This is a genomic window from Lachnoclostridium phytofermentans ISDg, from assembly GCF_000018685.1.
Taxonomy (GTDB): Bacteria; Bacillota; Clostridia; order Lachnospirales; family Lachnospiraceae; genus Lachnoclostridium; species Lachnoclostridium phytofermentans.
On sequence record NC_010001.1, the window covers coordinates 623,014 to 1,084,386 of the forward strand.

Annotated in this window: 371 protein-coding genes, 2 tRNA genes, 4 pseudogenes, 3 riboswitches and 2 other annotated features (2 of these 382 cut by a window edge); of the genes and pseudogenes, 291 read left to right on the plus strand and 86 right to left on the minus strand. The window is 35.6% G+C overall.

All coding sequences use genetic code 11. The features are described from left to right. The 6 genes from CPHY_RS02695 to CPHY_RS02725 form a co-directional block, all read left to right on the plus strand. On the plus strand, window positions 1–17 hold the 3' end of the coding sequence (locus CPHY_RS02695) for an RpiB/LacA/LacB family sugar-phosphate isomerase (RefSeq protein ID WP_012198522.1). It extends 619 nt beyond the left edge of the window; only the last 17 of its 636 coding nucleotides appear in the window; its start codon lies off the left edge, out of view; the stop codon is at window positions 15–17. A 15-nt stretch (window positions 18–32) separates the two neighbouring features. After that, window positions 33–4,703 carry a polysaccharide lyase family 7 protein gene (locus CPHY_RS20520; RefSeq protein WP_012198523.1) on the plus strand — a complete coding sequence of 1,557 codons (4,671 nt, stop codon included), beginning with the start codon at window positions 33–35 and terminating at the stop codon, window positions 4,701–4,703. A gap of 216 nt (window positions 4,704–4,919) precedes the next feature. Then, window positions 4,920–7,112, plus strand: a complete 2,193-nt coding sequence (locus CPHY_RS02710) for a methyl-accepting chemotaxis protein (RefSeq protein ID WP_041703123.1) — start codon at window positions 4,920–4,922, stop codon at window positions 7,110–7,112. 231 nt (window positions 7,113–7,343) lie between these two features. Continuing rightward, on the plus strand, window positions 7,344–8,741 hold the full coding sequence (locus tag CPHY_RS02715; RefSeq protein WP_012198525.1) for an ABC transporter substrate-binding protein: 1,398 nt from the start codon (window positions 7,344–7,346) through the stop codon (window positions 8,739–8,741). 146 nt (window positions 8,742–8,887) lie between these two features. Continuing rightward, window positions 8,888–10,702: a sensor histidine kinase gene (locus CPHY_RS20525; RefSeq protein WP_012198526.1), complete on the plus strand. Its 1,815-nt coding sequence runs from the start codon at window positions 8,888–8,890 to the stop codon at window positions 10,700–10,702. A 94-nt stretch (window positions 10,703–10,796) separates the two neighbouring features. After that, window positions 10,797–12,428, plus strand: a complete 1,632-nt coding sequence (locus CPHY_RS02725) for a response regulator (protein ID WP_012198527.1) — start codon at window positions 10,797–10,799, stop codon at window positions 12,426–12,428. A 126-nt stretch (window positions 12,429–12,554) separates the two neighbouring features. Here CPHY_RS02725 and CPHY_RS02730 read toward each other — a convergent pair whose 3' ends face one another. From CPHY_RS02730 to CPHY_RS02740, 3 genes are all read right to left on the minus strand, one after another. Beyond that, entirely contained in the window at window positions 12,555–15,278 is a 2,724-nt protein-coding gene (locus tag CPHY_RS02730; protein WP_012198528.1) for a transglycosylase domain-containing protein, read from the minus strand. A 320-nt stretch (window positions 15,279–15,598) separates the two neighbouring features. After that, window positions 15,599–18,331, minus strand: coding sequence for a transglycosylase domain-containing protein (locus tag CPHY_RS02735; RefSeq protein WP_012198529.1), 2,733 nt, complete (start codon window positions 18,329–18,331; stop codon window positions 15,599–15,601). A 211-nt stretch (window positions 18,332–18,542) separates the two neighbouring features. Further along, window positions 18,543–19,199: a YigZ family protein gene (locus CPHY_RS02740; RefSeq protein ID WP_012198530.1), complete on the minus strand. Its 657-nt coding sequence runs from the start codon at window positions 19,197–19,199 to the stop codon at window positions 18,543–18,545. A gap of 270 nt (window positions 19,200–19,469) precedes the next feature. On the opposite strand from CPHY_RS02740, the gene CPHY_RS02745 reads away from it, so the two are divergent. Beyond that, window positions 19,470–19,997 (plus strand): VanZ family protein, encoded by a 528-nt coding sequence (locus tag CPHY_RS02745; RefSeq protein WP_012198531.1) that lies wholly within the window; start codon window positions 19,470–19,472, stop codon window positions 19,995–19,997. Between the two features lie 48 nt (window positions 19,998–20,045). Here the strand turns inward: CPHY_RS02745 and CPHY_RS02750 are convergent, their stop codons facing one another. Further along, window positions 20,046–20,219: a DUF4250 domain-containing protein gene (locus tag CPHY_RS02750; RefSeq protein ID WP_012198532.1), complete on the minus strand. Its 174-nt coding sequence runs from the start codon at window positions 20,217–20,219 to the stop codon at window positions 20,046–20,048. Between the two features lie 195 nt (window positions 20,220–20,414). On the opposite strand from CPHY_RS02750, the gene CPHY_RS02755 reads away from it, so the two are divergent. Beyond that, window positions 20,415–21,749 carry a replication-associated recombination protein A gene (locus CPHY_RS02755; protein ID WP_012198533.1) on the plus strand — a complete coding sequence of 445 codons (1,335 nt, stop codon included), beginning with the start codon at window positions 20,415–20,417 and terminating at the stop codon, window positions 21,747–21,749. Window positions 21,750–21,839: 90 nt separating this feature from the next. Next, window positions 21,840–22,181, plus strand: a complete 342-nt coding sequence (locus CPHY_RS02760) for a hypothetical protein (protein WP_012198534.1) — start codon at window positions 21,840–21,842, stop codon at window positions 22,179–22,181. 199 nt (window positions 22,182–22,380) lie between these two features. On the opposite strand, the gene CPHY_RS21900 is transcribed toward CPHY_RS02760, so the two are convergent. Then, the gene (locus tag CPHY_RS21900) at window positions 22,381–22,539 is read right to left on the minus strand and encodes a hypothetical protein (protein ID WP_041703126.1); all 159 of its coding nucleotides are present in this window, start codon (window positions 22,537–22,539) and stop codon (window positions 22,381–22,383) included. 352 nt (window positions 22,540–22,891) lie between these two features. On the opposite strand from CPHY_RS21900, the gene CPHY_RS02770 reads away from it, so the two are divergent. From CPHY_RS02770 to CPHY_RS02790, 5 genes are all read left to right on the plus strand, one after another. Next, window positions 22,892–23,392, plus strand: a complete 501-nt coding sequence (locus tag CPHY_RS02770; protein WP_012198535.1) for an SEC-C metal-binding domain-containing protein — start codon at window positions 22,892–22,894, stop codon at window positions 23,390–23,392. A gap of 133 nt (window positions 23,393–23,525) precedes the next feature. Then, window positions 23,526–24,026, plus strand: a complete 501-nt coding sequence (locus CPHY_RS02775; protein WP_012198536.1) for a hypothetical protein — start codon at window positions 23,526–23,528, stop codon at window positions 24,024–24,026. Then, entirely contained in the window at window positions 24,013–24,543 is a 531-nt protein-coding gene (locus tag CPHY_RS02780) for a hypothetical protein (protein ID WP_041703128.1), read from the plus strand. The genes CPHY_RS02775 and CPHY_RS02780 overlap by 14 nt, the downstream gene beginning before the upstream one ends. Window positions 24,544–25,267: 724 nt before the next feature. Next, window positions 25,268–25,636: a hypothetical protein gene (locus tag CPHY_RS02785; protein WP_012198538.1), complete on the plus strand. Its 369-nt coding sequence runs from the start codon at window positions 25,268–25,270 to the stop codon at window positions 25,634–25,636. 552 nt (window positions 25,637–26,188) lie between these two features. Further along, window positions 26,189–26,923 carry a hypothetical protein gene (locus tag CPHY_RS02790; RefSeq protein ID WP_012198539.1) on the plus strand — a complete coding sequence of 245 codons (735 nt, stop codon included), beginning with the start codon at window positions 26,189–26,191 and terminating at the stop codon, window positions 26,921–26,923. 110 nt (window positions 26,924–27,033) lie between these two features. Here CPHY_RS02790 and CPHY_RS02795 read toward each other — a convergent pair whose 3' ends face one another. Then, on the minus strand, window positions 27,034–27,402 hold the full coding sequence (locus tag CPHY_RS02795) for a hypothetical protein (protein ID WP_012198540.1): 369 nt from the start codon (window positions 27,400–27,402) through the stop codon (window positions 27,034–27,036). 262 nt (window positions 27,403–27,664) lie between these two features. Beyond that, complete coding sequence (locus CPHY_RS02800; RefSeq protein ID WP_012198541.1) at window positions 27,665–28,009, minus strand: helix-turn-helix domain-containing protein; 345 nt, start codon at window positions 28,007–28,009, stop codon at window positions 27,665–27,667. Between the two features lie 196 nt (window positions 28,010–28,205). On the opposite strand from CPHY_RS02800, the gene CPHY_RS02805 reads away from it, so the two are divergent. From CPHY_RS02805 to rbr, 13 genes and pseudogenes are all read left to right on the plus strand, one after another. Then, window positions 28,206–29,678, plus strand: coding sequence for an ATP-binding protein (locus tag CPHY_RS02805; RefSeq protein ID WP_012198542.1), 1,473 nt, complete (start codon window positions 28,206–28,208; stop codon window positions 29,676–29,678). A gap of 35 nt (window positions 29,679–29,713) precedes the next feature. Next, window positions 29,714–30,799, plus strand: coding sequence for an HD domain-containing phosphohydrolase (locus CPHY_RS02810; protein WP_408611167.1), 1,086 nt, complete (start codon window positions 29,714–29,716; stop codon window positions 30,797–30,799). 261 nt (window positions 30,800–31,060) lie between these two features. Then, on the plus strand, window positions 31,061–32,533 hold the full coding sequence (locus CPHY_RS02815) for a putative glycoside hydrolase (RefSeq protein ID WP_012198544.1): 1,473 nt from the start codon (window positions 31,061–31,063) through the stop codon (window positions 32,531–32,533). 119 nt (window positions 32,534–32,652) lie between these two features. Beyond that, window positions 32,653–33,207 (plus strand): RNA polymerase sigma factor, encoded by a 555-nt coding sequence (locus tag CPHY_RS02820; protein WP_012198545.1) that lies wholly within the window; start codon window positions 32,653–32,655, stop codon window positions 33,205–33,207. Window positions 33,208–33,222: 15 nt separating this feature from the next. Beyond that, on the plus strand, window positions 33,223–33,639 hold the full coding sequence (locus tag CPHY_RS02825; protein WP_012198546.1) for a hypothetical protein: 417 nt from the start codon (window positions 33,223–33,225) through the stop codon (window positions 33,637–33,639). A gap of 281 nt (window positions 33,640–33,920) precedes the next feature. Continuing rightward, on the plus strand, window positions 33,921–34,838 hold the full coding sequence (gene fabD, locus CPHY_RS02830; RefSeq protein ID WP_012198547.1) for an ACP S-malonyltransferase: 918 nt from the start codon (window positions 33,921–33,923) through the stop codon (window positions 34,836–34,838). 100 nt (window positions 34,839–34,938) lie between these two features. Continuing rightward, window positions 34,939–35,679: a 3-oxoacyl-[acyl-carrier-protein] reductase gene (gene fabG, locus CPHY_RS02835; RefSeq protein ID WP_012198548.1), complete on the plus strand. Its 741-nt coding sequence runs from the start codon at window positions 34,939–34,941 to the stop codon at window positions 35,677–35,679. A gap of 51 nt (window positions 35,680–35,730) precedes the next feature. Further along, a complete protein-coding gene (fabF, locus tag CPHY_RS02840) occupies window positions 35,731–36,966 on the plus strand; it encodes a beta-ketoacyl-ACP synthase II (protein ID WP_012198549.1) in 1,236 nt (411 codons plus the stop codon). 20 nt (window positions 36,967–36,986) lie between these two features. Continuing rightward, a complete protein-coding gene (locus CPHY_RS02845; protein ID WP_012198550.1) occupies window positions 36,987–37,418 on the plus strand; it encodes an acetyl-CoA carboxylase biotin carboxyl carrier protein in 432 nt (143 codons plus the stop codon). A gap of 142 nt (window positions 37,419–37,560) precedes the next feature. Beyond that, window positions 37,561–37,986 carry a 3-hydroxyacyl-ACP dehydratase FabZ gene (fabZ, locus tag CPHY_RS02850; protein WP_012198551.1) on the plus strand — a complete coding sequence of 142 codons (426 nt, stop codon included), beginning with the start codon at window positions 37,561–37,563 and terminating at the stop codon, window positions 37,984–37,986. 81 nt (window positions 37,987–38,067) lie between these two features. Next, a complete protein-coding gene (locus CPHY_RS02855; protein WP_012198552.1) occupies window positions 38,068–39,414 on the plus strand; it encodes an acetyl-CoA carboxylase biotin carboxylase subunit in 1,347 nt (448 codons plus the stop codon). A 101-nt stretch (window positions 39,415–39,515) separates the two neighbouring features. Next, a pseudogene (locus tag CPHY_RS22530) lies at window positions 39,516–41,369 on the plus strand (acetyl-CoA carboxylase carboxyltransferase subunit alpha). Between the two features lie 423 nt (window positions 41,370–41,792). After that, window positions 41,793–42,332, plus strand: a complete 540-nt coding sequence (gene rbr, locus CPHY_RS02870; protein ID WP_012198555.1) for a rubrerythrin — start codon at window positions 41,793–41,795, stop codon at window positions 42,330–42,332. Window positions 42,333–42,538: 206 nt separating this feature from the next. Here the strand turns inward: rbr and CPHY_RS02875 are convergent, their stop codons facing one another. Further along, entirely contained in the window at window positions 42,539–44,107 is a 1,569-nt protein-coding gene (locus CPHY_RS02875; protein ID WP_012198556.1) for a response regulator transcription factor, read from the minus strand. Then, window positions 44,104–45,888: a cache domain-containing sensor histidine kinase gene (locus tag CPHY_RS02880; RefSeq protein WP_012198557.1), complete on the minus strand. Its 1,785-nt coding sequence runs from the start codon at window positions 45,886–45,888 to the stop codon at window positions 44,104–44,106. Before CPHY_RS02880 ends, CPHY_RS02875 begins: the two co-directional genes overlap by 4 nt. Window positions 45,889–46,172: 284 nt before the next feature. On the opposite strand from CPHY_RS02880, the gene CPHY_RS02885 reads away from it, so the two are divergent. From CPHY_RS02885 to CPHY_RS21145, 12 genes are all read left to right on the plus strand, one after another. Then, the gene (locus CPHY_RS02885) at window positions 46,173–47,063 is read left to right on the plus strand and encodes a carbohydrate ABC transporter permease (protein ID WP_012198558.1); all 891 of its coding nucleotides are present in this window, start codon (window positions 46,173–46,175) and stop codon (window positions 47,061–47,063) included. A gap of 11 nt (window positions 47,064–47,074) precedes the next feature. Next, a complete protein-coding gene (locus CPHY_RS02890) occupies window positions 47,075–47,920 on the plus strand; it encodes a carbohydrate ABC transporter permease (protein ID WP_012198559.1) in 846 nt (281 codons plus the stop codon). A 132-nt stretch (window positions 47,921–48,052) separates the two neighbouring features. After that, window positions 48,053–49,447 (plus strand): ABC transporter substrate-binding protein, encoded by a 1,395-nt coding sequence (locus tag CPHY_RS02895; protein WP_012198560.1) that lies wholly within the window; start codon window positions 48,053–48,055, stop codon window positions 49,445–49,447. Window positions 49,448–49,734: 287 nt separating this feature from the next. Further along, window positions 49,735–51,510, plus strand: a complete 1,776-nt coding sequence (locus CPHY_RS02900) for a glycoside hydrolase family 2 protein (RefSeq protein ID WP_012198561.1) — start codon at window positions 49,735–49,737, stop codon at window positions 51,508–51,510. Window positions 51,511–51,692: 182 nt separating this feature from the next. Further along, window positions 51,693–53,108, plus strand: a complete 1,416-nt coding sequence (locus tag CPHY_RS02905; protein ID WP_012198562.1) for a family 43 glycosylhydrolase — start codon at window positions 51,693–51,695, stop codon at window positions 53,106–53,108. 109 nt (window positions 53,109–53,217) lie between these two features. Continuing rightward, window positions 53,218–54,966: a S8 family peptidase gene (locus CPHY_RS02910; RefSeq protein ID WP_012198563.1), complete on the plus strand. Its 1,749-nt coding sequence runs from the start codon at window positions 53,218–53,220 to the stop codon at window positions 54,964–54,966. Between the two features lie 287 nt (window positions 54,967–55,253). Beyond that, a complete protein-coding gene (locus CPHY_RS02915) occupies window positions 55,254–56,501 on the plus strand; it encodes a tetratricopeptide repeat protein (protein WP_198301332.1) in 1,248 nt (415 codons plus the stop codon). 18 nt (window positions 56,502–56,519) lie between these two features. Continuing rightward, complete coding sequence (gene hflX / locus CPHY_RS02920) at window positions 56,520–57,782, plus strand: GTPase HflX (RefSeq protein ID WP_012198565.1); 1,263 nt, start codon at window positions 56,520–56,522, stop codon at window positions 57,780–57,782. A 268-nt stretch (window positions 57,783–58,050) separates the two neighbouring features. Next, the gene (locus CPHY_RS02925) at window positions 58,051–60,453 is read left to right on the plus strand and encodes a ribonucleoside triphosphate reductase (protein WP_012198566.1); all 2,403 of its coding nucleotides are present in this window, start codon (window positions 58,051–58,053) and stop codon (window positions 60,451–60,453) included. 341 nt (window positions 60,454–60,794) lie between these two features. Then, the gene (locus CPHY_RS02930) at window positions 60,795–62,609 is read left to right on the plus strand and encodes a GGDEF domain-containing protein (protein WP_012198567.1); all 1,815 of its coding nucleotides are present in this window, start codon (window positions 60,795–60,797) and stop codon (window positions 62,607–62,609) included. A gap of 315 nt (window positions 62,610–62,924) precedes the next feature. Continuing rightward, window positions 62,925–63,995: a branched-chain amino acid aminotransferase gene (locus CPHY_RS02935; RefSeq protein WP_012198568.1), complete on the plus strand. Its 1,071-nt coding sequence runs from the start codon at window positions 62,925–62,927 to the stop codon at window positions 63,993–63,995. Between the two features lie 140 nt (window positions 63,996–64,135). Continuing rightward, on the plus strand, window positions 64,136–65,107 hold the full coding sequence (locus CPHY_RS21145) for a polysaccharide deacetylase family protein (RefSeq protein ID WP_012198569.1): 972 nt from the start codon (window positions 64,136–64,138) through the stop codon (window positions 65,105–65,107). A gap of 140 nt (window positions 65,108–65,247) precedes the next feature. Here CPHY_RS21145 and CPHY_RS02945 read toward each other — a convergent pair whose 3' ends face one another. Next, window positions 65,248–66,531, minus strand: a complete 1,284-nt coding sequence (locus CPHY_RS02945) for a peptidoglycan-binding protein (RefSeq protein ID WP_041703878.1) — start codon at window positions 66,529–66,531, stop codon at window positions 65,248–65,250. A 544-nt stretch (window positions 66,532–67,075) separates the two neighbouring features. On the opposite strand from CPHY_RS02945, the gene CPHY_RS02950 reads away from it, so the two are divergent. Then, window positions 67,076–68,338 carry a carbamoyl phosphate synthase small subunit gene (locus tag CPHY_RS02950; protein WP_012198571.1) on the plus strand — a complete coding sequence of 421 codons (1,263 nt, stop codon included), beginning with the start codon at window positions 67,076–67,078 and terminating at the stop codon, window positions 68,336–68,338. Beyond that, complete coding sequence (gene carB / locus CPHY_RS02955) at window positions 68,338–71,538, plus strand: carbamoyl-phosphate synthase large subunit (protein WP_012198572.1); 3,201 nt, start codon at window positions 68,338–68,340, stop codon at window positions 71,536–71,538. Before CPHY_RS02950 ends, carB begins: the two co-directional genes overlap by 1 nt. Before the next feature lie 168 nt (window positions 71,539–71,706). Here the strand turns inward: carB and CPHY_RS02960 are convergent, their stop codons facing one another. From CPHY_RS02960 to CPHY_RS02970, 3 genes are all read right to left on the minus strand, one after another. Further along, complete coding sequence (locus CPHY_RS02960; protein ID WP_012198573.1) at window positions 71,707–72,117, minus strand: hypothetical protein; 411 nt, start codon at window positions 72,115–72,117, stop codon at window positions 71,707–71,709. A 420-nt stretch (window positions 72,118–72,537) separates the two neighbouring features. Beyond that, window positions 72,538–75,300, minus strand: a complete 2,763-nt coding sequence (mgtA, locus tag CPHY_RS02965; RefSeq protein ID WP_012198574.1) for a magnesium-translocating P-type ATPase — start codon at window positions 75,298–75,300, stop codon at window positions 72,538–72,540. A gap of 403 nt (window positions 75,301–75,703) precedes the next feature. Beyond that, the gene (locus CPHY_RS02970; RefSeq protein WP_012198575.1) at window positions 75,704–76,207 is read right to left on the minus strand and encodes a winged helix-turn-helix domain-containing protein; all 504 of its coding nucleotides are present in this window, start codon (window positions 76,205–76,207) and stop codon (window positions 75,704–75,706) included. A 629-nt stretch (window positions 76,208–76,836) separates the two neighbouring features. On the opposite strand from CPHY_RS02970, the gene CPHY_RS20530 reads away from it, so the two are divergent. The 12 genes from CPHY_RS20530 to CPHY_RS03030 all read left to right on the plus strand — a co-directional run bounded on the left by CPHY_RS20530 (window position 76,837) and on the right by CPHY_RS03030 (window position 93,260). Beyond that, entirely contained in the window at window positions 76,837–78,930 is a 2,094-nt protein-coding gene (locus CPHY_RS20530; protein ID WP_012198576.1) for a Coenzyme F420 hydrogenase/dehydrogenase, beta subunit C-terminal domain, read from the plus strand. A 360-nt stretch (window positions 78,931–79,290) separates the two neighbouring features. Next, window positions 79,291–81,540, plus strand: a complete 2,250-nt coding sequence (locus CPHY_RS02980; RefSeq protein ID WP_012198577.1) for a Coenzyme F420 hydrogenase/dehydrogenase, beta subunit C-terminal domain — start codon at window positions 79,291–79,293, stop codon at window positions 81,538–81,540. Between the two features lie 178 nt (window positions 81,541–81,718). Beyond that, complete coding sequence (locus CPHY_RS02985; RefSeq protein WP_012198578.1) at window positions 81,719–82,243, plus strand: adenine phosphoribosyltransferase; 525 nt, start codon at window positions 81,719–81,721, stop codon at window positions 82,241–82,243. 400 nt (window positions 82,244–82,643) lie between these two features. Then, a complete protein-coding gene (locus CPHY_RS02990; RefSeq protein WP_041703880.1) occupies window positions 82,644–84,929 on the plus strand; it encodes a RelA/SpoT family protein in 2,286 nt (761 codons plus the stop codon). A 110-nt stretch (window positions 84,930–85,039) separates the two neighbouring features. Continuing rightward, the gene (locus CPHY_RS02995; protein WP_012198580.1) at window positions 85,040–85,690 is read left to right on the plus strand and encodes an MBL fold metallo-hydrolase; all 651 of its coding nucleotides are present in this window, start codon (window positions 85,040–85,042) and stop codon (window positions 85,688–85,690) included. After that, window positions 85,691–87,166 carry a coproporphyrinogen dehydrogenase HemZ gene (gene hemZ / locus CPHY_RS03000; RefSeq protein WP_012198581.1) on the plus strand — a complete coding sequence of 492 codons (1,476 nt, stop codon included), beginning with the start codon at window positions 85,691–85,693 and terminating at the stop codon, window positions 87,164–87,166. It abuts the gene before it with no gap. 2 nt (window positions 87,167–87,168) lie between these two features. Beyond that, window positions 87,169–87,891, plus strand: a complete 723-nt coding sequence (locus CPHY_RS03005) for an HD-GYP domain-containing protein (protein ID WP_012198582.1) — start codon at window positions 87,169–87,171, stop codon at window positions 87,889–87,891. Between the two features lie 103 nt (window positions 87,892–87,994). After that, complete coding sequence (gene hisS, locus CPHY_RS03010; protein WP_012198583.1) at window positions 87,995–89,248, plus strand: histidine--tRNA ligase; 1,254 nt, start codon at window positions 87,995–87,997, stop codon at window positions 89,246–89,248. Between the two features lie 150 nt (window positions 89,249–89,398). After that, complete coding sequence (aspS, locus tag CPHY_RS03015; protein WP_012198584.1) at window positions 89,399–91,195, plus strand: aspartate--tRNA ligase; 1,797 nt, start codon at window positions 89,399–89,401, stop codon at window positions 91,193–91,195. 88 nt (window positions 91,196–91,283) lie between these two features. After that, window positions 91,284–91,514 (plus strand): DUF1294 domain-containing protein, encoded by a 231-nt coding sequence (locus tag CPHY_RS03020; RefSeq protein ID WP_330370909.1) that lies wholly within the window; start codon window positions 91,284–91,286, stop codon window positions 91,512–91,514. 159 nt (window positions 91,515–91,673) lie between these two features. After that, entirely contained in the window at window positions 91,674–91,874 is a 201-nt protein-coding gene (locus tag CPHY_RS03025; RefSeq protein WP_012198586.1) for a cold-shock protein, read from the plus strand. Between the two features lie 324 nt (window positions 91,875–92,198). Continuing rightward, complete coding sequence (locus CPHY_RS03030; protein WP_012198587.1) at window positions 92,199–93,260, plus strand: aldose epimerase family protein; 1,062 nt, start codon at window positions 92,199–92,201, stop codon at window positions 93,258–93,260. 156 nt (window positions 93,261–93,416) lie between these two features. Here CPHY_RS03030 and upp read toward each other — a convergent pair whose 3' ends face one another. Then, entirely contained in the window at window positions 93,417–94,046 is a 630-nt protein-coding gene (gene upp / locus CPHY_RS03035) for a uracil phosphoribosyltransferase (protein ID WP_012198588.1), read from the minus strand. 330 nt (window positions 94,047–94,376) lie between these two features. Here upp and CPHY_RS03040 point away from each other — a divergent pair, with 330 nt between their 5' ends. From CPHY_RS03040 to CPHY_RS03070, 7 genes are all read left to right on the plus strand, one after another. Continuing rightward, window positions 94,377–95,477: a response regulator gene (locus CPHY_RS03040; protein ID WP_012198589.1), complete on the plus strand. Its 1,101-nt coding sequence runs from the start codon at window positions 94,377–94,379 to the stop codon at window positions 95,475–95,477. Window positions 95,478–95,841: 364 nt separating this feature from the next. Beyond that, window positions 95,842–96,294, plus strand: coding sequence for a hypothetical protein (locus CPHY_RS03045; RefSeq protein ID WP_012198590.1), 453 nt, complete (start codon window positions 95,842–95,844; stop codon window positions 96,292–96,294). 231 nt (window positions 96,295–96,525) lie between these two features. Further along, window positions 96,526–96,756, plus strand: a riboswitch (cobalamin riboswitch). Window positions 96,757–96,927: 171 nt separating this feature from the next. Beyond that, on the plus strand, window positions 96,928–97,947 hold the full coding sequence (locus CPHY_RS03050) for an ABC transporter substrate-binding protein (RefSeq protein ID WP_012198591.1): 1,020 nt from the start codon (window positions 96,928–96,930) through the stop codon (window positions 97,945–97,947). Between the two features lie 72 nt (window positions 97,948–98,019). Continuing rightward, the gene (locus CPHY_RS03055) at window positions 98,020–99,060 is read left to right on the plus strand and encodes a FecCD family ABC transporter permease (protein WP_012198592.1); all 1,041 of its coding nucleotides are present in this window, start codon (window positions 98,020–98,022) and stop codon (window positions 99,058–99,060) included. A 1-nt stretch (window position 99,061) separates the two neighbouring features. Then, the gene (locus tag CPHY_RS03060) at window positions 99,062–99,856 is read left to right on the plus strand and encodes an ABC transporter ATP-binding protein (protein WP_012198593.1); all 795 of its coding nucleotides are present in this window, start codon (window positions 99,062–99,064) and stop codon (window positions 99,854–99,856) included. 510 nt (window positions 99,857–100,366) lie between these two features. Further along, window positions 100,367–102,610, plus strand: a complete 2,244-nt coding sequence (locus CPHY_RS03065) for an S-layer homology domain-containing protein (RefSeq protein ID WP_012198594.1) — start codon at window positions 100,367–100,369, stop codon at window positions 102,608–102,610. Window positions 102,611–103,133: 523 nt separating this feature from the next. Continuing rightward, on the plus strand, window positions 103,134–103,931 hold the full coding sequence (locus CPHY_RS03070; RefSeq protein ID WP_012198595.1) for an adaptor protein MecA: 798 nt from the start codon (window positions 103,134–103,136) through the stop codon (window positions 103,929–103,931). A 197-nt stretch (window positions 103,932–104,128) separates the two neighbouring features. On the opposite strand, the gene CPHY_RS03075 is transcribed toward CPHY_RS03070, so the two are convergent. Then, window positions 104,129–105,304 (minus strand): ISL3 family transposase, encoded by a 1,176-nt coding sequence (locus CPHY_RS03075; protein WP_012198596.1) that lies wholly within the window; start codon window positions 105,302–105,304, stop codon window positions 104,129–104,131. 479 nt (window positions 105,305–105,783) lie between these two features. Here CPHY_RS03075 and CPHY_RS03080 point away from each other — a divergent pair, with 479 nt between their 5' ends. Next, window positions 105,784–107,142 carry a methyl-accepting chemotaxis protein gene (locus tag CPHY_RS03080; protein WP_012198597.1) on the plus strand — a complete coding sequence of 453 codons (1,359 nt, stop codon included), beginning with the start codon at window positions 105,784–105,786 and terminating at the stop codon, window positions 107,140–107,142. A gap of 130 nt (window positions 107,143–107,272) precedes the next feature. Here CPHY_RS03080 and srtB read toward each other — a convergent pair whose 3' ends face one another. Both srtB and CPHY_RS03090 read right to left on the minus strand, forming a co-directional pair. Next, on the minus strand, window positions 107,273–108,370 hold the full coding sequence (srtB, locus tag CPHY_RS20535) for a class B sortase (RefSeq protein ID WP_012198598.1): 1,098 nt from the start codon (window positions 108,368–108,370) through the stop codon (window positions 107,273–107,275). Window positions 108,371–108,590: 220 nt separating this feature from the next. Further along, window positions 108,591–109,610, minus strand: a complete 1,020-nt coding sequence (locus CPHY_RS03090) for a LacI family DNA-binding transcriptional regulator (protein WP_012198599.1) — start codon at window positions 109,608–109,610, stop codon at window positions 108,591–108,593. Window positions 109,611–110,268: 658 nt separating this feature from the next. Here CPHY_RS03090 and CPHY_RS03095 point away from each other — a divergent pair. Genes CPHY_RS03095 through galE form a run of 3 tightly spaced genes read left to right on the plus strand, consistent with a single transcriptional unit; the run spans window position 110,269 to window position 113,349 of the window. Beyond that, a complete protein-coding gene (locus tag CPHY_RS03095; RefSeq protein ID WP_012198600.1) occupies window positions 110,269–111,180 on the plus strand; it encodes a nucleotidyltransferase family protein in 912 nt (303 codons plus the stop codon). A 30-nt stretch (window positions 111,181–111,210) separates the two neighbouring features. Continuing rightward, on the plus strand, window positions 111,211–112,323 hold the full coding sequence (locus CPHY_RS03100; protein WP_012198601.1) for a phosphotransferase enzyme family protein: 1,113 nt from the start codon (window positions 111,211–111,213) through the stop codon (window positions 112,321–112,323). A 12-nt stretch (window positions 112,324–112,335) separates the two neighbouring features. Further along, window positions 112,336–113,349 (plus strand): UDP-glucose 4-epimerase GalE, encoded by a 1,014-nt coding sequence (galE, locus tag CPHY_RS03105; RefSeq protein WP_012198602.1) that lies wholly within the window; start codon window positions 112,336–112,338, stop codon window positions 113,347–113,349. Between the two features lie 138 nt (window positions 113,350–113,487). Here galE and CPHY_RS03110 read toward each other — a convergent pair whose 3' ends face one another. Then, window positions 113,488–114,390, minus strand: coding sequence for an AraC family transcriptional regulator (locus CPHY_RS03110; protein WP_012198603.1), 903 nt, complete (start codon window positions 114,388–114,390; stop codon window positions 113,488–113,490). A gap of 170 nt (window positions 114,391–114,560) precedes the next feature. Here CPHY_RS03110 and CPHY_RS03115 point away from each other — a divergent pair, with 170 nt between their 5' ends. From CPHY_RS03115 to gnpA, 5 genes are all read left to right on the plus strand, one after another. Beyond that, the gene (locus CPHY_RS03115) at window positions 114,561–115,943 is read left to right on the plus strand and encodes a carbohydrate ABC transporter substrate-binding protein (RefSeq protein ID WP_012198604.1); all 1,383 of its coding nucleotides are present in this window, start codon (window positions 114,561–114,563) and stop codon (window positions 115,941–115,943) included. A gap of 242 nt (window positions 115,944–116,185) precedes the next feature. Beyond that, the gene (locus tag CPHY_RS03120) at window positions 116,186–117,076 is read left to right on the plus strand and encodes a carbohydrate ABC transporter permease (RefSeq protein ID WP_012198605.1); all 891 of its coding nucleotides are present in this window, start codon (window positions 116,186–116,188) and stop codon (window positions 117,074–117,076) included. 10 nt (window positions 117,077–117,086) lie between these two features. Beyond that, on the plus strand, window positions 117,087–117,965 hold the full coding sequence (locus CPHY_RS03125; RefSeq protein WP_012198606.1) for a carbohydrate ABC transporter permease: 879 nt from the start codon (window positions 117,087–117,089) through the stop codon (window positions 117,963–117,965). A gap of 7 nt (window positions 117,966–117,972) precedes the next feature. Further along, a complete protein-coding gene (locus tag CPHY_RS21905) occupies window positions 117,973–118,149 on the plus strand; it encodes a DUF6903 family protein (RefSeq protein WP_012198607.1) in 177 nt (58 codons plus the stop codon). Window positions 118,150–118,467: 318 nt separating this feature from the next. Continuing rightward, on the plus strand, window positions 118,468–120,639 hold the full coding sequence (gene gnpA / locus CPHY_RS03130) for a 1,3-beta-galactosyl-N-acetylhexosamine phosphorylase (protein ID WP_012198608.1): 2,172 nt from the start codon (window positions 118,468–118,470) through the stop codon (window positions 120,637–120,639). 131 nt (window positions 120,640–120,770) lie between these two features. Here gnpA and CPHY_RS03135 read toward each other — a convergent pair whose 3' ends face one another. Together CPHY_RS03135 and CPHY_RS03140 are read right to left on the minus strand one after the other, a co-directional pair. After that, window positions 120,771–122,585 carry a cache domain-containing sensor histidine kinase gene (locus tag CPHY_RS03135; RefSeq protein WP_012198609.1) on the minus strand — a complete coding sequence of 605 codons (1,815 nt, stop codon included), beginning with the start codon at window positions 122,583–122,585 and terminating at the stop codon, window positions 120,771–120,773. A gap of 25 nt (window positions 122,586–122,610) precedes the next feature. Then, complete coding sequence (locus tag CPHY_RS03140) at window positions 122,611–124,206, minus strand: response regulator transcription factor (protein WP_012198610.1); 1,596 nt, start codon at window positions 124,204–124,206, stop codon at window positions 122,611–122,613. Between the two features lie 281 nt (window positions 124,207–124,487). Here CPHY_RS03140 and CPHY_RS03145 point away from each other — a divergent pair, with 281 nt between their 5' ends. From CPHY_RS03145 to CPHY_RS03280, 29 genes are all read left to right on the plus strand, one after another. Continuing rightward, window positions 124,488–126,014 (plus strand): sugar ABC transporter ATP-binding protein, encoded by a 1,527-nt coding sequence (locus CPHY_RS03145; RefSeq protein WP_012198611.1) that lies wholly within the window; start codon window positions 124,488–124,490, stop codon window positions 126,012–126,014. Beyond that, complete coding sequence (locus CPHY_RS03150) at window positions 126,011–127,012, plus strand: ABC transporter permease (RefSeq protein ID WP_012198612.1); 1,002 nt, start codon at window positions 126,011–126,013, stop codon at window positions 127,010–127,012. Before CPHY_RS03145 ends, CPHY_RS03150 begins: the two co-directional genes overlap by 4 nt. 2 nt (window positions 127,013–127,014) lie before the next feature. Further along, window positions 127,015–128,031 (plus strand): ABC transporter permease, encoded by a 1,017-nt coding sequence (locus tag CPHY_RS03155; protein WP_012198613.1) that lies wholly within the window; start codon window positions 127,015–127,017, stop codon window positions 128,029–128,031. Between the two features lie 69 nt (window positions 128,032–128,100). After that, on the plus strand, window positions 128,101–129,204 hold the full coding sequence (locus tag CPHY_RS03160; protein WP_012198614.1) for a rhamnose ABC transporter substrate-binding protein: 1,104 nt from the start codon (window positions 128,101–128,103) through the stop codon (window positions 129,202–129,204). Between the two features lie 293 nt (window positions 129,205–129,497). Then, on the plus strand, window positions 129,498–131,006 hold the full coding sequence (locus CPHY_RS03165) for an L-fucose/L-arabinose isomerase family protein (RefSeq protein WP_041703138.1): 1,509 nt from the start codon (window positions 129,498–129,500) through the stop codon (window positions 131,004–131,006). A 549-nt stretch (window positions 131,007–131,555) separates the two neighbouring features. Further along, a complete protein-coding gene (locus CPHY_RS03170; RefSeq protein ID WP_157668645.1) occupies window positions 131,556–133,205 on the plus strand; it encodes a hypothetical protein in 1,650 nt (549 codons plus the stop codon). Further along, the gene (locus CPHY_RS03175) at window positions 133,174–135,120 is read left to right on the plus strand and encodes a hypothetical protein (RefSeq protein WP_012198617.1); all 1,947 of its coding nucleotides are present in this window, start codon (window positions 133,174–133,176) and stop codon (window positions 135,118–135,120) included. Before CPHY_RS03170 ends, CPHY_RS03175 begins: the two co-directional genes overlap by 32 nt. Before the next feature lie 4 nt (window positions 135,121–135,124). Continuing rightward, window positions 135,125–136,180, plus strand: a complete 1,056-nt coding sequence (locus CPHY_RS03180; protein ID WP_012198618.1) for a hypothetical protein — start codon at window positions 135,125–135,127, stop codon at window positions 136,178–136,180. After that, window positions 136,177–141,456, plus strand: a complete 5,280-nt coding sequence (locus tag CPHY_RS03185; protein WP_012198619.1) for a DEAD/DEAH box helicase — start codon at window positions 136,177–136,179, stop codon at window positions 141,454–141,456. The genes CPHY_RS03180 and CPHY_RS03185 overlap by 4 nt, the downstream gene beginning before the upstream one ends. A gap of 564 nt (window positions 141,457–142,020) precedes the next feature. Further along, window positions 142,021–142,644 (plus strand): LPXTG cell wall anchor domain-containing protein, encoded by a 624-nt coding sequence (locus tag CPHY_RS03190; protein WP_012198620.1) that lies wholly within the window; start codon window positions 142,021–142,023, stop codon window positions 142,642–142,644. Window positions 142,645–142,811: 167 nt separating this feature from the next. Further along, entirely contained in the window at window positions 142,812–143,852 is a 1,041-nt protein-coding gene (locus tag CPHY_RS03195) for a LacI family DNA-binding transcriptional regulator (protein ID WP_012198621.1), read from the plus strand. Window positions 143,853–144,493: 641 nt separating this feature from the next. Further along, window positions 144,494–146,434 (plus strand): glycoside hydrolase family 127 protein, encoded by a 1,941-nt coding sequence (locus CPHY_RS03200; protein ID WP_012198622.1) that lies wholly within the window; start codon window positions 144,494–144,496, stop codon window positions 146,432–146,434. Window positions 146,435–146,504: 70 nt separating this feature from the next. Further along, window positions 146,505–147,875: an ABC transporter substrate-binding protein gene (locus tag CPHY_RS03205; protein WP_012198623.1), complete on the plus strand. Its 1,371-nt coding sequence runs from the start codon at window positions 146,505–146,507 to the stop codon at window positions 147,873–147,875. Window positions 147,876–148,039: 164 nt separating this feature from the next. Then, a complete protein-coding gene (locus CPHY_RS03210) occupies window positions 148,040–148,966 on the plus strand; it encodes a carbohydrate ABC transporter permease (RefSeq protein ID WP_012198624.1) in 927 nt (308 codons plus the stop codon). Then, entirely contained in the window at window positions 148,963–149,844 is an 882-nt protein-coding gene (locus CPHY_RS03215; protein ID WP_012198625.1) for a carbohydrate ABC transporter permease, read from the plus strand. Before CPHY_RS03210 ends, CPHY_RS03215 begins: the two co-directional genes overlap by 4 nt. 338 nt (window positions 149,845–150,182) lie before the next feature. Then, window positions 150,183–151,232, plus strand: coding sequence for a LacI family DNA-binding transcriptional regulator (locus tag CPHY_RS03220; RefSeq protein WP_012198626.1), 1,050 nt, complete (start codon window positions 150,183–150,185; stop codon window positions 151,230–151,232). Further along, a complete protein-coding gene (locus tag CPHY_RS03225) occupies window positions 151,229–152,269 on the plus strand; it encodes a tripartite tricarboxylate transporter substrate binding protein (protein ID WP_012198627.1) in 1,041 nt (346 codons plus the stop codon). The genes CPHY_RS03220 and CPHY_RS03225 overlap by 4 nt, the downstream gene beginning before the upstream one ends. Window positions 152,270–152,373: 104 nt before the next feature. Then, complete coding sequence (locus CPHY_RS03230) at window positions 152,374–152,853, plus strand: tripartite tricarboxylate transporter TctB family protein (RefSeq protein WP_012198628.1); 480 nt, start codon at window positions 152,374–152,376, stop codon at window positions 152,851–152,853. Window positions 152,854–152,868: 15 nt separating this feature from the next. Beyond that, on the plus strand, window positions 152,869–154,377 hold the full coding sequence (locus CPHY_RS03235; protein WP_012198629.1) for a tripartite tricarboxylate transporter permease: 1,509 nt from the start codon (window positions 152,869–152,871) through the stop codon (window positions 154,375–154,377). Beyond that, the gene (locus tag CPHY_RS03240; protein WP_012198630.1) at window positions 154,371–155,522 is read left to right on the plus strand and encodes a Gfo/Idh/MocA family protein; all 1,152 of its coding nucleotides are present in this window, start codon (window positions 154,371–154,373) and stop codon (window positions 155,520–155,522) included. The genes CPHY_RS03235 and CPHY_RS03240 overlap by 7 nt, the downstream gene beginning before the upstream one ends. Before the next feature lie 27 nt (window positions 155,523–155,549). Further along, window positions 155,550–156,629, plus strand: a complete 1,080-nt coding sequence (locus CPHY_RS03245; RefSeq protein ID WP_157668768.1) for a Gfo/Idh/MocA family protein — start codon at window positions 155,550–155,552, stop codon at window positions 156,627–156,629. 261 nt (window positions 156,630–156,890) lie between these two features. Next, the gene (locus CPHY_RS03250; protein ID WP_012198632.1) at window positions 156,891–157,670 is read left to right on the plus strand and encodes a polysaccharide deacetylase family protein; all 780 of its coding nucleotides are present in this window, start codon (window positions 156,891–156,893) and stop codon (window positions 157,668–157,670) included. Between the two features lie 99 nt (window positions 157,671–157,769). Further along, window positions 157,770–157,943, plus strand: a complete 174-nt coding sequence (locus tag CPHY_RS21580; RefSeq protein ID WP_157668646.1) for a hypothetical protein — start codon at window positions 157,770–157,772, stop codon at window positions 157,941–157,943. A gap of 91 nt (window positions 157,944–158,034) precedes the next feature. Next, window positions 158,035–158,229 (plus strand): CDIF630_02480 family spore surface protein, encoded by a 195-nt coding sequence (locus CPHY_RS03255; protein WP_049762283.1) that lies wholly within the window; start codon window positions 158,035–158,037, stop codon window positions 158,227–158,229. 16 nt (window positions 158,230–158,245) lie between these two features. Then, window positions 158,246–161,782, plus strand: coding sequence for a pyruvate:ferredoxin (flavodoxin) oxidoreductase (gene nifJ / locus CPHY_RS03260; RefSeq protein ID WP_012198634.1), 3,537 nt, complete (start codon window positions 158,246–158,248; stop codon window positions 161,780–161,782). Window positions 161,783–162,077: 295 nt separating this feature from the next. Further along, entirely contained in the window at window positions 162,078–163,679 is a 1,602-nt protein-coding gene (locus tag CPHY_RS03265; RefSeq protein WP_012198635.1) for a methyl-accepting chemotaxis protein, read from the plus strand. Window positions 163,680–164,041: 362 nt separating this feature from the next. Beyond that, on the plus strand, window positions 164,042–164,752 hold the full coding sequence (locus CPHY_RS03270) for a methyl-accepting chemotaxis protein (protein ID WP_012198636.1): 711 nt from the start codon (window positions 164,042–164,044) through the stop codon (window positions 164,750–164,752). 58 nt (window positions 164,753–164,810) lie between these two features. Continuing rightward, the gene (locus CPHY_RS03275) at window positions 164,811–165,635 is read left to right on the plus strand and encodes a purine-nucleoside phosphorylase (protein ID WP_012198637.1); all 825 of its coding nucleotides are present in this window, start codon (window positions 164,811–164,813) and stop codon (window positions 165,633–165,635) included. 249 nt (window positions 165,636–165,884) lie between these two features. Continuing rightward, window positions 165,885–167,705: a glycoside hydrolase family 20 zincin-like fold domain-containing protein gene (locus CPHY_RS03280; RefSeq protein ID WP_012198638.1), complete on the plus strand. Its 1,821-nt coding sequence runs from the start codon at window positions 165,885–165,887 to the stop codon at window positions 167,703–167,705. Between the two features lie 363 nt (window positions 167,706–168,068). Here CPHY_RS03280 and CPHY_RS03285 read toward each other — a convergent pair whose 3' ends face one another. Further along, window positions 168,069–169,244: an ISL3 family transposase gene (locus CPHY_RS03285; protein WP_012198596.1), complete on the minus strand. Its 1,176-nt coding sequence runs from the start codon at window positions 169,242–169,244 to the stop codon at window positions 168,069–168,071. A 135-nt stretch (window positions 169,245–169,379) separates the two neighbouring features. Further along, window positions 169,380–171,698, minus strand: coding sequence for a YhgE/Pip domain-containing protein (locus tag CPHY_RS03290; RefSeq protein ID WP_012198639.1), 2,319 nt, complete (start codon window positions 171,696–171,698; stop codon window positions 169,380–169,382). Between the two features lie 255 nt (window positions 171,699–171,953). Between CPHY_RS03290 and CPHY_RS03295 the strand changes: the two genes are divergently transcribed. Further along, window positions 171,954–172,181: a hypothetical protein gene (locus tag CPHY_RS03295; RefSeq protein ID WP_041703142.1), complete on the plus strand. Its 228-nt coding sequence runs from the start codon at window positions 171,954–171,956 to the stop codon at window positions 172,179–172,181. Here the strand turns inward: CPHY_RS03295 and CPHY_RS03300 are convergent. Continuing rightward, entirely contained in the window at window positions 172,176–172,745 is a 570-nt protein-coding gene (locus CPHY_RS03300) for a TetR/AcrR family transcriptional regulator C-terminal domain-containing protein (RefSeq protein WP_012198640.1), read from the minus strand. The two genes, CPHY_RS03295 and CPHY_RS03300, sit on opposite strands and share 6 nt — an antisense overlap. A 303-nt stretch (window positions 172,746–173,048) precedes the next feature. Between CPHY_RS03300 and CPHY_RS22595 the strand changes: the two genes are divergently transcribed. Next, entirely contained in the window at window positions 173,049–173,246 is a 198-nt protein-coding gene (locus CPHY_RS22595; protein WP_081428487.1) for a DUF1307 domain-containing protein, read from the plus strand. 318 nt (window positions 173,247–173,564) lie between these two features. On the opposite strand, the gene CPHY_RS03310 is transcribed toward CPHY_RS22595, so the two are convergent. After that, window positions 173,565–174,650 carry a VanZ family protein gene (locus CPHY_RS03310; RefSeq protein ID WP_012198642.1) on the minus strand — a complete coding sequence of 362 codons (1,086 nt, stop codon included), beginning with the start codon at window positions 174,648–174,650 and terminating at the stop codon, window positions 173,565–173,567. 337 nt (window positions 174,651–174,987) lie between these two features. Between CPHY_RS03310 and CPHY_RS03315 the strand changes: the two genes are divergently transcribed. From CPHY_RS03315 to CPHY_RS03330, 4 genes are all read left to right on the plus strand, one after another. Then, a complete protein-coding gene (locus CPHY_RS03315; RefSeq protein ID WP_278183990.1) occupies window positions 174,988–175,578 on the plus strand; it encodes a methyl-accepting chemotaxis protein in 591 nt (196 codons plus the stop codon). A 350-nt stretch (window positions 175,579–175,928) separates the two neighbouring features. Beyond that, window positions 175,929–177,218: a methyl-accepting chemotaxis protein gene (locus tag CPHY_RS03320; protein ID WP_012198644.1), complete on the plus strand. Its 1,290-nt coding sequence runs from the start codon at window positions 175,929–175,931 to the stop codon at window positions 177,216–177,218. A 338-nt stretch (window positions 177,219–177,556) separates the two neighbouring features. Then, complete coding sequence (locus CPHY_RS03325; protein WP_012198645.1) at window positions 177,557–177,991, plus strand: hypothetical protein; 435 nt, start codon at window positions 177,557–177,559, stop codon at window positions 177,989–177,991. A 2-nt stretch (window positions 177,992–177,993) separates the two neighbouring features. After that, window positions 177,994–178,971: a hypothetical protein gene (locus tag CPHY_RS03330; protein WP_012198647.1), complete on the plus strand. Its 978-nt coding sequence runs from the start codon at window positions 177,994–177,996 to the stop codon at window positions 178,969–178,971. A 366-nt stretch (window positions 178,972–179,337) separates the two neighbouring features. Here CPHY_RS03330 and CPHY_RS03335 read toward each other — a convergent pair whose 3' ends face one another. Together CPHY_RS03335 and CPHY_RS03340 are read right to left on the minus strand one after the other, a co-directional pair. Continuing rightward, the gene (locus tag CPHY_RS03335; RefSeq protein WP_012198648.1) at window positions 179,338–181,143 is read right to left on the minus strand and encodes a sensor histidine kinase; all 1,806 of its coding nucleotides are present in this window, start codon (window positions 181,141–181,143) and stop codon (window positions 179,338–179,340) included. After that, window positions 181,133–181,909, minus strand: a complete 777-nt coding sequence (locus tag CPHY_RS03340) for a response regulator transcription factor (protein ID WP_012198649.1) — start codon at window positions 181,907–181,909, stop codon at window positions 181,133–181,135. The genes CPHY_RS03335 and CPHY_RS03340 overlap by 11 nt, the downstream gene beginning before the upstream one ends. Window positions 181,910–182,133: 224 nt before the next feature. Here CPHY_RS03340 and CPHY_RS03345 point away from each other — a divergent pair, with 224 nt between their 5' ends. The 6 genes from CPHY_RS03345 to CPHY_RS03370 all read left to right on the plus strand — a co-directional run bounded on the left by CPHY_RS03345 (window position 182,134) and on the right by CPHY_RS03370 (window position 189,780). Beyond that, window positions 182,134–183,525 carry an ABC transporter substrate-binding protein gene (locus CPHY_RS03345; protein WP_012198650.1) on the plus strand — a complete coding sequence of 464 codons (1,392 nt, stop codon included), beginning with the start codon at window positions 182,134–182,136 and terminating at the stop codon, window positions 183,523–183,525. A gap of 202 nt (window positions 183,526–183,727) precedes the next feature. Next, on the plus strand, window positions 183,728–184,633 hold the full coding sequence (locus CPHY_RS03350; protein WP_049762284.1) for a carbohydrate ABC transporter permease: 906 nt from the start codon (window positions 183,728–183,730) through the stop codon (window positions 184,631–184,633). A gap of 19 nt (window positions 184,634–184,652) precedes the next feature. Beyond that, entirely contained in the window at window positions 184,653–185,492 is an 840-nt protein-coding gene (locus CPHY_RS03355) for a carbohydrate ABC transporter permease (protein ID WP_041703898.1), read from the plus strand. A gap of 345 nt (window positions 185,493–185,837) precedes the next feature. After that, window positions 185,838–186,176 carry a MutS-related protein gene (locus CPHY_RS03360; protein ID WP_012198653.1) on the plus strand — a complete coding sequence of 113 codons (339 nt, stop codon included), beginning with the start codon at window positions 185,838–185,840 and terminating at the stop codon, window positions 186,174–186,176. A 285-nt stretch (window positions 186,177–186,461) separates the two neighbouring features. Continuing rightward, window positions 186,462–187,172: a DUF4886 domain-containing protein gene (locus CPHY_RS03365; protein WP_012198654.1), complete on the plus strand. Its 711-nt coding sequence runs from the start codon at window positions 186,462–186,464 to the stop codon at window positions 187,170–187,172. A 337-nt stretch (window positions 187,173–187,509) separates the two neighbouring features. Further along, window positions 187,510–189,780, plus strand: coding sequence for an endo-1,4-beta-xylanase (locus CPHY_RS03370; RefSeq protein WP_012198655.1), 2,271 nt, complete (start codon window positions 187,510–187,512; stop codon window positions 189,778–189,780). 217 nt (window positions 189,781–189,997) lie between these two features. On the opposite strand, the gene CPHY_RS03375 is transcribed toward CPHY_RS03370, so the two are convergent. Both CPHY_RS03375 and CPHY_RS03380 read right to left on the minus strand, forming a co-directional pair. Next, on the minus strand, window positions 189,998–190,765 hold the full coding sequence (locus CPHY_RS03375) for an alpha/beta hydrolase (protein ID WP_012198656.1): 768 nt from the start codon (window positions 190,763–190,765) through the stop codon (window positions 189,998–190,000). Further along, entirely contained in the window at window positions 190,756–191,499 is a 744-nt protein-coding gene (locus CPHY_RS03380; RefSeq protein WP_012198657.1) for an alpha/beta hydrolase-fold protein, read from the minus strand. The genes CPHY_RS03375 and CPHY_RS03380 overlap by 10 nt, the downstream gene beginning before the upstream one ends. 305 nt (window positions 191,500–191,804) lie before the next feature. On the opposite strand from CPHY_RS03380, the gene CPHY_RS03385 reads away from it, so the two are divergent. The 5 genes from CPHY_RS03385 to CPHY_RS03405 all read left to right on the plus strand — a co-directional run bounded on the left by CPHY_RS03385 (window position 191,805) and on the right by CPHY_RS03405 (window position 197,104). Continuing rightward, on the plus strand, window positions 191,805–192,533 hold the full coding sequence (locus CPHY_RS03385) for a phosphatase (protein WP_012198658.1): 729 nt from the start codon (window positions 191,805–191,807) through the stop codon (window positions 192,531–192,533). A 235-nt stretch (window positions 192,534–192,768) separates the two neighbouring features. Then, window positions 192,769–194,100 carry a type I glutamate--ammonia ligase gene (gene glnA, locus CPHY_RS03390; RefSeq protein WP_012198659.1) on the plus strand — a complete coding sequence of 444 codons (1,332 nt, stop codon included), beginning with the start codon at window positions 192,769–192,771 and terminating at the stop codon, window positions 194,098–194,100. A gap of 29 nt (window positions 194,101–194,129) precedes the next feature. Continuing rightward, window positions 194,130–194,672 (plus strand): ANTAR domain-containing response regulator, encoded by a 543-nt coding sequence (locus CPHY_RS03395; protein WP_012198660.1) that lies wholly within the window; start codon window positions 194,130–194,132, stop codon window positions 194,670–194,672. A 267-nt stretch (window positions 194,673–194,939) separates the two neighbouring features. After that, window positions 194,940–195,773, plus strand: coding sequence for a diaminopimelate epimerase (dapF, locus tag CPHY_RS03400; RefSeq protein ID WP_041703901.1), 834 nt, complete (start codon window positions 194,940–194,942; stop codon window positions 195,771–195,773). A 116-nt stretch (window positions 195,774–195,889) separates the two neighbouring features. Then, on the plus strand, window positions 195,890–197,104 hold the full coding sequence (locus CPHY_RS03405) for an LL-diaminopimelate aminotransferase (RefSeq protein ID WP_012198662.1): 1,215 nt from the start codon (window positions 195,890–195,892) through the stop codon (window positions 197,102–197,104). Window positions 197,105–197,346: 242 nt separating this feature from the next. Here CPHY_RS03405 and CPHY_RS03410 read toward each other — a convergent pair whose 3' ends face one another. Beyond that, window positions 197,347–199,980 carry a cation-translocating P-type ATPase gene (locus tag CPHY_RS03410; protein ID WP_012198663.1) on the minus strand — a complete coding sequence of 878 codons (2,634 nt, stop codon included), beginning with the start codon at window positions 199,978–199,980 and terminating at the stop codon, window positions 197,347–197,349. 698 nt (window positions 199,981–200,678) lie between these two features. Between CPHY_RS03410 and CPHY_RS03415 the strand changes: the two genes are divergently transcribed. From CPHY_RS03415 to CPHY_RS03455, 8 genes are all read left to right on the plus strand, one after another. Then, window positions 200,679–201,695, plus strand: a complete 1,017-nt coding sequence (locus CPHY_RS03415) for a S66 family peptidase (RefSeq protein WP_012198664.1) — start codon at window positions 200,679–200,681, stop codon at window positions 201,693–201,695. 243 nt (window positions 201,696–201,938) lie between these two features. Continuing rightward, complete coding sequence (locus CPHY_RS03420) at window positions 201,939–202,172, plus strand: hypothetical protein (protein ID WP_041703144.1); 234 nt, start codon at window positions 201,939–201,941, stop codon at window positions 202,170–202,172. A gap of 509 nt (window positions 202,173–202,681) precedes the next feature. Beyond that, window positions 202,682–205,015, plus strand: coding sequence for an LTA synthase family protein (locus CPHY_RS03430; protein WP_049762285.1), 2,334 nt, complete (start codon window positions 202,682–202,684; stop codon window positions 205,013–205,015). A 499-nt stretch (window positions 205,016–205,514) separates the two neighbouring features. After that, on the plus strand, window positions 205,515–206,852 hold the full coding sequence (gene aspS, locus CPHY_RS03435; RefSeq protein WP_012198667.1) for an aspartate--tRNA(Asn) ligase: 1,338 nt from the start codon (window positions 205,515–205,517) through the stop codon (window positions 206,850–206,852). A 91-nt stretch (window positions 206,853–206,943) separates the two neighbouring features. Continuing rightward, a complete protein-coding gene (gatC, locus tag CPHY_RS03440) occupies window positions 206,944–207,231 on the plus strand; it encodes an Asp-tRNA(Asn)/Glu-tRNA(Gln) amidotransferase subunit GatC (RefSeq protein ID WP_012198668.1) in 288 nt (95 codons plus the stop codon). 46 nt (window positions 207,232–207,277) lie between these two features. Then, entirely contained in the window at window positions 207,278–208,762 is a 1,485-nt protein-coding gene (gatA, locus tag CPHY_RS03445; protein ID WP_012198669.1) for an Asp-tRNA(Asn)/Glu-tRNA(Gln) amidotransferase subunit GatA, read from the plus strand. Between the two features lie 221 nt (window positions 208,763–208,983). Then, a complete protein-coding gene (gatB, locus tag CPHY_RS03450; RefSeq protein WP_012198670.1) occupies window positions 208,984–210,420 on the plus strand; it encodes an Asp-tRNA(Asn)/Glu-tRNA(Gln) amidotransferase subunit GatB in 1,437 nt (478 codons plus the stop codon). A gap of 305 nt (window positions 210,421–210,725) precedes the next feature. Next, a complete protein-coding gene (locus CPHY_RS03455) occupies window positions 210,726–211,118 on the plus strand; it encodes a PilZ domain-containing protein (RefSeq protein WP_012198671.1) in 393 nt (130 codons plus the stop codon). A 124-nt stretch (window positions 211,119–211,242) separates the two neighbouring features. Here the strand turns inward: CPHY_RS03455 and CPHY_RS03460 are convergent, their stop codons facing one another. Then, window positions 211,243–212,250, minus strand: coding sequence for a DHH family phosphoesterase (locus CPHY_RS03460; RefSeq protein ID WP_012198672.1), 1,008 nt, complete (start codon window positions 212,248–212,250; stop codon window positions 211,243–211,245). Window positions 212,251–212,378: 128 nt separating this feature from the next. Further along, complete coding sequence (locus CPHY_RS03465) at window positions 212,379–212,663, minus strand: DUF4491 family protein (protein WP_012198673.1); 285 nt, start codon at window positions 212,661–212,663, stop codon at window positions 212,379–212,381. A gap of 204 nt (window positions 212,664–212,867) precedes the next feature. Further along, window positions 212,868–212,970, plus strand: a riboswitch (ZMP/ZTP riboswitch). A 91-nt stretch (window positions 212,971–213,061) separates the two neighbouring features. Here CPHY_RS03465 and purH point away from each other — a divergent pair. Further along, entirely contained in the window at window positions 213,062–214,618 is a 1,557-nt protein-coding gene (gene purH / locus CPHY_RS03470; protein ID WP_012198674.1) for a bifunctional phosphoribosylaminoimidazolecarboxamide formyltransferase/IMP cyclohydrolase, read from the plus strand. A gap of 117 nt (window positions 214,619–214,735) precedes the next feature. On the opposite strand, the gene CPHY_RS03475 is transcribed toward purH, so the two are convergent. Then, entirely contained in the window at window positions 214,736–214,936 is a 201-nt protein-coding gene (locus CPHY_RS03475) for a cold-shock protein (protein WP_012198675.1), read from the minus strand. Between the two features lie 432 nt (window positions 214,937–215,368). On the opposite strand from CPHY_RS03475, the gene CPHY_RS03480 reads away from it, so the two are divergent. The 5 genes from CPHY_RS03480 (at window position 215,369) to CPHY_RS03495 (ending at window position 222,226) form a co-directional block, all read left to right on the plus strand. After that, on the plus strand, window positions 215,369–218,347 hold the full coding sequence (locus tag CPHY_RS03480; protein ID WP_012198676.1) for an insulinase family protein: 2,979 nt from the start codon (window positions 215,369–215,371) through the stop codon (window positions 218,345–218,347). Between the two features lie 190 nt (window positions 218,348–218,537). After that, a complete protein-coding gene (gene era, locus CPHY_RS03485) occupies window positions 218,538–219,455 on the plus strand; it encodes a GTPase Era (RefSeq protein WP_012198677.1) in 918 nt (305 codons plus the stop codon). 228 nt (window positions 219,456–219,683) lie between these two features. Next, complete coding sequence (locus tag CPHY_RS21585) at window positions 219,684–219,857, plus strand: hypothetical protein (RefSeq protein WP_157668648.1); 174 nt, start codon at window positions 219,684–219,686, stop codon at window positions 219,855–219,857. After that, the gene (gene recO / locus CPHY_RS03490) at window positions 219,802–220,542 is read left to right on the plus strand and encodes a DNA repair protein RecO (protein ID WP_012198678.1); all 741 of its coding nucleotides are present in this window, start codon (window positions 219,802–219,804) and stop codon (window positions 220,540–220,542) included. The genes CPHY_RS21585 and recO overlap by 56 nt, the downstream gene beginning before the upstream one ends. A gap of 295 nt (window positions 220,543–220,837) precedes the next feature. After that, a complete protein-coding gene (locus CPHY_RS03495; RefSeq protein WP_012198679.1) occupies window positions 220,838–222,226 on the plus strand; it encodes a glycine--tRNA ligase in 1,389 nt (462 codons plus the stop codon). Between the two features lie 210 nt (window positions 222,227–222,436). On the opposite strand, the gene CPHY_RS03500 is transcribed toward CPHY_RS03495, so the two are convergent. Both CPHY_RS03500 and CPHY_RS03505 read right to left on the minus strand, forming a co-directional pair. After that, the gene (locus CPHY_RS03500; RefSeq protein WP_012198596.1) at window positions 222,437–223,612 is read right to left on the minus strand and encodes an ISL3 family transposase; all 1,176 of its coding nucleotides are present in this window, start codon (window positions 223,610–223,612) and stop codon (window positions 222,437–222,439) included. A gap of 126 nt (window positions 223,613–223,738) precedes the next feature. Beyond that, window positions 223,739–224,398: an SGNH/GDSL hydrolase family protein gene (locus CPHY_RS03505; protein ID WP_012198680.1), complete on the minus strand. Its 660-nt coding sequence runs from the start codon at window positions 224,396–224,398 to the stop codon at window positions 223,739–223,741. A gap of 837 nt (window positions 224,399–225,235) precedes the next feature. Here CPHY_RS03505 and ppdK point away from each other — a divergent pair. Beyond that, window positions 225,236–227,857, plus strand: a complete 2,622-nt coding sequence (ppdK, locus tag CPHY_RS03510) for a pyruvate, phosphate dikinase (protein ID WP_012198681.1) — start codon at window positions 225,236–225,238, stop codon at window positions 227,855–227,857. 111 nt (window positions 227,858–227,968) lie between these two features. On the opposite strand, the gene CPHY_RS03515 is transcribed toward ppdK, so the two are convergent. Then, window positions 227,969–228,160 carry a DUF6132 family protein gene (locus CPHY_RS03515; RefSeq protein ID WP_041703146.1) on the minus strand — a complete coding sequence of 64 codons (192 nt, stop codon included), beginning with the start codon at window positions 228,158–228,160 and terminating at the stop codon, window positions 227,969–227,971. A gap of 497 nt (window positions 228,161–228,657) precedes the next feature. On the opposite strand from CPHY_RS03515, the gene CPHY_RS03520 reads away from it, so the two are divergent. The 10 genes from CPHY_RS03520 to CPHY_RS03565 all read left to right on the plus strand — a co-directional run bounded on the left by CPHY_RS03520 (window position 228,658) and on the right by CPHY_RS03565 (window position 241,703). After that, window positions 228,658–229,944, plus strand: a complete 1,287-nt coding sequence (locus tag CPHY_RS03520) for a citrate transporter (protein ID WP_012198683.1) — start codon at window positions 228,658–228,660, stop codon at window positions 229,942–229,944. A 95-nt stretch (window positions 229,945–230,039) separates the two neighbouring features. Continuing rightward, on the plus strand, window positions 230,040–232,166 hold the full coding sequence (locus CPHY_RS03525) for a hydantoinase/oxoprolinase family protein (protein WP_012198684.1): 2,127 nt from the start codon (window positions 230,040–230,042) through the stop codon (window positions 232,164–232,166). Window positions 232,167–232,404: 238 nt separating this feature from the next. Further along, window positions 232,405–233,178, plus strand: coding sequence for a GntR family transcriptional regulator (locus tag CPHY_RS03530; protein WP_012198685.1), 774 nt, complete (start codon window positions 232,405–232,407; stop codon window positions 233,176–233,178). Window positions 233,179–233,254: 76 nt separating this feature from the next. Further along, the gene (locus tag CPHY_RS03535; protein WP_012198686.1) at window positions 233,255–234,349 is read left to right on the plus strand and encodes a type I phosphomannose isomerase catalytic subunit; all 1,095 of its coding nucleotides are present in this window, start codon (window positions 233,255–233,257) and stop codon (window positions 234,347–234,349) included. A 541-nt stretch (window positions 234,350–234,890) separates the two neighbouring features. Further along, window positions 234,891–235,508: a TetR/AcrR family transcriptional regulator gene (locus tag CPHY_RS20545; protein WP_012198687.1), complete on the plus strand. Its 618-nt coding sequence runs from the start codon at window positions 234,891–234,893 to the stop codon at window positions 235,506–235,508. 25 nt (window positions 235,509–235,533) lie between these two features. After that, entirely contained in the window at window positions 235,534–236,475 is a 942-nt protein-coding gene (locus tag CPHY_RS03545; protein ID WP_012198688.1) for a poly(ethylene terephthalate) hydrolase family protein, read from the plus strand. A gap of 127 nt (window positions 236,476–236,602) precedes the next feature. Next, window positions 236,603–237,433: a hypothetical protein gene (locus CPHY_RS03550; RefSeq protein ID WP_012198689.1), complete on the plus strand. Its 831-nt coding sequence runs from the start codon at window positions 236,603–236,605 to the stop codon at window positions 237,431–237,433. A gap of 40 nt (window positions 237,434–237,473) precedes the next feature. Further along, window positions 237,474–238,313 carry an MBL fold metallo-hydrolase gene (locus tag CPHY_RS20550; protein ID WP_012198690.1) on the plus strand — a complete coding sequence of 280 codons (840 nt, stop codon included), beginning with the start codon at window positions 237,474–237,476 and terminating at the stop codon, window positions 238,311–238,313. Further along, window positions 238,306–239,421: an alpha/beta hydrolase gene (locus tag CPHY_RS03560; RefSeq protein ID WP_012198691.1), complete on the plus strand. Its 1,116-nt coding sequence runs from the start codon at window positions 238,306–238,308 to the stop codon at window positions 239,419–239,421. The genes CPHY_RS20550 and CPHY_RS03560 overlap by 8 nt, the downstream gene beginning before the upstream one ends. A 38-nt stretch (window positions 239,422–239,459) precedes the next feature. After that, a complete protein-coding gene (locus tag CPHY_RS03565) occupies window positions 239,460–241,703 on the plus strand; it encodes a glycoside hydrolase family 3 C-terminal domain-containing protein (RefSeq protein WP_012198692.1) in 2,244 nt (747 codons plus the stop codon). Window positions 241,704–241,862: 159 nt separating this feature from the next. On the opposite strand, the gene CPHY_RS03570 is transcribed toward CPHY_RS03565, so the two are convergent. After that, window positions 241,863–243,533, minus strand: a complete 1,671-nt coding sequence (locus tag CPHY_RS03570) for an extracellular solute-binding protein (protein ID WP_012198693.1) — start codon at window positions 243,531–243,533, stop codon at window positions 241,863–241,865. A 248-nt stretch (window positions 243,534–243,781) separates the two neighbouring features. Between CPHY_RS03570 and CPHY_RS03575 the strand changes: the two genes are divergently transcribed. The 19 genes and pseudogenes from CPHY_RS03575 to CPHY_RS03665 all read left to right on the plus strand — a co-directional run bounded on the left by CPHY_RS03575 (window position 243,782) and on the right by CPHY_RS03665 (window position 263,964). Next, window positions 243,782–244,756, plus strand: coding sequence for an ABC transporter permease (locus CPHY_RS03575; protein ID WP_012198694.1), 975 nt, complete (start codon window positions 243,782–243,784; stop codon window positions 244,754–244,756). A gap of 17 nt (window positions 244,757–244,773) precedes the next feature. Then, entirely contained in the window at window positions 244,774–245,661 is an 888-nt protein-coding gene (locus CPHY_RS03580) for a carbohydrate ABC transporter permease (protein ID WP_012198695.1), read from the plus strand. A gap of 84 nt (window positions 245,662–245,745) precedes the next feature. Continuing rightward, complete coding sequence (locus tag CPHY_RS03585) at window positions 245,746–248,439, plus strand: glycosyl hydrolase (RefSeq protein ID WP_012198696.1); 2,694 nt, start codon at window positions 245,746–245,748, stop codon at window positions 248,437–248,439. Between the two features lie 128 nt (window positions 248,440–248,567). Next, entirely contained in the window at window positions 248,568–249,170 is a 603-nt protein-coding gene (locus CPHY_RS20555) for a TetR/AcrR family transcriptional regulator (protein ID WP_012198697.1), read from the plus strand. A 1,069-nt stretch (window positions 249,171–250,239) separates the two neighbouring features. Then, window positions 250,240–250,812, plus strand: coding sequence for an L-2-amino-thiazoline-4-carboxylic acid hydrolase (locus tag CPHY_RS03600; RefSeq protein WP_012198698.1), 573 nt, complete (start codon window positions 250,240–250,242; stop codon window positions 250,810–250,812). A gap of 138 nt (window positions 250,813–250,950) precedes the next feature. Continuing rightward, window positions 250,951–251,043: pseudogene (locus CPHY_RS21155) on the plus strand (NAD-dependent epimerase/dehydratase family protein); the annotation flags it as partial. Window positions 251,044–251,243: 200 nt separating this feature from the next. Further along, window positions 251,244–251,813 carry a carbohydrate-binding family 9-like protein gene (locus CPHY_RS03605; RefSeq protein WP_049762291.1) on the plus strand — a complete coding sequence of 190 codons (570 nt, stop codon included), beginning with the start codon at window positions 251,244–251,246 and terminating at the stop codon, window positions 251,811–251,813. A 350-nt stretch (window positions 251,814–252,163) separates the two neighbouring features. Beyond that, on the plus strand, window positions 252,164–253,102 hold the full coding sequence (locus CPHY_RS03610; RefSeq protein ID WP_012198701.1) for a methyltransferase domain-containing protein: 939 nt from the start codon (window positions 252,164–252,166) through the stop codon (window positions 253,100–253,102). A gap of 152 nt (window positions 253,103–253,254) precedes the next feature. Further along, a complete protein-coding gene (locus CPHY_RS03615; RefSeq protein WP_012198702.1) occupies window positions 253,255–253,836 on the plus strand; it encodes a TetR/AcrR family transcriptional regulator in 582 nt (193 codons plus the stop codon). After that, window positions 253,833–254,594 carry a CPBP family intramembrane glutamic endopeptidase gene (locus CPHY_RS03620; RefSeq protein ID WP_012198703.1) on the plus strand — a complete coding sequence of 254 codons (762 nt, stop codon included), beginning with the start codon at window positions 253,833–253,835 and terminating at the stop codon, window positions 254,592–254,594. The genes CPHY_RS03615 and CPHY_RS03620 overlap by 4 nt, the downstream gene beginning before the upstream one ends. Window positions 254,595–254,691: 97 nt before the next feature. Next, window positions 254,692–255,489, plus strand: a complete 798-nt coding sequence (locus CPHY_RS03625) for a helix-turn-helix domain-containing protein (protein WP_012198704.1) — start codon at window positions 254,692–254,694, stop codon at window positions 255,487–255,489. 511 nt (window positions 255,490–256,000) lie between these two features. Beyond that, window positions 256,001–256,795: an immunoglobulin-like domain-containing protein gene (locus tag CPHY_RS03630; protein ID WP_012198705.1), complete on the plus strand. Its 795-nt coding sequence runs from the start codon at window positions 256,001–256,003 to the stop codon at window positions 256,793–256,795. A gap of 363 nt (window positions 256,796–257,158) precedes the next feature. Next, window positions 257,159–257,710: a GNAT family N-acetyltransferase gene (locus tag CPHY_RS03635; RefSeq protein WP_012198706.1), complete on the plus strand. Its 552-nt coding sequence runs from the start codon at window positions 257,159–257,161 to the stop codon at window positions 257,708–257,710. 100 nt (window positions 257,711–257,810) lie between these two features. Further along, entirely contained in the window at window positions 257,811–260,165 is a 2,355-nt protein-coding gene (locus CPHY_RS03640; RefSeq protein ID WP_049762292.1) for a cation-translocating P-type ATPase, read from the plus strand. A 145-nt stretch (window positions 260,166–260,310) separates the two neighbouring features. Next, window positions 260,311–260,937 (plus strand): phosphatase PAP2 family protein, encoded by a 627-nt coding sequence (locus tag CPHY_RS20565; RefSeq protein ID WP_012198708.1) that lies wholly within the window; start codon window positions 260,311–260,313, stop codon window positions 260,935–260,937. Window positions 260,938–261,039: 102 nt separating this feature from the next. Further along, complete coding sequence (locus CPHY_RS03650; protein ID WP_012198709.1) at window positions 261,040–261,576, plus strand: RNA polymerase sigma factor; 537 nt, start codon at window positions 261,040–261,042, stop codon at window positions 261,574–261,576. Further along, complete coding sequence (locus CPHY_RS03655) at window positions 261,576–261,854, plus strand: hypothetical protein (RefSeq protein ID WP_041703151.1); 279 nt, start codon at window positions 261,576–261,578, stop codon at window positions 261,852–261,854. Before CPHY_RS03650 ends, CPHY_RS03655 begins: the two co-directional genes overlap by 1 nt. Further along, window positions 261,841–262,773, plus strand: a complete 933-nt coding sequence (locus CPHY_RS03660; RefSeq protein WP_012198710.1) for a zinc ribbon domain-containing protein — start codon at window positions 261,841–261,843, stop codon at window positions 262,771–262,773. The genes CPHY_RS03655 and CPHY_RS03660 overlap by 14 nt, the downstream gene beginning before the upstream one ends. Before the next feature lie 189 nt (window positions 262,774–262,962). Further along, on the plus strand, window positions 262,963–263,964 hold the full coding sequence (locus CPHY_RS03665; protein WP_012198711.1) for an energy-coupling factor ABC transporter permease: 1,002 nt from the start codon (window positions 262,963–262,965) through the stop codon (window positions 263,962–263,964). Window positions 263,965–264,048: 84 nt separating this feature from the next. Here CPHY_RS03665 and CPHY_RS03670 read toward each other — a convergent pair whose 3' ends face one another. From CPHY_RS03670 to CPHY_RS03705, 8 genes are all read right to left on the minus strand, one after another. Next, on the minus strand, window positions 264,049–264,987 hold the full coding sequence (locus CPHY_RS03670; RefSeq protein WP_012198712.1) for an urea transporter: 939 nt from the start codon (window positions 264,985–264,987) through the stop codon (window positions 264,049–264,051). Window positions 264,988–265,086: 99 nt separating this feature from the next. Continuing rightward, window positions 265,087–265,911 carry an urease accessory protein UreD gene (locus tag CPHY_RS03675; RefSeq protein ID WP_012198713.1) on the minus strand — a complete coding sequence of 275 codons (825 nt, stop codon included), beginning with the start codon at window positions 265,909–265,911 and terminating at the stop codon, window positions 265,087–265,089. A 3-nt stretch (window positions 265,912–265,914) separates the two neighbouring features. After that, window positions 265,915–266,526, minus strand: a complete 612-nt coding sequence (gene ureG / locus CPHY_RS03680) for an urease accessory protein UreG (RefSeq protein ID WP_012198714.1) — start codon at window positions 266,524–266,526, stop codon at window positions 265,915–265,917. A gap of 66 nt (window positions 266,527–266,592) precedes the next feature. Beyond that, window positions 266,593–267,279, minus strand: coding sequence for an urease accessory protein UreF (locus tag CPHY_RS03685; protein ID WP_012198715.1), 687 nt, complete (start codon window positions 267,277–267,279; stop codon window positions 266,593–266,595). Continuing rightward, on the minus strand, window positions 267,272–267,727 hold the full coding sequence (ureE, locus tag CPHY_RS03690; protein ID WP_012198716.1) for an urease accessory protein UreE: 456 nt from the start codon (window positions 267,725–267,727) through the stop codon (window positions 267,272–267,274). Before ureE ends, CPHY_RS03685 begins: the two co-directional genes overlap by 8 nt. Window positions 267,728–267,742: 15 nt before the next feature. After that, on the minus strand, window positions 267,743–269,455 hold the full coding sequence (gene ureC, locus CPHY_RS03695; protein ID WP_012198717.1) for an urease subunit alpha: 1,713 nt from the start codon (window positions 269,453–269,455) through the stop codon (window positions 267,743–267,745). A 1-nt stretch (window position 269,456) separates the two neighbouring features. Continuing rightward, the gene (locus CPHY_RS03700; protein ID WP_012198718.1) at window positions 269,457–269,777 is read right to left on the minus strand and encodes an urease subunit beta; all 321 of its coding nucleotides are present in this window, start codon (window positions 269,775–269,777) and stop codon (window positions 269,457–269,459) included. 18 nt (window positions 269,778–269,795) lie between these two features. Beyond that, window positions 269,796–270,098 (minus strand): urease subunit gamma, encoded by a 303-nt coding sequence (locus CPHY_RS03705; protein WP_012198719.1) that lies wholly within the window; start codon window positions 270,096–270,098, stop codon window positions 269,796–269,798. Window positions 270,099–270,794: 696 nt separating this feature from the next. On the opposite strand from CPHY_RS03705, the gene CPHY_RS03710 reads away from it, so the two are divergent. From CPHY_RS03710 to CPHY_RS03720, 3 genes are all read left to right on the plus strand, one after another. Further along, the gene (locus CPHY_RS03710; RefSeq protein WP_012198720.1) at window positions 270,795–271,145 is read left to right on the plus strand and encodes a metal-sensing transcriptional repressor; all 351 of its coding nucleotides are present in this window, start codon (window positions 270,795–270,797) and stop codon (window positions 271,143–271,145) included. A 41-nt stretch (window positions 271,146–271,186) separates the two neighbouring features. Further along, complete coding sequence (cbiQ, locus tag CPHY_RS03715) at window positions 271,187–271,960, plus strand: cobalt ECF transporter T component CbiQ (RefSeq protein ID WP_012198721.1); 774 nt, start codon at window positions 271,187–271,189, stop codon at window positions 271,958–271,960. Between the two features lie 250 nt (window positions 271,961–272,210). After that, window positions 272,211–272,945, plus strand: coding sequence for an energy-coupling factor ABC transporter ATP-binding protein (locus tag CPHY_RS03720; protein ID WP_012198722.1), 735 nt, complete (start codon window positions 272,211–272,213; stop codon window positions 272,943–272,945). Between the two features lie 129 nt (window positions 272,946–273,074). Here CPHY_RS03720 and CPHY_RS03725 read toward each other — a convergent pair whose 3' ends face one another. Further along, the gene (locus tag CPHY_RS03725; RefSeq protein ID WP_012198723.1) at window positions 273,075–273,851 is read right to left on the minus strand and encodes an endonuclease/exonuclease/phosphatase family protein; all 777 of its coding nucleotides are present in this window, start codon (window positions 273,849–273,851) and stop codon (window positions 273,075–273,077) included. A gap of 39 nt (window positions 273,852–273,890) precedes the next feature. Beyond that, a complete protein-coding gene (locus CPHY_RS03730) occupies window positions 273,891–277,232 on the minus strand; it encodes a GH36-type glycosyl hydrolase domain-containing protein (RefSeq protein ID WP_012198724.1) in 3,342 nt (1,113 codons plus the stop codon). A gap of 332 nt (window positions 277,233–277,564) precedes the next feature. Here CPHY_RS03730 and CPHY_RS03735 point away from each other — a divergent pair, with 332 nt between their 5' ends. The 5 genes from CPHY_RS03735 to bglX all read left to right on the plus strand — a co-directional run bounded on the left by CPHY_RS03735 (window position 277,565) and on the right by bglX (window position 284,516). Beyond that, entirely contained in the window at window positions 277,565–278,497 is a 933-nt protein-coding gene (locus CPHY_RS03735; protein WP_242657963.1) for an ABC transporter permease, read from the plus strand. 15 nt (window positions 278,498–278,512) lie between these two features. Continuing rightward, the gene (locus CPHY_RS03740; protein ID WP_012198726.1) at window positions 278,513–279,424 is read left to right on the plus strand and encodes a carbohydrate ABC transporter permease; all 912 of its coding nucleotides are present in this window, start codon (window positions 278,513–278,515) and stop codon (window positions 279,422–279,424) included. A 68-nt stretch (window positions 279,425–279,492) separates the two neighbouring features. Beyond that, complete coding sequence (locus tag CPHY_RS03745; protein WP_012198727.1) at window positions 279,493–281,037, plus strand: ABC transporter substrate-binding protein; 1,545 nt, start codon at window positions 279,493–279,495, stop codon at window positions 281,035–281,037. A 73-nt stretch (window positions 281,038–281,110) separates the two neighbouring features. Continuing rightward, entirely contained in the window at window positions 281,111–282,148 is a 1,038-nt protein-coding gene (locus tag CPHY_RS03750; RefSeq protein ID WP_012198728.1) for a LacI family DNA-binding transcriptional regulator, read from the plus strand. 163 nt (window positions 282,149–282,311) lie between these two features. Further along, entirely contained in the window at window positions 282,312–284,516 is a 2,205-nt protein-coding gene (gene bglX / locus CPHY_RS03755) for a beta-glucosidase BglX (RefSeq protein WP_041703920.1), read from the plus strand. A gap of 275 nt (window positions 284,517–284,791) precedes the next feature. On the opposite strand, the gene CPHY_RS03760 is transcribed toward bglX, so the two are convergent. Beyond that, window positions 284,792–285,214, minus strand: coding sequence for a PPC domain-containing DNA-binding protein (locus CPHY_RS03760; RefSeq protein WP_012198730.1), 423 nt, complete (start codon window positions 285,212–285,214; stop codon window positions 284,792–284,794). 313 nt (window positions 285,215–285,527) lie between these two features. On the opposite strand from CPHY_RS03760, the gene CPHY_RS03765 reads away from it, so the two are divergent. The 8 genes from CPHY_RS03765 to CPHY_RS03800 all read left to right on the plus strand — a co-directional run bounded on the left by CPHY_RS03765 (window position 285,528) and on the right by CPHY_RS03800 (window position 296,537). After that, a complete protein-coding gene (locus CPHY_RS03765) occupies window positions 285,528–286,202 on the plus strand; it encodes a polyphosphate polymerase domain-containing protein (protein ID WP_012198731.1) in 675 nt (224 codons plus the stop codon). A gap of 27 nt (window positions 286,203–286,229) precedes the next feature. Continuing rightward, window positions 286,230–286,898, plus strand: a complete 669-nt coding sequence (locus CPHY_RS03770; protein ID WP_012198732.1) for a DUF4956 domain-containing protein — start codon at window positions 286,230–286,232, stop codon at window positions 286,896–286,898. Window positions 286,899–286,927: 29 nt separating this feature from the next. Continuing rightward, window positions 286,928–288,919 (plus strand): CotH kinase family protein, encoded by a 1,992-nt coding sequence (locus tag CPHY_RS03775; RefSeq protein WP_012198733.1) that lies wholly within the window; start codon window positions 286,928–286,930, stop codon window positions 288,917–288,919. Between the two features lie 39 nt (window positions 288,920–288,958). Then, complete coding sequence (locus CPHY_RS03780; protein WP_012198734.1) at window positions 288,959–289,645, plus strand: response regulator transcription factor; 687 nt, start codon at window positions 288,959–288,961, stop codon at window positions 289,643–289,645. A 3-nt stretch (window positions 289,646–289,648) separates the two neighbouring features. Beyond that, window positions 289,649–290,947 (plus strand): sensor histidine kinase, encoded by a 1,299-nt coding sequence (locus CPHY_RS03785; RefSeq protein ID WP_012198735.1) that lies wholly within the window; start codon window positions 289,649–289,651, stop codon window positions 290,945–290,947. Window positions 290,948–291,220: 273 nt separating this feature from the next. Beyond that, window positions 291,221–291,616 carry a CidA/LrgA family protein gene (locus CPHY_RS03790; protein ID WP_012198736.1) on the plus strand — a complete coding sequence of 132 codons (396 nt, stop codon included), beginning with the start codon at window positions 291,221–291,223 and terminating at the stop codon, window positions 291,614–291,616. Beyond that, window positions 291,613–292,305 (plus strand): LrgB family protein, encoded by a 693-nt coding sequence (locus CPHY_RS03795; protein ID WP_012198737.1) that lies wholly within the window; start codon window positions 291,613–291,615, stop codon window positions 292,303–292,305. Before CPHY_RS03790 ends, CPHY_RS03795 begins: the two co-directional genes overlap by 4 nt. An 86-nt stretch (window positions 292,306–292,391) precedes the next feature. Then, the gene (locus CPHY_RS03800) at window positions 292,392–296,537 is read left to right on the plus strand and encodes a DEAD/DEAH box helicase (protein ID WP_012198738.1); all 4,146 of its coding nucleotides are present in this window, start codon (window positions 292,392–292,394) and stop codon (window positions 296,535–296,537) included. Between the two features lie 86 nt (window positions 296,538–296,623). On the opposite strand, the gene CPHY_RS03805 is transcribed toward CPHY_RS03800, so the two are convergent. Further along, window positions 296,624–297,502: a helix-turn-helix domain-containing protein gene (locus tag CPHY_RS03805; RefSeq protein ID WP_012198739.1), complete on the minus strand. Its 879-nt coding sequence runs from the start codon at window positions 297,500–297,502 to the stop codon at window positions 296,624–296,626. Between the two features lie 378 nt (window positions 297,503–297,880). Between CPHY_RS03805 and CPHY_RS03810 the strand changes: the two genes are divergently transcribed. Next, on the plus strand, window positions 297,881–298,900 hold the full coding sequence (locus CPHY_RS03810; protein WP_012198740.1) for an SDR family oxidoreductase: 1,020 nt from the start codon (window positions 297,881–297,883) through the stop codon (window positions 298,898–298,900). Window positions 298,901–299,125: 225 nt separating this feature from the next. On the opposite strand, the gene CPHY_RS03815 is transcribed toward CPHY_RS03810, so the two are convergent. Next, a complete protein-coding gene (locus CPHY_RS03815; protein WP_012198741.1) occupies window positions 299,126–301,006 on the minus strand; it encodes a glycoside hydrolase family 2 protein in 1,881 nt (626 codons plus the stop codon). A 349-nt stretch (window positions 301,007–301,355) separates the two neighbouring features. On the opposite strand from CPHY_RS03815, the gene CPHY_RS03820 reads away from it, so the two are divergent. The 6 genes from CPHY_RS03820 (at window position 301,356) to CPHY_RS03845 (ending at window position 307,616) form a co-directional block, all read left to right on the plus strand. Next, window positions 301,356–302,237 (plus strand): coiled-coil domain-containing protein, encoded by an 882-nt coding sequence (locus CPHY_RS03820; RefSeq protein WP_012198742.1) that lies wholly within the window; start codon window positions 301,356–301,358, stop codon window positions 302,235–302,237. 33 nt (window positions 302,238–302,270) lie between these two features. Beyond that, a complete protein-coding gene (locus CPHY_RS03825) occupies window positions 302,271–303,047 on the plus strand; it encodes a ZIP family metal transporter (RefSeq protein WP_012198743.1) in 777 nt (258 codons plus the stop codon). Between the two features lie 130 nt (window positions 303,048–303,177). Beyond that, a complete protein-coding gene (locus CPHY_RS03830) occupies window positions 303,178–303,681 on the plus strand; it encodes a GreA/GreB family elongation factor (protein WP_012198744.1) in 504 nt (167 codons plus the stop codon). 160 nt (window positions 303,682–303,841) lie between these two features. After that, window positions 303,842–304,270, plus strand: coding sequence for a hypothetical protein (locus tag CPHY_RS03835; protein WP_041703155.1), 429 nt, complete (start codon window positions 303,842–303,844; stop codon window positions 304,268–304,270). A gap of 32 nt (window positions 304,271–304,302) precedes the next feature. After that, a complete protein-coding gene (locus tag CPHY_RS03840) occupies window positions 304,303–306,507 on the plus strand; it encodes a protein translocase subunit SecDF (RefSeq protein ID WP_012198746.1) in 2,205 nt (734 codons plus the stop codon). Window positions 306,508–306,767: 260 nt separating this feature from the next. Next, entirely contained in the window at window positions 306,768–307,616 is an 849-nt protein-coding gene (locus tag CPHY_RS03845; protein WP_012198747.1) for a DUF368 domain-containing protein, read from the plus strand. Between the two features lie 281 nt (window positions 307,617–307,897). Here CPHY_RS03845 and CPHY_RS21590 read toward each other — a convergent pair whose 3' ends face one another. Further along, window positions 307,898–308,617, minus strand: a complete 720-nt coding sequence (locus CPHY_RS21590) for a hypothetical protein (RefSeq protein WP_157668649.1) — start codon at window positions 308,615–308,617, stop codon at window positions 307,898–307,900. 598 nt (window positions 308,618–309,215) lie between these two features. On the opposite strand from CPHY_RS21590, the pseudogene CPHY_RS22600 reads away from it, so the two are divergent. Further along, a pseudogene (locus CPHY_RS22600) lies at window positions 309,216–309,629 on the plus strand (hypothetical protein); the annotation flags it as partial. A gap of 490 nt (window positions 309,630–310,119) precedes the next feature. Then, complete coding sequence (locus CPHY_RS22605) at window positions 310,120–310,272, plus strand: hypothetical protein (protein WP_408611168.1); 153 nt, start codon at window positions 310,120–310,122, stop codon at window positions 310,270–310,272. A gap of 208 nt (window positions 310,273–310,480) precedes the next feature. Here CPHY_RS22605 and CPHY_RS03865 read toward each other — a convergent pair whose 3' ends face one another. Together CPHY_RS03865 and CPHY_RS03870 are read right to left on the minus strand one after the other, a co-directional pair. Further along, the gene (locus tag CPHY_RS03865; protein WP_012198749.1) at window positions 310,481–311,173 is read right to left on the minus strand and encodes a DUF421 domain-containing protein; all 693 of its coding nucleotides are present in this window, start codon (window positions 311,171–311,173) and stop codon (window positions 310,481–310,483) included. A gap of 223 nt (window positions 311,174–311,396) precedes the next feature. Further along, window positions 311,397–311,759, minus strand: coding sequence for a pyridoxamine 5'-phosphate oxidase family protein (locus CPHY_RS03870; RefSeq protein ID WP_041703160.1), 363 nt, complete (start codon window positions 311,757–311,759; stop codon window positions 311,397–311,399). 196 nt (window positions 311,760–311,955) lie between these two features. Here CPHY_RS03870 and CPHY_RS03875 point away from each other — a divergent pair, with 196 nt between their 5' ends. Further along, entirely contained in the window at window positions 311,956–313,218 is a 1,263-nt protein-coding gene (locus CPHY_RS03875; protein WP_012198751.1) for a hypothetical protein, read from the plus strand. 239 nt (window positions 313,219–313,457) lie between these two features. After that, window positions 313,458–313,622, plus strand: coding sequence for a DUF1540 domain-containing protein (locus CPHY_RS21160; protein ID WP_012198752.1), 165 nt, complete (start codon window positions 313,458–313,460; stop codon window positions 313,620–313,622). 125 nt (window positions 313,623–313,747) lie between these two features. Here the strand turns inward: CPHY_RS21160 and CPHY_RS03880 are convergent, their stop codons facing one another. From CPHY_RS03880 to CPHY_RS03890, 3 genes are all read right to left on the minus strand, one after another. Beyond that, window positions 313,748–314,467: a hypothetical protein gene (locus tag CPHY_RS03880; protein WP_012198753.1), complete on the minus strand. Its 720-nt coding sequence runs from the start codon at window positions 314,465–314,467 to the stop codon at window positions 313,748–313,750. Window positions 314,468–314,617: 150 nt separating this feature from the next. After that, window positions 314,618–315,877 (minus strand): C40 family peptidase, encoded by a 1,260-nt coding sequence (locus CPHY_RS03885; RefSeq protein WP_012198754.1) that lies wholly within the window; start codon window positions 315,875–315,877, stop codon window positions 314,618–314,620. A gap of 203 nt (window positions 315,878–316,080) precedes the next feature. Continuing rightward, a complete protein-coding gene (locus CPHY_RS03890) occupies window positions 316,081–317,928 on the minus strand; it encodes a hypothetical protein (RefSeq protein WP_012198755.1) in 1,848 nt (615 codons plus the stop codon). Window positions 317,929–318,090: 162 nt separating this feature from the next. On the opposite strand from CPHY_RS03890, the gene CPHY_RS03895 reads away from it, so the two are divergent. Together CPHY_RS03895 and CPHY_RS03900 are read left to right on the plus strand one after the other, a co-directional pair. Further along, on the plus strand, window positions 318,091–318,423 hold the full coding sequence (locus tag CPHY_RS03895; RefSeq protein WP_012198756.1) for an arsenate reductase family protein: 333 nt from the start codon (window positions 318,091–318,093) through the stop codon (window positions 318,421–318,423). Window positions 318,424–318,596: 173 nt separating this feature from the next. Continuing rightward, the gene (locus tag CPHY_RS03900) at window positions 318,597–319,223 is read left to right on the plus strand and encodes a YczE/YyaS/YitT family protein (RefSeq protein ID WP_012198757.1); all 627 of its coding nucleotides are present in this window, start codon (window positions 318,597–318,599) and stop codon (window positions 319,221–319,223) included. Between the two features lie 13 nt (window positions 319,224–319,236). Here CPHY_RS03900 and CPHY_RS03905 read toward each other — a convergent pair whose 3' ends face one another. The 3 genes from CPHY_RS03905 to CPHY_RS03915 form a co-directional block, all read right to left on the minus strand. Beyond that, window positions 319,237–319,635 carry a hypothetical protein gene (locus tag CPHY_RS03905; protein WP_012198758.1) on the minus strand — a complete coding sequence of 133 codons (399 nt, stop codon included), beginning with the start codon at window positions 319,633–319,635 and terminating at the stop codon, window positions 319,237–319,239. Window positions 319,636–320,145: 510 nt separating this feature from the next. Further along, window positions 320,146–320,811 carry an energy-coupled thiamine transporter ThiT gene (gene thiT, locus CPHY_RS03910; protein ID WP_012198759.1) on the minus strand — a complete coding sequence of 222 codons (666 nt, stop codon included), beginning with the start codon at window positions 320,809–320,811 and terminating at the stop codon, window positions 320,146–320,148. Between the two features lie 42 nt (window positions 320,812–320,853). Continuing rightward, window positions 320,854–320,955, minus strand: a riboswitch (TPP riboswitch). Window positions 320,956–321,266: 311 nt separating this feature from the next. After that, on the minus strand, window positions 321,267–322,073 hold the full coding sequence (locus tag CPHY_RS03915; RefSeq protein ID WP_012198760.1) for a helix-turn-helix transcriptional regulator: 807 nt from the start codon (window positions 322,071–322,073) through the stop codon (window positions 321,267–321,269). Window positions 322,074–322,258: 185 nt separating this feature from the next. Between CPHY_RS03915 and CPHY_RS03920 the strand changes: the two genes are divergently transcribed. The 4 genes from CPHY_RS03920 (at window position 322,259) to CPHY_RS03935 (ending at window position 326,375) form a co-directional block, all read left to right on the plus strand. After that, complete coding sequence (locus CPHY_RS03920) at window positions 322,259–323,221, plus strand: ABC transporter permease (RefSeq protein ID WP_012198761.1); 963 nt, start codon at window positions 322,259–322,261, stop codon at window positions 323,219–323,221. Then, a complete protein-coding gene (locus tag CPHY_RS03925) occupies window positions 323,218–324,186 on the plus strand; it encodes an iron chelate uptake ABC transporter family permease subunit (RefSeq protein WP_012198762.1) in 969 nt (322 codons plus the stop codon). The genes CPHY_RS03920 and CPHY_RS03925 overlap by 4 nt, the downstream gene beginning before the upstream one ends. After that, window positions 324,183–324,941 (plus strand): iron ABC transporter ATP-binding protein, encoded by a 759-nt coding sequence (locus CPHY_RS03930; RefSeq protein ID WP_012198763.1) that lies wholly within the window; start codon window positions 324,183–324,185, stop codon window positions 324,939–324,941. Before CPHY_RS03925 ends, CPHY_RS03930 begins: the two co-directional genes overlap by 4 nt. A 387-nt stretch (window positions 324,942–325,328) precedes the next feature. Further along, the gene (locus CPHY_RS03935; RefSeq protein ID WP_012198764.1) at window positions 325,329–326,375 is read left to right on the plus strand and encodes a siderophore ABC transporter substrate-binding protein; all 1,047 of its coding nucleotides are present in this window, start codon (window positions 325,329–325,331) and stop codon (window positions 326,373–326,375) included. A 196-nt stretch (window positions 326,376–326,571) separates the two neighbouring features. Here the strand turns inward: CPHY_RS03935 and CPHY_RS03940 are convergent, their stop codons facing one another. Both CPHY_RS03940 and CPHY_RS03945 read right to left on the minus strand, forming a co-directional pair. Beyond that, window positions 326,572–327,207 carry a TlpA family protein disulfide reductase gene (locus CPHY_RS03940; protein WP_012198765.1) on the minus strand — a complete coding sequence of 212 codons (636 nt, stop codon included), beginning with the start codon at window positions 327,205–327,207 and terminating at the stop codon, window positions 326,572–326,574. A 146-nt stretch (window positions 327,208–327,353) separates the two neighbouring features. Then, a complete protein-coding gene (locus CPHY_RS03945; protein ID WP_012198766.1) occupies window positions 327,354–328,022 on the minus strand; it encodes a cytochrome c biogenesis CcdA family protein in 669 nt (222 codons plus the stop codon). Between the two features lie 329 nt (window positions 328,023–328,351). Here CPHY_RS03945 and CPHY_RS03950 point away from each other — a divergent pair, with 329 nt between their 5' ends. After that, complete coding sequence (locus CPHY_RS03950; RefSeq protein WP_012198767.1) at window positions 328,352–328,786, plus strand: rhodanese-like domain-containing protein; 435 nt, start codon at window positions 328,352–328,354, stop codon at window positions 328,784–328,786. A gap of 110 nt (window positions 328,787–328,896) precedes the next feature. On the opposite strand, the gene CPHY_RS03955 is transcribed toward CPHY_RS03950, so the two are convergent. Then, entirely contained in the window at window positions 328,897–329,277 is a 381-nt protein-coding gene (locus tag CPHY_RS03955; RefSeq protein WP_012198768.1) for a MerR family transcriptional regulator, read from the minus strand. A 401-nt stretch (window positions 329,278–329,678) separates the two neighbouring features. Between CPHY_RS03955 and trxA the strand changes: the two genes are divergently transcribed. Beyond that, a complete protein-coding gene (gene trxA / locus CPHY_RS03960) occupies window positions 329,679–329,993 on the plus strand; it encodes a thioredoxin (protein ID WP_012198769.1) in 315 nt (104 codons plus the stop codon). A 152-nt stretch (window positions 329,994–330,145) separates the two neighbouring features. Here the strand turns inward: trxA and CPHY_RS03965 are convergent, their stop codons facing one another. Further along, window positions 330,146–330,820 carry a Crp/Fnr family transcriptional regulator gene (locus CPHY_RS03965; protein ID WP_012198770.1) on the minus strand — a complete coding sequence of 225 codons (675 nt, stop codon included), beginning with the start codon at window positions 330,818–330,820 and terminating at the stop codon, window positions 330,146–330,148. Between the two features lie 440 nt (window positions 330,821–331,260). Between CPHY_RS03965 and pyk the strand changes: the two genes are divergently transcribed. Further along, window positions 331,261–333,003, plus strand: a complete 1,743-nt coding sequence (gene pyk, locus CPHY_RS03970) for a pyruvate kinase (RefSeq protein WP_012198771.1) — start codon at window positions 331,261–331,263, stop codon at window positions 333,001–333,003. Window positions 333,004–333,193: 190 nt separating this feature from the next. Here pyk and CPHY_RS03975 read toward each other — a convergent pair whose 3' ends face one another. Beyond that, window positions 333,194–333,931: a response regulator gene (locus CPHY_RS03975; RefSeq protein WP_012198772.1), complete on the minus strand. Its 738-nt coding sequence runs from the start codon at window positions 333,929–333,931 to the stop codon at window positions 333,194–333,196. Window positions 333,932–334,012: 81 nt separating this feature from the next. Further along, window positions 334,013–335,041 carry a sensor histidine kinase gene (locus CPHY_RS03980; protein WP_012198773.1) on the minus strand — a complete coding sequence of 343 codons (1,029 nt, stop codon included), beginning with the start codon at window positions 335,039–335,041 and terminating at the stop codon, window positions 334,013–334,015. 367 nt (window positions 335,042–335,408) lie between these two features. Here CPHY_RS03980 and CPHY_RS03985 point away from each other — a divergent pair, with 367 nt between their 5' ends. The 15 genes and pseudogenes from CPHY_RS03985 (at window position 335,409) to CPHY_RS04060 (ending at window position 356,111) form a co-directional block, all read left to right on the plus strand. Next, entirely contained in the window at window positions 335,409–337,337 is a 1,929-nt protein-coding gene (locus tag CPHY_RS03985; protein ID WP_012198774.1) for an ATP-dependent nuclease, read from the plus strand. Between the two features lie 182 nt (window positions 337,338–337,519). After that, complete coding sequence (locus tag CPHY_RS03990; protein WP_012198775.1) at window positions 337,520–338,470, plus strand: S66 peptidase family protein; 951 nt, start codon at window positions 337,520–337,522, stop codon at window positions 338,468–338,470. A 148-nt stretch (window positions 338,471–338,618) separates the two neighbouring features. Continuing rightward, window positions 338,619–339,710, plus strand: a complete 1,092-nt coding sequence (locus CPHY_RS03995; protein WP_049762295.1) for an HD-GYP domain-containing protein — start codon at window positions 338,619–338,621, stop codon at window positions 339,708–339,710. A 193-nt stretch (window positions 339,711–339,903) separates the two neighbouring features. Continuing rightward, on the plus strand, window positions 339,904–340,887 hold the full coding sequence (locus tag CPHY_RS22400) for a C-GCAxxG-C-C family (seleno)protein (protein WP_012198777.1): 984 nt from the start codon (window positions 339,904–339,906) through the stop codon (window positions 340,885–340,887). A 149-nt stretch (window positions 340,888–341,036) separates the two neighbouring features. Beyond that, window positions 341,037–341,247 (plus strand) — a binding site (T-box leader). Window positions 341,248–341,346: 99 nt separating this feature from the next. After that, window positions 341,347–343,305, plus strand: a complete 1,959-nt coding sequence (thrS, locus tag CPHY_RS04010) for a threonine--tRNA ligase (protein ID WP_012198778.1) — start codon at window positions 341,347–341,349, stop codon at window positions 343,303–343,305. A gap of 167 nt (window positions 343,306–343,472) precedes the next feature. Beyond that, window positions 343,473–345,473: a methyl-accepting chemotaxis protein gene (locus CPHY_RS04015; protein WP_012198779.1), complete on the plus strand. Its 2,001-nt coding sequence runs from the start codon at window positions 343,473–343,475 to the stop codon at window positions 345,471–345,473. 93 nt (window positions 345,474–345,566) lie between these two features. Then, window positions 345,567–346,622, plus strand: coding sequence for an FKBP-type peptidyl-prolyl cis-trans isomerase (locus CPHY_RS04020; RefSeq protein ID WP_012198780.1), 1,056 nt, complete (start codon window positions 345,567–345,569; stop codon window positions 346,620–346,622). A 221-nt stretch (window positions 346,623–346,843) separates the two neighbouring features. Beyond that, complete coding sequence (locus CPHY_RS04025) at window positions 346,844–348,265, plus strand: spore germination protein (RefSeq protein ID WP_012198781.1); 1,422 nt, start codon at window positions 346,844–346,846, stop codon at window positions 348,263–348,265. Between the two features lie 212 nt (window positions 348,266–348,477). After that, the gene (gene deoD / locus CPHY_RS04030; protein ID WP_012198782.1) at window positions 348,478–349,194 is read left to right on the plus strand and encodes a purine-nucleoside phosphorylase; all 717 of its coding nucleotides are present in this window, start codon (window positions 348,478–348,480) and stop codon (window positions 349,192–349,194) included. A gap of 134 nt (window positions 349,195–349,328) precedes the next feature. Continuing rightward, window positions 349,329–349,994: a deoxyribose-phosphate aldolase gene (gene deoC, locus CPHY_RS04035; protein ID WP_041703170.1), complete on the plus strand. Its 666-nt coding sequence runs from the start codon at window positions 349,329–349,331 to the stop codon at window positions 349,992–349,994. Window positions 349,995–350,144: 150 nt separating this feature from the next. After that, on the plus strand, window positions 350,145–350,570 hold the full coding sequence (locus tag CPHY_RS04040; protein ID WP_041703948.1) for a cytidine deaminase: 426 nt from the start codon (window positions 350,145–350,147) through the stop codon (window positions 350,568–350,570). Between the two features lie 362 nt (window positions 350,571–350,932). Then, on the plus strand, window positions 350,933–352,096 hold the full coding sequence (locus CPHY_RS04045; RefSeq protein WP_012198785.1) for a BMP family lipoprotein: 1,164 nt from the start codon (window positions 350,933–350,935) through the stop codon (window positions 352,094–352,096). A 119-nt stretch (window positions 352,097–352,215) separates the two neighbouring features. Then, on the plus strand, window positions 352,216–353,727 hold the full coding sequence (locus CPHY_RS04050; RefSeq protein ID WP_041703950.1) for an ABC transporter ATP-binding protein: 1,512 nt from the start codon (window positions 352,216–352,218) through the stop codon (window positions 353,725–353,727). A gap of 3 nt (window positions 353,728–353,730) precedes the next feature. Continuing rightward, window positions 353,731–354,819 (plus strand): annotated as a pseudogene (locus tag CPHY_RS04055) (ABC transporter permease); the annotation flags it as partial. Between the two features lie 338 nt (window positions 354,820–355,157). Then, complete coding sequence (locus CPHY_RS04060) at window positions 355,158–356,111, plus strand: ABC transporter permease (RefSeq protein ID WP_012198788.1); 954 nt, start codon at window positions 355,158–355,160, stop codon at window positions 356,109–356,111. 93 nt (window positions 356,112–356,204) lie between these two features. Here the strand turns inward: CPHY_RS04060 and CPHY_RS04065 are convergent, their stop codons facing one another. Beyond that, a complete protein-coding gene (locus tag CPHY_RS04065) occupies window positions 356,205–357,710 on the minus strand; it encodes a carboxypeptidase M32 (protein ID WP_012198789.1) in 1,506 nt (501 codons plus the stop codon). A gap of 561 nt (window positions 357,711–358,271) precedes the next feature. On the opposite strand from CPHY_RS04065, the gene CPHY_RS04070 reads away from it, so the two are divergent. From CPHY_RS04070 to CPHY_RS04115, 10 genes are all read left to right on the plus strand, one after another. Next, entirely contained in the window at window positions 358,272–359,135 is an 864-nt protein-coding gene (locus tag CPHY_RS04070; protein WP_012198790.1) for a YitT family protein, read from the plus strand. Window positions 359,136–359,203: 68 nt separating this feature from the next. After that, window positions 359,204–359,471, plus strand: a binding site (T-box leader). Window positions 359,472–359,629: 158 nt separating this feature from the next. After that, window positions 359,630–360,838 carry a tyrosine--tRNA ligase gene (gene tyrS, locus CPHY_RS04075; protein ID WP_012198791.1) on the plus strand — a complete coding sequence of 403 codons (1,209 nt, stop codon included), beginning with the start codon at window positions 359,630–359,632 and terminating at the stop codon, window positions 360,836–360,838. 118 nt (window positions 360,839–360,956) lie between these two features. Continuing rightward, window positions 360,957–362,159 (plus strand): hypothetical protein, encoded by a 1,203-nt coding sequence (locus CPHY_RS04080; RefSeq protein ID WP_012198792.1) that lies wholly within the window; start codon window positions 360,957–360,959, stop codon window positions 362,157–362,159. Window positions 362,160–362,277: 118 nt separating this feature from the next. After that, window positions 362,278–362,350 (plus strand) — tRNA-Val (locus CPHY_RS04085). 23 nt (window positions 362,351–362,373) lie between these two features. After that, window positions 362,374–362,447 (plus strand) — tRNA-Met (locus tag CPHY_RS04090). Window positions 362,448–362,753: 306 nt separating this feature from the next. Further along, on the plus strand, window positions 362,754–363,398 hold the full coding sequence (locus tag CPHY_RS04095) for a DUF998 domain-containing protein (RefSeq protein ID WP_012198793.1): 645 nt from the start codon (window positions 362,754–362,756) through the stop codon (window positions 363,396–363,398). A gap of 582 nt (window positions 363,399–363,980) precedes the next feature. Continuing rightward, window positions 363,981–365,153, plus strand: coding sequence for a BMP family ABC transporter substrate-binding protein (locus CPHY_RS04100; RefSeq protein WP_012198794.1), 1,173 nt, complete (start codon window positions 363,981–363,983; stop codon window positions 365,151–365,153). A gap of 438 nt (window positions 365,154–365,591) precedes the next feature. Then, window positions 365,592–367,127 carry an ABC transporter ATP-binding protein gene (locus tag CPHY_RS04105; protein ID WP_012198795.1) on the plus strand — a complete coding sequence of 512 codons (1,536 nt, stop codon included), beginning with the start codon at window positions 365,592–365,594 and terminating at the stop codon, window positions 367,125–367,127. Beyond that, window positions 367,120–368,220, plus strand: coding sequence for an ABC transporter permease (locus tag CPHY_RS04110; protein WP_012198798.1), 1,101 nt, complete (start codon window positions 367,120–367,122; stop codon window positions 368,218–368,220). The genes CPHY_RS04105 and CPHY_RS04110 overlap by 8 nt, the downstream gene beginning before the upstream one ends. Further along, on the plus strand, window positions 368,220–369,179 hold the full coding sequence (locus CPHY_RS04115) for an ABC transporter permease (protein ID WP_012198799.1): 960 nt from the start codon (window positions 368,220–368,222) through the stop codon (window positions 369,177–369,179). The genes CPHY_RS04110 and CPHY_RS04115 overlap by 1 nt, the downstream gene beginning before the upstream one ends. Before the next feature lie 182 nt (window positions 369,180–369,361). On the opposite strand, the gene CPHY_RS04120 is transcribed toward CPHY_RS04115, so the two are convergent. Further along, window positions 369,362–370,147, minus strand: coding sequence for an AraC family transcriptional regulator (locus tag CPHY_RS04120; RefSeq protein ID WP_012198800.1), 786 nt, complete (start codon window positions 370,145–370,147; stop codon window positions 369,362–369,364). Between the two features lie 124 nt (window positions 370,148–370,271). On the opposite strand from CPHY_RS04120, the gene melA reads away from it, so the two are divergent. The 12 genes from melA (at window position 370,272) to CPHY_RS04175 (ending at window position 383,193) form a co-directional block, all read left to right on the plus strand. After that, window positions 370,272–371,594 carry an alpha-glucosidase/alpha-galactosidase gene (gene melA, locus CPHY_RS04125; protein ID WP_012198801.1) on the plus strand — a complete coding sequence of 441 codons (1,323 nt, stop codon included), beginning with the start codon at window positions 370,272–370,274 and terminating at the stop codon, window positions 371,592–371,594. Window positions 371,595–371,846: 252 nt separating this feature from the next. Then, window positions 371,847–372,746: a glycoside hydrolase family protein gene (locus CPHY_RS04130; protein WP_242657965.1), complete on the plus strand. Its 900-nt coding sequence runs from the start codon at window positions 371,847–371,849 to the stop codon at window positions 372,744–372,746. A gap of 51 nt (window positions 372,747–372,797) precedes the next feature. After that, the gene (locus tag CPHY_RS04135) at window positions 372,798–373,865 is read left to right on the plus strand and encodes a response regulator (RefSeq protein WP_012198803.1); all 1,068 of its coding nucleotides are present in this window, start codon (window positions 372,798–372,800) and stop codon (window positions 373,863–373,865) included. A gap of 25 nt (window positions 373,866–373,890) precedes the next feature. Continuing rightward, window positions 373,891–375,813 (plus strand): sensor histidine kinase, encoded by a 1,923-nt coding sequence (locus CPHY_RS04140; protein ID WP_012198804.1) that lies wholly within the window; start codon window positions 373,891–373,893, stop codon window positions 375,811–375,813. A 141-nt stretch (window positions 375,814–375,954) separates the two neighbouring features. After that, window positions 375,955–376,095: a hypothetical protein gene (locus tag CPHY_RS21600; RefSeq protein ID WP_157668650.1), complete on the plus strand. Its 141-nt coding sequence runs from the start codon at window positions 375,955–375,957 to the stop codon at window positions 376,093–376,095. After that, window positions 376,092–377,027 (plus strand): ABC transporter permease, encoded by a 936-nt coding sequence (locus tag CPHY_RS04145; RefSeq protein ID WP_012198805.1) that lies wholly within the window; start codon window positions 376,092–376,094, stop codon window positions 377,025–377,027. The genes CPHY_RS21600 and CPHY_RS04145 overlap by 4 nt, the downstream gene beginning before the upstream one ends. A 105-nt stretch (window positions 377,028–377,132) precedes the next feature. Next, window positions 377,133–377,927: a carbohydrate ABC transporter permease gene (locus CPHY_RS04150; protein WP_157668651.1), complete on the plus strand. Its 795-nt coding sequence runs from the start codon at window positions 377,133–377,135 to the stop codon at window positions 377,925–377,927. A 70-nt stretch (window positions 377,928–377,997) separates the two neighbouring features. After that, a complete protein-coding gene (locus CPHY_RS04155) occupies window positions 377,998–379,563 on the plus strand; it encodes an extracellular solute-binding protein (protein ID WP_157668652.1) in 1,566 nt (521 codons plus the stop codon). 106 nt (window positions 379,564–379,669) lie between these two features. Next, window positions 379,670–380,704 (plus strand): glycoside hydrolase family 88 protein, encoded by a 1,035-nt coding sequence (locus CPHY_RS04160; RefSeq protein ID WP_198301333.1) that lies wholly within the window; start codon window positions 379,670–379,672, stop codon window positions 380,702–380,704. 15 nt (window positions 380,705–380,719) lie between these two features. Further along, window positions 380,720–381,667 (plus strand): hypothetical protein, encoded by a 948-nt coding sequence (locus tag CPHY_RS04165; RefSeq protein ID WP_012198809.1) that lies wholly within the window; start codon window positions 380,720–380,722, stop codon window positions 381,665–381,667. Between the two features lie 110 nt (window positions 381,668–381,777). Beyond that, window positions 381,778–382,071, plus strand: coding sequence for an MBL fold metallo-hydrolase (locus tag CPHY_RS04170; protein WP_012198810.1), 294 nt, complete (start codon window positions 381,778–381,780; stop codon window positions 382,069–382,071). A 294-nt stretch (window positions 382,072–382,365) separates the two neighbouring features. Further along, window positions 382,366–383,193, plus strand: coding sequence for a Cof-type HAD-IIB family hydrolase (locus CPHY_RS04175; RefSeq protein WP_012198811.1), 828 nt, complete (start codon window positions 382,366–382,368; stop codon window positions 383,191–383,193). A gap of 21 nt (window positions 383,194–383,214) precedes the next feature. On the opposite strand, the gene CPHY_RS04180 is transcribed toward CPHY_RS04175, so the two are convergent. The 3 genes from CPHY_RS04180 to CPHY_RS04190 form a co-directional block, all read right to left on the minus strand. Next, a complete protein-coding gene (locus tag CPHY_RS04180) occupies window positions 383,215–383,685 on the minus strand; it encodes a pyridoxamine 5'-phosphate oxidase family protein (RefSeq protein WP_012198812.1) in 471 nt (156 codons plus the stop codon). Window positions 383,686–383,932: 247 nt separating this feature from the next. Further along, window positions 383,933–384,631 (minus strand): ImmA/IrrE family metallo-endopeptidase, encoded by a 699-nt coding sequence (locus CPHY_RS04185; RefSeq protein ID WP_012198813.1) that lies wholly within the window; start codon window positions 384,629–384,631, stop codon window positions 383,933–383,935. 15 nt (window positions 384,632–384,646) lie between these two features. Continuing rightward, on the minus strand, window positions 384,647–384,973 hold the full coding sequence (locus CPHY_RS04190) for a helix-turn-helix domain-containing protein (RefSeq protein WP_012198814.1): 327 nt from the start codon (window positions 384,971–384,973) through the stop codon (window positions 384,647–384,649). Window positions 384,974–385,198: 225 nt separating this feature from the next. On the opposite strand from CPHY_RS04190, the gene CPHY_RS04195 reads away from it, so the two are divergent. The 20 genes from CPHY_RS04195 to CPHY_RS20570 all read left to right on the plus strand — a co-directional run bounded on the left by CPHY_RS04195 (window position 385,199) and on the right by CPHY_RS20570 (window position 400,879). Then, window positions 385,199–385,696 (plus strand): hypothetical protein, encoded by a 498-nt coding sequence (locus CPHY_RS04195; protein WP_012198815.1) that lies wholly within the window; start codon window positions 385,199–385,201, stop codon window positions 385,694–385,696. Window positions 385,697–386,581: 885 nt separating this feature from the next. Further along, window positions 386,582–386,761, plus strand: coding sequence for a hypothetical protein (locus tag CPHY_RS04200; protein WP_041703174.1), 180 nt, complete (start codon window positions 386,582–386,584; stop codon window positions 386,759–386,761). A gap of 20 nt (window positions 386,762–386,781) precedes the next feature. Continuing rightward, on the plus strand, window positions 386,782–387,198 hold the full coding sequence (locus CPHY_RS04205; RefSeq protein ID WP_012198816.1) for a phage tail terminator family protein: 417 nt from the start codon (window positions 386,782–386,784) through the stop codon (window positions 387,196–387,198). Window position 387,199: 1 nt separating this feature from the next. Beyond that, window positions 387,200–387,382, plus strand: coding sequence for a hypothetical protein (locus CPHY_RS04210; RefSeq protein WP_041703176.1), 183 nt, complete (start codon window positions 387,200–387,202; stop codon window positions 387,380–387,382). Between the two features lies 1 nt (window position 387,383). Next, on the plus strand, window positions 387,384–388,664 hold the full coding sequence (locus CPHY_RS04215) for a phage tail sheath family protein (RefSeq protein ID WP_012198817.1): 1,281 nt from the start codon (window positions 387,384–387,386) through the stop codon (window positions 388,662–388,664). A 12-nt stretch (window positions 388,665–388,676) separates the two neighbouring features. After that, window positions 388,677–389,156 (plus strand): phage tail tube protein, encoded by a 480-nt coding sequence (locus CPHY_RS04220; RefSeq protein ID WP_012198818.1) that lies wholly within the window; start codon window positions 388,677–388,679, stop codon window positions 389,154–389,156. Between the two features lie 235 nt (window positions 389,157–389,391). Continuing rightward, complete coding sequence (locus CPHY_RS04225; RefSeq protein ID WP_012198819.1) at window positions 389,392–389,820, plus strand: phage tail assembly chaperone; 429 nt, start codon at window positions 389,392–389,394, stop codon at window positions 389,818–389,820. Window positions 389,821–390,005: 185 nt separating this feature from the next. Continuing rightward, window positions 390,006–392,606, plus strand: a complete 2,601-nt coding sequence (locus CPHY_RS04230; RefSeq protein ID WP_012198820.1) for a tape measure protein — start codon at window positions 390,006–390,008, stop codon at window positions 392,604–392,606. A gap of 10 nt (window positions 392,607–392,616) precedes the next feature. Continuing rightward, a complete protein-coding gene (locus CPHY_RS04235) occupies window positions 392,617–393,474 on the plus strand; it encodes a LysM peptidoglycan-binding domain-containing protein (protein WP_012198821.1) in 858 nt (285 codons plus the stop codon). Window positions 393,475–393,488: 14 nt separating this feature from the next. Then, window positions 393,489–394,445, plus strand: coding sequence for an XkdQ/YqbQ family protein (locus CPHY_RS04240; protein WP_012198822.1), 957 nt, complete (start codon window positions 393,489–393,491; stop codon window positions 394,443–394,445). Then, window positions 394,438–394,755 carry a DUF2577 domain-containing protein gene (locus CPHY_RS04245; protein WP_012198823.1) on the plus strand — a complete coding sequence of 106 codons (318 nt, stop codon included), beginning with the start codon at window positions 394,438–394,440 and terminating at the stop codon, window positions 394,753–394,755. Before CPHY_RS04240 ends, CPHY_RS04245 begins: the two co-directional genes overlap by 8 nt. Beyond that, entirely contained in the window at window positions 394,752–395,144 is a 393-nt protein-coding gene (locus CPHY_RS04250; RefSeq protein WP_012198824.1) for a DUF2634 domain-containing protein, read from the plus strand. The genes CPHY_RS04245 and CPHY_RS04250 overlap by 4 nt, the downstream gene beginning before the upstream one ends. Continuing rightward, window positions 395,144–396,217 carry a baseplate J/gp47 family protein gene (locus CPHY_RS04255; RefSeq protein ID WP_012198825.1) on the plus strand — a complete coding sequence of 358 codons (1,074 nt, stop codon included), beginning with the start codon at window positions 395,144–395,146 and terminating at the stop codon, window positions 396,215–396,217. The genes CPHY_RS04250 and CPHY_RS04255 overlap by 1 nt, the downstream gene beginning before the upstream one ends. After that, window positions 396,207–396,746: a YmfQ family protein gene (locus tag CPHY_RS04260; RefSeq protein ID WP_012198826.1), complete on the plus strand. Its 540-nt coding sequence runs from the start codon at window positions 396,207–396,209 to the stop codon at window positions 396,744–396,746. Before CPHY_RS04255 ends, CPHY_RS04260 begins: the two co-directional genes overlap by 11 nt. Window positions 396,747–396,750: 4 nt before the next feature. After that, on the plus strand, window positions 396,751–397,851 hold the full coding sequence (locus tag CPHY_RS04265; protein WP_012198827.1) for a hypothetical protein: 1,101 nt from the start codon (window positions 396,751–396,753) through the stop codon (window positions 397,849–397,851). An 11-nt stretch (window positions 397,852–397,862) separates the two neighbouring features. Further along, complete coding sequence (locus CPHY_RS04270) at window positions 397,863–399,128, plus strand: hypothetical protein (protein WP_012198828.1); 1,266 nt, start codon at window positions 397,863–397,865, stop codon at window positions 399,126–399,128. Between the two features lie 11 nt (window positions 399,129–399,139). After that, complete coding sequence (locus tag CPHY_RS04275) at window positions 399,140–399,517, plus strand: hypothetical protein (protein ID WP_012198829.1); 378 nt, start codon at window positions 399,140–399,142, stop codon at window positions 399,515–399,517. A gap of 14 nt (window positions 399,518–399,531) precedes the next feature. Further along, window positions 399,532–399,690: a hypothetical protein gene (locus CPHY_RS21605; protein ID WP_157668654.1), complete on the plus strand. Its 159-nt coding sequence runs from the start codon at window positions 399,532–399,534 to the stop codon at window positions 399,688–399,690. 63 nt (window positions 399,691–399,753) lie between these two features. Beyond that, window positions 399,754–400,236, plus strand: a complete 483-nt coding sequence (locus CPHY_RS04280; protein WP_012198830.1) for a phage holin family protein — start codon at window positions 399,754–399,756, stop codon at window positions 400,234–400,236. Continuing rightward, the gene (locus tag CPHY_RS20570; RefSeq protein WP_012198831.1) at window positions 400,229–400,879 is read left to right on the plus strand and encodes an NlpC/P60 family protein; all 651 of its coding nucleotides are present in this window, start codon (window positions 400,229–400,231) and stop codon (window positions 400,877–400,879) included. Before CPHY_RS04280 ends, CPHY_RS20570 begins: the two co-directional genes overlap by 8 nt. 124 nt (window positions 400,880–401,003) lie before the next feature. Here CPHY_RS20570 and CPHY_RS04290 read toward each other — a convergent pair whose 3' ends face one another. After that, on the minus strand, window positions 401,004–401,249 hold the full coding sequence (locus CPHY_RS04290; RefSeq protein WP_012198832.1) for a hypothetical protein: 246 nt from the start codon (window positions 401,247–401,249) through the stop codon (window positions 401,004–401,006). Window positions 401,250–401,742: 493 nt separating this feature from the next. Between CPHY_RS04290 and CPHY_RS04295 the strand changes: the two genes are divergently transcribed. Next, a complete protein-coding gene (locus CPHY_RS04295; RefSeq protein WP_012198833.1) occupies window positions 401,743–402,165 on the plus strand; it encodes a hypothetical protein in 423 nt (140 codons plus the stop codon). A gap of 189 nt (window positions 402,166–402,354) precedes the next feature. Here the strand turns inward: CPHY_RS04295 and CPHY_RS04300 are convergent, their stop codons facing one another. Beyond that, window positions 402,355–403,179, minus strand: a complete 825-nt coding sequence (locus CPHY_RS04300; RefSeq protein ID WP_012198834.1) for an ABC transporter permease — start codon at window positions 403,177–403,179, stop codon at window positions 402,355–402,357. Next, window positions 403,176–403,958 carry an ABC transporter ATP-binding protein gene (locus CPHY_RS04305; RefSeq protein WP_012198835.1) on the minus strand — a complete coding sequence of 261 codons (783 nt, stop codon included), beginning with the start codon at window positions 403,956–403,958 and terminating at the stop codon, window positions 403,176–403,178. Before CPHY_RS04305 ends, CPHY_RS04300 begins: the two co-directional genes overlap by 4 nt. 1,147 nt (window positions 403,959–405,105) lie before the next feature. Here CPHY_RS04305 and CPHY_RS04310 point away from each other — a divergent pair. From CPHY_RS04310 to CPHY_RS04395, 18 genes are all read left to right on the plus strand, one after another. Further along, the gene (locus CPHY_RS04310) at window positions 405,106–406,323 is read left to right on the plus strand and encodes an InlB B-repeat-containing protein (RefSeq protein WP_012198836.1); all 1,218 of its coding nucleotides are present in this window, start codon (window positions 405,106–405,108) and stop codon (window positions 406,321–406,323) included. Window positions 406,324–406,444: 121 nt separating this feature from the next. After that, window positions 406,445–408,922: an ABC transporter substrate-binding protein gene (locus CPHY_RS04315; protein WP_012198837.1), complete on the plus strand. Its 2,478-nt coding sequence runs from the start codon at window positions 406,445–406,447 to the stop codon at window positions 408,920–408,922. Window positions 408,923–409,037: 115 nt separating this feature from the next. After that, window positions 409,038–410,027: an ABC transporter permease gene (locus CPHY_RS04320; protein WP_041703963.1), complete on the plus strand. Its 990-nt coding sequence runs from the start codon at window positions 409,038–409,040 to the stop codon at window positions 410,025–410,027. A 12-nt stretch (window positions 410,028–410,039) separates the two neighbouring features. Further along, window positions 410,040–411,089 (plus strand): ABC transporter permease, encoded by a 1,050-nt coding sequence (locus CPHY_RS04325; RefSeq protein ID WP_012198839.1) that lies wholly within the window; start codon window positions 410,040–410,042, stop codon window positions 411,087–411,089. Window positions 411,090–411,101: 12 nt separating this feature from the next. Further along, window positions 411,102–412,283: an ABC transporter ATP-binding protein gene (locus CPHY_RS04330; RefSeq protein WP_012198840.1), complete on the plus strand. Its 1,182-nt coding sequence runs from the start codon at window positions 411,102–411,104 to the stop codon at window positions 412,281–412,283. Beyond that, window positions 412,276–413,244, plus strand: coding sequence for an ABC transporter ATP-binding protein (locus tag CPHY_RS04335; protein WP_012198841.1), 969 nt, complete (start codon window positions 412,276–412,278; stop codon window positions 413,242–413,244). Before CPHY_RS04330 ends, CPHY_RS04335 begins: the two co-directional genes overlap by 8 nt. 374 nt (window positions 413,245–413,618) lie before the next feature. Continuing rightward, window positions 413,619–413,939, plus strand: a complete 321-nt coding sequence (locus tag CPHY_RS04340) for a hypothetical protein (RefSeq protein WP_012198842.1) — start codon at window positions 413,619–413,621, stop codon at window positions 413,937–413,939. Between the two features lie 375 nt (window positions 413,940–414,314). After that, entirely contained in the window at window positions 414,315–414,872 is a 558-nt protein-coding gene (locus tag CPHY_RS04345; protein ID WP_012198843.1) for a hypothetical protein, read from the plus strand. 205 nt (window positions 414,873–415,077) lie between these two features. Then, a complete protein-coding gene (locus tag CPHY_RS04350; protein WP_041703178.1) occupies window positions 415,078–417,432 on the plus strand; it encodes an ABC transporter substrate-binding protein in 2,355 nt (784 codons plus the stop codon). Between the two features lie 268 nt (window positions 417,433–417,700). Continuing rightward, window positions 417,701–418,687, plus strand: coding sequence for an ABC transporter permease (locus tag CPHY_RS04355; protein ID WP_012198845.1), 987 nt, complete (start codon window positions 417,701–417,703; stop codon window positions 418,685–418,687). Window positions 418,688–418,770: 83 nt separating this feature from the next. After that, window positions 418,771–420,582, plus strand: a complete 1,812-nt coding sequence (locus CPHY_RS20575; RefSeq protein WP_012198846.1) for an ABC transporter permease — start codon at window positions 418,771–418,773, stop codon at window positions 420,580–420,582. A gap of 9 nt (window positions 420,583–420,591) precedes the next feature. After that, window positions 420,592–421,752 carry an ABC transporter ATP-binding protein gene (locus CPHY_RS04365; RefSeq protein WP_012198847.1) on the plus strand — a complete coding sequence of 387 codons (1,161 nt, stop codon included), beginning with the start codon at window positions 420,592–420,594 and terminating at the stop codon, window positions 421,750–421,752. 1 nt (window position 421,753) lies between these two features. After that, on the plus strand, window positions 421,754–422,773 hold the full coding sequence (locus CPHY_RS04370) for an ABC transporter ATP-binding protein (RefSeq protein ID WP_012198848.1): 1,020 nt from the start codon (window positions 421,754–421,756) through the stop codon (window positions 422,771–422,773). Between the two features lie 343 nt (window positions 422,774–423,116). Next, window positions 423,117–423,662, plus strand: a complete 546-nt coding sequence (locus CPHY_RS20580; protein WP_012198849.1) for a hypothetical protein — start codon at window positions 423,117–423,119, stop codon at window positions 423,660–423,662. 450 nt (window positions 423,663–424,112) lie between these two features. After that, complete coding sequence (locus CPHY_RS04380) at window positions 424,113–425,732, plus strand: putative DNA modification/repair radical SAM protein (RefSeq protein WP_012198850.1); 1,620 nt, start codon at window positions 424,113–424,115, stop codon at window positions 425,730–425,732. A 195-nt stretch (window positions 425,733–425,927) separates the two neighbouring features. Continuing rightward, window positions 425,928–426,770, plus strand: a complete 843-nt coding sequence (locus CPHY_RS04385; protein ID WP_012198851.1) for a TIGR03915 family putative DNA repair protein — start codon at window positions 425,928–425,930, stop codon at window positions 426,768–426,770. After that, window positions 426,763–427,575 (plus strand): DNA alkylation repair protein, encoded by an 813-nt coding sequence (locus CPHY_RS04390; RefSeq protein ID WP_012198852.1) that lies wholly within the window; start codon window positions 426,763–426,765, stop codon window positions 427,573–427,575. Before CPHY_RS04385 ends, CPHY_RS04390 begins: the two co-directional genes overlap by 8 nt. Before the next feature lie 60 nt (window positions 427,576–427,635). Further along, entirely contained in the window at window positions 427,636–427,893 is a 258-nt protein-coding gene (locus CPHY_RS04395) for a hypothetical protein (RefSeq protein WP_012198853.1), read from the plus strand. A gap of 59 nt (window positions 427,894–427,952) precedes the next feature. On the opposite strand, the gene CPHY_RS20585 is transcribed toward CPHY_RS04395, so the two are convergent. Next, a complete protein-coding gene (locus tag CPHY_RS20585) occupies window positions 427,953–429,143 on the minus strand; it encodes a GNAT family N-acetyltransferase (protein WP_012198854.1) in 1,191 nt (396 codons plus the stop codon). A 232-nt stretch (window positions 429,144–429,375) separates the two neighbouring features. Between CPHY_RS20585 and CPHY_RS04405 the strand changes: the two genes are divergently transcribed. Next, window positions 429,376–429,720, plus strand: coding sequence for a phenylpyruvate tautomerase MIF-related protein (locus CPHY_RS04405; protein ID WP_012198855.1), 345 nt, complete (start codon window positions 429,376–429,378; stop codon window positions 429,718–429,720). Between the two features lie 5 nt (window positions 429,721–429,725). Here the strand turns inward: CPHY_RS04405 and CPHY_RS04410 are convergent, their stop codons facing one another. Next, on the minus strand, window positions 429,726–430,124 hold the full coding sequence (locus CPHY_RS04410) for a putative ABC transporter permease (protein ID WP_041703181.1): 399 nt from the start codon (window positions 430,122–430,124) through the stop codon (window positions 429,726–429,728). A 359-nt stretch (window positions 430,125–430,483) separates the two neighbouring features. Here CPHY_RS04410 and CPHY_RS04415 point away from each other — a divergent pair, with 359 nt between their 5' ends. Continuing rightward, complete coding sequence (locus CPHY_RS04415) at window positions 430,484–430,981, plus strand: CYTH domain-containing protein (RefSeq protein ID WP_012198857.1); 498 nt, start codon at window positions 430,484–430,486, stop codon at window positions 430,979–430,981. Between the two features lie 321 nt (window positions 430,982–431,302). Further along, on the plus strand, window positions 431,303–432,637 hold the full coding sequence (gene gdhA, locus CPHY_RS04420) for an NADP-specific glutamate dehydrogenase (RefSeq protein WP_012198858.1): 1,335 nt from the start codon (window positions 431,303–431,305) through the stop codon (window positions 432,635–432,637). 245 nt (window positions 432,638–432,882) lie between these two features. Here gdhA and CPHY_RS04425 read toward each other — a convergent pair whose 3' ends face one another. The 7 genes from CPHY_RS04425 to CPHY_RS21445 form a co-directional block, all read right to left on the minus strand. After that, a complete protein-coding gene (locus tag CPHY_RS04425) occupies window positions 432,883–434,118 on the minus strand; it encodes a GerAB/ArcD/ProY family transporter (RefSeq protein ID WP_012198859.1) in 1,236 nt (411 codons plus the stop codon). After that, window positions 434,108–435,313 (minus strand): Ger(x)C family spore germination protein, encoded by a 1,206-nt coding sequence (locus tag CPHY_RS04430; protein WP_012198860.1) that lies wholly within the window; start codon window positions 435,311–435,313, stop codon window positions 434,108–434,110. The genes CPHY_RS04425 and CPHY_RS04430 overlap by 11 nt, the downstream gene beginning before the upstream one ends. A 38-nt stretch (window positions 435,314–435,351) precedes the next feature. Continuing rightward, complete coding sequence (locus tag CPHY_RS04435; RefSeq protein ID WP_012198861.1) at window positions 435,352–436,830, minus strand: spore germination protein; 1,479 nt, start codon at window positions 436,828–436,830, stop codon at window positions 435,352–435,354. A gap of 320 nt (window positions 436,831–437,150) precedes the next feature. Then, window positions 437,151–438,140, minus strand: coding sequence for a redoxin domain-containing protein (locus tag CPHY_RS20590; RefSeq protein ID WP_012198862.1), 990 nt, complete (start codon window positions 438,138–438,140; stop codon window positions 437,151–437,153). A 29-nt stretch (window positions 438,141–438,169) separates the two neighbouring features. Beyond that, window positions 438,170–438,844, minus strand: coding sequence for a cytochrome c biogenesis CcdA family protein (locus tag CPHY_RS04445; protein WP_012198863.1), 675 nt, complete (start codon window positions 438,842–438,844; stop codon window positions 438,170–438,172). A gap of 487 nt (window positions 438,845–439,331) precedes the next feature. Next, window positions 439,332–440,087, minus strand: coding sequence for a YdcF family protein (locus CPHY_RS04450; RefSeq protein ID WP_012198864.1), 756 nt, complete (start codon window positions 440,085–440,087; stop codon window positions 439,332–439,334). Between the two features lie 220 nt (window positions 440,088–440,307). Continuing rightward, a complete protein-coding gene (locus CPHY_RS21445) occupies window positions 440,308–440,460 on the minus strand; it encodes a hypothetical protein (RefSeq protein ID WP_198301334.1) in 153 nt (50 codons plus the stop codon). A 394-nt stretch (window positions 440,461–440,854) separates the two neighbouring features. On the opposite strand from CPHY_RS21445, the gene CPHY_RS04455 reads away from it, so the two are divergent. From CPHY_RS04455 to CPHY_RS04515, 14 genes are all read left to right on the plus strand, one after another. Then, window positions 440,855–441,703, plus strand: a complete 849-nt coding sequence (locus CPHY_RS04455; RefSeq protein WP_012198865.1) for a hypothetical protein — start codon at window positions 440,855–440,857, stop codon at window positions 441,701–441,703. After that, a complete protein-coding gene (locus CPHY_RS04460; RefSeq protein ID WP_041703184.1) occupies window positions 441,672–442,610 on the plus strand; it encodes an SAF domain-containing protein in 939 nt (312 codons plus the stop codon). The genes CPHY_RS04455 and CPHY_RS04460 overlap by 32 nt, the downstream gene beginning before the upstream one ends. Next, a complete protein-coding gene (locus CPHY_RS04465) occupies window positions 442,607–443,284 on the plus strand; it encodes a hypothetical protein (protein WP_012198867.1) in 678 nt (225 codons plus the stop codon). Before CPHY_RS04460 ends, CPHY_RS04465 begins: the two co-directional genes overlap by 4 nt. Window position 443,285: 1 nt before the next feature. Then, a complete protein-coding gene (locus CPHY_RS04470) occupies window positions 443,286–444,140 on the plus strand; it encodes a hypothetical protein (RefSeq protein ID WP_012198868.1) in 855 nt (284 codons plus the stop codon). Further along, the gene (locus CPHY_RS04475; RefSeq protein ID WP_012198869.1) at window positions 444,130–445,872 is read left to right on the plus strand and encodes an ATPase, T2SS/T4P/T4SS family; all 1,743 of its coding nucleotides are present in this window, start codon (window positions 444,130–444,132) and stop codon (window positions 445,870–445,872) included. The genes CPHY_RS04470 and CPHY_RS04475 overlap by 11 nt, the downstream gene beginning before the upstream one ends. After that, window positions 445,869–447,404, plus strand: a complete 1,536-nt coding sequence (locus tag CPHY_RS04480) for a hypothetical protein (protein WP_012198870.1) — start codon at window positions 445,869–445,871, stop codon at window positions 447,402–447,404. The genes CPHY_RS04475 and CPHY_RS04480 overlap by 4 nt, the downstream gene beginning before the upstream one ends. Window positions 447,405–447,410: 6 nt before the next feature. Then, window positions 447,411–447,842, plus strand: a complete 432-nt coding sequence (locus CPHY_RS04485) for a hypothetical protein (protein ID WP_041703186.1) — start codon at window positions 447,411–447,413, stop codon at window positions 447,840–447,842. A 310-nt stretch (window positions 447,843–448,152) separates the two neighbouring features. Next, window positions 448,153–448,593: a hypothetical protein gene (locus tag CPHY_RS04490; RefSeq protein ID WP_012198872.1), complete on the plus strand. Its 441-nt coding sequence runs from the start codon at window positions 448,153–448,155 to the stop codon at window positions 448,591–448,593. Window positions 448,594–448,711: 118 nt separating this feature from the next. Next, window positions 448,712–448,864: a hypothetical protein gene (locus tag CPHY_RS21610; protein WP_157668655.1), complete on the plus strand. Its 153-nt coding sequence runs from the start codon at window positions 448,712–448,714 to the stop codon at window positions 448,862–448,864. A gap of 9 nt (window positions 448,865–448,873) precedes the next feature. Continuing rightward, window positions 448,874–449,335: a hypothetical protein gene (locus tag CPHY_RS04495; RefSeq protein WP_012198873.1), complete on the plus strand. Its 462-nt coding sequence runs from the start codon at window positions 448,874–448,876 to the stop codon at window positions 449,333–449,335. A 1-nt stretch (window position 449,336) separates the two neighbouring features. Then, a complete protein-coding gene (locus CPHY_RS04500) occupies window positions 449,337–449,819 on the plus strand; it encodes a hypothetical protein (RefSeq protein WP_012198874.1) in 483 nt (160 codons plus the stop codon). Between the two features lie 45 nt (window positions 449,820–449,864). After that, window positions 449,865–450,992, plus strand: a complete 1,128-nt coding sequence (locus CPHY_RS04505) for a hypothetical protein (RefSeq protein WP_012198875.1) — start codon at window positions 449,865–449,867, stop codon at window positions 450,990–450,992. Window positions 450,993–451,158: 166 nt separating this feature from the next. Further along, window positions 451,159–452,478 (plus strand): S-layer homology domain-containing protein, encoded by a 1,320-nt coding sequence (locus tag CPHY_RS04510; protein WP_012198876.1) that lies wholly within the window; start codon window positions 451,159–451,161, stop codon window positions 452,476–452,478. A 1-nt stretch (window position 452,479) separates the two neighbouring features. Further along, window positions 452,480–456,418, plus strand: coding sequence for a DUF5704 domain-containing protein (locus CPHY_RS04515; protein ID WP_012198877.1), 3,939 nt, complete (start codon window positions 452,480–452,482; stop codon window positions 456,416–456,418). Between the two features lie 84 nt (window positions 456,419–456,502). On the opposite strand, the gene CPHY_RS21915 is transcribed toward CPHY_RS04515, so the two are convergent. From CPHY_RS21915 to CPHY_RS04535, 4 genes are all read right to left on the minus strand, one after another. Then, the gene (locus CPHY_RS21915) at window positions 456,503–456,661 is read right to left on the minus strand and encodes a hypothetical protein (protein WP_041703188.1); all 159 of its coding nucleotides are present in this window, start codon (window positions 456,659–456,661) and stop codon (window positions 456,503–456,505) included. A gap of 49 nt (window positions 456,662–456,710) precedes the next feature. Beyond that, the gene (locus tag CPHY_RS04525) at window positions 456,711–456,905 is read right to left on the minus strand and encodes a hypothetical protein (RefSeq protein WP_049762298.1); all 195 of its coding nucleotides are present in this window, start codon (window positions 456,903–456,905) and stop codon (window positions 456,711–456,713) included. Window positions 456,906–457,145: 240 nt separating this feature from the next. After that, entirely contained in the window at window positions 457,146–457,343 is a 198-nt protein-coding gene (locus tag CPHY_RS04530; protein WP_041703190.1) for a hypothetical protein, read from the minus strand. A 42-nt stretch (window positions 457,344–457,385) separates the two neighbouring features. Next, entirely contained in the window at window positions 457,386–457,895 is a 510-nt protein-coding gene (locus CPHY_RS04535) for a hypothetical protein (RefSeq protein WP_041703193.1), read from the minus strand. A 588-nt stretch (window positions 457,896–458,483) separates the two neighbouring features. On the opposite strand from CPHY_RS04535, the gene CPHY_RS04540 reads away from it, so the two are divergent. The 3 genes from CPHY_RS04540 (at window position 458,484) to CPHY_RS04550 (ending at window position 460,978) form a co-directional block, all read left to right on the plus strand. Further along, window positions 458,484–459,272 carry a transporter substrate-binding domain-containing protein gene (locus CPHY_RS04540; RefSeq protein WP_012198878.1) on the plus strand — a complete coding sequence of 263 codons (789 nt, stop codon included), beginning with the start codon at window positions 458,484–458,486 and terminating at the stop codon, window positions 459,270–459,272. A 283-nt stretch (window positions 459,273–459,555) separates the two neighbouring features. Further along, window positions 459,556–460,245 (plus strand): amino acid ABC transporter permease, encoded by a 690-nt coding sequence (locus CPHY_RS04545; RefSeq protein ID WP_041703981.1) that lies wholly within the window; start codon window positions 459,556–459,558, stop codon window positions 460,243–460,245. Continuing rightward, window positions 460,235–460,978, plus strand: a complete 744-nt coding sequence (locus CPHY_RS04550) for an amino acid ABC transporter ATP-binding protein (protein ID WP_012198880.1) — start codon at window positions 460,235–460,237, stop codon at window positions 460,976–460,978. Before CPHY_RS04545 ends, CPHY_RS04550 begins: the two co-directional genes overlap by 11 nt. A 130-nt stretch (window positions 460,979–461,108) precedes the next feature. Here CPHY_RS04550 and CPHY_RS04555 read toward each other — a convergent pair whose 3' ends face one another. Continuing rightward, window positions 461,109–461,373, minus strand: partial view of an immunoglobulin-like domain-containing protein gene (locus CPHY_RS04555; protein ID WP_012198881.1) — the final stretch only. 1,022 nt of this gene lie beyond the right edge of the window; 265 of the gene's 1,287 nt are visible here — the last part of the coding sequence; the start codon falls outside the window, past its right edge — the gene reads right to left on this strand; the stop codon is at window positions 461,109–461,111.

Here is a 461,373-nt window from a genome sequence, read left to right on the forward strand (position 1 = left end):
TAAAAAGTATTTTATAAAGCGGAGGTTAGGTTATGGGATGTAGACATAGTAAGTTAAGAAGGATAACAGCACTAATTGTATTGATAGCCATCGTAATTACTGGTATGCCTAATACCGTCCATGCACAAGATAAAACTTATATAATGTACCAGATAAAAGATGGGGATACAATTAAGAAAATAGCTGATCGATACAATACAAGCATTGACAGCATTATGAAATTAAATAATATAAAAAATTCAAATGTATTTTATTCCGGAAAAGAAACCAAGGTACCGATAGCCTCGGTAACTTATGTGGTAAAAAAAGGAGATACACTTTCAAAGATAGCGAGAACTCACGGTACCACAGTTGATACTATTGCGAAATTAAATGGAATCAAAGATGAAAATAAGATACAAACAGGCCAAAAACTTATCGTAGTAAAAGAGGAACATGTAGAGAGTACAACTTCTGTAAACAATGAGGAAACCTTAGTAAGAACACAGAAGGAATTATTAAATGCCCTTGCATCGAAAAGTTCTACGGTGATTCGAATTGCTACTGAAAAAAAGATTACTTTTGAAATTCCAAAAAAGAATTATAACGCAAAAGTTTTGATTGTAGATGCGAAAAATTCGGAAGTTAAGAACGAAGGAACATTTCATCATATATTAATTCAAGCCATTAAGACATCAACCTTTTATGAATATGGCAGTAAGAATACCATTATTATAAAAGCTTCTACAGCACATTTGGTAATGGAAAAGACCGCTGTACCTGGAAAGATTATTGTGGAAGATACGAATAAAGAGCTTACTATCGATAACTATACGAAGAAGCAGATGACACTTCAGACGTCAGATACAGTATTAACAGTAAAGGCTGAAAATTCGGTGGAAGTGAAACAAGGTATCGTAAAGAAGGAAAGCAAGTTGAATCAAATAAAACCAACAGTAGCACCAACTACGAAGCCGACCGCAGTACCTACTACGAAACCAACCGTAGTACCTACAATTACTCCAACTGGTACTCCAAATCCAACTACTGCTATGCCAGAACCAACGAGCATACCAACGGATATACCGACACCGGTGCCGACAACGATACCGCCGACTAATGTACCAACAATAAGTCCGACACCAATACCACAGCTACCTTCTGATATTGTTGATTTTTCAACCTGGAAATTACAACTTCCGATAGCAGGAGAATCTGGTTTATCAGTAAAAGAAGTAGGCCCTGAGGACTTAAACAACGGTTTTGTTCATGATGAATACTTCTATGTTGATACAGATGGTGGTATTGTGTTCCACTGCCCTGTGGATGGATTTAAGACAGCAAACACGAATTATGCGAGAACCGAGCTTCGAGAGATTATCGATGGAAAAAATCCAGCGGTGAACTGGGGATTTCAAGGAACCCATATTTTAAGGACCAGTGAGAGTGTTGAGAAAGTATCATCCAATGGAAGGACTGTAGTTTCTCAGATTCATGGAATCTATCCAAACGGTGATAATGGACCGGTGCTAGTTAAGGTACAGTATGAACATGATTTAAAAGCGGTTGTTGTTATGTTAAAAACAGGAACAGCGCCTAATGCTGCAGAGCAAAGGGGATATTTTTATGGTGTAGAATTAGGCCAGCGCTTTGAAACTGAAATTAAATGTGTGGAGGGTGTTTTATATGTAACCATCCAAAGCGAAGGAAGAAAAGAGACCTATACCATTAACTTCATGGAAATGGACCCTACATGGGGAGGGCAGCTTGGTTATTTCAAAGTAGGAAACTACATACAGGATAGTGATGTAAATTATGAAAACGAGGCTGCTACTGTTAAGGTTTATTCCATCGAGACATTTCATGATGACTCTTATGTGGAGCAGGTTCCAATTGAAGGACTTGCAATGAAACAGACAGAGGTGACCTTAGATGTTGGTGAAACCATCGGATTAGAACCTGTTTTTACACCAGTGGACACCACGAATAAGGCAGTAACTTGGAATGTAGTCAGCGGACAGAATAAGGTAGCGGTGAACAAGCATGGAGTTGTTACTGCAATAGCAGAGGGTGAAGCAATTGTTAGAGCAACTAGCAAAGAGAATAACAGTGTTTTTGCTGAGTGCGTCTTGACCGTAACATTAGATTCGAAACAAGAGGTAATTGCTCTTTATGAGCAGGACTTTGGTAAAGATATGCCTTATGATATCGCTAATGCAAGTGAGTGGCTACTTAGCACGACAGGATATGGTAAGGTGGAAGTAGAACAAGAGGGAGATAATTTTATATTAAAGCTAACCGATACGGATATGGCTGGAACAGCAAAATCCTTGGTTTATTTTCCAGAGCAATATGGAACTACTACGCTTAGCTATCGGATTCGAGTGGATGAAATTTTAGTAAAAGACCCAGAGGGAGCAAAAGCTCAGGCATCTTATCTCTACTTACCAGTAGGAGGCCAGGATGGTTTCATGAATGCAGCGGATGAGATGTTCCGTATTAGAAATGGTGCAACTTATCAAGGAGGAACACTAATTAATCATCGTTGGCAGCTATCCCACTCTTATTCGGATGCAACAATGAATTATGCAGCTACCGAGTTTAAGATTGGAGAATGGAAAGAAATCACGGTCGTTATAACACCTGATAACGGTACAGCAAATGCGAATAAAACTGATGTCTATGTAGATGGCTATCGAGTCGCAAGTCAGATGAACAACAATAAGATCAATAGCTATATTAATCAAGCAGAGTTTTATACTGGTACGAAGGATCAGGTTAGTTTCAGTATTGATGATGTGAGAATTTACTCCGGAGAAAAAGTAAGGGAAGCAGAAGATGCTCTGCCACCAACGAGCATTACCCTTGGAACTGCACCATCTACGATGGCAACTGGTGACTCCTTTAAGCTTACAACATACATTACACCGGCAGATGCCAAAGAAGCGGTAACTTATCTAATTACAAGTGGAGCAGACCTCGTATCTGTAAGTAAGGATGGGTTGGTAACAGCAATCAAGCCAGGAACTGCAACCGTTCGTGTACACAGTACCGGACACGAAGAAATCTTTTCAGAAATTACGCTAACTATCGTGGAGGAGAGCTCTATCGTACGTGTAGAGTCCATTGAGCTACCTGAAAAAATCATCAATTTAGCAGAAGGAGAAGAGAAACAGCTATTTCCAATCCTACTTCCGCTAAATGCGACGGAGCAAAAGGTAAGCTATGAAGTGATTCACGGTTTTGATGTAATTAGTGTTTCTGCAGAAGGTATCTTAAGTACTAAGAATACAGGTGTCGCTACTGTGCGTATTACATGTATGGACAACAGCCGATTGTATGTAGATTGTGATATTTCTGTTACAAGGAAGACAAATGAGGGAACAGTGATATTTAGAGATACGTTTGATGAAACACTGGACTTAACAAAATGGACACTGGCTACCTCTAATTTTAACGATACAATCACGGAAGTAAAGGACGGATCACTTCATCTGGTAGATAACAATACAAGTGGTCAGCCAAGAGCCTATGTCTCTTTTGAACCACAGGCCTCAACCTTTAGCATCGAGTTTAAGGTAAAAATGTCTGCTGATACCATATACAACTCGAACAAAGTATCTGCCCTATGTGTTGCATTTGGTACTGGTACGATAACTAGTACAGCAAGTGAAACATTCCGATTTAAAACCTCTGCTGATGTGGCAAATGGAGAAGTTACGAATCGTAGGTTTGTATATAGCAAGGAAGAAGGCGCTAGCGGATTTTATGACTTGAGTAAGAACTATGAACTGGAGGAGTGGTATACTGTAAAATTAGTGACTACACCAAACGATGGTTCTACGAGAGCGAATACAACAGATATCTATATTAACGATACATTAATGATAGAAGGTGCCGCGAATAAAACAAACGCCGCCATCATTGATAAATTAATATTCCAAACAGGAACAGCCGATTTAACAGAGTTCTGGATTGATGATGTTACGATAACAGCTGGTAATTCTAGTAGTGAAACACCTGGTGAAAATCCAGGATACCAATTAGTATACGAAGAAGATTTTGAAAATGGCTCTTTACCAGAAGCAAGTTCCACTACAAACCCTTCCATTCGTCCATCGTGGAAGCTTACGACAGGGGAAAGCTCTCTCTCTGAGATAGCTCTTGATACAATAGACAATTCTGCACTGAAATTGTTTGATTCTGATACGAGCAGTCAACCAAAGGCACAACTTATATTTAACCCTATCACCGATAAGGCAACGATTGAATTTCGCTTAAAAATGGAAAGTGATAAAGTTTATATCGACGGAACGAATCAAAAAGCTTCTGCATTTTGCGTTGTGTTTGGTTCTACTTCGGATGGAAATATTGCAACAAAAGCGAATGAAATGTTCCGATTTAAAACAACCGCAACAGTAGATACAGCCTCTGGCTCTGCAATTTCTTATCGTAAGTATCAATATGAAAATTCAGATGGAAAATCCTTTGTAACATTGGATGCACCGAGCTATGAATTGAATACTTACTACACAATAAAATTCGTTATTACGTTAGGAGATACTCAAAAGACAGAGATTTATATTGATGGAGTGAAAGTTGCAGAAGGTTACCATAAGAAGAATACGAATACGGTTGATACGATATTATTTCAAAGTGGATCAATGGATTTAACAAATTATTGGATTGACAATGTTAAGATTTATCAGGGTCATAATGTATAATTATCAGAATAATTTCTAATCTTGTAAAATTTACATTATTCGCACTATAGGACTGGTAATCGAAACATGATTTGATTTAGCTGCTATCATGTAACTTAGCAAAAGATAAATAGAAATAAATAATATGAAATGTTGCTTCCCAGATAGTTTATAGTGAAATGACTATTGCATTATATTTGCAGAACAAAATGTAATGCAATAGTCACAGGAGGCACGATGGGAGTGCATATGAAGAAGAAAAGAATGCAAAAGGTTAAGAAAGAAAGTAAAGAGAATACTTGGGGAAAAAGTACGGAAGATAGTAAGTCTGATAACAGAAAAGAAAATACTAAAGTAGAAAATACTAAAAAAGAAAGAACTAAAAAAGAAAAAACTAAGTTTACAATATTTTGGAAAATCTGTTTGGGGTATCTAGTGCCTATCTTTTTTATCCTTCTGCTTGGCATAATTTCTTATCAGAAAGCAAGTGAAGGATTGATTCATAATTATGAAGAAGCTACTAGTCAAACGATACGAATGACATCGAATTACTTGGGATTAATTACAGATACTGTAGAAGCAGTGGCGATAGAATATATCAATGATAAAGATTTAAATAATTATGTTAACGGTGGTAAATATGACGTTACGAAATTTGTTGAATTCATGGATAAGACAACTAGAAAATTATCAAACGTAGTAACAAGTAATGAATATATTATGAATGCCCACATTATACCTAGAGAAAGCTACAACCTCTTTACTTCCTCAAAGAATGGAAATAAAGGATTTTATAGTTCCTTAGAAGGACAAGGTGAGCTGGCAATGTTTCAGGACGATGCTGTAAATGATGCTTGGATCGGATCGCATCCAGAAATCGATCGGGAACTTGGCCTCAATGGAAATAGTTACTTCATGTCCTATGTTCGCTCTATACGTAGCTTTTCTCAGAGAAATGCAGTGGTCGTAATTGATGTTAGTTATGAAGCCTTACATAAGCAACTATCTCAGTTATCCTTTGGGGAGAATAGTATCGTTGGTCTTGTCACCAGAGATGGAAGAGAACTTGCCTTGGATGAACACGGAGATATTATTTCTGATGTTGTGTTTGCTGGTAATGTTGATGTAGATATTCTAAGCGATGGAGATAAGGAAAGGGATACCTATGTGAAGTATGATGGACAAGATTACTTCTTAATGCAACAACGTGTGTCTGATACAAATGCTTTTCTCTGTGCATTGGTACCAAAGGCATTGATTATGAGGCAAGCACTTGAGATAAAAAATATCGTGTTAATCATAGTTAGTCTTGCTTGTATCGCTGCTATCGTAGTTGGAATAATGATATCGAAAGGAATTAGCCAAGGAGTGACTAAGTTAAATCGTAAGCTCCAACAAATTGCGGAGGGTGATTTAACAACGCGTATTGATTTAAAGCGCAGAGATGAAATTTCAGAGGTTGCACATAATACCGAGAAGATGGTTGATAGTGTTAGGCTTTTAATTAAAAAAGTGAATGAAGTATGTGGGCGTGTTTTAATTTCTTCCGATCAAGTGATTAGTACCTCCAATAGCATTTCAAGCTCAACAGATAAAATAGCTGGGGCAATCCATGAAATTGATATTGGAATCTCTGAACAAGCGGTAGATTCTCAAAACTGTCTCGTACAAGTGGATGATTTATCAAACAGTATTCTATTAATAAATCAGCATGTGAATGGAACTGAAATATTAGTATCTAAGACAAGAGAGTCAATTCACCGAAGCCTTGAAAAGATGAATCTCCTAACTGAAAAATCAACGAAAACATCTGGTATCACAGAAAATGTGGTGAATAATATTAATGAACTTAGCAGACAATCTACAACGATTGATAGCATCGTGTCAGTAATCGATGAAATTGCGGAACAAACCAATTTATTATCGTTAAATGCAAGTATAGAAGCTGCTCGTGCGGGAGAAGCTGGTAAGGGATTTGGAGTAGTATCTGAGGAGATAAAGAAACTTGCATTACGTTCAAAAGAGTTAGCAGGGCAAATCAAATCGATTGTATCTAATATCCATAAGCAGACGAGCGAAACAGTAACGATAACAAAGCAAGCTAAGGTGATGGTTTCTGAGGAAGCAAATTTGATGAAACAAACCATCGATTCGTTTGTGGAAATGGAAGATGGAATGAATGTACTACTAGATATCATGATGAAAATAAGTACTGATATTGAGAATATGAATACCATGCGAACTGTTACATTAGAAGCGATAGAAAATATTTCAGCAGTATCTGAGCAAACTTGTGCAGCATCTGGGACCGTGAATGATACTATGCAGATGCAGGTGAAAAAAGTAGTAGATTTACAAGAAGTAGCAAAGGAATTAAAGATGAATGTAAATGATTTAGAAGAATCCATTACGAAATTTAAGATAGATTAATCATAGCTTTTGTACCCTTGCTTTATTTAATTATGAAAAAACACCAAAAAAGAGCCTTTTTATTTGAAAAATTCATTTATTTATGATATGATTTGCCTATATCAAATTTAAATTAGTTAAAATAAATACTTTTTTAAGGATAAATTTCTTTCAGATAAAGGTATTGTAAAATGTTGCAGGTTAAGCTACTGTTGATAAACTGCTCGGAATTAGCAAAAGGGAGTTAACAAAATGAAGTTCATTAAGAACAGTGTTTTGAGTATATTATTTGTTGTTGTGATGCTGATAGGATTAACAGGATGCGATAATTTAAAAAGAAATTCTGCTTCTAGTCTAGAGAGTAAGGTGGAAGAGAAGAAGAAAAAAATTGTTACTGTTTGGACAAAAGATAGGCATGATGCAGAATTTCAGTTGGAAAAAATAGAGGAATATAACGCAAGTAATTCAGATAATATTGAAATTAGATATTCTATATTTTCTGATAATTACCTTCAAGCAGTAGACTTGGCATTTCAAAGTAATAGCGCTCCTGATATTCTTGTTTTTACATCACAGGTATTTAATAATTATGTAGTGTCAGACCAATTTGCAGACTTGACTCCATTTATGGATAAAGAATTCAAGGAGACGTTCTCATCCAGTATGATTGAAGGGTTAAATGTCATAGATGGGAAATGTTATTACATACCTACAGCAGCAACGATATGCCGGTTGTTTTATAATAAAGATATTTTTGAGAGAGTAGGGGTTTTGGAACCACCAAGAACTTTGGATGAGATGGTGGAGATAGCCCAAAAAATAACCAAAGAATTATCCGGAGAAGGTATCTATGGATTTTCTGCCAATATGAAGTATCCCAATTCTGCACTGAATCGCTCTTTGATGCCAATGGCGCAAATGGGCCTGGGAATTCGAAGTGGTTTCGACTTTAAAAAAGGAGTTTATGATTTTTCTGGGTATCAAACTATTCTTGAGGAGTGGAGAACATTATTATCGCCGGAATGCGCTTATCCCAATAGTGACTCTTTAGATATTGATCCTCTGAGAAAATTATTTGCTGCAGGAAAGATTGGTATGTATATGTCCTATGCCCATTCAGAATTAGGAGTATATGAAAACCAATTTCCGATGGAACAGGAGTGGAGGTGCACCGAAATACCTGTAGTTGGCGGTATCATCCTTGGTGCACAGAATTACTCTTTAAATAATGGTTATCTATTCAATGCCAAAAGTAAAAATCTAGATGCGGCATGGAAGGCTTATGTATCTGTATTTGCTGATATTGATAATTTAGCGGAATATCATTCGCAGGGACTAGGAATATCAACAGTTCCAAAAGTTTTAGAAAGAGCTACCTTAAATCAAAGTTACATAGACAACCCAGCGCTATTAGTTGGTGAGAACGATAAAATATGGCCTAAGGTTCCTCATGAAGCAAATGTAAATGCAATCGTCGTGGATGGACTTGATATGTATAATACCTTTGCCGAACTAATCTACGGAACGATGGACATAAAAGAAGGATTATCAGATTTGACTAAAAGGTACAATAAGGCATATCAAGAAGGAATTAATTCAGGGATTGGTGAAGTATATAAAATAGATGATTTTGATCCACTGAATCCATAGATAAGACTTTATAAAGATGGGTTACCTATAGCTTGGTAAGTCATCTTTTTTTCAGAGGTCAAGATAAAGGTAAAAAGCAAGTGAGAATAGTAGTTAAAGGTTTAACTTGATTTGTATAGGTACTAGGCACATAGACGGGAGTTATAATGAAACGATTCATAAAAAATACAAAATTTAAGACTAAAATAATTTTATTATTTTTAACTCTGTTGTTGTTACACAGTACGATTGCAGGGACTTTATATTACAAATATACTTACAAAGACACCTTAAGTAATTACTATCAGAGCTCTGAAGACACTATTTATCAGCTTAATGTACATATGTATAGCAGATTTCGTTCTATCGCAAAGAGTGTTAATGCCTTAAGTAATAATATGTCCTTTGCAAATCCGATGAGTGTTTTTTTACGTAATCCCGATACTTTAAATTATGCAAAGCTTATGGGAGATGTAGCAGATTCAATCACGGAAATGCAAATGAGTGATGATTATATTCATTCCATCTATATCTATACAAAATATGGGGATTTTGATAATTTTGTACGTATTAAAAAACATGGTATAAAGTTTGAAGAGACAGAAGTTTATCAATATTTTGAGGAGCACCCGGATGAGACAGTAGCTTGGTTTCCTGCAATGGAAAACCCAGTATTTATAGGAACTGATATTGTCATACCAATTGTGTATAAATTCGCAATAGGAAGAGAGAACATCTTTATTTTAATCAATTTAGACCAGTCCAAAATAAGTGACTACCTAAATGAAACCTACAATTCTTATGAGAAGATTTTTATAGTAGACAAGAATGGAAAGAACATCATAAATCTTGATGATAAATACAAAGAAATACCTTTAATCAGACATCAGGGGGATGATTTAGATGAAATGGCATTATGTCAACCATTGAAAATCGGAGAGGACGATTACCTGGTAACTTCTACTATGATGAAGGGAAACAGCTGGGAAATCTATGCTCTTAAGTCCACAGAATCTTTATTAGGGAATCTAACGAGTTTAAGAAAATTTATATCCTTGGAACTATCCATTAGCGCGCTACTTGCATTGTTCATCATAATTCTTTGTGTGAGATCATTAACAGCACCACTTGGTCGATTGGTTAATATTATGGATAAGACAATAAAAGAAGGATTTCATATTAAGTTTCATTATCCATATAAAGATGAGGTTGGAAATCTGGCAAAGAGTTTTAATTATATGGTTGAGGAAATAGAAGGTTTAGTTACCGAATTAAATCTTCATATCGAAGCGTTGAAAGAAGAAAAAGAGGCGTTAAAGGTCGTGCAAGAGCAGAAAAGAATCGCTGAGATAAAGGCACTTCAAGCACAGATTAATCCACATTTTCTATATAACACTCTAAATACGATTACATGGCAGGCAGCAGACCAAGGTGCAAAAGAAATTAGCATCTTATCAAAATCCCTCGGTAGTTTTTTTCGTATTGCTCTTAGCAAAGGGAGAGAAATCATTACCATACGCGAGGAATTAGAACATGTGAAAAGCTACTTGGAGATTCAAAAAATACGTTACAAGTCAAAGATAAATTATTCGATTGAGATAGATGATGAAATAAAGGATTGTAGTATCATAAAAATTTTACTTCAACCGCTGGTGGAGAATGCAATCTACCATGGCATAAAAACAAAAGAAGGCCATGGGAATATTAGTATAGCAGCTGTAATGAAGATGGATGAGCTTACAATACCTGCAATTAAGTTATGCGTAGAAGACGATGGACTTGGAATTGAAAAAAATCAGCTGGAAATATTAAATGCTGGTTTGTCGAAAGGAATTGTTGATAGTAAGAATGGATACGGAATATACAATGTAAATCAACGGTTAAAGTTAACTTATGGTGAGATTTACGGATTATCCTTAGAAAGTAAACTTGGAGAATGGACAAGAGCAACAATCATCATACCGGTTCAGAAGTTAGATTGAAAATAAATTTTCTCATCTCGGAAATTTTGTGCCTACGTAATCCACGGCACAAATTTCCGATGCGCACAGAACATGTGTAGTAATGGAGGTAAGGATGTATCAGATAATTATTGCAGATGATGAAGAAGATGTTAGAGAGATACTTGCTAGAAATATTAATCAATCAGGAAAAGAGTTTCAAGTCATTGGGACAGCAGAAAATGGTGTTGATGCGCTTCGTTTAGTAAAGGAATTAAACCCAAGTATCGTTATTACTGATATTTGCATGCCAGTCTTGGGAGGATTGGAGTTAATTAAGTCTATTCAAGATTTTGATCCAAGTATAAAAACGGTTGTTATTAGTGGGCATGATGAATTTTCCTATGCAAAGAAAGCAATGGCACTAGGGGTTACGGAATATCTATTAAAACCATTTTTACCAGAGGAATTGTTCGAAGTTTTATATAAAATCAAAGACAATTTAGATCATCAGATAGCACTAACAAAAAATATTACAAAGATGCAAAATCAAATTGAGAAAAATTTGATATATTCCCAAGAACGTTTTTTAAAGAAAGTAATTGAGGGTTCTTATCAAGAGAGTGAGATTATCTTAGAGGGAGAAAATGTTCAGATTGATTTAACTGCGAAAGTATATTGTACAGGTATATTTAAGGTCTCAGTTAACACAGGGCATCATGCGAAGGAGCTGAATGGTGATAGAGTTATTGCGGATTTTTTTAGTATAATCAAGGAACAGTATTTTGATCCTGAGATAAAAATCTACGCAATTAGTTTTGAAGAAAATCAAATTGTTTTGATTTTCTGTGGAGCTTGTAGAAATCATTTGCTATTTTTTAAGCATATAGAGCAGGGAATCGAGAAGATAAATGAAAGCATGGAACGTTATTATCATACGAAAGTGAATGGAGTTTTAGGAAATGCTTATGAGAGTATAGAAAAGATTTCAATATCCTATCAGGAAGCATTATCAGCCTGGAAGAGAGTGTTGGATTTTAAAGTAAATATCGTTCGATATGACGAAGGTAAAAAAAGAAATGATACCGAAGAAATTGGGATAAGGCAAAAACCAAAAGAGTTAGAACTTAGTCTATTACTTCATATTCAAATGAATCGAAGAGAAAAAGCATTAGAAGCTTTACAAGAAATTTTTGTTTCCTATGCTTCCTATGGCATTGAATATATGGAATTTGTTAATGTATCGCTAGTAGAACTAGTATTTCGCATCTCAGAATCCTTAGCGAAAGCAGGCGGGAATCTTGGTGTTTGGGAGGATGACAAAGTTATTCATTACCTAAAGAGACATTTTACGTATGGAAGTCTAATGGAAGCAAAGAGTGTCCTTGAAGATTATATCATTCGGTGTTGTGAAGAATTTTCTATTATAAACGAGAAACAGAGTGAAAAGATTGTTTACAATGTTAAGATGTTAATAGAGAATAACTTAAGCAATGAGGAATTTAATATTGAAGAAGCTTCGGCACAATTATTTTTTAGTCACAATTACGTCCGCCAAGTATTTAAACAAAAAACAGGAGAGAGCTTTAATGATTATCTCTTTCGTCGTAGAATGGAAGTAGCTTTAGAGTTATTAAAAAATCCTTCTCAAAAAATCCGTGAAATTGCTCTCAGTATCGGATATAGTAATCAAAGATATTTTGCCAGTTGTTTTAAGAAATATTATAATTGTACACCTACGGAATATCGGGAAAAGTTAGGTATATAAAAACGAGTGGAAAACGTTTCGCTAGACGTTTCCACTCGTTTTTTGATTCCATATCAAAATTCTGTTTGTACCGTTTTGTTTTGATTGTTTCGATGATTATGTCTTAAATGTTTTGATGATTACGTTTTAAGGCTGATTATCCGTTGGCGGAATAATAATAACTGGAGGAGGTGTAGTTGTTGGTTCTACCGGATTCTCATTTCCATCGTCTGGATTCTCTGGTTCAATTGGTGTTTCATTATCTTCTTCATCAGTTGGTGGAGCAACCGTCCCTTCACTATGAATAGGACAAGGATTTGTGATATCACCTGTTGGTAAGAGATATGGTTTATCATCGGTTGAACCTTTTTCGTCTTTAATCAAGAAAACTTTTTCCACCAAGGAATCTAATGGACAATAAGGGCTTGCAAAATATCCAGATACCTTACAGATACTTACTTTTTGATGAACTGTACAGGTTTGTGTTGGAACAGTTCCCTTAGCAAAATATTCGGTTCTTGTGCAATCACCGCTTAATGCTTTATCACAAAGTCCAGGAACTGCTAGTTGACCTGATTTTGTACATATCCTAGCAGTAACAATGGAGTCTGGTTTTACAAATGCTTTGTTCTCTAACTTAAGAGTAGAATGGATTTCCTCCATAATATTTCGCCACATTACTTTGTGGTATGATTTTTCCTTTTGTGGGAAATTATAGTCAAATCCTGTCCATATAGCAGAAGTATAATAAGGAGTGTATCCAACAAACCATAAATCGTAGTCTTTCGTTGAGGTTCCGGTCTTACCAGCAATAGGCATGGAGTAATTACGGAATCCAATGCTTGTTGCAGTACCTCTCTTAATAGTATCTTCCATTGCATTCGTTAATAACCATGCAGTAGAAGTATACATTACCTGCTTCGAACTTGGCTCGTTTGAAAGAATAACTTTACCATTCTGGTCTACGACCTTAGTGTAATAAATAGGCTCATTATAAACACCGCCATTGGCAATTGCAGCATATCCAGCGGTTAATTCTACGTTTGTTACACCATCAGTAATTCCACCTAAGGCAAGAGAAACACCGATATCAGTATATGTTTTTCCATTCTTTACTTTTAACTCAACTAAATCAAATCCAAGACTTGTTAAATAATCAAAACCTTTTCTTGGTGTTACTGCCTCCATAAAACGGCAAGCAATAATATTCATAGAGTTATAGATACCTTCACGCATCGTACTTAATCCCTTATACTTCTTGTTCCAGTTTGTTACGGTATCTTTACCATTTGGATAAGTGTATTCTGAGTCGTCCATTACACTTGCTAAAGTATAACGGCCAGAATCAAGAGCTGGAAGGAAGGATGCTAGTACCTTAAAGGTAGAACCAACCTGACGCTTGGAGCTTGATGCACGGTTTGTTGTACGGTTACCGGTCTTAGTACCACGGCCACCATATAAAGCTACAACATTACCATTGTGCTGGTCCATAATAGTCATTGAAGTCTGTGGCTGTAAGGTAATTTCCTTTTTCTCTACATATACCTGATTCTCTTTTACCTTTGAATTGCGGAATTCTTCAATTTTTGCTTCCATATCTTCTTTACTATACCCTAAGGAGTTGATGCCCACCTTTGGGGTATAAGGTTCATGAAAGTAAAGACCCTCTGTATCCTTAAAATCTTTAAAATACTCAAGCATATCATTGAAGTGATAGTGAGTAGCATTATCCTCATCATCATAAACAGACAATTCATATTTCATCTCATAATAAGAACCTTCCCCAATGGCTGGAAAGTTTGATTCATCTTGAAAATATTTATCTACGATACCTTGAATCGTTTTGTCCTGAGTGGAAAAGATTTTTAAACCATTACTAAAAAGCATGTATGAGGCATCATCCTGAGTATATCCCTTTTTCGTCTGAAGATCGGATAAAACTTGATTAATCACTGCATCTGTGAAATAGGAATAATACGTGCTTGGTGCCTTCTCCTCATTGTATTGTTTAATACGGCTGTACACATCGTCAGCTAAAGCCGCATCATAATCTTTTTGAGTAATGTATCCAAGGCGCAACATATTATCTAAGCAACTCTGTCTACGTTCTGCATTCATTGCTGGATAGTTAATTGGATTACGAAATACTGGAGAAAGAGCAATTGGAGCAATAACAGAGGCTTCTGATAAAGTTAATTCAGAAACATCTTTCCCAAAGTAACTCTGAGCTGCAGTCTGCACACCATACGTGCCATTACCAAGGTTAATGTTATTTAGATAAGCTTCTAAAATCTCATCTTTCGTATAGATATCTTCAAGTTTAATTGCAAGGTATTGCTCCTGTATCTTACGAACAATCTTATCAACAGCATTTGGCTCATTACCATAATTAAATACTTTTGCCTTTATTAACTGTTGCGTAATGGTACTTCCACCAAAGCCGAGGTCTTTCGTTTTTAATACAGAGAAACCAGCACGAAAAATACCATAAACATCAATTCCATCATGCTCGTAAAAACGTTCATCTTCTAGAGCGACGAAGGCATGTTGTAGTACATCGGGGATTTTATCAATGGAAACTAAAACACGGTTGGATTCTGCACCAATTAACTTTTGTGCTAAGGTACCATCACTATAGTAAATATAGCTAGCAAAACCTTCTGGATCGATATTAACCTGACCGATGTCAGGGGCTGATCCTATGATCCCTTTCATGGCTCCAGAAATAGCTATTACGCCAACGATGCCTAGACAAACAATACTTATCATACTAACGCGAAATAGCGTTATACGAATCTTCGTATTAAGTCGCTTACTTGTAGATTTAATATTTCGTTGTTTTTTTATAACACCTTTTCTACTAAAATCCATAGGTAACCTCCTAATGTTAGAGAGACTTTAAAAATACTACATAGAAAATATTTCCATTTTACTAATTATCCAATTTTAGCATAACAACATAGAAATTGCAATGAAAGTAATACTGGCTGCTACTCTACGAGGATTATAGGCCCAATTTAGTCTTTAGTTAGATTTTCTCTAACAAGAAAAAGCATGCCTAATTAGATTTTCCTAGGCATAAAAAAAGAATGAAAAGCTTATTTCGTATGCTTTTCATTCTTTTATAAAGGTAAGTTAGTATGATAACTAACCAGTTTTTATATTTTATAAATTGTCTAAATCAATATTCCTTAAGGCTGATTATCTGTTGGCGGAATAATAATAACTGGAGGAGGTGTTGGTGTAGTTGTTGGTCCTACCGGTATCTTATTTCCTTCGTCTGGATTCTCTGGCCCAATCGGTGTCTCATTATCTTCGCCATCCGTTGGTGGAGCAACAGTCCCTTCACTATGAATTGGACAAGGAGTTGTCATATCACCTGTTGGTAAGATATATGGAGTATCATCTGTTTGACTCTTTTCGTCTTTAATCAAGAAAACTTTTTCCACCAAGGAATCTAGTGGACAATAAGGGCTTGCAAAATGTCCAGATACCTTACAGATACTTACTTTTTGATGAACCGTACAGGTTTGTGTTGGAACGGTTCCCTTAGCAAAATATTCGACTCTTGTGGTGTCACCGCCTAATGCTTTATCACAAACTCCTGGAATTGCTAGTTGACCTGATTTTGCACATATCCTAGCAGATACAATGGAGTCTGGTTTTGCAAATGCCTTATTCTCTAACTTAAGAGTAGAATGGATTTCCTCCATAATATTTCGCCACATTACTTTGTGGTATGATTTTTCCTTTTGTGGGAAATTATAGTCAAATCCTGTCCATATAGCAGAAGTATAATAAGGAGTGTATCCAACAAACCATAAATCGTAGTCTTTCGTTGAGGTTCCGGTCTTACCAGCAATAGGCATGGAGTAATTACGGAATCCAATGCTTGTTGCAGTACCTCTCTTAATAGTATCTTCCATTGCATTCGTTAATAACCATGCAGTAGAAGTATACATTACCTGCTTTGAACTTGGCTCGTTCGAAAGAATAACTTTACCATTCTGGTCTACGACCTTCGTATAATAAATAGGCTCATTATAAACACCGCCATTAGCAATCGCAGCATAACCAGCGGTTAATTCTACGTTTGTTACACCTTCAGTAATACCACCTAAGGCAAGAGGAACACCGATATCAGAATATGTTTTTCCATTATCCATAACTTTTAATTCGATTAATTTAAAACCAAGACTTGTTAAATAATCAAAACCTTTTCTTGGTGTTACTGCCTCCATAAAACGGCAAGCAATAATATTCATAGAATTATAGATGGCTTCACGCATCGTACTTAAGCCCTTATACTTCTTATTCCAGTTGGTTACTGTATCTGTACTATTTGGATAAGTGTATTCTGAGTCATCCATTACACTTGCTAATGTATAACGACCAGAATCAAGAGCTGGAAGGAAGGATGCTAGTACCTTAAAGGTAGAACCAACCTGACGCTTGGAGCTAGATGCACGGTTCGTTGTACGATTACCGGTTTTATTACCACGGCCACCATATAAAGCTACAACGTCACCATTGTGCTGGTCCATAATAGTCATTGAGGTCTGTGGCTGTAAGGTAATTTGTTTATTCTCAACATATACCTGATCACCTTTTACCTTTGAATTACGGAATTCTTCAATTTTTGCTTCCATATCTTCTTTACTGTATCCTAAGGAGTTGATACCTACTTTTGAAGAATATGGATCATGATAGTAAAGACTCTGTGTATCCTTAAAGTCCTTAAAATATTCAAGCAAATCATTGAAGTGATAGTGAGTAACTTTATCCTCGTCATCATAAACAGACAAGTCGTATTTCATTTCATAATAAGAACCTTCCCCAACGGCTGGGAAATTTTTTTCATCTTGAAAATATTTATCTACGATACCCTGAATCGTTTTATCCTGTGTGGTATAGATCTTTAAACCGCCACTATAAAGCATATAGGAGGCGTCATCCTGGGTATATCCTTTCTTTGTTTGAAGATCGGATAAAACTTGATCAATCACTGCATCTGTGAAATAAGAATAATATGTGCTTGGTGCCTTCTCTTCATTGTATTGTTTGATACGGCTGTATACATCATCAGCTAATGCATCATCATGTTCTTTTTGAGAAATGTATCCAAGACGTAGCATATTATCAAGGCAACTTTCTCTACGTTTTGCATTTGTTTCTGGATAGTTAATTGGATTACAACGTACTGGAGAAAGAGCAATTGGAGCAATAACAGAGGCTTCTGATAACGTTAATTCAGAAACATCTTTTCCGAAATAACTCTGAGCTGCAGTTTGCACACCATACGCACCATTACCAAGGTTAATGTTATTTAGATAAGCTTCTAAAATCTCATCCTTAGTGTAGATGTCTTCCAGTTTAATTGCAAGGTATTGCTCTTGTATCTTACGGACAATTTTATCAACAGCATTTGCCTCATTACCATAATTAAATACTTTTATCTTTATTAACTGTTGTGTAAGGGTACTTCCACCAAAGCCAAGTCCTTGCGTTTTTAGTACAGAGAAACCAGCACGAAAAATACCATAAACATCAATTCCATCATGTTGGTAAAAACGTTCATCTTCCAGAGCGACAAAGGAATGTTTTAATACATCTGGGATTTCGTCAATGGAAACTAAGATACGGTTGGACTCTGCACCAATTAACTCTTGTGCTAAGGTACCATCGTTATAGTAAATGTAGCTTGCGAAACCTTCCGGATCGATGTTAACCTGACCGATGTCTGGGGCTGATTCAATGACTCCCTTAACTGCTCCGGATACGGCTATAACACCAACGATGCCAAGACAAACAATGCATATCATACTAACACGAAAAAGCGTTATACGAATCTTCGTATTAAGTCGCTTACTCGTAGACTTGATATCGCGTTGTTTTTTTACGACACCCTTTCTACTAAAATCCATATTGAACCTCCTAATTCTAGCTGCTAAAAAAACTTACAAATTATCAAAGTAAAAACTAATAATAGCTTGGGTAATTCTATTACCGTTACGGTACAAATTATAAAATTGACTTCATTTCTATTATTGACCGATTCCTTCATTTTAGCATAATGCCGTGAAATTTGCAATGAAAGTTAGTAATACAGCCACTTACAGCCATTATCGGGCTATTTTATGCGTTCTCAATCAAGATTTCTTGATCTAAAAAAGCATAATAAACATCCGCTAATTCCTCCATAACGGCCCGTCCATTTGTAGCTTCTGTTATTTTTTTCTGAAAGGACCCAAAAGCATCTGGAGGAATTAATAGGGTAGCTTTCACAATATCGGTATAATCGGTTGATAATATTGTTAGATTCATTGTTCCAGCAATGTATTGAAGCTTACCGATGCCATTATAGTCCGTAGTGATTTCATATTGTTTTCCAAAGTGTTTTTCTATAATAATGCTATTTGCTAACCCTTCTTTTGCAGCACTTTGATAAGCACGCACTAATCCGCCAGTACCAAGCAAGGTACCACCAAAATAACGTGTAACAACTACTGCTGTATTATGAATTCCTTCTCCTAATAAAATATCAAGCATTGGCCGTCCTGCCGTTTTACTAGGTTCACCATCGTCACTGCAACGTTGTAATTCTTGATTTAAACCAAGAACATATGCAGAACAGTTATGTGATGCATCCCAGTTTTTTTTCTTCATCTGCTCAATAAAGGATAGGGCTTCCTCTTCTGACTTGATAGGGATTACAGTAGCGATGAAACGTGATTTCTTTTCTATGATTTCACTGGTTCCGCCGGCGTAAACAGTTTTATAGGAAGTTTGCATTTTTAAACCTCTATTCTGGCGCATGGCACCTTTTTATTAATCATTTGGATGCTTTACTTTTGTACTTTTGTGCGATACAATAAGTACAAACAAATGTACGCAATAATCATCATTATATCAATAGCGAATTTGATGCGCAAGTTATTCATACGGGGAAGCATAAAAAGCGCTTTCCAATGGGGGTGTAACTTGCTAATTTTATGAAAAGAAATAGTTATTATCATCTATATTATTTAAATTAAAGAAAGAAGTGGAGTATTAGTCTAATATATGAAGTTATTAATGAATGAGAATACATCTAAAAAGCAACGACTTATGGCAGCTGTCCCAATGTTACTTATGATGGTGCTTATTTTTTTATTTTCAGCAAAAACAGCGACGGAATCAGACGGGACAAGTCTTCCAATCGCTAAAGGGTTATTAAACACATATCAGAGTTTATTTGGGAAAATGGGGAAGGATTCGTATGATGTTTCGCTTAGAGTTGCGAATGTACTGACTAGAAAAGCTGCACACGTTACCGAATATGGAATCTTGTCCATCTTAGTAAGCTATTATATATGGGTAAGAGGACACCGAGGTAAACAGTTCTTCTTCTTAACCATACTTATCTCAGTGGGTTATGCAATAACAGATGAAATCCATCAACTTTTTGTACCTGGAAGAGCTGGAAGGATTACAGATGTTTTAATAGACTCCAGTGGTTGCATCATGGGTGCATTATTCTTCTTATTAATTTACCATCTGATAAAAAATAGGAGTCTAAAAAAACAACTATCGAGACAGTTAATAAAGTAGTAGCTATGGAATGCAGTATTCACCTATTCCCCTATTTGCGTAAGAATACTAGATAAATTGATTACGTTCTTTTGAGTAGTGGTAGTCTATCTTATCTAAAGTATCTATGAGCGTGACTACATTTACATCAAGGCTTTGGCAAAAATCTTCAAGGCTTTGAAACTCATCTCTTAGTTTTGTGTTCACATAACTTAGTAACATTATTGGATCGGTTGGTAACATTTTTATTCATCCTTTCATTCGTTTTGAGATGGTCTTATCATACTGCAAGGTTTTTCATCTCGTCAAGGGAAGTGTGAAAGAAATTCTAAGCCAGCAAAATACGCTGACTAAGAATCTCTAAGTTTCACACAGACTACTAAGCAGGCATGTTTTCAAGTGTGAAAGAAAAGGTAAAAATACAGATTGGAGGTTATTATGGATCTATTTGAATATATGAGAGAAAATACGAAAGAGAAAGAATCACCGCTTGCTTCTCGTCTTAGACCAACGAAGTTGACAGAAGTGGTCGGACAAAGCCATATCATTGGAGAAGATAAGTTATTATATCGAGCAATCATGGCAGATAAACTTGGTTCGGTTATCTTTTATGGTCCGCCTGGAACCGGAAAGACTACGCTTGCGAAGGTGATTGCAAACACCACCAGTTCAAACTTTCAACAAATTAATGCAACCTCCGCTGGGAAAAAAGATATGGAGGCGGTTATTGAGCAAGCGAAACAAACACTTGGTATGTATGGGAAGAAGACTATCCTTTTTGTAGATGAGATTCATCGATTTAATAAAGGGCAGCAGGATTATTTGTTACCGTTTGTAGAAGATGGTACGATAGTGTTAGTCGGAGCTACTACGGAAAACCCTTATTTTGAAGTAAATAGCGCGCTTATCTCAAGGTCTATTGTGTTTGAATTAAAACCTTTGGAACAAAATGATATCAAAGAACTTTTAATTCGAGCAATTACAGATAAAGAAAAGGGGTTAGGTGCTTATCATGCGGTGATGGAGGATGACGCATTAGACTTTTTAGCAAATGCAGCGAATGGAGATGCAAGATCCGCTTTAAATGCCATTGAGTTAGGTGTCTTAACGACAAAGCGCAGTGAAGATGGCTTCATTCATATTACATTAGAGGTGGCATCGGAGTGTATTCAAAAACGTGTACTAAAGTATGATAAGTCGGGGGATAATCACTACGATACGATATCTGCTTTTATTAAAAGTATGCGTGGTAGTGATCCAGATGCTGCAATCTATTATCTAGCTAAGATGCTTTATGCAGGAGAAGATGTTGCATTTATAGCACGAAGAATTATGATTTGTGCCGCTGAGGATGTATCCAATGCTGATCCAAATGCACTTGTGGTTGCAACAGCAGCAGCACAGGCAGTTGAGAGACTTGGAATGCCAGAAGGACGTATTGTTCTCGCACAAGCAGTTACTTATGTGGCATGTGCACCAAAGAGTAACTCAGCAATCGTGGCCATCGATGAGGCATCGGAGTTAGTTGCAAAGGATAAAACACCTCCAATTCCTCCACATTTACAAGATGCTCATTACAAAGGGGCTGCAAAGCTAAACCATGGGGTAGGATATTTATATGCTCACAACTATGAAAATCATTACGTAAAGCAGCAGTACTTACCAGATCCTTATGTTGGCCGGACATTTTACCGTCCAAGTGATAACGGATATGAGAAGGCTATTAAGGAGTATTTTCGTAAAATAAAAGGAAATGAGACGGATTCGTTTTAAAGTCAGCTAAAAGAAATACTTGTATAGATAATAATATAAGAAAATGATAGTAGAAACCAGAGACGAATTAGTGGAAGAAAGGATTTATGTATGAAAACAAGTAAAGAAAATAATACAAGTGGCACCGATAATACAAACAGCACAGGTAATACAAGTAAAGCAAAAAGAGTATTATCAATGATTGGTATAATCATATTATTGGGATTATATCTATTTTCCCTAGTAGCAGCAATTATGGCAAAGCCATATGCGAATGGTTTATTTTTAACTAGTATATATGCAACCGTTATTATTCCAGTGTTTATTTATGTATTCTTACTGATGAATCGTACTTTTGGAAAGAAAAATGACGGGTATACCATGCATGAAATCAATAAGATGAAGAAAAAGGGATTTCAGGAAGCAAATAAGACGGACAAAGAGGATAATTAGATTAGAGTTAAATTAAGTTAATATAATTAGGTTAACCTAAGATGAGATAGCAATGCTAAAGCAATCACTTAACTCACATGAGTAAACAAGGAAAATGAAATAATCCATAGAATATAGAACACTTTTCTTGGACTATTTCATTTTTTATTTAGAACAAGGGAAAGTCCGCGAAACCTGCTTTTTCTTGTGTGGAGGATGCTTACTTAATATTTTCATCCGACTCCTCTACGATTTCTTCCAGTATGCGAATTAAGTCTTGAGTGTTATTAATGGTAACTTCACGTTCTAAGATGCAGTTTTTTAAATCAATGGACAGAGTTTCAAATTTTGCCTGCATTTTTGGTGCAATATAAGACATAAGAATACCTCTTTCTTAATTAAATAGAATTACTACTTGCCAAACGAATAGAAAGTATTTATAATTAGGTTTTGACGAATATTAAGCCTGTGACTCGGTTGCCACAGGCTTAATCAAAAAGGGGAGGATAAGTATTTAACTCTTCTTTTGTATTGTTGCTTTTCATTGGAGGGGGAATCCAACTATTGAAAGAGCATACGCTAATCTAACCGTATTTTTAAGTTTCACGATAGGCTGTTAGATATCGTGATTCCCAGAAATATCATTAGACTAATTATAGTATTAACGTATAATATCTTTTTATACACACAAAAATAAGAAAAACACACACATTTTTGAAAGGATGAATACAATGAGCTTATTAACAGACTGGAGAGACGTTGCATACGCAGAAGATATGGATCAGAAAACTGGACAAATTTTCTGGGGAAATTATTTCACAATTGAGAAGGGGATCTATGAGCAGCTTTTATCAAATCCAGAGGAAGTGGTAACTGGAACTGTAGAAGAACTTGCTAAGAAATATAATACAACATTACAAATTATGGTTGGTTTCTTAGACGGAATCAATGAAAGCTTAAAAGAGCCAAATCCAATTGAGACTATGGAAGCAAATACTGTTGTTAATTTAGGATTTGATTTAGAAAAGCTTTATTACAATATGGTTGAAGCTAGTGCAGACTGGTTATATACTCTTCCACAGTGGGAAAATTTATTAGATGATTCTCGTAGAAAAGAGTTATATCTTACTCAGAAGAAATCTGGCACAGTTGTGAAGGAAAAGAAAGTCGGACGTAATGATCCATGTCCTTGCGGAAGTGGTAAAAAGTATAAATTCTGTTGTGGTAAATAGTAATAAATGAGTTTTACAGGTAGTGAGTTGATGGCTTGCTACCTGTTTTTTTTATTAATTAGTTAAATCGAGATTTAGCAAAGTAACTGGGGGTGATGAAACGAAAGTAAGGTTACTCGCAAGGGATAGTAAAATGCCTAATATTGCGATCATGAAAATATCTACATATCACAAAGCACAGGGGCATGATGTTGATTGGTATAACCCTGTTATAGATATTATGGATACAGACATCTTGTATGAGTGCCAACTATTTAATTTCACAGCTCCATATCAATATTATCCTGTAAGAGCAAAGATAATAAGAGGTGGTACAGGAGTAGATATCAAGTCACATTTACCAAAAGAAATAGAACAGATACTAGAGCTTGATTATAGTCTGTATCCAGATTGTGATTACTCGATGCAGTTTTTCAGTCGTGGATGTATCAGGAATTGTCATTTCTGCGTAGTGAGAGATAAAGAGGGATATATACATGAGGTTGAGCCAATGCTGCTTAATCCAAAAGGAAAGCACATAGAGGTATTAGATAATAATTTCTTCGCTAATCCGAACTGGAATAAGGCTGTTGATTATATAATCAATACTGGTCAAAAAGTGAGTTTACATGGTGTGGACTATGGATATTTATAATAATTTATTAAATTTAACCATAGGTATAATTGGTGGTATTTTTTCGAGTATAATTGTTTCAAGGATATTTCTAATCACAGCAGACTATAAAGAACAGATTCAAAGAGTACAAACACACGTTGAAGTTCTATATTGTTTATCGGGTTATTTGTATTGTAGTAAAGTTATGATGAAAGAGGCTAAAGAAATTAGCTTAGCACAAAAAGAAAAATTGATTTTAATATTAGAAGAAGAGAAAACTCGCTTTAGCCAAATGATTTTTGATGATCTAGAAAAAGAACTACATAAAATAGCAATAGATATGAATGATTTTATTGAAGGATTTAAAATCAATAAAATGAATGAGCAATATATCAAGAATAGCCGCGATGAATTAGATGGAATTATTTATAGATTTACTATATATAAAAATGATTCACGGATAAAGATGAGAAAACTTTTAATCAGAGATAACGTACTTAGAATTCTGTTATTTGTATTTATTGTAATTATTATATTAACTATAGTATCTAGATAAGACTCTACCAACTATCAATATTTAGTTGGTAGTTTTTTTATGCGGAAAAATAATACACGAAATATGTAATGGTTGCCTCGTGAAGCAACCAAAAATAATTAAAGATTACTAATAATAAAGTAAATGATATCGATTGCAATTTTTAGAAAGAAAAGAAAGAATTTGATCTTATTCATATATGTCACCTCCTCATATATAATCTTGGTACAAATTTTAAACTATTTAAGTGCTGTACCAGTGCAGATTTGTTGATGGTTAATGCCTTCTTTGAACACATTTTATACATTTAAATTCAAGTTGCAAATTTTTAGCTGAATTATTTTAAAGAAAATTGTTTTAAGCTCATGTTGATACTAAAGAGGTTAATAAAAGAGGATTATGCAAGAGCTTTTGACAATATGATGCGATAATTACAATCGTATAAAGTAGCAACAGGATATACGGATATAAAATTGTAGGATACAAGACGTGTATGGAAGATGTAAAAGACTATTTTATTAGTTTGATAAATTAAATTTAGCGAGGTATAAAATATGGTTTTATATGAAGAATGCGATTTGATAAATCCAAATATGACAGAGTGCGAATTATGTTACAGATATGAAATATGTAAAAAAGCAAAAGATAATGATAATAAGGAAGTAAACTTAAACTAAAATTATAAGAATACTTAGCTAAAAAGATAAGCATAGACATAAGATAGTATAAAAAAGGAGTTTTGTAAATGTTTGATATGGAGAGATACGAAATTATGTTTGACACGGAGAGATACGAAATTATGTTTAATGCTGAGAAAAGTGTTGATTTTGACCTTGATATTGTTGTAAATAGCTGGGCTGCTGCAGCGAAGGCTGTTCAAGCTAAGACGGGTATATTTGTTAATGCTCAATTTGTAGAAAAAATGATTGCTTACCACGAAAGCAATTTGTCTGAAAGGGTAGTAGCAGCAACAGCAACTAGAAATCCAACCGTAATAACTGATAAAGAGCTTTTCTTTGATGCATTAATAGAGGTTATTAATAATACAAAACTCATTCTAGGTAATCCATACACTAGCTTAACAAGATTACCAGCAGAGGTAATAGTTATGTGATACACAGATGATATTAGTTGCGATATCAATATATTGTTATACTTCAAATATGAGGTCTCTAAATGCGTTTTATATTAGAAACCTCATTATAACAGTAACATGGACAAGTATATTAAATATCAAAGCAGCACATTGACAATTACATATCGATTAGTAGATAATAACCTCGTAGGAGGATGTAAAATTATGGGATTAAATGATTATTTAGAGGAGTTCTGTAAGTGAGATGGGTATGTTTACACGACAGGCATCAATGATTAGGGGGGAATACATAGTTCACATTGAAGATGAATTAGAGTGTAGCCAAGCAATTCTAACTAATGCCGAGTATGAAGAAATCACCGAAACTAAAATAAAGAGCTACTAGAGCTTATGAGGAGAGGAATAGAACACAGAACTAGATTATCTCAAAACAGACATGGTGAGTTGCGTTTGATACGTGGGATTAGAGGTTTTAACCGTATATTGATAGTTGGTAAAAAATATAGTATTCTCTTTAATAAGAGTATTAATATTTTGTTAGATTAATAAAGCAGAAAAGAGGTGCTTACTATGTTTCAATTATTCAAAAAAATATGGCAAAATAGAATAGGTAAGATAATACTATTAGTTTTGAGTAGCATTGTTTTAGTTATGTTCTTAATTTGGTATATTACCCTATTTAATCAAAAAGTGATATATTTTAACGGTGAACGTTTAATACAAACTAAATTAACTAATAGTACCCAATATAAAGGCAATTATTTATCCGAGCCGATACTAATAACCGTACAAAATCAAAATACTGGAGAAATTATTGTTGAATACAATTTACCAAATAAATTGTATTTTAGTTACCTTGTCTATTTTGAAAATGGTAATAATTATGGGAAAAAAATAAGAATTTTAGAAGATAATAATGAACTTTTTAATGGGATTTATAATAATAATTCTCCATTCAATCTTTTAACCAACGACTTGGAGCCTTACTTTGATAATGATTTACGTGTTGTTTCAAACAACAATTTTTATCCAGGAGATTTTAAACCATCACTTAATACTACTGCAGAATTTGCAACAGGTAATGGAGTTGAAAATCGTGGAAAGATTTATCCATTAATAATGTTTTTTGTAGTTTTAATAATATATTTTATTGATATAAAATTTCCTTTATTTTTCTTTACATTGCATAATTTTCTCTCTGTAAAAGATCCTGAGCCGACTGAATTTTATTTGTACATGCAAAAACTAGGTTGGTATGTTATTTATCCTATATTTTTGATTGTGCTACTATTCATGGGGATTTGACTATAGTATAATGCTTTATAATTTATTTGTTTGGTGGACAAAGCCCATTAAAAAAGCCCCTCGGTGAGGGGCTTAAACTCTTATATGTAGTTCAATCGTATCAGTCTGATTTAAGCGTTTGGAACGTTTTCTGTCTTTTGCTTAAGAGCACCAAGGATAAAAACTGCTGCGAAAATTAAGCTTAATATAGCCCAGATTTTCAAATCACCGTATAGAGTACTGCTAGTTGCAAGGCCCATAATACCTCCTAGTGCATAAAAAACACCTGCAGTCATTGGTCCTCCTTTACCCTTATTTCTTGTTGCTACCCCTACAATTCCAGCTATTAGAAAACAGAATGCTATGAGCATTCCAGCTGATCCGCTAGACTCTCCATTATTAACTAATGCATTACCAACGCCAGCTGCACAGGATTGAAATGAGACAAAAGCAAATAAAACCATTGAAATTATACCGATTACTAATCTTGCTGTCTTCATATACCCATTCTCCTTATATTATAATATGAAACAACAATATTTTACCAATTTAAACAAATATTATCAATAGTGAAAGTGCCTAGTTTCCTAAATACTTTTTAATAATTATTACGAAAAATCTTTTCTATATTGCCTTGCTGGACAAATTCTACTTAAAGTTCACCACACAAAAAAGGCTCAATCGAGTTACCCTCGATTGAGCTTTCTATTTTTTATATGGGACATTGGAACACTTGGTCTTTGGACTACCTGCCTATGTAACTTATTCGTTAGAGGATTCTTGCTTGTATAGTAGGTAGTTCGCAAAATTCTTTAATTCTGCTGCGTTATTAGAATCTAATTGCTGATATAGATTAAAGAAATCCACGATATCTTTATCTAATACTTCACCGCCGACTGGAAGATAAGCATCTGAAATACCGAGCAGATAATCACACGATACATCAAAGTATCTGGAAAGTGCAATTAGTTTTTCAAATGATGGTTCATTTCTTCGTGATTCATAATTAGATACGGCTGTTGGCTTCAAGCCAAGAATTTCAGCAAGCTCGCTCTGTGTCAATTTATGCTTTTGACGCAATTGCTTTAAACGTATATTAAAATTCATATTTGACCTCCAAGTCCATATTTAGCGCTTGCATTTAATCTTTCGTGTAGCGCAAACGTATTCTTCAATTATTATAACAAAATATGGCAAAATGTCAACATATTTTCCAAAGATTGATATATGAACTGCTATCACATTGACAAACTTTTTTGAGTGAATTATCATATTGGTAAGAAAATGGTAAAGGGGGTGCATCATGAGCAAAATTCCTTATGATTTAGTTCTGAAACATTGTGCTGAGGGGGTTTTTATTTTTGATCAAACGGGGCAGATTTTTTATGCAAATGATGCTGCCATGCAAGAAACCGGATATATGGACAAGTTAGTTGATACAAACATCTTGGACATATTTCCAAAAGCGTTAAAAGTACATATGGATAATATGATTATTAATCGTTTTGAAGTAGAAGAGGTAAAAGAAACGATGGAATATTCAATAATTGAGACATTTGCATATCGAAAGAATCAGACCTGTTACCCTGTAAGGATGAAATTATTATGGGGAGAGAAGGAAAAGGATAATTTTTCTGTTTGCATTACTCGAAATATGACAGAGCTGAATGCTGTTATGAAAAGAGAAAAGAATGTCAAAGAAGAACTAAAGGAAGCGACTGGAGTAAAAAATGAATTTCTGGCAAACATCACGCATGAGCTAAGAACGCCGGTTAACGGAATGAAAGGATTAGCAGATGTTTTACTAGGTACGGAATTAACACAAAATCAGAGAGAAAATGTAAATATTATCAGACGTTGCTGTGATAACATGACCAATATAATTAATGGAATTTTAGATTTTTCGAAAATTACCGCGGGGAAGATGCAACTTGAAAATAAGGTAATTGATATTTCAAATTTTCTTAAGAATACGCTTTCTTATCATATACCGAAATTAAATGAAAAAGGGTTAAAGCTACAAGTAAATATCGGAGATAACGTTCCTAAAAAAATACTAGGGGATGAACTACGTTTAGAGCAGATTCTTAGTAATCTGATATCAAATGCAATAAAATTTACTTCAGTGGGACAATTAGTGATTGAGGTAATCAATACAGATCAAAAAGAGGATGAAGTAGAACTGTTTTTTATGGTCATTGATAGTGGGATTGGAATATCGAAAGAAGATATGGATAAGCTTTTTCAAAGTTTTTCTCAAGTAGATGGCTCCATTACTAGAAGATATGGCGGGACAGGACTCGGACTTGCTATTAGTAAAAGTTTAGTAGAGTTAATGGGAGGCACGATTCATGTCAGTAGCGAGATAGGTAGAGGAAGTACATTTTCCTTCTCCATTCGATTTAAAGTAGTGAAAGAGGATTACGATATAGAGACAGAACCAAAACTTGATGGAAATAATGGGTTCACCATGGAAAACACTACTTGGAATGTTATATCCGGAGATAGGCAGAATGTGAGAGCTCCGAGATTGTCAGAACCATATGTACTTGATAAGGTGGCCATTGCAGAGCATCTAGAAAAACTTATTATCTGCGTAGAGTTAGAAACTTGGGAAAAGGCAGAAAATTTTGCAAGTATTATTAAAAGAATGATACCCGAGTCTGAGCAGGAAGGTAGGAAGAATGCTTTTCGTCTAGAGCTTGCGGTAAGAAAAGAAGATTATGAAGGAACTCAAAAGCAGATAAAAAAATTGCAGGATTATTTACAATCGTAACTTAGTAACTGCGAATGATAGATAGAATATATGGGGTGGATGGTTTGGAAATAGGAGAACAGATAATACAGGAAGCAAATATTCTTATAGTGGATGATGTGATCGCAAATCTAATTGTGTTGACAGAGATGATACGAAAATCTGGATATGTAGCGCGTCCAGTTACCAGTGTAAAGCAAGCAACACAAGCAATTGAGGCAACACTGCCGCAACTTATTTTGTTAGATATCTCTATGCCTGATATGGATGGATTTGAGTGGTGCGAGAGATTGAAAAAAGATGCAAAAACGAGAGATATTCCGATAATCTTTATTTCAGCACTAAATTCTACTGAAGATAAAATTCGAGGATTTAACCTTGGTGCGGTTGATTTTATTAGTAAACCTTTTGAACACGAAGAAGTATCGCTAAGAATTAGTACTCATCTTAAAATACATCGAATGCAGCAAGAACTTGAGATGTATAATCAAAAGCTTCAAAAACTTGTCAAAGAACAGATGGAAAAGATAGAAACGGAAGAGAAAAATCTGATCTATGCAATGGCTAGAATGTGTGAAGCAAGAGATAAGGGAAGAGAAAATCATATTGAAAATATAGGAAAGAATTGTAGGCTTCTTGCAATGAGTTTGCATTTTTCGGGTTTGTACGAAGAGGAGATCACACAAGATTATATTGATACGATTGAGCTTGCTTCCGCATTACATGATATCGGTAAAATATTCATACCTGATAATATTTTACAAAAAAGAGGGAAACTTACTATAGATGAGGATAGAGTGCTGAAATCACATGCGGAACTTGGAGCTAAGAACTTAAGTGAAGCTTATGCACAAAGTGAATATAATGACTTCTTAAAGATGGCTATTGACATAGCAAAGTATCATCATGAGAAGTATGATGGATCAGGATATCCAATGGGATTAAGAGGGAAAGAGATACCTTTATCTGCCCGTATTGTTGCCGTAGTAAATAAGTATGATAATTTATTAAGAGATTCAGCGGATGAAGGAGAGGAAGCGCATAAAGAGGCACTACAGCGTATGAAGCTTGAGGCGAACCGTAGCTTAGATCCTGACATTATTGAAGTATTTTTAAAGATACAACGCCAGCTAAAAAGATAAGTGAACAACCTTAGATTCCAGGCAAATAGCCCCAAAAAAACTTACCAAGAATGTATACGGACCGAGGGCTTAATTAAGATTAGGAATTTAGGAAGAGTGAAAGATCAATCTATCATAGAGTGAAAGATAAAACTATCATATAGTGAAAGATAAAACTATCACAGAGTGAAGGATCAATCTTTCACTCAGGAAGTTTGAGCCTACGTAATCCTCGGCACAAACTTCGAATGTGCGAAAAGATGTGCAGGAATGAGGAAAAGGATGAGAAAGAAAGATCGTTATCTTGATTTTGATGCAAAACGTAGGAAACTAAAATTTACTCGAAGAAGAATAAAAGGTTTTCAAAATCGAGGGGTGTTAGCACTACTCATTTTGGTAATTGCTTTAGGGCTTGGTACATGTGTTTTCTTTTTTTTAAAAGCTAAGATGGATAGGATTGGGAAAAAAGAACTTTCTGAAAATCAATTAATTAAACAACAGCTTGAGGAATTATCGGGTCGTACGGCATCTGGACCTTATGGAATGTGGATTGCTAAGCCAATAGGGGAAAAGCTATTAGAGCCTGTGGAAGATCAGGAAGTTTGGATGACGAATTTTAAAGATACTCGTAAAGCAGTTAAAGCAAAGGGAATATACATCACTGCATCCAGAGCGAATAATAATATCGATGATTTATTAAAATTAGTAGATGATACAGAACTTAACGCGATGGTAATTGATATCAAAGATGACGAAGGGAGAATCACTTACCAGATGCAATATCAACCAGCCATCGATATTAATGCAACAAGAGGTTATATTAGTGATATTAATGGGCTAATAAGTAAGTTAAAAGAACACGATGTTTATCTTATTGCCCGTGTTGTAGCATTTAAAGATCCTGTACTAGCTGATAAAAGGCCAGAACTTGCACTTAAGTTAAAGGATGGTTCTACCTTTCGTGATAAGGATAAGTTAGCGTGGGTAAATCCTTATAAAAAAGAAGTATGGGATTACTTAGTAGGAGTTGCATCGCAATGTGCTTCGCTTGGTTTTGATGAGGTTAACTTTGATTACATTCGTTTTTCCACAGATAGTGGTATGGCAAATGTTGATTTTGGGGTGGAAGCTACCACCAAAACAAAAATTGAAACTATAACAGAGTTTGTAAAATATGCTTGTGAACAATTACGACCATTAGGTATCTTTGTATCAGCGGATGTTTATGGAGCGATTATCAGTAGCTCTGTAGATGCGAAAATCGTTGGGCAAAGTTATTTAGAGATGTCTAAATATTTAGATTATATATGTCCTATGATTTACCCTTCCCATTATGGTGAAGGTTATTATGGAATTAAATATCCTGATACAGAGCCTTATAATCTTATACTGGCGGCGCTAGACGCTTCCAGAAAGGCATTAAATCAAATACCAGAGGGAGAACACAAGGCGTTGGTTCGGCCTTGGCTTCAGGATTTTACCGCCCCTTGGATTAAACATTATATTCGATATGGTTCCAAGGAAGTCAGAGAACAGATTGAAGCTGTCTATGATTCTGATTACTCAGAGTGGCTTTTATGGAACGGTAATATGAATTATACCAAGGAAGCGTTATATACGGAGGAAGAAGCAGCGATTCAATATGCCAATCGGCCAACGCCAACCCCTCTTCCAATGCCTTCGTCAATTCCACTTCCAACTAGAGTTCCAAACTCTGGTAAGTATTATGATTCACCATGGAAATCAGGAAATTAATAAAATTATTGCAAGGTATTTTTATTTCATGGGTATTTATAGATAAGCATACGATATTATAGTGTGCGACATATGTCGTATTCCACTATTATAACGCATACTCGAAGGAGGCAGTTAACTTGACCGATGAAGAAATTCTTTCTCTGATTAATAAGAAAAATCAACTGGGACTCTCCTTGTTAGCAGAGAAGTATGAAAAACTGCTAGTATATATCGCTGCTGGTATCCTTGGAAACCATGTTAGGGATATAGAGGAATGTGTTAACGATACGTATTTTAAGTTCTGGAAGAATGCAGAGAAATATGATTATACGAAAGCCTCGTTGCCTACCTATCTTAAGGTGATTGTCAGAAACACCGCGATCAATCGTTTGCGTGATGTGAGGAGGCACGAAGACCGGACACATTCCGAAGATGTAGCAGAGCTTGCATCGGTTCTTCCCGATGTAAGTGTGAACATTGAAAATCAAATGTTACGAAAAGAAAATGTAAAGAGGCTAAATAAAATGATTGCAAGTCTCCCAGAGAAAGATCGGGAATTAATGATAAGAAAATATTATTATGTGCAATCCTCCAAGGTAATAGCACATGCTATGAGCATGTCTGTTACAGCAGTGGATAGTAGGTTATCACGTTTACGAACAAAAATGAAAAATGAATATCAGTTAACTTAAAGAAGGGAGCAACCTATGACGGAAAATTACTTAATTGATTTAATGGGTGATTTAGAAACCAGATTCCTAGAAAATGAGTACCCTGAGAGGGACATTCAAAAGCAAACGGCCATCGCAAAAAGAAGACGAACATTAATGCCATTTAAGAAGGGAAATGTATTTGTAATTTCGGATACATTATATCGAACCATAAATGAGCAAAGAGAACTATATGACAATATAGTTGCGCATGAGCCTGTATTAGAGCGTGCTGCTCATGCAAAAGAACATGTAAAACAGAAAGTAGATGCCGTTCAAGCAAAGATAAAGGCATTGGTAGCAGTAGTGTCAGGGATAATAGCCATGGCAGTCGTTATTATAAGTTTAATACGTATGGTTGCTAAGAAAAAGTGGTTAAATAAATTGTTTGGAAAGAGAGTACAAACAGCATAAGAACGAGGGGAGAAACTGAAAAATCCTCCAGTGTGAAAATTAGAATTTCTTGAGCGACGTACTTTAGTCGTCCAAGAAATTCTTCTCACTTTGAAAACATATCTGTAGTAGGCTGGATATTTGGTACCTGCTCAACAGTAGGCAGCGTGAAAAACTTTGTTCTCTCGTACAGAAGTTTGTGCTAAGGATAACGCAGGCACAAATATCCGTTTGAACTCATTTTATTATTGAATGGAAATACTTTAATTAAAAAGAATAGTTACTCGGAGGTTAGGTTGATAATGAAACAAGTGGCATTTCTCTTCCCAGGCCAGGGGGCTCAATATACTGGAATGGGAAAAGACTTTTATGATACCTATAAAGAATCCAAAGAGGTATTTGAATTAGCAAGTGATATTTTATCACTCGATATGACGAAACTTATTTTTGAAGAGGATGAAAGACTTCATATAACAGAATATACGCAAGTAGCAATGGTTACCACAATGACAGCAATGCTAATGGCTGTGAAGGAGAAGAACATAACTCCAGCTGTTTGTGCCGGACTTAGTTTAGGAGAGTATGTAGCTCTATATCAAAGTAAGGTTCTAAGCTTAAAAGATGTGATTTATCTTGTAAGAAAAAGAGGAATCTATATGCAAGAAGCAGTACCAGTGTCTGTAGGTACGATGGCAGCAGTGTTAGGGCTTAACAATGAATTGGTGGAAGAAATTTGTGCCAATACGGAAGGAATCGTAACCGTAGCAAATTATAACTGTCCAGGGCAAATTGTAATCTCAGGTGAAAAGCATTCGGTTGAAGCAGCAAAGATTAGCCTTGAAAAAGCAGGAGCGAAAAGGGTTTTACCGCTTAATGTAAGTGGACCATTCCATTCACCGATGCTTCTTCCAGCTGGTGAAAAGCTTCGAAAAGAGTTAGAAGTGATTACAATAAATGATCCAGTAATTCCTTACGTTGCGAATACTACGGCTGAGTATATCACAAGCAAAGAGCCTATCGTAGATAGTTTGGCAGCTCAAGTTTCTTCTTCCGTACGATGGCAACAGAGTGTGGAAAAAATGATTGCAAATGGTATTACAACTTTTGTTGAGATTGGTCCAGGAAAAACCTTATCTTCATTTGTAAAAAAGATCGATCGTACCATGCAAGTAATTAACATAGAAAAGATAGAAGATTTAGATAAGCTAGACGCTTTATAAATAATGACAGCTTTATATTCGTACCAATAGATTTTTGTTACATTTCTCATAACAGAAATCTGATATTGGTCATTTTTATACGCTTAAATGGAGGAATGATATGTTAGAGAATAAAGTTGCAGTGGTGACAGGCGCGAGCCGTGGAATTGGACGCCAGGTCGCATTGACACTTGCTAGTTATGGAGCAACAGTAGTAGTTAATTATTGTGGTTCAAAGGAACGTGCTGAAGAAGTAGTACAAAAGATTATAAGCGAAGGTGGGAAAGCTATTGCTTATCAGGCAGATGTTTCGGATGCAAAAGCTACAGAAGCTATGTTTGCTGATATCTTAGCAGAATTTAAACAAGTTGATATCTTAGTAAATAACGCTGGTATTACAAGAGATAACCTTATTATGAAGATGTCGGAAGAAGAATTTGATGTGGTTATTGATACGAACTTAAAAGGTTGTTTTCACTGTATTAAGCAAGTGACTCGTCCAATGCTTAAGCAAAGAAGCGGAAGAATTATCAATATCTCATCGGTCGTTGGTGTGATTGGGAATATAGGTCAGATAAATTATTGTGCATCCAAAGCTGGTGTGATAGGAATGACAAAGTCAGCTGCCAGAGAATTAGGTTCTCGTGGGATTACCGTGAATGCGGTAGCACCAGGATTTATACAGACGGAAATGACTGATGTTTTACCAGAGAATGCAAAAGAGATGGTACTTACACAAATACCGCTAAAGAAGTTTGGTGAGGTTACTCATATAGCAGAAACAGTAGCATTTTTGGCATCGGATAAAGCAGCTTATATTACGGGGCAAGTAATACAAGTAGATGGTGGAATGGGAATGTAATTAGTGCCTGCACCTTAAGTTTGCAGGCTATGGAAAGGTGTGGTTATTCATATGAAACGAGTAGTAGTAACAGGTATGGGAGTAATTACTCCAATCGGAAAGAATGTGGAAGATTTTTGGAGTAATATTAAAAGTGGAACAACAGGTTTTGGGCCGATTACCTATTTTGATACAACCGATTATCGTGCAAAGCTTGCAGCAGAGGTAAAAGATTTTAATGCAGCCGACTATATGGATGGGAAGTCAGCAAGACGTATGGAAAAATTCTGTCAATATGCAGTAGCTGCGACAAAGGAAGCGATCGAATCCAGTGGTCTTGATTTAACGAAAGAAGATAGAACAAGAATTGGTGTGTCTGTTGGTTCTGGTATTGGTGACTTAGTGATTATCGAAAAGGAATACGAAAAAGTTTTAAATAACGGTCCTAAGAGAACCAACCCATTATTTGTTCCGCTGATGATAAGCAATATGGCAGCTGGTAATGTATCAATTAATTTCGGACTAAAGGGAAAATGTATTAACGTAGTAACTGCATGTGCGACAGGAACACATTCGATTGGAGAAGCGTACCGTGCAATTCAATGTGGTGATGCAGATGTTATGGTTTGTGGTGGCACGGAAGCAGCGATTTCAAAGCTTGGTATTGCAGGATTTGGAGCACTTACTGCATTAAGTTCATCGGAAGATCCAAAGAGAGCCTCCATTCCTTTTGATAAAGAACGTAACGGCTTTATTATGGGAGAGGGTGCTGGTGTTGTTGTGATTGAGTCCTTAGAACATGCCAAAGCAAGAGGAGCGAATATCTTAGCAGAAGTAGCTGGATATGGAGCAACAGCAGATGCTTTTCATATTACCTCACCTGCTGAAGATGGAGAAGGTGCGATGAGAGCAATGCTCCTTGCAGTGAAAGAAGCAGGCTTAAAACCAGAAGATGTTGATTACATCAATGCACACGGAACAAGTACTCATCACAATGATTTATTTGAGACAAAATCGATTAAAGCTGCATTTGGAGAGCATGCATATCATCTTAATGTGAATTCTACAAAGTCAATGACAGGTCATCTGTTAGGTGCTGCTGGCGCTGTTGAATTTATTGTATGTGTGAAATCTGTACAGGAAGATTTTATTCATGCGACAGTTGGTTATAGCGTACCAGATGAAGAACTTGATTTGGATTATACAAAGGAAGCTAGAACGGACAAAAAGGTAAATGTAGCAATTAGTAATTCTCTAGGATTTGGTGGACACAATGGAACTCTTCTAGTAAAAAAATATGTAGAGTAAGGTGCAGAACGGGGGATTTTATGGAAATTAAAGATATTATTGATTTGATTGAGGCAGTATCTTCTTCGAAGTTAACTTCTTTTACTTATATAGAGGGAGAGACAAAGCTCTCTTTTGAATTAAATCATGAATTACTGATAACGGATGCTTCTAAGGTAGTAGCAGCTACTGCAATTAGCGAACAAGATTGTATTTTAAAAGATACAGTTCCATGTAATATTATTACTTCTCCGATGGTAGGAACATTTTACTGTGCTAAGGGAGAAGGGGAAGAACCTTTCATTCAAGTTGGAGATAAGGTCATAAAAGGGCAAGTTGTTGGTATTGTCGAGGCTATGAAGCTTATGAATGAAATTGAGTCTCCATATGATGGTTTTGTAGAAGAAGTTTTAGTGAAAAATCAAGAAATGGTTGGATTTGATCAAAAACTAGTTCGTATCCGTCCATTATAGAAAAATTAAGTAGATTTTTAGGAAAAGTTCGCTGATGCGTTCTTTTACTCTATATGTTGCAATGGATGTTAAGTAATTTGTACTGGCGTACAAAGTTGCTAACGATAAGAAATGACGCTAAAGCGCCAGAATAGAGGTTAAAATGGTATTAAATTGTAATGAAATTATGGATATAATTCCGCACCGTAGTCCATTTTTATTAGTAGACAGAATCTTAGAATTAGTTCCAGGAATTCGTGCTATCGGAAGAAAGTGTGTAACTTTTAATGAGCCTTTTTTTACTGGACATTATCCAGGTAATCCAGTGATGCCAGGAGTCTTAATTATAGAAGCATTAGCACAGGTAGGTTCCGTGGTTATGCTATCTTTGGAAGAAAATAAAGGTAAAGTTCCCTTCTTTGGGGGAATTGATAAAGCGAAATTTCGTAACATGGTAACACCTGGTGATGTGTTAACATTAGAGGTTTCTTTACTAAAGCAAAAAGGACCAGTCGGTGTAGCTACCGCAAAAGCATACGATGACGAAAAGGTTTTTGCAGAGGCAGAATTAACGTTTGTAATACGTTAAGAATAGCGAATTATAAAGTAATTCACTGAAATATTGTGCAATAGCCCAAATTTGCGGGGTAGCAAAGGAATGGGGGTTCTTATGTTTAAGAAGATTTTAGTAGCCAATCGTGGCGAAATAGCAGTACGAATTATCCGCGCCTGTAGAGAGATGGGTATTCAGACTGTTGCAATATATTCTACGGCAGATGAGCAAGCATTACATGCCCAATTAGCCGATGAAGCTGTATGCATAGGTCCAGCATATGCGAAAGATAGTTATTTAAAGATGGAGAGAATCTTAAGTGCAACACTAGCATCTGGAGCGGAGGCAATTCATCCGGGATTCGGATTTTTATCGGAAAATAGTAAGTTTGCACAACTTTGTGAAAAATGTAATATTGCATTTATCGGACCCAATAAGGATGTAATTGATCGTATGGGAGATAAGGCATGTGCAAGAAACACCATGATGGAAGCAAAGGTTCCAGTAGTACCTGGAACCAAAGAGCCACTTCACGAGCTTAAGAGAGCGAAAGCTCTTGCAAATGAAATCGGATATCCGATTATGATCAAAGCAAGCGCCGGTGGTGGTGGTCGTGGCATGCGTATCGTACACTCAGAAGAGGAATTTGATAATCTATTTGAAACTGCAAGGCAAGAGGCGAAAAATGCTTTCGGTGACGATACTATGTATCTGGAGCGTTACATTTCTGGAGCGAGACATATTGAATTTCAGATACTTGCTGATCAGTTCGGCAATGTAGTACATCTTGGTGAACGTGATTGTTCTGTACAAAGAAGACATCAAAAAATGATAGAAGAAGCACCGTCTGCAGCTCTTAATGAATCTCTTCGAAAAGAGATGGGAGAGGTAGCAGTTATGGCAGCAAAAGCGGCGAATTATACGAATGCAGGAACAATTGAGTTTTTGCTAGATGATAAAGGCCGATATTATTTTATTGAGATGAATACTAGAATTCAGGTTGAGCATGGAATTACAGAGCTTGTTACCGGAATTGATTTGATAAAGGAACAAATTAAAATTGCAGCAGGAGAGCCATTAAGCTTTAAACAGGAGGATGTAAGGATTGCGGGGCATGCAATTGAATGCAGAATAAACGCAGAGTGTCCGGAACGAGGGTTCTTACCATCTCCTGGTACTGTGACAGAATTTCATATGCCAGGAGGGTTTGGTGTTCGCATCGATACGATGTTATATGAAGGATATACCATTCCTAGATACTATGACTCCTTGATAGCAAAAGTGATGGTGCATGATAAAACCAGAGAAGAAGCTATCGCTAAGATGCAGGGTGTCCTGGGCGAATTAATTATTGATGGTATTGAAACCAATACAGATTTTCTTTATCAGTTGATACAGAATAAACAATTTCAAACAGGAAATATAACAACCAATTTTATAGAACAATTTCTAGGTAAAGAGTAAGTGGTATATATAAGTTAAACTAAGTTTAACTAATATTGTTGATGGCGCACAAAGTTGCGACCGTTATGTGAAGGCGATAAAACGCCAGAATAGAGGTTACAATGGGAATGTTTAAGAAAACTGGAAACGCATCGGAGAAGGAAACCAGAAGGAATGAGAAAGTAAAGAATATCATGAATGAACCACAGGTTCCGGATGGATTATTTCAAAAATGCGAAAAATGTGGCGAAATTATCTATGCAGAGGATATTATAGCAAATTACTATATCTGTCCAAACTGCAATAATTACTTTCGAATCGCTCCCAAAACAAGGCTTAGTATGGTTCTGGATAAAGGAAGCTTTATAGAGTACGATGTGAATCTACCAATTAGTAATCCACTTGATTTTCCAGGCTATGAAGCTAAACTTTCTCATATGAAGTCTGTCAATAATCTTGATGAAGCAGTAATTACAGGAGAAGGTAAAATTTGTGGTGCAAGTGTTTCTATCGGAGCGATGGCCTCAACTTTCTTGATGGGAAGTATGGGTGGTGTCGTTGGTGAGAAAATCACTAGACTAATTGAAAAGGCAACAGAGAAACGTCAGCCGCTGATACTTTTTTGCTGTTCAGGCGGAGCTAGAATGCAGGAGGGAATCATATCACTTATGCAAATGGCAAAAACAAGTGCAGCCCTGAAACGTCATTCGGATGCTGGATTAATTTATATTCCGATTCTTACTGATCCATCCACTGGTGGTGTCGTTGCAAGTTTTGCAATGCTTGGCGATGTAATTCTTGCAGAACCTGGAGCATTAATCGGATTTGCTGGTCCACGTGTTATTGAGCAGACGATTGGTCAGAAGTTACCAGAAGGATTTCAACGTGCAGAGTTTTTATTAGAGCATGGATTTGTCGATAAAATTGTAAAACGCAGCCGTTTAAAACAAGTGTTATCTTTTTTAATAAAAACAAGTATGAACCCTAGTTATGAGTCTCTCTATGAAGAAGAACAAGAAGAGACTACGGAACTGAATGAGTTTTTATAGAACTAGTGCGTGGAAATGAGGTGAGTTATGGAGAATAATATATCTGCTTGGGAACGCGTAAAGATTGCAAGAGGAACAGAACGCCCAACAAGTATAGATTATATGAGTCATATATTTGATCGTTTTTTAGAATTGCATGGTGACCGCTATTGCGGAGATGATGGAGCAATTGTAGGTGGAATTGCAACCATTGACGGAATACCGGTTACTGTGATTGGACAGCAAAAAGGACGTAATATCAAGCAAAACATGAAACGCAATTTTGGTATGCCTAATCCAGAAGGATATCGTAAGGCACTGCGTCTAATGAAGCAGGCAGAAAAATTTCATCGTCCTGTTATCTGCTTTGTTGATACCCCTGGAGCATTTTGTGGTATTGAGGCTGAGATGCGAGGGCAAGGAGAGGCTATTGCGAAGAATCTATATGAGATGTCTTCCTTAAAAACTCCAATCCTATCTATAGTGATAGGCGAAGGCGGAAGTGGGGGAGCTTTAGCACTTGCTGTTGCAGATGAGGTTTGGATGCTAGAAAATGCAACGTATTCTATTCTTTCTCCGGAAGGTTTTGCTTCTATCTTGTGGAAGGATAGTAAGAGAGCGGATGAGGCGGCAGCTATTATGAAAATAACGGCTGATGATTTATTAGAATTAAAGATTATCGATCAAGTATTCCCTGAATTATCGCTAGAAGAGACAGAGAAAGAAGCGATGTCACTTTTGGGTGATGAATCTGAACCGGTTTCTGAATTTATTACTGATATCGAGGAAAAGGATGGGGATAACGAAATAAAACGTACCTTAAACACTGGTAATATGGAACATGTTGCTTGGTCTTTAAAACAAGGTATATTAGAATTCGTTAAACGTTACTCAGATAAAGGGGAAACTCTTATAGAAACTCGTTATCAAAGATTCCGTAAATATTAATCTTTGGTAATGATATAAAGAAACAAAATTTTGCTAGAGGTAAATAGGTTCTATCATTATGAATTGTCTAATGATAAAAACCTATTTATTTTTTTGCGTATGAATAGGAAAAATATAATAACTTTCTGCCATATAGGAATTATACAAAGATTTTCTACTATTTAGGAATTATACAATGATTTTCTACCATATAGGAACTATACAATAAGGTCCGATCATATAGTAATTTTAATAAGTTTCGATTATATAGTAATTAACAATAAGTTTTTATCATAAAGAAATTTAGAGCAAGTTTTTAACATATAAGAAATTTTACAATAGATTCTAACATTGACATACTTATTTTTTTAGGTTAGAATAGAAAACAGGAATTTAATAATGATTCTCATTATATATTAATAACATGGAAAGGATGGTACTATTATGGCAAATTTAAAGGGAACAAAAACAGAGGCGAACTTAAAGGCAGCATTCGCTGGAGAATCCGAAGCAAGAAACAAATATACTTATTTTGCAAGTAAGGCAAAAAAAGAAGGATATGAGCAAATTGCTGCACTATTCTTAGAGACAGCAGAGAATGAGAAAGAGCATGCGAAGTTGTGGTATAAGTTATTACATAACGGCATTGGTGATACTACACAGAATCTAAAAGATGCTGCAGCAGGTGAGAACTATGAATGGACTGATATGTATGCAGGCTTTGCAAAGGAAGCAAGAGAAGAAGGCTTTGGTCACATTGCAGATTTATTTGAAGGCGTTGCAAAGATTGAGAAGGAACATGAGGAAAGATACCTTAAGCTTCTTGAGAATGTTGAGAAAGGTCTAGTGTTCTCAAAAGATGGAGATTCCATCTGGCAGTGTAGAAATTGTGGGCATGTTATTATTGGTAAGGAAGCTCCACAGCTTTGTCCAGTTTGTGCACATCCACAGGCTTATTATCAGGTAAAAGCTGAGAATTATTAGGATTTGTTAAGTTAAGATTTAGAATTATAGAGAACTACCCACATGCGAAAGTGTATACCTTTACATGCGGGTAGTTTTTTATATTAGGAAATTACTGCAATTACTTAAATTTAAACCTCTACAAGGAATGTGTAATCACCCTGTGGGTTCACCAAGTAGATGTAGTCACCTAGACGAAATATATTTACCTTTTAAGTAGAAATTGGTTACTTGGGTTCTCTAGCATCTCCTGGGGTAATCCCCGTGACTTTTTTATAAGCTCGATGGAAATAACTAGGGCTTTCGAATCCGACGATTCTTGATATCTCATGAATTGGGCAGTCAGAATTTTTCAATAATTCAGTAGCTATATGAATACGCTTATTAAGAAGATATTCTGAAAAGCTAACCCCCATTTCATTTTTAAATAATCTGCTAAAGTAATTGCTATTCATATTGATATAGCTTGACATGTTATCACAAGTAATCTCTTCTCCGATATGAGTACTGATATAAGCTAGTACTTTTTTTATTTCCGGACGGCTAGATTTATTTTCCGGTTTGGAAAGCTGTTCAAACATACAATCAATCATATCAAAAAATATCTTTTTAAAATGGTCAAAAGTGTCACCATCCAAGGAAAAGGTACAAAGATTGATTTGATATTTTTCAAGAAATAGCCTCATATCAATTTCTAAACGACGTAAAAGTTGTTTCACAGAATTGGAATCATATTTCGTTGATTCCAAACGAGAAAATAAATCTTCTGTATATTTCTTTAAACGTATCTTATTTTGTAAACTCAAAAGATACTTAAAATCAGCACCATAGGTTTGATATAAATCAGCGATAGGATAAGCATCAAGTGGGGGCTCCGTAATAATCTGTAAAGAACCGCTATAAAAATAATAGGAGCGAAGGACTTCGTTTTGCCTGAGTATTTTTCCAATATCCTTCACGGAATGAAAAACATTGCTAAAGCAAGCGGATAAAGGTAGGCGTAAAAAGGAAGTAGCATTGGATATTAATTTCTTAATCAATTGCTGCACAGTATTGGTGGAAATGAGGGTATCATCATAAAGAATTCCAAACGCACCCCTGTTGTAAGGGAAAAGAATAATTCCATCTCTATTATCAATAGTTTCTTCCATTACATTTAGAAAAGCAAATTTTAAAAGGCTGTATTCTTTAATTGGGTGATCGGTGATGACACTTTCTAAGTTATCAATGTACAGTGATATTATTCTCATGTTTTTTTCAGGAAGTTTAACATTCATTTTTTTAGCCTGATGAAGTATCTCCTGATCCCGTGCTAGTATTCCTTCCGATATATCGGAGAAAAACTGTTCTAACAGAATGAATTTATTAGCTTTTAGTTTATGGATAGCGTCTTCAAAAGATGTTTGCTGCTGACGTTCTTCAACAAACTTTCTTCGAAACTGTTCCAAGGTATTAATCAAACTTTCTTTTGTAAGAGTGTGTTTTAGAATATAATCATCTGCCTCCAATTTAATTGCCTCTCTCGCATAATTAAAATCTTCATTACAGCTAATGATAATACTTTTAATACCAGATTTAAATTCCTTTGCTGATTTGATTAAGTCGAGACCATTCATTTTCGGCATTGTAATATCTGTGATTATCAAATCGGGTGATTTTTCTTTTACAATGTTAAGTGCCTCGGCTCCATTCTCTGCCTTACCTACAATAAGGTATCCGTAATCTTCCCAAGCGATGATATGAAGTAAGCCATTTAACATTTCAATATCGTCTTCTACAATAATTGTTCTAATCAAATCGATTCTTCCTTTCGATCATTATAAATATCATGAGATGGGAGCCATAACTCAACGGTTGTTCCTTGATTAATGCTACTGGTTATTTTAATCCCATATTTATCACCAAAATATATCTTTATACGTTCATCAATATTTTTAATTCCAATACCAGAGAATTTAAATTCTTTTTTGTTTTTTCCATCGAATGAATTAAGGTCCATTCCGGCGCCATTGTCAATGATTGATAGAATCATAAACTGGTCTTCTGTTCTGCTACTTATCTCAATAATTCCTTCGCTATCTATATTTTCAAATCCGTGTATAATAGAGTTTTCAACAATAGGCTGTAAAAGTAGTTTTGGAATGTGGTAAGTCAAAAGTTCCTCTGGTAAATTACAGATCAGTTCAAATTGTGTAGAATGTCTCATTTGTATGATGAGGGCATAACTTCTTAAAGTATTAATTTCTTCCGATATGGTAATTAGGTCATTCTCTTTTACTATTGTCATTCTTAGTAAGTTTGATAAAGCAAGGACCATATCTGCTACCTTTTGGTTATTATTATTGATGCCTGCCCATCGTATTGTATTTAGGGTATTGAATAAAAAATGCGGGCTGATTTGAGATTGCAGGAATTTCATATCACTTTCCCGTTTCTTTTTCTCTTTTTCTTGATTATCCTGAATTAGCTTATAGATATTTTCCCGCATAATATAAAAGGTATTTTCCAGAATTCCGATTTCATCCATTCGTTTTTTTGGCGGTTCTTCAATAGGGGATTCAAAGTTAGTATCAAGCATCTTCTTACTTAATCGATGTATCGGATTAACTAGATTTTTAGCAATTAAAGCAGATATAAATAAATACAGCAAAATAAAAAAGAAATTAAATAGCAAAAGGCGATTTGTAGTGACTCGAAGCTGTTTTGTTATGGAATCATAAGATTTTACGTCTATAATTGTCATAGAATCCAAGTGAGAATAAGAAATAATATTCTCTGAGTCGCCTTTTGTAATAAAATAACCCTTAGGCTCTTCGGGGATGTTAGTGCTTATAATATCTGATAAGGGTTTACCAATCCATTCTTTTTGGTTGGAGGAGATTACGATATTATTTTTATCTATTACTGCTCGTTGCGTCTTTGGTTGTTCACTGGAAGAGACGGTTAAATTACTTAGTTCGATTTCTGGTATACTGATAATAAAAGTACCGTATAATTTCTTTCCTGAATTATCGTATATATTTTTTACAAGAGTTAAGATATACGGATAGGCTTTTTTATCACTGTCAATATAATTTTCATCAAGAAAGCTCCAGATAAAACCAGGAGACTTATTCTGCAGGTTAGCTGGTGTGTATTTTTCAAGGAAAGCAGAAGAACTAGGGCCACTGCTGTTCCAATTTGTATAACGATTACCGGATTTAGTGATTACCGTAATGTAACACCTTGTCCCCATCATATTATAAGCAATATTTTCAATAAAGCTGTTAAATTTATTTATCCGATCTAAATTTTTCAAGTTATCCGCAGTTGTTTCATCTTCAATGAGACCTTTGATATTTTTATCTGAATTTACAAACAATGCGATGGAGGTCATTCGCTTTAATAGAGTATTAATATTATCGGAAGCCATCTGTAAAGAACTCATGGTTTCAGAAGATAGCTGTCCAACAATCAGATTTTTGCTGGATTGTTCTGCAATTAAGTAGGAGGTTATTTGAGGTAATATGATGATAATAACGAAGGCAGCTAAGAGTTTTTTATATATGCTGATATTTGATAATTTAAATCGTTCCATGTTACCTCTTTTCTGGTGCTTAAGCACTTTTTCATGACGTTGTGTCTTTATTAAGCTTTATTTAGTATAGCACGTTTCATTCGAATGTGTAGTGGATTTTTATAAGAAGTAATTATTGGGCATAATGAAGTAAGAAAAGGACATTTTATTAATGAAATGACCATGCTATGATGGATGTAGTTAGTTGATACGCAGGCTTTCTGTACGATTGATTTTTCATACCAAATTCTAAGAATGACATCGTAAGGGTAGCTTGGAGAGATCAATGTAGGAAGGAGTTAGTTATGAAGAAAAAAATGAGTAAAGAAGCCCTGGCAGCCATACTTTTTCTAGCACCTAGTTTTTTGGGCTTTTTAGTCTTCTTTTTATTTCCAGTCCTGTTTTCTCTAATTTTAAGTTTTGCAAAATGGGATATGGCATCGGGTATCAGCAGCATAAAGTTTGTCGGATTAAAAAACTTCAAAATTATTTTTAAAGATCTCTGGTTTACGGATTCTATGAAAAATAGTATTGTGTTTACTGTAACGACTGTGGTAATTGGAGTTTCCATAGCCTTAATTCTTGCAGTAATTCTAACGAGAGCAGCTTATTTTAAGAATACGCTAAAGGCTATGATGTTTTTACCGTATATATCAAGTACTGTAGCGATTGCAATTGTATGGATGATTGTTTTGCAACCGAAGTACGGACCAGTAAATCAATTTTTACTCAGTATTGGGGTTAATAAGCCACCAAACTGGTTAGCTGATATGAAATGGGCAATGCCTGCATTGATTGCGATGTATATATGGCAAAACTTAGGTTATAACATGGTGGTCTATATCGCTGGTCTTAGTTCTGTACCTACTGATTTATATGAAGCAGCGGAAATTGATGGGGCAGGTGCGTTTAGTAAATTTAGGTTTATTACTATTCCGATGGTATCGCCGACTACTTTCTTTTTAGTTATTATGGGAATTATTAATTCCTTTAAGGTATTTGATCAGGTCAATGTTCTTACTCAAGGAGGTCCTGGAACCTCTACTACTGTACTTGCTTTATATATCTATAGAGAAGCTTTTAAATTCTATGATATGGGCAGTGCTAGTTCTGCAGCTTGGATTATGTTTGTTATTATCTTTATAGTAACTATAATACAATGGATTGGTCAGAGAAAATGGGTAACCTATGAGTAAGGAGAAAGAAAATGACGAATAAAGCAGTGATTAGAAAAAAAATAATACGTATCGTAGCAACCTTAGTTTTAGGAATCATGGCTCTTACTATGGTGCTCCCGTTACTATGGATGATTTCAGCTTCTATGAAAGTTGAGGCGGATGTATTTAAATATCCAGTAGAATGGATACCGAAAAGATTCAATGTCATAGCAAATTACAAAGAAGTCTGGAGCGGTAGATATAATTTCGGTATTTTCTATTTGAACTCCATTAAGGTTACTTTACTTACGACATTTTTGCAGGTTTTAATATCTGCCATGGGAGCTTATGCATTTTCAAAGATTGAGTTTAAATTTCGAGATGGGTTGTTTCTTCTTTATATTAGTATGATGATGATTCCTGATCAAGTTACGATTATACCGAAATTTATGATATTTCGATCATTAAAGTTATTTGATAAGCATCTTGGGTTGATATTACTTGGATCATTTAGTATCTATGGTATGTTTTTATTAAAACAGTTTATGACGGCCATTCCGACAGCATTATCAGAATCAGCGAAAATTGATGGCGCAGGACATGGCAGAATCTTTTTAAGAATTATTCTTCCAGTTACAAAGCCGGCACTTGCAACTCTTGCAATGTTGAAATTCGTATGGACTTGGAATGATTATCAAAATCCTTTAATTTTTTTGAAAACTGAAAAATTATATACAATTCCGCTTGGAATGACAAAATTTATGACGGAATATACAAGTTTCTACTCTTTGATTATGGTTGCAGCAGTGTGTGCTATAATTCCTCTTCTCATAGTATTTTTGTTTGGACAAAAATACATCATGGATGGAATGATGGTAGGAGCTGTAAAAGGATAAAATGTGAAGAGAATTTCTAAGGCGTCAAAAGACGCCGCCAAAGAACTTCTAAAGCTTCACATGGCCTACTACTAAGCAGGCATGTTTCTTGCGTAAGTAATAAAAATTTATTATATTAAGGGAGGAAATTTTATGAGACGATTTTCAAAGGCATTAGCACTGATGCTAGGTATCACATTAGTTTTCACTGGCTGTGGTGCTAAAAACAGTAACAGTGGTGATGGCAGTAAAGGCAACGAAGGAAATACCAATAACACTTCAACAGTAAAACCAACAGAACCTGCAAAGACAGATTCAGGAAAGCAAAACACCATTGTAGTATACTCATGGGAAGCATCTTTAAAAGAGCAAAATGATAAGGTAATTGCAGCATTCGAAAGTAAATATCCTAACATTAAGGTTGATATGCAATATCCTGTTGAGAATGATAATGTGAAGTATACGGAGAAAGTGGATTTGCTTCTTCTTTCTGGTGAGAAAGTGGATGCAGTATTAGAGTCTTCTGTAGCAAAATGTGTAAGTAAAGTACAAAGAAATTTGTATCAACCATTGGATCAGTTTATACAAGCAGAGGGAATTAACTATGACGACGTTTATAGCGTAAACTCTCAGGTAGATGGAAGCTATTATGCTTGTCCAATTGACGTCACACCTTGGTTTATCATGATGAACAAAGATATGTTAGATAAAGCTGGACTTCCTGTACCAACAAGTTGGACTTGGGATGATTACAGAGAGTATGCGAAAAAGCTTACAAGTGGTAGTGGTCTTGATAAGATTTATGGATCCTATTTCCACACATGGCAGAACTATGGCTTAATGGGTGTTTATTCAACAAAGATGGATAATGCTTATTATAAAGCTGATGGATCTTTAAATTTTGATGATCCTAACTTAAGAGATTGGCTAGAGTTTAGATATGAAATGGAAAATGTAGATGAAACTTCTGTGCCACTTATTGATATCAAAACATCAAATTTAGCTTATAGAAATGAATTTTTTGGTGAAAAAGTTGCTATGCTTCCAACTGGAACATGGATGTTAGCAGAAATTAAAGATGCTGAAAAATGGCCACATAATTTTAAAACTTGCTTTGCTCCACTTCCAACCTGGGATAATGGTGCAGAAGGCCGTACTTTCTCCGATACAAAAATGTTCAGTATTCCAAAATCATCAAAATATCCAGAAGATGCATATAAATTCATCAGATTCTATACTACAGAGGGTGCTTATATTCGTGCAGGTGGTTTAACAGCAGAAAAGAACATGAATCTTGATACAATTTTACCATTCATAGTTGGTGAGAATCCAGATGCATTATATGATATGGATTCCGTGAAAAATGTTTTAAATAATCCTAAACTTGAGATGAATGCTCCAATGACAGCTCCTGGCTACAATGCTGAGATCGATTCCCTATTTGTAGAAGAAATCGAAAAGTATTTAGTAGGTGGAGAAACATTAGATGATTGTATCAGCAATCTTAACGAAAGAGGAAAATATATAGTGGAGAGCTTTGTTGAATAATCAAAACAAAGAATTTAGTAAGTAATTTTTTCATGACAAGGAAAAGATCGCAAAGCGTGATTTTTCTTGGAATTCAGGGGCAGGTTCTCAAGTCAGTTTCGTGATAAAAGAACCTGCTTCCTTTATAATGTTGGAATTCTATGTTTTTTATAATTTTATAATAAGCGCTATGACAGAACCTAGGTTAGTGTATACAGTGAATTATAGCGAAATTACATTCGCTTCAGGATACAGATATTGTCCTGCAGCCCTAAGTTTGCAGGTTATGGAAAGGAATGGAGATTAATATGCAGAAGGAAGAAAACGGAACTTTTCAAGAATCAATCCATAAAGTAAATTACGAAGATTGTTATAGAAGTAAAATGATAAAGAGTGATAGTTTATTTCTTGATTATTATAGAGAGAAAGAATATTTAAACGGAACATGGAATTATGGTATCGATCAATATGATAACTGTCTTAGAGCAAAGTGGTTCGAAGAGGTTTATTTTGATGAAGACGGAAGACAGTATCCAGTGGATTTTAGTTTCGATACCTGGGAGACGATGAAGGTACCATCCTGTTGGAATACACAATCAGAGAAATATTTCCATTATGAAGGCAGCGTAGTATATACCCGAACCTTTCGCTACAAAAATAATGGGGAAAAAAGAGTCTTTCTTAAGTTTGGTGCAGTTAATTACGAAGCAAAAGTATTTGTAAATAAACAATTCGTGGGAATGCATCAAGGAGGATCTACACCATTTGTAATTGAAGTGACAGGTATTTTAGCAGAAGATAACCGAATTATGGTTGTTGCGAATAATACAAGAAAGCGGACCAATGTCCCTTGTGAAAACACGGATTGGTTTAATTATGGCGGAATTTATCGTGATGTTGAGATAATTCGTATGCCAGAATCCTTTATTAAAGATGCATTTTTATATCTTGTTCCAGATGGAAGTTATAATAAGATTGCAGGAAAAATCACTCTGGAGGGAAGCAATGCCAACAGCAGTGTTCAATTAGAAATTAAAGAATTACAGATAAATGAAGTGTTTGAAGTGAAAGATGGTGTGGTTGAATTTAACCTAGAGGCACATCCTGAACTTTGGTCCACTGAAAATCCAAAACTTTATGATGTGGTTATACGTTACGGAGAGGACTACGTCAAAGAAAAAATAGGATTCCGTGAAGTTAAAGTTTATGGAACAGATATCTATTTAAACGGAAAGAAGATATTGTTAAAAGGTATCTGTGCTCATGAAGAAAGTGTTATCAATGGCAAGGCAGTAACAGAAGATGAAATTAGAGAGAATTTCCGCCTGGCAAAAGAGATGAACTGCAATTACATGAGACTAGCACATTATCCACATACAGAAAAGGCAGCACGAATTGCAGATGAAATTGGTATTATGCTATGGGAAGAGATTCCAGTTTATTGGGCAATCGAATTCGAGAATCCAGATACCTATGCAGATGCATCTAATCAGCTTTCTGAATTGATTTTAAGAGACCGAAATAGAGCAAGCGTTATTATCTGGTCAGTAGGAAATGAAAATGCAGATTCTGATTCACGTCTAAGATTTATGAGTAATTTAGTGAATAAAGCAAGAGAGCTAGACTCTACAAGAATGATATCCGCAGCTTGCCTAGTAGACCTTAAGAAACTTTGTATTGCTGATCGTTTGGCTGACGTTATTGATATTATAGGTCTTAACGAATATTTTGGCTGGTATGAACCGGATTTTTCAAAATTAATAAAGATATTTGAAAATAGTAAACCAGATAAGCCTGTAATTATCAGTGAATTTGGAGCAGATGCAAGAGCTGGTGCAAGGGGAAGCATGGATGATCTATACACAGAAGACAGACAGCTTAAGATTTACCGTGATCAAATTGATACACTTAGTAAAATAAGCTATGTAAAAGGAATTAGCCCTTGGATTTTGTTCGATTTTAGGTGTCCGAGAAGACTTCACACGATGCAAAATTATTATAATCTTAAAGGACTACTCTCTGCTGATAAAAGCTATAAAAAGCCTGCGTATTTCTTAATGAAAGAGTTCTATAGAAATTGGTAAAATAAATTAACAAAAAGTCGAAGCCGTTTGTGATGAATGGCTTCGACTTTTTTAATTCGCTCACTATTTTAATAGAATTATGGATAATATTGGAGTATAATTATGTAAAATTAGTTTGATGTCAATGGCGATAGCCGCTTTTACAGTAGAGCAGTGGCAAGATTTTAGAAGGAGTGGTAAAAATGAGAAAACAAGGATTTAATCCGTATCTTCCATCATGGGAATATATTCCGGATGGTGAACCTTATATTTTTAATGATAGAGTCTATGTCTATGGCTCTCATGACCGTTTCAACGGGTATGCTTACTGTTTAAATGATTATGTTTGTTGGTCTACACCGGTGGATGATCTATCTGACTGGCGTTGTGAGGGGGTTATTTACAAAGCTACTGATGTGCAAGATAATGAAGACCGCGACAGCTGTCTTTATGCTCCTGATGTAGCAGTTGGACCAGACGGAAGATATTATCTATATTATGTAGATAGTAAGCGTTCTATAATATCTGTTGCTGTTTGTAATACTCCGGCAGGTAAATACGAATTTTATGGTTATATACATTATGCAGACGGTGTAAATTTAGGAGAGAGAGAGGGAGATGAACCTCAATTCGATCCTGCGGTATTGGTAGAGGGAGATAAGGTTTATCTTTACACCGGCTTTTGTGCGATTGGTGATAAATCCAGAAGTGGAGCGATGGCGACGGTTCTTAGTACTGACATGTTGACCATCATTGAGGATCCGGTTATTATAGCTCCTAGTGAACCGTATAGTAAGGGAAGCGGTTTTGAGGGACATGGATTTTTTGAGGCTCCCTCCATTAGAAAACGGGGTAACACTTATTATTTTATTTACTCCTCAATCCTTATGCATGAGTTATGCTATGCTACCAGTAAGCATCCTACCATGGGATTTAAGTATCGCGGAACTATAGTAAGTAATTGTGATATTGGTATTAGCACCTATAAACCAGCTAACAAACCTATGTATTACGGAGGAAATAACCACGGTAGCATTATGGAGATAAATGGAAAATGGTATATTTTCTATCATAGGCACACCAATGGTACTAATTTTAGCAGGCAGGGTTGCTTAGAAGAAATTTCTTTTTTAGAAGATGAATCAATTCCTCAAGTTGAAATAACATCATGTGGTCCAAATGGCGGGCCCCTAAAGGGATTGGGCGAGTATCATGCTTACATAGCTAGTAATCTGTTCTGCGATGAGGAATCCATTTATACAGATTTTACAGGGGCATGGATGAATAATCAATTTCCAAAGATTACACAGGATGGAAAAGATGGCGATGAAGAGATTGGTTATATTGCAAATATGAAAGCATCTGCTACAGCTGGATTTAAATATTTTAACTGTATAGGAGTTAAGAGATTAAAAATAAAAGTGCGCGGCTATTGTAAAGGTGATTTTGAAATAAAGACTTCTTTAAATGGCCCTGTTCTTGGTAAGATACCGGTTGCATTCTCCAATGTGTGGAAAGAATACTCTGCAGATATAACGATCCCAGATGGAGTACATGCACTGTATATTACCTATACCGGAGAAGGAAGTGCAAGCCTTGCTTCCTTTACTTTGGAATAATATATATTGATAATCCAAGCCATTGAGAATTGCTTCGACTTTTTGTTTTAGTAGTAAAAGTAGTAAAATAAGAATATATTAGAAATAAGAGTTAAAACCAGAGGATAGCATGGATAGCGGAAAATTAGATAATCAGCTGAATTTGGCACTAGATGTATCCAATCGTGATCGAGAACAGACACAGGATTTAGATGTTGGGTATGATACGGAAACTAGACAATGGGAATTGATCGTTCGATTTAATGGTAGCTTGCAAAGGGTAGCAGATGAACTAGGATTTAAATTTGAAGAATTATTAGGTAATTTTGCGATTATTGTTATTGATCAGGGCAAAATTGACCGGTTAGTTGGATATAGTGAGATTGAATTTATCGAGAAACCGAAACAATTAACCTTCGAAGTAACGGCGGGGAAGGCAGCTTCTTGCATCTCAGCAGTACAGGCTCCACCGTTTAATCTATATGGAGAAGGTGTAATTGTTGCGGTGATTGATTCTGGGATAGATTATGCCCATCCAGATTTTAGAAAAGCAGATGGGAAGACAAGAATAATAGCACTTTGGGATCAAACAATTCAGCCTACTGGGGATCGAAAACCTCCAGAAGGTTACGTAGACGGAACCTTGTATACAGAGGATGATATTAATGCTGCTTTGGAAGTTTATAATATATCACAACGAATGAGACTTGTACCGAGTACGGATTTATCGGGGCATGGTACCCATGTTGCTGGAATTGCTGCGGGTTCCGGAGCTACGGATGGTAGATATCGTGGAGTTGCATCTAAAAGTGATATCTTAGTTGTAAAATTAGGAAATCCTGTTAGCCAATCATTTCCAAAGACATCACAGCTTATGACAGGTGTAGATTTTGCAATAAAGACTGCACTTGCAAGAAAACAACCAATAGCGATTAATATTAGTTTTGGTAATAACTACGGTTCTCATGATGGTAATGCGATATTAGAAACATATTTAAATACAGCAGCTAATTACTGGAAAACCAATATCATTGTTGGAACTGGAAACGAGGGAAGCAGTAGGACACATACCGCTGGTATCTTAAGTTCAAATGTAAATGCAGTCGTTGAACTAGCGATTGGAGACGGAGAGACCTCTATTAGTATACAGATTTGGAAGAATTATTTTGATGAGTTTGATATCTCTTTGGTTCATCCAAGCGGTGATGTAGTTGGGCCAATTCCCTCTATTCTTGGTTCACAACAATTTCAATTAAGACAAACAAAGATACTACTTTATTATGGGAAGCCTATTCCCTCTAATAAAGCGCAAGAAATTTATATTGAATTAATTCCAGCAGTAGGGGCATTATTAGTACCTGGAATCTGGAAGATTACATTGACGCCTAGGAGAATTATCGTAGGAAATTATAATTTATGGCTTCCTTCTTCGGGGGTATTAAGCGGTCAAACTGGATTTTTAAGACCTACTCCAGAGACTACATTAACGATACCGTCTACTGCATCAGGCGTTATTAGTGTAGGTGCCTATAATTCGAATACGAACAGTCTTGCATACTTTTCAGGACGTGGGTTTACCAGAGGTGATCTAGCTGTGAAACCGGATTTGGTTGCTCCAGGTGTAGATATTATTTCAGCATCTCCAGGGGGCGGGTTTACGGTTCGTTCTGGTACCTCAATGGCAACTCCATTTGTTACAGGTGCAGCTGCACTTTTAATGGAATGGGGGATTGTGAAAGGTAATGACTTATATCTATATGGTGAGAAGATGAAAGCTTACTTAATTAGTGGGGCAAAGCATCTTCCAGCTTATCGAGATTATCCAAATCCTGTAGTTGGGTGGGGAGCTCTCTGCGTCAGAGATAGTTTACCAGTATAGAGAATCAAGCTACTCTACAGGTTCAGAATTTGTCGTTGATGGTGGATTAACTGCAATGTAATACCTATATAATAAAATTCCTACTAAAATAGGGAAGGTACTGAAAAACTATCGTTTTTCAAAATAGTATTTTTAGTAATAGCAAAAGTGGATTCCAAAATCATTCTATCTATGATTTGGAATCCACTTTCTTTTGTCCCTTTTTTAATTACTACCCTTGTGTATGGTAGGAAAAAATTATATAATGACAATAATCGTTAACCTAAGGTAAATGGAGGATGGATACATTGAAGAAGAAAAAAGCATTTCTAGCGGTATTATGTTTATCGCTTGTTTTTAGCGGCTGTGGGCTAAGTAAGGCAAATCGAAGCTATAGTAAAGCGATGTCCTATTATGAAAATGGAGAATATGAAAATGCTGAGAAAAGTTTTATAGATGCTATTAAAGCAAATCCGGATAAAGCAGAGTTTTATTTAGATTATGGTTTTACATTGATTAAACTCTCACGGTATGAAGATGCCATTAAGGAATTTGAAAGCATAATTATGGATAAAGAAATAGCTATAGTAAAACAAAATAACAAAAAAGCTTATCGAGGTATTGGTATCGCTTATTTATATGCACAGTCTTATGAAGAAGCGATTAAAAATTTTGATTTAGCACTCGCAATCTCAGAAGAGAAAAACTTAGATACGGATATTCTATATTACAAAGGGAATGCACTAGAGAGAAGTGGAAATCTTGAGGAAGCATCGAATATCTATTCTGAAATTTTAGAAACCGAAAAAGATGATACTGCGATTTATAATGCGAGAGCGAATATTAATAGGATTCTTGGTAATTATGAAGAGAGTATCAAAGACTATGATAAGGCAATAGAAATTTCCAAGGGAGACTTTGACCTTTATTTTGGAAAATTTGCTGCTTTAAAAGAACTCTCCCGTACAGCCGAGGCAGAGGAAGTATTAAAGATTGCAGCTTCGCTTCCAGTCCACACAGAGAGAGATAGCTTTGAGTTAGCGAAGGTTTATTTTTATCAGAAAAATTATGACCATGCAAAGCTTCAATTAGCACAGTCATTAAAAAATGGTTTTATAGAAGCAAATTACTTCCTAGGAGAAATAAGCATAGAAGAAGGAGATTTTAAACAAGCGATCCAGTATTTTGAGACCTTTGAGGAATCAGGTGGTATGGTGTCTGCCATGTTTTATAATCAGCTTCTGACCTGTTATTTGAATGAGGAAGAGTACGATAAGGCGAAAAATTGTCTAAAGAAGGCAAAAAAATACTCTGATGTAACGATAGAACAGCAACTTTTAAGAAATGAGATTATACTATTAGAAAAGACCGGAGACTTTAAAGAAGCATATGAAAAGATGAAAAAGTATCTGGTTCGCTATCCAGACGATGTGGATGCGAAGAAAGACGCTACCTTCTTAAAAACTAGAGTGGAAGGTGCAAGTAACGAAACAAATACAAATCAAACAAATCAAACAGAGCAAGTAGGAACATCTGAAACTGTAAAGAAACCATAAGGAGGACAACTTGTAGTTATGTCAGAATTATATGAGATAAAAGAAGAGCAAGAAAAAGTGATTCTAGTTGCAGTCAGCGAAAACGATAATGATGATACTGAGGAATCATTGGATGAGCTTATGGAACTTGTAGATACTGCAGGAGCCGTAACCGTAGGAAGAATCACTCAAAATCGTGAGAAAATTCATCCTGGAACTTACGTTGGTAAGGGAAAGATAGAAGAAATCCGTCTTCTGATTGAACAGTTAGGTGCCACAGGAATTATCTGTGATGATGAATTATCTCCTGCTCAGTTAAGAAACCTTGAAGATGCACTACAGGCAAAAGTAATGGATCGTACTATGATTATACTAGATATCTTTGCCCAGCATGCAAGTACAAGAGAGGGTAAGATTCAAGTAGAATTAGCACAGCTAAAATACCGTGCTACTAGGTTAATTGGAATGAGAAACTCATTATCAAGATTAGGTGGTGGTATCGGTACAAGAGGTCCTGGAGAAAAGAAATTAGAGATTGATCGTCGTTTAATTAAAGATAGAATTGCTCAATTAAACCGGGAATTAGATGATATCAAGAGAAACAGAGAAGTTGCACGTTCTCTTCGTATGAAAAATCCTATTCCGGTGGTAGCAATTGTAGGTTATACCAACGCAGGAAAGTCTACGCTACTAAATCGCCTTACTGAGGCCGATGTGTTAGAGGCAAATATGCTATTTGCAACACTGGATCCCACCACTAGAAATCTTTCGCTAGAAAGTGGGCAGCAGGTATTGCTAACCGATACCGTTGGATTTATTAGAAAATTACCACACCATTTAATTGATGCGTTCCGTTCCACTTTAGAAGAAGCAAAGTATGCCGATATTATCATTCATGTTGTTGATGCTTCGAATCCTCAGGCTTATAAGCAAATGCATATTGTTTATGAAACATTAAAAAAGCTACAAGTAACAGATAAAACTGTTATTACGGTCTTTAATAAACAAGATCTTGTTCAAGAGGAAGAGCCAATGAAGGATTTAAAGGCAGATAAGACCGTAAAAATTTCCGCAAAGCAAGGCGTTGGTGTAGTAGAGCTTTTAGATATAATTGAAGAAGTATTAAGAGAGGCAAAGGTACTAATCGAGCATATCTTTTCTTACCAAGAAGCTGGGAGCATACAACTTATCCGTAAGTATGGACAGCTGTTAGAAGAGGAATATCAAGAAGGTGGCATTTTTGTAAAAGCCTATGTTCCAAAAGATATTGCAAACCAAATTGTATGGAGTAAACAAAGTTAAGCTTAAAACAATTATAGCAATAAATTTTTCATAATATTATAAAAATAGATTATATTGTGTTACGAAAAAAGTCCGTTAAGGAGCGAAACATAACGAAAACCGTGTGTTTAAGCTACTTTACGGACTTTTCTTTTGATACACACTTAAACACAATATGTAGTGGTAGGACTAAAATATCAAAATATATGTTGTAGTTAGCCTTGACGTTGCTATTGCTTTCTGATAGAATTTATTATTGAACAATGTAGGTAGGAAGGGAGAAGTACACATGATTAAAGTTGTGAAACGGGATGGTGAAATAGCCGAATTTGCGCTTTCAAAAATCAGTAGTGCCATTGCAAAAGCATTCAATGCTACGCAAAAACTTTATAACGAGGATATCATTAATTTGTTGTCTTTGCGTGTTACATCAGATTTTCAAACCAAGTTGAAAGACAGTACGGTTACGGTAGAAGATATTCAAGATAGTGTGGAGCATGTTCTTGAGCAATCTGGATATACCGATGTAGCAAAAGCCTATATTCTTTATCGTAAGAATAGGGAAAAAATACGTAATATGAAATCTACTATTTTAGATTACAAAGAAATTGTAGACATGTACGTGAAAGAGGAGGACTGGAGAGTAAAAGAAAACTCTACGGTTACTTACTCCGTTGGAGGATTAATTCTACATAATTCTGGAGCGATAACTGCAAACTATTGGTTGTCAGAGATTTATGATGAGGAAATTGCAAATGCCCATCGTAGCGCGGACATACACATTCATGATTTATCCATGTTAACAGGATATTGTGCGGGTTGGTCTTTAAAGCAACTAATTAAGGAAGGGCTTGGTGGTATTCCAGGTAAAATTACCTCATCTCCAGCAAAGCATCTTTCAACATTATGTAACCAGATGGTTAATTTCTTAGGTATTATGCAGAACGAATGGGCGGGAGCACAGGCTTTTTCTTCCTTTGATACTTACTTAGCTCCATTTGTAAAAGTAGATAATTTAAGTTATGAAGAAGTAAAGCAATGTATTCAATGCTTTATTTATGGAGTGAATACTCCTAGTCGTTGGGGAACACAAGCACCATTCTCCAATATCACGTTAGACTGGACAGTTCCAAATGATTTAGCGGAGCTGCCATGTATCGTCGGCGGAAAAGAGATGGAATTTAAATATAAGGATTGTAAGAAAGAGATGGATTTAGTAAACAAAGCCTTTATCGAAATTATGATTGAGGGTGATGCGAACGGACGTGGTTTTCAATATCCAATCCCTACTTACTCCATTACGAAAGATTTTGATTGGTCAGACACAGAGAATAATCGATTATTATTTGAGATGACCGCAAAGTATGGTACCCCTTATTTCTCTAATTATATCAATTCGGATATGGAACCAAGTGATGTTCGTTCCATGTGCTGCCGTCTAAGACTTGATTTACGTGAGTTACGTAAAAAGACGGGAGGTTTCTTTGGTAGTGGTGAAAGTACGGGTTCGGTAGGTGTAGTTACCATTAATATGCCTCGTATTGCCTATGTATCAGCAAATGAAGCTGAATTTTATCAAAGACTTGACCGTATGATGGATATCTCTGCAAGATCGTTAAAGGTTAAGAGAAAAGTTATCACAAAACTATTAGAAGAAGGCTTATATCCATATACAAAACGTTATCTTGGAACCTTCGACAATCATTTCTCTACCATTGGACTTATTGGTATGAATGAGGTAGGACTAAATGCAAGATGGCTTGGAAAAGATATGACAGATAAGAAAACGCAGCAATTTTCTGTAGAAGTTTTAAATCATATGAGAGATCGTCTTGGTGATTATCAGGTGGAATTCGGAGATTTATATAATCTAGAAGCAACACCAGCGGAATCAACCAGCTATCGTCTTGCAAAACATGATAGAAAACGTTGGTCTGAAATTAGGACAGCTGGAAAAGAAGGAGATACCCCTTATTACACAAATAGTTCCCATCTTCCAGTAGAATACACGGATGATATTTTCTCTGCACTTGATGTCCAAGACCAATTGCAAACGTTATATACTTCTGGTACCGTATTCCATGCCTTCCTAGGTGAGAAATTACCGGATTGGGAAGCAGCGGCTAAATTAGTTCGTACGATTTCAGAAAACTATAAATTACCTTATTATACTATGTCACCAACCTATTCGATCTGTAAAAATCATGGATATATTAAAGGTGAAAGTTTTGTATGTCCAGAATGTGGTGAAAAAGCAGAGGTATATAGTAGAATTACAGGGTACTATAGACCAGTGCAAAACTGGAATGAAGGAAAATCACAGGAATATAAAAATAGAATAGAGTACGATTTAGCTCATGCATTAAATACCGGTGATTTACTTAGTGCGAATAAAGGTATTGAGGAAGCTGCGGTTACATTAAATCTTGATGATAACGAGTCTTATCTATCAAACGACGGATGTTATTTATTTACTACAAAAACATGTCCAAATTGTAAATTAGCAAAAGGATATTTGGATGGTTATAAATATCAAGTAATTGATGCTGAAGAAAATATGGAATTAGCAAAGCAGTATCATATTATGCAAGCACCAACTCTATTGGTTGTAAAAGAGGGTATCATGACCAAATATGTGAATGCTTCGAACATTAAGCAATATGTAGATGCTGAAAGCGCATATGTTATATAATAATGACTTATCAACTAAGTAATAGAACGCATTGTTAGGATATGTTAGTTTAAAAGAAAGATACAATCATTTCATAGTGATTGTATCTTTCTTTTAAAATTTACGAGGAAATTGCGTTGTAATTAGCTATAAATGGAAAACTCTCCGAGGGATGCTTAGAGTAATGAAGTGAATTTGTTAACTAATCGGCTAATAATGTTACTCTTATAGGCCAAAAGTCACAGAAAAAATTGATTTTTATTTTTCGTATGTTATAATAAGGAAGGATAAGAAAGAAAATTCCAGTGCATTTTTTACAAATTTGGCTATTTTGTAATATCATTATCCCTAAGAGGTGAATTATGGAAGATAATAAAATACTGACAAGAGCATATGTAGGATGTGCTACCTTCGATAGTGACTTTCGTATCAGGGTAGGAGATGAAGGCATCTATCGAATTATAGATGAAGGAAAATGCTATCCTTATTCTCTTCTTCTGTTAATACATAATGAGGAACAGGAAGACTTTTGCATCGCTGTTCAGAATTTAAAGGAAAATGAAGTGCATAGTGGTACCTTTCATATTCGTCTTGAGGATGGGAAGTTCTATGTTGTGTATTATGTCGTAGAAAATCAGGGGATTCAATACATGGACGAAGAGTTATATCAAATACGTCTATATAATATAAAGGCATTTCATCAAGTAATAACGAAACAAGAGAATGAGATTATGGATTATCGGACCATATTAAGTTTAACTAATAATCTTTATTTTTCTTATGATATGAATACAACAAATTTTACATATTATTGGATGAGTGGGAATCAAGAGGTAATAGTCGCACAACAGCCTCTTCTTTTATGGAAAAAAGAAGTATTAGATAATGGTTATGTAAAAGAGCAGGAAAAAGCCATTTTCGGTAGTATGTGTGAAGATTTAATGGCGGGAACATCGAACTTTTATTACCAACTTATCAATAGCATCTTAACAAATGGAAAAGAAGTAGTTCGTTGGGTTATTCGAGGTTGCGCAGTTCATGAAAGAATGAAGTTGGATAGAATTGTTGGTGTTATAGAAATTGAGAAGTTAACGAAGGATGTACAAGAGAATTTCTTTTATGACCTAATGAATCGGGATGCTCTTACAGGCTTATTGAATAAGAGAGCTATAACTCAGCTTGCTGAGCAAAAGATCCAATATACTGGTAAGGATAAGTTCCGCTTTTTAATCTTAGATGTTGATAACTTTAAAACGATTAATGATTCCTATGGACATATGGTTGGTGATGAGGCTATCGTAAGAGTAGCCAATATTGTAAAAAAGATGGTTGGCGATCATGGGGTTGTTGGAAGAATAGGTGGAGATGAATTATTTGCTATCTTAGATAATGTGGACGATGAAAAGAGCCTAAGAAATGTATTAAAGGCAATACGAGAAAATGTTGCTTATGCTTACGTTGGTTCTGAAAACAATATCCATATCACATGTTCCATGGGTTGTGCAGAATATCCTACCGATGGGGTATCCTATAAGGAACTTTTTCAGAAGGCAGACTATAGTTTATACCTTGCTAAGGAAAAGGGGAAAAACCGTTATATCATCTATAATCCTTTAAAACATGGTGAAGTAAGTTGCAAGTTCCCGAATGCTATCCTTGGAATGGAGATAGCTTTTGCAGGATGTAGTAATACGAATCTTTTTTCAAACATGATGCAATCTTTATATGAAATGCGTAAAGATGGAATAGAAGAGGTATTCTGTCAGTTAGGAGAATTATATCAGTTTGAAAAGATAAATGTTTATTATGGAAGAGAATTGCCATTGATTATTCAATGGGGGAAAATCAATTCGGAAGATAAGAATGCAAAATATTTGTTAGAACAAGGATATCAGAAGAACTTTTCTGCAAATGGTGTTATTGTATTAGAAAATATGAATATCAGTAAATCGTTGCAGGCTTATCAAATTTTTATGAAGCAAAATTTAACATTTGTTATGCAAATTATGATAAAAAAGGAAAACAATATTTTGGGTTTAATCTCCTTAGAAAGAAAGGTAAAAAAATCTAAGATGTCAGTAGTTGATATTAACAATTTAGAGCTATTATGCCGCCTGATAGGAAATATAGTTCTAGATACAACACCTGATAGAAATGTAATTCTAGATACAATTTAACCCAGCAAGCAAGTCTAACCCCCACTTCTATGCGAAGCGTAAGCAGGGTTAGACTTTGCTTGTTTCAGTAGGAAAATAAGCTCCCACTGAAATAGTAACGTAGTTTCTAATGGGTTACGAGTAAGTAGCGTTTTGATAGCGTAACTGACATGAGAATTACGAGTATTCTTTGACGTTCATACGATAAAAAAAGGTAGAAAATAGAAATGAATTAGTTGGTTTATGAAATAGTACTTGAAAATTAACGGATGAAAGTCTAATATATTATAAAACGCAGCGTTTTAAGGGAAAATACGTAGAAAGAAGGATGTACAGATGCTGAATATCAGATATGAGAAAACAACTGCACCTAAGGAACTTCCTGCAGCTGACAATCCATTAAAATTTGGTACTATATTTACCGATCATATGTTTCTTATGGATTATGAAGAAGGTAAGGGTTGGCACGACGCTCGAATTGTTCCTTATGGACCAATTTCATTAGAACCATCCGCTATGGTATTTCACTATGGTCAGGAGATGTTTGAAGGATTAAAAGCATATAAGACAGAGGATGGAAGAACTTTATTATTCCGTCCAAATAAAAATGCAGAACGTGCAAATAACAGTAATAAGAGACTTTGTATCCCAACGATACCAGAAGAAGATTTTGCCCAGGCGGTAAAGGCTATGGTAAAGATGGATGAAAGATGGATACCTACAAAGCCGGGCACTTCCCTTTATATTCGTCCTTTTGTAATTGCAACAGATCCATTCCTTGGGGTGCGTCCATCCAATCGTTATCTTTTTGCTGTGATTTTATCCCCAGTTGGTGCTTATTATCCAGAAGGATTAAATCCTGTGAAGATTTGGATTGAGGATGAATATGTCAGAGCCATCAAAGGAGGAATCGGAGAAGCAAAAACAGGTGGTAACTATGTAGCGTCTTTGGCTTCTCAGGTAAAAGCTCATGAAGAAGGATATTCTCAGGTGTTATGGTTAGACGGTAAGGAAAGAAAATATATCGAAGAAGTTGGTGCAATGAATATTTTCTTTAAAATTAATGGTAAAGTGCTAACACCAGAGTTAAATGGTAGTATTTTACCAGGTGTAACCAGAGACTCCGTAATTTCGTTATGCAAACATTGGAACGTTCCAGTTGAGGAAAGAAGAATTTCCGTTGAAGAACTCTATGAAGCAGGTAAAGACGGTAGTTTAGAAGAAGTGTTTGGTACTGGAACTGCTGCAGTTATTTCACCGGTGGGACACCTTCGTTTTGAAGATCATGTATTAATGGTTGGAGATGGTGGTATCGGAGAGTTTAGTCAAAAAATATATGATACGATAACCGGTATCCAATTAGGGAAAGTCGAAGATACTCTTGGGTGGACTGTGGAAGTAGTGTAAAAAATCTAGACTTTTCAAAGGAAAGGCATTGGAAAATTAACCAGTATGCGTTGGTTAATTTTTCAACTGCCTTTTTTTATGGAATGTTATACAATACATATGGCATAGATTATATGGTAACAAACGATTTGGAGCATAATATGAAAGACAAGATTATCATGTTAGTATTGTTACTAATCTTCCTATCTCTCATTGGTAGGTTGTTCTATGATAAAGCAAATGAAGAGGCTACAGCAGGTATTATTGGGAAAGTAGAGTATGTATCGCTCGATGAGTTGGCCCTTTTTGTTACTTTAGAAAATGAGGTACAGCTTAATAAACAAGGAATGGTTTGGATGGATGGAAGTAGTATATGGGATCATGACATCACTGCTAGTATTACTGTAGAAAGTGGTTATGTAAGTGATGGGGATTTAAGCAGGGAACCTGACTATGTACATCATTATCCCAACTTATATGCGAAATCAGAAGCGGATTATAAATCACCTACGGATGGCAGGAAAGTCTGTTTTTTAACATTTGATGATGGACCAAGTGCAAATACCTTAAAGGTACTTGATGTACTTGATGAGAAGAAGATTAAAGCTACCTTTTTTGTTATAGGAGAGGAAATTAATAAAGAAAATGCCAATATATTAAAAGAAGTAGTAAAACGAGGTCATCTCATTGGTGTACATACTCATGTTCATGATTATAATAAAATTTATAAGTCGGTTGACTCTTTCTTAAAGGATTATGATAAGGCATTTCAAAAAATTGAAGAAGTCACTGGAGTACGTCCATATATTTATCGATTCCCAGGAGGAAGTTATAATCATTACCTAAAGAGAATAAGAAAAGAGCTAGTCGCTGAAATGACAAGAAGAGGTTTTACCTATTATGATTGGAATGTTAGTGGGGAAGATTCGGTAGGTTCTCCTACTGCATATTCTATCAAAAAAAATATAAGCAGAGATTTGAATCGGTATCGGTGTCCAGTGGTTTTGTTACATGATGGTCAAACGAATCCATTAACAGCAAAGGTATTGGGTGGGGTAATCGACTATATTGAGTCAAAGGGATATGAATTTGATACCTTAGATCATAGAGAACCTTGTCAATTTAGGTGGTAGAGTAACGGTAGAAAAAGGGCTTTTGCGTATAAGATTATGCTTTAAAATAGCAGTTAATCTTACACGTAAAAGCCCTTTTTATAACAAGTGGTATAAAGTTCATACACTTGTTTGGTTGAATAAGAAAGAGGTATACCTAATTATTGATATTCTGCCATTCTTGTAATAGCAACATAAATGCCGGAAATCTTATACCATGTTGGAAGGTCAACGATACCTGACTGAGGAAGATTAAATTGTTTTTGGAAAGCTTTTACCGCCGCTGCAGTTGCAGGACCAAAGATTCCATCGGCTGAGACATTAGGAATTGGATAGTATACATCAGCGATAGCATTTAACTGCTCTTGTAGCTGCATAACGCTAGAGCCAGAGGAACCTATCGTTAAATTATACCCTGGGAAGGACACAGGTACTCCGGAAACCTCATACGTAGTATTGATATATATACTATCTCCATAATAATATCTAAGAATTTGAATCGGTGTATATCCCTGATCTCCAAGAGTTTTAGAACCCCATTGTGTCATTACTTCAGGACAAGATACACGTTTACCATCACAATACTGTGTAAGGATTGGCTGTTTCACATTTGGACGAGATAAATAGTTATTAAAGATTGTATCAACAACTCTGCTTATGGAATCAAAAAAGTTTCGACCAGGCATAAACTTATGATCGTATGCAGTGGAAGAGGTAATAGTAAAACTAAATCCTTTATTACGATACCACTCCGTAAAAACACGGTTTAAGGTAAAAGATTGAATCGCTAATACATTTGCATAAATGGTAGATTCTGGCCAGGTAGCATAGATTTCACTGGAGGCTACATTTTTAATGTAATCACGATATGGAACCCAGTAATCCTTAGCCGTTTTGTCAGTAGGAACCCCATCATGAACGACAATGAATTCAGGAATAACAACATTTGGGAGTACAATTTCACCAGCTTCTTCCAAAGGTTTTATTTCATCTTCCAAAATCTTAGGTGGATAATCTCCATATAGGGTATGGTATGGTATTACAAAAGCCTCCGCAGTATTACGGACTCCTGCTGATGGGGTTGGGTCTAGTAAGATATTTTGTAAGGCATTTACGGTTGGAAGTATTTGTGCTCCAGTTATGATAACCGGTTCAAAACCAGGTGCTTTTATTGTCAAAGTATACTCGGAATACGGCATTGGAGCACTAGGTTCCAAACTGTAATCCACAGGAGGTGCTGGTAATTCGACGAGCTCTGTTCTTCCTGTATCGCTTGTTTGTAATTCTTCTATAGGTTGTGTAGAAGGATCACCGGTAAATTGAATACCAACTGTAGCATTACTAATAGGGCGATTGTCTCTAGCAGAAAGTACATCTACAACAAGGCCGCCAAGAGACTGCGTTTCAACCTGGGCTGGATATACTCTGTAGTCGTTACGAGGCATCATATTAGTACGAGGAATTTGATTATCCATAGTGGGTGAAAATACATCTTTTTCTAACCCCAAACCTTCACGGAAGGTAGGGTAACGAAAAGAGTATGGGTTGTATACCATGTCTTACTACCTCAATATACTGGTTCAAGATAAGGTATGCGAAGTAGCCATGATTGGTGCAAGTACATAGGCCTCTTAGTAATATTAAGAAGGAGCACTTATTAAAACTAATAAGTATGCATTATCTTATTAAGATTAAGTAAATATGCATAATTTAAAATATAGAATAACAAGAATTTTTAGTCATATTCTAGAATAAATATTTCTTGTAATTTTAAAGGTGGTGTGGTATCATTTTAACAATTTGAGTATTTATTTGCAAAAATTAAGCCTCTGGACTTAAGATGTATCACCTTTAATTTTCATGGATTACATGAAATAAGGAAGAGGCGATATATCTTATTTTTTTAAATAGGACTTGGTAAAAATATCCAAATAAGTAAAGAAAGACTGAATTAATACTCAAAAAACATAACATAATAGGAGGATTTGTATGAAAGCTTTTCTGATACTGGAAGACGGGCACATTTTCGAAGGTAAACATATTGGTTCGAAAAGAGAGGTTATTAGTGAAATCGTATTTAATACCTCAATGACAGGTTATCTGGAGATATTAACGGATCCATCCTATGCTGGTCAAGCTGTGGTTATGACATATCCGCTTATCGGTAATTATGGTATTTGTCCATCCGATATGGAATCCTTAAAGGCGTGGCCAGATGGATTTATTGTAAGAGAGACATCACGAGTACCAAGTAATTTTAGATCTAAATTAAGCTTAGAGGAGTTCCTGATTAAGAATGATATCCCTGGAATCTCTGGTGTGGATACAAGATGCTTAACGAAGATTCTTCGTGAGAGCGGTACAATGAACGGCATGATCACTACAAATGAGAATTTCATAATTGAAGATGTAATAAATGCATTAAAAGATTATAAAGTAACGGGTGTGGTTAGCAAAGTAAGTTGTAAAGAGAAGAAAGTTACAACACACGAGAACTTTACCCCAACTGATTTTGAAATGGCAAAGATGACCTATATGGCATCTACTGAGATGAAAGAAGCAATTGAGAAAGCGACTAAAAATGGTGTTTGTCTTGGTGAAATTGCCTTGGCTTGCATGCAGGGAACTGCAGGAATCGCTTATTTAAATAAGTTAGCAGAAGATGAAAACCTAGTAAAAACGCATTATAAGGTTGCATTAATGGATTTTGGTTCTAAGAAAAATATTGAACATTGTCTATTAAAAAGAGGCTGTGAAGTAACTGTTTATCCTGCTGATACAAAGGCAGAAGAAATATTAGAGGCAAACCCAGATGGAATTATGTTAAGTAATGGCCCTGGAGATCCAGCAGAATGTTTTGAAATTATTAAAGAAATTAAAAAATTATCTGAAACAAACATCCCTATCTTTGCAATTTGTTTAGGGCATCAATTAATGGCACTTGCAAATGATTTTGAAACTAAGAAGATGAAGTACGGACATCGTGGAGCGAACCATCCAGTGAAAGATTTAGAAACTGGCCGCGTTTATCTGTCCTCCCAGAATCATGGTTATGTAGTAGTGGAAGATACCATTGATGAGTCTAAGGCAGAGGTTCGCTTTATTAATGCAAATGATAAGACAATAGAGGGAATTAAGTATAAGAATAAAAATATATTTACGGTACAGTTCCATCCGGAGGCATGTGCTGGTCCACAAGATTCCGAGTTCCTATTTGATGAGTTTATGAAGATGATGGAGGTAAATGCGTAATGCCAAAGAATAATAACATTAAGAAAGTTTTAGTGATTGGTTCCGGCCCGATTGTGATTGGCCAGGCAGCAGAGTTTGATTATGCAGGTACCCAAGCTTGTCGTTCTTTAAAGGAAGAAGGAGTTACAGTTGTATTGGTGAACTCAAATCCAGCAACGATCATGACAGACAAAGACATCGCAGATATGGTTTATATAGAGCCATTAACTCCTGATGTAGTAAAGAAGATTATTTTAAAAGAAAAACCAGACAGTGTACTTCCAACCCTTGGTGGTCAGGCAGCGTTAAATATTGCAATGGAGTTAGAGGAATCTGGATTCTTAGCAGAAACAGGGACCAAATTAATTGGAACTACCTCATTAACCATTAAAAAGGCAGAAGACCGTTTAGAGTTTAAGAATACAATGGAGAAAATCGGGGAACCTTGTGCAGCCAGCGTTGTAGTTACTACAGTACCGGCGGCAGTTGACTTTGCAGAGACCATCGGTTATCCAGTTGTAATCCGTCCAGCCTATACTCTTGGTGGTTCTGGTGGTGGTATCGCAGCGGATAAGGAAGAATTAATTGATATCTGTACGAATGGATTACGCCTTAGCCGTGTGGGACAGTGTTTAATCGAGCGTTGTATCGCTGGGTGGAAAGAGATTGAATATGAAGTAATGCGTGATGGTGCAGGAAACTGTATTACGGTATGTAACATGGAAAACTTAGACCCAGTAGGTGTTCATACAGGAGATAGTATCGTAGTTGCTCCATCTCAGACACTATCCGATAAAGAATACCAGATGTTACGTACCTCTGCATTAAATATTATTACAGAAATAAATATTACAGGTGGATGTAATGTACAGTATGCATTAAAGCCGGATAGCTTTGAGTACTGTGTAATTGAAGTTAACCCTCGTGTAAGCCGTTCTTCTGCGCTTGCCTCTAAAGCAACCGGATATCCAATTGCGAAGGTCGCAGCGAAGATTGCACTTGGTTATACCTTAGATGAGATTCCAAATGCAATTACAGGTAAAACCGTAGCAAGCTTCGAACCAGCACTTGATTACTGTGTAGTAAAGATTCCAAAGTGGCCATTTGATAAGTTTATTATGGCAAAGAGAACCTTAACGACTCAGATGAAAGCAACTGGTGAAGTAATGAGTATCTGTACGAACTTCGAAGGTGCTCTTATGAAGGCAGTACGTTCTCTAGAACAGAATATCTATAGTATGAACTATGGTGACTATAGCAAGGACAGCGTGGAAGATATACGTGAGAAACTTCACTTGATTGATGACAGACGTATCTTTGTTATCGCAGAGGCAATCCGCCGAGGAATTACACCAGAAGAAATTAATGATATTACAAAGATCGACTTATGGTTTATTGATAAAATAGCAATACTTACGGAGATGGAAAAACGCTTAAGTGAAGAACCATTAACGAAAGAGTTAATGTTAGAAGCTAAGCGTATGGAATTCCCAGATCGTGTGATTGCCCAGTTTAGTGGAAAGACGTTAGAGGAAGTGAAGAAGCTTCGTAAAGAAGAGTATGAAATTCATGCAGCATTTAAGACCGTTGACACATGTGCAGCAGAGTTTGAAGCTCAGACCCCTTACTACTATTCCTGCTTTGATAGTGAGAATGAAGTGGATGCTACTAAGACAAAGAAGAAAGTATTGGTACTTGGTTCTGGCCCAATCCGTATCGGACAGGGTATTGAGTTCGACTACTGCTCCGTACATGCAACTTGGTCTATGAGTAAGAGCGGCTTCGAGACAATTATCGTAAATAATAATCCGGAAACAGTAAGCACAGACTTTGATATCGCAGATAAGCTTTACTTTGAGCCATTAACTCCAGAAGATGTGGAAAATATCGTAGATCTGGAACAGCCAGATGGTGCAGTAGTACAGTTTGGTGGTCAGACAGCGATTAAGTTAACTGAAGCACTTCTTAAGATGGGAGTTCCAATCTTAGGAACCAGTGCAGAAAATGTTGACGCTGCTGAAGATCGTGAGTTATTCGATGAAATTCTTGAGAAGTGCTGTATTCCTAGACCAGCTGGTAAGACTGTATTTACCACGGAGGAAGCAATTGTAGCTGCAAATCAATTAGGTTATCCAGTACTTGTTCGTCCTTCCTACGTACTTGGCGGTGCAGGAATGCAAATTGCAATCTGTGATGATGACGTTCGTGAGTTTATGGAAATCATTAACCGAAATGTTCAGGAACATCCAATCCTTGTAGATAAGTATTTGATGGGAAAAGAAGTCGAGGTGGATGCAGTATGTGATGGCGAGGATATCTTAATCCCTGGTATCATGGAGCACATCGAGAGAGCAGGTATTCACTCAGGTGATAGTATCTCTGTTTACCCAGCACAGAGTATAAGTAATAAGGTACAGGATGTAATCGTTGATTATACAAGAAAATTAGCGAAGTCCTTAAATGTAATCGGTTTAATCAACATCCAGTTCATTGTATATAATGAAGAAGTTTACGTAATCGAGGTTAACCCAAGATCCTCCCGTACGGTACCATACATTAGTAAGGTAACAAATATTCCAATCGTTTCGCTTGCATCGAAGGCAGTTCTTGGAGAAAAAATTGCAGATTTAGGATATGGCACAGGACTTGCAAAGAAAGCAGATTATATTGCGATTAAAATGCCTGTTTTCTCCTTCGAGAAACTTCGTGGTGCAGACATTGGCTTAGGACCAGAAATGAAGTCTACAGGTGAGTGCCTTGGTATCGCAAAAACTTTCAATGAAGCATTATATAAAGCATTCCTAGGTGCTGGTATCAATCTCCCAAAGCATAAGAAGATGATTCTAACCGTAAAGGATGCAGATAAATTAGAAGCAGTATCAGTAGGTAGAAGATTTAAAGCCCTTGGATACGAAATTTATGCAACAAGAAGTACTGCAAGAGTATTAAAGGAAAATGGAGTGGATGCAATTCCAGTTCAGAAGGTAGACGGAGAATCTCCTACCATTTTAGACTTGCTTCTTGGTCATGAAATTGACTTAGTAGTGGATACTCCAACCCAGGGACGTGATAAATCCAGAGATGGTTTCGTAATCCGTCGTATGTCGATTGAAACAGGTGTAACTTGCTTAACTTCTCTTGATACAGCAAATGCATTACTGACAAGTTTAGAAAATGTGGCCGATGGCGAATTAAGTTTGATTGATATAGCAAGAATTTAAGTAGCAACGTAGTTGCTACTTAAAAAGAGGGGTAACTGTGCATACACGTTACCCCTCTTTTATTCAGTACATCTAGTGATGCTGGACTACAATTATTAATAAAGCTCTCAAAGTGTACTTTTCTAGTTTATGACAAGGAAAAGTTCGATAAGTGTACTTTTTCTTGTTTTAATTTTTTTCTACTAAAGTAAATACATAAGATTCCCCTGCGTCCATCGAACGAGTGTATATCGTTTTAGACTTACCGTATTCAATAACGAACTTCTTTTTTTCAGAAGCAAAGACGTGTCCATCTTCATTATCAGAGTACGATTCAGATGTGGAAATGGTGATCGAATTTGAATCAATTTTAACAACTTTAAACTCCCTTAGGAAGGCGCTTCCTCTCAGGGGAATATCATACGTTTTCTTTGATATAAGATTCTCATAGTAGAACTCATTTTCTGGATAATCTATATTTTGATCTGACCATGAGTCGACTAATAAATGTAAGCTATAATTACTTTCTTTTGGTGAGCATGAAACTAATAGTGCAGCGAATAATACGACAACAAGACTTGATATTATGCATTTTTTCATATGAATATCCTTTCCTCTTTCTCATTGTTATAAAAAAAGTTCTATATATGCAGAGATTTACAGAAAATATCTTTCAGAGAAAGACTATTAGCTGAGATTAAGCATTGCCACTTTATGACAAATTTTATCCTATTATATCACATAGATAAATGGAGATACAAGTTTAATTGGAAAGAATGCTCAAATGTATCTTCGATTCTTGAGCCAAAGGGAAATAAGACTGAAAGGGGTTAATGGAAGAATGCTAAAGCAAATCTATGATTCTGTAGCCAAGCGAAATAAGTCTAATAGGATAGAAGTAAGCTCAAGCGAATCTATAATCTTAAAATAATAAAAAAGTGCTATCGTACAAAAAAATTCACTAGTACGACAGCACTTTTTTATTATTATGATTTGACGAACACTTAAAATTACATTTCTTTATAAAAGTTCACCATGATGTCTTATATAAGCTTTCTTTAGAACAGTTGCCAATACCATATACATTAGAATGCAAGGAAGTAAAAAAGCAAAGTATGCCATTGGAAGGGCTACAAATCCGAGCATTGTTCCTAATGCAGTAAATGGAATGACTGTTAATACCGCAATCCCTGTAAAGGTGAGCATTGTTACGGAAGCGGATGCATGGCTCTGAATAAATGGGAGCTTTGGTGTACGAATCATGTGAATTACTAGAGTTTGACTCCACATGGACTCAACAAACCATCCTGCCTGGAACATAGCTGCATAACTTGCTTGCATTTGTAGTAATGCGGTGCCAGAGTAATGGCTAGCAAGGTTATGGAATAAAACACCATTGGATACAAACATTGGGCAGAGTACAAAATACATAAATGCATAGGTCAACCAGTCAAAGACAGAACTTGCTGGGCCAATCCAAATCATAAAACTTCCAACGGAGGAAGCATCCCACTTTCTTGGAACAGTAAGAAACTCTTTATCTACATTATCCCAAGGAATCGCAGTACAAGATAGATCATAAATGAGATTTAAAATGATTAGGTGTACGCTCATCATTGGAAGGAAAGGAAGTAATGCTGAGGCTACTAATACTGAAAACATGTTGCCAAAGTTAGATGAAGCTGTCATCTTAATATATTTAATCATATTGGCATAGGTTTTTCTTCCCTCAATAATACCTTCTTCTAAAACCATTAAATCTTTTTCTAATAGAATAATATCTGCGGATTCTTTCGCAATGTCTACTGCGGTATCAACGGAGATACCAATGTCAGCAGATTTCATTGCAGCTGCATCATTAATACCATCTCCCATAAAGCCAACGGTATGCCCACTGTTTCGTAGAACTGTTACAACACGGGATTTTTGGTCTGGTGATAGCTTTGCAAATACATCCGTAGTTTCAGCAGCTATTGCAAGTGCTTCATCGGTCATTGAATCAATATCTGCACCAAGTAACAGATTACCAACCTCCAAACCAACTTGCTTACAGATACAGCGTGTTACCTTATCGTTATCCCCTGTGAGGATTTTGGTTGTAACGCCATGAGCTTTCAGTGCTTTAATTGCATCTTTTGTTGATTCTTTTGGTGGATCAAGAAAAGCGAGGTAACCAATAAGCACCATGTCGCATTCATCTTTTACTCCAAAAGCACCGACAGGAGAAGGATTTGTTTTTTGAGCTACGGCAATAACACGCATTCCATCTTCATTAAATCCATTTACAGTTTCAAAAATATTTGATTTTATCTCTTCAGTTAAAGGCTCTACTTTGCCATTGAGTTCCACATAAGAACAAACAGAGAGCATTTCTTCTACTGCACCTTTGGTAACCATTTGAGTTTTACCATTTTTATCGCTTACAACGGTGGAAAGACGACGGCGAGTAAAATCAAACGGAATTTCATCGACTTTGACATAAGCGGCAGATAAATCAAGTAGCTTCGGATCGGAGGCTTCTTCCTCTTCTGTCTTTCTAATGATAGCAAGGTCCATCAAATTCTTATAACCTGTTTGAAAGTAACTGTTCAAATAAGCATGGCGAAGTACACGTCTGTCTTCTTTACCTATAACGTCTAAGTGATATTCCAAAACAACTTGATCCTGGGTTAATGTACCAGTTTTGTCAGTACAAAGAATATCAATAGCTCCAAAATTCTGGATGGAATTTAAATTCTTAACAATCGTCTTTTTCTTAGACATAGACACTGCACCTTTTGCAAGGCAAGTGGTTACAATCATTGGTAACATCTCTGGTGTAAGTCCTACTGCAATTGATATAGCAAACAAAAAGGCATCAAGCCAATCACCTTTTGTAAGACCATTAATAACAAATACGATAGGAACCATGACTAACATAAATCGGATTAAAACCCAAGAGACAGAGTTTACACCTTTTGTAAAGCTGGTTTCTACTGCATCGCCAGCAACGGAAGAAGCCATGGAACCAAAGAGTGTATCATCTCCGACAGCGATAATAACAGCAGTAGCACTACCGCTTATTACGTTACTCCCCATAAATGCAATATTGTTATAATCAGTTATAGCATCACACGCAGTTCCATAAACAATAGGAAGCTTTTCTAATGGATCATTTTCACCAGTCAGTGAGGATTGACTGATAAATAAATCTTTTGCACTCAAAATTCTTACATCCGCTGGCACCATATCACCAGCAGCAAGATGAATAATATCGCCAACAACAGCTTCCTCTAAAGGAATCTCCATCTTTTTTTCTTCAAGACGGTCTACGGTACAAGTTGTCGTAATCATGGCAAGCAGTTTTTCAGCTGCATTACCAGAGCGTGACTCTTGCACGAAACGCAAAGTACCTGAGATGAAAACCATAGTCAGGATAATAATTACCGTAATTGGATTGATATCATCGGGAGCATTTTGTTTTAGTGGAAGGATAATATCTGTTATGGTGGATACGATAGCTAGGCACAATAAGATAATAGTAAAAGGATTAATGAATGCACCTGCTAATTTTTGAATTTGGGATTTCTTCTTTCCCTCGGTAACTTTGTTGCTACCATGCGATAAACGGCTATCAAGCACGTCTTTTTCAGAAAGTCCATCCATTGATGTTTCTAGATTTTGTAAAATAATGTCAGTAGGATTCATAGCTGCAAAGGAAATCGCTTTATTTGCATTATCTCTGCGAGCTTTTATTTCTGCAATTTGTTTTGCAGAAACATTGTGATTTCTTTTCTTGTTCATATGTCGAACCTCCTTGATGTTATACAATTTTTGGAAGCAAGACATAAACCGATTAGGATATATTCATATTCAGAAAAACAGATAGAGTCCGTAGTTCTATCTTCGTGTCCTTCCGGAATATGTTATGTCCGGGTGGGTATATGTCATTGGAACTTCGGCCTTCCGAGTTTCCGGATTCCATCTGCTTTTCCTCCTTTTTTCTAAATTTTATATTTTTTGGGGTAATACATACTGATTTTTTCGCATACCCATCAGTTAGTATAATGGAAAGGGAAGTTAAATCCAATAGCAAAATTCTTGCGATTTTCTTGCTGTATTAAAAAATAATTCTATTCATGACAAGGAAAAGTTCATGATACTTATTTTTTCTTTAAGAAATCAATTTAAAATATACTTACCAAGTTTAGTATTGGTCATTAAATTTATATCCAATTCCCCATATGGTAATAATGTATTCAGGTTCATCTGGATTTGGTTCTATTTTTTTGCGAAGTTTACGAATAAAAGCCATAATATTACTATCCGACATTAGATAATCTTCTTCCCAAACTGCTTGAAATATCTGTTCTTTCGTATATACGTATCCTCTGTTTTGGGCAAGAAAATATAGAATATCAAATTCTTTCGGTGTCAAACTGATTTCTAAATCCTTACGAAGCACTTTTCTACTTTTTAGGTAGATGGAAAGGTCTCCCGCATAAATGTTATCATCTATATTATCTATAAAACTTTTTGAATTATTAGTCATACTTAATATTAGAGTAGAATCTTCACTTTGAATTAAGTCGTTTAATCCTTGAAGAAGTTCTTTCGAATACACAGAGTTTGGCTGTTCTATATTTATTTTATCGCGAATCCATCTGACTAGAGCTGAATCCACCGTAATAAAGCTTGTATTTTTTTTCATAATGAATTCATTCTCCTTTAAGGTTTAGTTCTTTTTTGATATGACCTCTTATAAAAAAACTTCTCCTATTATTTTATCATATTGTTTTAAACTTGACTTGTATTTTTTTCGATATCCATAATAATCATTTACTATCTTATTATTATAACCAAGCATTCAATCTTATAATTATAGCCAGGCATTCAATCTTATATTTATAGCCAGGTATTCAATCTTATAATTATAGCCAGGCATTCAATCTTATTATAGCCAAGCATTCAATCTTATTATAGCCAAGCATTCAATCTTATTATAGCCAAGCATTCAATCTTATTATAGCCAAGCATTCTATCTTCTTATTATAACTAAGTATTCTATCTTCTTATTATAACTAAGTATTCTATCTTCTTATTATAACTAAGCGCTCTTTCTTATTATAAATATAAATGTTATAAACATAAATGCTTTTATTCATGGCAAGGAAAAGTTCACAAAGGGTGTGTTTTCTTATTTCACATCATTTTAAAGTCAAAGGATTTTCATAGTGTCAGGTACGTTGGCAAAACGCTACTTACTTAAAAAATATAGATTGCATAACTTGTCTAACTCTTATATACTGTAATAGATTAGATAGAAGGGAGGTTCTTATCATGAAGATTGGAATCATCGGCTATGCGAAACCAGAGCTGGAAAGTCTTTTGCAAGCATATGCAGTGAAAAAAGTATTAGAGGATGAGGCTGTAGATTGCTATTGGTATCGTAAGAGGGACAATTTCACTTACAAAGCCGCTAGAACCACTCACAAAAGGAACTTACTTGACGCTTTAAGCGGGCGCCAACATATCCATGTCGACTTAAATGAAGCAAAGACCGCCATGGAAGGGTTTGTTAAAGATAAATTATCTTTGAATCCAAATAAATCGGAAAAAACAGATAGCTTTGTAATTGTTAATTATAAATCTACCATTGATACAACAAATTCTACTGCGAATTACATAGACTTTTATCAAAGAAGTTTCGAACCAAAGTCTGAGATTACAGAGGCATTGATGCTTTGTAGCTTGGAAGATTATGAGAAAATCATGGGAGAGACAATAGATGAACAGGCCTATGTTTTTATGGATAGCGAAACTGACAAAGCTGGCATTATTCCCTCCGTACGAAAGATTGCAAAGGCAAATAATCTAAAGGTAATCTCGAAAGCTTATAATCGCACCTATTATGCATTTGAAAAGGTTACAGAAATATTTACTCCATCGGAATATTTGGCATATATTCGTGATGCAAAATTAGTAGTTACCGATTCTTTTACAACGGTATATTTTGCAATCTTAATGAAAAAGCCATTAATTTGTTACGATCAAGGAATGACACAAGGAAAAATCAAACGATTTTTACAAAGACTATCCTTGATGGATAATTATTTTACGATGAAACAATCGAACACTTCCTTAACAGCATATAGCATAAAACATCCTAACAAAGTTAACAAACAGCTAAAGAAGTATCGTGAAGAGTTGACAGATTCTCTATATGAATTGGTAGGGGCTTTTGGCATCGATCAGCCAGTTAACTGCCCGACTAAAATAACTCGTGGTGAGTGTTGCGGTTGTTATGCATGTAAAGAGGTATGTCCTACCGGTGCTATTCAAATGTTAATGGATAGGGAAGGATTTTATTACCCACATGTGAATAAGGAAAAGTGTATCCATTGTGGGCTTTGTGAAAGAGTATGTGTGAAAAAAGAGAATTCTCAGATTGTTTCTTATGAAGCAGATTATCCAAAGGTTTATAGTGCAATTAATAAGGATGAGAATGCTAGAATGATTAGTACCTCAGGAGGAGTCTTCCATGCACTATCAAAATACGCAATTGAACAGCGCGAAGGTGTAGTATTTGGGGTAAAATTTGATGAGAATATGAATGCAGTTTCAACCTTAGCTAGCACAATGAATGATGTAAAAGCATTCTATGGATCAAAGTATGTTAAGAGTGAGATTGATGGTGTATATGCAAAGGTAAAAGAACAGTTAAATGAGGGTAAGTTTGTCTTATATTCAGGGTTACCATGTGAATGTGCTGGCTTAAAGGCATATCTACGAAAAGATTATGAGAATCTATTCATTAGCGAAATTTTATGCCATGCAGCTCCTTCACCAAAGGTATTTAAAAATTATCTAAAGTTCCTCTCTATAAAATATAAGTCACCGATAACCAATGTGGTATTCCGTGATAAGAGGGATGGATGGTTAATTCATAAGTGTAGTATGGTGATAGAATTTAAAGATCGTAAGCCACTGGTTGTGAATGCAAGAAGAAATAATTATTTTAGAAACTTTTTATTAGATAATATTCAGCGTCCAGGATGTTCACAGTGTAGTTTTGTTGGTAGAAGTCGTGTAGGCGACATTACCATCGGAGATTTCTGGGGAATACATCGTATGGATGAAGAAATGTTTGACGATAAAGGAACTAGTGCTATTATGGTAAATACAGAGAAAGGTGCGAAGGTTCTTGAAGAGTTAAAAGATTCTTTCTATATGAAGGAAAAAAGTATAAAAGAACTATTCAAATATAACCATAGCAAGCCTTGTCCATATAAGCCAGAACGTGATGAGATTTTCAAACGTTTAGGAAAAGAAAAAATAAACCCATTATTAGAAAGTTTCAATGATTTAAAAAATAAATCAGCTAGAGATATAACGGCAAAAGAAGTAGTAAATGAAGTAATAATGGACGATTAAGACATTTATAAATATAAGAAGTAAGGAATAAAATTCAATGGGAAGTAAGAATGCTTTCTAGAGATTATTTTGTTCCTTACTTCTTTTTTTGCTAGGAATTATGAAGTGGTACGTTTTTCTAATATAAAGAAGAAGTAATCAGAGAACTTTTTCTTTCATTGAGAAAAATACTGAAGTTTTAAACTGATTTTTCACATACTAAAAATGATAGAACGTTTTTATAGAAGTTTCTAAATTAGACAGATACATACTACAAATTACTTTGGGGATAGTAATCATACAATAATTTAGTTAAAAGTGGACATGTTGCGTAGTTTGATTAATTACTACGGCAGACGCATACTGGAAAGGAACTGTTGTATGAAAATAGGAATTGTAGCAGATCTAAATGATATGAATTTAGATGTTTGGTTGTCTACTTATGCTTTACAAGAAGCGTTAAAAGAAATGGAACATATATCAGTTGTAATTCACCATTCCTTTATAAATAGTGAGGATGGAGAAAAGCTAGGGCCAAAAGAGCTTGCCTATGAGTTTTATAATGTTGTGGAAGGAAGTTCACAGCTTAGTAATGATGCTGGATATTATAATTTATTCGATATTTATCTTGTGGCAAGTGAGAGAATGTGGCAGAAGGTAAAAGATAATACAATTAAAGAATATTATCCAATCCATTATTTACGAGATTCTATCCTCTTAATGCAACAAAAAAACTATCACCCACTTGCTAAGAAGAAATCAATTAACGAAGATTATCTTCTCTGCTATTATGAGACTCCTTCCAAGGAAAAATTAGAGTTTCTTAAGTTTCTTTTGGATAAAAAGAGCCTTAAGCTAGTATCAAACCAGATGGGAAATAATGAACTTAAAAGCTTACAAAGCTATACAGATCAAGATATCAGAGAATTCTTACTCTATCTACGTCATGCCAAGGTTGTAATTACTGATTCGGGATTTATTGCCTCTATGGCTCTTCTATATGAAAAACCATTCTTATTACTATCGGAAAAAACACAGGAGGTTTTAGCAGCAGGAATCTTAAAGGAATTAGGATTGTCTAGCCTTATCCTTTCCGATTTATCTACATCGAGAGATATTAGTATCTATAACTCTTTGTTGGAAACTTATGAAAATAATCAGCGGGAATTTAGAAAACGCATCAAAGATTTTAGAAAAGAACAAAAGAAAAAATTAAGCCAATTAATAAGATTAGCCAGTTATGAGATGTATGTTGATTGCCCAACGGATATTAAAAAGATTGAGTGTTGTGGATGCACAGCTTGTAGAGAAGTATGTCCTTATAATGCGATTGAAATGAAGCCGGATGAGGAAGGATTTATCTATCCGGTTGTGGATCATGATAAGTGCGTCAAATGTATGCTTTGTAAAAAAGTCTGTGTAAAAAGAGAAAATCCACAGACGATTACTTATGAAAAAAGAGAAAATCAGCAGACAAATAATAATGTAAAAAAAGAAAATCCACAGACGGATACTAGTGTAAGAAAAGAAAGTTCACAGACGAATACTAGTGCAAGAAAAGAAAGTTCACAGACGAATACTAGTGTAAGAAAAGAAAATTCACAGACGAATACCTATGCGAAAAAAGAAAATTTTCAGACATTTACTAATGAAAAAAAAGAAAATCCACAGACGATTACTTACGCAAAAAAAGAAAATTCACAAGCGATTTCTCATGCAGAAAGTTATCCCATAGTATACGCAGTAAATAATAAAAAGCTTAAGGTAAGAACTAATAGTTCTTCTGGTGGTATCTTCCCAGAATTGGTTCAATATGTAATAGAAGAATTAGAGGGATATGTAGTTGGTGTTAAGTTTGATAACGATATGAATGCAGTTTCTTCGATTGCACACACCATGGAGGAAGCAAAGGAATTCTATGGAGCAAAGTATACCAAGAGTGATTTTACCGGAATGTTTCGGAATGTAAAAAAGCTTTTAGATAAAGGGGAAACGGTTCTTTATTCTGCTCTTCCATGTGAGGCTGCAGGTCTTCGGGCATTTTTAAGAAAAAGATATGATAACCTTATTGTTAGTGAAGTACTATGCCATGCGGGACCATCTCCACTTGTATTTCGCAGGTATGTTCAGTATTTAGAGTCACGTTTTCATTCAAAGGTTAAAAAAATAAATTTTCGAGATAAATCAAAAGGATGGCTTGCACTTGATAATACCATGGTTGTAGAGTTTGCAAATCGAGAACCGCTAAAGCTTCGGGCAAGAAGAAACAATTATTATCGTAGCTTTATTAAAGATAATATAGCAAGGCCTGCTTGCAGTCAGTGTTCTTTTGTATATACCAATCGAGTCGGAGATTTAACGATGGGTGATTTTTGGGGAATTCAGTATGCAAAACCAGAGATGTTTGACAATAAGGGTACTAGTATATTAATGATTAACACTAAGAATGGAGAAAATATCTGGAATAAAATATCGAATCGTTTCGAATATGAAGAAAGCAACTTGACGGAAGCATTTCGTTACAATCATAAGAAACCTATAAAATTAACAGAAAAGAGAAATGAATTCTTTGATCGATTTGAAAAAGAAGAAATCAATTCTTTATTGCAAGAATTTAATGATTTAAAATAAATTTCATAGAATTTAATGATTTAAAATAAATTTCATAGAATTTAATGATTTATAATAAAATTCTTTACCATTTGAAAGAATTAGTGATATAATAGTTTAGGTTAAGTTAATACGACAGGCGAACGATAAATCTTTTGTCTATAAAACCTGTGAGTGAAGAAAGGTATGATGTTAAAAGATGAAGAAACTAGAAGAGTATGTAAGAAGTATTCCTGATTTCCCTGAGGAAGGTATTATTTTTCGCGATGTAACAAGTGTTTTACAAGATAAAGATAGCTTAAAGATGTCGATTGATCAGATGCAAGAAAATCTAAATGGACTTGATTTTGATGTAATTGTCGGTCCAGAATCCAGAGGATTTATCTTTGGAGTGCCGATTGCATATAATTTAAATAAGGCTTTTATCCCAGTTCGTAAAAAGGGAAAACTTCCTTGTGAAACCGTTGAGATGGAATATGCACTAGAGTATGGTACTGCTACGATTGAAATGCATAAAGATTCTATTAAACCAGGACAAAAAGTTGTTATTATTGATGACTTAATTGCTACTGGAGGAACGATTGAAGCAATCACAAAGTTAATTGAACAATTGGGTGGAGAAGTTGTTAAGATTGTCTTCCTTATGGAATTAGAAGGACTTATGGGAAGAGAGAAGTTAAAGGGCTATGATATAGCTTCTGTCATAAAGTATGCTGGTAAATAAAGCAGCATAATTGGAGGGTGTACAAAATTACTATTTTATGCAGATGGGGGGTATTTTGCGGAAAAATACTGCCTTAATGTAAAAAATGGGTTTGTACACTCTTTTTTCGTTCAATTTTTTCAAAAGTCGCATGAATTTGTTCAAAGAACAGTCATAGAATGTCAAAAAGATTGATTTTTTCAACTTTACTTATTATAATAGGAAGATAAGCTTATTAGCCCCCGAAATGAAAGGAATGGTTCTTATGGAGAAATCGTTAAATCAGAGTACAGACACAAACTTAGAACCGAAAAAACTTCATAATGTAAGTTCCATTCTTCAGAATGAAAGTACAATTCTAGAGAATGGAAGTTCCATCCAAAAGAATGGAAATGCCATTCAAAAGAATGACATTGACTTAATGCAGGATGAAACTGCAATTAAATATCAAAAAGACCGCAAAATAGGTGTTGTTCCATCGGATTTTACAAGTCCTGACGAGCTCTATGAGATTTTGCTTAAGACCATTCGTGCCTATCACCCATCCACTGATGTAGAGATTGTTGAGAAGGCTTATAAAATTGCGACTTTTGCACATAAAGATCAGTTGCGAAAATCAGGTGAACCTTATATTATACATCCGCTTTGTGTAGCGATTATTCTTGCAGAATTAGAACTTGACAAGGAAACAATTGTTGCAGGAATTCTTCATGATGTTGTGGAGGATACGGTATTAACCGTATCAGAGCTTACAAAAGAGTTTGGAGAGGAAGTAGCGCTGTTAGTGGATGGTGTTACGAAGTTAACTCAATTAAATTATTCAAAGGATAAGGTGGAAATCCAGGCTGAAAATCTTCGTAAGATGTTTCTTGCTATGGCAAAGGATATCCGTGTTATTCTAATTAAGTTGGCAGACAGACTTCACAATATGAGAACGATGCAGTACCAGACGCCTAAAAAACAGATAGAAAAATCCAGAGAAACGATGGATATCTATGCTCCAATAGCGCAACGTCTTGGTATTTCTATGATAAAAATAGAGCTGGATGATTTATCGCTACAGTACCTAGAACCTGAAGTTTATAAGGAACTGAATGAAAAAATCGCATCAAAAAAAGAAGAGCGAGAAGCTTTCATTAATAGCATCGTAGAGGACGTTGGAAAACATATCGCAGAAGCAAATATTTCAGCAAAGATAGATGGTCGAGTAAAACACTTCTTTAGTATCTATAAAAAGATGGTGAATCAAGGGAAAACCTTAGAGCAAATCTATGACTTATTTGCGGTAAGGATTGTTGTGGACACTGTAAAGGATTGCTATGCAGCTCTCGGAGTCATTCATGAGATGTATAAGCCGATACCAGGGCGTTTTAAAGATTATATCGCAATGCCCAAACCAAATATGTATCAGTCTCTTCATACCACTTTAATTGGTCCGAATGGACAGCCTTTTGAAATACAGATTCGTACTTTTGAAATGCATCGTACTGCAGAATATGGTATTGCAGCGCATTGGAAATACAAAGAAGGTCATGATGGTAAAAATACAAGAGATACCGAAGAAGCAAAGCTTACTTGGCTTCGTCAGATACTTGAGTGGCAAAGAGATTTATCGGATAACAAAGAATTTTTAAGTTTGTTAAAGAATGATTTAGATTTATTTTCAGACAGTGTTTATTGCTTTACACCAACAGGAGATGTAAAAAATCTACCAGCTGGCTCTAATCCAGTAGATTTTGCCTATAGTATTCATAGTGCAGTTGGAAACAAGATGGTTGGTGCTAGGGTGAATGGTAGACTTGTACCAATTGACTATGTGATACAAAATGGTGATCGTATTGAAATCATGACGTCGCAAAATTCGAAAGGTCCAAGTAGAGATTGGCTCAATATAGTTAAGAGTACTCAAGCAAAAAATAAAATCAATCAATGGTTTAAAACAGAGTTAAAAGAAGACAATATCATCCGCGGTAAGGAGATGCTTGTTGCATACTGTAAAACCAAAACAATTACAATGAGTGACTTATTAAAGAATGAGTTTATGGAAGTTGTAATGAAAAAGTACGGTTTTCGTGACTGGGAATCCGTTTATGCAGCAGTAGGGCATGGTGGATTAAAAGAGGGGCAGGTTATTAATAAGCTGCAAGAGGTATATACGAAGAAGAATCGGAAAGAAATGACTGATGAAAAGGTTCTTGAAACGATTGCAGATGTGAAGTTTGACCGACCAGCAGTTATGAAATCCAAAGGTGGTATCGTAGTACAAGGAATTCATGATGTCGCTGTCCACTTTTCAAAGTGTTGCTCTCCAGTACCAGGTGATGAAATCGTTGGATTTGTTACAAGAGGACGTGGAGTTTCTATACATCGTACGGATTGTATTAATGTGATTAACCTTCCATATGAAGATAGGGAACGATTAATTGATGCTGAATGGAATATACCTGCGGATAAGCAAAATTCCGGGCTATATACTGCTGAGATTAAAATCTATGCAAACAACCGGAATGGAGTTTTACTTGATGTATCAAGAATTTTTACGGAAAATAAGATTGATGTTATCTCTATGACGGTAAGAACGAGTAAACAAGGGACCGCAACTATTAGTGTGGGGTTTGAAATAAATGGAGTGGAGCAGTTGCATTTCATTATTGGTAAACTTCGCAGTATTGAGAGTGTAATTGACATTGAACGTACTACAGGTTAAAGAATAAGGTAAGACTTAAGGTATTGTGAGAACATAGGAATGAATGCATAAATGTTATGCATAAATACTAAGCATTAATGTTGCATCCTATGCTGGATTTGGAGGAAGTTATGAGTAAGATTAGGCTTGATATGCTTACCCTTGGTGAGATTAGAACTAATTGCTTTATCGTCAGCAATGAAGATACGAAGGATGCAGTAGTGGTTGATCCAGGGGATGAATGCGAACGTATTTTAGAACATTTAAATCTTAATGAACTCAATATAAAAGCTATTTTATTAACGCATGGCCACTTTGATCATATCATGGCTGCAAGGGAGCTAGCATCTACGACTAGAGTTTGCATCTACGCATATGAGTCAGAGCGTGAACTTCTTGCGGATCCGGGGCTTAATTGCTCTTCCATCTTTGGAAAGTCACTTACTTTAGCCCCTGTTGAAAGCTTACATGACCTGGAGAAAATTCAGTTTGCTGATATTGAATTTGTCGTGCTTCATACTCCAGGACATACGAAAGGCTCTGTATGCTATTACATTCCTGATGAACAGATTCTTCTAAGCGGAGATACTCTATTTTTTGAATCAGTTGGACGTACCGATTTTCCTACTGGAAATAGTGAAGTATTAGTTAAATCGATCAATGAGAGGTTATTTACCTTACCAAAAGAAGTTAAGGTATATCCTGGACATGGCTGTAGTACAAGCATTGGGTATGAGATGCAAAATAATCCGTATGTAAATGGAGAGGGAAGTTTTTATTAGATGATACAGTTAACGATGATAGGGGAGGATTACGAACAGGACATAGCGCCTTTACTAAAGTCATTCTACCCAAAAGAAGAAATTAAAATAGAGAAATATCAAACAGAAACGGAACAAGCGCTGTCTACTGAGACAACGCTTGTCTTACGACTATTCCTAGACCGATTTGAGGTAGCCTTATATGAGGATACAATTCTAAGGAAAAGGGAAGAGAAAATCTTATCAGAATATCCGCTAACAAGAAGTATTTATCGTAATGCTCTTTTGCGTGTACTCTATCTACTTTTGTCTGACTATACGAAAGAGTCTCTTCCATGGGGAATCATGACAGGTATTCGTCCAACCAAACAAGTACTCGAGAGGCTTGAGGATGGGGTTACAGAAGAAGACATCAAGAAGTATCTAAAAGAGGAGTACTATTGCTCTGATGAAAAGATTGCATTGAGTCTTAATGTCGCAAAGCGTGAGCATGAAATACTAAAGGATCTTAGCTATCAAAATGGGTATAGTATTTACATTGGTATCCCATTTTGCCCTAGTACCTGCCATTATTGTTCCTTTACTTCTTATCCATTAGAGAGATTTGAACACTTAGTGGAGCCATATCTGATGGCTTTGACAAAGGAAATGGAATATGCATCTACTTGTTTAGATAAGCCATTAAGCACTCTTTATGTCGGAGGTGGTACCCCAACGACGCTTAGCGCAAAGCAATTAGAGTACCTACTAACGAAGATCGACCATTATTTTGGTATCAAAGGGCTAAAGGAACTAACTGTGGAAGCAGGGCGACCGGATAGTATCACAAGAGAAAAACTACAGGTATTAAAAGACTTTGGCGTATCAAGAATATCAATTAATCCTCAATCCATGCGACAGAAAACCTTGGATTTAATCGGAAGAAAACATACCGCTACGCAGATTGAAGAAGCATTTTATTTAGCAAGGGAGATAGGGCATGATAATATCAATATGGATATCATCATTGGTCTTAGCGGAGAAAATCCTTCCGATGTCATATATACTCTAGATAGAATTAAGTCAATGAATCCGGATAGTTTGACTGTGCATACCCTTGCAATAAAAAGGGCTGCCAGATTGAATACACAAAAGGAACAATATAAGGATATGGAAGCGGTTCGGGTTAGTGACATGCTAGCAGAAACTGTGAAGTTTGCGAAAGAAAATAACTATGATCCGTATTACTTATATCGTCAAAAGAATATGGCAGAAAACCTTGAAAACGTTGGCTATGCTAGATATGGAAAAGAAGGCATCTATAATATCTTAATTATGGAAGAAAAACAAACAATTCTGGCACTTGGTGCTGGAGGTTCTTCAAAGTTTGTATTTCATAAAGAAAATCGAATCGAACGAGTAGAGAATGTAAAAAGTGTAATGGACTATACGGAACGTATTGACGAGATGATTCAAAGAAAGAAAGATTTCTTAAGAAATTCCATAAAGGACTTATAAGAATGGGGATATTAGGATTTTATCGAAAAGAAGAACTTAAGCAAATTCAGAAGGAATCGTCCTTTAGATGCGGAAATCTATCAGCGCCTTCTGCAACTGGAATAGCAATCATTCGTGGATTAGATTATCCTTATTTATGTGAGGAAATTAAAGAAGAGGCTATCTCTCATGGAATATTAGTGAGCAATCTTGCTTACTCGTTAGCAAAAGAGCTTAAATTGTCCAAAAAGACTTGTTTAGAGCTTGCAGAGGCAGGAATCGTACATGATATTGGAAAGTTAAAGCTTGGTGAATATCTATATGGTAAGGAGCATGATACCTTAAAGATAGAAGAAATGAAGTATATAAGGCTCCACCCAGAGCTTGGAGCTCAGATTTTAAAAGATCATCGTTGTCACTCAAGGGAAGTATTAACTTCAATATATCACCATCATGAAAACTTTGATGGTTCAGGATATCCTGATAATTTGTCAGGAAATGCAATCCCTTATGGGGCAAGAATTCTTCGTACTTGTGATGTGTTTGCAGCACTAGTGACGGAACGAGCTTATCGTTCTTTTTTCGAAGTCGATGCAGCGATTGAACTTATGATAGATGAAGTGAAAAATTTTGATATGGAGATTTTTTTGGCATTCTTGCGTTTTGTCCATTCCAAAGAGTTTGAATCGATACGTGACTATGTTATTTATGTAAATAATAACTCTATGACTATACCTGAAGAATAGCTTTTTAGGAAGTTATTGATTTGAAAAAGCTATTCAATTTGTGCGAAAGCACGAATATCGAATGTTACTACAAAGGCGCTATAGCGCCAGAATGGAGGATCATATGATTACGCAGCGTCCAAAAGGGACCCTCGACTGGTACGGGGACAATATGTATAAAAGAACATTAATTGAAGAGTTGGCAAGAAAGCTATGCAAAGCTTATAATATAAAAGAAATTATTACTCCGGTATTTGAGCATACCATTCTCTTTCAACGTGGAGTAGGAGAAACAACAGATGTTGTTCAAAAAGAAATGTACACATTTCTTGATAAGAAAGATCGTAGCATAACGCTAAAACCAGAGGGAACTGCTGGTGCGATTCGTGCTTACTTAGAGAATAACTTATATGCGGAAAGTGGACCAACAAAACTCTTTTATGTTACTCCAGCATTTCGTTATGAACAGCCACAAAGTGGTAGATTACGTCAGCATCATCAGTTTGGTGTTGAATTTGTTGGTTCCAAAAGTCCTTTGGCAGAGGTTGAATTGATCACTTTAATTACAACCTTTCTAAAGGAAATTGGATTAAAGAAAGCAAAGCTTCATATCAACAGCATCGGATGTAAAAATTGCAGAGCTACCTATAATGAAGCACTTTTAACTTATTTAAGAAAACACGAAGATCATTTATGTTCAACCTGCAAGGAGCGTATGCAAAAAAATCCGCTTCGAGTAATTGATTGTAAGGAATCCGCTTGCAAAGAAATTGTAAAGGATGCACCTAGAACCATTGAGTATTTAGATGAAGAGTGTAAAAATCACTTTGAAGAATTACAGAGTCTCCTTCATACGTTAAATATTCCATTTGAAATTGATACTGGTATCGTAAGAGGACTAGATTATTATACAAAGACAGTATTTGAATTTGTAAATGAAGATGGCTTTACTTTATGTGGCGGTGGTCGCTATGACGGATTAGTTCATGAAATTGATGAGAAGCAGGACATTCCAAGTGTTGGATTTGGTATGGGAATTGAACGTATTTTATATTTTCTTGAAAAAGAAGAAGTTTCGTTACCACCACAACCAGCGATAGAGCTTTATGTCGGTATTCTTGGAGCAGAAGCAAAAGCATCTGCTTACCAGCTTGTAACCAAGCTTCGTGGTGAAGGAATCATAACGGAAACAGATTATATGGATCGTTCCGTAAAAGCACAGATGAAATATGCAAACAAGATTGGTGCAAAAAATACGGTAATTCTCGGTGCGGATGAGTTAGCGAAAGGATTGGCTAACGTAAAGAATATGGAAACCGGAGAACAAACAGAACTTCCACTAGAGGATATTGCAGATTTTATCCTTAAGAATGCTTAAGATATTATCAGAAGTTAATAAAGCAAACTTTTGATAATTCATATTATCTTACAAAAAATAGGTTAACTTTAATGTGGCATACCGACTAAAGGTGGCATGTAGAGAAACATTAATTTGATAAGAATAAGATTGGATACAGGAGGATTTGACATGGCAGAGTCAATGAAGGGATTACACAGAACTCATCGTTGTACAGAGCTTAGCAACAGTAATGTTGGTGAGATAGTAACAGTAATGGGCTGGGTACAAAAGAGCAGAAATAAGGGCGGCATAATCTTCGTAGATTTAAGAGACCGTTCCGGTTTATTACAGATTATCTTTGAAGAGGGTGATATCGGAACTGAAATGTTTGAGAAAGCCAGTAAGCTACGTAGTGAATTTGTTGTAGCAGTTGTTGGTAAGGTAGAAACTCGTTCTGGTGCAGTAAATGAAAATCTGTTAACAGGTACCATTGAGGTTAGAGCTACAGAGTTACGTATCTTATCAGAATCTGAAACACCTCCATTTCCAATTGAAGAAGGTTCAAAGACGAAAGAAGAATTACGTTTAAAATATCGTTATCTTGATTTAAGAAGACCAGACTTGGTACGCAACTTAATGCTTCGTAGTAAAGTTGCCACATTAACAAGACAGTTCCTATCAGACGAAGGATTTCTTGAAATTGAGACTCCAATGTTAACTAAGTCTACACCAGAAGGTGCAAGAGACTATCTTGTACCAAGTCGTGTACATCCAGGTAATTTTTATGCACTTCCACAGTCACCACAGATTTTTAAACAGTTATTAATGGTGAGTGGTTATGACCGTTATTTCCAGATTGTAAAGTGTTTCCGTGATGAGGACCTTCGTGCGGATAGACAGCCAGAGTTTACTCAGATCGATATGGAACTTAGCTTTGTTGATGTAGATGATGTAATCTCTGTCAATGAGCGTCTATTACAGAAGATGTTTAAAGAATCGATTGGTATCGACGTTTCCCTTCCAATTCAGAGAATGACATGGAGAGAAGCTATGGACCGTTACGGTTCTGATAAACCAGATACTAGATTTGGAATGGAATTAAAGAACGTATCGGAACTTGTAAAGGACTGTGGCTTCGCAGTATTTACCGGTGCCTTAGAAAATGGTGGATCTGTTCGTGGTATCAATGCAAATGGACAGGGTGAAATGCCACGTAAGAAGATAGATGCCTTAATTGAATTTGCAAAAGGTTATGGAGCAAAAGGATTAGCTTACTTAAGTATCAATGAAGATGGGACTTATAAGTCTTCTTTCTCAAAATTCATGACAGAGGAAGAATTATCTGCATTAGTAGCGGCAATGGAAGCTAAGCCAGGAGACCTTCTGTTCTTTGCAGCAGATAAAGATAAAGTAGTATTCGATGTTCTTGGTAATCTTCGTCTTGAGATTGCGAGAAATCTTGAATTGTTAGATAAGAATACTTATAACTTCTTATGGGTAACAGAGTTTCCATTACTTGAGTACTCAGAAGAAGAGGGAAGATATACCGCGATGCATCATCCATTTACAATGCCTATGGATGAAGACCTTCCACTTCTTGAAACTGACCCAGGTAAAGTTCGTGCGAAAGCATACGATATCGTATTAAATGGTACAGAAGTAGGTGGCGGTAGTGTCCGTATCTTCCAGAATAATGTACAGGAAAAGATGTTTGAAGTTCTTGGATTTACGAAGGAAGAGGCTTATGAACGTTTTGGATTCTTATTAAATGCATTCAAATATGGTGTTCCACCACACGCAGGTTTAGCTTACGGTTTAGATCGACTTGTCATGTTGATGGCAAAAGAGGATTCCATCCGTGATGTAATCGCGTTCCCTAAAGTTAAGGATGCTTCCTGTTTATTAACAGATGCACCAAATGTTGTAGATGACAAACAGCTAGAGGAACTTTCTATTGCACTTGCAAAGAAAGCTACTGAAGAATAATGAATATCTTAGATTATACAATTTTTAGTATGACGTATTCTGACGCTAAAAAGTATATATCTTATTATTCTACCTTCTTATTGTTAATCTGTTAGGATTTAGCAGTATGGGAATTGATAAAAAGAAAGCCAAGGCTAGAGAGTGGAGAATTAGGGAAAGAACGTTATTCTTAATTGCATTCATAGGAGGGAGCTTAGGCTCTCTTCTTGGTATGAAGGTATTCCACCACAAAACAAAGCATAAAAATTTTCAGATATTGATTCCTTTATTCTTAATATTGCAAATTACACTTGGAATTATTTACATTGTGAAAATGTAAAAGTTGCTAGATAAAATGTGTAGAAATGTGTCATAATTTAGCAGTTAACAAATTTTTGTTTGACAATATTAGAAATCAATGGTATTATAAATGTGTTGCATCTAGCCAATAGGCAGAGTGATTGTAGCAATATTATATTTTTTTTTGGAGGATTATCTCATGAACAAAGGTACTGTAAAGTGGTTTAACAATCAAAAAGGTTTTGGTTTCATCTCTGATGAGCAGGGTAACGATGTATTCGTACATTACTCAGGACTTAACATGGACGGCTTCAAGTCTTTAGAAGAAGGACAGGAAGTTGCATTTGAAGTGGTTCAGGGTGCTAAAGGACCTCAGGCTACTAACGTAACAAGAATATAATTCTTGTAAAATGTAGCAGATAACTGATTCGTCTTATTCTAGACATAGAACCGTTTGATATCAAACGTTTCCATGATCGTGGAATTACTTTCAGTGTACCTTTTTCTATTATATAAATGTAATATTTTATACGGAAATAGCTATATTGTAAGACAATTTTGTAACGAATCTAAAGAAAGAAAATAGAAGTTGTTTCATAACAACTTTTGTTTTCTTTCTTTTTTTGTTTACCTTGAATCTAATTTTACTTCACAGATTTTGGAATAGATGTTATAATATTTTCTAGATTAAGAAATAATAGTGAGCGAATGAATGGAGGTTCTTATGAAAATATCTCAAAGACCGTTTGGTAAGACCAAGCAGGGAGAAAAAGTAACATTATATACGATAACAAATGATCATGGTATGGTGGTATCCTTCAGTGATTTTGGTGCTAATATTGTAAGTATTATAGTACCGGACAAGAATGGTACATTTGCGGATGTAGCATTAGGGTATGATAATGTAAAACAATATGAAGTGAATGGACCAGGATACGGTTCTTTTATTGGTCGTCATGCGAATCGTATCGCAGAAGCTTTGGTTGTAATAAATGGGAAAGAGTACAAATTAGAAAAGAACGATGGCAATCACAATTTACATAGCGGTAGTAAAGGCTATAATAAATTCCTATATGAAACTGAAGTCTTTAAAGACAAGGATGAGACAACAGTAGAGTTTTCCAGATTAAGTCCTGATATGGAACAGGGATTACCGGGTAATCTTGATCTTGTGGTTTCCTATACCTTAACAAATGATAATGAATTGGCTATTGAATATTATGGAGTATCAGATAAGGATACAATTATTAACTTTACCAATCATTCTTATTTTAATTTGGCTGGCCATAATAGCGGAAGTATAGAAGGTCATCAGGTAATGATTGATTCAGATGAATTTACATTAACAGATGAAACGTTAATTCCTACAGGCGAAATTGCAAAGGTAGAAGGAACACCAATGGATTTTCGTAAATTGAAGAAAATAGGAAAAGATATTGAAGCAGATTATCAACCTCTTCGCGTTGCTGGTGGGTATGATCATAATTATGTTTTAAAAACCTCAGAAGAGGAAGCAGCTAAAGTTGCTGAACTTTGGGAGGAAAAGAGCGGACGCCTCATGGAGGTATTTACCGACGCGAAAGGTCTTCAGCTCTATACTGGTAATTTTATTCTTGGAAATGAAAATGGAAAAGAAGGATATTGCTATCAGAAACGTGATGGAGTTTGCTTTGAAACACAATATTATCCAAATTCCTGTAATATAAGTAATTTTCCATCCTGTCTTAAGAATGCAGGAGAACCTTTTGAAAGTGTTACGATCTATAAATTCTCAGTGAAAAAATAAAAAGGAGCTGTTGCCATTTTAAACTGCTCATTGTCTCTTGACAGGGAGTGTTTAAAATGGCAACAGCCCTTTCTCTTTTTATAATACTAAAACATGGTGAAATAATATTATAAATTAATTGGAATTATAATCTCCAAATAGAATCATGTTCCGAGATTATTTTGTACCGTAGATACGATCACCAGCATCACCTAAACCAGGTAAAATATAACCCTGTTCATTTAGACGCTCATCAAGTGCACCGATAAAAACATCAACGTCTGGATGAGCTTCTTGTAATTTTTTAAGACCTTCTGGAGCTGCAATTAGGCAGAGGAAACGAATTTTTTCAATGCCGCGTCTTTTTAATAATGTGATAGCTGCAATAGCAGAACCACCAGTAGCTAGCATTGGATCCACAACAAAGATTTCGCGATCAGGAGCGTCAGATGGTAATTTACAGAAGTACTCAACAGGTTCAAGAGTTTCTTCGTTACGATATAATCCTATGTGGCCTACTTTTGCATTCGGTGTTAGATTAAGAATACCGTCTGCCATATGCATTCCGGCACGTAGAATTGGAACGACACATAATTTCTTACCTTCGATTTCTTTAACAATAGCCTTAGTAAGTGGAGTCTCCACTTCCTTATCAGCTAATGGTAGGTTGCGGCTTGCCTCATAATAGATAAGCATAGCTACTTCGGCTACTAAATCACGAAATTCTTTAGTAGATGTGGTTTTCATTCTCATAATACCAATCTTATGTTGGATTAGAGGATGATCCATAATGCAAACATTTGACATAATGATACCTCCAGGATATTTATGCATTTTTCATGCACTTAAACTTTTGTTGCAATATTTTCTGTGTACTAATCCATAATATGTGGGAGTTCACAGAATTGTATTCATGGTTAGAACGCCCGCTATTGCGTGCGTCCCGACTTCAAATTTTTTCTTACCGACTATTATAACAAAAAGTGATAATAAAATAAAGAAAAGTTTTAAAGAAAAAAATGGAAAATCTTGATTTTAGTCTTTAAATTTGTTAGGATATGGGAGACAAAGTGAATGAATGGAAAAACTATAACATTGTGATGTGATAGATAATAAAAGTAAAGGAGGATGTTGTGTGTGATTGATACAATCTTTCATGGGGATAAAATTGGAGCCACAGCTTTAATCGTAGATGACAATCCTGTTAATCTGATAGCAGGAGGAATGATGTTAAAGACATATGGTCTTTCTGTTGAAACTGCAGGAGGCGGACGGGATGCCTTAGAAAAGGTGGCTGAAAAAGATTATGACTTAATTTTTATGGATCTCATGATGCCAGAAATAGATGGAGTTGAAACTGCGAAAAGGATACATAAATTAGTGGGAAAATTCGGTCAGGTGATTATAGCGATTTCAGGTGCTCTCATCGGTGAAAATGAAAAAATCGCAACAACAAATGAATTTTCTGATGTATTAGAAAAACCAATTGAGGCAGATAAGCTAAGTCAATGTTTAAAAAGATGGTTACCAAAAGAAAAATTATGTGAGAATTTGATAGATTCCTTTCACGAGATTGGGGAAAGAACGGATGAAGTATCAGAATTTATAGAAATATTTCAACAGGTTACTACGCTTGATTGTAGATTAGGCTTGCATTATGCTCTAAATCAGGTGGATAATTATATCCGCATAGCAGAAGCATCGATGAAACAATTAATTCAATCAAAAGATAAGTTAGAACTTATTACAGAAGAGAAAGAACGTGGTATTATGCAAGCAGAATGCCATTCTTTAAAAAGTATATTGTATCATTTGGGATCAAGAGAATTAGCGGAAGATGCAACTGCCCTTGAAATGAAAAGAATGAGCGAGGAATCATTGGAACATAATAATTCTATCCATGAATGCCAGATGGAACAACTAAAGAGATTTCTCATGCGCATTAACTTATTTTGTAGTGAACTCGAACAAGCGTTAATCGCATATAATAATAGAAGAAATCCTAAGAATGAAACCATGGGGATTTCTAACTGTTCTAAAGAAGTAATCGCAAAGCAGCAGGGGAAAGTATTATATCATATTAGTCATTATGAATATTTTGAGATTATAAATGGATTAAGACTACTGTTAACGATGGTATCTAAGGAAAATCAAAAAAAGATTCATCAAGCGATGGAAGCAGCGGAAGAATTTGATTATGAAAACACTGCAAAGTATGTGAATCAAATTATAATTTGATGAAATTAAGATTTGAGAAAATTAAGATTTGAAAGAATAGAGATAAAAAGTCTAAGTAATTTCGAAAAAAGGGCAGAGGAGAAGCCCGGTAGAGGGGGAGGGTAACTGCCGGGCTTTGTTTTATGAAAAAAATTATCTTGTAAACATATTTATGTTATATTTGTATTATAAGATATGAATATGATGATAGTATGGCTAACTTATGAACATTTTGTGAATATATAATTTATTGTTCATGACATAGCCAAGTTTTGTCATCTTATTTTCAAATTTTACAAACTAACCAGAAATTACAAGACTTTATTAGAGGACTTCGCAAATACTAAAGACAGGTTCAATTCCACCGAAAGGAAATGGGGATATGATGAGTGTATTCAAGAAATTAATACGCAAGGAATTAGGAGAAGTCAACTACAATAAGTATTTCACATACATTCAAAAAAATCTCAAGAACAAATCACTAGAGAGTAAAGAGGTCTTTGAGGATATCTACACCAGGCTTAAGGATAAAGATATTGAATCGATTGCACGGATGCATGATAGATTAAACGATGCTATGTTGCTTGCTTTTCGAATCAGTAAAAATTATATGTTTGCTGTGGTATTCTATATTGCTGCCTCTACATTTATTCTATTGAAAGGTTTAGTACCAATGATTGCGATTACTGCTCTTGGTACGATGAGCGTTCTGTTTCTAATGAAGACTTATGAATTTGTTCTCAATAAATATTGCTTTATTGATGCTCAGATCGTTTTAGTATATAAGTCTGTCTTAGAAAAGATTATTTTGGGCCATGTGAAAAGGCGTAACTTATGATAATAGATACGTTTACTAATATATATTCCATGTATATTTAATGTATATATCAGGAAGATAGTATTTCATAGAATAAATAGGTTGGCTTTTCCAATAAAGTTACAAAATGAAACGTAATAGGAGAAGGACTGTCATTAAATCTTTTATGACAGTCTTTTTTTGATGAGTAATTATTATCTATGTGATTTCTTGTTGTTAAAATTTACTTGTATTGTATCCAAGTTACGGGTATAATAATTGCGACCATGTGGTGCTTCTTAATATAAGTTAAAAGGGAATGTGGTGAAAATCCACAGCAGCCCCCGTTACTGTCAATGGAATGAAAATTGCGGAAGTGTCATTGTATCTTCTTTAGCGTTAAGGATACGGCTCCTAGCCTTAAAAAGCGAAGAATGATATGAGAAGACAGCAATGAGTAAAATGACCATGAGCCAGGAAACCTGCCATATGAGAATGAATCATCTGCACTCGGAGGGAGTTGCGGATCAAAAAGGGAGTAAGTGTGAAGAGAATATCTAAGGCGCCAAAAGACGCCGCCTAAGAAATTCTAAAACTTTACACAGACAAGTTTGTGCTGCGCCAAACCCACGCCATTAGCGGCTCCTAAAAAGATAGTCGCAGCATGGAGGCTAAATGAAGAAATTTAAAAAACTATTGACACTTGGATTGATTCTAACCATTGTCATGACAGGTTGTGGGACAAAAGCAGGCAATGAGAATCATGAAACTAATGAAATGCCAACTTCAGAGGCACAAATTACTGCTCAGCCATCAACTGGCACAGAACCAGCCACAACCCCGACTGGCTTACCAGAGGATACTACAGAGAATAATGAAACTAAGTACCCACTCACAGTTACCGATACTATGGGAACTACCATTACGTTTGAAAATGAACCTCAAACAATGATATCGTTTTCTCCTAGTATCACAGAGATATTATATGCACTTTCGCTATCAGATAAATTGATTGGACGTACGGATTATTGTGATTATCCAGCGGAAGCATTGTCTATTGAATCTATCGGAGATTTTTATAATCCTGATATAGAAAAAGTTGTAAGTCTAGCTCCAGATGTTGTATTAGCTTCTTCCCTATGGACGGAAGATGTTATTCAAAAATTTAAAGAGGTTGGAATTACGGTCGTTGTAGCGAATGAAGATAAAGATGTTGCTGGTATCTATGGGATGATTGATTTAATTGGACAGATATTTAATTGTCAGGATAATTCAGCAAAGCTTGTAGAAACAATGAAAACACAAATAGAAGATGTAACAAAGAAGGTTGCGTCACTTCCTAAGAAGACTGTATATTATGTAGTAGGTTTTGGGGAATACGGAGATTATACAGCCGGAGGTGATACCTTTATCGGAAATTTATTAACACTAGCAGGTGGAGATAATATTGCTAAAAATGTTAGTGGATGGTCATATACATTAGAAAGTTTAATTGATGCAGACCCAGAGGTAATTATTTTAGATTCCAGTATGAAGGATAGCTTTATCTCAAGTGATAACTATAAAGATTTAAGTGCTGTAAAGAATAATCAAGTGTATAGTATTGATAATAATTTACTGGAACGTCAAAGTTATCGTGTTGCTGATGGAATTTTAGAGGTAGCAAAAATACTGCATCCAGAAGCATTTCAATAGATACTGGAGTAAATACGCAACTTTGTACCTGTGGTTCAAAGTTTGCAGTTATGGAAAGGCCTGATTATTAATATGAACAAAAGAAAGACTTCATTTTATTATCTAGTGTTTACGTTGCTACTACTTATTACGATTATTGTCACAGCATCAGTTGGTTCAGCCAACATAACAATATATGATAGTTTAAAGGTCCTTCTAAGTAAAATACCGATTATTAGAAAGTTAATAGAAACTTCGGATATACCTAAAAATTATGTTACGATTATTTGGAATATTCGAATACCTAGGATTTTACTCTCTGGTTTAAGCGGAGCCTCACTTGCGTTAGTAGGGGCATGTTTTCAAGGATTATTTCGTAATCCACTTGCAGACCCACAGATACTTGGCATTTCCTCTGGTGCAGCTCTTGGAGCTACGATAGCTACACTAAGTGGTATGACGATATCATTTTTTGGTCTGGGTGTGATAGGGGCATTTGCCTTTGTTGGAGCTCTACTTACTGTTTTCTTAGTATACCAAATTGCGTTTACTGGAAGTACTGGTTCAGTTACTCATATTGTGCTAACTGGTACAGCGATTAGTTCTATGTTGTCTGCTATGATTTCCTTATTAATGAGTATTAGAAGAGAGCAGATAGAAAAGGTTTATATGTGGACTCTTGGAAGCTTTTCTGCAGCTAGCATGAAGAAAGTCGGATTTCTTCTCCTGTTTTTTGTTGTCTGTGCTACGATAATTATTGTGTATGCGAGAGAACTAAACATTATAGCGGCAGGTGAGGAAACTGCAGAAAGTCTTGGTATTGATACATTGAAAGTGAAGAGAACTCTTATCATAGTTGGTTCACTTTTGGTAGCCGCTTGCGTCTCGGTTTGTGGTATTATAGGCTTTGTCGGTTTAATTATACCTCATATGATACGATTGCTACTTGGTCCAAGACACGAGAGATTATTGCCATTTAGTTGTATCTTTGGTGCCTTTTTCTTAATTGTTTGTGATACTTTAGCAAGAACCTTAAGAGCACCTGGAGAATTACCAGTCGGAGTTATTACCGCATTATTTGGAGCACCATATTTCTTATTATTACTATATCGTGATAAGAAAAGGATGGTGTAAGATGGATAAATTACAGACAATACAAATAAATGAACTTACTTGGCAGCCACAAAAAGAGGAGGATGCAATCTTAAAAGAGATATGTGCGACTTTTTTACAGGGAGGGTTTTACGGTATTTTGGGGCCAAACGGATCCGGAAAAACCTCATTTATTCGCCATATCCTAAGATTGTTACCAGTAGAGTCAGGAAGAATATTCCTTGAAAATAAGGAAATTACAAGTTATAAACGTAACGATATAGCGAAAAAGATGTCCCTAGTCCCACAAAACACCAACATCGAAACAAGATTCACAGCATATGAAATTGTGATGATGGGGCGAGCACCTTATCAAAAAAGGTTTCAAGCAGTCAGTGATAAGGATAGAGAAATTGTAAACGAAGCTATGAAGATGACGAATTGCTATCACTTACGTGAAGCTATATTTTCCAGGTTAAGCGGTGGAGAAAAACAGAGGGTTATTACAGCTAGAGCAATCGCTCAGCAGACACCTTGGTTGTTTTTAGACGAACCAGTAGCTCATTTGGATGTTCGGTATCAGATGGAATTAATGAAATATTTAAAGAAGTTAAATGATACGAAGAACACATCGATTATAACTGTACTTCACGACATCAATTTAGCTGCAAGGTATTGTAAACAGATTGTTTTAATGAAAGATGGAAGAATCGTAGCAGCAGGGGAAACAAAACAAGTATTAACGATTGATAATCTGAATCAAGTATTTGAAATTCTCTTCTATGAACTAGAGAATGAAGCATTAGGTGGTACTTATTTCATTCCAACTCCGTCTTAGAAAAATATAAATAATCAAAATTGAATTAAAAAGCAGGAGTTTTTGAAGTGGACTTCAATGGCTTCTGCTTTTATTCGATTGATAAAGAAAAGTTCGCGGAAGCGAGCTTTTTTGATTTCCCATAAACCATAAGCTATCTGAGGGATGTACACTCACCCTGTGGACTCAGCAAGACGAATTGCATTTGATTAGAAAAGTGATTTCGCTTTCAAGTTTAAAACTTGATGAGCCTAAAGTGGCAAATTCAATCTGTTCTTTTTTTCTTCGCCTTAAAATCTTATATTAAATAAAAATGCTAAAATATTTTACAAAGTGTGGAACAAATGGAAATATATATCGTCTAATGCATAGAACAATAATTCGGATAAAGAATTTTGGAAGAAGTGTAAAGAAAATTTCTAAGGTTTCAAAAGACGCCGCCTAAGAAATTTTAAAACTTCACACGGTTTCATGAATTGTTTGTACCTGCGACCCCGATGTTTGCAGGCTATGGAAGGAGTGGTTTTTATTATGAAGAGAAAGAGTTTTATAGCACTTATGTTAGCAGGTGGACTTATTTTTACCAGTATTCCAGTCCAAGTAGATGCGATGTCTACCGTAGTAGCGGAGGCAGTTACCAGTGAAAGTGTGCAGAGTAATTCTACAGAAGATACGAAGCTTCAAGCAAATCTTTCGAAGATTATAACAGAAATTAAGAAGAAGGTTACCATTCCATCTGACTGTACCAAATTTGATTCGAATTATTATGGCGAAGAATACGGAAGAGGAATACAGTGGAACTTAAATTGGTCTAGTGAAAAAGGTTCACATTATTTTAATGTGGTTTGTGATGATAATGCGAATATAACTTTTATTAATGATAGAGATTATGATAAGTATGATAAGCAAGAGCCAATCAACTATCTCATCAAAGAACTTCGCCCTGTTGCAGATGCTTTCATTAAAAAGGTTGCACCTGAAGTTTGGGGGCATGTAACATATCAAACCGCATCTTATGTAGGATATTATAACAACTGTTATCAGTTTGAATATGTTCGGACTGAGAATGGTATCATGATGCCTGATAATACGATTACAATACAAATTAGCGCAGCAGATAAGAAAGTTCAGAGGTATAATGCAAACTGGTTATTTGGGTTATCCATTCCTTCCAAAGATGTAAAGATATCAAAAGAGCAAGCTACTGAGAAGATAAAGAAACAAGTTTCAATGGAGCTTAAATATCTAACAAAGTGGAGTGAAGATGGTAAAACGAGAAGTGCTTACCTTGTGTATGCACCTAATAATAATTATATAGCAGTAGATGCAAAAACAGGGGAAGTATACACATCGAGAGAGCAATGGATAGAAACTTCGGAAAAAGAAAGTGCAATGCAAGATACTAGTAAAAATGAAAGTAATGCAGGTGGGTCTACTTTAACAAAGGAAGAGTTAGCACAAATTAAGGAAATAGGAAGTCTAATTACAAAGGAGCAGGCAATCGATAAGGTGGTTAAGAATAAATATTTACTTATGGATGCTAATATAAAGGCGATATCAGCATCCCTTTCTGGGTATCGTTTGTATGGTAATGAAAAAGAAAAGCAATATGTATGGAGTATTTCATTAACTGATCCTAGAGTAACAGATGATAGTAAAAATGATTATTATAGAGCTAGTGCGTATGCAACTGTTGATGCAAAAACTGGTGAGATTTTATCCTACCATTCAAGTGTTAAAAATGCTGATCAGATGACAACAGATGAATTAGAGAAAGCGAAAACGAAGCTTTCCAAAGAAGAATGTGCGAAAATCTATGAAGCATTTGCGAAATCTCAGAATGAAAAGCAATTTACGAATACGAAACAGTCCTCTGTAATTCAAGGTTATATCTATGACTATGTAAAAGAAATCCCTGTATATGGTGGATATACATTTGGATATGAAAGAGTAAATGAAGGAATTCCTTATGCAGATAATTATTTTACTGGTAGCGTGGATTCTATTAGCGGTAAAGTATTCGAGTATAACAAGAACTGGGATACTACTATAAAATTCGAGTCATCCAAGAATGCAATGAGTCCAGAACAGGCATTTAATGCGTATATTAAATTGGATGGTTATGAGCTAGTTTATGAAATTAATACAGTTCACAAATTAGCAAAGAGCGGAGATGCTAATGGTACTATAGAGAATTCATATTCCATGGAATATCAACCTAGATTAGTATATCGTACCAACATCAATCCAAACACAATATCACCATTTACCGGTAAGCAATTAGATTGGTCTGGTAATGTTTATGTGTCACAATTAAAGAAATCGGCTGATTATACTGACATCAAAGGTCATAAGTATGAGAGAAGTATCTTATTATTGCGCGATTTAGGAGCTGGTTCTGAAGAATTAAAATTCCGACCAAATGATGTGATTACAGGAAAAGAGCTACAGAGTCTCGCTGAAAAGCTATTCTATGAAGCTTCTAGAGATGAAATAAAATTAAAGAGTAATAATGGAATAACCAAACAACAGTTGGCAAAATACACTGTGCAAATACTAGGTTATGAGAAAGTTGCGACGATGGGCGATATCTTCCGTTGTGGTTATACCGATGATGCTAAGATAGGGAAAGATTATTATAATTATGTAGCAATAGCCAAAGCACTTAAGCTATTCGGAAATGGGAATGAAAAGGCATTCCAACCTACTGCTAAAATAACAAGGGGCGAGGCAGCAGATATCCTGATCAAAGTATTAAACAACAGTGCAAGGTGAATAAAATATGAAAAAATGAAATTTGTCGAAAGAATTGGTAAAATAAAATAGAAGGCAAAAAGTTAATGTTAACTATAAGCTTTATGGGAATGGAAGAAACTCAAGAGTACACATATAGTGTAAATGGAGATACTTTGAAATTAGGACTTGATGATGCTACAGTAGAATTAAAGAGAAAATAGAACGTAGGAAGGGGAGTGTCTTAAGACGCTCCCTTTTAAATTATGATAAGGAAAAGTTCGAGAAGCTTCTTTTCTTATTTAAGCATTTATGCTTATTTTATAGTAATTTATAACAAGAAACTTTTTGTCCGAAAACTTATGAAAAATATGATAAATTAAATTTTTCACGTTAAGATATTAGAGTATCTTTAAAAAGTTATGTAATTATAAAGTGAATATAAAGTGTGTATAAAGTGTATATAGATACCAAGAATAGATACTTGCATAACTACGTGGAGTTGACGTATAATAGAGAGAAGTTTAAGATCTATATTAATCATATGGAATGAAAGCGAGAATATATGGAATTCAAGAGAATAGATGATGAAACGGTTCGTTGCATTATTAATGAAGACGATATGAAGGAATACAATATAGAAATCGACGATTTCCTTAAGAATAAAGGTAAGATTCAGGAATTTCTACATAAAATCGTAGAAATGGCAGTGGATGAGGTCGGATACAATCCTAAAAATGGATTATTAGCGATGCAGGTTATGCCATTACCAAGGAATCGTCTGGCAATTACTTTTTCTGAAAAGGGTGCTGAAGGGATGGAAGATATCCTACATCAGATTAACGATGCATTGGGTGGCGATGGTGAACTTACTCCAGAAAGTATGATGAGTCGGTATGAAGACCTATCCAGTATAGAAAAAATAGAAGCCTTTGATAAATTTATCCGAAATCTGATCCAAGATGTAACAGATGAGTACGAGGAGCAACAGTATAAAAAAAATAAGGATGAGAATAAAAGCAAAGAGGATAAAAAAGGTAAGCAAAAGCAAACAGTGGATTCAAACTTACAATTGTATACATTTGCGACACTTTCCGATGTGGAAAGATTTTGTGTGATATTACCTGAATCTTGGGCAATCCGAAGTACTCTTTTCAAGAATGAGAAGGAACAACTATACTATATGGTATTAGAAAAGGGTAGACTATCCAAAGTTAATTTCCAATTTGTCTGTGACAGGGCTAATGAATATGGAAAATTTCATTCAGAGAACCAGGCCAGAGTGGCTTACCTTAAGGAACATGCATTGTGTCTTATTGATAAAAAGGCAATAAAAGTAATGAAAAATATAGCGAATGGCTAATATAAATGGCTGTGATACTTTTGATATTTGAATATTTAAAGTATTACAGCTTATTTTTATGGGCTCTATGTCAAGTCTTGGGGTATAATTGTTATCAATCATGCTCCATTACTGGATGTAGAGCTATTTTTATATTTGGGGCCTATAACATATATTTTTGGGCATACGAAATAAACCTCGTGCCAGTCTATTGTTATTTAGTTACAAGAGTGTAAAATACGAGTACGGAAACGTTCAAAGTTTCGAATACCATAGGAAATACGTTTAAGAACTTTTATCTTATTATTAAAACCTTCTGTTGGTCCGTTTGTAATTCCATATTTAAAAGAATTTAATATTTCTTTTCCCCAGTGACGGTATGTGGCAGCACATTTTTCAAACTCTGCTATACCAGAACTTTCTGCATTGCGAATCCATTCGTAAAACTGTGTTCTCTGAAAGGAGTACTTAGTACTTTGACAAATATCATAAAACCATTCTTTCAACATATGCGCTTTTCGTAAGTCATCATTGTAATAAAGCATCAAGTCACATGCTTTTTTGTATTCGTCTTCTAGTTTATGATAGCGTGTTAAAATCAGTTTATGGCTTCGTTTATAGTATTTTCTTAAAGAAGTAGGCATTGTTTTTTGAAGTCGCTTTCTTACATTTTCAATTGCCCAGGTGACTTGACGAATAAAATGATATTTATCAATAATTACTTGTGCATTGGGGAAATAGCTATGGGCTAAATCCACATATGGCTGCCACATATCACACACAAAATATTTTACACGATATCGCTCGCTACGGTTTATATTCCGAAAATAGGCAGATAAGTGAGGTTGTGTGCGGTCAGGAAGGATATCCATAATGGAGCGCTGCTTTGGATTAACGATGATACATTGATACTTTCCAGTCTCAGCATTGCCTTTATATTCATCAATGGATATCGCGTCTTTTAAAGAAGGGCAAGTATAATGGATTGTGTCTAGAATCCTTACAATAGTAGCGGATGAAACATTGGCTTTATTAGCAACAGATTTTAGTGAAGTAGTATCTCTTAATTCATTTACTATGTATTGAGTTAAGCGAGTAGATCTTTGCTGATAACGAGCAAGGAAAGAATACTTTTCACTAAATCTTTTTCCACAAGAACATCGATAACGTCGCTTTTTTAAAACTAGGTAACAATGCTTTAGTTGAAAGGGCAAGTCCTTGATGGATTGCCAACGGTAATCATGAATTTGCTTGGTATGGCGACCACAGCAAGGACAAGTTTGTACGCTAGCCTTTGTTTCAATAAAGATTTTTACATAGGAATCCCCATGAATTATATTTTTTACTTTTACCTCTTTTAAATTTAGTAGTTTATTGATACAATAATTATGCATTTATGCAACCTCCTGGTGATTTGTTTCGAGACTGGCACTGGGAGGTTTTTTATTATTATAAAATAAAAAACGTTGGAGTAGCGAATTAATTTCACATACCCCAACATTTATTATAGAGCCTTTTTATGCAACTTCGTAAATAATTGGAATTAAGTGCGAAATGCATAATATTGTCATGAAATTATAGTTTCCTATTGAAGTTATATTTCGAAATTGGTATAATTTTCTATGTTATTTTAACTCACATTACAGAAAGAAGGTGTCCAAAGGAGTAAGGACGTAATCCTTTCATTATGAATCTATTTTAGAGGGGTAAAATAGATGAAATTTATTATTAATATATTGTACATAAAAGTGATTTATTGTTTTGGGACAGTAAGGATTGCATCCTAAGTTAAGGGTTGGAGCTCTGAATATACACGAGCCAAATTAGTTATGAGGGAAGGTCAAAATAATATGAAGTACATAGGAGGATGTTTATGCGTAAAAGTATTCGAACAAAGTTAGTATCGGTTGTATTGCTGTTATCTTTATTTAGTATAGTAACAAATATTACAAATTTGAATTCAGTCAAAAAGATTCATGATGCTGCGTATAATGTGGACAGTAGTAACCCAGAGGCTATGGAAGCTGCTAGGTCGGAACTGAAAGGAATCTATGATACTAGTATACAATCCAATTATATTGGTATTGGGTTTATGATATTTCTCACTATTGCAGTAATTGTAATTACAAGAAAGTCGATCATTACACCAACCAAAAAATCTACTAAGCAACTGGAAGAAATATTATATGATTTTAATTCTGGGCAAGGAGATTTAACAAAAAGAGTTACAGTATATACGAAGGATGAAATTGGGCATTTAGTGTCAGGTATTAATACCTTCCTAGAAACATTACAGGGAATTATGGGTCATATGGTTTCTGATTCTAAGCAGTTAAAATTAAGCATTTCTTTAGTTTCAAACAGTATCAGTCAAGTGAATGATAATTCTTGCGATATTTCATCTACCATGCAGCAATTAGCTGCTAGTATGGAGGAAGTTACGGCAACGATATCTTCCATGATAGATAGTATTGGTATTCTTAATACAGATGTCACCACCATGGTAGATAAGAGTGTAGGAACTATGGAATACATAGGTGAGATGAAGATAAGAGCGAATGCAATGAAGGAAGATGCGACTGGTAAGAAAGCTACAACCAGCGAGATGCTTAATAAAATAGGTGATACCTTACGTGAAGCTATCGAAAATAGTAAGAAGGTGGAACGTATTGATGAGTTAACCAATGATATTTTAGTTATCTCAAATCAAACAAATCTATTAGCATTAAATGCATCGATTGAAGCAGCGCGTGCAGGAGAGGCGGGAAAAGGCTTTGCCGTTGTTGCAGATGAAATTCGTCAGTTAGCAGATAATAGCCGAAATACAGCTACGAATATTCAAGAAATCAGTGGTTTAGTGCGTGATGCTGTATTAAATCTTTCGGATAGTTCAAAACTTGTATTAGATTATATTCAAACTACGGTATTAGGTGATTATGATAAGAATGTAGTTAGTGGAATACAATATGATAACGATGCTTCCTTTTTACATGACAATATCACTCAATTCATGGATTACATAAAAGCGTTAAACCGTATGATAGAAAATATGAGTGATTCCTTTCATGGTATCGCCTCTGCTGTGGATGAAAGTGCAATGGGAGTTTCTAACGCTGCAAATAATGCATCGAATTTGGTGGAAGAGATGTCTAAGATTAGTAAAGAAATAAAGAATAATGAAATGATTTCTATAAGTTTAAATGAAGAAGCAAATCGTTTTGTTGAGATATAAAATTAATTTTAAAGAATAAAAACTTTGAATATAAAGTTACTTATAGGGACTAGATAAAAGTATCTATGCGTTACTAAAAAAGGAAGGTGATACAAAATTAGAGGGTATCTTTCTAAGATACCCTCTAATTTTATCTTGTGCCATTCGTAAAGTCTTGATACCAATTAATATCATGATTCTTTTGTGCTTCTTCAAAATTAGTAATAGCTGGAGGAATTCCACCGTATTGTTGATACCAGCTATCTGGATAAAGAGGAGTCTTATTTTTCGTTACGGATTCCCTCGATAGTTCTTTGGACTCTCCTGGCCTCAATTTTCTAGCTACGATAACAGTGCGATAATTAGGAAGCTCATAAGAGCAGGTTGATAATAATAGCAGTTGATCTTCCTTGGAAATTTCTACAGGTATATTATAAATGGAACGAACTTTTATCTGATAAACAAAATTTAAGAAATCTGAGGAATCTTCAAAGCTTCCACGTTGATAATCAAAGAGTTCTTCTTTTGCTGAGGAACCGTTTGTTTTAAAAACAGCAAAAATTTTCCATAAGCTTACGTCATATAGTGTATCAAATTGAATAATTGGAGAATTAATCAAAAAGTCCATATCGTTAAATTTCATCAATTCGTGAAACATATTACCAGTACTTGTCATATTATGACCATGGATTAATAAACATTGCGTTGGTGTCTCAATCTCTGTATTTGTATCTAAAAAAAGACTACCTAATCGGTCCTCCTCCTTATTGATATTCCTCGTCAAGTAATATTCTGGTTCCTCCTTACTGGATTGTAGTACTGGATAGTTGATATTGGTTCCTTCTATTTGAATCCAACCTTTAATGTCAGGATTAAGTTCTAATAGTTGTTTGAATTTTTCTATAGGTATTATTTCGGATGTTTTTCCTGATGACACTTGATCATCAATTGCCTTCGGAATTGAGGGGGCTATAGTATCTTCAGGGATAGGAGTGCTTTTTTCATATATCTGCTGGATCTTTTTCATTGCATTGTTTGATTTCATAGGACTAATCCATAGAAGGTCAATCAGTAGATAAGTACCTATCATTAATATAATAAAAGAGAGTATATGGAGGATTTTATTAAGCTGCAATTTTTTATTGTTATGTATTGAATTATCTTTTGAGTCGTTCATATTCTGATTTGAATTAAATTTTGTAGCTTTTATTTTATCTATTTTTTGTCTTGCTGAAATTTTATAACCCATAAGTACCCTCCTTTCTTTTGCTGTTATCAAAAGTATAGCACAAGTATATTAAAATGATAAGAATCTTTCTAAATGTCTTGAAGAAATCAGAAAAATTTGCATATCATATTTTAAATTCTTTCAAGCGACTAAAAAGATGTCCAACAAAAATATCATCCATTGTTGGACACCTTTTTTCATTTCAGCTTTATTATTTAAGTTTTTAAAATTATACGTTATATCAGGTTGAACTTCTTTCAACGAAAGTAGTAGGTAGAATGATTTTCTGTGGCAGTGTTTCATAACCTTGAATTCTTGCAAGTAACAGATTGGTTGCAACCCTACCAATTTCTTCTTTTGGAACGTGGTAGGTGGTAAGTGGAGGATTTGAGTACTGAGACATTTCAATATCTGACATTCCAATGACTGCAACTCTCTTAGGTACGGAGATACCATTGGTATAAAAACTCTTCATTGCAGCCATAGCCATCAAATCGCTGGCTGCAAAAAAAGCAGTAGGATAGTGATTACTTTTACATAAGGCATCTACTTTTGCTACACATTCATCTTCGTTCCAGCCACAATCTATGATCCATTTTTTCTGAATCGGTAAGCCTGCTTTATGCATTGCTATGACATAACCTTGATAACGTTTACTGTCTTTGATATCTTGGGACTCTCCACTTCCACCGATAAATCCAATTTCTTTATGCCCTTTTTCAATGAGATGCTGTGTCGCAAGGATACCATTTTCTAAATGATCATAACCAACATCATCAATATCATCACGTAAAGTATCAATACCCACGACATGAGGCACACGTTTTTTAATGTAGTGATAGATGTCTTCGTTTAATGGCTCCATCAAAATTAACCCATCCAAAGAATCACTAAAGGTTGAAGCTAAATGGCTTTTGTCCTGAAGAATTGGCGCTGACTTGATAAAGGACAGTTCAATTCCAACTTCTCTTAATTGTGTTTCTACTCCGGCAAGGATTGACATATAGTAAGGATCGTTATAGCCCTTCTTCGTTACTCTTAAAATACAACCTATTTTTGCGTCTTTACAAATGTTTGAATTCGTAACTGTCATTTTTTTTCGCGGGGTCGTAATAGGGATGTAATTTAATTGAGTTACTGCATCAAGTACACGATTCTTGGTTTCTTCGGTCATCTTATATTTAGTATCATTATTTAAAACGCGAGAAACAGTAGCGATAGAGACATTCGCTAATTTTGCAACTTCTCGTATGGTACTCATAGGTAGAATCCCCTTTCTGTTTAGAGTAATGATAGGATAATATTTGTTTGTTTAGTTATTTGTTACGTTATATTTACTTTACCTCATTTTTGTTTTATTGTCAATGTTTCAGTGGAAAAAACAAGGTTTTATGATATAGAAGTAAATCAATCAGCGGAAAAACAAGATTCTATGATATAGAAGTAAATCAATCAGCGGAAAAACAAGATTCTATAATGCAGAAGTAAATCATTTAGTAGAAAACAAGATTCTATGATGTGGAAGTAAATCATTCAGCAGAAAACAAGATTCTATGATGTAGAAGTAAATCACTCAGCAGAAAAAAATTCTATGATATAGAAGTAATCATTCAACGGAAAAACAAGATTTTATTATTTAGATGTAAATCATTCAAAATTATATATATTTTGTAGCATTTTAATGAGGAAAATAAAACAAAAAATAAATCGAGAAATAAACCCAGAGATAAAAATGAGATTAAAATCAGAAACTAGAATAAAACAAAAAAATGATTATTCTCTGTTTACAAATGGTTTAACACGTGCTAATATAAACGTAACAAAACGTTATGAAACAAACTATGTTACGTAATGTTACGTAAACTAAATCAAAAACTCAAAAAAAACGAATAAAACATACAATGAAAGGACGTATTATCATGGAAAAGCCAGTATTAGTAATTATGGCTGCTGGAATGGGAAGCAGATATGGTGGATTAAAGCAAATTGATTCAGTGGATGAGCAGGGACATATTATTATAGATTTCTCAATTTTTGATGCAATCAAAGCAGGATTTAAGAAAGTTATCTTTATTATTAAGAAAGAAATAGAAGAAGACTTTAAAGAAGTGATTGGAAATCGCATTGAAAAGATTGTAGAAGTTGAATATGTTTATCAAGAAATCGCCAAAGTACCAGAGAACTTTACTGTCCCAGAAAGTAGAGTAAAACCATGGGGAACTGGTCATGCAATCTTATGTTGCATGGATAAGATTCAAGGACCATTTGCAGTAATTAACGCAGATGATTTTTATGGTAGAGAAGCTTTTGTAAAAATTTATGATTTCCTAAGTTCTATAGAACAAATTAATCTTTATTCTATGGTGGGATATCAATTAAAAAATACATTGACAGAACATGGCTCTGTTGCAAGAGGGGTATGTAATGTGAATGAGGAAGGTTTCTTAACTAAGATTACGGAGAGAACAAAGATTGAAAAATTCCCTGACGGTGCTAAGTATTATGAGAGTGAAACAGATACTTGGGAAGAAATATCATTTGACAGTACGGTCTCTATGAATCTATGGGGATTTCAAGCAAATATTATGGCGGAACTAAAAGAAGAGTTTGATACTTTCTTGAAGACAGAGGTTGCTAATAACCCAGAGAAAAGTGAGTTTTTCTTACCAACCGTTGTTCAGCATATGATTGAAAGTCAGAAGGTGCAGGTAAAGGTATTACATTCTAAGGATCAATGGTTTGGTGTTACGTATAAAGAAGATAAAGAAGTCGTACTAAAAGAGATAGCAAAGTTAAAAGAACAAGGAATTTACCCGGAAAATCTATGGTAAGGATTGTAAAATCGTAGTGGAGGTGCTATTATGGCAAGAGAAATAAAAAATGAGTTAATAGAAAATGCGATTGCTCAGTTTCAAGTAGAAGGAACAGTTGAGAGTTATGAGAGATACGGAAATGGCCATATTAACGATACATTTGTTGTAGCTTATGAAAAGGATGGAAAGATAAAAAGATTCATATTACAGCGTATCAATCATAGTATCTTTAAAGAGCCGGAGAAATTAATGTTTAATATTGCTCAGGTAACTTCATTTTTAAAAGATGAGGTAAGAAAACTTGGTGGGGATGAATTACGAGAAGTATTGACGATAATCAATACGAAGAATGGTAAACCCTTCTATTTAGATACCGAAGGCTCTTACTGGAGAATGTATCTTTTTATAGAAGATGCTACCTCCTTTGAACAAGTTAGTAAACCAGAGGACTTTTATCAAAGTGCAGTTGCATTCGGAAGATTTCAGAAACTATTATCCGCCTTTGATGCAACCAGCTTATATGAGGTAATACCAAACTTTCATAATACACCTTTACGTTATGAAGCATTTTTAAAAGCTGTGAATGAAGATAAATGCAACCGCGCTAAAGATGTAAAGGAAGAAATTGAGTTTTTTATCAAGAGAAAAGAAGATATGGAGTACTGTAAAAAATGCTTAGATGAAGGAAAACTTCCACTCCGTGTTACACACAATGATACAAAACTTAATAATGTAATGATAGATAATAAGTCAGGGAATGGTTTATGTGTCATTGACTTAGACACTGTAATGCCAGGTTTATCTATCTTTGATTTTGGTGATTCTATCCGTTTTGGTGCAAACACTGCAACAGAGGATGAAAAGGATTTATCGAAAGTGAGTTTGGATTTAGATTTATTTGAACTATATGTAAAGGGTTATTTGACAGGTTGTGAAGGCAGTCTGACTGATACCGAAATCTCTATGCTACCTCATGGAGCAAAAACGATGACATTAGAGTGCGGAATGCGTTTCCTAATGGATTATTTAGAAGGAGATGTTTACTTTAGAATTCATCGAGAGGAACATAACCTTGACCGTTGCCATACACAAATGGCACTTGTTCTAGATATGGAACGTAAATGGGATGATATGAAAGAAAAAGTTTCTAAGTATCGTTAAGGAGGAAAAGAGATGTCAATTTTAGTTACCGGTGGGGCTGGATATATAGGAAGCCACACATGTCTTGAATTGCTAAGAAAAGGATATGATGTTGTTGTTGTCGATAATTTAAGCAATTCTTCGAAAGAATCTTTAGAGAGAGTAAAAAAGTTAGCGAACAAGGATTTAACATTCTATGAATTTAACGTAGAAGATAAAGAGAAGTTAACCGAAGTATTTGAAAAAGAAAATATTGAGTCGGTAATCCATTTTGCTGGATTAAAAGCTGTTGGAGAGTCTGTACAAAAACCACTTGCTTATTACTATAATAACTTAGTTTCTACCTTAGTACTTTGCGAAGTTATGTCAAAGTTTCAGGTAAAGAAATTAGTATTCAGTTCTTCTGCAACAGTATACGGGAATCCACATACCGTACCAATAAAGGAGGATTTTCCACTTTCTGTTACGAATCCATATGGTAGGACGAAATTAATGCAGGAAGAGATGTTAAGAGATTTAGTAGTTGCTGATAGCGAATGGAAGATTATCTTATTACGTTACTTTAATCCAATTGGTGCAGATGAAAGTGGTATGATTGGAGAGGACCCACTTGGTATTCCAAATAATTTAGTACCATACATTACACAGGTAGCAGTTGGAAAACTAAAAGAACTTCAAGTATTCGGTGATGATTATGATACGCCAGATGGTAGCGGAGTTAGAGACTACATCCATGTGACAGACCTTGCAATTGGTCATGTGAAGTCAATTGAGAAACTTGAGCAAATAGAAGGTGTAAAGACCTATAACTTAGGGACTGGAAAGGGCTATAGCGTTCTTGAGATGGTTACCGCTTTTTCTGAGGTTTGTAAAAAAACAATCCCTTATGTTGTGAAAGCTAGAAGACCAGGAGATATTGCAACTTGTTATGCAGATCCTAAGTTAGCGAAAGAAGAACTTGGATTTACAGCAGTCAGAGAGCTTAAAAAGATGTGTGAAGATGCATATCGTTGGCAGTGCAACTATCCTAATGGTTATCGTGATTAAATTATATTAAAAATGAGACTTAAAATGGATTTGTTATAATAAGATGGACCCTGTAAAATAGACAGTTAGAAAAAAGAGCTTATACACTCTATTTTCTACTGACTCTGTTTACAGGGTCCATTTTATTTCATCAATGAGCTACGACGATGGTACTTTATACATTTTTTTATATTCCTGGGGTGTTATATTAGTCATTCGTTTGAATGCTTGAGAAAAGTAGCTAGGGGATGAAAACCCCACAATCTGTGAGATTGAGGATAAGGAATGATTCGTACTTACAAGAAGATGCATACTTTCCTCTATTCGCCTCTTAATCAAATAATTAATAGGAGAAGTTCCGAACTGCTTTTTAAAGTTATGAACAAAGTAATACTTATTAAGATGCACGAGGGAACTTAAGGTTTCAATTGTAATGTTTTCTTGATAATTCTCTTCAATATATTTTTTGGCAATATTGCATTCTCTTGTTAGTTTCGGTCCGCTGACTATAGAAATCTTAAAAGCATCATTGCGAAGAATCATCGTAAAGATGATATTTAATAAGTTCTGACACACAAAGTTACGGTATGGCTGTTCACTTTTCATTTCATGTGCGAGTGAATTAAAGTAAAGATGCAAATCCGATTTATGTGCAGAGCTGTTTAAGAGGATATATCCTTGGTCTTCTGCTTGAAATTTAATTCCTTCAATACCTAACACGATATATTCCATTGGCTTTGACGGGTTTGAGATCTCTGTGTGTACGATTGTAGGGTTTAAAATGATTAAGTCATTGGCCTTTACGTCAAGAATTTCTTTTTCTACAGAGAACTGTCCTGATCCATTGGTGATATAAAAGAATTCTGCGAAGTTATGGGAATGGGGTAAGCTTTTCCAGTCAGTACCGTATTTAGAAATGGCGACATAAAGGAGAGTAACATGAACTTGATTGCCCTGTTTGCCATCGGGATTAAAAGTATAGGATAGCGTAGAATCCTCTTTATGAATCATAGACGCTTCAGATTCGTTATCTATTTTAAAATTATAACGACTGTTACTCATAATTTTCCTCCTTATGTGAATACTATACAAAAAGATTCTGCAAATTTACTAATTGATTATTTATAATGTATATTATACAGCAATAAATATAAAGAAGAAAGCAATATTTTTATTGGTTATAATAAAAAATACGGTATACTACAAATATAGTCATAAAGGAGGATAAATATATGAAAAAAATAGGTAGTATTTTATTAGTACTTACATTAATGATTAGTTTACTCGCTGGTTGTGGTAAAAAAGACACAACAGGTGAAGGCACAGCTCCTACCGCAGTGCCTACGAATGAGGCTTCGAAAGAGAACCCAACAGAGAAACCAAAGCAAGATGTTACAATTAAAGTAGCAGCAATCGAGACAGCTTATGGTCCTGACATGTGGACAAAAGTTTGTGAAGCATTTGAAGCAAAGACAGGAATTAAAGTTGAACTTACAACTGACAAGTTGTTAGAGGATGTGATTGGTGCAGGAATGAAGGCTGGTGATTATCCAGATGTTGTTCATTTAGCAACAGGACGTCCAGCAGCTTTAACAGAGACTTTAATAAAAGAGAATGGCTTAGAAGATCTTACTGATGTTTTAAGCATGACAGTTCCAGGAGAAGATAAGAAGGTTAGTGATAAAATTGCTGGAGGATTTACAGAATCTTCTTTAACAAACCCTTATAACGATGGAAAAACATACATGGCACCAATGTTCTATAGCCCATGTGGCTTATTTTACAACAAAGGCTTATTCGCAGAAAAAGGATGGACAGTTCCAACAACTTGGGATGAGATGTGGACATTAGCAGATAAAGCAAAAGCAGAAGGTATCGCATTATTTGCTTATCCAACCGCAGGTTATTTCGATGCATTCTTCTATGCACTTCTTTATGAAGTAGGCGGTGCAGATTTCTTCGCAAAAGCAACCACATACACAGAAGGTATTTGGGATACTCCAGAGGCAAACAAGGCATTTGACATTGTTGAGAAATTAGCATCTTATACCGAAAAATCAGTTCCATCTAACGCAAACAATGATAATTACCTTAAGAATCAGCAGTTAATCTTAGACAATAAGGCACTATTTATGCCAAATGGTACTTGGGTTGTTGGTGAAATGAAGTATGCTCCTCGTGTAAATGGATTTGAGTGGGGATTCACAGCTCTTCCAGCAATCGCTAAGGGTGAAGATTCTTATTCCTTCACATGGTTTGAGCAGTTATGGGTTCCGGCAGCTGCGGAGCATAAAGACGCAGCAAAGCAATTTGTAGCATTTATGTATTCTGATGAAGCAGCTAAGATTTTTGCAGAGTCCGGTGCTGTTCAGCCAATCGTTGGTTTTGCTGACAAATTAGAAGGTGACAACAAGTTGTTCTACAGTATCTACGATAATGGGGCAAAGGCTGCTTTAGGTGGATTTGCAGCGACAGAACCAGTAGAAGGTGTAAATTTTAGTGATACCGTATTTGGAACAGTAAACTCCTTAGTAAGTGGAGATAAAACAAAAGCTCAGTGGATTGATTTAATTAAAAAGGATAGTGACTTGCTCCGTGCTGCATTAAAAAAATAAATTTAAGCATACTTTGTAACACCAAGTAAGCGAATACAAACGGTGAGCAGAACTTTTACTCACCGTTTTTTTAAAACTGGAGATAAATGTGAAAATTCAAAAGGCGATTTTTACACACTATTGATATGGGAATATCACATCTACTTGCAGATGTAATATGCAATAGATGTAATGCAATTTGTGGTTGCAATAAAACCACAAACTTGATAAGCGCAAGATACTGCGCAGAAATGAGGTGAGACATGAAAAATAGAGGGAAATCGTTATTTATATTCTTATGTGTAGCACCGGCAGTAATTCTGTTTACGATCTTTATGATTATACCTACAATTAATATATTTAAAATGTCTCTTTACAAATGGGGTGGGTATTCGGCGAATAAAACCTTTGTAGGATTTGATAACTTCAAAAAACTTGCCAGTGATATGAAGTTTTTACAATCCTTTGAGAATACCGTGTTATTAATTATCATTGTCAGTATTGTAACCATAGCATTTGCTCTTTTATTTGCAGCAATATTAACAAGAGAAAAAATTGTTGGTCAGAATTTCTTCCGCATTGTGTTTTATATACCAAACATTTTATCTATCGTAATTATCAGTGCAATTTTTAGTGCAATCTTTGATTCGCAGAATGGATTGTTAAACAGTATTTTAGCCTTATTCCGGGGTAAGGGTAGTGAACCGATTTATTGGTTAGGAAATCAGAAAATCGTTATATTTTCAATAGCGATTGCAATGATATGGCAGGCCATTGGTTATTACATGGTTATGTACATGGCTAGTATGGCAAGTGTCCCAGAAAGTGTATACGAAAGCGCTAGCATAGAAGGTGCAAGTCGTATTCGTCAGTTCTTTCATTTAACGATTCCGCTCATTTGGACCAACATCAGAACCACGTTAACATTCTTTATCATTAGTAGTATTAATCTTAGCTTCATGCTTGTAAAAGCGATGACTAGTGGTGGACCAGATGGTAGTACTGAGGTATTTCTAAGCTATATGTATAAGCAAGCTTACACCAATTCTAGTTATGGATATGGTATGGCGATTGGTGTTGTTGTATTCTTGTTCTCCTTTACCTTAAGTGGAATAGTGAACTTGATTACCAAGCGCGAACCGCTAGAATTGTAGGAGGTGACACATGAATAAAGAAAAGAACCTTCCATTAAAGAAAATAGTTATTTATCTGGTATTAGGATTATTAGCTATCTCCATTATTGTACCAGTAGGCTGGGTATTTATAGCCTCAATTAAAAAGAATAGTGAATTTTACGGCAGTCCTTGGAAACTTCCTGAATCGATTTACTTCCAGAATTTTGTAGAAGCCTGGGGTAGTGCTCATATGGGAGAGTACATGCTAAACAGTGTAATAGTTACAGTAGTTGCACTTTTAGTCCTTCTGGTGGTTTCGCTACCAGCGGCTTATTGCCTAAGCAGATTCAAATTTAGGCTGCGTAAAATTTTAAATATACTGTTTATGGCAGGACTATTTATTAATGTAAACTACATTGTAGTTCCAATATTTTTGATGTTTATTGATGCAGATAAAGCATTGAAAGGATGGGGATTCTCTCCGTTTTTCTTAAATAATATCTATGTTTTAGCTATTGTTTATGCTGCAACTGCACTTCCGTTTACCATCTATTTGTTGTCAGGTTATTTAGTAACGATACCAAAGACATACGAAGAAGCAGCATACATTGATGGAAGCGGTTATTTTAGAACGATGGTTAAAGTTATATTACCTATGGCTAGACCAAGTATTATTACTGTAATATTATTTAACTTCTTATCATTTTGGAATGAGTACATCATTGCGATTACCTTGTTGGCTGATCCAAAGGGGGGAAAGACACTTCCAGTTGGCCTGATGAATCTGATGAAAGCGCAGAATGCTGCAGCGCAATATGGACGTATGTATGCTGGTCTTGTATTAGTTATGTTACCAACTCTGATTCTTTATATCATGGTACAGAAGAAATTAACACAAGGTATGATGCTTGGCGGATTGAAAGGATAGGTGCTCTATGGAAAATGCAATGAAAGTGTTAGGAATTGTTTTAAAGTGCATAATCCTTGTTGTTTGTGTTGGTCTGGTTATTATCGGGCAAAAGAGTATTAGCTATCAGGGATTATATACTATGCTTGCAGGCTTAGGCGGGATACTAATATTGTTATTTCTATATAATAGAAAATATAAATAAGAGTAAAGATAACTGAAAATATAAAGAAGATATATTTTGGAGAATAGATAACTGAAAATATAAAGAAGATATATTTTGGAGAATAGATAAATATAAATAAGATATATTTTGGGGAAAAGATAATAGAAAAGTTTCGGGCTATCTTTAGTAATAAAATATGCATCCAAGTAGGTTGTGCCTTTGGGCACAGTCTTACTTGGATGTACCTCAAAATTCAAACATATGGATAGAGGGTTTGATGGATTAACTTTCAGCTGCACTTGAAAAGAAAAAGCAGCTTTGATAATAGGCCGTTAATGCGCCAGAATGGTGGTAAATATGAAAAAAGATACGATGTTAGCTGGAAGAGTTACGATACCAACAGATGTCGATGTTGTTCCAGAAACAATGGAATTATTAAATAGATGGGGAGCAGATGCTATCCGTGATTGTGACGGCACGGATTATCCAGAGGAATTAAAGGCTGTTCAAGCTAAGGTTTATAGTACGTATTATACAACCCGTAAGGATAATGCCTGGGCAAAGGCGCACCCAGAGGAAGTACAACAATGCTATATTATGACGTCATTTTATACAGCTACAGAAACAACACTTCGCATTCCACTTTTAAAAGGAATCGCGAAAGAGCTTATGATGGTAAATAATTATGATGATAAAGTACGCTGGTGGGAAGTAATTGATCGCAGTACTGCGATGGTCGTTTCAACAGATACCTGGAGTTATGACAAAGAAACAGGAGAAGTAATAATTACAAATTGCGAGCCATTCCACAACTATACAGTTAGTTTTCTTGCTTATCTTATCTGGGATCCGGTGCACATGTACAACGCGGTTGTCAATGGATGGCAAGGCGTAGAACATCAGATTACATTTGATGTAAGACAGCCAAAGACTAGAGAGTATTCTATGGTTCGTCTTCGTAAGTTTATAGAAGAACATCCTTATGTTGATGTGATTCGTTATACAACCTTCTTCCATCAGTTTACTTTAGTATTTGATGAAATGATGCGTGAAAAGTATGTTGACTGGTATGGGTACTCAGCTTCTGTATCTCCTTATATCTTGGAGCAGTTTGAAAAGGAAGTGGGTTATCGATTCAGACCAGAGTTTATTATTGATCAAGGGTACTATAACAATCAGTATCGTATCCCAAGCAAGGAATTTAAAGATTTTCAAGCGTTCCAGAGACGTGAAGTTGCAAAATTAGCCAAGGAAATGGTAGACATCACCCATGAATACGGTAAGGAAGCGATGATGTTTCTTGGGGATCACTGGATTGGAACAGAACCCTTTATGGAGGAGTTTAAGACAATCGGTCTTGATGCAGTAGTTGGAAGTGTAGGGAATGGTAGTACACTTCGATTAATTAGTGATATCCCAGGGGTTAAGTATACCGAAGGAAGATTTCTTCCTTATTTCTTCCCTGATACTTTCCACGAAGGTGGGGATCCTGTTAAAGAAGCGAAGGTTAACTGGGTTACAGCAAGACGTGCCATCTTAAGAAAGCCAATTGATAGAATCGGATATGGCGGTTACTTAAAACTTGCATGCCAGTTCCCAGAGTTTATTGACTATGTGGAATCTGTTTGTAACGAATTTCGTGAGCTGTATGAAAACATTAAGGGTACAACGCCATTTTGTATCAAACGTGTAGCTGTTTTAAATAGTTGGGGTAAAATGCGAGCTTGGGGTGCCCATATGGTACATCATGCACTTTATCAAAAGCAAAACTATAGTTATGCAGGTGTCATTGAGTCATTAAGCGGAACACCTTTTGAAGTGTCCTTTATCAGCTTTGATGACATTAAAAAGGATAAAAATATCTTAAAAAATATTGATGTAATTATTAATGTGGGAGATGGTGATACAGCACACACTGGTGGATTAGTTTGGGAAGATGCTGATATCTCCAGTGCTATTCATCAGTTTGTATATGAAGGTGGCGGCTTAATTGGTATTGGAGAACCTACGGGACACCAGTATCAGGGACGTTACATTCAGTTAGCTAATGTTTTTGGCATCGAAAAAGAAACTGGTTTTACTTTAAATTATGATAAATATAATTGGGATGCTGTGGAAAGCCATTTTATCACCGAAGATTGTACAAAAGAAGTAGACTTCGGTGAGGGGAAGAAAAATATGTACGCCTTAGAGGGTACTACCATTCTTGTTCAGATGGAAAAAGAAGTACAGATGGCTGTGAATGAATTTGGCAAGGGAAGAAGTGTATATCTAAGTGGTCTTCCATATAGTTTTGAGAATAGCAGAGTTCTTTACCGAAGTATTCTTTGGAGTGCTCATGAAGAAGAAAACTTGCATAAATGGTACTCCAGTAACTTCAATGTTGAAGTGCATGCTTATGTAAAAAACAACAAATATTGTGTTGTAAATAACACTTATGAGCCACAAAATACGACGATTTACCGAGGTGATTCCAGTAGTTTTGATTTAGAGTTAGAAGCGAATGAAATTATTTGGTATGAGATATAATGTCAATTAGGTAAAAAAGAGCTTTTGTAGTATGGAGGAATCTTTACTACAAAAGCTTTTTTAAGTTTTAAATTAACTTTTCTTATCACATATGCCCCATATAATAAATGACAAACCTTTAATTGTCAATGTTACATTTTCCTGTAAGGTCTCGCAGGAATCCTAATTTCAACCTCGGTTTCAACGCCCTCCGTGCTTCGAAAGGAGAGACCGTACTCATTACCGAAGTAGACCTGGAGGCGGGTATGGGTATTCATAATGGCTATACTACTACCTTTATCAGTATTAACTGTACCTTTCAGAATATTGGATAGAATATCGGAAGTAATGCCGACACCATCATCGGATATAACAAAAATAAGATCATCGTCATCCATCCAGCCCATAATCACGATATTTCCTTCTTTGGTTTCCTTCTCCAATATCCCGTGTAGAATGGAGTTTTCTACAATCGGTTGAAAAATTAGTTTTGGTATTTCATAATCCAGTATTTCATCCGGTACATCTATAAAGAAATGAATTTTATCATCAAATCGCATGTTTTGAAGCTGAACATACAGAGTGATATGTTCCAATTCACTTTTTACACTAACGATATTATTCCCTTTACTTAAGGTCAGTTTGTAAAAACGGGATAGCCTTTGTACAGCTAATGATATTTCTGAGGATTTACCTGCCTGTGCCATCCAGTTAATCATATCCAATGTGTTATATAGAAAATGCGGATTAATTTGGGATTGAAGGGCTTTGAATTCAGATAAGCGCAGGTCTTTTGATGCCTGCTCCTGCGCAAGCATCAGATGGTTTAATTGATCGGACATAAAGTTATAGGTCTCAATCAGGTCACCGATTTCATCCGTACCACCTTTGGTATCGAGAGGGGAAGGAACCCCATATTTTGCGCTTTGCATTTTGGTGATGACAGAGGAAATACGATTAACAATTGATTTATTTAACTGTAGTGCGAGTGTCACACCGGATACAAGAATCACAAGATAAAATAAGAGAAAACGAAGCAATAACTGTTTACCTTCTTCCAGCATGTTTCTTGCCGGAATGGTGGTAACCATATACCAGTCGGTTCCAATAATTGTCTTATAATTGCAATATACCTTGGAGTTTGAGAAGTCTACCGGCATAAATTTGGTGGTTGTTTTAATCAATTCCGGAATTTTCTTGTATTTTAATAAATAAGTCCCGTAAAGAGCAGAACTTGTAGTGGAAACAAGGGTATCTCGTTCATTTAAGATATAAATAACACTATGAGTAAAAGGGAGATCCTGTTTTAATATATTATCAATAATCTCCTGTTTAAAATATACGACAACATAGATGTAATCATCATTTACCTTCAGACTGTGTATGATTGCAAGGTCACCATATTCCCTAATTTCATTCGGGGAAAGATACATACTCGGACAGACAAGAATGGACTGCTTGGTATTAGATAGGATACCGTGCCAATACGTACCAAGCGTTGCTGCTTCATGATCAAAAATACCCTCCTTATTGTAAGAGGAGATTACATTATAGTGAATATCATTGATATAGATTTTAACAGCCGAAGCGTTGTTATTATTCGCAAGGAAATTTACGGTTGCAAAAAAGTTATTTAGGCTTACCTGAAAGGTGGAATCGTTCTTGTATTCTTCAGGGGAATCACTATAAAGGAAATTGGTAAAAAAATCTTGGCTTTCGATACTAGAAGCTATATCATCGAGCTGACTTATTGTGTTACTAAGGCTATTTTGCGTCTGATATGAAATACTCGCCAGAGATTTTAAGGTATTATTCGTAGTGATGCCAAGCAATTGTTGATAACACAAAATAGTAATAAAAATAGTTGGAACTAAAGCAAGAAGAAGATGCGAAATCATAAATTTCGATTTCAGTTTCATACGAAGGACATAATAATCATATAGCTTTGAAAATATATTCTTTATCATAGATTTCCTTTCCTTCTGAATGAAATTATTTTTTTTTCAGAACATAAAATGACGTATTACGGCCCAGTTCCTTTTCACGATATTCTGATGGAGTGATTCCGACTATTTTCTTGAATATTTTACCGAAATAATTATTGTCAGCATATCCAACGCGTGAGGAAACCTCAATGATTTTATTACGTGGGTCAGATAGAAGCTGCTTTGCTTTCTCGATACGATAATTGGTAATGTACTGATTTAATGTCTCTCCAGTTTCCGTTTTAAAAACGGTACAAAGATAAGAGAAGGATAAACGAACATGATCGCTGATATCTTTTATGGATAAGGAATAATCTCCGTAATGATTACTAATATAATCTCGAATTAAAAAGATAGTCGAGGTTTCTTTGGGTGTGGACTGAAGTTTTTCTTCAAATCTATCAATCTTTGCTAACAGCATCTGATGAAGTTCATTCAGTATGATACAGTTTGTGATATTATCGAGCATACTCTCGGAATCGGAGACTGCATTTTCTGTTTGAAGCTTCAAATCGTATTGAACTGAATTAATTTGTAAAAAGGCCTTATAGTACATGTCTTTAATGACATTTGTCAAAAGAGTTTTATTATTTTTTAAGGAACGGTATAAGGTTTCTACAAGTTCCCTCGCACGAAGGAAATTCTTTTCACGAATTGCTTCTGTAAAATCATTAAGAAATTCATGTGGGTAGATGCTTGAAACCGATTGAGGTGAACTTTTATGGATTAAAATGCTACCATAATCAAAGAAAAAGGAACTTTGTAGTAGGATAGCTGCGGAATTATAAGAATCGAATACTTTTGATGGACCTGTGACGGTTTTTCCAAAGGTAATAAAATAGTTCAATTCAATTGGAATTACGGACTTGATGTATGTTCCGATTTTGGATACGACAGATTCCTCCGGCCGTTCGTTTCCGTAAATATGTAATACGATTAGTGAATCGTTTTTAATAAAATGGATCTCATTCAAATGCCATTTTGCTATCTGTTTATCAAAATTTTCAAGATAGGAGCTAAGGTTGCTTCTATCTACGATCACATTATAAGGTGAAATAATTCGAAGGATGCAGGTGGTAAAAATGGTTGAATTATTGATGGATCCTCTCAAAACAGCGTCATCAATTAAAGTGTCACTTTTCATATCATAACCGTTATGTGTTAGCCTTTGGGCAAACCTAGACACAGCCTCCTTTGCGTATAAAACATTAGAATCTTGTTGTGCCTGATGTTGTAGGACAGTCTGGATAGACTGTTTTAGTGCATCCATGATTTCGGAAGGATCAATCGGTTTTTCTACATAACGGATAGCGCGAAACTTAATCGCAGCCTTTAAATATTCTTTATCTGAATATCCGCTCATAAATATAACAGAACAGTCTGGATAAAGTTTCAGGATATTATCTACTAATTCAATTCCGTCCATCCTTGGCATTCGCACGTCGGTTAATAAAACATTTGGAGGATGCTTTAGGGCAATCTGAATTGCATTTATTCCATCATCGGCCTGATCAATTTGGTCAAATGAGAGTGCCTTCCAGTTAATATTTGCTATTAAACCGTCTCTGGTAAGCTTTTCATCATCTACAATTAGAATTCTCATTGATACCTCCATTATGCCACTAATTTTGTAGCAATATTTTTGCTTAGGTTTCACTTTTTAAGTGTATGTATCGTGAAAAAGTTATAATGCGGTGTTACTCTACGCTAATTTATTATCAATTATAACTAAATTTTATTTAGAATTCAATCATGTAAAACAACAGAAAATTACCCTCAATCAAACAATATTACGATATGATGTAAGAACTTCAGATGCTAAGATAGGACTGTGAAGGAAAAAGAAGATTAATATAAAGGAAAGCAGCGAAAGGAGTAAGGAGATTGGCTGAGGAATATATTCTTGAGTTAAAAGGCATTACAAAGGTTTTCCCTGGAGTACGGGCTTTGGATGGCGTACATTTTCAATTAAAAAAAGGTGAAATACATGCGCTAATGGGAGAGAACGGTGCAGGAAAATCAACCTTTATTAAGGTTATTACGGGTGTACATAAGGCGGAACAAGGAGAAATCTATTTAAACGGAATAAAGGTTGAATTCAAAGGACCAAAGGATGCCCAAGCAGCAGGTATTGCAGCAATTTATCAACATGTAACGGCATATCCTCATTTGACCGTAACGGAAAATATTTTCATGGGACATGAGAAAATAAAGAATGGTATCATTCAGTGGAAGCAAATGAATCAGGATGCACAAAAACTGTTAGAACAATTGAATGCAGATTTCAAAGCCACCGATGAAATGGGATCTTTAAGTGTCGCACAGCAGCAGATGGTTGAAATTGCAAAGGCACTGTCGTCCAACGCAAAAATCATCATAATGGATGAGCCTACAGCATCACTTACAAAAAATGAGTCTGAGAATCTTTATAGAATTGCGGAAAGACTACGGGATGACGGCACTTCGATTATATTTATATCCCATAGATTTGAAGATATGTACCGCTTGGCAACAAAGGTAACTGTATTTAGAGATTCCAAATACATTGGAACCTATGATGTAGATAAGATTTCAAACCAAGATCTTATTACTGCAATGGTAGGTCGTGAGATCAATGATATGTTCCCAAAGCCGGAGATTAAGGTAGGGGGAGAAGTATTAAGAGTAGAAAAACTTTGCAGAGAGGGCTATTTTAAAGATGTATCCTTTACGGTACATGCTGGTGAAATCTTAGGTTTGACAGGTCTTGTCGGTGCAAGAAGAACAGAAGTAATCCAGACAATCTATGGTGTGGAGAAGCTTGACTCAGGAAAAATCTTTCTCGAGGGTAAACAAGTAGAGATTCGTAATGTACAGGATGCAATCAAAAATGGTATCGGACTCCTGACTGAAGATAGATCAAATCTTGGATTAATACTTAGTTGGGGCATCGGAAGAAATATTACCTTAACTGAAATAGAGAAGTATGGAAGTAGGTTATTTACAAAAGAGAAAGAAGAACATGCTGTTTCAAAGAAGCTTGCAGAGGAAGTTGATACGAAGGCTGTTTCCATCTTTGATAAAGTGAGTACCTTGTCTGGTGGTAATCAACAGAAGGTTGCAGTGGCAAAGATACTTGCTTCCGACTTAAAGGTTCTAATCATGGATGAGCCAACCAAGGGAATTGATGTTGGTGCAAAAGCTGAAATCTATGATATTATGGGGCAGTTAGCGAAAAAGGGTTATGCAATTATAATGATTTCTTCTGAAATGCCCGAGATTCTTGCCATGAGTGACAGAATCATAGTGATGTGTGAAGGGAAAATAACAGGAGAGTTAAGTCGTACAGAAGCATGTCAGGAAATGATACTTGAAAAAGCTATGGCAAAATCAAAAACAACTTCAGGGAAAGGGCAGGGTGATAAGGAATGAACATGAAAGCTATGTGGAAAAAAATCACCGGCTCGCGTGAGGTGAGTTTGGTTTTGGTATTATTAATCCTTTGTGTATTTATACAAAGCAGAAATAGTACTTTTCTAACCCCTGAAACGATAGAATCTTTATTTAAAAACTATGCAGTTGACTTTGTGATAGCAGCTGGAATGATGTTGATACTTTTAATCGGTGCAATTGATATTTCGGTTGGCTCTACATTAGCATTTTCGGGTATGGCGGCATCTTTATTTTTAAGAGATCACCCTGGAACACCGGTGATCGTAGTATTCTTAATAGCTACTGCGATTGGACTCCTATGCGGGCTTTTAATCGGTGTTATTATTGCTTATGGTAAAGTTCATCCACTTATCTGTACACTGGGATTCATGAGTATTTATCGTGGACTTGCTTATTTGATCGCAAATAATGAATGGGTTGCTGCATCACAATTTTCAAAAGCTTATAAAGCATTCGCACAAAGCAGATATCTAGGATTTGGAATTGTAAATAATCTAGTAGTAATTGTTATCGTAGTTTATGTTGTATTCTTTTTTGTTATGAAATGGACTCCTACAGGAAGAAAAATATATGCCGTAGGAAGTAACGCAGAAGCGGCATTGATAAGCGGTATTAAGATTAAAAAAGTAAAAATCGCCTGTTATTCTGTCCTTGGCGCCTTGTGCGGATTATCTGGAGCGATGTATACTTCGCTGTATGCTTCTTCGCAGGGTAATATGGCAGAAGGATTGGTTATGGATGTTATTGCAGCCTGTGTAGTAGGTGGGGTAAGCCTTAGTGGTGGTCGCGGAAGTGTGATAGGTGTATTTTTAGGTACCTTGATTATTTCTATTATTGGGAAAGGACTTCCATTGATTGGTGTATCTCAATTCTGGCAAAAAGCAATTAAAGGTCTAATCATTCTTATTGCAGTAATTATCAACGTACTTGTTCAAAGACAGATGAATAAAGCAGCATTAAAGAGGAGGGAGAATTAATCATGGCAGGAAAGTCCGGAAGAGTAATCAGCGCGGAACAGAAGTTCTCTTTGAATAAATTTCTCTTTAGGTGGGAGACATTCTTAGTAATTGTTTTTATCGCAGTTAATATTATGAATATCACGATTTCTAATCGTTATTGGAGTGTGAACGGATTATTTAATGCAACCAATACCTTCCTTTGTGTAGCATTTCTTACGTTACCGATGTGTTTTGTATTATTGATAGGAGAAATTGATATTTCGGTCGGCTCACAGGTAGCACTTTCCGCAGTAATATTAGGTGTCAGCTTTAATGCAGGGTGTCCGATGTGGCTGTCTTTAATAATTGCAGTAGCTGTCGGTGCATTATGTGGATTGCTGAATGGAATTATTTTAGTAACTTTTCATGAATTAAATCCAATGATTGTGACACTCGGAACCCAGATTCTTTTTAGGGGTATTGCAGAAATAATCTTGAAGGATCAGGCAACTGGTGGTTTCACCTCAGTAAAATGGTTTAGTAAGCTATATTGGGGTAAAGTTGGTGGAGTAGTACCAATTATGTTTCTTGTCTTTGTAGTTTGTGCAATCATTTTTGGAGTAGTAATGCATAAATCAACTTTTGGACGCAGAATGTTTGCGGTTGGAAGTAATCAACAAGCTGCAAAGTACTCAGGAATTCATATCCCAAAGATGCGAATCATCATTTATACCTTAGCGGGTCTTTTCAGTGGTATTTGTGCGATATTCGTTGCAGCACAAATGGGCAGTGCAAGACCGAATATCGGTACAGGATATGAAATGGATGCTATTGGTATGTGTGTACTCGGCGGTGTTTTGACCGATGGTGGTAAAGGTAATTTTATTGGAGCAATGATTGCGGTGTTCTTATTAGGTTTCTTAGAGTATGGCTTAGGCTTGGTTAATATTTCATCCAATATCATGATGGTAGTGAAAGGTGTGCTTTTAATTTTTGCAGTAATGGTACCAAATTTGAAGTTTGGAAAGTTACATAAAAGAGATTCAGAGACAGTATAAGGAAAACCTATTTATGATACTCACACTTTAGTGTTTGTATAAATTTTAAATTTGTGGAGGTAAGGAAAGATGAAGAAGATTTTTGGTTTAGTACTTTGCTTAACTATGACAGCGAGTTTACTTGCTGGATGTAGTAGCAAAACTGACAACACGAGCAGTAACAAAGCAAAAACCCCTACAACTGCTGCAACAACTGGTGGGGACGGTTATGCAACAACTGCAACTTACGCAATTATCGTAAAAAGTGCAGGTAACCCTTATAACCAGAAGGAATCCGAAGGTTACAAACAGGTGATTGAAGCAAATGGAGGAAAATGCGTTATTCAGGAGCCAAAGTCAGCTACTGCAGAAGATCAGATTACCTGTATCAATAACGCTATTTCACAGGGTGTTGACTGCATCGCAATTGCAGCAAATGATACTGACGCTTTGGAACCAGCATTAACAGAAGCAAAAAATCAGGGTATTCACGTACTATCCTTAGACTCCGCTACCAATGCAAACAGCCGTAAAGTATTTGTTAATCAGGCTGGTACTACCCAGATCGCTCAAGCATTAATGGACGCTATCCTTGACATTTCTGGTGGCTCAGGTGATTGGGCAGTTCTTTCCGCAGCATCCACTGCAACAAATCAGAATGCTTGGATTGATGGTATGAAGACAGTGATGCAGGACTCTAAATATTCAAAACTTAACTTAATCGGTGTTTATTACGGTGATGATGAATATCAGGCATCTTGTGATCAGACAGAGGCTATCTTAGCAGCTGATCCTAACATAAAAGTAATCTGCGCTCCAACTACTGTAGGTATTATGGCTGCAGCTAAAGTTCTTCAAGACAAAGGTTTAAGTGGTAAAGTTAAGTTAACAGGGCTTGGATTACCATCCGAGATGGCTGATTACATTGGAGATGACGATCAGCATTCTTGCCCTTATATGTTCTTATGGAACCCAATCCAATTAGGTAACTTAGCAGCATATGCTTCTATTTCATTGGTAAATGGAACTATTACAGGTGCAGCAGATCAGAGCTTTACTGTTCCTGATAAAACATTAGGTGACAATGGTTCTTACAAAATTACAGCTGCAGCGGATGGTGGTACTGAAATTATCTTAGGTGCACCTTTTAAATTCGAGCCAAGCAATATTGCTGAATGGGCTAAAGTTTATTAATTTATAGAAGATGAAATGGATACATAAGTAAGTGGATACAGATAAGAAGTATGTGGATACAGATTAGTAAGTGGATATTAATTTGATGTCTACATAAGTGATTAATATTTGTATGAAACATATGGGAAGGAAAGGGTTGCCAAAAAGCAACCCTTTTCTACTAATAGAAATTTATAGAACATATCCAGATCAGAATTACGCAAGGCCTTGCAAAAGTCAAACTGGAAATAAGTAATTTATAGCATTTGCTTCGGGATCAAAGTTAAATGAAATGAAATATTAATCGAAAGGAAATGATATCTGTGGAAGTACTTAAGAAGTTAAAGCCTGTAAAAAAGGTTCGTATTGGTTTATATAGCGCAGGTCTTCATGTATATTGGGAGCAGTTTGAAGGCTTAAAGGGATGCCTGTTAGAGTACAATTTATTTTTAGAAAAAAGAATGTTAGAGTTTGGTGAAGTATATAATTTTGGACTTGTAGATACCGAAGATAAAGGTCGCGAGGCGGGAGGATATTTTAATAAATATAATGTAGATATCGTGTTTTCTCATGCGGCTACCTATTACACCAGTGCATGCCTTCTACCTCTACATCAAATCAATAAGGCGCCAGTTATTGTTCTGAATTTGCAACCAACACCAGAAATGGCTTATGAGAGTACGGGCACCGACCGCTGGTTAGCGCAATGTGTAGGCTGTTCCATTCCCGAAATTTCTAATGCTTTTAACCGTGCTGGTATAAAGTTTAGGGCAATTAATGGATTGCTTGGTCTAGACTACACTCCAAAATTTGCGAAGGCGGATGAAATGACGTCAAATCGCCCGGAAGCCATAAAGGCCTGGAGCGAAATTAAGGAATGGTGTCAAGCAGCAACGGTAAAAAGAACACTTCAATATGCAAGATTCGGTTTTCTTGGCGGTTATTATAGCGGTATGCTTGATATGTATAGTGATTTTACTATGCTTCAAGCACAGACCGGAATTCATATTGAGATATTAGAGATGTGTGATATGGATGCATATCTTCAGAAGGTAACAGAGGAGGAAGTAAAAGAAAAGTTAGGGCAGATAGAAAACTTTTTCGAAATTTCTGGGGATTCTCCTTCTGACCCAATTGCAAAGCGACCAACGGTGGAACAACTTGCTTGGTCAGCAAAAGTAGCATCCGCACAGGAAAAGATGGTACTTGATCGCAACCTTGACTGTATCTCCTATTATTATCACGGACGGGATAATTATTATGAAAGCATTCAGAGCGGATTTATCGTTGGTCATTCACTACTTACTGCACAAGGAATCGCATGTGCAGGGGAAGGAGATATTAAGACAGCTCTCGCCATGAAGATTTCCGATATATTAGATAAGGGCGGAAGTTACTGTGAGATTGTAGCGGCTGATTTTAATCGTGATACAATGATACTTGGGCATGATGGACCGTTCCATTTTGCAATATCCAAAGGAAAGCCAATCTTACGTGGAATGGGTGTTTACCATGGAAAACGTGGAACAGGAGTCTCTGTAGAGGCAAAGGTTCAGCCTGGACCAGTAACAACACTAGGAGTAACGCAGACTAATGATGGGAAATTGAAATTTAACATCAGTGAAGGGGAAGCGATTGAAGCTCCGATACTTCTAAATGGAAACACTTCAACACATATACGATTTGCTGATAAGCCAGCAGAATATATGGACAAATGGTTTGAAGAAGCACCAACACACCATCTGGCATTATCTGTTGGACATAACAAGAATTTGTTTATTAAGACAGCTCAGTTGCTGAATATACCTTATGGTGTTTTTTAAATAAACAAAAAATAAATTTTTACGGAGCTCGCTTTTTTGCATCAAAGGTATGAAAGCTATCAATGGATTTTTCATTGGTAGCTTTTATAGCGTATATTAATATATATTTTTATGAGGCAGTACATTACAATTTGAGATTGCTAACTAGGGTAATATTGAATGTATGGGCTGGTAGAAGATTAGCATCCATTTATTGAATAGAAAATTTTGAATCGGGTTATAGTTGGTTTTATTATTTTACATAAAAGGTTGATGTGGAAACAAATAAATTTTAGTATTGCTATAATTTTGCAAAAATTATTGAAGAATGGAAAATATTAGGATATAATTAGGATATAATTAGACGGATTAGAGGTTTAAATGATATATAAACCTAAATTATTCATCTTTAATAAATTAAAATAGATATTTTATAAAATTTTCGCTTCAATACGGATTAATTAACGTATCTGACCGTTTACGTTTCTAAAAAAGAATTGAATACCACCAGGAATTTTTTTTTATCAGATTATGTTCATCATATTTGAAATTTGAGATGATCAAGATAAAATGAATAATTACAATTATCAGATACTACCAATTTGTTTAGTTGTATCAAAGGAGTACATTATGGCTGCCATAGAATATGGGATTAATGGTTATGGTATAAAAATATACCCATGGAATGCATATAGTGGACGAACATACATATGTCCATATTGTTTAGAAGAAATACATTTTATAGCAAAATCTCATAAACGAGTAGAACATTTTAAGCATAAAATAATCAAAAATAGAACGCCTGTACAGATGATGTGCCCTGGCTATAGAGGAACCCCAGAGCCTAAGAAAATTGATGGGGATGTTGATAAAGCTTATATCACCAATGGTGGAATTTCTTTATACATATGTGAAAGTTTGTCTGGAAAATATGAAATTCGGGCTATATTTCCATTACTTAGTCATAAAACTATAGATTTACTTCAAAGATGGGGTGCCAAAGTTTCAATACAAGAGAATGGAACGAGCGAGATGCATTCAGCTTGCAATCTGAAGTCATATAAGGTAAAAAGTAATGCAGAATGGATTAATATACAATGTAGTAATATGAAATATCGAATTGATGAAATAGAAGAGAAATGGAAATGGGGAATCAGAGGTATTAATCCTGCAGTAGATATTTTTCATTCGAACTATCAAGGTGGATATAGGGTAGCATTATATTCAAACATCATTGTTGGTAAGGAATATTTGATTATTAGTAAATTAAGCAATACACCCTGCATCAAGGGAATGTCGTTTGATTATAGCGGAAGTTTAGCATTTAATAGTCAATATTCGAAATATGAATATTATATATATTCAATGGTTGTAAAGGAAGCCAATAGTGCAACAATTTCATATATACAAAAACGGGGTTACCAATTAATTGAACAGAGCGATGAAATCATTCCAATGTGGCCACCAGCTATAATTGAAGGTAAGCAAATAACTTATAGAAAATGTGATCAAATTTCATATTTATATCATAAAAAAAAATTGGAACAAGAATTATTTTATGTTGGAAATAATGGATTATGCCCAATACCAGAGCGAAATCTAATCTTCCAAATACCAACAGATAATAAAACAATATTATTATCTGAATATTCTTTCCATAAATACTCAAATGAGATTCGAGTGATACTTACAAATAGCCAAGAGAGCTATGTTATCGATAATTATTATGCTCCAAGAATTGGTTTTGAAGGTAAGAATTCGTCTTTTCAAACTATCACACAGATTGATGATTCATTACTATACGACTGTGAAATTAAATTATTGTCAGATTATGAAGTTAAGGCATATTTATTGAATCATAGTTATGTGGAATTATCATCTAGGAAACACATAGGCCGTATAAAACATAATCAAGAACTTGTTGTAGACGCAGGAGTATTTGGTGTTTATACGTTCGATTATAGCATGCGAAGTATAGAAGATAAAATTGATTTGATGTCTGAACTCAATGTATTAAGGCTATGCAACGGTCCTATGATGCCAGTAGATGGATCATTATTACAATTATTAGAGTTTCTAAAGCCAATTTCTAGTGATTTGTATCAAATTATTTATACATGGATACAAAATGGAAAGATGCCAGTCAATGTGGTTCAATATGTTGAGATGATAAAGGAGAAACAAAAGTATGCGGAATACAAATACAGATCTGATAGATGAATTAACAGATGATGATATAAAAATTTTGATTAAAAGTGACGATCTAGGGAATTTATTGGAGCCTATAAAGCGTAATACGAAACATTATGCTAAGTATAAAGCTATGCTTGGGAATATGGATAAAAAGTCTATTTTAGTTGAGAAGTTTTTGCCCAAGGTAGTATTTGAACTATATAAAAAAAAGGATTTTAATTATTACAAGTATTTAAATGATCTTGCATGCAAAAAGAAATATGTGTTTAAAAGCATGATTGAAGAAGTGTTTGGTAATAACTTTAAAATTACTGAAGTTGAGAAGTTTACATTAAACGATTATTCTATAGTATTTAAGCACATTCTTAAAGATAAAAATTCGAAGTTGGACTTTGATTTACTATATCTTCAAATGAAATTATTTAATATAACAATTGCAGATAATTTGAAAAATGCAATTGAAATGGAATGGAACAGACTCAGTATCTTACAAGAAACAAAAAAAGAAGTAGCAGTTACATTAGCAATGGAGTTTGAGCAAAAGCAAGAAGAAGTACTAGAACAATTTAAGCGAGAAAAAGATGTATTAAAAAATCGAATAAATATATTAACAACACAATGTAAAGAACTTCAGGAAGAACTTCATAAAAAAGAAAACATTATTATATCATTGAACAAACAAAATGATCTAGATCAAACAAAAATTTCATTATTAGAAGATAATATTCAAATAAAAGAGAATGAAAAAGGCTTACTAAATAAAAAGATATTAGATAAACAAGAAAAGTTGGAACAACTTGAGCAAGTATTGAAGAAAAAGACAGAAGATTTTTATAATGACATCAACAAATTATGGAAACAAGAAAATGAACAATTAGTTAGAGATGGGAAGAATCTTGAGAATGAAATAAGTATTTATAGAACGCAAATCGAGCAACTTGATAGTGAGATTAAAACACGCGAAGAAAAAATCATAGAATGGGATAAATATGTAAATACATATGTAGAACATTTAGAACAAAAATTATTAGAAAAAAAGCTAGAGTCAATCTTATTTCATCAATCAATGATAAATGATAAAGATAAGTTGAGTGAAAAGTATATACCAGATGTTTATGATGAAGTATTTGTTATCGAAGGAAGTATAGACAAAGAGCTCGAACCATGTAAAGACTATTATGATTATGTTCAAATTGTTGAAACGAATTTATCAAATGCTGGTGAAAAGATGGGCATAGGTTTAGTTTCTGATATTTTTAATGCAGCCATCAATACTGGTTTGAGCCCGCTGATATGTGGGTTTAATGCCAGAAGAATAGCATTGGCATTAACAGCAGCTAGATATGGAGAAAAATCAGAAATTATTGCAATTCCTGTAGGGTTTAATAAGACTAAAGCTTTGCTTGAGCAAATTGAGCAGGCACAAACCCACAGTGTAATTATTGAAGATGCATTCGGTACATTAAATGAGAAAATGTTGTTACCAATACTTCGTTGTAGTATTGATAAAGTTTTAATTTTTACTGCTGAAAATAATGTATGTTTACAGTATGTACCGAGATATTTCTATAATTACATGCAATTAATTTCCATAGACAGACAAGAAAATATAAATATAAATATAAATGTTGATATATATGCAAAAGCAAATCATTTATTCAAAAGTATACAGTACACTGGTATAGAAAACGGTCATAAGTTAGCCAGATATATATTTGGTGATATTTCTTTGGATAATGCTTATGTGATGAGACGAGGCAATTTATTTACAGAGTTAGAACAAGCATATATGGAAAATTCCGAAGAAGATGTACTTAAAAAATATTTTATTGCTGAAGCTAAGTGGTTATTAAGCGAAGAAGAAAAAGAAAGAATCAACAATATAATTGATAACAATACAGAACGATTCTCAAATAAATTAGTAGAGTTATTAAGAAGGTAGAGGGATGAAAAATCAATTACTACGGCAAATAGAGAGGGATTTAAAATTAAAGCGGTTTATTAATGAAGCAGAGTGTGATTATAATCAGAGGATTATTTACTCTGTAGGGGCAGCGTGGGTGCAAACATTATTGTTTGGCAGTTCTTATAAAGATATACAGAGAAAAGATGAGTACCAAAGTGTGGATATTATGTATGTTCAAAGTTATTTAGCTAAAGTACTGGAGGCATATTTACAGTGCTTTGATATTAATTTGGACTGGTTAGATGAAGATTATGAGTTTGATATTGTTAAGAAAGCCCGTATTTTATCAAGTGAAATCATTCAAGCAACCTTATATAATGAAAACCTGGCAGAGATACAATCAAGACGTCTTGTTCCACTAGTACCACGATATATAAAATATGGTGAAGGATTATATTTATTCAAAGGTGATAGAGATGCAGAAAGGAATCTTTGTGCGGTTGGTGCATCTTTATGGAAAGTAGATGAAGTAATTAAATATGAAATAGAATATCGTCCGATCAATGAAAATGCTTTTGAATATTACCGCAGTATTGTTACTAAATTTCCATGGAGACAGAAAAAAATCACAGGAGAGTATCTGATGTTTCATTTAGGAAACAAAACAGCATTATTAAATAGTTGGAAACCTGTTGATATTGAAAAACTTCCACCCGGAATACATCTATTAAAGCTTGCGAGTGAGTATAATGGGGGATATTTATTAGTAAAAAAAGATGAAGATGTTTACTCAATTGTTGATTTAGATCCTTGGTATATTGAGAATGGTGAAATATACCGTATAATGTATGCATTAAATGCTTGGTATAAATCACCCACTGTATTTAAATATGATCATAAAGGAGAGTATATTATATTAAAATCACACAAACCTTTACCTAAGTCAGAAAAAAAAATGTTAATGGCAGCATCATGGCCGTATAGAACCTACAAAGATCAGTATTACAGAATTGTGCCTGAATTTTTATGGGAAATCATAACAAAAAGGTTAAATGAGCTTGGTATAATATTAATTAAGCAAGGGGAAAGTACATGAGAGAGATAGGAATAAGAAAAACACATGATCGGTTAACAAACAAATTAGTTGATTATATTAAGGCACAGTATTTTGCTGAGAATGATTTGCTTACCGATGCAGCAGATGAGCTTCTATTTAATGAAGATACAATATTTCAGGAGCCATTTATTGAAGTTACCAAGAACTATAAAATGTCACAAGATGGTTTTAATTCTTCAAGATTAGATTTGGAACGAAAGAATATTCTAAATCAATTAACTAATGCTGAATTAGGTGTTTTTGTAACACCATTCAATCACCAGATAAAAGCAATAGAGCAATATTATTCTTCTCATGATGTTATGGTAACTACGGGAACAGGTTCAGGTAAAACAGAATGTTTCTTATGGCCAATTTTAACAGATTTAATATATGAAGCAAGAACGAATGAAGCTTCCTGGGAACAAGAAGGGATAAGAGCATTAGTGCTATATCCAATGAATGCATTAGTCTCTGACCAGCTAGGAAGAATGAGAAATATTATCGGTAGAAAAAAAGATGATGCATATCATAAAATACTTTGCAATGGTAAGTATAAGCGGAGAGCCAGATTCGGGATGTATACAGGAAGAACACCGTATGCAGGAAATGATAATGCGGATAAAAATAAAGATCTTGGTAAGGTAATAGAAAAGAATTATCTAAAGTCAGAAGTATATGAAGAGTTATTAAAAGTTGGCCGAATTCCTTCAAAAGATTTAACGAAGTTTGCTGAACATTTATCAAGGGGAGTTCAAGTTACGGGAAAATTGGATTCAGAATTGTATACACGTGGAGAAATGCAAAAAATCTGTCCGGATATTCTTATTACAAATTATTCCATGTTAGAATATATGTTAATGCGTCCGATTGAAGAGGAATTATGGAGTAAAACAATTAAATGGCTAAATGCATCTGAGGATAACAAATTGTTACTTGTCATTGATGAAGCACATATGTATCGAGGAGCCTCGGGTGGTGAGGTAGCTTTACTGATACGAAGATTAATGAATAAATTAAATATTTCATCTAATAAAATGAAGTGTATTCTTACAAGTGCTAGCGTTCCATATGATAAAAATGATGAATTGCAAAAGTTTGCTTGCGGTCTTACGGGAAGAGTATATCAAGAAAATCAATTTTCTATTGTAAGAGAAGAAATAAAAGCAATTAAAAATGCAAAGCGTGGAACATATGAACAAGCGCAGAGTTATGCGGGATTATCATTAGAAAGTCTTCAGTCAGAAGTTGCATTACGAAAAGGTGAATATGAAAAAATAAGTAGAATGAATCAATGGAGTAAAATCCCAAAAGATGAAATAGAAATATCACGCTGGTTATATGACAATCTATCTTGTGATTCTTTGATGAAGCAAATTATTACGATTTGTGAAAAGGGAGCAAAGCCATTATCAAAAATAGCAAAAGAGGTTTTCGAAGATAATGTGCCAAAACAACTTGCTGAACAAGCACTTGAAAGGTTACTGCAATTAGGTATTACAGCAAAATCCAGTACAAATAAGGTGTTACTGGGATCTAAGGTTCATATGATGTTCAAAGGATTACAGGGAATATATGTTTGTACCAACCCTAATTGCAAAAAACTGCATTCTGGTATGGGGATTTACCTTGGATATATTTCTAGTAAATATACAGAGACTTGTCCAGAATGTAATGGAAGAATGTATGAATTAATGATGGATCGTCGATGTGGTACCTTATATATAAGAGCATTTGATGATCAGAATATTGAAAATTATGATGGTCTTGAATTCCTTTGGTCTAGAAATAACCAGATTATGAAAGAGCCTAAAGAAATTCATCTATGGATTATGCCAGAGGGTAGAATTGATTTTTTTAAACTAGGAAAGAAGACAGGAAAAGCAAAAAAGAATTCAACGGTTGGATATCTTGATTCAAAGACTGGCCTTCTATTTAGAGATGAATCACATGCAGGGGACGAAGGATATTTAAAAGTATTGATTTCAAGTACCTTTAATGAGGATGTATTAGCATTTACATTCAACACTTGCCCGAATTGTGGTAGAGATCATAATAAAATAACTCCATTTTTAACAAGAGGTAATGAACCCTTTGCCAATATAGTAAAAGAACAATTTGAGGTTCAACCAGATATAAAGTCAGAGTTAAAAAATGGAGGAAAGAAAGTATTGCTTTTTTCTGATAGTAGACAAAGAGCAGCTACTTTAGCACGTGATATGACAATTGCTTCAGATGGTGATTCAGGCAGACAAGCAATCTTTATGGCACAAAAACTTTTAGATGATAGCTCCGGAGAAAGTACAATCGACTTGTTATATTATGCTTTTCTAAAAGTCGTGTATGATAATAAGCTTAGCTTCTTTTATGGAAAAGAAAAGGAGATGTTCAAGAGGCAGCTAAAGAAATATGAAGAACTTTATTCATCTCGAACTATTCGGAAATTCGATAGACTCAAGTCTAATATAGGAAATCCACCAGATATGTTTTATCAGTTACTATTAAAGAATATTAGTGATAGTTATAGATCATTGAATAACTTAGGTTTAGCACAGGTAGTATTAGCTGATCAAGGGGACGCGGGAGAGGAAATTGAATACCAAATTCTTGAGAAAGTTGAAAATTTAACAGGTATCTCAGGTACAGATGTATACAGCATCTATAATACTTGGATTCAATATTTAATTGTTAATAAAATTGCCATTTTCCCTGAAATAGGCGATGATGTAAGAGATAGTATTTTAGCATATGAGCGAGGGAGATTTGGTATTGATGAAATTGCAAAATTCCCAGAATTTCTAAATGATATTATCAAAGAAAAATATGATGAATCAGTAATTCAAGCTTTAATTGATAGGTTTGATGATATAACACAAATATTACAGTCGCCAGGAAGAAACCATAATCGTAGATATCTATTTGGAACAAGATTAATCCTTAAAGCGGCAGAAAATTCAGAATGGATTAAATGCGATCGCTGTGCAGGAATATCTACTTATACTTTGTGGGGGCATTGCATATATTGCGGTAGTACAGAGTATGTACGCAAGGTAGATGATGAACATTTTAAAAGATATCTATTATGGAGAAAGCCTGTAATAGATGCTCTTAATAGGGAGAGAATTCATAATATCATTACGGAAGAGCATACGGCACAATTATCTTATAAAGATAACAAGAAAGATGTATGGGGTACTACAGAAAAGTATGAATTAGCATTTCGAAATATTACACTCAATGAGGATGAAGAACCAATTGATGTGCTAAGTTGCACAACAACAATGGAAGTGGGAATTGATATTGGTTCACTTACAAGTGTAGGTTTAAGGAATGTTCCTCCAATGCGAGAAAATTATCAGCAGAGAGCAGGACGTGCAGGACGTGCAGGTGCAGCTGTATCATCTATTGTAACATATACAGAAAATGGACCTCACGATTCATGGTATTTTAAACATCCAGAGCAGATTATATCAGGTATACCAAGAACTCCATGGATTGATGATAAGAATACAAAATTAATTAGACGGCATATTAATTTAATATTTTTGCAGGAATTTTTCTATACAATACGAAGCGGTTTAGATGTGATTAGAACATTGGATTTCTTTAGTTATGAGGATAAATATAATTATATTGAATTCCTAAGATGGTTAAAAGAAAGAATACCAATGTCATATGAGAGACAAAGAGTATTAATTCCAACGGGAGATTTTAATTGGAAAGGGTATTATAAAGAGATTAGTAAGACACTAGAAAACATCGCAGATAAAGTTGATGAGGCACCTTTTATATTTGAACAAACTTCCAGATCTGATGAGAATGAATCAGATTCAGTACGATTAATTGATGTCCTATTTTCTGAAGGTGTACTTCCAAATTATAGCTTTCCACGTAATATCGTACATTTCTGGATAGAGGACTTATATGGTAATGTTAAAGAGAGTCCAGAACGAAGTGTGGATATAGCCCTAAGTGAATATGCTCCAGGAAGATCTCTTGTAGTAAACAAACAAACATACATTTCAGGTGGTATATATGATCATTATACCAAGTATCATAGAGAATATAAGTACAAAGCAGCTGAGCCATGGCTAGAGTTAGATGAATATAAAAAGGTAGTATCATGTTGTACTAATCCGTTATGTGGATGGTTTGGCGTAAATGAAACTTATGATGAGTGTCCACTGTGTAAGAATACGTTAGAGAAGCATACAATGATTAAACCTTGGGGGTTTACAGCAAGAGAAGGAAAGTCAATTCCTGAAACACACGAGAGTCAGGAATTGTCATATGTGAGCGTACCTTCATATTCATCAATGCCATCAGGTATTGTAATGAGTAAAGTAGGTTCAGCTGGTTATGCAGAAATAGAGAATAGAGAAAATCAAAAATTAGTTATTGTAAATCGCGGCCCAGAGGACAAAGGATTTGAGATGTGTTCAATATGTGGAGCAATTGAACCTAGTATTGGACAACCTTCTGACAGGAATAATAGGAAAAGACCATATAGAAACCTATATATCAAAGATGATACCATGAGATGCCATCATAATTATTCAAATATTTTCTTAGGATATGAGTTTAATACAGATATGATGGTTCTTGTAATTAAACTCGATAGTAACAAAGTTGATCTAAGTACAGGATTTAATATTTGGTTGATTCCAGCATTGACTACCTTTGCAGAAGCACTAGTATTAGCAGCGAGCAGAGAGCTTGATGTAGAATTTAGTGATGTTAAAAGTGGTTATCGTATTAGGATGGTAGGTAGTGATATTTATGCAGATATTTATCTATACGATGGATTGAGCTCAGGTGCTGGATATGCAGTCAAGGTATCAGAGGTAATTGAATCTGTATTAAATAGAATGAAAGAGATATTTGAAGGATGCAATTGTTCAGCTTCGTGTCCTAACTGTCTTGAGCATTATTGGAATCAGCGAAATAAGGGAAAGTTAGATCGGTTCCTAGGAAAAGATTTTTTAGAGTTTATTACTAGTGGTAAATTGAGAACAGAAGTAACATCACAAGAAAAAAAATATTATATAGATCAAATAAACCATATAGCACAACTACAAGGCTACGGGATTATTTTCTTCAATCGAAACGGAAAATATATTATCAATAGCAGACAGGGAGAAAAAGAAGTGATTATTTATCCTTCAATGTGTAATAGTGAAATATTTGAAGGTACAGATAAACTTTTCTTATCGGATCGATTATGCAGATATGCTATGCCAGAAATATGGAATAAAGTTAGAAATGAGGTGTGGTAAATAATTAAGAAAATACATTGATCTGATAAAGTTAGGGAAGTTTTCAGGTAGGAGCCTTTTATTATTCAAGCCATGTTAGCACATAATAGGCTCTTTACAAAGTTAGTTGATTTGATAAAAATATTCGCTTAATACTTCAAGAATAGCAGGTGATCCCTACGAGATATGTACAGGATATTGCGAGAGAATGGTACATGTTCCATCTCAAAGTATTCTTCAAACATTACTTTGACGCCTCCTTGTTGTAGAAATCAAATGAGATGGCTGACATTGCCGATTCTGTTGAGTTTCACGACGCCCCTTCTAGATCATCTACAAATCGAGAGGAACTCTGGTTCTTGTGTGGATAAAGGTTCTGGCAGCTTCGAAGGCTTCTGCAACAACGGTCACATTAAAAAAAGAGCCATACCTTAAATATATTCAAAAGTACCAAAATAGATATTGACATAATAAGGAAAAAATGGTACTATTTAGTTAAACGTTAAACTATACAATATACACAATATCATCCGGGAAATATTTTCGGTTTTACGTCAAACTAAATAACACAAGGAGGTATTTACAATGAGAAAATTAAGAAAATCTATTGCAACAATTTTAGCAGCACTTGCTGTTATGTCCTTGTTTTCCGTGAATGCATTTGCAGCTTCGGACCTAATGAAGGATGGAAAAATGGTAAGTGGCGGATTTGTGAATGCAGGAGAAGAAGCAGAAGGATGCGTAAAGGGACCTGGTAACTGGACACAGCTTAACATGGGCGATTACGAAGTAAATGCGAAGTACTTACATATAGTGATGAAAGCGACAGGAGCCACAGCTGCTGCACAAATCGTAGTTTCAGATACTGCAACCTTTAATTTAAATGATCTTGGTATCACTTTAACAGAAGAATACCAGGATGTAGTTCTTCCAGTAGATGAGAATGGTGTTGCGGTAATTTCTTGGGTTAACTTTATGGGGCTTGACGGTGGAAGTAGTGTATATTACGTTAAAGATGCATTTTTATCTGATGACCAAGCTTCAAGTTTAGGAACTACAGTAGCTGAAACGCCTACAGCTGCAGAAACAACAAGCAATACAGCTTTACCAAAGACTGGAGAGAATATGATGCCAGTTGCTATACTACTTGGTATCGTGGCATGTGCTGGTGTAGTATTTGTAGTTACAAAAAAGAGAGAAAGAGCATAGATTTTATAATAAGTAAGGGTTCAATGATTAATTAAAAATCACAGTGCACCTCAAGTGTTAGAAAAAATTCTAGCATATGAGGTGCATTTTTTTACAAGCAAGGTGACATTTATTTCAAAAGTATGGTAGAATAAGGTATATTGTGACTTGGAAGAAGAGGTGAGATGATGGCGAAGATTAAAGAAGTTGCAAAAGCTTGCGGTGTCTCCATTGCTACAGTTTCTAACATAATGAACGGAAAAGGAAGGGTAAGTGAGGAGACAAAAATTAAAATACTGGAAGTCGCGAGAGATATGAATTATGTCCCCAATATGATGGCAAAAAATTTGAAGCAGCGAAGATCTAAAGTGATAGGAATAATTACAGAAGATCTAACAGTGTTCAATTGTGCAGATATTATTGATGGTATTCATGAGTTATTAGATGAAAGAGGGTACTCATTTATCTTAGGTAATTTAAGATTATATAAAAAATATAATAATGAATTTTATCATAATGAAAATTATAACAACCAGATTCAAGAAGAGTTTCGTATTATGGAGAGCGCTCAAGTTGCTGGTATAATATATGTATGCGCACATTGTAGAGAAATAAAGTTCATACCCAAATTGGAGAATATACCAATCGTACTTGCATATGGATTCTCAAGAGATCCCAATATACCGTCCTTTATTTTTGATGATGAACAAGCTGCTTATGATGCAACAAATGAATTAATTCATAATGGTCACAAAAAAATTGGGTTAATTACTGGAGAAAAATTCAGCTTACATACTATTGAGAGAGCAAAAGGCTATCAAAGGGCATTATATGAAGCGGGTATTCTATATAATCCTAATCTTAGCTATGAAGGCGATTGGACTAGAGAAAAGGGATATGAGGCAGCGAAAAGTTTACTGGAAGTCGGTACAACTGCTATTTTTTCAATGAATGATGAGATGGCAGCAGGTGTATATGATTATATAAGTACAGTAGGCCTTAAGGCCGGACAAGATGTCGCGCTGATAGGATTTGATAATAGAGAGCTATGTACTGCATTTACTCCAGCGCTTACCACAGTTTCAATACCATTAAGTGAGATTGGCCATCGATCTGCTGATGCTATGATACATATGTTAGAAAATGATATAGCAGAGTGCGAGCAGATTAACTATGTAACATGTAAACTAATGCGTAGGGATTCCATCTATGAGGTGAAAGAAGTCTAGAGGGCCGAGACGAATGTTTATTTGAATTTTCCAATAGTCATCTAAAACGGTGTAAACTTTTTAATAAAAAGTAAATAGTACGAAAAACGGTAAAATAGTAAAAAGAACGAAAAACGGTAAAAAGTAAAAAGAACGAAATACGGTGAAAAGTAAAAAGAACGAAAAACGGTAAAATAGTAAATAGTATATAAAACGGTATAATAGTAAATAGTATTTAAAATGGTAAAATAATAAATAGTATGTAAAGCAGTAAACAGGTATAAATGAAATACTTTATAGTGAAATGCGATTTTTTCACTAAGAATTGTTTCATGTATACCTGCTTTTTTTGTATAGGAATAATTATTTTGGTTAAGCAATAGAAGATAAAAAAGTCTAAATAATTACTATGTATAGATAAAACGTTACATCATGTAATAAAACTGGTTATAAGAACAAGAAAATAGAGAATAGCAATAAATTATATTGATTAATTCTATTTAAGTTACAAATATTTTAAAAACACAATGGAAAATTATTGCAAAATCTACAAATAAATGGTAATATATAGAAAACAAAATGAAACGTTTAATCAACTTAAAAATGTAAGGAGAAATGTTCTTTTGATAAGCATAATGAGGTTAAAGGGAGAGGTGCATGAGATGAATAAATTAGGGAGCATTCCATTAAAAGACATTTGTATCCAAGATGAATTTTGGAATCGGTATGTTGAGCTTGTGAGAAAGATAATTATTCCATATCAATGGGATATCTTAAATGATAATTTAGAAGGCGTTGAAACGAGTCATAGCATTATGAATTTCAAAATTGCCGCTGGAAGAGAACAAGGGGAGTTCTATGGTGCAGTCTTTCAGGATACCGATTTAGCAAAGTGGATTGAGGCAGTTGCCTATTCACTTGCAACAGACCCAGATTCAAAATTGGAGGAATTGGTAGATGATGTAGTGGAACTTATTGAGGAAGCGCAATGTTTAGATGGCTACATTAATACTTACTTTACTATAAAGGAACCGGATCTTCGCTTTACAAATTTAAAAGAAGGTCATGAATTGTATTGTGCTGGGCATTTAATGGAGGCAGCTGTTGCTTATTATAAGGCAACTGGAAAGGAAAGATTTATACATATTGTAGAGAGATTTGCGGATTTAATTTGTGATGAATTTTCACCAGAAAAAAATGGTGCAGGGTATCCAGGACATCAGGAGGTAGAGATTGGATTAATCAAATTATATGAAGTCACAGGGAAGAAGAAGTACATTGAGCAAGCAAGATTATTTTTAGAAAGAAGAGGAACTTCCCCAAACTATTTTCTTGAGGAAGAAAAAAACCCAAAGTTTAAGCCTATATTTCCTGAGTTTATGCATTATGATACCGCCTATTCTCAATCCCACAAACCAATCCGTGAACAAACGACAGCAGAAGGTCATGCGGTACGGGCGGTATATATGTATTCTGCAATGGCTGACATTGCAGCAGCCTATAATGACAAAGAACTGTTAAGTGTTTGTGAAACCCTATGGAAGAATATTGTAGGAAAGCGTATGTATCTAACGGGTGGCATTGGTAGTTCCGGAATATTAGAACGTTTCACAGCAAATTATGATTTACCGAATAATTCTAACTATTCAGAAACATGCGCTTCGATTGGCCTTGCATTATTCGGAAGAAGAATGGCGCAGATAACACACAATGCATCTTATATGGATGTAGTTGAAAGAGCACTTTATAATACCGTGCTTGCGGGAATAGCAATGGATGGAAAAAGCTTTTTTTATGTAAACCCGTTAGAAGTTTGGCCTGGCAATTGCATTAAGAGAACTTCTAAAGAACATGTAAAACCGATACGTCAGCCATGGTTTGGTGTTGCTTGTTGCCCACCAAATGTAGCGAGAACATTGGCTTCACTTGGTGAGTATATCTACTTTTACGATGAGAACTCGATATGGGTTAACTTATTTATTTCAAATCAGACTACTGTAAAATTGCAAAACAGGGAAGCTACACTGCGGTTGGCAACAAGGTTTCCGTATGATGGCAAAGTTCATATGGAGGTGGATGGAGAGGAAGGGTTTTGTGGAAAACTTTATATACGAATTCCTGAATATGCTAAGGAGTATTGTGTATTTGTAAATGGTTTAGAATTGACCCAAAAAGAAATAACGAACGGTTATCTTGAAATAGAGATAACTTCTTCAAAGAAAACGATTGATATGGAGTTTACGTTGAAGCCACGGATGATTAGAGCGAATCCGCTAGTGAAAGAAGATATTGGGAAAGTGGCAATCATGAAGGGACCGCTAGTTTATTGTATGGAAGAGGTGGATAACGAATCAAACCTTCCAGCGTATTATATAGATTCAGATACTGAATTAGAAGAGTTTTATGATGATACGCTACTAAAGGGAACGATGGTGATTCAATGTGATGGAAAGAAAATGATACAAGAGGAATGGGAGAATGAAACTTTATATTCGGAACATCCCGTGAAATTTGCAGAGAAAAAAATTAAGTTTATACCATATCCATATTGGGCAAATCGAAAAACAGGAGAGATGATTGTTTGGATAAAAGAATTTGTATAAGAATTCCAAGAGGTTGTTTATGCGCAACGTTAGTTGCTGTATAATAAAAATATGAAAAGGAGAGGGAATTATGAAAGTAACTAAGAAGATTCTTGCCGTAATGCTCACAACTATTTTGGCAGTTAGCTTAGTAGCTTGTGGAAAGGATGCAAAAGACACGGGTAATGGCAAATCCTCAAAGGACGGAAAAGTTAAGATTACATATTCTATGTGGGGGAGTGCAGATGAGGGAGCTGTAACGCAGAAACTAGCAGATAAGTTTAATGCCTCACAGGATCGAATCGAGGTCGATGTTCTCGCAATCCCATGGGAAAACTACATGACAAAGTTAAATACTATGGCAACTGCAAAAGAATTACCAGATACCGGTATTATGTCGGAAGCAGGGGTTCTTCAATGGGCAGAACAGGGAATGCTTGCTGATATTAGTACGATGTATGGAAAAAACGATAGCAAGCCGCTAGATAGCCTTGCTTTCCGCTATCAAGGAAAAACCGTTGCTTACTCTGCAGCAAACGAAGTTCTTTTGCTTTATTATAACAAAGACATGTTTGATAAAGCAGGTGCCACTTATCCTCCAGCGTCTGTTGATAATGCTTGGACCTGGGAAGAATTTGTTAGCACTGCAAAGAAACTTACCTTAGATAAAAATGGAAAGCATCCTGATGAAAAGGGATTTGATGAGCAAAATATAGTTCAATACGGCTGTCTAGTAGAGAACTTAGCATGGCAACTTGAGCTATGGCCAATGAGCAATGGAGCTGGATACTATTCAAGCGATGGATCAGAAGTAACAATTGATAATCAAGCTAGTATTGAAGCTATCCAAAAAGTTGCGGATTTGTACTTAGTAGACCATGTTGCACCTCTCTCGACAGGAGCAACAGATGATAGTATACAGCGTTCCATTATTTCCGGTACTTGTGCTATGGGAACAGGAGGTGCTTGGAATGTGGGAACCTGTCTTGCATCAGCACGTGAAGAGGGATTAAATTATGGTGTTGCAGTATTACCTTACATGAAAGAAAAGCTAACCTTATGTACCGGTGGACCAAATGTCGTATTTTCGCAGACAAAACATCCAGAAGAAGCAATGGAGTGGTTAAAGTGGTATTATCAAGAAGAAAATAGCTGGTCCTTGATTGAAACTGGTATCTGGATGCCAATCCTCCAAAAATGGTATACGGATGAAACGATGACTCATAAATGGGTAGACAATAAGAACTTCCCTCCATATGAGGAATATAAGAGTGCAGTTGTTGATTATGCTATGAAGAATTCTAAGTCTGCGTCCTGGTATTATGTAAATAATACAGTTGATTTTAATAACTTAGTCACCTCAATTTTAGGTGAAGTTTGGACTGGTAAAGTCACTGCACAGGAAGCAATTACAAAAAATATGGAAGCCTTAAAAACAGCTTATAAGGGAACGGCAAAGTAATAACGAACAACCCCAAAGACGACTCATTAAAGATTCAGTCAATAATGTTCAAGTGAGATTATGTTCTTGAACATCAAGGAATCCATATCGAGGGGGGACTGTTTACGGAAAATTATCAAACGGTGTACAGTCCCCCCCTCTTACACAAACCAAGAGGTGTTCTTATGAGTAAAACAACCAAAAATAAAACAAAATATCGCTCTTCTATGCGAGCTAGTGAAGAACGTACAGCATACTTATGTCTAATTCCTTCCATTATTGGACTTATCTTTATTACATATCTTCCACTAGTAGGTGTATTTGGTATCAGCTTTTTTGATTGGAAAGGGCTTTCTTCTCCAAAGTTTAATGGTATCGACAATTATGTGAGACTGTTTACCAATGATCCTTACTTTACGGATTCAATTAAAGCAACAGTGTATTTTGCAGGATTGGCCGTTATATGCAGTATGATTTATTCACTTTTTATTGCTATGCTTTTAAATCGCAAGGTGCCAGTAAGAGGATTTTGGCGAGCAGTATTTTACGTACCATATGTATTACCGGCTGCTGCGATCTATGTTGGCTGGGCGTGGCTATATGATTCCAACTTTGGATTGTTTAACTATATCCTTTCTAAGCTTGGAATACATAAGGTACTATTTTTAAATGATTCCAAGTTAATCATCCCCTCCTTGGTATTAATCGCTGTTTGGTTATCTGGAAATCTCATAGTCATCTTCTTGGCAGGATTGCAAAATGTTCCGCGTGTCTATCACGAGGCGGCACAAATCGATGGAGCAAATGGTTGGAAGCGGTTTTTGCATGTTACTTTGCCTTGTATGACACCAATTATCTTTTATAATCTGTTGATGAGCCTTATCACGAATATGCAGATTGTTGTACCAGCCCTGTCCTTAACTAATGGTGGTCCTGGAAATTCATCCATGTTTATGACGTATCTCATGTATCGTTATGCATTTCAAAGTAATCAGATTGGATATGCTTGCGCAATATCGTTTGTATTCTTTCTATTGATTGCAATTTTTACAGGTATATTATTTGTAACATCAAAGAGTTGGATCTTTTATGAAGGGAGCGACGATAGATGAGCAATGCAAATGAAAAATCGAAAGGAAAATTGTTTCAAAGTCATGAACGAAAAGATAAAATAGTTGGATTTGCTGCTATGATGTTAATAATTATCATAGCAGTAGCAGTACTTTTTCCAATCTGGTGGATTTTTCGAACTTCACTAATGACCAATGCAGAGATATATGCCTATCCCCCTGCATTAATACCTAAGAATTGGTTGTTTTCTAATTATAAAAAAACATTGGAATACTTTAAGTTCTTTCAATACCTTGGTAACACCATGATTGTTATTGTACCCTCTGTACTAGGTGGAACATTTACTGCAACTCTTGGAGGTTATGCATTTGCACGCTTACGCTTCCGAGGAAAGAAATTTCTGTTTACCCTTTGCGTTGGATCTATGCTCTTGCCATCTATGGTCACTTTAATTCCCCTTTATATCATGTGGACACGAGGTTTGGGTCTAGGAGATAGCTATTGGCCATTGATTCTACCATACTTCTGTGGAGGAGGAGCTTTTAATATATTCCTGATTCGGCAGTTTATTATGGGGATTCCACGCGAACTTGATGAAGCTGCAACTATCGATGGAGCAAGTCATTTTCGTATTCTAACGAATATTTTATTACCTGCAATCAAACCAGCGATGATTGTAGTTGCACTATTGCTTTTCATTACACTTTGGAACGATTTACTTCAACAAATGGTTTACATAAATTCAAGTGAAAAATTTACAATAGCAATTGGTCTTACAGTTTTTCGAGGTGCCCTCAAGCAAGACTGGTCTAAAACTATGGCAGCAACATGTATGTCGTTTGCGCCTGGTGTAATTTTCTACTTAATAGGTCAAAAGTATTTTGTTGAAGGGATTGCATTAACGGGAATAAAAAACTAAAAAAGAAGGAATCCAATCAAGAGTCTTGATAGGGATTCCTTTTTTTTATGGAGAATATAGAATGGAATACCAACTGGAACTGAGGTATTTAAGTAATTATAATTACTAAAGTTGCTTTACTAAAAACAGGTATTTTATTGTGAAAATTCATAAGTTAATACATTGTTCCCTGTTGAAGTATACAAATTGCACAAAAACGGTAAAAAACGGATTGACGGCTTGAATTGGATTTTATATAATAAAGCCATGAAATAGGTTAACGTTAATTTATGAAAAATTAACAAAAACTGAAGAAATAATTGCTGATTTATGTGCAAATATTTACAGGAGTGAGTGTTATGAATGGGAAATATGCAACTTTAAAGGATGTAGCAAAATTAGCTGGTACAACAGCATCTACTGTATCATATGTACTAAATGATTCTAAAGAACGCTATATTAGTGATGAAATGAGACGACGTGTTCTTGAAGCTGCAAAAGATTTAAATTATGTTAAATGTAGTGTGGCAAGTAGTTTAAAAGGAGAGAAAAGAAAAATTATTGCTGTATTAGTTCCGCAGTTTTCGAATCAATTTTTTACCAGAATAATTTTAGCTATAGAAAATGTTGCCGATCAATTTGACTATGTCTTAACAATATATAATACTTTCGATGATCCTAAGAGAGAAAAGGTCATTATTAATAGGATGGCACAGCACAGAATGGATGGTTACATTATTATTCCAACTTACGAGGGAGTAAAAAATACTGAGCAATTAAGAAAAATTGGAATTCCTATGGTAGTAATGGACCGTCCTTTAGAGGGTATAGATGATTTCATTTGGGTAACCACTAATAATTATCAATGTGGTTATAAAGGAGCACATTATCTTGCTTTAAAAGGACATCGTAACATTGCTTTCATTGGATGGAATTCTCGAATTAACGATCTAGATTCTAGAAAAAATGGATTTTGGGATGCACTAGCAGCTAGTGGAATAACTTCAGAGGAAGCAATTGTAATTGATGGTGAATTTAGTGAGGAAGACGGATATAAAATGACCAAAAATCTGTTGAAAACAAGGCCTGATATAACAGCAATTTTCTATGGATATAATGTACAAGCTCAGGGTGGAGTAAGATATTTGATGAAAGAAAATATTGAAATTGGTAAAGATATATCTGTTATGTTGATTGGATCTCCTGAATGGGCAGTGACAGGGTACAATAATTTTACTCATATTGAACAAGATGAATACAATTTGGGTAAATCAGCAGCCACCATCTTGTTTTCAATTATCAATGGTGAGAATCAAGAAAATATTCAGAATATTATTCAGGATTGTTCCCTGTATGAGGGAAATTCTGTTTATGATATTACAAAAACAAAAAAGGAGAGAATGTTATGAAAAACAAAAAAAATCTTGGTCTAATTGCAATAGTAGCGGTTATTGCAATATTAGCGCTATTATGGCCTACTATCCAAGGTATGCTAGGGGAAAAGACAAAAGAATATCCTACGAGAGATATTAGCATGACAGTACCTTTTAATCCAGGAGGTTCCACTGATTTAACAGGAAGAGCTTTGGCAGAACCAATGGGAAAAATTTTGGGAACTAATATTACGGTAGCCAATACACCTGGAGCTGGAGGGTCAGTTGGTTCATTAGCGGTCAAGAATGCACCAACTGATGGTTATAACCTTTTAGTAGATGGTATGCTGGCATTTACTTCCATGCCAATTATGGACACTTTGAAAACTACATACAAAGAATGGGATATTTGGCTAGCTACTTTCACACCAAATGTTATCGCAGTAAGAAAAGATTCGCCTTATCAGACGATAGATGATTTAATTGCAGACTTAAAAAGTCGTCCAGGTGAATTAACAGCAGGAACTGCGGGACCTGGTAGTGCAGGACATATTGCAATAGAATTATTAAAATCAGCTTTAGGTATAGAATACAATCATGTTCCATATCAGGGTGGAAACCCAGCAATTATCGCTACGTTATCCGGAGAAGTTGATTTTACTCCACAACTTTTGGTTGAAATGGAAGATATGATTAAAGCTGGTGAATTAAGAGCCTTGGCCGCATTTACAACAGAAGATATTGTTATTAAGGACGGTCCTACTATTCCATCTATATTAAAGACTGTTTCTAATATGGATACTTATCTTCCAATGGGTGAAACCACTGGTCTTGCAGTACCAAAAGGGCTCCCTGAGAATGTGCTTGCTAAACTTGACAGTACATTTGAAAGCACAATAAAAGATGAAAGTTTTGTAACATTTTGTAATAACAAAGGGTTTATTATAACTGGAAAGAACCGTGAAGAATCTGTGGAATACTTAAGTAAGTTGTCATCCGTTGTTTCATGGGCATTATTTGATGCTGGTATTGCAAAAGTATCTCCAGAAGAGCTTAATATTCCAAGACCATAGGTTTGCCTAGAAAGTAACCAGTAAAAGTTAGGTACTTTAAAAAAGCACCTAACTTTTATTAATTGAGAAAACTTTGATAGAAACATATTATAAGAGGTGATTTCGTGAAAAATATTAAGCAGTTTGATTTTTTAACATCTATCATTTTGATGGCTGCATCAATCTATGTAATAGTGTCTGGATTTGGAATTTATAAAAAAGCTGGTGAGCCTATGTATGTATCACCGGGACTATTACCTATAATATTAGGCTTTGCGATGATTTTATGTTGCATATTCTTAATGATATCCAGTCTGAAAGGTAGCAGTATTAAAAGTAGAATAAATGAATTAAAGGAATGGTTTAGCGCTAATTACAAAGAACATACAATTATTAGTATGATAGTAGGAACCATTATTATGGGAATATACACTTTTGTTTTATTAAGTATTTTTCCTTTTTGGTTAGCAAGTATTATATTTATTGCATTTTTAATGATTTATTTAAATGCAGCATCCTTAGTTAAAATTTTATTAACATCCATTGGTGCAGTTGGCGGAATTATACTGATATTTCAAATAATATTCCGTATTCCATTGCCGTAAGAAAGAGGTGAATTAATGGCAATACATTATTTAATTGATGCGTTTCAAACGGTTAGTCAGCCAATAAATATTCTGGTTTTGTTTGTTTCCACACTTTGTGGATTAGTTATGGGTATGCTCCCAGGGCTAAGTTCCACTATGGCAATTGCACTTTTGACTGGTTTAACCTACTCTTTTCCTACCACGACAGCATTGGTTTCTCTAATTGGCGTATATGTAGGTTCTATTTCTGGCGGATGCCAATCGGCAATCTTATTAAATATTCCAGGAGTTCCTGCAGCAGCAGCAACAGCACTCGATGGATTTCCATTAGCAAAACAAGGAAAAGGTGGTTTTGCTATATTCGTAGCTACAACATCATCCTTCCTTGGAACTGTAATTAGTGTTTTATGCGTTTTAACCTTAACTCCGATTTTGACTAGTATTTCATTAAAACTTGGATCTTGGGAATTTTTCCTTCTAGCTTTATTTGGTGTAGTTATCTGTGGAAATTTAACATCAGATGGTAATGCTGTAAAAGGCTGGATATCTGGTATTATGGGATTATTTGTAGCTCAAATTGGACTTGATACTATTATATCATACCCTCGTTTTTCCTATGGAAATGTTAATCTTATGGCGGGAGTGCAATTAATACCTGTTATGATCGGTTTGTTTGGCTTCCCAGAAATAATTGCTGCATTTAAAAAGTCAGATACTAAGGCATTAAAAATGTCACCATTTAAAATGGTAGAAGGTTTTAAATGTATTTGGGATAACAAAATAGCGGTAATCCGTTCAGCGTTAATTGGTGTATTTGTAGGTATTATTCCTGGAGTAGGTGAGGATGTAGGTGCCTATTTGTCTTATTGGACTACGAAATCAAGAAGTAAGCACCCTGAAAAATTTGGTACGGGAGAAATATCAGGTATTGTATCTTCAGAAACCGGTAATAACTCTTGCATTGGTGGTGCTATTATTCCAATTATGTCCCTTGCAGTTCCAGGCTCTGCACCAGCAGCTGTTTTAATGGCAGCTTTCATGATGCATGGATATCGACCGGGACCATTATTAATGAGAGAAACACCAGAGTTCTTATATCAAATTAGCATGTTTTTAATTGTGAGTGCATTCGCTATGTGGGTATTAGCATTAATTTTATCTAAATTTACAGTTAAAATTCTAGGATTAAAGAAAGAAATATTAATGCCAATTGTTTTTGTTTTATGCGTAGTTGGTTCATTTGTAATTAATAACAGTATGTTTGACGTAAAGGTTATGTTTGTATTTGGTATTATAGGATTTTTCTTATCTGCTATGAAGTATCCAGCAGCGCCATTCCTTTTAGGAGTTATTTTAGGACCAATGGCAGACTCAAATTTAAGAAGAGCACTTACAATTTCAAGCGGTAGCATTACCCCAATGTTTACAAGACCAATCTGCATTATCTTCTTAATTGCTATTTTGAGCCTGATACTATCTCAATTAGGATTTTTTAAGAAAATAAGAAAAAATAAACAAATGAGAGGAAGCGTTGAATGTTAGGAATTGCTATTTTAGGAGTTGGTGATATTGCAAACATACATATCAATTCATACTTAGAATTAAAAGGAAGATGTGAAATTAAAGCGCTTGTGGATGTTTATAGAAATAAAGCAGAAGAAAAAGCCCAAAAATACAATCTTAATTGTGAAGTGTTTGAAGATTACCACGAACTTCTAACACGCGACGATATTGATTTGGTATCTATATGCCTTCCGCCATCTATGCATTGTCAAGCAGCAGTAGATTTTCTAATGTCCGGTAAACATGTATTATGTGAGAAACCAATGGCACAAACGTTAGAAGAATGTGACAAAATGATTGAGGCAGCTACAATTGGTGGTGGAAAGCTATCAATTTTAGCACAAAATCGTTTTAAAACAGATATCATGAAAACTAAGCAATTAATAGATAGTGGTGTTTTAGGAGAACTGTATTTTGCAGGGGCCAACTCTCTGTGGTGGAGAGGAGATAACTATTATGATCTGTGGTGGAGAGGAACCTGGGAAAAAGAGGGCGGGGGATGTAGTTTTATTCATGCAGTCCATCATATTGACTTGTTTCTCTGGCTTATGGGAAATGTTCATGAAGTAACTTCCTTAGTATCCAATCAGAATCACCATAATAGTGAAGTAGAAGATGTATCTATTACTACAGTTCGTTTTGAAAATGGTGCAGTAGGTACATTAGTAAGCTCATTGCTTCATCATGGTGAAGAGCAAAGTATTATTATTGATACGCAGAATGCTTCCATTCAAATTCCACACAAGATATCTGTGAGCAAGCAACTGCAAAACGGATATCCAGAACCAGATATAAAAGCAAAAGAAGCAATTGAAGAAATTTATAACAGTTTTCCTGAACTATCATATACAGAGCATTGCGGACAAATTGAAAATATGGTTACTGCTATTGAAACTAATACAATGCCTTTGATTACAGGAGAAGATGGAAGAAAGACCATTGAATTTATAATGGGTATTTACCAATCCGCATTTACAGGAAAACCCGTACAGTTTCCGATGACTGAGAAAGATTTATTTTATACAAAAGAAGGATTTATGAGCAAAGTTATAAAGTTTAATAAAAAGACAAAAAGTGTAGAAAATTTTCAGGATATAGGAATTTCAGTTGGCGGGACATTATAAAGAAAAGAGGGTTTACCAGTGCAAAAAATGGACGGAATGAATTATGCTCCCATATCACAGGGTGAAGTAAATGTGGTATGCAAAGAGGGTGAATTCAATTTTGGCGTAATTGGACTTGATCATGGACATATTTATGCTATGTGTAATGGATTGACTGAAGCAGGAGCAACATTACTTGTTGTTTATGATAAAGATAAAGATAAAATTAAGGAATTCCTTACTCGATTTCCTCAAGCTGTAGTGGCTGAAAGTGAAGAAGATATTCTAAATGATAGTAGAATCCAATTAATAGCGAGTGCAATAAAACCTTGCGAGCGCCTCCGTTTGGGGATTTCTGTTATGGAAAAAGGAAAGGATTACTTTGTTGATAAGCCAGGAATATTGACGCTTCAAGAGTTACATCAGGCGGAGAATTACTGCCAAAAAACTGGTAAGAAATATGCAATCTATTTTGGTGAAAGAATACATGTAGAAGGCGCAGTATTTGCGCAACAGATGATTGAAAGTGGTAAAATTGGAAGAGTACTTCAAGTGACTATTCTGGCACCACACCGGTTGAATAAAGGTTCGAGGCCAGATTGGTTTTTTGAAAAAGATGAAAATGGTGGAATTATTACCGACATAGGCAGTCATCAGATTGAACAGTTCTTATGCTATAGTGGAGCTGATAGTGCTAAAGTAACGCATAGTACAATTGCAAACTATGCGAATAAAGATAAACCAAATTTTTATGATTTTGGTGAGGGCAATCTACTTGCTGATAACGGCGCAACTTGTTATTTCCGTGTAGATTGGTTTACACCAGATGGCTTGGGTGCATGGGGTGATGGTAGGGTATTCATAATAGGAACAGAAGGTACGATTGAAGTAAGAAAATATATCGATGTCGCAAATTCACCAAATGGAGATAATGTATATCTTGTTAATAAGGACGGAGAATATAAATATGAAGTAACCGGAAAAGTTGGATTTATATTTTTTGGAGAATTTATTTTAGATTGCATTAATCGAACCGAAAAAGCTATTACACAAAAGCACACATTTGAAGCAATGAGAGTTGCTATAGAGGCGCAAGAGAAAGCGGAGATGATACCTACTACCATATAGTCCTAACACAAACCACTGTTTGAATTTCATTAACTTCAAAAAGTCAGTTTCTTAAGTTGTCTATTGAGACATGCAAAAACCTTGAAGGGATTGTATTTACGGGAATAAAGAACTAAAAAAGAAGGAATCCAATCAAGAGTCTTGATAGGGATTCCTTCTTTTTATGGAGAATATAGAATGGAAAAGTTTTAATAATCTTATCATAACCGTCTTTTTTCTCAATATAAATATACTAATACATATTATAGTTGAGGTAGTACTATGCAATTTGAGATTGATAAAGACAAATTGGAGAAATGGTGTAAAACTGGAATTTTAGTACTTTCCATCATCTTAGTTATAGCGGTAGGAGTTTATTTTGTTCCAAAGATTATTGCGAAAGCAGCAGGAGAGAAACGAGAACTACCGATTTATTGTGTACAGACAGAGAAAAAACAAGTTGCATTATCCTTTGATGCAGCCTGGGGGAATGAAGATACTGCACGGATACTAGAAATATTAAAGAAACAAAATGTTAATGTCACATTTTTTATGACCGGTGGCTGGGTTGAAAAATACCCTGATGATGTAAAAGCAATAGCGGCAGCCGGTCATGATTTGGGAAACCATAGTGAAAACCATAAGCAGATGTCAAAGCTTTCAAAAGAGCAGTCGGTAAAGGAAATAATGTCACCGCATGATAAGGTTAAAGCACTTACTGGTAAGGATATGCAACTTTTTAGACCACCTTTCGGTGACTATAATAATACCTTGATTCAAGCAACAAAAGAATGTGGGTATTACTGTATTCAATGGGATGTGGATTCCCTAGATTGGAAAGACTACGGAAAAGATAGCATTCTTAAACAAGTCTTAAATAATAAACATCTAGGAAATGGTTCCATTATACTTTGCCATAATGGTGCTAAATTTACCGCAGACGCATTGGAAGAATTAATTGTAGGGTTAAAAGATAAAGGTTATGAAATCGTGCCTATTTCTAAGTTGATCTACACAGAGAATTTTGAGATGGATCATGAGGGAAGACAGGTACAGAAGTAAAAAATGTAAAAAGGTTATTTTTTATAAGGCAGATATCGTGATAGTGAGCAATCTTTGATATTGATGCCGAAGAATTAATGAAAGCAGTAGAAAAATTCAATGAATACGCAAAGAATGGTAAAGATGAAGAATCCAGTAAGTGAGGTACTAGAAAAAAAAGCTGCTGTCAAACTAATGTTGATTAGTCTGACAGCAGCTTTTTTGTATTTCGTGAGTCAGTTTTCAATTATTTTATCTAAAACCACAAATGAAGGAAACTTCATCTCTGAATAAAGTAATAGCAATGATAAAAACAGGAAACAATCTAAGTAGCATTGTGCTGCTTTTTGAATTGGAATTTTATTTAATATGAATGGAGGCTAACATGATACATCAAAATGAAGAAAAATTACAGGGAAAAGATAATAAACGTCTTAATGCCTGTGCTCCCACCAATAACGAAGGAACTGCAGCTTGGCAGAATTCAGAGGATAATTATAGAGTGGATCAGGTGAATAAACCGTCACTAGATAGCGTTATTGATGCTAAGAACTGGGTCGATAACGGAAGTAGATTATAGAAAGGAGGAATTGTAGATGTCAAAGATTGAAATGACAGTTGATGGAGGTACTGCGGCAGCTTATGCAGCCTATGCTTTTACCGATGTTGCAACAATATATCCGATTACGCCTTCTTCGGGAATGGCTGAATTATCTGATGAATGGTCAGTAAGTGGAAGAAAAAACATATTCGGTCAGGAAGTAAATGTGGTTGAAATGCAATCAGAGGCAGGAGCCGCAGGTTCATTTCATGGTTCCTTGCAGGCGGGTGCGCTGACAACTACCTTTACTGCCTCTCAGGGATTACTTTTAATGATACCGAATATGTATCGAGTAGCAGGTGAACAATTGCCCGGTGTAATTCATGTAAGTGCAAGAGCGATTGCTACCCATGCATTAAGTATTTTTGGTGATCATCAGGATGTGATGGCAACCAGGCAGACAGGTTTTGCAATGCTGGCATCCGGTTCTGTTCAAGAAGTAGCGGATCTTGCAGCAGTTGCTCATTTATCAGCCATCAAAGGAAGACTTCCCTTTGTTCATTTTTTTGACGGATTTCGTACCAGTCATGAAGTACAGAAAATAGAAACTTTAGAATACAGCGATTATATGGAATTGTTAGATATGGAGGCGGTGAAAGCATTCCGGAACAGAGCTCTTTCTCCGAATCATCCAGTAGTACGTGGTACTGCCCAAAATTCTGACATTTATTTTCAGGAAAGAGAAGCAGCAAATCCTTTCTATCAGAATATTATACCAATCGTTCAGGAGTACATGATAAAAATTGGTGAAAAAACAGGAAGAAGTTATAACCTATTTGATTATTATGGAGCTTCCGATGCAGAATACCTGATTATAGCCATGGGTTCAGTAACCCAGACCATTGAGCAAACAATTGATTATTTTAATAGTAAAGGTGAAAAATACGGATTAATTAAAGTAAGACTGTATCGTCCATTTTCAGTCGAGCATTTTATTAATTTAATACCTAATACAGTAAAGGCAATTGCTGTTCTTGACCGAACCAAGGAGCCGGGGTCTGTGGGAGAACCACTTTACTTGGATGTATGTACCAGTTTACAAGGAATGAGTAAAACACCGGTTGTAGTAGGAGGCAGATATGGGTTGGCATCTAAGGATACAACACCAAATCAGATTGCTGGTGTATATGAAAACTTGAAAAAAGAACAGCCTAAGAATTCATTTACCACAGGTATCAACGATGATGTTACCAATACATCACTTCCATCCGTAGAAGGAATCAATATGGAACAGGAAGGACTCGTTGCTTGCCAGGTATGGGGACTTGGATCGGATGGTACTGTGGGCGCCAATAAACAAGCAATTAAAATTATAGGGGAACACTCTGACTTAAACGTTCAGGCATACTTTGACTATGACTCGAAAAAATCTGGTGGACTTACGGTTTCACATTTAAGATTTGGACAAGAACCAATTAAATCAGTGTATTTGGTAACGCATGCAGATTATGTAGCATGTCATAATCAGTCCTATGTAAATAAGTATGATTTATTGGAAAGCTTAAAGCCTGGTGGAATATTTGTACTCAATACCCAGTGGAATGAAGAGGAATTGGAGATAAATCTTACAGCATCCATGAAGAGAAAACTAGCTGAAAAAAATACTCAGTTCTATACGATTAATGCAATTAAAATAGCAGAAGAAATCGGACTGGGTAACAGAATTAACATGGTTATGCAAGGTGCCTTTTTTAAACTAATCAATGTATTGCCAGAAAAAGTATATCTGGAAGAATTGAATAATGTAATTGCAAAAATGTATGGGAAAAAAGGCGAAAAAGTTGTGAAGATGAATCAGGATGCTGTTATTCAGGGTATCCAAGCGATTCATAAGGTTACAATACCGGAAAGTTGGAATGAGATAACGGAGAATGAAAAGACGGATGAGAAAGAACCTGACTTCATTCATAATATTATGAGACCGATGTCAGAATTAAAGGGTGGTGAGTTACCAGTCAGTGCTTTTACGGGTAGAGAAGATGGGACCTTTCCTTCTGGAACCACTGCATATGAAAAGCGCGGTATTGCTGTGAATGTACCGGAATGGATAGTAGAGCGTTGTATTCAGTGTAACCAATGTTCTTATATTTGCCCTCACTCAGTCATTCGACCATTCTTATTAAATGAGGAAGAATTAGCGAAAGCTCCTGATACATTTGTTACAAAAGGAGCTTCCGGAAAAGCATATGAAGGGCTTCAATTTAAGATCCAAATAAGTCCAATGGATTGTACCGGATGCGGTAACTGCGCTGATGTCTGCCCAGCAAAAGGAAAGGCACTAATCATGCAGCCAATCGAAACACTAATACCACAAGAAGTTGAAAATTGGAAATTTGCTGTAGAAGAAGTCGGTTTCAAAGAAAATCTAAACTATGGTTCGACTTATAAGGATACCCAATTCAAAACTCCGTTAGTAGAATTTTCAGGTGCCTGTGCTGGTTGTGGAGAAACGCCATATATTAAGCTGGTTACACAACTTTTCGGCGAACGTATGATGATTGCAAATGCTACTGGATGTTCCTCTATATGGGCTTCCTCTGCACCAAGTACCGCATACACAATGAACAAAGAAGGCAAAGGACCTTCTTGGGCAAATTCACTTTTTGAGGATAATGCAGAATATGGATTTGGTATGTACCTTGCTGTGAAGCAAATACGAAATAAAATAGAAATGAATATGCGAAAGCTAATCGATTTAAATGTGGAAGAAAGAGTGAAAGAAGCTTTCCAAGACTGGCTACAATATAAAGAGGATGGTGAGTCATCGAAAGAAGCTAGTAAAAAAGTTTCGGATGTGTTAGAGCATTTTATATCAACAGATAATGAAACCGAACAACTGGTAAATGAGATTAAAGAAAACAAAGATTATCTTATAAAACGATCTATATGGATAGTAGGTGGTGATGGATGGGCTTATGATATCGGATACGGCGGCCTTGATCATGTTATGTCCTCCGGAGAAGATATCAATGTACTGATATTTGATACTGAAGTATATTCCAATACGGGCGGTCAGTCATCAAAATCTACTCCGGCAGGTGCAATTGCTAAATTTGCCACATCCGGCAAGAAACAAGGTAAGAAGGATCTGGGAAGAATGATGATGACCTATGGTAATGTATATGTTGCTCAGGTTGGTATTCATGCAGATAATGCTCAGCTTACCAAGACACTAAAAGAAGCGGAAAGCTATCCAGGACCGTCACTTGTTATCGCGTACTCACCATGTATCAGTCATGGTATTAAAGAGGGTATGGGGCGTAGTATGGAAAATATTAAAAAAGCAGTGAAATCAGGATATTGGCACCTGTATCGTTATAACCCATCCCTAAGAGAGGAAGGGAAGAATCCTTTTATATTAGATTCTAAGGAGCCTACAGAAAGCTTCCGAGATTTTATTATGGGGCAGGTTCGTTTCAGTGCACTGGAAAAAGCATATCCAGAGCAGGCAGAAGAACTCTTTACGAGAACAGAAAATCAAGCCAAAGAGCGATATGAGATATATAAGCAGATGGCATCGGAACACCGCTAAAAGTCATGTCAGAATAAGGATAAAATAAGAATTTGGAACTCTCGTTTATTAATTTTGAAAGCAGATTGCAATATGAGTCTGCTTTCTTTTTAGTCACATTTGGGAAAATAAGAAAATACTACAAAAAATAAGAAAATACTACAAATTTTAGTATATGAAAAAAATATTCTATTGTATACTATTAACGGCCTGAATAACATATCTAACAGATATAAATATCTCCTAACTTCGCAGTGCGAAAATAGACGTCGCACCTTGAAAAGGAGTGTAAAAAATTGACTTGGAGGAATGCTCAATGAACATAAGAAATACTTTAAGAACTATCGTTGTCTTATTGTTAGTCTTTTCTGTGACAAGCACAGTTGTGGTATTTTACCAGATTGACAAAATGCAGCTTGATGGAACTGTTATCAATTCATCTGGCGTCGTGCGGGGTGCAACCCAGAGGTTAATTAAGCTGGAAATGGCTAAAAAGCCTGATGACGGACTTATAAATAAATTGGACGGAATTATAAACGGTCTGATAGAAGGTGACACTGGTTTGGGCTTGCCAAAAGCCACTGATGCGGCCTTTATCGACCAAATGAACAAAGTTAAAAACGAATGGCAGTCATTAAAGGCTTCCATTGAAGTTGCCAGAAAAACCGGAAATTTTGATTCTTTAGTAACTGAAAGCGAAAATTATTTTGCATCCACCAATGCAGCGGTAACAGCTGCCGAAGCGTTTGCATCCGGAAAAGTTGTAAGCTTAAAATACATACAAACAACTTTGATGATAATGAATATATCTCTCTTTGTTGCTATTTGGTTTATAAGCTCAATAAGGATTTCAAATCCGCTTAAAAAGCTTATAAAGATTATAGAAGATTTAAATGTATCGGAAAAAATTCCTGAGAAGTTCTTAAATCGTAAAGATGAGATAGGAGAGCTTTCACAGGCCTTTGGAAAAGTAATCAATGACATAAAAGCTTTAATTGAAGGTATAGCTGTAACTTCGGACAAACTTACCGAATCTTCATTTGTTCTAAGCGGTATAAGCGATGAAACATCAGATTCTTTTATGGAGATTGCCAAAGCTATTGAAGGTATAGCCGGAGGGGCCTCTGACCAGGCTTTGGAAACACAAAAAGGTGTCAGTGAAATGGAAAGCCTTGGAATATTGGTAAATGAGGATCAAAACAAGGTTGAGGAGCTAAGGTTAGTTGCTGACCGTGTCAACGAGCTGAAAAATGAAGGTACTGCAATTTTAGGCGACCTGATTGAAAAAACGGTACAAAACGGAAAAGCTGCTAAAGAGGTTCGGACTACTATAATAGAGACCAATGAAAGTGCTAAGGATATTGTCAATGCAAGCCAGATGATCAAACAAATATCAAACCAGACGAACCTTCTAGCGTTGAATGCAGCCATAGAAGCGGCAAGAGCAGGAGAACACGGAAAGGGCTTTGCAGTTGTAGCAGATGAGATAAGACAACTGGCAGAGAACTCAAACAAATTTACTTCAGAAATTGAAAAAATAACTAATATGCTTACACTCAAAACTGATGAGGCTGTAAAGAAGATAGAAGAAATGGATATGGTTGTAAAAATACAATCAGAGAGCGTATCTTCCACTGAAGCCAAATTTTCAGGAATAGCTTATGCTATTGATGATATTAAAAAATATATAGACAGCATAAGCCAGTCAACCGATGAAATAGCAAATAAGAATATAGTGATTATTGATATGATTCAAAGCTTATCAGCTATTGCAGAGGATAGCGCCGCAAACACACAGGAAATGTCGGCATCGGTAGAGGAACAGGCTGCAGCAATGGACCAGATTGCTGAAGCCAGTAAAGTATTATCCCAATTGGCTGAAAAGTTAAATGGGAGCATGAAACAATTTAAAAAGTAAGCATTACGGCTCAGAGTTCTGACAACCGTCTTAAAACTGAAGGCTTTTGAAGGCAGATATCACATAATAGTGAGTCTGCTTTCTTTTTAGAAAAGCTACAATATGTAAAATTTTCCGTTTATGCTATCATAGTAGATGTTTTCCTGATGGTGACAAATAAGCTTGCGAACTGAGATAAGCCTGATTATTCCAAGCTTTGTTACCACAAAAAAATGTCTTTAGAAAAATATTAAAAGTTGTTTAAATATTTTAATTAAACAAAATATATGGTCATACATTCTAAATTATGATAAACTAACTATCTAGTATTCTTTCATTTATTCTATGTTTTTGTAATTCTTGTGATATCATAAAATAGTGTAGTGGAAATAGAAAGTGTTTCGAAGGAAACCAAAGATTTTATTCAAAGTGGTCTCGTTATTGTGGATGATTTGACGAAACAGTCTAGTGCAACTAGTAAAATTACAGAAAATGTAGTGAATAACATTCAGGATTTGGGGATAAAATCTAAGTCTATTGAGAAAATTATTGATGTAATAAATGAAATAGCAGCCCAAACCAATTTATTATCCTTAAATGCATCGATTGAAGCGGCGAGAGCGGGAGAAGCAGGAAGAGGATTTGCAGTTGTTGCAGATGAAATAAGGAAACTGGCAGAAGGCTCCGTAGTTGCAGCTGATAATATTAAGAAAGTAATAGAAGAAATCAGAATTCAAACCATTGATACAGCAAATTCTGCAAATGAAGCAAAAGAAATTGTAAACACTCAGTCTTCCATTGTGAATCAAACAATAGAAACATTTCATCATATGAATGGAGGAACGGAGCGACTTCTTGCCAATTTGGATCAAATCAATACTAATGTACAGAATATGAATAGTGCAAGGGAAAGTACTTTAAGTGCGGTGGAAAGCATTTCAGCAATTTCAGAAGAAACATTGGCGACATCTGATACAGTGAATGAAACCTTAAGTTATCAAGAAAGCTCGGTAAAAAAATTGGAAGAAGCATCTGACATTTTATATGGCTATGCTACAAAACTAAAAGATGCAATTGATATATTCAAAATATAAACTAAGGTTTTTTAAACTCTGTTTATGTCTTGAGCGAAGCGAAAGGAATGATGGAATTATGGATAATATGTATGATAAGGTTATGGAATCGACAAAGTATATTCAAAGCAAAAATAATTTAAAACCTAAGGTAGGAGTTGTGTTAGGTTCTGGACTTGGTGATTTAATTGATGTGATTGAAGAAATAGAATATATTAGTTACGAAGACATTCCTAATTTTCCAAAATCAACGGTAATAGGCCATCAGGGAAGATTGGTATTTGGCAAGATAAATGGAGTTGATATATTAGCAATGCAAGGAAGATTTCATTATTTCGAAGGATATACTATGAAAGAGGTAGCATATCCAATCTTCGTCATGAAACAATTAGGCATCGAACAGCTTATACTGACAAATGCTTGTGGTGGAATCAATACTGACTTTCAACCAGGAACCTTAATGATTATAAACGATTTTATTAATCTAGTATCAGATAATCCACTTATTGGGGTAAATGATGAGAGGTTTGGGACAAGATTTCCAGATATGTCGGAACCTTATAAATTAGACTTAATAGATAAGGCAAAGAACATTGCAAATGAGATGGGAATCGAATATAAGGAAGGTGTCTATGCAGGATTTATGGGACCTTATTACGAAACAGCAGCAGAAATAAGAATGATAAAAAATCATGGTGCAGATGCTGTTGGTATGTCAACGGTTCCTGAGACCATCGCTGCAAATTATCTGGGTATTGATGTACTGGGCATATCTTGTATAACAAATATGGCTACTGGAATACAGAAGCACAAGCACTCTCATGAGAGGGTTGTTGAAACAGCTCAAAAAGCATCTGTAAATTTGAGTAAATGGGTTGCAAAAATTATCGAAAACATGAATTAATAGAATTAAGTTTGAAGGCAGTTCACAATAGTGAGTCTGCCTTCTTTTTTAAAATGCACCGGGGAATTGTAGAATTTTGAGCACTTTCGGATGCGAATACGGATTGGCATATTGACAATTATTGGGGCAAAGACTATCCTAGAAGAGATTATATTTGCCATGGAGGCGATAAGAATAATATATAGAAAAAATCAGAAAAGAATTTGACTTTTTAATGCGCTAAAATATTACGCAGGAACGGAGAAAATTATGTATATTTTACCGGTACCCCAGCAATGGGAAGAAAAAGAAGGCTTATTTTTATTGGATTACCATTGTAGTGTTATAGTCGACGCTACAGTTACGGAACATATTTATGATTATACAAAACTTTTGCAAAAGGATTTGAAAAAACAATTGGGCTATGCTCCTGCTATTACTAGAGGGGAGAGTTCTACAGGTGATATCCTACTGGTACATAACACCTCGCTCTTAGAAGAAGAATATCATTTGAATATCTGCACGGAAGGCATACATCTGGTGTTCGGAAGTGAGAAGGGACTTTTATATGGCATACAGACTCTGCGCCAGATGGTTTCCCAGGTAGGGGCTCTGCTCCCGTGCTGTGAAATCAAGGATTATCCAGCCATATCCAACCGGGGATATTATTTCGATGTTACCAGAGGGCGTATTCCAACCATGGAAAGCCTTAAGGCTCTGGCAGACAAATTAAGCTATTACAAAATGAACCAGTTGCAATTGTATATTGAACATAGCTACCTTTTCAAGAATCAAAGTGAGGTCTGGAGGGACGACACACCTTTGACAGCTCAGGATATAATGGAGTTGGATGCGTACTGCAGACGTCTGAATATTGAGCTAGTGCCTTCCGTGTCCACTTTTGGGCATCTTTATAAGGTATTGAATACGAAAACCTATGGAGTCTACTGTGAAGCTCCCGAACTGGCAAAAGAAGAATTTTCTTTTAATGACCGGATGCATCATCACACCTTAGATGTATCCAATAAAGGAAGTATTGAATTTGCAAAGAAGCAAATAGAGGAGTTTCTGCCTTTATTTACATCAGAACATTTTAATATATGCGCAGATGAAACCTTTGACCTTGGTAAGGGAAAGAGTAGGGAACTAGCTGAAAATAAAGGAATTCATAGACTGTATCTGGACTTTGTAAAAGAACTTTGCGAATTTGTAATAGAAAAAGGGAAACGTCCTATGTTCTGGGGGGATGTTATTGCAGGATTTCCGGAAACTATCCGTGAATTGCCTAAAGATGTTATCTGTCTGAACTGGGGATATGCGGCGGAGCAGAGAGAGAATGAAACAAAAGCCCTTTTTGATGCGGGAGCTGTACAATACGTATGCCCAGGAGTAGGAGGCTGGAATCAGTTTATTAACCTGATAGAAAGCTCCTATCATAATATAACAAGAATGTGTTCCTATGCCCATAAATATCAGGCGCTAGGAGTCCTGAATACGGATTGGGGTGATTTTGGACATATCAATCATCCAGAATTTTCAACAACGGGGCTTATATACGGAGCTGCTTTTTCCTGGAACAGGAATCAATTGGGATTCTCTGATATCAACAGGCAAATATCCTGCATTGAGTATGGGGACAGCAGCGAGAGGTTTGTGGATAGAATTGCCAGAGTTGCCACTACATCCGTATTTAATTGGTGGCATATTGTGATGTACAAAGAATATGGGAATACAAACTTTGCCACAGAGGAAACTATTGCAAGGGTTTCAGTTGCCAATGAAGTCTTACAAAAATTAAAAAGAGAACTGTATGAAGGTATTGTTTTCATGAAACCGGAGAAGAGAGACCTTATAAAGGCTTATCTGGTGGCTGTAACTGGAATAGAGCTCTTTAATAATATTGCTGCTACCATTGCTCATGAAAAATACGGAGTAAACGGGGAAGTGAAGAAAGAGCTTGCCAAAGAGCTGGAATACTGGTTCTATGATTACAAGGATATCTGGAGGACAGTCAGTAGAGAATCAGAGCTTTATCGTCTGCAGGAAGTTATTATATGGTATGGGGATTTATTAAGGGATATGGGATGTTAATACAAGTCTTAGATAATAAACATCTAGGAAATAATTCCATAATACTTTGTACTGAAATAAATTTGTTAAGTTAATTTTAAAGGCAGACTACAAGAGTGAGTCTTATTCTTATAATGCAAGCTGATGAATGGTTTAGGCAATACTCATATTAATTTTAGTAATAACTAAAAAGTTATCAGTAAACTTCTATTATACAAAAAAGCGAACCATAGGCTCGCTTTTTTTGTGGCTCTATGTCAAGTCTTGGGGTATAATTGTTATCAATCATGCTCCATTACTGGATGTAGAGCTATTTTTATATTTGGGGCCTATAACATATATTTTTGGGCATACGAAATAAACCTCGTGCCAGTCTATTGTTATTTAGTTACAAGAGTGTAAAATACGAGTACGGAAACGTTCAAAGTTTCGAATACCATAGGAAATACGTTTAAGAACTTTTATCTTATTATTAAAACCTTCTGTTGGTCCGTTTGTAATTCCATATTTAAAAGAATTTAATATTTCTTTTCCCCAGTGACGGTATGTGGCAGCACATTTTTCAAACTCTGCTATACCAGAACTTTCTGCATTGCGAATCCATTCGTAAAACTGTGTTCTCTGAAAGGAGTACTTAGTACTTTGACAAATATCATAAAACCATTCTTTCAACATATGCGCTTTTCGTAAGTCATCATTGTAATAAAGCATCAAGTCACATGCTTTTTTGTATTCGTCTTCTAGTTTATGATAGCGTGTTAAAATCAGTTTATGGCTTCGTTTATAGTATTTTCTTAAAGAAGTAGGCATTGTTTTTTGAAGTCGCTTTCTTACATTTTCAATTGCCCAGGTGACTTGACGAATAAAATGATATTTATCAATAATTACTTGTGCATTGGGGAAATAGCTATGGGCTAAATCCACATATGGCTGCCACATATCACACACAAAATATTTTACACGATATCGCTCGCTACGGTTTATATTCCGAAAATAGGCAGATAAGTGAGGTTGTGTGCGGTCAGGAAGGATATCCATAATGGAGCGCTGCTTTGGATTAACGATGATACATTGATACTTTCCAGTCTCAGCATTGCCTTTATATTCATCAATGGATATCGCGTCTTTTAAAGAAGGGCAAGTATAATGGATTGTGTCTAGAATCCTTACAATAGTAGCGGATGAAACATTGGCTTTATTAGCAACAGATTTTAGTGAAGTAGTATCTCTTAATTCATTTACTATGTATTGAGTTAAGCGAGTAGATCTTTGCTGATAACGAGCAAGGAAAGAATACTTTTCACTAAATCTTTTTCCACAAGAACATCGATAACGTCGCTTTTTTAAAACTAGGTAACAATGCTTTAGTTGAAAGGGCAAGTCCTTGATGGATTGCCAACGGTAATCATGAATTTGCTTGGTATGGCGACCACAGCAAGGACAAGTTTGTACGCTAGCCTTTGTTTCAATAAAGATTTTTACATAGGAATCCCCATGAATTATATTTTTTACTTTTACCTCTTTTAAATTTAGTAGTTTATTGATACAATAATTATGCATTTATGCAACCTCCTGGTGATTTGTTTCGAGACTGGCACTGGGAGGTTTTTTATTATTATAAAATAAAAAACGTTGGAGTAGCGAATTAATTTCACATACCCCAACATTTATTATAGAGCCTTTTTTGTATAATAGTTAAATAGATTCTGGCATGGCATCTCCAAATGGATACTCATTCTTCTCATTCTTTCTCTTCAAAATAGCGAATAATATCGTTAGTCCAATGGTTACGGCTAAAATGCCTAATAAGATGAGAGAATTGTATAGAATTAGAGAAGTATTGCCTGTGCCGCTAATTGCTTCCTTGAATAATCCTACGGAATAAGTCATTGGCATAAATGGGTATAGAACATTAAATAATTTTGGTACAGTTTCCATAGGGAAGGTACCACCGCAAGAAGTTAATTGTAATATTAAAAGTAAAATAGCCAGGAACTTTCCCATGTTACTAAAGAATAGTAACAGTAATTGAATGATTGCGATGAATACCATGGATACCAAGCAGGAGGAAATGAAATATAAAGGAATATTCTGAACATTTAATCCTAGTCCTGCCAATAACACAATACATAATAAGATAGCTTGGAGTAATCCAATGATCAAGTAAGCGAAAGTACGTTTGATAACTTGATTGGAGCGTCTAGAAAGTATCTTAAATCTGCAATCAGGGTCAAAGTAAATACCAAAGAAAATCATAAGTCCGCCAACCCATAAGGAGAGTGACATAAAATAAGGAGCAAAGGCTGTTCCATAGTTTGGTACAGGTTCATAAGCTTTGCTTTCTACAGTTACAGGATTGCCAACATACGTATCAAGTCCTTCTAGCGCTTTCAATTGTTCACTTGCACTATTGATGGAGGTCTTAACACCTTCATTTGCTGTCGTTATACCATCTTTAAGCTGACTGGCGCCATCGTCAAGCGTAGTAACGCCAGAAATAAGGGTATTCATGCCCTCACCTAAAGAGGAAGCACCATTGTTTAATTTGTCAGCGCCATTATAAAGGGATGTAGAACCTACAGCAAGCGTATCGATACCCTTTGTGAGTGAGGATAATCCGTTATTTAAGGAGGTTGCCCCAATGGTTAGTTGTGAGGTTGCTTTTGTAAATTCACCACCTGCAGAGTATAAAGTATTTAAACCTGCATTTAAATTACCAGCACCTAAAGCCAAGGAAGTGGCACCTTGTTTTGCGGAGATGAGTCCATTTTTTAATTCAGTAATACTATTCTTTAACTGTGTTAAATTTTGTGCTCCATCTGAGAGTGTATGAATACCAGAAGATAGAGAATTAACACCAGTGTTTAATGCAGAAGAAGCATTTTTTAGAGCATTTAGATTTGCAATATTCTTCTCATTGGTTAGATTTGCTACAATTTTAGTAATGGTTGGGTCACCAGTTTGTTTTGCATAGGCTGCGAGTGCCTGAGTGGTGTCTGAAATATTTCCAAGAAGTGAATCAACACCTTGTGTATAGGAGGTGATTGAATTCTGTAAGGTATCAACTCCAGTAGCAAGTGAAGAAGAGCCATTTACAATACTTGATAAACCATTTGTTGCGGTATCTAACTTCACAGCACCGCTTTCTAGCTTTTCTAGACCTTGATTTAGTGTTTCTAAACTCGTTTTTATAGTTAAGCTTCCTTCTTTTACTGTCTCAAGACCTTTTGTAAACTCAGTCCATTTACTTCCGTATGAAATAAGACCTAATTTTAAAGTAGTACTGCCAGAAACAAGTTGATTTGCCCCAGTTTTTAAAGAATTTGCGCCTTCCTTAAGAGAATTTGCACCTTCCTTTAAAGATGTCGTTGCTGTTATAAGTGTTGACATACCTTCATTTAGGGTACCAGCACCATCTTTCAAGGAGGAGGTTCCGTTTTTTAAATCCGCAGTACCATTTTGTAATTTAGTTAATCCCTCAGAAAGAGTTGTTAATTTTTCTGGAGTCTCTTTTAAATTATTGGACAATGTACTTACGATCTCCTCATTTACCGTAGAACGTACGGATGCTTCAATCTTAGCTACGGCCGTATTTAGTATCTGTGTTGCTAGGTAGTTTCTTTTTTCGTTTGATGAATAAGTAATTGTTGCTGTTTGTTTTTCAGGTTCGCTTAAAGATGCGATGTCTTCTGAAAAGTTACTTGGTATCGTAATAGTTGCATAGAATTTTTTCCCTTTTAAGCCATTCTCTGCAGCAGAAGCATCAGTAAAAATAAAATTTAGAGTTGCATCGTTCTTTAATCTATCACACATTTCTTCACCAAGGTTATGATAGTTTTCTTTAATCATTGCACCAGTATCTTCGTTAACGATTGCAACAGGAACATCTTTCAAACTGGAATAAGGATCCCAAAATGCTCCTAGATAGAAGTAACTATAAAGTAAGGGTACGATGATTACACCAATTAAAATTAAGTATGGGACATACTTCTTTTGTTTAAAAATATCTTTCATTTTAACCTCCATTCTAAAGTTTAACCCAAAAGTATATGGGACAAACTTTAAATTAAATTCTGTTTATTCACCCTAATTATCATCTCGCTAGTCAGTATATTGCGAGTGTTTAATTTTGTAATCATACAGATTTCTTAAAATGTCGTAATTTTTTACACCGCTATTAAAATGTCTAAATTTAAGACAAATTTGAGGTTATGACTATTGGATTACCAATACACAATTTATATAATCTTAATAAGGGAGGGGAATAGGATGCAAAAGAAATATCAATTGATAATGTTAGACATTGTCGTTCCGATTATTTTACGTAACCGCAAACATTCTCCGGATCGATGTGTTAGAAATTTGATGGAATTTGGAGAAAAAATTAGTCCTCATAAACATGCTCAAAAAGAGGTGATTTATGAGGGCTTAATGAAGTTATGCAAAGGGGAAGAACAGCAACCGATACTAGACTATTTTTTTAATATCTATTTATGAATGTTCTGCCATATACCTTTTTGCAGCATAGGCTTTGCACGCATTAACAAGCGAAACTATGATATCCTTCATTTCTTCTGGTGATTTCGGTATCTCGTCATTGATCCAGGAAATAATACTTCCAACTTCTCCGTTAGCAAAAAATTTTGCTAAAAACAATTTATCACTTTCGCTGATTTGTTTGTATTCATCCATTTGTTCAATGATGGTATAAAACATTTCTGTAGAAATTTGAAATAAATAATCATGAAACTCATCATGGAAGGAGTGTTTTATCGCATTTTTGTAAAAGCTCTTTTGCTCTTTTAAGATGCAAAATAAATGATATAAGTTGTCTGACCATGTATCTAGAGACAAATCTTTTGTTAATACAACGATAACTTCATTACAAAAAATCCAATGAAGTAACTCGTATTTATCTTGAAAATGATAATAAAACGTTTGGCGGTTTAGTCCGCAAGCTTTTGTTATATCTGAAATCCTTACTTTATCAAAGGTCTTTTCCTTCATTACTTGTTTTAATCCATTAGAAATAGCTTGCTTGGTGATTAGTGATTCGGACATAAGTAGAACTCCCTTTTAGCAGTATTATTCGGTAACACCAAAACTATATTTTGCATTATAATTATATTATTATCAGAGCATATTATATCATGAATAATTTCGTTGTAAATAAGACAATAAGTTATAGATGAAAAATGTCCATCTGAAAAATCTTCCCGCTTCCTTTTATAATTTAAAAGTATGGTCTATATATGTATGTACAAGTTATGATTTGCTAGATTGAAATTTATTACATTATGTGGTAAATTGAAAGGAATATAAATGCCAAAGTGAAGGTCATGCAAAGACAAACATGAATGGGGAATCAAAGGTGTAGAGGAGAAGATAGAATATACGGAAGATTCTGCGATTGAAACAGTGTCAGTGGATTATTCGATAGCCAAAACAGAAGAGATTGCCAAGCTGATTGGATCTCAATTCGAAGGGAATATAAGCGGAAAAATTAGCATGAAAAAGAGTATTGAATTGCTTGAAAAATCAGGATTCGAAAAGGTAGAGTAGTATTTCTGTACAGGCATAAAAAACAGTAGATTATTTAATAAGTTGAACTATTATATTAGACTCAATAGACTCTCCCTACCTGAAAAAGTGCTTAGGTAAGGAGAGTCTATTTTTTATTCCTTTTTGCTTACTACTGTAAACCTTGAATGCTAAAGCTGTTTGCCTATAGAAGTGGCAATTAATGAAAGGATTGCTGAGTCTGAGGTGCTTTTTTATCTAAGACGATAGTAGCTATTTGTTTCTTGTTGATTTTTCAGTGCATTTAAAATAGTTGGACCAGCGCTTAATGCTGTGAATACATACAACATAACAAGATTTCTATTTTCTCGATATTACTAAACGAGTTTTACTAATTTTTTCATAAAAGAATCTGCTTTTCTTTAAAACACAGAGGAATATATGGATTGCAATTAATATATTCAAAACGAATTGAATCATAAATATAATAACTCCACCATATCCGATATCTGTGCCGTTGTATTGCCCATATATAATATACAGATATTTGTTACTACCAAATATTATAAAATATAGAATACCATATCTTACTAGCACTTCTTTAAACCTTAATTTATCTTGTTGCCCTTTTACGCTAACTGATGTCAGCCATTTTCCAATAGTTCTACCGTTAGTAAAGTAAACAATTAATATAAAGTATACAAAATAGATAACTGCATCTAATAAAATATTGTCATTTCCATTTGGTATCAATCCAACAATAAAAATATCAATTAAAAAAGCTAACAGCCGTCTGAAATAGCCAACTCTTAGTTCTTCAGGATTTACTTTATCTAACTCATTCATATTAGGAAGAAAGAAAGTAAACGCTGGGGCGATGATATATCCTAAATAACCACCAAATGTATTTAAGAACAAGTCATCTACATCAAAAATTCTATAAGGCGCATTATATATTCCATATAATGCTGTGAGCTGTGTTATCTCAAAAAATAATGAAACTAAAAAAGTAATAACCAGAGTTTGTTTTATATTCTTCTTAAAGTAGTATCTTAAGTAAATTCCAAGAGGCGTAAGTAAAATTGCATTAAATGCCACTTGCAAAAAAGCTCTTTCTGTTAAAAGATATTTATAAGTGGAAGGTGCTTTAATATTTACACCGGTTTCCTTTATAATATTAGAAACAAATTTAAATGGTATTAAGTTAAAATACTTAGTATCCGGAGACTGCAAACTTTTAACATCTCTTACATGAGGTAAAGGTAAAATAACCAGGTAATAAGCTACTAATAGATACAATAGAAATGAATATAAAATAAATGTGCGAAACTTGTTAATATATCCATGCTTTTTATATTGAAAAATTGCAAAAGGAAATGTGAATAAAAAGGCAAGGAATGGAAATGTAAGTATTGCAATTTTTATGGGGAATAAGTATTCTTGCATAAAACCTCCAACTTAGATATTATCTTTTTACCGTATAAAGATAACATCTTAATCTTATTTCAATTTTAATAAATCCTACTGATTGAATCTTTAATAGCATATCCGTTCATCCAGATAATAATTTGCATATACAAAAAAATCTTATAAAATTAAGCTATCTTGTACCATAACATCAGTAGAGTATTCCAAGGCCATAGTTTACCATAATATATATTGCAAAATCAAGAATAGCAAGATAAGATTGTACAAAAGAAGTACCTTACAACATGAGTACGACCCTCTTCAAAATTAGCTTGCTAATTTAAGTGGTGAGTTTAATGAAAATCTAGCCAAAAGTATTGAAAATGCAAAAGTTGTTGAGAACATTAATATAATGGCAGAAGTTATATCTGGAATAGCAAGACAAATTAATCTTCTATCTTTAAATGCCTCTATTGAAGCTGCGCGTGCTGGAGAACATGGAAAAAGTTTTTCAGTTGTAGCGAATGAAATTGGAAAGCTTGCGAATGCTACAACAGATGCAGTAGGAGGAATTCAGAATACTATAATAGATGTACAGAAAGCATTCAATAATTTAACTGACGAAGCTAAGAACTTACTTGATTTTATTCAAAATACCGTCACTCCAGATTATAATAGTTTTGTTGGTATTGCAAAACAATATGGTAATGATGCGTTGGCAATTGAGAACAATTCCAGTAAAATTTCAGAAATGACGAATAGTGTTAGCTATATTATGGGCGAGGTAAATGAAGCAATTCAAAGTATTGCGGAGTCTGTTCAAAATGTTTCTGAAAGTAGTATACAGATAAGAGGTTCTGTATTTGAAGTTTCCGAAGTAGTAAAAAATGTTACTGAAATGTCAAAGGAACAGCAGGATATCGCTAATAACTTGAACAAAGTAGTTGGTAAATATAAACTGAAGTAAAAAACTGTTATAGATTATGGGTTTTTGTAAAACAACAGCCCTTAAGAATGAGCAAAGAAATTAGGCATGTGATTGTCTGTTTCTTTGCTTTTTTTGTAATATTACGAAATAAACCCAAATGGGAGATGAGAATTTTAAATTTTAGCAATATTCTTTCTATAATAACATTTTTTTATCAATACCATAAACAGGATTGATACATAATAGAACATTAAGGGAAAAAGAGATTTATTATCAGGTAGCACTATAACTCAATCGCAGTAGAAGATCTTGTATCACTTTATATTCCTGACATTACGATGGTAGTGCTTAAATACTAAAGATTTATTTTTTGGAAGGAGAAAATTTATATGTTGTTTGAAAAGAAGATAAAGCAAAGCAATGATCAGATGAAAGGGGAAGAAAAACTAATCAACCCGTATTATAGGAGGATTGAAGAGAAAGAATCATGTATACTAGGAACCCTTGGCATCGTAAATAATTTACTTCAATTCATAACAAAGCTAGATTATGTTAAAGAAATGATTCAGGATACCAAGGCCCAAGTAGAAATGACGGAAGCTGCAGCTACAAACAGCGAGCAAATAGCTACTGCTACGGAAGATATATCAAATTATATGCAGGAATCTAGTGTAAATATTAAGCAAGCTATTGGTGAAACAAATGAGTGCCTGAACAAAGTAAATAAAACATTCGAAAAGATTGAAAGTGATATTAACGGAATTAGCACTGTAAAGGAAATTATGGCAAAGGTAACAGAAGAAACCGTTAAAATCAATGAATTGGTTAATATTATTAAATCCGTTGCTGATCAAACAAATTTATTGTCCTTGAATGCCTCTATAGAAGCTGCTAGGGCTGGTGAGCATGGAAAAGGCTTTAGTGTGGTTGCAAGTGAAATAAAGAAGCTTTCTGAAAGCACGAAGGAGAAAGTAGATATTATTAAAGATATTGTGAAAGATCTTAGCGATAAAACTTTAGAGGCTTCTGGTGAGATAGACCATGTTGTTAACGATTTTGGTAGCACTAAAATAGCAATTAATGAAGCAACTGGGGATATTAAAGAAATTTATGCAAGCATGAATCTTGTAGAGGATAGCTTCGCATCAATTTTAGCAGATGTGGAGGAACAGACAGCAACGACCCAGGAAATGTCGTCAATTATCCAGATAATTTATGAAAAAACGGAGAAATTAAGAAATAATTCAGATAGAACTGGTCAAGCATTTTTCGAGATATCTCAACAAATTGATGAGATTAGAATCCAGGCATTATGTTGTACAGAGAACGTTGATGCAAATACCATGATTGAAATGAGCATAGCCGATCATCTGATGTGGAAGTGGAGAATCTATAATATGATTTTAGGTTATATTACGATTGATGCAGCAGATGCCGGAGATCATCACGAGTGTAGGTTAGGAAAGTGGGTATCAACTCTGAATCAGAATGACGAACGAATAAGAAACTTACTTGTGAAAATGGAACTACCTCATTCAAATGTTCATATCATAGCAAAAAAGGCAATACAGGAATACAATAGCGGTAATAAAGGAACTGCGGAGAATTTATTACATGAAATTGAGACAAATTCAAAGGCGGTAGTAGATTATTTAATAGAACTAAAAAAGTATTTATAGTATCATTGCAGAAAGGCTCTCTTTTATACAGAATCTTATGTAAATGATACATAATAATATGGGATAGCAGGAATCCGAAAAAAAAGATTCTTGCTTCTTTTTTATTTCTTTTAGTTTTCTAATTAAATTGCTTATTTCTACAAAAACATACTCAAACACGAATTCACCTCATTCACGCAACATAAATTGACAAAAAACAAAATTGTTATAAAATATTACATAGATGGTTAAATTTAGTGAAAATATTAAACCTATGATAAGAAGAGCAAAGATATGGGGAACTGAATATACGTTAGACGAAGTTATCTTTACATGGTAAAGAATTGAGAGGTGATACGATGGAACGTCAGGATGGATATTATGATGAAAAGGAGGACAGAAAAGAACGAATATCGAATGCTAGTTTATGGATAGTACTTACAATTATATCAACATTCCTTTTCTTTTTTACTGTAACTTTAAATATTAAGGAAGTCATACTAAAGTATAATGGTAATATAATTACCACCGGCTTTAAAGAGAAAACAGATAGGATAATGATACAGAAAGATGATGGCTCCTATCATGTATTAAATATCGGCGGAATATTTCCAAGTCATAGAGAGAATGAAATTGATTTATACTACTATGGAGATGATGTTACAACAGCATTACCTTTGACCATGATAGGATTTTGGATTTTTGTTGAATTCTTTTTTGCAGGATTTACAGTTTTGTGTTTTCATTTAGCAAGGAAAAATCTAAAAACTAGAAAAAATTTAATCTCGAGGTAGACATGAAGAAAAAAATAAAGAATTCAAAAAAGAGAAAAAATAAAATAAAAAATACAAAAAATGTAATAAAAAACAAAATACAAAAAATGGAAGATAAATTAATAGATAATAATAGCTATACTGATTTGGAAGATAGAAAAGTAAGTAAATTAAAGAGGCTAATCGTGATAGACTGGGAGAAATTAAGCTATTTTGTTGGAACCAGTACAGCAATTCTAGGAGTTATATTTTTAATTATAAATAAAATACATATATTACTGTATCAGCATAATTGTGAAAAAGTTTATAAAATACCTGGGAAGTATTTCTATAATAATGATGGTAATAATAAATCAGATATAATTATTTTATTTTTTTGTTTAATAATTTTTTTTAGCCCATTATTAATTAAGAAATATTTATTAAAAAGAGGTGGATTTAATAAAAGATTTAATAACATAATTATTGCAGGTCTAATAATATTCACAGGATATGTTTTGGGTCTAATTAATACTTTGAATTTGGTTACAGTTTTTGAGCTAATTGATAATAAATTTCAAATTCCTGAGTATGTTACAACTTGGATAAATAATAATTCATATTTTATAGTAATTGCAATGATTATAATTACTTTACTATCTATTTTAATTATTAGTAATAATCAAGAGGTAAATAGTATAAAACATATCAAAATTAGAAAGTTAATAAATGGAGTAGGACTAATTTCATATATTATCACTGTGACTTTATTTATTAGTGCAGCTACTATTAATTTAACAACAAAAGAAGATAAAAAATATTATGAGACTATCATTATAGAAGGTAAAAACATGGTAGTATTATCAACAATAAATGATGTTTTTTTAGTAGTTGAGTATGCCCAGAATAATGGTGAAACGATGTTTTTTACCTATAATTATATGCTTATAGATAATAATAATATTATAATTACGAATAAAGTATTTGATCCACCCCCTATGATTATCACTACTATTCCATAAAATTATAGTTCCTAAATTGATTTATGTAATTGTCAGATTGATCGATTAGGTAATGAGGTAGATGATTTCACAAACGAAAAAGCAGAATTTAGTGCGACATTACAGACAGTAAGTGCATTTTGTAATTATAATCTGATTCACAGGAAATTAATTATAACGGAATGCTGAAAAATTAGTACTTTTAGAAGAGTCATAGAATAAGTATTACTAGATCTAATCATGAGCTAAAAAAAGAATAAGATGCAATTTTTATTTACAAATCCACAAAAAAGAAAGCAGATATCTCTAAGATGATACTGTTTTCTTTTCTTGGATAATCTTCATACAAAGGCATTATTGAGTGTACACATACTAGCAAAAGTTTGCCTAGAAATAAGAAACTTTTACAACCCACTCATCCTTAGTTTTCATTACTGGTATCCGAAACGAAATAATTGTTCCATAATTTTTCTTACTTCGGATCTTTAACGCACTATCCATACCAAAGTTTAGGATCAGCCTTCGATTGGTATTGGCTAGTCCGATATGTTTAGTCGTAATATCAGATGGTTTCAATAACTCATTTAACTGTTGCAATTCTTCGGTATCCATGCCTATTCCATTATCAATAATATAAAAATTAAGGTAATTATCTCTTTCATAAATTTTGAGTTTAATATATCCTTGCCTGGAACCATTGAGTGGACGTATCCCATGATATAGACTGTTTTCGATTAATGGTTGTAATAGAATTCGAAATAAATAATAATCTGAAATCTCTTCTTCGTAATCGTAGTATACGATGAACATATTACAGTATCTTCGGTAATTGATATCAACATAAGCTCTTAAATGCTCAAGTTCCTCCCTTAACGTTACAATGGATTGCGGATCACCTAGCGCATATTTTAAAATTGTTGAAAGCTCTTGAATGATTGTATTTATGCTTGTTGGTACTTTGGTTTGTTGATAAGCTTCTAAATCTAGCAATTGTAAAGTATTAAACAGGAAATGCGGGTTGATTTGCAGTTGTAATGCAATCAATTCTGCTGTTTGCTTTTTATATTGTTTTTCCGCTATTTGTGTTTTTAAATAATCGTTTTTAATAAATGTATGAATAACCTCATTAAAGATTAAGTCATACTCATCAGTTAAGCGATAGCGCTTGTCATTCTCTATGTGAAAAATCCCCTTCTCAGCATTACTTAAGACAGTTATCAGATGATTAAACTGTTGTATATTTTTATATGTAATAAGTGTTGCGATAAATAATGCTAATACGATACAACAGATAGCTAATAGTAGCATAGTAGTTTTAAAATAATTGCCTAAGATATTGTAATCTTTTGTAGCAATTATGGATAATGTATTTAAGCCATACTGATGCGATGATTTTAGGGTGATGTAATACTCTTTATTATTTAGAGTAAAACGGGTTGGGGTTAACTGTTCTAAAGCATCTAGACTTAGTTTTCCCTCATTTAGATAATCTACAAGGTCAAAATTAAGTCCTTTCGTCTCATTCGATAAAATCAATTCATTTTTGTCATTTAATAAGATAATATGTTCCTTCTCTAAAAAGCTTGACTGCAGGAAGAAATTTGCCAAACGATTTATATCTAGATTAACAGCAAATACACCGTGTGCTAAAGAAAGCCGCATGTAAACAGTAATAACTTCTTTTTCACGACCATACTCATAAAAGGTTCTTCTACAGGTCCAAATTTTACGAGTACCATCATAATCTAGGTACCTTGTATACCAATCCTGATCAGAACATTCTGCAATATTTTGAATCCCTATACCAGAGCGTAAATATCGACTATAAAAATCAAGACTTACGTAGATAGAATCAATAAACAAATTTGAATTCAAAGAGGAATTTAAGATTGCTTGTAAATTATTAAATAGAACAATTTCTGAATAAGTCATTTCATTTTTTGATAAGATTTTTTTTAAGCTTAGAGTGATTCTTGGAGCACTAGTAAATAAATTGCTTTGATAGGTCGCGTTACCAAGCGCTGTCTCTAAAATACTATTATATGCGGTTAAGGAAGATACAGTATTCGCTTGCCCTTGGCGCTTTAAATCCTTAATTGTTACAAAGGAATAAAAAAGTAAGGTAAAAATGATAGGGATCAAAAGTATGGAAAAGTATGTAAAAAAACGATGTATAAATAATTTACGCTTCATTAATATTCCCCTTAGAACTAAGGTCAAAATCATTCACTAGCTCACTTTCCCTAAACTCTTTTGGAGTAACTCCGTAGTATTGTTTAAATGCCCTTGAAAAATTTTTGGGATTATCGTAGCCCACTAAAAATGCGATTTCATATTGCTTATATTCAATTCCTCGCAGCAGTTTAGCAGCTTTCTTCATTCTACAATTCAATAGATGAGTAGAGAAGTTTACTCCGGATTTCTCCTTTATTAATCTAGAGAGATAGCTTGGGCTCATGTTAACATGAATGGCAGCTGACTCTAAGGTTGCATCTTTTACATTTTCTTTTATGTAATTCATAGTGGTAGTAACTATTTGTTGATAATAGGACGGTTGAACCTCTGCTTCTTTAATGCATAATTTTGAATCTAGCTGCTCTTTAATTCTTTGAAAGCAAGTTAATAATTCGTCATAACGTATTGGTTTTAATAAATAGTCACTAACAGAGTGTAACAGTGCTTCTTTCATGTAGTTAAAGTCACTAAAACCACTCATAAATACTACTTTTATGTCTGGATTGAAAAGGTTAATTTCCTTCGCAATTTCGAGGCCTGACATCAGAGGCATACGAATATCGGTTAAGATAACATCGACATGATTTTTATGTACATATTCAAGTGCCTGCTTACCACTTGTAAAGGTTGCAGCAACTTGTAAACCTACCATATCCCACGGGAAAATATGAGCAGTTCCCTGGCAAATATTTTCCTCATCGTCAATAATAATTAATTGATACATGTGAATCGCACCTTTCTTGTACGTTTATCAATTAATTATAACATGATATCTTTGTATTGCCACTGCCAAGGAATGGTAAAGAAATGAATGATACCAAATGACAAGAAATGATACCTTTCTTAAAATTTAAGTATACGAAAGAGACTTTATCAAAACGCGGATACCTTTGAAAGGCTGGCTTCATCCGTTATAATAAACATATAAAAATAATGGGGGACAACAATATGAGAATGAAAAAATTATTATCATTGGCTCTATCCGTAGTCTTAGTAACTGGTTTAGCCACAGGATGTGGGAAAAAATCAGACGACATCACTGATAAGAACACGCAAGCTCCATCTCCAACAACTACTGAAGAAGTAAAAGTTACTGAATCAGGATATGAAAAGAAAAACATTACTGATGATAAAGTAACATTACGTTTTATGTGGTGGGGTGGCGATGAACGAAACAATGCAACGTTAGAAGTTATTGATAAATTTATGGAATTGTATCCAAACGTAACCATCGAACCTGAATATGGTGGAAATGAAGGATATAAAGAGAAATTAGTTACTCAGCTTTATAGTAATACTGCTGCTGATTTAATTCAATGTGATCCAGCTTGGTTCTCTGAATTAGTTCAAAATGGTGACTACTTCATCGACTATAATGATTATTCTGATTATTTTGATATTTCTGGTTTCGACTATAATTTATTAAATAACTATGGCGTTGTTGATGGAAAAGTGTTTGCTGTACCAACTGGAACTGCTGGAGCAGCACTTGTTTTAAATACAACATTAGCTGACAAAATTGGTATTGATTATAGTAGCCAATTAACATGGGATTCTTTAATTGAAATTGGAAAGCAAGTAAATGCTTATGATCCAAACATGTATTTTTTAAATCTTGATACATTACGTATTGCAGAGCAAGTAATTCGTCCTATGATCATGCAAAAAACTGGTCATCCATTTATTGTTGATTCTGAAAAGAAGATGAGTTTTACAAAAGAACAGTTAGTAGAAGTGTTAGATTACGTTAAGTTATTATATGATTCAAAGACAGTTCAACCAGCACAAGAAAGTGCACCTTTTTATAATGCAACTGAGACTAATACAAAATGGGTATCTGGTGATTTTGTAGCAGCACTTGGATTTGCATCTACTGCAAATAACTTATCGAATTCCTATGGCGGACAAGATAAAAACTTTATCTCTGTTCAAGTTCCACTTCCTGAAGGAAGATTAAACGATGGATATTTAACTGCACCACCACAGGTAATGGCAACAGCAAAAACATGTAAATATCCAGAAGTTGCAGCAGCTTTTTGGGATTTCTTCTTTAATTGTGACGAATCCATCTTAACATTGAAAGATTTAAGATCAGTACCAGCAAAAGAATACAACCGTGTACTTCTTGATAAAAATCAATTAATCACAACTCTTGTTACAGACGCAGTGAATTATGCATCTGCTTGCAATGGTATTTCTGAGCATGGCTATACGACTGGCTCTGAAATTGCTCAAATTTTAGTTGATATGGTAGAAAGTATTGCGTATGGTAACAGCACTCCTGAAAAAGTAGCTGATGAGGCAATTGTATTAATAGAGGATTTCTTATCTCAACAATAATTCTTTAATTTCAGTGGGGTTGTCGTAAATAAAAAATGTTTTACGACAACCCCATCTGTCTAGATTCATTGAATGGGAAGTAGGTTAATCCTAATTTGTATGCTTGTTAAGAACGAATTACAGGGCTGAATTGTGAAACAATTTAACTGCAAATTTGTGCTAACATCCAAATTCGCGGGTTTGCGGTAGAATGGAGATTTATATGAAAATAGATACAAATGCTGTTGTGAAAGATAAAAAATATAAAAAACGTGATTACATGGGCCTTGTATATGTAGCACCTTGGGTTATAGGCTTACTCATTTTTCAAGCTTATCCTTTCATAAGTTCCTTGATTTATTCATTTACCAAATATAATATTGCGAGTATGGAGTTTATCGGCTTTGATAACTATATTCGTTTATTCAAAATCGATAAAGAATTTTATAAGTCTGTTTTTGTTACGTTTGGGTATGTATTCATGACGGTACCCGGTAAATTAATTATGGCAATGATTGTTGCACTTATTTTAAATCAAAAACTGAAAGGAATTAATATTGTACGAACTATTTACTACATACCTTCGTTGATGGGTGGCAGTATCGCAGTATCGATTCTATGGAAATTGATGTTTATGAGTGATGGCGTTATAAATAAAATGTTAGCACAAGTCGGTATTGTAGGCCCTAATTGGATTGGTGATCCTAAGACCGCGTTACCAACTATCTGCTTATTAGAAATCTGGCAGTTTGGCTCCTCCATGGTGCTATTATTAGCTGCATTAAAAGCTGTTCCTAAGGAACTGTATGAGGCAGCTAGTGTGGATGGCGCTAATAAATGGAGAATGTATTGGAAAATAACATTCCCCGCAATTTCTCCAATCTTATTCTTTAATTTAATTATGCAAACCATACAGGCATTCCAGAACTTTACCTCAGCCTTTGTCATTACCAATGGCGGACCTAATAAATCTACCTATGTGCTAGGGATGAAATTATATACCGAAGCGTTTAGTAATTTTAAAATGGGATACGCAAGTGCTGTTTCATGGGTAATGTTTGTATTAATTATGATAATGACCATTGTATTATTTAAGACATCAAATCGTTGGGTTCATTATGATGATTAAGGAAAGGCGGATTAAAGTGATGAAGAAAAGTAAGTATAAAAATATTGGTGCATATGCATTTTTAATCTTTTTTGGGATATTCATGGTCTTTCCGATCGTTTGGTTATTTTTATCAACCTTTAAGACAAATGCAGAACTATTTGGTTCTATAAAATTTTGGCCTGAGTCCTTTCGTTTTGACGCCTATGTTAACGGTTGGATTGGAAATGGTAAGATTACATATACCAATTATTTTAAGAATACCTTCGAACTTGTGATACCAGTAGTTTTGTTCACTGTTATGTCAAGTGCAATCATTGCATATGGATTTGCACGTTTTAACTTTCCGTTGAAAAAGATAATGTTTAGTATACTAATTGGTACGTTAATGCTTCCAAATGCAGTTATCATTATTCCACGATATACCTTATTCAATAAACTTGAATGGTTAAATAGTTACTTACCATTTTGGATACCAGCATTGTTTGGATGTTTTCCGTTTTTTATATATCAGTTGATACAGTTCTTTCGAGGATTACCAAGAGAGCTTGATGAGTCAGCCTATATTGATGGTTGTGGAACGTTTAAGGTGTTTGTTAGAATTTTAATTCCATTGATGAAACCAGCACTGTTTTCAGCAGGTTTGTTCCAATTTTTATGGACATGGAATGATTTCTTAAATCCTTTGATTTTTATTAATTCAGTTAAAAAATATCCATTGTCTTTAGCTCTTAGAATGTCACTTGATATCGGTGCTAATGTTGCATGGAATCAGGTACTAGCCATGTCATTACTTTCTGTGTTACCATTAATTATTCTATTTTTCTTAGCACAGAAGTTTTTTGTAGAAGGAATAGCTACTACTGGGTTAAAGGGGTAGAATGGGGGCAGTCATAATCTTGTGTAAGCAATTAGTTTTTTAGATAAATTGTATAAAGTTTGTTAAATGCAATGAGCGAGGTAAATGAAGAGCCTCGCTCTTTTTGCTTTGTCAAATAGCAGATTTATAGTGCGATAAGCCGTTACCTATGATATTATGTTAATAAATGTTAAATGAACACTTATAGAAAGAAATCAAGTTAATGTATCATAAAATTCATAAAGGGAGATGAGATGAAAGAGAATAACGCAATTATAAAAGACATAGAAGAAAAATCCCATTAGAAACGGTTGTATCGAATACTTTTAAAATACTAAAGCAACTGGAATCTTGACAGGTTCCAATATGTCTGGAAAAACCACATTTATGAGAACGATAGGTGTAAATTGCGTCTTGGCTTATGCAGGAGCCCCTGTCTGTGCAAATAAGATGACAGTATCTTATATGAAGATATTTACATCCATGAGAGTTCAAGATGATGTTACAAAAGGAATCTCAACATTTTATGCCGAGGTATTAAGAATAAAGCAAATCATAGAATACTCTTATAAAAAGAAACCAATGTTAGTTTTAATAGATGAGATATTCAAAGGTACGAATTCTGCTGATAGAATTGTTGGAGCAACCGAGATTATCAAGGTTTTAAATAAAAATCATATCATATCTTTAGTAACAACTCATTGAATTATGTAGTCTGGAAGAAAACTCCATAATATTAGGTAATAATTATCATTTTGAAGAATTCTATAGAAATAATGAGCTGTATTTTGATTATAAAATAAAGCAAGGAAGATGTAGAACAACAAATGCAAAGCATATATTAAGAATGGCTGGTTTGTTAGTTAAAAAAACATGAGTCAATTGGCTAAAACTCTTTCAGAATCTGAAATTATATGATACATTTATAGTAATTCCAAGCAGTAACTTTACCACTAGGATTGACAAAAATATATATGGAGGATTACTTTAATGAAAATTTTGGCGATTGGAAATAGTTTTTCAGAAGATGCAACCTGTTATTTACAAAGAGTATCACAAGGTGAACTTTATGTAAGGAATCTCTACATTGGTGGTTGCAGCCTTGAGAGACACATGGAGTGTTTAACAGGCGAGTTAAAAGAGTATGATTTTCAGAAAGATGGAAAGGCATTAAGGAAGATCTCGATACAAGAGGCGCTTCGATATAAAGATTGGGATTACATTACAGTACAACAAGTGAGCGGTTTATCTGGGATTGAAGATTCTTATGAACCATTTTTAGGGCAACTTATAGAACATATAAAGCAGAGGAATCCGTCAGCAAAGATTATCTTACATAGAACCTGGGCATATGAGCAAGATTCTACGCATCAAGATTTTATTCGATATGATAACAAACAAGAGGTTATGTATGAAAAGATATGGAATGCAAGTGAGCATTATGCTAAGAAATATGATTTACCAATCATACCAGTTGGTGATGCAATCCAAAAGCTGCGTACAGAAACAAAGGAATTTGATTATTTGAATGATGGCTCTTCTCTATGTAGAGATGGTTATCACCTTACCCTAGATTATGGACGTTTCGCTGCTGCTTTAATCTGGTATCGATTTTTTACAGGAAACCCTATCGTGGATGTTACCTATGCTCCAAGGGGGACAAAAAGAAAACTTATTGACATCATTAAAAAGACGATATAGTAGTGAGTTTATTAATTGTTAATTTATAATGTTAGTAAAAGGCGGACGTATTCAATTTAATTTGATACGTTCGCTTTCTTTACATCCAAATGACAATAAAACTACCGCCTTTGCCGCACGCCATGATTACTCTATAAAAATAGATTAAATTGTTACTCTTTATTTGTTTTTATGTACTACAGTGTGACATCTTAATCTATATTATTAAAAATAGGAATAAATTGTAAAAAATACTTTAAAAATCTTTCAACTTGTAGTAAAATAATGGTGTTACCAAAAGGACAAGCTTAATAAGGGGTATTAAGTCACTGTTCATTAACAATCAGGAGGTGTGTTTATGTTTTTCAAGAAACTAGTTGCACTCGCAATGGCTGTTGCCATTGTCATTCCAATGAACGTTAATAACATACAAAAGGTTGAGGCGGAATCTACAAATGAAGCAGTAGTATATGGTAATCTAATTTATCACGACTTTGAAGCAAGCACCAATGGGTGGGGACCAAGAGGTGACAATGCAGAGGTTGTGGCACAAAGTACAGAAGAGGCATATTCAGGGTTACATAGTTTAAAAATTAGCAAACGCACGCAAACATGGCATGGTGCTACCTGCGATTTGACAAAGGAACTTACGATTGGAGAAACTTATGTATTTGGAATTTATTTAAAATATAAAGGTAGCTCTTATTCCAATACACAAAAGTTTAGCTTACAATTTCAGTACAATGATGGTGTGAATGATCAGTACAAAACAATTAAGACTTTAGAAGTAACCAAAGATAAATGGACATTAATTCAAGGTGAGTATACAGTTCCAGCAGATGCCGCTAATGCAAAGGTCTATGTCGAAACAGAATATAAGAGTTCACCATCAAGTCAAGATCTCTTAGACTTTTACATTGATGATTTCACTGCAACGCCAGCAACTTTACCACAGATTCAAAAAGATATTCCTAGTTTAAAGGATGTATTTTCAAGTTACTTCTTTGTTGGTGGAGCGGCAACTGCAGGTGAGATTGCACCAGCTCCGGCAAAAGATTTAGTAGCGAAACATTACAATAGGTTAACTCCTGGTAATGAGTTAAAACCAGACTCTGTATTAGATTACTCTGCAACCATAGCCTATATGGATGCAAATGGTGGTAATCAAGTGAATCCTCAGGTGAATCTTAGAGCTGCGAAAACTTTACTGGAATATGCAAGAGACAATAATATACCAGTGCGTGGACATACCTTAGTATGGCATAGCCAGACACCAGATTGGTTCTTTAAGGTAAACTATTCTCAGGATTCAAATGCAGCGTGGGTTTCCAAGGAAGTGATGCTCCAAAGACTAGAAAACTACATCAAAAATGTGATGCAGCTGATCTCATCAACCTATCCTACAGTAAAGTTCTATGCTTGGGATGTGGTGAATGAAGCAGTAGATCCAAATACTTCTACAGGTATGAGAAATCCTGGATCGAATAACGTAACATCTGGTAATTCTCCATGGATGCAAACCATAGGTGAGGAATATATTCAAAGAGCTTTTGAATACGCAAGAAAATATGCTCCAACTGGTTGTAAACTGTTTTATAATGATTATAACGAGTATGAGGATAGAAAGAGTACCTTTATCTTTAATATCCTGAAAGGATTAAAAGATAAGGGCTTAGTGGATGGTATGGGAATGCAGTCTCATTGGGTTATGGATTATCCAAGTATTAGTATGTTTGAGACAGCTGTTCGTAAATATAATACTTTAGGATTAGAATTACAACTAACGGAGTTAGATATAAAGCAGCCAGACAATAGTACATCTGCTTTAGCTGCTCAGGCAGACAGATATAAACTTTTGATAAATAAGGTCATTAGTTTGAAAAAAGAGGGCATGAACATTACAGGAGTTATCTTCTGGGGTGTAACGGATAAGACTAGTTGGTTAGGTGGATATCCATTATTATTTGATGGAAATTATCAAGCAAAGTCAGCATACTATTCTATCATTGATGGGATTACCCCAACAGTAACGCCATCAATAACTCCAACTGTAACACCAAAACCAACGATAACACCTACAGTAACACCAACTGTAACGCCAAAACCAACGATAACACCTACAGTAACACCAACTGTAACACCAAAGCCAACAATAACTCCTACCATAACACCAACAGTAACGCCAAAACCAACAATAGCTCCGACACCAACTCCTACTACAGTACCAGTGGAGGGAGCAAAACCGGTGGTAGTAGTAACTACGAAAAACAATGGGAACACGATAAGCCAGCAATACACAATAAATGCACTTGGTGGAACGATTGATTTGTCAAAGGTATCTATTGAGTTTACTGCCGATGGAATCATCAATCAAGAGCATAATGTTTGGGTAGATAACGCTGCGTTGCAATTAACAGTTGAACCATATTACACACCGTTAAATGGTTATGTTTCTGGGCAGTTGACGAATCAAAAACTTGTGGTTAGCATCAGTAAGAGTACGATGCTGTCAGAAGGAACAGGAAAGCTTGTTCTTGATTTACGATTTGCTAAGAAGGATTGGACGGATTTTGGTACGATATCCAATGAAGTGTTAAAGGTTTACTATAATGGAGTCAAAGTTCAATAATTAATAATTTAACTTCATCAGGTAAGTACCACGCTTCTGTAAGCTGGGTACTTACCTGTTTTAAAACTCCACATAGTGGTAATGAGATAGAGCTGGTAGCGTAAGCGGATTGCGAATATCCGCTATGATAATTCTAAAAGCTATCAAGGTTACACTTTTCTTTCAGAGTAACCTTGATAGCTTTTTAATTTAGGATAAGGAAGGGTTCGTTTTTAAATTATTTTTCTTGTTTCTTAAAATATTCTTCAAAAAACATAGTAAGCCCAAGTTCCGCACAAGCATAGCTATGTCCCATATTTTCAAACAGGTGGAATTGATAATCAAAAGAATTGTTCTCGTAAGACATTAATAAGTCTCGCATCTTTTCATTATCACATCTCCATGGATCAGATTCCCCACAGGAGTGAAAAATTTTAGGTAAGGCCTGTTTCTTTTCAATCAAGCCTTGTGCCAAGTATTTAATACTATACTTTGTTTTTTGAAGGTCTCCATCACCAAATAATATCTTTTTTTGTAATGGACGGTAGGAAAAGTCAGCATCTGCCTTATCACCAGCACCGAAGGCAGCAATATAGCCAAAGGTTTCTGGATAGGTTAATCCAGCTTGGAAACATCCATATCCGCCATTCGAAAAACCCGAGACTATATTCATCGAACGGTCAGTTGGAAGTAAAGGAAATATAGAATGAATAATTTCTGGGAGTTCCTTTCCAACAAATGTTCCATAACGCTCTCCTTCTGCCATATTAATAAAGCAGGAATTATAAACATGAGGACAAAAAACTGCGAGATGCTCTTTCTTGGCTAATTCTACTAGGTTCGTTTCCAGTGCCCATGCCATATGATCACCACTGCTGCCATGGTAGAGCCATAGAATTCTTGGTAAATTATTATTATTATCATAAATTTGTTCCGGTACAATCGCGAATACTTCCACTGTCATCCCTAATACTTTACTTGGTAAGTGTAATTGCATCACTGCCATGGAGTCACCTCCTCTAAAGTATCGGTAATAATTTCAGATAGTTTACTCATTGCATGAAACATAACCTGTTTGCTTTTAAGGGACTCAAAGTGTATCTTGTTTGGGTGAGACTTAGAAAGGTAGTTACTAAGTTTTAAATTTTGTTCATACACATTACTCAGCTCATTTGTAATCAGAGTTATATCTGTATCTAAGTTATTTATGGAAATTGAAGTTGGATTCCAAAGGTTTATTGTACTGTTTTTAAAGGTTTCTTGATCACCTAGCCACTTGGAAATATCATTTCCGTTTTCATTTACATATAAGGAATTTATATCAAACTGTCCTTCTATAGCAACTGCTTTATGATAAAAGGATGGAATGGCGAATGCTGCTAAGATAGCAGTATAGCCACCGGTGCCAATGCCGCTTATATACCTGGAGGTTCGTTCATTTTTTAATGGAAACCAAGTGGAACATAGAGAAGGCAATTCGTTCGTTAAAAAGTCAAAAAAGTTATAGTTATTCTTGGTATTTAGAAATAAACTATTATTTCCCTGTGGCATGATTAACGCACAGTTACTATGCTCAAAAAATGATTCAATTCCAAGCCGAAGCCATTGACTATGCTCCATGTTTGAATTATGTAATAAATAGAGTGTGTCCATTGGCTTATTCGATTCTGGAAGTAAGACATCGAAGCCAATAGGCATTTTTAATGTACTAGATTGTATCTGTGATTGTATCCATCTCATATGTGTATCCTTTCTTTTTCGATAGTAGTAATTTCTACATAGGACTAATAGTGTACTTTATCAGTTATAAAATAAATTTTGAAAAATTGCAATGCTCTTTCATTGTCTCACTTTTATTCATGCTAGGGAAAGTTCATAACGAGAAAAAGTTCATAGCGAGGAAAAGCTCTGGTAGTGTAACTTTTGTTAATCTCTCCACTTTACAACCTAGAAGGAATGTGAGAGAATGAAACGGATAAAAGGAAACTACTGTCTGCAATCATGAATTGTTGATGATTAGGATACAATGACTTTGGAGGACTATCATGAAAGACATCTTAGACGTTCACACCCATACTTTGGCAAGTGGTCATGCATACAATACAATCAAGGAAATGGCTTTGGAGGCATCAGAGAAAGGGATCGAATTACTTGGAATAACCGAACATGCTCCAACTATGCCAGGTACTTGCCATGAATTTTATTTTCAAAATCTTCACGTTGTTCCAAGAGAAATGTTTGGTGTACAACTTCTTCTTGGAAGTGAGGTAAATATTTTAGACCATGAGGGAACACTGGACTTATCAGATCAAGTGTTAAAAAAACTAGATATTTGCATCGCAAGTATTCATCCACCATGTTACAAAAAAGGGACGAAGAGGGAAAATACTAATGCAATCGTTGGTGCAATGGAAAACCCTTATATTAATATTATTGGTCACCCTGACGATGGGAGATATGAACTTGATTATGAGACCATTGTAAAAAAGGCAAAAGAATATGGGGTACTACTAGAGTTAAATAACGCATCTGTAGCTCCTGGAAGCTTTCGACCAAACACAAGAGAAAATGACCTTACAATGCTTCAGTATTGTAAGCAACATGAAGTACCAGTTATTATGAGCAGTGATGCACATACAGCATACGATATAGGAAATCATGTATATGTAAAAGACATCATAAAAGAAGCGATGTTCCCAGAAGATTTGGTAGTGAATCATTCGAAAGAAATCTTGCTTCAGATGATAGAGAATCGCAGAAAAAGCATTTTATAAAAATCTTACTCGATTTCCATTGACAAATATTTTGTCCACAGTTAATAATGTTATTAGACAAAGGCGTCTTGGGATAGATGCTTTTGTCTTTTTTTATTCGTAGACCAGGAAAGTCTGCGAAGCATATTTTTTTCTTATTTATAGAAATAGCTTTACAACTATAAATGAAAGTTCTCCGAGGGGACGTATTTATCCTGTGGGAATAAATAAACAAAATATTGTTAGGAGGCAACTTATGAAGCAGTATACAAAGAAGGACATTTTAAGATTAGTTGAAGAAGAGGATGTAGAATTTATCCGACTTCAGTTTACCGACATGTTTGGCAATTTCAAAAATGTAGCAGTAACAACGAGCCAGTTAGAAAAAGTGCTAAATAATAAATATATGTTTGATGGATCTGCCATTGAAGGCTTTGTACGAATTGAGGAATCTGACATGTATTTGCATCCTGATTTAAATACCTTTGAAATCTTTCCTTGGAGGCCGCAGCATGGTAAGGTTGCAAGGTTCATTTGTGACGTATATCGTACCGATGGTACACCATTTGAAGGAGATCCTAGATACATATTAAAACGTGTATTGCAGGAAGCGAAAGATCTTGGTTACACATTTCACGTTGGTCCCGAATGTGAGTTTTTCCTCTTTGATATAGGGGAAGATGGGTTACCAACTACAAAAACGAGGGAAAAAGGTTGTTACTTCGACGTTGGTCCAATGGATGCTGGTGAAAATGCCAGACGAGAGATGGTACTTACATTAGAAGAGATGGGATTTGAAGTTGAAGCCTCCCATCATGAAGTTGCACCAGCGCAGCATGAAATCGATTTCCATTATGAAGATGGTCTAATTACTGCAGATAATATTATGACCTTGAGGATGGCTGTTCGCACGATAGCAAGACGTCATGGCATGCATGCTACCTTTATGCCAAAACCAAAGTCTGGTGTCGATGGTTCCGGAATGCATATTAACATGTCTCTTGAAAAGGACGGGATGAATTGCTTTTATGATCCAAACGATAAATTAGGGTTAAGTGAGGTCGCATATCAGTTTATTGCTGGATTAATGCATCATGCAGAAAGTATGACTGCAATTACAAATCCTTTGGTTAACTCCTATAAAAGGCTAGTACCTGGCTATGAGGCACCCGTTTATATTGCATGGTCACTTGTCAATCGAAGTCCACTGATCAGGATTCCAGATGGAAGAGAAGAAAGAACCAGAGTGGAGTTACGTAGTCCTGACTCAGCCACCAATCCATATTTAGCACTAGCAGTATGCTTGGCAGCGGGGTTAGATGGTATTAAGAAAAAGATGAGTCCTCCCAAAGGAGTCGATAAGAATATCTTTTCCATGAGTGATCAGGAGAGACTTGCTATGGAAATTCGCAATCTACCTGGCAGTTTAGGTGAAGCCTTGGATGAGTTAGAAAAGAGTGAGTTTATGAGAGAAGTATTGGGAAATCATGCTTTCCTCACTTATATAAGAGCGAAGAGAGCAGAGTGGTCCCAGTATCGTACGCAGGTTTCTGAATGGGAGATTGACCAATACCTTAACCGAATTTAGAGTAAAAATTGTAACGGAGGTGGTCAAATTTGCTAAGTATAATCATAGCATTCCCAAAGATTGAGGACGCGAATAACATAAGAAATATCTTAGTGAGTGGTGGATTCGAAGTAAATGCGACCTGTACTACCGGTGCTCAGGCAATCATGGTAGCAAATGAACTCGATGAAGGAATCGTTATCTGCGGTTTTCGTCTATCAGATATGATGTACCTGGAACTTAATGGTTACCTGCCTCGTGGATTTGAAATGTTATTATTAGCTTCCCCACAAAAACTATTAGATTGTGCAGATGGTAACATCCTAAGCCTTAGTATGCCTATTAAGATACAGGATCTTCTGAATACCCTTCAATTGATGACATACAAATACATGCGCCGTAAGAAAAAGGATAACGATAAACCTAAGGATCGTACCACAACTCAGAAAGAAACTATCACCAGAGCTAAGACGCTATTAATGGAACGTAACAAGATGACGGAAGAAGAAGCACATCGATATATTCAAAAGACCAGTATGGATAGTGGTACAAATATGGTAGAAACAGCGGAGATGATTTTGAGTATGATGTAATTGTATTCATTTTATACATCATAGGTATTCGAAATTCCTATCTTATGAAAGCAGCTGAAATATTGAAATTGGGCGGATATCTATTTATAATAAATCATATTAATTGTCAGAAGTATAAATTGTTAGTATGAAAATAAAATTGATACAACTTTGTGCCTGTGGTCCAAAGTTTACAGGCTTGCAGGTATGATTATTAGAGTAAAAAAGGTTTTCACAAACAAAATTGTACTTGTGGCACAAAGTTTGCAGAAAGGCATGGTAGCTAATATGAAATTTACAAAGATGCAAGGTTGTGGAAATGATTATGTTTACGTAAATTGTTTTGAGGAAACCATAAATGATCCAAATGGAGTGGCAAAAAAGGTGAGTGATCGACGTTTTGGAATTGGTTCTGATGGATTAATCTTAATCAAACCTTCTGAAATTGCAGATTTTACGATGCATATGTATAATGCAGACGGATCACAAGGAAAAATGTGCGGAAATGGTATTCGCTGTGTTGGTAAGTACGTTTATGACCATGGTATGACACAAAAAACAAGCCTAGCGATCGAAACATTAGGCGGTGTGAAATACTTAGCTTTAATTGTTGACGGCGGAAAAGTAACAGAAGTAACAGTTGATATGGGTGAACCAGAATTAGACCCTAAATTAATTCCGATTGCAGTAGAGGAAGAACAGGTAGTAAATATGCCAATAACAATTGCTGATCGCGAATTCTACATCACAGGTGTTTCGGTAGGAAACCCTCACGCGGTTACCTTTATTGAGGATACCAACTCTTTCCCAATAGAAAACTATGGTCCATTGTTTGAAGAGCATCCATTATTTCCAGAAAAGATCAATACGGAGTTTGTACAAATCCTCGACCGTAAGACTGTCAATATGCGTGTTTGGGAACGTGGATCTGCGGAAACTCATGCTTGTGGAACCGGTGCTACGTGCTCTGTGTATGCAGCTATCTTAAATGGCTTAACGGAGGATGAAGTGACAGTTCATATGTTAGGCGGTGACGTTGTCATTCGCTATGACAGAGAGAAGAATCGACTATTTATGACAGGTCCAGCTGTAACTGTTTTTGATGGTGAGATAGAGTTATAAAATGTAGTGGCAATGAGGTAGAGCTGGTAGCGTAAGCGGAAAACTTGCCTGTAGGCAAGTGGTAATATCCGCTTTGACTATGAGTAATGAAAACATGTGCTGGAATGGAGGTTATAATGTTTAAAATTAATGAAAACTATTTAAAATTACAAGGTAGTTACCTATTTTCAACAATTGGAAAGAAAGTACGAACCTATAAGGAAGAAAACCCAGATAAGAACGTGATTAGTCTAGGGATTGGTGATGTGACATTACCTCTTGCTCCAAGCATAATAAGTGCACTTCATAAAGCAACCGATGAAATGGCAGCAAAAGAGACTTTCAAAGGCTACTCCCCAGATCTTGGATATGAATTTTTACGAAGTGCAATCGCAAAACATGATTATGAAGCGAGAGGGGTTCAAATTGCGCTTGATGAAATCTTCATCAGTGATGGTGCAAAAAGTGATTCTGGTAACATAGGTGATATATTTGCAGAAAATAATAAGATAGCCGTTTGTGATCCAGTATATCCTGTTTATGTGGATACGAATGTAATGGCTGGTCGAACAGGTGAATTTAATTACACTACTGGTAAGTGGAGTAATGTCATCTATATGCCTTGTACGAAGGAAAATAAATTTGTACCGAGCCTTCCAGCGGAAACTCCTGATATCATCTATCTGTGTTTTCCTAACAATCCTACAGGATCTGCAATCACAAAGATGAAACTTCAGAAATGGGTAGATTATGCAATTGAAAAAGGAGCAGTTATTATATACGATGCTGCTTATGAGGCATACATTAGCGAAGAGAATTGTCCTCATACCATTTATGAATGTGATGGAGCGAAAAAATGTGCAATCGAACTTCGTAGCTTTAGCAAAAATGCTGGATTTACAGGCACAAGACTTGGTTTTACAATAGTACCAAAGGAGCTAACCAGCGACGGTGTTTCTTTAAATAGTTTATGGGCAAGACGCCATGGCACTAAGTTTAATGGTGCACCATATATTATTCAAACAGCTGGAGCTGCAGTTTATTCACCAGAAGGAATTGCAGAAACGAGAGAACAGATAAATTACTATATGAACAATGCACGAGTAATCCGTGATGGTTTACTTGAGGCAGGATATCAGGTATCTGGTGGTGTCAATGCACCGTATATCTGGTTACATACACCAGATGGCATGACATCTTGGGAATACTTTGATTATTTACTTCAAAATGCTTCTGTTGTTGGTACACCAGGTTCAGGCTTTGGACCAAGTGGAGAGGGATATTTCCGACTGACTGCATTTGGTACGTATGAAAATACGCTAGAAGCATTAAGAAGAATCAAAAATTTATAAATGTAAGGTACTCTTGTTTTAGGTGAAGAGAAAACCATATAAAAGAAAAAAGGGTATCTCATCTAAGTCATTTGACAGCTTTTTAAATAGATTTAAAAACAGTAATGGAGCGGGATTCCAAGAATCCCGCTCCATTACTTTATAAAGAGCTATTAATTACTAGTCTTCAGAATAAAAAACAAGGTATGAATTATTTCCATCTTTATAATTTGGATCCAATTTAATTTCGATTATACCAATAATTAGTTCCTACCAAACTTACGTTGTAAGAATTTCACCACTTCTACAATTGGAACAATTAAGAATGCAAGTCCTAAAGCAACAAGGTATTCAGGAACTGAGATATGCTCAAAACCAAAGGCAGTGTTAACACCAGGTAGGTAAATAACTGCAGTTGTAAGTATAAGACTTAGTGCCATACCTGCAATTAAGAAGATATTGTGGTGTTTCATATGAAGAATACTCTTTCTCTGGCTACGTAAGTTAAAGGAGTGGAAAATCTCAGCCATGGACATTGTTAAGAACGCCATTGTCATACCATCCTCGCTGTTTGCAATTTCCCAAACACCAGCTTCCATATAGTGTCCGATAAAATAAGCTGCTAAGGTGATAATAGTTACCATAATACCTTGATATAAAACATCAACACCAAGGCGATCAGCAAAGATACCATCCTTTGTACTTCTTGGTTTTCGTTCCATAATATCATTTTCCGCTTTTTCAACTCCGAGAGCTAAGGCTGGGAAACAGTCAGTAATCAAGTTAATCCATAAGAGATGAACTGGTTTTAAAATGGTAAAACCAAGAATGGTAGCCACAAAAATACTTAGCACTTCACTTAGATTACTGGAAAGTAAAAACTGAATACATTTACGAATGTTATCATAGATACGACGACCTTCACCAACCGCACTGACGATAGAGGCAAAGTTATCATCTGCAAGTACCATATCTGCTACATTCTTTGTAACGTCAGTACCGGTAATACCCATACCAATACCGATATCAGCAGATTTGATACTTGGTGCATCGTTAACACCATCACCGGTCATAGCTGTAATCATACCTTTTGCACGCCATGCATTTACAATACGAACCTTATGCTCTGGCTGTACACGAGCGTAAACAGAGTAGCGTTCTATTTCAGTTTTAAATGCCTCATCAGAGATTTCATTTAATTCTGATCCTGTAATGGCTTCACCTGCGTCTTGTATAATTCCTAGCTGAGTCGCAATAGCAACAGCAGTATCACGGTGATCGCCAGTAATCATAATAGGACGAATACCAGCTTTTTTACATTCTGCAATTGCATCAACTACCTCTGGACGGATAGGGTCAATCATACCAGTAAGACCTATGAAAACTAATTCTTTTTCTAAGTTCTCTGGGTTAACATCATTTGGTACACTATCATAGTTTCGATATGCAGCAGCTAATACACGGAGTGCTTTATCTGCCATTTCCTTATTTTTAGCAAGAATCTCATTACGAATAGAGTTTGTTAATGGAACTACTTTACCTTGAGATAACGCATGAGTACAACATTTTAAAACCTCATCTGGTGCACCTTTGGTGTATTGTACAATACCTTCTGATGTCTTATGGATTGTACTCATCATTTTACGAACAGAATCAAATGGTGCTTCTGCAATACGAGGTTGCTGTTCTATTAATTTATTTTTATCTAAATACAACTTTGTTGCATAGTTTACCAGTGCGCATTCCGTTGGTTCACCGACTGCATTGTTAGTTTCATCAAGCTGGGCATCGGAGCAAAGTGCCATTGCTGTAGCTAATAAGTCTTCTTTTTCTCCAAAATGATCAACCACTGTCATTTTATTCTGGGTAAGAGTACCGGTTTTATCACTACAGATAATTTGAGCACATCCAAGAGTCTCTACGGCGGTTAACTTACGGATCACCGCATTTTTCTTACTCATATTGGTAACACCAATACTGAGAACAATGGTAACAACAGTGGCAAGTCCTTCAGGAATAGCAGCAACAGCCAAACTTACTGCAACCATAAAGGTATTTAAGGCAACCTCACCATTAATTGTTTCAGCAGTTAATAAACTAAATCCGAAAATGAATACACAAATACCAACTACAAGTATGGTCAAGATTTTACTTAATTGTGCCAATTTAATTTGTAATGGTGTACGCCCTTCTTTTGCATTAGCAAGTGCATCTGCAATCTTACCCATTTCTGTGTCCATGCCGTTTGCAGTGATAACCGCAGTACCACGGCCATATACGACAACACTACCCATATAGACCATATTTTTTCTATCACCAAGAGGGATATCTTTCTCTTTTCCAAGAGTTAATTGCTCGATTTTTTTGTTTACTGGGACACTTTCTCCAGTAAGAGCAGCTTCTTCCACTTTAAGGCTAGCACTCTCTAATAATCTTGCATCTGCAGGAATTGCATCGCCTGCCTCAAGTAGAATTACATCGCCTACAACTAGATCTTCACTTTTAATGCTTTGTATCACACCATCCCGAAGAACTTTGCTTGTTGCAGCTGCCATTTCTTGAAGGGCTTCAATTGCTTTTTCAGCCTTACTTTCTTGTGTTACTCCTAGGATTGCATTAATAATTACTACCGCAAGAATAATTAATACATCAGCGAAGGATTCGTGTGCATAGGCAGCAGTGATACCAGAAATAGTTGCTGCACACAACAGGATAATTGTCATAGGATCTTTCATTTGGAAAAAGAATCTAGTAATCAGTGATTCTTTCTCCGCTTCTTTTAATTTGTTCTTACCGTTTTTTAAAAGCCGTTCTTCGCTTTCCTTTGATGTAAGACCAGTCGATTGACTCTTAATCTCTTTTAGTACATCATCAGTAGATTTTAAGTAATAGTTCATTCAAATCTCCCTTTCTTATTTGTGTGATATCTACATAGCAATTAGATGAAATCGTATGTATTACCTTAAATTTAATCTTGGTGTAAACCATCAGTGAATTATAGCTGCACCATACTTATCCAAAGAGAAGTATTTATAACCGTGTTTTGCTTACAAAGAACATTGTATAGAAAGTAGAATTTGCTCAAAATAAATCATATGAAACATTTTACATATTAGTTTAATGTAGAAACGTTTGATTTATTTAGAGAAAAATTTCTAATTACTATCTACTGGATAGTGTTGACCAACTATGCAACAAAAAAACTCATGTATAACTTAAAATAAAAGTTATACATGAGTCTCATTCTCTAAGGCAAGCCAGGCACGAAGCCATGATGTTGGAAATTGCCGCGTAAACAAATGTTTACGTGAATTACTCCCCCACTATACTGGATATTGGATTAAATTTAATTTTGGTACAAATGGTAACCATTTGTTATAGACCTATCATACCAGATTTTTTTGAATAATCAAGCATTTTCATTATATTTTAATGTTAACTTAATAATACAACAAGTTTTTATTGTATTAAATCGGATTATTGCTTACACTAAAGTAGTGTGAAATAGTAGACATTTCATACAAATTTCTGCCTGTGGCCAAATTTGCAGGTGTTAGTAGAATAATAGTTAGTATGCTTTAGGAGGATGATAGATATGATATACCCATCATTATTAAAAAAAGGTGCTACGATTGGAGTAACAGCTTGTTCTGACGGAAAACCAGATGTTTTAGATGCAGTAAGACTTGATCATGCTAAAGTACAGCTAGATAAGTTCGGTTATAAAGTTCTTGAGACTAAAAATACCAGAACTAGCTTTAAAAATCGTAGTTCTTCTGCTATGGAACGCAAGGAACAATTAGAAGAGTTGTTAGAAAATGACGAGGTGAAAGCAATCATAATGGTCTCTGGAGGAGATTATTTATTAGAGATGTTACCACTTCTTGACTATGATAAATTCGTAAAGAATCCAAAATGGTTACAGGGATATTCTGATCCAACGGGTCTTTTATATACTGTCACAGTTGGCTGCGATATTGCTACCGTGTATGGATGTAATTTTTCTGATTTTGGTATGGGGGAATGGCACCACTCCTTAGAGAATAATATAAAATTGTTACAAGGGGAGGCCGTGAAACAAGATAGTTTTGACTTCTACATGGATGGATTTAAGAAGAAGGGAACAGGATATGAAGGATATGATTCTGACAAAGAGGTTTGCTGGAGAAATGCACGCGGTGAAGATGAGGTCTTAATAGAGGGAAGATTTCTTGGCGGATGCCTTGATGTGTTATTAAATCTTGTTGGAACAAAGTATGATAAAACGACTCAGTTTATAGAAAAATATAAAGAGGATGGAATCGTATGGTATCTAGAAAGCTTTAGTAGGGATTCCGAAGAATTATTTACTGGTCTATGGAATTTAAGAGAAGCTGGATGGTTTCAATATGCCAAGGGATTTGTTTTCGGTCGTCCTTGCTTTTTCGAAACGCACACAGATACCACATACGAAGAGGCTATCTTGTCTGTTTTAGAAGAGCTTAACGTACCAGTCATCTTTGATGTGGATTTTGGACATAAACCACCCCGTATGGCAATCATCAATGGAGCGAAAGGGAAAGTTTATTGTAAAGGCAATTCAGGTTATATATATCAAGAAACAAAAGAGTAAGGGAAAAGATTAATCATTATATGTTATGGTATTTTTGTTTATTGTGGGTATTAAAGAGAGTACTTTAGTATTATAGAAATATCTTGATATTCCAATTTTTAGTGATATAATCGAGTAAGATAGATATAAATGGTAAAATATCAATTATGGTGATATAAATACCAAAAAAGATAACAAAAAAGATACCAATAAAGATACCAATAAAGATACCAATAAAAATACCAATTATAATGGGGTCATAAAGTGAATGAGTTAATTTCTGAGTTAAATTCCCGTGGTGTTAATTTTATAAGGGGAGTTGATATATCAATGCTCTCGAAAAAGGAAAATAGAGGGTACTATGTTGCTATTCTATTAGGTATAGTTCTAAGACCTGACTATATCATTCGTATATCAAAAGAAAATATAGCGGACCATTCCGAGTTTGGAGTAAAGGAGCATCTTGCTCTCAGGAATACGGAAGTGCATTTTGCATGAGTACCATTTTGACGAATGCCCCGTTCCCTACTGAAAATAGACCATTTATAATGCCTAAATGTGATGAATGTACTGTTTGTAAGGACATATGCCCAACAGGTGTTATACATGGCTCTATATGGCAACCAGGCATGAATAGAGATTCTATAGTTGATGTGTACCACTGCGATGGATGCTTAAAATGTTTAGTTCATTGCCCCTGGACTCAAAAGTATATGAAAAATATTATTGCTAAATAATGTAAGATATCAATAAAAATAAAATATCAATAAATAAGAGATCAGTAAATAAAATATCATTCAAAATACAAATTACATAATTTCAATCATATAATTTTATTATTTAGAAGTACCATCTGATCTTGGTACAGATTTCGTACGCGAAAAATTAATATGATGTAAAAAAGTACCAATGTGGATACGCATGGTATGCAACATAAGAATTGCCTAGAGTATCGATGGCTTAATTATGAAAAGTATGAAACTTTTGAAAGGAGATTCTTCTTTGATATGAAGGAGGAGAGAGAAAATTCCGTACTACGAAAGCTAAAAAAAGCTAGCTACAAGGTTGTTAAAACGGTTCAGAAATATTGTAAATTAAGGGATACAGCTCCTTCCGAAAAAAACTATACCAAAGATGAATACAGCAGAACAATGGATTCTACCAGTGAAACGACAAATCAGGATTCAAGTAATAAAGTTAGTCATTCCTCAGATAACAAAGATAATGGAAAGAAGAATCGTTACTATTGGAATTTACTTAAAGATAGTATGAGAGAAGAGCTTAAAAATAAAGGTATCCTCTCAATGCTTTATTTTCCATGCTTATTTGTATATTTAGAGTTATGTTTTCATCTTTTAGTCTTTAAGAAAATAGATAGTAACATCATATATCCAATGTTTATGGGCATTGCTATGGGATTTATTCTAACAGCAGCAACAAGCATATGGAAAGAAAAAATAAATCGTATACTCACTATAGTCTTAACTGTAATCACCAGTATATGGTTTAGTGTTCAGCTGGTATACGGGCATATTTTTCGAACATTCTTATCACTTTATAGTGTCGGAGAAAATGGTGGTGATGTGCTAGAATTTTGGAGAGAAGCTTTGAATGGAATTCTTGCTAAATTACCAGGTATTTTTATTTTATTACTTCCGATTCCAGTATTAATAATACTAATAAAAAGAGTATCCTTCCAAGAGAAAAGACATCCTTTATTTGCGGGAGTTCAGATTCTATCGGGGATTGGATGCTATTTGACATTCTTACTATTTCTTTTACTTCCAGGGAAAATGCCACATACTCCATATGATTTATACCACATCGACTTTAATCAAGACCTAGGAATAGAAAAAATCGGACTAGTAACGGCAACATGTTTTGACATACGAAATGTAGTATTTGGGGCTCCAGATTTTAAGATGGGCGGAGATGTGTTAGCATCGGTGGATTTGCCAAAGGTAACGATTACACTGTCTCCGACAAAAGCACCGACATCGAATAAGGATGTGAAGTCAGCATCAACTGGAAACTCACCGACTCCGTCGCCACTTCCAACCCCTACTCCAATAGATACTTCACCGAATGTTGTTAATATAGATTTTACAAAGCTTGCGGAAGGAGAAAATGATGTATCAATTAAAAATCTTCATCAGTATTTCTCAACGGTAACACCAACGAATAAAAATGAGTACACGGGTATGTTTGAAGGTTATAATCTGATATTTCTTACTGCGGAAGGATTTTCACCTTGGGCGGTAGATCCAGTTGTAACTCCTACTCTTTATAAACTGACACATTCAGGATTTGTATTCGAAAATTTTTATACACCGATTTGGTGGACTAGTACAAGCGATGGTGAATTTGTTGCTTGCACCGGGTTAATACCAAATGGGACGAATAGTTTTACGAAGTCAGCTAAGGGTGATATGCCGTTATGTTTGGGTTGGCAGTTTAAAGAGCTTGGTTATAGTACGAGAGCATACCATGATCATAGTTATAAATATTATAATAGAAATTTATCGCATCCTAATATGGGATATGATTATAAAGGCGCGAATGGTGGCGGATTAGAAGTGAAACCTACGTGGCCGGAGTCTGATCTTGAGATGATGCAGGTTACCTTACCAGAATATATTAAGGATGAGAAATTTCACACATATTATATGACTGTTAGTGGTCATATGGAATATAACTTTTTAGGGAACTCAATGTCTGCCAAGAACAGAAGTTATGTGGAAGGCTTGCCATATTCTGATGATTGTAAGGCTTATATTGCTTGTAATAAAGAACTTGATTTAGCACTGGAGTATTTGATAAATAGCTTAGATAAAGCTGGAGTTTTAGATAAAACAGTGATTGTTATGAGTGCAGACCATTATCCATATGGACTTACCATGGATGAAATTAACGAACTTGCAGGTCATAAGGTAGATGAAAATTTTGAATTATATAAAAATAATTTAATTTTGTGGAATTCTAAGATAAAAGAGCCGATTGTTGTGGATAAGTTCTGTTCAAGTCTTGATATTATGCCAACGATAAATAATTTATTCGGAATTCCTTATGATTCTAGATTATTTATGGGGCAAGATATACTCTCCGATGCACCGGCACTTGTTATGATGTCAAATCAGAGTTTTATAACAGATCATATTAGGTATAACTCAAAAACTGGAGAAGTAGTAAAGCTTGATGATGAGGAATTACCAGAGAACTATGTAAAGGCATATGTCAACATAGTACGAAACAAATTTAATGTATCCGGAAGCATGATAAAAAACAATTATTATCATAGTATCCTGAAATACCTTAATTTGGAGACCTATGATAAAAAATAAATACCCCCTTGCAACGCTACAATATTCATGATATGATAAGGCATCATTTTATATGATGAAAGGCAATGAAGGAGACTTTAGTACACAGATGTGTTTAGCGACAGGAATGATACGTCACCGACTGAGAGCGTGTCTTTGACTCTATGTGTATTACGGAACACTCTGGAGCTCGTGAATTGAATCGATATCGGTCGGTAGTAGGTTCATGCGTCGCACGCGTTAAGTGTCAAGAGTGGAGAAGCAAGGTGTTTCTCAACGTGGGTGGTACCGCGGGAATCTTTGGGCAATTATGTGGCTTGTGATTTTTATAAAGTCTGCTTGCCTTATGTACATAGAATTCTCGTCCCGGAATAATTGTATCGTGATTTTTCACGAGCATTTGTTCCGGGACTTTTTTATTTATAAGAAATTAATCAGTAATTACTTGTAAATGTACCTTTTTTAGGTGAAAAAGTTTCCTGGAACAAGGAAAAAATAATCTAGAAAAGGAGAAAACAGTATGCAATTTGTAACAGGTAAGAAAGAAGAAAAAACAGTTTTATTAAGCGAGATCATTTCTGGAAATTATACTCACAAATCCGTTGTATTGCGCGGTTTCGTTCACACCGTACGTGATATGAGTGAATTTTCGTTTCTTGTAATTCGAACCTTTGAGGGAATTATACAGTGTGTTACTTCAACAGAAGTTACAAAAGATGTAGTTGCCTCACTGAAAGAAGGCATGACGGTAGAAGTACAGGGTGAGGTGCATGAGGAATTAAGAGCACCAAATGGTTATGAAATTATCTTAACAAGATTATTAATATTATCTGAGCCAGCGAAAGATAGTACTATGCCATTACCAATCTCTAAGTGGAAATTAAATACTTCGCTTGAGGCAAAGCTATCCTTAAGACCAATCGCTCTTCGTAACATAAGGGAGAGGGCAATCTTTAAAATCCAAGAAGGTATCGTAAGAGGTTTTCGTGATTTCTTATTCTCGGAGCACTTTACTGAAGTTAGAACACCTAAGATTGTTGCAGGAAATGCGGAAGGTGGTGCGAATGTTTTTAAACTAGAGTACTTTGGTAAAAAAGCATTCCTAGCACAAAGTCCTCAGTTTTACAAACAGACAATGGTGGGTGTTTACGATAGAGTTTTTGAAGCAGCACCAGTATTTCGTGCAGAAAAACATAATACTACGAGACACTTAAATGAATATACAAGTCTTGATTTTGAGATGGGATATATTGATTCCTTTGAAGATATTATGAACATGGAAACTGCAATGTTGACTTTTATCTTTGAATTACTTTCTAAAGATTATAAGAAAGAATGCGAAATCTTAGGGATCAACTTACCAAAAACAGATAAGATTCCAGCGGTACGTTTTGATGAGGCAAAGCAGTTGGTTTCCGAGAAATATGACCGAAAAATAAAAAATCCGTTTGACTTAGAACCGGAAGAAGAAGTTTTAATTGGACGTTATTTTAAAGAAGAATATGATTCTGACTTTGTATTTGTCACTCATTATCCTTCAAAGAAACGACCATTTTATGCGATGGATGATCCAAGCGATAAAAGGTTTACTTTAAGTTTTGATTTATTGTTTAAAGGAATGGAGATTACTACTGGTGGTCAAAGGATTCATAATTATGAAGAACAGGTAGCAAAGATGAAAGACCGTGGTATGAATATAGAGGACTTCGAACACTACCTTATGATTCATAAACATGGAATGCCGCCACATGGAGGGTTAGGAATTGGGTTAGAGCGTTTGACGATGCGCTTACTAGAGGAAGCCAATGTAAGAGAAACATCGTTATTTCCTAGAGATGTATCACGACTTGAACCATAAATAAATTCTCCAAATGATAAAACTAAGATCCAATAAGAAAATAAAATGTTAATTTCATAGAATGCAATTTGTTATAAGAAGGGAGTATCACATGGATATCACTGATCAAACCATAGAATATGTTTCAACATTAGCAAAGCTTAGTTTACAACCAGAAGAAAAAGAAAAGGCGAAGAAAGATCTTGGTAATATTTTAGGATACATTGATAAAATGAAGGAATTAAATACAGATGGAATAGAACCAATGTCACATGTACTTCCTATGAAGAATGTATTTCGTGAAGATGTGGTTACGAATGAAGAGAACCGCGAAGAACTTCTTAAGAATGCACCAAAACAAATGGATGGTTGTTTTATGGTTCCAAAGACCGTAGATTAGTGTATTGTTTTGAAAATAAGACAAAAGCACAGAAATGAGGGAAAACATGGAGATAACAAAATTAACTGCCATAGAGCTTTCGAAAAAGATTAAACAAAAAGAACTCTCAGTAGAGGAAGCAGTGAAAGCAACGTTTTCTGCAATAAAAAAAAGGGAGCCTTATTATCATAGTTATATCACTGTGAATGAAGAAGAAGCACTGGAGCAGGCGAGTAAAATTCAAATAGCAATAGAAGCAGGAAAATTTGCAGATTCTCCTCTTGCAGGAGTACCAATAGCAATTAAGGATAATATTTGTGTAAAAGGGATGCGAACAACCTGTGCGTCAAAAATATTAGAGGATTTTATACCTCCTTATAATGCTTCTGTAATAGAACGATTAAAAGATGCGGGAGCTATCATTCTTGGTAAGACAAATATGGATGAATTTGCGATGGGGAGTACAACAGAAACCTCCTATTTTGGAGCTACCAAAAATCCTTGGAATATAGAATGTATCCCAGGAGGTTCAAGCGGTGGGTCAGCGGCAGCTGTTGCAGCGGAAGAAGCATTTATTGCTTTGGGAACTGACACTGGAGGCTCTATTAGACAGCCAAGTGCTTTCTGTGGTGTGACTGGAATAAAGCCAACGTATGGAACCGTATCCAGATATGGATTAGTTGCATACGCTTCCTCCCTTGATCAGATAGGTCCAATCGCTCGCAGTGTATCCGATTGTGCTGCGACACTTCAAGTTATATCTGGTGCAGATGACAAAGATTCTACTTGTGTAAAAGCAGCATCTTATGATTATGTGAGTGCATTAAGGTCAGATGTTAGGGGCCTAAGAATAGGGATACCAAGAGGATATTTCTCGGAAGGCCTTGACGCTGAAGTTAAAAAACATGTATTAGAAGCGGCAGCATTTTTTAAGGAGCAAGGAGCTATAGTAGAAGAGTTTGATTTGGAAGCTGTAGACTATGCGACACCAGCTTATTATGTTATAGCATCTGCCGAGGCTAGTTCTAACCTTTCCAGATACGATGGTGTAAAATATGGTTACCGAACTGCAGATTTTGATGGCTTACAAGAATTATATAAAAAGACGAGAAGCGAAGGCTTTGGTGAGGAAGTAAAACGCAGAATGATGATCGGATCCTTTGTATTAAGTTCTGGATATTATGATGCTTATTATAACAAAGCACTGAAAGTGAGAGCCTTAATAAAGCAAAGCTTTGACCGTGCATTTGAACGATTTGATATTATACTTGGACCAACAACTCCAGCGGCAGCACGAAAACTTGGACAGAGTTTATTCAATCCTGTGAAAATGTTCCTTGGTGATATCTACACAGTTTCTGTTAATTTAGCAGGTCTACCGGCAATTAGCTTACCATGTGGGTTAAGTGAGGAAAGTTCATCCGACAAGTCGGCTGGTATGCCAATTGGATTACAATTAATCGGAAAACCTTTTGGAGAAAAAGACATAATAAGAGCTGCGTATACTTTGGAACAGACAAAAATATATCAGCGCCCAAAGTTAATTGATTAAAAGGTATGTATGTGCTGATATGGAAATTTGAGAGAAATAGTAGACATTCAACATCTTAATATATATGCGTGTTAAAGCACGCGAATAGGAGTTAGTGTGAAAATAGAAAGCAATTTTCACACTTCTTATTTAAGATTCAATCTGCGAACAGATTGAATATGCATGGGTGTTAGTTTGAAAAAATAAAGATTTTTCAAACTTGCAACAGAATGGAGGTTAGTATGAAAGTATATGAAACCGTCATCGGGCTCGAAGTTCATGTTGAGCTCGCAACGAAATCTAAAATATTTTGTGGTTGTACCACACAGTTTGGTGGAGAAGTTAATGCACATTGTTGCCCCATATGCATGGGGATGCCTGGAACGTTACCAGTGTTAAATAAAAAGGTTGTAGAGTTTGCGATTGCAGCAGGACTTGCTATGAATTGTGATATTACAAAAAACTGCAAGTTTGACCGCAAGAATTATTTTTATCCGGATTTACCAAAGGCTTATCAAGTGTCTCAGCTTTACCTACCAATCTGTAGGAATGGCAGTATTGAAATAGAAGTGGATGGCATAAAGAAAAGCATCGGAATTCATGAAATTCATATGGAAGAAGATGCTGGAAAGCTAGTACATGACCCTTGGGAGGACTGTACCTTAGTTGACTATAATCGTTGTGGAGTACCACTGATTGAAATTGTAAGTGAACCAGATATGCGCAGTGCAGAAGAAGTCATTGCTTATCTTGAGAAACTAAAATTAATTCTACAGTATTTAGGTGTATCCGATTGTAAGATGCAAGAGGGATCCCTTCGTGCGGATATTAACTTATCAATAAGAGAAGTCGGGGAACCAGAGTTTGGTACTCGTACTGAGATGAAGAATATGAACTCTTTTAAGGCGATTGCGCGTGCAATTGAGGGAGAAAGAAAACGCCAAATAGAGCTTCTTGAAGATGGAAAGAAAGTGATACAGGAAACAAGACGCTGGGATGATAACAAAGATACAAGTTTTGCGATGAGAAGCAAAGAGGATGCCCAGGACTATCGTTATTTTCCAGAACCTGACCTAGTTCCGATGGAAATCAGTGAGGAATGGCTTACTGAGATTAAAGGTAGAGAGCCAGAGCTTAGAGATGCGAAGATGCTTCGTTATGTGAAGGAATATGAGATTCCGGAATACGATGCAGGGATTATAACAGGATCCAAAAATCTTGCAGATATTTTCGAAGCTACGGTTTCTTTATGCAATAAGCCAAAGGAAGTAAGCAATTGGTTAATGGTCGAAACGATGCGTTTGTTAAAGGAATCTGAACAAGATGCAGAAGAGCTAAAACTTTCCCCAGCGAATTTTGCTAGTCTAATTGAACTCATTGATGCTGGAAAAATCAATCGAACCATTGCAAAGGAAGTTTTTGAACAAATCTTTAAGGCGAATGTCGACCCAAATGCTTATATTGAGGAACATGGGCTTGGTATGGTGAGCGACGATGGCGTAGTTCGAAGTACAATAGAAAATATCTTGAAAGAGAATGTTCAGTCTGTATCGGATTATAAGAATGGAAAAGATAAGGCATTTGGTTTCTTAGTTGGGCAAACAATGAAGGCAATGAGAGGAAAAGCAAATCCAAGTGTTATCAATGAAATCTTACGTGAGCTCTTATCTAAAGCTTAAACAATATTCTAAGATTATTAATATAGTTGCTATAATATTCTAAGCATATTAATATCGGTATCATTATCTAAGCTTGTTAATATTGGTTGCAAAGCTTAAGCGGAATCGATATAATGGAAATGGAAAATAGAGGATACAGCTTTTTAGTGTCGGAATACAACGTGCTAAAAATTGTATTATAGTTTTAATCATAAGATTATTAAATCTTTCGCCCAGTAAGTTTGTGTCTACGCTGCAACCACAAACTTTATGATATGCATTGTATTGCAAGTAAGATAACAAGCAGCGTAGAAATGAGGATATTTGTGCAGGAAAAAAGGAGAGAGAAAAGGATTGATGTAACGCTTTATTTGAAGATTTCTACTTTATTTAAACAAGATAATGTATTAGTTCAGAACATTGATGCTCCAATAACGGTAATAAATATTTCTCGTGGTGGAATCGGATTTTATTCTAAGAGTAATTTGCCTATCGGATTTTACTTTAATGCTTGTATACAGCTGGGAGATGAAGATGCGAAGCTCTATTGTGTTGTAAAGATTATTCGAGCAGAAGAGGTTAAGGAAACCTCTCATGCTTTATATGACATAGAAGAGGAAAATGATCAAAGTATCTATCGATATGGTTGTGAATTTATCGGAATGGCACCTGTATTATCCTATATCTTTGAAAATTTTGAGAAATCACTGGAAGACTGATTCGAATATTTTGCAAGGTACATGTTTGGAATGTATAATAGCATAGAAAATCCTATGAAAAGTGCTATAACTTTTGAAAGGAATTTTCTATGCTATTTTTGTTTAGTGATACTTCATTCTTCTTTTAATCTATTTTTTGGGGGTGCGTATCAACATAAGAAGGGGTACATTGATTTATATAAGAAATAGTTCTTGCAATTATCAGCCCTACAAGTTTTGTGGCTTCTTCCTCAGTAGAGATATTAGGGACAAATCCCGCTGCCATATTAGAGTGCCCTCCACCGTCACCAAATCCAGCAAGTATAGTTTTAATAAAATCACTTGCATCTACTAATGGTAAAGCACTACGAGCGGAAAACTTAATTCCACCTCCACGATAGGAATATACCAAAGAAAACTCTATTTCTGAAATTGTAATCAAAAAATCACTGACGGTTGCAATCATAGCTTCAGAACAATCGTTACCGATGTCTGCAATGGCAAGCGGGCCATAAGTTTTTAAATTTTCAATTGCTTTTTTATAACTAACTAAATCGGACAATTGAATACTGCTTTTCTCTAATGACCGTAATTTTTTATTATTCGAGCAGTGATATAGATGGCTAAAAACAGTGATATCCAAGAGATTCACACCTCTTGTCATATTGGCGGTATCGATTTTTATTCCATAAAGAAGTGCTGTAGCTAAGTCTGATGTGATTGGGATATTGTTTTCTAAGAAATAGCTAGTAATAATGGAAGAACACGCACCAATATCGCTTCTTATGTCGTAAAAACGATAACAAGCAGTGTTTTGTATTTGATGATGATCGATACAGGCGATGACTTGACCATTGGTGTCCGCCATATTAATATTGCCATTCTGACCATCTACGATGATGATTTCATCTTCTGGTACCAAGGAAACATCTTGCAAGGGATATATTTCGATGGAGAGAAGTTCTAGCATCTTTAATGTATTGACTTTATCGATTATCCCATGATAAATGATAGTTGCATATTTTCCTCTTGCCTGAAGCAATACTTGCAATCCCAGTGCAGAAGCCAATGCATCCTGATCGGGATAATTATGCATTAATATATAAACATGAGGACGTTCAATGCATTCGATCAATTCATCTAACTTAGTCATGGAAATATTCCTTTCTTTGGAAAGCATAATTTGATTATAACATATTTTGAATACCTTCACATAATCTATCTTTTGTAATATTTTTAAATTTAATCATGTTGTGCAAGATTGTATGTATGAAGTAATTTCTATTTTCTTTTTGGATTTTTAGGGAACCAACCTTTTTCTACTCTTTTTTCTTGCTCAATTAATTCACCAATACTCCAAAGATTTGTAATTCCAAGCACAGCCAAGCCTGCACTTATGATAACCTGTGTTGCGAATAATGATAGAATCAGCATCGCAATACCAACAACAGCAAAGACTGGCCAAATTTTTTTAGTAAAATAATATTCTGCCTTTATAACAATTGGATGATATAATCCGATAGCTAAAAAAGAGATGAAACCGATTATAATGCCTGTATATTCCATGAGACCTCCTTTAAATATATATGATTTGTGTTTTTAGTATTACTCTTATGTATAATAAAAGAATTTTATCACAATTTTGTTAAAATTTAAAATAAAAGATGAAAGAAGCCATTTCAATAGTATTTACGTAAAATATAATCATTATAAATGCTTCGAGAGAAAGAACAAACTATTGCGCTTACTAAAAAAGTATAGTAATATGAAATTACAATGTACGACTGGCGGAAACTGTAGGAGACTACAGGTGGGGATAACCCACAGGGAGTACATTTAATAACAATAAGAGCCGACCGCCTGGGCCACCACCTTCGATGATATCCATGATGGATATCCGTTGGCAGTAGCTCAGGTGGTTTTTTTATGCATATTAATCTGCAAATAAGGGAAAGGATGAATGGATGATGAGAGCTTTAATCAGTGTATCAGACAAAACAGGAATTGTAGAATTTGCGAAGGAATTAGTTTCTCTTGGAATCGAGATTATCTCAACGGGAGGTACTTACAGTAAACTGAAGGAGGCTAATGTTCCTGCTATTGAGATTTCAGACTTAACTGGATTTCCAGAGTGTCTTGACGGAAGAGTAAAAACCTTACATCCAATTGTACATGCTGGCTTATTAGCGATTAGAAGTAATGAGAGTCATATGAAGCAACTACAGGCCTTGAATATTGAAACGATTGATATGGTAATTGTAAATCTTTATCCATTCAAAGCAACGATCTTAAAAGATGGAGTTACGAGAGCAGAAGCAGTTGAGAATATCGATATCGGTGGACCAACTATGCTACGTGCTGCTGCTAAGAATTATCAGGATGTAGCTGTTGTGGTTGACCCAGCAGACTACAGTATTGTACTTAAAGAATTAAAAGAAGAAAAAGAAGTATCTTTAGATACTAAGTTTTATTTGATGCAGAAAGTTTTTATGCATACTTCTAGTTATGATACTATGATTGCGGACTATTTAAGAAAACAAAGAAATGATTATGAACTTCCAGAAACCTTAACAATGACCTTTGAGAAGGTTCAGGATATGAGATATGGTGAGAATCCTCATCAAAAGGCAGCCTTTTATCGTGAAATAGGTAAGAAACAAGGCTCCATTACGGATGCGGTTCAGCTAAATGGAAAAGAGTTATCCTTTAATAACATCAATGATACCAATGGTGCACTTGAATTATTAAAAGAATTTACAGAGCCAACCGTAGTCGCTTGTAAGCATGGAAATCCATGCGGTGTTGGTAGTGATACTGATATTGAAAAAGCTTGGGATAAGGCATTCCTAGCAGATAAAGTATCTATCTATGGTGGAATTGTAGTAGCAAACCGTGAGATTACCTTGGCAATGGCGGAAAAGATGAAGAGTGTATTCCTTGAAGTAGTAGTTGCACCAAGTTACGAAGTAGAAGCACTAGAGATTTTTAAGACCAAGAAGAACATTCGAATCCTAGAATTAAAGGGGATTGAGATCACTCAAGAGGAAAATGCTTATGATCTTAAGAAAGTAAATGGTGGTTTGATTGTTCAGACAATTGACAGTAAGTTGTTGATAGAAGAAGAGGTGAAGGTAGTTACCGATCGTACCCCTTCTGAAAAGGAAATGGAAGATCTTTTATTTGCTTGGAGGGTTGTAAAGTTTGTGAAATCAAATGGTATCGCTCTAGCAAAGGATAAACAAAGTATAGGGATTGGACCTGGTCAAGTAAGCCGTATTTGGTCAACGAAGCAAAGTATTGACCATGCACAAGAATTAATTGGTCAGAATGCAACGAAGGGTGCAGTACTTGCTTCTGACGCCTTCTTCCCATTCGATGATTGTGTGGAAGAAGCACACAAAGCAGGAATTACTGCAATTATACAGCCAGGTGGTTCGATTCGTGATGAGGATTCTATTAAGAAATGCAATGAATATGGTATCACAATGGTATTCACGGGGATGAGACACTTTAAGCATTAACACTAAAAAGTGGGTAATCAAAACAATTTGTTTTGAATTACCCACTTTTCTCATCCATTTTCGCTTGTTACAACCCCATAAATCGAACTTTATATTTAAAGTATGATTTCAGTCTGATTATAACTTTGTTACGTTAGCTGCCTGAGGTCCTTTTTCGCCTTCTACAACTTCAAATGCAACAGCTTCGCCTTCTTCAAGAACTTTGAAACCATCCATGTTAAGAGCTGAGAAATGAACGAATACATCGTTTCCTTCTTCGTCAGAAAGGAAACCAAAGCCTTTTTTAGCATTAAACCACTTAACTGTACCTTTTTTCATAAAAAGTGCCTCCTGAAAACTGTTAAAAAATATGTAGTGCCTACAATTATCGATTGGATAATCTATTGAATAATTTAACATATTTTTAATAAATTGTCAATTTCTCTTTATCAAATATATAGAAAATTTTGTTTTTTTAGGAAAATATTTGTCATCAATTTCAAAAAAAGGACATACTACAATCCTGTTTTTTATATGACAATCCATGGGAATTATGGTATAATTGAAAAATACACAAGTGAAACACGAGTGAATCATTCGTGATACATAGTTGTAATTACCAAAAACATAGATGATTAGAGCATCAAATTGTGAACAAACAGTTTGATATCGTATAAATATGAATTGTCAGTGTTACACTAATTTACAGTATGGTTACCAATGGAAGGAATCGAACATACCTCCGATTATCTAAGGAAAGTAGGGAAAAGAATGTCAAGATGCGTTAAACAAAGCAAAGAACTCCTTCATATGCCGGCGTATCAAATAGAATACGAAGAGGAGTTAAATGATAGCAAGAGTTTAGGACTTGTATTTCGTCATAAAAAATCGGGTGCTAGAATCTGTGTGGTGTCGAATGAAGATGAGAATAAAGTATTTACAATTGGTTTTCGAACTCCACCAAAAAACAGTACGGGTGTAGCTCATATTATTGAGCATACAGTATTATGCGGATCGAAAGAGTTTCCAGCAAAAGACCCATTTATTGAACTTGCGAAAGGTTCTTTAAATACCTTTTTAAATGCAATGACTTACTCGGATAAAACAATGTATCCTGTAGCAAGTTGCAATGAGAAAGATTTTCAGAATCTGATCCATGTCTATATGGATGCGGTATTCCATCCTAACATTTATTATCGTAGAGAAATTTTTGAACAAGAGGGATGGCATTACGAACTAGAGGATGTGAATTCGGAATTAAAATATAATGGAGTTGTTTATAATGAGATGAAGGGAGCGTTCTCTTCACCAGAACAGCAATTATTCCGTGCAATTCAGGCTAGCTTGTTTCCTGATACTCCATATGGAGTAGAGTCAGGTGGTGACCCTGATTATATACCAGATTTAAGTTACGAGGAATTTTTAGAGTTTCATAAAAAGTTTTATCATCCTTCGAACAGCTATATTTACCTGTATGGAGATATGGATGTAGAAGAAAAGCTAAACTGGCTTGATGAAGCATATTTAAGCACATTTGACACTCTTAAAGTCGATTCTGAAATCCCAATGCAAAAAGCCTTTGATGGTCCAAAGAAGATTATATCATTATATCCACTAAGCGATAGCGAAAACGAAGTAGATAATACCTACTTAAGCTATAATGCAGTAATTGGAACATCCATTGATACTACACAGTGCATGGCATTTCAGATACTAGAGGCAGCACTACTATCTGCCCCTGGAGCACCACTGAAGCAAGCCTTAATTGATGCTGGTATTGGAAAAGACATCTTAAGTAGCTATGAAAATGAAATCCTACAACCAACCTTTACGATCATTGCAAAAAATGCGAATGAGGAGCAGTTAGAGAAGTTTCTTTCTGTTATTACCTCAACCCTTGAAAAAATAGTAAAGGATGGATTAAATGAAAAATCACTATTAGCTGCAATCAATAACTTAGAATTCCGTTATCGTGAAGCTGACTTTGGACAATTTCCAAAGGGACTACTTTTTGGTATCCAGATGTTTGGAAGTTGGCTTTATGATGATACGAAAGCATTTGATTATATGCATGGTAACCGTGTCTTTCAGTTTTTAAAGAGCAAAATTAATACAGGATATTATGAAGATTTGATTAAAAACTATTTATTAAATAATACACATGCAACCTACTTGGTATTAAAACCGAAAAAGGGATTGACTGGGGAAAAAGAAGCAAAATTAAAAGAAAAGCTTGAGCAGTATAAAAATTCTTTATCCCTGGAAGAGAAAGAAGCAATAGTAGCTTCAACAAATCACTTAAAAGAGTATCAAGAAGCACCATCAACAAAAGAGGAGCTTGAAAAAATTCCACTTCTTACGATTGATGATATTAAAAAGGATGCACAGCCGCTTCATAATAAGGAATGCTCTCTTGAAAACTTACCAGTTCTTCACCATGAAGTTTTTACTAACGGAATTGCATATATCAAATGTATGTTTGACTTGAGTAAGGTACCAGAAGAACTTGTTCCTTATCTAAATTTATTGGCAACTGTTCTTGGTTATATCGATACAGAAAACTATAGCTTTTTAGAGCTGTCGAATGAGATTAATATCCATACAGGTGGTATAAGTGCGGAACTGATTACTTTCAATAAGAAGATGGATCCAGATACGTATACTCCAGTATTTTCGATGAGTGGAAAGGTGTTATATTCAAAAATCGATAAGTTATTTGAGTTAATTAGGGAAATCCTTCATCACTCTAACTTAGGAGATACCAAGCGCCTTTTTGAAATTATTCGTGAGGTTAAGTCAAGAATTCAAATGAGAATGAATTCTGCAGGTCATTCTGTTGCGGTTGATCGTGCATTTTCTTATATTACACAGAGTGGATATTATACAGAGGAAACGAAAGGTATTCGTTATTTTAGATTCCTTGCAACATTGGAAAAAGAATTTGAATCTAGAAAAGAGGAAATTGTATCTTCCTTAAGAAAGTTAAGTGAAATCATTTTTACAAAGGATGGTATGGTGATCAGTATAACAGCTGAGCAAGATGGTTTTGAACAGTTAACAAAGACATTACCTGGATTTACCAACTCCTTATCTGGTACTCTAGATACTAGTAATGGTAAAACTATCAAGGAAACTCTAAAAGCTGCAAACTTTAATTTCCCAGTAGAGAAATTAAATGAAGGTTTTATGTATTCTGGTCAGGTACAATATGTTGCTCGTTGTGCGAATTTTGTAAATGCAGGGTTTAAAACGAATGGAGCACTAAAAGTACTAAGAACAATTATGTCATATGACTATTTATGGAATAATGTTCGTGTAAAGGGTGGGGCCTATGGTTGTATGTGTCAGTTTGCTGGACTGGATGGTTCTGCTTATATGGTATCTTACCGCGATCCAAACCTTACTGAGACGGACGAAACTTATCGTAAAGCTTATGAGTATACTGAAAATTTCACCTCAGATGAGAGAGATATGACGAAGTATATCATAGGAACGATGAGTACTGTAGATACACCGCTTACCCCATTGATGAGAGGAAGCCGTTCTTTAAATGCCTATATGAGCGGTACTACAATGGATGATATCAATCGCGATCGTAGTGAAATCTTAAGTACAACACAAAATGAAATTCGTATGATGGCACCGATTGTAAAAGAAGTATACAACGCAGATAACCTCTGTGTAATCGGTAATGAAGAAAAAATTAAGAAGAATGAACAGATGTTTCAGGAAATTAAAGCATTATTTTAACCTCATCAGGCAAGGAACTTGCCTACTTCAGCAGGAGTAGGCTCCTGCTGAAGTGCCACGTAGTGGCAATGATGTTAATGAGCAAGTAGCGTAAGCGGATTGCGAATATCCACTTTAACGTAAATCAATAATGAGATATAGTGGCAGTATTTTGCCACTATACTCTCTAAAATAGGAACAGGAGCGAAAGATGAATTACCAAGAAAAGAAATACAAATCAGGATTTGCCACCTTAATAGGAAGACCAAACGTAGGGAAATCAACATTAATGAATCAACTCATCGGTCAGAAAATTGCGATAACCTCAGATAAGCCACAAACAACAAGAAATAGAATACAGACGGTATATACAGAGGAACAGGGGCAGATTATCTTCTTAGATACTCCGGGAATTCATCAGGCAAAGAATAAGCTCGGTCAATTCATGGTTAACATTGCCGAACGTACAATCAATGAAGTTGATGTGATTCTATGGCTAGTAGAACCATCTACTTTCATTGGAGCAGGCGAACAGCATATTATTGAGAAGTTAAATAAAAGCAAGACTCCAGTTATCTTGGTTATCAACAAGATAGATACTGTCAAGAAACAGGAGATTCTTACCTTTATTGATGCATATAGGGATAAGTGTAATTTTGCTGAAATCGTACCAGTATCCGCACTAAAGGGAGAAAATAAACAACAATTAATTGATGTAATTTTTAAGTATCTTCCTAATGGACCAATGTATTTTGATGAAGATACGGTAACAGATCAACCAGAACGTCAGATTGTTGCTGAATTAATTCGTGAGAAGGCATTACGTTTGTTAAGTGATGAGATTCCACATGGAATTGCTGTGACGATTGAACGTATGAAGGAACGTCCTGATGGTAAAGTTATAGACATAGACGCTACGATTATCTGTGAGCGTGATTCTCATAAGGGAATTATCATTGGAAAACAAGGTGCTATGTTAAAAAATATCGGTATGAAAGCAAGAGTAGAAATTGAAAATTTGTTAGATACCAAGGTATTTCTTCAATTGTGGGTGAAAGTTAAGAAGGAATGGAGAGACAGTGACTTCTTGATTAAAAATTACGGATACCGAGAGGATTCTGAATATTAGTATTTTTTACGCCGCAATACGGTATGCTAAAAACAAGTATGACTACTTTTTATCTTGTCAAGGGGAAATTTTATAAGATGACCTAGTCTATTTTTATCAGTTTAGAATCGGTTGCTTCGGAGATGATATAAGTGTAAGCTACAAAAGAAATCGCAAGGAAATGTTACTTAACATGGAGGATTCTCCATGGATCTTTTGAGCTCATAAAAAATCATTTAGGGGGCATGAATGGTGAAAGACGAAGAGTTTTGGAAGGTATTTGAACAGACAGGTGAAATCAAAGATTATCTAAATTACACAGCTTGTACGAGAGAAAGAGAACCTGAAACTAAGAAGGAGACTAGGGATGACCGGTACGGTTACAGTTACAGGGATTGTGTTAGCAACAATACCCATCGGTGATTATGATAAAAGACTCACGATACTGACAAAAGAACGTGGAAAAATAGGAGCATTTGCCAAAGGCGCTAGAAGACCAAACAGCGCCTTATTGGCATGCTCACAGCCATTTACGTATGGAGAGTTTCAACTGTATGCAGGTCGTAATTCTTATAATATTCAATCTGTTAACATCAAGAATTATTTTGGTGAGCTAAGAGAAGATATTAGTTACGTTTACTATGGTCTTTATTTCTGTGAGTTTACGGATTATATGACGCGTGAAGGCAATGACGAAACTGAGATGCTAAAACTACTGTATCAGTCCCTCAGAGCTTTATTAAATCCACACATTGGGACAAAACTTGTTCGGTACATTTTTGAATTAAAGATAATTAGCCTAGGTGGAGAGGCACCGCAAGTATTTGAATGCCTTAATTGTGGCACAAAGGAGAATTTAAGTAGATTTAGTGCGAGCGCTGGTGGTTGTTTTTGTGAGAGTTGTAAACAAAAGGCGACGGATGGTAAAAGGATTTTAACGTCAACGTTATATACTTTACAATACATAATATCAGCAGATGTAGAGAAGCTATATAACTTCACAGTTACAGAGGAAGTCTTTCGTGAGTTAAAACAGATTGTAGACTGTTATCGGGAAGATCGAATTGAGCATCGAATGAAGTCGTTAGAATTACTTTCTATCTTATAATTATTTAAATTACGTCTTATTTTAAACTTACGTTTTTTTAAAGCTTACGTTTTATTTTAAAGCTTATGTTTTATGTTTGAAATAATGCGACTTAGAAACAAGTATTAAGCTCCTTTGTATGCAGTATAAGAGTTTTTACGGGGATAATCACCAAAGTTATGCTTGAAAATATATAAAATTAAGGTTACAATATTAAAATTAGTAGAAACTTCATGAATAAGCAGATACGATTTATGTTTTGATAGCTTAGTAAGTTTCAGAAATGATAGAATGATGAAATGTGAGGATGATTGTTATGGAAAAGACAATGGAGAAAATTGTTGCTTTAGCTAAGGCAAGAGGTTTTGTATATCCGGGGTCTGAAATATATGGTGGACTTGCGAACACTTGGGATTACGGTAATCTTGGTGTTGAGCTTAAAAACAATGTAAAGAAAGCTTGGTGGACTAAATTTATTCAGCAGAATCCATATAATGTTGGTGTAGATTGTGCCATCTTAATGAATCCACAGACTTGGGTAGCAAGCGGTCACCTTGGCAGTTTCTCTGATCCATTAATGGATTGTAAGGAATGTCGTGAGAGATTCCGTGCAGATAAAATAATTGAAGATTATGCTACAGAGAAAAACCTTACTCTTGAAGGCTCTGTTGATGCTTGGTCTCATGAAGAAATGTCTGCATACATTGAGAAAAACAATATTCCATGTCCAACCTGTGGAAAGCATAACTTTACGGATATCCGTCAGTTTAACTTAATGTTTAAAACATTCCAGGGCGTTACTGAGGATGCAAAAAATACAGTATATTTAAGACCAGAAACAGCACAAGGTATTTTCGTAAACTTTAAAAATGTTCAGAGAACATCCAGAAAGAAGATTCCATTTGGTATCGGTCAAGTTGGTAAGTCCTTCCGTAATGAGATTACTCCAGGTAATTTTACATTCCGTACCAGAGAGTTTGAGCAGATGGAATTAGAATTCTTCTGTGAACCAGATACAGACCTTGAGTGGTTTGCTTATTGGAAACAGTTCTGTATCGACTGGTTACAGACACTTGGTATCAAAGAAGATGAGATGCGTGTTCGTGATCATGAAAAAGAAGAATTATCCTTCTATTCCAAAGCAACATCAGATATTGAATTCTTATTCCCATTTGGTTGGGGTGAGCTTTGGGGTATTGCAGATAGAACAGATTACGATTTAACACAGCATCAGAATGTATCCAAAGAAGATTTGAGCTACTTCGATGATGAAAAGGGTCAGAGATATATCCCTTACGTAATCGAGCCATCTCTTGGTGCTGACCGTGTAACTTTAGCTTTTCTTTGCGCAGCTTATGATGAAGAAGAAATTGCAGAGGGAGATGTTCGTACTGTACTTCATTTCCATCCAGCAATTGCACCAGTTAAAATTGGTGTGCTTCCATTATCAAAGAAATTAAGCGAGAATGCAGAAAAGATTTACACAGATCTTAGTAAGTATTATAACTGTGAATTTGATGATAGAGGAAATATTGGTAAACGTTACAGAAGACAGGATGAGATTGGTACACCTTTCTGTATTACTTACGATTTTGACTCCGAAACAGATGGTGCAGTTACTGTTCGTGATCGTGATACAATGGAACAGGAAAGAATCAAGATTGAAGACTTAAAGGCTTATTTTGAGAAGAAATTTGAGTTTTAATATATAAGAAAAAGGGCAAATGAAAAACCATTCGAAATTATTCTAAATGGTATTTCATTTGCCCTTATTTTATTGGCTCTATGTCAAGTCTTGGGGTATAATTGTTATCAATCATGCTCCATTACTGGATGTAGAGCTATTTTTATATTTGGGGCCTATAACATATATTTTTGGGCATACGAAATAAACCTCGTGCCAGTCTATTGTTATTTAGTTACAAGAGTGTAAAATACGAGTACGGAAACGTTCAAAGTTTCGAATACCATAGGAAATACGTTTAAGAACTTTTATCTTATTATTAAAACCTTCTGTTGGTCCGTTTGTAATTCCATATTTAAAAGAATTTAATATTTCTTTTCCCCAGTGACGGTATGTGGCAGCACATTTTTCAAACTCTGCTATACCAGAACTTTCTGCATTGCGAATCCATTCGTAAAACTGTGTTCTCTGAAAGGAGTACTTAGTACTTTGACAAATATCATAAAACCATTCTTTCAACATATGCGCTTTTCGTAAGTCATCATTGTAATAAAGCATCAAGTCACATGCTTTTTTGTATTCGTCTTCTAGTTTATGATAGCGTGTTAAAATCAGTTTATGGCTTCGTTTATAGTATTTTCTTAAAGAAGTAGGCATTGTTTTTTGAAGTCGCTTTCTTACATTTTCAATTGCCCAGGTGACTTGACGAATAAAATGATATTTATCAATAATTACTTGTGCATTGGGGAAATAGCTATGGGCTAAATCCACATATGGCTGCCACATATCACACACAAAATATTTTACACGATATCGCTCGCTACGGTTTATATTCCGAAAATAGGCAGATAAGTGAGGTTGTGTGCGGTCAGGAAGGATATCCATAATGGAGCGCTGCTTTGGATTAACGATGATACATTGATACTTTCCAGTCTCAGCATTGCCTTTATATTCATCAATGGATATCGCGTCTTTTAAAGAAGGGCAAGTATAATGGATTGTGTCTAGAATCCTTACAATAGTAGCGGATGAAACATTGGCTTTATTAGCAACAGATTTTAGTGAAGTAGTATCTCTTAATTCATTTACTATGTATTGAGTTAAGCGAGTAGATCTTTGCTGATAACGAGCAAGGAAAGAATACTTTTCACTAAATCTTTTTCCACAAGAACATCGATAACGTCGCTTTTTTAAAACTAGGTAACAATGCTTTAGTTGAAAGGGCAAGTCCTTGATGGATTGCCAACGGTAATCATGAATTTGCTTGGTATGGCGACCACAGCAAGGACAAGTTTGTACGCTAGCCTTTGTTTCAATAAAGATTTTTACATAGGAATCCCCATGAATTATATTTTTTACTTTTACCTCTTTTAAATTTAGTAGTTTATTGATACAATAATTATGCATTTATGCAACCTCCTGGTGATTTGTTTCGAGACTGGCACTGGGAGGTTTTTTATTATTATAAAATAAAAAACGTTGGAGTAGCGAATTAATTTCACATACCCCAACATTTATTATAGAGCCATTTTATTATTCGATTGGCCAACACTCCACTGATTTTAGGAAGGATTTTGCTAATATAAAGTGTCCAGGAGAATTCCCTCCATTTGGATGAACGCGGTCTACGGAAATGCCCATATGATGTAGGTTCTTTTGTGCTTCATCAAATTCCTTTTGAACATCACAGAAGATAACCTGATACTCCTTAGCTAGTTCTTTTACAACAGATGCAAAATCGCGAACCATAGCGGTCATAGGATCTGTTTCATTCTTATCAATATAGTAAGGGGCGATAAGGACCATTCCCTTTACCTTATCTTTCGTCATTTCAATTAGCTCGCGATATGTTTTTATGTACTCTTCTTTGCTAACCCAAATATTTGGTTCAAAAGGACGATCGAAATGTCTCCAAACATCATTTACTCCAATCATCATGGATACCCAATCAGGGTTTTGATCTAATACGTCTGTTTGCCAGCGTGCCCGTAAATCACGTATGGTATTACCACTGATTCCTGTATTCAACACATGGATTTTTAATTCTGGCAAAAATGCAGTTAACATACCGGATACTAACTTTGGATACCCCTCGCCAAGACCATAGGGAGCTTCACCAATAGGGCGAACTCTACCTACATCTGTAATGGAGTCTCCGGTAAAAAGTAATCTGCTACCTGTTTTAATCTTCATTTCTTCTACTTTCCTTTCTTTGATGTCTATTTGTTTACTTGTTCCCAATGGAATATCAAGCAAATTTCTAACTGAACTTCATCTATTTCAAATTTAACTACAAAATAGTTAGTAAATTTGGAATACCATAAGTTAAAAAGAGGAATTTAACCTCAGACTTGGAGTATACGATCTCCATAATTCAATACTTCATATAAAAAAATGTAGGTTGCTGAATGAAAATAAGTAGTCCGTAATCATTATATCATAATCTAGAAAAGGAAACTATTACGGAATTTTCTTTTATATGGAGGCATGAATTTTCTTGTACATTGATGAAAATAAAAGTGTAATATGGTTGCTAAATAAGTTCATTTGTAAGATTTTTGTAAGTTCTTACTTTTTTTATAAAATCAAAAATAAATACCATAATATAGTAAAAATTAAAAATATTGTATATAAAAGGAAGTAAAATACAGTATATGAAACTTTGTACAAATGGTATAACAAAAACATTTTAGCAGAAGATTACTTGTTAATAATGACTTCATAATTAGAATTTAATAACAAATGCACCCAAATATATGAAAGCACTTCCAATTATATCTAGGATTTTTTGTACATATTGTGCTATGTAAGCATTTACAAAAATCCAGTTTTAAGCATTTGTGCACAATACACAAAAATATAGGTGATAATGTCGTATAAAATATCGAATTATTCAAAAAAGTATTTCCAATGGACTAACTATGTGCTATAATCGTATATGGCGACTATAGTCAGGCTTTCAGTTTTAAGTAAAAGTACATAAAGATAAGCCTCAATATATAGTCAAACATTTTTAGGAGGTAATACCACATGGCAAAATGGGTGTATATGTTTAAAGAAGGCAACGCCAATATGAAAAACCTTCTTGGTGGCAAGGGTGCTAACTTAGCAGAGATGACTAACCTTGGTCTTCCTATTCCACAAGGTTTTACTGTTACTACAGAAGCTTGTACCGACTATTACAACAGCGGCAAAAAAGTCACAGATGATGTACAATCTCAGATTTTCGAGGCACTTGGCAAATTGGAAGAAATGCAGGGAAAAAAATTCGGTGATAATGAAGATCCGTTATTAGTTTCTGTACGTTCCGGTGCAAGAGCTTCTATGCCTGGTATGATGGATACAATTCTGAACCTTGGTTTAAATGACGTTGCTGTAGAAGGATTCGCAGCTAAAACTGGTAACCCAAGATTCGCATACGATTCTTATAGACGTTTCATTCAAATGTTCTCTGACGTTGTTATGGAGATGAGTAAGACCTTCTTTGAAGGTATCTTAGATGAAATCAAAGAATCTAAGGGTGCTAAGTTTGACACTGACTTAACTGCAGAAGATTTAAAAGAAGTAATTACAAGATATAAAGCTATTTATAAGAGCAAGATGGGAGAGGATTTCCCACAGGATCCAAAGGTTCAATTAATGGAAGCTGTTAAGGCAGTTTTCCGTTCTTGGGATAATCCACGTGCTATTGTTTACCGTCGTATGAATGATATCCCTGGTGATTGGGGTACCGCAGTAAACGTACAGGCAATGGTATTCGGTAACATGGGTAACACTTCCGGTACTGGTGTAGCATTTACACGTAACCCTTCTACTGGTGAGAATGGTATCTACGGCGAATACTTAATCAATGCTCAGGGTGAAGACGTTGTTGCTGGTATTAGAACACCTCAACCTATCACAAGATTAGAAGAGGATCTTCCAGATTGCTTTAAGCAGTTTATGGAGATTGCACATAAATTAGAGAATCACTATCGCGATATGCAGGATATGGAGTTTACGATTCAAGAAGGTAAGTTATACTTCTTACAGACACGTAATGGCAAAAGAACAGCTCCTGCAGCAATTAAAATTGCTTGTGATTTAGTTGATGAAGGCAAGATTACTCCACAGGAGGCAGTTCTTCGTATTGATGCGAAGTCCTTAGATCAGTTATTACATCCTACTTTTGATCCAAAGGCATTAAAAGAAGGTCATGTAATTGGTTCTGCTCTTCCTGCATCTCCAGGTGCTGCTGCTGGTAAGGTTTACTTTACAGCAGACGAAGCAAAAGAAGCACATGAAAAGGGTGCAAGAGTTATCTTAGTTCGTCTTGAGACATCTCCAGAGGATATCGAGGGTATGCATGCATCTCAGGGTATCTTAACCGCTCGTGGTGGTATGACATCTCACGCAGCAGTAGTTGCTCGTGGTATGGGTACTGCTTGTGTATCAGGTTGTGGAGAAATTAAGTTTAATGAAGAAGAGAAATATTTCGAACTTGGTGGAGAAAGAATTAACGAAGGTGAATACATTTCCTTAGATGGTTCCACTGGTAAGATTTATCTTGGAGATATTAGTACGATTGAAGCTAGCGTAAGCGGATACTTTGGAAGAATTATGGAATGGTCTGATGAATTTAGAACACTTCAGGTTAGAACAAATGCGGATACTCCTGCAGATACTCTAAATGCAGTGAAGTTAGGAGCAGAAGGGATCGGTCTCTGCCGTACAGAGCATATGTTCTTTGATCCAGAGAGAATTCCTAAGATCCGTAAGATGATCTTAAGCAAGACTGTAGAAGGAAGAGAAGCAGCATTAGATGAGCTTCTTGAGTTCCAGAAAGCGGACTTTAAGGCTATGTTCGAAGTACTCGAAGGAAAGCCTATGACAGTTCGTTACTTAGACCCACCTCTACATGAGTTCGTACCAACATCTCATGAGGATATTGAACAGCTTGCTATGGACATGAACCTTACTGTTGCTGATGTAAAGGCTACTTGTGATTCACTTCATGAGTTCAACCCAATGATGGGTCACAGAGGTTGTCGTCTTGCTGTAACTTATCCAGAAATCGCTAGAATGCAGACTCGTGCTGTAATGGAAGCTGCAATTGAAGTGAAGAATGAGAAGGGTTATGACATTATACCAGAAATCATGATTCCACTTGTTGGTGAGAAGAAAGAGTTAAAATTTGTTAAGAATATCGTTGAAGAAACAGCAGAATTAGTAAAGAAAGAGAAAAATTCCGATATTGAATACCACATTGGTACTATGATCGAAATTCCTCGTGCAGCTTTACTTGCTGATGAGATTGCAGAAGAAGCTGAATTCTTCTCCTTCGGTACAAACGACTTAACACAGATGACCTTTGGTTTCTCTCGTGATGATGCTGGTAAATTCTTAGATGCTTACTACAAGAGCAAAATTTACGAGTCAGATCCATTTGCAAGACTTGACCAGAATGGTGTTGGCCAATTGGTTAAGATGGCTTGCGAAAAGGGCAGACAGGTTCGTCCAAACCTTAAACTTGGTATCTGTGGTGAGCACGGCGGAGATCCATCTTCCGTTGAATTCTGCCATAAGGCTGGTTTAACTTATGTTTCCTGTTCTCCATACCGTGTGCCAATTGCTAGATTAGCAGCAGCACAGGCAGCATTGAACAATAAATAGTAACAAAGTATAAGCCTGTGCTGCTTAGCACAAGGCAGCATTAAACAATAAATAATTGTAATATATTGAAAAGCAGTCCTTTATGGGCTGCTTTTTTTCATCTAATCTGAACTAGAGGCAAATAGTAATAATACACTGCTGAAAAGAATTACTAATCATTAGTCCCATCAGTGCTCCATAAATAGTAGAACTATAAGGGTTTGATGTGATAGGACAGGAGCCACTAGGGCAACCAACTTTTTTGTAATAAATATAACCCGACAATCCACCAATCACAGCTCCTATCAACATTTTAATTATCATGATTTCCTCCGTTCTTGCACATGTATTTTGCGCCTATAAAGTTTTTTAGTTGAATAATGCGGTCACAAACCATTTGAGTGAATGATTGATAAAACTTCACTCTAGTTTCGTAATTACGCAGGACCATTCCCTATAATGATTACGTTTGACATTTTTAACACATCTTTTAAATACTATGTCTTGTGTTCTATTGGGATTATAGCAATTAGTATAGGTTACTTCTGTGATGAAATCACATGACCAATTATTTGATAAATTAATTAGACAAATTTACTTGAAATAAACATAAAAATGGATATGAATTGCTTAACTCATATGTAGAAAGTCATAGAATTTTTAATTTATTGTTATAAATGCACAAAAAAACCAATTTACTTTGTTGATTTTACAGCTAGATAACCATTCATGTTAATGCTAATATATCAGTACTAATATATTAGTTGGGTTTTCTTATAAAAATTATTTTCAGGTATTACACATCTTAAGGAGGAAAGGGCATGTTTAACATCATTTCTGGTATTTTATTAATTGCCACATTCATCGCTCTAATTGTTTATTGTATGAAGGGCGGAAACTTATTAATTGGATTCATTGTTACATCAATACTTTGGTGTATCATAGGTAGAGTTCCCGTCACCACTATTGTTAATGATGTATTTCAGGCATCCGTTGAAAGTTACGGAAAAACCATAGCAATCATAGTATTCGGTGCTTGGTTTGGTAGAGTATTAGTTGATACTGGTATCGCTGGGTATATTATTAAAAAGACTGTAGAATTAGCAGGAGATAAGCCATTAGTTACAACTTTACTTTTAAGTGTAGTTTGTTCCTTAATTTTTACTAGTGCTTTCGGTGTAGGTTCAGTTATGGCAATCGGTATGATTGTATTACCTATTCTTATGTCATTAGGTATTGATAAAAAAGTCGCTTTAGGTACCTATATGTTTGCTGTAGCAGCTGGTATGTATTTAAATATTGCTTACGTAAGCCAGTTCTTCGCAGTATTCCCTAACATGACTTATGATAACAAATACATACGTTTCGCAGTAATTGCAACTATCATTCATGTAGCTATCATGATAATTTTTATTTTATTCAACTACAGCAAACAGAAAAAAGGTAAAGTACGCGCTTGGGCTGCTCAGGCCGCAAGTAAAGAAGCGAAACCAATCGCTTGGTACAGTGCAATCGTTCCTTTTGTTCCAATCGCTATGGTTTCCTTCTTCAAATGGGCGCCAGTGCCATCCTTCTTATTAGCTATCTTCTTGGGATTGTTATTTACAAATAATTTACGTTCCTATAAGCTAGCTGTAGAAAAAGTACAAAAAACGTTATACGATGGTATCGCTGATAGTGGTTTGTTAATTGGTATGTTATATAGCGTTAATATTTTCCAGGCTGCTGCAAAACAGGTAGCACCAATCCTTTCTGACTTACTTGGAAACTTTATTCCATCATCACCAGTAGTTATTTTAATCGCTATTTGCATCCTTGCACCTCTTGCATTATTCCGCGGACCTTTAATGATTTGGGGCTCCGGTATCGCATTAGTTTCAATTTTCCAAGCTATGGGCGTATTTAATGAAGCATACCTGTTTATGTTATTTTTAATACCACCAGTTGCTATCGTAGCATCCGCTTGTCCTACACAATCTTGGACTATGTGGGGATTAAGTTACACAAAGGTAGAACCAAAGCAATACATAAAGACCAACTTACCTTGGGCATGGATTATCTGTGCGGCAGTTGAAGTTGTAGGTTTCATTTTAATAGGTATGAAATAATAGTTCTTATTAACAAGAGAGCTGGTCTTGACCAGATAAAGGCAGACCAGCTTTTTTGATTAATAATAGTTAGACTTTACCACGGAGGAATGATTATGAGTAAAAGAGCAATTCGTATCGGTATCGACGTTGGTGGTACCCATACTAAGGCTGTAGCTATAGATAATAATACGAATGAAATCGTAGGCAAAGGATCCGTTATGACAACACATCATGATGAACACGGTGTTGCCACAGGTGTTGTTGAAGCATTTAAAAAATGTCTTTCTGAAAATAATATCCAACCAGACGAAGTTATATTCATCGCTCATAGTACCACGCAGGCTACGAATGCGCTACTAGAAGGTGACGTTGCAAGAGTTGGAGTTGTTGGTATCAGTGGTGGTGGAATAGAAGGTTTTCTTGCTAAGAGGCAAACCAAGATTGCCAATATTGACCTAGGAACAGGACAAAGTATCGAAGTTGATCACACTCATTTAAAAATAAAAGAAATGACACCGGAAAAAGTAAAAGAAACTTTAAAAAATTTATACGACCAAGGTGATAGAGTTATCGTAGCAAGTAAAGCGTTCGGTGTAGACAATATGCGAGAAGAGCGTCTAGTAGCAGAGGAATCTGAAAAAATGGGAATCCCATGTACCGTTGCATCAGATATTACTAAACTCTACGGCTTAACAACTAGAACCCGTACGGCTGCTTTAAATGCATCTATTTTACCAAAAATGCTTGATACCGCAAATTCTACTGAGCGAAGTGTTCGCTCGGCAGGTGTTAATGTACCACTAATGATCATGCGTGGTGACGGTGGTGTTATGGAAATAAACGAAATGAAAAAACGTCCGATTCTAACCATGTTATCTGGACCAGCTGCCAGTGTTATAGGTGCATTAATGTATCTTCGTGCATCTAATGGTATTTATTTCGAAGTTGGTGGTACTTCTACTAACGTTGGTGTCATAAAGAATGGTCGACCTGCCGTAGATTATTCCATTATTGGTGGCCACAGAACTTATGTAAACAGTCTTGACGTACGTGTACTTGGTGTTGCCGGTGGTAGTATGGTGCGTGCGAAAAAGGGTGAAATCATTGATGTTGGACCTCGTTCCGCACATATTGCAGGTATGGGTTATGCATGTTTTACAGAACCAAAATTATTCGATGGTGCAAAACTGTATCATGTAAAGCCAAGAGCTAATGACCCAAGTGATTACGTAGCTATTAAGTTAAACAATGGGGAAAGTGTTACAATTACGAATACCTGTGCAGCTAACGTACTTCGTATTTTAGCAGAAGGTGATTATGCTACAGGTAATTATGAATCTAGTTGTAAGGCTATGAAGCTTTTAGCAGATGAAGTTGGTATGTCTGTTGAGGATACCGCTAAAACAATCTTGACGAAATCATCAGAGAAAATCATCCCTGTAATTGAAGATTTAATTGCTAAATATAAGATAGAAAGAGAGCAAATTGTTTTAGTTGGTGCTGGTGGTGGTGCCGGTACATTATTAACATTCACAGCTAATATGATGCAATTTAAATATTTAATTCCAGTAAATGCGGAAGTAATTTCCTCTATTGGTGTTGCTTTAGCCATGGTTCGTGAAATGGTAGAAAGAACAATTCCTAACCCAACGGCAAAAGACATTGCTGAACTGAAAAAAGAAGCAAAAGAATTAGCTATGAACAGTGGAGCAGTAGAAGAATCTATTGAAGTTTATGTAGAAATTGATGAACAGGCCCAGAAAGTTACAGCAATTGCAATGGGATCTACAGAAGTTAAAACAACAGACTTAATGAAAAATTGCAATGAGGATGAAGCTTTAGAAATTGGTGCTGCCTCCATTGGTGTAAGCAAAAAAGAAGCAAAATTAAATGCAAGTAATGGGCTTGTATTTGTTGTTACAGGCGAGATAAACGGCAAAGCCCCAATACGTGTTATTGACAAGAAAGGATTTATTAAGATTCAGCGCACCAATGGTCTTGTTGAAACTACTACGATGGAGAACGTATCGGAAACCCTTAAGAAGATGTGGGATAGTTCAAGTAACTTCTCTGGCGAAATTCGAATTAATCCAGATGTTTATGTAATATCAGGTTCCCGTGTACTTGATTATTCAGGAATTCCAGAATTCACACAGGTTTCAGGACTGATTGAAGCAGAACTCTCTGATAAAGCTCCAGAAGATAATTTAATTCTCGTTCTTGCAAGAAATGAATTATAATGAATGTCAGCAATATTGATAATATGAATCTTGATACCACTCTGCTTATGGACACCGTTATGAGAGCTTTAAGTGTTGAAGATAACAAGTGGTATCAGGAGAAATTAAGAAATGATATAAGGAATTGTAGTTGAAAAATATATATTACTTTTGATGAACCAGATTTCGCTTGATTTTCTACTTCCTAATGTGTAGAATGCAGATAGACTATTAAAAGCAAGACGAGGGGAGAGTAAATATGTTAGATGAACAAATGCTGACATCCTTGCAGGAACAAGATTTGAATATGGGGGAGTTATATCCTGTATTACGAAGAGCAATTGTTGAAATGTATTTAGAACCAGGTGCACTTTTAAGTATACGTGATATTTGTGAACATTTTAAAATAGGACGTTCTCCTGCTAGAGATACGCTTCTAAGGCTGGATCAGGAGGGGCTTGTTACATTATTACCGCAACGCGGAACTATGATTTCTTTGATAGATTTAAATAGAGTAAATGAAGAGCGTTTTATGCGATTATCAGTGGAAGAGGCAGTTATGAAACTGTTCATGGCTTGTCATACTCCTACAGACATCATTTTATTACAAGAGGTTTTACGAAAAGAAAACGAATTACTGGAAATGAAGAATGTTGATATTAGAAACTTTTTATTGTTGGATGATCAATTTCATCAAATATTTTATTCTGTAACAAAGAGACTATTTTCTCATCACACCTTACAAAGTGTTTCAGGGCATTATAGACGTATTCGTTTGCTGAGTTTAGATGATAATAAAAAATTAACTGAAATTGTAAAACAACATGAAGGGCTGATTACTGCGTCCCAGGCGAGGGATACCGAGATGATGCAGAGTATTTTTCATTTGCATATTTGTAAATTGGAGCGAGAAGAAGGAAAAATTGTAAAAAAATTCCCTTATCTTTTCCAAGAATATGAAAATACATCACACAAAGCGGATCTATTTTGGGAGGGCGATTATTTACAGTCAATAAAAAGCTTAGCTCAATAATAAATATAAATTGATATCTTTTATCATTCTTTTTATGATTTTCTAGTATGCCTAGTAATTTAAAAAGGAGACAGATATGATTCAAGAAAATTTACCCATTAAGCTAAACAATGCCAGGGCTTGGAGAACTTACCTTGGAGGAAAACTATTAGACCAGTTGCATGGACTAAAGGAAGGTACAGATGCTCATTTTCCGGAAGAATGGATTATGTCTGTTGTATCTGCAAGAAATGCTGGCAGGGAACATATTAAAGACGAGGGTCTCAGCGTTCTGGCAAATGATGAGACTTTATCTTTAAAGAGCATAATTGAAGGGAATCCGGTATCTTATTTAGGAGAGCAACATGCATTAAAATATGATAATCAAATGGGAGTGTTAGTCAAAATAATTGATGCTGCAGAGCGTTTGACGGTTCAAGTACATCCGGATAGAAAAATCGCAAAAGATTTATTTCAGTCAGCCTATGGTAAGACAGAGTGCTGGTATATTTTAGGTGGTCGTGATATCGATGGTAATGCACCATGTATTTATCTAGGTTTTAAGAAGGGTGTTACCAAAGAACAGTGGAAGAAATTATTCGAAGAGCAGGACATTTCGGGCATGTTAAATGCATTAAATAAATTTAAAGTTAGGGAAGGGGAAGTTATCTTGATTGAAGGAGGAACGCCCCATGCGATAGGTGGTGGATGCTTTTTAGTAGAAATCCAAGAACCTACGGATTATACTATACGAGTAGAGAAAACAACACCATCAGGCTTCCAGATTAACGATTATATGTGTCACCAGGGATTAGGTTTTGAAAAAATGCTGGATTGTTTTAATTATGACACCTTTACAGAAGAGGAAGTTCGAATGAAATGGCTTATTCCTAGTAACATTGTAGATATACAGGAAGGTGGAACGATTACTTCGTTAATTGATTATGACAGTACTGAACATTTCAAAATGAACCAGATAGAGGTAAACACCAAAGTAGTTCTAAACTTAGATAAAGTATTTTCCGGTCTGTATATATTAGACAGCGAAGGAGAAATGATATCTAACGGAGTGAGTCAAGAGATACATAAAGGGGATCAATACTTTATTCCTGCACCAACTGGTAAAATTGAGTTCATCAATAAAGGGAAGGAAACATTAAAGGTGATGCAGTTTTTTGGTCCAAAATTATAGTGATATTAATAGAAAATAAATGCCTTGTAGTCTCCACAGTAACTTTGATAAAGATTATGTTGAGGGTTTAACAGTAATTTAGGATGTGAAATGGTGCAGATTATCATGGATGGACATGATTGTTGTATACATAAAATTTTTAACAAGTAATTATAGAGCACTTTATCAATGAATATTGGTAAGGTGCTCTTTGTATTTGTAAAACTGCCGGAATCATTTTATTAAACAATTATTAAAAATAAGGAATGGTGAATTCTCATGAGAAAATTATTTAGGTGGTCCTTAGTATACCCCATTGACACATGGCGAAACATAAGGTATCATGATACATATAGTATCATGAATAATCTATTAGAAATAGCCTATTAATAGTGGCTGCTCCTACAGAGAAAGAATTAGCCTATCTCTTAGGCTGCATTGGTGCAGTGCTTATATTAAGGACATATGAATCAAAGTTTGATGGCAGTATGACTAATAAGGTATATGATTATGAAGGATGGGAGGATATGGGTACTTTGATTAGAGTTATCCATGAAATAGAATGGCAGAAACAAAAAAAGAAAAATACCTGGAGCAGAGAAAGCTGCTTATGGAGGAAAGAAAAAAAGAGGTAATAGGTACGGCAAAAAAGCTTTTTCTGGAAAAAGGACTGAATAATGTAACAATGAATGACATTATGAATGAAGCCGGATTAAGTAAAGCGACAATGTACCGCTACTATGATAGCATACATCCCATCGCCTTTGAGGTGGAGTACGAAATGCTGCAGGAAATATTCAGCGATCTGGAACTCATAGATATAACTAACTGCAATGGCTGCGAAGCCATGAAGAAAATTCTTCTGACCATGGTGGACAGATTTATTCCTCATATAAAGGCCTACCGTTATATCAGTATGTTCGACTTTCTTTACTCGGATAAGTACCCGAACGATAATCTGTCACAGGAATATAACAAGGTGATACAGTCCATTATTGACGCCAATATGAGCGGAGAGAAGGTTAAGGAGCAATTTGACGAAGCCTTAACCTATGTAAGCGTCATTTTTGCTTATCTGCAGAAGCTGGCTCACCGCAAGGAAATCATCGACAAAGGGGAAATTGACGTTATAGAGCGATTAAATATCGTAAGGAGGATGATTCACAAGCTGTTGGACTAAATGAAAGGTATAGGATGAATTCCATGTGGATTTTATTATTAATTCTAGCGATTATTTTCGTTGTACTGCTGCTGTTGTGCAGTATTGTATTCCTGCCGCTATTCCTTGGCAGACGGATAAAAAGTCCGATTACCAAAGGAAGCCTAGAATACTTCTTCGCGGAGAAGGAGAACATATAATAAAGACTCATATCATAAGCGATGGGGAGAAGAAGGAAAGCTTTATTCTATATGCTCCAATCGACTTGGAGGGAGCACTTCCGGTAATTATCTGGGGCAATGGAACAGCCGCCCAACCGAAGAATTATGATGAGCTGCATCGGCATCTTGCTTCCTGGGGCTTTATTGTTATGAATACCTATAACAGTAAGACTGGAACCGGGAAGCCACTAAAGGAGGCTCTTTGCTATCTGTTTGAGGAGAATGCGAATCCGGACAGTATTTTCCACATGCATGTTGATACGCAGCGGATAGGCTGTGCAGGACATTCCCAGGGTTCTACGGGTGTGATTAATCTACATACGAATTTTACGGAAGGAGATTATATAAAAACCGTTGTTTCTATTGCACTTCCTGCTCTGCGATGGTGTGATTCTGAGGATGTATATGTACCGGAAAAAATAAATGTTCCTTTTTTGGTGTTAACCGGTACCCTTGATTTTATTATCTCGCCATTCAAGAGTTGTCTTGCTGCTATTAACAGATTAGAAACCGGTGTTGAGGGTTGGTTTCTGGAAGCACGCTACTGTTCCCATACGGAGATTCAGGAGGAAGGCGGTAAATATAGGGGCATATTGACAGCCTGGTTCCGGTACCGATTTATGGATGATAATACGGCGGGAGAGATTTTTAAAGAGCAGGGAGAGATATATAAGAATGCGGGCTGGAGAAGAGTATATCGACGCGGAGTCCGCGATAATATTAGTGATATGAACCAACAGAAAAAAGTCCTTAATGACAAAGCTTAATACATTGCAGGGGAGGCCAAATCAATTGACTGAAAGGCCATTTGCTAATATAATAATTGAGTAATTAATCACTTAATAACATTGTAAATTACTGCTAATACAAGCTAATAAGGAGCTGATTCAATCAATGCAGAAGGAGAAATGTATTCGTGGCAACAAGGCTGTAGCTTCAAAGCTTTGTAAAAAGCGTCGCTTCAAACCTAAATTCCAGCTAACCTATGAAAATGCTTCTGAAAGCCTTATGGATGAATATTGGGATTCCTTTATTCACGCTGAGATCTACCTGATGGAGATACTCGGCTTGTCTAAGGCCCGTGCAGAAGAGGATAGAAGCCTCTGTAGCCGCCGTGAACGAAAGAAGAAAAGACAACAACAAACGTATTATAAAATTGATCAAATAATGCTTGAGCTTTTACAGCTATTGAAAGAAATCCAGGAGAAGAAAATATCACCGGAATACATATGGGGCAATGACCCAAAAGGCTTTTGTAAAAGGTTTCTGGAGCAACGGGAAATTAAACTACCGACTCCTTTGGAACTAGTTGCACTCCGGTTAAGAGAGCTGGCTAAGGGTTTTTTGATTGTATCCTGTATCATCCTGCTCACGATGAATGGGGCGCCAACCTTTACCACGAAGGCAGACTTGTCAGTATGCTTGATAGATCCTATCAGGATACTGGTGGATTATCTGCTGATTGAACGACATATTAAAGCTAATATCTTTCATCCTGATATAAAAGGAAAAACCATATATCGAAAATTCATGCGGTATGATTTTATTGTAATAGCTGGGCTGATTCTGATTAATCTGGGAGCGCAGAAGCTGTTTGACTACCCTCATTCCTATGTCTGGTTTACGCTTTTGCAGGGGTGCGTTTTCTATCTGCTTCCGATATTGGTCCTGTTACTCCTATTGAAAGGCTGGAATAGAAATGTAAAGCACAGCAGTCAGGAATGAGCTGTTGAATCATAATTATAGTAATTAAGGAGAGAGGCTTATGAAAAAGAGACATTTTTTCCATGAAGAGATGCGGGATGGAATCTTCTTGATATCCTGCAAGGAATGGGAAATGAGTACAGCAACCATTAATACATACCTGATTAGGGGCAAGGAAAAGGCGGTGCTGGTGGATGCGGGGCTTGGAGCCTCTGGACTTCGGGAATATGCGCAACAGCTGGCAGGGGTGCCGGTCCAGTTGGTACTAAGCCACGGACATTTCGATCATACCGGGGCTGTGAATGAATTTGAAGATGTATGGATACACCCGGAGGATGCATTAATTCTGGGGAAAAACATTATTAAGTTCCTACCCTCAAAGAAAATAACCGCGAGGATTCATAATTTGAGAGAAGGAGATGAATTATTGCTCGGTGACAGAACACTTCAGGTCTATGATATTCAGGGACATACTGCAGGAAGCATAGTACTTTATGATAAAAAAACTAAAACCCTAATATCCGGTGACAGCATCTGCAGAAGAGTGTTCTACATTGACGGTAATAAATATCCGATCAATCGGTTTTTTCATGATCTGATGAAGGTGGACCAACTGGATTTTACCGGAGTGTGTTCGGCCCATGACCGTTTTCTCCTGCCAAAGACTCAGATTCGGCACATGATTGATGTTATATCAGACGGTATCTTTAACAGTAATATTACGATACGTATTCTGGGACGTAAGTATTTCCAGGTGAAATACGGTATCGGGCCGGAGGATCCGGAGTTTATTGATTTTTCTGCTCCCATTGCATCCAGAGAACAGTTAAAGCTTGAAGTTGATGATTTTCTTAAAAAGAGCGGATACCAGTCGATTCAGAAGGGAGGCAGTTATGAATAAAGCGATATTGATTCTTTACTTTTCCAGCAGAAAGCTAAAAAGAGCAGGCCTGAAAATGAGAAGACCTTTTCATAAAAAAAGGCCTGTGGGTGCCTTTATTACACCACAGGACACGGTGGACAGTATCATAGAACATCCTGTACTGGTTGAAGAAAAGGCAAAGATCTATCCGCGGTCCAAGGAGAATGACATCATGGCAATACAGACACTTGATAAATTCGCATCCGGTTTTTCGAAAACCACTGGACAAATTTATGCGGACGGTCTAAATGCAATAATTAAAAATCATGGTAATAAGGTGAGGGTTTATAGACAGATCTATTCCGAGGAAGAGATAAAAAAAGACTCCACTAAGGCCCATGCTAGTCTGCATTATTTCCCTTCTGAAAAGAAATCAAAGTTTATTATAGTATGTCCTGGAGGTGCCTATGCCAATTGCGAAGCCCTGTCGGAGGGTTATCCACTAGCAGTTCATCTGAACGGTCTTGGCTATACTGCTTTTGTACTTTCTTATCGTGTAAGGGAGGAAGCGAATAATCTGGCACCGGTGGAAGATCTGGCAGCGGCTGTCCGGTATGTTCTTGACCATGCAGATGAATTGAATATTGTTCCTGAAGATTATGCGGTTCTGGGCTTTTCAGCAGGAGGGCATCTGGTTGGCTGCTATGGTCTTGACAAAATAGGCTATAAGAAATTTAATCTGCCAAAACCCGGAACCATCATGATTGCATATGGACTCATATCAACTGAGAAGTTTCCACATTGTAATAAGTTAATTCTGGGGCCAGAACCGGATGAAAAGGCTGTAATTGCAATCAGTATCGACAGGAATATAACACCTGATTACCCTCCCGTATTCTTCTGGGCAGGTAAGAACGATCTTCTGCTGGATTATCGCCATCATGGAGATGAACTGGAAAAGGCTGTGCGGATGAACGAGATACCCTACGAATATCATTTATATGAAAAGGCACAGCACGGAATATCTCTGGGTATTGGAACCGAAGCTGAAGGGTGGGTGGATAAGGCAGCAGCATTCTGGGCTAAGCATTCAATGAATGAGCATTCTGTGAATGTACATTCCGCGAATGATTATTCAGCGAAATAGATAATGCGCAGAATTTTTGCGTAGGAATGGAGGGACATATGATCAAAGACCTGATTAAACAAATGACACTGGAAGAAAAGGCAGGATTGTGCTCCGGTGCAGATTTTTGGCATACGAAAGCAGTGGAAAGACTAGGCATTCCGGCCGTGATGGTAACGGACGGCCCGCATGGTCTACGTAAGCAGGAAGGGGAAGCCGATCATCTCGGTCTGAACCAGAGTGTTGCTGCTGTATGCTTTTCTCCAGCGTGTGCGAGCGCTTCCAGCTTTGATGAGAATTTATTATATCGGATGGGCAGTGCTCTTGGTGAAGAATGCAGATCAGAGAATATAGCAATTTTACTGGGACCTGCCGTTAATATTAAGAGAAGTCCGCTTTGCGGTCGTAATTTTGAATATTTCTCAGAGGACCCTTATCTGACTGGTAAGCTTTCTTCAGCACAGATCAAGGGAATTCAGGAGTGGGAGGTTGGTACCAGCCTAAAGCATTATGCAGTTAATAATCAGGAGACCTACCGCATGACCTGCTCCTCAGAGGTGGATGAACGTACACTGCGTGAAATCTACCTCTCGGGCTTTGAGATGGCTGTGAGAGAGGCAAAGCCTTGGACCGTAATGAGCAGCTATAACAAAATTAATGGAGAATATGCCAGTGAAAATAAAAAATTGCTAACGGATATCCTGCGTGAGGAATGGGGCTTCGAGGGATTCGTAATGTCGGACTGGGGAGCTGTTAACGACAGAGTAAAGAGCCTTGAGGCAGGACTGGAGCTTGAGATGCCCTCTTCTAATGGTATTCGTGATGAACAGATTGTGAAAGCAGTCAGAGAAGGCAAGCTCTCGGAGGAATTATTGGATCTGGCTGTGGAACGCATTCTTAAGGTTATATTCAAATATTCCAAGGCCGATGCTACCGATACACATTATGACAGAGAGGAGCATCACAAGATAGCAACAGATATGGCAAAGGAATGTGCTGTTCTTTTGAAGAATGAAGGTGCGCTGCCCCTAAGCCGTCAAACAAAAGTTGCCTACATAGGTGCATTTGCCAAAATACCGCGCTATCAGGGAGGAGGCTCCAGCCACATTCATGCCAGCAGGGTAACGAATGCATTAGATATCGGTAAGGATAAAAATCCTAATATAATTTATGCGGAGGGTTTTCCACATGACAAGGATATGGAAGATCAATCTCTTTTTGAAGAAGCAGTCAAAGCAGCTTCCGAAGCGGATGCAGCCGTTATCTTTGCCGGATTACCCGAATCCTTTGATTCCGAGGGTATTGACAGAAAACATATGAGGCTGCCGGAATGTCAGAACCGACTCATTGAGCAGATCGCGGGAGTACAGAAGAATACCATTGTAGTTCTTCATAATGGCTCTGCTGTGGAAATGCCCTGGGCAGATAAGGTGAATGCTATTCTTGAAATGTTTCTTGCAGGTCAGGGAGTCGGTGAGGCAACAGATGCCCTGTTATATGCAGATGCAAATCCCTGTGGCAGACTGGCAGAAACCTTTCCGCTAAGGCTTGAGGATACCCCGTCATATTTGAATTTCCCTGGTGATGGCAAAAAGGTCGTTTATGCGGAAGGGATTTATATTGGGTACCGTTATTATGAGGCTAAAAAAATACCGGTATTATTCCCCTTTGGACATGGACTGTCCTATACCGAATTCTCTTATCATGATATACAGGTAACTCGTGGTAATTTTACAGAGGGTGAGAGTATAACTGTAACGGCACAGATCACCAATTCAGGGAAGATGGTAGGAAAAGAAGTAGTGCAGCTGTATGTCGGCGACCGTACCGGCACTCCAGGAAGGCCTGTAAAGGAGTTAAAAGGATTTGCCAAGGTAGAGCTTAAACCGGAAGAGACGAAGCCGGTAACCTTTGAAATCGATGCCCGTTCTCTATCTTGGTATAACGAAGAAATCGGAGACTGGTACGCTGCCGGTGGAACCTATGAGCTTTTACTGGCTCATTCCTCTGCAGATATACGTCTATCGGAGAAGGTTGAGTTCACTCCTGTGAGGGAGATTCCTTTTCGGGTAGATGAGAATACAACGATAGGCTCATTGTTAAAGAACCCAAAAACCGCACCGATTATGTCGATGATGCTTTCGAAGTCTAATGGAGGCAATGCATCAGGCTTTGGCAGTTCAAATGAGATGCTGAAAGAAATGACAGGGGGGCTGCCGCTTAGGGCACTGTTTGGATTTTCGAAGATTACAGAGGATCAGATGAAGGAATTAATCTATGTATTAAAGGAGCAGCTGAAATAACTTAATAAAGATAGAACGCGTCGCATTCTAGCTGAAAGGCTATTGTGCGACGCGTTCTTATTAAGGGGTTTCATCACAATGGAATTGATTATAAAGAATCATTGCAATGATATATCAGTTTTATTTTGTCTTTCTTTTCAGTGCATATAACCTTGCTATTTATTTGCCTCTGTTGTTATAGCGGTCAAGAGCTGCCTGTTGATACCCGAGGCACTCGCCCAAACCGCTATCTTGAAGGCTGTTCTTAAAGCTGTCATAGGAATCCTGTGCTTCCAGTCCCATAATATATTTTGCGGCATATTCTCGAACCATGGTTTGAATAGCCGTATATAGGCTGTTGTATGAGCTACCTTCTTCTTCCGTCAAGGTAATTCTTCTGGAGAGCATGTTGGTTTTCTGGTCATCCCAGATGTTTTTACTTTCAAGAAGACCTTCAGCACCTAGATAGAAATGCTCAAGATATTCCCAATTATAAAGACCTAGGCCATTTCCTCTTGCATAATATTTAAGAGCTTCGGTAGCACTTAAGCCATCGGGATTTTTCATGACTTTGTCTGTAAAGGATAAGGTTTCATCGGAAGCTACGGTATAGGATTCATTCTCCACACCGTAGAAGTTTGATAGCATACCTTCGTGTGTATATTGATAATCCAGCCACATGGCAGCAAGCTTCGGATTTTTGCAGCTAGCGGTAATATAAGCAGGATTACCGCTAGCTCCATTCGAGGACTTTATGACATAGGGTGTATCTCCTTTATTCAGAACCGGATTAGTTACAGCTGTAATATTGCATTTTTCGTTGTTAGTCAGTCTGTTTAGAAGGGCTCCGTAGCTGGTATAGGTCCAGATTGTTGTAAAGGCAAGGGAAGTATCATTCATAATATTCTGCGCATCTGCAATGCCGGTAGGATTAATCATAAAGTCAGGATCAATCAAGCCTTCCGAATACCACTGACGCATGGTGTCCAGCCAGTTCTTATAGCCTTCTTCAACGGGACCGAATTTTACGGTATTGTCTACCTGATAGAATTCAGGATAGATACCAAAGGCGGTGATGAAGGAGCCGGTAAAACCATAACCGTTTAGCGTAAGTAGTAAGGGCTTCGCCATTCCTGCGTTTTTCGCAGCAGTAAGAGCATCATGCCATTCGGAGATGGTGCTAGGAATATCAAGCCCCAGTGAATCTAGAATATCTTTACGGACAGCAAGTCCTGCATATTCCTTTTCACCTTCAATTGCGGTATCGCTGGAATTGAGACCATAAATACCAATGTAATTGCCAGCATCCGTCATCACTTCTTTTTTTAGTGCCGGATCCGCATCGATAAAGCCACGGTAATTTGGCATATAAAGATTGACTAGATCTGTGCAGTCAAGTAGGAATCCATCTTCAACACCCTTTTCACTTCCACCCGGGTAATCGGCAAGGCCAGCTCCATATATGATATCCGGCAGTCCCGTGGACGAAAGCATAAGACCGAATTTTTCACTAGCCGAGGATACAGATACCGGTACCCAGTTAATATGTACATTGGTTGCTGCTTCCATTGCTTTCACCCCTGGAAGATCGTTTGGCTCGGGTATAGAGTTATTATCGTAGATGGTCCATACGGTTAGCTCCTCTTTTTGCGCGGTTAACGGAAGCATTAGCTCACTCAGAGCCGTTTGTACAGGGGCCGCAGTTGCTGATACCCCGCTACTGCCGGCTGTGCCCGATGAATCGGTGGCGTTATTGCTCTTCTGGCAGCCTGTGAAGATGGTAGCCGGTAATATAACGCATAGCGCTACAGCTGTAATACGGTTTAGAATTTTACATAAAAATCCTTTCATAAAACACCTCCATAAATTATTAAGTAAGTAAATACTTACATAATTAAAATACTATTATGGAACAAAAATGTCAATACATTATTTTAAATAAATAGTCTATAAAATACTTTTAAACAAAGAACTACAGACGATTTATATAAGTAAATACTTACTTAATAAATAATACGATGTCTTAATGTTGACAAATGAAAAAAAAGCATTTATTATAAGTGTTATTAAGTAAGCACTTAGTTATATGGGAGGACATTATGGAACATATTCAGAAAAGAAAGAAAAAGGCACAAGGATATATTGAAGGAAAGGGGTTGAGGGCACTTCCTCATAATATAGGATATGATTTTAAAAAGAATAAGCTGATTTATTTGATGAGCTTGCCGATCGTAATCTGGTTCATAATATTCTGCTATGTCCCAATGGGTGGAATTCTAATGGCCTTTGAAAAATACTCTCCGGTTAAGGGGATAATAGGAAGTGACTGGGTAGGCTTTGGTAATTTTAGAGCATTCTTTCAGGGGCCTTATTTCCTGAGACTTATGAAGAATACAGTGGTACTGGGTGTGCTTGATTTAATTGTCGGCTTTCCTGCACCGATTATTTTTGCCTTATTATTAAATGAAATTACTACTAAGAAATTTAAAAAGACTGTTCAGACAATCAGCTACATGCCATACTTTATATCCTCCGTTGTTTTGTGTGGCTTAATCACGGATTTCTGTGCCAGCGGCGGTGTCCTGTCCAATCTGGTGGCAGGGGTGACAAATAGTGGGGGGCGTAATCTTCTGGGAATATCGAGTTATTTCAGACCGATATTTGTCCTTTCAAACCTGTGGCAGGGCTTAGGCTACGGAAGCATTATCTATATTGCTTCACTCAGCAGTGTTGATCAGGAACTTTATGAGGCTGCGGTCATGGATGGGGCGAACCGCATCAAACAGACCATACATATTACATTACCAGGTATTGCACCAACCATAATCATTATGCTGATCCTGCGTATTAGTACTCTGCTGCAGGTAAGCAGTGATAAAATTCTTCTGTTGTATAATCCGTCAATCTACAAAACGGCTGATGTAATCAATACCTATGTCTACCGGGAAGGACTACAGAATTATAATTATGGCCTAAGTTCCGCTGTAGGATTGTTTAATTCACTGATAGCCACAGCCTTGCTGTTGATTACCAATAAAATCAGTGCGAAATGTTCGGATACTAGTTTGTTTTAAGAGAGAGGGATAGGACAATGGTAAAGAAAAAAAGTTTTGGTGAAATCATTTTTACAATATTTAATTACTTATTCATGATCGCCCTTTGCATCATCTGTATTATCCCAATATGGCATGTGGCAATGGCTTCCGTCAGTGATCCGACTTTGGTAAGTGCGACAAGCGGATTAATCTTAAGGCCTCTGGGACAGCTATCCGTAACAGCATATAAAATCATTCTTACCTATAAGGGACTGCTCATCGGCTATTCAAACACTATCTTTTATGTAATTGCCCAGTGTACCATAACTGGTATCCTGTCTGTGATGGGAGGATATATTGTATCAAGAAAGACCTTCCGTTACAGGAACTTTCTTATGCTGTTTATGATATTTACCATGCTTTTTAACGGTGGAATGATTCCTTCTTACATGGTAGTACGTAATCTGAATTTGATTGATACCAGATGGGCCATGCTGATTCCCAGTGCAATAAGCGTATTTAACATTATCATCATGCGGACTGCCATTCAGGGTGTACCGGACAGTTTGGAGGAATCTGCAAGAATAGATGGTGCGAACGATTTCGTCGTTATGTTTCGGATTATTCTTCCGTTATGTAAGGCATCTTTTGCGGTTGTCATGCTTTTTACCGCAATCGGTAAATGGAACGAATGGTTCAATGCTATGATCTATCTTCCGACTAAGACTTCATTATTACCGCTTCAGATGTTTATGCGGGAGTTGTTAATTAAATCCTCAGGGGATGCTGTCAATCAAGCGGATATGATTTCCAATGCACAGCTTTATATGACCCTGGTAAAATACGCTGCCATTATCGTATCTACCCTGCCCATCCTATGCGTATATCCCTTTGTACAGAAATATTTTGTAAAAGGTGTAATGATTGGATCGGTAAAGGGCTAAACAGAGAGGTTTGACTGGTTGCGTAAAGTTATCAGTTCATTTTGAATATAAAAGCTGCCGGACGGCAGCATAATGGAGGTAAGAATGAAATCATTTATAAAAGAATTAATTGAACAGAAGGAAGGTAATTATATTTTACCTTTTTTCTGGCAGCATGGAGAGAGTGAAGGGAAGCTTCGGGAGTATATGGAGGCAATCCATAGCTGCGGTATTCGTGCAGTCTGTGTTGAGGCCAGACCCCATCCGGATTATCTTGGACCGGGCTGGTGGCATGATTTGGATATCATTATTGATGAAGCTAAGAAAAGGGATATGAAGTTATGGATTCTGGATGATGCACATTTTCCTACCGGCTATGCCGCTGGGAAAATCGCCGAGTCAGAAGATAAATACTGTAAGCAGTATATTAGCCGGAAGTTTATCGATGTCAGCGGTCCTACACCTGAGGTTGAGGTTAATCTTGCCGCTATGATGATGCCGATCATGCTACCCTCCGGATTAAATCTTGAAATGTTTGGTATGAGCTCGGAGAAGAAGCGCTATTTTACAGATGACAGAATCTTGTCCATCCGTGCATATCAGATGGATAAGGACTCCTCCCTGATAGGAGAAGGAATCGATCTTACCACGAACATTGTGAATGGAAAATTAATATGGGACGTTCCCAAGGGTACCTGGAGAATTAATGTTCTCTTTATTACTAGAAATGGTGAGGGGCGCTGCGACTATATCAATATGGTGGATAAGGATTCCTGTAGAATCCAGATAGATGCGGTGTATGAACCTCATTATGAGCATTACAAAGAAGAATTTGGGAAAACGATTGCAGGCTTCTTTTCGGATGAACCCTGCCTAGGCAATAGCATCGGATATAATTTTGATGAGTCCATCGGAAAGAAAAAAACACCGCTTCCTTGGAGCAGCCAACTTGAGAAAATGCTAGAGGAGAAGCTAGGGAAAGAGTATTTGCCCTATTATCCTGCACTCTGGACCGACATGGCGGATGAGAAGGTAAATGCCAGGGTTCGCTATGCCTATATGGACTGTGTGACAAGACTAGTGGAAGAGAATTTTTCCAGACAGATTGGGCAGTGGTGTGAGGAAAGAGGAGTGGAATACATCGGTCATATTGTGGAGGATAATAATCAGCATAGCAGACTTGGCAGTAGCCAGGGACATTTTTTTCGATCCATGATGGGCCAGCATATGTCAGGAATTGACAATATCGGAGATCAGGTTCTTCCCGGAGGAGAAAATCATAAAAGAGAAGCACTTCTGGGTGCGGATAAGGATGGAGAGTTTTATCATTATGAACTCGGAAAGTTGGGTTCGTCTCTTGCTCATATCGATCCAAAGAAACAGGGAAGGGCTATGTGTGAAATCTTTGGAGCTTACGGTTGGAGGCTTGGGATAAGAACGATGAAATATCTGATGGATCATTTTCTGGTGAGGGGTATTAATGTATATGTACCTCACGCATTTTCACCAAAGGATTTTCCAGATTCGGACTGCCCGCCTCATTTTTATGCTGGGGGAGAGGATCCTCAGTTTAATTATTTTAAAAAGCTGATGCACTACACCAATCGTATGTGCCATCTATTGAACGGAGGTACACATATAGCACCGGCAGCCGTATTGTATCATGGAGAGGCCGAATGGACGGGCGGCTGTATGTTTAATCAGAAGGTTGCCAGAGAGCTGCTGGAAAGCCAGATTGATTTTGATATTCTTCCCTCCGATGTTTTTGCAGATATGTCAGCTTACAATGCTACATTTGATGGCTTCCTTCAGGTGAATGGTGAAAGCTATGACTGCTTTATTGTCCCATATGCAGAATTTATTACAAAGGAAGTGGCTGTATTTGCCGGTACTGCATCAAAAAAGGGCTTTCCGGTATTCTTTGTTCAAGGGCTTCCGGAGAGTATCTGTAATATAGATAAGAAAGAAGAGGAGAAGCTTCTGCTTGACGGAATGTCCGAATGCATTGTAGTTCCTCTGGAGGCTTTGTCAAAAACACTGAAGGATAACAAATTATTTGAAATCAGCAGTGACAATCAATTTGATGGGCTGCGTTATTACCATTACCGTAAGGAGCAGACAGAGCTATATATGTTCTCCAATGAAAGTATCGGTAAGGAATACAATGGCTGGATAACCGTGAAATCAAAAGGTGAGGTTAGCTTATATGATGCTATGGACAACAGGATAATTCCGGCAGAATATAGAAATACCGAAGACGGAACAAGCATACATATTAGATTAACACCCTATCAAAGTGTGGTTGCTCTGTTTGAGGATCTGAAGGAGGTGGAAGACCAAGGCAATTTCGAGGCTAAGCCTGGATACAGACTGGACGCAGCATGGCGCATCTCCAGTGCCGAAGTCAGTAAATATCCTGAGTTTCAACCTGTAGAAGTTACGACGGAGTTAAAAAGCATGGGCCGGGTATTACCTGATTTTTCCGGCTATTTACGTTATGAAAGTGAGTTTGTCTATGATAGAATGCCAACCGGCAGGGAGCTACTTAATATTACAGATGTCTATGAGGGCGCTGAAGTTTGGCTGAATGGCCACTGTCTTGGAATGAAAATCTGTCCGCCATATCAGTTTCCTTTGGGAGAAGCATTAAGAGCCGGAGAGAACCATATAAGGATTGAGGTTGCCACAACCCTGGACCGGAAGGTAAAATCCCTTCCCCAGGATATGCGTTCCCTGATGTTCTATTCAAAGATAACAGAGCCGACGGGTATCGTAGGTAGTGTGGAAATCTGGAATTGATTCTCCTTCATAACCTGATTGTGGCGGATACCATGCCAATGGCATACAGAATCAGATAGACCGGAAGAGTTGAAATAAAGAAGGCAATGTGATATATATAAGTAAATACTTAATAAGGAAGGGTTGTTATGGCTGAAAAAACGGAAAGCAAAAAGTTTGTCCGAATGAGTAATGAAAAAAGAAGCAGGCAGATATTAGAGACGGCTTGTCGCTTGTTCGCGAATAAAGGGTATGACGCAGTAACGACAAAGGAGATTGCTAAGGCTACGGACTGTAGTGAAGCATTGATTTTCAGATATTTTCCTACCAAGGAAATTATATATCAGGAATTATTTGATGAGTGGAAGGCTGGTATGAAGGATCCGGTAATACTTGAGATGGTTGAAGAATCAGCATTAAAAACCCTGGAGAAGTTTTATCTGGATATAACCGGCAATAAATTTGTGAAGGGCACAAAAATAAGCCCTAAGCTGGAAGGAGCCATCTATTCTAGAGTCAGTAAGCATAAAGAAATAATCAAAGTCATTGAAAACAGCCCTGATATGATTAAGGATACGATTGAACCTGTTATTCTGAAGGGACAGGAGACAGGCGAAATTAAAGCAGGAAGCAGCTCCTTGATGGCTCAGACCTTCTGGACTTTAATTGCTGGTGAATGGTATTTTTCCAGGAATTTTGCCGGAGTTCACCCTAAGTTGTCCTTTGAGTATATTAAGGGAATACTATTCTAAATACTTATTGTAATAGAAATATAAAAGGCAACGCCACAGGGTGGTTGACCATAATAATATAATAAAAAACTACTTGGTGGTGTAATGATATAACTATATCAGTTACATTTTGATTGGCTAAAATTAAAAATAGAGCACTCTATCATGTTAAAAATGATGGAGTGCTTCTTTTGGTTTTAATTTGATATAAAAATGAGGGTATTCAGTGATAGAAAGACATAAATCATTTGTTATTATAATTAAACAAAGGTAGGAATTGTCTTGCTCGTCCACCAATATTTACAGTTACTGCCTTGAAAATATTGCTTTACTTTGATACTTTTTTATAATGCACCACCAAGCAAAATATTTTTGAAGTGATAGTGGTTGATTTTATGCTTGAGAAGCGAATTTATTTAATACCTATGAAAGGATGGAGATACATGAAGCGTTTGAAAATAAAGCATGTTGTTATTGTGGCTTTTATCATTATAATGGCGGTTTTTATAATAGTTGCTTTTGATACACGACTAACAACGAAGCTTTATACAATTCAGTCAGACAAAATAACTGAACATGTGCGGATTGTTCTGATTACGGACCTGCACTCGTGCCGATATGGTACAGACTACAGACCAAGTGACACTAATCGAGGCAATCAAAAGGCAAAACCCTGACATTATTTTATTGGGTGTAATATATGCGATGATGTAATCCCAAATGACAATACAGAGTCTCTGCTAAAAGGGATTGCCAATCAATACCGATGCTATTATGTCACAGGAAACCATGAGTATTGGAGCAATGAAATTGACAAAATATTTGATTTGTTTTTGAAATATGATGTGAAAATCTTAAATGGAACCTATGATACTATCGATATTCATGGACAAAAGTTAATATTTGCGGAATTGACGATCTCGATGTGGTGAGATATACAAATTCGACCATAGGCGTAACAGAGAACTCATGAATATAAACCGGTTCCTTTATTTACATATATTATACCATAAATTAGAGTAAAATTAAAGTCTTACAATTTTTGTATAATCCCTGTAAAATAACTCTATTAAATTATGAGAGGCAAACTATGCAAAATAATATTTCAGAACTTCAAGAGAAACAATTTGGGAGAATGCATGATTTTCATACTGAGAGAACAGCTAATATAATTGAAGCTATATACGAAGTTTTTGGAGACGAAGTAATTGATATACTAGATAAATCTGGAGTAGATTTTTATGGTTTATTCCGCTGGCATATAGAAAGAACGCTTTCAATTATTGATACTCTCAAGGCAGTATATGGTCCGACTCTTGTTGATATAGTTTTAAAAAGAGAGTCTTATGGCAGGAATGAAGAAGGGAAAAGACTTGCAATTAAATTAGGGAAAAATGCAATAGATGATATAATACCTTTTTTTTCTGGCGGTGATAATGAAAATATTCTTGAGAAAAATGAACGGATGACTTTGGTAAAATCAACTGGATGCCTTATAGGCAGAATTGCTTCTGACATAAATAGAAAGGAAATGCTTTATAGCCTTCACTGTAATTGCGATAAAGATTTTGTTGAGGGTTTTAGCTGTAATCTAGGATGTGAAGTGGTGCAGACTATAATGGATGGTCATGATTGCTGTATACATAAAATTTTTAAGAAATAATAATATATGGACAAAAAAACTAAAAACCTAAATTAGGAGGGAAGGCTACGATGACGAGAGAAGATTACTGTGCCTAGAATAGAAGAAGCTATTCAAAAGGAGACATCATTAAATGGGACATATGGATAGGAGGGAACTATGGCAATATTAGTAGCGGGTGGAGCCGGATACATAGGAAGCCATACTTGTGTGGAATTGTTGAATGCCGGCTATGATGTAGTTATAGTAGATCCGGCGATATTGCAACCTGCTATGCTGATCCTGCCCTTATGAAAGAGGAGCATGGTTAGAATGCTAAAAGAGATTTGGAAGAAATGTGTGAAGATGCCTGGAGATAGCAGATTAATAATCCGAATGGGTATGAATAAAAATCATAATAGAAAAGAGGGATTACCATATACCAGGTAAAAATAATCAAAGAGTTAGGACAATTGAAAGAATGCCCAGTGTGTTATATCGACCATTATCAATGGACGAAAGGGTATAAAGTGGAGACATTTGCACAGATTGCATTACTAGATAATTATGGGCTCGTTGTTTCTATGACAGCAATGGAACAAAACCCTCTACGAAGGTTTACCGAGGATGAAGATCCGGTATATCAGGATAGTGGACTAGAGATATTTATTAATTTCGGAACGGATAATCAGAAATTCGAATATCTTAACTTTGAAATGAATGCAAATGGCGCAATGCTCAGCAATTGCGGTACCAACAAAAATAGAAGAAAGATATCTGATGTTACATCTTATCATGCGATATGTAAGGCTGAGTTGAATGATAATGATTGGAACATATTGCTTAGAATACCGATGGAATTGATTTGTACTTTTAATGAGGGTAGGCCTTTAAAGCAAGGTGATAAATTTACCTTCAATTGCTATAAAATTAGTGAGGACCCAAGCATAGAACATTATGCAAGTTATTCCCCTATTCAAAGCCCTGTGCCTAATTTTCATTTACCAGAATTTTTTGCGGAAGCTACGATTGTGGATTGTTAATTTAAAAGAGGATATACGTATTCCGGTTTGCTATCAAAGGATAAGCAGGCAGCTTAACTCATTATAGAAAATGAAATGAATAATATAGGCTGTATTTCATGTAGCTACTATTAAAGGTTGGGTATGTTCTACCCAGCCTTTTTTAGACGTTAGAAAACAAAACTAGAAATTTTTATAATTAATAAAAACTGCATACAAATAGTGGGTAAAAATAAAATATTTATTTAGTTAAAATATCCTTAAAGTTATTTGATATAATTATGTGAGGTAGAATCTAACGTAAAGGTATTGTAGATTAAAAGCAACATGGTATAAATAAGAAATTATAACATTATAAGGGGGACATATTGATGGATTATAGCAGAAAAATATCAGAAAGACTTTGGAATATCCCGGATAAAGGAGAAATGGAAAGTCAAAGAGAAAACACATTTATAGATGATATTGTGCAAAAAAATCATATACAAAGAACGTTACTAAATAATCTTGATGGAATTACTACAGCATTTGACGCAGGTGCTGGTTCAGGGCGCTTTTCTATTCTGTTAGCAAAACAGGGAATTCATGTTACTCATTTTGACATATCACAACCAATGATTGATAAGGCAAAGGAATTAGCAGCAGAAGCAGGGGTTTCCGATAAAATTAACTTTGTAAAGAGAGCTTTAGAAGATTTAACAGATTATTCGGATAATTCATTTGATTTGGTAATGTCGTTTGATTCTCCGATTTCCTATACATATCCCAAACAAGAAAAGGTCATTGAAGAGTTGGTAAGGATAGGACAGAAAAAGATTATTATCAGTGTTAACAGTAGACTTGGGTCTTTACCTTACTTTGCCAATCCTGTTCAGAAGTGTCAGTTTATTTTGGATGAAGAATGCAATGATAGTTATGTGCAATGGTGCTTATCAAATCGTGAAAATATGTTTCAGGAATTTTCCTTCAATAAAGATATTTGTGAAGAAATGTTAGAGAAAGGTTTGATTGGAAATGGAAAAGAAGAAATAGATGCTTATGAACGTGGTGAGACTCCCTGGGCAATTACATATGGATTTATGCCGGATGAGTTAGAGAATATTTTAACTAGATGTGGTGTAAGTAATATAAAGTTGGCTGGACCAGGTGCGTTTGCACGAACACTACCGAATGAGATTTTAAAGAAAATTATGAGTGATTCGAAGCAGAAAGAAGAGTTTCTTGAATTTTGTTATAAATATGATAGCAATCCTTATGTTTGTGGCATGGGCAAAGATAATTTATTGGTGTTTGGGGATCTATTAAAATAAAAATATATTAGCATCCTACCATATAAATGATAGGATTTTTTTCCATGTATTCGTACTTATAAAAATTCGATTGACAACATATGTTTCTTGCCTTATTATAAGTAACAAATGTTAGGTAACAAGTGTTATTTATTAATATAAGGAGTGATTTAATGCCACCGAAAATTAAGATTACAAAAGAAGAGATTATGAATGTAGCAATACGCATGGTTAGGGAGAAAGGGATGGATTGGCTAAATGCTCGTGATTTAGCAAAGGAATTAGATTGTTCTGTACATCCCATATTTCGAGCGTTTAACTCGATGGAGGAACTTAAGTCTGCAATTTATAAAATGGCTGAGGAAATATATAATGAACGAATGATAAGTGCAGGAGAGATTTCAGAAGATGGATTTCTTAATATGGGCCTTGCATATATTGATTTTGCTAAGAATGAGAAGAATCTGTTCAAGTTATTGTTTATGTCGGATGCGTTTAGAGAACAAAGCATCATGGATATTGCAGGAAATACAGAAGGAGATGATGAAGTCGTAGAAATGATATGCCAAGGGACTGGGTTAAGTATAAAAGGTGCAAAAGAACTATATACAGGAGTTTGGCTTACGACCCATGGAGTTGCAGCTATGATTGCAACTAATAATTGCAAATTTAGTGATGACGAAAATCGAAGATTACTAAATAATTCTTTTATGGGATTAATGCTAAAATTAAAAAATGAGGAGGAACATTTATGAAAGAATCATTTATTCAGAAACATCCATACTTTTCGGTAATTTTAGTTGGATTACTTTGTGTATTTTTTACAGGGATAGGAACAGCAATTCCACAATTAATAGGATTAGATATCAATGAACAAATTGTAGTAACTACGGTTTTTCTCATAATTTCTATAGCGATTGGTATTATTATTATGAGAAAAACTCGGTTTACGCTTTCTGATTATGGATTTCAATTAAGTAAAAAAGATACTAATCATAAAGTATGGTGGTATATACCATTGTTGGCTGTAGAAATACTCCCTATTGTTCTGGCGGGGTTTAGTTCAGAGGTTTCAGTATTACAATATTTTATTTTATTATTTTTTACAGTTGCGGTTGGTTTTAATGAGGAAATTTATTTTAGAGGACTTGCACTGAAATTTATGGAGGGGAAGGGAAGAAAGACTGCAATAATCGGGTCTTCTATTGTATTTGGAGTTCTTCATCTCGCAAATGTTTTTAATGGAAAAAGTACATTATATCTCGTATTACAGTTATTTTTTGCGTTCTTAGTTGGATTTGTATTTGCTGAAATTGTGAGTATTACAAAAAGTTTGTGGGCAGTTATTTTCTGGCATGCAGCACACGATTATATTTCCAGTATTACAGGTGATGCTCTTGACAAAACGGCATTAATTATTCTTGCTATTCAAGTAGGTATTCTTCTTACATATGCTATTTTCCTGTGGAAAATTATTAATACTGACGATATACCCAAGCCCGTCAAGAAATAACATTGTGAAGATTTTTGATTTCCTGTGCAGAAAAATACATAGGTTGCAAAGAAAGAATACATCTATTTCATTATAATAGGCTCAAGAGGTGATAAAAATGGATTGGCAAAAAGGTATGAATAGTGCGATAGACTACATCGAGAAGAATTTAACAGGTAATGTAAATGTTAGGACAGCAGCTGGATTTGTTGGCTGTTCGACCTGGGAATTTCAACGTATTTTTTCCTTCCTAACTCACATACCACTTAGTGAGTATATTCGCCAAAGGAAACTTACGCTGGCAGCTCAGGAGATCAAAGATAATGATGTGAAGATAATTGACATTGCGTTAAAATATGGATACGAATCTCCAGCTGCATTTTCCCGTGCGTTTAATAAGTTATTTGGTATTGCTCCATCGTCAGTTCGTAATACGGAAAATAACCTTAAAACTTATCCAAGAATTACCTTCGAAAAAATTGAGAATGAGAGGCTGATTAAAATGAGTAGGTTTAGCGAAAGAGGATATGTTGTTCGGGAGAATGGTCCAGTCTATTTTACGAAAGATATGGATAAAACAGTGAAGTGGTTTGAAGAAATACTTGGGTGGTCTGGTGATATTGTTGCAAGAGATGACGAAGGTTTCGGAGATTATGGTTGCGTATTTGATTATCCAAGTGAAGTGGCAGTCGCTCATCTAACTCCTTTTCGTGGGTTTCATCTATTTAAAGGAGAACCGATTAAGGGAGTAGCTGGATTTATGATGATCGAGGGAATTGATGCGCTACATAAGTATGTGAAAGAAAATGGTTGGGATCAAATTTCAGATATTTATACACAGCCATGGGGAGCGAGAGAATGTAGTATAACAACAACGGATGGATGTATATTACGTTTTTTTGAATCTATACAATAATAGTTAGACAAAAATAAAATCAAGGTATAGAACAGAATTTGTCTGGTCGCAGAATCATTGAACTGAAAGGTGAATTCTAACAAAAGAGAAGAAATTACTAATATATCAAATGGATTAAATCCTCTATACAGCATTATAATCATAGAAAATGTAATTCTTTGCTTACATGGCTAAGAATTAGTTACAATAATATAGGAACATCTTTAGGTATGAATGTAGTGATGCTTGTACTAAGCTATATTCATACCTTTTTACTTATGTTGAAGTAACTTAAGATTATTACGATGATTAAAGTAACATTGGAAACTCTATGTATCAGTTTAATTGTGCAAGATCTCAATGTGATAGAACTAGCAGGATAAAACTTTGATCTATGATAGTTTTAAGTGCTTATATAGTTACAGGAGAATAAGGAATATCGCATCATTTTAATTGTTCTGTAGGAACATTTAACGACTTCACTCGTCTAACATATATAACTACTCAAATAAATTCTGAATAGGAGCGTAATATGAAAAGATATATTTCGTTACTAATGATACTTACCTTTTTACTAATCTTATTAGCAAGCTGTGGAACTAAGTCTCCAGTACCTGATAGTAATGCGCTTTTACAGTCTAGTATAACTGAATCAGGAGAGGTAGAGAGTACTGATCAAAATACGGGGAACAGCTCTCCTATGGTCATGATCAAAGGGGAACTATACTATGACACAGGAAGAGAAAGTGATTTTATTGGCAGATGCGGCGTGATGGATGGGAAGATTCTTACAACAGTAGATGGTACAGAAATTCCGAAGGAGGATGATCAATCTAATTTTGGAAGCGGATATGGATATCAGTTTATTGATAAAGGTATTGATATTAAGATAGACCAAAAATGGATTAGATTTGAAAAAGAAACCAAAGAGAGTACGGAGTTTATTGAAAATTCTGAAATTGATGCTTGGGGTATCAATCTAAGTGCCGACAATATCACTCCGACTGGGTTGACATTGATATGTAATCAGTCTGGAGGACAACCGACAGGAGATTTGGATACAGGTAGCCCATATTGGTTAGAAACAAAAACAGATGATCAATGGGTAACAGTAGAAACATTAAATTTAAAATATGAAATTGCATGGACTACAGAAGCTTGGATAATCCATAAGAATGGAAGCACAGAATGGAATGTAAACTGGGAATGGCTGTATGGCGAACTTCCTGCGGGAAGTTATAGAATTGGTAAAGGGATAATGGATTTTAGAGCTACAGGCGATTATGATACTAATGTTTACTATGCATACTTTGAAATAGAGGATTGATATTTTGGTCTCCTTGCCAAGTAAAAGGTAAGGGGACTTGCTTATGATAGAGAGTCCAGTGAAGCTGGTCACACCTACCAGTATGAAACGATTGGATACACAGAATCAATAGCTGCTATTTGACATGAAAATTATTACATAGTATAGTAATTCTATGGAAGGTAGTATATGGGAAGGAGTATTTATTTAATGGATACGAAAATGTGTTGGGTGATAAGTTTGTGTAGTAAGCTCCATGCAATTCTTTGATATTATTATCTCAATGTATGGAGCGAATACAAGGCTATAGAATAGAGTGATCTGGTAGAAAAGAATTGCGTCTATATAATTTTTATATTCTAATTATGAGAGGAGCAATTCGAAATGAAAATAGAAATAAAATTAGTGGATACTACAGATGGATTTATGATTAAAAACATGTATCCTCTGTATTTACATGATTTAGCTGGAATCCATGGCACTTTACCTAATGAGTTTGGGATATTTGAGGAAGAACCAATACGAACACTGATAGAGCAATATGATATTCAACAAGTATGGTTTGAGAATTCCAACTTATTATATCCGTATTTAATTCTAGTTGATCATATACCTGCAGGCTTCTGCCTTGTAGGAAGTGGAAAGTATGTTCCAAAAGAAGTAGATTATTATGTATATGAAACATTTTTTCTAAGCCCGTTTAGAGGAAAATCTATTTCATATCGCGCAATGCTTGAGATCTTTAAAAATCATCATGGAAAGTGGATGCTGCTTACTCATTCTACAGAGAATAATGTACGAGCGAAAGCTTTTTGGCATAAGACAATTGGTCAGTATACAAATAATAAATATACAACGGAAGAAAAGATAATTGATGGGATGCCTAAATTAGTGTTCCGATTTGAAAATCTTTGCAAAGATTCCTTCACTGTATAAAAGCAAACCCGATTCTGACAAATAATCAGGATTGGGATTTTTTTTGCAACTTTTTTTAAGTTTGTCCGTATAATAAGTATAACACAATAATGGAGGTTCAATGAAGTTGGAGATAAAACGTGTAAATAAGCTTTATACAGAAGGCTTATCTGAACAGGAAATATTACTTAGACAGGAACAAGGACTAACAAACGCTGCTCCTGAAAATATTACAAAAACAACTTGGCAAATTTTACGGGAAAATATTTTTACCGTATTCAATGCCTTTAATCTGGTAATAGGAATTTGTCTCGCTCTTGTGGGAGCATGGACAAATATGGTGTTCTTGGTTGTTATTTTAACGAACATTCTGATTGGTATCTTTCAGGAGTTACACGCCAAAAGATTAGTTGAAAGCCTTAGATTGATTTCTGCGCTTAAAGCGTATGTGATACGTGATGGCAGAGAAAGTGAAGTAACTGTCGAGGATCTCGTTTTAGATGATATCACCGTACTTCGCATGGGAAAACAAGTATGTGCCGATTCTGTTGTGGTTTATGGAGAAATTGAGGTAAACGAATCACTACTTACAGGAGAGTCTGATACAATCGTCAAACGGCCAGGCGACACACTACTTTCAGGAAGTTTTGTTGTCAGTGGTACATGCTATGCCAAAGTGGAACATGTTGGTGCAGATAACTTTATATCCAAACTCGCCATGGGCGCGAAAAAACACAAGAAAATTACATCTGAATTGTTAACCTCAATGAGAAAGGTAACAAAATTCACTGGATTTTTCATCATACCGGTGGGAATACTCTTATTTCTTGAAGCTTATTTTATCCGTTCCAACTCGATTACTCTATCTGTAGTTTTAACTTCCGCTGCTCTTCTTGGTATGCTACCAAAGGGGCTGGTTTTAATAATAAGCATTTCATTAGCAACCGGCGTCATTAAGCTATCGAAAAAGAATATTTTAGTACAGGAAATGCACTGTATTGAAACTCTAGCTCATGTGGACATGCTATGCCTTGATAAGACGGGAACCATTACAGAAGGGAAGATGCGTGTTGTAGATGTTATTCCACTTGATAAAAACGTGATGCCTGTTTCGTTTGAAGAAGCGGCAAGTTATTTTACTGGAGCTATGGATGATAACAACGCCACTTTTATGGCTCTAAAAGAGCATTTCCCGTCAGCCAAAACCTCATACAAAATATTAGCAAAAACCCCGTTTTCATCACACCGTAAATGGAGCGGAATTACTTTTGAAAACTTAGGAACTATTGTGCTTGGTGCACCTGAAATTATTATGGGTAATGACTTTTTGCCACCAAAAGAAATCGAGAAGGCACAGAAGTCGGGCCAGCGTATCTTATATTTTGGTTTCACAACCGAAGTCTTAAAGGACGATGTTCTTCCTTCTGTCAAGTCAGTGGCAGCTGTTAGCTTTTGCGATCCAATTCGAAGTAATGCGAAAGAAACGCTTTCTTTTTTCAAAAATGAGGGCGTAAATATTAAAATCATTTCAGGAGATAATCCGTTGACTGTGTCAAGTATTGCGGAACAAGCGGGCCTTGAGGGATATAATTCCTATATTGATATGACGAATATTAACACAGAGGAAGAGGTAAAAGAAGCAGCAGCAAAATATAAGATTTTCGGACGCGTTACGCCAAACCAGAAAAGCCAGCTTGTAAAAGCATTACAAGCTCAGGGGCATACTGTTGCTATGACTGGAGACGGTGTTAATGATGTACTTGCTCTTAGGGAAGCGGATTGCAGCATAGCAATAGGAGCAGGAAGTGACGCTGCAAGGCAGATATCGCAATTGGTGCTTTTGGATTCTGATTTTTCTGCTCTTCCTAATATTGTTATGGAGGGTAGGCGCGTTGTCAATAATATTAGACGAGTGGCAGGTATTTTCTTCATAAAAACTATATACTCGGTGTTATTATCTATACTTTCGATTTTAACGCTATCAGCCTTCCCATTTATTCCGATTCAGATTACATTGATTGATGCGGTGATCGAAGCATTCCCTGCGTTCTTCTTATCATTTGAACCAAGCAGTAAAAAGCCGGAAGGAGCTTTTTTGGATACGGTTATTAAAAAAGCTCTACCTTATTCCTTGCTGATTTTAATCAGCTATTTGGCAGTCACTTGGCTGTCACCTGCAATTGGAATCTCAGAAGCTGTTGGGAAAACGGCGGTTTATTATTTGACTGGTTTTATCAGTTTGTTAGCCCTGATAAAATCCTGCAAGCCTTTTAACAAGTTGCGTGTATTTTTATGTACCGCATCAGTAATCGGATTTTATGCGGCTGCGTATTTGTTTAGCGGAATGTTAAACCTAGAGAAATTAACGTTAAATGGGATAATCTTATTTTTTGGTATTGCTGCTTGCTGTGTGCCTCTTCAAATAATTTTAATACGTATGATTAACAAGCTGTTTCCTGTGAAGAAAGCTGCTTAATTTGAAATATTCATGACAAGGAGAAGTTCGCGAAGCATACTTTTTATAATTCATGACAGAGAAAAGCTGGCGAAGCGTACTTTTTTATACACGACAAGAGAATTGGCTTGCCACTTCATCTTGTTTGAGAAAGGGAATAAGGATTATGAAACACAAATTAAGATTACAAATTGGCTTACTGGCTGTTACGATTCTGGCATTTACAGTATTGACCGTCTTCGTAACAAGCGGTGCAGCGCAAAGTTTTAATGATAGAGTGTATAGTGAAATCTCTCTTGTTATATATCCTTCTGTTACAAGCTTTATGAAGGTTATTACTAACATTGGTGAATGGTTTGTATATATTCCGTTTGTACTATTATTGTTAATGATACCAAAATCAAGAATTAAAGTAGGCCTTCCCGCTGCCTATGTTTTAGGGGCAGCCGCAGCACTAAACTTTCTGTTAAAACACCTATTTCATATTGACCGTCCAGTAGCACACAGATTGATCGAAGAGACCGGATACGGGTATCCAAGTGGGCACGCTATGATTGGCACAGCGTTTGTCGGGGTCTGTTTATATTTATTTTGTAGGTATTCTTATCATAAGTATTTGAAAGTTGCTGTCACAATCCTTACTGTTATCTTTCTAATGTTGGAAGGTTTTAGCCGTATTTATCTTGGTGTCCATAGTCCAACCGACGTTATTGCTGGATATCTATGTGGACTGATTATTGTGCTGGTTACTATTTTGGTGATTAGATCAAAGGATTTAAATCGTATTTCTTAATACAACTTTTTTAATACAATTTTCTTAGTACAAGCATAGGAAAGGTAGCAACTTTTTATGTTATAATACGTGTAATAAATAAAGACAGAAGGGGGTGGGTGCTTGGATGAACTTATATTGATTAAACAGTGTCAAAAAGGCGATAAATCGGCATTTCAGGCACTTATCTCTTTCTATTATCCATTTGTATCAAAATATCTACTAAAGCTGACCGGAGATGAGTATTTGAGCGAGGATCTAACGCAGGAAACATTTCTCCGGTTAATACGCTTCATTGATCATTATGATATCAATGGCAAGGCAAGCTTTTCCACCTATATCATGACCATTGCCAAACGCCTCTATATCGACCATTTGCGGAAAAATAAGCAGATATTTACAGACTTTACTGAGCTTGAGATTGATTCCGGAGAGGATATGGAACAGGCGGTTATCAAAAGCATGGAGATCGACGAGGCGATAAAGCGGCTTAATTCTCTACCACAGGATCAGGCTATTGCTATTAAAATGAAATATCTGGAACAAAAAACGTTGGAGGAAATAGCAAGGCAGCTTGATATACAACCAAAAACCATCAAAAGCCGAATACACAATGGCATAGTCAAGATTCGGCAGACATTGATAGGGGGCGAATCGTAGTGAACGAAAATTTGAATACACTTCTTGACTCACTGGATGAGGAAATTGAACGCAAATGCTTTGAGCTGAAAGAAAAGCAGCGTGAAAAAAACATGAATCGGACTTTTCTGATCTGTTGCCTGTTGTTTATTATTGTCCCGGTCACTCTGGTATTCCTTGGATTGAGTGCGCTGACATTTATCACTTGGGCGGTTATATTCATGGTGGTGAGTGCAGTCGTTTTATCACCAGTTATTTTTAAATCTAATTTGGAGGTATTATACAATGAAAAGATTTGAAAAACTGCTTACCAATATCAATTTTAAAAAAGTACTCATCCTATATCTGGTTGCCGCTATTATTGCGGGAATTACGTCTGTTTCGCTTCTTGGTTATGTATTTCGTAACAAAATTGGGTTAATTTTTGACTACAAAAAAGTTTCTGAAAAACTGGAACATAACTCCGATGCGACCGAAGTTCAATCTGACTTGGCCAACTTTGCTAATAAAAATGCGGATGTGGTAGACGTTGTGATTCTTGATGCAGATAATAAGATCTTGTTTTCTGCGAAACATTCAGAAGTCGCGAAAACAGGCTCAATCAGTCTGGAACTGGATCCTCAGTGGAAACATGAGTATAAATTTATGATTGATCCATCAAATCCTGAGGTGGCATATCGTTTGATTAAAAGTGAAGCTTCTTTACGATCTGTAGTGTCTGTCATAAAAGGCAATGATTATTATGATGAACATGACGGAGAGTATTTTTTCGGTGTAAGTTCTGCAAAAACGGTTTATTCACTGAATTATATACGCGGAGAAAACAATAGCAAAACTTATTTTATTTTTGAATTTTTACCGGTAGAAAATGGTATGCTTTATATTAAAGTTGTGGCTGCCGCTGCTATGTTGTTCTTCATGCTTTACTGGGTGTTACTTGCTCTGTATGTTTATGCTGATGCAGTAAAATCAAAACTAAACGGAACGGCATGGGGAATTCTGATGTTATTCACAAACCTTGGTGGATTCGTTATCTATAAAATTTACAAACAGAACGGCAAAACCTGCTTTAAATGTAAGGCGTTACAAGGAAAGAGCAATCTATATTGTACCGAATGCGGTGCAAAAATCGGAAGTTCCTGCGAAAAATGCGGTGCGTCATTTAATAGTCACGATCGGTATTGTAGGATATGCGGAGAAAAGAAAAAGGAAAGTTAATAATTCTTGGTATCCTTATCCGGGGCATAGTATGATTGAAAAAGTTCCTGTAGACTCAATACATTCATGTAATACGCAATGTTTTTTAGTATAGAAATGAATTAAGTTTGTATCCCCCATCATGGCTTGTTTAATAGTGAGAAACAACCTATAATGATCGATAGAATGAGATTGGAGAGGATACATATTATGCACATGGCTGACGCTTTGGTTGCACCGGCAGTAGCGACAACAATGTATGCGGCTACTTCGGTAACAGCAGCTATTTCGGTGAAAAAAGTAAAATTAGAAAACGATAAAAAGATAGTTCCCTTCATGGGTGTAATGTCTGCTTTTGTGTTTGCGGCGCAAATGGTAAATATTACAATACCGGGAACTGGTTCTAGCGGACATTTTTGTGGAGGATTATTACTGGCGATACTAGTAGGACCTTATGCGGGATTTCTGGCTATGATATCTGTACTTGCTGTCCAATGTCTGCTTTTTGCGGATGGCGGCATTTTAGCACTTGGGGCTAACATATGGAATATGGCGTTTTATTCCTGCTTTATTGGATATCTATGTATATACCGTCCACTGATGAAAAAAAGTATGAGTACAGGAAAGATACTAATAACATCTGTTCTTGCAAGTGTTGTTAGTTTACAACTTGGAGCGTTTAGTGTAACTCTTCAAACATTAATCTCTGGAGTTACTTCTTTATCTTTTGGTCAATTTTTATTGTTTATGCAACCTATTCACCTTGCAATTGGAGTGCTGGAAGGTTTGATTACTGGTGCGGTTATTATATTTGTCTTTCATGCACGTCCTGAGCTTCTTCATAATAGTAATGCAGTGAATAAAATAGGTTTGAAACAGGTGCTCATTATTTTATCAACAGTAGTAATCTTTCTAGGTGGTGGGTTGTCCTTATTAGCATCAGAGAATCCGGACGGATTAGAGTGGTCGATTCAAAATTTAACTGGTAGTACGGACGTGGAACCAGAGAGTAAGTATATCGATGCAATGGATAACGCTGCGAAGATACAAGAAAAGACAGCCTTACTTCCAGATTATTCATTCAAAGATAGTGAGTCGAAGCTAGGAACTTCGTTTTCTGGGGTTTTTGGAGCAATAGTCGTAGGAGCGATTAGTTTAGGGTGTTGTGTCTTACTCAAGACATTTAAGAGAAAAGATGACATCTTGGAGTAAGGAAATAATAAGAAATAAAGGTATGATCTTTAGAAACATAGTTTCTAAAGATCATACCTTTATTCATGATAAGGAAAAGTTGATTTACAACTTTGGCATGACCTTTCTAGCTCCTAAAAACATCCAAGTGACTAATACAAAAGGCATAGTAAGCCCAGGAATTCCATATGGCATTAACCATGTATCAATAGCTGCGGTGATTGGTACGGTAAGAATTGAAGCAATCACCCCGGTAAGTGGTGCAAATGGACGATCCGCATCGAATACCTTTGAAATCGCTAGTGCTGTCAATACCGCATTAAATCCATACAATCCTTGATTGAGCAAGGAAAACTCGGAACCCAAGCAATAAGCAGTAGCAAATCCCACAATAGTTCCGATAATTGCATACATTACAGATTTCCAATTGTCCCAAAATATTGCAACTAAAATAAGAATTCCTGAAATCAAAAAGGTTTGAAAATATACTTGTCCAACGCCATTTACTAATCCGTTTAACAAATTAAAATTACCATCATTGACCATATGCCAGCTGGCTAAATCCTGCGGTAGTATTACAGATGCTAACTTAAAAACCTGAAGGTGATAACCTGCAAGAATAAATAGCCATGTTAAAATAATATATGGAAAAGTCAAAACAGGTATTTTAAGATTACTAAAAAAGTGATTCATCGCAGCTGTTAGTATGGCAACAAAGAAAGCTCCTAACAAAGCGATCCACCATCGGTTATAACCCATAAAGAATATAGATAATGCTAATCCTATTAAAACAGAGTTATAACCTAGTAATCCCTGGTTTATCGTATTTTTATTTACACCGGTTATATGGCCTGTTAAAGCACCTATCATAGAAGATATCAATGCGATTATCCCTAATTTATAGTCGGAAAAGGTAATCGCAATTAAAATAATTAGGCCGGATAACGTATTTTCTACTAATATTACTTGAGAAATACCTTTTAGAGATGCGGTTATTAAATTATTAAGATTTAAATTTTTATTTTCTGTTTTGAGTTTATCCATACTAACTCTTACCTCATGCAAGTAATAATTTTTAACAAAAAAATTTTGAAAACAAGATAAAGTACGCTTTACGACTTTTCGAAGTAATGAATAACATGCTTAATATTTTCCAAGAAACACAGGAGATCTTTTATACCATTTCATTCTGATCAACTTATGGCAGATGTCAAAAGCTCTCATGACTTCTTGTGTAGAAGAAGCAAGGACTCTAAGCATGAAACCAGGTTTGGAAAGCATAGATAAACCGTATCTACATTTTAAATTCTGGGTCTCCATCACATCATATAGCATTGATATCAAGCTCTCATCGGTATATTCACTAACAACAATCATTGTACCTAGATGAGAATATTCTTCAAATTGTCCAATACTACTCAGTGATTGACTGCCAGGCGTTAATCTTATATGATCGAGTAGGATAAGATTATCTTCCAAATATACTTTTGTATTTAAGTCGAGCATATGGTAAGAAAATAGATTTCCCTTCGGGTCCCATCCCGAAGTTATGATATCGGTAGCAATTAAGCTGGTACCCTTCTCCATATGCACTATAGTTTTTTGCTTGTATCTTGAATTCTTATAACCTATTATTGGGTCTGGTAGGTATTCTAACAAGCTGCCTTCCTTTAATGTGATATTTATCTCTTGAACCACAGGATTTTTGGGAGTTTTGTATATCTTGGAGGCGGATTGAGTTGTCAATAGAAGCTGTGCTTCCTTAGCCAAATGAATATCCATTCGATAGGTATCCCCATCTACATAACCTCCACCTGGGTTCATGATATAAAAACACGCTTGCTCATCGTTATTTAGATAAAATGGATTCATTAGTTTGAAGGCACCATAAAAATACATATCTTGTGCTATCGTTTTTCCTCTTTTTTTCTCTGTAGATAATTGCAGATATCCAGTGTAATTAGTCATTCTCTAAGTTAATCCTTCCAGGCAAACATTTTTTCTAATCCAACTTATGACATCAGGAAGCCCTTCATCTTTCTTTAAATTGGTAAATACAAAAGGTTTATTCCCTCTGAATTTTCTAGTATCAGAGGCCATGATATCAAGGTTTGCACCTACATATGGAGCAAGGTCTGTTTTATTAATCACAAACAAATCGGACTTAATCATTCCTTGACCACCTTTACGTGGTATTTTCTCGCCTTGTGCAACATCAATGATATAGATTGAAAAATCGGCTAGTTCAGGACTAAATGTTGCAGCTAGGTTATCTCCGCCACTTTCTACAAATACAATCTGAACATCTGGGTGTCTTTGAACCAGTTCATTTACAGCAGCAAAATTCATGGAAGCGTCTTCTCGAATTGCAGTATGAGGGCATCCACCAGTTTCAACACCGATTATTCTGTCAGAAGGTAATACACCATTCTCCATTAAAAACTTTGCATCCTCTTTTGTATAGATATCATTAGTAACCACAGCCATGCTATAATCATCACTCATGTAACGTGTGAGTTTTTCTACAAGCATTGTCTTTCCAGCTCCAACTGGTCCGCCGACACCGATTTTTATGGGTTTCATATACTACCTCTTTTCTTAATAAATTAGGCATAACATCATTCCAATGAAAGATTAGATTCCTTATATTTAAGACATAAAGATACGAATGTGTAATACTTCATGCCTCATCTGAGAAATTTCAATGCCTGAAGCCGTTATACCGAAATCGTCTTCTGTAAGCGTTTCAATTAAATTCCAAGCATCAGCGATAAAATCTTGAGATTCCTTAATAAGCTGTTGACCTTGTGTTTGACCGAGAGGAATACCACGAACAGCATTTTGTACAAGGTTTGCATTGGAGGAAAATAAGTAGCTCATAACAGTAGTATTCTTTGGAATAGAGAGAGAATGTGAAATCAAGGCAAATGCAATTGCTGGGTGGCCATAGCTGACCCCTTTCGCTATTCTATCTACGTAAGAAGTAAGTCGTGAAGAGGGGTAGAGTTGATTACCCAAGGTTAACAACCTTTCCCCTATGATTCTGCTACCTTCTCTACTTTCTCTAGCCAAAATCTGTGCTCGTAACATGCCATCTAACATCCATATGGTATCCATGTCATTATTCTCAAGAGCCTCATAAGCCAAGCGGCAGGCAAGACCATCTGAGTATACCAACTGTTCTTTGATATAAGCTTTATTCCATTTGGAAAAAGTCTCTTTATTAAAAATAATACCATCCTGAATATAGGTCTCGAGGCCAAAAGAATGGCTAAATGCACCGGTTGGAAAGGTTGAGTCGCATAATTGAAGCAGATTTAAAACGTAATTATCCATGGCTATGACCTACATGACGAAATGCCAACTTTACTTTCTTGTTCTCACGAGTATAAGGAACTTCTAATTGCTTTAATAGTTCCTCTACTAGATAGTCGTATTGTACCAGCATTTCTATTTCATCAAATTGTGCTGGAATATGGCGATTTCCTATTTTATGCGCAATATCTCCCATCTGCCTCAGGCTGCTTGGACGTATGACAAGTAAATCATCAGGAATAACATTTAACACGATAATATCTCGCTCATCCATATACAAAATATCGCCGGGGGAAAGATCTTTCTGCCCGTTTAGACAGATACCAATCTCCCTGCCGTGATCTGTAACCACTCTTTGGACTTTCTTTACCAAATTTGAACTCTCAACGAATACATTTTCCAGGTGTAGTTTATTTAGAATTTCATCGCTAATATTGTCAATATTGCCTACTACTTGTTCTATAATCACAATTTCACCTCAAACTTAAAATAAGAAATACCGCTGTGCTAAAGGAAGTTCCGCAGCTGGTTCACAAGTAATTAGTTCCCCATTAACCCTTACGTCATAAGTCTGAGGATCTACCGTTATTTCTGGTGTTTCGCAGTTATGCTTCATATCTTGTTTCGTTAAATTACGAATACCGAAAACTGGAAGTACTGTTTTTTCAAGTCCTAACTTTTTGTGTACACCCAATTCAAATGCAATTTTAGAGACAAATGTTATCGAACTTCTTTGTAGAGCCAAGCCGTAAGATGCATACATTGGGCGATAAGTGATAGGCTGTGGAGTAGGAATTGATGCATTCGCATCTCCCATAATACTGTTTGCAACCATGCCACATTTTATAATCATATTTGGTTTTGCTCCGAAAAACTGAGGCTGCCATAGAACCAGATCCGCATATTTACCTACTTCAACCGATCCAACATAGGTATTGATACCATGGGCAATTGCTGGATTTATTGTATATTTGGAAATATATCGTTTGGCTCTATTATTATCTCCGACGCCGCTATCGCCTTGTAATTTACCTCTTTGCTTTTTCATCTTATCCGCTGTCTGCCAGGTTCTTGTGATTACCTCACCAATACGCCCCATAGCTTGGGAATCGGAGCTCATAATACTGAAAATTCCCATATCATGCAAAATATCTTCTGCAGCGATTGTTTCCTTTCGGATACGGGAATCAGCAAATGCTACATCTTCTGGAACATTACGTCTTAAATGATGGCAAACCATAAGCATATCCATATGTTCATCGATTGTATTGATGGTATATGGTTTGGTAGGGTTCGTTGAGGCTGGTAATACGTTTGAAAATGCACCCATTTTAATAATATCTGGAGCATGTCCTCCACCCGCACCTTCTGTATGAAAGGTATGAATTACTCGACCATTTATCGAATCGATGGTGTCTTCGACGAATCCAAATTCATTTAAGGTATCTGTATGAATTGCCACTTGTACATCATATTCATCTGCAATTTTTAAGGAATGATCAATAACAGAACGCATTGCTCCAAAATCTTCATGAATTTTTAGTCCGATTACCCCTGCTCTGATCTGCTCGGTTAAGGCAACATCAGAGGATGTACTTCCTTTTCCTAATAATCCTACATTAATTGGGAGGCCTTCTACCGATTCCAGCATGCGGTGAATATTCCATTCTCCTGGGGTACAGGTGGTTGCTTTGGTACCTTCTGCTGGGCCAGTTCCACCACCAATTAGAGTGGTTACTCCTGATGTTAATGCAACATCTACTTGTTGAGGTGAAATAAAGTGAATGTGAGTATCAATACCACCGGCAGTCACAATAAGGCCTTCTCCTGCGATAATTTCAGTGGATGCTCCTATGATAATGTCTACATTCTTCATGATGCGAGGATTACCACTTTTACCAATAGCCGCAATTTTTCCATCTTTAATACCGATGTCAGCCTTGTATATACCAGAGTAGTCAAGAATCACAGCATTGGTAATAACAAGATCCATTGCACCTTCTGCACGGCTTATAAGAGGGTCTTGTCCCATACCATCACGGATTACTTTACCTCCACCGAATATAACTTCATCTCCGTAACTAGTATAATCTTTTTCGATTTCTATAAATAAATCGGTATCACCTAAACGAACAGCATCGCCAACGGTCGGGCCGTACTTTGCAGTATACAGTTCTCTGGTCATAGAAAAACTCATATCAATTCCTCCTAGTATCCAATTTACCGTCTATCTTATTATTAAATCCGTATACGAAACGTTCTCCTGCATAATCCACCAACGAAACTTCTTTTGAGTCACCAGGCTCAAATCTAACCGCAGTACCCGCTGGTATATCAAGGTGCATGCCTATCGTTTCTTCCCTGTTAAATTGTATTGCAGAATTTACTTCATAAAAATGATAGTGAGATCCAACTTGAACAGGGCGATCCCCGGTGTTGACAGCTGTTATCTTAATAGTTCTTCTGCCTTCATTGCATGTAATTTCCTCGTTTTTTAAAATATATTCTCCTGGTTTCAATTTACTGTTACCTCCTTTTTATTTTATTGGTTGATGAACAGTAACTAATTTTGTGCCATCTGGAAAGGTCGCTTCTACCTGAACATCATGAATCATGTCTGCAATTCCATCCATTACATCATCAACTGTAAGCACTTCTCGTCCGGCTTGCATCAATTCCGACACAGACTTTCCATCCCTTGCACCTTCTAATATTTCAAATGCAATCATGGAAATAGCCTCAGGATAATTCAGTTTTAGCCCTCTTTCTTTTCTGCTTCTTGCAAGATTTGCAGCTACCACGATTAAGAGCTTTTCCTGTTCACGAGGTGATAGCATCATAAATATCCCTCCTTTAAATAGTATTTTTTCCAGTATTTATTATGGTCGGTAGCACAAAGAAATATTCAGAAACTGTTAATCTTTGCTAAATGAAGAGGAGATTAGGTCTGCTTAGGCTTTTACATCTTAGAATAATGAAAATGTAATAATCTATCTATGCAACATTTGGTGTTAGTTGATACCATAATATTGTGAAGCAAGTTACTTATTATAGTATATGGAGTAGGGGGGAGGTAAGGGAGCAAAGAGTGAAGGATAATATGAGTAAAGGATAATATGAGTAAAGGATAATATGAGTAAAGGATAGTAAGAGTAAAGGATAATAAGAGTAAAGGATAATAAGAGTTAAGGATTAAGAGTATGTAGAAGGAAAATGATACTTTAGCATATTATAGAAGGATAAGTTATACAATGTGTTAAGGTTGTAAACTATTTTATAAGAAACCAGCATCGGAGGAAAGTTCTTCTCCACCGCAAACTATTTTATTTTTACTAATGCTTTCTAAATGTATCTGTTCATTTGATAGATATTCTGTTAAAATAGCGGAAGCAGTTGCTCTGTATTTATTGGCAATGGATGGTCAAACCTGCTAATAACCTACTATAGGTATTTTAGTATTAGGAATTCTATTGATAGTAACTATTAACTAAGCAAATAAAATAAGTTTCATAGCTTATTATATGAGGATTTATGGAATGAAAAAGATTGCGAATGTCCCTACCGAAATGATATTAAATGGTATGGTAGAAACTCATTATCACGAGGATGGAAAAGAATTTAAACATAATCATACGAATACAAAAGTGGTACTAAATCGTTTATCTAGGGCAAGTGGGCATTTGGAACACGTAAAACGTATGGTTCTTGAGGGGAAGGATTGTAGTGAGGTTTTAATTCAATTGTCAGCAGTGATTTCTGCTCTTAATAAAACAGGAAAGGTAATTTTAAAGGATCATATTGAGCATTGTGTTGTTGATGCTGTTGAATCTGGAGATGAAGTTGCCTTAAAAGATGTTATTACTGCAATCGATCGCTTTATTAAATAATATAGAATATACTAGGATAGTTTAAGGATAAGAGAGGTGTTATGAGTAAGATTAATCAAGCAATTTATAATATTCATGAAATAAATGAATTAGCAGATAGGAAAAATCTAGTTAATCTGGTACATCCTCTAATAAAGCTGTTGGTTACAATTAGTTATCTTATCTGTGTAATATCCTTTGATAAATACGACTTCATTGGATTATTTCCGATGCTACTATATCCCTTGCTGATACATTATATGGCTGAGTTATCCATCAAAAGTAGCCTAAAGAAAATACTAATAATTTTGCCTTTGATATGCCTTGTTGGAATTGCCAATCCATTTCTTGACCATTCAAAAATATATGAGGTATTTGGGATTACTATCACTGGAGGCATGATTTCTTTGGTTACCTTGGTATTAAAAGGGTTGTATTCCTTGTTGGCATCCTATTTGTTAATAGCAACCACTGGTATTGAGGGGGTATGTTATGCACTTAGTTTATTACATATTCCAGATATCATCGTAACTCAAATATTTTTAGTTTATCGATATATGTTTGTTCTTATGAACGAGGCAAATGCTGTCATAGAAGCATATTCGCTAAGAGCACCTAAGGAAAATGGAATACATTATAAGGTCTGGGGAACTTTTTTGGGACAACTACTATTACGAAGTTTTGACCGTGCGGAAAAGCTATACGACAGTATGCAGTTGCGAGGGTTTCATAAAAAAATTTTTTATGCTAAATCTCAAAAATTTAATAAAAAAGATTTTATCTACCTTCTAGTATCTTTGATGATTATTATTTGCCTTAGGATATTAAATGTGTAAGGTATTATTAGAAGAGTATTTTGATCCATCAAGGAAGTACACCGCTTCTAAGCGAAAAGAGCTTCTCAGGTAAATGATGCTTCTCAGGCGAATGATGACTCACAAGCGAACGGTGCTTTAAAACGAACGGTGCTTCACAAGCGGAGCTAGACTTACTTTAGCTATTTTAACTAGAATGGAATTATGAAATATGCGAAAAAATAGCTACAGCTAAAAGTTTGCCGGTTATGGAAAGGAATAGAGAATAAGTATGAATCAAAAGTACATAGAACTTAACAATATTTTTTTCTCCTATGGAAATGGAGATGATATATTAAAAGACATTTCATTTTCTGTTGATAAGTCAGAAGCAGTAGGAATTATAGGAGCGAATGGGGTAGGTAAATCAACCTTACTAAGAATTCTTGTAGGATTAGAATTAAACTTTAGAGGGGAAGCAATCGTAAATCATGTACCTGTTACTAAAAAAACACTTTCTGAAATACGTTCAAAGATAGGTTACCTATTTCAAGATTCTGATAATCAGTTGTTTACTCAAGATGTTTATCATGATGCTGCATTCGCATTAAGAAATTATGGATTAAATGAAAAGTTGGTAGAAGAAAGGGTTATGGAAGCACTTGATTTAATAGGAATTACTCACCTTAGGGATAGAAAGATTTATAAAATGTCTGGTGGGGAAAAGAAGATGGCCTCCATTGCCACGTTGCTCGCAATGAAACCAGATATTCTATTGCTTGATGAACCAACAATTACATTAGATCCTAGGAACCGACGTGCTTTTATACAGTTATTAAATCGATTGGATTATATAAAAATAATTGCTACTCATGACCTGGATATGGTGCTTGAAACTTGCAGCAGGGTTATTCTTTTATCAAAAGGTTGTGTCGTAGCAGATGCGCCTACAGAAAAGATACTTTTTGATAAAGAATTACTGGAAGCACATGGTCTTGAGCTACCTCTTTGTCTTAGGGGTAGATAGTGGGACTAAGAAAGAGGAGTTCATAGAAAAAAGGCTTCCAATGAAAACAATCATTGAAAGCCTTTTTTTCTATGGTGTGTGAAAGCAAATCTGGACCACACAAATCAAACATGAGTGAATTCTAATCGTTTATACCTCTTCCAGTACTACGCTAACTGGATAATGGTCAGAAAGAAAGACTCCATTCTCACAATCCGTCCATAATTCACGAGTGCAGCATTTTAATCCGGAAGATACTACGATATAATCTATCTTTTCCGCTGGCTGCATTCTTCCAAAATCATGGAAAGTCCCTTCCATCCCCGATGTAAGATCTCTTAAAAATTCGCTTTTTGCTATTAAACTAATTTCCTCAGAATTCGGATATCCATTAAAATCTCCAGTTAAAATCATTTCTACTTTACCAAAGCCCGCCTGTTTCTTTTGCTCTGCAACCCCACTCATATGTTTTAGTATTTGCTGCATTCCTAGAACTCTAGCTTCACTGCCTTCATGATCTAAATGAGTATTTAGGAGATAATATAACTTTTCTGTTTCTAAGTCCTGTAAAAAAACCTCGGTCACTGATCTTGGACACATACTTTGATTTTCGTACCTAGTTCCAGGTACATCTGGGGTTAATGATAACCAAAATGTATTCATTGATATTAACTGATATTTCTCCTTTTTAAAAGCTACAGTATTTTGCTCACCTTTTAAATCCTTTTCTCTACCACAACTTAGAATATAATAATCCTCTAAATTCTCTTTTAACCATTTAACAACATGCGGTAATGCTTCTTGGAAACAAACAATATCTGCATTTTCTTTTTTTAATTTCTGTAATATTAACTCCTTTCTATATTGAAAGTTATTATTACCATCCTGATTATAATCACAACGGATATTAAATGTTACAACCTTCATATGTCCATCCTCCACTTTATTAATTATCATTTATAAATATTAGTTCTTAACATAAATATGAAAATTATTATCGCTCATAGCAGCAGATAAGAAAACATCTTTTGCAATCTGAATGCCACCGTCTCTGTAGATATTGTTTAAGTTGTCTCCAGGCAGTATGTTATTATTTGATTTAACACAAATATGTTTATCCATCGTGTCATCGACATGATAGGTAAAGAAAACTGTCTTTCCAAAGCAAGTAAATTGTAGCGTTACGCCATCTAATTCTTTCGTAACAACAGGATCGATGTGGATAACATTATGGCCGAAACGAATTCCTAGCAAATCTGCAATGATTCTTCGGATATAAATACCAGGACCGCTGGAATAGAGCCTCCAACCACCTTTCACATTAATATCTCCGGTTCTTAGTTTATCAAAGTTTTTTGCATATTCATAACGATCATCAAAGCATCCTTCGGAACTGCTAAAGTAAACATTACTTTGACGAGTAAGGGCATTTGGTACATAATCTGTCAATAAGATCGGATTAATACGCATTAAGGCATCCCATGCTTTTTTAGAAAGGCCCATAGTTGCTAATGCTTCTATATAGCGAATGTGAGCATGCACATACTGCAGGCTGATTTCTCTACCAACATTTGCTGCTTGTTCTGCACGTAAGAATATTTTACTGATTCCACCGCTATAACTAGCTGGATGGTCCATCAAACGAACGCCATCCGGACATGCCAGATGTTCATCGATAATTTCTAAATTACGAGTTGCTAACTTAAAATCAGCCAATTGTGCTATAATACTTCTGGTTAGTGGCAGTAGTCGATAATGGATGGATGACTCCGTATCATCCGGATGCAACATATACTTCATATGTTCTTCGGATTCTCTATAAAGAAAACCTGCGATAACCCCGTCTTTTATCAGATATTGATAGAAGGATGTTCTGATGTCGTTTGCCATATGAGATAATTCTTTCGAAAAATCATGGTCGATACCCTTAATAGCACTGCAAAGAAGTTCTAAGGTCTGTTCTGCAAGAGCTTGTGTCCAGGCGCTTACCAGATTTTCTTTTAATTCACTATTGGCTGGTTGCAAGGTATCATCCCAGTCTCCACCAGCGTAGGAAATTAGCGCTGTCCCGGATAGATAACGATTCTTTATTGTAGTGACAGCACGCTTGATATGAATCAGTATTGTTTCCGGCTGATTGGTAGGCAAAGCATCTTTCGCAGTGCGGTAATCTACAAGCTCATTTAGAATGGAGGTGTCTCCGGTTGCCTGTATATAATCACTGATAGCTTTTAATGGCCAAAATACAACATCCCCATGACAATCTTCTTGATGTATAGGATAATGATCAAACATAAACCACTGAGGCCACTCGAATCCCCCCTCTATCTGATGGGAGTAAAGAGTTATCAGAATATGTCGTACGAGGTCAAAATGCCCTGTAGTTAAGAAAAATTCTATCGGGCCTTGGCATACATCTCGTGTACCCCATGCTGCACCACCGGATTGCTCAAGACCATGTGGAGATGCAAAATGGATTAAGGCATCATGAGCATACCAATGTATGATTGCATTTAGTTTCTCTGCTGAAAGTGGAATTTTGTCTGGAGCACTTAATTTAAAATTACAAACCAATTGATCATAGTAAATGCGATAAGCTTCAAGCTGTTCTTTATAGTCATACTGATCTAAGAATGGAATTACATTTCCTGTATCAAATCCTTGCATTACAATATCAAAGCTGGATTTTTGAAGTATTTCTATCGATAGTAAAGATGGATTAATCGTCGTATTATTATGAAAGAAAATGCTATCGTCTGATAACGTACAGTCCTCTGGTATTCTCATTCGGAACGAAAGTTCAGGATAAAAATGATTCGTAACAACAGGATCGGTTGGGGAAAGCTGTAGTATATTACCCTCTCTTGTCAATTTGATTTCATTTTCATACTCATTCGGTCCTACCGTAAGCTGATGAGTAACAATAAAATCATATTTTTTATGCCCAAGAGACTGAACTTTTAGTACAATTTCCGGTCGGTTATACATTGCAAAGGAGGTAATTATTAAGACATCCTCGTCTAGCTGATAATACCAGGTACTGCCCGCAACATTCATCTCGTAGGCAGCAGGTAAGGTAAGTTGTCTATAGCAGTCGCCAATTTTAATAAAGATTCTCTGACCGCTGTCTTTTTGGATGTTTAATAAACCTCTGTGATTGGATAGCAGTTTATTATAAGTTGTATTTCCTACTACAAACTGGCAGTTAAATGCACCATACATATAGTTTGTAGAACTTACTACACCTTGAGGAACCTTAGTTACATCAAAATTTGTCATAAGAATATGTCCGTGTGGACGTTCTGTTGTTAGTTCTTTGTCTTGTAATACAACATGACTTTTTTCTGGTGTGAAAAAGGAGAGTAATGCTTCCTCCTCTTTTTCCTCAAGAAGTCTCTTTGGGAAATAATGTTCTACCTGTTTGGCATCCCAACGAGAAGAAGCATAAGGAGCCCCTATGTTTTGAAGGGTAGGAACATTAACAGGCAAGATCTCTCCAGATTCATGGTAGGCATAGGCTTTTTCTAATTCCTGTATGTACTCTATTTCACGGATTACTTCCGGATGATTAGTTTTACAAATACCATAAAAAGAGAATTGTTTTGTTCCAGAGAGCGAAAAGGCTTCGGTTTGAAGGGCGGTATGAGCTAACTCATACTGCTTATTTTTGCTTGGAAGATCCCCGTACAATGCTTCAGGGATATTTGTTTTTTTATAAGATAGACCAAAAAATTGTGTACCATCGGTAGAATAAGCAATGGAACGAATACCTAAGCTACCTTGTTGGAGGTATGGAAATAAATCACCCTGAGCCATATTTTGTCTGGAACATATCACGTAGCCATAATCTCCTTGAAAGATGCTATGACCTAAATATTGTGCCAAATACAATTCATTGGAATTAACACTTCCCTTTGTACCGACACCGATATCCTGGGAATAGATAATATCTGCTTTGTTGCAATTTCCAGACAGAGATATGTCCCAGAACCAAATACCGTATGGGGTTAAACGAAAAGTAACGGTATAGGAAATATCCTCAGCCGTTCCTTCAAAAATAAGTGTTGATGTACCGGATTTTATAGTGCTTTTGGAGTTCATCCCGATGAGAGGATAGAAAGCAAGGGAATTATCTTTGTATATTCGAAGATACAAATTGTTGGTAGAGCCATCAAGCGTATTACCTTGAAAAGCATTGATCATAATGGATTCATGAATCCATTCAAAGTTGTCTCCTCCTGGTAAGAAAGTAAAAGTACTGTTACTGTTTTCTAGGATGATTGGAGCAGACAATGTTTTTAGTATCATATAGTTACCTCCTTCATAAAACGAGTGGAAACATTTCCAATTTACAAGAAGTATACAAGAATGAGATTTATATGTCAAGAAAAATAGTAATTATCAATAAAAGTGGAAGAGAATAAAAGGATACCAGATTGAGGAAAAAGAAATGGATAAAAATTCATACTGTATATAATGCACAAAAAAATATATTATACATTGACATATTTGACATATTGACAAAAAATATTGAATGAATTATGATGTAAATATCAAAACAAAAGGAAACGTTTCCAATTACACAAATATCTATTCACTCATTTCCTAGTTTTGATAATAAAAAGATTGGAGGAAGAAAATTGAAAGTAAAGCGGGGGTTCCAAGCATTTGGAAAAGAAATGCGTAAAAATTGGGTCATGTTTCTTATGCTTCTGCCAGCAATCGTTTATTTTATTATTTTTTCCTACGTTACGATGCCTGGAGCATATGTTGCTTTCGTCAATTACAATCCCAACAAGGGAATTTTCAAAAGTGATTTTGTAGGTTTTAAAAATTTTGAATTTTTAATAAAGAATGGTGATCTTTGGAGAATCACAAAAAATACGTTATTGTACAATATAGTTTTTTTGATATTAAGCCATTCTTTACAGATTATATTAGCAATTATGTTGTCTGAAATAATGAATAAATATTTTAAAAAAATTTCCCAATCAGTAATCTTACTTCCTCATTTTATTTCTTATGTGGTAGTTGGAGTTTTTGCATATAACTTTTTTAATTTCGATAACGGCTTTATTAACTCTATATTGGTAAATCTAGGTATGGAGCGTTTTCCTTTTTATTCTAATCCGGGGATATGGAAGTACATAATTGTCTTTTTCTATATATGGAAGACAACAGGATATGGAATGATTGTGTATTTAGCAGCTATCACAGGAATTAGTGGTGAAGTTTATGAAGCAGCTTATATAGATGGCGCCAGTCGTTTTCAAAGGATTTGTTATGTAACGATCCCACTTTTAAAACAAACCTTTGTCTTATTAGTATTATTTGGTCTTGGAGGTATTTTACGAGGATCCTTTGATTTATTTTATAATCTTATAGGTACCAATTCACTCCTATATCGCCAGACGGATATTATTGATACTTATGTATACCGTAGTTTAATTGGTTCCTTTAATTTTGCATCCAGTGCAGCTGTTGGACTATACCAATCCGTGTTTGGCTTGATCTTAGTTCTTACAATTAACTTGATAGTCAGAAAAATTGAGCCAGAGAGTGCACTATTTTAAAAAAGGAGGTAGAAAATGAAGAAAAATCACCGGGATGGAAATTCCATAAAAATGAGCAATGGCAATAAAGCGTTATCAATTATATGTTATGTGGTAATTGGAATTTTCGCAATATCTTGTCTTTTCCCGTTTGTGTTAATGATTTCCTCTTCCTTTATGACAGAAAGAGAGATTGTAGCAGAAGGGTATAAGCTATTTCCTAAAACATGGAGTATTGCCGCATATAAATACTTATTAGACAACCCAACAAAGTTAATTAATGCTTATAAAGTAACAATAACAACTACAGTAATAGGAACGCTACTTGGGTTATTCACTATGTCTATGGCGGGTTATGTACTTAATAGAAAGGATTTTAAATATCGAAATTTCTTTTCCTTTTTTATCTATTTCACCACACTATTTAGCGGAGGTCTCGTTCCTTCCTATATTTTAAATGTAAGATACCTGCATCTAAAAGATAGTATATGGGTAATGATAATCCCAGGACTAATTAGTGCTTGGTCTATATTTTTGATGAGAAATTTTATGAAGTCTATACCAGATGAATTGTATGAATCTGCTACTATAGACGGTGCAGGAGCTTTTACAATCTATAGAAAAGTCTTTATGCCGCTTGCTATTCCTTCTCTAGCAACAATTGGACTTTTCCTTGCGCTTGGTTATTGGAATCAATGGTATAGTGCTAGCTTATATATTGATACTCCATCCAAATATCCTTTACAGTATTATTTACAAAAGATGATTAATCAAACAAGTATTGAAGCATTAGCCAGTCAAGGTCATTTTATTGATGTTAGTACGTTGCCAACTCAATCCGTTAAGATGGCGACTGCAGTATTAACAACGGGACCAATTATTTTATTATACCCTTTTGTTCAGAGATATTTTGTAAGCGGACTTACGATAGGCTCTGTAAAAGGATGATTGTTTCAAAATGATATTATAGGCTTTACTTTTTAGTAGAAGACCTATAAAATAAAGGAGGAAAAAGTATGAAAATGAAAAAAGTTATGCGCAGTATCTTAAGCCTCATTATGGTCAGCGTGCTCCTAGCGGGATGCGGCAAAGGGGCGAAAACAAATTCATCAGGGAATAAGTCTGAGGGGGAAGTCGACTTATCAGAACATGTAACACTTACTATGTATCTGTATGGTTCCGCTGGTGTAGCAAATGAGGATATTTTAGCAGAAATTAATCGTAAACTGACGGAAGATATTAATACTTCCATCGAAATTAAGTACATAGATTGGGGCGATATTGGAACCAAGTATCCGCTAATCTGGGCATCCAATGAAGCTTTTGATATGGCTTATGCTTCAATCAATACAGTAGTACCGTTTTATACATTGGCAAAACAAGGATCTTTATATGATATCACTAATATCATAGACAAATATGCTCCAACATTAAAAACAAGAGTACCAGAAACAAGCTGGGCAGCAACAACCGCCGAAGGTAAAATCTACGGTGTTCCAACCCTTGGAGCAGGCTTTAACTGTACTGGTTTTGTATATAACAAAGCGAATTGTGAAAAATGGGGTATTAAAGAAGTTACCGATTTAGACTCTATGATTGCATATTGTGATGCCTCTGTTGCTCATGGAATCTATCCTATCAATGGTAATGCAGAAGTTTCTATGGACTTTTATAAAATGCTAGTAGATACTACCGGAAACTGGGTACCTGCTCCTGGTATTTCTACCAGTGAAATGTATTTTGTAACTCGTGATTATCAAGACTATAAAGATGTGATCCACCCAGCATTTACAGATGAATTTGCACAGTATGTGACAATGCTTGATGAGTGGGAACATAAAGGGTATTGGCCAAAGGATATCCTATCTTCTTCCACTGGTGATAAGGAAATGTATAAGAATGGTCAGTCTTCCTCTTATATCACACACATGGGTGATTGGACAGGAAACTATACCGGTATCCATGGTAATTTACCAGATCAGGATATGGATGCATGGTACTTTGCAGAAGATAATAACAAGGTAATGCAAAGTTCACCGGCTCAGGATATAACTGTTGTTAATGCAAATTCTAAATATCCTGAAAGATGCGTTATGGTAATTGAGAAGTTCCTAACTGATAAATCTTATTATAGTTTATTACAGTATGGTATTGAAGGTCGCCAATATGAAATTAAAGATGGTTTTCTTGAAAAACCAGCAAATTTCAATGATGCTGTAGACGCAGGTGGATTTTCAGCTTGGGCATTTAGTAACTCAGAATTTAAACTTCCTCGTAGAACAGAGCATCCTAGCCGTTACGAAAAAACAAAAGAGTGGAGTCAGAATTACCTTAGTGACCCTTATACAGGATTTAGCTTTGATTCCTCCAAAGTTAGTACGGAACTTTCAGCGATATCTAACGTTAACTCAACCCTTGGTATACAGCTTATGTTAGGTAAGACAGAAAATGTGGCAGCTGCTATTGAGGAATATAGAAACCAGCTAAAACAAGCAGGTATTGATAAAGTTTTAGACGAATTAAAAAATCAATTAGCATCCTTTACGCCTATTATTAAATAAAGAATTAAAAGGCTGCTGTAGGAATTACGGCAGCCTTTTTTGATAAAAAATATATGATACTGGAGGTTCATGCATGGCAAATATCAATATTAAGGATATAGCAAGATTATCGGGTGTAGGTATTGCAACTGTTTCTCGAGTTATTAATCAAACAGGAGCAGTTAGTGAAAAAACAAAAAAGAAAGTAATGGATGTGATTAATGAATACAATTACATTCCAAATAATAATGCCCGGAATCTAAAGTTAACGCAGTCTGAAAATATTGCGCTGATTGTCAAATACATGTCCAATCCATTTTTTATAAAAATGATTGATGTCATAGAAATTGAGATGGCATCGAGAGGTTTTCCGCTTCTTATTCAAAACGTTGATGAGAGCTCTGATGAACTTGATATTGCAATCAGTGAATCAATGCATAGCAATTTATGTGGAATAATCATTATGGGAGGATCTTATTCTTCTTATACAGAGGCAAAATTTAAGCAACTTGGAATTCCTTGTGTTCTGCTTACTGTAAATTCAGAGGGAAATGTGGATCCGTCCCTCTATTCCAGTGTAATTATTGATGATGAAAAAGAAGCTTATAAAGCAACGAAATATTTAATTGATATGGGACATACCAATATTGGATTCTTATACAAAGATGTAGGTAATCTGGTTACTCCAAACATCTTGCGTTATCAAGGATATAAAAGAGCGCTTCTGGAAAGTGGAATCCCACTAGATGAAAATTTAGTTTCTAATGGTACTCCAGCGAGTGGGGCCGGATTTCGTGTTGGATTTTTGGCTATGAAACAATTGATGCAAAAAAATCCATCTATGACAGCTGTTTTTGCCTTTTCGGATGTATTAGCAATTGGAGCTGCTAAGGCAGCGCTTGCAAGTGGTAAAAGAATACCAGAAGATATTTCAATTATTGGATTTGACGGAATAGAAATGACAGAATTTTATAATCCATCTCTTGATACCGTGTATCAGCCTGCGATAGAGATGGCTTTATCTGCGGTATCTATGCTTCACGGAATGATGAATGGAGAGAAGTCACAGCATATGGTATATGACTCTGTAATTATGAAGCGAGGTTCTGTTAAGAATATTCAAAAGCCCTAATGTGTGAAAGTGTGAAGAGAATTTCTAAGGCACCAAAAGACGCTGCCTAAGAAATTCTAAAGCTCCACATAACCTACTGAGTAGGCATATTCAAGCGGTAAGAGAAGCGCAGAAATTAGTATAGATTATTGACATAATGACGATTGACAGAAAGGAACGTGCAATGGATCAACAAAAGTTAAAAGAATTAGTGCAAGATATGAGTCTTATCGAAAAGATTAATCAACTTTTGCAAGTTACCAGTGGTTTTTTTATAGATGATGTAGAGCTTACAGGACCTATCAGGGAAAATGGAATTACAGAGCAAAGTATTGCTCAGGCAGGATCTGTCATTGGATTATTAGGAGCAAAAAAATACAAAGAAATACAGGATGCTTACATAAAAAATCATCCTCACAATATCCCACTGCTAATCATGTTAGATGTTATCAACGGATTTCGCACCATATTTCCTATTCCACTAGCACAGGGAGCTACTTTTGAACCGGAATTATCAAAACGATGTGCTCAGATAGCAGCAAAAGAGTCCGCTGTTTCGGGTGTACATGTAACATTTGCTCCAATGGTTGACTTAGTACGAGATGCTAGATGGGGAAGGGTAATGGAGTCTACTGGTGAAGATACAAAGTTAAACAGTGACTTTGCCATCGCTATGGTGGAAGGATTTCAAGGTACAAACGTTGGTGAAGAGTATAGTATTGCTGCTTGTGTAAAGCATTTCGCTGCATATGGTGCTCCTAACGGAGGTAGGGACTATAATACAGTGGAACTTTCCGAAAATACATTACGAGGTTATTATCTTCCAGCCTATGAAGCGGCGGTGAAGGCAGGAGTAGAAATGGTGATGACATCATTTAATACATTAAACGGAATTCCTTCCACCGGTAATCAATGGCTCAATAGAAATGTACTTCGAGATGAAATGGGATTTGATGGAGTCTTAATCTCAGACTGGGCAGCAATTGAAGAACTTCAATACCATGGATATGCGAAAGACCGTAAAGAAGCCGCAGGACTTGCTATGAATGCCGGTGTAGACATCGATATGATGACCGGAATCTATAGTAAAAACCTTGAATCTTTAATTGAAGATGGTACGGTGAAAGAAGAGCTGTTAGATGAAGCAGTTCTAAGAATATTAAATTTAAAGAATAAATTAGGATTATTTGAAAATCCATATAAAGATGCGGATGAAGAGAAAGAAAAAGAAATTATTTTATGTGAAGAACATAGAAAAGTTTCTCTGGAAGCAGCAGAAAAATCCTTTGTTTTATTAAAAAATGATGGGATTTTACCATTGAAAAAGAGAGAAAAGATAGCACTGATCGGTCCATTTGTTTCTGAAAAAGAAATCTATGGAGTATGGTCTATGTTAGGAAGACCAGAAGACACAGTATCCATAGCGGAAGCTGCAGATAAGGTTAGAATGGATTATGAGTTTACTTTTGCAAAGGGCTGTAACATACTAGGAGCTGAGGATAGTAATTTAATTCCGGATCAGCATGTACAGGAACCTAGCAAAGAAGACGAGGAGAGAATGTTACAGGAAGCAGTTGAGGCTGCAAAGAATGCTGACAAGATTATATTAGCCATTGGAGAACATCGTCGCATGTCTGGTGAGTCAGCAAGCCGTTCTGACTTAACGTTACCGAAAATTCAATATAAACTATTAGATGCTATCTATGAAGTAAATCCAAATATTGCAGTAATTATTTTTACCGGAAGACCTTTGGATTTGCGTGAAGTATCAGAAAAATCAAAAGCTATTTTAAATGTCTGGTTACCAGGTACCGAAGGCGGTACAGCAATCTTAAATACTCTTATTAACAAGGTAAGCCCTAGCGGAAAGCTACCTATGAGTTTCCCTTATTGCGTGGGTCAGGTACCGGTGCATTACAATGAGTATTTTACCGGAAGACCTTATGATCCAAAAACAGGAGGAAAAGAGTATCGCTCGAATTACAGGGATATTCCGAATACACCTCTTTATCCATTTGGATATGGACTAAGTTATGCAAAATTCCAATATGATGATATTAAATTAAGTAAGGATATTATGTCTATTGGAGAAACAATAGATGCCTATGTTACTGTTAAAAACGTTGGGGAATATGCAGGTACAGAAACAGTTCAACTCTATATCAGAGATTGTATCGGAAGTGTCGTACGTCCTAGAAAAGAGCTAAAAGGTTATCAGAAAGTTACGTTGCAGCCTGGTGAAGCTAAGAATGTTACCTTTGAGATTACAGAAGAGATGTTACGATTCTGTAAGGATGATCTATCCTTTGGTAGTGAAAAAGGTGAATTTCATGTATACCTTGGTACGGATAGCAGCACAGAAGAGTATGTTTCTTTTAATTTAAATTAGAGACTAGAAAGGTACGGAATTCTTACTAATAATAAAATTTCAGTATCTTGGATTCTGAAACAAAAGGAATCTTTGTAAAAATAAATTAAATTTAAATATTCCATAGAATTATAATATAAAAATGCGCCTTGTTTTGATCTGAAAACAAGACGCATTTTTTAAATTATCTAATAAGACTATCTTGATAGCCTTATTACTAAAAGAAATAAAATTAAAGAAGCCCTTTTTTCTAAATGAAATTGAAGTTAAAGAATAGTGTATTATTTATCACCACATTATATGAACTTTAATAAATTAAGCCCAATTTCTTCGCTAAATTCACGTTCAACAACACCATCGATAACTGTTAAAACCAATTCTCCGGTTCCACTGATAATGGCTTCATTCAGATGTCCGCCATATACATTTCCATTTTCATCAGACACACTGATATGTAAGTGTGTATAAATATCTCCGTTCATAGTGGTAATAGTACCACCAAGCGAAACGACTTCTAAATCACCCTCAAAAGTATAACTCTTATACACTTTTTGTGATGTATCAAAAAGTCCAGCAGTGACTTTGCCGCATGCTCCAAGCCCGCTTAGAGTAGCAAGTTTAATCTGCTCAGTTGTTGCTAATTCCTTTAATTTAGCAACAATATCTTCTCCACGATCCAAGCGAATTACATAATGGTTTTGAAATCTACGATAATCCATAAGATACCGTCCTCCTTTGATCAAAAATTCGGTTTCACAAAAGTTCCTCTATCACGTTAATTATACATGATTATGAAATCTATTGCATTAGTTTATCAGATTTTTGAAGGAATCTGCTTACCACCCACTAATAAGCGCTAAATACATACCTTGTGCCTTTGGTTATACTACTTGAAAGTTTTATAGAAGTAATACCGGTATTTCTTAAATCACATATCAAATAAAAAAGTTCAGATAAAGTTCAGATAGAAAACAACAGCAGTTCACCCATACCAGTTATACTGTCTTCAATAAAAGACTGGGAGGTGAGATTATGAACGAAAAAGGCAGACACGAACACAAGATTTACGTCAATACTTCCGACTTTATGCAACTTTCGGCAAAACTGAAATACATTGCAAAGCCGGATGAAAATGTACTGGAAGACGGCGGATACAAAATACGCAGCCTTTACTTTGACAATTACACAGATAAGGCGGTGGTGGAAAAACTATCTGGACAAAGCAAACGTGAAAAATTCAGACTGCGATACTATAACGATGACACTTCTTTTATCCGACTCGAAAGAAAGAGTAAAGCCAACCGCCTATGTTACAAAGAGAGCGCGGTAATCACAGCAGAACAATGCGAGTCATTGCTGTTAGGGAACTATGATTGCTTAAAATTGCCGGATTCACCACTGCTAATGGAATTATATACGAAAATCCGTTATCAAAATCTGCGTCCGAAAAATATCGTGGATTACCGCCGAGAAGCCTACACATATCATGCGGGCAACGTGCGGATAACGTTCGACAGTAATATCAGAACTTCGAACAGCGTTGTAGGTTTTCTAAATCCGGCACTGACCACCATTCCGGCGGCCAATGCGATCATCATGGAAATCAAATATGACGGTTTCCTACCAGACATTATCCGTGACATACTGCAAATTGGCTCTCGAAATCAAACCGAGTTTTCCAAATACGTTGTGGCAAGACTCGTATAAACTACCAAAATACAGGAGGATACATTCATGTTAGAACAAATTTTCAATTTCAGCTTTTTGGACAAGGCGGCGTCTTTTTCCATCCCCGACATACTGGCAGCGCTACTTATATCGTTCGCTACCGGCCTATTTATCTTCTTTGTGTATACAAAGACTTTCAAGGGTGTAATGTACTCATCGTCTTTTGGCATCTCGCTGATTGCGATGGAATTGATAACGACGCTTGTCATTTTGGCAGTATCATCAAACTTGATAATCTCCCTCGGAATGGTCGGAGCGTTGTCCATCGTCCGTTTCAGAACCGTTGTGAAAGAGCCGCTCGATCTTGTGTACTTGTTCTGGTCTATCACGGTGGGTATTATTGTAGGCGCTGGACTTATACCTTTAGCGATCATTGGCTCAGTGATAATAGGACTTATACTATTCATATTTGCCAATCGTAAAACAAACGACACGCCTTATGTGGTCGTAATCAGTTGTGCAGGAGAACAAGCAGAGACGCAATCGTTACAACTGTTGAATACTCATACGAAAAAGCACGTCGTTAAAGCAAAAAGCGTATCGAAAGAGGGGATGGAACTGACCGTTGAGGTACGGTTGAAGGAGTCATCTTCGCAATTTGTAAACTTGCTATTGGGTATTGAAGGCGTTTACAACGCAACACTTGTTTCATATAACGGTGACTATTATATGTAATAATAAATTAACAGAAAGGAGACTCGAAAATGATAACGAGTAAGTATATCCCAGCCATCACAGGCGTGATTATTTGCTTTTGCCTATTTATTTGCGGATTCGTTGTTTACGCCGCAAACGCTTTTGACACTACGAATATCCCTGAATATCAAAAAAGGCTATTTGGCGATGAAATCATAACGCTTGACATTCAAGTGGACGGCAGCGATTGGCAGAGTCTTCTTGACAATGCTCAGGCCAAGGAATGGATATCCGCCGACCTTATAATCAATGGGGAAAAGTTCAGTGGCGTAGGCGTGAGGACAAAAGGTAATTCAAGCCTTTCGTCAGCTATTACGTCAGACGGTGGGGGGAGATATAGCCTGCAATTCAAGTTAAATAAATATATTAAAGGGCAGACCTATTATGGACTGGATACATTTTGTATAAATAACATGATGGGCGACGCGACGTATATGAAGGATTATCTCTCTTATGAGATTATGAACTATATCGGCGTTGCAACACCACTCACAAATTACGCCAGTGTAACGGTCAACGGCGAGGACTATGGTTTTTGCGTTGCGCTTGAACGGTACGAAGAAGCGTTTTTGGACCGCGCTTATAGTACGTCAGCCGGACAGTTGTACAGTGTAAAAATGGGAATGGGGATGCGCGGTAATTTCGAGGATATGCAGCAGGATGGTGAGAACGGATTCCCTGGTAGAGGGGAAGCTTTAAATAACGAGGGATTCCCTGACAGGCAGCAGAACGGAAACTTTGGTGATCGTTCACAGGGCGATGGTGGTATAAACTTCGAGGACAGGCAGCAAGGCGGTGGCATCGGAATGGGCGGCTTCGGTGGACAAGGCGGCGGTTCGCTTGTCTACACCGACGATAACATAAGTAGCTATTCCGCAATTTTTGAAAATGCCGTGTTTAATAATGCTTCTAAGAAGGACAAAAAGCGCGTAATCACAGCGCTTGAAAATCTGAACACTGGAACTGATTTGGAAAAATATTTCGATGTTGACGAGATTTTACGCTACTTCGCGGCGCATACGGTAGTTGTCAACCTTGATAGCTACATTTCCAATATGGCGCAGAATTACTATATCTATGAGCGCGATGGAAAGTTGAGCATTTTACCGTGGGATTACGGCCTTGCTTTCGGAGGATTCCAGTCAGGTGGTGCGTCTAGTGTTGTGAATTTCCCTATAGACACGCCGGTAAGTGGAGTGAGCATGGAGGACAGACCTCTTCTTAATATGCTGTTAGAAGTAGATGAATATAAGGAGAGATACCACAGCTATCTGCAGCAAATCGTAGAAGGATATTTTGAGAGCGGGCTGTTTGAAAAGAAAATTAACGAATTGGATGTAAAAATTAGTGAGTATGTAAAAAATGATGTTTCAGCATACTATACCTATGATCAGTATAAGGAGTCGTTACCAAATTTAATTGAGCTTGGGCATTTGCGTGCAGAAAGCATCAAGGGTCAACTTAACGGGACAATTCCATCAACATCAAATGGGCAAAACGCCGACAATTCAGCCCTGATAGACGCGGAGGGCGTCAACCTTTCTGCTCTAGGTTCAATGGGAGCAGGTGGTATGGGCGGCGGAATGGGCGGGCGCCCAGAGGTTGACGGGGATTTCTCGCTGGACGGTCAAGGAGGATTTCCGGGAGGGAATATGGTAGATATGGCGTTAATGCAGCAGGCTATGCAAATTCTCAGGGAAGCTGGCGGTGAATTGACGGATGAAGTAAAAGATGACCTTCTGGAACTAGGTTTGTCGGAAGAACAAATAGACATGGTTATTAGTATGCAGAATGGATTACCGGACGGTATGAATCAACCTGGGGCTGACAATGGTAATGGCGGTCGGGGCGGCAGACAGGGTGATACAAACCTGACCAACGCATCCGTGACATCATCTCAAATTAACTCCAGTACAATGGTTATCCTCACCGTCGGTATGTTGATTTTTCTGATCTACGCAACTATCTTCATCGCCAAACCAAGAAAGAATATGATATAATAAGAAGCAGCAGAGTCTTATGGTATGGGAGGTGAACCAATGGCAAAAATACTTATTTGCGACGATGAACCCGGCCTCCGCGCTGTAATCAAACGATATGCGCTGTTTGAAGGGTATGAAATTGCAGAAGCGGAAAACGGAATGGAAGCTGTCGAGGCCTGTCGAAATGATACGTTTGATATTATTATTATAGATATTATGATGCCGGAACTTGATGGTTTTTCCGCTGTGAAGGAGATTCGGAAAAAATCGAATACCCCAGTTATTATGCTCTCAGCTCGCGGAGAGGAATACGATAAGGTTTTAGGATTTGAACTTGGTATTGACGACTATGTTGTTAAGCCGTTTTCATCAAAAGAAATTATGCTGCGTGTAAACGCCATTTTGAGGAGAACCCAAAAGAGCGTAGCGAATTTCGATAGTGAAGAAGGACATATTATTTTCCGTAAAGAAGGATTCGAAGCCGATATGACTGCGTACAAAGTTTTTATTGACGGCGTTCAGGCAAACATGGCTCCGAAAGAATACGATCTTCTTTTCTTTCTGATACGCAATAAAAATAAAGCTGTTCCGCGTGAAAATATATTGACGGAAGTATGGGGATTTGATTATTGCGGAGATGATCGTACACTTGACACACACATGAAATTATTACGTAGATCGTTGGGGCCTTATGCGAACTTTATTACGACACTGAGGGGATTGGGCTACCGATTTGAGGGCTGATATATGAAAAGATCACGACGTCTGATGTGGAAAATATTTATATTTTTAATCGGGTTTTGTTCACTACTTCTTGCTGTTCTTTGGCTGTTCGAAACAATGCTACTTGGCAAGATGTATGAAGGTGTCCGAAAAAATGAAATTAAAAATGCCATTGCACTAATTGAACGAAATATAGACAGTCCCAATCTCAATCAAATAATCGTGTGGCTGGCGGATGATTCAGAAATAATTGTGACTCCCGCGCATGATTTTTCACCGCTTAACAGACCTAATCCTGCGGATAAAATTCCGATGCGGCAAGCGATAACTGAAAGCAAAGACTTCATTACATCGGATGGACGAATAGTTTCATTTGTCTTCTACGCCATCATTTCACCGGTTAACGCTACAATATCAACCATCAAAGTTCAATTGTACTATGTTACAGGAATCATGTTTCTTCTATCTATTGCACTTGCATTTGTCATAGCGAGAACGGTTTCAAAGCCGATAGAGGAACTCAATAATAGCGCAAAAATTCTGGCGAGTGGAAATTATGATATTCATTTTTCTGGAAAAGGTTACCGCGAAATCCACGAATTGTCCGATACCCTCAATTATACTGCTGCCGAGTTATCCAAGGTAGATGCTTTGAGACGTGAGTTAATGGCAAATATTTCTCACGATTTGCGAACGCCTCTCGCCCTTATTTACAGTTATGCCGAGATGATGCATGATTTTCCGAATGAAATTACTCCGGAGCAAACGCAAATGATCATGGATGAGAGTACAAGGCTCAGCTCATTAGTAGGGGATATCCTTGATATATCGCGCTTAGAAAATGGAACAATAGATCTGAATATAAAAACATATAACATTACTGAAAGCATAAGAACAACCATTGACAGAATGGCGGAATTGGTCAAAAAAAGCGGGTATAGATTCCTCTTTGAGCACGGTGAAGATATCTATGTTAATGCGGATGAATTAAAAATTACACAGGTATTCTATAATCTGCTTATTAACGCGATAAATTATAGCGATGATGACTTAACAATAATTATCCGCCAAAAAGTTTTTGAAGGCTTTGTCAGGATTGAAATAGAAGATCACGGAAAAGGTATCGCGGAAGAAAATCTCCCGTATATTTGGGACAGATACTATAGAATTGACAAGACCCACAGACGCGCTGTTATAGGGACAGGCTTAGGGTTGTCAATCGTGAAGAAAGTAATATCATTACATGGCGGCAGTTATGGTGTAGAATCTAAGATCGGTAAAGGCAGTACGTTCTGGTTTGACTTGGAAATTAATAATATGTAAAATGAAAACGCCTCATAGGGTAAGAATGCCCTGTGGCGCGTTTTTGTCATTTCAGGCAATTAGATTATGAGCTAGAAGCGTAAGCGGATTGCGGATATCCGCTTTGACTGGTTTTAAAAAAGATAAAAAAGTGTTGTATAAATATGATTATAAAAACGATTGACAGATAAAAATAGTAGGAGTAATATTCAATAAGAAATTGGTAGTACCAATTTTCTATTACTTTTAAAAACACTACAATACATGAGATATACATAGGAATGGAGAAAAGTTATGAAATATGCAAGGCAGTTCGGTATTATTCTAGCAGTAACATTTGTCGGAGAGGTATTAAGATATTGTATCCCGTTACCGATACCCGCAAGTATTTATGGGTTAGTTATTATGTTAGGACTTTTGGCGTCCAAAATAGTACCGGTAAAATCTGTGAAAGGTGCTGGCAGTTTCTTAATCGAGGTCATGTCGCTTATGTTTATTCCCGCCGGTGTCGGGTTAATGATTTCCTGGAATGCAATCCGTGATATTTGGCTACCCCTGATATTTATTATTATCATAACCACGGTAGTAGTTATGGTAGTGACGGGTAGAATTACGCAAAGAGTCATAGTGCAGGATGGTAAGAAAAATAAGGAATCAGTTACGGAATCGAATGGGAGGAAAGATAAATGAAAGAATTCATAGGTAATTCTCTGTTCTTTGGAGTTGGAATAAGCCTGCTAGGTTATGAAATCGGGCTGTTATTAAAAAAGAAATGGAAACTGGCAATCTTTAATCCGCTACTCATCTCAATACTATTTGTTATGGGGATACTTTCGGTATTTAATATTTCTTACGAGAGTTATGAGGAAGGAGCAAAATATTTAAGCTATCTTTTAACGCCTGCAACAGTATGCCTTGCAATTCCTTTATATGAACAATTGGATTTGCTAAAACAACATAAAAAGGCCATCATGATTGGAATCATATCAGGAGTACTAACAAGTTTAATCAGTGTATTGATACTATGTTTTCTATTTCAATTCACTCATGAACAATATGTAACGCTGCTTCCAAAGTCAATTACAACTGCAATTGGTATGGGAGTATCCGAGGAGCTTGGTGGAATCGTAACGATAACAGTTGCAGTGATTATCATCACAGGGGTACTTGGAAATATGATTGCGGAAACAGTGTGTAAGGTATTTAAAATTACGCATCCGGTTGCGAAAGGAATTGCTATCGGTACCTCAGCGCATGCAGTCGGAACAGCAAAGGCACTTGAAATGGGAGAGATAGAAGGTGCAATGAGCAGCCTTTCTATTGCGGTATCGGGTCTATTAACTGTAATAGGAGCTTCCATTTTTACAAATTTTATGTAAAATCATGCCTTTTACAATTAATGTATCTATGCTATCATTAACTTTAAGGTAGGAAGTAATGATTCTATTAGGAGGAAATGCTACAGATGGCAATAGATTCTATGGATATGTTTGATTCTGTAACATCGAGGTGGTTTCAGCAAGCACTTGGCGAACCAACGATGGTACAGAAAGAAGCATGGAGAAGTATAGCAGATGGATTTGATACCCTGGTATCTGCACCAACAGGTACCGGTAAGACTCTGTCTGCTTTTTTGGTATACATTGACCAGTTGATGCGGTTAGCAAGAGAAGAAAAATTAAAAGAAGAAATTTATGTCATCTATGTATCGCCATTAAAATCACTGGCAGGTGATATCAGAGAGAATTTAAAAAAGCCACTCCATGGAATTTTAGGAGAGATTATAAAACAAGAAAAAGACAGTGAGTTAAAAAAGCAAATCATTCCTAGTATCTCAGTAGCGGTACGTACCGGAGATACCACACCAGCAGAGCGTAGACAGATGATAAAACATCCTCCCCACATACTAATAACAACACCCGAATCACTATATCTGCTTCTTACTAGCAAATCAGGGCAGGGTATGCTAAACACAGCGAGAGTTGTTATTATAGACGAACTACATGCTCTGATTGATTCCAAACGTGGTGCACATCTGATGCTTTCGATAGCCAGACTTGATCGATTATGTGGACAACCACTACAGAGAATCGGGTTATCTGCAACAATCGAGCCGCTTGAACTTGCGGCAAATTATCTCTCACCGGAGCCAGCAAAAATTGTTGCGCCTACAATGACAAAGAAAAGAAAGTTTATGATAACCAGCCCATTATCAGAGGAGGTAGGAATTCGTAAAACTCCCGTCTGGGAAGAGATTGCGGCGATTATCTATGACTCCTGCTGTAAGGCACGAAGTGTCATTGCTTTTGTGGAAGGCAGACGGTTTGCAGAAAAACTGGCACACTATGTGAATCAGCTTGGAGGAGATGGATTTGCAAGAACTCATCATGGCAGTTTATCAAAGGAGCAAAGGCTAGAGGTAGAACAATCCCTAAGAGATGGAAAGCTTCGGCTTCTTTGTGCGACATCTTCGATGGAGCTTGGTATTGATGTTGGTGAAATTGATGAAGTATTTCAAATTGGATGTCCTAGAACGATATCCAGCACGATGCAGAGGTTAGGGCGTGCGGGACATAATCCTGACCGAGTGAGTGTGATGCAGATGTTTCCTAGATCTCCAATTGAGGGGCTTTACTGCGGTCTGACCGCGGAGGTTGCAAAACAGGGCAGGGTAGAAGATGCCAAACCACCAAGGATGTGTTTTGATGTACTGGCACAACATCTTGTTTCCATGGCAACGGGGGATGGTTATGAGGTACAGGAAGTACTCGATATTCTGGCGCGTGCTTATCCTTTCCGGGAAGTGACTCTTAAGGATATCCATGATGTTTTAAAAATGTTGGCCGGAGATTATGAGCATGAAAGGGAGATTCCAGTCAGGCCAAGAATTCTTTATGACCGAATTCATGATAGAGTGGAGGGAGACCCGTATAGCCGAATGTTGGCTGTTTCTGCCGGAGGAACAATTCCTGATAAAGGGTTATATCAGGTAAAAAGTGAAGAGGGTGTAAAACTTGGCGAGCTTGACGAGGAATTTGTATACGAATCAAGAGTAGGCGAGAAATTCTTACTTGGTACCTTTGGCTGGAAGATTGTAAATATACAAAAAGATGCAGTAATCGTAGCACCTGCTTCCTCAGGAAGTGCAAAACTTCCCTTTTGGAAAGGTGAGATCAAAGGAAGAGGACTGAAAACCGGTTTGGCTTTTGGGGAACTGTTACGGAAACTTTCCCGTGCAAATGAGGCTGATTGTTCATTCGAGGAGTTAAAAGCTTTTGGTATGGATCAAGCAGCTGCGACGGGAGCAGGTGAATTTATAAAACGTCAGATCAAAGCTACCGGTTGTCTCCCAGATGATAAAACAATTCTCATCGAACATTTTAAAGATGAAACAGGCAGTTACCAGATGATGGTACATTCCGTATTTGGAAGAGAGGTAAATGAGCCGCTTGCTATCTTAATACAGGAAGCAGCAAGCAGATCACTGCAAAGAGTAATAAACTATGTGGTGGATGATGACGGATTTTTACTATATCCTTATGATGGACAGCCGTTACCAGAAGGGCTACTTACCATGATATCCCCTGCTTTATTACAAGGAGTACTTGAGGCAAGATTAATAGCAACACCACTTTTTCAGATAACTTTTCGCTATAATATGGGCAGATCGATGATGATGGGAGTTCGAAAAAACGGGAGACAACCTTTATGGGTTCAACGTATGCGTTGTGCACAAATGCTTGATTCTATCCTATCTTATGAAAGTCATCCAATCATTCGAGAGACAAAGAGAGAATGCTTAGAGGATATATGGAATCTTCCGGGGCTTATGCATGTGATTCATGGAATTTTATCGAATACGATAGAAGTTAGGGAGATGTTTTTGGAGCTGCCTTCTCCTATGTCGCTGCCTTTTAGGCGACAGACCGAAGGAGCCATGATGTATGATTACGCTCCTTCTACTACGGGAATTTTAGATGCGTCACGAAAGGCACTGGAGCAAGCGAATAACCTGCAGCCAGAACATAAGATGATAGAAGAAGTCTCAAAGAGGGCAAGCTTACCTGTCAATGAACAAGAACTTCATACGCTCTTAATGATCGAAGGAGATATGATTGCTGGGGAACTTAAGGTATCAATTGACTGGCTCTTAAGTTTAGTAAGTGAGGGATTGGTTCATTACATCGAGCCCGGGCTATGGATTGCCACGGAACAGCTAGAATTATATGAAAGGGCACTTAATAAGAGAGAAACCGAAGCTTGTCAGAAGATTCTAAGAAGGGCAGTGAGATACCGTGGCGGTCAGGCCGTAAAGCAGCTTGTGGAGCGATATTATTTACCGGAAGATGTTATCCTAGATAATTTAACTTCACTATGTGATCAGGGATCTGTTATTAAGCAGGGAGAATATTATTATCATACAACACTTTATGAGAAAGCATTAAAGCTTACAGTCTATGAGCGAAGAGATCAGATAAAGACCCTGCCTAAAGAACGATTTACAGCACTTCTTGCAGGAAAGACTGAATTTACAGCATCACCAAAGGAACAGCTCAGCAAAGTATTAGAGCAGTTTGTCGGATCCGTGTTCCAACCTTCTCTATTAGAAAATGTACTGCTACCTGCAAGAGTTGCAAAATATAGGCCTGATCTATTGGATGCTTTACTTTCGCAAGGTTATTTTCAATATCGAATAACAAAAGAGGGGATAAGTTTTCATTACAGTGAGGATGTTGATTGGGAGGCATCTCTTCCTTCTCCTGAGCCTCCTTTGGAGGAAACGGAGCAACTGCTCTATGAAGCCATGCAAAAAAGAGGTGCCAGTTTTTTAAATAGTCTTACTTCACTTCTTGCTGGAAAATCTCTATATGAAGCAGTACTCTCTTTATTAGAGAAAGGACTTGTATGTGCAGATAGTTTTGTACCGATAAGAATGTGGTTAAACAATGAGAAGCTTAAGAAGGGAAACGTAAGACAGTTAGTGAATGCAAAGGTTATGGTGATGTCCTCCGGAAGGTTTGAAGTAGCCAGACCATTAAAAGAAGCAACGATGGAGCAAAAGTTAGAGAGGTTGTTTGACCAGGTTGTTATTGTATGCAGAGAAACTGTCAGGGGAATCTCTTGGGCGGAGGCATTAAAGGAACTTAGTGTATGGGAATATACCGAAAGAGCAAGAAGAGGATATTTTGTGGAAGGGCTCTCAGGGATACAATTTATTCGTGAGAAAGACTTTATATCCACAATGTATACACTGGAGCATCCGAAGAAAGAAATTCTATGGTTATCCGCAATGGACCCATATCAAATCTGGGGAAAATATTTTCCTTATGAGAAAGAGCGCTCCTTTGTTCAAGTTGCAGGTACTGTAGTTGCGTTATCAAGCGGAGTACCGATTGCGGTATTTGAGCGTCAGGGAAAAACTCTAAAGGTATTTGATTTTGAAGTATTGAAAAGTGCTTTAGAATTATTTGTACTTGACTATGAACGAAAATGCTTTTATCCAAATGGCAGCCGTTTGGTTATTAAGGAGTATCCAAAAGAAGCAGAAGAGGTGTTGTCTGCGGTTGGATTTCGAAAGGAAATCACAGATTACGTCTTATATCGAAAGTAAAAAAAGCCACAATCAGAATAGTGAACTAATTCAGATTGTGGTTTTTTACTGCTATAATTAGGAATCTGATTGAGTAGATGTTTCTATTATCTGGTTACCTTATGCTGTAGGCGATATTGTTTTGGCGTAATTCCTTTCACATCTTTAAATGCTTTAATAAGGTGGCTGCAGTCACAAAATCCGGTTTCTTGGCTGATATAGGTAAGGTCATATTCTGTAAAAAGTAGATAATTTTCTGCTTTGCAAACACGAAGATATTCTAAAAAATCTTTACAGGTCTGCCCATAGATAGCGCGAAAACTCTTTGCAAAATGGCTATAACTCATATTGCACTTCGCTGCAATATCAACCACCTTAATTGGTTCGGTACAATGAGCATCCATATATTCTGTAATGGTGTAAATTGTATCTACTTCGTCATTAGAAGGTAATAATTTAGACGTATCGAACCCATTTTTTCTCCAAATTCGAATAATTTCTGAAAGTAATATGTAAAGTTTTGCTTGAAGAATTACGTCATAACCATAATCTTTTTCTTTTATTTCATGGATACAAGGGAGGATTTGTGAACGGATATCTACATGAATTAAACTATTAGCAGAAAGATAGATGGGGCATGCAGGATTCCCTTCTGCACTCTGAAACAATATCCTCATCTTAGGTGCATACTTTGAAGTCAATTGCAATCGGTTAATATCAAATTTTAAAACCGCATAGTGAATTGGTTCCGAAGTAACCGCATAAATTGCATGTACCATTTTGGGATGAAAGATTGCCATATCACCGGCGAAGAGCAGATGAGATTCTTCACCCGCATTTATTTGTGCCCTACCATCTAACATGTAGATGATTTCCATAAAATAATGCCAATGAGGACGAATCGGAAAGTTATCATATCGGGTATCAAAATAAAATGCTTCTACTGGTGCATTTAACACATCACTTTTTTCAAAAAGATTCTGCATATGATCCTCAATTCTGGCGCAAAAGAGCCTTATTCATAATTAGGAGAAGTCCGTGAAGCATGCTTTTTCTTTTCTTAATAATAAATTTTTGATACACTAAATTAATCATGTTAAAGAATAGATTTGTACGATTTTTGCTCGTATTCATTCTATCACAATACTGTGTAAAATGCTATACTGAAGGATATGGTGCAATCTGAATCTGGAGAAGGAATGGTTGAATCTAATCAAAGAGATTCCTACCAGATTTAAGTCTTTAGTTTTATATATTCAAAAAATAGCGGTTATGATATTTAGGAAGAGCCAGCTAAGAAGTTTGTTGCTAATTTTTATGGAGTATTTATATCAGAAAATAAAGCGAAAAACAGGAGGATAGGTATGAAAGTATTATTTATCGGTGGTACAGGAATAATTAGTCAGGCAATTTCAAAACAGTTATTAAAGCAAAATAGTGAATTATACGTGTTAAATCGAGGAAATCGAAATATGGATTTACCGACAAATGTTAAAACAATTATTGCTGATATTAACGAGGAAGAAAAGGTAAAAGAATTAATTAAGGATTTAGAATTTGATGTTGTAGCAGATTTTATAGCTTTTGTACCAGAGCATTTAGAGAGAGACTATCGACTATTTCAGGGAAAAACAAAACAATACATATTTATAAGCTCAGCTTCTGCTTATCAAAAACCATTATCAGATTACCGTATCAATGAAGGAACACCACTTTCCAATCCATACTGGGAGTATTCGAGAAACAAAATACATTGTGAAGAGTACTTAATGAAATTATATCGAGAAGAAAATTTTCCAGTGACGATTGTTCGCCCGAGTCATACTTATGATGAAAAATCAATCCCACTAGGAGTACATGGCAGAAAGGGAAGTTATCAGGTAATCGATCGAATGTTAAAAGGGAAACCAGTGATCATTCATGGAGATGGAACTTCACTTTGGACTATGACACACAACAGTGATTTTGCGAAGGGATTTCTTGGCTTGATGGGAAATATCCATGCAATCGGAGAAAGCGTACAGATTACCTCAGATGAAACGCTAACTTGGAATCAAATATATCAGTGTATCGCAGATTGTTTATCGGTAGAGTTTAAACCATATTATGTTTCCTCAAGTTTTTTAGATGCTGTCAGTGAGTATGATTTTAATGGCAGCTTGCTTGGAGATAAGGCGAATTCTGTAGTATTTGATAACTCAAAGTTAAAACGATTAGTTCCTGATTTTGCTGCAACAAAGCGCTTTGATCAAGGAGTAGCAGAAACCATAGAGTTTGTACTATCTCATAAGGAGTTCCAGATACTGGACGAAGAATTTGATATTTGGTGTGATAGAGTAATAGAGGCTTTGGAACAAGCTAAAACGGAGATTTTGAAGAAGTAATAAAAGAGATACAAGAAAGAGATACAAGAAAGAGATACAAGAAAGAGGTATATGAAAAAGATATAAGAAAAAGAAACGAGAAAAAGAAACAAGATAAAGTACACCTCGCGAACTTTTCCTTGTTATGAACAAAAATACAAAGCGGAATATTCATATGGGAGATTATTTTCACCATAGAATATTCCGTTTGTTTTACCGTGAAGTAAAAGGGTAGCAAATTGTGGCTTACTTCATTTTGGAAGCTTCTCTCATACAGAGCTGGTTCATTTTCTGAATACGTTTCTTCTCTATCTTTAAAACTTTTCTGTCATAGGTGATAAGTCCGTTAATTTCTTCCTCGATATCGGAAAGCTGTGTGTAGACTGTGGCACATAGCCCTTTTTCTATGCCAGGAATAATCTTCTTTTCATAAACAGAAATTATGGCATCCGTTAAATCCTGATTTGTTTTATAGTGGCGATAACCATAGGTAGTGTCACTATAAGTATGAGAATCAATACGTAGTGTATATCCACCAAATTCAGATAATACGAGAGCTCTTTTATGGGGGCGAAAGCGCATAGGGGTAAAGTATATGTGTAGGCTTCTAACATCGCCACAACCTTGATCAAACCACCCGCTTGCAGAATCTATCAGTCTAGTGGTATCAAGAGTTTTAAGGTATTCTGTTATTTTAATACTGTCAAATTGCCCCCATCCCTCATTAAATGGAACCCATAATACAATACTAGGGTGATTATAAAGATACTCAACAGTACGTTTCATATCAGACAGATATTCTTTCTTTCCAGGCTCGTCATTTCGAGAAAATAAGCGATAGGAGTTATCCTTGATTAAGGTGGCAAGGCGCGGGAAAATGGTTGGAAATATCGTGACAAACCAGGAACGATAGGAACTTCCACCATTTACGAAGTCTTGCCACACCAATACCCCGAGTCGATCACAGTGATAATACCACCGAGATGGTTCTAGTTTTGCATGCTTTCTTAACATATTAAATCCAAGATTTTTTATCATTGTAATGTCATATATCATCGCTTCATCAGAGGGAGGAGTGTATAAGCTTTCGGGCCAATACCCCTGATCTAATATTCCATTATGAAAATAAGGTTTGTTGTTTAGAAATAAGCGTAGTATATTATTTTGATCCATTCCAGTGGATATTTTTCGCATAGCAAAATAGGACTCTATAACATCATCTCCATAAGTTATGGAGACATCATAAAGGTAAGGGCCCTCAGGAGACCAGTAATGTAATTCAGGTAAGTTGATGGTAAAGGATGTATGGAAAAAATCTTCTTCTTTTAAAAATTCTTGATCTAAAAACTCTTGAACTAAAAACTCTTCTTCCCTAAGCTCTTGTTCTAAGAACTCTTCTTCCCTAAATTCTTGTTTTACTAGATTACTTTTATTCGGATTTGACGAGCCTTCGCTTATGAGGATTTTAATTTTATTTTTGGTATTGAAAGAAACGTCGGTACTTACCATAGCTAATTCAAAGGAAACGGAATTTGTATCAATATCTGGAGTAATTTTAAGATTTTTTATATAAGTAGATGGAACACATTCCATAAATACTGTCTGCCATATGCCACTTTGCGCAGTATAAAACATACCGCTACACTCTAATTTCTGCTTACCTCTCGCATGATAAGAGGTATCACTGACATCTGTAACCATAACAACGAGAGAATTTTCATCTGCTATTAATTGGTCAGTTATATCGACACTAAAAGGGAGATATCCACCTTCATGGGAAAGGAGGTGACAATCATTGACATAGATAGCTGCTGTCTGATCAACTGCACCGAATTGTAATAAGACGCGATCATTTTTATTTTCTCTTGGGTCGTTTAGTACTCTGTGATACCAAAGAAATTCTGTGGGTTTTAGCTGATGATTTACACCGGAAAGCGAACTTTCTGGCGAGAATGGTACGAGTATTTTACCATCGTAGGTAGAAGGCATCTGATTTGTTTTTGTAATAGTGTAATCCCAATATCCATTTAGGTTATAATAACTATTGCGTTTTAAAAGAGGACGGGGATATTCTGGTAAGGGTGGCATTGAGGTTGATGGATTTGAAAACCCAGTTTTTAAACTCATAGGAATCCCGCTTTCTATAGAATTTTTAACTTTGTATTTTCATGGGTAGAAGTAGTAGAAGTTTATGTTATATTTTTTTATAAGTTTATGCGATGTCGTTTGTAAGAATATGCTATAGTCGTTTGTTTGTTTAAGTTATATTATTCAGTGGTTAATACTTCTAATTGTATCATAGTATAGTGAAAAAGGCGAGATAATAAGTAAGATATAGGTAAATATTTTCAAAGGAAGGATTAAATGCTGTAGATACCATAAATGGAACGACTGCAATATATTGGAATATCTTATTTACTTTAGATAATACTTACGGTAAACTAATCATGAAGATATTAACAAAGGAGGTTTTTTTGTGACGTATCAAGAAGCAAGCAATGAATTAATGCAATTGGAACAAGAAATTCGGGTTTTACAACAAAGGAAGTATCGAGAAGAACAAGTAATAGAGATAAAAAAGAGAGAGTTGGAGAAATACACAGATGACTTATATAAGGAGCATTATGATGTAAAGCAATTAGAGAAAAACTCGATAGGAACTTTATTAAAAAAGATATCTGGAAATTATCAAAAAGAATATGAAAAAGAAATGAATGAATATCTTATTGCGAAAGCAAAATATGATGAGTTTATCATTATGATTGAAGACTTGCATTCTGAAGTTAACCGCTATAGGAATGAAATATTTCATAAAGAGCAAGAAATAAAAAGAAAAAAGCAAGACATTCGTAACAATTATCCGGAAGGGATGGAAATAGCCAAAAAAGAAGAAGAACTTAGAAAGAAGCTATATTCTCAAAAAAAAGAGCTTGAAGAAGCAATCACAGCAACGAATAGGGTTTATGAATTGACGAAGGATGCACTGGAACAGTACAAAAGTGCTAAGTCATGGGCTACCTATGATACTTTTTTTAATGGGGGATTAATTTCGGACCTTATAAAGTATAATAAGATAGATAATGCAGTAGAAATTGTTTCACAATTACAATCTGCGACAGATCGCATGAATAAAGAGCTTAAAGATGTAAAGGTTGCCTTTGATTCCAATTTAAATCAAATTGATGGCAGTACTCGATTTTTTGATATCGCATTTGATAATATATTCACTGATTGGAGTGTTCGAAATAAGCTTTCCTCTAATGTAGAGGAATTAACTAGATATTGCAGCAAGGTGGAAGCATTATTAGCATCACTTAGAAACGAGAAAAGAAGTGTCGAAAAACAGCTTCTTGAATAATAAAATCAGAAAATACATGAGAGGAGTGAGTGTATGGATATTACACTTGGTATTTTAATACCTTTTTTAGGAACAACACTAGGAGCCGCGTGTGTATTCTTTTTAAAGAATGAAATAAAGCCACTTGTGCAAAAATCTCTGTTAGGTTTTGCATCTGGTGTCATGGTGGCTGCATCTGTGTGGTCACTGTTAATCCCAGCAATTGATATGTCAGAAGGTATGGGGCGTTTCGCGTTTTTACCAGCAGCGGTAGGATTTGTAATAGGAATTCTATTTTTGCTTTCGATGGACCGCATAATTCCTCATCTGCACTTAAATAGTACGGAACCAGAGGGTAGAAAAAGTTCATTACAAAAGACCACAATGCTTGTTCTTGCAGTAACACTGCATAATATTCCGGAGGGAATGGCTGTTGGTGTTGTATTTGCTGGACTTTTAACTAATCAAAGTGATATCACATTGGCAGGGGCTTTAGCCTTATCCATAGGTATCGCAATTCAAAATTTCCCTGAAGGGGCAATTATCTCACTTCCGTTAAGGAGTGAAGGAAGTAGTAAGAGTAAGGCATTTGTATATGGAGTGGCATCAGGAATTGTAGAACCAATCGCAGCAGTTATTACAATTTTATTATCAAGTTTTGTTGTATCAATATTACCATATCTGTTGGCATTTGCTGCTGGTGCTATGATTTATGTTGTAGTAGAGGAATTATTACCGGAAGCATCAACTGGAGAACATTCCAATATAGCGACCATTGGATTTTCACTAGGATTTTTGATTATGATGATACTTGATGTTGCATTATCCTAAAAATAAAATTAAACACGATAGGAATTATTATGTTTCTATCGTGTTTAATAGCAATCATGGCGGAAATAAATACAAAACTTTGTGCCTGCACCCCAAAGTTTGCAGGCTATGGAAAGGGGTGATTATTCGTATGTATAATAGATTAACAAAAAATGATATTGATAAAATGCAGGAGGAAATTGAATACCGTAAACTCACTGTACGCAAAGAGGCCATTGATGCAGTAAAAGAAGCTAGAGCACATGGAGACTTGAGCGAGAATTTTGAGTACTATGCGGCGAAAAAAGATAAGAATAAGAATGAAGGCAGAATCCGTTATCTTGAAAGGATGATTAAGACAGCGGAGGTTATAGAAGATCATTCCTCTGAAGATGAGATAGGGATTAATAATACGGTTTCTATTTACTTTGAGGAAGATAATGAAATCGAGAAATATAAGTTGATTACGACTGTACGAGAAAATTCTTTGCAAGGGCTCATCAGTATTGAATCGCCTCTTGGAAAAGCTATTCTAGGGCATAAAGTAGAGGATAGAGTCTATGTTAAGGTAAGAGACGATTATGGGTACTATGTTATAATCAAGGCAATTGATAAGACAACAGACGATAGCAATGATAGAATAAGAAGTTATTAATTTAGTGATAACATTTTAGTTCTTCTCCATTATAAACATTCATTTACGAACTTCCATATGTTAAGATTATGCTAAGGATAGTTAAGAAGGATTGTCCTAAAGTAAAAAAAGTGCTATATTTGCAGTATATATTTGGAAGTTTACAATGGGAGGCATGGGGATGTTACAATTACATAAGATAGCGGTATTAGTCTTAACGACCTTCTTCCTGATTAGTGGGATATTTGCTCCTTACGGTAGTTCATATCCTTTTTTTACGACTACAAATCCCTACATGACAAATACTGACTTATCGAAAGAACACAATAAGCTTAAGAGTCTTGATGATTCAAATGAGTTTAAGAAATCAAAGAATATCAATTCTAACCTTCAAAACAATGAAATATGCTTTGAAAATGATTTAAGCCAAAATAAACTTCTAGATTTTGGGACAAGCCTTTTACCATGTCCGGAAATATATATCATAACAAATTTAGATTGCAAGCTTAGGATCAATCAAAAATTAATAGGAATCCCAAGTCTTTCCTTAGATATGATATCATATATCCATAAAATGGACGGGAAAAAAGATAGATTAGCGACATTATAGAGTGAAAAAAATTATTCTAAGTGAGGTACATTATGTCAAATTATAAGGATACATTTTCATCCAATAAGAAAAAGTCGACGAAAAGAATTCGTCATGGAAAAAGTACGCTCTTTGCATGCGTAGGTTTTATTTTTCTCTTTGTTTTATTAGCCATTTTTGGCCTAGGAGATAATTTTAAAAGTGTTCAAAAGATGCGTTTTGGTATTGATATTCGTGGTGGTGTTGAAGCAATCTTTGAGCCACAAGGACTGGATAGAAAGGCAACTGCTGCAGAACTAGAAAGTGCTAGAAACATTATTGATATACGACTAGATAATAAGTACATTACGGACCGAGAGGTAACGATTGATAAAGATGGTGGTTACATTATTGTCCGCTTCCCATGGAAATCTGATGAGAAAAACTATAATCCAGAGCAGGCAATCCAAGAAATTGGTGCAATGGCACAACTTAGTTTTCGTGATCCACAAGGGAATATTATGCTAGATGGAAAACATGTAGTTAGTAGTTCGGCATCTCGTAGGACTAATAATGTTACTACAGATAATGTCGTAGAACTGATATTCGATAAAGAAGGTGCAAAGTTATTTGAAGAAGCGACTGGAAAGTTAATTGGGAAACCAATGAGCATTTACATGGATAATGATTTAATATCAGCTCCTCAAGTAAATAGTAAAATTACCGGTGGTAAAGCAGTTATACAGAACATAAAGACTTATGAAGAAGCAAAAAATTTATCTGAAAAAATTAATGCAGGAGCATTACCATTCTCTTTAACAACTTCAAGTTTCCGTACCATTAGCCCTACTCTAGGAAACAATGCGCTTAATGTTATGTTAGTTGCAGGGGCAATTGCATTCGTATTTGTTTGCATTTTCATGATTGGTATCTATAAGCTGCCAGGTTTTGTAGCATGTTTAGTACTTATTTTACAAATGGTATTACAGTTACTTGCAATCTCAGTACCACAATATACATTAACATTACCAGGTATTGCAGGTATTATACTTTCTGTTGGTATGGCTGTAGATGCTAATATTATTATAGCCGAACGTGTCTCAGAAGAACTGAAGAAGGGTGCAACTTATCGTTCCGCAGTTACTAATGGATATAAGAATGCATTTTCTTCCGTATTAGATGGAAATGTAACAACAGCTGCAGTTGCGATTATCTTGATGATCTTTGGATCAGGAGCAATGCTAAGCTTTGGTTATACACTCTTAATTGGTATGATTGTCAATGTTTTAGTTGGTGTATTTTTATCAAAGACTATATTGTTATCCTTCCTTGAAATGGATCGATTTAATGAACAAAAATATTTCCGTGAACAAAAAGAGAGAAAACCATTAAAAATTTATCAGAACAAATGGATATTCTTAATTATCTCTGGTACTATTTTTATTGTTGGTATCGTTGGTGTAATTATAAAGGGTGTCCACCTAGATACTCAGTTTACCGGTGGTGCGGTTCTCGAGTATTCCATCACTGGAAATGTTGATACAGAAACAGTACGTTCTAAAGTATCAGATGTTACGAATCGCCCGACCACTGTTCAAATAACAAAGGACAATATCACCGATTCCAGTAGTGTTATCATAACCTTAGCCGGAACAAGTGGTTTAAATGTTGCAGAACAAGAAAAAATCACAGGTGCAGTGAAAGGTATTTCTGATGATTTGAATGCAAAGCTTGCACAAACTTATGTTGTGGAGCCATATATCGGTGCAAAGGCATTAAAAAATGCTGTTATGGCAGTAGTAATTTCCATCATTTTTATCATTATCTATGTGTGGATACGTTTCTCAGGTCTTACATCTGGAATCACTGCAACGTTAGCACTTGTGCATGATATTATTACCGTATTTTTCGTCTTTGTTATATTTGGAATTCCATTAAATGATGCCTTTGTTGCGGTAGTATTAACTATTATCGGTTATTCAATTAATGATACCATTGTTATATATGACCGTGTCAGAGAGAATCGTAAAAAGAATCCAAAGCAAGATTTTATAGAGTTAATGAATGAAAGTAATACGCAGACATTACATCGTTCAGTAAATACGTCAATTACAACTGCGGTTTGTGTATTAATTATGTTAATTGCTTCTATTATCTTCCGTATCGACTCCATTAAGGTGTTTACCTTACCGATGTTATTTGGTCTAATTAGTGGTTGCTATTCTTCCATATGTATTGCTGGTGTACTTTGGACTATGTGGGAAAAGAGAAAAAGATAGAAGTTATCAAATTAAAAAATTAGATTAAAAGTAGAAAAGAAATAGTAAAATACAGCATATTGAAAAATAGAAAAAATTAGCTTACTAAATACATCATGCATTAGTAATGAATTTATACAGAAATTAAGCTAAGTGCGGGTACAATCAAAATAATCCTTAGAAGTTTATAGGCTTTTATTTGGAGGATTTTAATTGTATCCGCTTTTTTATTTATAAGAATATGTTTTAAAAAGGAAGGTAAATGGTTTAAGGAGGTAGATATGGAGAAACAAAAACTAGAATCCAGGCAGGAGAATAAGGCAAGTTTCATGAAAAGTGTCGTAAGAGATGGAGGAAAAGGAGTTATAGTAGGGGGATCTATGCTTGTACCAGGAGTTAGCGGGGGGACAATGGCTATGCTTCTTGGAATATATGACTCGTTAATAACATCAGTTAGTAATTTTTTTCAAAATCCGAAGAAAGCACTAAAAGTACTGATTCCCTTTGTACTTGGTGCACTTCTTGGGATGGTTGTTATTGCTAAACCAATCCTTGCACTTATTGAGAGATACCCTATGCCAACCTTATATTTCTTTTTAGGCGCTGTAGTTGGTGGAATTCCTTTTATAATAAAAAAGGCCGATGTCAGTAAATTATCCTTCAGTATAGTTTTCTACCTATTGTTCGGAACTGCATTGGTTATTGGAATCGCCCGCTTACCCGAGAATTTGTTTACAGTATCATTAAACGTAGGACTTAGGGAAATATTATTATTGATTGTAGCAGGGATCTTTGTAGCCGTTGCTCTAATTCTACCGGGAATAAGTGTATCTTATATGCTTTTGGTCATGGGAATGTATCAAAATACGATGGATTCTATCTCAAGAGTTTATCTACCATATTTGATTCCATTAGGAATTGGTGGAATCCTTGGTATTTTATTAACCACAAGGTTACTAGAGAAAGCAATGAATAAGTATCCGAAGCCAACCTATTTAATAATTCTTGGGTTTATGATAGGGTCAGTGGCAGAGATTTTCCCTGGGTTTCCAATTGGTTTTGAGTGGATTTGGTGTATTCCATGTGCTGTGGTAGGATTTATCGTTATGAATGCATTGGGAGGAGAATAGTATAGACAAGAATAATTACATTTCGCGTATATTTCCTTGTCATGAAGAAAGGAGGGAAATTCCCTCCTTTCTAATTTGAAGTTCAAAATGAGTTTACAAAGATGTTCTCCAATGGTTTCATATTGCATTTACATTCGAATGGAAACTTTTGAGTATTGTTTGAGTCACTAACGTTTACAGCATGGGCAATGTGGACAGCGTGGTTTCTGCATTCGATGTCCCTATCGCATTGATTTTCTAAAAGTAAGAAATCATTTTCAAAACAGTCAAATTCTCTATCGTTATGAGCGTTTTCTGTCTTTACGGCAGCAGTTTCTATCGTTACGGCAGCAGTCTCTGTCTTTACGGCAGCAGTCTCTATCGTTACGGCAGCAGTCTCTGTCTTTACGGCAGCAGTCTCTATCGTTACGGCAGCAGTCTCTATCGTTACGGCAGCAGTCTCTGTCTTTACGGCAGCAGTCTCTATCGTTACGGCAGCGGTCTCTGTCTTTACGGCAACAGTCTCTATCGTTACGGCAGCAGTCTCTATCGTTACGGCAGCAGTCTCTGTCGTTACGGCAGCAGTCTCTGTCGTTGTCGCAGCAGTCTCTGTCGTTACCGCAGTTGTTTCTGTCAGAACATTCTAAAACAAAATTACCTTCAAAAAATACATCTCTTTGGAAATTTTCTCTACAATGGTCTTTTTTCCCTTCATTGCATCTACATTCACATTTACAGCCGCGATCACATTCACAGTCGCGATCACATTCACAGCCACGATTGCATTCACAGCCACGATCGCATTCACAGCCACGATCACATTCACGATCACCACAATCACATTCACGATCACAATCACAACCACCATGGTCTTTTACATCACAGCAATTATTGTCGTTATCGCAACCGTTACATCCTTGGTTGCAGCAATCCCATCTAATACAACAAGGTTTAAAACAAAAATCAAAATCATGGCATCTACAACGACAATTCCTAAAGTTTCCACATCCAAATCGATTCATTTTATAACTCCTTTCCGTTATAAGCGGAGCAAGTGAAATTTTACCCAGCTCTCTAGTAATATAATATTCGCGTTACGACAGAATGTGAGTATTTGTGCCTCGATACGATAAAATATTGTCAAATTTGAGCAGATAGCATTAACTCCGCTATGAGGCATGATTTTTTTTGTAGCGCTTGTACGCAGTGATTTCGTGGACATGGAGATCTTTATGGCATAGAGATTTTTAGGACATCATTTCGAAGGTTTTTGTTTACAACATGGGCAAGGCGGGCGATTAGGCCGTTTACATCTAATGTCTTTATCACACTGAATTCCCCGTACAGGGGGATTATTTCTATTACTTCGGTGATTACCATCGTTTCTAAAGTCAACTCTGCTAAAGGCATTTCTTCCAAAGTTATTTCTGCCGAAGTCATTTCTACCAAAGGCATTTCTTCCAAAGTCATTTCTGCCGAAGTCATCTCTCCCGAAGTCATTTCTGCCAAAGTCATTTCTGCCGAAGTCATTTCTGCCAAAGTCATTTCTGCCAAAGTTATTTCTACCAAAGTCATCTCTCCCGAAGTCATCTCTGCCGAAGTCATCTCTCCCGAAGTCATCTCTCCCGAAGTCATCTCTACCGAAGTCATCTCTCCCGAAGTCATTTCTGCCAAAGTCATATCTGCAGAAGTCGTTTCTTCCAAAGTCGTTTCTGCCATAGTCATCTCTGCCAAAGTCATCTCTGCAGAAAACATCTCTGCACAAGTCATTTCTTCCATAGACTTCACAAAGATTGTTATCTTTACAACACTCATCCTTTTCAAAATTATCTCTGCAGTGGTCTTTTTCCTCCCCTATGCATTCAAATATCTCCTTGCATTCACAACCACGTTCACGATCACAACCACGTTCACGATTACACTCACAACCACGTTCACGATTACACTCACAACCACGTTCACGATTACACTCACAACCATGTTCATAACCACGTTCGTAACTACACGTACACACATAACCATCATGATCTTTGACATCATCTAGGCATTTATTGTCGTAGCATCCACGATTACAGCAATTCCCCCAAATGCTGCAAGGATCACAACAAAAATTAGGACCATGGCATCTACAACTACAATTTCCAAAGTCTTGTTTTCCACATCCAGTTTGATTCATTTATACCTCGTTTCTGCGCTGCCATTTGTATATATCAAGTATGTTGATGCAGCGCAGACACAAACTTGTTGAGTAAAAGATAGAAAAATCTTCCACTCTTAACTCTTTTTCGTTTCAAGTGGAGCAAGGGGGAAGTTACCCCTTCTCTCTATTAATATAATATTCACAGTTCGACAGAATGTGATTATATGTGCCTTGATGTGCTAAAATATAGCCGTATTTGAGTAGGACATGCGCTTGGAATAGAAGAATATAAATCTATAATTCTTGGTATATAGAAGTTATTCAAGTTAAATTGCTCATTGGACGAATTGAGCGAGACAAATTACTTGGAGTGAAAATGAAGCAATATGGACCAGCGAGGATAGCGATGGAAGCAAATATTTACCGTTACTTAATTTAAGGGATTATACTAGAACTGTTTCGATTAATCTAGAAGAATTAGAGCTTTATAGTGCAGAGATTAGGGACTTATGGAAGAGAGAGATCTTGGAATGGTAAGTGCATGAGAGCAAACTGTGCCAATTAAGATAAAATTAGGAGAGTACTATGAAGGTAAAAAGGGTGGTAGTACACTATAGAATCATTATAAAACATAAATGAAATGGAATATTCCGATGATAGAAATTTGTCTCTCAAAGGAATACTCCATTTCATACTAAAACTACTAATAGTCGGGTGGAAACATTATTTATAATACCCAGAAGCTTTATGAAGCATGATTTTTTTTGTAGCGCTTGTACGCAGTGATTTCGTGTTTATGATTACAAGTAACAAGTAAAAGCTCATGGTAATCATTGTATCCCTGAGATTTAAGTTGCTTGATAAGCCAGTCCTCATCAAGGTCAAGAATTTTTAGATTAGAGACAATCATGATTCCGTCAAGAACTAAGTTAAACACCATGTAATCTTGTGGCGCTTTTATACTAAGATCTTTTGGTGTAGCTGGCCTATGGGTAGCTTTGGGAAGGATACTCACAGTACCGTTTGGTTCTAGAAGAGCTGTCTGTATTGTAGTAATGTCAAAATACCCGCAGTTACGGCACTGTATCTGAAATTCTTCTATATCAATTTTTGCTTTTTTAAAATTTTCGTATAAAAGTTTATCATTATCTAGTAGTACAAGCGGATATCCATTCACAAAACGAGAAAAACCAAGCCACTTATCTGTTCCAATTGATAATGCTACAGCAACAACACTATAGATAGCCATGGCTATCAGTGCATGCAACGGATTTTCAAGGTCTGTGGCCATTTCCGCAGCAATGGAACCGATGGTAATTCCATTGATGTAATCAAATAAACTCATTTGTGACATCTGCCGATATCCAATAAATTTACATAAAAAAAATAATGCAACGATAGAGGCAAAAGAAGACAAAATTACTCTTATGATAGTCATTAAAACTTCTCCTTTTTAATATTTGCATGAAGTTAATCTGCATTGAATTTATTGCAATATGGGTAGTATGAGTAATTGAAGGGAAAATATTCAGATTTTTTATTACAATATAGAAAAAGCTATAAGAGTATTAATAATAAAACTATTAGAAATAGGAAAAAGCAGAGATGAATAAATTTTGATTTCTCACAATAAAGTTATTCATCTCTGTTTTTAAATTGAGCTAATATAGCATATAACAACGCCCACTGATTTGATTTGATACAACTTCAAGGAGAGAATTTTTATAAATAGGAGGACATATTGTAACAGTACCATTTACAATAATACTAAAAAAGTAATTTTCTCTTTGAAGATCGAATTCCAAACATACCTTCTGATTATGTTCCATATAACGCATCTTTTGTCCATTACGTAAACTTAATAACGTAAAGCAGATGTTATTCCCTTTCGGTTCAAAGGAGAAATACATTGGAACGATATAGGGTTGATCGCAATCAGAAATTCCTAGGTGACACCATTTTGTATGTTTTAGAATTGACTGAATTTCCTTATTGGTAAGTTCACAGTATTCTTGATTTACCATAAAAACCTCCAATTCTTATTCACTATATAATTTATGCTTGATGTTGAAATTTGTATGTAATACTAGGTTAAAAGTTTAAATTAATTGCTTGTATTTGGACGTTCTTTGAAAATTATGAGGATTTTAGGAAGAAAGAATAACACTTTTATACATTCGAGAATAAGATATATTGTATTTATCCTTTTAAGGAGTAGTTATGAATAACCGAAACAGAAATAATAATAAGGTTAAAGCTATGAATTACAGTACAGGTCGCTCTATGTACAATCGTTCTATGATGAATCCAACTTCTGGAAGTACTATGCGTTACGATGGTCGTAAAAGAGAGATGGGTTGTGAACCTACGAAGGAAATGGAATGTGGTTGCAGAAAAGAAATGGAACATGGCTGTATGAAAGAAATGGACCATGGCTGTATGAAAGAAATGGACCGTGATTGCAGAAGAGAAATGGAACATGGCTGTATGAAAGAAATGGACCATGGCTGTATGAAAGAAATGGACCGTGATTGCAGAAGAGAAATGGACCGTGGCTGTATGAAAGAAATGGACCGTGGCTGTATGAAAGAAATGGACCGTGATTGCAGAAGAGAAATGGAATGTGGCTGCATGAGAGAAATGGATCATGGCTGCATGAAAGAAATGGACCGTGGCTGCATGAAAGAAATGGACCGTGGCTGCATGAAAGAAATGGATCATGGCTGCATGAAAGAAATGGATCATGGCTGCATGAAAGAAATGGACCATGGCTGCAGAAGAGAAATGGAATGTGGTTGCATGAAGGAAATGGACCGTGGCTGCAGAAAAGAAATGGAATGTGGTTGCATGAAAGAAATGGATCATGGTTGCAGAAGAGAAATGGAATGCGGCTGCATGAAAGAATTGAGCTGTGAGAAGGAAACTAAATGTGAGTGTGAAATGGCACCGAGTTGTGGATGTCAGAGAAATATGGGCTGTGGCTGTGAAGTTGAACGTGGCTGCGGATATGAGATAGAGAGAAACTGTGGATGCAATATGGATATGAGCGGTTGTATGGATAGTTGTTCTTCTTGTATGTCACTCGAAGACTTCTACTGTTTATTGCATCAACTTTTACAATTTGAAGAAGGAGCAGATGTAGAATTTTGCAAAGCGAAAAAGAACTTAGAAGAAGTTTTAGAACATCTTCAATATGGTATCGGGTGTAATACCAAAATTCATGAGTTATATTGTATGATTAATGAATGGTTAGATTGCTATGAAAATGAAAATAGTTGCCAATGCAGCTGTAATAACAATTGTAGAAATATGAGATGTGAATTACACGAGATGGTAATGGAAATTCATAATTTACAAAAAGAAAGTTGCTCACATGCATGCGCTTCATGTCAATGCTTAATGGAAGCTAAGAAATTAACCGAATGTATGCTGGCTTTCAGAGAAAAAGTCATGAGGAATTGTTATCCTAGTCAATGCAAGTAATTTGAAGAAATTAAAAGTTTAGTATAGTGTATCTCATTTTATAGGCTCTGTATCAAGTGTTGCGATTTGATGCAGAGCCTATTTTTTCATATAAAATGACAGCATACTTTATGAAATTTTACATAATACTATACTTAGTGTGATAAAATCACGCAAACAGGATGTAATATCCATGAGCTTAATTGAAAGCTTAAACATTAATGTAAATCGATTTTCACAAGAAAGAGAGGAATAGAAATATGGATAAGAACGAAAGCATTGGTTGTAGTATTAATAACTGTAAATTCCATGCTCAAGCTGAGAACTACTGTACACTTGATCAGATTATGGTAGGTACTCATGAAGAAAACCCTACAGAGAAAGAATGTACTGACTGTGATTCTTTCGAATACAAAGCTAAATAATAGGTATTAGTAGTAAATCTATAACGCACTAAAAAAGAACAACTCGAATCAATCTTAATAGAAGGTTCGAGTTGTTCTCTTTTTGTATCTAGGTAAAATAAAATCACCGATTATGTGGTCATGATTTATTGCTTTTTTTGTAGTATCACTGTTTCTTCAGTCACAGACTTATAAAAATCATTTAGTTTTTCATCCGCCTTTAATGCAGCGCTGAATTTATCATTCACTGTTTTAATCAATTTTTGAACTTCTTCATTTTCATTTACGGTATTAAAGTATTCGGCTGTTTTTGGATATAATTTGTCGAAGTATAATTTTGGTTCACCGTTGATATATTTAATAAAAAATCGGTCAATCGAAGGTGCACATGTATCAATGGAATTGATATGCAGATCATATTCTACATAAGCTACTAAATCAATAGCTTCATTTCCTTTCGCAACGTGAATAATAATGTTATCATAAGACTCCACATACTCAACTTTACGTGCAGTAACATTAACATCCATGGTATTAGCATCTACAGAGATAGATTCATAGAGTTTTTTATCTACGTTAAGTTGGGATTGATAGTATTTTTTGATTAAATCATCAATTTCTTTGTCAGTATTAATCTTTAAGAAAGTGTTTTCCTCTGGAACCTGAGTAGGTTCATGTTCTGTATAACTATCGATAGCCTGATCTTCTTGTGAACGATTTTCAGAAATAGAAGTACTTAGTTCTTGGCTTTGATTATCTTGTTCTTTCTTCGGACTTTTTGATAAATGCATTGCAGTAGTAGCCACTAAAATCGTAGTTAATGCGAATGCTGCAATTGTAATGTATAGTTTTTGATTTTTTCTCATGGATTTCTCCTTTTCCTGTGCATTAAATTGAAACTGCTAAACGTAGTTTAATCTCACGATTCTTAGCTGCTTGAATCGTGAGATTTTCTGTAACTCATGATATTGTAATTGTAAGAAAGGAAGCCTAAAGATTTATGTTCTTACCCTACTTTAGTTTATAACTCTTCTGGCATATAGAGGAGTTCTGTAATTCCAGCGGCTTGTTTTAACGCCATCCTTATAATTACTTGCATGAACAACACGTCCATCTCCAGTATAAAGTGCAACGTGATTTACGCGACCGCTGCTATCTCCATAAAACAAGAGATCACCTGCTTGTAAATTACTATAGCTTGGAGTAATGGAACGACCTGCACCTCTTGCTTGCTCACGAGATGTTCTTGGAAGGCTATAACCATAATTTTTATAAATTGATAATACGAATCCAGAACAATCGGCTCCATTATTTAGACTAGTACCACCCCAACTATAGGGGTTACCAACAAACTGAAGAGCAAAGCTTGCAATTCTATTACCAAGACTTGTGTTATGGGAGGAACCTGTATTGGTAGAATTTGAACTTCCTGAGTTTGAAGAATTATTTGAGGAATTACTTGAGTTTGAAGAATTGCTTGAACTAGAAGAAGTATTTCCAGTTGAATAATTTGGGCGCTGTGTTTGTGCAGCTGCCGCTTGTCTTGCAGCTTCTTTCGCTTCCTCTTCCTCTGTTTCTTTGCTGATAGCCTTTTTATATTGGTAGACAACATCAACGTAATCCTTGTGCACAAAACCAGTTTCTTTAACCCCATTGTTTTCATTTATGAGGATTTCAAACCAATCATCATATTCTTTAACAATTTCTTTTTGGTCTTGCTCTCCAATTTGTACTTTAATCTTAGAATCTTTCTTCATGCTTTCGCGGACATTTAATGTTACGCAAGTAGCCTTTATCTTCTTTGTAATTGTGTCATTCTCAAATTTGGCAGCTCCTTGTTCATCATAAACTAAGTAATCATTTAAGATATATCCTTCCACGCTACCAGATTTGATTTTTGTCCAGATTTGTCCTTTTACTAAAACTTGAGCCATAGCTCCACGGTATAATTTTCCTACAATATCAGAATCAGTACTCCAACTGCTTCGTATGTTTACATAGTCTTCTGTATTAGAAAATGCTAAACCATCAAATGGAGAAACACGATCTAATGCTTTTAGTCGCTCTCCGTCAATAAGAATCGGAGTTGTTATGTTCGATATGGAAATGCCAGATTCTGATAATCGTTCGTTATAATAGCTTTCAACTGCAAGTCCCATGCCACCGATAGAAGTTTCATTTGCTGCTGCAGCATCTGCTTTTACTATACTCAAGTTCATTCCTGCTATGAAAATAGATGTAGTCATAGCTATCCTTAGTGCTCCGGTTAATTTCATAAGTACCTCCAGTAAATTTTTACATTTATTAAGTATATGTTACATAATTGTTACATACTATAATACCTTTGGTTGTTCCAAAAATCAACAGGTATTAATTTCTAACGCTGGCATACATAGCTAATCCCCTATGTTTTCTACCATTTTTATATAAAATAGAAAAAACGTTCCATGCACTTTTAAAGTGTTAGGAACGTTTTTAATTAAAATGAACTAGGTATTTTAAGACAACTATTTAAAGAGTTCTTAAACTTTCGAATCTGAGATTGTAACAGGTTCGTAGATTGATAGAGATCTATCTTTTGGTTAAAATTATCCTCTATATTACGGAAGAGGAGTTCTTTATAATTCGGTATTGGTTCCGTGTTATCTGATATTTTAGCTTCTATCAACAAAGAGTAGCAGGAGGATAGGATTTCCTCATTAAGCTGTTTAGGATAGGAGCGGATGGTCGGTATAATTTCATTCACGCCAAGGTACAATCTTTGAGAGAAGTTTTCTATATGTAATCCAGTTTGATTCGTTACGAGTAAACTGATAATAGGAATATCTTCATTTTTCATATTCCCTTCTAGATATTGTTCTAGCATTAGGATCTTTTCGTTATGAAGGGATAGGAAGGTATCATCATAAGATAGGAAGGCAGGTTTGGAGAAATCGTTTACATTATGAATCCACAAACTACCATCTTTTTCTATAAGAAGGCTTGTTTCCTCGGGAAGTTCAAAACAACACTGTTCAATGAAAAATATCCCCTGCTTTGATAAAATAATATGATCAAATGATAAGACTTTTCCGTTCAGATTTAGCCGTAACTGTGGTAAATGCGTTATCTTATTTCCAAACAAAGATAATACTTCGCCTAGTCTATCTTTATTCTCTTTCTTCTGATTTAAAGCTTCACAATCATGATAAAGTTGGTCAATGCGTTGTTTGATAAGTCTCCGATTTTCGAAAAGCTCATTTAGTGGTAATTCAAATTCCGTTTCATAACGTTGTGATAATTCAAAAAAAGTCTTACTTTCTATTTTACATTGTCTAAACAGTAACTTGATACTTTCAAATTGTTCGACCGTTTCAGAAAGTAATTCTTGTTCAAGGTATCCTTCCATAGTGCTATTTTGATCTTTCCAGCGAGTTAACTTATCTTTCATATAGGCATAATAAATGAGGCTTTCTTCCTGTGTTAAAAATAGTGTTCGATCATTCGATGTTAATTTTTCTGAAAGAGTATGAAGAAGTGTTTTGTCATTTCCGTAGACATTTAATTCTTGGAAAATGTCTTCTGCATCTGGAATTACCCTTGGTTCAGTTGCAATTGCAAGCAAGTTTTGGGAAGCTTTATTTTGTTCATTGTCAGGTATCGTTAAAAATTCATGTGATAAGAGATATCCGTTTTCTAATTTATTTATGAGTTGAATGACTGGTAATATATCCTTCTTTTCATAAAAGTCTTTGTAACGAGAGGCTTTTATATTGTTTAAAATAATCGCAATAATATGTAAAAATAAGCGTAAGAGTATTAATGTAACTGTTATACTTATAATGAAAGTTAGGTAGAGAATATTAATTTTTCCTAATGTGATGTTGGTTAGAAGCTTAGTAATATTGGACAATTTATTCTCGTACAATCTTGGATTAGATAAAAAACTAAAATAGATTGTGATTTTTACAATAAGGGAGATGGCCTCTGGAATAAGGTGAATTCCCTTAATTGAAATCTGTTGATAGCGCATTTTCCAAAGCTTATAAGCGAGATTACATTTAATTAGTGAATACGGTAATAAAAAGGCAAGGGTGATTCCATAGGGTAAGATTAAGTTAGTATTTTCAAGGTATCGATTCGTGATAAGTATATATAGTAAAATAGTTAGTAAGATATTCATTAGATAAATAAGTATTGTGGAAATCGTATCATAAAATATTTTTCTTGAGTTCTGAAGTAATGTATCATAGGTAATTTTATCTTTCGAATTGCTGCAGGTATAACACAATCCCTGTGATTGTACGATATGATTTTTATGGCATTTATTACAAATTGTTTCTGTCACTTTAAATCCTCCCTAGAAATACGACATAGACAAACAAGATTACATTCGGTATATTAATTATACTTAATACTATTATACTTATTACTATTATACAATAGTGAAAAAGCAATGTCATGTAAAATATTTACAATTTAATAAGAGGTAGTTAGAAAGGAAAGGGTTATGAATATTCAGGTATTTGGTAAATCAAAATGTTTTGATACAAAAAAGGCAGAAAGATATTTTAAAGAGAGGGGAGTAAAATTTCAATCGATCGATATATTAAGCAAAGGTTTGAGCAAGGGCGAATTTCTTAGTGTATCTAACGCTCTTGGTGGCTTTGAGGCTATGATGGATAAAACAACCAAAGAGTATTGTATGATTCAGTATCTCTCAACAGAGGATCAAATAGAAAAACTTTTGGAGATGCCTAAATATTATAAAACTCCTATTGTCCGTAATGGTTCAAAGGCTACGATAGGATATTGCCCTGAAATCTGGCGTACATGGGAATAGTGACTGGATAAAAATTATAGGATAAATGAAATAAGAGACAAAGGAATCAGAGGATAAAGGAATCAAGGAATAATGGAAGAATATATATTTTTGGATGAAACGAAGAAATGGTGGAAAGATAACTTAGTGTAAAAAAAATGATTTAAGGATTACCTTTGCTAGAAAGGATGAATATGAAAAAGAACTTCTGGATTAAACTAGTACTTGCTTTAATTGGTATTTTATTTGTTGGAGTTGGAATCGGTTTTAATGCTGAATCTTTATTTGGAAATGATCCTGTTGCATTACTTTATGATGGTGTTAGAAATGCTTTTTCTCTACCATTATCACGGCTAGGGATGATATCAAATATTGTGAATCTTAGTATTATCGTTTTGCTATTTTTTATAGGTAGACATTATATAAATATTGGTACAGTGGTGTATATCCTACCATTAGGTACATTTGTAAATCTTGGTATGTTTTTATTTCCCAAGATATTTGTTTCAAATACAGTTTTAAGCCGAGGAATCGGAACTTTTTTTGGTTGCCTACTAATCTATGTGGGAGTATCCATTTTTATCAGCGTAGATATCGGTTTAGATCCCTTTACCGGGCTTGTAATGACGATTAGTGACCACCTTCCATGGGAATTTGGAATAACTAAAATATGCTTTGATTTTATTCTTATTTTAATTGGTTTTTTACTTGGAGGCAATGTGGGTGTGATTACCTTCATTACCGCTTTGTCCGCAGGACCTAGTATTCAATTATTTACAAAACTAATAAAACGGCTATTAAAGAAAATTAAGTTAATATAATTTACAGAGAAGGCTAATGAAATAACTCATTAGCCTTCTCATTTAATTGTTCGCATGATGTAAAGTCACTTAAATACCAATTATCATTAATGCATACATATGGAGATTGAATGGAAATAGTTATTTCATTATTGTCATTGCCCTGCAGAGTATATTGAACTAAACTCTCATCAAATGTCATAGGATTTTTAATCTTTTGATGAAGAGGTAGACTTTGTATTGTTGTTATGAGCTGATTTAACTCGTTCGTATCATGTATTTGCATAATATTACCTGGTAGCAAGGACAATAAGGTGATGGATTCAATATCTATGGCTTCAATTGTTGTTAAATTAATATCCTTTGTATGAGAACAGGAAGCTAAAAAAGCAGTAAACAAGAAGGTAAATAACAATAGAGTCTTTTGTTTCATGTTATTAACAACCTTTCCTTTCATTCGATTATAAGTTATCCGGATGTTATGTATTAGGATATACCGTCTAGACTTCTAATTATTAGACGATAATACTTGGAAAAAAGTTTCAATCTATGAAATACAAATAGACAAATAAATTTTTTTATAAATAAAACCTCCTCAGTCGATTATACCATTAAATTACAAAATATCATCACTAAAATATTTTAATGAAAACAATTATAGGTCAGTAACATTATCATCTAAAGTGCCTTTAATATTTTCTTTTATTGCAGACTTTTAAGAAATCTTAATACTACACCCTTTGACATTTCGCACCGATTGCTTAATGTATCTAATGGTAAGCTCCCTGCATTGTAGCTTTGCCTCTACTTTTAGATGTTGAAATGATGGGATTCAAAATTATGAAAATAATAGGAAAGGATTGTAGGTAAGTCAAAATCATAATTCATTCTAAAAAAGCTGCCCTAAACCAAAATTTAGGACAGCTTTAAAATAGGTATTGAATTAATCTAGATATGTCATCTTCTTTACCTGATCAAAGGCATTTTTCACCAAAGGTAAACAAATTATTATTACTGTTGCAATACCCTCAGCATAGATATAGGCTCCATTATAAGCCATAGAATATAAAATTGGGTTCCAGCCTTCCCAAGCATAAGCGCCAAAGAAGATAAATCCGGATAAGGTTGAAAATAACCATCTTCCTGTAATACCTACAAGGTAACCTTTTAACAAACCATTCTTACTCTTATAGAATAGTCCAGATAATCCAAGGGCACCAAAGGCAAGAGGATAATCTAAAAGAATCTGTGTTGGATGATAAATATATGGCTTAATAACAAATTGTAGGATACCGTATGCAACGCCTACAATAATACTTGTCTTTGCTCCATAGAGATAGCCAATCAAACAGATAAACAGCATACTAAATAAAGTTACGGAACCACCAAATGGAAAAGAATATACTTCAAGATAAGAAGTCACAAGTGCTAAAGCCATCGCTATGGCACAAAATACTAATTGCTTTGTTGGCATTTTCTTTGTATCTTTATTTTTGGCAAAGAAAGAAGCGACAACTATTAAAGCAACAAGAAGAACAGCTAATAAAATATAACTAAGTGTTGTTAAACCGTATGTTCCATCAATGGATGTAACGAACAAATCACGCATAAAAAAAACCTCCTTAAGTTTCACTGTAATTGTGATTGCTTCGGAGGACGTTTGGTGCTTCCTTACGCCAGTACTAACTGGATCAAGTAATAAGGGTCAGTAGGTGTCTACTTCTCAGCCAATTCGGCTCCCCCAGCAATACAATATCTAATTATTTATTCATAATTAAGAAAAGTTCGCGAACGTACTTTTTCTTGTTTTATGTAATCAATGGAGTACATAGTAGAGACATCGATTTTTTGTATACACTCTAAAAGTATAACCTCTTGATTCCATGGTTACTATAGCAAGTTATCCGTCTAATGTCAAGTAGAAATGTGACTTCTCAGAAGTTTCAATGTGACCTCTCAGAAGTTTGTTTTTAACTTCTCAGTGAGTTTAGAGTGTCTGGCATATGAGGGTTCTGTGAATATTGACATTATACGCAAAGAGAGGTACTTGAGTAGTGGAGATAACTAACATACTTCTCTATGATAGTCTTTTACTTCACTAGGACGGATGAGATAATATTTTTTATATAATCGGCTAAAGTATAAGGCATCATCATAACCCACCTTTGATGCAGCCAACTGTACTGAGTCACCCTGCTTTAATAGCTCGGTGGCTTTTTCTAATCTTTGCCTAATTAAATATTCTATTGGTCGAATCCCTAAGTTTTTATAAAATAAATGGGATAGCTGAGCAGGTTTTTTGTTGAAATATGCAGCTAATTCATTTAATGTAATCGGGGAGGAGAGGTGCTTTTTTAAATAGCTGCATACAGCGTCAAGAAGCTGCTGTTCTGATGTATCGCTTTGTTTTAAGGCAGTGTTTAATAACTTTCTCATCTCTAATTCAAGAGTTAAAGTATGATAATGATGACTTGATGTGATTTTTTCCATCAGTTGTTTTAGCATCATGTGAGTTTTTTTCGCTTCCGCTAACTTTAGATGAAACGTATTAGGAATGCACTCATCGGGAGATAGTGTTGAATTACCAAAGGTATAGGAAAGTAGGATAAACTCAAAATCCACTTGATCTAGTGAAAATAGATGAAGATAGCTTCCGCTTTTTATATGCTGTACATAGCTTGAAGTAAGATAAGTTGTGGTTTCCTCATCAATTGTTAGTTGAGCACGTCCTTTGATTGGAAATAAAAATCCTCCTTGTGGAAACTTGCAATGAAATGCTTCTGTACTAGTTACCGTTACCTGTATTAAGTTGATATTTTTTAATGCTTGGTTCTGAAATAGTGATGAAATTCCACGCATTTTTTCGCTCATAGTAAATTCCCTTCTAAAAAAGTTAAAATCTATCTGATAATGAAAATCAATATCATTTGAGTGGTTTTAGAATAACATAAATCTTAAGATTTGTCCATAGGTAAAAAATTGTCCATTCAAACAAAACACTATCCTTGTTATACTTCTCACTGTCAACGAAGAACATAGAACGTAGGAGAAAAGCAGTGAAGAAGAGAATAGTTTTTATCATTATATTAATAATTGCATCCTTTCTATCCATCATGCTTGGAGCACAAGATTTTTCCTTAAGAGGAGCATTGGTAAGAGATTCTGCGGATTATCAATTACTTATATATAGTCGCATTCCAAGACTTTTAGCTGTTCTGGTAACGGGAGCTGGACTTAGCATTTCAGGGAAGATTATGCAGACAATGACAGGAAATCGGTTTGTTTCACCAACGACTGCGGGAACGATGGAATGGTGTAAGTTTGGTATCTTATTATCCATTATATTTTTTGGTGGGCAGTCTATGATGCTTAAGATGATTTTTGCTTTTATCATTGCATTATTTGGAAGTCTTTTGTTTGTACAGCTTCTTCAAAGAATACCTCTTAAAAGTCCTGTAATGGTTCCTCTTATTGGATTAATGCTTGGAAATGTGGTTAGTTCATTAACAGCCTATATTTCCTTTCGCTATGATTTGGTACAGAACATATCCTCGTGGTTACAAGGAAACTTCTCCTTAGTAGTAAAGGGCAGATATGAATTACTCTACTTAGGAATTCCTTTTGTTATTCTCGCTTATTTATATGCGAAGAAATTTACGATCGCTGGAATGGGTGAGAGCTTTGCTAAAAACTTAGGATTGAATTATAGGTTTATCACGATAGTTGGATTTGTTATAGTAGCATTTCTTGCTTCTATTATTACAGTATCGGTTGGGAGTATTGCTTTCTTAGGATTAATTATTCCTAACATTGTTTCTATCTATTATGGTGATGACTTAAAACATACCTTATTCGATACTGCATTACTTGGCGGAATTTTCTTATTATTCTGTGACATCTTAAGCAGGATTATCGTTTATCCGTATGAGATTTCAGTTAGTGTGATTGTTAGTGTCTTAGGTGGTGCAATCTTTTTATTCCTGCTATTTCAAAAGAATAAGGAGGGAGGTACCGCATGAGAAGAAAGCAGATATCAAAAGAGAAAAAATGTATCTTGATACTAATCACAATTGTTGCGATTCTTTGTTTCCTTTATCTTTTCTTAGGATTATCAACAAAGAACTTTCATTATTTTTTCCCACGTAGATTACGTAAAGTGTTAGCGGTTTTCTTAACAAGTTATTGTGTTGGATATTCTTCAGTGTCCTTTCAGACGATTACGAACAATAAGATTTTAACTCCGAGCATTATCGGTTTGGATTCCTTGTACTTATTTTTGCAGACCATTATCGTATTTTTCTTTTCTCATGCGGGAGTCAGTAAATTAACAGGCCTTCCTAATTACTTATTATCCATTGGGCTGATGGTACTTTGTTCGTTCTTTTTATTTTTCGGAATGTTTAAGGGAAACAACAAAAATCTATACTTTATGGTTTTAGCAGGTACGATTTTTGGTGGTTTATTTTCCGGACTGGCATCTTTTATGCAGGTATTAATGGATCCCAATGAATTTTCACTTGTACAAGGAAAGATGTTTGCTAGTTTTAATCAGATGAATACAGATTTGTTAACCATAAGTATCGTAATTGTCGTTGTGATTGCTATAGCGGCTAGAAAAGATTTTTCTAAACTGAATGCTTTAGGGCTTGGTCAAACGGGGGCAATTAATCTGGGAGTTCCCTACCGTAGTACTGTATTTAGAACATTAATGTATATTGCGATTTTAACCGCAGTTTCTACAGCACTCGTTGGACCAATTACTTTTCTTGGTATCTTAGTTGTTAGTATTGCAAGGAATTTAGTTTCAACGTATCGTCATGAAATCAGAGTACCGGTTGCCGTGTTATTAGGAGCACTTGCATTACTTAGCGGATTGTTTTTTGTAGAACGTATCCTGCATCATTCTACTCAGATTAGTGTTGTTATTAATTTTATTGGTGGATGTTACTTTATATATCTCATGCTTAAGGAGGGAAAATCATGATAAAGACTAGAGGCTTAACAAAAGCTTATGGTAATAAAAAGGTTGTAGATGACATTTCCATTACAATACCGAAAAACAAGTTGATTGCCTTTGTAGGCAGTAATGGAGCAGGAAAGAGTACACTATTGTCCTTAATTGGGCGTACCTTGGATCGAAGTAGTGGCGAGTGTCACATAGATGAGAAAGAGGTAAAGGAATGGAACAGTAGAGAGCTAGCGAAACGACTTTCTATCTTAAGCCAAACAAATCACCTCAATATTCGCCTTACGGTACATGAGCTCGTGCAGTTTGGTCGTTTCCCATATAGCCAAGGGCGTTTAACAAAAGAGGATGAAAAGAAAGTTGCAGAGGCAATATCCTACATGAGTATCGATGCCTTTAAGGATCGCTACTTAGATGAATTAAGTGGTGGTCAACGTCAAATGGCTTATATAGCAATGTTAATAGCACAAGATACAAAGTATGTCTTTTTAGATGAGCCACTCAATAATCTTGATATGAAACACTCCGTACAAATTATGAAAATCCTAACCAAAATGGTGAAGGAGCTTGGGAAAACGGTTATGGTGGTAATTCACGATATCAACTTTGTCTCCTGTTATGCAGATTATATTATTGCAATGAAGGATGGGAAAATAATTGCCAATGGACCAAGTGAAGAGGTTATGAATTCACAGATGTTACAAGAAGTGTTTGGTATGGAAATTAAGGTAGAACAAATTGAAGGTAATAAAATCTGTCTTTATTATACTTAACAGAATATTAAATGAATTATTATTAATCAATGAATAAGAGCAAATCAATTGAATTAGCATAAATCAAATAAATTAGTATAACTCAAGAGCCATTAGAGTTCTAACTTAGATAATCAATGGGATTTATCCCATGTATTATAAATAAAGAAAAGGAGGAATAATGATTCCTACGTGACATGCTCCCCACCAATTAAATCCAGATTTTGAAGTAGGGGCTTCTCGGTCAAGCATCGAACGGATACAGTAAGCGAGCTAACCCCGTATATCATACGGTTTTTACGAATGAGTTTCCATCCGTACCTTGAATATTTTACGTACAGATAAAAAGACAAAATCAATAGATGCAAAGAGATAAAAGTTAAATGTAGGAAGCATTATAAAACAAAAATGAAAAAATTTAGTTTTAATAAGAGCATCTTCTCTGGTGCTAAGAAAAAGGTTTTAGCGGGAATTTTATTAGGTGTTATGGCAACAAGTGTTTTAACAGGTTGCGCTAAAAAACAGGGTGATACACCTGAAAATAATGCAAATAAGGGCGAGGAGAGCGCTACTACAGCAACACCAGCGCCAACACCAACAACCGCGGCAGAAGAAACAAGATTTTCCTTAACCCATCCTCTTGGAACTGTAACTTTAGAAGGTGCTGCTAAAAAGGTGGTAGTTTTTGATATGGGTGCATTAGATACGATTGATGCTCTTTCTTTCGACGGTGAGCTTGCAGTACCACATGGAAATATTCCAACTTATTTAAGCAAGTACGAAGAGAGTACCGTTAATGCCGGTGGACTTTTTGAGCCAGATATGGAAGCGATTTTTACTTTTGAACCAGATGTCATTATTATTGGTGGTAGACAGGTTGATTTTTATGATGAATTGAATGAAATTGCACCAACCATTTATGTTGAGATAAATGCTGATACTTACATGGAGGACTTTAAACGCAACACTGATAATATAGCAAAAGCTATTGGAAAAGAAAATGAAGCGAAGACTGCGATTGACGGTATTATGAATAAAGTCGAAGAAGTGAAGCAGATTACGAATAGTAGTGATAAAAAAGGCTTAATTATTATGACCAACGATGGCTCCATAAGTGCATATGGTCTTGGATCTCGGTTTGGTCTTATTCATGATGTTTTAGAGGTAAAGCCAGCAGATGAAACAATTGAAGTTTCTAAGCATGGTATGGATGCCAGCTATGAGTATATTGCTAAAGTAGATCCTGACATCTTATTTGTAGTAGATAGAACTGTAATTGCAGGTGGTTCCACAACTGCTGAAAAGACTCTAGATAATGAGCTAGTACTAGGAACGAAAGCTGCAAAAAATAATGTAATCATATCTCTTGATTCTGAATGCTGGTACTTATCAAGCGGTGGTATTAACTCCATGCAAGTTATGGTGAAAGAGGTAGAAGGGGCATTTAATAAATAGTATTAGTAGCAGATGAATGTGTAAATTTAATTAGATAATATATATTTATTGAACTTATAACGAAATAAAAATCCCGGAAATGCAAACCTGCATAAGGCTAAAAGCCTTATCGGTATTTCCGGGATTTTAAAAAGTTATAAAATGAAATTAATTAGAGTAAATTAGATTTCTATTATGATGTTTAGTTTTTAAATTGTTACTCACCCAATAATGCATCAAGTTCTTTTTTAAGAACAGATTCCGAGATCGCACCTTGATAATAGTTTGCTATATTTCCGTCTTTATCAATAATTATTGTAGACGGTATAGCCATGACACTATAGTAATATGCACCTTCTTGTTCTACATCAAAGAATACTGGAAATTCATATCCATTATTTTCTACAAATTTACTACCTTTTTTTATTGTTTCACGAGTTCCATCTACTAAATCAACCATGAGAAAATTTACATCATCTTTTAAGTCCAGATAAACTTTATTAAACTCTGGCATCTCACTCTTACATGGACCACACCAGCTTGCCCAGAAATTTAAAACAATAGGCTTTCCATAATAGTCACTAAGTGAAACGGTATTTCCATCTATATCCTGCATAGAAAAATCAATAGCAGGAAACATTGTTGGCTCTGGATCCTCTGTAATGGTTGGATCGGAAGTATTGTTTGAGGAATCTTCAGGCTCTGTAGTTGGTGTAATATTTTCTTGTTTATTTACTTCATTGTTCTCTTCTTGTTCTGCGTAGTTTTTTGAGAGATTCTTATAAAGAACAGTTGCTCCAACAATAAGAACAACAAATATAGCAAGTATCCATAGTATTTTTTTATTTTTCATATATCCTCATTTCTGCGCTGTTCTTTGTTTTTTTTGTAAGACTACTATGCGTATCATCTAGTTTGTGGATACAGCGCCTTCACAAACTAGAATAGGAAAATTTAACCAAAAATCTATGTGTTTAATTTAATATATCTTAGATTTTTCTATTGTAAAAATGAAAATACAGCACTATAAGTACCGGTTAGGAACAATATACCCATCAAAATTAATAGTCCAGCTGAAATAAATGAAATCTTTCTTGAATTTCTCTTTAAAAAATCAAAGGTAGACTTTAATTGATCGATTAATAATGCACTTAATAAGAATGGAAGTCCTAATCCGAGTGCGTACATAAGCAGCATTACAATACCTTTCATCGTACTTCCAGTTCGCGCAGCCATAACAAGGGCAGAACCAAGGAAGGCACCTACACAAGGAGTCCAACCAACTGAGAAGATAATACCAAAAAGGAAGGCAGCAATAGACTGATTTTTTGTTCTAGTAAGCTTTTGACTATTCATTCCGTTAAAGATTGGAATTTTTACGATACCTAAAAAGCTTAGTCCTAGTAAAATCAAGAAGATACCGGATATAATGTTTACGGCCATATGGTATCGAATGATAAATCTACCAAGTGTTCCAGCAAATGCACCCATAAGGACAAATGTGGTGGAAAAACCGGAGATAAACAATAGGGCGTTTTTTAAGGTGCCATATTTGGTTCGAGTATCAGGTTGCCCTGCTATATAAGTAAGATAAAGCGGCAACATAGGTAATAAGCATGGGGAAATAAAAGTGATAATACCTTCTAAGAAGGAAATAATATACTGCATAATTCTCCTTTCATCTTTTGATTCTTGATGAAGAAAGTCGCTAAGCTTCTTTTTTTGTTCATAATAGGGAATAGTCCGCTAAGCGTACTTTATCTTGTTGACAAGTTACAGGTTTTAAATTTTACATGAATAATCTCCAATTGTAAACCATTCTACCAGAATTCCTATAAATTTACTGTGATTAAGTCACATACGTCTGTCTATTGTCTTGGTAAAATAAAACAGTATATAAAATTTAATTGTATTAAAATTAATCTGAATGTAAAATAGATTTGTATGATAGTAAATTTGAATTATTAGAAATAAAAGAATACTTAAGGAGTGATAGTATGAAATTAAGACCTTTACGTAAAGGATTTATCTATATATTACTCATGTTAACAGGAGCAATGATACTAGCTGGATGTTCGAGAAAACAGGATGCATCAAAGGAGGAGACAGATTTGAAAGAACAATCCTATATAGAGATTACACAAAGCGAAGCGAAAGAAATGATGGATTCCGAGGAGGAATTAGTCATCTTAGATGTTCGTACGGATGAAGAATTTATAGAAGGACATATTGTGGGTGCAGTACTTCTGCCAGTTGGAGAAATTCCAGACCGTGCAGAGGAAATGTTACCAGATAAGGATAAGAAGATATTAGTTTACTGTCATAGTGGGAGAAGAAGTAAGGTGGCAAGTTATGAATTAGCTGAGCTTGGCTATAAGAATGTATATGAGTTTGGTGGAATTATTGACTGGGAATATGATATTGTAAAATAAGCTTATTTTAATCATAAGGTTGTTGCTTAAGAAATTAATAGCAGCAACCTTAATTCGTGGCAATGAAAATTTGCGAAGCGTGCTTTTCAAGTTTTTGACAAGAAATTAATTTAAAGGGAAGCATCAAGGTGAAAGACACCAATTTCTTTATAATGGTCAATTTTATATTCAATTGTAGAAAGACTGCGATTTAATAATTTAATTTGTTCCAAGATATATGCTTTATGTAATTCTAGCATCTCTTTTCTTTGTTCACAGGTTTCCTCTCCATTTAAGCATAAATACATAAATTCTTTAATTTTTTCTATGGACATCCCGGAGTTTTTTAAACAGCAGATGAGACCAAGCCATTGAATATCATTTTCGGAAAAAGAACGTTTTCCAGTTCCGTCTCTTTTTAGTAGGGGGAGTAGACCTTCGCGATCATAAAAGCGGATGGTATGCTCGGATAAGCCAGTTTGTTCGGAAACTTGTTTTATACTATAACTCATTTGATATCCCTTTCTTTCTTATCGAATTATCCGTGAGACAGTAAGTGAATTTTCCTGTTTCAATTCTTTTATTTAAATTCTAAGCATAGTTTATAATTATAGAAACGAAAATCATGCTTCTATAATAGGATTAGCAGTGCAAAAAGAGGACCTTTTATCAAAAATAGCCATGCAATTTCTGATAAGTTGTATTGTACATTGCAATCGAACGGTTTCCCATACATTATATCATATCCTTTAAAAAAGGGAGAAGAAATCTCTGAAAAAGATATTATTAAACGGTGACTTAATCACAGATAAATTAATTAAAGGGGGATATAATGATGCTAGAAACAACAAATGAGTCTTGTTTAAGGTATTATTCGTGAAAACTAAAAAATAAAATATAGGGAGGTCTTACTATGGACATATTACACATAACAAAGGAAAATTATAAAGCAGAAGTGTTAGAAGAAGATAAGGTAGTATTACTTGATTTTTGGGCACCTTGGTGCGGGCCTTGCAGAATGCTTTCTCCAGTAATAGAGGAAATTGCTAAAGAAGAAGAGAATATTAAAGTTTGTAAAATTAATATCGATGAACAATCCGAATTAGCAAGTGCTTATCGTGTCATGAGTATTCCAACACTTGCAGTAATGCAAAAAGGTAATTTGGTTAGTAGTAGCGTAGGATTTAAATCAAAGAAGGATATCTTAAAAATGCTTCCAGCACAATAAGGATATTTGCAGTCCTTTAAGAATATGAGAATAATAATTTATTTAATAATAAAAGGTGAGAAGAATCAAACAAATCCTAGGAAAGAACTAAGGATTGATAGATTCTCCTCACTTTTTAAATTTACTTAAGAGAAGTACACTTACATTTGGGGTTAGATAATGCTCTTTAACTTCTTTTTATCAAGAATTTCAATACCGCCTCTTGTTAGAGATACAATTCCATCTTCTTCAAAATGCTTTAGCATACGAGAGACAACTTCTCTGGCGCTGCCAATGTATTTTGCTATCTGCGCATGGGTTAATGGAATAAAATCTTGTTTATGTTTTAAAGATTCATCTAACAAAAATACTGCTAAGCGTTTATCAAAACTCATAAATAATATCTGCTCCATCGTCCACATAACATCGGAAAAACGGTCGATAGTAGTTCGATAAGAAAAGTTTTCAACATAGATATTATTATCCATGAGTTTTTGAAATGCAGACGATTTTATTAAGTAGGCTTCCGTATCAGATTCTGCTTGTATATTGACATCAAACGTAATGTTTTTAAGTACGCAGGATGCTGAGAGTACGCAAACATCTCCATCTGACAAACGATACAAGGTGATATCTTTACCTTGTTCTGAAAGCATATGCGCTCTTAGTGTACCTTTTTTTATAATCAAAACACCAAGACATTCTGTACTATTATTGTAGATAATAGCATCCTTATGAAATATTACCGGGGAAGTCTGATTCAAAAAGATGTCCATCTCTTCCTTGTTCAACTTAGGTAAGAATGATATCTTGGTACCTAAATATTCTAAATCTTCTTGTGTTATCATAAGCCCTCCCATTTTTTTATATTTTAGCAATTAATAAGAAAAATTTGCTACGATTATGAGTATTATAGCATAAATAAGTTCTTTAACATAGTAATATTCTGTGTATTTTCTATGAAGCTTATTTAGAATAAATTCTGTCATGATAAGATTCCGTTAAGAACTGTTCTCCTAACTTGTTGTATATGCAAAACTGTGATATAAAAAGCATGAATTGTAAGATTGAGGAAAGAGCGACAGAACAAAGTTCTTTCACACGGATGTTTGTTCCTGAGTTATCCTCGGCATAAACCTCCAACCTAATGAGTAGGCATGTTTTCATGTGTGAATAAATTTCGAAATTTTATAGTTTCAACTTACATAATTATGGTAAGTATTATATAATATAAAATGTTTTTAATTAAATTGCGTAGTTCGCTTAACAGAAGAGATGGAGGATTATGATGAGGAAAACAAAAATTGTTTGTACCTTAGGCCCGGCAACCGAAGATGATGCTGTATTGCGTCAGCTGATGATTGAGGGGATGGATGTAGCCAGATTTAATTTCTCGCATGGTGATTATGAACAGCATACAAGAAATTATGAACGTATTCGCCGACTTAGTGCGGAATTGAAATTACCGATTGCTACGTTACTTGATACCAAAGGACCAGAAATCCGTATTGGTACATTTGAAAACGGAAAAATTGAATTAAAAAAGGGTCAAATCTTTACCCTAACAACAAATGATATTGTTGGAGATGAAACACAGGTTTCAATTACATATAAAAACTTAATACGTGACATAAAAAATGGAGTTAAAATACTGATTGATGATGGTCTTATAGAGCTTAAAGTATTTAATATCACTGATACAGATATTATTTGTGAAGTTCTAAATGGTGGTATGATTTCAAATCATAAGGGTGTAAATGTACCTGGAGTTGAATTATCCATGCCTTTTATTAGTAAACGTGATTATGAGGATATCGTATTTGGTATTGGGCAGGGTTTTGACTTTATTGCAGCTTCGTTTACAAGATGTGCAGATGACATAATCCAGATACGTAAAATATTGAATGAGTATAACTGTAATACAGTCAATATAATTGCAAAAATTGAAAATTTACAAGGTGTAAACAATATTGATGAGATAATTCGTGTGTCTGATGGTATTATGGTTGCCCGTGGTGACATGGGTGTTGAAATTCCGTTAGAAGAAGTTCCTGTCATTCAAAAAATGATTATTAAAAAGGTTTACAATGCAGAGAAGCAAGTAATCACAGCGACTCAGATGCTTGATTCTATGATGAAGAATCCAAGACCAACAAGAGCTGAGGCGACGGATGTTGCGAATGCTATTTACGATGGAACTAGTGCCATTATGCTTTCCGGTGAAACAGCAGCAGGTTTATATCCTGTTGAGGCATTAAGGACAATGGTTAAAATCGCAAAGCGAACCGAAGCAGATATCGATTATACATCACGATTTAGAAAGAGAGATAGTCTTACGAATCCGGATGTCACCAATGCAATCTCACATGCGACCGTTACAACAGCGATAGACCTTAATGCAGCTGCGATAATAACCGTAACAAAATCCGGTAAAACTGCAAGAATGATTTCAAAGTATCGTCCACCAAGTTCTATCATTGCATGTACCACCTACGAACATATATGCCGTCAGATGAATCTTTCCTGGGGTGTTGTACCGTTGTTAATCGAAGAGGAAGTGGATGCAAATACATTGTTTGAACATGCGGTGGAAGCAGCAGAAAAGGCAGGTTTTGTTAAGTCAGGTGAATTAGCTGTTATCACTGCTGGAGTACCACTTGGAATTTCCGGTACTACCAATCTTATCAAGGTTCAAGTCGTAGGTCATATCTTAGTAAAAGGAAGAGGCTTAATTGACCGTGAGGTATGCTCAAGTCTTTGCGTATGTAATGATACTGAGGAATTAAGAGAAACTTTTAAGCCAGGGGATATTATCGTTGTGAAAGAAACCAATAACGAGATGATGGAGCAATTAAAACAAGCAGCTGGTATTATTGTTGAGCAGGAGGGGATTAATTCCCATGCTTCAATCGTTGGGTTAAGCCTTGATATTCCAGTAATTCTTGGTGCTGAAAATGCAACAAAGATATTACGTACTGGTTCAATCGTAACACTAGATGGTAAAGAAGGGAATGTATCTGGTAATCGATAATTAAACTTACTTTGGTAAATAAAATTATATAGTATGATAAGTAAAGGGGCTTCTAAAAATTAGATGAGTAATCATCTATGAGAAAAAGCTCCTTTTTGCCTTAAATGAACAAGGGAACCTCGCTCTATAGCTATGAATCAGCTATTTTGCGACGTTCCCTTAGTTTCAAAGAAGCGTACTTTTTCTTGTCTTAACTATCTATAGTTTCGTCTTCAGTAGTTTGCATCGGCTCTTCATCAATCATACGATATCCGATTCCTACCTCAGTAAAGATATATTGTGGATCTGCAGGATTTGCCTCAATTTTTCTACGGATGTTAGCCATATTTACTCTAAGAATCTGGTTATTTCGATCTGCATAGGGTCCCCATATCTTTGTAATAATGGAATCATAGGTCATAACTCTTCCAGAATTGTTAGCAAGCAAAGAAACAAGTTTAAATTCTATCTGTGTTAAATGTACATCTTTTCCTCCGACCATTACAATGTGCTTATTAAAGTCAATTACGAAATCTTTGGCGCGAAAGATAGATGGCGGAAAATTCTTACCAGATTCCAAACTTGCATTATGACGTAGAGCGGTACGGATACGTGCTAGTAATTCTGAGGTACCAAAAGGCTTCGTAATATAATCATCCGCACCTAAATCAAGAGCTTGAACTTTTTCCTTTTCTTGAGTCCGTGCTGAAATAACAATAATTGGAATAGTTGACCAAGAGCGAATCTTCGATATAATCTCCATTCCGTCGATATCTGGTAAGCCTAAATCCAGTAGGATTAAATCTGGACAGTGGGATGTGATGATAGATAGACCCTCTGCACCAGTAAAGCTTTTTAGTACCCTATAATCATAAGCATTTAAATTCGTTGCTATAAAGTTACAAATATTTTGTTCATCTTCGATAATCAAGATGGTAGTATTCTTCATGTAATACCCTCCTTACTCGTTTTAATCCTATTGAGTTTTCCAAAATGACAATAGAATCTTCTTCCTTTGTTATTCACCTGTTTAATCCAGTGGCAAAGTAAAAGTAAAACTAGCACCATTTGAGTGATTGCTTGCCTCGATTACCCCTCCGTGTGCTCTGATTATGGTTTTACATATGGATAACCCAATACCCATCCCTTTGGTGGAATCACTGCTTGTGTTTTTTGTTGCAGTGTTTCCCTCAAAAAAATTATAAATCGTATCTTTGTTTATACCAACTCCATAATCCATAATGGAAAAGCGTACAAAGTTTGGTTCTTTTGTAACAGTTAATTCTATCGGTTTTTTACTCTTAGAGTATTTATAGGCATTTTCAAGCAAATTAATCATAACTTGCTCTATCAGCGTTGCATCCATTGGTACCATTAGAAATTCATCTGGTGTTTTAACTAGAATTTTGGCATTCGGATAACGTTTTTTTAGACGCATGACTGCCTCTGAGACAACTTCTTCTACAGGTTCGCTAACTTTCGTAACAGTAGTATTATTACTGTGAATACGAGTAACGGATAGAAGATTTTCTACCATATGAAGTAGCCAATTGGAATCTTCATGAATGTGGAGAATAAGTTCATCTTTCTCTTCTTCGGTAAGATTATCCTTCATCTCAATGTAAGTAGCACTTGCACCAATCATACCTGTTAAAGGAGTTCGAAGATCGTGAGAAATTGCGCGTAAGAGATTAGCACGCATTTTTTCCTTTTCAGCATCAGCATTTAAACGTTGATGCGCTTGTAAATTTACAACGGTAGTGCTTGTAATAAATGAGATTGCAAGCATACCAAGGAAAGTGATTGGATAACCTGTCCTAGTGAAATCTAATTCTAGGTAAGGAAAAGTAAAGAAATAGTTTACCCCAATGACACCTACAGCAGAACCAATAACACCATAACGATATCCCTCGGTATATTTGGTTATTAAAACTATGGAAAGCATATAAACAATTGCAATGTTTGCTGTATTATTTGTAATTAAATGAAACAATAATGAGCAAAGGGTAGCGATAGCTAGAAATACAATTGTTTTTAGCCAATCTGGTAAATGCTTCATTTTATCCTCCTGTGTGATTTGTTTATTAGCACATAAGTTTCTAGGAAAATCCTTTTCTCTTAATGCACTTTAATCGACACATATTACTAGTGTTAGGGTATAACATAATATGGGAACAATCAAGTGTTACTTTAAGAATTTAAAAGTATTCGTACAGATGACCTATCTGTCAGACTTTTTCACAATCTTTTATACTTATCGTGCAGAATGTTCATAAAAGAAGTATAATAGAAAAAACACAGAAGCGCTAGGGGGAGTGTGAAAAGAATTTCTAAGGCACCAAAAAACGCTGCCTAAGAAATTCTAAAATTCACACGGCTTACTACTGAGCAGGCATGTTTGGAAGTATGAAAGATTGGAGTTGTTTATGCAGATTAAAGAAATTTCTATTAAAAATTTTAAATCAATACGAAAACTTCAAATGACCAATATTGAAAAAGCTTTTATTATCGTGGGAAAAAACAGTACAGGTAAAACGGTTATTTTGGATGCTATTTTGGCTGTCTCTGGAATCTATCAGATAAAGCCTTCCGATTTTATTGTATCAGATGGAAATATCAGAATAGACATCTCTTATGTGGTAACCAAAGAGGATCTAAAATCATTTCATGACCGTGGCTTAATAAGCAAATATAAAAGATATGACTCTTGGTATAATGATTTTTGCAAAAAAGTTCCTAGTTTTCAGCCTTTAGAGGAGGAAGATAGTTTTCGTCTATTTGTTAGTTTTACTGCAAATAAGGGAGGAATTGTGCGTTATGGAGATGGAATTTCAAAGCACAATCCTCATCTAATCAAGATTTTACCAAAGATACATTATATCGATCATAAAAGAAATATTGAAGGGATTCAAAGAGATATCCTCCTTGCCCAAGGACAGGATGCTATTGTAAGCCTTAGAGATAATGTTTGTATGTTTGATAGTGCAAAGAAATGTGTGAATTGTTTTCAATGTATAGGCATTATTGAGAAAAAGAAGCCAGAAGAGCTAAGTATCTTTGAAGTAGCAAAATTATTGGAATATAAACTTTATCATCGGAATTTAGATTCCTTTGTAGAGAAAGTTAATGATTGCTTTCGCAGAAATAATGAGCGAGCTCAATCAATTCGTTATGATATGAATTTTAATATCGATGAAATCTTTCAGATGAATACAGTTGTATTAAATCACGAGCGAAATACGGTTGGACCATTGTCTACGATGAGTGAAGGTACGAAAAGTATCTATATCTTATCTTTATTAGAAGCTTATATTGCAGAGCAAAATAGTATACCAAGTATTATCATGATGGAAGATCCAGAGGCTTATTTGCACCCTCAACTTCAAAAAAGTGCCAGCGAAATTCTTTATCGATTATCGAAAAAAAATCAAGTAATATTCTCAACCCATTCTCCTAATCTGTTGTTTACGTTTAATTCTAGGCAGATTAAGCAGGTCATATTGGATGAAAACTATGATACTACTGTAAAAGAGGATACGGATATTGATGAAATCTTAAATGATTTGGGATATTCAGCAAACGATTTAATGAACGTAAGCTTTGTTTTCATTGTAGAAGGCAAGCAAGATAGCAGTAGACTTCCGTTGTTACTAAATAAATACTATTCTGAGATTTTTGATGAGAATGGGTTACCAAAACGAGTAGCTATTATTGCAACCAATAGTTGTACCAATATAAAGACCTATGCCAATTTAAAATACATTAATAAACTATACCTTAAGGATCAGTTTATGATGATACGAGATGGCGATGGGCTTAATCCGAAGGAATTAAAAGCGCAGTTATGCAATTATTACCGAAGCAGGGGAAGGGAAGATATTGATATTCTTCCTCGAGTGAGAGAACGAAATGTATTGATTTTAAAGTACTATTCCTTTGAAAATTATTTTTTAGAACCTTCTATTATGTCAGCAATTGGTGTTGTAGAAAGTGAGGACGCATTCTATCAGACACTTTTTGAAAAGTATAAGGAATATTTGTACCGACTATCTAGTGTAAAGAATATGACAGAAAAAACTGGATGTAAGATTAAAACCAAAGACGATTTAAAACTAAATTTTGAGTTGATTAAAATCTACGTACGTGGCCATAATCTGTTTGATATCTACTATGGACGATATAAAGGAGATGCATTAACAGAGATACTAAGGCGTTATATTGAACTAGCTCCTAGAGAAACATTTGCAGATATTTTAGATGCTATTGATCAGTTTTTATTTTTTGAAAGTAAGGTTACTAGTGCTAAAATCACGGAGGGGGAAGAAAAAGATAATTCAAATAAGTTAAATAATTAATTAAAGGAATGACCTGTGAAAGAAAAGGAAAAGAAATAATAATAATTTGAAATAGGAAATGGAAAAGAAATAAAAATGAAATTGTTTAAATTAAAAGAAATAGAAAAGAAAAGGAGAAAGCATAGGAGTAATAAGTTTGCATATTATCTAACTAACAGTATTGAAAAGATAAGGTTATAACTATGGAGAAGAATTGCGTTAACACAAGTAGAGAGCATTTAATTTTTCCCGACCAACTAAAAAGAGGAGATACCATTGGACTTGTTTGTCCTTCTTCTCCTACCACGAAAGAAAAGGTTGTGAAAAGTGTTGAATTTATGCAAGATCTCGGATTTGATGTTAAGTTAGGTAGGAGTTGTTGGTGTGAGTTAAACGGCTACCTTGCAGGTGATGCTTGTCTACGGGCAGAGGATATCAATCGAATGTTTGCAGATGATACGGTAAAAGCTATTTTCTGTATTCGAGGTGGATATGGTAGTAGCCAAATCATGAATCTTTTAAATTATGATATGATTAGGAAACATCCTAAAATATTTGTTGGTTATAGTGATATTACAAATTTGTTATCCGCATTCTTTCAGTTATGTGGATTCATCACCTTTCATGGTCCTATGGTAGCATCTAATTTCTTGCAGCATTTTGATCCTTATACCGAAGAGTCGTTATGGAGAGCGTTATTTATGGGAGAGTCACTTACCTTTCAAAATCCTAAGGGAAGGGAACTTACAGTAGTGAGGGAAGGCTGTGCTGAAGGACTCTTAGTTGGTGGGAATTTATCTTTAATAACTAGTCAGATTGGAACATTTTATGCACCTGACTTTCGAGGAAAGATTTTATTTCTTGAAGAAGTTGGGGAGACGGTTCCAAGAATTGGACGTATGCTTGATCAACTTTGGCTAACTGGTATTATAGGGCAGATTAAAGGAGTTTTATTGGGTGATTTTACAGATTGCACGAATCCATACGATAGTAAATATGGTGTTGATGAACTATTTCAAGACTTCTTTTGTCAGTTTAAGAAGCCAGTCTTATCGAATTTAGCATGTGGACATAGTTTTCCTACAGCGACGTTACCGATTGGAACGTTTTGCACGATGGATACCAATCTTAAACAAATCTGTTTTTATCGATAGTTTTAGACGAAAAGTTAAGAAAATAGTGGGAATAACAAAATTTCTTACGTATTGTGTATGCAACAATTGCAAAAATGATTATATTATGGTATATTTGAATTACCAAAATATTACAATTACTTTTGCAATGAAGAAGGAGGTATTATTCTTGATTACCGATGCAACGCAATCCGAGAAAATGATACACATTCCTATCACACAAGTAGTGCCAGGCATGGTTATAGCTCGTGATATTTACTCACGCAATGACCAGTTAATATTGGTTAAGGGTACCAAGTTACTACCAAATATGATTGCTAAGATGATGTTCTATACCATTGAAAGTATTTTTATTTACAAGAGCGAAGAAGATATATATTCTGATTCAAGTTATTATAATCGAATTAAGCAGAGTGAGGACTTTAAGAATTTTAAACAGACCTATGATGACGCTATGATGGAAATCAAAGATTCTGTAAATCTGTTATTGCAATACAGCAACCAGGTACCAGAACAGCAGTTGTTACATAAAGTCGAGAAGATTATACGCACGAGTAAGAACAAATTTCATCTGCTTGAGATGATATACTGTATTCATGAACATGATGATTTAACATTTATACATTCCATCAATGTGGCATTAATTTGCCATGTATTTGGTGAATGGTTGCAAATTCCCCCACATGAGGTTAAAATTCTAACCATATGCGGATTGTTGCATGACGTTGGAAAATTAGTAATTCCAAAAGAAATCTTAAATAAACCAGGTCCTTTAACAAAAGAGGAGTACGAGATTGTAAAAGATCATCCAGAACAAGGTTATCTTTTGCTGCTAAATCATAAGATGGATGAGCGAATTCGTTTGGCTGCATTAGAACATCATGAACGTTATGACGGAAACGGGTATCCTTTATGTAAATATGGAAATGATATTCATCCGTTTTCCATGATTGTCGCAATTGCTGATGTATATGATGCAATGACGAGTAGACGGGTGTATCGAGGAGCAATCTGTCCGTTTGATGTAATAAAATTATTTGAAGAAGAAGGAAAGCAACAGTACGATGTAAAATACTTGATTCCACTGATTCAAAAGATAGCTGAAATTTATATTAACCATACTGTGAAACTAAGTAACAATCAAAAAGGAGAAATCATTCTACTTAACAAAGATAGTTTATCAAGACCTGTAATTAAGGTTGATAATGAGTTTATTGATTTATCGAAGCATAAAGATTTACGAATTGAAGCAGTGATTTAGTTAGTGTAAAATAAAGCTGTTTAACTGTAAGTTTATTTGTATGCAAATAAAAGGAATTTATTTACTTTGTATTTAAAAGTAATACAAAAGGTATTATCCTACTTTATTTTTTTATGCAATAGGTATAAAATAAAAGTCATTTTTCCTACTTTTTATTTCTGCATACTAAAAGTTACTGTATAAGGAGAATATTATGGAGAGCAGAAGAGAAAAAGCAATTCGATTGTTTCAGGAAGGTTATAACTGTTCGCAAGCAGTTTTTGCTGTATTTAACGATGAATATCAAATCCCAAAGGATTTGGCATTGAAACTTTCCTCATCTTTTGGTGGTGGGATGGGAAGAATGAGAGAGGTATGCGGAGCAGTTTCTGGCATGTCGATGGTAGCTGGTCTAGAGACAGGAGCAATCGATGGAGGGGATGCCGAAGGAAAGAAAAAGAATTATGATATGGTACAGAAGTTAGCTGCTAAATTTCGTGAAAAGAAAGGTTCTATTATCTGTAGAGAGCTGCTTGGACTTGATCAGGAGGGTTCAGAGAAAGCATTTATCGATACTAAGCCAGAAGCAAGAACAGAGCAGTATTATGAAAAAAGGCCTTGTGCCTTGTTAGTAGGTGATGCAGTGGATATATTAGAAAAAGAATTATTTCAAGAAACAAAAGATTCAAAAAAGGTTCAGACAAAAATCCAGATGGTACGAGTAGAAGATGATGAGTCCATAAAAGAATTAGCAGAGGTTGCGAATGAAGTTTGGCATCAGCATTTTTCAACCATATTGTCATTAGAACAAATTGATTATATGGTAGATAAGTTCCAATCGGTCAAGGCAATGACAGAACAGATAAAGTGTTCGGGCTACGAATACTATTTTATTGTTGTAGATGGAATCACAGTCGGTTATACGGGGATCCACCCGGAAGAGGGTAAATTGTTTTTAAGCAAGCTGTATATTCTTAGAAAATACCGAGGAAATCAATATGCTTCCCATGTATTTGAGTTTTTAAAAGAACTCTGCAAAGAAAGAGGGCTACAAGCAATTTGGCTTACTGTTAACCGTTATAACTATGATACAATTCATATTTATGAGAAAAAAGGGTTTCAAACCATAAGAACACAGGTAGCTGATATCGGTAATGGATTTGTCATGGATGATTATGTAATGGAACTTAAGCTTTGATAAGGAAAGGTTTGCAATGTTTATTTTCTTGTTAAAAATCTCCATAGTATAGTTTAAAAAATTTCCATGGCATAGCGTCTTGACAACTTAAATGGAAATGTTATAATAACAAAAAGAAAAGACTTTTTTGATTTTTAACAATTTATTGAGATAATACGTTGATGAGAAGAGTAAATTGTGGAGTATTTCAGAGAGGAATACAGTAGCTGAAAGTATTCTAATGCAGAAGCAATTGAAGACTACCTCGGAGTGGCCCTAATCCGGCCCGGTGATTCCGTTACCATCGAATGAAGCCGGGATATCAAAGCATAGCTTTTATGTCCAATAAGGGTGGAACCGCGAGTGATACTCGTCCCTTTCGAATACGTTAAGTAATCGAAAGAGACGAGTTTTTTTATATTCAGTGAACAAAATTATTGTAATTATAAAAGGCGCTAAAGCACCAGAAATGAGGATATTATGAAGATTACATTAAAAGATGGCTCTGTAAAAGAGTATTCGGAGTCTATGCAAATTATTGATATTGCCAAAGATATCAGCGAAGGATTAGCAAGAATGGCATGCGCAGCTGAACTTGATGGAAAAGTAGTTGACCTTCGTACTGAAGTTTCAAAAGACGCAGAATTAAGTATCTTAACATTTAACGATGATGGTGGTAAGGCTGCTTATCGTCACACAACTTCTCATGTACTTGCACAAGCAGTGAAGAGATTATATCCAGATGCAAAAATAGCAATCGGACCATCCATTGACACAGGATTTTATTATGATTTTGATGTTGCTCCTTTTGATCGTGCAGCTCTTGATGCATTAGAGCAGGAGATGAAGAAAATTATTAAAGAAGGCGCTGAAATCACAAGATTTACACTTCCCCGCGCAGAAGCAATCAAGTTTATGGAAGAGAAAGAGGAACCATATAAGGTTGAATTAATTCGTGATTTACCAGAGGATTCCGTAATATCTTTCTACTCTCAGGGAGATTTTGTAGACCTTTGTGCTGGACCACATCTCATGAGTACAAAAAATATTAAAGCGATTAAGTTAATCAATTCTTCCGGTGCTTACTGGAGAGGCAGTGAGAAAAATAAGATGCTTACTCGTGTTTACGGAACTGCGTTTACAAAAAATGCAGATCTTGAGGAGTTTTTAAATCATTTAGAAGATATTAAGAAGAGAGACCATAATAAACTTGGTCGTGAGATGGAGCTATTTGCAACTGTTGACGTTATTGGCCAGGGCTTACCACTCTTAATGCCTAAGGGTGCAAAGATGATTCAAACTCTTCAACGTTGGATTGAGGATGAAGAAGAACGTCGTGGTTATATGAGAACAAAGACTCCATTACTCGCTAAGAAAGATTTGTATGAAATATCAGATCACTGGAATCATTACAAAGAGGGTATGTTCGTTCTTGGTGATGAGGAGGATGAGAATGCAGAAGTATTTGCACTTCGTCCTATGACTTGTCCATTCCAGTATTATGTATATAAACAGTCTCAAAAGAGTTATCGTGATTTGCCTTGTCGTTATGGTGAAACTTCAACACTATTCCGTAATGAGGATTCTGGTGAGATGCATGGTCTTACAAGAGTTCGCCAGTTTACAATTTCGGAAGGTCATCTTATCGTAACACCAGAACAGCTAGAAGAGGAATTCAAGGGTTGTGTGGATTTAGCAAAATACTGTTTAACTACTTTAGGTTTAGCAGATGATGTAACTTACCGTCTATCCAAATGGGATCCAAATAACCAGGGTAAATATCTTGGTAATGAAGAGACTTGGAATAAGGTTCAGAATATGATGCGTGATATTTTAAATCATATTGGACTCGACTTCACAGAAGAAGACGGAGAGGCTGCATTCTATGGTCCTAAGCTTGATATTCAGGCTAAGAATGTGTATGGTAAAGAAGATACCATGATTACAATTCAGCTTGATATGTTCCTTGCTGATCGTTTTGATATGACTTATATCGATGCAAATGGTGAGAAGAAACGTCCATATATTATTCACAGAACAAGTATGGGATGTTATGAAAGAACACTTGCTTGGTTGATTGAAAAATACGCTGGTAAATTCCCAACTTGGTTATGTCCAGAGCAAGTTCGTATCTTACCTATCTCTGAGAAGTACAGTGACTATGCTAAGATGGTAGAAAAAGAGCTTCTTGACAATGGGGTACTTGTTACTGTAGATAACCGTGCAGAAAAGATTGGCTATAAGATCCGTGAAGCTAGATTAGATCGTGTACCTTATATGCTAGTTGTTGGTCAAAAGGAAGCAGAAGAAGGTTTAGTTTCTGTAAGAAGCCGCTACCTTGGAGATGAAGGACAAAAGAAGGTTAGTGATTTCGTTGATGCAATCTGCAAAGAGATCAGAACTAAGGAAATTCGTAAAATAGAAGTAACAGAAGAATAATATACACTTTTAAAGAGAGCAAACAGGAAGTTTTTAATTTCTTGTTTACTCTCTTTCTTTCTTCTATGTTACTTATTATTTTTACATAAATAACATTTTGATTTCTCATAAGTGCAGTAAGATTACTTTATTATATATTCACACAAGATAGAGGAGGTATTCGATTTTTGAGAACAAATCAGAATGTGAAAGTAAGACTTGGAATGAAGGGGAGACTTTTAGGTTTAATACTACCAATCATAGTAACCGTAATTGGAATTACTCTTTTTGTTTCCTTAAACAGCATGAAAGAAATAGTGGAAGAGAGAACAAAAGAAGTTATCGAATATACTACGGAAGGAAATGCTGCATCCATGGATTCCTTTTTAGGCTCGACACTAAAAGAATTAGATGCTATGAAACTTTGTATTAAGAATAGTTATTTGACAGAAGCACAATTAAAGAGGTTGTTTCAAAACACTTACGGAAGTAATGAGCTTTATCCAGAAGGGCTCTATTATGCGACAAGTGATGGGTTTTATGCAGATGGAGCAGGTGAAGAAAATAGTAATGGAGATAAGATAGAAGAAGAACAGTGGTTTGTAGAGGGGTTAAGTCATACGAATGGTTTCTCTTATGGATTCCCATATGTAAAAGAGAGTAACAAGGAATTTGTAGTCACCGCTTCCATAGATTTATCCACTGGACTCATTAAAAAGGTTATGGCAGCAGATATTCCAATGAAGATATTAATAGACTACGTTAGTGAAATATCGTTCTTAAACGGAAAAGGGAGGACAATTCTAACGAATACTATGACCGGGGAGGTAATATCAAAAGGGGTTGATATAGAGGGGGAGTTATTACAGAACCTCATACATAAAGTGAGAGAGAAGGAATATGGTACCACTCTCGTCAGTGATGGATCGGAGAATTATTATGCAACAGTTACACCAATTAGCTATTGTAATTTGTCATTAGTTAGCTATGTTTCAAGAGAAGAAGTAATACTTTCTCAGGTAAAGGAAGTCATTTTAAAGGTAATTGTTATTGTTGGCATTATCGTAATTCTTTCCTTATTTTTCATTGTGAGATATATTAGCCATAAAACAAGCCTGTTAAAAAAAGTTACTTCCTATATGGAAACGATAACGGATGGGAATTTTACTAAGGGAATGACAATTGACAGTCGTGATGAGATGGGGGTTATGATTAATTCTGTAGAAGGTTTTCGTAATGTGATGACTCATATGATTTTAGAACTTAATCGAATTGTAGAACTATTACAACATCAATCAGATAATAGTAGTAGGATGAGTTTACAGCTAACAAGCACCAGTACTTCTCAATATAATTCGATGAAGCAAATGCAGGAATCCCTCCTAGATCTTGGGAAAAGCGTTGAGGAGATTGTGGGTAACTCAAATATTTTAGCGGCTGATATTGGAACCGTACGTGAAAAATCGGAAGTGATGAATCAGAATCTGAAAGAAATGGTAAAAATATCAGATTCTGGCCAGATGGAAATTGAACTTATGGGCGAAGCGATGAAAAATATCCAGGACAATATGGGGAATTTATCAGAGTCCGTAGAATCGGTGCATCAGTATATGAGACGTATTCGTAGCATGGTAGAGTCTATGGAGGAAATCGCAGAGCAGTCAAAATTGTTATCCTTAAATGCAGCAATTGAAGCAGTTCGGGCAAATACGGACGGTAAAGGGTTTCAAGTTGTAGCAATGGAGGTTAACGCCTTGGCAAAAAACAGTGCGGATAGCGTGGTACGTATGAAACAGGTAATTGACGGTATCGTAGATCTGGTGAAGGTGATGAAAGGAAAAACAGAGAGTTGTGTTCTTTCGATACAAGAAAGCAAACAAACGATTGAGAATTCCGTGAGGACATTTCAGCAGATTACTTCGAAAGTTCAAACGGTGAAAGAAGAGGTGGATACTGTAACGATCCATATTGGTGAAGTTGAAGGTGTGAGTCAAAACTTGGTAGCGATTACACAAGAGCAATCAGCTGCTAGCCAACAGATGTTTACCATGAGTGAGGCTGTTTTAGAGCATACAGAATGGGTGAAATCGAATGCAATGCAAAGTCAGGAAAAATCAGAGGATTTAACAAAGATGGTATTGAAATTACAGGAAGTATTAGACTTTTTTAAAGTGAATAATGAATTGTGAAGAAACAGTGAAATGTAAGTATTTACATTGTAAATATCCTTCAAATATGATAAAGTAGATTCGAAAACCTATGTAAAGAAAGGTATGGAGGATATGAAAAAAAGAGGAATACTTGCGATTGCGTTGCTAGGAGTTACCCTTGTATTTTCCGGGTGCAAAAAGAACGAAGAGATTAATTTTGAAACATATAGTAGATATAAGGATGTAGATACAACGAAATATGTAACCTTAGGCTCTTATAAGGATATTAAAGTATCTGTAGACACATTTGAAGTTACTGATACCGATATAGGGAAAAAAATTCATGAGGTTCAATTACAAAATAGTACTTATGTAAAAAATGATGATCGTCCGATTTCAAAAGGCGATAAAGTTACAGTTCAGATGACAGGTACGATTGACGGTAAAGAAAATGATGGATTCAAAAGTGACAATTTTGAATTTATCTATGGCAATGGTGAATACGTCATGGATGGATTTACAGATAACTTAGCAGGAATGTATGCAGGAGAGACTACAAAGTTTTCAATCACTATTCCAAATACTTTCTCAGAGAAGGCATTTATCGGAAAAGAAGCTTCTTTTCAGGTGTTAATAAAATCAGTAGAACAACTTGTAATGCCAGAAATTAATGATGAATTTGTACAAAAAATCTCTGATTCAAAAACAGTAGCTGAGTACAAAGAGGGATTAGTTCCTACGATAAAGCAAGAAAAACTGGAAGAAATTAAAAAAGATAAAAAGACTGGAGCTTGGAAAATCGTTTCTGACGCATCTGAGATTTCTGGATACCCAGAAGGTGCAGTAGAGAATAAGAGCAAGGAGCTTGAAGAAAAGCTTAAAATTATGGCAATGGTCCAGAACATGGAACTTAAAGATTATTTGAACACCTATTATGGTGTTACCTTTGAGGAATATGTTAAGTTAGTATTAAAGCAGGAAATGTTATTGGATGCAATCGGAAGAGCAGAGAATATTACATTATCTGAGAAAGAGTATAAAGAAAGTTTAACAGAATATGCAAAAAAGTACGGTTATAACAACAACGAAGAATTCTTAAAGGCATTTGGAGAAGAAACCGTGAAAGAAGCTCTTCTTTGGGACAAGGTTCAAGCTTTCATTGCAGAACAAATAACCATTGAGGAATAAACAATCATTGAGGAACAAACAACCATTGAAGAATAAACAACCTGAAGAATAGACAACAAGAGGGGGAGTAAGTTACCACCAAAGTTGATTTCATAAGCTTGAATTTCTATGAGAGAAAGCGATCATAGAAATTCAAGCTTTTTCTTATATGCTTCTACATATTTCTACTTGATATTGGCAAACTATAGTAGGAAAAGTAGATGCGAAAGTGAGTGAAGAAGATGTCATATCAGCTAGGTAAGGATATTCATGCAAATATGAATTACTTCAACCAATTATTCAAGGTAGATAAAAGCTTTGATATCCTATGCCGAACCTTTCAGACAGGTGGAAGGTTGGCTTGTTTATATTTTATTAATGGTTTTGTAGATGATACTTCCTTACAAAGGATGCTGTTAAAGTTAGAGACAGAGATAGAAGAATTTCCTAAAAATGCGAAGGAATATGCAGAAATCAATATTAGTTATATTGAAATCGATATATTAAAAGAAGAAAAAGCAATTTTAAAGTACTTGTTCTCGGGTATATCCTTGATTTTTATTGACGGTTTTGATGAGGTTATAGCTATTGACGCCAGAACTTATCCAGCCAGAGGAGTGGAGGAACCAGAAAAAGATAAGGTCTTACGGGGCTCTAGAGATGGTTTTGTAGAAACAATCGTATATAATACAGCATTAATACGTCGTCGAATTCGTAGTAACGATTTGGTGATGAAGTTGATGGAGGTTGGTGAGAGTTCGAAAACTGATGTTGTTGTAACCTATATGGATGGTAGAATCGATGAAAAATTATTAAACAGGATTATATCAAAACTTGAAAATCTTAAGATAGATTCTTTATCTATGAATCAGGAAAGTTTAGCGGAATCATTATATCGCGGTAGCTGGTTTAACCCCTTTCCAAAATACAAATACTCGGAACGACCAGATACAACTGCTGCCTGTATTTTAGAAGGTAGCATAGTTATTCTAGTAGATAATTCTCCTGCATCAATGATAATTCCATCCTCCTTATTTGATATTATAGAGGGAACAGATGATTATTATTTCCCACCAATTACAGGCACTTATTTACGATTGTCTCGTATGCTTATTAGTCTAATTGCCTTGATATTGACCCCAACCTTTTTATTATTCATGGATAATCCGCAATGGATACCAAAGGGATTTGAATTTATCATAGTGAGAGATCCGATGAATCTGCCTCTTATATGGCAGTTTATGATTTTAGAGCTCGCTATCGATGGACTTAAACTGGCTGCGGTAAATACTCCAAGTATGTTAAGTACACCTTTAAGTGTGGTTGCTGCAGTAATTATCGGTGATTTTACGGTTAGCTCTGGTTGGTTTAATTCGGAAGCGATGCTTTATATGGCATTTGTTGTTCTAGCAAATTATACACAGGTTAGCTTTGAACTCGGCTATGCGCTCAAGTTTTTACGTATGATCATGTTAATACTCACAGCAATCTTTGGAATATGGGGGTATGGAGTAGGAATTATTTTAGTTATTGTTTGTGTTTCCTTTAATAAGACAGTATCTGGTAGGAGCTATCTTTATCCGCTGATACCATTTAATGCAAAAAATCTACTGCGAAGGTTCTTCCGTGTGACCTTACCAAACAGTAAGAATCAACGTGTTTAGTATTATTTCGATGCAAGGGTACCAAGTTGCAATTGGACAGATTGTATGTTAAAATAAGTTAGAAAAGAGAAAACTTTCTTGTTTTTACTAAAATAAAAATCTAAGCAAGAAAAAGCACGCCTAGCGAGCTTTTCCTTGTCATGAATAAGATAAAAATAAAGTTATATTAATTGTTTTTATCGTATCCTAAAAGATAGAATGGAGGAATTATTATGAATCATGCACCAGTACCAACCCCACATAACGGAGCGAAATCAGGAGAGATTGCAAAAACAGTTTTAATGCCAGGAGATCCATTACGTGCTAAATTTATCGCAGAAACTTATTTAGAAAATCCGGTATGTTTTAATACAGTAAGAAATATGTTTGGATATACAGGAACCTATAAAGGAAAGCAAATTTCTGTTATGGGTGGAGGAATGGGTATGCCATCAATCGGCATCTATTCTTATGAGCTATATCACTTTTATGATGTTGATAACATAATCCGTATTGGATCTGCTGGTGGTATTTCTGACAACGTTCATGTACGTGACGTAGTAATTGGTATGGGAGCAAGTACGAATTCGAATTTTGCTTCTCAGTATGAATTACCAGGAACCTTTGCACCAATTGCTAGTTATGAGTTGCTTGAAAAGGCAGTTAATGCAGCGAGATCCCAGAATACAAATGTTGTTGTAGGTAATATCTTATCCTCCGATATCTTCTACGATGATAATAAGAACTCTTCCAATCTATGGAAAAAGATGGGCGTTTTATGTGTTGAGATGGAAGCTGCTGCATTGTATATGAATGCTGCTAGAGCAGGAAAGAATGCGCTATGTATCTTAACTATTTCTGATCACCTCTATACTGGAGAAAGTCTATCTGCAGAAGATCGTCAAGTAAGCTTTAGAGAAATGATGGAAATTGCTTTAGAACTTGCTTAAGAATAATAAAATAGTTTTTAATTTCTTAATCTTCTACGGAACATGTAGAGGATAAGTGAAGCATCATATGACTCTATGTATGTGTAACTATTTATCGTTATAATATGGCGCTAAAGCGCGGAATGGATGTTAAGATGGAGAAGAAAGAAATTTTTAAAACAGTGGATCATACATTACTAACACAGACTGCTACATGGAAGGATATTAAGCAAATCTGCGATGATGCAATTACCTATCAGACTGCATCAGTTTGTATTCCACCTTCTTTTGTAAAACGTGCAAAAGAATATGTTGATGGGCGTATGGCCGTATGTACAGTTATTGGTTTCCCAAATGGTTATAATACAACCTATGTAAAAGTTATGGAAACTAAGGAAGCTCTTGATAACGGAGCAGATGAGATTGATATGGTAGTAAATCTCGGTGATGTAAAAGATGGTAAGTTTGACGAAGTTCTAGAAGAGATACGCCAAATTAAGAAAGCATGTGGAGATAAGATTCTGAAAGTAATTATTGAAACTTGTCTTCTTACAGAAGAAGAAAAAATTGCAATGTGTGATGTAGTTACGAAAAGCGGTGCGGATTATATCAAAACCTCCACTGGATTTTCTACAGCAGGAGCAACTTTTGAAGATATTGAGCTTTTCTCAAAGCATATAGGTAAAGATGTTAAGATGAAAGCAGCTGGAGGCATAACTTCTTTTGATGATGCAATAAGATTTATAGAACTTGGTGCTTCCCGTCTAGGTACAAGTCGCATCGTCAAATTAGCAAAAAATGAGTCTGCAAACGGCTATTAATGCATAGTGGGCTTGTAAAAAAATTATAATTGAAAGGGCGTGCACATCATGAAGGACGAGGATAATAATATGGAATTTACATTTCCAGCTTGTAGGCAAGCTGGAGAGTTAGTGCCAATAAAGGCAGACCAATTACCTTCCGATGAAATTATGAACGATTCAGTATGCAAGAATCTCATTAGAGAGGCAATTGGTATGTTGAAACGTTCTTATGCACCGTATTCTAGTTTCCATGTTGGAGCTGCATTACTGACAAAAACGAATAAAATCTACACTGGTTGTAATATTGAAAATGCAACTTTTACACCAACGAATTGTGCAGAAAGAACAGCATTTTTTAAAGCAGTCAGTGAAGGAGAAAAAGATTTTGTAGCCATTGCTGTCGTTGGAGGAAGAAAAGGAAATATTATTGATTATTGTCCACCTTGCGGAGTATGTAGGCAAGTTATGATGGAATTTTGTGATCCAAAAAAATTCATTATAATTTTAGCAAAATCTGAAGAGGATTATTGTGCATACACACTTGCTGATATTCTTCCATTGGGATTTTCAGCAAAAAATATAGAGGACGAATAGGGTGTAAATAACATTATGTAATGTTCCCTAAGTTACAACAATAATTACCAAAAAATAATTATCAAAAAAATATTTTGTTACCATAGGAATTGAACATGCTATTATAAATCAGCATAATACTTCTACTGATGTAGTAAGTATTTGCTGATTTATAATAGCTTTTTTGTTGCCAAACTATATTGAGATAAATCTTTCGTATACTGTGGATGAATTATAAATTTCTTTTAAAATTTGGGGATAAATGAAGTAATTCTTATGAAAAGACAGTATAAGAATTGCAAAAAAAGCGAATTATAGATAGCAAATAGAAAAAACTGATTTAACAAGGTATTTCTATTAAAGAAACTTTGGAGGAGTCTGTGATGAAAAAGATTATTTCTCTTATGCTAATTCTTGCCATGGCAATAGCAGTTTTAGCTGGTTGCGGTAAGAAAGACACTGGAAAGCCTAATGGTAATGCCGGAACAACTCCTGGTGTAACGGATGGCGCTACGAATGAAAATAACAATAATAACGCAAATAACAACAATAACAACAAACCGGAAGGGTACGAGTTAGCACTTGTAACCGATGTTGGTACGATTAATGATAAGTCTTTCAACCAGGGTGCATGGGAAGGTCTAAGCAAATATGCGACTGAGAAGAATAAGACTTATAAGTATTACCAGCCAGCAGAAGCCACAACTGCAGCTTATATTGATACAATTGCACTTGCAGTTAAGGGTGGAGCAAAATTAATAGTTTGTCCTGGATATAAGTTCTCTGAAGCAGTTTTCGAAGCGCAGACTACATATCCAGATGTGAAATTTATCATCTTGGATAGTCAGCCAGAAAAAGGAGAAGACAAAACAATTAAGGATAACGTATATGCTGTTTACTATGCGGAGCATCAGGCTGGATTTTTAGCTGGTTATGCTGCTGTAAAAGAAGGCTATACAAAGCTTGGTTTTATGGGCGGTATGGCTGTTCCAGCAGTAATACATTTTGGATATGGTTTTATTCTTGGTGCAGAAACAGCAGCGAAAGAAATGGGTATTGATAAAATTGATATGAAGTATCACTATACAGGAGGTTTTGCAGCAACTCCAGAGGCGCAAACAACAGCAGCTTCTTGGTATCGAAGCGGAACACAAGTTATTTTTGGTTGTGGCGGAGCAGTAGGTAACTCAGTTATGGCTGCTGCTCAAGATAACAATGGTAAAGTAATTGGCGTTGACGTTGATCAAAGCTCAGAATCAGCTACAGTAATTACTTCTGCTATGAAAGAGCTTAATAAATCAGTATACGATGGTATTGCTTTGTTTTATGAAGGAAAATTCCCAGGTGGTAAGATTGTAACGCTTGATGTAACTACGGAGGGTGTAGGTCTTCCATTAAAGACATCAAAGTTTGAGAAATTTAAAGAGGCTGATTATGGTGCAGTATATGCAAAATTAGTTTCAGGAGAATATGCTCCGAAGGTGGAAGGAATTGATGCTGTAACTAAATTACCTGTAACTATTGTCAAAATTGATGAAGTTAAGTAAATAGATCATTTGTAAATGGATTAGGAGGGCTGTTGCAATATGGGGTAATGACAACCATGTTGTAACAGCTTTTCCTTCATGACAAGGAGGGAGTAATACCTTTGGACTACATTATCGAAATGTTAGGAATCACAAAAGAATTTCCTGGGATTATAGCAAATGATAATATTACCCTTCAGTTAAAGAAGGGAGAAATTCATGCTTTGCTTGGTGAAAATGGCGCAGGAAAATCCACTCTGATGAGTGTTTTGTTTGGTTTATATCAACCAGAAAAAGGTTCTGTTAAAGTAAAAGGGAAAACTGTGAAAATTAATGGTCCATTGGATGCGAATGCACTTGGGATTGGTATGGTGCATCAGCATTTTAAGTTAGTTCATAATTTCACGGTTCTACAAAACATCATACTTGGTGTAGAAACTGTGAGCGGTGGTTTTCTTAAAATGGAAGATGCCAGAAAAAAGGTGTTAGAATTAAGTGAGCGTTATCACCTTGCTGTAAATCCTGATGCTTATGTTTCAGACATTTCTGTTGGTATGCAGCAAAGAATAGAAATCTTAAAGATGCTATACCGCGAAAATGAGATATTAATATTTGATGAACCAACTGCAGTACTTACCCCTCAGGAAATTGATGAGTTAATGAACATTATGAAAGGCCTTGCAAAAGAGGGAAAATCGATTTTATTTATCACTCATAAGTTAAATGAGATAAAAGCGGTAGCAAATCGATGCTCCGTATTACGTCGTGGTAGATATATTGGTACAGTCGATGTGAAAACAACGGAAAAAGAAAAAATGTCTGAGATGATGGTCGGTCGTAAGGTCAATTTTAGAGTTGAAAAAAAAGCTGCAAGAACTAAAGATGTCGTATTGGATGTAAAGACATTAACCGTTCATTCAAAACAAAAAGGTAACAAAAAAGCTTTGGTTAATGAAGTGAGTTTTGAAGTGAAAAGAGGAGAGATTGTAAGTATCGCTGGAATTGACGGGAATGGTCAATCGGAATTGGTGAAAGCAATTACTGGATTAATCAAATGCGATAGTGGTTCTTTAAAATTTCATGGTGAAGACATTACGAAAAAGACGATACGTTATCGAAATATTCATGGTTTATCCCACATTCCGGAGGATCGTCATAAACATGGCCTTGTTCTTGAATATACGGTTCAGGATAATCTTGTTTTACAAGAGTATTTTACAAAGAAATATCAAAAGGGCGGATTTTTAAAAAGAGGTGCTATCCGCGAGAATGCGGAGAGGCTCATTGATCAATATGATATAAGAAGTGGACAGGGAGCAATTACAACATGCCGAAGTATGTCTGGTGGAAATCAGCAAAAGGTTATCATAGCAAGAGAAATAGAACGTAAACCAGAGCTTTTAGTAGCAGTACAGCCAACAAGAGGACTGGATGTTGGTGCAATCGAATTTGTTCACAAGCAACTAATAGCAGAAAGAGATAAGGGAAGCGGTGTTCTACTGGTATCATTTGAATTAGATGAAGTAATGAATTTAAGCGACCGTATCTTAGTAATGTATGAGGGAGAAATTGTAGCTTCTTTTAAACCAGAGGAAGTTACGATACAGGAATTAGGCCTTTACATGGCTGGATCAAAAAGGAGGAAGGCTTAGAAGATGAGTGGAAATGGTAATTCATCAAAGAAAATCGGTGGAAAAAACTTTGGGTTAATTTCCTCAATTTTTGCAATTATCCTGGGCCTTCTGGTTGGTTTTTTCATCCTGTTGTATTCTAATCCAAGTCAGGCAATCGGGGGTTTTAGAACAATTTTAACCGGTGCACTTACGGATGGAAGCAAGGGAATTGGCATGGTTTTATACTATGCAACACCAATTATTTGTACCGGTCTTTCTGTCGGATTTGCTTTTAAAACAGGATTATTTAATATCGGAGCAACAGGACAATTTACAGTTGGTGCATTTGCTGCAGTAGTGGTAGGAATTACAGTAACAAAGCTTGGGAACGTTCACTGGGTGGTAGCTTTATTAGCTTCGGTTATTGCAGGTGCTCTTTGGGCTTTAATTCCTGGTTTATTAAAAGCTTATGCTAACATCAATGAAGTAATTGCGGGAATTATGACAAATTATATTGGTTTGTATCTTGTTAACTGGTCAGTTAAGGATTCTAAAGCATTATTTAATATGTTAGAGAATCGCTCAAAACCGGTAGCGCCTACTGCCATCATACCGAAAGCTGGGCTAAATCAAATCTTTAAAGGATCTTATGTAAATGCAGGTATTATCATTGCAATTGTTGTAGCTATTATTATTTATATCATTTTAGACAAAACAACCTTTGGTTATGAATTAAAAGCAGTTGGTTTTAATCGTGATGCTAGTAAGTACGCAGGTATTAATGAGAAGAAGAGCATTATATGGTCTATGGTTATTTCAGGGGCATTGGCTGGCCTTGGTGGTGGATTATTATATCTTGCTGGTTCAGGAAAATACATTGAGGTTGTGGATGAGTTAGCATCGGAAGGATTTGATGGTATTTCAGTTGCTTTACTTGGATTATCACACCCACTTGGCATCTTATTAGCGGCTATATTCATTGCTTATATCAAACAAGGTGGATTTTACCTACAGCTTTTTGAATATTCGAAAGAAATCATTGATATCATCATTGCAGTAATTATTTACTTTAGTGCTTTCTCGATGATAGTTAGAAGTTTCATCTCTAATCGAGAACGCAAACGCAGAAAAGAACGTACTGGAGGTAGTGCTCAAATACCAACTCCAATCAATGAACCATCAGTTTATGGAAGTGATACCGAAGAAGAAATTAGAGAAGCGACGAAAAAGGATATAATGAGAGAGGATGTACCGAAAGAGGATGACTTAGAAAATGATTTTGTAGGTACTTTAAAAGAGGATAGCGAAGTAGATGCTTTTAAAGAAGATACTGAAAAAGTTGCTTTAAAAGAAGGTGCTTTAAAAGAAGGTGCTTTAAGAGAGGATAAAGAAAGTACTTTAAATGATAATAAAGAAGGTTCTTTAAAAGAAGATAACAACGAAGATAAGAAGGAAGGAGGTAACAAATAATGAGTGCCGTATATTTTATGTTTCAACAGACTATGTTATTTGCAATCCCCCTTTTAATTGTAGCTCTTGGTGGAATGTTTTCCGAGAGAAGTGGAGTTGTCAATATTGCTTTAGAAGGTATTATGACGATAGGAGCGTTTGCAAGTATTTTATTTATTAATAAGTTCCAGAATAGAATGAGTGGACAGCCTCTCTTACTTTTAGCGATTTTGGTTGCTGCATTGGCAGGGATTATTTTTTCACTATTTCATGCTTATGCTTCAATTCATATGAAAGCGGATCAGACAATATCCGGTACCGCACTAAATATGTTTGCTCCAGCATTTGCAATATTTACTGCAAGACAGATTCAAGGTGTTCAGCAGATTAACTTTGATAATACCTTCCGTATTCAGAAAGTTCCAGTACTTGGTGATATTCCAATACTTGGGGAATTATTATTTCAGAATTCTTATATTACAACTTACCTAGGATTTCTAGTTCTAATCATTGCATCCATTGTTTTGTATAAGACGAAGTTTGGTTTACGTCTTCGTGCCTGTGGAGAGCACCCTCAAGCAGCAGATTCTGTTGGGATAAGTGTATACAGAATGAGATATTCAGGTGTTCTTCTATCAGGTTTGCTTGGTGGTATTGGCGGTTTGGTTTTCGTCATTCCAACGTCAACAAACTTTAATGCCAGTGTCGCTGGGTACGGTTTCCTTGCGTTAGCTGTTTTGATTTTTGGTCAATGGAAACCTATTCGTATACTTTATGCAGCATTGTTTTTTGGATTGATGAAAACAATTGCGTCTGCTTACTCAGGAATTCCGTTTCTTGCAAGGCTTGGAATTCCAAGTTATTTGTATAAGATGATACCTTATATTGCAACTTTGATTGTACTTGCCTTTACCTCTAAGAAATCACAGGCTCCAAAAGCAGCCGGCGTTCCTTACGATAAGGGAAAGCGCTAGAATATCTATTGTTATATAAAACAAGGAAAAGCTCATGAAACGTGCTTTTCCTTGTCTTGTTTGATACTAAAAAATTGATTGCAATAAGATAACTTATAACTGATATAATTTTGTATATTTATCTATTAGATAGTCTACATAGTAATCAGCGTTAAAGGATTCACCGGTCATCTCTAATAATAATTCGTTGGTATTCTTAGTCGCACCATATTTATGAATATGTTCTCTTAATAAATCTACAATAGGTTTTAGATTTCCTTCTCTTAAGCATTCAGAAAAGTCAATTTTCGTTTGTATAAAGGCATAGATTTGAGAAGCGATTGCGTTACCAAGTGCGTAGGATGGAAAATATCCAAAGGTACCATGTGACCAGTGTACATCTTGTAACACACCAAGGGTATCTGTTGGAGGCACAACTCCTAAATATTCTTCGTACTTTTCATTCCATATACGTGGTAGGTCGGATACTTCAATTTGTCCAGATATGAGAAGCTTCTCAATTTCATAACGTATCATGATATGAAGAGAATAAGTTAACTCATCTGCTTCCGTACGGATAAAATCAGGCTCTGCTTTGTTAATAGAAAGAATAAATTGGTCAAGTGATACATTCTTTAATTGTTCAGGGAATGTAGTAGTTAATTTATCCCACAGTGGAGCCCAAAAATCTTTACTGCGTCCAATGATATTTTCAAAGAAACGGGATTGTGATTCGTGAACACCCATGGAGGAACCATGACCTACAGGTGTTTGAGTTAAGGAATCATCAATATTCATCTCGTAGATAGCATGGCCACCCTCGTGTATGGTAGAGAAGATGGAACTTTCGAGATTGTTTTTATAATAGTGTGTAGTGATTCTAACATCTTTGTTGTGTAGATTTGTTGTAAATGGATGTGCACTTTCTGCAATTACTCCACGTTTAAAATCAAATCCGAGGTACTCTGCAATGTATTTACAGAACTCTTTTTGTTTTTCAATATCATAAGATAAAGAATTATAGGATTTGTCTATGGAATCATTTTTAGCAACTACTTGCTTTAGTAAAGGTACGATTGCAGTACGTAGTTTTGCGAAGAATTCATCCAATTGCTTCATATCAATTCCTTCTTCAAAATCGTCTAGCAAAATATCGTAAAGGGCTTTGTTCTCATCGTTACGATAGCTAGCAAATTTCTTATTGTAGGAAACGATTTCTTCTAGTGTTGGAGCATAATCAGCAAAGCAATTTTTTTCTTTTGCAGCAGCCCAAATCGCAGCGGATTTTGCGGTCAATTCACTATAAGCTTTATATTCTTCTGGTGGGATGCATTCCATTTCTTTTAACTGCTTATTCAGCTTCTTAACGATTTTTTGCTCATTGAATTCCAAGACATCGAAATTCTCTGGTTTTGATAATTCATGTAATAGATTTTTAATGTCATCATTTACCATTGCATCAAAATATTCACCTGATAATAAACCAACAGCTTTTGCAGTATTTTCAAGGGCTTCAACTGGGGCAAGGGTTTCGGTATCCCATTGCAGTAAGATTAATGCAGTTTCTAATGCCATCATTTTGTTTAAGTGTGGAATTAATTTTTCATATTTTTCGTTCATTTATAACCTCATTTCTGCGCTACTTCTTGTCTTGCTTGCAAGGCAATGCATATCTTCAAGTTTGTGGAAACAGCGCAGACACAAACTTGCGGAGTGAAAGATAGAAAATTCTTTTACTCTTGTTTTTTCATTCATAAATTGAATTAGTTTAAATTTTTTACCTGTAACTATGCAGTTGTATTAACTTATGTTTATTCAGTGAAAATAAACCTACTGGATAGTATTATTCCATAAAAACAATCTTTGCTCTACAGTATAATTTATCCAAAAAAATTATAACATAGGAATTGTAGAATGGCTATTGTTTTTAATAAAATCGTAGAGGAATAGTATTGATGTTTCACTCAGGCTGTGGTATAAATAATTAAGAAAATTGAATGAAATCTATAAGATGTATTAGGCAGTTGCCTTGATCCACGTCTGTTAGGGAAAATCTAACAGACGTTTTTTTGAACAGATTTAGTGTGAAAAAAACAAGCCAAGAGTTTTTGTTTCTGAGTTATCCTTGGCGCAAACTTCGGATGCGTGGTAAGCGTGTACAGAAATGGAGGTTAAAATAGGGTGAAACTATTACGTAATTTGTTAATTATCATATTTGGTAATTTTCTTTACGCAGCAGGGGTAGTATTTTTTATTCTACCTTCCGGATTAATTACTGGAGGTACGACGGGGATAGCGTTGAGTGTAAATTATTTTTCTGGTTTGCCAGTATCCTATTTTGTATTTGGATTTAATCTTATTATGTTTTTATTAGGTTTGTTTATCTTGGGAAGAAGTTTTGCATTGACTACATTGGTGAGTACATTTTGTTTTCCATTTGCACTTGGTTTATTACAAAAAATAGTTGGAGAGTTTATAGTAACAAATGATATCTTTTTATGCACTCTCTTTGGTGGACTCTGTATAGGTACATCTATTGCACTTGTTATCAGGGTGGGTGCAAGCACAGGAGGAATGGATATACCACCATTGATACTGAACAAGTATCTGCATATACCTGTATCCATAACTTTATATGTTGCGGACTGTATTATTCTCGCACTACAGGCTATCTTTGGAGAAAAAGAAAAAGTTCTATATGGTATAGTTTTAGTTTTAACCTACACCATTGTTTTGGATAAGCTTCTGATGTTTGGTACGAATAAGATGCAATTAAAAGTGGTAAGTAGTAAAGTAGAGCTTATTAAAGAAGCAATCATATCTGAGATTGATAGAGGTGTTACTCTTTTCCATGGACAAACAGGTTATTTAGAAAAAGAGACTGACATTTTACTTAGTGTAGTTTCCAACAGGGAACTTTATAAAGTGGAAAAATTAATTCATAAAATAGATGAAGATGCCTTTGTCATGATTAGTCGTGTCAGTGAAGTAAGAGGCAGAGGTTTTAGTGAAGGAAAGAAGTACATAACGAAAAAAACAGAGTAGAAAGTGGCTTATTATGGGGTTGACAGCTAGAATTACGTTTGTTATAATCATAAAATCAAGTAAATAAATCATAGGCTATGATAAGAAAGAGTAAAAATCATTGTAATCTAACAGAAAGTTGCCGGTAGATGAGAGGCGCAAGAGAGCAGATTTTGAATACATCTTTGAGCTTCACACCGAACGACTATAATAGTTTAAGTAGGCTGTTGACGGTATCCTGCACCCGTTATCGTGCTAGAGTATAACCATCGGTAAGGATGAGTACTCGAAGAGATTAGCTGTGCGAACAGTTAATAAAATTGAGGTGGTAACGCGTGATAATATCCCGCCCTCTGAAGTAATTCAGAGGGCGGTTTTTTTTCGTTTAGAGTTGGAATAAAGTACCTTAATCGAATAAAACGCTCCCCTAAGAACGCTCATGACTTGAGAAAACGGTCTTTGATCTTCATAGCGATAAAACTTGATGGGATAGTGAAGAAAAGGAGAGAAATGACATGATTTGTGTGGATGAACAAATTAAAATTATTAAAAAAGGCGTATTGGATATGATGCGTGAGGAGGAGTTAAGAGAAAAGCTTAAGGTTTCCGTGGAACAGAACAACCCTCTCACAATTAAGCTTGGACTTGATCCTTCTGCACCAGATATTCATCTGGGCCATACAGTTGTTCTTCGTAAAATCAAGCAGATGCAAGACTTGGGGCATAGAGCGATTATTATTATCGGAGATTTTACTGGTCGTATCGGTGATCCTACTGGAAAATCGAAGACAAGAAAACCTCTTACCGATGAACAGGTGAAAGAGAATGCAGCTACCTACATGGAGCAGATATTTAAAGTATTAGACAGAGAGAAAACAGAGGTTCGCTTTAATAGCGAGTGGTTATCAAAACTTAACTTTGAACAAGTAATATCATTAGCTTCCAGTATGACTGTAGCAAGATTATTAGAGCGTGATGATTTTCAAAATCGTTACAAAAATCAAGAAGCAATCGGTCTACATGAATTTTTCTATCCTTTAATGCAAGGCTATGATTCCGTCGAAATAAAAGCGGACATTGAATTAGGAGGAACAGATCAGACATTTAACATTTTAATGGGAAGAACTTTACAAAAATCAGTTGGAATGTCTCAGCAAATTGCTATGTTTATGCCAATCCTTGAAGGTCTTGATGGTATAGAAAAGATGAGTAAGAGTCTTGGTAACTATATTGGTGTAAGCGAATCTCCTCAGGTTATGTTCAAGAAAGTAATGGAGGTTCCGGATCAGTTAATATTCCGTTACTTTGAACTTGTTACAGATGAGCATCCAGATGATATTGAAAAATTACGTATCGAGATGGAGCAGGGAAAAAATCCAAGAGATATTAAGCTTATCTTAGCTCGAATTATTACAAATCTTTACCATGGAGAAGAGGGAGCTAAGGCTGGAGAGGAATACTTTGAGCAAGTATTTAAAGAAGGTGAGATCCCTGAGGATATGCCTGTGATTAAACTTGAAAAAGAGCAGGATAGCTTAGCTTCAGTTGCTGGTGTATTAGCAAGCGAAGGACTTGTTCCTTCTGCAAGTGAATTCCGTAGGTTAATTAAGCAAGGTGGAGTACAGTTAAACAGAGAAAAGGTATTGGATATTGACTGTGTTTTAACAGAACAAGAAAATGTCTTAAAAATTGGAAAGAAGAAGTTTGTACGATTAGTTTTTTAAGAAATATTGCCGATATGTATCTAGTATAGTATCATAGAATTGACATATACAAATGTAAATAAGAAAAATTATAGTATATAAGAATAAGAAAATTTTATAGACGGAGGAAGTTGGCCAAATGAAGTATGACCAACCTAGTCAAGAGGAAAAAATTGATAAGAATACTAGTCTTAGAAAGTTTATTGAGGACAATCAAGATATTATATCGAAGCTAAGAGATAAGAAGCAGCCGTTGCATTATAGTATAGTTGGAGTAGATGAGATACAAGCTGCGACAGCAAAACAACAGGGGTACTATCAAGAGATGGTATCCCTGCTTATCGATAAAATAAACTTACCTCTACAACTAATAGAGCAAGAGGAACTAAACAGTGTTGTCGCAGAAATGGAGGAAGATAATCTTTCCATAGTATTTGGTCATCCATTCGTAATAGATTGCGCAACTTCGATATTATCTAACAAGGAAGAAAGTTTAGTACTAGTCACAAGGAAGAAAGACATGACTGCCCAAGAAGTACCATATGCTTATTGGGGAGTAGAGGAGTACCTTAGTAGTTACATCAAAGATACTATTTTAGAAGAGCACACCATACTTTTTAATACGGCTACAGATTTATGCCATGCAGTTTTGGATGGCGAGATAGAAGGTATGTTGATAAAATATAGTACCTATGAGTCATATCTACAAGAGGGAAAAGATCTGTATCTAGTTTCTGATGTGACATTTCCATTACAAGAGTATATTGTAATATCAAATCAACAGAAAGTTTTATTAAGATTTATGAAAAAATTTCTACCTTTTTATGATAATTACAATAAGTTAGAGCAGACATCAACAGCAGAAATCCGATATCTTAGACCTATTGGGGGTATGAAGGAAGGAGTAGCGTTATGGACTTCTTCTATCATTATGGGACTGGCTTTTTTTATCACCCTCCTATATTTTGTTTTTCGTCGTCGGAGAGAAAAGAAGAGAAAACAAATTGCATCGGTTCTATATCAGGAATTAGCGGTACTTCACGATAATAATCAAGAAGTATTTATCGTAGATTTATTAACAGGAAAGATTCGATCCAATCATCATTTTTCCTGCTTTTTTGAGAATCAAAATTCATTGCATCGTAAACACATGAGTCTTAAGGAATTATCGAATAAGATAGGGTTTAATTTTGAAGAACATTATCGTTATATCAGTCGTCAGTTTGATCGAACCTATCTGTTTCAGTATCAACTTTATCTTGGAGGAGTTCGGTATCTGGTGAAGGAAGAGGGAATTTTTGAACAGGGGATACTTGTTCTTCTGATATCAAAAGAAAGGTAAAAACTAGGTTAAACAAATGGATTAATATGCCATTAAAAAGTTTTAAAAAATTGCTTGACAAAACTCGTCTTCCTAAATATAATAATAAATGTGCTCGTGAGAAACGAGACAGTGATATGGGATCTTAGCTCAGCTGGGAGAGCATCTGCCTTACAAGCAGAGGGTCATAGGTTCGAGCCCTATAGGTCCCATTTTTACGGAAAAAAATAAATATGGCGAAATAGCTCAGTTGGCTAGAGCATACGGTTCATACCCGTAGGGTCGTGGGTTCAAATCCCTCTTTCGCTATTCTCTAAAGACGTTGCACAGTAATGCAACAAAAAAAGCCTGCAGGCTGGTAATACTTCCAGTCTGCAGGCTTTTTTGATTTATCAAATCTTAAATCCTATGGAAATCCCAAATTCTATTCACGACGATCTCTATTCACCCCATTAACAATATAATGAATAAAATATTCAAATATGAAGATAATACATAAAAATATTGGAGGTATTCACATAATACCAAAGTTGAAAATTTAAACAGGATGAAGTTTTAAGACAGGGAGGGCAAAGGCTCGCCTTTTGTTTTTTATATTTCGATTGGAGGCATTTTATGAAATTAAATAAGTGGCTTATTCCATTTGGGATGATAGGCGTCCTTTCTTTCCTTTTACTTGATGTATTTGGGAAAATTCTTTGGCCAGAATATAACCCTATAACGACGTACGTCAGCAAATTGGTTACAGATGAGGCGCCGCATGTTCATCTCATGCGGTTTTTTTTGAATACCTATACAGTCTGCTTTTTATTATTCTCCTTAGGGATGACTATCTTATCTTTCAGCAAATACCACATATATGTTAAATTAGGATACACGGTTATGTTTGCTTCAGCATTAATATCTGTGATTGGGTATGGTGGTTATCCAATAAGTATGGTGCTTATTTTCAGCAAAAATGATATTATCCATGTGGTAGTTACTGTCACAATACTCTGTGCTACTGCTCTTTCCATTTTATTGATTACAATTGGGTATTTAAAACAGGAGAAATTAAAAATTTTAGGTCTTATAACTCTTGTGGCATTTCTTTTCTTTGTTGTATTTAACCTTTGGCACCTTTATGCGATACTAAACGGATATCATATTTTAGGTTTTATTGAGAGGATTATCTTTTACACCGTTCATGCCCTGACCGTAATATTATCTTGGGTTTATACGTTTAGAAAAAACAGGTTAATTGAGGAAGCCGCTCGATAAAAGAGTGGCTCCTTACTTTATCTAGAACATGCTTTGTTCTATAGAACATAATTTAGTCATATATATTATTTATATAATCCATCAAGAGGTATTGCCATGGAGTTATCTGATTTAGATAATCTGGCGGCTTTACTTAATAGTTGCAAGGTAATGTGTACGGGGGCGTTTAATTCGAAAATCGTGAATCACTTTATAAGAGAACATGATTATGTTATAAACAAAATAACAACCTGCATTAAATAATATAATTTTAATAGTTGCGTCGGTTTGAAATAAACCTACGCATTTTTTAATGCCAAAAGGTAGTTAGTAAGAGTTCAAAAACCGATTTATAAGGCTAGAATTGTTCCAAAGCCCATTTATTTATAAGTACAAATCATAGAAAGCATTACTAATTATAATAACTACTAATATTGAAATAGGCGCTAAAATCAACTATAATTCAACATGTCCGATACAAGTCAAAGGAAGATGCCAATTACATATCTGCATTTTGTTATTGATCGGCATGCAATTATCCAAAGTTTTTACGGGTAGGCGACATAAAAATGCAGCTTACAAATTAACGGGAGGAATCGTATTATGAAGAAGAAAGCGCTCAGCTTACTTATGACAGTAGCTCTAGCAGCAACCTTATTTGCAGGTTGTGGAAAAAAGGATGAAGAAACAAAAGCACCAGTGGGAAGTGAGAATTCTGTAGATGGAGATAAGAAAGACTTATTTGCTCCAATCGCTAAAGAAGACTTAAAGATTGGTGTAATCCACATCACTAACCCTGCGGAAGGTTCTGGTTATACATATACTCATGATGTTGGTATTCAGGGTATGCAGAAGAATATCGGCTTAAATGATAATCAGATTATTAGAAAGAACAATGTAAATGATCAGGATCCTGTAGCAATTCGTAACGCAATTGAAGAGTGTATCGAAGAGGGAGCAAAATTAATCTTCGCTACAAGCTGGGGATACATGGATACTGTTGAAGCTTTGGCTGTAGAGCATCCGGATGTAATCTTTTCTCATGGTACAGGATATAAATCAAATGGTAGCAACTTTAATAACTATTTCGGCAGAATTTATCAAGCTAGATACTTAACAGGTATCGCAGCTGGATTAAAGACTACAAGTAATAAGATTGGTTATGTAGCAGCTTGGGGTAAAGAAAACTCTGAGGTAACTGGTGGTCTTGATGCATTTGCAATGGGTGTTTACTCTGTAAACCCAGAAGCTAAGGTTTATGTAAAAACAACTAGTAGCTGGTTTTCTCCTGAAGGTGAAGCAGCGGCAGCGGAAGCTTTAATCGCTCTTGGATGTGATGTAATTGGTCAGCACTGTGATACACCAAACCCTATGACAGCAGCAGAAGCAGCTGGAGTATTTGGCGTTGGTTATAACTCTGATATGACTAAGGATGCTCCAAAGGCAGTTCTTACTTCTGCTCTTTGGAATTGGTCAGCATACTACACTACAGCAGTTAAATCTGTTATTGAAGGAACTTGGGATGGAAGTAACTACTTTGGTGGTATGGCAGAAGGTTTAATCAATATTTCTCCATTATCTGATCTTTGTGCACCAGGTACAGAAGAGAAAATTGCGGAAGCTGAAGCAAAGATTAAGTCTGGTGAATGGGATGTATTCACTGGTGCTATCGAAACTAATGATGGTCAAACTATTGGTGAAGAAGGAAAATCTTTAGATGATGCTACAATTACTGCTGGTATCAACTGGTATTTCAAGAATGTAGTGGAAGACTAATTAATTAAAATAATTTTAATTGAGGGATTATAATTTTAGGGTGTTGCAAATAGAAAATAACATTGTTTGCAACACCCATATTATGTTTGAAAAGTTGATTTTTGGTTCGTAATCTAGTTATTAATTAAGGTAATGTGAATAAGTAATATGATTGAGAAATTGATCAAGTAAAGTGATTAAGTAAAGTGATTAAGTAAAGTGATTAAGTAAAGTGATTAAGTAAAGTGATTAAGTAAAGTGATTAAGTAATGTGATTAAGAAATGTAATTAAGAAATGTGGTACACAAGGATGTTATGAGATTGTAGTATCCATAATTAGTATATAGTTATTTTAATTCTAGATAAAGGATAAATTGACTTTACTTGGTATAGATAGTATGATTGGGAATGTCATAATTTCAAGAAAATTGTAGAAGAAAAGGACATGGAGGATATCTTATGGAGAAGGGGAAAGAACCTGTTTATGCAATTGAATGCAAAGGGATAACCAAAACCTTCGGTAGTGTTGTGGCAAATGACCACATCAACTTAAATGTAAAACAAGGTGAAATCTTAGCGCTCTTAGGAGAGAATGGTTCCGGTAAAACAACATTAATGAATATGCTTTCTGGTATATATTATCCAGACGAAGGTTCTATCTATGTTAGCGGAGAAGAAGCGATGATTAATTCTCCAACGGATGCAGTTAGTTTAGGGATTGGTATGATACACCAGCATTTTAAATTAGTAGAAGTATTTACTGCCGCTCAGAATATTGTGTTAGGGACGAAAGAAAAATTAGAATCTCCAAAAGCAATGAAGGAAAAGATTAATACAATTTGTAATAGGTTTGGCTTAGAAGTGGATTCCGATAAGAAAGTCTATGATATGTCAGTCAGTGAAAAGCAGACAGTAGAAATCTTAAAGGTTTTATATAGAGGTGCTCGTATCCTTATCTTAGACGAGCCAACAGCTGTACTTACTCCACAGGAAACGGAGAAACTTTTCAAAATTCTTCGTAAGATGAAAGAACAAGGAAATTCTGTTATTATCATTACGCACAAACTAAATGAAGTTCTTGAGATTAGTGACCGTGTTACCATCTTAAGAAAAGGACAAAGTATTGAAACAGTTGTAACAGCAGAATGTGATGTAAATTCGCTTACGGAACTTATGGTTGGTAGAGCAGTTAATCTTGAAATTGACCGACCGGAAGTGGCGAAGAAGGAAGCGATATTAAAATGTGTAGACTTAACGATTGATTCCTCCGATGGTACAAGAGGTATCGAAGATGTAAGTTTTGAAATTCGTACTGGTGAAATTCTAGGAATTGCTGGTGTTGCTGGCAGTGGACAGAAAGAACTTTGCGAAGGAATTGCTGGTTTATTGAAAGTAAAAAAAGGTGCAATTTTATATAATAAAGAAAATATTGTAGGGAAAACTCCTCTGGATATCATTAGCCTTGGAATTAGTATGAGCTTCGTACCAGAAGATCGACTTGGTATGGGCTTAGTAGCCTCCATGGGTATGACAGATAACATACTACTTAAGAGTTATAAAAAGGGAAAAGGTCCATTTGTCAGAAGAAAACCTGCGAAAAAGTTAGCTAGTGAGCTTGTGAAGAAGTTATCCATAGTAACACCTGGAATTGAAACGCCGGTTCGCCTGATGTCTGGTGGTAATGTTCAGAAAGTTTTATTAGGACGTGAAATAGAATCTTGTCCAAATGTACTAATCACGGCTTATCCAGTACGTGGACTAGATATTAATTCTTCTTACATGATTTATAATCTATTAAATGAACAAAAGAAAAAGAATGTAGCAGTCATTTATGTTGGAGAGGATTTGGATGTTCTCTTGGAACTATGCGATAATATTATGGTTCTTTGCCATGGAAAGATTACCGGAATCGTAAATGCGAAAAAGACTACCAAAGAAGAGCTTGGTATCTTAATGACTGGTGGAAGTACGAAGGAGGTGGCTAAGGGTGAGTAAAAGTATTGGAAAATCAGGAAAAAGCGAACCACTTATTCGAACAATAAAACGAGCAGAGTTACCTAAAAATCGTGCGTTAGCCCTAAGGCTTGCAGCTCTTTTCTTAGCATTAATTGCCGGAGCAATCTTTATTTTAAGTATCGGAAATAATCCATTTGCAGTATATACAACCATGGTAAAAGGAGCATTTCGTTCGAAGTTAGCATTTCAAGGTACGGTAAAGATAATGATTCCATTATTGATTACCTCTCTTGGTATTACCTTGGCATTTCGTATGAAATTCTGGAATATTGGTGCTGAAGGTCAGATCATTATGGGTGCCGTATTCGCATCTTATTTTGCTATTTTTCATGGAGACATGCCACATTGGCTATTAATCACAGTCATGATAATTGCTGGTATGATTGGTGGCGGTTTAACAGGACTATTACCAGCATATTTTAAGGCAAAATATAATACAAATGAGACATTATTTACGTTAATGCTAAATTATATCGCACTTAATTTTGTTGTATTTTTAAGAGAAGGACCATGGGCAGATCCTACTTCTCCAGGTTACAAAAAATTTGCTATATTCCCTGCAGAAGCTCGATTAGATAAAGTGTTCGGTATTCATGCAGGCTGGATTATTGCCATTATTGTACTTATTGTTGTATTCATCTATACGAAGTTTACAAAACAATGCTATGAGGTTGACGTAGTCGGAGAAAGTCAAGCCACTGCAAGTTATGCGGGTATGAATGTAAAACGCATTATTCTTCGTACTATGTTTTTAAGTGGTGCAATCTGTGGTTTGGTTGGTATGATTGAAGTTAGTGGTAATGCTGGTACTATGACAGAGGGTGTCTCAAGAGGTGTTGGTTTTACTGCAATTATTGTTGCTTGGTTAGCTAACTTAAAACCATTATCTATTTTTGTCATTGCTACTTTATTCAGTATCATGGAAAAGGGAAGTAGCGTTGTAGAATCTACTTTTGGCGTTTCAGAAGCCTGTGCAGATGTTCTCCAAGGAATTATTCTTTTCTTTGTTATTGGTTGTGAGTTCTTTATTCGCTATAAATTTGCAGTAAGAAAAAAAGGAGGTAAGGCATAATGGATTTTGGTATGATCATTATTTTTATTGCAGCCTCCATAACCTCTGGTACTCCAATCCTTTTTGGTACCTTGGGTGAAATCGTTACTGAGAAGGTTGGTCACTTAAATTTAGGTGTAGAAGGTATGATGGCAATCGGAGCTTTTGCTGGTTTTATGGCGGGATATACTACAGATAGCTTTGTGATTGCGATTCTTGCAGCATTTTTGGCCGGAGCGTTAGCTGCACTAATCTATGGTATCTTAACGATTACGTTTATGGCAAACCAGAATGTTACAGGTTTAACCTTAACCATTTTTGGTGTAGGACTTGCAAATTTTTGCGGTCACTTTGCTAGAAAAAGCTTAGGTGTAGAATCCTTAAAACTTCCAGAAAATATCACTGCACAGATGAGGGCAATTCAAATTCCTGTTCTTAGTGATATTCCTGTAATCGGACCTTTGCTATTTTCTTATAATCCATTTGTTTACCTTGGAATTATTATAGCGATTCTTCTTGCATTCTATTTTAATCGTACAAAACGCGGGCTTAACGTTAGAGCAATTGGTGAAAACCCTGCTGCTGCAGACGCTGCTGGTATAAAGGTTACTAAGTGGAAGTACATTAATGTATGTCTTGGCGGTGGTATCTGTGGAATCGGTGGTGCATTTACCATTATGATTATCAATAAAGGTGTTTGGATCAGTGACTGTGTAAACGGTCTTGGATGGATTTCTGTAGCACTTGTTATCTTTGCTTCCTGGAATCCTAAAAAAGCAATCTTTGGTGCTTTTATCTTTGGTGCTCTTCGCCAATTAAAGTATTATGTACCTAGTTCTGTTGGAATTCCAGGTGCAATCTACGATATGATTCCATATATTATTACGACTATTGTTTTAATTATGGCGTCAGTAAAGAATTCAAAGAAGAATGCTCAACCAGCTTCTTGTGGAGTGAATTATTTCCGTGAGGAGCGTTAGAGCATAGAGAAACATTTAACTGAATCGGTGATCGGTAGAAGAGGTGGAGTGTTCAAAAACGGAAGGGTTTCAGGAGTCTGTTTTTGGACACTCTTTTTATAACTAGAGATTCTACATCTTTTGTTCTGAACTTTATATATGAACATAAAATCCTACGTGTTTTGATTGTTTTATTGAAAATGCTATTTATACATAGTCTGAGAAGCCTGGAATTCCAAAGGTGTCATGCCGGTTTTTTTCTTCATAACATGACAGAACGCTGCCGCATCGTGAAAGCCACAGGAGTATGCTGCCTCAGTGACAGAAAACTTGCCCTCTGATAGCATGCCCATGGCCTCCTTCAATCGGAATTGCTGGAGATACTGCTTGGGAGCGCATTTGGCGAATTCCATAAAAATCTTATATAAATAAGTTCTATCTATGCCGACGTAACCAGCCAGATCACCGATTTTTAACGGGTATCCATAATTTTGCTCTATATATTCTACTGCTTTCTCATAATATCTCCGTTCATATTGTTGCGTCCCTTTTTCTGTCTCACCATAAAATAAAGCCAAAACTCTATAAAAACATCCTTCCAGATCTATGGGATTACTGTCGTGCTGATGAAAGGCTGAAAGAAGATCCTGGATTTTTTTTACGTCTCTATCTCTAATGATTGCTGGGGAAACATATCGGTTCATTCGAAAGCAAGTCTGATCCAGGAGTTTTTCCACGTCTGGTCCGTCAAAAGATACCCAAGCATATATCCATGGTTCCTTCTTGTCAGCCTGATAATAAGTGATTTCTTCAGGGTAGATTAGAAACGCCTGTCCTTTTCCAAGAGTATATGTATGCCCTGACGCTTGATAGAACCCCCTTCCTTTTAGAATTATATGCATCAGATAATGATGGCGTATCGCTGGCCCGAAGAAGTGGCCAGCTTCGCATTCCTCCCATCCACTATAAAAAACTCTCATAGAGCTCATGAGTACCCTCCATTCTTGTATTCAACATTTTTACAATCATTAGGAAACATTTTAGATATCTATTCCATCAGTCTCATTATACAATGGTTTCTTGAAAATACAATAATAAGTAAAGGAGAATATTATGATTAAAATTACGTTTATGGGTGCGGGAAGTACCATATTTGCAAGGAATGTATTAGGAGATTGTATGTGCACCGAAGCGCTTTGTGAAAGCGAGATAGCCTTATATGACATTGATGCTGAACGGCTTTCAGATTCTAAAATAATATTGGACGCAATCAACAAAAATGTAAACGAGGGAAAGGCTGTTATAAAAACTTATTTAGGAGTGGAAAATAGAAAGGCTGCTTTAAAGGGTGCAAGCTTTGTGGTCAATGCCATCCAGGTAGGCGGTTACGATCCTAGTACTATTATAGATTTTGAGATACCGAAGAAATTCGGTCTACGCCAGACCATTGCTGACACACTAGGCATCGGCGGCATTATGAGAGGACTACGCACAATTCCAGTCATTCAGGAATTTGCTGCAGATATGGAGGAGATGTGCCCAGACGCCCTATTCCTCAATTATACGAATCCCATGGCCATTCTGACTGGCTATATGCAGCGTTATACCAATATCCGTACGGTGGGCCTCTGCCACAGTGTCCAGGTGTGTTCAGAGCATCTCTTAAAGGACCTTGGCATGGATGATAAGCTGGAGGGCCGTAAGGAGCTGATTGCTGGAATTAACCATATGGGATGGTTGTTAAAGATACAGGATAGATATGGTAATGACCTGTATCCTGAAATTAAAAAAAGAGCTGTTGTCAAGAACTCTACTTCCCCACATAAAGATATGGTTAGGTATGAATACATCAACCAGTTTGGATATTACTGCACCGAATCAAGCGAACACAATGCGGAGTATAATCCGCTTTTTATCAAAAACAGATATCCTGAGATGATTGACGGGTATGGCATTCCCCTGGATGAATATCCTCGTCGCTGCATCAAGCAGATTGCAGAATGGGAGGCTGAAAAGGTCGGAATCCTGCAAAATGGTCAGATTACCCATACACGATCTGCTGAATATGCCTCCTATATCATGGAAGCAATTGTCACCAACAAACCTTATGTCATCGGAGGCAATGTGTTAAACAACGGTTTAATTGACAATCTTCCCTCAGATGCCTGCGTGGAGGTTCCTTGTCTTGTGGATGGTAATGGAATCACGCCATGCCATGTGGGTCGCCTACCTGTTCAACTGGCTGCTATGAACATGACCAATATTAATGTCCAGCTTTTGACTATAGAAGCAGCAGTAACCAAAGATCGTAGCCATATTTATCAAGCTGCCATGCTAGATCCTCACACAGCTGCAGAATTGAATATCTCTGATATCCGCTGTATGTGTGATGAGCTAATTGCAGCTCATGGGGATTACATGGCGGAATTCCAATAATGAGATTGGAAAATTCACACAATAAACATCATGACTCGTGTAGATTTCGGGGTGCAGCTGAATATAAACTGCTGCGCTGGGTGAGAGGAGAAAACTATGGAAAAAATCAATAATTTAAAACAGCGGATGCTTCCTGCGCCAAAGAACGGCGGTTTTTGGATGGAAGATTATTGGGTATGGTGCGGAAGCGTGGCAAAGGGGGAAGATGGAAGATATCATATGTTTGCTTCCAGGTGGCGGGGGACGCTCCCTATGCATCCAGGCTGGCTACTGGAATCGGAGATTGTTCGGGCAGTATCGGAGCGTCCCGAAGGTCCTTATACCTATGAAGAGACGATTTTCCCAGCCAGAGGCCCCCAGTACTGGGATGGAAGAATGACTCACAATCCACACATTATGAAATATGGGAATACCTGGGTGCTCTATTATACAGGAAGTACACATCCATTCGCAGATGTTGCAGCAAGCGAGCAGATAGACCTAGATAATCCCAAAGTCATTACTGCACGAGCCAACAAGAGAATAGGAGTGGCTGTGGCGGACCGGATCACCGGCCCATGGAAACGGTTTCCGGAACCGATTCTTCCAACCCGTCCAGATTCCTTCGATAATTTGTTAACATCTAACCCAGCACCTTGTTTTGAAGAAGATGGAAGTGTATTGATGATGTATAAGTATAGGCATTATAATAATCCACCCTACTTAGGCCAGCTTCATAGTTCAATGTCTTTAAACGTCGCATGGGCAGATTCCTATATGGCACCTTATGTGAGGAAAGAAGGCAGCTCGCTGTTCCCAGATGATGTGGAACTGGAAGACCCTTTTATCTGGAAGCAGGAAGGAGAATACCGAATGATCGCAAAAGACATGTTGGGAAATATCTGCGGAGAAAAGTATGGAGGCGTATATGCTAGATCTATAGATGGAAAAGATTGGACTCTTCAATATGGTGAAGCTGCATTTTCCCGCAGGGTGCTTTGGGATGACGGGCAAGAAAGATGGATGGGAAATATGGAACGTCCTTTTATTTTGTTTGAAAATGAAAAACCGGCTTTCATTTTCTTTGCCACATCCGACGGAACCAATGGTTTTTGGGATGCTTCCAAGACATGGAATATGGTAATTCCCTTAAAGAATGATACAATGAACTAAGGAAATGGTTGGCGTAAGAGTAGGTTAAGCAGAAGATGGAGGAGGGATAGCGTGTTTTCAATTTTACTTGTAGATGATGAGCCGCTTGCATTAAAGGGCAATCGGATCATCATCGAACGATCTGGATTGGATATCAATCGGCTGTACGAGGCAAAAGATGGGGTGGAAGCATGGACACTGCTACAAAAGCAACCGGTGGATTTAGTCATTACCGATATTAAAATGCCTGGTATGGATGGAGTGACGTTATGCCAGAAGATTTTTGAGACTGGGATGGTGGCAAAGACCATTATTGTATCGGGATATTCGGAGTTTCAGTATGCCAAAGAGGCCATTCGGTATTCAGTGAAGGATTATATTTTAAAGCCTGTCCACAGTGAAGAACTGATCCAGTCAATTTCTAGTGTGTTGTATCGAAATCAGCCGCAGCTGGAGGAACTAGACTTAGAGAAGCATGATTCTATTCCACACAGGGAGCTTGAAAATATTCTGGTGCTGCTGCAGCAGGGGCTATGGATGGGGCAGGAGAAGGATGTGGAAAAAGGGATGAAGCTTTACCGGGCAGCGATGGAGCAGGTGAAAGATAAACGCTGTCTACCGGTATCGGAGAATTTTTGTTGTTTGCTGGCGGAAAAATTGTCATTAAAGACAGGATGTCTTATTGATGTGGAACCTAACTTTAGTATGTCTGCAGAAAGAGAAGAAATTTTAAATGAAACAGCCACCTTCATTACTCAGCTCAGAAGTGACCTTTTGCATAAAAGATCCCATACGGATTATACGGACGTACTGATGGGCATGGCGAAAAAATATCTAGAGGAGCATTATAATCAGGATATCATGCTCACAGACCTAGCTGCTAGAACAGGCTTTAGTACCAATTATTTTAGCCAGATCTTTAAAGAAAAGATGGGGAAGACTTTTGCACAGTTCCGCACGGAGATTCGCATCCACAAGGCCATGGAGCTTTTAAATTGGAGTGGAAAAAATATTACGGATATTGCCATGGAGGTGGGATATAACGATTCCACTTATTTTATCCGTGTATTCAAGGAAATTACAGGACAGACTCCCAGTGAGTATAAGAAGAAGCGGTCAGACGGTAAAAAGAAACGATAGAGAACGCATGGAGGCTGAATGAAAGATGGAGTTGTTGAAATGGAGAGCCAAGAGGACAGGAGACGAAAGGAAAGAAAGGGAGGGGACAAGCAAACGAGGAGCGAGAAATTGGATTAAGCATAGGGGCAATTTGGTGTCCGGTTTGAAGGAGTGCTATGAAAACCGGCCATTATTTCAACAGTTTGCCACAGCCTTTATCGCACTAGTATTTCTACCTATTCTGTGCGTCACCCTGTTCAGCTATTTTAATGGTTCTAGGAAAATCCTGCAACAGTATGAGGAGATTCTGTTGCAGGCTACCACAGATATCAATGATAAGCTTGTCGGTTCCATGAGAGAGTTAGACTGGCTGACTTTGCAGATTGCGAATCAGGAGCAGACAAAAAACTTTGTAGTTCAATCACCTGGAAACTTTTATGAAAAGTACAAAATGAAGCAATGGTGCGACAACCAGCTTTTTTTAAAACGGATATTGACGGACAATAAGTATGTGGGTAGGCTTAGCATCATCGGTGATAGTGGTATTGAGTACAGTATTTACGGGGATGAAGCTCAGGAGTATGATAAAAATTTATATAACCATAAGGCTATTATAGAAAAGGCTTATGCTTACAGGGACAATCTTCCAGCAGATGGAAGATTTGTTGTTTTTTTGAGCAGACTGAAAGAAAATTCTCAAACTGTTTATCTAACAGCAGCCAGAAGGTTTCCGGCAGGTGACTATTTCAGCATGAAGGGTTCGGTCATTATTGAAATACAGGCGAGAATGCTTGGTCAAATATTCTCTGGAATCAATGTACGTGGAGGTTCTGTCTGTGTGCTCAATGAAGACAAAGATATTATATTCCATACGGACACAAAAAAAATCGGGAAGCCAGGGACAGAGTATCTGGACATGTCACTACTTTCGGGAACTCAGGGCAGTTTCACCGTTAAAAGGGATGGAGAGCGAGTATTTACCACCTACAGTGCAGACAAGTTGAGTGGATGGATTTCTCTCATAGAACTCCCGGTGGGCCAGATGGAAGACCCCATTCAAAATGTTAGAACTATCTTAATATATATGCTTCTCATTGCTGTACCACTGACCCTCTGGCTGGGTTACCAGTTCACTAAGGCAATTTTGGAACCAATCCACCAGTTGGAATGGTATATGGATCAGATTGGCAGCGGAGAATGGAAAAAAGTGATTGGATACGTCCCTGGTAATGAAATTGGTACCTTGATGAAGCAATACAATCGGATGGTGGATAAAATTCAAGAACTGATAAAAAAAGTGTATAAGGCAGAGTTGCAACAGTCTCAGGATAATTTGGAAAAACGTAAGGCCCAGCTTCAGGCACTGCAGACACAAATCAATCCTCATTTTCTTTACAATACTCTGGGTGCAATCAATACTTATGCCATGGAAGCGGAGCAACCTGAAATAGAGCAAATGATCGGTGCACTTAGTAGTATGTTCCGGTATGCGGTGCAGGATGTCTTAGAGCCCGTACAACTGGCGGATGAAGTAGCCCATGTGAATCATTACTTGACCATCATGTGGTACCGTCATCGGATTATGCCTCAGATCATATGGGATGTGGATTCCTGCATGGATCAGCAGATCCTGCGTCTGACAATTCAGCCGATCTTGGAGAATGCGTTTCAGCATGGGTTCGAAGGGGGAGTCAGTGAAAAGGATTTTATCCGGATTCAGGCCAGGAAAGAAGATGATGTTATTGTAGAGATTGAAGACAGCGGAAACGGCATACCGGAAATGGAAGAAGGGCATATCTACCGTTTGTCGGAGGTACCGGGGGTTAAATTTGGAATCGGGCTTATCAATGTGAATAAACGAATCCAGATTGTTTATGGGGAAGCTTATGGAATTCTGTTATTCCGCAATGTAGAGGGAGGAACCACAATACGCTTAGCCTTACCTTGTCTGAAACATAAAGTAATATAGTACAATAAATAAGCTAAAAATTTGATTATTTCGTAAAAAAGTACAACATAGTAGGAGAAAAGTTAAGGTTTTCAAGTTTTAATTTATATATAATTGCTAATAGGAAGAAAAAATTAGACGCTGCAAAGGAGAATGTGTAGAATGAAGCGATGTATACAAATTAGTCTTGGAGGATTTGCAGAATACTGGTGTACTGATGCTCTAGCGGCAGTGAAGCGTAAGTCAATTGGAGGCACTGAAATTGCTGGGATATCCGGAATAAGCAGAGGAGGGGCGGTATGACAGACTTGGAAAAACAGCTTTCAAGGAAAGAAATCAAGGGGAATTTGAAAAAATATCGGATGCTGTATGTCATGGTTATTCCGGGAATTTTATATTTTATCATATTTAAGTACGTTCCCCTGTTTGGAAATGTGATTGCTTTTCAGGAATATAATATTTTCAAAGGTATTTCTGGCTCCAAATGGGTAGGTTTTAAAAACTTTATCATGCTGTTTCAACATGGAGATTTCATACCAATTTTGAAGAACACAATTATAATCAATTTTTATGACCTGCTCTTTGGCTTTACAGCACCTCTTATTTTAGCCCTGATGATTAATGATATCTCCAGTTCGTGGTTTAGAAAGGGAGTTCAACAAATTGTCTATCTACCACATTTCCTCTCATGGACCATCTTAGGAGGAATCGTGATCACGCAACTGTTGTCACCTTCCCAGGGGCTTATAAATATCATTCTGCAAAAGATGGGAATGGAACCGGTTTATTTCATGACGGAGGTCAAGTTGGCCAGAGGGATCGTGGTACTTTCAGGTATATGGAAGGAAATTGGATGGGGAACCGTGGTGTATTTGGCAGCTATAACTTCCATCAGCCCTAGCCTATATGAAGCAGCCAGCTTGGATGGAGCAGGAAAATTCCGACAGATGTTGAACATTACACTTCCCAGCATTATACCGGTGATAATCACACTATTTCTACTTCGTATTGGCCATTTCCTGGATTTTGGCTTTGAACGTATCTGGGTGTTCCAAAATGCCTCCAATACTTCTGTGCTAGAGACATTTGATACATATATCTATAAGGCGGGACTTTTACAGGGACGTTACAGCTATACGACGGCAGTTGGGCTTTTTAAATCAGTAGTAGGCTTTCTGCTATTGTACGGAGGTAACATATTCAGCAAGAAAACAACCGGAGAAAGTCTGTTTTAGGTAAAAACTGCAGAAAGGGAATGGTAAAACAGTATGAGAGTTAAGGTAAATCCGATGAGGCGGATGTATATATGGATCAGCACGATTCTTTTGAGCCTTTTGTGTATGATAATGGTGCTTCCTCTGATTAAGGTAGTTTCAGAAAGCTTTAGCAGTAAGACATTTATTGAACAGAATGCGGTGTTGTTTTGGCCAAAGGGGTTCAATGTGGAAGCTTATTCAAAAGTTTTTCAGAATCGAAATATCTTTGTGGCGCTTCGTAATTCTATTGTAGTTACATTATTAGGAACGACGATTAATCTGGTTATGACGGCCACGATGGCATATCCATTATCAAGAACAGAGTTTAAATTTAAAAAGCCTATATTGCTGATGGTGACCCTGACTATGATTTTTACTTCACCGATGATTCCTTCCTATTTGGTGATCAAGGGGATGGGTTTAGATAACAGTATTTGGGCTGTTATTCTGCCTGGAATGATCAGCGGATATAATTTCTTTATTATGCGGTCCTTTTTTGCAGGGGTGCCAGGAGAACTGATAGATGCTGCCCGGATTGATGGGAGTGGGGAGTTTGGGATTCTGTTTAAAATAGTGCTTCCGATGTCAAAAGCGGTTATGGCTACAATGATACTGTTCTATGGGGTCAATCATTGGAATGCGTTGCAGCAGCCCCTCATTTACCTACGCAGCCCCAAGGTTCAGACGCTGCAGATCAAATTGTATCAGATTCTCATGGAAGATAATACATCTATGGTGGACGTTGGAGTACTTCAGATTGCACCGACGACCATTAAGATGGCGACGATTGTTATTTCGACGATCCCGATTTTAATTGTGTATCCATTCCTGCAAAAGCATTTTGCAGCAGGAGCTATGTTGGGATCAGTAAAGGAATAAGTACTTCGGAAAAGTAGATCGTTTCTTGACGCGATTTTACTTAAATAAAAATGGAGAATGGAGAATGGGTATGAAAAAAAGAAAAATGACAGCCCTTTTGCTGGCAGTCGCAATGGTGGCAGGAGTTATCACGGGATGTGGCAAAGGTGCCACACAGGGGACGGAAACAAATGGTACACAAACAAATGGTAAAGGAGAGGAAGCTCCCTTAAAATATACTCTTTCCATGTCAAATGGGCTTAATGAGTATATTATGCAGTCTACGGATATCAACCAGGATAAATGGCTTAAGGATTTTGATGCACGTTACAACGTGGACGTTGATATAAATCTCCTGGATCATAAACGTTTTGTGGAAGAAATGCAGATGATGTTCGCCTCCGGAAAAATTCCAGATGTGGTCAAATGTTATGAAAACTACACCCATCCAGGAATGTGTAATGCGGTGGAAAATGGTGTGTTTCAATCTTTGGATGAGTATCTGGTAGATGCAGAGGAAAAGTACCCGAATCTGATGAGAACCATTCCAAAAGAAATATGGGATTATAACAAATATGAAGGAAAGATTTACGGAATACCGGTTGTGTATTTATCTGAGACAGCAAGAAGAGCGACCTACATCCGTAAGGATTTGTTGGACAAAGCGGGCCTTGAGGTACCAAAGAACTTAGACGAGACAGTAGCGGTTTTAAAGGCTTTTAAGGATATGGGATTAGAGTACCCTTATGCAGGAAGAGAAAAATGGAGCTACACGGATATATTTTTCGGAGCGTTCGGTGTGAATCCAACCACCTGGAATTTAAATGAAAATAACGAACTAGTACCTGATATTATCCGCCCACAGATGAAAGAGGCACTTACTTTTCTTCATATGTTGAATGAGGAGGGGCTAATGGACCCTGAATCCCTTACGACAACCAGTAGCGATTGGCTTAATAAGATCTATTCCGGAAAAGTGGGGATGTTTGATCATAATGCCACACAAATCGCTTCTTTCAATTCCAGTTTAAGACAGAATGTGCCAGATGGGGAGTTTGTTTTAATCCAAAGTCCTGAAGGACCTTATGGGGATAAGGGAGCTTACAAGTATGCTCCGGTGTTGGAGAGTATTTATTTTAATAAGAATTTTAAGTATGTAGACAGATTCTTAAAACTCCTAGATGAGATGTGCACAGACGAAGCCCAAGATTATTTAAGCTATGGTATAGAAGGAGAAAATTGGACTAAAAAAGCGGATGGTTCTATTGAATATACATATCCCGATAGTGTTCTGGGAGAAGATGAGACGCGATTCCGTAAGTTTTTAGGATTTATCAAGGATGATGCCTATGATGTGCGATTGACGCCATATCTCCCAGGGGGAGAAGAATTGATGAGTTGGATGCAGAATGTTGGACCGATGGAAGGAACGGACAATATTAATCCAGGTAATCTGGAAAGCCTACTGACGCACCCTGAACTGGATCCAAAGACCTGTGACTTGTTTTATGAAATGTCTGCTAAGATTTTTTATGGACAAGAGCCAGTGGACACGTTTGACAAATTCGTTGAGGAATATAAGAGTAGAGGTGGAGACCAAGTTATCAAAGAAGCCACAGAAAAATATGAGGCAGGTAACGTATTTTACTGTAGATAAGAGAGAATTGAGACAGCATGTTTAAAGGCTGCAGGGAGTTTGAGAGATGAAGGAAGCAGAATTAATTCAGAAAATAGAAGCAAAAATGGTTTTTATGCTGGAACATTTGGGAGACTGTGTGCCATGGTATGGTGAGGACGGCGTATACCATGGATGGCAAGAGGATTCCTGGGTCAGTGGCTTTTGGCCAGGGATGCTGTGGATTTTGTATGACTTAACAGGAAGGGAGAGTTATAAGCAAGCGGCCTGGGAGTGGGATGGCAGGATCGAGCAGTGCTATTTAAGAAATTCTAACCTTCATCACGATGTGGGGTTCCAGTTTCTACCTACGGCGGTGATGAAGTATAAGCTGACCGGAGATGAGGATGGAAGACGCAGGGGACTTTTTGCGGCCAATTTTCTGGCAGGTCGCTTTAACCTAGCAGGAAGTTTTATCCGGGCGTGGAATTTAGATAAGATTGGATGGTCTATCATTGATTCTACCATGAATTTATCCCTTCTATTCTGGGCGTCCAATGAGACAAAAGATCCTAGGTTCCGACAAATTGGCGTGGCACAAGCGGAGACAGTTTTAAAGCACTTTATCAGGCCGGATGGATCTGTTTGTCACATACTTTCTTTTGACCCCGAGACAGGAGCATTCCTTGAGCCATTGGGAGGCCAGGGATACGATAAAGATTCTTCATGGAGCCGGGGGCAGGCTTGGGCAATATATGGGATGGCTAATGTATACCGTTATACAGGGGATAGACGATTTTTAGATGCCGCGAAGCGAGTCGCCCATTATTTTCTGGCAAATCTAGAGGAAACGGGAATTCCTTGTTGGGATTTTCGTGTTCCACACAGAGAAAAAGAACCTTGGGATTCCTCGGCGGGAGCCATTGCTGCCTCAGGCCTTTTGGAACTTGCGGAAGTAGACGAGTGGGATGGGAGCTTTTACCGAAAGGCAGCTATGCGTTTGCTTGAAAGCCTTACAGAGCATTGCGGTGCTTTAGAAGAAGTAGAGTACCAGGGCCTTTTAAAGCATGGAACCGGAGAGAAACCCAAGGGAGCACAAGTGGATGTGTCACTAATATATGGAGACTATTTTTATTTGGAGGCACTAGCTAAGCTTCACGGCTGGAACCACAGAGTATTTTAGAGGGGGGAAAGAATAATGGGTGAAATCAAGTGGATGCAGGACCGGGTCTATGGTTTGATGGTACATTATCTAAGCCACATAATGCCGAAAGAAGGAGAGAAAAGGCAAAGTTGGGATGAGATGACTGCTACATTTCCGATACAACAATTCTGTGATGCGGTGGCGGACTCAGGAGCCGGCTGGGTGATCTTTCCCTTGGGTCAGAATACGGGATATTATTGTTCTGAAAATGCCGTGCTGGAGCAGTACTGGCCAGGAAAATGCTCCCAAAGAGACCTGATGCTAGAACTAGCTGAGGCACTTTCAGAGCGGGATATTAAGTTAATAGTCTATCTGCCGTCTGAGGTGGACGCAGCTCCAGAAGAAGAACGTAAAGCGCTGGGCTGGGAACAGGATTCCCATGATAAATCAGTATTTATGGAACGCTATATGGGAATTATCCGGTACTGGTCACAAAAATTCGGGAAGCTGGTTTCTGGATGGTGGTTTGATGGTTGCTATAACGCAGGGGAGAAGACCTTTACAAGAACTCATAGCTGGGATAACACCCGATTCGATTATTTGCGCTGGCAGATGGCAGCCCGGGATGGCAATCCTGATGCCGTGATTGCTATGTGTCCAGGAGCGGAGGACATGAGATATGTATTTCGGGATCAGGATTACCTGGCCGGAGAGGCAAATACTCTGAATCATTTAAATGAAGGACCGCTGATCGACGGCATGCAGTGGCACTGTCTGGTATGGCTGGACTGTTTCTGGATGCACGGTAAGGAGCCAGGAGAGATCGTGCCGCCTAGGTTTTCTGACCAAGAGGTGACGGATTTCGCACTCCAGTGCCAGCAGCAAAAAGGCGCTATCACCTGGAATGTGGGAATCTATGAAGATGGAGTTATGGCTGAAAAAACATTGGAACAGATTAGGGAAGTGAAGAAAAACATAGAGAATTCTAGAATTACAGGATAAGATCTAATAGAACTGGGCTGTCGTACTAAGTAAATTAGTACGACAGCCTCTTTGTATCCAATAACCCATCGGCTGTGCAGGTGCAACCCTAATTAGCATTTGCAACGCAGTTGCTTATTTGTCTTTATGAAGAAGAACGTCAGTATTTATATACGGGTGATTTGGTTTATATGGGGTGCTTGTATGCTTTCTATCCTACCACCGACCCTATATTATATATGAAGTCTATTAAGAAGGTGAAACAATTGCCAATCAGAAGGTTGTTTCCAGCGCATCATTCCTTGAAGATTCCGGTTAATTTTCCTGATGAAATAGAGAAGGGTTTTGAACAGCTTATGTTAGAGGGAAAATTAGTTCAAGGGAATGGAGTATTTGAATTTGAACATTTTAAAATACATATATGATTGCAGTAGAGCATGGTTAAAGTACGTTACTGATTATGATTTTAGAATAAAAAGTAATTGTTATGATTTTAGAATAAAGCATTATTGTTTGATTTTAGAATGAAATTGACAGAAAAGAGAAAATAAGATAAGATGAAAGCGTTTTATGTAGCTTAGAGTCTCTCTTATACCTTTCGTATGTTACGTTTAAGTGCGTTTGCTGAGAGGACTTCATAATAAGGATAAAAGAATTCGTAGAGAGGAATTTTTGATTCTCTATGAATTAGAACAGGAAAGAAAGGCACTAAGGTTAATATGGACATAAAAGTTTTAGCACTCGATTTAGACGGAACACTAACAAATAGTGAGAAAAAAATTACTCTAAATACAAAAGAAACCCTACAAAGAGCGATGGAAGATGGAGTAACAGTGGTACTTGCTTCTGGAAGACCTTTGGTTGGGATTAAGCCTTTAGCAAAAGAGTTGGAACTTTCAAAATATAGTGGATATATCCTGGCTTATAATGGTGGTCAAATCATTGATTGCCATACGGGAAAAGAAGTATATCAAAAAGTACTTAATGTGGAGAGAATAGCATCAATCTATGAAGTGGCTAAACAATTTGGTGTAGCAATGCTCACATATGATGGTGAGGATATTATAACAGAAGACGACACAGACCCATATGTTTTACGTGAATGTTTTATCAACAAAGTAAAAGTACGTAAAATTGAAGATATTGTTAGCCATGTAACCTATCCGGTACCAAAATGCCTTGTGGTTGGTGAGCACGAAAAACTCCTTCCTGTGAGAGATTATTTAAAAGATAAATATGGGGATGAACTTAGCATCTATTTCTCTGAACCATTCTTCCTTGAAATCATGCCTTTAGGAGTTGAAAAATCCGCATCCCTTGAACTCTTGTTAAACCGCTTACAGTTAAGCAGAGAAGAATTAATGGCGTGCGGAGATGGACTTAACGATATTACGATGCTTCAATACGCTGGCCTAGGTGTGGCTATGGGTAATGCATGCAACGAAGCAAAAGAAGTATCGAAATATATTACTGCAACCAATGACGAGGATGGAGTAGCAAAAGCGGTGAATCGCTTTATTCTAAGTGGGGAAGAGATGGTTGGTTAAGCATTTGTTGTTGCAATAAATCTATACAACTACTGAGATATCAGTTTGAAAAGGGAACTCATTTGCTGAGTTATTAGTAAAATCAATCTGATATCCAGTACCATCTTTAAATATAAAACCATTGGAAAGGTCAATTTTGATATAGCACATGTTTGGATCAGCTTCGTTGTTGTGAGCAAAATACCAAGGCTCAAATATTTTAGTCAAAGTTTCTCTGATTTCAAGATTTTGTGCTTCCAATGGATGGCCCAATATCGTTGCAACGCCTTGAAAACGATAAAGATGATTACAGAGAGAAACATTTTTATTTTGCTCTATCTCCTTCGCCTTTTGAGATTTCGCGTAGGTCACGATGTAAAAGACTTTGTTTTCATAATAGGTGTCGATAAAACGAACGGAAGGGATATTGTTACTTGAAGTAGCAAGAGCAAATTGATAATCTTTAGAGAATAATTCATTCATAACGATAAGACTTTTTTCGTATGTGGTCATGTGAAATCCTCCTTTCAATGTATTCTATTATTCCCAAGTACCTAATCTGGCGAATAATTTTAGTATACATTAATTGGAAGGATGTAGCAATATTTTATTTAGAAGCCCCCCTTTTGTTGGATGTATCTGACTAACAAAAGGGGGGCTAATCTTAACTAATAATCTATTTAGTTGCTTCTTACGCTTCTCTCAATATAGGAAAGAATACCATAAAGCGCAGTTGCAACGATGAATAAAATTACTTACGTTATATATCGCCATATAGCTTTTGGCTTCGCAATAAATCCAAAGCATATTCTTGAACATCAAAGCTATTTTGATGTTTCTTTAGATTCGCGATAAAACAGCTTGGACATACTTTAGAACCATTGTAAGCGGGATAAAAAAAACAACACTCACACTCTGAAATCGACCAAACAAGTTGATTAATTTCAGTATTAAAGAAATGTTCGTAAATTTGCTTATCGGTATCTGGAAATTGTAGCTTTGCTTTTCGCAACCAATATTTATAATCTGAGAAGGCATAGCCAGCTGCTTCTTCAGATAAATCAAAACGTTTTATAACGTCCGCTAAATTTTTGCATCCAGAATAGTGTATGACAATTCTAGGGGCAAGTAAATTTGTAGCAAAAAAATTCGCCTCTCGTTCTTCGGCTTCAGAGCGATTTTCTTTATGGTTAAGCATGATGTGACCTAGTTCGTGTATAAGAGAAAACCGTATTCTTTTATCAAGTATTTTATCATTATAGTAAATCTCATTTTTTAGGGTAAAAGCTTCTTCACTGACTAATAAACAATGTTCCTGTTTTTTTCGACTAAGCGAAGAGTAGCTCTTACAAGTAATTCCGCACTTACTTATCAAATCAAGACAGTCAAGGGGGAATGAGGAAATATTGCAGATTTGGTAAACCTCCAATATTTTTTCTAAAATATTTTGTTTGTTCAAATACTCACCTTCTAATTATTCATCGGATAAGAGGGTTCTAATGATGTCCTGTTTCTGTTCTAAAGTTAACCTTTTTCCATTTCGTGCGATTAAAGATTGAATATCTTCATACGTAGGTTCGTATGACTGTTCACTGTTACCTTCTGCCATAACTTCCATCTGCTCTACTGTAATACCTAAGTTCTTACATACAGTAATTACAGTATTTACACTAGCTTTACCAACGCCGTTTTTTAGCATGGTATAAAGTGTTGTATATGGAATTCCACATTTTTCAGCAAAAGATTTTAAACTATATCCTTTTTCTTTTATTAACTGTTCTAATATCTTAGCTTTCTCCATAGGGACACCTCTTTCTAATAACTTGATTATATACGAAATAACGAATTTTGTAAACAATATATTTAATAATTTTGAAAATAAATACGAAAATCCGAATTTTTATCTTGACATAGTTCGAAAATACAAATATAATTACTAGTACAAATACGGAATAACGTATTAAAAGAATAGAGGGTATTGAAAATAAATATTATTAGCTAAAACTTAATAAGGAGAGTGAAAATAATGAGTATTGCAGTTGCAGAGGATATTGCAAAAAGAGCGGCCAAGGAAGCATTAATGGAATATGTAAGAGAGAGTAAAGAGGTTGCGAAAAAGGAAGTTAGAAAGAAGACAAGAAAGTTAATGGCGAATTACAATAGTATAAAAGCTCACGTGGAGGAGGGGGTATCAGAAGCGATGGAGATGGAGATTGATTTTGTTCGTGAGGATTTGGACGAAGATGATCTTTATATAATGAGCATTCGTAGAAGTAGAATTCGCAGTATGATTATGATGTCACATATAGATAAATGTCTTGACTTATTAAAGGCGGAACAAAAACGAAGAGGAACCCCAGAGAAATATGAAATATATAATGGTCACTATATTAAGGAAAGAACTTATGAAGAATTAGCGGAAAGGTTTCATTGTTCCGAACGTACTGCTATGAGGTGTGTTTCTGAGTTAGATGATATGATATCTGTTCTTCTATTCGGAATGGAAGGTATTACCTACGACTGACAAAAGGCTGTCATTATGTTGTCATTTACATGTCATTAAGGCCGTGTTAAACTTGTATCATGAAAAGTTGTATGGTTTTAGAAATACACTAAATTTGTATTTATGTTATAGCAAAAGTAACGATAATCCTACTAGGAAGAACCTAGCTATGGTATTTGTTATTTTGAAACTAAGATTTTGATACATCAAAAAACATGAGAAAAGAGTGATATCTCGACTGGCAAAAGGCTGTCATAATGATGTCATTTACATGTCATTAAGCTCATGTTAAACTTGTATCATGAAAAGTTATACGATTTTCTAAAACTTAAAATTTTGCTACTTTTCGAAAGAGAGAGGAAAGTAATAGTTTATAAAGTATTCTGTCTTAGGAGTTTTCTAAGATAGAGTACTTTTTTTATTGCCAGACAATATTACTAGTACTATATAAGAATTCAAATCAGAATCTATCTTGTAGTAATTCTATGAATGTAAAGATATAATGGATATTACAAAAAAAGAATGCTTTGGAACTTAATAATTATTTGGGTTCTATCCTCTCTCTAATTTGTTTCATGTAAGTATAATTTTCGTTATGTTATAACGATTGATTGAATGAGGTTTTTTTATGTATGATTACAGGATTGTGATTGTATGGCTGTTTCTCTATATTAAGTGAGTCGTACAGTTAATGTTATAAGGAATTGCAGTTGATTTTATATAAGGCAGAGATACTCGATATTTTTTCAAGTATCTCTGCATTTTTTATTCAAGGATAAATTGTATTTTTAAGTACATTTCCTGTATCTCAGAGAAGAAAAAACAATTAATTTCATAACTTACATGAGGAATTTATATATTCAAAATCTATGTAAAAGCATGGAATACTTGAAAGGAGGTGAAACAATGAGAGTATACGAAGCGACGGTTGATAAGAGGCCAAGGGAATGTTGTGCATGCCCCATTGACGGTAAAGTACGAGCCAGATGGCCATGTGGCACTGTAATTAGGGTTAATTTTAATGGAAGTTCAAAATATATTAAAATCCCTAATGATAAGTGTTCACTTAGGCTTGAGAAACAATAGGGCAAAGTTTGGAGGTAGGAATGATTCGTAACCTATTAGATGGTGTTACCAATGAACTACTAAAATTTTCTACAGATGCAAGGATTTATGTAGGAAGTGAAAAACAAGAAAAGATACTTCCTTGTTATGTGGTAAAGCCTTCTACTATTCAATATGGAAGTGGCAGAGAAGGAAGGCGAACAAAAACATATACTCTTCAGGTTTTTTATTATCCAGAGGGTGATATCACTACAGAGGCTGTACAGATAGAAGACGAGCTTGGAGAGATATTAGAAAAAATAACAGTAAATGATATTGTAATAAAGAATTCAGGAATAAAGTCTGAAATGGTGGAGGGGGCTGTAATGTGTACTGTAGATTATATCGTTAACTATACCAAAACAGATTCAAAACCACAGACTATGAAGTCCTTATTACAGAAAGAGAGGATTGAATAGGTTGAAGAAAAAAGAAACAAGCAATGTATCTCAAAAATTTTATTCGAAATCCTCCCTGCTTGCGGCGAAAAGATATAAAGAAAGCCGCGATTTAGTTGAGGGATTATTACAAGAGGATAGAGAATATGAGATTTCAGAAGTAGATCAGATGATTGAAAATTATTTGAAAGGGAAGGTAGAGTAATATGCTAGGTGGAGGAACATTTACAAGTCAAAATAAGAAAATTCCAGGAACATATATTAATTTTGTTAGTGCCGCGAAGGCAGAAGGGGTATTATCAGAAAGAGGTATCGTAGCATATGCGGTAAACCTCGATTGGGGTAATGATACGGAAGTTTTCCAGATTAGTAAGGAGGAATTCCAGAGAAATTCCTTGAGTTTATTAGGTTATGAGTATGCGGCAGAAGCACTAAAGCCATTCCGAGACTTATTTCGACATGCAACAAGAGTTTTGTTGTATCGTTTAAATCCAGGAACAAAGGCCACAAATAATTATGCAACAGCGAAATATTCTGGTACCAGAGGAAATAGTCTTAAGGTTGTGATTGGTACAAATCCAGATGAGGAAGATAGATGGGATGTGAGTTTATATCTTGGAACGACATTGGTTGATGAACAGCGAGGTATAGCAAGTGCACAGAATCTTGTAGACAATGATTATGTCGTTTATCAAAAGGACGCAACCCTTACACAGACTGCCGGTACTCTTTTAGCAGGTGGTACAAACGGTGAAGTAACTGGTGAGAAACATAAGAGTTTCCTAAATGCGATTGAAGGATATCATTATCACATCTTAGCATGTGATTCTATGGATGAACCAACGAAGGAATATTATGTAGCATTTACAAGAAGATTACGTGAAGAATTGGGAATAAAATTTCAAACAGTTTTATTTGGTAAAGCTGCTGATTATGAAGGTATTATTAATGTAAAAAATAATGCAACTCTAATCCCTTGGGTTGCTGGTGCACAAGCTGGATGTGGTATTAATAAGTCCATCACTAATATGACTTATGATGGGGAGTTAACTATTAAAGATACTTATTCTCAGGCAAAATTAGAAGACTCTATCGAAGCTGGCGAATTCGTATTCCATAAGGTGGGACAAGAATACCGTATATTGGTTGATATTAATTCTAAGACAAGTGTGACACCAGAGAAAGGTCAGGATTTTAAGAAGAACCAAACGATTCGTATACTTGATCAGATTGGAAATGACGTTGCTTCCATTTTCAATAATAAATACAATGGTAAGATTGCGAATGATGTATCAGGAAGAGTATCTTTCTGGTCAGATCTTGTAACTTATTTTAAGCAGCTGGTTAGCATCCGTGCGATTGAGGATTTTGACAGCCAGGATGTTGAAGTATTACCAGGAACGGAAAAGACAGATGTTATTGCAAACAGTGTGATAACACCGGTTAGTAGCATGGAAAAACTTTATATGACAGTGATTGTACAGTAGGAGGGTATGGGTATGAATCAAATTACAATGAATGCGAAAGACACAATTTCATCATCACTAGCGGAATGTTTTGTTACAATTGGGGAAGAAAGATTTAATGCTTTTCATTTTACACAGTTCGAGGCAAGCTTTAAAAAGTTAAAAAAGAAGGTCCCAATCTTAGGTAGTACGGGGAAAGGAAATAAAACAACAGGCTGGGAGGGTACGTTTAAAGCCACGATGCATTATAATTCCTCAATCTTTCGCCGTATGCTGATGGCATATAAGAATACAGCCGAAGATGTATATTTTGAAATTCAAGTTACAAACGAAGATCCTAATTCCAGTTCAGGAAGACAAACCATCGTATTTAAAAATTGTAATATGGATGATGGTATTTTAGCAAAATTCGATGCATCCAGTGATGATACATTAACCGAAGAAGTGAATGGAACCTTCGATGACTTTGAGATGCCAGAAGAATTTAAGGTATTAAAGGGTATGGTTTTATAGGGAATGTGATAGTTTTCTAGGGACTAGTGTTATGATATAGGGGTTGTTTATGTATGGCAGTTATTGATATATAGGCGTGAAAGACGCTCTATTTTTTTATAGATATTATTTATGCGGAGCTAATTGGGATTCATGGGAGTGAAAAGAAACCCAAATTAGCTCTGCTTTTTTTAGAATACATTAAAAAAGCTATGTTTACATGATAAATAGTGTTCATGATTGAAAGGAGATTATTATGAGTTTACAGTTATTTATGAAAAAAAACAAAAAGGTGAAAGAAAATGTGTTTTATGCACCAACAAAGTCCTTACTAGATGAAAATGGCCTTCCTTTAAATTGGGAGTTTCGTCACGTATCCACCAAAGAAGATGAAGATATTCGAGAGTCCTGCACTATGGATGTGCAAATTACAGGAAAGCCAGGGGCATATCGCAAGAAAATTGATACCAACGCTTATATTGCTAAATTAGTTGCAGCCTCTTGTGTCGTTCCAAACTTAAATAATGCAGAGCTTCAAGATAGTTATGGCGTTAAGAAACCAGAAGATTTGTTAAAAGAGCTGGTGGATGATCCGGGAGAATACCAAGATCTTTTTGTATTTATTCAAAAGTACAATGGTTTTGATACTTCGATGGAGGAAGAAGTTGAAGAAGCAAAAAACTAATCAATGGAGAGGATAGTGAGGCTTCTTATGCTCACTATTGTCTCCATAAGTTTCATATGCTTCCTTCTGTATATTTGAGTTTAGATCGGCAGGAAAAGGCGTTTATTATAGCATCGATACAGATAAAAATTGATCACGAGAAAAAAGAATATCAGAAGATGGAAAGTAAAGCTAGGAGGTAGGCGATGGCAGATATATCTGCATTTTTTAATTTAAGTCAAAAAATTTCCGATACGGTCATAAATCAAATTACAAACGTGTATTCCAAATCAATAAGTGCTTCCGTTACTCATACCGTAAATAAGGTTATAGAGAACTCTGTCGTCAATGTCGATAGAACAATTAATAATATAGAAAAAATGGATCGCTCTATTAATATAAATATCGGTAGATTCAGAAAGTTTAAAGAAGAGACGCAAGAGCCAATAAAAACGGAAAGCTATGGTGAAGCTATTGAAAAGATAGGTATGGTTGTAGAAGCAATTAATAAAATGGGTGAAGTCCTTCAAAGAATTGAGACGCAAGAGTCAATAAAAACGGAAAAATTTGATGAAGCTATTGAAAAGATAGATAAGGTCGATGAATCAATTAATAAAATGGGTGAATCCCTTCAAAGAATTGAGACGCAAGAGTCAATAAAAACGGAAAAATTTGATGAAGCTATTGAAAAGATAGATAAGGTCGATGAATCAATTAATAAAATGGATGAATCCCTTCAAAGAATTGAGACGCAAGAGTCAATAAAAACGGAAAAATTTGATGAAGCTATTGAAAAGATAGATAAGGTCGATGAATCAATTAATAAAATGGGTGAATCCCTTCAAAAAGCTGAGATGCAAGAGCCAATAAAAACGGAAAGCTTTGATGAAGCTACTGAAAAGATAAGTAAGACCGAAGAAGCAATTAATAAAATAGAGGAAGCCCTTCAAAAAACCGAGGTGAAGAGCGAGGGGACAGGGGCAAAATTAAAAAAGAGTTTTAGTTCCATATTTAGTTCAGTAAGAGATAATTTAGGAAATAATTTTGCTGCGGTGGGAAAAGGGATAGGCTCTGTTGGAAATATAATTAATAGTGTGACATCCTTTGGTACCAAATATTTAGATAAGGTTGAAAATAGTAAGATATTAAAGACAGCAGATGCACTAGCTCAAACCAGAACAAAATTAACAGCAATGACAGGTAGTCAAGCAGAGGCTGATCAATTTCAACAAAGAATTTTTGATTCCGCACAAAATTCCAGAACTTCTTATGAGTCAACAGCCAATATGGTTCTTGGGCTAAGTGCAAAGGGCTCCTTTTCAAATAAGGAGCAGATTGTTACCTTTACTGAACTTGTTAATAAAAACAGTGTATTAGGAGGGGCAAGCGCTGAAGGTACGAAAGGCGTACAAACAGCAGTTACAGAAGCTATGGTTTCTGGAACACTTAGCGGAGAAGGATTTAATAATGTATTAGAAAATGCTTATCCAATTATAGAAAACATAGCAGCATACCTTAACAAACCAATAGAAGCAGTTCAAAAAATGGGTGCACAAGGTGAAATCAGTGGTGAATTCTTAGCAAATGCTATGTTTGCTTCTGCACAAAAAACGAATGAAGAGTTTAGCAAAACTCCTATGACCTTTGAACAATTGATTAGTTCAATAAAAGATAAAGCTCTGATGGTATTTCAACCAGTATTACAAAAGATAAGTGAATTGACACAAAATCAAGAGTTTATGAACATGATACAAAATATTATGAGTGGGTTAACTTTTGTGGGCGATTTGGCATTAAGGATTGTTGGCGTATTAATAAATGCTGCAAGTGCAATTGTTGATAATTGGTCCTGGATTGCTCCTATGATTCTTCTAATTGCAGTTGCTTTTGGAATATGGAAGTTATCTGTTCTACTAAGTAGTTTTAGTATTAAAGAATTAACTGCTTCCTTGCTGGCATGCCCATTGGTATGGATTATTGGTATTATTATGGCTATTATAGCAGTCATCAAGATCGTAATAGATCACATAAATAAGGTTGGAGATAAGACATACACTGTAGCAGGCGTTATTTGCGGAATTTTAGGTGGAGTGGGAGCCTTTGTTTGGAACTTATTTTTGGGATTAGGAGATTTTATTCTTAGTTTTGTAAATCTCATTGCAAATGCATTTATAGGAGTTGCGAACTTTTTTGCTAATGTATTTAAGAACCCGATATCTTCCATTATCTATTTATTTCAAGGAATGGCTGACGGAGTATTAGGTATTCTGGAAGGTATTGCAAATGCGATTGATTTTGTCTTTGGTAGTAATTTTGGTGGAACAGTTGCTGGTTGGAGAAGTGGACTAAAAGACATGGCTGATGCAGCGGTTCAAAAATTAGCACCAGATGAAAAATATGAACAAAAAATTGATTATCTTAATTTATCCATGGAAAGCTTTGGCCTTACGAGAGCAGAATATTCAGATTGGTGGGATAAGGGGAATGAATTTGGTAATAAAATCAATGATCTCTTTAAAGGAAGCACGGGAGATGACAAGAGTTTCGATGATACTTGGGATGGAATTCTAAAAAATACAGATAAAATCGCTCATAATACGGAACTTCAACCAGATGATTTGTCCTATTTACTCGAACTTGCAGAGCGTGATGCAATCAACCGTTTCACAACAGCGGAAGTTAAAATTGATATGGGTGGTGTTTATAATACGGTATCAAGCAAACAGAATCTGGATGGAATCGTAGAGTATCTGACGGATAAGTTACGAGACGAACTTAATAATACTGCAAGAGCTTGTAACGCTTAAGGGGGGAGTTATGTATAAAGTGTTTTTAAGTGATATGCTATTGCCTGTCACACCATCAAAATTTGTTACAAAAATTAAGAATCAAAATAAAAGCATTCAATTATTGAATGAAGAAGAAATAAATCTTATAAAACCAGCCGGTCTATCGGAATTTAGCTTCTCTTTTCTTCTACCAAATGTAAGATATCCTTTTGCTTTGTATGATTCCGAATTTCATATGGCCAATTGGTATACAGAGAAGTTAAAAATCCTTAAAAACGGTAAATTTGCCTTTCCTTTTATCGTATCGAGAATGTCAAGTAAGGGCGTGTGGATGTTTCATACCGATACTATTGTTACATTAGAAGATTATAGCATCACAGAAGATTGCGATAATGGGGTAGATCTGATAGTAGATGTTACTTTAAAAAACTACCAGCCTTATGGTGTGGTCATTGTTCCCTTAAAAAATAAAGGGGAAGCAGTGAAGAAAAATGTACGTATGAAAAGCAAAACAATGCCATCAACATACACAGTTAAGCCTGGAGACACGTTATGGAAAATAGCAAAGGAATTATTAGGGGATGGTTCAAAATGCTATAATCTTGCGAAATTAAATAACATAAGTAATCCGAATCTTATCCGAGTTGGGCAGGTGCTACGAATCGAAAATGTGAGTACTTCCACGCAAAGTGCAACACGGAATGTATCCTTAGCAAATAAAAGTACTAGTTATAACTCTGCATTATATAATGATGTGACTTTGTTAACTCGTCTTATAGGGTACAATAATGTACCGATTCCTGAAGCAAATGAGAAAGGACTGATGAAAGTTTCATCAATCAAAAAGCCTGCTATCATCACAAGACCCAATAGCTGTGTAAGATAAGTGGAGGTGATTTTATGCTTAGTTTAGCGATAGCAAATGGGGATTATCTATATTATCCATCGGTGCAAGGTGGTGTGACTTGGGATACAGAGCGAAAATCTTCCCCGGGAGTACTAAAATTTAATATTGTAAAAAGTCCTCTTATTAAAGTAGAAGAGGGAAATGCGGTTCTGTTTCGGGAAGATGATAAGGATATCTTTTTTGGTTTTATCTTTAGTCGTTCTGAAACAAAGGATGATTTAATTCAATTAACAGCCTATGATCAATTAAGATATCTAAAAAATAAAGATAGTTACGTTTATTCGAATTGGTCCACAGGGGAATTAGTCAAAAAAATAGCAAGAGATTTTTGCATGAACGTTGGTGAAATAGCCAATACGGGAGTGAAATTATCCCGAACCGAAAGTGATACAGAATTATTTGAAATGATCAATAACTCTCTTGCCGAGACAACACTTAAAACAGGAGAGCTTTTTGTTTTATATGATGATTTTGGTAAGCTTTGTTTAGAGAATAAAAATCTAATGCTCCTTGATGTTTTGATTGATGTTAATACAGCAGGAGATTATTCCTTTACAACGAGTATTGATGAAAATACGTATAATTCCATTAAATTAACGTGTGAAGATCAAGATTCAGGCAAACGTAGTGTCCATCTAAAAGACGATCTTGAGAACATAAAGAAGTGGGGTGTTTTACAGTTTACAGAAAATGTGAATAACAAAAATACGATGAAGGAACGAGCAGAAGGTCTGTTAAAGCTTTATAATACTCCTAAAAGAACTCTGCAGGTGAAGAACTGTTTTGGGGATAGCAGAGTAAGAGCGGGAACTAGTGTGGTAGTTCCCCTACTGGATGAAAATGGCGTTATAAGTCCACGGTTTATGATGGTTGAGAGTGCAAAGCATACGTATGCCAATGATGAACATTTTATGGATTTAAATTTAAGGGGAGGAATTATGAATGGGTGATTTAATACAAATCATTAAGCAGGCTGCGTTTGATGCGATTGAAGCGTCGAAACCAGCCTGTTTTTTGTATGGTGTCGTCATAGAAACAAAACCTTTAAATATTCAGATAGATCAGAAGTTAATCTTAACTTCTGATTTTTTGCTTTTACCAGAATACCTTACGAATCATGAAATCATATTAAAAAGCTCAGATGGTTTAAAGTCAAAGTTTCTTTTAGAGAACGGACTTAAAAAGGGGGAAAACGTAATTTTGTTACAGCAAAAAGGAGGACAACGATTTCTTGTACTCGATAGGATGGTGATATCATGATTCCGGAAATTGATATGTCGATTCAAAATGTAAAATTAACAAACCAACCAACAAAAACATACGCACTCGTTGGAGATAAGATTGTTGGGATGATCGATGATGTAGAAGCGATACGACAGGCAATTTATCTTACCCTTAGCGTGGAACGTTATGAATATCTCATTTATAGCTGGAGTTATGGAGTTGAATTGAAAGAACTGATTGGTAAGGATGTTGCATTTGCTTACCCGGAAATTAAAAGGCGTGTCGTAGAAGCCTTGATACAAGATGATAGGATTCTGGATGTTGATAATTTTACCTTTCAGAAAGAGAAAGAAGGCGTTTTAGTTGTTTTTACTGTCCACACCATATACGGAGATTTGTTAGAAGAAATGGGGGTGATGATTTAATGTATGAAGAAATGACCTATGAAACTATTTTAAGTAATGTTCTAGCAAAAGTACCAGCAGATATAGATAAAAGAGAAGGATCTATGATATATACAGCGTTAGCTCCAGCATGCATAGAATTAGCGCAGTTGTATCTTGAACTTGATTTAATCTTAAATGAAACATTTGCAGACACTGCATCAAGAGATTATTTAGTGCGTAGAGCATTGGAGAGAGGGATAAAGCCGAAAGAAGCTACTTATGCAGTTGTAAGGGGAGAATTTAATATAGATGTACCAATCGGGTCAAGATACAGCCTAGATAAATTCACTTATATTACGAAGAAGAAACTATCGGATGGTGTATATGAGCTGGAATGCGAGGTTTCTGGGAGTACGCCGAATGGTTCCATTGGTAAGTTAATACCGATTGAGTATATTGATGGCTTGGAAACCGCTATGATAACGGAAATTTTAATACCCGGTGAGGACGAGGAAGATACAGAAATATTTCGAAAGAGATACCTTGATAGTTTTGATGCACAAGCCTTCGGTGGAAACCGTACCGACTATAAGGAAAAGGTATTGAGATTATCCGGAGTAGGTGCGGTTAAGGTATATAGGGCGACGAATGTATCAGGAGAAGAAGCGGGTGGGAATGTTAAATTAACTATCTTGGATTCTTCCTTAAATAAGCCTAGTGGCGTTTTGGTAAATATGGTCCAGACAGCAGTTGACCCAACAAATAATTCTGGGGATGGAGAAGGGTTTGCCCCTCTATGGCATTTTGTACATGTAATTGGAGCAGAGGAAACAAAAATAGACATTACAACTTCAATCACTTATCAGGCAGGATATAAGTTTGAGGATCTAAAAAGTTACATTGAAGAAGTTATCGATGGATACTTTAAGAATTTAGTAAAGTCATGGCAGGAGAGTGACACTCTAGTTGTGAGAATCTCACAGATTGAGAGCGCAATACTTGGAATCACTGGAATCATTGATGTAAATAATACTTCTATCAATGGAGGTAAGGTTAACATCGAACTAAATCCAGACTCTATACCAGTAAGGGGGTCTTTTAATGAAAACTAATCTTATGGAGTACCTGCCAGGTGTATTTCAAGAAATCAGAGAATATAGAACAATTACTACGGTGCAGGATGCTGATCTTGATAGGGTTAAAACTGAGATCACAAATGTTCTAAAAAACCAGTATGTCAATGAACTGGACAGGAATGGGTGTAAACGCTATGAAAAAATCTTAGGTGTTAAACCAATGGATACCGATACGATCGAAGAGCGACGCTTTCGAATATTAACTCGAGTTAACGAACAGTTACCTTACACAATTCGAGGCGTCGGTAAAAGGCTCAGTGATTTATGTGGTGAAGATGGTTATATAATTCGTATGGATAAAGAAAAGTATATTCTTGAAGTGAAGGTTGCATTATCTGCAAAGAAAAACGTAGAAGCAGTTAAGAGTTTAATGGAAAGAATTACACCATGCAATTTAATTTTATCAGTTACTTTGTTATATAACACACATGAGATTGTAAGTGCTTTTACCCATGATGAACTATCAGCTTTTCTGCACAGCAGGATTAGAGAGGAGGAATTTTAATATAATGGCAACTTATACTTCAAAGTTAAATTTAAAAAAGCCGGATGCTACGGATTTTTATAATATTAAAGACTTTAATGAGAATATGGAGAAAATAGATGAGCATAAGCATACTACTGACTACGTGAATTCGATAGGTATGTTAACACCAGGGATAGTCAATGACCCAACATATCCTCTTAATTATCAAGGAGACTTACCAGATGGATACGCAAAAGATGTGGGATTACCAGCAAATATGTGGTGGCATATATCATATCAAAGACATAGTGTTAATGCTAGTGGATTTGGTCTTTTAATTGCATATCCACTAAACAATAGTAAAGAAAAACCACGCTATAGAACATCAGAAGCGGGGAAGGTATGGAATGAGTGGAAAGGGCTAAATGATGATGGTAATGCTGGTGCATTAGGTGGTTTACTTCCTACTGGTTTTGTACAGAACATAGGTAATGTACCATTAAATACATTAAAAGACTCTACCTATCAAACCAACTACCAAACTAATATTTCTAATGAAACAGCATTAGAGTTAGGTCTTAATGCTAACTGGTGGCATTTAACATATCAAAAACATGCCACAACTGGGTATGGACTACAAATTGTATACCCACTTAACAATGCTAACGAGATGCCTAGATATAGAACTTCAGTTGGTATTGCTTGGGATAAATGGAAAGTAGTAGGAGATGGTGGTAATTCTGATACTGTAGATGGTAAGCATGCCACTGATTTTGCTATGGTGGGCCACACGCATTCCTATTTGAAACAAGTTGATACTCGAAACGATAATAGCTCTCCTCAATGGTATATGACTAACTATAGCAATTCAAATATCGTTGAACTTAAAACTTGTTCAAAAATAGGGATCACATCTGGTTATACGTATTGTCAGGTGGAAACACATGTCCCATGGATAGATAGTAGTGGAGGTTTCCCTTTCCAGATAGCCACGAATACAGAAGGAACTTGGTTTAGAGGCGGTACAAGTAATGATACTTGGGGTATCTGGGTCATTGAAACCAGGATGACGGCTGGTACTACTGATATCACAGCAGGTACAACCACTTTAGGGAAAAATAAGTTATATGTTGTGTATGAATAGGTGGTGACAGCATGGCAAAAGGATTGTACATCGGCGACCCATCCATAGGGCTAGCCAAGAAAATAAAGAAGCTATACATCGGCGATCCATCTACTGGCGCAGCACGTAATGTAAAGAAAGTTTATATCGGTGACCAATCAACAGGAGTAGCAAGACTTGCATGGACAGCAGGCACAAGAGGAATGTTCCTTGTTAGTTTTAATACAGGTGGTATATTTAAAACAAATAACATTGAGAATCTATCCTCCTATGTTAAGGTAGACTTGCCAAATACTTATGCCTATACGATGATGGAGGGTGGAGATTACTACATTATTGACTGGCAAACAAGTACGTCTTGTGGTATCTATTATTCTACCGACTGTGTGGAATGGGTCTCAAAAGATTTAACTAATCTTATGTACTACAAACAGTGGCGTAAGTACTACTGGGATGGAGAATTTTATTTTACAGACTACAAGAACAGTAAACTAGTCTATCAGAAAACAAAAGACTTTGTAAACTTTACGCAGATAGATATGACCGCAGTACCTTATCACGACTGTACAATTGTTAATGACACTACTTTTGTAAAAATAACTACAACAATAACAGGAACATATCCTTATGACTATCGTAATTACTACCCTACTATCACATATGATAAGGGTAAGACCTGGACAATAGGAACGTTTCTAGGCAGTCATTACAATAGTGGTAGTTATTATGCATCTGGTAGTAGTATAAAATACTACCCAGAATGGGGTGGCTTACATGCTAATAAGACTTACGTTAGTTATGCTAGTAGTGATGGACAGTTTAAATGTACAGGAGAAAATCTATCAGCAACTTATAATGTTAATAACATTAGTGAAAAGAAATCTTTACTTGAATGGTCATCCTCAAATTATGTAGGAAGTAACTATAATGTTAGTTTAGGAGATTTACCTTTTAGATACCAAGAAACACTTACTGCATCAACATATGGAGAGAGTTGGGTTAGCAATGTACAGTTGCTACAACTTTATCCTTATAGTAACACTCCTCAATACAGTCTTGGAGATGCTGTTTCTTTCAGTTATCCTGCTGAACAAAACAATTGGTTATCTATAAAGTGCCTAGATAAGAATTGTTACTACTTACTTACAACAAAGAAGACAGGTAATAATCTGTACGCTTTTAATGTATATAAAGTCCCAATCGGATATACAGCTAGTTACAGATTTAGTGCTTTAATTAATGATACAACAGCAACAAAAAATTATTTAACACAAATAGTATACAAACCACTCACATAAGGAGGAGCTTTATGGCAGGCATTACAAGAACTATGGACATCTTAGTTGACTTTGCAGATACCATTTTATATATCGCAAAGGATATTACATGTACCGTACCAGAAGACGAACACGTACCAATCATCTGGCATGTATCAGAGTTTCTATCCGTACAAGATAATGGTTATCGAAAGTACACGGTAGATAAGAATACCAAAGTAGACACAGGAACATGGCGATACAATCCAGAGCAGGGCTTCTTCCCGAATCCAGATAGCTATACACCAATGGATACAGAAAAAGAAATCATGAATATTGTACGATGTCTAGCAGACATGCAAGTAGAAAAAGCAGAATCCGAGTTAGAGATTGATGGACGATTATCTTCAATCGAACTCGGTCTAGCATAGAAGGGAGAAAGACAATGAATACTTTTAATAACTGTATGATAGTAATCACAAATAAAAGAAGAACAAGGGAAGAGATGCTTGAACTCATGGATATCTATGTAATGAATAAAAGAATTACATCAAAGCAGTATCAGGAATTAGTAGATAAGATGGATGAGGTAGGATTAGAATAATAATCATTTGCATACATAGAGCGCTCAAGTGGGCGCTCTTCTTTGTATGCGGAAAGAGGAAGAATGGAGAAATTAAAAGTTTATGCAACACAAGGTATCTTTGCAACAGTAACTGCTGGTTTCACAGCTAAACTAGGCATCTTATGGTGGGTGCTTCTTATTTTTGTAATTTGTATGATCATAGATTTTCTATCTGGCATGGCTGCTTCAAAAAAAGAAAGCATTGAGTATCCGGATGATATAACAAAAGGATGGAACAGCAAGAAGGGGATGCTTGGAATCATCAAGAAATTTGGATACATTTTGATTGTTGGAGTTGCCATTATATTAGATTTTCTTATATATAAGACATCAGGATTTTTAGGTATTGATATGCCTACATCTACATTTTTTGGGTTGTTAATAACCGTATTATTTATATTAAATGAACTGCTTTCCATAACAGAGAATGCAGGGCGAATGGGAGCAAACATACCGCAATTCTTAGTTAATGCAATATCAGCACTTAAAGGTAAAGTGGAGAATAAGGGGGGTAAAAATGAATAATAAAACTAATCAAGGTTTAGTAGAATACGCATTAAAGCAGGTCGGTATTAAGTATGTAATGGGTACAAACTGTAGAGTGTTAACCACTTCGAGGTTACAATCACTTATTAATACTAATCCTGCTAATTGGTTTACAGCAGAGCGTATCAAAGAATGTAATAAGTGGATAGGACAAGTTACAACAGATTGTCATGGTTTGATTGAGGGATATATAAACGATAATAACCTTAATGGTGTAGTTGAAGCAGGAGAAGGAACTTATGATACGACTTCAGACAATGCATTTAATAAGGCGATCGTAAAAGGTGCAATCTCAACTATAGATAAAGACTTGGTAGGTCTGTGTGTGCGCTATACAGGACATGTTGGTGTTTATATTGGTGACGGTAAAGTGGTAGAAGCTCGTGGTTTTAACTACGGTGTATGTATCACTAACTTAAAAGATAGACCATGGACGCACTGGTACGAACATCCGGAGATTAATTACAATAAGACCAAGAGAGTTTTACTGTTGACAACTCCATATATGCGTGGTGATGATGTTAAAAAGTTACAGCAACTTATAGGTGTAAATGTTGATAGTATCTATGGACCAGTTACAGATAAAAAGGTGAAAGAGATACTAGGAATACTTGGGATATAAGCTTTTTGATATAGCATATCCAAGTCTCCCATCCTCTTAATAGAGGGGAGAATATCTATAAATAAGGCCTTATTAAAAAGATAGCACCTATAATAATGATAAAAAATGAAAGTATGACAAAGAATCAAAAGATTCTAGCAGCGCTGCTTGTTTCTTTAAGGATATCTTCATTCAACTCTAATTGTTCTAATTGCAAAGCTAATACTACTAATTGATGCTCCTCCATTTCTTTAAAACGGGAATACACATTTGATTGTTCATCACAATAAGATTTTAAATAGACAGGAATTGAAAAATATTCTTCTCTGCTACAAGGGTAGTATCTAATTAACTCTTTTCTAGACAGTGATTCATAAAGTTCTCCATACATGCTCTTTCTCCTTTTCATGTTCCATATTTTGGTTATATAGTACCATTTTAGATAATTTTCAGCAATACGAATGTAATATAAAAGTACCTGGTTACTAAAGCACTTACACTAAAAAATCTAAATTCTAATGTCTTCCTTCTATATCATATAACTTGTAATTTTCTAACATCCTCTACCACCACCGCCGCTACATTTATTGTCATCATATTATTCCTAAGTCAAACAATAAAAACAGGAGCAAGTGCGATTTTGGAAGGCTATTAAGGACCATGAGCTAAGGTTCTAGCACATTAGTAGCACTTTCATTCCACTATAATAGGGCTACGATGAGGAACCTTATTCCTATAACTAAACTATAACTTATGAAAGTTTCAAATAGTTTTAAGGAGCATTATTTTCCAAAGAAACTGTTTGAAAACAGTATGAAATTAATGTAATATACTAGTATTATTAGCACTAATTATCATTCCAGATACATGTAGGAGGGATTCATATGTTTGTAGAGTTAGATGGATTATTTGGCTGGCTTCTAGTCTTTGCTTTTGCTGGTACTATAATGAATTATTGTTTGAAATTTGTGAATAAGTGTTTTGGTAAAAAGATATCTGCTTATCCCAAGGGTAAGAAGATAATGAAAGTTTTGATGACAATATTTATACGTAATCACAAATATTTTGGTTTTGCTACGGTTGTGTTCTTACTTGCACATTTTATAGCCCAGTTTGCTAAGTTTGGAATCAACGTAACCGGATGTATTGCTGCTATTATGATGATTTTGCAGGTATTGTTAGGTGTTTATGCAAACGTAAAGAAGAAGCCAAGAAAAGGAGCATGGTTAATTACTCATCGTGTGATAGCTGTTTTAATTATTCTTGGGATTTCAATTCATCTAATTATTCCCAATGCATTAATGTAGTGGCAGGGAAGGAAAATAAAAATCAGCTATCTGATTCAATAGATGTTTCAAAATTACAATCATTCACATTGGATGAACTGTCAAAATACAATGACGAAAATGTTAGAACTCATGTCAGACATCAATGAAAGCCCCCCTTTTGTTAGATCTATATGATTAACAAAAGAGGGGCTATATTTAACTAACAATCTATTTATTTTTTCTTACTCTTCTCTCAATATAAGAAAGAATACCATAAAGCGCAGTTGCAATAATACATAAAATCACAATACTCATAATAACCCAGTCTAGTTTAAAAACCTGAGATCCGTAGACAATAAGATATCCCAAACCAGCCTTCGCTGCAAGAAATTCTCCTATGATAACACCAACCAGAGACAGACCGATATTGACTTTCATACAGCTAATAATAGAAGGAAGGTTACCTGGAAGGACTACTTTAAATAAGACATCTTTTTTGGTACCACCCAAGGTATAAATGAGTTTGTATTTATCTTGTTCTGTTGAATTAAAGTTGGTATATAAGGTTATAATCGTGCCAAAGACTGCGACTGTTACCGCCGCTACTATAATTGTCTTCATATTATTCCCGAGCCAAACAATAAAGACTGGTGCAAGAGCTGACTTCGGAAGGCTATTAAGAACCACAAGATAAGGTTCTAGTACCTTTGCAACACTTTCATTCCACCATAATAAGACAGCGACGAGGAGCCCGATTCCTATAACTAAACCAAAACTTATGAAGGTTTCAAAAAGTGTAATACCGATATGGTAAAAAACAGTTCCGTCTTTTGCCATTGTAGCGAAGCACTTTACAACTCTGGAAGGGCTACTGAATATAAATGAATTTAGCCATCCAACCCTTGTGGAAAGTTCCCACAAAATTAAAAAGGACAAAAATATAATCCATTGCGCGATACGAATTTTTGTTACTCTCTTTTGATATCGTTTCAGATACGCTTGATGGATTGCAGAAGCGGATAAATAATCCTCTTTTTTAATACGATGCATCATTGGGACGTCAACTCCTTCCATATTAAATTAAAATAGGTACTGAATTCAGGAGCTAAACGCTTTTGCAGAGGAGATTCATCCTTCGAGGTTAAGTTGATCTCAAATTCCTTTTTTATGGAAGCTGGTCGATTCGAAAGTACAATTACCCTATCTGCTGTACTGATTGCCTCCGCTATATCATGAGTGATTAGTACAGCAGTTTTATTTTCTTTGCGGATAATCTTACAAATATCATCTGAAACTTCAAGTCGTGTTTGATAGTCTAGCGCTGAAAATGGTTCATCTAATAACAGGATATCTGGTTGTAAAAGTAGTGTACGGATCAACGCTGCACGCTGTCTCATTCCACCAGATAATTCTGTTGGCTTTGAATCAATAAATGAGATTAGCCCATAAGTCTCTAGCAAATGATTAATAATTACCATGCTTTGGTCTGAGTATTTATGTTGAACCTCCAGACCAAGTGCGACATTTCGCAATGTGCTTCTCCAATCCAGAAGATGGTCTTTTTGCAACATATAACCAATATTTAAGCCTGAACTTTTGGTGTCCTTCCCTTTAATATAGATACTTCCTGCATCAGGTTTTATTAATCCAGCAATTAGAGATAGTAAAGTTGATTTACCACATCCGCTGGGCCCAACAATAGCTAGAAATTGTCCCTCTGAAACATGGAAGCTGACATCCTTCAATGCAGTAGTCTCTCCAGCTAAGGTGTGATACGAGTAGCTTAAATGATCTACATGGAGAAATTCATTAGTAGTAGTATTTGATTCCATGATTGGCCTCCATAATAATGCTATAATGTATTATATGTGGTAAGTACTTGGTCGGCGATAAATTTTGACCTATTATTCTCCCTAAATTAAGATAATTCATCATACAAATAGTCGTAATCAATTACATTATGTAAATAACCTCCATTACAATCATGTCGAAAATGTAATGGCAGTGTTAAGATTAGGAGAGTGCGGGAGGATTCTTATATTAATCTCGATCCTTTTATTAGTAATTTGAGTATAAGAAAGTCTTAAAAATACAGAAACCAGTAGAATGGGTTGTATTATATTTACAAATTGAAGTGTTAAATAAATAACGTGAAAGATTGCTTAAAATAGGCTTGACAATACTTTAGTGCGGTAATACAATAATAAAGCAACAATGCAAAACAATATTGCATTATCACAAGAAAAAATAAACGAAATTTGCCAGATAATTTTAAAATTCGATAATGTAAATAACGAAGCTTCTTATTAATAATTGAGCAATATAAAATAATGTAATTTTTTGTAGATAAAATTATGTCATTAAAAATAAAAATGATTAATAAGCTTGTTCATAAAGTAAAATATATTTGCAATATTTTAAATTCATAAAAATAAGACCAAATAAAATTCATAAAAATTAAACCAAATTAGATTCATAAAAATAAAACCAAATTGAATTCATGAAAATAAACCAAACTGAATACATAAAAATCGAATCGAAATCATTAATATAAAATCAAATTAAAACTTTTAATTATGATTAAATATAGATAAGTAAATCAAAAGAGAATCAAAGTTAAATCAAAACCAAAGCAATAATAAAAAAATCGAAATATTAATGCTTTGCGAGGTAAATAATAAATGGAAAGGAGGATTCCGATCAAAAGTTACTAAGAAGAAAAGAAAAATAAATGTTTAAAATTAATGTTTATTTGATTGGAAAAACATTAACAGTTTAAGCATATAAGAATGGTCGGGATAGCAAAAGAAATTAAACTCAGTAGCGACAAATTATTGACTTTTATATCCAGTACTGCTATAATTTGGTATGCTTTAACAAAATTTACATAATAAATCTGCGAAGAAGCATTCCTATATTTGGTATGGGTTGGTTTCTATTTTTTTATTCGGAGGTTTTGGTTAATCTTGGGAGGAAACTATGTACAAATTGAAAAAGGGATTTATGATATTGCTTTTGGCCACATCAACTATGTTACTTGGTGGCTGTAGTATAGGAACTAGTTCTCTGTTTATACATCCGGCAGAACAGGGGTATGAGTACGAAGTTACATACGATACATTGGGTGGAAACATCAATCAAGTAGATAAACGTGTTGTATACTATGCAGGAAATTCTTTATTGTTTGAGCCAAATGGAACAGCTGGTATGCTTGTGCAACCTAAATTTGGTGAAAAGTCATTGGTTGGTTGGTATACAAAATATACAACAGAAGAAAGTAAGGATGGAACTATCTATCATTATAATGAAGAAGATTTATGGGATTTTTCATTGGACCGAGTTTCTGATGAAAATACCAGCGATAAAAAAATAACGTTATATGCTAGATGGGCTGATAATCCATCCATTAACTTTTTAGATGCTGCAAATCCTGAGGGAGACATCTTATTAAAATGGACGATTAATGTTGGCAATGAATTAAAACGCCCTACTTCCACAGAACCAAAGAAAAACGGATTTACCTTAATTGATTATTATAAGGATCCGGAATGTACTGAAAAATATGTATTTGATAAAGTGATTGAAGAGGGTGATATTGATTACTCGAATGGTGGTAAAGCTCAAATAAATATTTATTGTAAGTTTATTGAAGGTGAAATAATTCGAGTTAAAACAGTAAATCAACTGAAGGCAATCGCTGATAAGCCAGATGGACAATATATATTAGCAAATGATATTGATTTATCCACAGAAACATGGACACCAATTGAAACTTTTAGCGGTGTATTGGACGGTAACGGATACTCCATTAAAAATTTAAACTTAAATGTTAAAAATCGCGCTTCTGGTATTACTGCGAAAAATGCGGATGAAGTATCATACGGATTATTTTCGAAGTTAGATGGTGCAAAGATAAAAGACCTAACAATTAAGGATGTGAATATTGTTATTGATAAATCTTCCAATGTTAAACTTTGTGTTGGTGCATTAGCAGGACGTACTAAGAAAACAACAATAGAAAATTGTACCTTTGATGGAATAACGATATCATCAGATGGTATGTGTAGCATTAATATAGTCGCATCCAGTTATGTTGCCGGTGATTATTCAACCAAGATAAACAATTGTATATTCAACAACATCAATACGAATAAATTAACAACTTCTGGGAACTTAGAAGTTATAGAGCAAAAATAATGAACAGTTAAGCTATTTCTTAATCGAAGGTTTGCTTGACAACAAAAAAATAAGGACCATTATATTCATTGGTAATTTAGTCGCATGACTATAATTATAATAAAGAAAACGGAGGAAAATTATGAAGAAAACAAAGAAATTGGTAGCGTTACTTCTTTGCATGACTATGATTCTTTCTTTAGCAGCTTGTAGTAAGAAGGAAAAAGATGTAAATAAGGATATTACACCAACTGTAGCTCCTACTTCAGCTGCTGGCGGTGAAAAAGAGGAAGAAAAACCAGTGATACCGGATGTTCCAGCTGGTAGAAGAGATGCATCCACACCTCGTTCTGCTGCAAACGAGAAAAATCCGTTGGTTATTAGTACTTTAACACTGGATGGAAAATTTACACCATTCTTCGGTACGAGTGAACCAGATCGTCTTATCTATGAAAAAACTCAAATTACGTTAATTGCAAACAACGAGACAGCTGAGCCAGTTGCAGGTGTTGATGTACCAACTGCTGCATGGGATTTTAAGATGACGACAAACGATGATCAATCAAAATCTACCTATAAATTCTGGATTAAGAATGGTGTTCAATTTAGTGATGGCCATGTTTTAACTGTAGATGATGTATTATTTAACTTATATGTATTATTAGATCCTAAATATGATGGTTCCTCAACTTTATATTCAATGCATATTGAGGGATTAAAAGCTTATCAAACTCAGATTTTAGATGAGAGTTCAGCAGATGCAAAACTTGCGGAGTTCGCTGAGGCAGCAAAGAAGAAAGTTGACGCCGCACTTGCTGGTAATGGTGAGGCAGCAGTTACTGATAAATTATGGGAACTTGTAAAAGAAAGTGTGACAGCTGATAGTAATGTATTAATGAGTAAGCAATATGTTCCAGAAGATTTTGGTTTAGTTGGACCAGAAGATTTCTTAACATCAGCACCTCAATCCATCATTCTTTATTATACAGCAAGCTGTATTGGTAGAGATTTAATTACATACAAAGATGGTGCTTTTGTTATTGATGCGGCTACAGGTTTAACAGTAGATAAAATGAGTACTTATACAGAGCAAGATTATATTGATGCTTCCATGAAGTGTATCAAAGAAACGATAAATGCTGCTGAATTTGATGAAGCATTTGATTATACAACAGTGGATGATGCTAAGGCATTCTTCGCAGGAGAAGAAAAATCTGCATATCTTGAAGCAAACAAAGGTACTGTTAAGAGTATTAGCGGTATCACAAAGGGTAAGGAAGTTTGCTCTGATGGAGTAGAACGTGAAACTTTAACAGTAGTATTAAATGGTGTTGACCCTAAGGCAATCTGGAACTTTACTTTTGAAGTTGCACCTATGCATTACTATGCAGGGCAGGCAAGACATGATAAAGCAAATGGCGTTGATTATTTTGGTGTTGATTTTTCCAGCGCAGCATTTATGTTAGAATTAAAAGAATTTAATGGTTTACCGATGGGTGCTGGTGCTTATAAGATGACAGATGCTAATAACTCAGAAAATCCAACTGCCGATAAGTTTTATGATAATGGTATTTGTTATTTTGTAGCAAATGATAACTTTTTGTTAGGTGCTCCAAAGGTTAAATATTTAAGATACAAAACAATTAATGCTGGCTCTGAACTAGACTCTGTATTGACTGGCGATGTTCACTATTCAGATCCAAAGGCTAGTGCAACTACGATTAATAAGATCACTTCAGATTCTTCTTATTCACATATGAACTATGTGTTAGTTGATAACTTAGGTTATGGTTATATCGGTATTAATGCACAGCTTGTACCTGACCTTAATGTAAGACGCGCACTTATGTCTGCTATGGATACTGCACTTACCTTAGGAGCTTACCCAGGAGGCTTAGCGCAAGTTATTCATAGACCAATGAGTCAGGTGTCATGGGCATATCCTGAAGGATGTACGGCAATGTACCCATTCGATGAAACAGGTGCAGCTTCTAAGGCGTTCTTCTTAAAAGCAGGTTATAAAGAGACAGCAGATGGTAAATTATTAGCACCAGACGGAAGTAAGCCATCCTTTAAATTTACACTTCCTTCAAGTGCAGATGATCACCCAGCTGGTCAGGTATTCTTAAAGACACAAGAAGTACTTGAGAAGATCGGTGTTGAAGTAATTATTGATATTGATCAAAATCTTTTAAGTAAATTAAACGAGGGTATTATTTCTGTTTGGGCAGCAGCTTGGCAAGCAACAATAGATCCTGATATGTTCCAGGTATACTGTTCCGATCCTTCTAAAAATCAAGCTACTTCTCCAAAGTCTTCAGGACTTTATTATAAATTTGAAAATGGTTCTGATGAAGAAAAAGCAATTCTTGTACGTTTAAATGAATTAATTGAGCAGGGACGTTCTACTCTTAACGTAGATGAAAGAAAACCAATTTATTCAGAGGCACTTGATAAGGCTATGGAAATGGCAGTTGAATTACCAACCTATCAGAGAAAGAATATGTATGTTTATAACAAGAGTGTAATTGATCCAAGTAGTTTAACTCCAGCAGATAAGACAACACCTTACAGATCACCAATTTACGCTATCTGGGATGTTAGCTTACTTGACAACTAGTTTAAAACATTAAAGTTATACAAGTAGAGAAACTCTACAATAAAACAATTCTTTTGAAAGATTATGGAAAGGGGGCGTTAGCTTTCGCCCCCTTTCTACAATGTGGGGTAAAAACATGTTAAAATATTTTTTAAAAAGACTTGCAATTTCTATAATCATTCTATTTGGGGTATCAATTATTATTTACTTTATCGTTCGAATGATGCCAGCTGATTATATTGACCAGCATACCGCTGCGCAGGTTGCTCAAGGTCAGCTAACATTAGAAGATGTACAAAGAATGAAGGAGTTGTATGGTATAGGAGACAATTCCATAGGTGGTATAATAAAAAGTTACGGACAGTGGATAACCAAGGCACTTCGTGGTGATTTTGGTGTGTCCTTTGTTTATGGACGTCCGGTTCATCAAGTGATCGCAAAATATATGTGGATTTCATTTGGTATATCGCTAGCAGCGATGATATTAAATATATTAATTTCGATACCGCTTGGTATCGTAGCGGCAACGAAGCAATATGGTGCAGCTGACTATATAGTTACAGTATTGGCAATGATAGGTATTTCACTGCCATCCTTTTTCTTAGGTGCATTATTGTTACGTGTATTCTCTATAGGTCTTGGATGGTTTCCATTACAGGGACTGTCTGATGCGACACAAATAATAACAGGTTTTAAACAAGTTCTTGATAAACTTCATCATTTAGTACTTCCAATGACGACCCTTGTTATCTTGAACATTGGTGGTTTGATGCGTTATACAAGAACCAACATGTTAGAAGTATTGAATTCTGATTATATCCGTACTGCAAGGGCAAAAGGATTGTCTGAGAAGTCGGTTATTTATAAACATGCATTTCGTAACACTTTAATACCTATTGTAACCATGCTAGGTGGAAGTCTTCCAGGTTTATTTGGTGGTGCATTGTTAACAGAAACGGTATTTGCAATTCCTGGTATTGGCTCTACTTCTTATAAGGCAATGTTACAAGGTGATATTCCATTTGTTATGGGATATATGATGTTTATAGCTGTATTAACTGTACTAGGTACCATTTTTGCGGATATATCGTATGCAATTGTGGACCCTCGTGTGAAACTGCAATAAGGAGGTCTGAAGATGAGTGAAGAAAATAATACAAATGTTCAGGCTATTGAGTTAGAGCATGAGAGCTTGAGCGATAGCGTACGCGCGCTGTCTCCAACACGTTTAGTTATGAAACGTTTTTTTAGAAGTCGTTTGTCTGTAGTAGGCTTAGTTATCATCGTATTTTTATTTTTATTTAGTTATTTGGGACCGTTGTTTATTCCATATGGAGAAACACAAGTGTTTCCGATTCCCACCGAGGTGAAAGTTACTTCTTCTGAATCATTTACAGGAGCAGATGGTGAAAAATATACATTCTATGATGTATCCACAGGTTATGATAATTATAAGGCAGCGCCATCTAAGGATCACTGGCTAGGAACAGATACGAATGGAATGGATGTATTAGTTCGTTTAATGTATGGAGGAAGAATTTCGTTAACAATTAGCTTCTTAGTTATATTCTTAGAATCATTTATAGGAATTGTATTTGGCGGAATTTCTGGGTACTTTGGTGGAAAGATTGATATGCTTATCATGCGTTTGGTGGATATCTTAAATAGTATACCTACCTTACCGGTATTAATCGTATTATCGTCAGTATTAAAAGCGATACCAGTCTCAATTGTACCTGTGGGTAGTCGTATTTATTATCTGATGGCATTTCTTACTTTAATTGGATGGGCGGGTACAGCACGTTTGGTAAGAGGACAGATTTTATCGTTACGTGAACAAGAGTATATGGTTGCTGCTGAAGCAACTGGTATCTCTGCTAAAGCTAAAATATTTAGACACTTAGTTCCTAATGTTATGCCTCAATTAATTGTACAGATGACGTTAGGACTTGGAGCTATTATCTTATATGAGTCAACGTTATCTTATTTAGGTCTTGGAGTACAGATACCGAAATCAGCATGGGGAACAATGATTTCTTTCGCAGATCCGTCGAAGGGACAAAGTATATTACAATATTATCCAAATCTTTGGGTTACACCTGGTGTTTTAATCGTACTTGCAGTATTAGGATTTAACTTTGTTGGTGATGGATTGCGTGATGCAATTGATCCTAAGATGAAGAGATAGGGGGATAATGCTATGGCGAAAGCAAAGAAAGATAACGGGCATTATATTTCCCGTCAAGAAGAAAGAGCTATTACAAAATATAATCGTAAAACAACAAAGGAATTTGAAGCTAAGAAGCGCAAAAAAAATGTAAGTGAAGATACTTATATGGCAACAATGAAAGATTCTAAAAATATTGTTGAGTTTGATGACTTACATACCTATTTCTTTACGGATGCAGGTACTGTGAAAGCAGTAGATGGTGTAACATTCAGTATCCCTGCTAATAGTACAGTTGGTGTAGTTGGAGAGTCTGGATGTGGGAAAAGTGTAACAAGTTTATCTTTGATGCAGTTAGTACAAGCGCCTCAGGGACAGATTGTCAGCGGTTCTATTCGTTATAATGATGGGGAAAAGTGCTATGATATAGCGAAGATGCCAATTGATGCGATGAGAAAAATACGTGGTAAAGATATTGCAATGATTTTTCAGGAGCCAATGACAAGCTTAAATCCAGTTTTTACGGTTGGTTACCAGCTAGATGAAGTTACGACACTTCATAATCCGGGTGCAACGAAAGAAGCTGCAAAAAAGAAATCAATTGAAATGCTAAAGCAAGTTGGAATTGCTCGACCAGAAGGAGTTTATGATAATTATCCACATGAATTATCAGGTGGTATGCGACAACGTGTTATGATAGCGATGGCACTTGTTTGTAACCCTAAATTAATTATTGCAGATGAGCCAACAACCGCACTAGATGTTACGATTCAAGCACAAATACTAGACTTACTACGTTCCGTGCGTGAAAAAATAAATGGTAGTATTATGTTAATTACACATGATCTTGGTGTTGTAGCAGAAATGGCGGATTTTGTTGTCGTAATGTATGCAGGTAGAATAATTGAGATGGGAACTGCAAAGGAGATATTCCTCACACCAAAGCATCCCTATACGGTTGGCTTAATGAAGAGTAAACCAGTAGTAAATAAAAAAGTGGATCGCTTATACAGTATTCCAGGTCAGGTTCCAAATCCAATTAATATGCCTCAAACTTGTTATTTTAAAGATCGTTGCGACCGTTGTCATACAGCATGTGAAGGCCCATACCCAAGCGTAAGAAAATTTAGTGATACGCATCTAGTGTCATGTTATTTATATAATGATACGAAGCATCAAGAGAATGAAAGTACGGAGGTGGTAAAGGATGAGTGAGATATGCTTATCAGTTCAACATCTTAAAAAATATTTTACCATCGGAACAGATTTATTCGGTCATCCTACACAATATTTAAAAGCAGTGGATGACGTATCTTTTGATATCCCTCAAGGAACTACAATGGGATTGGTTGGCGAATCTGGCTGCGGAAAAACAACGATCGGAAGAACTATTTTACGTCTTCATGAATTAACAGATGGAAAAGTTTTATTTAATGGTCAAGATTTAGCGAAGTTATCAAAGAGAAAACTTAGAAATTTAAGACCGCAAATCCAAATAATATTTCAAGATCCTTACTCTTCCTTAAGCCCAAGACTTACCGTAGGATCCATTATTGGTGAAGCAGTCAGTGCACATAACATAGTCCCAAAAAGTGCTTTAAAAGAATATGTATTACGAGTAATGAAAGATTGCGGATTACAGCCTCATTACTATGAACGCTACCCACACGAATTCTCAGGTGGCCAAAGACAAAGAATTTGTATCGCACGAGCAATTGCACTACGTCCTAGATTTATTGTTTGTGACGAGCCTGTATCTGCACTTGATGTTTCCATACAAGCACAGATTATAAACTTATTAAAAGACCTTCAAGATAAATATGATTATACTTATTTATTTATTTCACATGACTTATCTGTAGTTGAACATATTTCGGATGCCGTTGGTGTTATGTATCTTGGTAATATGGTAGAGTATGGTGCAAATGAGGATATCTTTAATAACCCGCTTCATCCATATACGAAAGCACTCTTTAGTGCGGTACCTATGCCAGATCCAACTGTTAAGATGAAACGTGTTATATTACAAGGAGATTTACCATCTCCAGCCAATCCTCCAAAGGGATGTAAGTTCTGTACTCGTTGTCCGGAATGTATGGAAATTTGTAAGACACAAGCTCCAGAATTTAAGGAAATAACAGAAGGGCATAAAGTTGCTTGTCATTTATATAAATAATGATAGAACATTATTATTCATGATAAAGAAAAGTTCGTAAAGCGCGCTTTTCACTGTCGATAATAGAATTAAAAATAAGTACTGCAAAGCGTAAGCTTAACAGTACTTATTTTTGTAGCTTTAATAATGTGTGAACTTATTTTTTTTAGCTTTAATAATGTGTGGGCTTATTCTTTTTAGCTTTAATAATAGGTGGCCTTATTTTTTTATAGAATTAATAATAGGTGGCCTTTTTAGTATAGTTACAATTGAGAATAAGCTGCAGCAATCCAAAACAACTAAAAAAGGTTAATTAGTAGACATATGGCGTAATCTAAAGTAAAATAGAGATAAATTTAATTCTACCTATTATAATAGAAGAAAGGGTGTTCTTAATGAGCGATTTTAAGAAGGTTGGACAAATCATCGAACGCAACAAAGTGGAGAATGAAAAAGATAGCAAAGATGTTACGAAAAAGAAACCGGCCTTTGTGGATGATGGTAGGTCCATTACCGATATGAATGTAGAAGGATTTTCATGGTATATGCCTAAAAAATATTCCACTGAACGTCAAAAACTAGCTGATTTAAAATTAACTAGAAAAGAAAGAGTCGCAATGATATTTGGGGCATTACAAGCGATTTTACCGGTTGCTATCACAATGTTTATATTATTATTTGGCGCCTTCTTACTTATGGCACTTTGGTTAAAATAATTTAAGAATGATTGATACATAGTATTCTAGTAATGAAATACAGACTACGAAAGTGCTTCCATGGCGGTGCACTTTTTTTATGTCCCTTCGTGATGGAACATTTATTTGTGAGCCTCTGCCATACTCAAATAAGTAAATCTATAACACACACGGGGAGTGGGAAGCTATTACCATAAATCTCCTATGTTAATTAATTAAAATAAAGAGTAGATTATAGTGTGTATGCCAATAAATTTAAAATGTATGTCATGCCACTAAATTAAAAAGCATCTATAGTTTATTATATGTATGCCAATAAATTATATTAAGTATGACTATAAGTTATTATAATAGGAAGATTTAAAATCACAAATTTTATATAAAGGATGAATTTTGATGAAAAAAAGAGCATATGTAAATGATTATGATATCAACACAGAAGTTACGAAAGAAGGAAATAAATATAAAGAAAAGAAGAATATAACCTACCACGGTAAATATTATCGTATCCAAATGGATGATGATAAAATCAAAAAAGCAAAATGGATCAATGTTGTCTTTGGTATCGTTTTTTTTCTACTGTTTACTTTTCTAGGCTTTTTAAATAATGATAGTTCACGAATTTTTTATGTTGTTTTACCTTATGTAATATTGTTTCTTCCGATATTCTACACAAATATGGGGACAATAAAATTACTGAATATTTCAGGTGATATGACAACTAAGGAATATGAATTTACGATTCAAAGAATGAGAAAAACTACATTATCCATGTTGATTCTCGCCATCGCCTGTTCTATAGGTGAGATTTTATATTTAGTACGGAATAAAATTACAGATTTTACGTCTAAGGACTATGTTTTCCTAAGTGGTATTTTGGTAATTGCTGCTCTAACACTACTATTCATGCAACATCAAAAAACGATTAACAAAAATATAAAAGAAATAGAATAAAATTCTGTGAAAAATGGATATAAAAAAAGGATAAAAATGTCATATAATGATGATTTAACGTGGTAAAGTACACAAATATTGTAAATTATTCCATAATAAGAGATATTTATGAGTTTTTATCGCATTGACAAAAGTAGTTAATCATGTTAACATTCTCAATATTCTAGGACATAATTTTATGACCCGAAAAAAGGAGAGAGAGACTATGAGAAAAAACAAGTTTAAAAAAGCATTGTCTGTTTTTCTTGTTTTATCCATGTGTGTTGCTTTAGCAGCTTGTGGAAAGAAAAATAGTGGCAATCAGTCAGGGGAGAACCCGAGTGAAGGAAATAATTCAGGTAATTCTAGTGATAAACCTTTAGTAGTTGGTTCCTTACAATTTAGTGAAAAATTTAGTCCATTTTTTGCTACTACTGGTTACGATAGGGAAATCGCTGACTTAACACAAGTTCAGATGTTAACTACAGATAGAACTGGTGGTTTAATTTTAAATTCAATTGAAGGTGAGACTGTTCCTTACAATGGTACAGATTATCTTTATACAGGTATAAGTGATATTGCAGTAAGCCGTGATGAGGCTGCTGATACCACTACTTATAATATTAAGATTCGTGATGACATTAAGTTCAGCGATGGCAAGGTAATGGACGCTGATGATATTATCTTCTCTTATTATGTATTATCTGATACTAGTTATGATGGAAGTTCTACATTATACTCTACACCAATTGTTGGTATGTTAAATTACCGTAAGAACAATTCTAATGCAGAGAGCACTGTAGTAACTGAGGATGAAATTGCTAAAGAGCTTGCTTCTTTAAGTGATGCATCAAAAGAAGCAATCAACAAAGAAATAATTGCTCCAACATTAACTTCAGAACTTGACTGGGTTAAAGGTCTCTATGGCAAAGATTCATACAAAGAGTACACAGAAAAATACCCAGTAACAAAAGATTTATTTGCTCACTTCTATAGTGTAGATGAGAATTATGATGCTTCTAAGGTAGAAGACGAAGCTAAAGTTTTAGAAGAAATTACAGCAGCTTACGGTGCTAATTATCAAGCACTTGGCGAAGCATATGCAGGAGATGAAACTTACTTTGCTGACCAGGTTAAGGAAGTTGTATCTAATGTATTATTAGAAGAGAAACTTTCAAAAGGCGGAGATGAGGTTCCTAATATTGCTGGTATTAAGAAAATCAGCCAGACTGAGGTAGAAGTTACAACCAATGGTTTTGACGCTTCTGCTATCTACAACATTTGTGGTATTACTATTTCTCCAATGCACTACTATGGTGATGAGGCTCAGTATGATTATGATAATAATAACTTTGGTTTTACTAGAGGTGATTTATCTATTGTAAAAGCAAAGACTACAAAGCCTTTGGGAGCAGGTCCTTATAAATTCGTAAAGTATGAAAACAAAGTTGTTTACCTTGAAGCAAATGAATTTTACTACAAGGGTGAACCTAAGACAAAGTACCTTCAGTATAAAGAAACAACAGAAGCTGATAAGATTTCTGGTGTTGGTACAGGTACAATTGATATTGCAGATCCATCCGGTAGCGTATCTGCTTTCGATGAAATTGCAAACTACAATTCAAACAAAGAATTATCCGGTGATAAGATTATTACAAGTACTGTAGATAATCTTGGTTATGGATACATCGGTTTTAACGCCGATGCTATTAAAGTTGGTAATGATCCAGCTTCTGAAGAATCTAAGAATTTAAGAAAAGCGATTGCTACTATATTAGCAGTATACCGTGATGTAGCTATTGATAGTTACTATGGTGAAGTTGCTAGCGTTATTAACTACCCTATCTCTAATACATCTTGGGCAGCACCACAGAAATCTGATGAGGATTACAAAGTTGCTTACTCACAGGGAGTAGATGGTAACGATATCTATACTGCAGATATGACAGCTGACCAGAAATACGAAGCAGCAACAAAGGCTGCAATAGAATTTTTCAAGGCAGCAGGATATACTTTTGATGATGCAACAGGTAAGTTTACAAAGGCTCCAGAGGGTGCTAAATTAGAGTATGAAATTTTAATTGGTGGAGATGGTAAAGGTGATCACCCATCCTTCGCGATTCTTGCTAAGGCAAAGGAAACTCTTGCTACAATCGGTATCACATTAACAATTAATGATCCATCTGATTCTAATGTAATGTGGGATAAAATAGAGGCTGGAACTCAAGAAATGTTTGTAGCAGCTTGGAGTGCAACAATAGATCCAGATATGTACCAGACTAAGTACAGTACAAACATTGTCGGTAAAGGTGGTTCTGATTCTAATCACTATCATATTGCTGATCCTCAGTTAGACCAGTTAATTATGGATGCTAGAAAGAGTGCTGACCAAGCTTACAGAAAAGCGACATATAAGACTTGTCTTGACATTATGCTTGATTGGGGTGTCGAAGTTCCTGTATACCAGAGACAGAACTGTATTATATTTGCTAAAGATCGTGTAAACACTGATACAGTTACTCCTGATATCACAACCTTCTGGAAGTGGACTAACGATATTGAAAAGATTGAAATGAAATAAGGCTCTTTTATTCACGTAAAGTGAAGAGCTTACTAATTCAACTTGTTTTGTATTCGGACAAAGGTCAAATTTGTACACATTCGTCTTCAGACGTAAAACGTCGTAGACGTTTGATAAGTTGTGCAGTTTGGCCTTTGTCTAAAATAAGCTATCCACTTCTTTTTCGTTAAGTTGGAGAAGATATGGATAACTGAATATAGTACAATTTCAAAGTGTTGGTTAAGTTACAGGTGAGCAAAACATAAAAGTAGATAGTGAGAGGTTTATTATGTGGAAATATATTGTGAAAAGAGTTTTAACTAGTGTAGTGATCTTATTCTTTGTATCAATGATCATTTATACAATCATCCGCTGCATTCCAACTTCCTTTATCGAAACACTAGCGAGAGAAAAAGCCTCTCTTCCAGGAGCTAAAAGCTATACTGAATGGTTAGATCAATTAAAAGCTACGTATGGTATGGATAGTGGAATTATTCAAGGTTTCTTTCAATGGTTAGCATCCGCAGTTCGCGGTGAATTCGGTGATTCTTGGTATTTTAATATACCAGTAACTGAGAAGTTTGCCAATGTTATTTGGGACTCCTTTTATCTTGGAGTAGTTTCTTTTGTTTTGCAGATTGTTATTGCAATACCACTTGGTATTCTTTCTGCAAGAAAACAGTATAGTAGAACAGATTATGCAATCACTGTATTTGCATTAATTGGTATCTCTTTACCAGGATTTTTCTTTGCAACAATTCTTAAATTAATCTTTTCTATTCACCTTGGTTGGTTTGATTTATATGGAAAAGTTGGTCGTTATTACGGCCAGTTAGATGCATGGGGAAAATTCCTCGATGTCGCGGCTCATTTTGTATTGCCGATTGCTACATTGACAATTATTAGTGTTGGTAGCTTGATGCGTTATACAAGAACCAATATGTTAGAAGTACTAAATTCGGATTTTATCCGAACAGCGAGAGCTAAGGGTCTTTCTGAAAGTACAGTAATCAATAAGCATGCATTTAGAAATACACTGATACCAATTGTAACAATCATTGGTGGAACACTTCCTGGATTATTTGCAGGTGCTATGATTACTGAAACATTGTTCCAGATTCCGGGTATCGGTTATACCTCTTATTTGGCCATGACAAGTGGTGATATTCCATTTTTCATGTTTTACATGACATTTATGGCAGCTTTAACATTGATGGGTAACTTAATATCTGATATTTTATACGCAGTGGTAGATCCTCGTGTACGTGTTGGATGATAGTAAAAACAGTTATAAAATAAGAATAAAGATGAGTCAGATTAATTCTTACTTGTCATCAATGAAAGGCAGAGGGAGCACTTATGGAGAATAAAAATGAAAATAACAAGCAGAATCAAAGCAATGCTTCTCTTGTTCAAAATAATCAGCCTGCCCAAAATGAGAAAACTATGAATCAATCGGTAGAGAGAAAGATGGCACTCGATGATGATCAAAGAGTAAAAGTTCTATCTCCTTCCATGTTAGTATTTAAAAGATTTATTCGTAATAAACTTGCAATTATTGGTTCATTTATCATTGTTGGTATGTTTTTATTTGCATTCGTAGGCGGAATTGTAAGCCCATATAACGAAAGTCAGGTATTTATGGGATACGAAGCTATGTCAAAAGACTACGCTAGTGTTACTAGAAATAAAGAATTTCGTTATACAACAGTAGATGGGAAAAACTTTCCATCCGCTGTGAAGGCAGAAGTAATCCTTGCAGTAAATTCAGGTAAAAGTGAATTTACTTCTATGGGAAACGTATATGCATTAACAAAAGAAGGGGAGAATCTTTACAGAATTTCTCTTATGGATAAGTATGCAACTGCCACAATTATCCGTGGTACTGCAGATATTAGTGTTGTAGATGGAAAAACATTATCAGAAGCAGTTAAGAATGGTTTTTTAGCAGCAATTGAAGCAAAAGAAACTAGTTTTACTGTGGATGGTGTTACCTATCAGATTTCCAATCAAGGAAAAGAGTACTCCTTAGGCGTACTTGATGATGTTGCATTAGCGTCTCATAAGATTTTAGATGCTTATAACGCAGCTACAAAATTAAGCTTAGAATTTAAACTTCAAGCGGAAAAAGCTTTTATTGAGGGAAAAAATAGCTTTGAAGTGGAAGGCGTAACTTATTATATTGATTCAGAAGGAAGTTCTGCAACAATATATTATAATGAAAATGGTAATCAAGTAAACTATGCTCAGCTTTCTGATTTTGTTGTAGCTCCAATAGGAAGTGACGTTTTCCTTGACGTTGAATTTAAGTCATTAGTTCAACAAGCAATCAACGATGGTGAAACATCAGTTACTCAGACAGATGCAGAAGGCAATGAAGTAGTATATAAAATCGAGCGTAAAAACGAACAGTATACAGTGAAAGCAGACACTGAAACTCAGTTAATTCAGATTTATCAAAGTCCAAGTAAGTCACACTGGTTGGGTACCGATGGAAATGGTATGGATATCATGACTCGTTTAATGTATGGTGGTCGTATCTCCTTAATGATTGGATTTATTGTAGTTATAATTCAGACATTCCTTGGAGTAGTCTTAGGTGGTATAGCAGGTTACTTTGGTAAGTGGGTGGATAACCTAATCATGCGTATCGTAGATATCTTTTATTGTATTCCATCACTACCACTAATTATTATTCTAGGCTCTATCATGGATTCATTAAAAGTAAATCCACAGGTTCGTATTTATTTCTTAATGATTATTATGGGATTACTCGGATGGCCTGGTGTAGCACGTATGGTACGTGGTCAGATTCTTTCTCTTCGTGAACAAGAATTTATGACAGCTACCGAAGCGATGGGTATTTCGATTCCAAGAAGAATTTTCCGTCACTTAATACCTAATGTAATTCCACAGTTAATCGTTATGGCAACGATGGGTCTTGGTGGCATTATCTTAACAGAATCTTCTTTAAGTTTCTTAGGTATTGGAGTTAAGTTCCCATTTGCTTCTTGGGGTAACATTATTAGTGCAGTATCCAATGTTCATGTTATGACAAATTACTGGTTTGTTTGGATTCCAGCTGGTTTCTGTATTCTCTTAACCGTATTGGCATTTAACTTTATTGGTGATGGTTTACGTGATGCGTTTGATCCTAAGATGAAAAGGTAGGTGAAGCATATGTCAAAAGAGAAGAAAAGTGCAAAAAAAGCAAATTATATTTCAGGTAAAGAATCAAGAAAGATTTCTAGTGAAAATAGAAAGATTACAAAAGAATTTGAAAAGAAACGTAATCGTAGAAATATACCAAAGGAAGAGTATATGACTCAGATGAAAGACAGCAATAATGTTGTCGAATTTGATAATCTTCATACTTATTTCTTTACAGATATTGGAACTGTAAAATCAGTAAATGGTGTATCTTTTGATATACCAACTGGTAAGACAGTAGGTGTCGTTGGAGAATCTGGTTGTGGAAAAAGTGTAACAAGTCTTTCTCTAATGCAATTAGTACAACGACCACAGGGACAGATAGTTGACGGTGCAATTCGTTTTAATACAGGAAAAGATGTATATGATATTGCAAAAACTCCAAACGCTGAGATGCGTAAGTTAAGAGGAAATCAGATTTCAATGATTTTCCAGGAGCCAATGACTAGCTTAAACCCAGTATTTCGTATCGGACCTCAGATTGATGAAGTAATAGAACTTCATAATAAGAGTATGAGCAAAAATGAAGTACAAACTCGTTCCGTAGACATGTTAAAGCTTGTTGGTATTGCAAATGCAGAGGGTGTATATAAGATGTATCCTCATGAACTATCTGGTGGTATGAGACAGAGAGTTATGATTGCAATGGCACTCGCTTGTAATCCGAGATTAATTATTGCGGATGAACCAACAACAGCCTTAGACGTAACAATACAAGCACAGATTCTTGATATTTTACGTAACCTCAAGAATAAGATTAACAGCTCTATTATGCTTATTACCCATGACTTAGGTGTAATTGCTGAGATGGCAGACTACGTTGTTGTAATGTATGCCGGTAGAGTTATTGAAAAAGGTACGGTTGCTGAAATTTTCGATAATCCTAGCCATCCTTATACCATTGGTTTAATGAATTCGAAACCAGTAGTAAATAAGGTGGTGGATCGTTTATACAGTATACCTGGTAAAGTGCCTAATCCAGTTAATATGCCAAACTACTGCTACTTTAAAGATCGTTGTGATCGTTGTGTTGCAGCATGTGATGGTGCATATCCAGGGGAAGTAAAGTTATCAGATTCTCACGTTGTATCCTGTTATCGCTATTCCGAAAACAAAGGAGGGGAGGCATAATATGGACAAACAATCTAATAAAAATACAGTAAATCAAGGAAAAGGCAATGAAGATTATATCCTTGAGGTACGTGATTTAAAAAAATATTATCCAATTAAATCGAGTGTACTAGGCGGATCTAAAAATTATGTAAAAGCAGTGGATGGTGTAAGCTTTAACATTAAGCGTGGTACTACGATGGGACTTGTAGGTGAGTCTGGTTGTGGTAAGACAACAATTGGACGTACCATTTTAAAACTTCATGAAAAATCTGGTGGAGAGGTTATCTTTAATGGACAAGACGTACACAAGCTTTCTAAGAAAGCATTACGTGCACTTCGTCCAAAGATGCAAATTATCTTCCAGGATCCTTATTCTTCTTTATCTCCGAGATTACCAGTTGGTGAAATTATCGGTGAGGCTGTAAGACAGCATAAAATTGTACCAAAGGAAGAATTAAACTCCTACGTTGATAAAATTATGGAATCTTGTGGTTTACAAAGTTTCCATGCAGACCGTTATCCACATGAGTTCTCTGGAGGACAAAGACAAAGAATCTGTATTGCAAGAACGCTTGCTCTAAATCCTGATTTTGTTGTCTGTGATGAACCGGTATCTGCTCTTGACGTTTCCATTCAGGCACAGATTATAAATCTTCTTAAGGATCTTCAGAAGGAATATAATTTAACTTATCTTTTTATTAGCCATGACTTATCTGTTGTTGAGCATATTTCCGATACAATCGGTGTTATGTATCTTGGTACCATGGTTGAGTACGGTGATAAGGTGGACATCTTTAAGGAACCACTACATCCGTATACAAAAGCGTTATTTAGTGCGATTCCTATGCCAGATCCTCACGCTAAGAAGAATCGAATTATCCTTCAGGGAAGCATACCTTCTCCTGCAAATCCTCCTTCAGGATGTAAGTTCCATACTCGTTGTAGTCATTGTATGGATATTTGTAAGAAGGAAGTACCACAGCCAAATGATGTTGGAAATGGTCATATAGTTCGTTGTCATCTCTATAATTCAAAATAAGTTAAGATAAGAAATACTATAATTCTTTATATTAATAAAGAGCCAGTACAAGTAAGAGTAAATAAAAAACTTATTTGTACTGGTTTTTTGTTAATCTTATTATTTATGCCAAGGAAGAGTTTGTGTGTGGCTTTTTCTTGTATTACTTTTATTACATGTTTTAGTAAATTAAAGAGAATACTAAAGTTAATGAAATAACTCTTATTTTCATGTATAATCAATAAGTAGGAACGAAGAATGGTAATAATGTGAAAATCAAATTTTTTCACGTAGAGAATTGTAATTGACTGTGCAGATATTGTGCCTGCGTGCCAAATTCGCAGGCATTGGAATGGAGATTACTATGAGTAAGAAAGAAGAAATGGGAGATGGGATTAATAATTCCGGACAAAATGAGTTTTCAATCTCAATGCCAGAAAAGGTAGGCTTAGATAATTTAAATACAAACGAAGTTTTTTTCTCGCAGAACTTTGATATTGTGGACGAATCAAATATTGCAGATAGACCTTATTATATGGATGGAGTTCCTAATGTTGGAGCCACAACAGGCGTTTCTCCTGATATCTTAGATAGGGATGTTAAGAAAGAAATAGGGGACGGACGAGCTTATGATGAGTTCACGGCTGCTAAAGAAGAAGTTTCATTTACACAAGGTGAATTAGTTGATGATGGCAGAAAACTAGCTGACATGAATATTGAGGGATTACCTTGGTATCAAAAAGAGTTAGAAGAAGAGGAACTAAGAAGACGTCAAAATGTACCTGAGCTGAATGGTCGAGAGACACGTAGAGTTATATTTAGTTCCTTGTTTGCAGCACTACTTGTTGCAGGTGTATTTATCGGTGCTTTAGCATTATTTTTATTATTTTGTATTCATGTTTGGTTTTAATAAAGAAATATATAGTTAGGAAAGAAAATTTACTATTTAAGTAATAAGAATCGAGCTTCCCATCGAGTTCATCGAGAAAAAGTACGATTCGGGAATGTTTCATTTCTATGAATAAGGATGCTCTCTATTAGATGAATGGTTAGCTGTTTATCTAAAAGAGAGCATTTTTAATTAATTACTTGTTATAAACCTATTCCTTCCGGTTATTGACCTATTTCTTTTAGAGAGCTTATTGCGTCATTAAGACGATCGATCCAATCCAAACGTATCCCCTAACCTCATTTTAGTTTTTTTTTGAGAAATATCCTCTTTTTATTTGCACAAAAAAAGAAGTTAGTAACAGAATATTATAAAAATACTGGAAGAGAATATGTTGCATTCTCTTGGAGATAATGATATAATAAATACCGAACATAAGTTCGAAAAAATAAATTTCCTTGAGAGGTTTTTATGATTGTACAGGAATCGATGACAATAGAACAGAAGCTAACTATACTTTCAGACGCTGCTAAGTACGACGTTGCATGTACCTCTAGTGGAGTCGCTCGTGATGGAAAAGATGGTAGCATTGGAAATACAGCAGCAAGTGGTATTTGTCATGCTTTTTCAGCGGATGGAAGATGTATTAGTTTATTAAAAGTTCTATTTACAAACGAATGTATCTACGATTGCAAGTATTGTATAAATCGTGTATCAAATGATGTTCCGAGAACAACATTTACGCCCGAAGAGGTGTGTAGCCTTACGATGGAGTTCTATCGAAGAAATTATATAGAGGGATTATTTTTAAGCTCTGGTATTATAAAAACACCAAACTATACAATGGAACTCATAGGTAGAACTCTTAAGATGCTTCGTACAGAATATCATTTTAATGGTTACATTCATTGTAAAGCAATTCCTGGAGCTGATACAGAGCTTATTGAAACAATAGGCTGGTACGCTGACCGTATGAGTGTAAACCTTGAACTTCCAACTGCAGATGGATTAAAATTATTAGCTCCACATAAGAACCGAAAGAATATACTCAATCCAATCCGCCAGATACAGGCTGGTATCGAAGAAAGTAGAGAAAATTTCGGTATGATGGGCGGTAACAAAGGTGCTTATTGGCATACGAGAAGAAAGGTTGAACAGAAATCGATTACTCAGAAAAGAGAAGAGGATGCTTTACTTCATATTGGACATAAAGACCAGATACGGCAAGTGATAGAGAGTAAATCAGACAAAGGCGTTGGTTTTTCAAATCGTATTCTTACTGGATGGGAGGAAGAAAAAGACTCTAAAATCCTAACTCCAAATCATCGAATTTATCATGGTAACCAAGAGATATCAAGTACTATAGAATCACCTTCCGTAATTGCAAAACCTCAAGGACTTACTATGTGGAATCAATTTGGTGGAAATCGTGGCTTTGTACCAGCAGGTCAGAGTACACAGATGATCATTGGAGCAACCGGGGAGACTGATTATGAGATTGTTAATGTAACAGAAGCCTTATATCAAAAGTTTGACTTAAAGAGAGTTTTTTTCTCTGCATTTATACGTGTGAATGAGGATAGTACTTTACCAGTATTGCCAGGGGGACCTCCATTATTAAGAGAACACCGCTTATATCAAGCAGATTGGTTATTGCGGTATTATGGGTTTGAAGCGACGGAGCTTTTAACAAAGGAGAGGCCTAATTTTAATGTATTTTTTGATCCGAAGTGCAACTGGGCGATAGGACATTTAGAACAGTTCCCGGTAGAAGTCAATACCGCAGATTACTACACATTGCTTAGAGTTCCTGGCATTGGTCCTAAGTCAGCAGGGCGTATCGTAAAGGCACGACAGATGTCAAAGCTTAGATTTGAAGATTTAAAAAAGATTGGTGTTGTATTAAAACGAGCACTTTACTTTATTACCTGCAGTGGGCAGATGATGTATCCAACTAAGATAGAAGAGAATTATATCACCAATCAGATGCTTCAATTAGACGAGAAGTTACCAAGCCACATCACGAATGGTGGAATTACTTATCAACAACTATCGTTGTTTGACGATTCTCTGATGCTTAGTAATAGCTAAAGAAAGCAGGGTGGAAATTTTAATTTTAAGTGATTGTGCTTCAAATTCCCATAAATAGAAACTTTTTGAGGGATGTACTTACCCTACGGGTTAAACAAAGCGAATCGTATTCACACCTTGGTTTGACATTTAGAGTGCCTAGATGTCGAAGCTACTTTGTTTAATTAAATTTAATGCGTCGGAATAGAGGTTAACATGAAGGAAAAACGTATTTATCAATGTGAAGATAGTTTAGAAGGAATCTTTTCCGCTGTCTATATAGCATGGGCATCAAGATATGGACATGATAATATAGAACTAGAAGTATTAGGTATGGAAGAAGAATATAATTTAAAGCTGTTTTCAGAATATATCATTGTAGAAAATAATCCAGAGAATGCTTCTAAAGTGGCCGATTCAATTAAGAAAAAGATTTCACCCCATGCTTATCAGATGGTAGCTAGGGCTGCATTAAGTAACGATAAGAGAAAAGCTAATGCAATATATCATTTCTTAGTACGTGGATTTGCATTTGGTGCCAAAGTAGAAGATCATCTATCCGATTCATATGTTCAAATTATTTTTGAACTAAATCGCTATGTAGGAAATGATGCTCACTTATATACTGGATTTGTTCGATTTATCGAACTTGAAAATGGTATATTATTTTCTAAAATAGAACCAAAGAATAATGTACTAGAAATAATAACGCCTCACTTTGCGGATCGACTCGCTCAGGAAAACTTTATGATTTTGGATGTGAAACGGAAAATAGCTACCGTTCACAAAAGTGATTCTACCTGGGTTTTAACTGCTATTTCAGATGAGGAATTAGCCACATTACTTTCTGTTACGGAAAGAAAAGAAAAGTATGAAAGGCTTTGGAAAACCTTTTTTGATAGTATTGCAATTAAAGAGCGTGAAAATAAAACATGTCAAAGAAACCATGTTGCGATGCACTATCGTAAGTATATGACGGAATTTATAGATGATGTGGAACATGAAAATGAACCTTTAAGGGATAATTTAGATAAAATAGGAAAGATAAATTATGAATAGAGAACGTGGGCCTTATTCTAATATTATTGATAAGAATAAGTTAAAAAAAGAAGAATTTAATACAAATTGGTCTAGTATTTTATTTGAAAAGAATGCATATCAATCTTTTTTAGATTATTTATGTAGTTTAAAAGACCAAAAATATAAGGATTTTGCGAATAAATTAATTCCTCAAGTAAATAATATGATAGGGATTCGTCTTCCTATCTTACAGGAAATTGCAAAGCAAATTGCCAAAGGAGATTATGAGGGGTTTTTATCCCATAGTAATGTTCAGTACTTTGAAGAAGTTATGGTTCATGGATATGTAATTGGAAAATTAAGCAATATTCCAATAGAGGATATACAAGAATTTATCAGCTACCATGTACCTAAATTAGATAATTGGTCCACTTGTGATTCTTTTTGTTCCTCTTTAAAAATTACAAAAAAGCATCCAAAAGAGGTGTTTGATTTTATTTTGCCATATGCTCATTCTAACAATTCCTATGAGATAAGATTTTTTATTGTTATGTGCCTAAATTACTACATAAATGAAGAATATGTAAGTATAGTAGATGAAACCTTACAGTCGATTATCAGCGATGAATATTATGTTAATATGGCAATTTGCTGGGCTTATACTACAATGTTTTATAAAGATTCAAATCGAGTGCTACAGTTCTTAAATAAATTAAAAAAACAATTAGAAACAGAGCAAAATAGTAGAAATCGTTTTATTTTACAAAAAACAATTTCAAAAATATGTGATTCAAGGAAGATAACGGCTGAAGAGAAAACCATTGTTCGTTCTTATCATGTATAAACCTTTCGTAGCGTGGAATACTAAGCAAGTAAAGAAATATTACTTGATAGGAGGAGACTCATGAAGAAGAAATTGTATATCTTAATGGCCGTTGCTATGTTAAGTATGTTCGCGATGACTGCTTGTTCAAGGACTGATGGTGTTGGTAATAAGACTACAGTTACACCTGCACCTACTACAACAACACCAGGAACTGGAACTGGTAATGGAACAGGTACAACAGTACCTACAACTACAGCGCCTACAACAGCACCAACAACTATGCCAACTACAATGCCAACAACTGTACCAACAACACATCCAACGAAAACACCATAAATGCATTAATTTATATAAAAAGTCTGTTTTAGTATAACTGAAACAGACTTTTTATTTTTTTATTCTATATTTGGATTCTCAATGACATATAAATCACAATTTCTACCTTTATGATAAATTTCTGCTTCTAAGTTCATACCAACATGCATTGCAACCTTTGTAGAACGAGAATTCTTTTTGTCAATGACAGCAACAATGCGAGGAATATGAAGTTCATAGAAAGCATATTCTAAGACACTTTTTGTACATTCCAATGCGTATCCGTAACCCCAATGGTCTATATTAAGTAAATATCCAAGTTCAATTTCAAAGCGGCCATTAATTTCAGAATTCTGAATTCCACAACGGCCGATTAATTCACTTGTTTCTCTACTAAAGATACCCCAGAATCCATAACCATAAAAATTATAAACATTTTTGATATATGCTTTATGTTTTTCGATTTCTTCTTGTAGATAATCATCGATATCATCAACAAATTCTCGGACTTCCGGTTGCTGATAGATATGATACATAGAGACGATATCATCAACACTTAATTCACGAATGATAAGACGTTCTGTTGTTGCAATTGTAACAGGTTCTCCATGAGAACGTAGATATACATTATTTAAAAATGAAAATGTAATCTCTTCAAAACCCTCTACAATTATATCTGCACCACTTAGATCTTGATTCCCGGAATTCTCATTATAATAACCTACACAAGTCATTCCTGCTGCTTTGGCCGCAGTAACACCATTATACGAATCCTCTATTACCAAACATTCATCTGGTGAAACACCAAGCAAACTAGCAGCTTTTAAAAAGATATCCGGAGCTGGTTTCGAGTGTTTTAAGTCCATTCCGGAAACATAATCATGAAAATAGGAGGTAAGGTTTAAATCTATTGCAGTTCGTTCAATCTGTTCCATTGGTGAGGAACTTGCTATAGCTAATTTAATTGGATGTTTTGAAAGATTTTTAATTAAATCAACTACATAAGGAACTGCAGGATAACTTTCTTCTAACTCAAGCTGATTTAGAACTTCTTGTTTTGTTCGAATTACTTCTTCTGAAGTATTCGGTAGGTTAAAATCTTTAACTAGTACATCTACCATATAGCGATCTGTATTTCCGATAAATTGGTAACAATATTCTTTTGATAAATCCAGACCAAACAGCTTCATAGCCTTCTGGAACGCCTTACAATGTAAAGGTTCACTATCTATAATAACTCCATCCATGTCAAACAATATCGCTTTTAACATTGAGATAACTCCAATCTTTTTAAATTATACATAGCTTACCATTTTTCATGGTTCTTTGCAAGTTGTTGGGGAATCATATCACTATGATAGGATATTGAGTAAAAATACTATGGAGTAAAAATACTATGGAGTAAAAATACTATGAATTACAAAGACTATGGATAAATAAGGAGTGATTTGATATAATATAAAAAATTCAGAAAATAAGTGAATAGGGAAGGGAGCTATAAATATGCCATTTATTAATTCTAAAGTGAGCGTGAAATTAACAAAACAACAAGAGGAAACACTAAAGCAAAAGCTTGGTAAGGCGATTGAGCTTATCCCAGGGAAAAGTGAAACATGGTTGATGGTGGGGTTTGAGGATGAATACTCACTATATTTTAAAGGGCAAGCGTATGAAAAAATTGCCTTTGTTGAGGTTGAAATATTTGGAAAGGCAGATAGAGCAGCATATGATAAATTAACTGCCGCTATCTGCGAAATTTATGATGAAGTATTACAGATTCCTTCTGATAAAGTTTATGTTACCTATCAGGAAGTGCAACATTGGGGATGGAATGGAATGAATTTTTAAAGTAATTATGAATTTCGATTTAGTAGCTTTTCAAAATACAATCCAGCAAGGAACCAGGCGGGCAGATAATCAAAACGAATAACTCCTTTAAAGTTAAGTTTGGCCTTGCTGTAGTCCCATGGACAAGCTTTTATTTTCTTTAACAAGGTGCCAGTAAGATACTCCATAGAAATAATTCCTAACGCATAGATGGAACCACGACAAAATGCACAACGTTTTTTTATTACTTTGCTTACAGGAGAAATTAAGGCAGCAAGCCCATAGATCGGAAACATCCAAATGGAAGTATGGCAGGATAAGGTTTTGTCTTTCCGTTCAATTGAGCTAAGACCTGTCCAAAAGCACTCCATACACCAACCACTAAGGCCACATAAGATAAAGTTAGTAAAAAAATTCTTTTTCATAAAAATTTGCCTCCGTTCTGCTTGCTCCTCTGATGCTAATATCAACTCATTGGCAATAGAAAGTAATAGTAAAAGAAAGTAATAGTAAAAGAAAGTAATTGTAAAAGAAAGTAATTGTAAAAGAAAGATGTTTAAAATTTAGATTCCATTAAAGAAATAATAGAAGTAAGTTATTTTACACATATGAATTACTTTTCTATAGTATCTGTAAAACCTATGGAAGGTATGCACAGTTTATCGGTATACCTAAGTTTTCAATACTGTTCTGAAGGTGTACTCCTATTATAAAAAATAGAAGAATTCATTGTGTATTCAAGTATTTGATTCATATTAACAGATTAATTATAAGGAGATATTAAGTGGAAATTGAGCGTAAATTTAAAATCAGCAAGCTTCCTGCTAACTTAGAACAATATAAGAAAAAGGAAATCATACAGGGTTACCTATGTACACAACCTGTAGTACGAATTCGTAAAAGTAATGAGAACTACATTTTAACTTATAAAAATAAATCAAACTTTAATCAAGAGCATGCAGTTATAAGCGAAGAAATCGAGTTACCATTAACGAAAGAAGCATTCGAGCATTTACTCTCTAAGGTGGACTTCGGTGTTATTGAAAAAACGAGATACTTGATTCCACTTTCACAAGACCATACCGCTGAACTAGATGTGTTTCATGGAAGATTAAGTGGACTTATGTTTGTAGAAGTTGAGTTTTCAAGTGAAAAAGATGCAATAGATTTTATTAAACCAGATTGGTTTGAGGAAGACGTTTCGAAAGATAAACGATATCGTAATTCTTACTTAATATCAGTATCAAGTCTTGAAGAACTTCATTTAGACAGTGAGGAATGATGTAATAATAAGGGATGAAGGGGTAATAAGTAATAAGGGTAGTTTGCTATTTCTATAGAAAGAGTAAATAGTTTGTAAGAATTTGACACTTTAATCAGATAGCACTTAAAAGTTTTATCACTTTAACAAAGAAAATTATTGACAATTCTTAATTTATTATCATATAATATTTCATAAGCAAAAACAATGGGGTAGTTGTGGTTCATAACTATACCCATTTTTATTTTGCCCTTTTGTAGTATTGGATAACAGAAAATGTGTTGTTTGGATACAATATGTTAGAGGGCTGTTTTAGATTAGAAAGTAAAGGAGAGAACAGACATGGGATATGTTGATGAGATAATAGAAAGAGCGATTGCAAAAAATCCGGGAGAACCAGAGTTTATTCAAGCGGTAAAGGAGGTTCTTACCTCCTTGAGACCAGTAGTGGATGCGAATGAGGATTTGTATAGAAAAGAGGCACTTTTAGAACGATTAATTGAGCCAGACAGACAATTTAAGTTTAGAGTACCATGGGTTGATGATAAAGGTCAGGTACAGGTTAATGTCGGATATCGTGTTCAGTTTAACAATTCTATCGGACCTTACAAGGGCGGCTTACGTTTACACCCATCTGTAAATATTGGCATTATCAAATTCTTAGGATTTGAGCAAATCTTCAAAAACTCCTTAACTAGCTTACCTATCGGTGGTGGTAAGGGAGGTTCTGATTTTGATCCTAAGGGCAAATCGGATCGTGAAGTAATGGCATTTTGTCAAAGTTTTATGACGGAGCTTTGTAAATATATCGGAGCAGACGTTGACGTTCCAGCGGGTGATATTGGTACAGGAGCAAGGGAAATCGGCTATATGTACGGTCAATATAAGAGAATTCGTGGTATGTACGAAGGTGTATTAACAGGAAAAGGTCTATCCTATGGTGGTTCTTTAGTTCGTACTGAAGCGACAGGATATGGTTTATTATATTTAACAGATGAGATGCTTAAGTGTAATGGTATCGATATTGCTGGTAAAACAGTTTGTATTTCTGGTTCTGGTAATGTTGCGATCTATGCTACGCAAAAAGCGCAACAGTTAGGCGCTAAGGTAGTTACGTTAAGTGATTCTACAGGTTGGGTTTATGACCCAGACGGAATTGATTTAGATGCAATAAAGGAAATCAAAGAAGTGAAACGTGCTCGTTTAACTGAGTACAGAAACTACAGACCAAACAGCGAATACTATGAAGGTAGAGGTGTATGGACTGTGAAATGTGATATTGCACTTCCTTGCGCTACACAAAACGAGTTATCGTTAGAAGATGCTAAAGTACTTGTTGCGAATGGATGCAAAGCAGTTGCAGAAGGTGCTAATATGCCTACAACGTTAGAAGCTACAGAGTATTTACAGGAAAATGGCGTTTTATTTGCTCCAGGTAAGGCCGCAAATGCAGGTGGTGTTGCTACCTCAGCACTCGAAATGAGCCAGAATTCTGAAAGACTTAGCTGGAGTTTTGAAGAAGTAGATGCTAAATTAAAGAGTATTATGGTTAATATCTTCCACAACATGGATGATGCATCGAAACGTTATGGTTTTGAAGGAAACTATGTTGTTGGAGCCAACATCGCCGGTTTTGAAAAGGTTGCATCGGCTATGATTGCACAAGGAGTCTGCTAATAAAGTTGAGTATAGGGTAATATGTTCATTTAGAGAAGCGTAAACTTATAAAACAATGAAAATGGAGAAGCCGTCCACCTGGTTATCTAGGTGAACAGCTTCCCTTTCTATCTAATCAATATTTTTCAATTAATCAATATCTTTTTCAATTAATCATATGTTTTTCAATTTATCATGTATCTTTTCAATCGATCTAACATACTTTCACCATCTAACCATATGTCTTTTTCTATCTACTTATATATTTACGCCTCCTGATTACCCTTCTTACCTCTGCTAATACGCTTAATAAAACAAACAATTCCTAGTAAAGTAGGTAAAACATATTGAAAAATAAGATTAAGAGGCATCATATAGGATAAAAAATATTCATCTAATTCGTACTGGGTAATTTTTCGTAAATAAACATAACAACAGCAAATTAACACCAGTGGAGCGCCAATGCATAACAAAAGTGTAGTTTTTCTTGATGGAGAAACAACATCAAGTGGAGCACTTGAATCTTCTTTTGGCTGCTCTTGCTCCTTTTTTTGAAACACAAAGCTAAAGCAAGTAACACTAATGAATGCAAAGACACATACTGCTGTAAAATCAGATACAATACAAATTAAAGTTATAAAGGCATCAAATCTTTCAAACGTACTTAGGATGGAGACTCCCTTGACTGATTGATAAATAGGATAGGTGAAGTTTTCTGTTAGTTTTGGCCCGTTGATGCAAAGAGATAATAGGATAGAGGCAAAGCATAGTAAAGTAAACTGTAAGATGCATCGGTATAATCTTATTTGAAAGGTTTGATGACTCTTTTGTTTGCCTTTAGTATCAGGGGCTTCATTGATATCACAAGGTAACTCTGGTTTGTGTTCAATGTTACCTAGAAAGAAAAGTAATAACATTAAATTCCCACCGATGGATGCGATACTTGGAATTCTTCTCAAATTATCGGTTAAGGAGCTAATGCTTATCGTTTTTAGATACTCTGTATGGAAACTAGGTACCGCAAAAAGAAATAAAATCCCTAGGAAAAATACTGCTGGCAGGAATAAAAATTCAGAAAAACGTAGTATTGTTTTACTTCCTTTTGAGAAAGCATATACACAAAGTAAAAATAGAAACCCAAGTAAAATATCTGCGGATATGGTTGGAAGTAGTGTGGTTTGAAGTAAAGTGGCATAGGAACCAATCTTAAATAAGATTACTAAGACACTCCAAAGTGCATAGACAAGAAGAATAAACTTAGCAATTACGGTACCAACTAAATCACTTAGAATCTCTAACAGTGAGTATCCTCGATATACATATAACACTTGATACATAAGCCAAGCAAAGACACAACCAATTACACCATAATACAATACAGCAACATATCCGGTAGAATCTCCAGATGGAGCTAGTAAGCCTGGCAAACTAGAAAAAATCGGAGTAATTGATAACAAAAGAAAAGTGTATGTGAATTGCCTGAGAGTTACTTTATTTTCCATAAGACGCACCTGTTTCTATCATATAATTTTTACCTAATTGTGAATCTGCGGAATATCGAAAGTTCACCGTCTCGATTTGAAAATCTGGGATCTCTTCTTCGGTTATTCCTTGCTCTTTGTACCTTTGGTTGATACGATTTTCTACTTCTAGCAGGTCTACTTTATGAGTCTTCATATAACTTGTTAAGGTAGCAAATTGACTTTGCATATATTGATTTTGTCTAGCGGTTAATTCTCTTATTTCTTCCGTCTCATAAAGGGAAGGTTGCTTCGTAGCCTCTTTAATATCGGTATCAAATTCAAGTTTTATGTCAGTAAAAATTTCATTTCCTTGATTTGTAACATCAATATTGCATTTGTAGTTGGTAATTTCTAATGCAATCGTAGAATTCACTTGGTTCGTGAATGCTTGTAGACTATCGTTTTCTTCTAAACTTTTCATCTGATCCGCTTGATGATAAGAAAGGTAGATTGGATAGGAACGAACTCTATTTCTAGCTAAATCAAGTAAAGAGGACATGGAGGTAGTTAAGTATTGATATAGGGAATCTCCTTTAAAAACAGCATAGCCTGAAATATAAAGAGATTGGTTGTCCTCTGTTAGATAAGGCAATAGTAGATTTCTTTTATTATCGGACAGAGCATTTAATACATCGAGCAATGTGTTGTCCGTCTTTTTTAGTAACTGCTTTTGCTTCATATCAAGAGCTTGCAGTTCCGATATCATATCCCTTTTCTCTTCTAAACCTCGAAAGATATAATCATGAATATTAGAGAGAGGAAGAAGATAAACGGAAGCATTCGTTTTAGTGGTATGCTCCCTAACAATATAATCAAGTCCCTTAAACAGCCCATCCTTGCAAACAGTATCACTAACCAAATAATAATTTGTGTGTGCAATAGTAATAGGATTACGGTTTTTTAATTGTAAGTCCACAAAGGCTTCATAGATCGTATTACCACTACCAGTTACGGCAAGGGATATTGAACTATCACCAGTTCCAGCGGCATCGCTATAGATTGCAGTAACGGTGTAGTTCGTGGATGACTTATCAATAGCGATTATTCGAACCAAATCCACGTTACTAATTTCTTGACGATTCATATTGATATAGCATAAATATAATAGTAGCAGAATAGCGAAAAAACCTAGTATTTTAAGATGATGATAGGTGCGATAATTTGATTTATTCATAGAGCAGTAGTTCCCAAAATATTATGGGAGGCACCTCCTTAACGTATTTTTTGTTTCCGGCGATTTTTTTTCGCAATTTTTTTTGGACGCAATTCAAAGTCTTTTATTGGGTAACGGAAAAATGTATCTTGAAGCACTTTTTCATGGGTGTCTACAAATGGAGTTAGATATGCGAATCCAAAACTATCTAAGCTACACAAGTGCAGACAGATGAAGATGATGCCAATCATAACACCGAAGAATCCAGCAAATGCTGCTAGAATTCCAAGAACAAATCGTGAGATACGCAGTGCGATGGCGAGGTCTTGATTAGGTACAGTAAATCCAGCGATACCGGTAAGTGCAACAACGATTACAACGACTGGAGATATAATATATGCAGAAACAGCAGCTTGACCGACCACTAAGCCACCAACAATAGACATCGCCTGACCAACGGGCTTTGGTAAACGAAGACCTGCTTCTATTAAAATCTCGAAAGAGAATAATAAACCAAGAACTTCAATCCATGAGGAAAATGGTACTTTCGCTTTTGCTTCCTGGATTGATAGTATCATCTGGACCGGCAGCAGTTGATTATGAAAGGTAGTAATTGCGATATAAAATGCAGGCAATAAAAGAGAGAGTAATACCGTAATATACCGTAGTAATCGAAAAGCAGAACTTGCCATAAAATTTTCTGAATAATCTTCTGGTGATTGTAATAACATTGGAAGTTGACATGGCAAAACATATACAAAAGGAATACCATCCACAACGATTGCGATTCTACCATCCGTAAGATTAGAGCAGCAGCGATCCGGACGTTGGGTATACATAATTTGCGGCATCAAGGTTTGCTTCGGTGGAACAATATATTCCTCGATAAAAGATGCTGCAGCGATATTATCAATATCAATGGATTGAAGTTGCTTTCTGATTTTATCCACAAGAGTTAAATCACAGATAGTACTAAGGTATACTAAAGCAACATCGGTTTTTGATTGCTTTCCAACATACATTTGCTCAATAACTAGATAAGGAGATCTGATACGCCTTCGTATTAAAGCTGTGTTTGTACGTAACACTTCGATAAAGGAGTCCTTTGCTCCTTTCATTACACCTTCTTCCGCTGGTTCGGAAACGGAACGTTTATCAAAGGTTCGAACATCATATAAAATTGCTTTTTGCAAATCATCGAAGATTAATGCTACCATACCGCTCATGACACTAGTCAGCAAGGAATCCATATCTGAGGCTTCCGAGGCGAAAGCGTGGTAAGTACCGCCATTATTATAGAAATACTCGAAAAGAGCTGCTTGAGTGGGGCATTGCTTTGCTCCTTCTTCTGTTGCCAGAGGTTTAATGATAGTAAGGTCAAATACCTGACTATTCACCAATCCATCAACGCAGAATACGGTAAGAGTAAGATTATAATCACTTTTTATATGAATCGGACGTACTAAAATATCTGTGCTATTATTAAACATTTCTTTTATTGTAGCAGAATTAATTACCTGGCTCATATTAATAACCATGCCTTTCCAGAGCCTGCAAACTTTGGGCTGCAGGAACAAATTTACGTGTGAATAAAATTTGTTGATTATTCACATTAATCCTATCAAAATGTTGTCATGCTACAAAGTATCGCTACCATTACATGATAACGGTAGTATTTACATTCTTAGGTAAAATTATGTATGTAGGTAATTAAAAAGTGGATAGAATAGGTAAGCTCGGTACTAAATTTAGTACTTTACTTGTCTATTCTATCCACTACTTTTATTGTTTACATAAACTATTATTCTATAAGCATGGTACTTAAGTTTTTGCTTTTAACTAGAAATAGATTATTTCATTAATTTAAGATTTTATTAATTTCGTTTTCCAAAGTAGATTCACTCATAGCACCTTTTTTTATCGTTGCAATACTTCCATTTGCATCTATAAATAAGGTAGTAGGATAGGAAGTTACACTATAAGCGTAAGATGCACTTTGTTTTGTATCATAAAATACTGGAAAACTAAATCCATTTTTTGATATAAAGCTTTGTCCGGTTTCCTTTGTTTCACGATAGCCATCTACCATGTCTACCATTAAGAAAGTAACACTTCCTTTGTATCGTTGATACATTGTATCAAAGCCTGGCATTTCACTTTTACATGGTCCGCACCAGCTTGCCCAGAAATTCACAACAATAGGTTTTCCGAAGTAATCACTTAACGATACAGCATTTCCATTACTATCGTATACGGTAAAGTTAGTAGCTGCGTTTTTATTGACTGGTTTCGTTGGAACAGGAGTACTAGTTGGAACAGGAGTACTAGTTGGAAAAGGAGTACTTGTTGGAACAGGAGTACTAGTTGATACAGGTGTCTTTGTCGGTACAGGAGTATTCGTTGCTTGAGGAGCTTTTGTTGGTTGTACCGCATTTTCCTGTTTTGCCGGAGCCTTGGTAGGTGCAGCATTAGCTACGTTATGTGTTGCTTTTTTTTCTTGTATATTTGTAGAACTATTATTTGAGTTTTCTACTATATCCGATTGTTCATTCAAAGGAGCAATAGTCCCGTTTGATTTCTCATTTAAGTTATCAGTATCGGATGCCTTTTCTTCTACTGAATTAGTATCTGGTAAAATAGTTGGGTCAATTGATTTTGTAGTGGAATCGTCACTCTCTTCCGTAGGATATGGAACATCTGACTCTTCGCTTGCAAGCCTTGATTCAGACTGAGGTTTGAAGGATTCTTCATTTTCAAAACCTTTGGCAAGTTGTTTGTAAAGAAAAACAGATACTACTAATATTGCGGTAAATACACCTGTTATTATATAAGTTTTTTTCTTATTCATATGTTATCCTTTCCCTGCATGAAAAAAAGCTATCTAATACTTAGTAGGGCGAGTAATCTTCCATAGGTTCCAGTAATCATAAGAAGTCCAATGACGATTAGTAGGATTCCTGCAATCATATTAATAACTTTATAGTGCTTCTTAATAAAGTCAAAAGCGGATTTTAACTGATCTATTAATAGAGCACTGAAAAGGAAGGGGATACCCAGACCTAAGGTATAGGCGCTTAACATAAAGAACCCTTTTAAAGCACTTCCAGACTGAGCAGCCATTACGAGTGCGGAGCCTAAGAAAGTACCAACGCATGGTGTCCATCCTACAGAGAAGATAATACCGAGTAAGACAGAAGGGAAAAAACCATGTGATTGATGTTCGGATTTTAGCTTTAGAGCTCCGTTAAAGAGCTTAATCCGAAATATTCCAAGGTAGCTAAGTCCAAAGAATATGATGATGGAACCAGATACGATATTAATGATCTGTCCATAGCGTATTATGAAACGCCCTAATGTTCCTGCAAAGGCACCTAAGCTTATAAAGGTTATAGAAAATCCTGTAATAAAACCGAGTGCTGCATACAATGTACCATGTTTTGTTCGCTCAGAGGGTCTGCCTGCAATATATGTTAAATACAGTGGTAGCATAGGCAGAAGGCAAGGCGACAAAAATGTAATGATTCCTTCTAAAAATGTAATAATGTATTCCAAACGAAACTCCTTTCTTAATTCTTAAAAATTAAGTTATCGTGGAAACTGCTTTAAGGCTAACGTAAAACATTTACAAAATCAAATGTAAGTTCTTGAAGAGTTGTAAAAAATAGGTTAAAATATTTTTGATTTGTAAAGATTTATATAATATTGGATAAAATCACAGTAAAATTAGGAGGTTGGAGGAAAGAAAGATACCTAATTCAGGAAAAAAGTACGAGTCATATGATAATTAGATAGATAATCTATTGGTGAGCGTAAGATAAGATTTCTTCTTTTATTATCTAATTAGGAGAACACCAGAGGGGTTATACTTACCTAGCACTTTTATACGTGCTGGTAGAAATCGGGATTATTGAATTTTATAGTAAAGCGATTAAGCGGACTGTTAAAAAGAGAACTCTTGCTGATAGCTGATTTTATATCAGTTATCCAACAAAAGTTCCCTTTTACAATTAAAAAAGTCTAGTGTTATATCATCAAATTTCTAAATATTGTTGCATATCCAGTCCTTTACCAATGCAAAAAATTCACGCACATAGTACTGAGGAGTAGTAAATAAAAATTCATGAGCAGAAGATAGGGACAGATTTTTATAACCAAGTTTCATTGCAATTCGTGAAGCACGGTAGGTGTGAAAGTTACTTGTGACAACAACCACACTACTATTGGGATCATCAATAAATGATTGGCTAAAAGTTAGATTTTCTACCGTATTGGTAGAATGTTCTTCTAGTAATATTCTTTCTTCTTTTACTCCTCGTGCTATAAGCCCTCGCTTTATGGCATAAGCCTCAGTGACATCTTCTCCGTCACCTTGTCCTCCGGAACAAATTGCTTTTGTGTTTGGATTTTTTAATAAATAGTCAGCAGCAGTATTAATGCGGGCATTTAGCGTAAGAGAAGGGGTTCTTCCTCTAACTTGAGCACCCAAGATGATAACGTAATCTGCATTAGGAACGGGGGTTTGAAGACTTTTTGCTACTAAAAATCCTTCTGCTAATAAAAATATTGAAAGACCAATCCACACACTATATTGTATAACGAGTCGTAATGAGTTATGAAAGGTACTTGGATATTTCATAAGGTAAGTAAGAACAAAGGAAGCACTGAAAAGACTGAGCGCTAGCGCTATCCAAAACCATAGAAACGATGTTTTCGGACCGGAATAAAACAAAACAATGAAAAAATAAAGTATGGAAAGGACGGAAACAGTCCGTAGCATTAAGATTGTGATACGCATTTTAACCTCTATTCTAGCACATGTTGTGCTTTTTTCTTCATGAAAAGATAACTGTGGTTAGCGTATCATAGGTTTTAAAATATAGCAAGCAAGATGTGTGAAAATAAAAAGTGGAGCAATCAATATCTTCTAAGCAAAGTGAAAATCTTTACATTGAATTATTGGTTACTCCACGAAATTTTTGCTACATGATATCTCTAAGTGCTTTTCATAAAACTAATTAACGCCAAGGACCACGACCAGGACCACGCCAAGGATCACGCCAAGGACCTCTCCAAGGGCCAGGGCCAAACCAAGGACCAGGGCCGAACCAAGGACCAGGACCAAACCAAGGGCCAAATGGAGGTCTACCATCACAACAAGGTCTAGACATATATAAGTGCTCCTTTCTTATTCTTACTACATTATATGAATTGCTTCAACAAAATTTACCAATCGTACAAGGGATAAATGTATGAATTTGAAAAAAAAATATATTTTAACAATTATATTGTCCACCAAACTAGTAGAAATAAGAAATACATCGGTGAAAAATAAGAGATTAGTGCCTTAAGACATTAGACTAAACTTCTTTAATTGAGAAATTAAGCAGGGAAACTTTACAATATTGAAAGAAATTGTTTATAATGACAAAAAACGATAAAAAACTCTGTGAAAATACACAATGAAATAAATATTTACAATATATTACATATTGATTATAATAAGAATATCACATATGGGGGGTCATACAGTGAACGTGAAATAATTAATAGGAGGAGTTGTTCGTGAAAGTTGCCTTTTTTAGTACAGAAGGCTCATGCGGCGCTACCAGTAGTATGGCTGCAATAAGCATAGCAGCAGTCCTTAGTGAAAAACTGCGTATATTGACATTAGAAAATCATTGGAACGAAAGCACTATTGCGGAATGCTATTTTTATGAGAATAGCACCAATATCATAAAGCAAGGATGTGTTCATTACTTAGAACATGGTATGCTTGATAATCTGGTGAGACATTTCGCCGCAATGACCAACAAAAGACGAGAGGGAATCATGACAGTAGAAGTAATTGAAGATAGCCTCTACTATATGCCTCAGAATGCATTCAACCATGATTTGTTTGACTATGAATTTTCTTGTAATATGTTACCAATGCTAAAAATTCTTGAAACTTCTTATCCTTTTCTTTTCATCGATACCAAAAATCAAACCTTAAGTTCTAAAATAATTTTAGATGAAGCAGACTTTGTAGTTTTAAATCTACCTCAAAATGAATTATTAATTGAAGATATCATGAAATCTTATTCTTCTATTCTAAACAAATCGCTCTTTTTAATGTGTGATTATCGTGAACAATCTTCTATCTCTATTCCACTTATTATGAACGAGTATCAAATTTTACCCGAACAATTGGCAATTCTTCCACATTCTATTCCATTTGAGACTGCAATAAAGGAAGGTAGTGCAATTAATTTTATTTATAGTAATTATGATTGCGATGTGAACCATGTAAATTATGCCTTTATGAAGGAGCTTAAGAGAACAACGAGGCTAATTTTACAAGGGTCTCAATTAAAAATGTGTGCGATTGGAGGTAATAGGAATGAAGCGAAAACAAATTGTTACGCGTTTTGAGAGAATGAGAAGAGTGAAATTTGTTTTAGTTTCTAGTTTCATTGCTATTGTCTCAACGATAATTGGTGTAAGCATAATTTTTCTTTACTTAGAAAAGCAAAGAATAGATTTCGATCAGAGGATAGAGGAACGTAAAAGATATGTTTACCTTGCAAAGGATACTATCAATCCCGGTGAAATTCTGAGTGATGATAACCTTAAAAAGGTATACCTAGAGTGCGATATGCCAACAGAATATTACATAACAGAAGTTCAACTAGGAACTATGGCAATTATTCCAATTGAAGTTGATATGCCAATATTAAGAACGATGTGTTCAAAAGGCGCTATTTCTGATGAACTTAGAGAAGTTTCCTGTGAGGTAGTAAACTTAAATGATAATCTGATGGAAAATGATTATGTAGACATTAGACTTCGATATTCTAACGGAGAAGATTATGTTGTCTTATCGAAAAAAAGCGTTCATAACTTATCCTCACTTGAAAGACAAAAGCAGGGAGAAGAAACATGTTATCTTTGGTTAAAAGAAGAGGAGATTCTTAATTTTTCAGCGGCTATGGTGGATGCTTATATATACAGCGGTTCAAGCTTTTATACGGTAAAATACTTAGAGCCACAATTGCAAGAAGCCTCTAATGTTACTTATATTCCACGGCTAGAAACCCTAGATATGATTAAACAATATCCTGAGATTGTAGACACTGCCAAAGTAACTTTAAAAGAAAGATTACGGAAAGAGTTAGAGAATCGCCTTCATTATTTTATTACCCATGAAATACGCGACATCAATTGGTCGATGGAAAAGAGCTTAGGAGAGGATAAAAAAGAGGATATCAATACAAATCCAAATGGAAATACGGATACATATGATGGGGTTGAGGAAACTGGGTGGGAGGAGATTCCATGATAGCTTTTGTTGGAAATGAATCATCTGATATAATGCTATATTTGGCGATAACTCTTAAGCAACAAAATAGACGTGTTCTAATACTTGATGAAACGAAACGTGAAACGATTCCGTGTTTTTTAGAGGAGGGAAATACAACGGATCAATACGAAGTCGTTAAGAATAGTATAGAACAACATAGAGAAATAGACTATTTGTCTGGGCACAGGTTCTCTTCTTTTGATGCCAGTTGTCTTGAAAAATTAAAAGAGGATTATGACGATATTTTTCTTCGAGTTGAACGAAATTATGATGAAACATGGACTGCTCATTGTAAATCGATACTATTTTTATCAGATTTACAGAAGGACTCCATCGAGTATTTAAAAATTATTTCAGAAATAAGACAACCTGACATCATAATGTTGCGAAATATAATAAATTGTAAGATTAAGCCCAAATATGTTCTTTTGCAATTAAGAAAGAAAGAAAAAGAAACAAAAGTTATTCTTGTTCCATATCGGAATAAGGATAGGAGATATCAGATTGAAAATCAATATAATAATAGAGTCCGATTTAATCAATTATCTTCTAAACTTCGGAGGGGGATACTAGAAATTCTTTGTTTTTTAGTACCGGAGTTAGATAAAAGGAAGATAAAGAAGGCCTTTGAGGTGGCGGGAAAGGGGATTTAATATGAAAATTTTGTTTTGGGGTAATACGCGTGGGCAGGCAGGAACAAGTGCCAATATGATAGCAGTAGCAATGATGAACGATTTACTTTATCAGAAAAAAAGCATATTATTGCAAACACATTTTGACTTAAATCAACTTGAGGCTTGGCTGTTAGAAAGAAAAAAACGTGAGTTAGTTTGTGATTATCGTGTAGGAATTGATCAATTGATTCAAGGAATATTATCTGGAATGAATACGAGACAGCTGCTTATGGATTGCTGTTTATCCGTAACAGAAGAGTGTATTGATTTTTTACCTGGTACACAAGCAAAGAATCGAGAAGTATATGAACAAGGATTACAGGAGGCTTACCATACGATACTAAATCTTGCACAACAGTGTTATGAGGATGTATTTATTGATGCATGTACAGGAATGAATCCATTTATGGAAAAACTATGGGATGAGGCGGATTATGTTGTTGTTTGTTTAAGTCAAAATATTAGAGTACTTAATGATTTTTTTCTTAACTATACTTATGATCGAAAGAAAACTCTGTTTTTAATTGGAAATTATGATAAGCGCTCAGAACTAAATCTAAAGAATCTTTTCAAACGTTATAAATCATTAAACTATCAAAATACCATGGTTATCCCATATAATGTTGAATTTCGTGATGCAATGTCATTAACAAAAATTAAAGAATTCTTCTATCAAAACATCCACTGTGATAAAGAGGATAGTAATTTTGAATTTATTGAGCAAGTAAAAGGATTTGCTTCACTTTTATATCGCTTATCAGAAGAAAATCAGTTAAAGATACCGAATGAATATAATTATTGGACTGCATTAGGAGGGGCTTCAAGTGTTCTTTAATCTTTTACTTTTTGGTGTGCTACTAGTACTTCTTATCATCTTTATACTATTCCTTTGTTATGATGGAAGGAGTAAGGAAGAAAAGAGGGTGGAGGGCAACCCTTATCAGCTATCGAACCTTCAAAATAAATTAAAGCAGTATTTTTATGAAAATGTCAATGAAGAGCTTCATACGAAACATTTAACAAAACAGGAACTACAGAAATTGAAGCATCAGAAAATATACCTTCGCAAAGCATTACACGAATGCAATGTAGGATCAGATGTTGCAAAACGTTATGTGAAAGAGCAAATCAAAGAGTGGTTACAAAGTTCCAACAAGATTACCCCTGAGAACATTAATTTTATAATTCCTTTTCATGATGTTATAGGCTTAAATTGCCAAGACAAATTTGAAATTTTGTTATATCACTATAAGACTGAGCATGGTGCAGAGGCGTTTTATAAATTATTAACGGACTACGATCTATGGAATCCACAACAGAGGGAGGACACTCCATATGAGATTACGCAAGATCAGATACATAGGATATTTGATATTGCAGGTATTCGCCTTAGTTTTACGGACAAGTTAGAAATCATTGCTCAGAGACTTTATCAGAATTATAAGGGGCATGGACCTGTGGATGAACTGAGGGATATGAATATTGATGGAGTCTCTGGTGGAGTATCGGGAGCTTTGTCAGAAAATGTTCATGGGATTACGAGGGATGCGATGAATGGAAATTCGAATCTAAAGAATAGCATTTGGGTATTCTTTCGTGGGCTAATGATCCATCTAAGCTTTCTCTCCTTTTCCTCAGCAGAAGAGCTACAAAAAATATGCAGAAATATCTATCGTTATGGAAAACCAGGGCAATTATCCGCGGTTCGTGGTTATATTGTGAATGAAATGATGGATGGCTCACGTGTTGTTGTCGTTCGACCGCCATTTGCAGAAAGTTGGTCATTTTTTGTTAGAAAGTTTAACTATCTGGGAGTATCAAAGTTAACGGAATTAATAACCGATGAAGACGCGTCTCTTGTAATAACTATATTACGCCTTTTAATAAGAGGGGAGCAGGTTATAGGTATTACAGGAGAACAAGGCTCTGGAAAGACGACATTACTAAAATCATTAATTCAATTCATACCCCCGTCTTATACTCTTCGTGTGCAAGAGTTAGTCTTTGAGTTACACCTTAGAGAAATATATCCAGAACGAAACATTGTAAGTTTTAGAGAAACAGCAGAAATTCAAGGTAGGGAAGGCCTAGATCTGCAAAAGAAAACTGATGGAACAGTAAATATCATTGGAGAGGTGGCAAGTGCCCCAGTTGCTAGCTGGTTAGTTATGGTTTCGCAAGTAGCAAGTAAATATACTATATTTACTCATCATGCTAAGACGACGAAACATCTAGTGATGGCACTACGAAATGATTTAATGATAACAGGAGCTTTTCAGAATGAGAATGCCGCACAGATGCAGGTAAAGGCCTCTATCCGATTTGATGTTCACGTGGCTAAAGATAGTAATGGGCATCGGTATATTGAACGAATCACAGAAATTGAACCAAATATTTATGAGAATAAGATTACGGTAAGGGATATTATAAGATATGAAAGTGGTAGATATCTATTGGTACAGCCAGTAAGTGAAGCAACGGAAGAAGAGATGTTTACTCACCTTTCCACAGAGGAGAAAGACACTTATATGCTGCTATTTCAATCGAAGGGGGAGAGTTGGTCATGAGAATTATTCATAAGGGAAAGAAGGAAATTCTAACTGCAATAATACTCTATACCATTTCACTAACGATTTTAACTATTCTTAATATTCCGTTTTCTCTTTATTATTTTAGTGTGATAGCAGTTTTGTTCTTTGTATTTCATATGGAGATTTATTGGAAGAAAGAGAATAGAAGCTTTGTAAAGCAGCTGCTAGAGCTTGATTGGTTGCTTTCGGAAGTTCGACACCGATATTATGTTCATGGAATGGTAGATGAAGCGGCCCAGGAGGCTTATGAAGTTTGTAAAATTCCCGGGCTAAAGGAGAAAATCTATGCAATTTATGAAGCTTTATGTTCTGTAGATATGAATTTAGCCAAGGAAAGATTTAAACATATGAATCAAAATCGCTACTTTCGTATGTTTTTGACGTTAAGTCTTATGGTAATGGAATTTGGAGATAAAACAGTAGAAGGTCAATCTCTTTATTTAAGAAACCTGAAGCGTCTGCGAGAAGAGATACATATCGAATTAAAAAATAATCAGACACTAAAACATCATTTTTCTGGGTTGACCTTTCTTATTGTTGTACCGATCACTACACTAGGAGCAATTGAATCCTGGGGACTTAGCAATTTACCAGAGCTATCTTCCTACTACGAAGGGGCATATCGTATTCTATTTTACGCTTTTCTTTTTATTCTAACAGTTGGCTTATATTATCTGTTTTTTCTTCTAAAAACACCAATCAAAGTAATTATTAAACAACATCCATGGCTTAAACTAGTATCGAAACATAGCTTGTTTTTTAGATACTGCCGAAATTATGAACATTTCTTTCCAAGGAATTTTGAGAAACTAAGAATATCCTTAATCCAAGTTGGAGAAACCATGGATATGTCTGAGTTTCTATGTAAACGTATTATCTATGGTTTTCTAGGATTTTCTCTTTCTTTTCTATGGACCTTATTTTTCTTGATGTATCTATGGAAAATCAAAATTATTTTTTTAGTATTGCTATCTACCCTTCTATGTTTCTTCCTCCCAGTTTGGGTTTTAAAATACCGTGTGCGTCTTGCTAAGGTTTATATGGAGGATGAGGTTTTTCAATTCCAAGCGATCCTCATGATGGTAATGTATATGGATCGTATCTCAACTTTTGAGTTACTTGAGATTATGGAGGACTTCTCCATTATATTTAAAAAACAGTTACGCCAATGCTTATTAGATTATGACGTAGGGCAGAAGGAAGCCTTACTCCAATTAAAAGAAAATACATATTGCGAAGCGTTTCATAGATTGATAGACAACTTGATTATGTGTGATGACATTGGAGTAACAAAGGCTTTGGATGAGGTTGCATTAGAGATTCAATTCTACAGTGAGAAAAGACAACAGCAAACGAATTATCAATTAGAACAAAAGGGGATTCTATGTAGATTTTTATCTTTTCTACCGTTGGTAACAACAATTGCGCTGTATCTTATATTACCTTTTGTCACTGTCAGTTTATCTAAGCTTATGGAAGTCAGTGAGGCGATAGCAAATGGAAAGTAGGAGATTATGGAAAGTGCAATAAAAGGATTATTAATGGCAGCAGGTGTTGTTTTGACGTGTATCGTAATAGGAATTGGATTTTACATGGCTAGAGAAGCCAAATCAACGGCAATGTCATCTGCAGAAAGTTTATCAGACTTTAAACGGGAGATTTCTGAGAAAGATATCAATCGATTTGATGATAGAGAGGTGACTGGTAGCGATGTTGTAAATTTTACGAGGAAAGAGTTAAGAAAATATAAGAGTGGACAAGAAGCTCCAGTATCGGTCAAGATCTCTACCTCATTAGGAAATTACACATACGAGAATAACACTATGCTGAAAGAATTAAGGGATATTACCAGCGCACGGTATGTTGATCCGCTTGCTATGTTTCAAGGAAAAGTTGTTCGTGATGATAATGATGTTATTATAAGAGTCGAGTTTACGCAGAAGTAAAGTGCGAAGTGTGAAGAGAATTTCTAAGGCGCCAAAAGACGCCGCCTAAGAAAAATTCTAAACTTCAAACCAGAAGTTTATACCTGCGTAATCCTCGGTACAAACTTCTAGTCTACTGTGCAGGCACGTTTTCTAGTAGGAGAAAAATAGTTCTAAGTCAGTCAAAACGTTAACTAAGAATTGCTAAGCTACATGCGGAGTAAAGATTTTATTAGTATTTAGAATATCAAACCAAATTTGTAGGTTTATAGTATGAATTAAATTAACTTTATGATTAATTATAATTTTAATAAATTTATGGAGGAACGAAATGGATAATTCATTAAAAGGATTAATTTTAGCCGCAGGAGTGGTAATAACTTGTATCGTAGTTGGATTGGGATTTTATATTTCAAGAGAAGCAAAGAATACAAGTAGCGGTGGTATCAGCCAAATTACTAGAATGAATGGTGAGTATCAGGACATCAATAAGACGATGTATGATGGAATAAAGGTCAGTGGTCGTGAAGTCGTTGAGGCAATTAAAAAATATGAGACTGAGATAAAAGGAGGAGTATTCTCTATCGTTGTTTATACTGGAATGCGTAATATCGCAAGTTCGGGAATCTTATTCCAATCCAATCAGTACAATATTGAAAGAATTAAAGAGAAAAAGAGTGAGTATTATATTAATCCAGATGGAAACTTCCTAGGAGAAACGTTTTTAGATCAAAATGGAGTTGTGACGATGATGACATTTGTTCAACAGTAGGAAATAAAAAAAGAGGAAAGAGTGAAATGATTTTAATCTTTCACCCGCCAAGTTTGTGCTGCGCCAAACTTGAGCTATTATCTGCTCCTAAAAGATAGTCGCAGCATGGAGGCTAAATATGGAGGAGATTACATCGTTTTTATCGCATGTATTTGGTGCATTGTTGTTTTGTATTGCGATTACACTTCTATTTTACATACAAAAAGTAGAGGAAACAGCTTGTTCTGTTCTGTCAACAAATCCTGTAGAATCTGCTGTCAAGAATCCTTAGGGGTAAGGTATGGAGACACTGGGAAGGATAACAGCGGTTCTTTTGGCAGCAATATTATTATTTTTATTTCCTCTGCGATATAATGCTACACTGCAAAGACAGATAAGAGAGGAAGTAATCCTACAGGAATTGATAAACTTTGTTGAACATAGAAAAGTGGAAAAGAAGATCACAAAATTACAGTATCAAGACTTTATGGATCGATTGCATGGTATATTGGATGGATTTACTGTAGAACTAATTTGCTATCGTGAATTTGTCTATGCTCAAGGAGAAACAAAGGAGCAACTGCTATATACAGATGTGGAAAATAGGGTAATGGAAGAATCCGTATTCTTATTTGAAAAGGGTGACTATGTTACAATTAGGATTTTGCATGATGCAGACGGGGTAATAGAACAGTTAGAATCACTATTTATACCTACTGGTATAAAAGTACAGGAATATGTATATGGGGGAATGATACCGTAGTATGCATGTATATGAAAAGGTTACAGATTTATTAGTTGCGTTTATTATATTCTTCCTAATACCTATGCTTTATCTAGGCAAACGAACTGATTTGCTATGTCAGGAGGAGTTATCAGGATATACAGCAAATTTTATAGAAGACGTGACTACTCATGGATATTTAACAAAGGAGATATACGAAGATTTTCTTGATCGGATACACAGAATCTATCCTGTACTACAGATAGAGATGATAAGTGAATCTTATGCGTATGAGCCGATTTATCAAAAGAATAATAACACCATGGAGTTTACCAATAAGAATCAAACATATTGGACGGTTACAACAAATGAAGACATTATTAATAATTTATATTCTACGAAGGCTAGGCATTGGTTTTCCTATGGTGGTTATTTTAAGGTGAATTTATGGAAAGTGGAGGACGGGAGCAAAGAGTTAATTACGACATGTGGGGCGAGAATTCGTGAATCGATGGAATATTGATATTTTCATAGAGGATTGTGTAATGAAGGGATTGTAGGTTAAGGGATGAAATTATATCATTATGCTATTTTATTTGTCATTATAGGAATTGCATTTATAACAATACAGGACATAAACTATCAGGAAATGTTAACGATACGAATGGAAAATGCTAAGTTAAATGCATGTTTTAATCAGGCTGTAGATGCTGGGACAAGCAGGCTTGAAAAAAAGGGAGGGAGCTGTGTAGCGCTAAGTAAGGAGCTTGCCACAGCTTCTTTTTTTCAAAGTATGTATGCGTCTTTAGGAATTCTAGAGGACGAAGAACAAAAAGAACGATTTATGTTAAGTATCCCTATCATAGCAATCATTGATTATGATGGGGTGTATATAAATTACTGTAAAAAAGAAACAATGGCTGATGGAAAGACAAAGTTAAAAAGGACTTGGACTGAAAAAATTCCATACAGATATTCGGATGAATCGTTTGAGGTCTATTTTACACTATCCGATGTTATTACACTAAACGTATGGACAGGCACAAGAGAGAAACATAACTTACTTCAGTTAATTGATGAAGAGGATAAGGAATATGGTTATATCGAATCAATAAATCAGCAAAATGGAGATGGTTACTGGATACACTATCAAGATCTTTATAGACTATCTAAATTTTCAGGCTATTATGATAAAAATCCATCTTATTTTATATGGAATGAAACTAAATTCTTAGCGGTTCAAAGAGCCACGGTAACGGAGACAATTGAAGATATTATGAAATATTATATTGATAATCATATTGAGATTGCAAAAGAGTTTGGAATTACATATGAGTTTCATTTACCACAGATAGATAACTCAGATTGGGACAGAGCAATTCAGGAATGTGGTATCTTCGTCTTATTTCAAGGCTATCCTTATCAAAGCACACCAAAACGTTTCTACAACAGACATTCTTTTCACGCAGCAGAGAAAAGGAATAATATAACTTATTTTCTAGAAAAGAAGTCATGGTATCTACTTTATCACAAAGAAGGGTGCCCGGATTGGATGAATAGAAAAGAGAATGCATTGAAAAACGGTGAGATACTTGAGGATATTCTCTGTGAATCTTTTGAGGAATGCTCCGAGTATGGTGCATTTCCATGTCTAAAGTGTAATAGTGGTTATGAAGGATATCATCCAGAAAGGTAAATCGGCTTGTTATAACTTATTAGATGGAATAACTAGTAATTTATTGACGAGTATTACAAAATATGTAATAATAAAAAAGGGAATAAATGTATATGGCGAAATGAAATAAGAGTACAACAAATTATAATGGATTGTATCAGGGGATATGAAAAGGGGAGAGTTGAATATGAAGATTGTGAAAAAAGATTATCGAATTGTATTATTATGTATAATATTACTACTATCGATAGTTTTTGAGAAAACATTAGTGGTACAAGCAAGTACAAACTATATAACAAGAGGATACTTTATAAAACTAGTTTGCCAAGAAATCGGCATCACAGCAAAAGGGACGACAAACCAAGCGTATATTAATGCTGCGATTGAGAATGGTATTATAGCCCAAAATACATTTTCAGATTACGAACGAAATGTCTCCAAGATGGATGCAGCCGTAATATTAGTTAATGCTCACGAATCATTGTATGGAAATACTCTAAGTGAAGACCTAATTCAAACTATATTTGAAAAACGTATCACAGATATTAATAAGATTCCAGAATATCGACAGATTCCATTTGCCAAAGCATATGCCTATGGCTACATTAAAGGCTCCTCAGATGGTAGTTATACTACAAGCAGTACTTTTAACCCTACGCAAAAAATATCCAAGGCTACTGCATTAAGCTTTATTAGCATGTTAAAAGTAGAGAACATGAGAAGCAGAATTACAGAAGATGGGCAGTTGATAAGAACGACCAACCTACCGAAGTTTGCAGAATTTTATTCGTACATATTGGCAAGCTACCCTAATGCTTTCTATGATTGGGAGTTTGGATTTATGAAAAATTATCATACTCGATACCAAGACGGTAAACCATACGAAGAATATTTATATGAAACAGGAGAGTATAAGGACGGTATAAACTTTGCTTATCCAGCAACTGTAAAAAACTATAAAAAAGACCAGTTAATGTATACGTTATTAGATGGAACAAAGACAAATTATGAAGGAATGATAAATGACGCATGGTTAACTTGGGAGAAGAATATAGAGGAATATCTTTGGAATGTATTCAATGTAGACTACCGTACCATAGAAAAAAATAAACAATGGTATAACGCAGTGACAATGACTAGCATTTATTATAAAAGTAATAAAACTTATTTAGATAACTATATTAATGAATACATTTCTTTAGCTAAAAAAAATAAGACAATTATAGAATGTGATAAAATAGCTTTTGATAAATCTGGAATATATAAAAATAGCAATGGAACATATATAAGAGTATACGTTCATTATAAAATAAAATCATCTATAAACAATAAACAGGTATTATTATCGCCTCTTGCTTTTACATTTGAAAGATATCCAAATTTTCTTAATGTAAAGTTATATGAATGGCGCAATGGATATTTCGATTTAGTTCTGTTACCAGATGGCTCGATAGATTCAGGAATATTTAACGACTACTTTCATGATGTAAATGTATTAGGGAGGTAGCATGAAAAGAAGAGATAGGTGTGTGCCAATTTTTTTAATCGTTTTTATTGTCATGTCCTTATTTTCGCCAATAACGGTATATGCTGGTAGTATATTGCATAAATCATATGCTGAGTATAGAGACGATTACATGATACAAGAAATTTTAAATGATGGCATTGATCCGAGTGGTAATAAAAGTATATACATTATAAATATGAACAGAGCAAGGTCAGAGGGTCTTATGACAATGTATGGTGAACATAAAAAAAGTCAATCTTCTATTCACTATGCAACAGAAGGATATAACTTTACAATTAAAGAAACTGACGGGGATGTAACACAGTATTCAACCGCAAATGAAGAAAGAATTTTTGTCAAGCCACTTACTATTGATGATATCACTATAGGAGATTTAGTTAAATCAACTTATGAACTACCTTTTGGGGATATTTCACGAGCAGCTATAAGAATGCATGTAAAAGAAGAAATGCGAAATGGGAAAAACTTAGAGCAGGCAGAGAAGATTGTAAATGCAAAATTAAACTCAGATGGTCTAATAGTATATTATTGCCATGAGTTCGCTGTTTATGATAATAAAACAATGATTAAAGGACCTTATCCAAATTTAGAAGATATTAAGAATGCGATTGATTGGTCTTATGAAACAAAAGAAACCTATCTTCCCGCATACTATGACATTCCGCTAAAAATAACAAGCAAGATGATCCCATCTGGTTCATATTCCATTCAGCTAGTAGATATGACAGATAATCAAACAAAAAATTTCACCTTAAATGATGTTCAGTCCGGAAAGTATTCCATAGATTATAAATTACCAAACAGCACTCAAAATCAACCAGTCCGTAATGAGGAAACGCTTATCTATGATACGCCTTCTCTGATAGCAGATAGTTCTGGGCAACAGTATAAGTTTTTAGGGAAGGCGTTCTATAGTTATGAGGATACACCAGGTAAGTCAGTAACAGCAAAAGTTACAGAGAATGAGATATCGCAGAAAAATGTTGGTACTGGTAAGGCTGTGTTAATACTTGGATATGTAAAAGCGGGTGAAGAGAGCACTGTAAAGGTAAACTATTATCACGAAAGTGATAATGGAATAAAAACATTGATGGGGACGAAGAGTGCTGGGACAATCAAGCCGAATACTTCATTTTCCTTCTCAGAGTATGTGAAACCTAGTTACACTTATCAAGGCGAAAACTATACATATAAAGATAAATGGAGTTACTCTTATTACGGTGATGATGGGACAATGACTACATTAAATGGTAAGAGTGGTGATACTAAAATAATCATACCAAACTTTATGAAAGGGAGTGAAGTCGTGGTTTCTCTCTATTATAAAGGAAAAGAACCGATACCAGAACCGCCCAAAAGTACCACCATTGATTATTTTGATGCCTCTCCTACAAATGGGCAAATCAGATCGGATTACTATGGAGCGGAGAAGTTCTCCGTTGAACAAGGGATACCAACCACAGAAAATTTATATGCATCCGTGAGGGCACCGGAGTATTTAATCAAAGCTTCTTTTCAAAGGAATTCTACTTCGAAGCAATTTCAAGTGGAGGCAAGAAAGAAATACATACTAAAATGGTATACCGAAGAAGAGAAACCAATCAAAGGGGATCCAGATGGTAAAACAGAAATTGTAAAAACAAATCATACGGAAACAAAAGATGTAAAGCAAACGGTGACCATCACTAGGCAGGTGAAGTATACGGAATTATTAAGCTTTGATTATTTTAAGATAAATCAGGCTAATCTTGTAAATGCTGCCCTACCACGAGGTGATATAACACTTTTACCGTTTAGTTATTCGGTTCCCTCCATATCGTATCAATCCTTCGGAGATATTGACCAACACATTATTGTACCTCCAAAGGTGAAGTCAGGGGTAGATTTACCGGCAGAAACGATTGACTTAGGTGGAATTAAACCATCTATTCCAATGAATGACTTTACAACCGAAGTCGATGCCTTGATTCCTGAAGTACAGGTTAAAAATGATGTTTTTCAATTTGATAACCGATCAGTCATGAATGATCAATATAAACTAAAGGAAACAGAAGAAGCAGTATATTCTGCAATTCGAAGACCAGAATTAACTTTATATAATACTTTATATCAATCCAATCTAACAATTCCAGCCACATTGGCAAACTCTATCTACCCATCTAACGGTAGCATTCGATATGAAAAAGTTGCATCTTTTCAATCTACAAAACCTTCAGAAGAAACTTATCCAATATCCAATATTAACAGTATAACGGTTCATACCCCTGTGTATTGCCAAGGAACGTTGATACAAGATAACGCTTCTTATGTTCAGCTGTCATCTCCGAACAAAAACTGTATTCCCCTTGTTTTAGATGAGGAGGGTGATAGCTCTGATTTTACTGTCTCTATAAGTAATTACGGGTCTCACAATTCGTATCCAGGTTATTATATAAGAGATTATGTCAGCAATACGTTAGGAAATGCCTACTACATAGCGCGAAATAAAGATGGTATCCTGCGGAATGAAGTTTGCTTTCCATTTGATGTGTTAATCGATGTGGGTAATGACCGTGATATGTCAAATGATATCTTATTAAATAAAAATACTTGGTATGCAGTTGGATTATATTCTACACAACGATTTTATTTACCGATGTATGTAGAGTGTGGCATCTATACCGTAGAATTTCGAACGATTGCTGTGAATGGAGAAGGAATGCTTTCTAGTGTGCAATTAAATGCAAATTTAACGAGAAGTAATTATGTAGCTACCGATACAAAGCAAGTTGAGGTATCTGGAAAAATCTATGGATTAACTTTATATGATATACAGGAGAATAACCTATGGAAAGAGATATTTCGTTCCGAAAACTCACTGCGCTTAAAGATACTAGATAACTTTATGACGAAGGTTATCGATGGAGTAAAGAAAGCCATGCAAAGAATTGATGGAACTAAGCTAGGTGAGGTGTATCATAAAGATAAACTATACTATTACACGATTGGTACTAGAAATCAATTTGGTATTCCAACTGGTAGAGACAATCGGTTTACTTTACCACTGGTGGATGGTTCCCATCCAAAATATCTTAATAAAGGTACGTTAAAGGCAGGATATACCTGGAGATTTACTTTAGATACAGTGGGAAATATCACAGCTACGGATGAATCCAAAATCATAATAACACCAACCTTTTATTATGTTGATAAAAAGGGATTAAATCGTGAAGAAGTGGATATGTATTACACTGATACTATTAGCGGTAATAAGAACCATTATATCAAAGTAGGCAGTAAGATAGACTTAGAAAATACAAGACAAGCCCAAACTGGTGATGTATATCTTGGTATTCCAGATGAAGAGCTAAAAGATACTGCATCCATTCGAAATATCTCATATAAAACATGGACTGCACAGAAAAAAGAGATGTATAGCTATGGAAGGATTGTCTCAGATTTAGCATTTAAAACATTTTCAAATCAAAACTATGCATCAAGGATTCATCAGGGAACACTATCAAATTCTCTGTTAGGACTTGGATACTCAAAACAAAAGTTAACAAAATACAAACAATCGTATTATTTCAATTATTCCTTACCTTCTGATATAAAGGCAGTAAAAAAGGGGACAGATGTACAAGCTTATGCTAAGAAATATGGGATTTCAAAAGTAGATAACTTATGGTTATCGAAAGGTTTTATTATCATTCATTTTGATATCAAGGTGTACGATGAGAAGAATAACCTCTATCTGACCTATGATAATGTAGAAAATGAAAAGAATCTTGGGCATTGTAACATGTTTCAGATGGAAGGAATAAATAATACAAAAAAAGATTACTTTGGTAGGCAGTTTACGTTTAAGTCAGGGGATATTATTTTGATTGATACGGATAAAACAAGCCTTGATGATGCTATTGTTGGTGGTCTTTATTAGATAGAGTCAAGAAAGCAAAGAAATTATATTTTATGTAATAGATTGAAAGGATTCCTATCCTTTCAATCTATAGGAACAATATTCCTAATTATCTTCTTGTTCTGCTTCATTTACGATATCTTCCAACACCTTAATTAAATCTTGCATTGTATTGATTTGGGTGTTACGCTCTAAAATCATACTTCGAAGTCCTTCTGATAATGAATCAAATTTTCCCATTAATGCCGGAGCAACATAAGTCATTCTCAACACCTCACATTCCTCTCACAGTTATTACTATGGAATTCTTAGATTAATAGGTACGGTTTTGAGTAAAGCTGTTAACGAATTGTTCCATGTCTTCTTTTGATTGGATATTTCTTGATTGTTCGACTACTTGTGTGCGCTGCTCTTTAGACATAGAAGAAAATGCGTTCATGGCATTGGTATCTTTGGCAAGTACCATGCTAAATCCAATTGGTATTTCGTGGTTTCCTAATAGTTCCATGTTCATCTCTTCCTTTCAAGGTTATTATCTGTAGGTTTCTAAAATAATATGTGATAAAAGCTATCAGATTAAACATGAAATATTAAATATTAAATTTAGCATTTATTGAAATCAAATTAGTCAGATTAAATCAATTAAAAAACAAGAAAAAGTGCGCTTCGCGAACTTTTCCTTGTCATGAATAAAGGGAGACTTAGCAGGATTAATTATGCAAAGTTTTCCTTTTCTATTAGTATAATCTTAACTTTTACATTTAGAATGGTGAAAAAACATTTCCTGTTCCACATCTTGAGCCGATACATCCCAAGGAAGCATGAAAACCATCAGAACAGACACCGTTAAATAATTCTCTGCCACAGTCTCTATCTCTGTCTCTATCTCTGTCTCTATCTCTATCGAAGCATCTACAACGACAGAAACGGTCCCTATCTCTATCACGGTCGAAATCTCTGTCGCTAAAAAGTCTACCAGTTTCGAGATCTATAACGCTATCGAAAACTCTATCGCGGCCAAAATCTCTATCGCGGCCAAAATCTCTATCGCAGTCAAAATCTCTATCACGATCCCTATCTCTGTCACGATCACAACGGCATCTACAAATAACGCGTCCTCTGTCATCACGACAGCATCTACATCTGCAGAAGCGGTCACGATCCCTATCTCTATCGCGGTCTCTATCTCTATCGCGATCTCTATCTCTGTCACGGTCACAACGGCATCTACAAACAATACGTCCTCTGTCATCAAGACAGCATCTACATCTACAGAAGCGGTCACGATCCCTATCTCTATCGCGGTCTCTATCTCTATCGCGATCTCTATCTCTGTCGCGGTCCCTATCTCTGTCACGGTCACAACGGCATCTACAAACAATACGTCCTCTGTCATCAAGACAGCATCTACATCTACAGAAGCGGTCACGGTCCCTATCTCTGTCACGGTCGAAATCTCTATCGCGGTCGAAATCTCTATCCCGATCGAAATCTCCATCACAATCTCCTAAAAAATCACAATCCCTATCACGATCTCTATCACGATCCCTATCCCTATCACGGTCCCTATCACGATCTCTATCAAAATGGAAATCTACAATACGACATCTTCTGCGACAACGGCCTCTGCAACTAGCAGCCAAGGCTAAACCTAATAAACAACAACAAGACATATTTAATAATTCCTTTTTCTATTAATTTATGCAGTAAAGTCGAATATGTGATGAAGTAAAAGAAAGGAGTCGGTTTATATAATAGCTAAATTTAATGAATAAAAATCTATTCAATGTATAATATTTTTAATTTGGTGTATAAAAATTAGACAAGTATGTATAAATATAATTTATTATTAACAGTCAAAAAATACGATTAGAACCATATAAACATGGTAAAACGTGATTAAACTTTAAAAAATTTAATGTATATTTAAAAATTATAATTAAAAATAACTAATAATTATAAATAAATGTTGCATTTTTATAAAAGAGGTGTTATAATTCGTATTGCAAACTAAGATAAGCGGAAAAATTTAGAAAAAATAAAATTTATAATAAACGTTCATATTATATAAGAGGAGGAATTTATTATGAAGTTAAAAAAAGTTATGGCCGTTGTATTAGCGGGAGTGATGATGGCATCACTTGCAGGATGTAGTACAAAAAGCAATGTTAAGATTAATGTAATTGCTGATTTAAAAGGAACTACAGTTGGTGTTCAGACAGGTACCACAGGAGATATTTTAGTTACGGATGACAAAGAGCTTGGAGTTAAAACTGTGGAACATTATAATAAAGGATTTGAGGCAGTTCAATCTTTAATCCAAGGTAAGATTGATGCAGTAGTTATTGATGATCAACCAGCGAAGGTATTTGTTGAGAAGAACAAAGGATTAAAGATTATTGATGAAGAATATACCTCAGAAGACTATGCAATTGGTATCGCCAAAGGTAATACTGAACTAAAAGATAAAATCAACGCAGCTATTGCACAGATTAAAGAAGATGGAACATTACAAGGAATAATAGATTATTATATTGGTAATGTAGAAGGATCTTCTCCATACGTTAAGAAAGATGTAGAACGCCCTAATGGAACCTTAGTTATGGCTACGAATGCAGAATTTCCTCCATATGAATCTATTGAAGGTAACTCAGTTGTTGGACTTGACGTAGATATGGCACAGGCAATTGCAGATATTTTAGGTATGGATCTAAAGGTAGAAGATATGGCGTTTGATTCTATTATTGCAAATATTACTACTGGTAAATCTGATATTGGTGTGGCAGGTCTAACTGATACGGAAGACCGTAGACAGTCTATTGATTTTTCTGATAGCTATTATACGGGACGTCAAGTAATCATCGTAAAAGAATAATCCTAAGGACATAAAATATAAGGAATAAGTATAAGGCTTAAAATTGGGCATAAAATATAAGGCATAAAATATAAGGCATAAAATATAAGGCATAAAATATAAGGCATAAAATATAAGGGCATAATATAGTGTTAGGAATGTAAAGAAACGTCCGCTAATCAGAACGTTTCTTTACGTGATTCACGGAAAAGTTTGTAATATTTCTTGTTTAGGCGAGAAACACTTGGTATATTAGATAATTTATTATTTATAAGGGGGTTACGGTTTGAGTATTCAGATAAAAATGGAAGAGTTTTATCAGCGGTTTGTATCGAATTTTATAGAAGATAACCGTTATATGTACCTCGTAAGGGGATTAATTACAACATTAGTAATTACATTTTTTGCTGTAATGATTGGTGCATTACTTGGTTTTATCATAGCGATAATTCGTTCTACTTATTCAAAAACTGGTAAGTTAAGAGTATTAAACTTTTTATGTAATATCTATATTACAGTAATTCGTGGTACACCGGTAGTTGTACAATTATTGATTATTTATTTTGTTATATTTGGTTCAGTTAACATAAATAAAATATTTGTAGCGGTGTTAGCATTTGGACTTAACTCCGGTGCGTATGTGTCAGAAATTGTTCGTTCTGGTATTATGTCAGTGGATGAAGGACAGTTCGAAGCAGGTAGAAGTCTTGGATTTAATTATAATCAGACTATGCGATTGATTATTTTACCTCAGGCAATTAAGAATATCTTACCTGCACTCGGTAATGAGTTTATCGTTTTGTTAAAGGAAACTTCTGTTTGTGGTTTTATAGCATTAGAAGATTTAACGAAAGCTGGAGATATTATTCGTGGTCGTACTTATGACGCTTTTATGCCACTCATAGCAGTCGCATTAATTTATTTGACATTAGTTATTATCTTTACGAAACTAGTTAATTATTTGGAGAGGAGGTTGAGAAACAGTGACCACTGATGCACAAGTAATAATTAAAGTTGAGAACCTTCATAAGGCATACAATAAAGTATATGCATTAAATGGTATCAATGAAGAGATAAGAAAAGGTGAGGTAGTTGTCATTGTTGGGCCATCTGGTTCTGGTAAATCTACCTTTTTAAGATCCTTAAATTTATTAGAAGTTCCTACGGAAGGTAAGATATTCTTTGAAGGGGTAGACATTACAGATAAAGCAACAGATATCAACAAGCATCGCCAAAGAATGGGAATGGTATTCCAACACTTTAATCTCTTCCCTCATATGACAATTTTAAAGAACCTTATGATTGCGCCTATGAAACTTCAAGGGAAAAGTGAAGAAGAGGCTAAGAAAAAAGCACTTGAACTTTTGGATAGAGTTGGTTTAGCTCATCGTGCAGATGCATATCCATCCCAACTATCCGGTGGACAAAAACAAAGAATTGCAATCGTTAGAGCACTCGCAATGGATCCTGAGGTAATGCTATTCGATGAACCAACTTCAGCATTAGATCCTGAAATGGTTGGTGAAGTTCTTGATATTATGAAGGAACTTGGCAGAGAAGGCATGACCATGGTTGTTGTTACTCACGAGATGGGATTTGCGAAAGAAGTGGCTGACCGTGTAATGTTTATTGACCAAGGTGTTGTTCAGGAACAAAATAGTCCAGCTGAATTTTTCGGTAATCCTCAGAATCAACGATTAAAGGATTTCTTGTCGAAAGTATTATAATAATATATAGATAGCGCTCATGCTGGGCGCACAGAGAAGCACCCAATTAAGAATAAATTCTTAGCTGGGTGCTTTCTACTTAGAATAGTTTCAAATTATGAGGTAACTACGATGTAATTATTAAGTAACATTATTTCATAATGATCGTTGTTTCTCCCGAAGCCAATGTCTTATATGAAGAGGAATTATAAGTAATTCGTACCGTATAAACCCCTGGGTCCAACCTTGTGGTACAGGAAGTTAGAGTAGTATCTGCAGTCATTTCAAAACGAAGATCATTGGTACCATAGGTGAAAATTTGAATTGTCGTCTGCCGAACTGATTTTAAATCGTGACCGCGAAGATTAGAATTCCAGTTTAACGAGATTGTATTTTTATTATTAATAACATTTTCT

Coding starts and splice junctions, on each gene's coding strand:
- CPHY_RS20520 (WP_012198523.1), top strand. CDS start 33: ATGGGATGTAGACATAGTAAGTTAAGAAGGATAACAGCACTAATTGTA.
- CPHY_RS02710 (WP_041703123.1), top strand. CDS start 4,920: ATGGGAGTGCATATGAAGAAGAAAAGAATGCAAAAGGTTAAGAAAGAA.
- CPHY_RS02715 (WP_012198525.1), top strand. CDS start 7,344: ATGAAGTTCATTAAGAACAGTGTTTTGAGTATATTATTTGTTGTTGTG.
- CPHY_RS20525 (WP_012198526.1), top strand. CDS start 8,888: ATGAAACGATTCATAAAAAATACAAAATTTAAGACTAAAATAATTTTA.
- CPHY_RS02725 (WP_012198527.1), top strand. CDS start 10,797: ATGTATCAGATAATTATTGCAGATGATGAAGAAGATGTTAGAGAGATA.
- CPHY_RS02730 (WP_012198528.1), bottom strand. CDS start 15,278: ATGGATTTTAGTAGAAAAGGTGTTATAAAAAAACAACGAAATATTAAA.
- CPHY_RS02735 (WP_012198529.1), bottom strand. CDS start 18,331: ATGGATTTTAGTAGAAAGGGTGTCGTAAAAAAACAACGCGATATCAAG.
- CPHY_RS02740 (WP_012198530.1), bottom strand. CDS start 19,199: ATGCAAACTTCCTATAAAACTGTTTACGCCGGCGGAACCAGTGAAATC.
- CPHY_RS02745 (WP_012198531.1), top strand. CDS start 19,470: ATGAAGTTATTAATGAATGAGAATACATCTAAAAAGCAACGACTTATG.
- CPHY_RS02750 (WP_012198532.1), bottom strand. CDS start 20,219: ATGTTACCAACCGATCCAATAATGTTACTAAGTTATGTGAACACAAAA.
- CPHY_RS02755 (WP_012198533.1), top strand. CDS start 20,415: ATGGATCTATTTGAATATATGAGAGAAAATACGAAAGAGAAAGAATCA.
- CPHY_RS02760 (WP_012198534.1), top strand. CDS start 21,840: ATGAAAACAAGTAAAGAAAATAATACAAGTGGCACCGATAATACAAAC.
- CPHY_RS21900 (WP_041703126.1), bottom strand. CDS start 22,539: ATGTCTTATATTGCACCAAAAATGCAGGCAAAATTTGAAACTCTGTCC.
- CPHY_RS02770 (WP_012198535.1), top strand. CDS start 22,892: ATGAGCTTATTAACAGACTGGAGAGACGTTGCATACGCAGAAGATATG.
- CPHY_RS02775 (WP_012198536.1), top strand. CDS start 23,526: ATGCCTAATATTGCGATCATGAAAATATCTACATATCACAAAGCACAG.
- CPHY_RS02780 (WP_041703128.1), top strand. CDS start 24,013: ATGGATATTTATAATAATTTATTAAATTTAACCATAGGTATAATTGGT.
- CPHY_RS02785 (WP_012198538.1), top strand. CDS start 25,268: ATGTTTGATATGGAGAGATACGAAATTATGTTTGACACGGAGAGATAC.
- CPHY_RS02790 (WP_012198539.1), top strand. CDS start 26,189: ATGTTTCAATTATTCAAAAAAATATGGCAAAATAGAATAGGTAAGATA.
- CPHY_RS02795 (WP_012198540.1), bottom strand. CDS start 27,402: ATGAAGACAGCAAGATTAGTAATCGGTATAATTTCAATGGTTTTATTT.
- CPHY_RS02800 (WP_012198541.1), bottom strand. CDS start 28,009: ATGAATTTTAATATACGTTTAAAGCAATTGCGTCAAAAGCATAAATTG.
- CPHY_RS02805 (WP_012198542.1), top strand. CDS start 28,206: ATGAGCAAAATTCCTTATGATTTAGTTCTGAAACATTGTGCTGAGGGG.
- CPHY_RS02815 (WP_012198544.1), top strand. CDS start 31,061: ATGAGAAAGAAAGATCGTTATCTTGATTTTGATGCAAAACGTAGGAAA.
- CPHY_RS02825 (WP_012198546.1), top strand. CDS start 33,223: ATGACGGAAAATTACTTAATTGATTTAATGGGTGATTTAGAAACCAGA.
- fabD (WP_012198547.1), top strand. CDS start 33,921: ATGAAACAAGTGGCATTTCTCTTCCCAGGCCAGGGGGCTCAATATACT.
- fabG (WP_012198548.1), top strand. CDS start 34,939: ATGTTAGAGAATAAAGTTGCAGTGGTGACAGGCGCGAGCCGTGGAATT.
- fabF (WP_012198549.1), top strand. CDS start 35,731: ATGAAACGAGTAGTAGTAACAGGTATGGGAGTAATTACTCCAATCGGA.
- CPHY_RS02845 (WP_012198550.1), top strand. CDS start 36,987: ATGGAAATTAAAGATATTATTGATTTGATTGAGGCAGTATCTTCTTCG.
- fabZ (WP_012198551.1), top strand. CDS start 37,561: ATGGTATTAAATTGTAATGAAATTATGGATATAATTCCGCACCGTAGT.
- CPHY_RS02855 (WP_012198552.1), top strand. CDS start 38,068: ATGTTTAAGAAGATTTTAGTAGCCAATCGTGGCGAAATAGCAGTACGA.
- rbr (WP_012198555.1), top strand. CDS start 41,793: ATGGCAAATTTAAAGGGAACAAAAACAGAGGCGAACTTAAAGGCAGCA.
- CPHY_RS02880 (WP_012198557.1), bottom strand. CDS start 45,888: ATGGAACGATTTAAATTATCAAATATCAGCATATATAAAAAACTCTTA.
- CPHY_RS02885 (WP_012198558.1), top strand. CDS start 46,173: ATGAAGAAAAAAATGAGTAAAGAAGCCCTGGCAGCCATACTTTTTCTA.
- CPHY_RS02890 (WP_012198559.1), top strand. CDS start 47,075: ATGACGAATAAAGCAGTGATTAGAAAAAAAATAATACGTATCGTAGCA.
- CPHY_RS02895 (WP_012198560.1), top strand. CDS start 48,053: ATGAGACGATTTTCAAAGGCATTAGCACTGATGCTAGGTATCACATTA.
- CPHY_RS02900 (WP_012198561.1), top strand. CDS start 49,735: ATGCAGAAGGAAGAAAACGGAACTTTTCAAGAATCAATCCATAAAGTA.
- CPHY_RS02905 (WP_012198562.1), top strand. CDS start 51,693: ATGAGAAAACAAGGATTTAATCCGTATCTTCCATCATGGGAATATATT.
- CPHY_RS02910 (WP_012198563.1), top strand. CDS start 53,218: ATGGATAGCGGAAAATTAGATAATCAGCTGAATTTGGCACTAGATGTA.
- hflX (WP_012198565.1), top strand. CDS start 56,520: ATGTCAGAATTATATGAGATAAAAGAAGAGCAAGAAAAAGTGATTCTA.
- CPHY_RS02925 (WP_012198566.1), top strand. CDS start 58,051: ATGATTAAAGTTGTGAAACGGGATGGTGAAATAGCCGAATTTGCGCTT.
- CPHY_RS02930 (WP_012198567.1), top strand. CDS start 60,795: ATGGAAGATAATAAAATACTGACAAGAGCATATGTAGGATGTGCTACC.
- CPHY_RS02935 (WP_012198568.1), top strand. CDS start 62,925: ATGCTGAATATCAGATATGAGAAAACAACTGCACCTAAGGAACTTCCT.
- CPHY_RS21145 (WP_012198569.1), top strand. CDS start 64,136: ATGAAAGACAAGATTATCATGTTAGTATTGTTACTAATCTTCCTATCT.
- CPHY_RS02945 (WP_041703878.1), bottom strand. CDS start 66,531: ATGCCTCGTAACGACTACAGAGTATATCCAGCCCAGGTTGAAACGCAG.
- CPHY_RS02950 (WP_012198571.1), top strand. CDS start 67,076: ATGAAAGCTTTTCTGATACTGGAAGACGGGCACATTTTCGAAGGTAAA.
- carB (WP_012198572.1), top strand. CDS start 68,338: ATGCCAAAGAATAATAACATTAAGAAAGTTTTAGTGATTGGTTCCGGC.
- CPHY_RS02960 (WP_012198573.1), bottom strand. CDS start 72,117: ATGAAAAAATGCATAATATCAAGTCTTGTTGTCGTATTATTCGCTGCA.
- mgtA (WP_012198574.1), bottom strand. CDS start 75,300: ATGAACAAGAAAAGAAATCACAATGTTTCTGCAAAACAAATTGCAGAA.
- CPHY_RS02970 (WP_012198575.1), bottom strand. CDS start 76,207: ATGAAAAAAAATACAAGCTTTATTACGGTGGATTCAGCTCTAGTCAGA.
- CPHY_RS20530 (WP_012198576.1), top strand. CDS start 76,837: ATGAAGATTGGAATCATCGGCTATGCGAAACCAGAGCTGGAAAGTCTT.
- CPHY_RS02980 (WP_012198577.1), top strand. CDS start 79,291: ATGAAAATAGGAATTGTAGCAGATCTAAATGATATGAATTTAGATGTT.
- CPHY_RS02985 (WP_012198578.1), top strand. CDS start 81,719: ATGAAGAAACTAGAAGAGTATGTAAGAAGTATTCCTGATTTCCCTGAG.
- CPHY_RS02990 (WP_041703880.1), top strand. CDS start 82,644: ATGCAGGATGAAACTGCAATTAAATATCAAAAAGACCGCAAAATAGGT.
- CPHY_RS02995 (WP_012198580.1), top strand. CDS start 85,040: ATGAGTAAGATTAGGCTTGATATGCTTACCCTTGGTGAGATTAGAACT.
- hemZ (WP_012198581.1), top strand. CDS start 85,691: ATGATACAGTTAACGATGATAGGGGAGGATTACGAACAGGACATAGCG.
- CPHY_RS03005 (WP_012198582.1), top strand. CDS start 87,169: ATGGGGATATTAGGATTTTATCGAAAAGAAGAACTTAAGCAAATTCAG.
- hisS (WP_012198583.1), top strand. CDS start 87,995: ATGATTACGCAGCGTCCAAAAGGGACCCTCGACTGGTACGGGGACAAT.
- aspS (WP_012198584.1), top strand. CDS start 89,399: ATGGCAGAGTCAATGAAGGGATTACACAGAACTCATCGTTGTACAGAG.
- CPHY_RS03025 (WP_012198586.1), top strand. CDS start 91,674: ATGAACAAAGGTACTGTAAAGTGGTTTAACAATCAAAAAGGTTTTGGT.
- CPHY_RS03030 (WP_012198587.1), top strand. CDS start 92,199: ATGAAAATATCTCAAAGACCGTTTGGTAAGACCAAGCAGGGAGAAAAA.
- upp (WP_012198588.1), bottom strand. CDS start 94,046: ATGTCAAATGTTTGCATTATGGATCATCCTCTAATCCAACATAAGATT.
- CPHY_RS03045 (WP_012198590.1), top strand. CDS start 95,842: ATGAGTGTATTCAAGAAATTAATACGCAAGGAATTAGGAGAAGTCAAC.
- CPHY_RS03050 (WP_012198591.1), top strand. CDS start 96,928: ATGAAGAAATTTAAAAAACTATTGACACTTGGATTGATTCTAACCATT.
- CPHY_RS03055 (WP_012198592.1), top strand. CDS start 98,020: ATGAACAAAAGAAAGACTTCATTTTATTATCTAGTGTTTACGTTGCTA.
- CPHY_RS03060 (WP_012198593.1), top strand. CDS start 99,062: ATGGATAAATTACAGACAATACAAATAAATGAACTTACTTGGCAGCCA.
- CPHY_RS03065 (WP_012198594.1), top strand. CDS start 100,367: ATGAAGAGAAAGAGTTTTATAGCACTTATGTTAGCAGGTGGACTTATT.
- CPHY_RS03070 (WP_012198595.1), top strand. CDS start 103,134: ATGGAATTCAAGAGAATAGATGATGAAACGGTTCGTTGCATTATTAAT.
- CPHY_RS03075 (WP_012198596.1), bottom strand. CDS start 105,304: ATGCATAATTATTGTATCAATAAACTACTAAATTTAAAAGAGGTAAAA.
- CPHY_RS03080 (WP_012198597.1), top strand. CDS start 105,784: ATGCGTAAAAGTATTCGAACAAAGTTAGTATCGGTTGTATTGCTGTTA.
- srtB (WP_012198598.1), bottom strand. CDS start 108,370: ATGGGTTATAAAATTTCAGCAAGACAAAAAATAGATAAAATAAAAGCT.
- CPHY_RS03090 (WP_012198599.1), bottom strand. CDS start 109,610: ATGAGTACCATACGAGAAGTTGCAAAATTAGCGAATGTCTCTATCGCT.
- CPHY_RS03095 (WP_012198600.1), top strand. CDS start 110,269: ATGGAAAAGCCAGTATTAGTAATTATGGCTGCTGGAATGGGAAGCAGA.
- CPHY_RS03100 (WP_012198601.1), top strand. CDS start 111,211: ATGGCAAGAGAAATAAAAAATGAGTTAATAGAAAATGCGATTGCTCAG.
- galE (WP_012198602.1), top strand. CDS start 112,336: ATGTCAATTTTAGTTACCGGTGGGGCTGGATATATAGGAAGCCACACA.
- CPHY_RS03110 (WP_012198603.1), bottom strand. CDS start 114,390: ATGAGTAACAGTCGTTATAATTTTAAAATAGATAACGAATCTGAAGCG.
- CPHY_RS03115 (WP_012198604.1), top strand. CDS start 114,561: ATGAAAAAAATAGGTAGTATTTTATTAGTACTTACATTAATGATTAGT.
- CPHY_RS03120 (WP_012198605.1), top strand. CDS start 116,186: ATGAAAAATAGAGGGAAATCGTTATTTATATTCTTATGTGTAGCACCG.
- CPHY_RS03125 (WP_012198606.1), top strand. CDS start 117,087: ATGAATAAAGAAAAGAACCTTCCATTAAAGAAAATAGTTATTTATCTG.
- CPHY_RS21905 (WP_012198607.1), top strand. CDS start 117,973: ATGGAAAATGCAATGAAAGTGTTAGGAATTGTTTTAAAGTGCATAATC.
- gnpA (WP_012198608.1), top strand. CDS start 118,468: ATGAAAAAAGATACGATGTTAGCTGGAAGAGTTACGATACCAACAGAT.
- CPHY_RS03135 (WP_012198609.1), bottom strand. CDS start 122,585: ATGATAAAGAATATATTTTCAAAGCTATATGATTATTATGTCCTTCGT.
- CPHY_RS03140 (WP_012198610.1), bottom strand. CDS start 124,206: ATGAGAATTCTAATTGTAGATGATGAAAAGCTTACCAGAGACGGTTTA.
- CPHY_RS03150 (WP_012198612.1), top strand. CDS start 126,011: ATGAACATGAAAGCTATGTGGAAAAAAATCACCGGCTCGCGTGAGGTG.
- CPHY_RS03155 (WP_012198613.1), top strand. CDS start 127,015: ATGGCAGGAAAGTCCGGAAGAGTAATCAGCGCGGAACAGAAGTTCTCT.
- CPHY_RS03160 (WP_012198614.1), top strand. CDS start 128,101: ATGAAGAAGATTTTTGGTTTAGTACTTTGCTTAACTATGACAGCGAGT.
- CPHY_RS03165 (WP_041703138.1), top strand. CDS start 129,498: ATGATATCTGTGGAAGTACTTAAGAAGTTAAAGCCTGTAAAAAAGGTT.
- CPHY_RS03170 (WP_157668645.1), top strand. CDS start 131,556: ATGAATAATTACAATTATCAGATACTACCAATTTGTTTAGTTGTATCA.
- CPHY_RS03175 (WP_012198617.1), top strand. CDS start 133,174: ATGCGGAATACAAATACAGATCTGATAGATGAATTAACAGATGATGAT.
- CPHY_RS03180 (WP_012198618.1), top strand. CDS start 135,125: ATGAAAAATCAATTACTACGGCAAATAGAGAGGGATTTAAAATTAAAG.
- CPHY_RS03185 (WP_012198619.1), top strand. CDS start 136,177: ATGAGAGAGATAGGAATAAGAAAAACACATGATCGGTTAACAAACAAA.
- CPHY_RS03190 (WP_012198620.1), top strand. CDS start 142,021: ATGAGAAAATTAAGAAAATCTATTGCAACAATTTTAGCAGCACTTGCT.
- CPHY_RS03195 (WP_012198621.1), top strand. CDS start 142,812: ATGGCGAAGATTAAAGAAGTTGCAAAAGCTTGCGGTGTCTCCATTGCT.
- CPHY_RS03200 (WP_012198622.1), top strand. CDS start 144,494: ATGAATAAATTAGGGAGCATTCCATTAAAAGACATTTGTATCCAAGAT.
- CPHY_RS03205 (WP_012198623.1), top strand. CDS start 146,505: ATGAAAGTAACTAAGAAGATTCTTGCCGTAATGCTCACAACTATTTTG.
- CPHY_RS03210 (WP_012198624.1), top strand. CDS start 148,040: ATGAGTAAAACAACCAAAAATAAAACAAAATATCGCTCTTCTATGCGA.
- CPHY_RS03215 (WP_012198625.1), top strand. CDS start 148,963: ATGAGCAATGCAAATGAAAAATCGAAAGGAAAATTGTTTCAAAGTCAT.
- CPHY_RS03220 (WP_012198626.1), top strand. CDS start 150,183: ATGAATGGGAAATATGCAACTTTAAAGGATGTAGCAAAATTAGCTGGT.
- CPHY_RS03225 (WP_012198627.1), top strand. CDS start 151,229: ATGAAAAACAAAAAAAATCTTGGTCTAATTGCAATAGTAGCGGTTATT.
- CPHY_RS03235 (WP_012198629.1), top strand. CDS start 152,869: ATGGCAATACATTATTTAATTGATGCGTTTCAAACGGTTAGTCAGCCA.
- CPHY_RS03240 (WP_012198630.1), top strand. CDS start 154,371: ATGTTAGGAATTGCTATTTTAGGAGTTGGTGATATTGCAAACATACAT.
- CPHY_RS03245 (WP_157668768.1), top strand. CDS start 155,550: ATGGACGGAATGAATTATGCTCCCATATCACAGGGTGAAGTAAATGTG.
- CPHY_RS03250 (WP_012198632.1), top strand. CDS start 156,891: ATGCAATTTGAGATTGATAAAGACAAATTGGAGAAATGGTGTAAAACT.
- CPHY_RS21580 (WP_157668646.1), top strand. CDS start 157,770: ATGAATACGCAAAGAATGGTAAAGATGAAGAATCCAGTAAGTGAGGTA.
- CPHY_RS03255 (WP_049762283.1), top strand. CDS start 158,035: ATGATACATCAAAATGAAGAAAAATTACAGGGAAAAGATAATAAACGT.
- nifJ (WP_012198634.1), top strand. CDS start 158,246: ATGTCAAAGATTGAAATGACAGTTGATGGAGGTACTGCGGCAGCTTAT.
- CPHY_RS03265 (WP_012198635.1), top strand. CDS start 162,078: ATGAACATAAGAAATACTTTAAGAACTATCGTTGTCTTATTGTTAGTC.
- CPHY_RS03275 (WP_012198637.1), top strand. CDS start 164,811: ATGGATAATATGTATGATAAGGTTATGGAATCGACAAAGTATATTCAA.
- CPHY_RS03280 (WP_012198638.1), top strand. CDS start 165,885: ATGTATATTTTACCGGTACCCCAGCAATGGGAAGAAAAAGAAGGCTTA.
- CPHY_RS03285 (WP_012198596.1), bottom strand. CDS start 169,244: ATGCATAATTATTGTATCAATAAACTACTAAATTTAAAAGAGGTAAAA.
- CPHY_RS03290 (WP_012198639.1), bottom strand. CDS start 171,698: ATGAAAGATATTTTTAAACAAAAGAAGTATGTCCCATACTTAATTTTA.
- CPHY_RS03295 (WP_041703142.1), top strand. CDS start 171,954: ATGCAAAAGAAATATCAATTGATAATGTTAGACATTGTCGTTCCGATT.
- CPHY_RS03300 (WP_012198640.1), bottom strand. CDS start 172,745: ATGTCCGAATCACTAATCACCAAGCAAGCTATTTCTAATGGATTAAAA.
- CPHY_RS03310 (WP_012198642.1), bottom strand. CDS start 174,650: ATGCAAGAATACTTATTCCCCATAAAAATTGCAATACTTACATTTCCA.
- CPHY_RS03320 (WP_012198644.1), top strand. CDS start 175,929: ATGTTGTTTGAAAAGAAGATAAAGCAAAGCAATGATCAGATGAAAGGG.
- CPHY_RS03325 (WP_012198645.1), top strand. CDS start 177,557: ATGGAACGTCAGGATGGATATTATGATGAAAAGGAGGACAGAAAAGAA.
- CPHY_RS03330 (WP_012198647.1), top strand. CDS start 177,994: ATGAAGAAAAAAATAAAGAATTCAAAAAAGAGAAAAAATAAAATAAAA.
- CPHY_RS03335 (WP_012198648.1), bottom strand. CDS start 181,143: ATGAAGCGTAAATTATTTATACATCGTTTTTTTACATACTTTTCCATA.
- CPHY_RS03340 (WP_012198649.1), bottom strand. CDS start 181,909: ATGTATCAATTAATTATTATTGACGATGAGGAAAATATTTGCCAGGGA.
- CPHY_RS03345 (WP_012198650.1), top strand. CDS start 182,134: ATGAGAATGAAAAAATTATTATCATTGGCTCTATCCGTAGTCTTAGTA.
- CPHY_RS03350 (WP_049762284.1), top strand. CDS start 183,728: ATGAAAATAGATACAAATGCTGTTGTGAAAGATAAAAAATATAAAAAA.
- CPHY_RS03355 (WP_041703898.1), top strand. CDS start 184,653: ATGAAGAAAAGTAAGTATAAAAATATTGGTGCATATGCATTTTTAATC.
- CPHY_RS03360 (WP_012198653.1), top strand. CDS start 185,838: ATGTCTGGAAAAACCACATTTATGAGAACGATAGGTGTAAATTGCGTC.
- CPHY_RS03365 (WP_012198654.1), top strand. CDS start 186,462: ATGAAAATTTTGGCGATTGGAAATAGTTTTTCAGAAGATGCAACCTGT.
- CPHY_RS03370 (WP_012198655.1), top strand. CDS start 187,510: ATGTTTTTCAAGAAACTAGTTGCACTCGCAATGGCTGTTGCCATTGTC.
- CPHY_RS03375 (WP_012198656.1), bottom strand. CDS start 190,765: ATGGCAGTGATGCAATTACACTTACCAAGTAAAGTATTAGGGATGACA.
- CPHY_RS03380 (WP_012198657.1), bottom strand. CDS start 191,499: ATGAGATGGATACAATCACAGATACAATCTAGTACATTAAAAATGCCT.
- CPHY_RS03385 (WP_012198658.1), top strand. CDS start 191,805: ATGAAAGACATCTTAGACGTTCACACCCATACTTTGGCAAGTGGTCAT.
- glnA (WP_012198659.1), top strand. CDS start 192,769: ATGAAGCAGTATACAAAGAAGGACATTTTAAGATTAGTTGAAGAAGAG.
- dapF (WP_041703901.1), top strand. CDS start 194,940: ATGAAATTTACAAAGATGCAAGGTTGTGGAAATGATTATGTTTACGTA.
- CPHY_RS03405 (WP_012198662.1), top strand. CDS start 195,890: ATGTTTAAAATTAATGAAAACTATTTAAAATTACAAGGTAGTTACCTA.
- CPHY_RS03410 (WP_012198663.1), bottom strand. CDS start 199,980: ATGAACTATTACTTAAAATCTACTGATGATGTACTAAAAGAGATTAAG.
- CPHY_RS03415 (WP_012198664.1), top strand. CDS start 200,679: ATGATATACCCATCATTATTAAAAAAAGGTGCTACGATTGGAGTAACA.
- CPHY_RS03430 (WP_049762285.1), top strand. CDS start 202,682: ATGAAGGAGGAGAGAGAAAATTCCGTACTACGAAAGCTAAAAAAAGCT.
- aspS (WP_012198667.1), top strand. CDS start 205,515: ATGCAATTTGTAACAGGTAAGAAAGAAGAAAAAACAGTTTTATTAAGC.
- gatC (WP_012198668.1), top strand. CDS start 206,944: ATGGATATCACTGATCAAACCATAGAATATGTTTCAACATTAGCAAAG.
- gatA (WP_012198669.1), top strand. CDS start 207,278: ATGGAGATAACAAAATTAACTGCCATAGAGCTTTCGAAAAAGATTAAA.
- gatB (WP_012198670.1), top strand. CDS start 208,984: ATGAAAGTATATGAAACCGTCATCGGGCTCGAAGTTCATGTTGAGCTC.
- CPHY_RS03460 (WP_012198672.1), bottom strand. CDS start 212,250: ATGACTAAGTTAGATGAATTGATCGAATGCATTGAACGTCCTCATGTT.
- CPHY_RS03465 (WP_012198673.1), bottom strand. CDS start 212,663: ATGGAATATACAGGCATTATAATCGGTTTCATCTCTTTTTTAGCTATC.
- purH (WP_012198674.1), top strand. CDS start 213,062: ATGATGAGAGCTTTAATCAGTGTATCAGACAAAACAGGAATTGTAGAA.
- CPHY_RS03475 (WP_012198675.1), bottom strand. CDS start 214,936: ATGAAAAAAGGTACAGTTAAGTGGTTTAATGCTAAAAAAGGCTTTGGT.
- CPHY_RS03480 (WP_012198676.1), top strand. CDS start 215,369: ATGTCAAGATGCGTTAAACAAAGCAAAGAACTCCTTCATATGCCGGCG.
- era (WP_012198677.1), top strand. CDS start 218,538: ATGAATTACCAAGAAAAGAAATACAAATCAGGATTTGCCACCTTAATA.
- CPHY_RS21585 (WP_157668648.1), top strand. CDS start 219,684: ATGGTGAAAGACGAAGAGTTTTGGAAGGTATTTGAACAGACAGGTGAA.
- recO (WP_012198678.1), top strand. CDS start 219,802: ATGACCGGTACGGTTACAGTTACAGGGATTGTGTTAGCAACAATACCC.
- CPHY_RS03495 (WP_012198679.1), top strand. CDS start 220,838: ATGGAAAAGACAATGGAGAAAATTGTTGCTTTAGCTAAGGCAAGAGGT.
- CPHY_RS03500 (WP_012198596.1), bottom strand. CDS start 223,612: ATGCATAATTATTGTATCAATAAACTACTAAATTTAAAAGAGGTAAAA.
- CPHY_RS03505 (WP_012198680.1), bottom strand. CDS start 224,398: ATGAAGATTAAAACAGGTAGCAGATTACTTTTTACCGGAGACTCCATT.
- ppdK (WP_012198681.1), top strand. CDS start 225,236: ATGGCAAAATGGGTGTATATGTTTAAAGAAGGCAACGCCAATATGAAA.
- CPHY_RS03515 (WP_041703146.1), bottom strand. CDS start 228,160: ATGATAATTAAAATGTTGATAGGAGCTGTGATTGGTGGATTGTCGGGT.
- CPHY_RS03520 (WP_012198683.1), top strand. CDS start 228,658: ATGTTTAACATCATTTCTGGTATTTTATTAATTGCCACATTCATCGCT.
- CPHY_RS03525 (WP_012198684.1), top strand. CDS start 230,040: ATGAGTAAAAGAGCAATTCGTATCGGTATCGACGTTGGTGGTACCCAT.
- CPHY_RS03530 (WP_012198685.1), top strand. CDS start 232,405: ATGTTAGATGAACAAATGCTGACATCCTTGCAGGAACAAGATTTGAAT.
- CPHY_RS03535 (WP_012198686.1), top strand. CDS start 233,255: ATGATTCAAGAAAATTTACCCATTAAGCTAAACAATGCCAGGGCTTGG.
- CPHY_RS20545 (WP_012198687.1), top strand. CDS start 234,891: ATGGCAGAAACAAAAAAAGAAAAATACCTGGAGCAGAGAAAGCTGCTT.
- CPHY_RS03550 (WP_012198689.1), top strand. CDS start 236,603: ATGCAGAAGGAGAAATGTATTCGTGGCAACAAGGCTGTAGCTTCAAAG.
- CPHY_RS20550 (WP_012198690.1), top strand. CDS start 237,474: ATGAAAAAGAGACATTTTTTCCATGAAGAGATGCGGGATGGAATCTTC.
- CPHY_RS03560 (WP_012198691.1), top strand. CDS start 238,306: ATGAATAAAGCGATATTGATTCTTTACTTTTCCAGCAGAAAGCTAAAA.
- CPHY_RS03565 (WP_012198692.1), top strand. CDS start 239,460: ATGATCAAAGACCTGATTAAACAAATGACACTGGAAGAAAAGGCAGGA.
- CPHY_RS03570 (WP_012198693.1), bottom strand. CDS start 243,533: ATGAAAGGATTTTTATGTAAAATTCTAAACCGTATTACAGCTGTAGCG.
- CPHY_RS03575 (WP_012198694.1), top strand. CDS start 243,782: ATGGAACATATTCAGAAAAGAAAGAAAAAGGCACAAGGATATATTGAA.
- CPHY_RS03580 (WP_012198695.1), top strand. CDS start 244,774: ATGGTAAAGAAAAAAAGTTTTGGTGAAATCATTTTTACAATATTTAAT.
- CPHY_RS03585 (WP_012198696.1), top strand. CDS start 245,746: ATGAAATCATTTATAAAAGAATTAATTGAACAGAAGGAAGGTAATTAT.
- CPHY_RS20555 (WP_012198697.1), top strand. CDS start 248,568: ATGGCTGAAAAAACGGAAAGCAAAAAGTTTGTCCGAATGAGTAATGAA.
- CPHY_RS03600 (WP_012198698.1), top strand. CDS start 250,240: ATGCAAAATAATATTTCAGAACTTCAAGAGAAACAATTTGGGAGAATG.
- CPHY_RS03610 (WP_012198701.1), top strand. CDS start 252,164: ATGGATTATAGCAGAAAAATATCAGAAAGACTTTGGAATATCCCGGAT.
- CPHY_RS03615 (WP_012198702.1), top strand. CDS start 253,255: ATGCCACCGAAAATTAAGATTACAAAAGAAGAGATTATGAATGTAGCA.
- CPHY_RS03620 (WP_012198703.1), top strand. CDS start 253,833: ATGAAAGAATCATTTATTCAGAAACATCCATACTTTTCGGTAATTTTA.
- CPHY_RS03625 (WP_012198704.1), top strand. CDS start 254,692: ATGGATTGGCAAAAAGGTATGAATAGTGCGATAGACTACATCGAGAAG.
- CPHY_RS03630 (WP_012198705.1), top strand. CDS start 256,001: ATGAAAAGATATATTTCGTTACTAATGATACTTACCTTTTTACTAATC.
- CPHY_RS03635 (WP_012198706.1), top strand. CDS start 257,159: ATGAAAATAGAAATAAAATTAGTGGATACTACAGATGGATTTATGATT.
- CPHY_RS03640 (WP_049762292.1), top strand. CDS start 257,811: ATGAAGTTGGAGATAAAACGTGTAAATAAGCTTTATACAGAAGGCTTA.
- CPHY_RS20565 (WP_012198708.1), top strand. CDS start 260,311: ATGAAACACAAATTAAGATTACAAATTGGCTTACTGGCTGTTACGATT.
- CPHY_RS03660 (WP_012198710.1), top strand. CDS start 261,841: ATGAAAAGATTTGAAAAACTGCTTACCAATATCAATTTTAAAAAAGTA.
- CPHY_RS03665 (WP_012198711.1), top strand. CDS start 262,963: ATGCACATGGCTGACGCTTTGGTTGCACCGGCAGTAGCGACAACAATG.
- CPHY_RS03670 (WP_012198712.1), bottom strand. CDS start 264,987: ATGGATAAACTCAAAACAGAAAATAAAAATTTAAATCTTAATAATTTA.
- CPHY_RS03675 (WP_012198713.1), bottom strand. CDS start 265,911: ATGACTAATTACACTGGATATCTGCAATTATCTACAGAGAAAAAAAGA.
- ureG (WP_012198714.1), bottom strand. CDS start 266,526: ATGAAACCCATAAAAATCGGTGTCGGCGGACCAGTTGGAGCTGGAAAG.
- CPHY_RS03685 (WP_012198715.1), bottom strand. CDS start 267,279: ATGGATAATTACGTTTTAAATCTGCTTCAATTATGCGACTCAACCTTT.
- ureC (WP_012198717.1), bottom strand. CDS start 269,455: ATGAGTTTTTCTATGACCAGAGAACTGTATACTGCAAAGTACGGCCCG.
- CPHY_RS03705 (WP_012198719.1), bottom strand. CDS start 270,098: ATGATGCTATCACCTCGTGAACAGGAAAAGCTCTTAATCGTGGTAGCT.
- CPHY_RS03710 (WP_012198720.1), top strand. CDS start 270,795: ATGAAAAAGATTGCGAATGTCCCTACCGAAATGATATTAAATGGTATG.
- cbiQ (WP_012198721.1), top strand. CDS start 271,187: ATGAGTAAGATTAATCAAGCAATTTATAATATTCATGAAATAAATGAA.
- CPHY_RS03720 (WP_012198722.1), top strand. CDS start 272,211: ATGAATCAAAAGTACATAGAACTTAACAATATTTTTTTCTCCTATGGA.
- CPHY_RS03725 (WP_012198723.1), bottom strand. CDS start 273,851: ATGAAGGTTGTAACATTTAATATCCGTTGTGATTATAATCAGGATGGT.
- CPHY_RS03730 (WP_012198724.1), bottom strand. CDS start 277,232: ATGATACTAAAAACATTGTCTGCTCCAATCATCCTAGAAAACAGTAAC.
- CPHY_RS03740 (WP_012198726.1), top strand. CDS start 278,513: ATGAAGAAAAATCACCGGGATGGAAATTCCATAAAAATGAGCAATGGC.
- CPHY_RS03745 (WP_012198727.1), top strand. CDS start 279,493: ATGAAAATGAAAAAAGTTATGCGCAGTATCTTAAGCCTCATTATGGTC.
- CPHY_RS03750 (WP_012198728.1), top strand. CDS start 281,111: ATGGCAAATATCAATATTAAGGATATAGCAAGATTATCGGGTGTAGGT.
- bglX (WP_041703920.1), top strand. CDS start 282,312: ATGGATCAACAAAAGTTAAAAGAATTAGTGCAAGATATGAGTCTTATC.
- CPHY_RS03760 (WP_012198730.1), bottom strand. CDS start 285,214: ATGGATTATCGTAGATTTCAAAACCATTATGTAATTCGCTTGGATCGT.
- CPHY_RS03765 (WP_012198731.1), top strand. CDS start 285,528: ATGAACGAAAAAGGCAGACACGAACACAAGATTTACGTCAATACTTCC.
- CPHY_RS03770 (WP_012198732.1), top strand. CDS start 286,230: ATGTTAGAACAAATTTTCAATTTCAGCTTTTTGGACAAGGCGGCGTCT.
- CPHY_RS03775 (WP_012198733.1), top strand. CDS start 286,928: ATGATAACGAGTAAGTATATCCCAGCCATCACAGGCGTGATTATTTGC.
- CPHY_RS03780 (WP_012198734.1), top strand. CDS start 288,959: ATGGCAAAAATACTTATTTGCGACGATGAACCCGGCCTCCGCGCTGTA.
- CPHY_RS03785 (WP_012198735.1), top strand. CDS start 289,649: ATGAAAAGATCACGACGTCTGATGTGGAAAATATTTATATTTTTAATC.
- CPHY_RS03790 (WP_012198736.1), top strand. CDS start 291,221: ATGAAATATGCAAGGCAGTTCGGTATTATTCTAGCAGTAACATTTGTC.
- CPHY_RS03795 (WP_012198737.1), top strand. CDS start 291,613: ATGAAAGAATTCATAGGTAATTCTCTGTTCTTTGGAGTTGGAATAAGC.
- CPHY_RS03800 (WP_012198738.1), top strand. CDS start 292,392: ATGGCAATAGATTCTATGGATATGTTTGATTCTGTAACATCGAGGTGG.
- CPHY_RS03805 (WP_012198739.1), bottom strand. CDS start 297,502: ATGCAGAATCTTTTTGAAAAAAGTGATGTGTTAAATGCACCAGTAGAA.
- CPHY_RS03810 (WP_012198740.1), top strand. CDS start 297,881: ATGAAAGTATTATTTATCGGTGGTACAGGAATAATTAGTCAGGCAATT.
- CPHY_RS03815 (WP_012198741.1), bottom strand. CDS start 301,006: ATGAGTTTAAAAACTGGGTTTTCAAATCCATCAACCTCAATGCCACCC.
- CPHY_RS03825 (WP_012198743.1), top strand. CDS start 302,271: ATGGATATTACACTTGGTATTTTAATACCTTTTTTAGGAACAACACTA.
- CPHY_RS03830 (WP_012198744.1), top strand. CDS start 303,178: ATGTATAATAGATTAACAAAAAATGATATTGATAAAATGCAGGAGGAA.
- CPHY_RS03835 (WP_041703155.1), top strand. CDS start 303,842: ATGTTACAATTACATAAGATAGCGGTATTAGTCTTAACGACCTTCTTC.
- CPHY_RS03840 (WP_012198746.1), top strand. CDS start 304,303: ATGTCAAATTATAAGGATACATTTTCATCCAATAAGAAAAAGTCGACG.
- CPHY_RS03845 (WP_012198747.1), top strand. CDS start 306,768: ATGGAGAAACAAAAACTAGAATCCAGGCAGGAGAATAAGGCAAGTTTC.
- CPHY_RS21590 (WP_157668649.1), bottom strand. CDS start 308,617: ATGAATCGATTTGGATGTGGAAACTTTAGGAATTGTCGTTGTAGATGC.
- CPHY_RS03865 (WP_012198749.1), bottom strand. CDS start 311,173: ATGACTATCATAAGAGTAATTTTGTCTTCTTTTGCCTCTATCGTTGCA.
- CPHY_RS03870 (WP_041703160.1), bottom strand. CDS start 311,759: ATGGTAAATCAAGAATACTGTGAACTTACCAATAAGGAAATTCAGTCA.
- CPHY_RS03875 (WP_012198751.1), top strand. CDS start 311,956: ATGAATAACCGAAACAGAAATAATAATAAGGTTAAAGCTATGAATTAC.
- CPHY_RS21160 (WP_012198752.1), top strand. CDS start 313,458: ATGGATAAGAACGAAAGCATTGGTTGTAGTATTAATAACTGTAAATTC.
- CPHY_RS03880 (WP_012198753.1), bottom strand. CDS start 314,467: ATGAGAAAAAATCAAAAACTATACATTACAATTGCAGCATTCGCATTA.
- CPHY_RS03885 (WP_012198754.1), bottom strand. CDS start 315,877: ATGAAATTAACCGGAGCACTAAGGATAGCTATGACTACATCTATTTTC.
- CPHY_RS03895 (WP_012198756.1), top strand. CDS start 318,091: ATGAATATTCAGGTATTTGGTAAATCAAAATGTTTTGATACAAAAAAG.
- CPHY_RS03900 (WP_012198757.1), top strand. CDS start 318,597: ATGAAAAAGAACTTCTGGATTAAACTAGTACTTGCTTTAATTGGTATT.
- CPHY_RS03905 (WP_012198758.1), bottom strand. CDS start 319,635: ATGAAACAAAAGACTCTATTGTTATTTACCTTCTTGTTTACTGCTTTT.
- thiT (WP_012198759.1), bottom strand. CDS start 320,811: ATGCGTGATTTGTTCGTTACATCCATTGATGGAACATACGGTTTAACA.
- CPHY_RS03915 (WP_012198760.1), bottom strand. CDS start 322,073: ATGAGCGAAAAAATGCGTGGAATTTCATCACTATTTCAGAACCAAGCA.
- CPHY_RS03925 (WP_012198762.1), top strand. CDS start 323,218: ATGAGAAGAAAGCAGATATCAAAAGAGAAAAAATGTATCTTGATACTA.
- CPHY_RS03930 (WP_012198763.1), top strand. CDS start 324,183: ATGATAAAGACTAGAGGCTTAACAAAAGCTTATGGTAATAAAAAGGTT.
- CPHY_RS03935 (WP_012198764.1), top strand. CDS start 325,329: ATGAAAAAATTTAGTTTTAATAAGAGCATCTTCTCTGGTGCTAAGAAA.
- CPHY_RS03940 (WP_012198765.1), bottom strand. CDS start 327,207: ATGAAAAATAAAAAAATACTATGGATACTTGCTATATTTGTTGTTCTT.
- CPHY_RS03945 (WP_012198766.1), bottom strand. CDS start 328,022: ATGCAGTATATTATTTCCTTCTTAGAAGGTATTATCACTTTTATTTCC.
- CPHY_RS03950 (WP_012198767.1), top strand. CDS start 328,352: ATGAAATTAAGACCTTTACGTAAAGGATTTATCTATATATTACTCATG.
- CPHY_RS03955 (WP_012198768.1), bottom strand. CDS start 329,277: ATGAGTTATAGTATAAAACAAGTTTCCGAACAAACTGGCTTATCCGAG.
- trxA (WP_012198769.1), top strand. CDS start 329,679: ATGGACATATTACACATAACAAAGGAAAATTATAAAGCAGAAGTGTTA.
- CPHY_RS03965 (WP_012198770.1), bottom strand. CDS start 330,820: ATGATAACACAAGAAGATTTAGAATATTTAGGTACCAAGATATCATTC.
- pyk (WP_012198771.1), top strand. CDS start 331,261: ATGAGGAAAACAAAAATTGTTTGTACCTTAGGCCCGGCAACCGAAGAT.
- CPHY_RS03975 (WP_012198772.1), bottom strand. CDS start 333,931: ATGAAGAATACTACCATCTTGATTATCGAAGATGAACAAAATATTTGT.
- CPHY_RS03980 (WP_012198773.1), bottom strand. CDS start 335,041: ATGAAGCATTTACCAGATTGGCTAAAAACAATTGTATTTCTAGCTATC.
- CPHY_RS03985 (WP_012198774.1), top strand. CDS start 335,409: ATGCAGATTAAAGAAATTTCTATTAAAAATTTTAAATCAATACGAAAA.
- CPHY_RS03990 (WP_012198775.1), top strand. CDS start 337,520: ATGGAGAAGAATTGCGTTAACACAAGTAGAGAGCATTTAATTTTTCCC.
- CPHY_RS22400 (WP_012198777.1), top strand. CDS start 339,904: ATGGAGAGCAGAAGAGAAAAAGCAATTCGATTGTTTCAGGAAGGTTAT.
- thrS (WP_012198778.1), top strand. CDS start 341,347: ATGAAGATTACATTAAAAGATGGCTCTGTAAAAGAGTATTCGGAGTCT.
- CPHY_RS04020 (WP_012198780.1), top strand. CDS start 345,567: ATGAAAAAAAGAGGAATACTTGCGATTGCGTTGCTAGGAGTTACCCTT.
- CPHY_RS04025 (WP_012198781.1), top strand. CDS start 346,844: ATGTCATATCAGCTAGGTAAGGATATTCATGCAAATATGAATTACTTC.
- deoD (WP_012198782.1), top strand. CDS start 348,478: ATGAATCATGCACCAGTACCAACCCCACATAACGGAGCGAAATCAGGA.
- deoC (WP_041703170.1), top strand. CDS start 349,329: ATGGAGAAGAAAGAAATTTTTAAAACAGTGGATCATACATTACTAACA.
- CPHY_RS04040 (WP_041703948.1), top strand. CDS start 350,145: ATGAACGATTCAGTATGCAAGAATCTCATTAGAGAGGCAATTGGTATG.
- CPHY_RS04045 (WP_012198785.1), top strand. CDS start 350,933: ATGAAAAAGATTATTTCTCTTATGCTAATTCTTGCCATGGCAATAGCA.
- CPHY_RS04050 (WP_041703950.1), top strand. CDS start 352,216: ATGTTAGGAATCACAAAAGAATTTCCTGGGATTATAGCAAATGATAAT.
- CPHY_RS04060 (WP_012198788.1), top strand. CDS start 355,158: ATGAGTGCCGTATATTTTATGTTTCAACAGACTATGTTATTTGCAATC.
- CPHY_RS04065 (WP_012198789.1), bottom strand. CDS start 357,710: ATGAACGAAAAATATGAAAAATTAATTCCACACTTAAACAAAATGATG.
- tyrS (WP_012198791.1), top strand. CDS start 359,630: ATGATTTGTGTGGATGAACAAATTAAAATTATTAAAAAAGGCGTATTG.
- CPHY_RS04080 (WP_012198792.1), top strand. CDS start 360,957: ATGAAGTATGACCAACCTAGTCAAGAGGAAAAAATTGATAAGAATACT.
- CPHY_RS04095 (WP_012198793.1), top strand. CDS start 362,754: ATGAAATTAAATAAGTGGCTTATTCCATTTGGGATGATAGGCGTCCTT.
- CPHY_RS04100 (WP_012198794.1), top strand. CDS start 363,981: ATGAAGAAGAAAGCGCTCAGCTTACTTATGACAGTAGCTCTAGCAGCA.
- CPHY_RS04105 (WP_012198795.1), top strand. CDS start 365,592: ATGGAGAAGGGGAAAGAACCTGTTTATGCAATTGAATGCAAAGGGATA.
- CPHY_RS04115 (WP_012198799.1), top strand. CDS start 368,220: ATGGATTTTGGTATGATCATTATTTTTATTGCAGCCTCCATAACCTCT.
- CPHY_RS04120 (WP_012198800.1), bottom strand. CDS start 370,147: ATGAGCTCTATGAGAGTTTTTTATAGTGGATGGGAGGAATGCGAAGCT.
- melA (WP_012198801.1), top strand. CDS start 370,272: ATGATTAAAATTACGTTTATGGGTGCGGGAAGTACCATATTTGCAAGG.
- CPHY_RS04130 (WP_242657965.1), top strand. CDS start 371,847: ATGCATCCAGGCTGGCTACTGGAATCGGAGATTGTTCGGGCAGTATCG.
- CPHY_RS04140 (WP_012198804.1), top strand. CDS start 373,891: ATGGAGTTGTTGAAATGGAGAGCCAAGAGGACAGGAGACGAAAGGAAA.
- CPHY_RS21600 (WP_157668650.1), top strand. CDS start 375,955: ATGAAGCGATGTATACAAATTAGTCTTGGAGGATTTGCAGAATACTGG.
- CPHY_RS04145 (WP_012198805.1), top strand. CDS start 376,092: ATGACAGACTTGGAAAAACAGCTTTCAAGGAAAGAAATCAAGGGGAAT.
- CPHY_RS04150 (WP_157668651.1), top strand. CDS start 377,133: ATGATAATGGTGCTTCCTCTGATTAAGGTAGTTTCAGAAAGCTTTAGC.
- CPHY_RS04155 (WP_157668652.1), top strand. CDS start 377,998: ATGAAAAAAAGAAAAATGACAGCCCTTTTGCTGGCAGTCGCAATGGTG.
- CPHY_RS04165 (WP_012198809.1), top strand. CDS start 380,720: ATGGGTGAAATCAAGTGGATGCAGGACCGGGTCTATGGTTTGATGGTA.
- CPHY_RS04175 (WP_012198811.1), top strand. CDS start 382,366: ATGGACATAAAAGTTTTAGCACTCGATTTAGACGGAACACTAACAAAT.
- CPHY_RS04180 (WP_012198812.1), bottom strand. CDS start 383,685: ATGACCACATACGAAAAAAGTCTTATCGTTATGAATGAATTATTCTCT.
- CPHY_RS04190 (WP_012198814.1), bottom strand. CDS start 384,973: ATGGAGAAAGCTAAGATATTAGAACAGTTAATAAAAGAAAAAGGATAT.
- CPHY_RS04195 (WP_012198815.1), top strand. CDS start 385,199: ATGAGTATTGCAGTTGCAGAGGATATTGCAAAAAGAGCGGCCAAGGAA.
- CPHY_RS04200 (WP_041703174.1), top strand. CDS start 386,582: ATGAGAGTATACGAAGCGACGGTTGATAAGAGGCCAAGGGAATGTTGT.
- CPHY_RS04205 (WP_012198816.1), top strand. CDS start 386,782: ATGATTCGTAACCTATTAGATGGTGTTACCAATGAACTACTAAAATTT.
- CPHY_RS04215 (WP_012198817.1), top strand. CDS start 387,384: ATGCTAGGTGGAGGAACATTTACAAGTCAAAATAAGAAAATTCCAGGA.
- CPHY_RS04220 (WP_012198818.1), top strand. CDS start 388,677: ATGAATCAAATTACAATGAATGCGAAAGACACAATTTCATCATCACTA.
- CPHY_RS04225 (WP_012198819.1), top strand. CDS start 389,392: ATGAGTTTACAGTTATTTATGAAAAAAAACAAAAAGGTGAAAGAAAAT.
- CPHY_RS04230 (WP_012198820.1), top strand. CDS start 390,006: ATGGCAGATATATCTGCATTTTTTAATTTAAGTCAAAAAATTTCCGAT.
- CPHY_RS04235 (WP_012198821.1), top strand. CDS start 392,617: ATGTATAAAGTGTTTTTAAGTGATATGCTATTGCCTGTCACACCATCA.
- CPHY_RS04240 (WP_012198822.1), top strand. CDS start 393,489: ATGCTTAGTTTAGCGATAGCAAATGGGGATTATCTATATTATCCATCG.
- CPHY_RS04245 (WP_012198823.1), top strand. CDS start 394,438: ATGGGTGATTTAATACAAATCATTAAGCAGGCTGCGTTTGATGCGATT.
- CPHY_RS04250 (WP_012198824.1), top strand. CDS start 394,752: ATGATTCCGGAAATTGATATGTCGATTCAAAATGTAAAATTAACAAAC.
- CPHY_RS04255 (WP_012198825.1), top strand. CDS start 395,144: ATGTATGAAGAAATGACCTATGAAACTATTTTAAGTAATGTTCTAGCA.
- CPHY_RS04260 (WP_012198826.1), top strand. CDS start 396,207: ATGAAAACTAATCTTATGGAGTACCTGCCAGGTGTATTTCAAGAAATC.
- CPHY_RS04265 (WP_012198827.1), top strand. CDS start 396,751: ATGGCAACTTATACTTCAAAGTTAAATTTAAAAAAGCCGGATGCTACG.
- CPHY_RS04270 (WP_012198828.1), top strand. CDS start 397,863: ATGGCAAAAGGATTGTACATCGGCGACCCATCCATAGGGCTAGCCAAG.
- CPHY_RS04275 (WP_012198829.1), top strand. CDS start 399,140: ATGGCAGGCATTACAAGAACTATGGACATCTTAGTTGACTTTGCAGAT.
- CPHY_RS21605 (WP_157668654.1), top strand. CDS start 399,532: ATGAATACTTTTAATAACTGTATGATAGTAATCACAAATAAAAGAAGA.
- CPHY_RS04280 (WP_012198830.1), top strand. CDS start 399,754: ATGGAGAAATTAAAAGTTTATGCAACACAAGGTATCTTTGCAACAGTA.
- CPHY_RS20570 (WP_012198831.1), top strand. CDS start 400,229: ATGAATAATAAAACTAATCAAGGTTTAGTAGAATACGCATTAAAGCAG.
- CPHY_RS04290 (WP_012198832.1), bottom strand. CDS start 401,249: ATGTATGGAGAACTTTATGAATCACTGTCTAGAAAAGAGTTAATTAGA.
- CPHY_RS04295 (WP_012198833.1), top strand. CDS start 401,743: ATGTTTGTAGAGTTAGATGGATTATTTGGCTGGCTTCTAGTCTTTGCT.
- CPHY_RS04300 (WP_012198834.1), bottom strand. CDS start 403,179: ATGATGCATCGTATTAAAAAAGAGGATTATTTATCCGCTTCTGCAATC.
- CPHY_RS04305 (WP_012198835.1), bottom strand. CDS start 403,958: ATGGAATCAAATACTACTACTAATGAATTTCTCCATGTAGATCATTTA.
- CPHY_RS04310 (WP_012198836.1), top strand. CDS start 405,106: ATGTACAAATTGAAAAAGGGATTTATGATATTGCTTTTGGCCACATCA.
- CPHY_RS04315 (WP_012198837.1), top strand. CDS start 406,445: ATGAAGAAAACAAAGAAATTGGTAGCGTTACTTCTTTGCATGACTATG.
- CPHY_RS04320 (WP_041703963.1), top strand. CDS start 409,038: ATGTTAAAATATTTTTTAAAAAGACTTGCAATTTCTATAATCATTCTA.
- CPHY_RS04325 (WP_012198839.1), top strand. CDS start 410,040: ATGAGTGAAGAAAATAATACAAATGTTCAGGCTATTGAGTTAGAGCAT.
- CPHY_RS04330 (WP_012198840.1), top strand. CDS start 411,102: ATGGCGAAAGCAAAGAAAGATAACGGGCATTATATTTCCCGTCAAGAA.
- CPHY_RS04335 (WP_012198841.1), top strand. CDS start 412,276: ATGAGTGAGATATGCTTATCAGTTCAACATCTTAAAAAATATTTTACC.
- CPHY_RS04340 (WP_012198842.1), top strand. CDS start 413,619: ATGAGCGATTTTAAGAAGGTTGGACAAATCATCGAACGCAACAAAGTG.
- CPHY_RS04345 (WP_012198843.1), top strand. CDS start 414,315: ATGAAAAAAAGAGCATATGTAAATGATTATGATATCAACACAGAAGTT.
- CPHY_RS04350 (WP_041703178.1), top strand. CDS start 415,078: ATGAGAAAAAACAAGTTTAAAAAAGCATTGTCTGTTTTTCTTGTTTTA.
- CPHY_RS04355 (WP_012198845.1), top strand. CDS start 417,701: ATGTGGAAATATATTGTGAAAAGAGTTTTAACTAGTGTAGTGATCTTA.
- CPHY_RS20575 (WP_012198846.1), top strand. CDS start 418,771: ATGGAGAATAAAAATGAAAATAACAAGCAGAATCAAAGCAATGCTTCT.
- CPHY_RS04365 (WP_012198847.1), top strand. CDS start 420,592: ATGTCAAAAGAGAAGAAAAGTGCAAAAAAAGCAAATTATATTTCAGGT.
- CPHY_RS04370 (WP_012198848.1), top strand. CDS start 421,754: ATGGACAAACAATCTAATAAAAATACAGTAAATCAAGGAAAAGGCAAT.
- CPHY_RS20580 (WP_012198849.1), top strand. CDS start 423,117: ATGAGTAAGAAAGAAGAAATGGGAGATGGGATTAATAATTCCGGACAA.
- CPHY_RS04380 (WP_012198850.1), top strand. CDS start 424,113: ATGATTGTACAGGAATCGATGACAATAGAACAGAAGCTAACTATACTT.
- CPHY_RS04385 (WP_012198851.1), top strand. CDS start 425,928: ATGAAGGAAAAACGTATTTATCAATGTGAAGATAGTTTAGAAGGAATC.
- CPHY_RS04390 (WP_012198852.1), top strand. CDS start 426,763: ATGAATAGAGAACGTGGGCCTTATTCTAATATTATTGATAAGAATAAG.
- CPHY_RS04395 (WP_012198853.1), top strand. CDS start 427,636: ATGAAGAAGAAATTGTATATCTTAATGGCCGTTGCTATGTTAAGTATG.
- CPHY_RS20585 (WP_012198854.1), bottom strand. CDS start 429,143: ATGTTAAAAGCGATATTGTTTGACATGGATGGAGTTATTATAGATAGT.
- CPHY_RS04405 (WP_012198855.1), top strand. CDS start 429,376: ATGCCATTTATTAATTCTAAAGTGAGCGTGAAATTAACAAAACAACAA.
- CPHY_RS04410 (WP_041703181.1), bottom strand. CDS start 430,124: ATGAAAAAGAATTTTTTTACTAACTTTATCTTATGTGGCCTTAGTGGT.
- gdhA (WP_012198858.1), top strand. CDS start 431,303: ATGGGATATGTTGATGAGATAATAGAAAGAGCGATTGCAAAAAATCCG.
- CPHY_RS04425 (WP_012198859.1), bottom strand. CDS start 434,118: ATGGAAAATAAAGTAACTCTCAGGCAATTCACATACACTTTTCTTTTG.
- CPHY_RS04430 (WP_012198860.1), bottom strand. CDS start 435,313: ATGAATAAATCAAATTATCGCACCTATCATCATCTTAAAATACTAGGT.
- CPHY_RS04435 (WP_012198861.1), bottom strand. CDS start 436,830: ATGGTTATTAATATGAGCCAGGTAATTAATTCTGCTACAATAAAAGAA.
- CPHY_RS20590 (WP_012198862.1), bottom strand. CDS start 438,140: ATGAATAAGAAAAAAACTTATATAATAACAGGTGTATTTACCGCAATA.
- CPHY_RS04450 (WP_012198864.1), bottom strand. CDS start 440,087: ATGCGTATCACAATCTTAATGCTACGGACTGTTTCCGTCCTTTCCATA.
- CPHY_RS21445 (WP_198301334.1), bottom strand. CDS start 440,460: ATGTCTAGACCTTGTTGTGATGGTAGACCTCCATTTGGCCCTTGGTTT.
- CPHY_RS04460 (WP_041703184.1), top strand. CDS start 441,672: ATGAAGCGAAAACAAATTGTTACGCGTTTTGAGAGAATGAGAAGAGTG.
- CPHY_RS04465 (WP_012198867.1), top strand. CDS start 442,607: ATGATAGCTTTTGTTGGAAATGAATCATCTGATATAATGCTATATTTG.
- CPHY_RS04470 (WP_012198868.1), top strand. CDS start 443,286: ATGAAAATTTTGTTTTGGGGTAATACGCGTGGGCAGGCAGGAACAAGT.
- CPHY_RS04480 (WP_012198870.1), top strand. CDS start 445,869: ATGAGAATTATTCATAAGGGAAAGAAGGAAATTCTAACTGCAATAATA.
- CPHY_RS04485 (WP_041703186.1), top strand. CDS start 447,411: ATGGAAAGTGCAATAAAAGGATTATTAATGGCAGCAGGTGTTGTTTTG.
- CPHY_RS04490 (WP_012198872.1), top strand. CDS start 448,153: ATGGATAATTCATTAAAAGGATTAATTTTAGCCGCAGGAGTGGTAATA.
- CPHY_RS21610 (WP_157668655.1), top strand. CDS start 448,712: ATGGAGGAGATTACATCGTTTTTATCGCATGTATTTGGTGCATTGTTG.
- CPHY_RS04495 (WP_012198873.1), top strand. CDS start 448,874: ATGGAGACACTGGGAAGGATAACAGCGGTTCTTTTGGCAGCAATATTA.
- CPHY_RS04500 (WP_012198874.1), top strand. CDS start 449,337: ATGCATGTATATGAAAAGGTTACAGATTTATTAGTTGCGTTTATTATA.
- CPHY_RS04505 (WP_012198875.1), top strand. CDS start 449,865: ATGAAATTATATCATTATGCTATTTTATTTGTCATTATAGGAATTGCA.
- CPHY_RS04510 (WP_012198876.1), top strand. CDS start 451,159: ATGAAGATTGTGAAAAAAGATTATCGAATTGTATTATTATGTATAATA.
- CPHY_RS04515 (WP_012198877.1), top strand. CDS start 452,480: ATGAAAAGAAGAGATAGGTGTGTGCCAATTTTTTTAATCGTTTTTATT.
- CPHY_RS21915 (WP_041703188.1), bottom strand. CDS start 456,661: ATGACTTATGTTGCTCCGGCATTAATGGGAAAATTTGATTCATTATCA.
- CPHY_RS04525 (WP_049762298.1), bottom strand. CDS start 456,905: ATGGAACTATTAGGAAACCACGAAATACCAATTGGATTTAGCATGGTA.
- CPHY_RS04535 (WP_041703193.1), bottom strand. CDS start 457,895: ATGGAGATTTCGATCGGGATAGAGATTTCGACCGCGATAGAGATTTCG.
- CPHY_RS04540 (WP_012198878.1), top strand. CDS start 458,484: ATGAAGTTAAAAAAAGTTATGGCCGTTGTATTAGCGGGAGTGATGATG.
- CPHY_RS04545 (WP_041703981.1), top strand. CDS start 459,556: ATGGAAGAGTTTTATCAGCGGTTTGTATCGAATTTTATAGAAGATAAC.